This is a genomic window from Pseudomonas hormoni, assembly GCF_018502625.1.
Taxonomy (GTDB): Bacteria; Pseudomonadota; Gammaproteobacteria; order Pseudomonadales; family Pseudomonadaceae; genus Aquipseudomonas; species Aquipseudomonas hormoni.
In genome coordinates this window covers 2461853-2895000 of record NZ_CP075566.1, presented here as the reverse complement: position 1 = coordinate 2895000, position 433148 = coordinate 2461853, and the positions used below count along the sequence as shown (strand labels likewise).

General features: G+C 59.7%; 378 protein-coding genes, 2 rRNA genes and 17 pseudogenes (2 of these 397 running past the window's edge). 162 read left to right on the top strand and 235 right to left on the bottom strand.

All coding sequences use genetic code 11. The features are described 5' to 3' along the window. Together KJF94_RS13420 and rrf are read left to right on the top strand one after the other, a co-directional pair. Window positions 1-453 (top strand): 23S ribosomal RNA (locus KJF94_RS13420) (it extends 2436 nt beyond the left edge of the window). A 154-nt stretch (window positions 454-607) separates the two neighbouring features. Beyond that, window positions 608-723: ribosomal RNA gene (gene rrf, locus KJF94_RS13415) — 5S ribosomal RNA — on the top strand. Between the two features lie 100 nt (window positions 724-823). On the opposite strand, the gene KJF94_RS13410 is transcribed toward rrf, so the two are convergent. Beyond that, the gene (locus tag KJF94_RS13410; RefSeq protein ID WP_214384115.1) at window positions 824-1564 is read right to left on the bottom strand and encodes a Mut7-C ubiquitin/RNAse domain-containing protein; all 741 of its coding nucleotides are present in this window, start codon (window positions 1562-1564) and stop codon (window positions 824-826) included. A gap of 313 nt (window positions 1565-1877) precedes the next feature. On the opposite strand from KJF94_RS13410, the gene KJF94_RS13405 reads away from it, so the two are divergent. Then, on the top strand, window positions 1878-2339 hold the full coding sequence (locus KJF94_RS13405) for an HvfA family oxazolone/thioamide-modified RiPP metallophore (protein WP_214384113.1): 462 nt from the start codon (window positions 1878-1880) through the stop codon (window positions 2337-2339). A gap of 92 nt (window positions 2340-2431) precedes the next feature. On the opposite strand, the gene arsH is transcribed toward KJF94_RS13405, so the two are convergent. From arsH to KJF94_RS13375, 6 genes are all read right to left on the bottom strand, one after another. Beyond that, window positions 2432-3124, bottom strand: a complete 693-nt coding sequence (gene arsH / locus KJF94_RS13400) for an arsenical resistance protein ArsH (RefSeq protein ID WP_214384111.1) — start codon at window positions 3122-3124, stop codon at window positions 2432-2434. A gap of 11 nt (window positions 3125-3135) precedes the next feature. Next, the gene (locus tag KJF94_RS13395; protein ID WP_214384109.1) at window positions 3136-3606 is read right to left on the bottom strand and encodes an arsenate reductase ArsC; all 471 of its coding nucleotides are present in this window, start codon (window positions 3604-3606) and stop codon (window positions 3136-3138) included. A gap of 153 nt (window positions 3607-3759) precedes the next feature. After that, window positions 3760-5886 carry a TonB-dependent receptor family protein gene (locus tag KJF94_RS13390; protein WP_214384107.1) on the bottom strand — a complete coding sequence of 709 codons (2127 nt, stop codon included), beginning with the start codon at window positions 5884-5886 and terminating at the stop codon, window positions 3760-3762. Between the two features lie 313 nt (window positions 5887-6199). After that, window positions 6200-6499: a hypothetical protein gene (locus KJF94_RS13385; protein ID WP_214384105.1), complete on the bottom strand. Its 300-nt coding sequence runs from the start codon at window positions 6497-6499 to the stop codon at window positions 6200-6202. A gap of 109 nt (window positions 6500-6608) precedes the next feature. Beyond that, entirely contained in the window at window positions 6609-7304 is a 696-nt protein-coding gene (locus tag KJF94_RS13380) for a tRNA (adenine(22)-N(1))-methyltransferase (protein ID WP_284681156.1), read from the bottom strand. Window positions 7305-7423: 119 nt separating this feature from the next. Further along, the gene (locus KJF94_RS13375) at window positions 7424-8224 is read right to left on the bottom strand and encodes a helix-turn-helix transcriptional regulator (RefSeq protein ID WP_214384101.1); all 801 of its coding nucleotides are present in this window, start codon (window positions 8222-8224) and stop codon (window positions 7424-7426) included. 106 nt (window positions 8225-8330) lie between these two features. Between KJF94_RS13375 and KJF94_RS13370 the strand changes: the two genes are divergently transcribed. After that, complete coding sequence (locus tag KJF94_RS13370; protein WP_214384099.1) at window positions 8331-9302, top strand: threonine dehydratase; 972 nt, start codon at window positions 8331-8333, stop codon at window positions 9300-9302. A gap of 99 nt (window positions 9303-9401) precedes the next feature. After that, complete coding sequence (locus KJF94_RS13365) at window positions 9402-9731, top strand: DHCW motif cupin fold protein (RefSeq protein WP_214384862.1); 330 nt, start codon at window positions 9402-9404, stop codon at window positions 9729-9731. Window positions 9732-9818: 87 nt separating this feature from the next. Here the strand turns inward: KJF94_RS13365 and KJF94_RS13360 are convergent, their stop codons facing one another. Continuing rightward, window positions 9819-11024 carry an MFS transporter gene (locus tag KJF94_RS13360; protein ID WP_214384098.1) on the bottom strand — a complete coding sequence of 402 codons (1206 nt, stop codon included), beginning with the start codon at window positions 11022-11024 and terminating at the stop codon, window positions 9819-9821. A 153-nt stretch (window positions 11025-11177) separates the two neighbouring features. On the opposite strand from KJF94_RS13360, the gene KJF94_RS13355 reads away from it, so the two are divergent. Further along, complete coding sequence (locus KJF94_RS13355) at window positions 11178-12104, top strand: LysR family transcriptional regulator (RefSeq protein WP_214384096.1); 927 nt, start codon at window positions 11178-11180, stop codon at window positions 12102-12104. Window positions 12105-12245: 141 nt separating this feature from the next. On the opposite strand, the gene KJF94_RS13350 is transcribed toward KJF94_RS13355, so the two are convergent. From KJF94_RS13350 to KJF94_RS13335, 4 genes are all read right to left on the bottom strand, one after another. Further along, complete coding sequence (locus KJF94_RS13350) at window positions 12246-13664, bottom strand: efflux transporter outer membrane subunit (protein WP_214384094.1); 1419 nt, start codon at window positions 13662-13664, stop codon at window positions 12246-12248. Next, window positions 13657-14847, bottom strand: a complete 1191-nt coding sequence (locus KJF94_RS13345; RefSeq protein ID WP_214384092.1) for an efflux RND transporter periplasmic adaptor subunit — start codon at window positions 14845-14847, stop codon at window positions 13657-13659. The genes KJF94_RS13350 and KJF94_RS13345 overlap by 8 nt, the downstream gene beginning before the upstream one ends. Window position 14848: 1 nt before the next feature. Beyond that, window positions 14849-18037: an efflux RND transporter permease subunit gene (locus KJF94_RS13340; RefSeq protein WP_214384090.1), complete on the bottom strand. Its 3189-nt coding sequence runs from the start codon at window positions 18035-18037 to the stop codon at window positions 14849-14851. 178 nt (window positions 18038-18215) lie between these two features. After that, window positions 18216-19442 carry an MFS transporter gene (locus KJF94_RS13335; protein ID WP_214384088.1) on the bottom strand — a complete coding sequence of 409 codons (1227 nt, stop codon included), beginning with the start codon at window positions 19440-19442 and terminating at the stop codon, window positions 18216-18218. A gap of 140 nt (window positions 19443-19582) precedes the next feature. Between KJF94_RS13335 and KJF94_RS13330 the strand changes: the two genes are divergently transcribed. Continuing rightward, entirely contained in the window at window positions 19583-20491 is a 909-nt protein-coding gene (locus tag KJF94_RS13330; protein ID WP_214384086.1) for a LysR family transcriptional regulator, read from the top strand. A gap of 47 nt (window positions 20492-20538) precedes the next feature. Here the strand turns inward: KJF94_RS13330 and KJF94_RS13325 are convergent, their stop codons facing one another. Then, the gene (locus tag KJF94_RS13325; protein WP_214384084.1) at window positions 20539-20949 is read right to left on the bottom strand and encodes a (R)-mandelonitrile lyase; all 411 of its coding nucleotides are present in this window, start codon (window positions 20947-20949) and stop codon (window positions 20539-20541) included. A gap of 88 nt (window positions 20950-21037) precedes the next feature. On the opposite strand from KJF94_RS13325, the pseudogene KJF94_RS13320 reads away from it, so the two are divergent. Continuing rightward, window positions 21038-21190: pseudogene (locus KJF94_RS13320) on the top strand (helix-turn-helix domain-containing protein); the annotation flags it as partial. Between the two features lie 125 nt (window positions 21191-21315). On the opposite strand, the gene KJF94_RS13315 reads toward KJF94_RS13320, so the two are convergent. Further along, window positions 21316-22146, bottom strand: coding sequence for a type 1 glutamine amidotransferase domain-containing protein (locus tag KJF94_RS13315; RefSeq protein ID WP_214384082.1), 831 nt, complete (start codon window positions 22144-22146; stop codon window positions 21316-21318). A 244-nt stretch (window positions 22147-22390) separates the two neighbouring features. On the opposite strand from KJF94_RS13315, the gene KJF94_RS13310 reads away from it, so the two are divergent. Both KJF94_RS13310 and KJF94_RS13305 read left to right on the top strand, forming a co-directional pair. Beyond that, complete coding sequence (locus KJF94_RS13310) at window positions 22391-22942, top strand: chalcone isomerase family protein (protein WP_214384080.1); 552 nt, start codon at window positions 22391-22393, stop codon at window positions 22940-22942. 19 nt (window positions 22943-22961) lie between these two features. Further along, window positions 22962-23486, top strand: a complete 525-nt coding sequence (locus KJF94_RS13305) for a DUF3833 domain-containing protein (protein ID WP_214384078.1) — start codon at window positions 22962-22964, stop codon at window positions 23484-23486. Between the two features lie 54 nt (window positions 23487-23540). Here the strand turns inward: KJF94_RS13305 and KJF94_RS13300 are convergent. Beyond that, a pseudogene (locus KJF94_RS13300) lies at window positions 23541-23927 on the bottom strand (transposase); the annotation flags it as partial. Between the two features lie 104 nt (window positions 23928-24031). Between KJF94_RS13300 and tnpA the strand changes: the two are divergent. The 3 genes from tnpA to tnpC all read left to right on the top strand — a co-directional run bounded on the left by tnpA (window position 24032) and on the right by tnpC (window position 26303). Next, a complete protein-coding gene (gene tnpA / locus KJF94_RS13295) occupies window positions 24032-24361 on the top strand; it encodes an IS66-like element accessory protein TnpA (protein ID WP_250548279.1) in 330 nt (109 codons plus the stop codon). After that, on the top strand, window positions 24328-24693 hold the full coding sequence (gene tnpB / locus KJF94_RS30205) for an IS66 family insertion sequence element accessory protein TnpB (RefSeq protein WP_250548278.1): 366 nt from the start codon (window positions 24328-24330) through the stop codon (window positions 24691-24693). The genes tnpA and tnpB overlap by 34 nt, the downstream gene beginning before the upstream one ends. 83 nt (window positions 24694-24776) lie before the next feature. Further along, window positions 24777-26303, top strand: coding sequence for an IS66 family transposase (gene tnpC / locus KJF94_RS13285; protein ID WP_214384074.1), 1527 nt, complete (start codon window positions 24777-24779; stop codon window positions 26301-26303). 25 nt (window positions 26304-26328) lie between these two features. Here tnpC and KJF94_RS13280 read toward each other — a convergent pair whose 3' ends face one another. After that, window positions 26329-26661, bottom strand: coding sequence for a DUF7957 family protein (locus tag KJF94_RS13280; protein WP_214384072.1), 333 nt, complete (start codon window positions 26659-26661; stop codon window positions 26329-26331). A 50-nt stretch (window positions 26662-26711) separates the two neighbouring features. Continuing rightward, a pseudogene (locus KJF94_RS30555) lies at window positions 26712-26907 on the bottom strand (hypothetical protein); the annotation flags it as partial. Between the two features lie 4 nt (window positions 26908-26911). Between KJF94_RS30555 and KJF94_RS13275 the strand changes: the two are divergent. Continuing rightward, window positions 26912-27043: pseudogene (locus KJF94_RS13275) on the top strand (transposase domain-containing protein); the annotation flags it as partial. Window positions 27044-27074: 31 nt separating this feature from the next. Here the strand turns inward: KJF94_RS13275 and KJF94_RS13270 are convergent. Then, a pseudogene (locus KJF94_RS13270) lies at window positions 27075-28135 on the bottom strand (IS1182 family transposase); the annotation flags it as partial. Window positions 28136-28485: 350 nt separating this feature from the next. On the opposite strand from KJF94_RS13270, the gene mqo reads away from it, so the two are divergent. Next, a complete protein-coding gene (gene mqo, locus KJF94_RS13265; protein WP_214384861.1) occupies window positions 28486-30132 on the top strand; it encodes a malate dehydrogenase (quinone) in 1647 nt (548 codons plus the stop codon). Between the two features lie 209 nt (window positions 30133-30341). Further along, window positions 30342-31007, top strand: a complete 666-nt coding sequence (locus KJF94_RS13260; protein WP_214384070.1) for a TIGR02466 family protein — start codon at window positions 30342-30344, stop codon at window positions 31005-31007. Between the two features lie 187 nt (window positions 31008-31194). On the opposite strand, the gene KJF94_RS13255 is transcribed toward KJF94_RS13260, so the two are convergent. From KJF94_RS13255 to KJF94_RS13210, 10 genes are all read right to left on the bottom strand, one after another. Next, entirely contained in the window at window positions 31195-31596 is a 402-nt protein-coding gene (locus tag KJF94_RS13255; protein WP_214384068.1) for a GFA family protein, read from the bottom strand. 144 nt (window positions 31597-31740) lie between these two features. After that, window positions 31741-32520 carry an alpha-amylase family protein gene (locus KJF94_RS13250; RefSeq protein WP_250548311.1) on the bottom strand — a complete coding sequence of 260 codons (780 nt, stop codon included), beginning with the start codon at window positions 32518-32520 and terminating at the stop codon, window positions 31741-31743. A 77-nt stretch (window positions 32521-32597) separates the two neighbouring features. After that, window positions 32598-33587, bottom strand: a complete 990-nt coding sequence (locus KJF94_RS13245; RefSeq protein ID WP_214384064.1) for an alginate O-acetyltransferase AlgX-related protein — start codon at window positions 33585-33587, stop codon at window positions 32598-32600. Then, complete coding sequence (locus tag KJF94_RS13240) at window positions 33584-34237, bottom strand: alginate O-acetyltransferase AlgF (protein WP_214384062.1); 654 nt, start codon at window positions 34235-34237, stop codon at window positions 33584-33586. The genes KJF94_RS13245 and KJF94_RS13240 overlap by 4 nt, the downstream gene beginning before the upstream one ends. 8 nt (window positions 34238-34245) lie before the next feature. After that, a complete protein-coding gene (locus KJF94_RS13235) occupies window positions 34246-36789 on the bottom strand; it encodes a bacteriophage N4 adsorption protein A (RefSeq protein ID WP_214384060.1) in 2544 nt (847 codons plus the stop codon). Further along, window positions 36786-38900: a glycosyl transferase family protein gene (locus KJF94_RS13230; protein ID WP_214384058.1), complete on the bottom strand. Its 2115-nt coding sequence runs from the start codon at window positions 38898-38900 to the stop codon at window positions 36786-36788. The genes KJF94_RS13235 and KJF94_RS13230 overlap by 4 nt, the downstream gene beginning before the upstream one ends. Window positions 38901-38912: 12 nt before the next feature. Beyond that, window positions 38913-41126: a hypothetical protein gene (locus KJF94_RS13225; protein ID WP_214384056.1), complete on the bottom strand. Its 2214-nt coding sequence runs from the start codon at window positions 41124-41126 to the stop codon at window positions 38913-38915. A 42-nt stretch (window positions 41127-41168) separates the two neighbouring features. After that, window positions 41169-42347 (bottom strand): non-hydrolyzing UDP-N-acetylglucosamine 2-epimerase, encoded by a 1179-nt coding sequence (gene wecB, locus KJF94_RS13220; protein WP_250548277.1) that lies wholly within the window; start codon window positions 42345-42347, stop codon window positions 41169-41171. A gap of 638 nt (window positions 42348-42985) precedes the next feature. After that, window positions 42986-43411, bottom strand: a complete 426-nt coding sequence (locus KJF94_RS13215) for a hypothetical protein (RefSeq protein ID WP_214384054.1) — start codon at window positions 43409-43411, stop codon at window positions 42986-42988. 110 nt (window positions 43412-43521) lie between these two features. Continuing rightward, entirely contained in the window at window positions 43522-44427 is a 906-nt protein-coding gene (locus KJF94_RS13210; RefSeq protein WP_214384052.1) for an alpha/beta fold hydrolase, read from the bottom strand. Between the two features lie 102 nt (window positions 44428-44529). Here KJF94_RS13210 and KJF94_RS13205 point away from each other — a divergent pair, with 102 nt between their 5' ends. Together KJF94_RS13205 and KJF94_RS13200 are read left to right on the top strand one after the other, a co-directional pair. Next, window positions 44530-45543 carry a GlxA family transcriptional regulator gene (locus tag KJF94_RS13205; RefSeq protein ID WP_214384050.1) on the top strand — a complete coding sequence of 338 codons (1014 nt, stop codon included), beginning with the start codon at window positions 44530-44532 and terminating at the stop codon, window positions 45541-45543. A gap of 497 nt (window positions 45544-46040) precedes the next feature. Beyond that, window positions 46041-47438, top strand: a complete 1398-nt coding sequence (locus tag KJF94_RS13200) for an MFS transporter (RefSeq protein WP_214384048.1) — start codon at window positions 46041-46043, stop codon at window positions 47436-47438. Window positions 47439-47699: 261 nt separating this feature from the next. On the opposite strand, the gene KJF94_RS13195 is transcribed toward KJF94_RS13200, so the two are convergent. The 3 genes from KJF94_RS13195 to KJF94_RS13185 all read right to left on the bottom strand — a co-directional run bounded on the left by KJF94_RS13195 (window position 47700) and on the right by KJF94_RS13185 (window position 49676). Next, window positions 47700-48320, bottom strand: coding sequence for a LysE family translocator (locus tag KJF94_RS13195; RefSeq protein WP_214384046.1), 621 nt, complete (start codon window positions 48318-48320; stop codon window positions 47700-47702). Between the two features lie 34 nt (window positions 48321-48354). Then, a complete protein-coding gene (locus tag KJF94_RS13190) occupies window positions 48355-49083 on the bottom strand; it encodes a hypothetical protein (protein WP_214384044.1) in 729 nt (242 codons plus the stop codon). 98 nt (window positions 49084-49181) lie between these two features. Continuing rightward, a complete protein-coding gene (locus KJF94_RS13185; RefSeq protein WP_214384042.1) occupies window positions 49182-49676 on the bottom strand; it encodes a PaaI family thioesterase in 495 nt (164 codons plus the stop codon). A gap of 262 nt (window positions 49677-49938) precedes the next feature. Between KJF94_RS13185 and KJF94_RS13180 the strand changes: the two genes are divergently transcribed. Beyond that, window positions 49939-52509, top strand: a complete 2571-nt coding sequence (locus KJF94_RS13180; RefSeq protein ID WP_214384859.1) for a bifunctional diguanylate cyclase/phosphodiesterase — start codon at window positions 49939-49941, stop codon at window positions 52507-52509. A gap of 31 nt (window positions 52510-52540) precedes the next feature. Here KJF94_RS13180 and KJF94_RS13175 read toward each other — a convergent pair whose 3' ends face one another. Continuing rightward, window positions 52541-52945, bottom strand: coding sequence for a RidA family protein (locus tag KJF94_RS13175; protein ID WP_214384040.1), 405 nt, complete (start codon window positions 52943-52945; stop codon window positions 52541-52543). Between the two features lie 143 nt (window positions 52946-53088). On the opposite strand from KJF94_RS13175, the gene KJF94_RS13170 reads away from it, so the two are divergent. Beyond that, entirely contained in the window at window positions 53089-54027 is a 939-nt protein-coding gene (locus KJF94_RS13170) for a LysR family transcriptional regulator (RefSeq protein ID WP_214384038.1), read from the top strand. A gap of 45 nt (window positions 54028-54072) precedes the next feature. On the opposite strand, the gene ahr is transcribed toward KJF94_RS13170, so the two are convergent. Together ahr and KJF94_RS13160 are read right to left on the bottom strand one after the other, a co-directional pair. After that, window positions 54073-55104, bottom strand: coding sequence for an NADPH-dependent aldehyde reductase Ahr (gene ahr, locus KJF94_RS13165; RefSeq protein WP_214384036.1), 1032 nt, complete (start codon window positions 55102-55104; stop codon window positions 54073-54075). A 99-nt stretch (window positions 55105-55203) separates the two neighbouring features. Then, a complete protein-coding gene (locus KJF94_RS13160; protein WP_214384034.1) occupies window positions 55204-55962 on the bottom strand; it encodes a sulfite exporter TauE/SafE family protein in 759 nt (252 codons plus the stop codon). A 147-nt stretch (window positions 55963-56109) separates the two neighbouring features. Here KJF94_RS13160 and pdxR point away from each other — a divergent pair, with 147 nt between their 5' ends. Further along, window positions 56110-57582, top strand: coding sequence for a MocR-like pyridoxine biosynthesis transcription factor PdxR (gene pdxR / locus KJF94_RS13155; protein WP_214384032.1), 1473 nt, complete (start codon window positions 56110-56112; stop codon window positions 57580-57582). Window positions 57583-57780: 198 nt separating this feature from the next. Next, a complete protein-coding gene (locus KJF94_RS13150) occupies window positions 57781-60582 on the top strand; it encodes an amino acid adenylation domain-containing protein (RefSeq protein ID WP_214384030.1) in 2802 nt (933 codons plus the stop codon). 69 nt (window positions 60583-60651) lie between these two features. Here KJF94_RS13150 and KJF94_RS13145 read toward each other — a convergent pair whose 3' ends face one another. Further along, window positions 60652-62538, bottom strand: coding sequence for an LTA synthase family protein (locus tag KJF94_RS13145; protein WP_214384028.1), 1887 nt, complete (start codon window positions 62536-62538; stop codon window positions 60652-60654). Between the two features lie 379 nt (window positions 62539-62917). Between KJF94_RS13145 and KJF94_RS13140 the strand changes: the two genes are divergently transcribed. After that, window positions 62918-63586 carry an ATPase gene (locus KJF94_RS13140; protein ID WP_214384026.1) on the top strand — a complete coding sequence of 223 codons (669 nt, stop codon included), beginning with the start codon at window positions 62918-62920 and terminating at the stop codon, window positions 63584-63586. Window positions 63587-63665: 79 nt separating this feature from the next. After that, complete coding sequence (locus tag KJF94_RS13135) at window positions 63666-64451, top strand: DeoR/GlpR family DNA-binding transcription regulator (protein ID WP_214384024.1); 786 nt, start codon at window positions 63666-63668, stop codon at window positions 64449-64451. A gap of 30 nt (window positions 64452-64481) precedes the next feature. On the opposite strand, the gene KJF94_RS13130 is transcribed toward KJF94_RS13135, so the two are convergent. Together KJF94_RS13130 and KJF94_RS13125 are read right to left on the bottom strand one after the other, a co-directional pair. Continuing rightward, window positions 64482-65381 (bottom strand): bestrophin family protein, encoded by a 900-nt coding sequence (locus tag KJF94_RS13130; protein ID WP_214384022.1) that lies wholly within the window; start codon window positions 65379-65381, stop codon window positions 64482-64484. Between the two features lie 200 nt (window positions 65382-65581). Further along, on the bottom strand, window positions 65582-66433 hold the full coding sequence (locus KJF94_RS13125; protein ID WP_214384020.1) for a CAP domain-containing protein: 852 nt from the start codon (window positions 66431-66433) through the stop codon (window positions 65582-65584). A gap of 200 nt (window positions 66434-66633) precedes the next feature. On the opposite strand from KJF94_RS13125, the gene KJF94_RS13120 reads away from it, so the two are divergent. The 5 genes from KJF94_RS13120 (at window position 66634) to KJF94_RS13100 (ending at window position 71059) form a co-directional block, all read left to right on the top strand. Continuing rightward, window positions 66634-67254 carry a cell wall hydrolase gene (locus KJF94_RS13120; RefSeq protein WP_214384018.1) on the top strand — a complete coding sequence of 207 codons (621 nt, stop codon included), beginning with the start codon at window positions 66634-66636 and terminating at the stop codon, window positions 67252-67254. A 110-nt stretch (window positions 67255-67364) separates the two neighbouring features. Beyond that, window positions 67365-68300, top strand: a complete 936-nt coding sequence (locus KJF94_RS13115) for a Ppx/GppA phosphatase family protein (RefSeq protein ID WP_214384016.1) — start codon at window positions 67365-67367, stop codon at window positions 68298-68300. Between the two features lie 130 nt (window positions 68301-68430). Further along, window positions 68431-68826, top strand: a complete 396-nt coding sequence (locus tag KJF94_RS13110) for a GFA family protein (protein WP_214384014.1) — start codon at window positions 68431-68433, stop codon at window positions 68824-68826. A gap of 137 nt (window positions 68827-68963) precedes the next feature. Beyond that, a complete protein-coding gene (locus KJF94_RS13105; RefSeq protein ID WP_214384012.1) occupies window positions 68964-69896 on the top strand; it encodes a GlxA family transcriptional regulator in 933 nt (310 codons plus the stop codon). 194 nt (window positions 69897-70090) lie between these two features. Beyond that, window positions 70091-71059, top strand: coding sequence for a nitrilase-related carbon-nitrogen hydrolase (locus tag KJF94_RS13100; RefSeq protein WP_214384010.1), 969 nt, complete (start codon window positions 70091-70093; stop codon window positions 71057-71059). Between the two features lie 184 nt (window positions 71060-71243). On the opposite strand, the gene KJF94_RS13095 is transcribed toward KJF94_RS13100, so the two are convergent. Genes KJF94_RS13095 through KJF94_RS13085 form a run of 3 tightly spaced genes read right to left on the bottom strand, consistent with a single transcriptional unit; the run spans window position 71244 to window position 72771 of the window. Beyond that, window positions 71244-71942: a dienelactone hydrolase family protein gene (locus tag KJF94_RS13095; RefSeq protein ID WP_214384008.1), complete on the bottom strand. Its 699-nt coding sequence runs from the start codon at window positions 71940-71942 to the stop codon at window positions 71244-71246. A 55-nt stretch (window positions 71943-71997) separates the two neighbouring features. Continuing rightward, complete coding sequence (locus KJF94_RS13090; RefSeq protein WP_214384006.1) at window positions 71998-72513, bottom strand: HvfX family Cu-binding RiPP maturation protein; 516 nt, start codon at window positions 72511-72513, stop codon at window positions 71998-72000. Window positions 72514-72567: 54 nt separating this feature from the next. Next, entirely contained in the window at window positions 72568-72771 is a 204-nt protein-coding gene (locus tag KJF94_RS13085) for an HvfA family oxazolone/thioamide-modified RiPP metallophore (protein ID WP_214384004.1), read from the bottom strand. 377 nt (window positions 72772-73148) lie between these two features. On the opposite strand from KJF94_RS13085, the gene glsB reads away from it, so the two are divergent. The 3 genes and pseudogenes from glsB (at window position 73149) to KJF94_RS30545 (ending at window position 75256) form a co-directional block, all read left to right on the top strand. Continuing rightward, complete coding sequence (gene glsB / locus KJF94_RS13080) at window positions 73149-74057, top strand: glutaminase B (protein ID WP_214384002.1); 909 nt, start codon at window positions 73149-73151, stop codon at window positions 74055-74057. Window positions 74058-74164: 107 nt separating this feature from the next. Continuing rightward, window positions 74165-74830: pseudogene (locus tag KJF94_RS30550) on the top strand (methyl-accepting chemotaxis protein); the annotation flags it as partial. 3 nt (window positions 74831-74833) lie between these two features. Then, complete coding sequence (locus tag KJF94_RS30545; RefSeq protein WP_431768157.1) at window positions 74834-75256, top strand: CZB domain-containing protein; 423 nt, start codon at window positions 74834-74836, stop codon at window positions 75254-75256. A 1-nt stretch (window position 75257) separates the two neighbouring features. On the opposite strand, the gene KJF94_RS13070 is transcribed toward KJF94_RS30545, so the two are convergent. Further along, window positions 75258-75440 (bottom strand): peptidoglycan-binding domain-containing protein, encoded by a 183-nt coding sequence (locus KJF94_RS13070; RefSeq protein ID WP_250548276.1) that lies wholly within the window; start codon window positions 75438-75440, stop codon window positions 75258-75260. Window positions 75441-75605: 165 nt separating this feature from the next. Between KJF94_RS13070 and KJF94_RS13065 the strand changes: the two genes are divergently transcribed. Further along, window positions 75606-77108 (top strand): aldehyde dehydrogenase family protein, encoded by a 1503-nt coding sequence (locus tag KJF94_RS13065; protein WP_214383998.1) that lies wholly within the window; start codon window positions 75606-75608, stop codon window positions 77106-77108. A gap of 74 nt (window positions 77109-77182) precedes the next feature. Further along, on the top strand, window positions 77183-77533 hold the full coding sequence (locus tag KJF94_RS13060; protein WP_214383996.1) for a BON domain-containing protein: 351 nt from the start codon (window positions 77183-77185) through the stop codon (window positions 77531-77533). Between the two features lie 55 nt (window positions 77534-77588). Here KJF94_RS13060 and KJF94_RS13055 read toward each other — a convergent pair whose 3' ends face one another. Both KJF94_RS13055 and cynS (KJF94_RS13050) read right to left on the bottom strand, forming a co-directional pair. Then, window positions 77589-78248 carry a carbonic anhydrase gene (locus KJF94_RS13055; protein ID WP_214383994.1) on the bottom strand — a complete coding sequence of 220 codons (660 nt, stop codon included), beginning with the start codon at window positions 78246-78248 and terminating at the stop codon, window positions 77589-77591. 60 nt (window positions 78249-78308) lie between these two features. Further along, window positions 78309-78776, bottom strand: coding sequence for a cyanase (cynS, locus tag KJF94_RS13050; protein WP_214383992.1), 468 nt, complete (start codon window positions 78774-78776; stop codon window positions 78309-78311). Between the two features lie 121 nt (window positions 78777-78897). Between cynS (KJF94_RS13050) and cynR the strand changes: the two genes are divergently transcribed. Further along, complete coding sequence (gene cynR / locus KJF94_RS13045; RefSeq protein WP_214383990.1) at window positions 78898-79797, top strand: transcriptional regulator CynR; 900 nt, start codon at window positions 78898-78900, stop codon at window positions 79795-79797. On the opposite strand, the gene KJF94_RS13040 is transcribed toward cynR, so the two are convergent. The 6 genes from KJF94_RS13040 to KJF94_RS13015 form a co-directional block, all read right to left on the bottom strand. Further along, entirely contained in the window at window positions 79783-80085 is a 303-nt protein-coding gene (locus tag KJF94_RS13040; RefSeq protein WP_214383988.1) for a hypothetical protein, read from the bottom strand. The genes cynR and KJF94_RS13040 overlap by 15 nt on opposite strands. Window positions 80086-80205: 120 nt before the next feature. Next, a complete protein-coding gene (locus tag KJF94_RS13035; protein WP_214383986.1) occupies window positions 80206-80535 on the bottom strand; it encodes a hypothetical protein in 330 nt (109 codons plus the stop codon). 222 nt (window positions 80536-80757) lie between these two features. Continuing rightward, window positions 80758-80910, bottom strand: a complete 153-nt coding sequence (locus tag KJF94_RS13030; RefSeq protein WP_161807478.1) for a hypothetical protein — start codon at window positions 80908-80910, stop codon at window positions 80758-80760. 145 nt (window positions 80911-81055) lie between these two features. Then, window positions 81056-81559, bottom strand: coding sequence for a GNAT family N-acetyltransferase (locus tag KJF94_RS13025; RefSeq protein ID WP_214383984.1), 504 nt, complete (start codon window positions 81557-81559; stop codon window positions 81056-81058). A 52-nt stretch (window positions 81560-81611) separates the two neighbouring features. Then, window positions 81612-83561 (bottom strand): DNA topoisomerase III, encoded by a 1950-nt coding sequence (locus tag KJF94_RS13020; RefSeq protein ID WP_214383982.1) that lies wholly within the window; start codon window positions 83559-83561, stop codon window positions 81612-81614. A gap of 117 nt (window positions 83562-83678) precedes the next feature. Beyond that, window positions 83679-85907: a C1 family peptidase gene (locus tag KJF94_RS13015; RefSeq protein WP_214383980.1), complete on the bottom strand. Its 2229-nt coding sequence runs from the start codon at window positions 85905-85907 to the stop codon at window positions 83679-83681. A gap of 319 nt (window positions 85908-86226) precedes the next feature. Here KJF94_RS13015 and KJF94_RS13010 point away from each other — a divergent pair, with 319 nt between their 5' ends. After that, a complete protein-coding gene (locus KJF94_RS13010) occupies window positions 86227-86595 on the top strand; it encodes a DUF427 domain-containing protein (RefSeq protein ID WP_214383978.1) in 369 nt (122 codons plus the stop codon). 36 nt (window positions 86596-86631) lie between these two features. Here the strand turns inward: KJF94_RS13010 and lldD are convergent, their stop codons facing one another. The 3 genes from lldD to KJF94_RS12995 form a co-directional block, all read right to left on the bottom strand. Next, complete coding sequence (gene lldD / locus KJF94_RS13005; protein WP_214383976.1) at window positions 86632-87786, bottom strand: FMN-dependent L-lactate dehydrogenase LldD; 1155 nt, start codon at window positions 87784-87786, stop codon at window positions 86632-86634. A gap of 415 nt (window positions 87787-88201) precedes the next feature. Further along, a complete protein-coding gene (locus tag KJF94_RS13000) occupies window positions 88202-89824 on the bottom strand; it encodes an MFS transporter (RefSeq protein WP_214383974.1) in 1623 nt (540 codons plus the stop codon). A gap of 80 nt (window positions 89825-89904) precedes the next feature. Next, entirely contained in the window at window positions 89905-91554 is a 1650-nt protein-coding gene (locus tag KJF94_RS12995) for a GMC family oxidoreductase (protein WP_214383972.1), read from the bottom strand. 121 nt (window positions 91555-91675) lie between these two features. Here KJF94_RS12995 and KJF94_RS12990 point away from each other — a divergent pair, with 121 nt between their 5' ends. Further along, window positions 91676-92572, top strand: coding sequence for a LysR family transcriptional regulator (locus tag KJF94_RS12990; protein ID WP_214383970.1), 897 nt, complete (start codon window positions 91676-91678; stop codon window positions 92570-92572). A gap of 111 nt (window positions 92573-92683) precedes the next feature. Here KJF94_RS12990 and KJF94_RS12985 read toward each other — a convergent pair whose 3' ends face one another. From KJF94_RS12985 to KJF94_RS12930, 12 genes and pseudogenes are all read right to left on the bottom strand, one after another. After that, window positions 92684-94057, bottom strand: a complete 1374-nt coding sequence (locus KJF94_RS12985) for an ATP-binding protein (protein WP_214383968.1) — start codon at window positions 94055-94057, stop codon at window positions 92684-92686. Next, window positions 94054-94716, bottom strand: a complete 663-nt coding sequence (locus KJF94_RS12980; RefSeq protein ID WP_214383966.1) for a response regulator — start codon at window positions 94714-94716, stop codon at window positions 94054-94056. Before KJF94_RS12980 ends, KJF94_RS12985 begins: the two co-directional genes overlap by 4 nt. A gap of 11 nt (window positions 94717-94727) precedes the next feature. Further along, on the bottom strand, window positions 94728-95372 hold the full coding sequence (locus KJF94_RS12975) for a tetratricopeptide repeat protein (protein ID WP_214383964.1): 645 nt from the start codon (window positions 95370-95372) through the stop codon (window positions 94728-94730). Beyond that, window positions 95369-96178, bottom strand: coding sequence for an SDR family oxidoreductase (locus KJF94_RS12970; protein WP_214383962.1), 810 nt, complete (start codon window positions 96176-96178; stop codon window positions 95369-95371). Before KJF94_RS12970 ends, KJF94_RS12975 begins: the two co-directional genes overlap by 4 nt. Then, the gene (locus KJF94_RS12965) at window positions 96165-96839 is read right to left on the bottom strand and encodes an iron-containing redox enzyme family protein (RefSeq protein WP_214383960.1); all 675 of its coding nucleotides are present in this window, start codon (window positions 96837-96839) and stop codon (window positions 96165-96167) included. Before KJF94_RS12965 ends, KJF94_RS12970 begins: the two co-directional genes overlap by 14 nt. Further along, window positions 96836-98317: an AMP-binding protein gene (locus KJF94_RS12960; protein WP_214383958.1), complete on the bottom strand. Its 1482-nt coding sequence runs from the start codon at window positions 98315-98317 to the stop codon at window positions 96836-96838. The genes KJF94_RS12965 and KJF94_RS12960 overlap by 4 nt, the downstream gene beginning before the upstream one ends. Further along, window positions 98307-98984 (bottom strand): thermostable hemolysin, encoded by a 678-nt coding sequence (locus KJF94_RS12955; protein ID WP_214383956.1) that lies wholly within the window; start codon window positions 98982-98984, stop codon window positions 98307-98309. The genes KJF94_RS12960 and KJF94_RS12955 overlap by 11 nt, the downstream gene beginning before the upstream one ends. A 153-nt stretch (window positions 98985-99137) precedes the next feature. Then, window positions 99138-100247 carry a DNA alkylation repair protein gene (locus KJF94_RS12950; protein ID WP_214383954.1) on the bottom strand — a complete coding sequence of 370 codons (1110 nt, stop codon included), beginning with the start codon at window positions 100245-100247 and terminating at the stop codon, window positions 99138-99140. Window positions 100248-100406: 159 nt separating this feature from the next. Continuing rightward, the gene (locus KJF94_RS12945) at window positions 100407-102215 is read right to left on the bottom strand and encodes a monovalent cation:proton antiporter-2 (CPA2) family protein (protein ID WP_214383952.1); all 1809 of its coding nucleotides are present in this window, start codon (window positions 102213-102215) and stop codon (window positions 100407-100409) included. Window positions 102216-102355: 140 nt separating this feature from the next. Next, a pseudogene (locus KJF94_RS12940) lies at window positions 102356-103442 on the bottom strand (diguanylate cyclase domain-containing protein). A gap of 84 nt (window positions 103443-103526) precedes the next feature. Further along, window positions 103527-103850, bottom strand: coding sequence for a protealysin inhibitor emfourin (locus tag KJF94_RS12935; RefSeq protein ID WP_214383951.1), 324 nt, complete (start codon window positions 103848-103850; stop codon window positions 103527-103529). Continuing rightward, on the bottom strand, window positions 103847-104911 hold the full coding sequence (locus tag KJF94_RS12930; RefSeq protein WP_214383949.1) for a M4 family metallopeptidase: 1065 nt from the start codon (window positions 104909-104911) through the stop codon (window positions 103847-103849). The genes KJF94_RS12935 and KJF94_RS12930 overlap by 4 nt, the downstream gene beginning before the upstream one ends. 144 nt (window positions 104912-105055) lie before the next feature. Here KJF94_RS12930 and KJF94_RS12925 point away from each other — a divergent pair, with 144 nt between their 5' ends. Beyond that, window positions 105056-105394 carry an FKBP-type peptidyl-prolyl cis-trans isomerase gene (locus KJF94_RS12925; protein ID WP_214383947.1) on the top strand — a complete coding sequence of 113 codons (339 nt, stop codon included), beginning with the start codon at window positions 105056-105058 and terminating at the stop codon, window positions 105392-105394. 103 nt (window positions 105395-105497) lie between these two features. Here the strand turns inward: KJF94_RS12925 and KJF94_RS12920 are convergent, their stop codons facing one another. After that, entirely contained in the window at window positions 105498-105806 is a 309-nt protein-coding gene (locus KJF94_RS12920) for a hypothetical protein (RefSeq protein ID WP_250548275.1), read from the bottom strand. Window positions 105807-105829: 23 nt separating this feature from the next. Further along, complete coding sequence (locus tag KJF94_RS12915; protein ID WP_214383943.1) at window positions 105830-107071, bottom strand: S-type pyocin domain-containing protein; 1242 nt, start codon at window positions 107069-107071, stop codon at window positions 105830-105832. Between the two features lie 233 nt (window positions 107072-107304). Between KJF94_RS12915 and KJF94_RS12910 the strand changes: the two genes are divergently transcribed. Together KJF94_RS12910 and KJF94_RS12905 are read left to right on the top strand one after the other, a co-directional pair. Next, a complete protein-coding gene (locus tag KJF94_RS12910) occupies window positions 107305-108063 on the top strand; it encodes a hypothetical protein (RefSeq protein WP_214383941.1) in 759 nt (252 codons plus the stop codon). Window positions 108064-108085: 22 nt separating this feature from the next. Beyond that, window positions 108086-108160, top strand: a pseudogene (locus KJF94_RS12905) (FKBP-type peptidyl-prolyl cis-trans isomerase); the annotation flags it as partial. A gap of 29 nt (window positions 108161-108189) precedes the next feature. Here KJF94_RS12905 and KJF94_RS12900 read toward each other — a convergent pair. Both KJF94_RS12900 and KJF94_RS12895 read right to left on the bottom strand, forming a co-directional pair. Then, window positions 108190-109221 carry a D-cysteine desulfhydrase family protein gene (locus KJF94_RS12900; protein ID WP_214383939.1) on the bottom strand — a complete coding sequence of 344 codons (1032 nt, stop codon included), beginning with the start codon at window positions 109219-109221 and terminating at the stop codon, window positions 108190-108192. A gap of 111 nt (window positions 109222-109332) precedes the next feature. Then, entirely contained in the window at window positions 109333-110445 is a 1113-nt protein-coding gene (locus KJF94_RS12895; RefSeq protein WP_214383937.1) for a cytochrome P450, read from the bottom strand. Window positions 110446-110527: 82 nt separating this feature from the next. On the opposite strand from KJF94_RS12895, the gene KJF94_RS12890 reads away from it, so the two are divergent. Then, the gene (locus KJF94_RS12890; RefSeq protein WP_214383935.1) at window positions 110528-111292 is read left to right on the top strand and encodes an ArsR/SmtB family transcription factor; all 765 of its coding nucleotides are present in this window, start codon (window positions 110528-110530) and stop codon (window positions 111290-111292) included. Here the strand turns inward: KJF94_RS12890 and KJF94_RS12885 are convergent. After that, window positions 111289-111897, bottom strand: a complete 609-nt coding sequence (locus KJF94_RS12885) for a LysE family translocator (RefSeq protein WP_214383933.1) — start codon at window positions 111895-111897, stop codon at window positions 111289-111291. The genes KJF94_RS12890 and KJF94_RS12885 overlap by 4 nt on opposite strands. 105 nt (window positions 111898-112002) lie before the next feature. Between KJF94_RS12885 and KJF94_RS12880 the strand changes: the two genes are divergently transcribed. From KJF94_RS12880 to KJF94_RS12870, 3 genes are all read left to right on the top strand, one after another. Beyond that, a complete protein-coding gene (locus KJF94_RS12880) occupies window positions 112003-112902 on the top strand; it encodes a LysR substrate-binding domain-containing protein (RefSeq protein ID WP_214383931.1) in 900 nt (299 codons plus the stop codon). Between the two features lie 80 nt (window positions 112903-112982). Further along, on the top strand, window positions 112983-114203 hold the full coding sequence (locus KJF94_RS12875; RefSeq protein ID WP_214383929.1) for a putative DNA modification/repair radical SAM protein: 1221 nt from the start codon (window positions 112983-112985) through the stop codon (window positions 114201-114203). After that, a complete protein-coding gene (locus tag KJF94_RS12870) occupies window positions 114200-115042 on the top strand; it encodes a TIGR03915 family putative DNA repair protein (RefSeq protein WP_214383927.1) in 843 nt (280 codons plus the stop codon). The genes KJF94_RS12875 and KJF94_RS12870 overlap by 4 nt, the downstream gene beginning before the upstream one ends. Window positions 115043-115095: 53 nt before the next feature. Here KJF94_RS12870 and KJF94_RS12865 read toward each other — a convergent pair whose 3' ends face one another. The 5 genes from KJF94_RS12865 to KJF94_RS12845 all read right to left on the bottom strand — a co-directional run bounded on the left by KJF94_RS12865 (window position 115096) and on the right by KJF94_RS12845 (window position 121387). Next, on the bottom strand, window positions 115096-116115 hold the full coding sequence (locus tag KJF94_RS12865) for a branched-chain amino acid aminotransferase (RefSeq protein ID WP_214383925.1): 1020 nt from the start codon (window positions 116113-116115) through the stop codon (window positions 115096-115098). A gap of 318 nt (window positions 116116-116433) precedes the next feature. After that, the gene (lpdA, locus tag KJF94_RS12860; RefSeq protein ID WP_214383923.1) at window positions 116434-117816 is read right to left on the bottom strand and encodes a dihydrolipoyl dehydrogenase; all 1383 of its coding nucleotides are present in this window, start codon (window positions 117814-117816) and stop codon (window positions 116434-116436) included. A gap of 3 nt (window positions 117817-117819) precedes the next feature. Beyond that, window positions 117820-119091 carry a dihydrolipoamide acetyltransferase family protein gene (locus KJF94_RS12855; RefSeq protein ID WP_214383921.1) on the bottom strand — a complete coding sequence of 424 codons (1272 nt, stop codon included), beginning with the start codon at window positions 119089-119091 and terminating at the stop codon, window positions 117820-117822. After that, window positions 119092-120150, bottom strand: a complete 1059-nt coding sequence (locus KJF94_RS12850) for an alpha-ketoacid dehydrogenase subunit beta (RefSeq protein ID WP_214383919.1) — start codon at window positions 120148-120150, stop codon at window positions 119092-119094. Window position 120151: 1 nt separating this feature from the next. Beyond that, the gene (locus KJF94_RS12845; RefSeq protein ID WP_214383917.1) at window positions 120152-121387 is read right to left on the bottom strand and encodes a 3-methyl-2-oxobutanoate dehydrogenase (2-methylpropanoyl-transferring) subunit alpha; all 1236 of its coding nucleotides are present in this window, start codon (window positions 121385-121387) and stop codon (window positions 120152-120154) included. A 185-nt stretch (window positions 121388-121572) separates the two neighbouring features. Between KJF94_RS12845 and bkdR the strand changes: the two genes are divergently transcribed. After that, window positions 121573-122061: a Bkd operon transcriptional regulator BkdR gene (gene bkdR / locus KJF94_RS12840; RefSeq protein ID WP_008005367.1), complete on the top strand. Its 489-nt coding sequence runs from the start codon at window positions 121573-121575 to the stop codon at window positions 122059-122061. A 93-nt stretch (window positions 122062-122154) separates the two neighbouring features. Here bkdR and KJF94_RS12835 read toward each other — a convergent pair whose 3' ends face one another. After that, window positions 122155-123018: an MBL fold metallo-hydrolase gene (locus KJF94_RS12835; protein ID WP_214383915.1), complete on the bottom strand. Its 864-nt coding sequence runs from the start codon at window positions 123016-123018 to the stop codon at window positions 122155-122157. A 161-nt stretch (window positions 123019-123179) separates the two neighbouring features. Here KJF94_RS12835 and KJF94_RS12830 point away from each other — a divergent pair, with 161 nt between their 5' ends. The 4 genes and pseudogenes from KJF94_RS12830 (at window position 123180) to nahK (ending at window position 128147) form a co-directional block, all read left to right on the top strand. Beyond that, entirely contained in the window at window positions 123180-123986 is an 807-nt protein-coding gene (locus KJF94_RS12830) for a sulfite exporter TauE/SafE family protein (protein ID WP_214383913.1), read from the top strand. Between the two features lie 14 nt (window positions 123987-124000). Continuing rightward, window positions 124001-124174, top strand: a pseudogene (locus KJF94_RS12825) (porin); the annotation flags it as partial. Between the two features lie 243 nt (window positions 124175-124417). Beyond that, complete coding sequence (gene nosP, locus KJF94_RS12820; RefSeq protein ID WP_214383911.1) at window positions 124418-125581, top strand: nitric oxide-sensing protein NosP; 1164 nt, start codon at window positions 124418-124420, stop codon at window positions 125579-125581. After that, complete coding sequence (gene nahK, locus KJF94_RS12815; RefSeq protein ID WP_214384858.1) at window positions 125550-128147, top strand: hybrid sensor histidine kinase/response regulator NahK/ErcS'; 2598 nt, start codon at window positions 125550-125552, stop codon at window positions 128145-128147. Before nosP ends, nahK begins: the two co-directional genes overlap by 32 nt. A gap of 160 nt (window positions 128148-128307) precedes the next feature. Here the strand turns inward: nahK and KJF94_RS12810 are convergent, their stop codons facing one another. From KJF94_RS12810 to KJF94_RS12785, 6 genes are all read right to left on the bottom strand, one after another. Beyond that, the gene (locus tag KJF94_RS12810; RefSeq protein WP_214383910.1) at window positions 128308-128973 is read right to left on the bottom strand and encodes a response regulator transcription factor; all 666 of its coding nucleotides are present in this window, start codon (window positions 128971-128973) and stop codon (window positions 128308-128310) included. A 56-nt stretch (window positions 128974-129029) separates the two neighbouring features. Continuing rightward, window positions 129030-129587: a PQQ-dependent catabolism-associated CXXCW motif protein gene (locus tag KJF94_RS12805; protein WP_214383908.1), complete on the bottom strand. Its 558-nt coding sequence runs from the start codon at window positions 129585-129587 to the stop codon at window positions 129030-129032. Between the two features lie 228 nt (window positions 129588-129815). Further along, window positions 129816-130607, bottom strand: a complete 792-nt coding sequence (locus tag KJF94_RS12800; protein WP_214383906.1) for an ABC transporter permease — start codon at window positions 130605-130607, stop codon at window positions 129816-129818. Beyond that, window positions 130604-131335 (bottom strand): ABC transporter ATP-binding protein, encoded by a 732-nt coding sequence (locus KJF94_RS12795; protein WP_214383904.1) that lies wholly within the window; start codon window positions 131333-131335, stop codon window positions 130604-130606. Before KJF94_RS12795 ends, KJF94_RS12800 begins: the two co-directional genes overlap by 4 nt. Next, complete coding sequence (locus tag KJF94_RS12790) at window positions 131332-132291, bottom strand: YVTN family beta-propeller repeat protein (protein ID WP_214383902.1); 960 nt, start codon at window positions 132289-132291, stop codon at window positions 131332-131334. The genes KJF94_RS12795 and KJF94_RS12790 overlap by 4 nt, the downstream gene beginning before the upstream one ends. A 30-nt stretch (window positions 132292-132321) precedes the next feature. Further along, window positions 132322-133506, bottom strand: a complete 1185-nt coding sequence (locus KJF94_RS12785; protein ID WP_214383900.1) for an ABC transporter substrate-binding protein — start codon at window positions 133504-133506, stop codon at window positions 132322-132324. 239 nt (window positions 133507-133745) lie between these two features. Here KJF94_RS12785 and pedF point away from each other — a divergent pair, with 239 nt between their 5' ends. The 13 genes from pedF to KJF94_RS12720 all read left to right on the top strand — a co-directional run bounded on the left by pedF (window position 133746) and on the right by KJF94_RS12720 (window position 147312). Further along, on the top strand, window positions 133746-134207 hold the full coding sequence (pedF, locus tag KJF94_RS12780) for a cytochrome c-550 PedF (protein WP_214383898.1): 462 nt from the start codon (window positions 133746-133748) through the stop codon (window positions 134205-134207). Between the two features lie 3 nt (window positions 134208-134210). Continuing rightward, window positions 134211-135089 (top strand): substrate-binding periplasmic protein, encoded by an 879-nt coding sequence (locus KJF94_RS12775; RefSeq protein ID WP_214383896.1) that lies wholly within the window; start codon window positions 134211-134213, stop codon window positions 135087-135089. Further along, on the top strand, window positions 135086-135847 hold the full coding sequence (locus KJF94_RS12770) for a quinoprotein dehydrogenase-associated SoxYZ-like carrier (protein ID WP_214383894.1): 762 nt from the start codon (window positions 135086-135088) through the stop codon (window positions 135845-135847). Before KJF94_RS12775 ends, KJF94_RS12770 begins: the two co-directional genes overlap by 4 nt. 16 nt (window positions 135848-135863) lie before the next feature. After that, complete coding sequence (locus KJF94_RS12765; protein ID WP_214383892.1) at window positions 135864-136802, top strand: quinoprotein relay system zinc metallohydrolase 1; 939 nt, start codon at window positions 135864-135866, stop codon at window positions 136800-136802. A gap of 273 nt (window positions 136803-137075) precedes the next feature. Next, the gene (locus tag KJF94_RS12760; RefSeq protein ID WP_214383890.1) at window positions 137076-138854 is read left to right on the top strand and encodes a PQQ-dependent methanol/ethanol family dehydrogenase; all 1779 of its coding nucleotides are present in this window, start codon (window positions 137076-137078) and stop codon (window positions 138852-138854) included. A 311-nt stretch (window positions 138855-139165) separates the two neighbouring features. Further along, window positions 139166-140686 (top strand): acetaldehyde dehydrogenase ExaC, encoded by a 1521-nt coding sequence (gene exaC, locus KJF94_RS12755; protein WP_214383888.1) that lies wholly within the window; start codon window positions 139166-139168, stop codon window positions 140684-140686. A gap of 224 nt (window positions 140687-140910) precedes the next feature. Then, on the top strand, window positions 140911-140982 hold the full coding sequence (pqqA, locus tag KJF94_RS12750; RefSeq protein WP_003253598.1) for a pyrroloquinoline quinone precursor peptide PqqA: 72 nt from the start codon (window positions 140911-140913) through the stop codon (window positions 140980-140982). A gap of 55 nt (window positions 140983-141037) precedes the next feature. Then, a complete protein-coding gene (gene pqqB, locus KJF94_RS12745; RefSeq protein WP_214383887.1) occupies window positions 141038-141952 on the top strand; it encodes a pyrroloquinoline quinone biosynthesis protein PqqB in 915 nt (304 codons plus the stop codon). A gap of 136 nt (window positions 141953-142088) precedes the next feature. Further along, window positions 142089-142826: a pyrroloquinoline-quinone synthase PqqC gene (gene pqqC / locus KJF94_RS12740; protein WP_214383885.1), complete on the top strand. Its 738-nt coding sequence runs from the start codon at window positions 142089-142091 to the stop codon at window positions 142824-142826. Beyond that, window positions 142823-143095 carry a pyrroloquinoline quinone biosynthesis peptide chaperone PqqD gene (gene pqqD / locus KJF94_RS12735; protein ID WP_214383883.1) on the top strand — a complete coding sequence of 91 codons (273 nt, stop codon included), beginning with the start codon at window positions 142823-142825 and terminating at the stop codon, window positions 143093-143095. Before pqqC ends, pqqD begins: the two co-directional genes overlap by 4 nt. Beyond that, entirely contained in the window at window positions 143073-144215 is a 1143-nt protein-coding gene (gene pqqE, locus KJF94_RS12730) for a pyrroloquinoline quinone biosynthesis protein PqqE (RefSeq protein ID WP_214383881.1), read from the top strand. Before pqqD ends, pqqE begins: the two co-directional genes overlap by 23 nt. Before the next feature lie 222 nt (window positions 144216-144437). After that, window positions 144438-145601, top strand: a complete 1164-nt coding sequence (ercA, locus tag KJF94_RS12725) for an alcohol dehydrogenase-like regulatory protein ErcA (RefSeq protein ID WP_214383879.1) — start codon at window positions 144438-144440, stop codon at window positions 145599-145601. After that, a complete protein-coding gene (locus KJF94_RS12720; RefSeq protein WP_214383877.1) occupies window positions 145585-147312 on the top strand; it encodes a PAS domain-containing hybrid sensor histidine kinase/response regulator in 1728 nt (575 codons plus the stop codon). The genes ercA and KJF94_RS12720 overlap by 17 nt, the downstream gene beginning before the upstream one ends. Here KJF94_RS12720 and KJF94_RS12715 read toward each other — a convergent pair. The 6 genes from KJF94_RS12715 to copC all read right to left on the bottom strand — a co-directional run bounded on the left by KJF94_RS12715 (window position 147297) and on the right by copC (window position 153015). After that, window positions 147297-148175 carry an aldose 1-epimerase gene (locus KJF94_RS12715; protein ID WP_214383875.1) on the bottom strand — a complete coding sequence of 293 codons (879 nt, stop codon included), beginning with the start codon at window positions 148173-148175 and terminating at the stop codon, window positions 147297-147299. The genes KJF94_RS12720 and KJF94_RS12715 overlap by 16 nt on opposite strands. 85 nt (window positions 148176-148260) lie before the next feature. Then, entirely contained in the window at window positions 148261-149148 is an 888-nt protein-coding gene (locus tag KJF94_RS12710) for an SMP-30/gluconolactonase/LRE family protein (RefSeq protein ID WP_214383873.1), read from the bottom strand. Window positions 149149-149201: 53 nt separating this feature from the next. Next, window positions 149202-150020, bottom strand: coding sequence for an NAD-dependent epimerase/dehydratase family protein (locus KJF94_RS12705; RefSeq protein WP_214383871.1), 819 nt, complete (start codon window positions 150018-150020; stop codon window positions 149202-149204). Between the two features lie 285 nt (window positions 150021-150305). Continuing rightward, on the bottom strand, window positions 150306-151607 hold the full coding sequence (locus tag KJF94_RS12700) for an OprD family porin (RefSeq protein WP_214383869.1): 1302 nt from the start codon (window positions 151605-151607) through the stop codon (window positions 150306-150308). Window positions 151608-151788: 181 nt separating this feature from the next. After that, window positions 151789-152646 (bottom strand): copper homeostasis membrane protein CopD, encoded by an 858-nt coding sequence (copD, locus tag KJF94_RS12695; RefSeq protein WP_214383867.1) that lies wholly within the window; start codon window positions 152644-152646, stop codon window positions 151789-151791. 3 nt (window positions 152647-152649) lie between these two features. Continuing rightward, complete coding sequence (gene copC, locus KJF94_RS12690; protein ID WP_214383865.1) at window positions 152650-153015, bottom strand: copper homeostasis periplasmic binding protein CopC; 366 nt, start codon at window positions 153013-153015, stop codon at window positions 152650-152652. Between the two features lie 146 nt (window positions 153016-153161). Here copC and KJF94_RS12685 point away from each other — a divergent pair, with 146 nt between their 5' ends. Next, complete coding sequence (locus KJF94_RS12685; RefSeq protein WP_214383863.1) at window positions 153162-153782, top strand: TetR/AcrR family transcriptional regulator; 621 nt, start codon at window positions 153162-153164, stop codon at window positions 153780-153782. A gap of 116 nt (window positions 153783-153898) precedes the next feature. On the opposite strand, the gene preA is transcribed toward KJF94_RS12685, so the two are convergent. From preA to hydA, 3 genes are all read right to left on the bottom strand, one after another. Next, entirely contained in the window at window positions 153899-155173 is a 1275-nt protein-coding gene (preA, locus tag KJF94_RS12680) for an NAD-dependent dihydropyrimidine dehydrogenase subunit PreA (RefSeq protein ID WP_214383861.1), read from the bottom strand. Next, entirely contained in the window at window positions 155174-156541 is a 1368-nt protein-coding gene (locus KJF94_RS12675; protein ID WP_214384857.1) for an NAD(P)-dependent oxidoreductase, read from the bottom strand. It lies immediately after the preceding gene. A gap of 205 nt (window positions 156542-156746) precedes the next feature. Beyond that, on the bottom strand, window positions 156747-158186 hold the full coding sequence (gene hydA / locus KJF94_RS12670) for a dihydropyrimidinase (protein WP_214383859.1): 1440 nt from the start codon (window positions 158184-158186) through the stop codon (window positions 156747-156749). A gap of 551 nt (window positions 158187-158737) precedes the next feature. Between hydA and KJF94_RS12665 the strand changes: the two genes are divergently transcribed. From KJF94_RS12665 to KJF94_RS12640, 6 genes are all read left to right on the top strand, one after another. After that, entirely contained in the window at window positions 158738-160222 is a 1485-nt protein-coding gene (locus KJF94_RS12665; protein WP_214383857.1) for an NCS1 family nucleobase:cation symporter-1, read from the top strand. A gap of 166 nt (window positions 160223-160388) precedes the next feature. Then, a complete protein-coding gene (locus KJF94_RS12660; RefSeq protein ID WP_214383855.1) occupies window positions 160389-161672 on the top strand; it encodes a Zn-dependent hydrolase in 1284 nt (427 codons plus the stop codon). A 198-nt stretch (window positions 161673-161870) separates the two neighbouring features. Continuing rightward, window positions 161871-162860: a hypothetical protein gene (locus KJF94_RS12655; protein WP_214383854.1), complete on the top strand. Its 990-nt coding sequence runs from the start codon at window positions 161871-161873 to the stop codon at window positions 162858-162860. 142 nt (window positions 162861-163002) lie between these two features. Next, complete coding sequence (locus tag KJF94_RS12650; RefSeq protein ID WP_214383852.1) at window positions 163003-164499, top strand: helix-turn-helix transcriptional regulator; 1497 nt, start codon at window positions 163003-163005, stop codon at window positions 164497-164499. A 179-nt stretch (window positions 164500-164678) separates the two neighbouring features. Next, window positions 164679-164915 carry a DUF1652 domain-containing protein gene (locus KJF94_RS12645; protein WP_214383850.1) on the top strand — a complete coding sequence of 79 codons (237 nt, stop codon included), beginning with the start codon at window positions 164679-164681 and terminating at the stop codon, window positions 164913-164915. 635 nt (window positions 164916-165550) lie between these two features. After that, on the top strand, window positions 165551-167188 hold the full coding sequence (locus KJF94_RS12640; RefSeq protein ID WP_214383848.1) for a hypothetical protein: 1638 nt from the start codon (window positions 165551-165553) through the stop codon (window positions 167186-167188). A 142-nt stretch (window positions 167189-167330) separates the two neighbouring features. On the opposite strand, the gene KJF94_RS12635 is transcribed toward KJF94_RS12640, so the two are convergent. From KJF94_RS12635 to KJF94_RS12615, 5 genes are all read right to left on the bottom strand, one after another. After that, on the bottom strand, window positions 167331-168098 hold the full coding sequence (locus KJF94_RS12635) for an SDR family oxidoreductase (RefSeq protein WP_017339427.1): 768 nt from the start codon (window positions 168096-168098) through the stop codon (window positions 167331-167333). A 38-nt stretch (window positions 168099-168136) separates the two neighbouring features. After that, window positions 168137-169204, bottom strand: coding sequence for a phosphotransferase family protein (locus tag KJF94_RS12630; protein ID WP_214383846.1), 1068 nt, complete (start codon window positions 169202-169204; stop codon window positions 168137-168139). Between the two features lie 143 nt (window positions 169205-169347). Further along, on the bottom strand, window positions 169348-170331 hold the full coding sequence (locus KJF94_RS12625) for a 2-hydroxyacid dehydrogenase (protein ID WP_214383844.1): 984 nt from the start codon (window positions 170329-170331) through the stop codon (window positions 169348-169350). 112 nt (window positions 170332-170443) lie between these two features. Beyond that, a complete protein-coding gene (locus KJF94_RS12620) occupies window positions 170444-171028 on the bottom strand; it encodes a TetR/AcrR family transcriptional regulator (protein ID WP_214383842.1) in 585 nt (194 codons plus the stop codon). A gap of 29 nt (window positions 171029-171057) precedes the next feature. After that, on the bottom strand, window positions 171058-171441 hold the full coding sequence (locus tag KJF94_RS12615) for a tautomerase family protein (RefSeq protein ID WP_214383840.1): 384 nt from the start codon (window positions 171439-171441) through the stop codon (window positions 171058-171060). Between the two features lie 390 nt (window positions 171442-171831). Here KJF94_RS12615 and KJF94_RS12610 point away from each other — a divergent pair, with 390 nt between their 5' ends. After that, window positions 171832-173112, top strand: a complete 1281-nt coding sequence (locus KJF94_RS12610; RefSeq protein ID WP_214383838.1) for a serine/threonine transporter — start codon at window positions 171832-171834, stop codon at window positions 173110-173112. A gap of 276 nt (window positions 173113-173388) precedes the next feature. Here KJF94_RS12610 and acnB read toward each other — a convergent pair whose 3' ends face one another. After that, on the bottom strand, window positions 173389-175998 hold the full coding sequence (gene acnB, locus KJF94_RS12605) for a bifunctional aconitate hydratase 2/2-methylisocitrate dehydratase (RefSeq protein WP_214384856.1): 2610 nt from the start codon (window positions 175996-175998) through the stop codon (window positions 173389-173391). 566 nt (window positions 175999-176564) lie between these two features. On the opposite strand from acnB, the gene KJF94_RS12600 reads away from it, so the two are divergent. Beyond that, window positions 176565-177035: a DUF1289 domain-containing protein gene (locus KJF94_RS12600; RefSeq protein ID WP_084320865.1), complete on the top strand. Its 471-nt coding sequence runs from the start codon at window positions 176565-176567 to the stop codon at window positions 177033-177035. Between the two features lie 155 nt (window positions 177036-177190). Here KJF94_RS12600 and KJF94_RS12595 read toward each other — a convergent pair whose 3' ends face one another. Next, window positions 177191-178054 (bottom strand): universal stress protein, encoded by an 864-nt coding sequence (locus tag KJF94_RS12595; RefSeq protein ID WP_214383836.1) that lies wholly within the window; start codon window positions 178052-178054, stop codon window positions 177191-177193. Window positions 178055-178214: 160 nt separating this feature from the next. Between KJF94_RS12595 and KJF94_RS12590 the strand changes: the two genes are divergently transcribed. From KJF94_RS12590 to KJF94_RS12580, 3 genes are all read left to right on the top strand, one after another. Next, window positions 178215-178823: a MiaE family protein gene (locus KJF94_RS12590; protein WP_214383834.1), complete on the top strand. Its 609-nt coding sequence runs from the start codon at window positions 178215-178217 to the stop codon at window positions 178821-178823. 245 nt (window positions 178824-179068) lie between these two features. Next, complete coding sequence (locus tag KJF94_RS12585) at window positions 179069-179776, top strand: winged helix-turn-helix domain-containing protein (protein WP_214384855.1); 708 nt, start codon at window positions 179069-179071, stop codon at window positions 179774-179776. After that, the gene (locus tag KJF94_RS12580; protein ID WP_214383832.1) at window positions 179777-181063 is read left to right on the top strand and encodes an ATP-binding protein; all 1287 of its coding nucleotides are present in this window, start codon (window positions 179777-179779) and stop codon (window positions 181061-181063) included. It begins immediately after the preceding gene. A gap of 113 nt (window positions 181064-181176) precedes the next feature. On the opposite strand, the gene KJF94_RS12575 is transcribed toward KJF94_RS12580, so the two are convergent. The 4 genes from KJF94_RS12575 to KJF94_RS12560 all read right to left on the bottom strand — a co-directional run bounded on the left by KJF94_RS12575 (window position 181177) and on the right by KJF94_RS12560 (window position 185696). Next, window positions 181177-181965, bottom strand: coding sequence for a MipA/OmpV family protein (locus KJF94_RS12575; RefSeq protein ID WP_214383830.1), 789 nt, complete (start codon window positions 181963-181965; stop codon window positions 181177-181179). Between the two features lie 402 nt (window positions 181966-182367). Next, a complete protein-coding gene (locus KJF94_RS12570; RefSeq protein ID WP_214383828.1) occupies window positions 182368-184617 on the bottom strand; it encodes a TonB-dependent siderophore receptor in 2250 nt (749 codons plus the stop codon). Window positions 184618-184748: 131 nt separating this feature from the next. Then, window positions 184749-185237, bottom strand: coding sequence for a GFA family protein (locus KJF94_RS12565; RefSeq protein WP_214383826.1), 489 nt, complete (start codon window positions 185235-185237; stop codon window positions 184749-184751). A gap of 57 nt (window positions 185238-185294) precedes the next feature. Beyond that, entirely contained in the window at window positions 185295-185696 is a 402-nt protein-coding gene (locus KJF94_RS12560; RefSeq protein ID WP_214383824.1) for a PaaI family thioesterase, read from the bottom strand. A gap of 276 nt (window positions 185697-185972) precedes the next feature. Between KJF94_RS12560 and KJF94_RS12555 the strand changes: the two genes are divergently transcribed. The 3 genes from KJF94_RS12555 (at window position 185973) to KJF94_RS12545 (ending at window position 189166) form a co-directional block, all read left to right on the top strand. After that, entirely contained in the window at window positions 185973-186857 is an 885-nt protein-coding gene (locus KJF94_RS12555; protein WP_214384854.1) for a LysR substrate-binding domain-containing protein, read from the top strand. Between the two features lie 99 nt (window positions 186858-186956). Beyond that, window positions 186957-188066, top strand: a complete 1110-nt coding sequence (gene aguA, locus KJF94_RS12550) for an agmatine deiminase (RefSeq protein ID WP_214383822.1) — start codon at window positions 186957-186959, stop codon at window positions 188064-188066. A 2-nt stretch (window positions 188067-188068) separates the two neighbouring features. Beyond that, window positions 188069-189166: an extracellular solute-binding protein gene (locus KJF94_RS12545; protein WP_214383820.1), complete on the top strand. Its 1098-nt coding sequence runs from the start codon at window positions 188069-188071 to the stop codon at window positions 189164-189166. Window positions 189167-189331: 165 nt separating this feature from the next. On the opposite strand, the gene KJF94_RS12540 is transcribed toward KJF94_RS12545, so the two are convergent. The 10 genes from KJF94_RS12540 to KJF94_RS12495 form a co-directional block, all read right to left on the bottom strand. Then, on the bottom strand, window positions 189332-189820 hold the full coding sequence (locus KJF94_RS12540; protein WP_214383818.1) for a copper chaperone PCu(A)C: 489 nt from the start codon (window positions 189818-189820) through the stop codon (window positions 189332-189334). Next, entirely contained in the window at window positions 189820-190425 is a 606-nt protein-coding gene (locus KJF94_RS12535; protein WP_214383816.1) for an SCO family protein, read from the bottom strand. Before KJF94_RS12535 ends, KJF94_RS12540 begins: the two co-directional genes overlap by 1 nt. A 264-nt stretch (window positions 190426-190689) precedes the next feature. Continuing rightward, window positions 190690-192279: a lactate dehydrogenase gene (locus tag KJF94_RS12530; protein ID WP_214383814.1), complete on the bottom strand. Its 1590-nt coding sequence runs from the start codon at window positions 192277-192279 to the stop codon at window positions 190690-190692. Window positions 192280-192497: 218 nt separating this feature from the next. After that, window positions 192498-193115 carry a DNA-3-methyladenine glycosylase family protein gene (locus tag KJF94_RS12525; protein ID WP_214383812.1) on the bottom strand — a complete coding sequence of 206 codons (618 nt, stop codon included), beginning with the start codon at window positions 193113-193115 and terminating at the stop codon, window positions 192498-192500. After that, a complete protein-coding gene (locus KJF94_RS12520; protein WP_214383810.1) occupies window positions 193112-193924 on the bottom strand; it encodes an isocitrate lyase/PEP mutase family protein in 813 nt (270 codons plus the stop codon). The genes KJF94_RS12525 and KJF94_RS12520 overlap by 4 nt, the downstream gene beginning before the upstream one ends. Window positions 193925-193957: 33 nt before the next feature. Then, window positions 193958-195040, bottom strand: coding sequence for a bifunctional transcriptional activator/DNA repair enzyme AdaA (locus KJF94_RS12515; protein ID WP_214383808.1), 1083 nt, complete (start codon window positions 195038-195040; stop codon window positions 193958-193960). A gap of 104 nt (window positions 195041-195144) precedes the next feature. After that, complete coding sequence (locus KJF94_RS12510) at window positions 195145-196185, bottom strand: DMT family transporter (protein WP_214383806.1); 1041 nt, start codon at window positions 196183-196185, stop codon at window positions 195145-195147. A gap of 72 nt (window positions 196186-196257) precedes the next feature. Continuing rightward, the gene (locus tag KJF94_RS12505) at window positions 196258-196878 is read right to left on the bottom strand and encodes a LysE family translocator (RefSeq protein WP_214383804.1); all 621 of its coding nucleotides are present in this window, start codon (window positions 196876-196878) and stop codon (window positions 196258-196260) included. Window positions 196879-196981: 103 nt separating this feature from the next. After that, complete coding sequence (locus tag KJF94_RS12500) at window positions 196982-197341, bottom strand: DUF6124 family protein (protein ID WP_214383802.1); 360 nt, start codon at window positions 197339-197341, stop codon at window positions 196982-196984. 415 nt (window positions 197342-197756) lie between these two features. Next, window positions 197757-198653 (bottom strand): DMT family transporter, encoded by an 897-nt coding sequence (locus KJF94_RS12495; protein WP_214383800.1) that lies wholly within the window; start codon window positions 198651-198653, stop codon window positions 197757-197759. Window positions 198654-198755: 102 nt separating this feature from the next. Here KJF94_RS12495 and KJF94_RS12490 point away from each other — a divergent pair, with 102 nt between their 5' ends. The 5 genes and pseudogenes from KJF94_RS12490 to KJF94_RS12470 all read left to right on the top strand — a co-directional run. Beyond that, window positions 198756-200087, top strand: a complete 1332-nt coding sequence (locus KJF94_RS12490; protein WP_214383798.1) for an aminotransferase-like domain-containing protein — start codon at window positions 198756-198758, stop codon at window positions 200085-200087. Between the two features lie 274 nt (window positions 200088-200361). Continuing rightward, a complete protein-coding gene (locus KJF94_RS12485; protein ID WP_214383796.1) occupies window positions 200362-200949 on the top strand; it encodes a LysE family translocator in 588 nt (195 codons plus the stop codon). Between the two features lie 201 nt (window positions 200950-201150). After that, a pseudogene (locus KJF94_RS12480) lies at window positions 201151-201366 on the top strand (LysE family translocator); the annotation flags it as partial. Window positions 201367-201567: 201 nt separating this feature from the next. Then, a pseudogene (locus tag KJF94_RS12475) lies at window positions 201568-201783 on the top strand (LysE family translocator); the annotation flags it as partial. A gap of 201 nt (window positions 201784-201984) precedes the next feature. After that, window positions 201985-202200, top strand: a pseudogene (locus KJF94_RS12470) (LysE family translocator); the annotation flags it as partial. Window positions 202201-202366: 166 nt separating this feature from the next. Here KJF94_RS12470 and KJF94_RS12465 read toward each other — a convergent pair. The 5 genes from KJF94_RS12465 to KJF94_RS12445 form a co-directional block, all read right to left on the bottom strand. Further along, window positions 202367-203200, bottom strand: a complete 834-nt coding sequence (locus tag KJF94_RS12465; protein WP_214383794.1) for an AraC family transcriptional regulator — start codon at window positions 203198-203200, stop codon at window positions 202367-202369. 35 nt (window positions 203201-203235) lie between these two features. Then, window positions 203236-203820: a VOC family protein gene (locus KJF94_RS12460; protein ID WP_284681145.1), complete on the bottom strand. Its 585-nt coding sequence runs from the start codon at window positions 203818-203820 to the stop codon at window positions 203236-203238. 8 nt (window positions 203821-203828) lie between these two features. Then, window positions 203829-206315, bottom strand: coding sequence for a TonB-dependent siderophore receptor (locus tag KJF94_RS12455; protein ID WP_214383792.1), 2487 nt, complete (start codon window positions 206313-206315; stop codon window positions 203829-203831). 102 nt (window positions 206316-206417) lie between these two features. Next, window positions 206418-207401 (bottom strand): FecR domain-containing protein, encoded by a 984-nt coding sequence (locus KJF94_RS12450; RefSeq protein WP_214383790.1) that lies wholly within the window; start codon window positions 207399-207401, stop codon window positions 206418-206420. 4 nt (window positions 207402-207405) lie between these two features. Continuing rightward, a complete protein-coding gene (locus KJF94_RS12445) occupies window positions 207406-207930 on the bottom strand; it encodes a sigma-70 family RNA polymerase sigma factor (protein WP_214383788.1) in 525 nt (174 codons plus the stop codon). Between the two features lie 282 nt (window positions 207931-208212). Here KJF94_RS12445 and KJF94_RS12440 point away from each other — a divergent pair, with 282 nt between their 5' ends. Further along, window positions 208213-208461, top strand: coding sequence for a transmembrane sensor/regulator PpyR (locus KJF94_RS12440; RefSeq protein ID WP_214383786.1), 249 nt, complete (start codon window positions 208213-208215; stop codon window positions 208459-208461). Then, window positions 208461-209615, top strand: coding sequence for an NnrS family protein (locus tag KJF94_RS12435; protein ID WP_214383784.1), 1155 nt, complete (start codon window positions 208461-208463; stop codon window positions 209613-209615). The genes KJF94_RS12440 and KJF94_RS12435 overlap by 1 nt, the downstream gene beginning before the upstream one ends. Here KJF94_RS12435 and KJF94_RS12430 read toward each other — a convergent pair. Beyond that, window positions 209599-210522, bottom strand: coding sequence for a LysR family transcriptional regulator (locus tag KJF94_RS12430; protein WP_214383782.1), 924 nt, complete (start codon window positions 210520-210522; stop codon window positions 209599-209601). The genes KJF94_RS12435 and KJF94_RS12430 overlap by 17 nt on opposite strands. 115 nt (window positions 210523-210637) lie before the next feature. On the opposite strand from KJF94_RS12430, the gene KJF94_RS12425 reads away from it, so the two are divergent. From KJF94_RS12425 to KJF94_RS12415, 3 genes are all read left to right on the top strand, one after another. Next, the gene (locus KJF94_RS12425; RefSeq protein ID WP_214383780.1) at window positions 210638-211483 is read left to right on the top strand and encodes an oxidoreductase; all 846 of its coding nucleotides are present in this window, start codon (window positions 210638-210640) and stop codon (window positions 211481-211483) included. Window positions 211484-211838: 355 nt separating this feature from the next. Next, on the top strand, window positions 211839-212045 hold the full coding sequence (locus KJF94_RS12420) for a hypothetical protein (RefSeq protein ID WP_214384987.1): 207 nt from the start codon (window positions 211839-211841) through the stop codon (window positions 212043-212045). Between the two features lie 74 nt (window positions 212046-212119). Further along, window positions 212120-212701 (top strand): GGDEF domain-containing protein, encoded by a 582-nt coding sequence (locus KJF94_RS12415; RefSeq protein ID WP_214383778.1) that lies wholly within the window; start codon window positions 212120-212122, stop codon window positions 212699-212701. A 67-nt stretch (window positions 212702-212768) separates the two neighbouring features. On the opposite strand, the gene KJF94_RS12410 is transcribed toward KJF94_RS12415, so the two are convergent. Next, on the bottom strand, window positions 212769-213194 hold the full coding sequence (locus KJF94_RS12410) for a VOC family protein (RefSeq protein ID WP_214383776.1): 426 nt from the start codon (window positions 213192-213194) through the stop codon (window positions 212769-212771). Between the two features lie 114 nt (window positions 213195-213308). Here KJF94_RS12410 and KJF94_RS12405 point away from each other — a divergent pair, with 114 nt between their 5' ends. Continuing rightward, window positions 213309-214175: a LysR family transcriptional regulator gene (locus KJF94_RS12405; RefSeq protein ID WP_214383774.1), complete on the top strand. Its 867-nt coding sequence runs from the start codon at window positions 213309-213311 to the stop codon at window positions 214173-214175. Between the two features lie 191 nt (window positions 214176-214366). On the opposite strand, the gene fabI is transcribed toward KJF94_RS12405, so the two are convergent. From fabI to gloB, 8 genes are all read right to left on the bottom strand, one after another. Beyond that, window positions 214367-215161 (bottom strand): enoyl-ACP reductase FabI, encoded by a 795-nt coding sequence (gene fabI, locus KJF94_RS12400; protein WP_214383772.1) that lies wholly within the window; start codon window positions 215159-215161, stop codon window positions 214367-214369. Between the two features lie 21 nt (window positions 215162-215182). Then, the gene (locus KJF94_RS12395; RefSeq protein WP_214383770.1) at window positions 215183-216793 is read right to left on the bottom strand and encodes an ABC transporter ATP-binding protein; all 1611 of its coding nucleotides are present in this window, start codon (window positions 216791-216793) and stop codon (window positions 215183-215185) included. A gap of 1 nt (window position 216794) precedes the next feature. After that, window positions 216795-217814 (bottom strand): ABC transporter permease, encoded by a 1020-nt coding sequence (locus tag KJF94_RS12390; RefSeq protein WP_214383768.1) that lies wholly within the window; start codon window positions 217812-217814, stop codon window positions 216795-216797. Between the two features lies 1 nt (window position 217815). Next, entirely contained in the window at window positions 217816-218889 is a 1074-nt protein-coding gene (locus KJF94_RS12385; protein WP_084320827.1) for a microcin C ABC transporter permease YejB, read from the bottom strand. 3 nt (window positions 218890-218892) lie between these two features. After that, window positions 218893-220734, bottom strand: a complete 1842-nt coding sequence (locus KJF94_RS12380) for an extracellular solute-binding protein (protein WP_214383766.1) — start codon at window positions 220732-220734, stop codon at window positions 218893-218895. Beyond that, window positions 220731-222563 (bottom strand): extracellular solute-binding protein, encoded by a 1833-nt coding sequence (locus KJF94_RS12375; RefSeq protein ID WP_214383765.1) that lies wholly within the window; start codon window positions 222561-222563, stop codon window positions 220731-220733. Before KJF94_RS12375 ends, KJF94_RS12380 begins: the two co-directional genes overlap by 4 nt. A 310-nt stretch (window positions 222564-222873) precedes the next feature. Beyond that, on the bottom strand, window positions 222874-224316 hold the full coding sequence (locus tag KJF94_RS12370) for a transglycosylase SLT domain-containing protein (RefSeq protein ID WP_214383763.1): 1443 nt from the start codon (window positions 224314-224316) through the stop codon (window positions 222874-222876). A 99-nt stretch (window positions 224317-224415) separates the two neighbouring features. Beyond that, entirely contained in the window at window positions 224416-225183 is a 768-nt protein-coding gene (gloB, locus tag KJF94_RS12365) for a hydroxyacylglutathione hydrolase (RefSeq protein WP_214384852.1), read from the bottom strand. A 65-nt stretch (window positions 225184-225248) separates the two neighbouring features. On the opposite strand from gloB, the gene KJF94_RS12360 reads away from it, so the two are divergent. From KJF94_RS12360 to KJF94_RS12340, 5 genes are all read left to right on the top strand, one after another. Beyond that, a complete protein-coding gene (locus KJF94_RS12360) occupies window positions 225249-226007 on the top strand; it encodes a methyltransferase domain-containing protein (RefSeq protein ID WP_017338266.1) in 759 nt (252 codons plus the stop codon). A gap of 91 nt (window positions 226008-226098) precedes the next feature. After that, on the top strand, window positions 226099-226551 hold the full coding sequence (gene rnhA / locus KJF94_RS12355) for a ribonuclease HI (protein WP_008028618.1): 453 nt from the start codon (window positions 226099-226101) through the stop codon (window positions 226549-226551). A gap of 218 nt (window positions 226552-226769) precedes the next feature. Beyond that, window positions 226770-227528: a DNA polymerase III subunit epsilon gene (gene dnaQ, locus KJF94_RS12350; protein ID WP_214383761.1), complete on the top strand. Its 759-nt coding sequence runs from the start codon at window positions 226770-226772 to the stop codon at window positions 227526-227528. Window positions 227529-227835: 307 nt separating this feature from the next. Continuing rightward, complete coding sequence (locus KJF94_RS12345) at window positions 227836-230091, top strand: Orn/Lys/Arg family decarboxylase (protein WP_214383759.1); 2256 nt, start codon at window positions 227836-227838, stop codon at window positions 230089-230091. Between the two features lie 14 nt (window positions 230092-230105). Continuing rightward, window positions 230106-230720, top strand: coding sequence for a GNAT family N-acetyltransferase (locus KJF94_RS12340; RefSeq protein WP_214383757.1), 615 nt, complete (start codon window positions 230106-230108; stop codon window positions 230718-230720). On the opposite strand, the gene KJF94_RS12335 is transcribed toward KJF94_RS12340, so the two are convergent. Continuing rightward, complete coding sequence (locus KJF94_RS12335) at window positions 230686-231579, bottom strand: LysR family transcriptional regulator (RefSeq protein ID WP_214383755.1); 894 nt, start codon at window positions 231577-231579, stop codon at window positions 230686-230688. The two genes, KJF94_RS12340 and KJF94_RS12335, sit on opposite strands and share 35 nt — an antisense overlap. Before the next feature lie 87 nt (window positions 231580-231666). Then, complete coding sequence (locus KJF94_RS12330) at window positions 231667-231927, bottom strand: hypothetical protein (RefSeq protein ID WP_214383753.1); 261 nt, start codon at window positions 231925-231927, stop codon at window positions 231667-231669. Between the two features lie 174 nt (window positions 231928-232101). On the opposite strand from KJF94_RS12330, the gene KJF94_RS12325 reads away from it, so the two are divergent. From KJF94_RS12325 to KJF94_RS12310, 4 genes are all read left to right on the top strand, one after another. Further along, the gene (locus KJF94_RS12325; RefSeq protein ID WP_214383751.1) at window positions 232102-232662 is read left to right on the top strand and encodes an NADPH-dependent FMN reductase; all 561 of its coding nucleotides are present in this window, start codon (window positions 232102-232104) and stop codon (window positions 232660-232662) included. Between the two features lie 40 nt (window positions 232663-232702). Next, window positions 232703-233596 carry a DUF2855 family protein gene (locus KJF94_RS12320; protein ID WP_284681144.1) on the top strand — a complete coding sequence of 298 codons (894 nt, stop codon included), beginning with the start codon at window positions 232703-232705 and terminating at the stop codon, window positions 233594-233596. Window positions 233597-233812: 216 nt separating this feature from the next. Further along, window positions 233813-234160 (top strand): metalloregulator ArsR/SmtB family transcription factor, encoded by a 348-nt coding sequence (locus KJF94_RS12315; protein WP_214383749.1) that lies wholly within the window; start codon window positions 233813-233815, stop codon window positions 234158-234160. Window positions 234161-234191: 31 nt separating this feature from the next. Continuing rightward, window positions 234192-235475, top strand: a complete 1284-nt coding sequence (locus KJF94_RS12310; protein ID WP_214383747.1) for an arsenic transporter — start codon at window positions 234192-234194, stop codon at window positions 235473-235475. Between the two features lie 128 nt (window positions 235476-235603). On the opposite strand, the gene KJF94_RS12305 is transcribed toward KJF94_RS12310, so the two are convergent. Beyond that, window positions 235604-236554, bottom strand: coding sequence for a DUF1853 family protein (locus KJF94_RS12305; protein WP_214383745.1), 951 nt, complete (start codon window positions 236552-236554; stop codon window positions 235604-235606). Window positions 236555-236677: 123 nt separating this feature from the next. Here KJF94_RS12305 and KJF94_RS12300 point away from each other — a divergent pair, with 123 nt between their 5' ends. From KJF94_RS12300 to pepN, 6 genes are read left to right on the top strand one after another with little or no spacing between them, the layout of a single operon-like run. Next, complete coding sequence (locus KJF94_RS12300; RefSeq protein ID WP_007906781.1) at window positions 236678-237568, top strand: NAD(+) kinase; 891 nt, start codon at window positions 236678-236680, stop codon at window positions 237566-237568. Next, window positions 237565-238539, top strand: a complete 975-nt coding sequence (locus KJF94_RS12295; RefSeq protein WP_214384851.1) for a metallophosphoesterase — start codon at window positions 237565-237567, stop codon at window positions 238537-238539. Before KJF94_RS12300 ends, KJF94_RS12295 begins: the two co-directional genes overlap by 4 nt. Beyond that, window positions 238536-239417: a rhomboid family intramembrane serine protease gene (locus KJF94_RS12290; RefSeq protein ID WP_214383744.1), complete on the top strand. Its 882-nt coding sequence runs from the start codon at window positions 238536-238538 to the stop codon at window positions 239415-239417. Before KJF94_RS12295 ends, KJF94_RS12290 begins: the two co-directional genes overlap by 4 nt. A gap of 22 nt (window positions 239418-239439) precedes the next feature. Continuing rightward, window positions 239440-239700, top strand: coding sequence for a YeaC family protein (locus KJF94_RS12285; RefSeq protein ID WP_214383742.1), 261 nt, complete (start codon window positions 239440-239442; stop codon window positions 239698-239700). Next, window positions 239697-240527 (top strand): DUF2797 domain-containing protein, encoded by an 831-nt coding sequence (locus tag KJF94_RS12280; RefSeq protein WP_214383740.1) that lies wholly within the window; start codon window positions 239697-239699, stop codon window positions 240525-240527. Before KJF94_RS12285 ends, KJF94_RS12280 begins: the two co-directional genes overlap by 4 nt. Before the next feature lie 10 nt (window positions 240528-240537). Continuing rightward, a complete protein-coding gene (gene pepN / locus KJF94_RS12275; protein ID WP_214383738.1) occupies window positions 240538-243195 on the top strand; it encodes an aminopeptidase N in 2658 nt (885 codons plus the stop codon). 92 nt (window positions 243196-243287) lie between these two features. Here pepN and KJF94_RS12270 read toward each other — a convergent pair whose 3' ends face one another. Continuing rightward, entirely contained in the window at window positions 243288-244598 is a 1311-nt protein-coding gene (locus KJF94_RS12270) for an ElyC/SanA/YdcF family protein (protein ID WP_214383736.1), read from the bottom strand. A 323-nt stretch (window positions 244599-244921) separates the two neighbouring features. Here KJF94_RS12270 and KJF94_RS12265 point away from each other — a divergent pair, with 323 nt between their 5' ends. The 4 genes from KJF94_RS12265 (at window position 244922) to KJF94_RS12250 (ending at window position 251640) form a co-directional block, all read left to right on the top strand. Continuing rightward, entirely contained in the window at window positions 244922-245995 is a 1074-nt protein-coding gene (locus KJF94_RS12265; protein ID WP_214383734.1) for a WD40/YVTN/BNR-like repeat-containing protein, read from the top strand. A 28-nt stretch (window positions 245996-246023) separates the two neighbouring features. Beyond that, entirely contained in the window at window positions 246024-248408 is a 2385-nt protein-coding gene (locus KJF94_RS12260) for an efflux RND transporter permease subunit (protein WP_214383732.1), read from the top strand. A 377-nt stretch (window positions 248409-248785) separates the two neighbouring features. After that, window positions 248786-250411 (top strand): methyl-accepting chemotaxis protein, encoded by a 1626-nt coding sequence (locus KJF94_RS12255; protein ID WP_214383730.1) that lies wholly within the window; start codon window positions 248786-248788, stop codon window positions 250409-250411. A 41-nt stretch (window positions 250412-250452) separates the two neighbouring features. Then, window positions 250453-251640 carry a pyridoxal phosphate-dependent aminotransferase gene (locus tag KJF94_RS12250; protein WP_214383728.1) on the top strand — a complete coding sequence of 396 codons (1188 nt, stop codon included), beginning with the start codon at window positions 250453-250455 and terminating at the stop codon, window positions 251638-251640. A gap of 141 nt (window positions 251641-251781) precedes the next feature. Here KJF94_RS12250 and KJF94_RS12245 read toward each other — a convergent pair whose 3' ends face one another. The 10 genes from KJF94_RS12245 to KJF94_RS12200 form a co-directional block, all read right to left on the bottom strand. After that, window positions 251782-252759, bottom strand: a complete 978-nt coding sequence (locus tag KJF94_RS12245; protein WP_214383726.1) for a 2-hydroxyacid dehydrogenase — start codon at window positions 252757-252759, stop codon at window positions 251782-251784. A gap of 21 nt (window positions 252760-252780) precedes the next feature. Beyond that, window positions 252781-254079, bottom strand: coding sequence for an MFS transporter (locus KJF94_RS12240; protein WP_214383724.1), 1299 nt, complete (start codon window positions 254077-254079; stop codon window positions 252781-252783). Window positions 254080-254199: 120 nt separating this feature from the next. Continuing rightward, the gene (locus KJF94_RS12235; RefSeq protein ID WP_214383722.1) at window positions 254200-255186 is read right to left on the bottom strand and encodes a sugar kinase; all 987 of its coding nucleotides are present in this window, start codon (window positions 255184-255186) and stop codon (window positions 254200-254202) included. After that, a complete protein-coding gene (locus KJF94_RS12230; RefSeq protein ID WP_214383720.1) occupies window positions 255179-255961 on the bottom strand; it encodes a sugar phosphate isomerase/epimerase family protein in 783 nt (260 codons plus the stop codon). The genes KJF94_RS12235 and KJF94_RS12230 overlap by 8 nt, the downstream gene beginning before the upstream one ends. A 156-nt stretch (window positions 255962-256117) precedes the next feature. Continuing rightward, window positions 256118-257143 carry a LacI family DNA-binding transcriptional regulator gene (locus KJF94_RS12225; protein WP_284681143.1) on the bottom strand — a complete coding sequence of 342 codons (1026 nt, stop codon included), beginning with the start codon at window positions 257141-257143 and terminating at the stop codon, window positions 256118-256120. Between the two features lie 138 nt (window positions 257144-257281). Then, entirely contained in the window at window positions 257282-257890 is a 609-nt protein-coding gene (locus tag KJF94_RS12220) for a LysE family translocator (protein ID WP_214383718.1), read from the bottom strand. Window positions 257891-257942: 52 nt separating this feature from the next. Next, window positions 257943-258782: an AraC family transcriptional regulator gene (locus KJF94_RS12215; protein ID WP_214383717.1), complete on the bottom strand. Its 840-nt coding sequence runs from the start codon at window positions 258780-258782 to the stop codon at window positions 257943-257945. A 76-nt stretch (window positions 258783-258858) separates the two neighbouring features. Beyond that, a complete protein-coding gene (locus KJF94_RS12210) occupies window positions 258859-259500 on the bottom strand; it encodes a DUF1345 domain-containing protein (RefSeq protein ID WP_214383715.1) in 642 nt (213 codons plus the stop codon). A gap of 181 nt (window positions 259501-259681) precedes the next feature. Beyond that, complete coding sequence (locus tag KJF94_RS12205; RefSeq protein WP_214383713.1) at window positions 259682-262780, bottom strand: efflux RND transporter permease subunit; 3099 nt, start codon at window positions 262778-262780, stop codon at window positions 259682-259684. Between the two features lie 15 nt (window positions 262781-262795). Further along, the gene (locus KJF94_RS12200) at window positions 262796-263953 is read right to left on the bottom strand and encodes an efflux RND transporter periplasmic adaptor subunit (RefSeq protein WP_214383711.1); all 1158 of its coding nucleotides are present in this window, start codon (window positions 263951-263953) and stop codon (window positions 262796-262798) included. Window positions 263954-264247: 294 nt separating this feature from the next. Between KJF94_RS12200 and KJF94_RS12195 the strand changes: the two genes are divergently transcribed. Continuing rightward, the gene (locus tag KJF94_RS12195; protein ID WP_084321554.1) at window positions 264248-264949 is read left to right on the top strand and encodes a response regulator; all 702 of its coding nucleotides are present in this window, start codon (window positions 264248-264250) and stop codon (window positions 264947-264949) included. A 4-nt stretch (window positions 264950-264953) separates the two neighbouring features. Beyond that, entirely contained in the window at window positions 264954-266255 is a 1302-nt protein-coding gene (locus KJF94_RS12190) for an ATP-binding protein (RefSeq protein WP_214383709.1), read from the top strand. Window positions 266256-266413: 158 nt separating this feature from the next. Here KJF94_RS12190 and KJF94_RS12185 read toward each other — a convergent pair whose 3' ends face one another. From KJF94_RS12185 to KJF94_RS12170, 4 genes are read right to left on the bottom strand one after another with little or no spacing between them, the layout of a single operon-like run. Then, window positions 266414-267181: an anti-sigma factor family protein gene (locus KJF94_RS12185; RefSeq protein ID WP_214383707.1), complete on the bottom strand. Its 768-nt coding sequence runs from the start codon at window positions 267179-267181 to the stop codon at window positions 266414-266416. Beyond that, complete coding sequence (locus KJF94_RS12180; protein ID WP_214384849.1) at window positions 267178-267678, bottom strand: RNA polymerase sigma factor; 501 nt, start codon at window positions 267676-267678, stop codon at window positions 267178-267180. The genes KJF94_RS12185 and KJF94_RS12180 overlap by 4 nt, the downstream gene beginning before the upstream one ends. Before the next feature lie 46 nt (window positions 267679-267724). Further along, the gene (locus tag KJF94_RS12175; RefSeq protein ID WP_214383705.1) at window positions 267725-268255 is read right to left on the bottom strand and encodes a tetratricopeptide repeat protein; all 531 of its coding nucleotides are present in this window, start codon (window positions 268253-268255) and stop codon (window positions 267725-267727) included. Window positions 268256-268281: 26 nt separating this feature from the next. Continuing rightward, window positions 268282-268842, bottom strand: coding sequence for a cytochrome b (locus KJF94_RS12170; protein ID WP_214383703.1), 561 nt, complete (start codon window positions 268840-268842; stop codon window positions 268282-268284). Window positions 268843-268979: 137 nt separating this feature from the next. Here KJF94_RS12170 and KJF94_RS12165 point away from each other — a divergent pair, with 137 nt between their 5' ends. Further along, the gene (locus KJF94_RS12165; protein ID WP_214383701.1) at window positions 268980-269750 is read left to right on the top strand and encodes a class I SAM-dependent methyltransferase; all 771 of its coding nucleotides are present in this window, start codon (window positions 268980-268982) and stop codon (window positions 269748-269750) included. 106 nt (window positions 269751-269856) lie between these two features. Here the strand turns inward: KJF94_RS12165 and KJF94_RS12160 are convergent, their stop codons facing one another. The 6 genes from KJF94_RS12160 to KJF94_RS12135 form a co-directional block, all read right to left on the bottom strand. Beyond that, window positions 269857-270810 (bottom strand): D-2-hydroxyacid dehydrogenase family protein, encoded by a 954-nt coding sequence (locus KJF94_RS12160; RefSeq protein WP_214383699.1) that lies wholly within the window; start codon window positions 270808-270810, stop codon window positions 269857-269859. A gap of 13 nt (window positions 270811-270823) precedes the next feature. After that, window positions 270824-271846, bottom strand: coding sequence for an alpha/beta fold hydrolase (locus KJF94_RS12155; RefSeq protein ID WP_214383697.1), 1023 nt, complete (start codon window positions 271844-271846; stop codon window positions 270824-270826). 85 nt (window positions 271847-271931) lie between these two features. Beyond that, window positions 271932-272366: a YqaA family protein gene (locus KJF94_RS12150; protein WP_214383695.1), complete on the bottom strand. Its 435-nt coding sequence runs from the start codon at window positions 272364-272366 to the stop codon at window positions 271932-271934. Beyond that, a complete protein-coding gene (locus KJF94_RS12145; RefSeq protein ID WP_214383693.1) occupies window positions 272366-272812 on the bottom strand; it encodes a DUF411 domain-containing protein in 447 nt (148 codons plus the stop codon). The genes KJF94_RS12150 and KJF94_RS12145 overlap by 1 nt, the downstream gene beginning before the upstream one ends. A 261-nt stretch (window positions 272813-273073) precedes the next feature. Next, the gene (locus KJF94_RS12140; protein ID WP_214383691.1) at window positions 273074-275065 is read right to left on the bottom strand and encodes a methyl-accepting chemotaxis protein; all 1992 of its coding nucleotides are present in this window, start codon (window positions 275063-275065) and stop codon (window positions 273074-273076) included. A gap of 169 nt (window positions 275066-275234) precedes the next feature. Continuing rightward, window positions 275235-276230, bottom strand: a complete 996-nt coding sequence (locus KJF94_RS12135; protein WP_214383689.1) for an aldo/keto reductase — start codon at window positions 276228-276230, stop codon at window positions 275235-275237. A 116-nt stretch (window positions 276231-276346) separates the two neighbouring features. Here KJF94_RS12135 and KJF94_RS12130 point away from each other — a divergent pair, with 116 nt between their 5' ends. Then, window positions 276347-277270: a LysR family transcriptional regulator gene (locus KJF94_RS12130; RefSeq protein WP_214383687.1), complete on the top strand. Its 924-nt coding sequence runs from the start codon at window positions 276347-276349 to the stop codon at window positions 277268-277270. Window positions 277271-277276: 6 nt separating this feature from the next. Here the strand turns inward: KJF94_RS12130 and KJF94_RS12125 are convergent, their stop codons facing one another. Continuing rightward, the gene (locus tag KJF94_RS12125; RefSeq protein WP_017338653.1) at window positions 277277-277417 is read right to left on the bottom strand and encodes a hypothetical protein; all 141 of its coding nucleotides are present in this window, start codon (window positions 277415-277417) and stop codon (window positions 277277-277279) included. A gap of 190 nt (window positions 277418-277607) precedes the next feature. Between KJF94_RS12125 and KJF94_RS12120 the strand changes: the two genes are divergently transcribed. Further along, window positions 277608-277796 (top strand): hypothetical protein, encoded by a 189-nt coding sequence (locus KJF94_RS12120; RefSeq protein WP_008024801.1) that lies wholly within the window; start codon window positions 277608-277610, stop codon window positions 277794-277796. Window positions 277797-277815: 19 nt separating this feature from the next. Here KJF94_RS12120 and KJF94_RS12115 read toward each other — a convergent pair whose 3' ends face one another. Beyond that, window positions 277816-278187, bottom strand: coding sequence for a fe2+ zn2+ uptake regulation protein (locus KJF94_RS12115; protein ID WP_214383685.1), 372 nt, complete (start codon window positions 278185-278187; stop codon window positions 277816-277818). Between the two features lie 316 nt (window positions 278188-278503). On the opposite strand from KJF94_RS12115, the gene pvdQ reads away from it, so the two are divergent. Further along, window positions 278504-280849, top strand: a complete 2346-nt coding sequence (pvdQ, locus tag KJF94_RS12110; protein ID WP_214383683.1) for a bifunctional acylase PvdQ — start codon at window positions 278504-278506, stop codon at window positions 280847-280849. A gap of 56 nt (window positions 280850-280905) precedes the next feature. Here pvdQ and KJF94_RS12105 read toward each other — a convergent pair whose 3' ends face one another. Both KJF94_RS12105 and KJF94_RS12100 read right to left on the bottom strand, forming a co-directional pair. Then, window positions 280906-281907 (bottom strand): FecR family protein, encoded by a 1002-nt coding sequence (locus KJF94_RS12105; protein WP_214383681.1) that lies wholly within the window; start codon window positions 281905-281907, stop codon window positions 280906-280908. 198 nt (window positions 281908-282105) lie between these two features. Further along, window positions 282106-286929, bottom strand: coding sequence for a dermonecrotic toxin domain-containing protein (locus KJF94_RS12100; RefSeq protein ID WP_214383679.1), 4824 nt, complete (start codon window positions 286927-286929; stop codon window positions 282106-282108). A 220-nt stretch (window positions 286930-287149) separates the two neighbouring features. Here KJF94_RS12100 and KJF94_RS12095 point away from each other — a divergent pair, with 220 nt between their 5' ends. Further along, the gene (locus KJF94_RS12095) at window positions 287150-288190 is read left to right on the top strand and encodes an Ldh family oxidoreductase (RefSeq protein WP_214383677.1); all 1041 of its coding nucleotides are present in this window, start codon (window positions 287150-287152) and stop codon (window positions 288188-288190) included. 140 nt (window positions 288191-288330) lie between these two features. Here the strand turns inward: KJF94_RS12095 and KJF94_RS12090 are convergent, their stop codons facing one another. Further along, window positions 288331-288648 (bottom strand): ElaB/YgaM/YqjD family protein, encoded by a 318-nt coding sequence (locus KJF94_RS12090; protein ID WP_064677549.1) that lies wholly within the window; start codon window positions 288646-288648, stop codon window positions 288331-288333. Window positions 288649-288814: 166 nt separating this feature from the next. Here KJF94_RS12090 and KJF94_RS12085 point away from each other — a divergent pair, with 166 nt between their 5' ends. Next, on the top strand, window positions 288815-289066 hold the full coding sequence (locus KJF94_RS12085) for a hypothetical protein (RefSeq protein WP_007937833.1): 252 nt from the start codon (window positions 288815-288817) through the stop codon (window positions 289064-289066). Between the two features lie 9 nt (window positions 289067-289075). On the opposite strand, the gene KJF94_RS12080 is transcribed toward KJF94_RS12085, so the two are convergent. Continuing rightward, on the bottom strand, window positions 289076-289984 hold the full coding sequence (locus tag KJF94_RS12080) for a LysR family transcriptional regulator (RefSeq protein WP_214383675.1): 909 nt from the start codon (window positions 289982-289984) through the stop codon (window positions 289076-289078). A gap of 84 nt (window positions 289985-290068) precedes the next feature. Here KJF94_RS12080 and KJF94_RS12075 point away from each other — a divergent pair, with 84 nt between their 5' ends. Further along, window positions 290069-290992 carry a carbon-nitrogen hydrolase family protein gene (locus KJF94_RS12075; protein ID WP_214383673.1) on the top strand — a complete coding sequence of 308 codons (924 nt, stop codon included), beginning with the start codon at window positions 290069-290071 and terminating at the stop codon, window positions 290990-290992. A 154-nt stretch (window positions 290993-291146) separates the two neighbouring features. Here KJF94_RS12075 and KJF94_RS12070 read toward each other — a convergent pair whose 3' ends face one another. From KJF94_RS12070 to KJF94_RS12060, 3 genes are all read right to left on the bottom strand, one after another. Then, the gene (locus tag KJF94_RS12070; protein ID WP_214383671.1) at window positions 291147-291620 is read right to left on the bottom strand and encodes an LEA/WHy family protein; all 474 of its coding nucleotides are present in this window, start codon (window positions 291618-291620) and stop codon (window positions 291147-291149) included. 56 nt (window positions 291621-291676) lie between these two features. After that, window positions 291677-293149 (bottom strand): nucleobase:cation symporter-2 family protein, encoded by a 1473-nt coding sequence (locus KJF94_RS12065; RefSeq protein ID WP_214383669.1) that lies wholly within the window; start codon window positions 293147-293149, stop codon window positions 291677-291679. 248 nt (window positions 293150-293397) lie between these two features. Continuing rightward, window positions 293398-294300: a LysR family transcriptional regulator gene (locus KJF94_RS12060; RefSeq protein WP_214383667.1), complete on the bottom strand. Its 903-nt coding sequence runs from the start codon at window positions 294298-294300 to the stop codon at window positions 293398-293400. 101 nt (window positions 294301-294401) lie between these two features. On the opposite strand from KJF94_RS12060, the gene KJF94_RS12055 reads away from it, so the two are divergent. The 3 genes from KJF94_RS12055 (at window position 294402) to KJF94_RS12045 (ending at window position 297608) form a co-directional block, all read left to right on the top strand. Continuing rightward, window positions 294402-295493 (top strand): polyamine ABC transporter substrate-binding protein, encoded by a 1092-nt coding sequence (locus tag KJF94_RS12055; protein WP_214383665.1) that lies wholly within the window; start codon window positions 294402-294404, stop codon window positions 295491-295493. A 19-nt stretch (window positions 295494-295512) separates the two neighbouring features. Then, window positions 295513-296472: an agmatinase gene (gene speB / locus KJF94_RS12050; protein WP_214383663.1), complete on the top strand. Its 960-nt coding sequence runs from the start codon at window positions 295513-295515 to the stop codon at window positions 296470-296472. A 167-nt stretch (window positions 296473-296639) separates the two neighbouring features. Beyond that, on the top strand, window positions 296640-297608 hold the full coding sequence (locus tag KJF94_RS12045) for a hypothetical protein (protein WP_214383661.1): 969 nt from the start codon (window positions 296640-296642) through the stop codon (window positions 297606-297608). A gap of 122 nt (window positions 297609-297730) precedes the next feature. On the opposite strand, the pseudogene KJF94_RS12040 reads toward KJF94_RS12045, so the two are convergent. Continuing rightward, window positions 297731-298400 (bottom strand): annotated as a pseudogene (locus KJF94_RS12040) (tetratricopeptide repeat protein); the annotation flags it as partial. A 202-nt stretch (window positions 298401-298602) separates the two neighbouring features. On the opposite strand from KJF94_RS12040, the gene KJF94_RS12035 reads away from it, so the two are divergent. After that, window positions 298603-299274 carry a DUF3313 domain-containing protein gene (locus KJF94_RS12035; protein WP_214383659.1) on the top strand — a complete coding sequence of 224 codons (672 nt, stop codon included), beginning with the start codon at window positions 298603-298605 and terminating at the stop codon, window positions 299272-299274. Window positions 299275-299409: 135 nt separating this feature from the next. Here the strand turns inward: KJF94_RS12035 and KJF94_RS12030 are convergent. The 4 genes and pseudogenes from KJF94_RS12030 to KJF94_RS12015 form a co-directional block, all read right to left on the bottom strand. Further along, window positions 299410-299724 (bottom strand): annotated as a pseudogene (locus KJF94_RS12030) (spermidine synthase); the annotation flags it as partial. Window positions 299725-299838: 114 nt separating this feature from the next. After that, a pseudogene (locus KJF94_RS12025) lies at window positions 299839-300239 on the bottom strand (DUF1254 domain-containing protein); the annotation flags it as partial. A 10-nt stretch (window positions 300240-300249) separates the two neighbouring features. Beyond that, entirely contained in the window at window positions 300250-301041 is a 792-nt protein-coding gene (locus KJF94_RS12020) for a hypothetical protein (protein WP_214383658.1), read from the bottom strand. Between the two features lie 242 nt (window positions 301042-301283). Next, a complete protein-coding gene (locus KJF94_RS12015) occupies window positions 301284-301709 on the bottom strand; it encodes a YciI family protein (protein WP_214383656.1) in 426 nt (141 codons plus the stop codon). 156 nt (window positions 301710-301865) lie between these two features. On the opposite strand from KJF94_RS12015, the gene KJF94_RS12010 reads away from it, so the two are divergent. From KJF94_RS12010 to KJF94_RS11975, 8 genes are all read left to right on the top strand, one after another. Further along, on the top strand, window positions 301866-302309 hold the full coding sequence (locus tag KJF94_RS12010) for an SRPBCC family protein (protein WP_214383654.1): 444 nt from the start codon (window positions 301866-301868) through the stop codon (window positions 302307-302309). A gap of 249 nt (window positions 302310-302558) precedes the next feature. Then, complete coding sequence (gene tpx / locus KJF94_RS12005; protein WP_034146655.1) at window positions 302559-303059, top strand: thiol peroxidase; 501 nt, start codon at window positions 302559-302561, stop codon at window positions 303057-303059. Window positions 303060-303237: 178 nt separating this feature from the next. After that, the gene (locus tag KJF94_RS12000; RefSeq protein WP_214383652.1) at window positions 303238-304554 is read left to right on the top strand and encodes an MdtA/MuxA family multidrug efflux RND transporter periplasmic adaptor subunit; all 1317 of its coding nucleotides are present in this window, start codon (window positions 303238-303240) and stop codon (window positions 304552-304554) included. Further along, the gene (locus tag KJF94_RS11995; RefSeq protein ID WP_214383650.1) at window positions 304551-307655 is read left to right on the top strand and encodes an MdtB/MuxB family multidrug efflux RND transporter permease subunit; all 3105 of its coding nucleotides are present in this window, start codon (window positions 304551-304553) and stop codon (window positions 307653-307655) included. The genes KJF94_RS12000 and KJF94_RS11995 overlap by 4 nt, the downstream gene beginning before the upstream one ends. After that, a complete protein-coding gene (locus KJF94_RS11990) occupies window positions 307652-310759 on the top strand; it encodes an efflux RND transporter permease subunit (RefSeq protein ID WP_214383648.1) in 3108 nt (1035 codons plus the stop codon). The genes KJF94_RS11995 and KJF94_RS11990 overlap by 4 nt, the downstream gene beginning before the upstream one ends. Beyond that, the gene (locus KJF94_RS11985) at window positions 310756-312225 is read left to right on the top strand and encodes an efflux transporter outer membrane subunit (RefSeq protein ID WP_214383646.1); all 1470 of its coding nucleotides are present in this window, start codon (window positions 310756-310758) and stop codon (window positions 312223-312225) included. The genes KJF94_RS11990 and KJF94_RS11985 overlap by 4 nt, the downstream gene beginning before the upstream one ends. A gap of 266 nt (window positions 312226-312491) precedes the next feature. Further along, a complete protein-coding gene (locus tag KJF94_RS11980) occupies window positions 312492-314573 on the top strand; it encodes a putative bifunctional diguanylate cyclase/phosphodiesterase (protein ID WP_214383644.1) in 2082 nt (693 codons plus the stop codon). A gap of 240 nt (window positions 314574-314813) precedes the next feature. Continuing rightward, window positions 314814-315560, top strand: coding sequence for an SDR family oxidoreductase (locus tag KJF94_RS11975; protein WP_214383642.1), 747 nt, complete (start codon window positions 314814-314816; stop codon window positions 315558-315560). Between the two features lie 150 nt (window positions 315561-315710). On the opposite strand, the gene mapR is transcribed toward KJF94_RS11975, so the two are convergent. From mapR to KJF94_RS11960, 3 genes are all read right to left on the bottom strand, one after another. Further along, a complete protein-coding gene (gene mapR, locus KJF94_RS11970; protein WP_214383640.1) occupies window positions 315711-317120 on the bottom strand; it encodes a GntR family transcriptional regulator MpaR in 1410 nt (469 codons plus the stop codon). A gap of 165 nt (window positions 317121-317285) precedes the next feature. Beyond that, on the bottom strand, window positions 317286-318716 hold the full coding sequence (gene ccoG, locus KJF94_RS11965) for a cytochrome c oxidase accessory protein CcoG (protein WP_214383638.1): 1431 nt from the start codon (window positions 318714-318716) through the stop codon (window positions 317286-317288). 196 nt (window positions 318717-318912) lie between these two features. Further along, window positions 318913-319146: a DUF3203 family protein gene (locus tag KJF94_RS11960; RefSeq protein WP_214383636.1), complete on the bottom strand. Its 234-nt coding sequence runs from the start codon at window positions 319144-319146 to the stop codon at window positions 318913-318915. Between the two features lie 121 nt (window positions 319147-319267). On the opposite strand from KJF94_RS11960, the gene KJF94_RS11955 reads away from it, so the two are divergent. Then, the gene (locus KJF94_RS11955; protein WP_214383634.1) at window positions 319268-319777 is read left to right on the top strand and encodes an MgtC/SapB family protein; all 510 of its coding nucleotides are present in this window, start codon (window positions 319268-319270) and stop codon (window positions 319775-319777) included. 118 nt (window positions 319778-319895) lie between these two features. Here the strand turns inward: KJF94_RS11955 and KJF94_RS11950 are convergent, their stop codons facing one another. Further along, window positions 319896-320063 (bottom strand): hypothetical protein, encoded by a 168-nt coding sequence (locus KJF94_RS11950; RefSeq protein ID WP_214383632.1) that lies wholly within the window; start codon window positions 320061-320063, stop codon window positions 319896-319898. A gap of 216 nt (window positions 320064-320279) precedes the next feature. On the opposite strand from KJF94_RS11950, the gene KJF94_RS11945 reads away from it, so the two are divergent. The 3 genes from KJF94_RS11945 (at window position 320280) to glgB (ending at window position 328054) form a co-directional block, all read left to right on the top strand. Further along, a complete protein-coding gene (locus KJF94_RS11945; RefSeq protein WP_214383630.1) occupies window positions 320280-322274 on the top strand; it encodes an alpha-1,4-glucan--maltose-1-phosphate maltosyltransferase in 1995 nt (664 codons plus the stop codon). Between the two features lie 204 nt (window positions 322275-322478). Beyond that, window positions 322479-325820 carry a maltose alpha-D-glucosyltransferase gene (treS, locus tag KJF94_RS11940; protein WP_214383628.1) on the top strand — a complete coding sequence of 1114 codons (3342 nt, stop codon included), beginning with the start codon at window positions 322479-322481 and terminating at the stop codon, window positions 325818-325820. A gap of 2 nt (window positions 325821-325822) precedes the next feature. Beyond that, window positions 325823-328054 (top strand): 1,4-alpha-glucan branching protein GlgB, encoded by a 2232-nt coding sequence (gene glgB, locus KJF94_RS11935; RefSeq protein ID WP_214383626.1) that lies wholly within the window; start codon window positions 325823-325825, stop codon window positions 328052-328054. A gap of 135 nt (window positions 328055-328189) precedes the next feature. Here glgB and KJF94_RS11930 read toward each other — a convergent pair whose 3' ends face one another. From KJF94_RS11930 to glgA, 13 genes and pseudogenes are all read right to left on the bottom strand, one after another. Next, complete coding sequence (locus KJF94_RS11930) at window positions 328190-329257, bottom strand: autotransporter outer membrane beta-barrel domain-containing protein (RefSeq protein ID WP_214383624.1); 1068 nt, start codon at window positions 329255-329257, stop codon at window positions 328190-328192. A 418-nt stretch (window positions 329258-329675) separates the two neighbouring features. Then, a pseudogene (locus KJF94_RS30430) lies at window positions 329676-330303 on the bottom strand (endonuclease/exonuclease/phosphatase family protein). 364 nt (window positions 330304-330667) lie between these two features. Further along, the gene (locus KJF94_RS11915; protein ID WP_214383618.1) at window positions 330668-331426 is read right to left on the bottom strand and encodes a PIG-L deacetylase family protein; all 759 of its coding nucleotides are present in this window, start codon (window positions 331424-331426) and stop codon (window positions 330668-330670) included. Between the two features lie 119 nt (window positions 331427-331545). Further along, the gene (locus tag KJF94_RS11910) at window positions 331546-332205 is read right to left on the bottom strand and encodes a glycosyltransferase family 2 protein (protein WP_214383616.1); all 660 of its coding nucleotides are present in this window, start codon (window positions 332203-332205) and stop codon (window positions 331546-331548) included. Continuing rightward, entirely contained in the window at window positions 332202-332801 is a 600-nt protein-coding gene (locus KJF94_RS11905; protein ID WP_214383614.1) for an SAM-dependent methyltransferase, read from the bottom strand. The genes KJF94_RS11910 and KJF94_RS11905 overlap by 4 nt, the downstream gene beginning before the upstream one ends. Next, window positions 332798-333556 carry a PIG-L deacetylase family protein gene (locus KJF94_RS11900; protein WP_214383612.1) on the bottom strand — a complete coding sequence of 253 codons (759 nt, stop codon included), beginning with the start codon at window positions 333554-333556 and terminating at the stop codon, window positions 332798-332800. Before KJF94_RS11900 ends, KJF94_RS11905 begins: the two co-directional genes overlap by 4 nt. Continuing rightward, window positions 333553-334542 carry an acyl-CoA dehydrogenase family protein gene (locus KJF94_RS11895; RefSeq protein ID WP_214383610.1) on the bottom strand — a complete coding sequence of 330 codons (990 nt, stop codon included), beginning with the start codon at window positions 334540-334542 and terminating at the stop codon, window positions 333553-333555. Before KJF94_RS11895 ends, KJF94_RS11900 begins: the two co-directional genes overlap by 4 nt. A 1-nt stretch (window position 334543) precedes the next feature. Further along, window positions 334544-336703: a glycogen debranching protein GlgX gene (glgX, locus tag KJF94_RS11890; protein ID WP_214383608.1), complete on the bottom strand. Its 2160-nt coding sequence runs from the start codon at window positions 336701-336703 to the stop codon at window positions 334544-334546. A 198-nt stretch (window positions 336704-336901) separates the two neighbouring features. Then, on the bottom strand, window positions 336902-337243 hold the full coding sequence (locus KJF94_RS11885; protein ID WP_214383607.1) for a DUF2934 domain-containing protein: 342 nt from the start codon (window positions 337241-337243) through the stop codon (window positions 336902-336904). Between the two features lie 21 nt (window positions 337244-337264). Then, the gene (locus KJF94_RS11880; RefSeq protein WP_214383605.1) at window positions 337265-340033 is read right to left on the bottom strand and encodes a malto-oligosyltrehalose synthase; all 2769 of its coding nucleotides are present in this window, start codon (window positions 340031-340033) and stop codon (window positions 337265-337267) included. After that, complete coding sequence (malQ, locus tag KJF94_RS11875) at window positions 340030-342108, bottom strand: 4-alpha-glucanotransferase (protein ID WP_214383603.1); 2079 nt, start codon at window positions 342106-342108, stop codon at window positions 340030-340032. Before malQ ends, KJF94_RS11880 begins: the two co-directional genes overlap by 4 nt. After that, complete coding sequence (treZ, locus tag KJF94_RS11870; RefSeq protein WP_214383601.1) at window positions 342105-343901, bottom strand: malto-oligosyltrehalose trehalohydrolase; 1797 nt, start codon at window positions 343899-343901, stop codon at window positions 342105-342107. Before treZ ends, malQ begins: the two co-directional genes overlap by 4 nt. A gap of 14 nt (window positions 343902-343915) precedes the next feature. Continuing rightward, a complete protein-coding gene (glgA, locus tag KJF94_RS11865; RefSeq protein WP_214383599.1) occupies window positions 343916-345502 on the bottom strand; it encodes a glycogen synthase GlgA in 1587 nt (528 codons plus the stop codon). Between the two features lie 557 nt (window positions 345503-346059). Between glgA and KJF94_RS11860 the strand changes: the two genes are divergently transcribed. Then, the gene (locus tag KJF94_RS11860) at window positions 346060-346872 is read left to right on the top strand and encodes a crotonase/enoyl-CoA hydratase family protein (RefSeq protein ID WP_214383597.1); all 813 of its coding nucleotides are present in this window, start codon (window positions 346060-346062) and stop codon (window positions 346870-346872) included. Between the two features lie 7 nt (window positions 346873-346879). Next, window positions 346880-347710 (top strand): NAD(+) diphosphatase, encoded by an 831-nt coding sequence (gene nudC / locus KJF94_RS11855; protein ID WP_214383595.1) that lies wholly within the window; start codon window positions 346880-346882, stop codon window positions 347708-347710. On the opposite strand, the gene KJF94_RS11850 is transcribed toward nudC, so the two are convergent. Together KJF94_RS11850 and KJF94_RS11845 are read right to left on the bottom strand one after the other, a co-directional pair. Continuing rightward, entirely contained in the window at window positions 347678-348457 is a 780-nt protein-coding gene (locus KJF94_RS11850) for a TSUP family transporter (protein WP_214383593.1), read from the bottom strand. The genes nudC and KJF94_RS11850 overlap by 33 nt on opposite strands. A 206-nt stretch (window positions 348458-348663) precedes the next feature. After that, window positions 348664-349902, bottom strand: coding sequence for an acyl-CoA dehydrogenase family protein (locus tag KJF94_RS11845; RefSeq protein ID WP_214383591.1), 1239 nt, complete (start codon window positions 349900-349902; stop codon window positions 348664-348666). 334 nt (window positions 349903-350236) lie between these two features. On the opposite strand from KJF94_RS11845, the gene sfnG reads away from it, so the two are divergent. Then, window positions 350237-351328, top strand: coding sequence for a dimethylsulfone monooxygenase SfnG (gene sfnG / locus KJF94_RS11840; RefSeq protein WP_214383589.1), 1092 nt, complete (start codon window positions 350237-350239; stop codon window positions 351326-351328). 122 nt (window positions 351329-351450) lie between these two features. Here sfnG and KJF94_RS11835 read toward each other — a convergent pair whose 3' ends face one another. Further along, a complete protein-coding gene (locus tag KJF94_RS11835) occupies window positions 351451-351927 on the bottom strand; it encodes a nuclear transport factor 2 family protein (protein ID WP_214383587.1) in 477 nt (158 codons plus the stop codon). 56 nt (window positions 351928-351983) lie between these two features. Then, entirely contained in the window at window positions 351984-352547 is a 564-nt protein-coding gene (locus KJF94_RS11830) for a TetR/AcrR family transcriptional regulator (RefSeq protein WP_214383585.1), read from the bottom strand. A gap of 216 nt (window positions 352548-352763) precedes the next feature. Between KJF94_RS11830 and pssA the strand changes: the two genes are divergently transcribed. Continuing rightward, window positions 352764-354107 carry a CDP-diacylglycerol--serine O-phosphatidyltransferase gene (gene pssA / locus KJF94_RS11825; RefSeq protein ID WP_214383583.1) on the top strand — a complete coding sequence of 448 codons (1344 nt, stop codon included), beginning with the start codon at window positions 352764-352766 and terminating at the stop codon, window positions 354105-354107. Here the strand turns inward: pssA and KJF94_RS11820 are convergent. From KJF94_RS11820 to efeU, 5 genes are all read right to left on the bottom strand, one after another. Next, on the bottom strand, window positions 354102-355280 hold the full coding sequence (locus tag KJF94_RS11820) for an MFS transporter (RefSeq protein ID WP_214383581.1): 1179 nt from the start codon (window positions 355278-355280) through the stop codon (window positions 354102-354104). The genes pssA and KJF94_RS11820 overlap by 6 nt on opposite strands. A 207-nt stretch (window positions 355281-355487) precedes the next feature. Continuing rightward, window positions 355488-356312 carry an iron uptake system protein EfeO gene (efeO, locus tag KJF94_RS11815; RefSeq protein WP_214383579.1) on the bottom strand — a complete coding sequence of 275 codons (825 nt, stop codon included), beginning with the start codon at window positions 356310-356312 and terminating at the stop codon, window positions 355488-355490. A gap of 24 nt (window positions 356313-356336) precedes the next feature. Further along, window positions 356337-357635 (bottom strand): iron uptake transporter deferrochelatase/peroxidase subunit, encoded by a 1299-nt coding sequence (gene efeB, locus KJF94_RS11810; protein ID WP_214383577.1) that lies wholly within the window; start codon window positions 357633-357635, stop codon window positions 356337-356339. A gap of 17 nt (window positions 357636-357652) precedes the next feature. Continuing rightward, window positions 357653-358852, bottom strand: coding sequence for an iron uptake system protein EfeO (gene efeO, locus KJF94_RS11805; protein WP_214383575.1), 1200 nt, complete (start codon window positions 358850-358852; stop codon window positions 357653-357655). Between the two features lie 144 nt (window positions 358853-358996). Further along, window positions 358997-359833: an iron uptake transporter permease EfeU gene (gene efeU, locus KJF94_RS11800; protein WP_214383573.1), complete on the bottom strand. Its 837-nt coding sequence runs from the start codon at window positions 359831-359833 to the stop codon at window positions 358997-358999. A gap of 274 nt (window positions 359834-360107) precedes the next feature. Here efeU and KJF94_RS11795 point away from each other — a divergent pair, with 274 nt between their 5' ends. The 6 genes from KJF94_RS11795 to KJF94_RS11770 all read left to right on the top strand — a co-directional run bounded on the left by KJF94_RS11795 (window position 360108) and on the right by KJF94_RS11770 (window position 367126). Beyond that, entirely contained in the window at window positions 360108-361124 is a 1017-nt protein-coding gene (locus tag KJF94_RS11795; RefSeq protein WP_214383571.1) for an AraC family transcriptional regulator, read from the top strand. A 275-nt stretch (window positions 361125-361399) separates the two neighbouring features. Continuing rightward, window positions 361400-363064 carry an AMP-binding protein gene (locus KJF94_RS11790; RefSeq protein WP_214383569.1) on the top strand — a complete coding sequence of 555 codons (1665 nt, stop codon included), beginning with the start codon at window positions 361400-361402 and terminating at the stop codon, window positions 363062-363064. A gap of 16 nt (window positions 363065-363080) precedes the next feature. Then, window positions 363081-363842, top strand: coding sequence for an SDR family NAD(P)-dependent oxidoreductase (locus KJF94_RS11785; protein WP_017339054.1), 762 nt, complete (start codon window positions 363081-363083; stop codon window positions 363840-363842). Between the two features lie 12 nt (window positions 363843-363854). Further along, the gene (locus KJF94_RS11780) at window positions 363855-365048 is read left to right on the top strand and encodes an acetyl-CoA C-acyltransferase (RefSeq protein WP_214383567.1); all 1194 of its coding nucleotides are present in this window, start codon (window positions 363855-363857) and stop codon (window positions 365046-365048) included. 163 nt (window positions 365049-365211) lie between these two features. Next, window positions 365212-366339: an acyl-CoA dehydrogenase gene (locus KJF94_RS11775; protein WP_008026517.1), complete on the top strand. Its 1128-nt coding sequence runs from the start codon at window positions 365212-365214 to the stop codon at window positions 366337-366339. Window positions 366340-366352: 13 nt separating this feature from the next. Beyond that, window positions 366353-367126 (top strand): enoyl-CoA hydratase, encoded by a 774-nt coding sequence (locus tag KJF94_RS11770; RefSeq protein ID WP_214383565.1) that lies wholly within the window; start codon window positions 366353-366355, stop codon window positions 367124-367126. 94 nt (window positions 367127-367220) lie between these two features. Here KJF94_RS11770 and KJF94_RS11765 read toward each other — a convergent pair whose 3' ends face one another. The 11 genes from KJF94_RS11765 to argH all read right to left on the bottom strand — a co-directional run bounded on the left by KJF94_RS11765 (window position 367221) and on the right by argH (window position 379278). Beyond that, entirely contained in the window at window positions 367221-368372 is a 1152-nt protein-coding gene (locus tag KJF94_RS11765) for an acyl-CoA dehydrogenase family protein (protein WP_214383563.1), read from the bottom strand. A 3-nt stretch (window positions 368373-368375) separates the two neighbouring features. After that, window positions 368376-369482, bottom strand: coding sequence for an enoyl-CoA hydratase/isomerase family protein (locus KJF94_RS11760; protein WP_214383561.1), 1107 nt, complete (start codon window positions 369480-369482; stop codon window positions 368376-368378). Between the two features lie 251 nt (window positions 369483-369733). After that, the gene (locus KJF94_RS11755) at window positions 369734-370441 is read right to left on the bottom strand and encodes an HPP family protein (RefSeq protein ID WP_214384848.1); all 708 of its coding nucleotides are present in this window, start codon (window positions 370439-370441) and stop codon (window positions 369734-369736) included. Between the two features lie 157 nt (window positions 370442-370598). After that, on the bottom strand, window positions 370599-371777 hold the full coding sequence (locus KJF94_RS11750) for an MFS transporter (RefSeq protein WP_214383559.1): 1179 nt from the start codon (window positions 371775-371777) through the stop codon (window positions 370599-370601). A gap of 106 nt (window positions 371778-371883) precedes the next feature. Then, window positions 371884-373263 carry an MmgE/PrpD family protein gene (locus KJF94_RS11745; protein WP_214383557.1) on the bottom strand — a complete coding sequence of 460 codons (1380 nt, stop codon included), beginning with the start codon at window positions 373261-373263 and terminating at the stop codon, window positions 371884-371886. Further along, complete coding sequence (locus KJF94_RS11740; RefSeq protein WP_214383555.1) at window positions 373260-374147, bottom strand: polysaccharide deacetylase family protein; 888 nt, start codon at window positions 374145-374147, stop codon at window positions 373260-373262. The genes KJF94_RS11745 and KJF94_RS11740 overlap by 4 nt, the downstream gene beginning before the upstream one ends. Then, window positions 374140-374988, bottom strand: a complete 849-nt coding sequence (locus KJF94_RS11735) for a polysaccharide deacetylase family protein (protein ID WP_214383553.1) — start codon at window positions 374986-374988, stop codon at window positions 374140-374142. The genes KJF94_RS11740 and KJF94_RS11735 overlap by 8 nt, the downstream gene beginning before the upstream one ends. Window positions 374989-375126: 138 nt before the next feature. Further along, window positions 375127-375951: an ABC transporter substrate-binding protein gene (locus KJF94_RS11730; RefSeq protein ID WP_214383551.1), complete on the bottom strand. Its 825-nt coding sequence runs from the start codon at window positions 375949-375951 to the stop codon at window positions 375127-375129. 38 nt (window positions 375952-375989) lie between these two features. Beyond that, window positions 375990-376754, bottom strand: a complete 765-nt coding sequence (locus tag KJF94_RS11725; protein WP_017339042.1) for an amino acid ABC transporter ATP-binding protein — start codon at window positions 376752-376754, stop codon at window positions 375990-375992. A gap of 10 nt (window positions 376755-376764) precedes the next feature. Further along, on the bottom strand, window positions 376765-377643 hold the full coding sequence (locus tag KJF94_RS11720) for an amino acid ABC transporter permease (protein ID WP_214383549.1): 879 nt from the start codon (window positions 377641-377643) through the stop codon (window positions 376765-376767). 207 nt (window positions 377644-377850) lie between these two features. Next, on the bottom strand, window positions 377851-379278 hold the full coding sequence (gene argH / locus KJF94_RS11715) for an argininosuccinate lyase (RefSeq protein ID WP_017339040.1): 1428 nt from the start codon (window positions 379276-379278) through the stop codon (window positions 377851-377853). A 296-nt stretch (window positions 379279-379574) separates the two neighbouring features. On the opposite strand from argH, the gene KJF94_RS11710 reads away from it, so the two are divergent. Then, on the top strand, window positions 379575-380546 hold the full coding sequence (locus KJF94_RS11710; protein WP_214383547.1) for a LysR family transcriptional regulator: 972 nt from the start codon (window positions 379575-379577) through the stop codon (window positions 380544-380546). On the opposite strand, the gene KJF94_RS11705 is transcribed toward KJF94_RS11710, so the two are convergent. From KJF94_RS11705 to arnB, 9 genes are read right to left on the bottom strand one after another with little or no spacing between them, the layout of a single operon-like run. Next, window positions 380491-381051, bottom strand: a complete 561-nt coding sequence (locus tag KJF94_RS11705) for a GNAT family N-acetyltransferase (RefSeq protein ID WP_214383545.1) — start codon at window positions 381049-381051, stop codon at window positions 380491-380493. The genes KJF94_RS11710 and KJF94_RS11705 overlap by 56 nt on opposite strands. Window positions 381052-381109: 58 nt before the next feature. Beyond that, window positions 381110-382489: a UDP-glucose dehydrogenase family protein gene (locus KJF94_RS11700; protein ID WP_214383543.1), complete on the bottom strand. Its 1380-nt coding sequence runs from the start codon at window positions 382487-382489 to the stop codon at window positions 381110-381112. Further along, entirely contained in the window at window positions 382486-382887 is a 402-nt protein-coding gene (gene arnF / locus KJF94_RS11695; protein ID WP_214383541.1) for a 4-amino-4-deoxy-L-arabinose-phosphoundecaprenol flippase subunit ArnF, read from the bottom strand. The genes KJF94_RS11700 and arnF overlap by 4 nt, the downstream gene beginning before the upstream one ends. Continuing rightward, window positions 382884-383228, bottom strand: coding sequence for a 4-amino-4-deoxy-L-arabinose-phosphoundecaprenol flippase subunit ArnE (gene arnE / locus KJF94_RS11690; protein WP_214383539.1), 345 nt, complete (start codon window positions 383226-383228; stop codon window positions 382884-382886). The genes arnF and arnE overlap by 4 nt, the downstream gene beginning before the upstream one ends. Beyond that, complete coding sequence (gene arnT / locus KJF94_RS11685) at window positions 383225-384874, bottom strand: lipid IV(A) 4-amino-4-deoxy-L-arabinosyltransferase (RefSeq protein WP_214383537.1); 1650 nt, start codon at window positions 384872-384874, stop codon at window positions 383225-383227. The genes arnE and arnT overlap by 4 nt, the downstream gene beginning before the upstream one ends. After that, window positions 384871-385755 carry a 4-deoxy-4-formamido-L-arabinose-phosphoundecaprenol deformylase gene (gene arnD / locus KJF94_RS11680; RefSeq protein WP_214383535.1) on the bottom strand — a complete coding sequence of 295 codons (885 nt, stop codon included), beginning with the start codon at window positions 385753-385755 and terminating at the stop codon, window positions 384871-384873. Before arnD ends, arnT begins: the two co-directional genes overlap by 4 nt. After that, the gene (gene arnA / locus KJF94_RS11675; RefSeq protein ID WP_214383533.1) at window positions 385755-387746 is read right to left on the bottom strand and encodes a bifunctional UDP-4-amino-4-deoxy-L-arabinose formyltransferase/UDP-glucuronic acid oxidase ArnA; all 1992 of its coding nucleotides are present in this window, start codon (window positions 387744-387746) and stop codon (window positions 385755-385757) included. Before arnA ends, arnD begins: the two co-directional genes overlap by 1 nt. After that, window positions 387743-388762 (bottom strand): undecaprenyl-phosphate 4-deoxy-4-formamido-L-arabinose transferase, encoded by a 1020-nt coding sequence (gene arnC / locus KJF94_RS11670; protein WP_214383531.1) that lies wholly within the window; start codon window positions 388760-388762, stop codon window positions 387743-387745. Before arnC ends, arnA begins: the two co-directional genes overlap by 4 nt. Continuing rightward, window positions 388759-389907, bottom strand: coding sequence for a UDP-4-amino-4-deoxy-L-arabinose aminotransferase (gene arnB, locus KJF94_RS11665; RefSeq protein ID WP_214383529.1), 1149 nt, complete (start codon window positions 389905-389907; stop codon window positions 388759-388761). The genes arnC and arnB overlap by 4 nt, the downstream gene beginning before the upstream one ends. A gap of 404 nt (window positions 389908-390311) precedes the next feature. Here arnB and KJF94_RS11660 point away from each other — a divergent pair, with 404 nt between their 5' ends. Next, complete coding sequence (locus KJF94_RS11660) at window positions 390312-391202, top strand: site-specific integrase (RefSeq protein WP_214383527.1); 891 nt, start codon at window positions 390312-390314, stop codon at window positions 391200-391202. Here the strand turns inward: KJF94_RS11660 and KJF94_RS11655 are convergent. From KJF94_RS11655 to KJF94_RS11610, 10 genes are all read right to left on the bottom strand, one after another. Continuing rightward, entirely contained in the window at window positions 391199-392269 is a 1071-nt protein-coding gene (locus KJF94_RS11655; RefSeq protein ID WP_214383525.1) for an ABC transporter ATP-binding protein, read from the bottom strand. The two genes, KJF94_RS11660 and KJF94_RS11655, sit on opposite strands and share 4 nt — an antisense overlap. Further along, a complete protein-coding gene (locus KJF94_RS11650) occupies window positions 392266-393864 on the bottom strand; it encodes an ABC transporter permease (RefSeq protein ID WP_214383523.1) in 1599 nt (532 codons plus the stop codon). The genes KJF94_RS11655 and KJF94_RS11650 overlap by 4 nt, the downstream gene beginning before the upstream one ends. Before the next feature lie 4 nt (window positions 393865-393868). Further along, the gene (locus KJF94_RS11645) at window positions 393869-394882 is read right to left on the bottom strand and encodes an iron ABC transporter substrate-binding protein (RefSeq protein ID WP_214383521.1); all 1014 of its coding nucleotides are present in this window, start codon (window positions 394880-394882) and stop codon (window positions 393869-393871) included. A gap of 140 nt (window positions 394883-395022) precedes the next feature. Continuing rightward, window positions 395023-395583 carry a PqiC family protein gene (locus KJF94_RS11640; RefSeq protein WP_214383519.1) on the bottom strand — a complete coding sequence of 187 codons (561 nt, stop codon included), beginning with the start codon at window positions 395581-395583 and terminating at the stop codon, window positions 395023-395025. Between the two features lie 17 nt (window positions 395584-395600). Beyond that, window positions 395601-397256 carry a PqiB family protein gene (locus KJF94_RS11635; RefSeq protein ID WP_214383517.1) on the bottom strand — a complete coding sequence of 552 codons (1656 nt, stop codon included), beginning with the start codon at window positions 397254-397256 and terminating at the stop codon, window positions 395601-395603. Further along, on the bottom strand, window positions 397237-397887 hold the full coding sequence (locus KJF94_RS11630; protein WP_214383515.1) for a paraquat-inducible protein A: 651 nt from the start codon (window positions 397885-397887) through the stop codon (window positions 397237-397239). The genes KJF94_RS11635 and KJF94_RS11630 overlap by 20 nt, the downstream gene beginning before the upstream one ends. Beyond that, window positions 397884-398480: a paraquat-inducible protein A gene (locus KJF94_RS11625; protein WP_214383514.1), complete on the bottom strand. Its 597-nt coding sequence runs from the start codon at window positions 398478-398480 to the stop codon at window positions 397884-397886. The genes KJF94_RS11630 and KJF94_RS11625 overlap by 4 nt, the downstream gene beginning before the upstream one ends. A 263-nt stretch (window positions 398481-398743) precedes the next feature. Next, window positions 398744-400045 carry an NAD(P)/FAD-dependent oxidoreductase gene (locus KJF94_RS11620; RefSeq protein WP_214383512.1) on the bottom strand — a complete coding sequence of 434 codons (1302 nt, stop codon included), beginning with the start codon at window positions 400043-400045 and terminating at the stop codon, window positions 398744-398746. Further along, window positions 400042-401130: a polyamine ABC transporter substrate-binding protein gene (locus KJF94_RS11615; protein ID WP_214383510.1), complete on the bottom strand. Its 1089-nt coding sequence runs from the start codon at window positions 401128-401130 to the stop codon at window positions 400042-400044. The genes KJF94_RS11620 and KJF94_RS11615 overlap by 4 nt, the downstream gene beginning before the upstream one ends. 147 nt (window positions 401131-401277) lie before the next feature. Beyond that, complete coding sequence (locus KJF94_RS11610) at window positions 401278-402636, bottom strand: glutamine synthetase family protein (protein WP_214383508.1); 1359 nt, start codon at window positions 402634-402636, stop codon at window positions 401278-401280. A gap of 161 nt (window positions 402637-402797) precedes the next feature. On the opposite strand from KJF94_RS11610, the gene KJF94_RS11605 reads away from it, so the two are divergent. Beyond that, window positions 402798-403706: a helix-turn-helix domain-containing protein gene (locus KJF94_RS11605; RefSeq protein WP_214383506.1), complete on the top strand. Its 909-nt coding sequence runs from the start codon at window positions 402798-402800 to the stop codon at window positions 403704-403706. 64 nt (window positions 403707-403770) lie between these two features. After that, the gene (locus tag KJF94_RS11600) at window positions 403771-404223 is read left to right on the top strand and encodes a YMGG-like glycine zipper-containing protein (protein WP_214383504.1); all 453 of its coding nucleotides are present in this window, start codon (window positions 403771-403773) and stop codon (window positions 404221-404223) included. On the opposite strand, the gene KJF94_RS11595 is transcribed toward KJF94_RS11600, so the two are convergent. The 3 genes from KJF94_RS11595 to KJF94_RS11585 are packed head-to-tail and all read right to left on the bottom strand — an operon-like array spanning window position 404208 to window position 407865. Further along, a complete protein-coding gene (locus KJF94_RS11595; RefSeq protein ID WP_214383502.1) occupies window positions 404208-405233 on the bottom strand; it encodes a DUF2955 domain-containing protein in 1026 nt (341 codons plus the stop codon). The genes KJF94_RS11600 and KJF94_RS11595 overlap by 16 nt on opposite strands. After that, window positions 405223-406281, bottom strand: a complete 1059-nt coding sequence (locus KJF94_RS11590) for an HlyD family secretion protein (protein WP_214384847.1) — start codon at window positions 406279-406281, stop codon at window positions 405223-405225. Before KJF94_RS11590 ends, KJF94_RS11595 begins: the two co-directional genes overlap by 11 nt. Window positions 406282-406338: 57 nt before the next feature. Then, window positions 406339-407865 (bottom strand): efflux transporter outer membrane subunit, encoded by a 1527-nt coding sequence (locus KJF94_RS11585; protein ID WP_214383500.1) that lies wholly within the window; start codon window positions 407863-407865, stop codon window positions 406339-406341. Window positions 407866-407983: 118 nt separating this feature from the next. Between KJF94_RS11585 and KJF94_RS11580 the strand changes: the two genes are divergently transcribed. Beyond that, on the top strand, window positions 407984-408490 hold the full coding sequence (locus KJF94_RS11580; protein ID WP_214383498.1) for a transporter suffix domain-containing protein: 507 nt from the start codon (window positions 407984-407986) through the stop codon (window positions 408488-408490). Window positions 408491-408558: 68 nt separating this feature from the next. Continuing rightward, a complete protein-coding gene (locus KJF94_RS11575) occupies window positions 408559-409059 on the top strand; it encodes a cupin domain-containing protein (protein ID WP_375379852.1) in 501 nt (166 codons plus the stop codon). Window positions 409060-409218: 159 nt separating this feature from the next. On the opposite strand, the gene KJF94_RS11570 is transcribed toward KJF94_RS11575, so the two are convergent. Continuing rightward, window positions 409219-410130 carry an NmrA family NAD(P)-binding protein gene (locus tag KJF94_RS11570; RefSeq protein ID WP_250548272.1) on the bottom strand — a complete coding sequence of 304 codons (912 nt, stop codon included), beginning with the start codon at window positions 410128-410130 and terminating at the stop codon, window positions 409219-409221. A 70-nt stretch (window positions 410131-410200) separates the two neighbouring features. Here KJF94_RS11570 and KJF94_RS11565 point away from each other — a divergent pair, with 70 nt between their 5' ends. Then, complete coding sequence (locus KJF94_RS11565) at window positions 410201-411121, top strand: LysR family transcriptional regulator (protein ID WP_214383494.1); 921 nt, start codon at window positions 410201-410203, stop codon at window positions 411119-411121. Between the two features lie 3 nt (window positions 411122-411124). Here KJF94_RS11565 and KJF94_RS11560 read toward each other — a convergent pair whose 3' ends face one another. Beyond that, a complete protein-coding gene (locus KJF94_RS11560; RefSeq protein ID WP_214383492.1) occupies window positions 411125-411703 on the bottom strand; it encodes a TetR/AcrR family transcriptional regulator in 579 nt (192 codons plus the stop codon). Between the two features lie 151 nt (window positions 411704-411854). On the opposite strand from KJF94_RS11560, the gene KJF94_RS11555 reads away from it, so the two are divergent. Next, window positions 411855-413066, top strand: coding sequence for an MFS transporter (locus tag KJF94_RS11555; RefSeq protein ID WP_214383491.1), 1212 nt, complete (start codon window positions 411855-411857; stop codon window positions 413064-413066). A gap of 12 nt (window positions 413067-413078) precedes the next feature. Next, window positions 413079-413834: an SDR family NAD(P)-dependent oxidoreductase gene (locus KJF94_RS11550; RefSeq protein WP_214383489.1), complete on the top strand. Its 756-nt coding sequence runs from the start codon at window positions 413079-413081 to the stop codon at window positions 413832-413834. Window positions 413835-414436: 602 nt separating this feature from the next. On the opposite strand, the gene KJF94_RS11545 is transcribed toward KJF94_RS11550, so the two are convergent. Next, window positions 414437-415054: a helix-turn-helix domain-containing protein gene (locus KJF94_RS11545; protein WP_214383487.1), complete on the bottom strand. Its 618-nt coding sequence runs from the start codon at window positions 415052-415054 to the stop codon at window positions 414437-414439. Between the two features lie 44 nt (window positions 415055-415098). Between KJF94_RS11545 and KJF94_RS11540 the strand changes: the two genes are divergently transcribed. Both KJF94_RS11540 and KJF94_RS11535 read left to right on the top strand, forming a co-directional pair. Beyond that, entirely contained in the window at window positions 415099-415794 is a 696-nt protein-coding gene (locus KJF94_RS11540) for a B3/B4 domain-containing protein (RefSeq protein WP_214383485.1), read from the top strand. A 62-nt stretch (window positions 415795-415856) separates the two neighbouring features. Next, window positions 415857-416492, top strand: coding sequence for a LysE family translocator (locus KJF94_RS11535; protein ID WP_214383483.1), 636 nt, complete (start codon window positions 415857-415859; stop codon window positions 416490-416492). A 546-nt stretch (window positions 416493-417038) separates the two neighbouring features. On the opposite strand, the gene KJF94_RS11530 is transcribed toward KJF94_RS11535, so the two are convergent. From KJF94_RS11530 to KJF94_RS11495, 8 genes are all read right to left on the bottom strand, one after another. Continuing rightward, a complete protein-coding gene (locus KJF94_RS11530) occupies window positions 417039-417578 on the bottom strand; it encodes a cytochrome P460 family protein (protein WP_214383481.1) in 540 nt (179 codons plus the stop codon). 135 nt (window positions 417579-417713) lie between these two features. After that, window positions 417714-418490 (bottom strand): alpha/beta fold hydrolase, encoded by a 777-nt coding sequence (locus KJF94_RS11525; RefSeq protein ID WP_214384845.1) that lies wholly within the window; start codon window positions 418488-418490, stop codon window positions 417714-417716. A gap of 486 nt (window positions 418491-418976) precedes the next feature. Then, on the bottom strand, window positions 418977-419225 hold the full coding sequence (locus KJF94_RS11520) for a DUF2790 domain-containing protein (RefSeq protein WP_214383479.1): 249 nt from the start codon (window positions 419223-419225) through the stop codon (window positions 418977-418979). 96 nt (window positions 419226-419321) lie between these two features. Beyond that, a complete protein-coding gene (gene cynS / locus KJF94_RS11515) occupies window positions 419322-419789 on the bottom strand; it encodes a cyanase (RefSeq protein WP_017339002.1) in 468 nt (155 codons plus the stop codon). Window positions 419790-420261: 472 nt separating this feature from the next. After that, on the bottom strand, window positions 420262-420912 hold the full coding sequence (locus KJF94_RS11510; RefSeq protein ID WP_214383477.1) for a response regulator transcription factor: 651 nt from the start codon (window positions 420910-420912) through the stop codon (window positions 420262-420264). Between the two features lie 299 nt (window positions 420913-421211). Continuing rightward, window positions 421212-422549: an OprD family outer membrane porin gene (locus KJF94_RS11505; RefSeq protein WP_214383475.1), complete on the bottom strand. Its 1338-nt coding sequence runs from the start codon at window positions 422547-422549 to the stop codon at window positions 421212-421214. 150 nt (window positions 422550-422699) lie between these two features. Then, on the bottom strand, window positions 422700-423482 hold the full coding sequence (locus tag KJF94_RS11500; RefSeq protein WP_214383473.1) for a sulfite exporter TauE/SafE family protein: 783 nt from the start codon (window positions 423480-423482) through the stop codon (window positions 422700-422702). A gap of 419 nt (window positions 423483-423901) precedes the next feature. Beyond that, window positions 423902-424798 (bottom strand): AraC family transcriptional regulator, encoded by an 897-nt coding sequence (locus KJF94_RS11495; protein WP_214383471.1) that lies wholly within the window; start codon window positions 424796-424798, stop codon window positions 423902-423904. A 111-nt stretch (window positions 424799-424909) separates the two neighbouring features. Between KJF94_RS11495 and KJF94_RS11490 the strand changes: the two genes are divergently transcribed. From KJF94_RS11490 to KJF94_RS11480, 3 genes are all read left to right on the top strand, one after another. After that, on the top strand, window positions 424910-425251 hold the full coding sequence (locus tag KJF94_RS11490) for a carboxymuconolactone decarboxylase family protein (protein ID WP_214383470.1): 342 nt from the start codon (window positions 424910-424912) through the stop codon (window positions 425249-425251). 175 nt (window positions 425252-425426) lie between these two features. Beyond that, window positions 425427-426002 carry a reactive chlorine resistance membrane protein RclC gene (gene rclC, locus KJF94_RS11485; RefSeq protein ID WP_214383468.1) on the top strand — a complete coding sequence of 192 codons (576 nt, stop codon included), beginning with the start codon at window positions 425427-425429 and terminating at the stop codon, window positions 426000-426002. Between the two features lie 330 nt (window positions 426003-426332). Then, window positions 426333-427262, top strand: coding sequence for an alpha/beta fold hydrolase (locus KJF94_RS11480; RefSeq protein ID WP_214383466.1), 930 nt, complete (start codon window positions 426333-426335; stop codon window positions 427260-427262). Window positions 427263-427315: 53 nt separating this feature from the next. Here KJF94_RS11480 and KJF94_RS11475 read toward each other — a convergent pair. Beyond that, window positions 427316-427627 (bottom strand): annotated as a pseudogene (locus KJF94_RS11475) (aldehyde dehydrogenase family protein); the annotation flags it as partial. A 203-nt stretch (window positions 427628-427830) separates the two neighbouring features. Between KJF94_RS11475 and KJF94_RS11470 the strand changes: the two are divergent. The 6 genes from KJF94_RS11470 to KJF94_RS11445 all read left to right on the top strand — a co-directional run. Beyond that, entirely contained in the window at window positions 427831-428064 is a 234-nt protein-coding gene (locus KJF94_RS11470; protein ID WP_214383464.1) for a hypothetical protein, read from the top strand. 46 nt (window positions 428065-428110) lie between these two features. Continuing rightward, the gene (gene gorA, locus KJF94_RS11465; RefSeq protein ID WP_214383462.1) at window positions 428111-429472 is read left to right on the top strand and encodes a glutathione-disulfide reductase; all 1362 of its coding nucleotides are present in this window, start codon (window positions 428111-428113) and stop codon (window positions 429470-429472) included. A 41-nt stretch (window positions 429473-429513) separates the two neighbouring features. Further along, on the top strand, window positions 429514-430137 hold the full coding sequence (locus tag KJF94_RS11460) for a ferric reductase-like transmembrane domain-containing protein (RefSeq protein ID WP_214383460.1): 624 nt from the start codon (window positions 429514-429516) through the stop codon (window positions 430135-430137). A 303-nt stretch (window positions 430138-430440) separates the two neighbouring features. Continuing rightward, the gene (locus KJF94_RS11455; RefSeq protein ID WP_214383458.1) at window positions 430441-431064 is read left to right on the top strand and encodes a glutathione S-transferase family protein; all 624 of its coding nucleotides are present in this window, start codon (window positions 430441-430443) and stop codon (window positions 431062-431064) included. Between the two features lie 381 nt (window positions 431065-431445). Further along, a complete protein-coding gene (locus tag KJF94_RS11450) occupies window positions 431446-432420 on the top strand; it encodes an alpha/beta fold hydrolase (protein ID WP_214383456.1) in 975 nt (324 codons plus the stop codon). Window positions 432421-432521: 101 nt separating this feature from the next. Beyond that, window positions 432522-433148 carry the 5' portion of a cysteine hydrolase family protein gene (locus KJF94_RS11445; RefSeq protein ID WP_205012909.1) on the top strand. 114 nt of this gene lie beyond the right edge of the window, so 627 of the gene's 741 nt are visible here — the first part of the coding sequence; the start codon lies at window positions 432522-432524; its stop codon lies beyond the right edge, outside the window.

The window sequence follows — 433148 nt, the reverse complement described above, 5'->3', positions numbered from 1 at the left end:
CAGGCTGATACCGCCCAAGAGTTCATATCGACGGCGGTGTTTGGCACCTCGATGTCGGCTCATCACATCCTGGGGCTGAAGCCGGTCCCAAGGGTATGGCTGTTCGCCATTTAAAGTGGTACGCGAGCTGGGTTTAGAACGTCGTGAGACAGTTCGGTCCCTATCTGCCGTGGACGTTTGAGATTTGAGAGGGGCTGCTCCTAGTACGAGAGGACCGGAGTGGACGAACCTCTGGTGTTCCGGTTGTCACGCCAGTGGCATTGCCGGGTAGCTATGTTCGGAATAGATAACCGCTGAAAGCATCTAAGCGGGAAACTAGCCTCAAGATGAGATCTCACTGGGACCTTGAGTCCCCTGAAGGGCCGTCGAAGACTACGACGTTGATAGGTTGGGTGTGTAAGCGCTGTGAGGCGTTGAGCTAACCAATACTAATTGCCCGTGAGGCTTGACCATATAACACCCAAGCAATTTGACTACTCGAAAGAGCATCAGATTGCGGTGTGTGAAGACGAAACGAACCGAAAGTTCGAGAAACAAACACACAAACTATCGCATACCCATTCGCTGGAGCGTGAACCGCAAGGTACACGAGCTGGCTACCGAATTTCTTGACGACCATAGAGCATTGGAACCACCTGATCCCATCCCGAACTCAGCAGTGAAACGATGCATCGCCGATGGTAGTGTGGGGTTTCCCCATGTGAGAGTAGGTCATCGTCAAGATTAAATTCCGAAACCCCTATCTGCGTATGCAGGTAGGGGTTTTGTTTTGCCCGCAGGAAAGTCTGCCCAAGACGATTTCTATGCAACCCGATGCGCTCGGCTATCGCCCCAGCAGAGGTGCCAGCAGTGCACACATGCCGCGCCAGTGCGAACCCTCCCAGTAAACCCGTTGGCAGGCGTCGCAGCGCAGGAAGTGCGAATAGAGGGCGCCAACGCGTGGCGGCACCTGCGGTCGGGCCAGTTCCGGGCTGATCTCGTGCACCGGCAGGTTGCAATGCAGGCACAGGCTGAATGGCCGCGCGCTACGCGCCAGGTCGAGGCGCTCGTACAATTCGCGCAGCTGCAGCGACGGTTTCAGGGCATGCACGTAACAGCCGTGGCTGATGATCCGCCGCTTGAGCAGATCGCGGTCACGGGTTAGCACGATGCGTCCTTGCTGCGCAGCGATCTCAGCGATCTCGCCATCCTCGAAGCCATTGTCGTAAAGAGTGTCGAAGCCGCTCATGCGCAGCAGACTGGCCAGCCCGCCCAGGTGCGCATCAGCGACGAAGCGCAGCACCCGTAAAGGTTGCGCACGAACCTTCAGCAGCGGGCTGATGTCCAGCGCTTCGAACTTGGGATACACCGCCAGCCGGTCATCGTCGAAGATCACCCGCTCGAAGCCCACCGACTCACCGTTTAGCAGCACCAGCTCGACCTCCGTGTGCGGTATCCCGAGCGCCTCGATCATGTGCTTGACGGTCGCCCCCCGCGCGCACTTGCAGGTGAATGACTGCCACCGCCGTTCGGCTGGCAGGAAATCGTTGAGCTCCTCGTAGAAGCGGAAAGTTGCACTGGTCATGCTGAACAGTATGGCTCTTTTGGGGCAGCTGCGCGGCCCGGCGGGAGCAAGCTCCCTCGCCACAGGGATGCGTTTGATGCGGGATTATTCAGGGGCTTCCAGGCCGCGCGGCATATGTATCGCTGTGTATCCAGACCCGCTGTACAGATGCTGATGTACAAATGCCCCTCGATCCGGATACATCCGGGATACACGGATGCAGTCAAATAACCTGGCCTTAGCGAGAAAGCAAACGCACCTCGCACCACGGCTTATCGCCCTAGTGGCATGACCCTAAACGGCCTCACCGCATACCGTATCCGGAGTAATAACCATGTCCCGTCTCTCGAACAAATCCCGTATTGGCCTGATGGCTGTTTCGCTGGTTGGCTGCATGAACCTCGCGTCGTCCGCTTTCGCCGCTGAAGCACTGCCTCAAGGCTACCAACTCGCCGCGGCGGAAAAGACTAGTGAAGGCAAGTGTGGCGAAGGCAAGTGCGGCGCCAGCGAAACCGGTGCCAAGGTCACCAAGGCCGGTGAAGGCAAGTGCGGTGAAGGCAAGTGCGGCGACGCTTCCTTTGCCCGTACCGACACCGACCACGACGGCCGCGTTTCCCTGAAAGAATTGCTGGCCGTGGCCCCGAAAGGCGGTGAGGAATTCAAGGCGATGGATACCAACAACGACGGCTTCCTCTCCGAAGGCGAGGTCTACAAATTCCGCACCAACCAATTCACCTCCAACGGAAAGAAAGTGCCGACCGAGCTGTTCACCAAAATGAGCAAAGCGCAGAACTGATAGCGGGCGCTGCCGACTACTGCACCTGTTTCACCCCAACGCCCGATGCATCACATCGGGCGTTTTGTATTTCAAAGACTGGTGCTTAAGGTTCAAATCGACCGTTGATTGACGCGCCGGGTCAGTTCTTCTGCCGACTCCTTGCGTTCCGAATAGCGGTCGACCAGATCCGGGCGATCCCTTAGCAACAGTGTGAACTTCACCAGTTCTTCCATGACATCGACCACCCGGTCATAGAGGGAGGACGGTTTCATGCGATTGCTTTCGTCGAATTCCAGAAAGGCCTTCGGCACGGATGACTGATTGGGGATGGTGAACATCCGCATCCACCGTCCCAGCACGCGCAGTTGATTCACCACATTAAAAGACTGGGAGCCACCGCTGACTTGCATGACCGCGAGCGTTTTGCCCTGGGTCGGGCGAATGGCGCCTATTGCGAGCGGCACCCAGTCGATCTGCGCCTTGAACACGGCAGACATCGAGCCGTGGCGCTCGGGCGAACACCAGACCTGGCCTTCAGACCATTGCATCAGCTCCAGTAACTCCTGAACTTTCGGGTGATCGTTTGGGGCGTCATCCGGTAGCGGTAGTCCCGATGGATTGAAGATCCGCGTTTCTGCACCGAAGTGTTCGAGCAATCGGGCGGCTTCTTCAATCAGGAGGCGACTGAATGAACGCGGTCGGGTCGATCCATACAGCAGCAGAATTCGCGGCTTGTGCCGGGTGTCATCACCGGTTATCGACTCAAACAAGGAAGCGTCGAGATGGGGCAGTTCGTGGGGCATGAGGGCTCCGGTCAGAGGGTGCTGATACGGTCGAGTTCGCGCTTCAAGGCATCGCGGTCAAGTTCGGCGAAGGGCAGGGCGAGAAAGGCCCGGCAGCGTGTCTCGATGTGCGCCAGTGTCGAGTGGAAGGCCGCGGTTACGACGGCCTCATCGCCCTTCACCTCGGAGGGATCTTCCAATCCCCAATGAGCTTTCAGGGCTGGTCCGAAGTAGACCGGGCATGCCTCGCCGGCGGCCTTGTCGCAGACGGTGATGACAATGTCCGGGGGATTGGCTTCGAAGGCGTCGTTGCCTTTACTGCTCAAACCGTCAATTGCGATGCCTGCTTCCTGCAGCGTCGCAAGGCTGCGCGGCAGCACCTGCCCCTTGGGGAAGCTGCCAGCGCTGATCGCCTGGAAGCCATGCGCTGCAAGATGATTGAACATCGCTTCGGACAGGATGCTGCGACAGCTATTGGCGGTGCACATGAACAGAACGCGCATGGTGACTCCTCTTCAGATGAGCATGTACATATGGATAATCGAATATACGGTTATCCATATGCAGGGGTCAAACTCAATCCAGGCCGGTTATCCCGTACGCTTTTGAGGCGGCTGTTTTTGCCTCAGCCCGTCGATGAGCCTGCGCGCAATGCCTCAGAGCAAACTCCACGACACCCCGACATACACCCCCAAACCTTCACCCGGCGTGGATCGTGCTGCGTCCAGCCCTTTGTCGTCATAGCCCGGAGTGACAGTGGCGGCGTAGTGCTTGTCAGTCAGGTTGCGCACGTCCAGCCAGGTCTGCCAGTCGCCCTTGGGTGCGTTGTAACCCAGGGTTGCGCCGAACAGCGCGTAGGGATCGGCGTAATAACTGTTGGCGTAATCCACCGCAACTTTGGACACCCATTGCGTGTTGAGCGCGGCGAAAAAGCCTTGCGGCCAGTCGTAGCGCAGCTCTCCCTGGTAGTAGTGCATCGGTAGGCCCGGCAGGCGGTTGTCGCCGAAGCGGTCGTCGTCGCGGTAGTGGAAATCACTGAAGGTGTAGCTCTGGCGCAGGCTCAGTTGGCCGCCGTCGTCCCGCGACCACAGGTTGCTCTGCAGGCTGGCTTCCACGCCCTGGTGCACGGTGGGGCTGGCGTTGAGTTCGTAAGGCGTGGTGGCGTTGGCATCCGGTAGCACCGAGAGCAATTCGTGGCGCACTTGGGCGAAGTACCAGGCCAGGCTCCATTGCCCCATCGCGCTGTCACCACGGCCGCCGATTTCCAGGGTGGTCGCGGTCTGGTTTTGCAGCTTGATCGGGTCACGCTGGGCACCTGTGGCGACGCCGCTGCCTGCCGGGAATCGAACGTTGGAGCTGTAGATCAGCGACCAGGGGTGTGGCGCTTCGACCGAGCGGCTGAGATTGCCGAACAGTTGCAGGTCGGGTGTCAGTTGGTAGCGCAGACCTAAACGTGGTGCATAGTCCCAGTCGTTAAGGCTGGTCTTGCCGCCTCCTTGCGGGTAGGTCACGGCGCTTTCGCGGCGGGTGTAGACAGCGGCAAGGCCTGTCGTCAGCCAAAGGTCGTTGGCAATCTCCAGGTCGTTACCCATATGCAGGACGGTGTCCGAGCCCTGATAGGTGAAGTTGCGAATGTGCGTGCCCGGCGCGTAGCGGGCGGTGTTGCCGGTGGGGATACGCACCAACTCGCTGGCGCCGGCATTGGGCAGGTGTTTGGTCACTCGCAGACCCAGAGTACTGCGGCTTTCCATACCCCAGAGTGTGTCGCGACGCTTGTAGTCGAACGTGCCGCTGACGTCGGTGTACGCGACCTTCAGGCGGTTGGGCCCTTCACGCAAGTCCATGGGATAGTCGTGGTAGACAAGGCCGGTTTGAACGCTCGAATCGTCATCGATGTAGTAGGTGGTCTTGTTGCCGATGAAGGTGCTGCCCGGCTGTTCACGGCTGTCATCCCGCGACACGTAAGCGGGGTTGGCCGCCCGTGGGTTGTGCTCGATGGAGTGCTTGGTCACCCGCCCGGCGAGCTCGTTGTCGGTCTGGCGATAGCGCAGGTAGAAGCGCGTTTCCAGGTTCGGGTTGAAGCGATAACCGAAGTTGGCGATGACGCCCTGGCTCTCGCTGGCGGTGTGGTCCTGATAGCCATCGGAACTCGCGTCGGTCATGGACACGTAGTAGTCGAAGTCCCCCAATACCTGCCCGGAGCTGACCTGGCGTTGCTGATAACCGTGGCTGCCCATCGCATAGCGCACCTGCAACCGCGGTGCGTTGTAACCGGTGTGGCTGACGTAATCGATCGCCCCGCCCAAGGCCAGCGCGCCCCGGTCGAAACCGTTGGCGCCGCGCAGCACTTCCACGTGGTCGAGCCACAGCGGCTCCAGCAATTCGTAGGGCGTTCCGCCCGGACCAGTCAGCGGCAGACCGTCGAGCAGGCTGTACAAACCCGAAGCATGGGCGCCCGGTGCGCGGTTGATCCCCGAGCCGCGGATCGAGATTTTTACCCCTTCGTTGCCCGCAGACTGGGCATAGACCCCCGGCTGATAAGCCAACACATCCTGGTTGCTGGCCACGCGGCCCTGCAGGGGGCGGCGCAGGTCAACCACATTGGTGCCGCCGGGCACTTCGGCAAGGCGGGCCTTGGCATCCTCGACCGACGCGTCTTCGCCGCTCCGGTCCTCAGCCCCAATCAGCACTTGTGCAAGTTCCAGGCCCTGAGCTTCGGCCATGGCCGGACAAACAAGGGCCAGGCCCAGCAACGCAGCGGGCAAGGATTTGGGCGAGGGCATTGAGAAACTCCAGACGGACAGGAACGGGCAGTGAAGAACTGCGACGCATAGAAGAACGAAGGAAACACATGGCAATTTTGTTTTTTGGCGAGGGAAATGGGGAGGGCAGGATTTTCTTGCTGCCCGGTCATGCGTTGTTGCAGAAATGCAGTCCCGCAAATGGGACCGCTGCCTGGCGTCTTACGCGGGCGGATCGATCTGATCGAGTACGCGGTTTGCCGTGATTTCCAGCTTTCAGGAAGTAAGCATGAGGTCGCTTAAACACGCGCCTTCCGCGGATGTTTGATGAGCGCAAACGCACATGGCTGCATGGCTAGTTTCTACACTCGGCCAACACCACCTGGCAGGTATCCGGCGTACCACCGGAGCGGCCGGCATAGCGAATGCAGTTATTAAGTGATTTCGTGCGCGCGATGTTCAACGTATCCCCCCAAGCGAGGCCGCCCTCGCCGGAAGTGGGCAGCGCTTTGGCATAGCAGCTCGAGCCGACGTTCGACGCCGAATACCTGGCCGTAGACGTTTTACCCGAGCATCCCGCCATCAACACCAGGTTGATGGCAAGCAGGGAGGGCAGGATCCATGACGAGTATTGACGTGCTGTTTTTCCGGTCATGGCGTTTTCCTGAAAGAGGCGGCTAGCAGCGTGTGTGTAGTCGTGTACTTATCAGATTAGACGGTAGAAAGTGGCCGGCACGCTTTGTCGTGCCGTTCATTGACCGGGCTCAAGCCAGCAGTTCGGTGATCCACCGGGCCTGCCGGGCGACGTCCTGCATCTTCTCCTCGGGCACGGCCTGCCGCGCTCGGGCGAAGTGGGTCAGGGTCTGCTGCTTATGGCGCAGGATGCGCTGCCACTTGACCAGAAACGCCGGGCTGCGTTTCTTCATCTGCAGCGGGCCGAAATACAGCTCCTCGGGGGTGTACATCACCGACCCGGTGCGCTCGGCGACGATGATTTCGTAGTCGAAGCGGTTTTCCCGCAGCACCTCCTCGAAGAGGATTTGGTAGCCATTGTCCATCAGCCATTGGCGCAGTGGCTGCTCGCCGCCGTTGGGTTGCAGGATCAGGCGCTCCTGGCCGCTCATGCGCGCCTTGCCGCTGTCGAGGATCTCGCGGATCGTCTCGCCGCCCATGCCACAGATGCTGATCGCCGTGATCCCGTCTGCCGGCTCGATCGCCGCCAGGCCATTGGCCAGGCGCACGGTGATCCACTGGTCCAGACCGTTCTCGCGCACGGTGCGTTCGGCCGAGTGAAACGGCGTCTCTGCCACCTCGCCGGCCACCGCCGCTGCGATGGCGCCACGGCGCATCAACGCCACCGGCAGGTAGCCGTGATCCGAGCCGATATCGGCCAGGCGCGCACCTGCTGGCACCTGCGCCGCCACGCGCTCCAGGCGCATGGACAATGTCTGTTCGTTCAACTGCAGCCCCTTTTCACCACGAACGTCCGGCACCTCTGGCCGGATCGGGACGCGATTCTGCCCAGCAACGCCGTGCATTACAAATGCCTGCTATCCGATAACCAGGCCCTGAACGGACTTTAACCTCTCCGCAACTGCGCCGGACTCACGCCAAGTCGTTGCTTGAAGGCGGTTGCCATGTGCGCCTGGGAGTTGAAACCGCAGGTGAGGGCGATCTCCGACAGGCTGGCTGTTGAATCTCGTAGACGGGCACGGGCCTTGGCGAGGCGTCGGTCGATCAGGTAACTGTGCGGGCTTTTGCCCGTTGCGCTCTTGAATGCCCGCATGAAATAGCCTTCGGACAATTCAAGCACTCCTGCCATCGCCTGCACACTGAGGGGGTCCTCAAGGCCAGCGTCAATGAACTCATCGAGCAGGCGCATCCGGCTGTGGGTGATAGAACCCTGGAGCGGTGCCGACAACGCGTCGTGCTCCTTCGCCCGTTCAGCCAGGGCAAATGCCCAGACCTCCCAATCGTCATCCAGCGAGGCACGCAACAGGGCGCTGCGCATTCGCAGCGCGAGGGTTATGGCCTGCGGATCAATACGATTGTTGAAGGCGCGATCGCCCATCCATTCCATACCCTCGGTATGTATGACCCGCAGGTACTCACCGCCGTCGGATGACTCGGACAACACGTCACAACCGGCCGGGACGAACGCCAGGCTATTAGGCGTGGCGACGAAGGGGTGCACCCGGTCGCTGCCGATGGCGTGCAGGCCTCGCTGGCTGTCGAAGGCAAAGCCAATCGCGGCATGGGTCGCTACATATCGGGCAGAGTAGGCGCAGCCGGGCAACAATTCGATCGCCCAGGGCCCGGCCTCGACACGGCGGATCGGTTCAGTAACGAGCAATGGTTGCGGGCGGTTTCGATGACTCATGAACACCATAGTAGTGAAGAGGGCGCACAAAAGTCAGGTCAGTTTTTTGAAAGCCAGCGCAAAGCACCCCTGCCTAGACTGGGCAAAACCTCAGGGAAGCTGCTTCATGAACAGACTGACTCGCGACGATATCGAACAAGCCGCTCACCACGTGTACCAGGTGATGCCCGCCACCGCCCAGTACCCTTGGCCATTGCTGGCTGAGCGGTTGGGTTGCACGGTGTGGGTCAAGCATGAAAACCACACCCCGACGGGGGCTTTCAAGGTGCGCGGCGGCATCAACTTCATGCACTGGCTCAAACGAGAGCACCCAAGCGTGAAGGGCATTGTTTCCGCTACCCGCGGCAACCATGGCCAGAGCCTGGCGATGGCCGCAAGCGCGCAAGGCTTGCGGGCGTTGATCGTAGTGCCGGAAGGCAATTCGCTGGAAAAGAACAATGCCATGCGCGGCTTCGGCGGCGAGGTGGTTGAGTACGGCCGCGATTTCGATGAAGCCCGTGAAGAGGCTGCACGCCTGGCGCAAGTGCATGACCTCTACCTCGTGCCGCCATTTCACACCGAATTGGTCAAAGGCGTGGCCACGTATGCGCTGGAGTTGTTCAAGGCTGCGCCGGACCTGGATACCGTCTACGTGCCGATTGGCTGTGGATCGGGGATTTGTGGAGTGATCGCTGCCCGCGACGCACTGGGCTTGAAAACCCAAGTGGTGGGTGTGGTTTCCACAGAGGCGGCAGGCGCAAAGTTATCGTTTGAAGCTGGAACAATCTGCGAAACCGCCTCGGCGAATACCTTTGCCGACGGCCTCGCCGTGCGCAAGCCAGTGCCCGAGGCCTTCGCCATCTACGGGGCAGCGGCGGCGCGAATCGTATCCGTCAGCGACAGCCAGATTGCCGACGCCATGCTCGTGTATTACACCGATACCCACAACCTCGCTGAAGGGGCAGGTGCGGCGGCCCTGGCAGCGCTTATTCAGGAGCGTGAAACGATGGAGGGCAAAAGGGTCGGGGTGATTCTGTCCGGCGGGAATGTTGACCGGGCGGTGTATGCGAGAGTGATTGCCTCTGGCCTTCATGCTTGAGAGGGCCCCTGTATCTCATAAATGCGAGGCATCTGTGTCTATCGAGAGTGTCGCTGGATGGCTACGGTCTACAGACACTCTTTGATTGATGAGGCAACCATGGATCTAACGGCTGTTCCCTTTGGTACGACCGATTGGTCGACTGTCGAAACTGTCCAGCATGCTGGAGCAACGGGCACGGCCTATTGGCGAACCTGCCAGTTTGGATCGACGCGCGTGCGAATGGTTGAATACAGCCCCGGCTACCTGGCCGATCATTGGTGCTGGAGAGGTCATATCCTGTTGTGCCTGGAAGGCGAGTTGCACACGGAACTGGAGGATGGTCGCCAGTTCACGCTCACCGCCGGGATGAGCTATCAGGTGGGTAGCAACGCTGAGGGGCATCGATCTTTCAGCACTACGGGTGCCAGGTTGTTTGTTGTGGATTGAATCTGGGAGTGCCCGCTTTCGACCCAAAGCAATGGACATTTATAAGGTGATTTTTTGATTCCTCACTGTCTTTCTCATTGATGCCCTTCAATCAGGATCCATACCCGTTGTAGCGCTCAAATTGGAAGCTCCCAGGAAGTAAAACATTCCACCTGCAACAATGAAGAGCGTAAGCATGTAGAAGATGTAGTGGGGAGGCTGAGTCGCCAGTACGACTCCGCAAAGCACCGGGCCCAGTGCCGCACCGAGGTTGGACAGGTTTTGCGCTCCGTAATACATGCCACGCAGGTTGTCCGGGGCGATTTTGTCGATGAACATGTACTCGGCGGGGAATACGATGATTTCACCCACCGTGAAAATGGCCATGGAAATCACCCAGAGCAGAACAGAGGTCGACAGGGCAAACCCCGCCAACCCCATCATGAACATACTCAGTCCTGCCGCCAGCCACAGATTCAGATGTCTGTGAGAGATCTTCCTGCCTATGGAGTATTGCAAGCTGATCACGATCAGCGCATTGGTCGCCACAACGGTACTGATGATCTGGTAGGTGGATTCTGGTGTAGTAGTGACCACCAGATACTGCGAGAGATAAGCGGTGAACTGGCCAAAGACCACCGCACTGAGCAGCCCACCAAGGGTGAAACACACCAGCCGATAATCCTGGAGTAACAGTTTTCCCACGGCCAGAAACGGTACTGGTTTCTGAGCTTTATCGGTAGCGTTCAGGTCTCTATTGCCCCAAACGAAATAGATGAAGAAGAATCCTGCTCCAAGCCCGGCAGATAACAGGAATGGCAAACTGATATCCAGCTTGGCCATGCCTGCGCCAAGAAACGGGCCGACGGCATACCCGATATTGGTCAGCGTGTATTTGATCGAGAAAACTTCGCTTCGATCAGTGACAGGAAGCAGGCTGCCAAATCCTGATTTGACCGCGATATCAATGACCGCATAAGCCAGGTTGATCAGTACCAGGCAGCTGTAGAACAGCCAAAGATCACGAGCCAGAAACGTCCCGAGAAACCCCAGCGTGAACACACCACTGAAGCCCAGGATCAGCCGGTAACTGGACATCTTGTCGACAAGAAAGCCACCGTAAAGACTCAATAACGACCCGATGATCAGTGTGCTGCCAATAACCAGGCCGATATCGGCGACGCTCAAGCTGAAACTGCCGGAAAGGTAAATGACCAGATAGGGCAGGGTGATTGCTCGCGCCAGGGTCAATATCAGGGACGCCGACAGCAGCAAATTTATTGTTGTCGGATAGTTTTTTAGCGTGGTCAGCATCCTTGCCTCATCGTTCAGCAGGTTATTTTTATGGTGTTCGTCAGTCGCATAGTGTTGATTGATGCGCGAATCAAGCTTACTGGGGAATTGTGTTCTGATTTATGATGTTTTTTATCGAGTCGACAGAACTCAATTCATGAATACCGGGCGGCCATGTTTTCCTCCGAACGATTAAAGGGCATTGATGTATTTGTCTGCGTCGCCGACTCCGGCAGCTTCAAAGGCGCTGCCGAGCGGATGAGTCTGACGGCTTCGGCAATCAGCAAAGGGATAGCTCGATTGGAGAGCAGGCTTGGAACTCGGTTGTTCCATCGAACAACTCGAAGCTTGTCACTGACGGATGCGGGGATTGCGTTCTATCGCACATGCACAGGCGTGCTGGCTGACCTCGAAGAGGCTGAGCTGTCCCTACTTGCCGAAAACACCGAGCCTCGAGGCAGGATTCGCATTGACCTTCCAGGTGCATTCGGCCGCCTGCAGGCACTTCCGGTTATTCTGCGATTTGCCCAGGAACATGCGCTGCTGCTCCCGCACATTTCGTTTTCCGACCGTTTGATCGACCCTATCGAGGAAGGCGTCGATATCGTCGTACGCATCGGTGGTTCGGACGTTTGGCCCGCCGCATTGGAGCACCGCTACCTGGGCAGTGAGTGGCATATCTTCTGTGCGTCTCCCGCATATTTGAGTAAGCACGGCACGCCTGTGACCGATCGCGATCTGGAACAGCATCACTGCATCGCTTACGGCTGGGCGGACGGAACGGTTAGCCCTTGGAGTTTTTCAGGAAAGCACCCGGGCGAAATTGAACGCAGGGCGATAGCCGCAAAGTTCGTTGTGGGAGATGGCGAAGGTCTGGTGATCGCGGTATCGGCGGGATGCGGGATCGCGCAGTTACCTTCATGGTTGATCAAACGTCAGCTTGAAGAGGGGACATTGGTTGAAGTGCTTCCCCACTTGGCAACTGATGGCCTGGCGATCAATCTGATTTGGCTAAGGAGCCGTCAGGCGCTTCCCAAGGTCAGTGCATTATTGGAGGCACTTGCCGATGGTTTGGTGCCGTCTGCTAGCAAAATCCAATGACTGCTCTTGGCCGATTGTTGTCCGTCGCAAAGGGCAACAAATGAAGGAGAACCCGCACTCCTGAGGACCAGGCTCAGAATCGAAAACATTGGCCAGCCTACGGCGAGGCATTACCGCAGGCTATGCTTGATGAGCCGGACATCACCTGACTGATAGTTCCTGAGTGTCCCATCCCCCTCCCAAGGCCTTGATCAGGGCGACGCTCGCCGCCAACTGTTGCGTCTGCAAGTCGAGCACGTTGCGTTGGGTTTGCAACGAAGCGGTCTGCGCCACCACCACATCGAGGTAACCGACCGCGCCTTGTTTGTAACGGGCCATCGACAGGTTTTCCGTGAACTGCGCAGCCTCTGCCGCCGCGCGCTGATCGTCCAGCGCCGAGCCCAGGCCGTCGATGATCGACAGGTTGTTTTCCACCTGCTCGAACGCGGCCAGGACCTGGGCACGGTATTTACCCGCCGCTTCGGCGGTGGCGGCCGTGGCCGAATCGATTTGTGCCTTACGCAGACCACCGTCCAACAGCGTAACGGCCAACGACGGGCCGATGGCCCAAAACAGGTTGGGTGCGCTCAGGAGATTGGCGAATTCATTGCTCTGGTAACCCCCTTGAGCGCTTAACGACAGTGTCGGAAACCAGGCACTGCGCGCCACGCCGATGCGCGCATTGGCTGCCTCCACACGCCGTTCGGCCGCGGCGATGTCTGGACGGCGTTGCAACAACGCCGACGGAACCCCGGGGGGCACCATTGGCACTAGCAGCGTGGCGGTCCGTTGTTCGAGACTGAAGGTCGACGCCGAGGTGCCCACCAGCGCGGCGATCGCGTGCTCCAGCAAATCGCGCTGCACCTGGTTCTGTTTAAGCAGGGATTTTGCCGAGGACAGTTGTGCGTTGGCGCGAGAGACATCCAGCCCGGACACAATGCCACCGTCATGAAGACCCTGGGTCAGCTCCAATGCCCGGGAAAACGCCGCGCTGGTTTCGCTGAGCAGCCTTGTCTGCTGGTCCAGCCCCCTCAGGCGGATGTAGCTGTCAGCGAGTTGCGCCTGCAGGCTCAGGCGTACCGAGGCCAGATCGGCGCGCGATGCCTGCTCTTCATCGGTGCCAGCGGCCACCGAATCGCGAACGCGTCCCCACAGATCGACTTCATAGTCCACCTGCAGGCCCAGTGTACCGGCGTTGTAAACGTCCCCGGTGCTGCTGGCACGCAGCGGTCGGGTATCGGACTGGCGATTGCGTTGGGCGCTGCCGATGCTATTGACCGTCGGCAACTGTCTGGAGCTGACCTGGCTGACGAATGCCTGTGCCTGCTGGTAATGGGCGAGTGCGGCACTCAGGTTCGGGTTGTTCGCCAACAACTGCTGTTGCAGGGCGTCCAATTGCGGGTCGTTGTAAACATGCCACCAGTCATCACGACTGATTTGATCGCTGGGCGTGGCGGTGTTCCAGATGCCCAGGGTCTTGAACTGCTCAGGAGTCGGCACCGGCGGGGTCTCGTAGTGCGGCGCGAATGAGCAGGCGCCGATTGCAAGCAGCGCGGCAAACAACAGGCTGTGCTTAACCATGGGGATTTCCCTCGGCGTTCGCCGACGAGATCTGCACGGCATCCTGATCACTCAGGGCATCGGGTGGCGTGTCGATGATGCGGTCGGTCGCGGTGAGTCCGGAGCCGATTTCAACGCTGTCGCCAAAATCGCGAGCGATGGTCACGGTCTTGAACAACACGCGATCGTGCGTATCCAGTGTCGCGACCCGCAGGCCATGATCATCGTATTTCAAGGCGCTGGCCGGTATCCGCACCACACCGGCCTGTGCCGATAGCTCGAAACGCACGCTGGTGTAGGCACCTGGCAACAGGCGCGCGGCCTGATTATCGACTTGCAGTTGCACCAGCGTGGTACCCGTCGCCGGACTGACGGATTCGGCCGAGGCGATGACTGTAGCCATGAACACCTCCTTTGGATATTCCGGCACGCTGATCTGCGCGTTGCTACCGAGCTTGATCTGCGCCGCATACGACTGCGGCACCTGCACGTAAACCCGCAGGTGGCTGACCTCGGACACTGCAAACAGCTCTTGCCCACCACTATTGTTGCCGGCATTGATCAGTGCGCCGACATCAGTGGTGCGCGCGGTGACGACCCCGTCAAAAGGAGCCACCAGGCGCTGGAAACTCTTGGTCGCGGTCAACCGTTCGACATTGGCCTGAGCCGCCATGACCTGCGCCTGTTTGGCCGCGAGGTCGCCGTTGCGCTCGTCGACCTCCTGTTTCGATACCGAATCGGAGGCCAGCATGGCCTGCCAGCGCTTGGCGCTGGTGCCGGCCAGCGTGGCATTGGCCTTGGCTGTGGCCAGGTCGGCGCGGGCCTGCAAAAGTTGCTGATCCAGCTCCGGAGTGTCGATCTCGGCGAGCAGTTGTCCGGCTTTGACTCGGGTGCCGATCTCGGCCTTCCAGGATTTCAGGTAACCGCCGACCCGGGCAAAGATCGCGGCCCGCGACCAGGCTTCCAGGCGCCCGGGCAGTACCAGCGCGGGCAACTGGGGCACGGCCAGCGGTTTGACCAGCAGCACACTGGGCAGTGCCTGTTTTTCGGTCCAGGTTTGCAATGCGGCGGATTCGCTGGCGCGTCCGGTCATACCGAAAGCCACGATGGCGATCAGGACAATCAGCGCCAGCAGCAGGCCGACGCGCGCGCGCCCTTTGCCAGGGCGGGGTTGCGGATGGGATGGAGCCGTGTCGATATGCATGTCAAAACCTTTGGATAGCGGTGGTCTGAACGCGTGCATGACCCTGGCGCGCGTGGACGAGACTGAAAATGAGCGGCACCAGGAACAGGGTCGCGGCCGTCGCAAAGCCCAGCCCGCCGATCACGGCGCGTCCCAGCGGCGCGTTCTGCTCGCCGCCTTCGCCCAGGCTCAATGCCATGGGCGCCATGCCGATGATCATCGAGATCGCGGTCATCAATACCGGACGGAAGCGGGTAAAACCGGCTTCCAGCGCCGCCAGCACCGGATCGCCATGCTCGGCCAGGCGTTCGCGGCAAAAGCTCACCACTAGAATCGCGTTGGCGGTGGCTACCCCCATGCACATGATCGCCCCGGTCAGGGCCGGCACTGACAGCGGCGTGTGGGTGACGAACAACATCCAGACGATGCCGGCCAGTGCCGCTGGCAGCGCGGTGATGATCACGAACGGGTCGCTCCAGGACTGGAAGTTGACGACGATCAGCAGATAAATCAGCACCACCGCACCGAGCAGGCCGAACAGCATGCCGCTGAACGCGCTGTTCATCGTGGTGATCTGTCCCTGTAGCCCCACCTTCGAACCTTTCGGTACGTCGTTGGCGTGGGCGGCGATGATCTTCTGGATATCCGCGGCGACACCGCCAAGGTCACGGCCCTGAATCGAGGTCAGAATATTCACCATCGGCTGGATGTCCGATTGCGTCACCACGGAGTTGCTGTGGGTTCGCTCCACGGTGGCAAGACCGCCAAGGACCTGCGCGTTACCATTGCCACCGGCTGCCGTCGTCGCCGATGAGAGCGGCAGATTTCGCAGCGCTGCCAGTGTGTCGAGGCTCGATTGCGGCGTCTGGAGCACGATCGGGTACGACACGCCGTTGACGGTGTTGAGCCAGAATGTCGGCGCCACTTGACTGGATCCGGCCAGGTTCACCACCAGGCTGTTGGTGACATCGCGCTCACTGATCCCCACCAGTTGCGCACGGGTGCGATCAACATTGATGTTGAAGGTCGGCAACTGCTGAGACTGCTGGATCCGTGCGTCGACCACACCGGGGACGCGGCGGATTTCCCGCAGCAGCGTGTCGGCGTAGGCGAAGTTGGCCGGCAGGTTGCCGCCGATGATCTGCACGTCGATTGGCGCCGGCGTGCCGAAATTGAGGATCTGCCCGACGATGTCCGCCGGCGGGAACGAGAACACCACCTCGGGGAACTGTCGGGGCAGTTGCTCGCGAAACTGGCGTATGTATTCGGCGGTCGGCTTGTGTCCTTCCTTGAGGCTGATCTGTATATCGCCGTCCTGCGCGCCGATGGTGCCGGTGTTGTTGTACGCCATGTTGATACCGCTGATTGGCTGACCAATGTTGTCCACCACGGTGTTGAGCTCACCGGCGGGGATGATCAGGCGAATCGCGTTTTCCACCTCCGCGATGGTCCGCGTGGTGGTTTCCAGGCGTGTACCGACGGGGGGGCGGACGTGCATCAGAATTTGCCCGGAATCGACCGCCGGGAAGAAGTTTCGACCCAGGGATGGCACCAGTGCGAAGGAAGCGACAATGAAGCCGAACACCGCGACCAGCACCGTCTTGCGATGCTCCAGCGCCAGGTGCAGCAAATCGTGGTAGCCCTTGCGGATGCGCTCGAAACGTACCTCGAACCCCTGCTGGAAACGCACCAGCGGATTGCGGCTGTGGGCGCTGCCTTCACCCGGCACATGGGGCTTGAGCAGGTAATTGGCCATGGTCGGTACCAGGGTCCGCGACAGGATGAATGAGGCGATCATCGCAAAAATCACCGCCAACGCCATCGGCACGAACAGAAAGCGCGCCACACCCTCGAGAAAGAACATCGGCACGAACACGATGCAGATACACAGCAGCGCGACGAACGCCGGGGTCACGATTTGCGCGGCGCCGTCCAGGATCGCGTCCTGCACCGACTTGCCTTGCTCGAGGTGCCAGTTGATGTTTTCGATGGTCACCGTGGCATCGTCGACCAGGATGCCGACGGCCAGCGCCAGCCCTCCCAGCGTCATGATGTTAAGCGTTTCGCCCAGCGCCGACAGCGTGGTAATTGATGCCAGAATTGCCAGCGGGATCGACACCGCGATGATTAGCGTCGAACGCCAGCTGCCCAGAAACAGCAGAATCATCAGACTGGTCAAACCGGCGGCGATCAAACCTTCACGGGCCACACCACTGATTGCGGCGCGGACGAACAAGGATTGGTCACCAATCGGTTCGATGCTCAGGTTTTCCGGGAACTGTGCTTTCGAGTCGGCGAGTTTGCTCTTGATGCCGGCGATTACCCCAAGGGTCGATGCCGAACCGGTCTTGAGTACCGGAATCAGCACGGAAGGACTGCCATTGACATGCACGATGTTGGTTTGCGGTGGGTTGCCGTCCTTGACCGTGCCAATGTCGCGAATCAGCACCGTGGTGCCATTGGCGGACTTGATCGGCAAGTCTTCAAGGTCCTTGAAGGCCACTGGCGAGTTGTTCAATTGCAGCGAGTATTCGTAGCCGCCGATCTTCTGCGTGCCCACGGGAGTGATCTGGTTCTGCGCCGCCAGCGCAGTGGCGACGTCCTGGGCTGACAGCCCTCGCGCCTGCATCTGGGCCGGGTCGAGATCAATCTGCACTTGTCGAGACTTGCCGCCGTACGGAAAGGGTACTGACGCGCCGGGCACGGTGGTCAATGGCAGGCGCACACTGTTCAGGCCCAGGTCGCCCAGCTTCTGCTCGCTGAGGTTCTTGCCCGACAGGGCCAGTTGCACAATGGGCACGGTCGAGGCGCTGTAACTGAGGATCAACGGTGGCACCGTGCCCGGCGGCAGGTTACGCAACATGAACTGCGACACCGAGGTCAGTTGCGCGTTAGCCGTGGCGATGTTCACTCCGGGCTGGAAAAACACCTTGACGATGCCATAGCCATTGAACGACTGCGCTTCGAGATGGCGAATGTCGCTGACCGTGGTGGTCAGTACCCGCTGGAACGGCGAGGTGATGCGGCCCGCCATCTGATCCGGTGACAGCCCGGTGTATTGCCAGATGACCGCGATCACCGGAATGCGGATTTCCGGAAAAATATCCGTGGGTGTCCGCAGGGCCGCCAGAGGCCCGACGATGAGGATCAGGATGGCGAGTACGACAAAGGTATACGGCCGTCTCAAAGCAACGCGCACAAGGCCTAGCATGGGAAGTTTCCAGATAAGCGTTATAAAAAAATCGAGGACCGGCGAGAGGCCCAGACCTCGACATCCGGGACGACGCGTTTGTGGGTGTTATGCAGCAAGAAGGTATAAGCCGACCAAGTCCGTAGGAGCGGCTCGCGTACAAACCCTGCTCCTACGGGTATCGGTAATCTGTTTTGCTTTATCGCACGCCGACATCCGCGCTTGCCTGGCGGCGCGGCGCGCCGAGCCAGTGGATGGCCAACGCAATCAGCCCGAGCGCAATGCCGAAGACCACGATGCCCGGCCAGCCGTAACGGGTCATCAGCCAGCCGCTGATGGTCACGCCTAGCGCGCCGCCGAGGAAGGTGGCGGTCATATAGAGGCTGTTGATGCGGCCCTGTGCTTTCGGATCGACTGCGAAGGCGCGAGTCTGGTTGGACACCAGTCCCGACTGCACGCCGATATCGAGAACAATAACGCCGATCACCAGGAAAATAATCGAGGTCTGCGCCCCAGCGAGGAGCAGGAAAGCCAGGGTAACGATGCCGATACTGGCCCCAATCACAGTCCGCGAGCCCAGCCGGTCGGTGGCGCGACCACCCAGTGAAGCTGCAAGCGCACCGGCTGCTCCGATGATGCCGAAGCCGCCTGCCCACGCACTGCCAAGGTGCCAGGGACCATCGCTCAGGAGCGCCGCGAGGTTGACCCAAAAGGCGTTGAAACACGCCCACAACAGCGCCTGGACCATCATTGATTCACGGATCGGACGATTGTCGCGCGCCAGTGGCCAGAGCGAGGCGAGCAGCTTTCCGTAGGACAGGGTGGTGGTGGGCACCCCCCGCGGCAGGAGCATCGCCGCAGCGATAAACACCGGGATCATGAACGCTGCTTCCACGCCGTAGACCGCGCGCCATCCCCAGGCTTCCCCAACCACGCCGCTGATTGTGCGACCAAGCAGGATGCCAACCATGATGCCGCTGACCACGGTGCCGACCGAACGCCCACGCTCTTCCGGCCGCGACATCACCGCGGCGAAGGGTACAAGTTGCTGGGGCACGCAACTGACGACGCCAAGGCCAAAAGAAGCAGCGATCAGCGCCCAGATGCCGGGCGCAAACGCCGCCGCCAGGCCGAATAAAAAAGCGACCGCAATCTGCCCAAGCACTAGCTTGCGCCGATCAAAACGGTCACCCAGCGGCAACAGAAAGGCTAGCCCGAATGCGACGCCGAGCAGCGCTGCGCCGGCGACGAGATCGACCGTCGTCAGGTCGATCCCCAGGCCCGACGAGATCAACGGCAGGATCGGTTGAGTGGCGTAGATGTTGGTGATCACAGCGCCAGCGATGATCGCCATCATGATGATCTTGCCGCGCGACGCTACTGCGGGTGCAGGTGAACTAGCAGATATATTGGGCAGGCCGCTCACGGCGCTCTCCTTATCAATCTCCCCAGTATGTGCAGCGGGACGCCGCGGGCCGGAGGTTAGGGTTGAACCTTACCTACTCGTATTTATCAAGAGAATCACATAGGATTGGGAAGCATCCTTCCGAAATTTGGTAGAGTCTGATGAATCGTCTTGAATCCATGTCTATCCTCATCGCCGTCGTTGATGCGGGCAGTCTGTCGGCGGCCGCGCGTCGCCTCGGCATGCCCCTGACAACCGTCAGCCGGAAGGTGGCGGAACTGGAAGCGCATCTGCACACACGCCTGTTGCATCGGACGACGCGACAGCTTTCGTTGACCGAGGCCGGCGACTCGTACGTGGCGGCCTGCCGGCGCATTCTCGAAGACATTGGCGAAGCCGAACGCGCGGCGACGGGTGAATACGCCAGCCCTAAAGGCGAACTGGTGGTCACCGCCCCGGTCGTGTTCGGGCGCTTGCACGTGGTGCCAGTGGTGGCGGAATTTCTAGCGCACTACCCGGAGATCGACATCAGCCTGGTGCTGACCGATCGCGTTGTGCATCTGATGGACGAACACGCCGATGTCGCAGTGCGAATTGGCGAACTGCCCGACAGCATGCTCATGGCGACGGAAGTCGGAACAGTGCGCCGGGTTGTTTGCGCGAGTCCGGCCTACCTGGCAACCCATGGCGTGCCGACCACACCACAAGATCTCGCCGGGCATGACTGCATCACCTTTGAAGTCCTCGCGTCCATGCGCGCCTGGGTGTTTGGCGCCGGCAAGTCAGAACTGTCCGTGCCCGTGCATTCACGGCTTACCGTCAACACCGCCGAAGCGGCTATCGCAGCGGCGATTCTTGGGGTGGGCTTGATCCGTGTGCTGTCCTACCAGGTCGCAGACTCGGTACGAGACAATGAACTGAGCATTGTGCTCGATGAGTTTGAATCAGCGCCCTTGCCGATCAACCTCGTGCACAAAGGGCAAACGCCGCTGCCGTTGAAGCTGCGCGCGTTCTTCGATTTTGTGACGCCGCGGTTGCGGATTCGTACGTCGGGGGGGGGCAACACATAGCGATCCTCTGACAGCATGTAAACGGCGCTGTCATGAATGGCGTCAAATCATTCGCCAGGCGGGCCGACGTTATATTCCTCGTCGGTGACCTTTTCCATCCAGACGACACTCACACCGTCCAACGCTTCCTGGACGCCAATGTGGGTCATGGCGGTGGTTGCGCTTGCACCGTGCCAGTGTTTATGGCCCGGTGGGCACCAGATGACGTCGCCGGCACGAATTTCCACGATCGGTTCGCCTTCACACTGAGTCCAGCCACAGCCTGCGGTGACAATCAGCGTCTGACCCAGCGGATGGGTATGCCAGGCGCTACGAGCACCGGGTTCAAAGGTGACGCTGACGATGGACGCTCGGGCGGGTTCAGGAGGGTTGTTGAGTGGGTCCATACGGACGGTGCCCGTGAAGTACGCTTCAGGGGCTTTTATCGATGGCTGCGAGCCTGTGCGCTTGAGGATCATGATCCAGTCCTATTGATAAATGAAAAGGAAACTGTGGGGGCTTCATGCTCCGCATACACTCTATGCATGACTTGGAGTAAAGCTACCCATGGAAGCCAACCGATTGGGTGACATCGCTGCATTTGTCTGCGCCGTGAAGGCTGGAAGCTTCACCACAGCGGCGGCCTCTCTCGGTCTGAACCGATCGGCAGTGGGAAAAAGTGTAGTTCGCCTGGAAAGCCGGATGGGCGCGCGGTTTCTCCGCATTCGAGGAAGGTCTTCCGACACATAAGCTTGCAGCGTGTCGGGATAGACGGTGGTGCTGGAGCCAAAGCAGATCGACCCGCAGCACCTACGGCCTGGCTTGCCTGGAACGGCCGCCCAGGATTACTTCAGTTTCGCCAGCATGGCCACGGCGACTGCCTTGGCCGACTGTGGGTTCTGGCCGGAAATGACTTCGCGGTCTTCGATCACGTTCTCGCTCCATGGCTTGGCTTCGGAGAAGTTAGCACCGGCTGCCGTCAGGCCATCCTGCGGGAACAGTTTCATATGGCCGCCGCCGAGGAAACCTTTGGCCTGTTCCTCTTCCGCGTCGGTGAAGGCGGTGACTTTGTAGCCCTTGTAAATCCAATTGGCTGGCGCTGCCGGCTGTTTGCCCGATTCCAGCGCGGAGACAAAACCGTGCGCGTCCGGGATCGCCGACAACATGGCTATGGTGCCATGGCAGGTGAAGCCGGTGATCTTGCCTTTTTCATGGAAGTTGGTCAGCAGTTGGCCCAGTTGCTTGTCCTTCAGCAGATCCTGCATCGGGATATGGCCGCCAGGCACGAATACGGCATCGAACTTGTCGTAGCCGATTTTCTGAACCTGCGCGAAGCTGATTGCCGGAGAGCCGCTCTTCGAGGTCAGCTTCAGCGTGTCCAGCAGCGCGAGACTTTCCTGACGGGCCTTCTCATCACCGCCCCAGAAGCTCACATCATTGGATTTCTGGTCCGCGGTTGGCGCCTTGCCGCTCGGGGTGGCAAATACGACGGTTTGACCCGCCGCGATGAAGGTCTGCACCGGTTGCATTAACTCGTTCAGGAAGAAACCTGTTTGCATGACCTTGCCATCTTTCAGGTCCAGTTGATCCTGATCCGACAGTACGACCAATACCGTGCCGGCGTTGGCATAGTTAGCGGCAGCGGCCAGCAGGGCGGCAATAATGGTTTTTTTCACGGGATTCTCCAGTAGGTATGGTTTGATGGAGCCATCCTATTACTAGTGCGAGCGGCGATAGAGCCCCTGAATTGAATTTCACTTATTACATTGAGTAATCAAAAGTCGGGGCTTGTCTTGAACGAAAGACCCAGCGCAACGACGAGCCGATGTGTCTGGCCGGCTGTTTGAGACGTAAGCTGTACAAAATAAATATTTGGTATAACTTTTAAAGGCGCCTATTGAGTCATATCGAGGGCTTCGCATGACTAGGCAGACGGGCCGCTTAATCCGCCACGCTATCTGTTTTGTGCTGATGTTCCAGAGCGCTGAACTATTTGCTGATTGGCGCGAGGCTATTCCCAATGCTCGTCGGCTGGGTAGCGGGGAGATGCGCGTATTCGGTTTCTCCATCTACAGCGCGCAGTTCTGGAGCCCACGCCTGATTGCAGGTGAACCGCTGGATGCGGATGTGCCTTTTGCGCTGGAGCTGACCTACAGTCGCGCTATTAGTCGCGATGATCTGGTCGAGGCCAGCATCAAGGAAATCCGTCGCCTGTCGCCCACCCCCCCGAATTCAAAGCTGATGGCTCGCTGGGAGAGGGAGATGCAGCAGGCGTTTGTCGATGTGCGCGCCGGTGACCGCATCACCGGTGTCTATTTGCCTGGAGAGGGCGCACGTTTTTACGTCGGCGAGAAGCTACAGCATGTGGTGAGGGATGATGCGTTTGCCAAGGCTTTTTTTGCCATCTGGCTAGATCCCCGAACTCGCAACCCGGAGCTGCGCGCCCAATTGCTGGGCGCAGCTAAACCCTAAGACCGTTGAGGAAATGCACATGGTGAAGATATGGATATTGCTGCTATGCATTGGCCTTGCAAGTTGCAGCCGGGTGGATGTGCAAACCTACAGCCAGGAGACGCCCACGCTTGAGTTGCGAGAATTCTTCGAGGGTCGGGTTGAAGCCTGGGGTATGTTTCAAAAGCGTTCTGGCGTGGTCACCAAGCGCTTCCACGTGGAGATCATTGGCCACTCCGAAGGTAGCAGGCTGATACTCGACGAATCATTTACGTACAGCGACGGTACTAAGCAAAAACGAGTGTGGACGTTAACCCCGGTTGGCTCCAGTCAATGGCGCGGAACCGCTGGCGACGTGGTGGGCGAGGCGCTTGGTGAGGTGGCAGGCAATACACTGCGCTGGAGATATGTGCTGAGCCTGCCGGTGGATGGCAAGGAGTATCAGGTTCAGTTAGACGACTGGATGTACCTTATGGACAAGAACACTATGATCAATCGCTCGTTCATGACCAAGTTCGGGGTGGAGGTAGGCCAAATCACCTTGTTCTTCCGCAAACAACCTTGATTCAGAAACAGACTGCGCCACGCAGACGCATCGCGAAGTGCGCTAGCCGGGGTTTCAACACGGAGATTGCACGACGGCCCCGGAACTGTTGATTGTCAGGAATTTCGATTTCATGACCCGTTTCAGGTTGTAGGCGAGCACATTCAAGCTCATCTCCGCGCTCACCCCGGCCAGCTTTCGCGTCAGGAAGTGCGTCGCACCCATCCATTGTTTGAGCGTCCCGAAGGGATGCTCAACAGTCCGTTTTCGGACTCGCATCATCTCTGGCGCTTTGCTCAGCCGCAGCTGCATCTCCTCCAACACGTCTTCATGCTCCCAGCGTCGAACTCGTCGTTCCGTGCTCGGTGTGCACTGCAATTTCAACGCGCAACCCTGGCATTTCGAACTCCAGTAACGATGCAACTTCAGGCCTTTTTCAACGTAGGAGTAGTGCCAGATCAGCGTAACCGTCCGGGCAACACACCTTCCTGACACCGTCGCTTGAGGCGATGGTGTCCACCTAAATTTAAGTGGACACCATTTTTAGCCTTTTTAAGCGGACGCCCATGCCACAAGAACGTTCTTATTCCAAGTCTTTCAAGGCCCAAGTCATTGCCGAATGCGCGCAGCCTGACAGCTCGATTGCCAATGTCGCCTTGACTCACAACCTCAACGCTAACCTTGTCCATAAATGGATTCGGGCGTACACACAGAAAAACCTGGCGCAGCAAGCTGCGTTTATTCCGGTCAAGGCAACGCCGCCGATAGCGACGCAGCAAGTTCTTCCTGCCACGATTCGAGTCGAAGTGCCTCATTCAAAGGGGGTAGTCGTGGTGAGTTGGCCGTCAGAAAGTGCAGCGGCATGCTCCGCGTTCTTACGAGACCTGCTGCGATGATCCGCATCGACACCATCTGGCTCGCCACCGAGCCCATGGACATGCGCGCCGGCACTGAAACTGCGTTGGCGCGGGTCGTGGCCGTGTTCGGTGCGGCGAAGCCGCACTGTGCTTATCTGTTCGCCAATCGCCGCGCCAATCGCATGAAAGTGTTGGTGCATGACGGTGTCGGGATTTGGCTGGCCGCTCGACGCTTGAATCAAGGACGCTTCGTTTGGCCGGGCGTGCGGCACGGTTCTGAAGTCGAGTTAGATGCTGAGCAACTTCAAGCCTTGGTGCTCGGTTTACCTTGGCAACGCGTCGGTTCCGGAGGAGCCATCACGGTGCTCTAACTCGTCCGCAATAGCGCGCTTGCCAGCGCAATTAGCCCATCAGTCTATCGCCGCTACTAGCCCTCTCTGGCAAAATCCGCGGCATGACTTCGCATCCGAATCTCGATCAATTAAACCCTGAAGAACTGCGTGCCTTGGCGGCGCAGTTGACCCAGCGCGTCGAGACGATGGACAAGCAAATCACTCATCACAAGTCGGTCAACGAGAAGCTGGCCCACGAGATCGCGCTGCTCAAACGCTTCAAGTTTGCCAAGCGCAGCGAGCAACTAAGTCCGGATCAAGCCAGCTTGCTCGACGACTTGATCGACACCGATATCGCCGCCATCGAAGCTGAGCTTGCAGCGCTGCAACCGGCGCCCGTTGAAGGCAAAGTACGCCAGCAACCCAAACGCGCTGCCCTGCCGCCGCAGTTTCCTCGCACGCTGATCCATCACGAACCGGACAACAGCCACTGCCAATGCGGCTGCGCCCTCAAGCGTATCGGCGAAGATGCGAGCGAAAAGCTCGACTACACGCCGGGTGTCTTCACCGTCGAGCGCCACATCCGTGGGAAATGGGCCTGCGAGCAGTGCGAAACGCTGATCCAAGCGCCGGTACCGGCGCACGTCATCGACAAAGGCATCCCGACGGCGGGCCTGCTGGCCCACGTCATGGTGGCCAAGTTTGCCGACCATCTGCCGCTGTATCGGCAGGAGAAAATCTTCGGCCGCGCCGGACTGCCTATTGCTCGCTCGACCTTGGCGCAATGGGTGGGCAACTGCGGCGTGCAATTACAGCCGCTGGTTGATGCGCTGCGCGAAGCCGTGCTGACGCACGGCGTCGTCCACGCCGACGAGACCCCGGTACAAATGCTGACGCCTGGCGCGAAGAAAACTCATCGCGCTTATGTCTGGGCCTATGCCACCAGCCAGTTCTCCGATCTGGCGGCGGTCGTTTATGACTTCAGTCCGAGCCGTGCTGGCGAACATGCCCGAAACTTCCTTGGCAACTGGAACGGCAAGCTGGTCTGCGACGACTTCGCTGGCTACAAGGCAGGCTTTGAACTGGGCGTCACGGAGATCGGCTGCATGGCCCATGCACGCCGCAAGTTCTTCGACTTGCACGCGACCAACAAGAGCCAGATCGCCGAAAAAGCGCTGCACCACATCGCAGCCTTGTACGAAATTGAACGAGAGGTACGCGAGCTGGAACCGGGTGTCCGGCAGCGAATACGGCAGGAAAAAGCAGCGCCGATCATCGACGCACTTCATACCTGGATGATCGCCCAGAGGCAGCTTGTGCCTGAAGGCTCGGCCATCGCCAAGGCGTTGGATTACAGCCTAAAACGCTGGATAGCGCTGACGCGCTATCTCGATGACGGTGCTGTGCCCATCGATAATAACTGGTGCGAGAATCAAATCCGGCCGTGGGCACTTGGGCGCTCGAACTGGTTGTTTGCAGGCTCGTTACGTAGTGGCAAACGTGCGGCTGCGATCATGAGTTTGATCCAGTCGGCGCGGATTAATGGGCATGATCCGTACGCTTACCTGAAGGATGTACTTACGCGCCTACCGACGCAGCGGGCAAGTGAGATTGCCGAGCTGCTGCCACACAAATGGGCGCCCGTTTAACCGTCTTTGGAGACGCGGGCAGTGTTTATTTCGTGAAGCAAGTCTCTAGAACTTGGCCAGATGTTTCATCTATCCGGCAATTGAATCCAGAAAAATTTCCTACCCAAAGAGGCTCCTCGTTCGTTACACCGGTATAGGCATCCACGGCCCCCATTCCAATAGCTGGCGCTCGCCAAAGTAGATTGCCTGACGAGTCGTAGCAAAAAAGATTTTGCGCAGGAGCATTCCTCTCAAAAGCCATCCAGTCAAACGTCACCAGCACCCGTCCGTTGATCAATACGGCTTCAAGGGCAGGATATTCAACCTCAAACCTTATCCCCTCTCCGAAAATCCAGTTACCGCTAACTTCGAGTTGCATGCGCTCTCTTCCTGTCCTTATCACCGCGATGGTTACTCCAATGCGGTTTTCTACCGTATCACGCTGCGACGTCGGTTTGACCTGCTCCAGCCTGCTGTCAGGTACGTGGCGGCCAGAGGTTGAAAGCTCTGTGATTCGGTGCTGATGAACTCCAGGTTTTCATCCCGTGGTAAGCGCGCAGCGCACGTTATCGGCGATGCCGGCCGATCCGCGCTGCTCTACCCAATCGGAAAGCTCCTCCACTGCGACGAGTTTGATCCAGTCGGCGCGACTCAATGGGCATGATCCATACGAGTATTTGAAGGACGTCCTGACACGCCCGCCGATGCAGCGGGCGAGTGAAATTGACGAGTTGCTGCCGCATAGGTGGACGCCCGTTTAACCACGCAAGGTGTGTTGGGCGGACGCTTACAGATCAGCGCCTCTGCAGCCGGGCAAATGTATTCGTTTTTTGCCGCGTCATAGACGAAGGCATCGTTATTGAAACGCCCGTCAGCCTTGGCTCCAGAGGTCATCGGTTTGGGCACATAGGCGGTGATGCCGGCATCGTGACAAGCCAGGATTTGTTCGCTTTTGAAATAACCTCGGTCCGCCACCACCGACAACGTTTCTGACGCTATCGCCTCGCGGGCCTGCTTGGCCATTGAACTGAGTTGATCGCGGTCGGAACTGACGTTGGTCACCTCGTGCGCAACGATCAAATGGTGCTGCGTATCGACCGCTGTCTGCACGTTGTAGCCGACGATTCCTGTGCCGCGTGTCATCATGGACCGGGCGTCTGGATCGGTCAGTGAGACCTGTTTATCCGGCGATTCATTGAGCTGGATTTCGATCGCTTGAAGCTCCTTCATTTGAGTTTTGAGCTTGGCGATTTTCTCTTCCAGCCGCACGGCGCTGGGCTCGGAAGCTGTTGGTTCTTGCCGATCGGCAGCATCGAGTGCCGCCAGATAACGGCTGATGCTCGATTCAATTTCTTCCATTCGCCGCTTCAGTTTGGCGCTGGTGAAGTTGCGGTCGCGGTTGTTGACTGCTTTGAATTTACTGCCATCGATGGCGACCAGATGTTCTCCAAACAATCCCAACTGCTGACACAGCACAACGAACTGGCGACAGACGCCTCGGATGGCCTTGCTGTTGTCTTTTCGGAAGTTGGCGATGGTCTTGAAGTCCGGCATCAAACGCCCGGTCAACCACATCAGTTCGACGTTTCGCTGGGCTTCTCGCTCCAAACGTCGGCTCGATTGGATGCGGTTGAGATAGCCGTAGATGTAGATCTTCAACAGGATCGCGGGGTGGTAAGCCGGCCGGCCAGTATCGGCTGGAATGGCTCCTTCAAAACCCAGATTGACCAGGTCGAGTTCGTCGACAAAGACGTCGACCACGCGCACCGGATTGGTATCGCTGACGTAGTCGTCGAGGCTCTCGGGAAGTAAGGTGCTTGGTCTCGATGTTCACCTTGGATAAAGCGCTTCATGGGCGATCCCTGCGATGAAATCCTCAGAAATCATAGCAAGGGTTCGCGAAGGCGTTTTTACACACTCTGGGCCGATAGGCGCCTGTCGTGTAGTGCTGATTTCGACCGGATTCCGGGTGTGGCCTGAATTAAATGCAAATTGGCACAAAAAGTATGCAAACACCTGAACAGGACTCTTCAATCCTCGTTACCCTCATTTCCATTGGGTGCCGAGCATAAAACCCAATCGGGCTCCTGGATTCACGTGATGCTTGATCTTGAAGCTTCTCACCAGGTCTTTACCACCGATCACCAACGATAGAGCCAACTGAGCGGTAGGGATGACCGTAATTTTGCGGGAGAAGCACAAGATGAACACGAAAAAACTGAGACACATTCTTGCCGGTTTAACGCTGTCTTTTGGCGCTGTTCATTCGCACGCCGAAGAGGCCAAAAAAGTCGATGTACTGTTGATCGGTGGCGGGATCATGAGCGCGACACTGGGCGTTTGGCTAAATGAGTTGGAGCCGGGGCTCTCGATGGAAATGGTCGAGCGCCTGGACGGTGTCGCCCTGGAAAGTTCCAATGGCTGGAACAACGCGGGTACAGGTCATTCGGCTTTGGCCGAATTGAATTACACACCGCAAGACGAGAACGGAAAAGTCACGATCTCGAAGGCCGTTGAAGTCAATGAAGGCTTCCAGTTGACCCGTCAATTCTGGGCTTGGCAGGTCAGGCAAGGCGTGCTGAAGAACCCGCGTTCGTTCATCAATTCAACCCCGCACATGAGCTTCGTCTGGGGCGATGCCAACGCCAGCTTTCTGAAAAAGCGTTATGAGGCGTTGCAGGCTAGCCCGTTGTTCCGCGGCATGCAGTATTCCGAAGACCCGGCCGTGATCAAAAAATGGGTTCCGCTCATGATGGAAGGGCGTGATCCGAAGCAAAAAATCGCGGCCACGTGGAACCCCAATGGCACCGATGTCAATTTTGGAGAAGTTACCCGCCAACTGGTCGGTTACCTGCAAACCTCGCCGAAATTTGCCCTGAAACTGTCAAGCGAAGTGCAGGACATCACGCGAAACGAGGACGGTAGTTGGCGCGTCAGCTACAAAAACCTCAAAGACGGTAGCGAAACCGTAACCGATGCCAGGTTCCTGTTCATCGGTGCGGGTGGTGGCGCGCTGAAGCTGTTGCAGAAATCGGGTATTCCCGAGGCCAGGGAATATGCGGGCTTTCCAGTGGGCGGCTCATTCCTGGTGACAGAAAACCCGGCCATCACCGAGCGGCATCTGGCCAAGGCCTACGGCCAGGCGTCGGTGGGGGCACCACCCATGTCGGTTCCGCATCTGGATACCCGTGTACTGGACGGTAAGCGCCTGATCCTGTTCGGGCCATTCGCAACCTTCAGTACCAAGTTTCTCAAGCAGGGCTCCTTCCTTGACCTGCTGAATACCACCACGATAGACAATGTGTGGCCGATGACTCGCGTCGGCATCAAACAATATCCACTGGTCCAATACCTGGCTGGCCAACTGATTCTGTCGGACGAGGATCGGCTCAATGCATTGAAAGAATACTTCCCCAACGCCAAAGCCGAAGACTGGCATCTGTGGCAGGCAGGCCAGCGCGTGCAGGTGATCAAGCGCGACGAAGCTGCTGGTGGCGTCCTGAAACTGGGCACGGAGATTGTTACGTCCCAGGACGGCACCATTGCCGGTTTGCTGGGTGCCTCTCCAGGCGCGTCGACCGCAGTACCCATCATGGTGAGCTTGCTGCAGAAAGTCTTCAAAGACAAAGTCGCGACGCCCGCCTGGCAGGAGAAACTGCATCAGATCCTCCCGAGCTACGGTACCCAACTTAACGACGATCCGGCAAAAGTGGCTGAAGAGTGGGCCTATACAGCCAAGATACTTGAACTGATGCCCCCACCGGCGATCAGTCAAGTCGCTACGCCGATTGCTGAAAAGGAGGAGGGTAAGCCGATGAAGGAAAAGGCACCGGCTGACATGGCTCTGTGATTAACAAGACCACTCATTCGGAGTGTTCGGTGTCGCTGACCTAGAGATAAAAGCCCGCTGGACGTTAACCGTCAGCGGGCTTTTTAGTGGGTCGATGGCACAGATGGGAATTGAGTGACTAAAGACAAAGACTTTAACAAAGGTTTACATCTCCTATCTATTTCGGTCGGTATAGTTTTTTTCAACGGGCACCACTTGGAAAAAACGCAATGCAGTCGAGCACTAATCTAATAGATCCTGAACTGATAAAGATTCAACGGCTGTTTGCAACCCCCCTTGCCAGTATCCAGTACCCCGACGCTGAAAGACTCAATGCTGAGCTGAAAGCTATAGTCACACGTCGTATGGCGGAAGATCGCAGCGGCGCGCAGCGTAGCAATGACGGCGGCTGGCAGTCCGCGAACGATTTCCCTGAATGGGGAGGGGAAGCCTGCGATGCTTTGGTGAGGTTTGCCACAGAGTTCGCCATTCAACTTACAGCGGTTCATAGCGAGCAATACGGATTAACTGAGCCCAGTTTCGAATGGAAACTCAACGCTTGGGCAAATGTTAATGAGGCAGGCCACAGCAATTCACTTCATGGGCACCCTGGTGCATTTTGGTCAGGGGTTTACTGGGTCGACGCCGGCGGCCGAGAGGACGATCCAGCAGTTGGAGGTGATCTAGAGTTTGTAGACCCGCGCGGTATGGTTGCATCGACATACAATCCTGCTCTGCGAATGAGAGTCGAAGATTGCCTTACTGCCGGCTTTAGTTGTAGTTGTGCTGCCAGAAGTGGAACATTCATCATGTTTCCGTCGTGGCTAATGCATTCAGTGCGACGTTTTGAAGGGGCAAGGCCGCGAATCTCTATAGCTTTTAACTTCGGTGCGTAACTAGAGGCGGAGTTTGAAATTCGTATCAGGCTCGGAGTTAACAAACAGTCTACTTCACGTTCTCTACATGCATGTCGATGAAGATGAAGATGAAGATGAAGATGAAATCGTTTTTGTCAGTGCTGGCGTGATAGAAAAAGGATTCTGTAGTGAGTCGTCAGCGATATTGTCATCCAGGCTCGAAGCGTTATCGAGACTGCGGCCAGTGATCCTGAATGTCATGCCATGGCGCCCTTGACGTCACCTCGACATGCTTCTGTTTGTCGCTGGTAAAGGGCGTGTCCAGCGTACCGAGGGCTATGGAGATCCAACCGGAGTATTCGCCCTGGCTGTTTGACCAGAAGAGCGACGAACCGCAGTGAGTACAAAACTGGCGCTCGACAGATTCAGAGGATGGGTAAGACCGGATGTCATCGCCACCCCGTACAAGAACAAAATCGTTACGCAACACACTGCCGTAGCTCGCAAATGCGGCTCCATGGCTTTTGCGGCACTGGCTGCAATGGCAGTGCGAAACTGCTTTGGGGCGTGACTGGAGCTGGTATTGGACGGCACCGCAAAGGCAACTGCCTTGGAACGTATCAGTCATTTTTGGTGGCGATCCACTGATGAGGGGACGGCACTTTAAGCGGTGGGCGGATGCAGTGTCGAGCGACTGCTCAAGGCTGATTGTTCCCCATTGCGAGGAACCGCCTTTGGCCGAAAGCACGCGCCTGACGCTTCCCGATCTACATTATCGCCCGAGTTGCTCCACCAACTCAGGCGTCACGTAATGCGGCCCGTCGAACAGGTAGAGCGGATAACCGTCATAGGCGGCCAACTGCGGTTTGAGTTCGGCGGCGGTGGCAGAGCGGAATCCGCCACCGAAGTTGGGGCGGAAGGCTTCGACGATGATCCGCACCCGGTCTTTGCCCAGACGCTGGCGCAGGGCGTCGGCGTAGGTTCGGGCGACCGGTGCGGTGCGGGCGTAGACACCGACGCCATCCTGGAAAAACACGCCAATGTCATTCGGCAGCCACTGCTTGAGCCATTCGGCGGTGGCGGCGGGGCCGATATTTGCGCCGTCGTAAACGCTGATCCACAACGGTCGCGGCAGTTTAGCGAGCAGGGCGGGCAATTCTTTGGCGCGTGTCCAGCTGGGGTCGACTTCGGCAGGGAAATACCAGCCGGTGACGTGGAGTGGCGTCGGCAGTTTGGCGATGCGTTCCGAGACTTTAGCCAGTTGCTCGATGTTGTCCCGCGAGCGATTCTCGCTGAAATAACCGGCCAACCCGAGGATCACATCCTGCGCCCAGGGCGCCTTGGCGATGCGCGTCCAGTCGGGCAGCACCGGCACACTGGGCAGGCCGGTGCCGGGAACAAATGCCTGATCGTCAACGACGGTCCATTGCACCAGCAGTTCGCGCGCACCGAGTTTTTCCCAGTGGCCTTTGATGCCGACCGTTTTGTTATCCGGCTGCCAGACGATGCCGACAATCCCCGGGCTCAGGGCCTTGTTTGTCATGTAGAGCATGCTGGTTCCTGCGCTGAGGGTGACGGCAAACAACACCGCTGCCACGGTCGCGCGGCTGGCGGTGTAGCCAAAAATGTTCACGGCAGTGCCTTGTTGATGCGCTGATGCCATTGGCTCAGCGAGGTGACGCCTTTGGCGCTCCAGTTGGCAGTCGCATCGGGGCCGAGATGGAACTGCCCCTCATTGAATTGCCAGACGATCACTTGCGGCTTGTGTTGGGCAAAATCCGCCGACTCCAAGTACTGCAGCAGCGTAGCCCACGGACCGACATCGCCGGGGTTCCACGTCAGTGCGACGGGGCGGTCCAGGGCATTGGAGAGCTTCTGGGTAAAACCCAGGTAAGGCTGGACAAAGCTGTTGCCAATGACTTGCACCGGTGCCGGCGCGTCATCGATCAGCAAGTCGTTTTCTGCCTGATGGCGAACGGTGTAGATGTCGCGACCAATCGCCTTGCGTTTGATCGCCGGTAGAAAGTTGCTCGCCAGGTCGCCGAACGCGCGGCGGTCGAACCACTGACCCAGTGCGGCGCCACTACCGGGTTCGCCTTGCAGCCGATAGCGTTCGGTAATCAGTTGCGCCGTGGCGTCGGCGGTGTTTTCGGCGCTCCAGGCGGTCCAGTGATAGTCGGCGCGGTAAAACGCGGTTTGTTTGCCTTGCTCGGTCTTTTGCAGGATGGGCTTGATGTTCAGCGTGCTCAGGCCGGCGCGAGTCAGGTCACTTTGCAAGTGGTCGTAACGCTGCATCACCGCCGCGCTGATCGGCTGATCGGCCGGCAGGCGTTGGGCATAGAACGGCGCTTTCATCGGCACCACCAGCACGATCAGCCCGATATGTTCGCGTTCGAGTTGCTGCTGGAGTTCCTTGACCAGCGCAATGTTGCGGGCAGTGCCGGTGTTGTCGACCTTGCTCAGGCTTTCCCAGGCCGGGAACAACCACCCGCCGTTGCCCGTGATCACGGCCGATGCCGCTTGGACGGCGGTGCTCGAGAGGATCAGCAACAGACCCGCAATCAGGGTGGAAACCGCCAGGCGAGGGGTAAAGCGTTCGTGTTGGAAGGGAGTGGTCATGGCGCGGTCTGGTCCACAAGGCCAATCAATCGTGGTGCCTGGCCGGAGCCGATCAGGAACAGGCTGTAACGATCGCCGGCCTTGAAGGGTTCCAGCTTCAACGGCAGGCTTTTGTGCTCATTGCAGCTGGCAACCAGCGTCGCCTGCACCGGGTTGATCGTGCGCTGGGCTTGTCCGTTGAACGGCACCTGACTGAATACCGGAGCGCCATTGGCCAATTGGACGTTGGCCTTTTCGCAACCGCTGCCCAGGTTGTACACGTTGAGTTCCGCGCGCAGGTCTTTACCGCGCAGGGGCGGGTCGATCACCAGGCGTGGCGCACGTGCCGGATCGCTGTCGAGAATCAGCGTGACCCACGCACTTTTGGGTGCGCTCAGACCCTGTATCTCGCGACCATTGACGGTGACCTGCAACGGCTGTCGCGAGTCCACGACCTGAAAGGGACTGGCCACCGCACTCTGCGCGGAGAGGGCGACACTCACGCCTTGGCCCACCCGAACCTGCATGGCCGTGTCGGATGGATTGACCACCCGCAGCCACGCCGAACCCTCGGGCAATTTTGGCGCGTACAACTGGGCAATTTCGGGAGCGGCCTGGGCCCACGACGGGAGCAGGCCAAGGCCCAGCCACAAAAAGATTCGAACGTTCATGCAAGTCCTCAATAGGAGTAAGTCAGGCGACCGAATACGCCTTGAGCGCGATCATCGCCCAACACCTTCACGCGGTACTGCAGGGAAAAATCCACGTAGGAGCGGGGCGCGTTGTACGCGTCCTCGCGGAACCAGTAGCGGACGTTATTGCCGACACCCACGCCCCCGGCCTTGCCGGATGACGAGTCGGTGCTGCCATCGGCATCGGTCGCGCTGTTCATTTTCGAGTCGTAGTCGAACGCGGCCACCACATGGGGAAAACTGACCCAGCGCGAGCCCGCGCCGCCGATGGCGTAGCTGCGACCGACCTGCCATTCGCTGTTGAAATAGTCACGCGAGTCGTTGATGTAATGACCGGCTTCAGCGAAGAACTGCGAGGTCCACCAACTGGAGGCGTCGACCCGCAGATCGGTGCCGACGCTTGAGCCATAACCCAGGCGCACCAGCCAGTCGCCATCGACGTCCGATGATCCAATCGGGAATGTGCGTTCGACGGCGGCCATCACGTTCAGCGACGTGAACGGTTTGACCCGGACTCCGACGGCGCCTTGCAGCGCATCGAAGCCGGTATCCGAATCGCCGTTCTTGCTCCACAGCGTGTCAGTGACGCGGCCGTAGAGTTCGACAAAGCGAGCGTTGCGATAACCCAAAGGGCGCCAGGACAGTTCGGTGCTGTTTTGCAGGCTGTCATTGCTGCTACTGCCGCTGCTCGGCGCTGAACTCAGGCCACTGCTGGAATTGTTGCCGCGATAGCTGGTGGTGCTGGTCAAGCCGATCCTGCGCGACACATCGCCCACTGCGCGGCGGGTGTCGAACAGCTGTTGCGCAGGCATGTCCAGATCACCGGATGCTTGCGCATCGATGACGCGTTTGAAGTAGGCGACGGCCTGCTCGTCGTCATTGACCCGCATGGCGTTATAGGCCGCGTCCTGAGTGGCGGTCGGCGTGAGTCGGGTGACGGCATCGGATTTACGAAATGACGCGTGGGCGCCGTCGTCATCGCCGGTCTGGACCGACAAATAAGCGATCTGCAAATCGCTCATCGACTCCAGTTCGCCGGTGTCCCGCGCTTGTTGCAATCGTTCGCGCGCGGTCCGGCGCTGGCCGATGGCGGCATACAGGCTGGCCTCTTCGTAAGCGGGTAGACTGCCCAGAGCCAGGGCCTGAGTAAAGTCCTGACGTGCACCGGAATCGTCACCCGATTGCTGACGCAGGCGACCGCGTTGGGCCAGCAGCCGAGCGTCATCGCCGGTGTTCTTCAGACCATCGCTGGCCGCCGCGATGGCTTCGGGCACACGTTTCTGCTCGCTCAGGGCGCTGACCAGCAGACGTCGGTAAGCCGGATTCTGCGGCGCACGGCGAATGGCTTCAGTCGCCAGGGCACCCGTTGTTGCCGGGTCTTTGCGAGCCAGCGCGGCGTAGGCCTGAGCGGCCATCTCGGTTCCGCCGTCGCGCTGGTTGCCCGGCCAGATATCGCAGACCAGGCCGAAGGCGGTTTCCTGACAATTCAGGGCCGGTGCCGGAAAGCGCGCCACAGCGTTCGAGCCGTTGACTTTCTGTCGCAACGCCATGCGAGCAGCGGTACGTCGGCGGGCCACTTCACCGTTGTCATCGTCGGCCAGTGCCTGCAGATGATCGAGCGCTTGTTGCGGCTCGCCGTGGGCCAGTGCGGTGTCGGCGGCGAAGAAACGAATGTCGCGGGTTTCTGTTGCCAGCAGGCCATCGATGGCCAGGGCGTGATTCAGGTCCGCCTGGGCCGCCTGGGTTTTGCCCTGTCGATCGAGGGCATAACTGCGCAGAATCCACGGTGCGATTTCCCCGTCGTCCTGGGCCAATGCGCCTGACGCCGCAAGTTCGGCGCCACGGTAGTCGTTGGCGGCGAGCAGGGCACTGATCAGCAGTTGCTGATTGGCGCCGATTTCCGGCGCCCAGGCCACGGCTTTCCTGGCCTGGTCCACAGCCAGCGGCACACGGCCTTGCTCCAGGGCGCGATACCCCGCAACCGCCAGTGGCGCCGCCAGTTGCCGACGAATCGCTTCGCGGCGCATCAGCAACGTATCGTCGTTCGGGAACACGGCCAGGGCCTGGGTGGTGGCCTGATCTGCGTCCTGCAGATGTTGCTGGCGCTGCAGGGACTCGATCAGCAGCAGTCGATAATCCATGCGTTTGGGTGCTTGAGCGATGGCGATACGTGCCGCTTGAGCCGCCGCGCCGAAATCATCGCGATCATAGGCCTTGAAAGCCTTTGCCGCGGCACCGAAGCCGGGAGCCTGACGAGACTGCGGATAGCGCTTGGGATGGTCACGCAATTCCTTGTCGCGTTGAGCCAGCGTAATCAGCGTATTCAGGCGCGTGATGTCGGCGCGCTGACGCAAGGCTTCGCGTGCCTTGGCGATGGCCAGGTCATAGTCTTTGCGCTCGTAGGCACTGTACGCCTCGTTGGCGGTGACATAGGCCGGGCCGGTCAACGGCAGCGGCAGTGTTTCGCCGTGCACAAACGCGGGCAGCAGGCTCAGCCCCGTGGCCATGAGGGTCAGCAAGGGGCGGTTCATACTGAAAGCTCCGCAGGGTAGTGACTGTGCTGACGTGCCACGGCCTTTTCGATAGTGGCGCGCGGCAACACGCCGCTATCGACCAGATAGTCGCCGATGCGCCCGTGACGCTGCGGGCGGTACTGCAACATGGCGCGGTTGAACTCGTCGCGATCCAGCAGGCCCATTTCGATCAGCAGGTCACCCAACAGTGGTGCGCGGGCATCGGGCAGGGCTTGGCCATCGCGCACGTTCAGTTGACGCAACTGCGCAACGATTTCGCTTTCCCGGGCAATCAGCTGCACCGGTTCGCTACCCAGTACCTCGCTGACCTGTTGCAGGCCGGCGGCCGGCAACGGGCTGGCCACGGCAACTTGTGCGCGGCCGTCGGCATTCAAACCAAGCGGCACTACGCGCCAGCGCAGGGCGAATTCATCGTCCAGGGTCAGGGTCGACGACTGCGCCTTGGCGGCCACATCGAACACCCGCGGCAGGTCATTCTGGAAGGCGATGGCTTCCGCCAGTGTCTCGTCATCCAGCCAACCGTTGCTGAGCAAAATCCGCCCCAATGGCATGTGCCGGGTTTTCTGTTCGATGAGGGCACTTTGCAGGTCGGTTTCGTTGATTGCCTGCCAGGACAGCAGCACGCTGCCGAGCTTGCGCGGTGCGGCCGCGACCAGGTCGGTGGACGGGAAGTCGTGCATGGTCTTGTCCCACACCAGTTTGCGGTTCATCACCTTGCCGACGATGAACATGCGCCACGCGCGGGAAGCGGCCATGAAGTTGACGAAGTTACCCACGACCATACGCGGGATGGATAGCAAACCGTGCTGCCAGCCGTACAGCACGGTGGTGAAATAGCAGCGGTGGGCGATACGCCAGGCCAGCGCGATGCCGTTGGCCAGCAGCAGGTATTGGATGAAGCCATTGGTCTCGAACGGCGTCGGGAAACTCACGTCCCACAGGCCGCTCTGGCGCAGGATGATCAGGCCCAGAAGCTGCACCAGAATCACGTAGGCGATGATGCTGACAAACGCAGTCACCACGCCTTTGCGATCACGGAACAGCAAATAACGGTTGGCCAGCGAACCGTTCCAACCCATTTGTTCCCAGCCTTGCAGGCCAATGCCCAGCGTCCAGCGAGCTTTCTGGCGGAACGCGGTGCGGAAGGTATCGGGAAAGAATTCGCGCACGCACAACGGCATCTTCAGGGTCGATTCGTAAGGCTTGCGAAACCAGGATTTACGCAGCACGCGAAACTGCACCGGGAAACGCACGAAGATCGCGTTCATTCCGACCTTGGCCAGGCGCGCGCCAACGTCGTAGTCCTCGGTGAGGCTGTCGGTGTTGAATGGCTGGTTCTGGGTCTCCCCGGCCAGCACACGCAGGGCACGATGGGAGAAACAGGTGCCGACCCCGGCGGACGGCACCGTGTCGGTCATGCTTTCACGCACCACCAGATCCTTGCCGTGCCATTCGGCGAATTCGTCCATGTAGGTGCCGGCCACCCACTCGTACCAGTTGCGCTCCAGCGACACCACGGGCAACTGAATCATGTCCTTGCGCGGCAGCAAGTAGTTGAATAGACGCAATTCCATTGGGTGCAGCACGTCTTCGCTGTCGTGCAGAACCACGCCGGCGAAGGTCATGCCGTGGGTTTTTTCGTACAGGAAAATCGCCTGGATCACCCAGTTCAGGCAGTCAGCCTTGCAGGTCGGCCCGGCATGCGGGACTTCCACTCGATGCAGTTGCTTGTAGCGCCGACGCATGCGCTCCACTTCATCAATGGTGCGCTGATCGTTGATGTAGGTGCCGACGAAGACCACATAGTTCTGGTAATCCAGGGTCGACACCATGTTCTCGATCATCGGCGCGATGACGTCGTATTCCAGCCAGGCCGGGACCATGATTGCCAGCGGCTGTTCGTCCCGGGCCATCAATTGCTCGGCGGTCAGCGGCCGGTATTTTCGGTCCACGGTGAACTTGCGGAACAGGCGTCGAGACCAGTACCACAGGTCAATGAACAGATCGTCCAGGCTGGAGATCAGGATCAGCACCGCGACCACGATGGTCGAGATCTCCAGGAAGCTGTAGTAGTGGGCCAGCCAGTAGGGCCAATAAAGCGACGTCATCGAAGGGTTCCGTTACTGGCGATTGCGACGGGCGTTACGGCCGGCCAGCAACAGGATGAGAACCAACAGGATGCCACCCGGAATCAGCCACAACAGCGATGGCGTGCGCCAGGCGTCGAGACCCTTGGGTTCTTCGTTGTCGATCAATTGGTTGCCGCTCGGATCCTGGGTGTCGAAGGTGGTCAGTGCACCGTTGTCGCCGAGGATCGCCACATCGCCGCGGGTCAGCAGAATCTGTTTGGCGAAGCGTGGTGCGTCAGTGCCCAGCGGTCGATAGACCAGACCGTGCTGTCCGCCGGCATTGACCACTTGCAACGAGGCCAGGTGGTTGAGGGGATGCACGTCCAGCAACACCTGATCCTTGTGATTGATGCGCAGGCGACCCTGCTCATCCGCTTGTACCGATTCCTTGCTGTCCTTGATCGGCAGCTCGAAGGCGAGGAAGGCTTTGTCCGGTGTGACCGAAATCTTTGGATCGGCACTGACTTTCAGTTGTGCCCGCAGCGGCGAAACCCCGGCGCCGTCAGCCACCGAAATCACTTGCGGCAAGCTGCTTGCCGGGTGGTCGAGGTAGGCCTGGGGCACGAGGATTTGCGTGTCCATGGCAAAGCGCGCAGCCATGCCGGAGAAGTCATCACCCAGGGCCGTTTTATCCAGCACGATATGGCTGGTTGGCAGCACCGAGACCGGGAAGGCTTGTGGCGTTTCCAGGCAGCGATCACTCACTGGCTGGCGCTGGAACGACACACGCAAAACGTTCGTTGCGCCCACCGCATAACGCGGGATACGCGCTTCGATGCGCTGCATTTCACCGTTGGCCACGAGCTGTTGCGCGCCAATCAGATAGTCGTTGAGAAACAGCGAGGCCACCGGCGCGGTGTCCGAGGCGCCAGGCGCGGCAGACACATCGATCACCGCCTTGACTGGCAAGCGGCCGTCATAGGCCACGCTGCCGAGCGGGAATGAAGTGCTCCAGTCGGATTTGGCCAGCACGTCGATGGCGCCAGGATTACCGCCCAGGCGCGACAAGGCCACACGGCCGTCGGCGCTCAATGGCAACTGTGCTTCGCTGACCGTCAATTGGCGGCTGCGTGCCAGTGTGTTCCAGGCCGAGCTGAACAAGGCCAGAGCCTTGCCGGTGGCTTGCGGCGCGATCATCAGCACCGGGCGTGTGCCCAGTAGTGCCAGGCGCACGTTGTCAGTACCGGTGGCGGCCAGACCTGCGTTGATATGCCGCTCACGCCACTGCAACAGTGCGTTGGCGGCCGTGGCGTCGAGACCTTTTATCTGGTTCTGCAGCGCGTCCAGAGATGCATTGACGGCCTTGAGCAGTTGCGGGTCGTTGATGGCCAGGTCCGCCTGGACGTTCGGCGTCTGGCCCAGCATCAGCAGGGCGCCGATTTGTGCAGCGTCCGCCAGAACATGCGCACCCTTGCCGTTGAGGCTGGCGAACGCCGGAATCGTCAGCAGTTCGACGGGAATGCGCAGGCCGCTGAGGTCAACGCTGTCTTGAATGGCAGGGAAGGGCAGGATGCGGCTGTGCTTGCCGATCCGCTCCAGCGCTACCCCGAGGCGCCACGCCGCATCGTAGCTTTCGGCGGACAAGGTGCCGGACGCGACCATGATGCCCGGTTTGCCCGGCAATGCCGTCCACGCGGCGCCGACGTCCTGCAACTGGCTGGCGTCGTAGCTGTAGGTGAGGCGCGTGTCCGGTTCGATGCGCAAGACGTTGCCGATGGCGCGTTCGTCTTCGCACAACACGCGGGACACGATGGACGACCAGGCAATGCCCAGGCGCAGCGAGCCGCTGTCCCGCGCTTTCTTGTCCACGCCGAGCGTGGCGCTGGCGTCGCCCTGAGGTTCGCTGAGCCCTTCGGCGCGCACCGGATAACCGTCCAGCGACAGCAGCAACGTGTTGCGGCCGCCTTCGCCATTGAGATAGCTGGCGTCGAAATTCAGGGTGGCCTCCGTCAGCGGCACACCCGCCGGCACCGGCAGATACAGCTCGCGACGGGCATCGGTGGAACCGAGAATGATCGGCGCGTCGATCCCCAGATCGCTCAAGCGCACCTCACGCTCCTGGCGAGTGTCGGCGTTGAGCCGGTTGATCGCCTGGGTGAGCGGGCTGTCCGCGGCCAAGGCAAAGGTCGGCATGAGCGCGAGCAGGCTCACGCCACAGGCAAGGGCACTGAGCGCACCCGTATGGATGGCAACGGAAGACTTCATTCAGGTAGATCTCGAGCTGATAAGGGGAGGAGCGTTTTTGGTTTATAGAGAGGTGAAGGCCGGTTGGTTTTTTTCGGGCCGGTGTGGCTCGGGCATGGCAACCGCGGTCGGGTGGAACCTGGGCAGCACGCGAGCCACGACGAAATCATCGACCGGGCGTCCCATCAGGGCGTCGACGATGCGCGAACTGGCCTTGCCATCCCCGTAAGGGTTGGCTGCCTGGGAGCATCGACGCCACAGCAGATCGTCATCGAACAGCGCGTTGACGCCGGCGATGATCGAGTCCGGTGAGGTGCCAACCAGGCGAACCGTGCCCGCCGCGACCGCTTCCGGGCGTTCCGTTACGTCACGCATGACCAGCACCGGTTTGCCCAGTGACGGCGCTTCTTCCTGCACGCCACCGGAGTCAGTGAGGATCACGTGGGCGCGTTGCATCAGGCGTACGAAGGCCAGGTAATCCAGCGGCTTGATCAGGTGCACGTTGGGCAGATCGCCCAGTTGCTCGGTGACCGGGCCGATGACATTGGGGTTCAAATGCACCGGATAGACGATCTGGATATCCGCGCGCCGGGCCAGATGACTCAGGGCCTTGCAGATATCGAGGAAGCCTTCGCCGAAGTTTTCCCGACGATGCCCGGTGACCAGCAGGACTTTGCGGCCGCTCTGCAGGAACGAAAACTGCTGGTCCAGGCTGGCCCGCAAGTCGGCGTCCTGCTCGATGCGTCGCGCGGTCATCTGCAACGCGTCGATCACCGTATTGCCGGTCACGAAGGTGCGACCCTGCAGGCGTTCGTCGAGCAGGTTCTGGCACGACTCGTGGGTCGGCGCGAATAGCATGTCCGCGCCCAGGTCGATGCAGCGACGGTTCATTTCTTCCGGCCACGGGCTGTAGATATCCCCGGTTCGCAGCCCGGCCTCCACGTGGCCGACCGGAATGCGTCGATGAAACGCCGCCATCGCGGCGACCATGGCTGAGGTGGTGTCGCCATGCACCAGCACCCGGTCCGGGCGGGTCGATTCCAGCACTGGGTCAATCGCTGCGTATAACGCCGCGGTCAGCGAGTTGAGCGTCTGGTGTGGCGTCATCACATCAAGGGTGTAATCAGCCTTGAGGTCGAACAGATCCAGCACCTGTTTCAGCATGCTTTGATGCTGGCCGGTGACGCAGATCTGCGAATCAATGCCCGGTTCCGCGGCGAGGGCTTTGACTAACGGCGCCATCTTGATGGCTTCCGGACGGGTCCCGAAGATCGAAAGGATTTTAATATTTTGGCGAGCGATGATGCCTTCCTCGCGCAGTTTTAGTGCGCAACACAACAGCGGCCCAGGTTTTATTGGAACTTGAGCAAGCTAGCGGTATTTGAATTTAATTAAGGTCGGGTCATCGGCGTGTGAGGTGAACTGATGTTCACTTCAGGTGAGAAAGTGCGTTGCCTGGAGCCCGGAACGCCGGATTATTAGCATCGAAGAACAGTATTTAAAAGTGTTATATGTATTTTTTTATTAAATTAAAAAGTTTGAAACTTTTGAATTTTTGGTCGGTCTTTTATAGTTTTTCGAAATTTCAGTACAGATGTTGGTGGTTGTTTGTTTAAAGATAACGTACTGATTTTCATGTATTTTATTGTGATAGTAATCCGTTCGTCGGGACGTGTGAATTATTCCGGCCGTATAAGCGTCGGGGCTGCGCTGTAAGTCATCGGCTGTCTGAAGTATAGCGGGTAATAGTCACTTAAGTGACGCCTGTATATTGTCGCGGCGCAATAATGTTTTATGTTCGGAGTCATAAGTGTTTTATAAAGGTCCCGCTGCGAGTTGGCAGGGAAAGTGTTTTGGTCGACGAAATAAAACCTGGCTGATTACTTCGCTTTCCAGTGCCCACCACCCGACTCGCAATCGATCTTCACCTGGCTCAAGTGCTCGGTGTCGTAGTAATACGTCGTCACTTGGGCATTGTCGGGAATGTTAAGCGACTTGGCGTTCTTGTCCTTACTGGTGGAATGAGGGTTGGCCAGCGACTCCTGAGTCAAGGTCGCGATGCAAGTGGCCTGATAATGATCGTCGCACTGTTCGACCTTCTTCTTGGTGCTGGTCGTCATTTCCTTGCTTTCATTGCTGCATGACCAGTCGATGGAGTTTACCGGCATGCCTTCGTACTCATAGCAGCTATGGGATTCGACCACGGGCACCGAAGGGCTTTGGGAGCGGGTCAGTACGTCGCAGCCTTCAGCGAAAACCAGGGTCGGGCTGAGACTGGCGATCAGAAACAGAACTCTACTGTTCATCGAGGTTTCCTCTACAAGGGCGCCTTGCCGGATCAGGGGGCAGCGCTGATAAAGTTTCGAAAACACGATGACGCGCGGGGTTCCATTCGTTTTTGATCTGCTACGGGCTGTCACTGCAAAAAGTCGCGAATTGCTTGAATGGTCTGCTTGGGCGCTTCCTCCATCAGCCAATGTCCTGCCCCCGGAATCACCACTTCCGTGACGTTGTCCGCAGCGTTGCGCATGACGATGGCTTCGTTGTTGCCAAAGGATTTTTCCCCACCCACCGCCAGCACCGGCATGGTCAATCGCGTCTTCATCGACGCTTCGTTATCCACCGCATCCTGACGAATGCTGCGGAACTGCGCGAACGCCGCATGCATCGCGCCGGGGCGGGCGTAGAGTTTGGCGTAGTGCTGACGGGTTGCCTCGTCCACCTTGGTGGGGTCGCCGGCGAACTCGTTCCAGAAGCGGTCCAGGTAGATGCGCTCACGCCCGGCCACCAGCCGCTCGGCGTCCGGGCCACCGAAGTCGAAGTGCCACAGCATCGGCGAACGCACAATGTCGTTCCACGGCGGAATGCCCGGCACCGGCGCATCCATCACCACCAGGCGATCGGTTTGCTGCGGATAACGCGAGGCGTAGGCGAAGGCGACCATGGTGCCGATGTCGTGGCCGATGACCACCGAGTGTTCGATCCTCAGCGAGGCCAACACCGCACGCACGTCGCCCGCTTGCGTCTTCTTGTCGTAACCGTTTTCAGGGATCGACGACAAACCCATGCCACGCAGGTCCGGCACCACGACCGTGTGATCCCTGGCCAGGTCGGCCGCGAGTGGCGCCCACATGTCGCCGGTGTCGCCGAAGCCATGCAACAGCACCACGGCGGGTCCCTTGCCGCCGACGCGGACGTGGATTTTTGCGCCTTCTACGGGGATGTCCTGAGTATGGAACGAGGAGGGGAAGGAGGGCACGCCAGCATGGGACGGAAGGCTCAGAGTCATGAGCAGGGAAGCCGTCAGCAAGGTGCGAATCATGGCGCTGTCTCCAGAGGAACCGATGGGAGGAGCGTAGACCGTTTTGCGATATCCTGATGTACCAGACTCCCTGTCCGTTAACGCAACCGAGTGCCAAAAACATTGATCGAACGACGCCAATTTAGCGGAGGCATGAAGGGGAAGAATCTTCGCTATCTGAACGACAACCCCAACGAGCCTGTTCAAACGACACGGACAGGCTTTTTGCTGCTCGAACATTTCTCGCTGCCTGCTTTTACCCAGGCGCTGGATACGATCGTCACCGCGAATCTGCTACGACCAAAACTGTTTTCGTCCCGCACGTTCGGCTTGAGCGACGGGGAGGTCGTCAGCGACCTGGGGCTGGTGATTCGGCCGGATGCACGCATCGATTGCTCTGTGGTTCACGACCTCGATCTGCTGGTCATTTGCGGTGGCTACAGAACCGAGCTGAAGGCGACTGACGAGTTGATCAGTCTGTTGAGAACGGCCGCCGACCAGGGTGTCAGCCTGGCCGGATTGTGGAATGGCGCATGGTTCCTCGGGATCGCCGGTTTGCTCGACAGTTACCGTTGCGCGATTCACCCCGAACATCGCCCCGCGCTCGCGGAAATTGCCAAGGCCACGCACGTCACCAGCGAGCCTTTTGTCATCGACCGTGACCGGCTCACGGCATCCAGTCCGTCAGGTGCTTTCCACATGGCGCTGGACTGGATCAAGGGCTTGCACGACAAGGCGCTCGTCGAGGGTATTGAAGACATCCTCGCGTTCGAAGAGTCCCGCTACCGGCGCATCAAACCGACGGAAAATGTCTGCGTCAGCGCACCCTTGCGCGAGGTGGTGAAGCTGATGGACGCCAACCTCGAAGAGCCGCTGGAGCTGGAGCAACTGGCGGTGTACGCAGGTCGATCTCGTCGACAACTCGAGCGTTTGTTCAAGGAGCAACTCGGCACCACGCCGCAGCGCTATTACATGGAGCTGAGGATTACCGAAGCGCGTCGACTGCTGCAGCACACGGAGCTGTCCCAGGTGGATGTGCTGGTGGCGTGTGGTTTTGTGTCGCCGAGTCATTTCAGCAAGTGCTATAGCTCGTATTTCGGGTACAGGCCGTCGAAGGAAACACGGCTGGTCAAATGAGACTCTTCTGAGCCGGTTCTTCGAGATCGGCTATCTAAGCGTGCGACATGCGTTGTCGTACGACTATCTGAAATTAAAAATCTGCTGGCAATTTCGCTCAAGCTAAAGGCTATTGAGCTGCTTCGGCCCACGTCGTTTGGCCGATAGCGAAACTTCAGCGAGGGTGGACGCCGAGACGAACGGCAATTTTCCAGATTGACAGCCGGGTAGGGGACTCGCTATAAAAGGCACAGTTGTACGACGACATACGATGTTACACCCCTAAAAACAAAAACCGGGTCCCATCATGAACTCAATCCGCTTTCTCGCCTCCCTGCATGCCGCTTCATATGGTCCGGACCTGACTGCCTGCGCATTGTCTGTGCCAGCTCCGCCAACCCCCTGATCTACACGTGCTACTCGTCTGACGCGAGCCGCTGAGCGGTGTGCTGCGCGTAAGAAGTGATCTCGCTTGAAACCGAGAGATCATCACCATAATCCAATAATAAAGTGATGCCATGAATCTGAACGAGCCCATCAATCCGCAACGAATCGGCCAGGCTGTCGGCAAGTACCGCTGGACGATCTGTGCGCTGTTGTTTTTCGCAACCACCGTCAACTACCTCGACCGCCAGGTGCTCAGCCTGTTGGCGCCGGATTTGTCTACGCAATTCGGCTGGAGCAACAGCGACTACGCCAACATCGCTTCCGTGTTCCAGTTTGTCTACGCGATTTCCATGCTGTTTGCTGGCCGTTTCGTCGACAAGATCGGCACCAAGAAGGCCTACATCATCGCGATCAGTATCTGGTCGACCGGCGCCATGATGCATGCCTTTTCAGTGCCGATGGGCGAGGGCATCGCGGCCGTGTGCGGCGCGTTCGGACTGGCCGTCATCCCGGTGTCGATCGCAGGCTTCATGCTGTCGCGCGCCGTGCTGGCGATAGGCGAAGCGGGTAACTTCCCGATTGCGATCAAGGCCACTGCCGAATACTTCCCGAAGAAGGAACGCTCCTTCGCCACCGGTATCTTCAACTCCGGCGCCAACGTGGGCGCGATCCTGGCGCCGATCTGCGTACCGCTGATTGCCGGCCTGTGGGGTTGGGAAGCGGCATTCATCGTGATCGGCATGCTGGGCTTCGTCTGGGTGACCGTGTGGATTGCGCTGTACGAAAAACCCGAACAGCAAAAACGTCTCTCGGCACAGGAACTGGCCTACATCCGCAGTGATGCGCAGGTGGTTGCTACCCCGGAGCCGGGCGTCGCCGAGAAAAAAGTATCGTGGTTCAAGTTGCTGACTTACCGCCAGACCTGGGCTTTTGCCTTCGGCAAATTCATGACTGACGGCGTGTGGTGGTTCTTCCTGTTCTGGCTTCCGACTTATCTGTCGGCGCAATACGGCATGAAAGGCCAGGCCATCGTGTGGCCGCTGGCTGTGTTGTACAGCATGACCATGGTGGGCAGCATCGGCGGCGGCTGGTTCCCCAGCTACTTCATGGCTCGCGGCGATGCGCCGTATGACGGCCGTATGAAAGCCATGTTGGTGATCGCTTTCTTCCCGCTGCTGGTACTGCTGGCGCAACCCTTCGGTTACATCAGTTTCTGGGTGCCGGTGCTGTTGATTGGCGTAGGCGCGTCGGCGCATCAGGCGTGGTCGTGCAACATCTTCACCACCGTGTCCGACATGTTCCCGCAAAAATCCATCGCATCGGTGGTCGGCATTGGCGGCTTGGCCGGCGGTATGGGCGGGGTGGTGATGACCAAGGTCGGTGGTTGGGTGTTCGACTACTACAAATCGATCAACGACATTCACACCGGCTACATGATCATGTTCGGCATCTGTGCGGTGGCTTATCTGGTGGCCTGGAGCGTGATGAAACTGCTGGTACCGCGCCATAAGGAAATTACCGATCTGTAAACAGCGGGTACGATGAGGTTGAACCGGCAAGGCCCGATTTCATCGTAATGCTGTTCACACAAGACAATCTTCAGGCCAGCAAGAACTTTGTGGCGAGGGAGCTTGTCGGATCGCCGCACCGTCCCGCTTAAGTGCGTAGCACTCACAAAAATCTGCAATGGTTACCAGATTTTTGGGGCCGCTACGCAGCCCAGCGCGAGCAAGCTCGCTCGCCACAAAGGCCTTTGCGCTTAACGTTTCGTTCCCGGGCGGCTTGCCGCCTCAACGTTTACTAAAGGCCAACCGAGCGGCAAACAGAACAAAGATCATGCCCGTCGTGCGATCCATCCACTTGATCACTTTTTCACGCCTCAGAATGCCGGCGAGTGGGCGAGTCGCGGCAATCAGCATCGTTGACCAGATCAATCCGATCACCACATGGATGCTGACAAGACCAAATGTCCAGGCAACCAGTGGCTGTCCTTGCGGAATGAACTGCGGGAGAAAAGACACGTAGAAAATGCCGATCTTCGGGTTGAGGACATTCCCCGTCATGCCCTTCAGGAACCAGTTGGCCGCAGGCGTCGCGCCCGCTTCGACGGGCGACAGAGCGCTGCGCGGGCGCAACAGCATGTTCAATCCAAGCCACGCCAGGTAAGCGGCGCCGCAGTATTTCAAGAGGTCATAGGCCAGTTCCGAGACCGCAATCAAAGCGCCCAGACCAAAGGCGACGGCCGCGCCCCACAACAAGCAACCCGCATTGATGCCCAACGCAGCGCGAAGCGCCTGCTGTTTGCCTTCCACCGTGGCGGTTCTCAAGACCAACGCAGTGTCGAGCCCAGGCGTCAGTGTCAGCAACGTGGCAGCGAAGGTAAAAGCCAGAAGGTTGTCGGCGATAGACATGGGTGTGTGACTTCAAATTGAGGGTATGCGCACGTTAACACGGGCCTGGCTGAGTGCCGATGCACGCTTTTTGCCGCTCCCACGCCAGTTTGATTGCCTCAATGCTCGGCTCGAATCTGGACATGTGCCGAATCCCCACGACCGGAATCTTGCGGCTGCCAATGGTTGCAGTGAACCCATAAGTCGCCCGGTAGGAAGAAACGTCAACGTGATCCAGCGCTTCCCCATTCCCGAATCTCTCCCACAGAATCCTGGCCGCCGATGGGCTTCCCAAGCCGTTGCTGTAAGCAATGATCAACTCGGGTTCCGCTAGCGGCACCGTCACCCGCTCGAAAAAATCCATTGATTTGCGTGTCAGCGACTCCAGGCTCCCCGCCGAAGATTGCCTCGCGACTTTTTTTATGCACGCTGCATCTGCGGAGCACAGCAGCAACGCATTGGTGTAGAGGGTGTCGCGCCAGTCAAAACCAAGCTCGGCTGGCAACTCGGTCAATCGTCGGGGCAGGGGCGTCGAACCCCAGCCGCCTTCCAGGCCATGGGCGACATTGGAAAACGCAGGTTGTTCGTAGCCTGCGTGTACCGCACCGGCATTGGTGTGGATGTCGTCGGCGAGGGAGCCGTTGAAGCCGATCATGATCAGGCGCTTGCGGCTGGGCGGTGCGGCGAGCAATTCGAAGGCGCAGTCGAAGGGGCGGGCAGCGAAGTCACCGATGCCGAGGTCTTCAAGGGTCTCAAGAATAAAGTCGCGGGTTTTTAGCGGCATAGGTCTTTCCAGTTGGCATAGCAGCACAGGGAGTCGGCACCCAGGAAAAGCCTGGTAGCCCCACTTGAATCGCTCAGGTTTTTGCAGAGGGTTGCAACCTACCGGCCATGCGCAACCGCCGCCAGTTGCTCGGTATCGACGCGCACAAAAGTGGAGTCTCCGACAGCCGTGAGCACATCCTCCGCGTAGACCTCGCAGATGACGCGGGTTTTGCGTCCGACTTCACCTTCCACTTTCGCACGCAGGGTCAGCGGTACGCCCATCGGTGTAGGCTTGATGAACTTGATGCCCAGGTTGCCAGTGACGCAGTTGATGCGCGGGAGGCTGGCGACGTCGCGGTTTTCCATCCGGTAGTGATAGGCCATCGCCGTCCAGTTGGAATGGCAGTCAACCAGCATCGCGATCAAACCACCGTAAACCAGATCCGGCCAACCACAATATTTGGCCTCTGGCATGTGCTCGGCGATGACATGCTCGCCGTCCTCATGCCAGAAGCTCTTGATGTGCAGCCCGTGCGGATTGCTGCCGCCGCAGCCGTAACAAACGCCGTCAGGCGCGGCGGTGTCTTGCAGGGAAGTGTCGAGCGTGGACATACCTGGATCATCCTCAAGAATGTGAACCGGACCGGGCGGATTTTAACGCTGAACCGATAACGATGGGTGCCGCAAATTCCTGTTCGGCGCGGGCGCCAGATCTTTCCCCGGTGAAATCTCTTCATGGCTGGATCGTGTCGGGTACAGAACCATAGGCTTTAATAGAAAGCGGCCACTCATGGAATGCCCCGGCTCATCGTTCTGCCAAAGTAGCCGATAGCAGGGTATGCAAAGTACTTTTTCCAACGACAAGCGGGAATTTATGCCGAACAGTCTCGCCTCCAGTAACCCTTCTTCCTCCCGTCGTTCCAGCGTGGTACTGGCTCGGGCCTCGCTGTTCAAGTTCGTGGGTCTATTGGCAGGCGTGTTTTTACTGGCCAGCTATTCACTCGTTTACCTTGCACATGATCTAGACCGGACGGAGGAGGCCGAAAGCGCGTTCTACACAAAGAAGGCAGTCCAATCGCTGGAAAAATCGCTGCGCTCGACCGTCAAGGATTACGCATTCTGGGGCGACGCCTACAAGCACCTGCATACCGAAGTGGACCCTGACTGGGCCTTCGTACGACAGAACGTCGGACCAACGCTTTATACGGATTTCGGGGTCCAGGGACTGTTTGTCATCAACGACGTCGATCGCACTGTTTACTCTGTGGTCAAGGGTGAGCTGAAATCCGTGGAAGTCACTGAGTGGCTCAAGCAGTCCATCGCCGGGATTCTTGATAAGGCGCGTGCAGGAGCGGAAACAGAGACGCCGACAACAGCCTTCATCAATGTGGGAGGAGTGCCCGCCCTCGTCGCGGCAGCAGCTATTACGCCGGGAACCGATCCGACAGTGGTGCCTGATGACGGGCCACCTTCAGTGCTGGTTTTCGTCGACGTGTTGAACAGCGCCAAGCTGCAGATGATCGGCGACGATTTCGGGGTCGATCGTCTGCACGTTGCGACGTCCGGCGAAACGGGCACTGCGTCGCTCCTTCCTCTGGGCGATGACGGTTCGGCCGGCAGCCTGCAATGGAGTCCGGAAAGGCCGGGCCTGCGGTTGTTGGGGATAGGGTTGCCATTGATCGGCATTGCCGCGTTACTGGTGTGCCTGATGACGTGGGTCATTTTGCGTCGCACGACCGCTGGTGCGCTGGCACTTGATGCCAGCTATGCGTCACTGCAAAGCAGTCAGGACGCCCTTGCCACCAGCGAAGCACGCTTTCGCGACGTCGTTGAAGCCAGCTCGGACTGGGTATGGGAAATTGATCCCGAGTGGCATTTCACCTATTTGTCAGAACGATTCGAAGGCGTGACGGGGCTCTCCAGAGACGTCTGGATTGGTGCGGTGATCGATGATCTGCTGAGCACCGAACTGGGCACGCTGGCTCAGTGGCTCAGCATCCCGAACCGTCGTCCGGATATCAGCATTCAGTGCCGATACGTCGATACCGAAGGCCAGGAGCGAATCACTCGTCTTTCGGCTCGAAAAATGGCGGGTGGAGGGTTCCGGGGGACTGCGACGGATGTGACAGAGGAAGTCGAAGCCCGTCGGCGTATCGAATTCCTCTCACAACATGACGCCCTGACCGGGCTACCGAACAGAACCCGTCTTCAAGAGTTTCTCGACGGTAAACTCAAGGCATTGCCGACGATAGACCAGCCGCTGGTCATGCTCAGCCTGGACCTGGATCGTTTCAAACCGGTGAATGACTTGCTCGGGCATGCCGCAGGTGATCTGGTCCTCAATGAAGTGTCGAGTCGCCTGGCAGACTGCGTGCGCCATGGCGACCTGGTTGCTCGGGTCGGCGGGGATGAGTTTGTATTGATCCTGACCGACGTGAGTTCCCAGGAAGAAGTCGAGACGCTCTGTCGCCGCTTGATCGAGTCCGTCGAGCAGCCGATAACGATCGATGAGCAGGAAGTGTTCGTCAGCGCCAGTGTTGGCATTGCGATGGCGCCTCATGACGCCTGCGAGGCGACCGAACTGCTTCGCTATGCGGATATCGCACTGTACGAAGCCAAGGCCGGAGGGCGTAACACCTGGCGCTTTTATGCCGGCGATATGAACGCCAGGATCATTGAGCGCCGTCAACTGGAAAGTGACCTGCGCTTCGCGATCAAACATGGAGAGCTGCGGCTGCATTTCCAGCCACGCTTTCGTATCGCTGACGGTCAGATGGTGGGGGCCGAAGCGCTGGTCCGTTGGCAACATCCTGAGCGCGGTTTGATACCTCCCGACACGTTCATTCCGATTGCCGAGGAATCCGGACTGATTCTTTCCCTGAGCAACTGGGTTCTCGATACCGCGTGCCGCTGCGCCGCACGGTGGCCGGAAAGTTTGTTCGTATCAGTCAACCTGTCACCGACCGAATTCAAACAAGGCAATCTGGTCGAGCGCATTCAGAAAACACTCACCGACTCAGGAATCAACCCTGCCCGTGTTGAGCTGGAGATTACCGAAAGCGTCATGCTTGAAGACGCCACCGGTGCAATTGAGGTAATGCGTACGCTCAAACGTCTCGGCGTACGGATATCAATGGACGACTTCGGAACGGGATATTCATCGCTGAGCTACCTTCGCGCATTCCCGTTCGACGGCCTGAAAATTGACCGCAGCTTTTTGAACAGGCTGGCCGATAGCGAGGATGACAAGGCGATCATCCGGGCTATCGTGGGCCTGGGACGTGCGTTATCGCTGACCGTTACCGCTGAGGGCATTGAAACGGCCGATCACTTGAAATTGCTGAAGGCGGTATCGTGCGATGAAGGTCAAGGCTATTTCCTGAGCCGGCCGCTGGATATTGGTGCTTTCAATGAGTTGATAGGCCTCTTCGAGGAAGCTCGTTAGAGACAGGCTACCCACCCTGAACAACGGTCGTTCATCCCTGGACGGTTTCCGGAAGCCTGGCGATCACCTTGATCTCGAACTGGAAACCATACAGCCACGTGACGCCAATCCCGGTCAGCGTCGGGTGCGGCGCGTTGCCCCAGAACTCCGGCACGATCTTCCAGATCGTTTCGAACGTCGATTCGGGATCGACGATGAAGACGGTGACATCAATCACGTCGTCGAAGGTGCAACCGGCCGCGCCCAGGATCGCGTTCAGGTTGTTGAAGGCGAGCCGGACCTGATTCTCCAGGTCGGGCTCGGGCGATCCATCCTCCTTGCTGCCGACTTGCCCCGACACGAACAGAAAACCATTGGAGCGAATCGCCGGCGAGTAGCGATTGCGCTCATAAAGTGCTTGGCGTCCGCTCGGAAAAACCACATCACGCGTTGTCATAAAGTGCCTCCATCAAAGGGCCAAAGCCGACCCGAAACCAACGTTGAAGGGACTGTAGGGACTTGCGCCGGGGCGATAAACGAGCAACCTTGGCGATCACTGTTTGGGAAACCCAAACAATCTGATCGATACGAGGGGCGGCGATGGACCGTTTTGATGCGATGCAGGCATTTGCGCGCGTGGTAGAGGCAGGCAGCTTCACCAAGGCGGCTGACACGCTGCACATGAGCAAGACCACCGTGACCCAACTGGTGCAGCAACTGGAGGCGCGGTTGCGCGTCAAGTTGCTCAACCGTACGACGCGCAAAGTCAACGTCACCGCCGATGGCGCCGTTTATTACGAGCGGGTGATCAAACTGCTGGCCGACATCGACGACGCTGAAACCAGTCTGTCCGGCGCCTCGGCATTGCCCCGAGGGCGGTTGCGAGTCGATGTGCCGAGTCCCCTGGCGAGCATGATTCTGGTGCCGGCATTGCCCGGGTTTTACGCGCGATATCCGGACATCCAGATCGACATGGGCGTCAGCGATCGTATCGTCGATATGATCGACGAGAACGTTGATTGCGTGGTGCGCGGTGGTGAACTCACGGATCAGTCGCTGATGGCCCGGCGCGTCGCTGATCTGCCGCTCGGCGTTTTTGCAGCACCGAGCTATCTGGCTCGGGTCGGCACGCCCTCGCATCCGCGGGAGCTGGAAGAGTCGGATCATCGAATCGTCGGTTTCCTGTGGGCGCGCACCGGCAAACCGCTGCCGTATGCCATGCGCAACCACAGTGAAAGTGTGCAGGTCAAAGGTCGCTACGTGTTGGCCGTCGACGATGGCAATGCCTACCTCGCGGCCGGACTGGCCGGGTTGGGCGTACTCTGGTTGCCCAAGTACATGTCCAAAACTTTTGAGGCGAGTGGCGAGTTAGTGCCGCTGTTCGAAGACTGGCACCTCGATACGATGCCGCTTTACGTGGCGTTTCCGCCGAACCGGCATATCAGCCTCAAGTTGCGCGTGTTCATCGATTGGGTCGTTGAGGTGATGGCGCACCATGCGCCCGTGGGCGAGCGAAATGCCTTCGAATCAAAGACCTGATACGCCACTGAAGGCGCGCTCGGTGTCAGCCGACGCGCCCGTCAGTCATTTGCTGGCGTCGAGCACGACGCGGTAACGGGCCTTGCCACTGCGCAGGTGATCGATGGCTTCGTTGACCCGGCTCATGGGGAAGTGCTCGACCTGCGGCAGGATCTGATGCCGTGCGCAGAATTCCAGCATGGTCGCCGTAGTAGCAGGCGAACCGACCGGCGAGGCAGACAGGCTCTTCTGTTGGGGAATCAGGTTGAACACGTGCACGGGAATCGCGCCGGGCACGATGCCGACAAAGTGCAGGCGACCCTTGCCGCGCAGGGTGCCGAGCATGGCCGGCCAATCGAGGTCGGCATTGGCAGTGATCAGTAGAAAATCCAGGGTGCCGGCGATGGCGTTCAGCGCAGCGCTGTCGGTCGAGGCGACGACGTTGTGCGCGCCCAGACGCTTGGCTTCGTCTTGCTTGCTCAGAGACGAAGTGAAGGCCGTGACTTCGCAGCCCCAGGCATTGAGGAAGCGTAGTGCCAGGTGACCGAGGCCGCCGATGCCCACCACACCGACCCGGTCGGTCGGCTTGACGTCAAATTCCACCAGCGGGTTGAACACTGTCGAGCCGGCACAGAACAGCGGGCCAGCCATGGCGGGATCGAGGCCGTCCGGTATCGCCAGTGCCCAGGCCCAATGCGAGCGCACGCGGTCGGCGAAGCCGCCGTTGCTGCCAATGATGGTGGGTTGGGCCGTGCCACACAGGTGATGGGAACCACCGATACACGAAGCGCAATGCATGCAACTGCCCTTGTACCAGCCGATGCCCACCCGTTGCCCCGTTTCGAGACCGCGTACCTGTGCGCCCATTCGCACGATACGGCCGACCACCTCATGGCCCGGGATAAACGGGTATTGGCTGATGCCCCAATCGTTATCGATCAGCGACTGGTCTGAATGGCAGACGCCGCAATATTCCACCGCGACTTCCACTTCATCTTCTCCCAATGGGCCGGGATCGTAGCTGTAGCGCTCCAGTGGCGCGCCGGCCGCCGTTGCGGCCCAGCCAGTGAAGGACGTGAGTTCGGTGTCATCGCTCATGGGAAACCTCCAGGTCAGGAGACAGGGATTTGGCCACTTGGCTGCCGTGGCGCAGACAGCAAAGTGTAGCCGACGACTTCGAACCCTGACGCACCCGTTTCAGGCCAGATACCCGCCGACGCCGTCCCACAATAGCTTCAGGGCCGTGACGACCAGCAAGCCGTAACAGGCGCGGTACATCTGGCGTTGGTCCAGTCTTGCGTGCAGACGCCAGCCCAGCCAGACGCCGCTCGGCACGGCGAGCAAGCAGATCAGCATCAGGCTCAGCACGTTGCCCGTGGGTCTGGCCAGTAGCAGCCAAGGCGCGGCCTTGAGCAGATTGCCCACGGTGAAGAACATGCTGGTCGTTCCGGCATAGACCTGTTTGCTCAGGCCGAGCGGCAGCAAGTACATCGCCAACGGTGGCCCGCCTGAATGCGCGACCATGGTCGTGATGCCTGAAGTGAGACCGGCGGCCACGGCCTTGGGCGATGAGCGCGGCCGTACCCTGACTTCTCCGCCGGCCTTGAACCAGAGGCCGACAAAAAACAGCGTGACCGCTGCCATCACAATGGCGATCGCGCGGTGGTCCAGCACGCGAAAGAGCAGATAACCGACGCCGATGCCGACGACAAGGCCGGGTACAAGCAGCTTCAAGTCCGGTTTTGACCAGGTGGACGGCTTCCAGTAACGCAAGCCGTACACATCCATTGCGATGAACAATGGCGCGAGCAGGCCGCCGGCCGTGATCGGGTCCATCACCAATGACAGAAGCGGAATACCGACAATGGCAAAGCCGCCGCCGAACGCGCCTTTCATGAAACAGATCAGAAAGACACCGGCGAACGTGACGAGAAGGGTAGTGACGGTCAGTTCCACGGAGCTTCCTCCCTGTTTTTGTCGGCTTGAAAAACCTTCTGATCTGGAGTCGGGCACGGACACATGGGGATTTCACTCGCAATGATGACAACCCATAATCTCGATCAGCACCTGCACAATAAAAAGTGCCAGTTTTGAGGTTTCCCCATGGGCCAGTTGCCTACCAAACCGGAAGCAAACACACGCGGCGCAGAACGCCGTATCTACACCAGGCTGCGCACGCAAATAGAAGACGGCACGCTCGCAGCAGGCACCCGGCTTGTGTCCACGCGAGCGCTGGCGGCCGAACTCGGCGTATCACGAACCACTGTGACGGCGGCCTACGAGCAACTGGCCGCCGAGGGCTTTGTCGTGACATCGGCAGGAAAGGCCGCCAGGGTAGGCGCCGTGAGGAATGCCCCGTCCGGGTCGGCCAAAACGGACTCGGCGCCACGCGAGCATTTGCCGCCTGCGCTTTCCCTGTACGGACAGCGTGTGGCCGCTGTGAAGCCTTACAGTATGGCGACTCCGCATGCCCGTATCGACTTCAGATATGGCTCGGTCGCCTCGAGGGATTTTCCGGCGCTGGGGTGGCAGCGCGCCTACCGTGCCGAACTGGTCAAGCGTCAGCCCAACCATTATTACGGCCAACCCGAAGGGGAAGAGCGCTTGCGCAGCGCGCTGCAAGGCTATCTGCGACGCGCACGGGGTTTGACCTGCGATGCGGACCAGATCCTCGTGGTGCATGGCTCGCAGCAGGGGCTCGACCTGTGCGCACGTCTTTTGCTGAACCCGGGAGACGCATTCGTCTTCGAGGAGCCGGGCTACCGCATGGCGAGGTATTGCTTTGAGGCCACGGGTGCGACGGCGTTGCCAACCCCTGTCGATGCCTCCGGGCTGGATACCCGTGATTTACCCGAAGACGACTGCGTGCGGTTGGCCTATGTGACGCCGTCGCACCAGTTTCCGATGGGGGCGGTGATTCCCGTTGCACGGCGCCTGGAACTGCTGAGGTGGGCGAGTCGGCAGCGCGCGTGGATCATCGAGGACGATTACGGCGGCGAGTTCCGTTATGGCCAGCGCCCCATCGACGCGCTGCAATCCATGGATACGGACGGGCGTGTCATTTATGTCGGCACGTTCTCCAAAGCACTGTCACCGCAGCTCAGGCTGGGTTATCTGGTGCTTCCGCGCGAGTTGGTCAGCGTTTTCCGCGAAGCCAAGCGGCTGACGGACCGGCACTCACCACGCTGGGAGCAAAACGTGCTGGCCTCGCTGATCGAAAGTGGTACGTATGAGCGCCACGTTCGCCGCCTGCGCCGGGAGAACGAGCGACGGCGAAGAGCGCTGCTGGACGCGGTTGAACAGCATTTGGCGGGGCAAGGGCAGTTGGTCGGCATGGCCGCGGGGCTGCATGGCGTGCTGCTGTTGCCGGGACTTCGTGCTCAGGATGAGCCCTCATTGCAGGCCGCCGCGCTCGAGCGCGGGGTCGGTGTTTATCCGCTGTCGCCGCTGTTTGCCGGCCCCGTGGCGTCTGCGTCCGAGCGACCCGCAGGGCTCATTCTGGGCTATGCGGGCCTGACGACGCAGGAGATTCATGAAGGCATTCGGATTCTTGCGCGGGTGATCGCCGAACATTGATGACACCGGGCAGGGCATCGCTGCCCTTCGAAATTATCGGCGCCAACGACCACTCTGAACTAACGTTCATGCAGTCGTCCTGAACTGGAACTACGCTGCATGTTTTTACTCGGCCGCCGATAAATTCCGCGCCATCTCATTGAGGATTTTCGGGGGTACGACGTAAACCTCGTCTAGATCATGCGGAGCATACGGATAATGCACGATCTTCGCCCAGACCCAACGCTCAGTCTGAAGTACTGTGCCGAACGCCCGATATTCATGGACTTCCTGCAGCAGGCGAAGCGTTCGCCTGATGCAATCGCTGTCATCGCTCAAGACGCGACGTGCAGCTATCGACAACTTGAAGCGATAAGCCGGGGCATTGCGTCCTCCCTGATCAGAGAGGGCGCTAAACAATCCGACCGGGTTGTTATTGTTTCGAGTCGTTGTGCGGGGCTGGTCTATGCAATGCTCGGAGCATCACGTGCCGGATTGATGTTCACGGTGGCCGACGTCGCCTACCCGCCAGCGCGTATAGGGCAAATTATTCGGACGCTTGAGCCTTCTTTTGTACTGGTGTGCGGCGAGGCGACTGTCGAACTCGAGCTTGAGCGCCTTGCGTCAAATCCGCGGGTCGTCCAAATACCGGAACGTCCCGCCGATGCACTGCAGGCGTTCGCCTGTGATCAAACGAGCTTGCCTGAAGTCGACCCGGCCGTTCCGGCCTATATCACCTTCACCTCGGGCAGCACGGGTGAGCCGAAAGGGATTGTGACCCATCACGCGCCTCTGGTTCACTTCATTGAATGGCATACCCAGTGTCATTCCTTATCGCAAGACGATCGCTTTTCCTTGCTGTCCGGTCTGGGTCACGACCCGGTGTACCGTGATGTATTCACGCCGCTCTCCATTGGCGCGAAAGTTGTTGTTCCGGCCCAGTCAATCGTCATAGACCCTTTTGCTCTGGCTGCGTGGATACAAGAGAACGAAATATCCATTATTCATCTGACACCCCCGCTGGGGAAACTGATTGAAACGGGGGCCAAACCTCGCCGACTTGAATTAGGCGCCCTGCGATATCTGTTCTGGGGCGGAGAAGCATTAAGTCATACGCTGTACAAACAAATACGCGTCGTTGCTCCAAATGCCGTGAGCGTGAACTTCTACGGCACGACGGAAACGCCGCAGGCCATGGCGTACCATCCTGTCGATCCTGATGCCGATAATGTCAAAATTCCGCTGGGCAAGGGGATTGAAGGCGCACAACTACTGGTCGTGAATAAATCAAATCAGCTGGTCAGTGAAGGGGAGGCCGGAGAAATACTGATACGCAGCCCTTATTTGTCATTGGGTTACTGGAATGACACATCGCAAACCAGAGAAAAGTTTGTGGTGAACCCGTTTACGAATGCCGAGCACGATATTTGTTATAAAACCGGTGACCTTGGCACTTATCTTATCGATGGCAGTGTCAGCTTTCTGGGGCGGGGTGACAGTCAGGTCAAGATTCGCGGCCATCGAATCGAACTGACTGAAATCGAAGGCGCACTGTCACGGCACCCCCGAATCAAACAGTGCGTTGTGCTCGCCAACCATGCCACGTCGCTCGCCAGGCTGGTTGCCTACTGCGTTGCGACAACGCCGGTTTCATCGAGTGAATTGCGTGACCATGTCGGCAAGGAACTCCCCGACTATATGGTCCCGGCGTTGTTCGTCTTCCTGGATGCCATACCACTCACGCCGAACGGAAAGATTGACAGGCGCGCGTTGCCCTCGATTGATAAGGACGCGTCGATGAATTCGAGCCAGGACCTGTCACCGCTGGCGCTCCTGCTGGTGGCCGCATGGTCGGAAATACTCGAAGTCCCGCGTATTGATGCAAATTTGTCGTTCGTCGAGCTGGGTGGGGATTCGCTCTCGTTTGTACAAGCTTCCATGGCACTTGAAGCGCTCATTGGCCATCTCCCGGATCAGTGGGAAATGATACCGGTGCGCCAATTGTGTGAGCTGAGCCATAAAACCCGGTCTTCCCGGTTTTCACTTCGGGCAATGGAAGTTCCTGTTCTTCTGCGCGTCATGTCCATTTTGCTGATTGTTATCGGGCATCTTGATCTTTTTTCAAAGTTTCTGATTGCAGGCGAGACGAAGGTATTGTTTATCGTGTCCGGCATCAGCCTGGCAAGGTTTCAACTTCAAGCGATCAATGAGCGCGGTAACGCGCGTACACTTTTAAAGTCCATTGTCAGTATCGCGACACCCACAATCCTGTACGCCCTATTGGTCCAGATAGTCTTCGGCAGGGTTCATTGGCAAACGGTGCTGCTTGTTTCGAACTGGTTTCCAGAAAGCGTCGTAGGCACCTTTACCTATTGGTATGTTGAAGTTCTTCTGCAAATGATCCTGATCATTGGATTCGCCCTGTCGTTCGAGCGAGTCAGAACATTGATCATGTCAAACCCGTTTCAACATCTGGTCATTGCCGCCTGCGTATTGGCAGTGGCGGATATTCTGATTGATGCCTATGTGTTTGATGCTGAGGCACTCTATGAAAGAGTGCCGCAACACTATCTTGCGATCATGGTGCTCGGAATGGCCATTCATTACGCCAATTCAACCTTCCAGAAATGGGTTGTCAGTGCGGTGACCGTCATTGTGCTGGGCGGGCAGGATCTTCTGCTCGTCTATGGGCCGCACGAACTGGACATCAGGGGATATACCGATATCGCCGTGCCTGCCGTTCTCGCGGTGATCTGGATCAAATCGATTCCCGTGCCAGGCATGATCGCGCGCGGGCTTGCGTCGATAGCCTCGTCAACGCTGTATATCTATCTGACGCATTTCCAGTTTCAGTCCCTGGCCCGTCACATCGTTGATGTGCCGGCGCTCGCGGTCGTCGTTGCCATCGTCGGTGGCGTCGGGGTTGGTTATGCCTGGAACAAGGTCGTTCGAATTGTCTTGATGCGCTGGTACAGAGGAAGGAAGAAAACCAGTGTGGATACGGTAGAGCGAGTGGCGTGAATGCACCTGGAGTCCGCTATTCCATGAATGCAGGTGCCGATTAATTTGCAAAGCAACGATTATTGAACGTCACTCGGTTTGTTCAGGTTGTTTTGCAAAAACAGCTTTTTGGTACAAGTTGTAAGAAAGTAATCTGTTTTTAATGGTGTCGAATTCATTGCCAAGAATGGTTTGAGGTGTTTTTTCTTGCGGATCGTCTTCGATGTTGTATTTTGTAATAGCGTCTTGACTGTATTCGTATATGTATTTGTGGGGGTACTCAACGAGTGCTGATGACAACTCGTCAAAAAAAGTAGACATGAAAAACACTCGATTCCCTTGCTCCCTCAACAAACTAACGCCTTGTATATTGAGGGGCGAATCAGTCACTCCGAAAAAATCAGCAATTGTTGGGGCGATGTCAGTCTGGTGGCTTGTCGTTGACGTGTTCTTGGGTAATATCTTGCCATTCGCCCAGAATATTAACGGCACAGTCACCTCCTCTTCGTGCATGGAGGAGTTGTGAATAAATAGCCCATGCTCCCCAAAAGATTCTCCATGATCGCCAACAAGCACAAATAACGTTGAATCCAAGATGCCTGACTTGTCGAAGGTATCCAACATTTCACCTATCAGGGTGTCCGTTTTCATTATGCATTCTTCGTATTTTGCTAGCGTTGTTTGTGGGGTTGAATTAGTAGTGCAACTGTATGGGTAATGTGCTGCGAATGGAAAATACAGCGCAATGAACCCTTTGCCTTTGTTGGTAATGTCTTTCAGGTGCGAAACACTTGACGAGAACAGATGTTCATCGCTTTCTCCAAAACTATTATTGTTTTGGGGGTGATTTTTATCTGAGGCAATATCAGAAACTGCATACGAGTTCGACACGCCCACAGATTTTAAAAAACCATCCATGTTTTCAAATTGTAAAAATAACGAACTGAATGCAATCGCTTCCATGTTTCTTTTCTTTATTAATTCATGAATTATGCTGGGTTGATATAGGGGCATCGCCTCTTTGATTTCGATATCCGGGTATGCATGCAACCCGGTCAGTATTGAGTAATAGCCTTTGGATGAATGAGGGACTGACACATACGATTTAGAAAGCATTCCTTCCCGGGAAAGTTTTTCAAATACCGGGTATTTTTCACCGGTGTTTACACCGGCACCAAAAATACTGTTCCATCGAACCGATTCCAGAACAATAAATACCAGGTTCTTAAAGTCTGGAGTGGGCAGGGAGTCAAGCTTTTGAATGTCGTTGATTGCTGATAAGGGGTAAGTGGGTTGTTCGAATTCCAGTATGGCTTTAGCTTGAGTTGGATTTAAAGAGCTGATGCTTTTAAAAGTAGCAATCAAAGGGTTTGTGAAAATATTTACATTCAAGTCGTAGCGAGCGTCTTTCGTAAAAATTGACCCTAAAAATAGGGTTGATAAGAATAATATAAGCAATGCGCTGTGTTTGCTTTTCGCTTCTTTGTTTGTTATTTGGTGCGTGTGTATTTTATAGGTGGTCAATCCAACGAGAAGCCAGGTTGTCAGGTAAGCAAGGAAGAGGATAAATACAATGAATCGAAAAGTTAATCCAAAGCCAGAGGATTGATTGAGAAATATTTCTATTCCTGAAGTTAAATTACTTGCGTGTTGCAAGCTATAACTTATTATTTGGAAATCTAAAGGTTTGAGCCATAATTCTCTAACCCTCATATCCAATAGAAGGCATAGCAAAATAAACCCTGAGGAAATGCTCAGCAAGTAAAAATAGAATTTATTCTTGCTTATTAGGGTTGTTGTTATCAGGTATATAATTGTTGAAAGAATCAAGTCTTGTAATATGAACAAAAAAATACTGGCTATCCCAGTGTCAATCCATCTACTAGAAAAAAACTCTATCAAAATAATCTTCGGTGCAAGAAACAGAGAAACAGCGAGAAGAACAGTTATGTTTAGTAAATAGGCTCTTATCCTCATATCGTTCAGTCCTTGAATTCATAGAACAAGTGAAACATTTGAAACAAGGGAGCAGGGAGCCAGCCACCGGAAGAGCCCTCATTACATCAACTTAAGCACCCAGTCTCTGTTTGGGCAAGTAAACCCGGGATTTGAGTGAGCAGTGGCATCAGGGCTCGCATCGATTTTTACGAAGGGCTTGAAGCCGTCGATGGATTTCGTCGGTCGACGGGCCGGCGTAGAGATAGACTTTTTCGACTTCCGCGTCGTGACGCATCATGAGGGGCACTAGCAACCATTCGTTTAATCAATAGCCACCATCAATAAACGCAAGTTCTGTTTTTCCGGCAACGGAGGAGGATAGCCACATACCGAATTCGCCTCCGAAGGAACCTGCGCGATGAGAATTTCTACCTTGCTGGCCCTTGTCGCTGTATTGACCGGCAGCGCTGCCGCCACCGTACCGGCTTACGCCGCTGAACAGACCTGCCACTTCTTGCCGGTCGCCGACAGCGCAGCCAGCCTGAAGCCTGCCCAATCGGTGGGCGTGCTCTACAGCGAAAACACCGTCAGCACCCTCGAATACCTTGAGCAATACCACTCGGTTGCGCTGAACGGCGCGAAGAACCCGGCGCTGGATTCGCGCATCAGCAGTGCCTTCGTCAACAGCTCCGATCCGAAACGGGCAATCAACTGGCTGATGGGTTCGTTGCAAAAACAATTTGCCTCGGTGACCGTCTACGACAACCTCGACGCACTGGTGCAAGCGCACCCGGACGTGGTTGTGATGCTGGACACTTACAGCCGGCTGGTGTCGAAGCGCAACAACCAGGTCGAAGCGCGGTTCATGGCGAAATTCTATGACTCGAACCTGCAATACATCGGCAAGGCCGAAGGCGCCCGCGCACAACAAATGCCTTCGGTGTGGGTGCATGGCAAGGCCGCGCCAGAAATCGCCGCGCAGATCGACCAGCAAACCGAGCTGCAAGTGAACGCGTTGAAACAGTTCGACGCCTCGCTGAAAACGCTGGTGACTTCGGGCACTGTGGCTCAAGTCGCGAGCAACTGACGGTGCCCATCGCCGCGCCGATTGTGTTTACGCCTGGGTTTGGCTAATCTCGCACAAACCCGCACATTCAGGCGAAAACATGCACGATCACTCGGCGGCCCAGCTTCCTCAACTGCGCCGGCAAAAAATCCTCCTGATCCTCGAACGCGACGGCAAGGTCATGGCCTCCGAGTTGAGTCAACATTTCGCAGTCTCCGAAGATACTATCCGCCGCGATCTGTCGGAGCTGGCCACGGCCGGTCTGGTGCAGCGCGTACACGGCGGGGCGCTGCCTCGGCCCAAAGACACGGGCAAGGATTACTTCACCCGGGTCAGCGAAACCGATGAGGTGAAAACCCGCTTGGCGCAGCTCGCCGCAGGCCGGGTGGAGAATGGCCAGATCGTGATGTTCGATTCCGGCACCACCACGCTGCAGATCGCGCGCTCGTTGCCGCCGGACATTTCCATCACCGCGATCACGACCTCGCCGATGACTGCGATTACCCTCGCCGAATACAAAGGCATCAAAGTGATTCTGGCCGGCGGGCAACTCAACCTGGCGACGATGTCGGTCAGCGGTCACGAGACGGTGCGCTTGCTGCAGGGCATCAAGGCCGACGTGCTGTTCACCGGGGTCTGCGCGATACACCCGGAAGTCGGCATCAGCTCGCTGCATTTCGACGAGGTGCCGGTAAAACAGGCGTTGATTGACAGTGCTTCGCAAGTGATCGCCGTCACTACAGCGGACAAACTGGGCGCAGTGGAGCCGTTCGTGGTCGCGCCGTGCACCCGCATTCATACGCTGATCACTGAGCGTCATGTGGCGTCGGGCGATGTCGGGGATTATCGAAAACTGGGGATCGAGGTGGTTCAGGCGCAGGGCTGAACTTGCCAGGGGTTCCTCGGCGATTGGCCGTCAGCTCAACACATAGTCTACGGGCTCAAGGGCCGGGGGAAGTTGTGTCGCACCCAGCGCCGCGAGGACTTCGCGCTCGATGTTGCGCACCATCGCATGGGTTGGCAGGTCGTTTTCGTCGCGACCGAACGGATCCTCCAGCTCATCGCCAATCGCATCCAGCCCGAAGAACGTATAGCTGACGATGGCGGTGAAAACCGGTGTCAGCCAACCCAGCGATTCGGCCATGGCGAAGGGCAGCAAGATGCAAAAGAGGTAGGTGGTTCTGTGCAGCAACAGGGTGTAGGCGAAGGGCAGTGGCGTCTGTTTGATTCGTTCGCAGACCGCCTGCGACCGGTTCAGGTTCGTCAGGTGGTTGGCCATGACCGTATAGCGCCACTCACTGATCGCCCCGGACTCGCCGAGTGCTGAACATTGCTGGCCGACATGGTTCAAAATACGCCCGCTGATGTCAGGCACGTTGCCCTCCGGCATCGGCTCAAGCCAGTCGCAGGCAGCCTCCAGTTCACTTTTTGCGTGCAGTTTTGCGTTCAGCGAATGGGCGAATCCGCAGAGGTTGTGCAGGATTTTCTGCCGCTCGCTCGCGTCCTTGATGATCTGGGTTTCGCGAATCATCGAGCGGATCGCGACCATCATTTCCCCCCAGGCTTTGCGTGCTTCGTACCAGCGGTCATAGCAGGCGTTGTTGCGAAAACTCATGAAAATCGACAGCGACAGACCGAGCAGGGTGAAGGGCGTCGCGTTCACCTTGGCAAAGTAGTTGGGTTGCAGGGTTTCAACGAGCACGATGACGGCGGCCAGCAGCGTCACCATCAGACAGCGCAACGCAATCTTCTTGGCGATCGAGCCCTTGAGCGACGTGAGGATGTTGATCAGATTGGGCTTGGGTCGGACGATCATTGTGTTTTGCCTGCACAGGCGCCTGCGTAGAAGCGGGGCGCTGTTCACGGTTTGAAGGCGCGCAGGCTAAAAGCAACCCGGCGGGGTGTCCAATCACTATGTATGACCAAGTGATCGATAGAGTCTATGACGGGGTTTGCCAATAGCCAATCCGGACGCCCTCAGCAGAGTCCGGGTAGCTTCGCGAGTGTCCGCGCGTTTTACGGCGTACCAAACATCGCCGTCCAGTAAATCCCCGAATCACTCTTCGGGTCCACCGCATACGCCGCGCCCAACTCCTGGTACTGAGGGTTCATCAGGTTGGCGCAGTGACCGGGGCTGGCGACCCAGCCATCGACCACCTTGCGCACAGTGTCTTGCCCGGCAGCGATGTTCTCGCCGATCAGCTGACCGCTGTAACCCGCCAGTTCTGCGCGGTCACCCGGCGTGCGGCCATCGCGGTCCTTGTGGTCGAAATAGTTGTTGTTGGCCATCGACCGCGAATGGGTCTCGGCCGCCGTCGCCAATATGGCGTTCCAGGTCAGCGGCGTGGCGGCGGCGAAGGATTGCGTGCCGCACTGGCGCGGCCGACCGCGTGCGACATTCAGTTCGGCCAGCAATTTCTGGCCTTCGGCCTGCCAGTCGCCTAGCCGTGCGCTCAACAATGGACGGGCCAGCACAATGCGCCATTCACGGTCCTGGCGGCTCACACCCACGTCGACGAATTGCGGGTCCAGCACGATCTGGCAAAAGCTCTCCTGGATCGCTTTCATCGCCGACGCCGCATCACGTGGCCCGGACAGGCTGATCGCCTGCACATTCTTCATCGGATAATTCGCGGCGACCATGGCCTGTTGCAGATTGACGACGCTGGTGGCGGACAACGCCAGCCGCGGATCACCCGCCAGCGGCGGCAGTTCCGCCGATACCTCACCCCCGCAACGCTGCACCTGGCTGCGGTAATCGTTGATCGAATCGATCAGTTGTTTCTCGTCAGCCGCCAGCGCCTTCGCGGCGAACAGCAAGCCCAATGACAACGTGGCAAGACGCAAAACGGATGACAGGACACGCATGGAAATCTCCCTTGATCTGACTGCGCCCATGATGCGCGATGACACCCCCGTGAGCGCAATGCCTTTTCGCGCCGAAATACAGGTTGTTGGCCGTCTGTCGGAATGAAATCTGGCAACTACAATCAAGCCATGGCGCCCGAAAGACGTGCTGTGCGTCGACATTTTGTTGCTTGAATCCAGTCCACTCAGAAGGGTCGATCATGCGATTAATCTGGATAGCAATCTGCTGTGCAATCACGCTACTCGGCGGCCAGGCATTGGCGACTGAACAGGAACAAAAAAAGGAAGTGGCCGAAGACAAGGCCGAAGTGCTGGAACAGAAAGCGGCGGAGAAGGGTGCCGATCTGCCGGTGCCCAAGTCCGAAGCGATTACCACCTCCGAAGTGCAGGCCGTCGATCCGGCCGGTGCATCACCGCTGGACGATGCAATCACCTGCCTGGCGCGCTCGATCTACTGGGAAGCCAAAGGCAAATCGACCGCCGACATGGAAGCCGTCGCCAGCGTGGTCATGAATCGCCTGGGTCATGAGGGTTTTCCGGACACGGTGTGCGCGGTGGTCAAACAGGGTTCTGAAACGAAGAACTGCCAGTTTTCCTGGTGGTGTGACGGGCGTTCCGATCAGGTCCAGGAAGAAACCCAATACGCGATCGCCAAGGAGATCGCGCGCAAGGCGCTCAACAAGCAGCTCAACGATCGAACCAACGGCGCCATGTATTTTCACGACCGCAATGTGAAACCCGATTGGGCCCGGAAGTACATCAAGACCACCGAGACCAGCATGTTTCTCTTTTATAAGCCCAAAGGGGGGGACGCTCGATAGAGGGTTGTCATCGGGGTGTCATCGAACCCATGTAAAAATTCCTGCAAACCGTCTTGAGCGTTCAGCGGACCTGTGTTGGCTGACAGATGAATTTTGCAAGGAATACCCCAATGAAAGGAGACGCCTCCCTGTTTGCGGCCATTGACCTGGGCTCCAACGCGTTTCGCATGATGATCGGCCAGTCGGTCAAACGAAACCAGCAACTGGTGATCCAGGAAGTGAAGACCCTGCGTGAGCCGGTTCGACTGGCGGAGGGGTTTCAGGGCGGCGCGCTGGACGAAATGGCGCTGGATCGCGGATGGCAGGCACTCGCGCGATTTGGCAAAAAACTGCGCGGCTTCGAGCCCGGTCGTGTGCGGGCGGTGGCCACCAGTGCGGTGCGCGAAGCTGACAATGCCCAGCTGTTTCTGGCCAGCGCGGAACGGCACCTGGGATTCCGCATTGACGTGATTTCCGGGCATGAAGAAGCCCGATTGGTGTACGCGGGCGTGGCCCATACGGTTCCCGGCACCGAGCGCAAGCGACTGGTCATCGACATCGGCGGCGGCTCCACGGAATTGATTCTGGGGCAGGGCGCTCAACCGCTGTTGACCGAGAGCATCGCCATCGGCAGCGGCACCTTTGGCGCGCGCTACTTTCAAGGCGGCCGCATCACCGCTCCGGCGCTGCTGGAGGCCGAGCGTGTCGCCACACTGCAGTTCGAACGCGTGGCGCGCCGTTATCGCACGCTGGGCTGGCAGCAAGTCATCGGCTCTTCAGGAACCGCACGCATGCTGGCCAAAGTCCTCAAGGCCAACGGTTTGAACGACGATGGCCAGAGCGGTATCACCTACAGCGGCCTGCTGCGCCTGTCGTTGCGCCTGCTGGAAGTGGGGCACGTCAAACAACTCAGGCTGGCCGGTCTGCAAAACCATCGCCTGAGCATCCTGCCGGGCGGACTGGTACTGATGCTGGCGGCGTTCAAGGTCTTCGGCGTTTCGCACATGACACCGTCCGAGCCCGGCTTGCGGTTCGGCGTGCTGCACGGGTTGATGACCAGGCACTAGCGACCGCCCACTCGACTTTGGCCGAAACCTACCACTGATTGTCTCGTGAGCCAGTGCGCTTCACTTCCAGCCAGCCGCACACTCCTTGCCAAGCTCAGGACCCCCTCCTGTGCACTCAGGGAGAAACCCGATGCCCCACAAAGGAAGCTGCCTCTGCGGTCAGATCACCTATGAGATCCACGGTGAACTGACCGATATCCTTAACTGCCACTGCTCTATGTGCCGCAAACTCCACGCCTCGGCTTTCCGCACCCGTGCCAAGGTGCTGACGAAGGATTGGGTGACGTTGAGCGGGGCAGAGCTGCTGACGTTTTACGAGTCGTCGCCCGGTGAGAGAAAAGGCTTTTGCTCGGTCTGTGGATCGAGTCTCTACACGAAGTTCGATGCCAATCCGCAGGTATTGGGGTTTCCGCTGGGTACGCTGGACAGCAACCCCGGCGCGGCGGCAACGCGTCATGTGTTTGTCGCGAGCAAGGCGCCGTGGTTCGAGATCACGGATGGGTTGCCACAGCTCGCCGAGTATTGATCTCACTGGCGTTTCGTCGGCTCGTGGAGGTGTCGCGAGGTATTTTCAGACCGGGTGGAGGTGACTGGCGTACAGTGCAAGCTCGAATGACCGGAAACCTGTCATACCACCTTTAAGGTCAATGGAGGCTGCCACCCGTGCACCACATCGGTCTCATCGTTTACCCCGGTTTTCAGGTGCTGGGCCTGGCCATGTGTGCGGCGTTCGAAATGGCCAATGGCGCCGTCGACGAACCGGTGTACAGCCTCACTTTGTTATCGGAGCACGGTGGAACGGTGCAGACCTCCGCCGGTTTCGGCGTGGAGACCGCGGCGTTCGACCATCGCACATTCGACACGCTGCTGGTGATGGGTGACAACCTGATCCGGCCCATCTCGCCCGGCATGGTGGAATTTTTGCGCCGTGCCAGTCGGACCACCCGACGCCTGGGTTCCATTTGCACTGGCGCCATCGCGCTGGCTGAAGCCGGTCTGCTCGATGGCCGACGGGCGACCACGCACTGGTGTCATGCGCCGGCATTGCAGCGGGCGTACCCGAAAGTGAGGGTGGAAGAAGACCGGATCTTCATCAACGACGGTAACGTCTGGACTGCGGCGGGCATGAGTGCGTGCGTCGATCTCGCGCTGGCGCTGGTTGAAAAGGATCTGGGCGCCGAAGTGGCGCGGCGTGTGGCCCGGCAATTGGTGGTTTACCACCGACGCGCGGGCGGGCAGTCGCAATTTTCGGTGATGCTCGAACTCGAGCCCAAGACTGACCGCATCCAGTCCGCGCTGATCTACGCCAAGCAGAACCTGAAGTCCGAGCTGTCGGTCGAGGCGCTGGCCAGCGCAGCCAACCTCAGCCCGCGACAGTTCAGCCGCGTCTTCCATGCCGAAACGGGTCAATCACCGGCCAAGGCCATCGAGAACCTGCGAGTGGAGGCCGCGCGTCTGATGATGGAAACCGGCCGGCATGCCATCGATGTGGTGGCGACAGAGACCGGGTTTGGTGATCGGGAACGTATGCGTAGAGCGTTCATTCGCGCGTTCGGCCAACCGCCGCAAGTCATCCAGCGCGCCAATCGGAGTTGATGCCGGAGAATCTATGGTCGAGCGCTTTACTGTGGCGAGGGAGCTTGCTCCCGCTCGACTGCGTAGCAGTCGCAAATCCAAGTGATTTACAGAAACGGTTTGTCCTAAAAGGTTGCGTATTCGACATTCAAGACAAAATATTATTGCCGTAATCTGGTCCTCGTTGAAACCCATTCCCCAACGAGATCACCGCCATGACCATCGTCAAAGCCGCCGCCGTCCAGATCGCTCCTGTGCTCTACAGCCGTGAAGGGACTGTAGAAAAGGTCGTCAACAAGATCCGTGAACTCGGTGAGAAGGGCGTGCAGTTCGCCGTTTTCCCGGAAACCATCGTGCCGTACTACCCGTATTTCTCCTTTGTGCAGGCTCCGTTCAAAATGGGCGCCGAGCACTACAAACTGCTGGACCAGGCCGTCGTCGTCCCTTCCGCGACCACCGATGCAATCGGCAAAGCCGCGAAAGAAGCCAATATGGTGGTGTCCATCGGCGTCAACGAACGCGATGGCAGCACCCTCTACAACACTCAGTTGCTGTTCGATGCGGACGGCACCCTGATTCAGGCACGACGCAAGATTTCGCCGACCTATCACGAACGCATGATCTGGGGCATGGGCGACGGTTCCGGTCTGCGCGCTACCGACAGCGCCGTCGGCCGCATCGGCCAGTTGGCCTGCTGGGAACATTACAACCCGCTGGCGCGTTATGCCTTGATCGAAGACGGCGAGCAGATTCATGCCTCGATGTACCCGGGTTCATTTGCCGGCCCGCTGTTCACCCGCCAGATGGAAGTCAGCATTCGCATGCACGCGCTGGAATCGGCGTGCTTCGTGGTGAACTCGACGGCCTGGTTGTACCCGGAACAGCAGGCGCAGATCATGGCCGATACCGGTTGCGAGATCGGCCCGATCTCCGGCGGCTGCTACACCGCGATCATCGATCCGCAAGGAGAGGTTGTTGGCGCACTGACCGAAGGTGAAGGCGAGGTGATCGCGGATATCGACTTGTTCCAGATCGAAATTCGCAAGCGCCAGATGGATGGCCGCGGTCACTACAGCCGTCCGGAAATCCTCAGCCTTAACATCGACCGCACGCCCCATCGTCATGTGCATGAACGCAATGCTCAACCGACGCTGGCCGGCACTGCTCAAGCTGAAGAGGTGTGATCACTCCTTGCTGGCGATGGCGATTTAAAGGTCGCCTTCGCTGGCAAGCCATGCTCCTACGGAGCGGGGGATGGATAGGGATTGGGGACTGACGCTAATCCTGTAGGAGCACGGCTTGCCGGCGAAGGCATCTTTGAAATCGCCTTCGCCGGCAAGCCATGCTCCTACGAAAAGTGGTCAGGTCTTACAGTTCCATACCCAAAAAGATCAACGTATTGCCATGGGCCTCGGCTGCGGCGCGCTGGTTGTAGCTGTCGCGATGCGAGCAGTTGAAGCCATGCTCGGCTTCCGGGTATACGACGATTTCCACGTTATCGTTGTTGTCGAAGCGCTCGGCGATTTTCTCGACGGCTTCTAGCGGAATGTGGCTGTCCTGCTCACCGAAATGCATCAGCAGCGGCACTTCGATTTCATCGGCACGGTCCAGTTGGTTCTGGATGCCGCCGCCGTAGTAGGCGATGGCCACGTCCACCAGCCCGTTGGCGGCGGTGTGGTACGAGAGCAGGCCGCCAAAGCAGTAGCCGATGGACGCGATCCCGCCGTCCAGGCCCGGTTGGGCTTTCAGGGCGTCGATGGCCAGTTCGATGTCCTTCTGCGCCTTGCCGACGTCGGTGGCGTTCATCAACTCGACCGCGCGCTTCCAGCCGGCTTCGTCGTAGGTCAGTTCGATACGGTGGCCGCTGCGCCAGAACAGGTCCGGCGCGATCACCAGGTAGCCGTCGGCGGCGTATTGCTCGGCGACGGAACGGATGTGTTCGTTGACGCCGAAGATCTCCTGGATCAGTACGATACCCGGGCCTTTCTGGGTATGCGGAATGGCCAGGTAAGCGCCGAATTTACCTTCGGCGCTGTCGATCTCGATCCATTGGGTGGTCACGCTCATGGTGGCTCCTGTCTACGCAAGTGAGGTGGGAGGTGCAGCTTGCCACATTAACATTTCAGCGATTGTTGCGACGCCAGAAGAATCGAGCCAGCAACGTATCGAGGCTGAGCTTGCCGGCACCCGAGAGCAACAGCGGCATCAGGGCGGCGAGGTAGATCAGCGGCAGCTTGAAGTTGCCGTGCCCTTTGTTGGTGATGGCATAACCCTGGGCAAGCTCACTCAATGTAGACCAATCGGCCGGCCAGTGAACGGCAGCGGTCGCAACGACAGTCACCACGATCAACGCGATGGCGGAAATCCGCGTGCCCAGTCCGACCAGTATGGCGAGGGCAAAAATCAGTTCGGCCCACATCGACAGCTCCCAGTTCAGTGTGGCCGGCACGTGGTCGAAGGGAAACGGAAAGCGGTCCTGGATGTCGGCGAACCAGTTTTCGCCATTCCACTTTTCAAGGCCGGATTCGAAAAACTCCCAAGCGATGAACACCCTTAAGGTCAGGGGGGCGAGCCAGCTTCCGGCACGATCAAGGTTCAGGTGCAGGCCTTTCACGGCCGACGAGATTGCAGCGTTCATGGACGTGGTCTCCGTTCAGTCAGGGATGCGGGGCCCGACGGCCCTGCGCAGGGGTTACTCGCTGGCGCCGCACTTGCCTTCGCCGCATTTGCCTTCAGCCGGTTTTTCAGCGGTGTCCGCCTGGGCCTGGCTGTAGCCGTGGGCCAGTTGTTTCATGCTGAACGCTTCGGACTCGGAAGCGGACGCGACGTTGGACAGGGCCAGGCCGCCAGCAATGATCAGGCCGAGGGTCAGGGAAGAAGTCGAGAGCTTGAACATGGTGATACTCCGTAGCATTGAGTGAGTTGAGCGCTTTGATCGGCTGAGCCAATCGACAGGCACATTTCATCAATCGGGTGTATCTGCGATGTGTCGTGGGTGCGGGGTTTTATGGGCGGGGTGTGTCAAGGGCGGCTCTGTATACACACTGATACACAGATAGCGCAGATCCCTGTGGGAGCGGGCTTGCCCGCGATGAGGCCGGCAAATCCAGTATTGATGTCGTCTGACACACCGCTATCGCGGGCAAGCCCGCTCCCACAGGGAGTAGAGGTGTTAATGAGATTGTGCTCAGGCAATCTGTGATCCGCTGCTGACCGCCAGCGTCTAGCGTCAGTGTCCCCGCAATCCCATGGGGCGAGACTTCGGAACCCGGCATGCAAGCGCTGTTGAACGAGATCCTTGACGCAGTTCGTCCCCTGATCGGTCAGGGCAAGGTGGCTGATTACATTCCTGCCCTTGGCACGGTGCCGGCCAATCAGCTTGGCATCGCCGTGTATGGCAACGACGGCGAACTGTTTTGCGCCGGCGACGCCCACACGCCGTTCTCGGTGCAGAGTATTTCCAAGGTGTTCAGCCTGGTGCAGGCCATCGACCATTCCGGCGAAGCCATCTGGCAGCGCCTGGGCCACGAACCTTCCGGCCAGCCGTTCAACTCGCTGGTGCAACTGGAGTTCGAGCGCGGGCGCCCGCGCAATCCGTTTATCAACGCCGGCGCGCTGGTGATCTGCGACATCAACCAGTCGCGTTTTGCCGCACCGGCGTTGTCGATGCGCGACTTTGTCCGGCGCCTGTCGGGCAACCCGCAGGTGATGGTGGACGGCAAGGTCGCCGAGTCCGAATACCAGCACCGTGCGCGCAACGCCGCCATGGCGTACCTGATGCAATCCTTCGGCAATTTTCACAACGATGTCGAAGCGGTATTGCGCAGCTACTTCAGTCATTGCGCCCTGCGCATGAGCTGCGCGGACCTGGCCCGGGCGTTCTGCTTCCTGGCCAACGACGGTTTCTGCAAACACAGCGGCGAGCAGATCCTAAGCCCCCGCCAGACCCAGCAAGTCAACTCGATCATGGCCACCAGCGGCCTTTACGACGAAGCAGGCAACTTCGCCTATCGCGTCGGCCTGCCCGGCAAGAGCGGCGTGGGCGGCGGGATCGTCGCGGTGGTGCCGGGGCAGTTCACGGTGTGCGTCTGGTCGCCGGAACTGAACACGGCCGGTAACTCACTCGCGGGCATGGCCGCGCTGGAGCTACTGAGCCAGCGGATTGGCTGGTCGGTGTTCTGACCCCGTCGGCGTGGTCTTTAGTTTTTTCGTCGGATTGGATCTTTTACCCGGCACTGATCGTTCGTATTGTCCGCGCCTTTGACGCAGTGCGTCGGGGGCGTAAGGGAATGGCGATGAATTTCACGTGGCGGCGCAAAACCACCGAGTACAACGTCGAACTGCCCTTTGCGGCGAGCGAGCCGACGGTCACGGCAGGCGCCGATGAAGTACTGCTGGCCGACCGCAAAGCCGAGTTGCGCGATCGCGATTTTTTCCGCGGCCTGGCGCAACACCTGCTGATCTGCGGCAACTCGCTGTCGCCGGTCAGCGAATCGTTCTCGATGCTCAACCAGCGCCTCAAACTCAATCACCAACGGGCGGAAACCGTCGCCCGCGCCGCCATCGACAACCGTGAGCAGGTCAGCCACCTGCAGGAACAATCGCGGGTCATGGCGGCGGGGCTGGACGCGCTGGAAGGCGTGATCACCCATCTGGTGGGCCGTGCCAGCGAGATCGACCGCATCGTTGACCTGATCAGCGACATCGCCCGCAAGACCAACCTGCTGGCACTCAACGCGGCCATCGAAGCCGCCCGCGCCGGGGACACCGGACGTGGATTCGCGGTGGTGGCCGGGGAAGTGCGGCTGCTGGCGGAAAAGACCGCCGAAGCCACGCGGGAAATCGTCAAGGAAACCACGGCCATCCAGCAGGAAATCAGCCAGGCCAAACAGGCGATTTCGCAACAGAGCCAGGTCTCAAACGCCTTCGGCGCGGTGATCGACAAAACCGCGGAAGCCATGGCCGGCATGTACGGTGAGGCGCAGCAGATGCAGCGCGAAATCGACCAGTCGCACCTGCTGTCTGACGTCGAACTGGCCAACCTGCAAGAACTGACGCTTAAAGTCACGGTGTACGACCGCCTGCTCAACCCCAAGCCGCATTCACCGCTGACCCTGCCCGACGAAACCGAGTGCCTGTTCGGCCAGTGGTACTACGGTGATCAGAACCAGAACCAACAGCGCGATGCCGATTTTCGGCGGATGGAAGTGCCGCATCGACTGGTTCACAGCAGCGGTCAGGCCGCGCTCGACGCCCATGGTCGGGGCGAACTGGAAGAGGCGCTCAAGCACGTGGGGCAGATGGAAGAAGCGAACGCGGCCGTGATGCGCACGGTCAAGGGATTGCTGCACGTGCGGCTGCAATCCCCGATCGGCCGTTGAGTCAGAGCGGCAGTGCCTCGACCTGGTTGCACAGGTGCGCAAGTGTTTGATCATCAAGCACCGTGGTGATCTGCAGATGCTCGTGCGCCTGAAACAGATTCATCGCATTCCGGGTCCGTTTGCCGACGATGCCGTCGACAGGGCCGGGATGCCAGCCTAGGTAGCTCAAATAGGCCTGCGCCATCCGGATCCTCAGGTCCGGCGTCCCGCCATAGGAGAACTTCTGATACGCGGCGCTGAGCCGCAAGTCATAGTTGTTGATGGCGTAGCCGAATGCCTGCCGGTTAATGACGATCCGAGGATTTTCCTATACATTTTCTGACCGCCCCTTGCATGGTGAAACCGCTTCATGTCTCTTGCGCTCGAACGTCTAGTCGCTGGCACCCCAATTCCTTTCGCTGGTAACCGCGTCACCGTGGTCAGCCCCGAACTGGCCTTGCGCTTTCAGCCCGGGGACCACCTGCTGGTGGAGCAGGTCAGCGGCGAGTTGTTGCTGATTCCCGTCGCGGACCAGAAAGCGGCGGCGGTAGCGATCGAGCGGGCCGAAGAGGCCTTTACCGCGATGTCCGCCGTTTCGGATCAGGCAATCAGTGAGTTCTTCGACTTCTTTGCCCAGCGCCTTGAAGATCAGGACTGCTGGAACTTGATCGAGGCTGCCAACCTCGCCGACATCGAGTGGGCCAAGTCACGTGGCCGCTCGACCACGCGCTTGCTGGCCGATGAGCGCATGCGCCGCGACATGATCGCGGGCCTCAGGGCGTGGCGCGATGCGTCCGCCACGCGCGGCAAAGTGATCAGCTGCGTCGAGCATGACGGCTGGAAAGTCGAGCAGGTGGTTTCGCCCCTGGGCATCGTCGCCTTCGTCTTCGAAGGCCGGCCTAATGTCTTCGCCGATGCCGCTGGTGTGCTGCGTACCGGCAACACCGCCGTGCTGCGCATTGGCAGCGACGCCTTGGGCACGGCGCAAGCCATCGTTAACCACGCGTTGAACCCGGCATTGAGCGACGCCGGGTTGCCGGTGGGCGCGGTGTCGCTGGTGGAAAGCGTCAATCACGCCGCCGGTTGGGCGATGTTCGCGGACCGGCGCCTGTCGCTGGCGGTGGCCCGTGGATCGGGGCGTGCCGTCAGCCAATTGGGCAGCATCGCGCAGCAGGCCGGCACCGCTGTCAGCCTGCATGGCACCGGTGGCGCCTGGCTGATCGCCGACAAGGACGCCGACGCCAAGCGTTTTGCCGCTGTCGTGCGCAATTCTCTCGACCGCAAAGTCTGCAACACCCTGAACGTTTGCCTGATTCACCGCGATCGCGCCGCCGAACTGGTGCCGCTGTTTCTGCACGCCTTGAAACAGGCTGGTTCCGCACGGGACGAGGGTTGCAAGTTGCACATCGTCGAGGGCAGCGAGTCGTTCCTGCCTTACGACTGGAGGAAAGCGAAGGTCGACGTCTGCCGCGCCGAAGGTTATCAAACGGAAGCATTGGCCGAACCGCTGCCCGAGGATCAATTGGGCCGCGAGTGGGAATGGGAAGAAACCCCGGAGGTCAGCCTGAAAATCGTTGACGATCTGGGCAGCGCCATCGCCTTGTTCAACCGCTACAGCCCTCAATTCACCGTGTCGTTGATCAGTGAGAATGCCGAAGCCCATGAGCGTTTCTACAACGCGGTCAACGCGCCTTTTGTCGGTAACGGCATCACCCGCTGGGTCGACGGTCAATACGCGCTGAACAAACCGGAACTGGGGCTTTCGAACTGGGAGAGCGGCCGCCTGTTTGCCCGCAGCGCGATTCTCTCGGGTGATGGTGTGTTTACGATTCGCAGTCGCATGACGCAGGTGGATCTGTCAGTCAAACGCTGAGTACCCCGACCACCGACGCAGGTCGCACTATAATTTAGGGTGTCTGCGTCTGCGTTTCGACAGAGGGCTCCGCCATGAAAAATCATTCCTTAGATCATTACTCTCATCAACTGGGAATAATCGCGCACGACGCGTGGCTGACCGCTCGGGTGAAGTCAGCCCTGACGCTGGCCGATCCTGCCCTCAGTTTGCAAGTCCATGTCAAAACACTTGCAGGAACGGTAGTGTTGAGTGGTCGCGTCAATACCCATAAACAGTGTGAGCAGGTCGTTGCGCTGGCCCGCACGGTTCATGGTGTCAATGAAATCGATGCCAGGGAATTGGTGACTCACGTGTTCACGCCCGGAAGCGTTCCAACACCGCCAGACGCCGAGGAAAACTCGGAGATCCGGCCATCATCGTCAGGTAAGCCGGACGACAAATAAATCTGGATTCAGCGCTCCCGTGAACCGGGGGCGCTGCATCGGGTGCCGACATGGATCAAGCCGCTTCCATCGCGTTGCTGTGCACGGCGCAGGTGCTCGGGTGTTCTACTAGCGACACGAACGTGCGGCTGTTGGCGTCCAGCGCATCGACCGAACCGGTTTCAATGTCGTAGACCCAGCCATGCAGGTTCAGCAGGCCTTTTTCCTGAGCCAGCCGCACACTCGGATGAGTCTGGATGTTGGCCAGTTGGGCGATGACGTTTTCCCGCACCATCGAACTCACTTTCGCCGCATCGTTGGCATGAGGGCGCGATTCATTGATCACTTTCGCCGACTCGGCGTGTTGCAACCAGCCGCTGACGGCGGGCAGGTGGTCCATGCATTTGCACGAGGCGACGGCGGTCATGGCGCCGCAGTCCGAATGGCCGCAGATCACGATGTCGGTGACGCCCAGCACGGCCACCGCGTATTCGACCGTGGCCGATACACCGCCCGGATGCGGGCTGTAGGAGGGCACGATGTTGCCGGCGTTACGGATCACGAACAGTTCGCCGGGTTCTTGCTGGGTCAGCAGTTCCGGCACGACACGGCTGTCGGAACAGGTGATGAACAGCGTGCCGGGGTGTTGCGTGGTGGCCAGGTGTTTGAACAGGTCAGTGCGTTGCGGAAAGGCTTCCTTCTGGAACTTCAAAAAACCTTCGATCAGCGTTTTCATTGCGATGTCCTCATGGGTGAGTCGGGTTTGGCCCGCACCTCTGTGCGGGCCGGTATCCACTTAGAAAGGACGCAGTGGCAGGAATTTGCCGTCCAGGGTGATTACTGCGCGGGAGCCGCCTTCCGGGTCTTCGACTTTCTTCATGTCGAGCTTGAAGTTGATCGCGCTGATGATGCCGTCGCCGAATTGCTCATGAACCAGGGCTTTCAAGGTGGTGCCGTAAATCTGGATCATCTCGTAGAAGCGATAGATGGTCGGGTCGGTCGGGACACCCGAAAGGCTGCCGCGCAGCGGGATGATCTGCAGGCGGGCCACGGCGTCGGCGTCCAGGTCGAGTTTTTCGCCAATCACTTTGGCGGCGGCTTCCGGCAGTGGATGCTGACCGAGCAGGGCGGCGGTGACGTAGGCCAGGCCGAGGCCGGTGCCGTCGGTCAGGTCCTGCCAGGACAGGTTTTTGCGCGCCTTGGCGTCGAGGATCGACGTGGTCAGGGCCAGACTCGGGTCGTTGTAAGCGTGGGACTGTTGCATGGGGTTTCTCCTGTCGGCGTGGTGTTGCTTGGGTGTGAAGCTATCTTCTGCCGATTGATTCATAGCGTCCAAGACCGATATACAATGCTATGCATAAGTCCTGCCTATAGGTTGAACCCTGATGTTGCTCCGACATTTGCGTTATTTGCTGGCGGTCGCCGACCACGGCGTTTTCACCCGTGCTGCCGAGGCGCTGCACGTGTCGCAGCCGACCTTGTCGCAGCAGATCCGCCAACTGGAAGAAACCCTGGGAGTGAGCCTGTTCGACCGCACCTCGCGCACGGTCAAACCGACTGACGCGGGCGAGGCCTACATCGAATGCGCAAGGCGGGTGCTGGTGGAACTGGAGGCGGGCAAACGGGCACTTCATGACGTGAAGGATTTGTCCCGCGGGGCGTTGCGGCTGGCGATGACACCGACCTTCATGGCGTATCTGGTCGGGCCGTTGGTGCGCGACCACGTGGCGCGGTATCCGAACATCCACCTGCAGATTTTCGAGCTGTCGATGAGCGACATCGAGGCCGGGCTGCTGGATGACTCACTGGATATCGCCATTGCGTTTGATGAGGTCAGGAACGCCGACATCGAGACGATCCCGGCCTTTACCGAGACGCTGGGGGTGATGGTGGGGCGCAATCATCCGTTGTACGAAAGCCGTGTCGCGCTAACCGCCGAAGCGGTGGCGCAGTTGGAGTTTGCGTTACTGGCGCAGGACTTTGTCACCCGCACCCGTATCGATGAGTACTTCGCCCGGGAGCGGATCACGCCAAAAGTGGTGATCGAGGTGAGCTCGGTGAGCACGTTGCTGGAAGTCATCCGGCACGCGGCCATCGCCACCATCCTTCCGGAGGCCATCGCTACTCAGGAGCGCGTGTTGCACAGGATTCCTTTGCAGGGTGAGGCTCCCAAGCGTGGGGCTGCGCTGTTGCGACGTAAAAACAATTATCACAGTGCGGCGTCGGTAGCCTTTATGGATCTGGTATTGGGAACAGCCGAGTCGCCGACGTCAATCATCGACTGACTGGCACACACCATTGGGAGCCTTGCCGGTGGAGGTCACGGCCACCGAGTCGTCATCGGCCAGGACGATGGACAGCGTGATACCGGAGCCCTTGGCTTCGAAGTGGCGATCGTTGATGGCTTTGGTATCGGCTTCCTTATTGTTGATCATCACCGGCCCGTCCTGATCCGCCTGGACGAGGAACTTGCCGGGGCACTCCACCGCGAATGACGGGACACCCGTGACGCTGTTTGCCTGAGCAGCACTCGTCATCAGCAGCAACAGCAGGAATTTCAGGTTGATTTTCATCGCAAGTCTCCAGAGACCAACAGCGGATACGCTTAACGATAGCTTTGTTTCGCTCAGTGGAGATAAACAAAAAGGCCCCGCTCGATCATTCGAGCGGGGCCTTTTTAAAGTGTTGGATTATCAGTAGAACCGGTCAATCACCCGAACTTCATTCTGGTTCTGCATCGAGGCCCAGGCCTGTTTCAGCGTTTGCAGAACATTACCGATGAAGTCCTTGTCGGCTGCGGCTTTTTTGCCGACATAGCCCTGGCCGCGACGGTACATCTTCAGTCGGGCCAGCAGGTTCTGGTTGTTCTGGTCGAACTCGGCTTCATGGGCATGCGGCGACAGGCAGTCGATATGCACCTGGCCCGACTTGCTGATCCACAGGATATGGCTGTCATGGCTGTCTTTTTGCACAGCGAACATACGAGCCAGTTCATCGATGGTGGGTTGATTGTTCAGATTCATAATAAAGCCCCTTGACCATTTGGTGATCTTTCAAAGTTGATTCGCTAATACAGGTAGCCCATCGGTTAGTTGATCCCTGGCACCGAAACCAGGACGTCAGCGGTCGGCCGCCGAAATGACGGGGTTCCGCGTCTGTTGCATGTAGTCGTGTTGAATAACTGCTACGCAATAGCGTCACAACGAAGAGAAGCAGCGAAAACCTTCAGGCCACTACCGACGTTTTCAGGGTCGGCCACAAGCTTCTTGAGGATTGATCGCCAGCGCTTCTCGTCCTTGTACTGGACGTTCGGGCCAGGTCAGCTTCTTCAATCTGCCTTGTGGGCAGCGTGTATCCGGGAAAAACAGCTCGGCGGTCAGACGAGCTTGCTCAAACATGTTGCCGTACTCCCGATCGGGGAGATGTCTGCATCATGCAAGGGCAAATCGGAGGCGTCAACGGTTTTGTAGTGATTATTTTCAAGCACTACATATTGTCGGACAAAGCTGTTTGGAATGAAGAAGAGGAACCGGAAAGGGCCACTCAGGACGATGGCGGCAAGCTTTGGAAGCGGTAAAAGGTGCAGGGAAAATCGTCCACCGCCTGTTGATGCCGTGTGTACGCGCCATTGGTGAGATCGTCTATCACGCCCGCCCAGAACAAACGCGCGGACTGATTGGCGTCGATGTGGAAAATCTGCCATTGACCGGGGAGCTGGCTCAAGAGGGTGGAAATGACAAACGTCGCGACACCTTGGCCACGAAAGCGGCGGCTGACAAACAGGTAGCCAATGTTGTGCTCGGCACCGGGAAGATGGGTGTGATCGTCCACGGTCACGAAACCGGCCAGTTCCCCGTCGACCTTGATCAGATACGGGCGGGTGGCAGGGTTGCGCCAGTAATCCTGTTGGTCCTGGATATTGAAGAAACCATTCGCACCGATTTTCAGCGGTAGCCATTCACTGAAGTCGTGCAGGTAGAACTGCATCAGGTTTTCAATGGTTTCCAGTTCATCGCGCTGTGCGGCGTGCAGTTCAATCGAGGGCATGCGGGCTCGCTCCTGTCTCAGCGGATCTGATGAACAGTAGACCATCGCTCGATCACGCCTTGCTTGCCGGTTTCGCTGCGCGTTTGCTAGCGCTCCCGGGTTTGCGCTTGGCCGGTTTGCGTTTGTTTTTCCACGGTGCGGCGCCGCGTCCGGCAGGGCTTGCCGGGCCGTTGATGGTCAGGCTGAGGCCGGCGCAGCGGGCAACCTGCTTGCTCATCCACGCGGCTTGTTTGGTGACGAACTCTTCCAGGCTCATTTCGCCGCTTTGCACCATGTCCAGCGCCTGTTCCCAGATCGCCGTGGTGCCCGGATCGGCAATGGCGCGCGGCACCGCATCGATCAGGCTGAAAGCGGCTGGCGTCGCGGCCAGCGCCTTGCCGTTCTTGATCAGGTAACCACGGTCGAGCAGGCCCTGGATGATCGAGGCGCGGGTGGCTTCGGTGCCAATCCCGGTGGTGTCCTTGAGTTTCTGCTTGAGCAGCGGGTCTTCCACCAGTTTGGCGACGTTCTTCATCGCCTTGATCAGGTCACCTTCGGTGAACGGTTTGGGCGGTTGGGTCCAGAGGTCCTTTAGCTTCACGTCGGCTACTGCGCACTCACGCCCTTCAGCCAATGTCGGCAATGTTTGTGGCGCCGGCGCTTCGCGGCCCTTGACTGGTGCGAGGGCCTCGGGCAAGGCGCGCTTCCAGCCAGCCTCGATGATCTGCTTGCCGACGGCACGCAAGGCTTCACCGGCACAGTCGAAGTCGGCCTGGGTCCGGTCGTATTCATGATTGGGCAGAAACTGCGCCAGATAACGCGCACGGATCAGGGTGTAGACCGCTCGCTGCTTGCCCGCCAGCCGATCAAGATTCTTCGCGGCGGCAGTGGGGATGATGCCGTGGTGAGCGCTGACTTTCGCATCGTTCCATGCCCGTGAGCGCCGCTGGGGTTCCAGGTAATCCTGCAAGGCGTTGAGGGCGGGATCAGCCTGCTTCAACGCCGCCAGAATACCTGGCGCTTCACTGTGTTGACTGACCGGCAGGTAGCCACAATCACTGCGCGGATAGGTAATGACCTTGTGGGTTTCGTAAAGCGCCTGGGCGATGTCGAGCGTTTCCTGAGCGCCGAGGCCAAGCTTCTTCGAGCAGACTTCCTGCAAAGTGCCCAGATCGAAGGGCAGCGGTGCCACTTCACGCATCCGCTCGGTGCGCAGCTTGATCACCCGGGCACTCGCCGCGCTGCAAATCGCCGCCGCCGCTTGTTGCGCCAGCGTCTGGTTGAGGCAGCGATCCTGATCGTCGCAAGCGTCGGAAACCGCGCGCCACTGTGCGGTGAACGCGGTGCCATCGTGCAGCAGTTGCACGTCGATGGCCCAGTAGGCCACCGGGACGAAATCGGCAATGCTGCGGTCGCGATCCACTACCAGCCGCAGGGTCGGTGTTTGCACCCGGCCGACCGGCAATACGCCCTGATAACCGGACTGACGCCCCAGCAACGTGAACAACCGGCTCATGTTCATCCCGATCAGCCAGTCGGCCCGTGAACGTCCCAATGCCGAATGATAGAGGCTGAACGTCTCCGCTCCCGGCTTCAGCGCAGCCAACGCCTTGCGGATCGACGCATCGTCCAGCGCCGAGAGCCACAACCGCTGGATCGGCCCGCGATAACGGCAATGCTCCACCAGCTCCCGGGCGATCATTTCGCCCTCACGGTCGGCATCAGTGGCGATCACCAGGTCATCGGCCTCGCCGAGCAAGCGTTTGACGGCCTTGTATTGACTGGCGGTGCGCGGTTTGACGGTCATTTTCCATTTGTCTGGAATGATCGGCAGATCTGCCAGCACCCATCGCTTGTAGCGCGCGTCATAGGCATCCGGCGGCGCGGTTTCCAGCAGATGGCCGATGCACCAGGTCACCGTGACGTCCGTTCCCAGCCAGCAGCCGTCGCCGCGACGCCGGGCGCCGAGCACGGCCGCAATGTCTTTGGCCTGGGAAGGTTTTTCACAGAGGTACAACCGCATAACCACCATCGTTCATCAGCTGCCGGGAGGTGCACAGAATGGCGGCTGATGAGCGATGGAGCAATCTTTATCTGTATGGATGTACAGCTCGTGCATTTCGATTCATTGCAACAAGGGTCAGTAGTTCAGGTTAACCACCGGCTGCGCGAGTTTGGCGCCTGGTGTCAGTCGAAGAATGGTCAGCAAAACGCTGGTGATGACGTTGATGTCATTGTCGAACCCACCGTGGGAAGTGTCCGCCTTCACGCCCGCGCCGTAGTTCATCTTCGGCTCGTTGAAGATGTGCAGGGTTTGCGCGAGCGCGTCCGGCAGCCCACGGCCGGTTGTGGCGAAACCGGTCGGAATGCTGTTGCCCCAGTAAAAGCGGTTCCATTGTTCGGTCATGTTCCGGGCGGCAATGTTCCATAACGCCAGATCGGGGGCGCTAAAGTTCTGGCAGTTCCCGTCGAGGCTGCTGGCCATGCCCAGCAGCGGCATACGCTGCAGTTCCTCATAAGCCCGGGAAACCAGGTACAACAGCGATTTGTGGTACGCGCCAATGACGTTGTCCGTCTGTTCGCGCTGGTCGGACATCAGGTAAATGTGGAAGTCCTTGCGCTTGAGCCCGCCGTCTTCGATGACTTTGCGGTAGGTCTGGTTGGCAAAGTCGAGGGTGCACGCCGGGGCCATCAGCGTCGATGTCTCGGTCGGCAACTTTCTGGCCCACAACAGGCGGATCAAGTGGCCGTTGATCAATGAGCCGGCAGAATGACCGATCAGGTGCAGCTCGACTTTTTTCGGGCCCAGGTCGTCGACCAGTTTTTTCAGGTTGTCTGCCATTTCCACCAGGCCCCGCGGTGTGAAACCCGCAACGGCAGCGGCTTCGGCGTTCTGTTTCATCTGGCTCCACTGATCGCCACCCAGTTTCTTGGTCGCCAGCTCGACCGTGCGATCAAGGCCTTCTACGGTTTTGTCCTTGATCAGTTTCAACACGTCGCTGACGCCGCCGGCCTCGAACACGCCGGGCAGGGTGTCCTGAATGATGTCCGCCAGTGTTTCCAGCGCTCCGGTGCGCCAGGTCACGAACAGTGGATAAATACCGTTTTCGAGGAAGTAGGGTGCCATGGCGCAAATCCGGTTGATGGAGTCCTGTTCGGAGTTGAGCCCGCCATGGGCCACAATGGCGATGCGTAAAACAGAGGGTTTGCTGGACGCAGGCAGCTTGTCGTACCAGGCGCGAGGCGCTTCGTAGACGATCCGCTTGACCCCCGCCCGGACGTTTTCCACGTCCGTCAGCCGGGGGCCGATGCTGCCGTTGTTTTCCATGACGATGGTCAGGCCGTACGCCTGATCCTTGGTCAACAGTGCGGGCCCTTTGCGTTCTGAATCGCGGGCGCTGGCGGTGAATAACGAAAAGCCTTCACGCTTGGCGATGGAGCTCGACAAAGCGTTGCGAAACGGTGATTGCACATCGGCCCTGGCGCGTGACGTGCGCGAGTTTTGGGAGAGCCCGCCATGTTCGATCGGTACGCCGAGGGCCACGGTCCAGGCATCGGTGCCGTTGGCCAGCCAGTCTTCGAACGTCAGGATGGCGAAGCCCGAAAATCCCCAGTCGGTGGACCAGGAGTTCTGCACGATGAAGCCCTGACGGGTGTAGCCGATCAAGGCAAAGGCATGACCGCCCTGATTGTTTGCCGACCACTTGATCACGGGCAGTTGCGACATGCTTTCGAACGCCGCCACCGGGCTTTTTCTGCCTTTGGGTCGCATCAGCGCCCAGCCTTGATGCACATTGGCCGAGACGTAAAGCGCACCGGCTTCATACAGCGCCGCCATCATCGCGGTGACATCGTCCTTCTCGACGCGGTAGTAAACCCCCAGCGGCCGGGTCACGGCATCGGCGGCCCAATTCTCGGCGGGTGCCTCGAACGCCGGGACCGAACCATCAGGCTTGACGGTGTAGGGCCACAATTTCTGCGCGCAGACGCCATGTTTGTGCCAGCCCTTCAAAGCGCCCCGGCAGCTCGAACCCGAGTAATCCTCGCCCGGCCATTCGTCATACAGCTTGGCCAGGTGATAGAGCTGGCGCGGGCTGGTTTTGGTGGACGCGCGGTCCCGTCGCCACAACAGAAAGTTGACCACCGCCGCCAGGCCAAACCCGGTGCAGGCTCCCTCGCTGCCCTGGAACAGCACCATGTCTCTGGCCAGATACCCTGAGAGTTCGGCGGCGATGTCCTTGTCGGCGGGCCAGGAGGGCGGTAGCGACTGGATTCGTGGAGTGAACAGGCGATCACGCAGATCGAGGCGATCCGGGCGTGCATCGAGGGTGATGATCGTTTGATCGAGGGAGAATCGACTGGCCGGCATGTTGGTGACCCTCAGGTTTCTGAGACTCGAACCCCCACACCACGACGACCTGACTGCGAAGCAGGGATGTCAACGGTGCTATTGATCGTAGACGATATTTCGGCGCAGTTGAGCCGTTGGTCTATTAGGGTCTACAGACGGATAACCGTCATGGTTCCCCCCGTTCGGCTGTGAAGGCGTCGTGATGACGAAATCTGGGTTATACATGACAGAGTTGTGTTCTCAAGTGTTGGGGCCGCTGCGCGACACGTCGCGGGCAAGTCGAATCGCCGCATCGCACGCTCCCACAGGTTTACCATCGTCCCGAGGAACGCATTTTATGAAAAGCTCCGGTCCCAGTCCTGTCATCACCATCGCCGAGCAGCCCGGCTGCCTGCTGGTGAAGTTTCACGGTATTCAGGTGGCCGCGTCCACGCGCGCGCTGGTGCTGCTGGAGGCCAATTATCCTCCGGTGTATTACGTCCCGCGGGAGGACATCGCCGAGCAGTATTTTGCCCGCACCGATCACACGAGCTATTGCCCTTACAAGGGCGACGCGAGCTATTTCAGCCTGCAGATTCCGGGGCATGAGGGTGCCAATGCGGTATGGAGCTATGAAGACCCCAAAGTGTCGGTAGAACAGATTAAAAATTACGTGGCGTTCTATCCCGATCAAGTAACGTTCGAGCTTCTCAAAGACGTCGAGTGATTGAAAACGCCCTGCATTGACAGGGCGTTTTTACAATCAGGTTTTCAGTTCACGAACCGCCTGCACCAGCGTGGATTCATCAATCTGACCAATCGACGTCACCCCGGTCAACGTCATCGCCACGCGCATCTCTTTGGCGAAAATATCCAGCATGTTTTCCACCCCGCGTTGACCGTCGGCGGCCAGCGCGTACGCCATGGAACGCCCCAGCAGTACACCTTTCGCGCCCAGCGCCAGCATCCGCACGACATCGAGCCCCGAGCGGATCCCCGAGTCGACCAGCACCGTCAGGTCATTGCCCACCGCTTGCATGATCGGCGGTAATGCCTTGGTGGTGGACAGCACGCCGTCCAGCTGTCGCCCGCCATGGTTCGACACCACAATGCCGTCCGCGCCAAAGCTGACCGCGTCCCGCGCATCCTGAGGGTCGAGGATGCCTTTGATGATCATAGGGCCTTGCCAGAAATCCCGAATCCACTCCAGGTCGCTCCAGCTGATCGACGGGTCGAAGTTGTTGGCCAGCCAGCCCATGTAGTCTTCGAGGGTGACGGCTTTGCCGAGGTACTTCGAGATGTTGCCCAGGTCGTGCGGGCGCCCCATGACGCCGACGTTGAAGGCCCAGTCGGGTCGGGTCATGGCCTGCAGGATTCTTCGCGAAGACGCAAAAGGTCCGGACATGCCCGAGTGTGCGTCCCGGTAGCGCGCGCCGGGCGTGGGCATGTCGACGGTGAACACCAGGTTTTTCACCCCGGCGGCCCTGGCCCGCTCCAGGGCATTTTTCATGAAACCTCTGTCTTTCAGCACATACAGCTGAAACCAGATGGATTGTTGGGTTTGGGTCGCTACTTCCTCGATCGAGCACACTGAGACCGTTGACAGGCACAGGGGGATGCCTTTGTTTTGTGCGGCTTTGACCGCTTGCGCTTCGCCACGACGGGCGAACATGCCTGTCAGGCCGACTGGCGCGAGGATGATTGGCATTGCAAGGGGCTGGTCGAAGAGGGTGGTTTCAAGGCTCAGGGTTTCGACGTTTTTCAGAATGCGCTGACGCAGGCTGATGCCTGTCAGGTCGGCGCTGTTGGCCCTCAGGGTGTGCTCGGCATAAGCGCCGCCGTCGATGTAATCGAACAGGAAGCGGGGGAGTTTGCGGCGGGCTGCCTCGCGGTAGTCGGATGCGGATGAAATGATCATGGTGCCTCGGTCGGGTGAATGGCGGGGCGATGGGTGCATCGGGTCAGAGTAGCGAAAACGGATCGCGTTTGCGGTAATTCTGTTCACTTGAGGAAATGGATAGTGGTTTGATTTCGCGGATGGTCTTCGCACCTCCTGTGGGAGCGAGCCTGCTCGCGATAGCGGTGTGTCAGGCGACCCGTTCTTGCGGATGAGCCCAGTACCCTGTGGGAGCTGGCTTGCCAGCGATGGCTGTGTGTTGGGCGACATAGGTTTTGATGGTGTACATATCCGTTGTTGCGGTAACGGCCGCTAATGGTTTCGCCCTTACGGCGAGTCACTTTGGAAAAGCGCCAAAGTAACCCGCCGTAAGGGCGGAACCAATATCAGCCGTTACCGCAGAAACGGATATACCCCCCCAATCGCTTGGCGGATGTCAGTTGGTATCCAGATCCACATTCTTCGTCTCACGCAAACAGATCATCCCCACCACCAGGCTCACCGCAGTAATCACCACCGGGTACCAAAGCCCGTAGAAAATGTCCCCGGTATACACCACCAATGCAAACGACACCGTCGGCAGAAACCCGCCGAACCAGCCGTTACCGATGTGATAAGGCAGGGACATCGAGGTATAGCGGATGCGCGTCGGGAACAGTTCGACCATCAGTGCCGCCAGCGGGCCATAGCACATGGCGGAAATGATGATCAGCACCACCATCAGCGCCACGATCATCGGCTTGTTGACCTGTTGCGTATCGGCTTGTGACGGATACCCCGCCAATGTCACCGCGCCGCGCAGGGCCGCTTCATCGTAACCATTGATTTTCACGTCACCGACGCTGACCTGCACACCGCTGCCGGCAGGTGCCGCCTGGCTGATGTAGGGCAAACCCTGTTTCACCAGGAAGGTTTTGACCTTGTCGCACGGGCTGTCAAATTTCGCCTTGCCCACCGGATCGAACTGGAACGTGCAGGTGGCCGGGTCGGCCAGCACGGTGATCGGCGCCTGGCGGCTGGCCTGGTCGATGGCCGGGTTGGCGTAGTGAGCGATGGACTTGAAGATCGGGAAGTACAGCGCGGTGGCCAGTAACAGGCCGATCATCAACACCGGTTTGCGCCCGACCTTGTCCGACAGCCAACCGAAGAAAATGAAGAACGGTGCACCGATGATCACGCTGACGATCAACAGACTGTTGGCCAGTGCCGGGTCCATTTTCAGGAACTGGGTGAGGAAGAACAGCACATAAAACTGCGCCGCATAAAACGTCACCGCTTGCCCGGCGTTGATGCTGAACAGCGCGATCAGCACGACTTTGAGGTTTTCCCATTTGCCAAAGGAATCACGCAGTGGCGATTTGCAAAGCTTGCCTTCCTCTTTCATTTTCACGAACGCGGGTGATTCGTGCAGGCTCAGACGAATCCAGGTCGAGATGCCCAGCAGCACGATCGAAAACAGAAACGGAATCCGCCAGCCCCAGACTTCGAACTGGTCACCGGTGAAATAACGGCAACCCAGCACCACGAGCAACGACAGCAGCAAGCCGAGGGTTGCAGTGGATTGAATCCAGCTGGTGTGGAAACCGCGTTTGCCGATGGGCGCGTGTTCCGCGACATAAGTCGCAGCTCCGCCGTATTCACCGCCCAGGGCCAGGCCCTGAAGCATGCGCAGCACCACCAGAATGATCGGCGCGGCGATGCCGATGCTGGCGTAGGTGGGTAGCAGCCCGACGCAGAACGTCGCCACACCCATGAGGATGATGGTGGCGAGGAAGGTGTATTTACGCCCGATCATGTCCCCCAACCGACCGAACACCAGCGCACCGAAGGGCCGCACGATGAAACCGGCGGCAAACGCCATCAGCGCAAAGATAAATGCGGTGGTGTCGTTGACCCCGGCGAAAAACTGTTTGCTGATGACCGCCGCGAGGGCGCCGTAGAGGAAAAAGTCGTACCACTCGAACACCGTCCCGAGTGACGACGCGAAAATGACTTTGCGGGTGTCGCGGCTCGCGTCGACGCTGCGTGTGATTTCCAGAGGCTGTACATGTTCTGACATATCGGTATCCCTCACAGTGATTGTTTTTGTTGTTCCACTGTCGGCGCCTGCCTTGTGGGCGGGTGCCGCTATTCCTTTGCTCAAGAGACTGCGGTCAGTGCGTTTTCGTCAGGTGCAAAACTCCTTGTGGGTGCTTCCAGAATGAGTTGCGCGGCTTTTTCGGCAATCATCAGCGTAGGCGAACAAGTGTTGCCCGAGGTGATGCGCGGCATGATCGACGCATCGGCGATGCGCAGGCCGGGGATGCCATGGACCTTGAGCTGCGCATCGACCACCGCGTCGGCGTCGTTGCCCATGCGGCAGGTGCCGACCGGATGGAAAATCGTCGTGCCGATGCGGGCGGCGGCTTCGTGCAGTTCTTCTTCGCTCTGCAGGCTGTCACCGGGCAGGTATTCCACCGGTTTGAACGCTTGTAGCGCTGGCGCGGAAACGATACGCCGGGTCAGGCGGATGGCGTCGGCCGCGACGCGCAAGTCTTGCGGATGGCTCAGGTAATTGGGTTGAATCAGCGGAGATTCCTGCGGATCGGCCGAACGAATGTCGATTCGGCCACGGCTTTGCGGACGCAAATCGCAGACCGACGCGGTGAAGGCAGGGAAGGCGTGCAGCGGTTCGCCGAAGCGCTCCAGCGACAAGGGTTGCACGTGGTATTCGAGGTTCGCCGAGGTCTGTTCCGGCCCTGACCGGGCAAACGCTCCGAGCTGACTCGGCGCCATGGACAGCGGTCCGCTGCGGTCGTACAGATAACGCAACCCCATGCCCATCTTGCCCCAGACACTGCCGGCGATCTGGTTCAGGGTCCGCGCGTTTTCCAGTTTGTAGATCAGCCGCAGTTGCAGGTGGTCCTGCAGATTGCCGCCCACGCCGGGCAGTTCATGGACCACGCCGATCCCCAGTTTTTCCAGGAGTGGGCGAGGGCCGATGCCGGAGCGTTGCAGGATAGTCGGTGAACCGACGGCGCCTGCGCAAAGGATGATTTCCTTGCGTGCCTTGAACGTTTTCGCCTGGCCTTGCCAGCGCGTGCTGACCGTCGAAGCCCGGCCGTTTTCAAGCAGGACGCGGTCGACTTCGACGTCGGTCAGCACGGTGAGGTTGGGACGGTGACGAACCGGTTTGAGAAACGCCTTGGCCGCGTTCCAGCGAATCCCGGCCTTCTGATTGACCTGGAAGTAGCCGCAACCTTCGTTGTCGCCCTGGTTGAAGTCGTCGATGCTGGCGATGCCGCTTTGTTCGGCTGCACTGCGAAAAGCATCGAGAATCGGCCATGAAAGGCGCTGACGCTCGATCCGCCATTCGCCGGCGGCACCGTGGAATTCAGAGTCGCCGGAAAAGTGATTTTCGCTTTTCTTGAACAGCGGCAGGACGTCGTTCCAGCTCCAGCCGGGGTTGCCGTCGGCGGCCCAGCCATCGTAGTCGCGGGCCTGGCCGCGCATGTAGATCATGCCGTTGATCGAGGAACAGCCGCCGAGCACCTTGCCGCGCGGGTAACTCAGGGCGCGACCTTGCAGGCCGGGTTGCGCTTCGGTCTTGAAGCACCAGTCGGTGCGCGGGTTGCCGATGCAGAACAGGTAACCCACGGGGATGTGAATCCACGCGTAGTTATCGCGGCCGCCGGCTTCAAGCAGCAGCACGTGATGTTGCGGGTTGGCCGACAACCGATTGGCCAGCAAACAACCGGCCGGCCCGGCCCCGACCACGATGTAGTCGAATTCATCAAGGGAAGTCTGCATCCCTGACCTCGTATTGTTGTTCTTGTTGTCGGTCATCCTAGTTGTTAGCTTTCGTCAAAAGAATGTTAGTTTTTGCGCAGCCGCTGTGCGTTTTTAAACAGCGTAGCCCTAAGGACGGTTCATGTTCGACTGGAATGACCTGCGGTTTTTTCTCGAATTGCAACGTAGCGGGCGTTTGCTCACTGCCGCCCGCCGTTTGAACACCACCCATGCCACGGTGGCCCGGCACATCGAGGCCATCGAAAAGAGCCTCGGCACGGCGCTGTTCGTCCAGCACGCCCAGGGCTACGAGATGACCCCGGCGGGCGAAGCGTTGCTCAAACACGCCGAGGCGATGGAAAACGTCGCGCTGCTGGCTCAGGAAGAGATCACCCAATCGACAGCGCCGCTGGGCAAAATTCGCGTCGGCGTGACGGAAGGGCTGGGCATCATGTTCCTCGCCAGTCGCATGAACGGGCTGTTCGAACGCTATCCGGGGCTGGAAGTGGAACTGGTGGCGGTGCCACGGTTTGTCAGCATCCTCAACCGCGAAGCCGAGATCAGTATCCATCTGGAGCGCCCGTCCGCCGACATGTTGGTCACACGTAAGCTCACCGACTATCGACTGGCGCTGTATGCCAGCCAGGCTTATCTCGACAGGTCGCCACCGCTGCGCAGCCGCGAAGACCTCGCTCGTCATGCCTGGATCGGTTACGTCGACGATTTGTTGTTCAGCCAGGAACTGATGTTCCTCAACAGCTTCTGCCGCAACCCGCAGGTGGTCTTCCACAGCACCAGCGTCATCGCCCAGCAACAGGCGGCGCGATCAGGCCTGGGGATCGCGGTGTTGCCGTGCTACATGGCCAGTGCCGATCCAGAGCTGGTGCCGTTGTTGCCGGATGAAAGCATCCAGCGCAGCTACTGGATCAGCACCCGTCGCGAGCTGCACAAGTCCGTGCGGCTGCGGGTGTTGTGGGATTACGTGGTGGAGATGTGTGAGCGCGAGCAACATTTATTGTCAGGCATCGATCCCTTGTAGGAGCAAGGCTTGCCCGCGAAGGGGCCATTGAATCGTGTATCAATTTCAAGGCCGCCTTCGCGGGCAAGCCTCGCTCCTACAAAAGATGGTGTTCCAAGGGTAACGCAGTGGTCATCGATGTCCATCCGGGATCGACAGGGTGGCGCGCAACCCGCCTTCCGGGCGATTGACCAGGGTGATTCGGCCACCCAACCGAGTGGCGATGGTGTTGACGATCGTCAGGCCCAACCCGGCGCCTTGAGTATTGCCGCGGCTGTAAAAACGTTCGAACAATCGCCCGCGATCCGCTTCATCGATACCTGGCCCCTGGTCTTCAACGCTAAGGTTGTAGAACCCGTCGGCCTGGCTCAGTTGCACGGTGATAACACCCTGCACAGGTGAAAAATTCGCCGCATTGGTGATCAGATTGTTCAGGGCAATGTCGATGGCGGCGGCGTCGGCCACCACGGGCAAGTGCTGATCGTTGACGTCGAAGGCCAGTTCGAGGTTTTTACTCAACAGCCACGGCGTCAGCTGAACCAGACTGTCGCGTACGGTTTCGGTCAGGTCGATGCTATGCAGCACCGGCGCAACGGCTTTGGGCTCGAGACGGGCCATGGTCAGCAATTGATTCACCAGACGGCTGGTTCGGTCGACACCGGCGATCAGGAATTCCAGTGATTCGCGACGTTCCTGTTCGGTGCCGGCCTCCAGCAGGTTTTGCGCATGCACCCGCAACACCGCCAGGGGCGTACGCATTTCATGGGCCGCGTCGGCAATGAAGCGGCGCTCGCGACCGAGCACTTCCTGAATCTGCGCGAGCATGCGGTTGAGTGCTGCTTGCATCGGTTCCAGTTCGCTGGGCAACGGGTTCAATTGCAGCGGTTCAAGTGAACCGCTGTGCCGCGCCCGTAATGTCGCTGCCATATTCGCCAGCGGCTTGAGGCCCCAGCCGATGGCCAGCCAGACCATGGCCGCCAGAATCAGGCTGCCCAGAATATTGGGCCACAAGGTGTGCCGCACGATCCGGTCGACCAGATCAGCACGCACGTCGTCGCGCTCGCCGACCCAGATGCGCAGGTGGTTCTGTTTGTCTTCGAGCAGGAATGCGCGCCAGTGGCGGTTGTTCAAGTCCACGACATCACTGAACCCGGGTTTCGACGGGGGGGCGGTGAAGGAGGGGGCGCTGGCGGTGTGCACCAGCACTTCGTCCTGCTGATTCCAGACCTGAAACGCCAGTTTGCTTTCATAAGGGTGGCCGTCGACCCTCGGTACCGCTTCGCTCAAGGCCTTGTTGAACGCCTGGTACAACTCGGTGTGTTCCTTGCTCGCCATCGGCATGCGCATCACACCCTGCAGCAAGCGGGCGTTTTGCGCGAGGTGGGCGTCGTAGACTTCGGCGATTTCGTGATTGCTGTCGTGCAGGTTGAGTGCGCTGATCACGGCCAGACCGGCCAGCATCAGGCCGATAATCAACGTCAGCGTACGGCGACGGATCGACGTCATCGACGCTCCTCCACCAGGTAACCGACGCCTCGAACAGTGCGGATCAGGTCGGTGGAGAATTTCTTGCGCAGGTGATGGATGTGCACTTCCAGGGTGTTGCTTTCAGCTTCTTCGTTCCAGCCGTACAGCAACTGCATCAGATGATCGCGGGTCATGACCCGGCCCGGTGGCGAGAGCAATTCGTGGAGCAGTTGGTATTCCTTGGGCGTCAGGGCCACCGGTTCTCCCTGATAACTGACTTGCTGGGTGCCGGGGTTGAGGCAGATGCCGGCGTGTTCAATCAGCGCCTGAGCGCGACCGGCACTGCGCCGCAACAAAGCCCGCAGGCGAGCCTTGAGTTCCGCAAGATCAAAGGGTTTGATCAGGTAATCGTCAGCGCCGGCGTCGAGCCCGGCGATGCGATCCTCGGTTGCGTCCCGCGCGGTGAGGATCAGTACCGGCAAGTTCGAGCCGCTGTCGCGCAAGCGTCGCAGCACCTCGAGCCCGTCCATGCGCGGCAGGCCGAGGTCGAGCACCGCGAGGTCAAAGGTTTCGCTGAGCAGCGCGTGCAAGGCGCTGCTGCCGTCCTGCAGCCAGTCGACGGTATAGCCTTCGCGACCCAGCGCCTGGTGGATGCCTTCGCCAAGCGCCACGTCATCCTCGATCAGTAATAAGCGCACACGGACTCCTGTCAGTCGAGTTTCTTGTTCACGTCCACCAGCAACGCTTCGATTTCCTTGCGACGTCCGGCATCGGCGAGCTCCCGGCCCGGCCGTGGCGCGGCCTGCTGGGCTTTTTGCAGCGCTGTCCGGGCTTCACCGTAACGCTTTTGACGGTAGAGGTGGTCACCCCAGAAGTACAGACTATCGATGCCGTTCGGGTTGAGTTGCAAGGCCTGTTTGAGTAACAGTTCGGCTTGGTCCGAGTCGCCAAAACCGATGGGCCATCCGGGAACGCGGTCGTACAGAGCGCCGAGGCTGGTATAGGCAGAGCCCTGCAGCGCTTTGGGGTCGAGCGCCAGAGCTTTCTCCAGATCGACCTTCGCTTCCTTGACCTTGCTCAACGCACCCAATCCGCCTTGGGCACCGGCCCAACTGCTGGTGACAATGCCGGACCAGATCCAGGCTTCGGCCACCGATTGGCGCTCCCGAGTAAACGCCGCAGCCTGTGCGGCGAGCTTTTCAAACGCCGCGGTGCGTTGGTCCGCAGGCAGCTCGTACTGAATGTGCGCCCAGCTTTGCTGGATGCCGGTCAGGCGTTGCTGGTCAGCGGTGTCCAAAGCCCAGACGCTTTGGCTCAGGGCGGTGAGCAGCAGGCAAACGGTCAGTTTTTTCATGGTTTGAGTTTCTCGTTGTCGGGCTTCTGACTCAGGCGACGGATCAGCGGCAGTTGCTTGCGCAAGCCTCGGTCCACCAAATTGGGCAGCAGGCTGTTGAGGCGCACGAAAAAGCGCTCCGGCCAGCCCAGATACAAATCACGACGGTCGCCGGCAATCGCGTGAATCACCGCCGAGGCGACTGTCTGGGGGGCATCGACACTGGATTTCAGAGCGTCATTCAAGGCCTGCGCCGCGGGGCTGTTCATGCTCGTACGGGTGGCGCGTGGCGCGACGTAGAGAACGCCGACCCGGGTGTCCGCCAGCTCCCGGCGCAGGGCTTCGGAAAAACCGCGCAAGGCGAACTTGGTGGCGCAATAGCTGGCGTAGCCGGGGTAGCCGATCGACCCATAGGTCGAACCGACGTTCACCACCATCGCGCTCTCGGCTTGCTTGAGCAGCGGCAACAACAGTTTGGTCAGGCAGATCGGCGCGCTGATGTTCACCGCCAGCATCGCGTTGATGTCGGTGTCATCCAGTTGTTCGAGCATGGCGAAATGGTTAATGCCGGCGGCGTTTATCAGCAGGTTGATGCCCCCGATGGACTCGGCCGCGGCCAGCACTTTGCGCCGGTCGGGAAGGAGCGTCAGGTCGGCACCGACCCAGTACAGGTGCTGCGGATAGCGCGCGAGCAACGGTTCCAGGGATTCGCGATGCCGGACCACCGCCAATACGTGTGCACCGCTGGCACACAAGGCAGACGCGATCGCCAGGCCAATGCCACCGCTGGCGCCGGTCAATACCACGCGAGCTTCAGACAGGCGCATGCAGGTACTCCCTGTCACGCGGCAGGCCACGGAACATGTCGGCATAAAGCTTGTAGACCACCCTGGAGGCATGAATCACCGCGGCCTGGTCGGCCGGGTCGTCGAGGGTGTTCATCAGTCGGCGGTAGGTTTGCATGTGCTCGATATCCAGAGAGCCATGGGAACTGAGGTAGCTGAAGGCGCTTTCCGGTAGTTCCAGACGCGCGCGTATGCTGCCAGCGGCGTGGGTGGCGAGTGCGATGCTGGTGCCTTCCAGCACGTTGACCATGCCGAACAGACCTACCGGGTTGTCCCGGGCAATCAGGTCGTAGAGAAAGCCGACCATCAATTCAATGGGCAAGGACGGGCGACCGTCGCTAACCGAGTCCTTGTCGCCGCCGCAGGCTTCAATGTCGTTGAGTATCCATTTTTCGTGGCCGTATTCGTCCTCGATGTATTCGCACACGGCTTCGCGCAACCACTCCAGCCGCTTCGGCAGACGCGCGCCGCAGGCCATCATCAAAGGCACGGTGTGACGCACGTGGTAATAGGCTTGTGTGAGGAAAGCCCGGTAACTTTCCAGGCTGACCTTGCCCTCCAGTGCATCGCGAATGATCGGAAGGTTGAACAGTTCGTGTCGCTCTTGCTGGGTGGCTTCTTGCAAGGTGTCGAAAAAACTCATGATGCGGAGTCCTCGGAAAGTGCGGATTCAGTCAGGTACGCCCGATAACGCTCGACGATGGCGTAACGCCGTGGACGGCCATTGGCGGTCAGCAAGCCGTTGGCAGAGGTGAAAGGTTGATCCAGACGCGTCCAGTGATGGACTTGGGCGTAATCGGGCAAGGCTTCGTTGGCCTGAGCGATGGCGACGGCAAGTTCTTCGTCGGTGCAGTCCGGGCGATGCGGCCAGAGCAGTGCATGGTTGCGCGGCATGGCTTCGCCGTAGACGAAGGCCTGGGCGATGTGATGGCGCTGGGTCAATTCGGCCTCGACCCATTCAGGGTTCACGTTGCGACCGAAACTGGTGACGAATTGATGTTTCTTGCGCCCCTTGAGGTAGAGGAAGCCCTCGGTGTCGAATTCGCCAAGATCGCCGCTGGGCCACCATTCATCCAATTGCGGTGTTTCTCCCAGATAACCGAGCAGTGTCGAACCCTTGATCAGCACCTCATCATCATCGGCCAGACGGATTTCCACATGGGGCAGGGGCCGGCCGACGCTGCCGGGGCGATTCGCTTGCGGTCGATTGAGGCACACCACCGATGCGCACTCTGACAGTCCATAACCTTCGTAAACCGGGAGGCCGACTCGTTGCGCACGATGCAGCAACTCCTCGGAAACCCGTGCACCACCCACCGCGGCAAAACGTAATGCATAAGGATTGAACGCTTTTTGTTCGGTGGCGCTGACCAGCATCAACAGCAATTGCGGCACCAGGATCAGGCTTTCGGGTACTCGGCTGGCCAGGCAGCCAAGCAGTCGTGGCACATCAACACCGCTGGCACCCTGGATGCCCAGGGTTTGCTGACTGGGCAGGCTCAAGGTCGCACCGGCATACAGCGCGGCATAGCAACCCAGGTTTTCCAGGAGGACCGCCAGGGGCAGCAAAGCGAGGTGATGTCGCGGGTGGGTGGGTTTGCTGGCCTGGTCCAGTTCACGGGCGACGCGCAAAACGCTTTCGGCGCTCAGGCATACGCCTTTCGGTGTGCCGGTGGTGCCAGAGGTGAAGGTCAGTTTGGCGGTACCTTCGGGCACCCGGTTCGGACCGTTGAATGTTCGACGCCAGAACTCACCGGTACTTTCGTAACCGGCTATTCGCATTTGCGCTTCCAACTCCGGCTCGGCAATCACCCGTTCTGCCTGGCTCTGTTCCAGGCAATGCTGGCGTTGAGCCGGGCTGAAAAACGGTGGTAGCGTCAGGCAGGTCAGGCCTTCGAACAGCGCGGCCAGGTCCCAGAGCATCGCTTCGACGCCATTGTCCAGAGCGAGCGCGACCACCTTGACGTTTTCATCGCGCAGGCGCTGCTGGCGATACACCACTTCAGCGTACAGCGTGGCGTAGTCCATTTTCAGGTGATCGCCCCACACTGCGATGGCATTGGTCTTGCGTTCGGCATAGCTGCGCAGGGTCTGTTTGAAATGCTCAATTTCAGGCGACATGGCTGGATTCCTCAATGGACGACGGCAAGCCCAGGCGGTTGAACATCCCGATGTTGCGCAGATGAACGAAACCGGCGCGGATGTTGCCGACGTGAACCCACGGCTTGCTCTCGTAGTAGCTGCCCCAGCTGTGGCGGTCATCGCCCAGCCGCGCGGGGTCGGCCGCACACAGGGTGACGGGTTTCAGACCGAGGCGATGGAAGCTGTTCACCAGCCCGATGTTGCCGGTGAACGCCACCCATTCCAGACCGCCCATGGCCAGCAGGTACGTGATGGCGATGATGCTCAGGCGAGCACTGCCGGTGTCGCTGGCGGCCAGATTGCCCACCTCGACGATGCAGGCCCTGTCTACCGGTTGGTCGGCCGCGGCGCTGATAAGCGGGTCGATCGGTTCGTCCAGGTAGCGCTCCAGGAACAGCGGTTCGGCGCTGGCCAGGCGTACGCCGGCCACTGCACAGAGTTCGCCGGACGCGTTGTTCAGGCCGAACAGCTCCGGCATGAAATGGCGGATATCGGCGCCGTGGGCCTTGCGGAATCGTTGCTGAATAAAGGCTTCGAAGACTGGACGTTGGGGCTCATCCGGCAACGCTCTGGCCAGACTCCTCTGCGGTGCATCGGCTTGGCCGAAGTGCAGGGGCAGGGGGATGTTCCAGTCGAAATCGGGCATTGGAAAACGCCTCCCAGGTTAAGTGTGGGAGGAGTATCGAAGGCATTTCTTAACGGAATCTGAAGGTGGCAGAAAGCGTGGCCGGGGCGGTCTTCAGATTGCCTTAAGCCTGGGCGTGCAGGGTATACGCCGTCGGTCAGTACGATAACAGGGTCAATCAGCGCCAGCGGTAATGTCGAACTGTGTGCTCGCCAGCCGTTCCCCGTTCACCAGAATGTGCACTGCGTGACGGCCGGCGTAATGTTTGCGGGTGGTGAGTTCCTTGATGTGCTGACCACGGCTCAGCAGGGCGGTGGCGTGGCCAGGCAGCGTCAGCGCCTTGAGCTTGAATACCTTCGCCGAGGTGCTGCTGTTGGCTTTGACGTAATTGATGGCGTAGTCGATCACCAGTCGCTGGCTGTTCTCGACCGTGGATTTAACGGTAAAGGACAAGGTTATTTTCTCCCCCAATGCAATCACCGCCGGTTCGACTTTCACGTCCATGATCTCGACCTCGGGTTTTCCACCCGCGCCAATAATCGCCAACGCGCGCTGATTGCCCCGTTTGATCAGGCTGCGCAGGGCATGTCTGGCGATCCACGCGGTGTGCCTGTTGTCCAGCGACCAGCCTTCAATCAGGTCCAGCACCCACTCGGGATGGTCCTTGGTGATGTCGTTCAAGTGGTTGGCCACCGACTTGCGCACATAGAGGCTGTCGTCGGCCTTGAGGTTGTCGAGGATGGCGGCGGCGAGGGTCGGGTCAGCCTGGATCTGCTCCAGTCGAAATGACCACGGCAGACGCGGACGGCAGCCTTCGCTGGCCAGACGCCGTACGTGTTCGTTTTCGTCCAGCGACCACTCGTGCATCACCGCCAGCGCGCGTTCGAAGTCGCTGCGCAGGAAATAACGGATCGCGAATTCAGCGGAGCCGAAAGCCGTGAAGTATTTGAGTGCGTCCATGGACTGTTCGAACGCGTGGCCGCCATAGGTCGCGACGTAATGGGGCAGCGAGATGCTGACGAAGCCGCTGTTCAGGCGCGGGGCGAGGGCGCGAAGTAACTCGAGCGACGCTTCATAACTCAACGGCAGGACAGCGTGCAGGCACTCGCTGACACGGGCCATGCGCTGCATGATCGACAACTCGGCGAGCCCGTCGTTGGCCATTTTCAGGAAAGCCCTGGCGTTGAATTCGGGGTAGACCGCGGTCATCTCGGTGGCGATGTGCTTGAGGCGCTCGGCGTTGAAGATTTCCTTGAGGGCGGGAGAAGGTTGATCGGCAGCCATTGTGGATTCCTTTGAAATTTGTATTTATCCAGACGCACCGCGTAATCGTTCTTCGCGGGCAAGCCTCGCTCCTACAGGATGTATGTTTGCCACGATATTTGGCACGACATTGAATCTGTAAGAGCGAGGCTTGCCCGCGAAGAGGCCCTCAAATTCACCTCAGATCTTGCTGGATTCTTCTTCCAGCTGATCCGACTCAAACAGCTTCGCCAGTTCCGCCCGGGCTTCCTGAGCGGTCTGCAACACCTTCGCCGCATCGTCATACACCGCATGCTGCGCTTCCAGCACCTGTTCATCGTGATGCTTGAAGCGCTTGATCCGCGCATCCGCCTGAGCCTGGGTCAGCCCCAGTCCTACCAACGTGCGCCGGCTCATTTCCAGACTCGAATAATAGGTTTCCCGAATCGCCTCGGCCCCCAGGTCCACCAACCGGTGCACATGCTGGCGGTTACGGGCGCGGGCGATGATCTTGATGTGTGGATACAGCCTGTGCACCACCTCGGCGGTCTTGATGTTGGTGTCCGGATCATCGGTGGCGATGATGAAGTATTCCGCCTGCTCGACCTTGGCCGCGCTGAGGATTTCCGGGCGCATTGGGTCGCCGTAGAACACCGGCACGCCGCCGAAGCTGCGCGACAGTTCGATGGTTTCCACCGAGGTGTCGAGGGCCACGAACTTGATGTTTTGCGCGCGCAGGATACGGGCGACGATCTGCCCCATCCGGCCCATGCCGGCGATCACTACGCGGGGTTCGTCGGTGTTGATCTCGCGGAATTTCTCCGGCACCACCACCGGCTGCACCTTCGGGCTGACCACTCGTGCGCAGATCAGCAGCAACAGCGGCGTCACGGCCATGGACAGCGTGATCGTCAGCACCAGCAGGTCGTACAGGCGTGGCTCGAACAAACCCTGATCCCGACCGATCTTGAACACCACGAACGCGAATTCACCACCGGCGGCGAGCACGATACCGAGGCGAATCGCACTGACCTTGCCCAAGCCACCGGCCAGTCGACCCACCACAAACAACAGCGGCAGCTTGATGGCGATCAGCAGCAGCGTCAGCCCCAACACCGTGATCGGCGCGCTGAGCAGCAAACTCAGGTTCGCGCCCATGCCGACGCTGATGAAAAACAGTCCCAGCAGCAAACCCTTGAAGGGTTCGATCTGTGCTTCCAGCTCGTGGCGATATTCGGAGTCCGCCAGCAGTAAACCGGCGAGGAACGCGCCCAGCGCCATCGAAACGCCCACCAGATCCATCAGCCACGCCGTGCCGATCACCACCAGCAACGCGGTGGCAGTGGAGACTTCTGGCAAACCGGTCCTGGCCACCACGCGGAACACCGGTCGCAACAGATAGCGGCCGCCAATCACCACCACCGCAATGCTGCCCAATACCCGCAAACCGTGGTTCACATCCTCGGCCGCGCTGGTGGTGTGATCGCCGCCCGCCAGTAGCGGCACCATGGCAATCAGCGGGATCGCGGCGATGTCCTGGAACAACAGAATTGCAAAGGCCAGGCGCCCATGCGGACTGGTCAGTTCTTTGCGCTCAGCCAGGCTTTGCAAGCCAAACGCAGTGGACGACAAGGCCAGGCCCAGACCCAGCACAATTGCGCTGTTCAGCGGCTGGCCAAACACGAACAGCGCCACCACGCCAATCACCGAGCCGGTCAGCAGCACCTGCGCCAGGCCGACGCCAAACACCGACTTGCGCATCACCCACAAGCGCCGTGGCGACAGCTCAAGACCAATGATGAACAGCAGCAACACCACGCCGAGTTCGGAAATATGACTGACGCTCTGCGGGTTGCCGATCAGGCCCAGTACCGACGGCCCGATAATCACGCCGGCAAACAGATAGCCCAGCACCGCCCCCAGTTGCAGGCGCTTGGCCAAAGGAACGGTGAGCACCGCCGCGAACAGAAACACGACAGCGGCTTGCAACAGGTTGCCTTCATGGGGCATGAGGAAACTCCAGAACTCGGTACGGCGGGGGGCACAAGGATAAAGGCTGCGATGACGGGCGTCAGCCCGGTTGGCAATGATTGTATGAATGGCGCGTCGTTGCGTATATCACTCGCAACCAAGAGGAATTTTTTTGCCCTTCATTCCGCCCGACTATGACTCAACGTCTGCTCACCCAACCGATATTGATTATTCCCGCTGCGTTTAGCCTCATACATCGCCAGGTCCGCAATATGAATCAAGCGGTCCATGCTCGGCGCATGGTCCGGGAACACGGCGACGCCCAGGCTGGTGCCGATGTGGCGTTGGTCGGTGCCGATGGTCACGGGGGGTGAGAGTTCGACGAAGATTTTCTGGCAGATGCTGCGGGCTTCGTCTTGCAGGCTGCTGCCTTGAGGCAAGCCCTTGAGGCAAGCCCTGGAGGATGACCACGAATTCGTCGCCGCCGATGCGGGCGACGGTGTCGGTTGAACGCAGGATTTTCTTCAGGCGTGTGGCGGTGGTGACGAGGACGCGGTCACCGGCGGCATGGCCGTAATGGTCGTTGATGGCCTTGAAACCGTTGAGATCGACGAACACCAGCGCCACTCGGGTGGCACTTATGCGCGCCTGCTCCAGCGCCTCGGACAAACGCTCCTCGAGCACCAGCCGGTTGGGCAGGCCAGTCAACGGGTCGAAATGAGCCAGGTGCTGCAAATAGCTGGCGGAGGCTTTTTCTTCGGTGATGTCGCGGACCACGCCCATCATCTTGATCGTTTCATCGTGATCGTTCTTCACCACATTGCCGGTCTCGCGCAACCAGCGGATGGTGCCGCCCGGCCAGATGACCCGATATTCCTCGTCATGATTCTCGCCGGTTTCCAGGCAACGCAGCTCACCGGCCCGCACCTTGATCCGGTCGTCCGGGTGCACGCAGGCGCAAAACAAGGCGTAGGAGGGCGTTACTTCGCCGACCTTGAAGCCGAACATGCCGTAGATCGCGTCCGACCAGTAGAGTCGGTCGGTATCGACATCCCAGTCCCAGGTGCCGATACGGGCGAAATACTGGCTGCGCTTGAAACGTTCGGCGTCGCTGTCCTGGTGAATAGTCTGCCGTTCGGACAGGCTGGTAATCAGCGCCCGATGTTCGGCCAACTGCTTGCGCAGCGAGCGCTCGCGGCTAATCAGCACGATGATCAGGGCAAGCACCATTGTGCCGAGGGCTGCGCTGGTCCAGACGAAGTTCATTCAGGGGTTGCCATCATGGCGAGCCATCATCACGGAAAGTGTGCTTATGGTAGTTCACACGCCTGCGCTATGGCATTTGAAGCCCTAAAGAACTTCTCCTTTGTCCCACAAGTGCACCAATTCCCCCGGCGCCTGATCCTCGGGCACTTTCAGCACCAGCCGGTCGTCTTGCTCATTGAGGCGGTAGCGCACTTCGATTTGATAGAAGCGCTGATCGCCCTGGCCGGAAGACTCGCGGGTGAGGGGCAGGCAACCCTCCAGCAACGTGCAAATGCGCGTGCGCTGATCGAGATTACATTGCGCGAATTCAATTTCACGGGGGCGGGTCAGCGCGTGGACCATCGCGAAACCGCCCTGGCGGGAAAGAAGAACGACGGCTTCATCGCCCAATGTTGGCAGCGTTTTCATGAACCCTCCTGACTCGATTTGACACCCACCTCGGCCCACCCGTGCTTTACCGCTCGGGCTTCGTCGGTGCCGAAACGGTTGCGAGCGTGGGCAACGGTCAGTTGCGCGAATTGCTCGAATGACGCTTCACTGTCCAAACGTTTGTCGCACAGCGTGTCGTACCAGATGCGCCCGGCCTTGTCCCAGGCAAAGCCGCCCAGGGCTTGCGCCAACAGATAAAACGCCCGGTTGGGAATACCGGAATTGATGTGCACGCCGCCATTGTCTTCCTGGGTGATGACGAACTTGCGCATGTGGTCCGGTTGCGGGTCCTTGCCGAGCAGCGGGTCGTCGTAAGCCTTGCCTGGATGAGCCATCGAGCGCAAGCCGACGCCCTTGATGCGAGGCGTCAGCAAGTCGGCGCCGATCAGCCAGTCCGCCTCTGCAGCCGTCTGACCCAGCACACGTTGCTTGATCAGCACCCCGAAAACATCCGATATCGACTCATTCAATGCCCCGGACTGGTTGGCGTAGACCAGGCCGGCTTCGCTTTCGATGACGCCGTGGGTCAGTTCGTGCCCGATCACATCCAGCGAGCGGGTGAAGCGCTCGAAGATCTCGCCGTCGCCGTCCCCGAAGACCATTTGCCCGCCGTTCCAGAATGCGTTTTCGTAATCCTGGCCGTAATGCACACTGCCAATCAGCGCAAAACCCTGATTGTCGATGGAGTCACGCCCCAGCACCTTCCAGAAAAAATCATGACTGGCGCCCATTGCATCGTACGCCTCATCAACTGCGGGATCGCCCGTCGCAGGCTGGCCTTCAAGGCGTGCGGGCATTCCCGGCAGAAGCAGTTTGCCTTGCGCATCATGAATGCTGCGCTGGACCTGACCGGGTTGAACCGGGGTGGGCAGGATCGCCGCCGCCGCAGAAGGCACCGGTGAGCCCGACGTGTGCCGAAGGGTGCGCACGTGCGTCAGCGTGACCATCGCGCTGGAGCGCTGACGCTCGGAACCGTGGGCGATGATTCGGTTGAGAATGTAGGGCGGAATGAAACTGCGCAATGGTCGTGGATCGGTCATCAGAGCGTCCTTTACTGAGCTCGAGGTCGATACTCATGTGAGCGGGCACCAAGGGCTTCGGTTCCACGGATTGCCTTCGGCGCCGAATTCTGCGAAAACCTCCGTCCGCGCCCCGGACCCGGGCGACCGTAAACGAGTAGAAACATGAACGACGAACTGCAAATCATCGATATCGAGCCGGGCGACGGCAAAGCCGCCGTCAAAGGTGCCCTGATCACCACCCAGTATCGCGGCTGGCTGGAAGACGGCACCGAATTCGATTCTTCCTACAGCCGAGGCAAGCCTTTCCAGTGTGTGATTGGCACCGGGAGGGTTATCAAGGGCTGGGATCAGGGGATCATGGGGATGCAGGTCGGCGGCAAGCGCAAGTTGCTGGTGCCGGCGCATCTGGCCTATGGCGAGCGCACCATGGGCAAGATCACGCCGAATTCGAACCTGATTTTCGAGATTGAATTGCTGGAAGTGCTGACGCGGGATGATTGATTATCGTGCGAGCTTTAACGACAAAAACTGCACTCTCTGTTTGCAATAGGCCGTTTTTGTCGGTTTGTTGATTGAGCCCGCGGCGTTTCTTTCTATTGGCGTCTCAGGTGAATGTGTCGATATCGTCGAGGGTGTCCGCAACGATGCCTTCCAGGGCGGGAAATTTGTTCTTGACGTTTTCGAGTGCTAGAAATACCGGTTCCCTATCTAGCTTGCCATGCCTGCGGGCTAAATGGCCGAGTGCGGTGACAGCGGACGCTGCAACCGATTCGGCCTCACTCGCAAGGTACTTAAGGCAAGTGTTCTGAGCCCAGATTCTGTCTCCTTCATTCAGACCAATGGAAACCAATGCCGCAATAACATTTGCATTTACGTCGCTGGCAAGGAGCTTCGTTGCTTCATCGTGGCTCATTGATGGATCTTGATAGTGAAGGCTCACTTGTTTTTCCCCAGAATATTGCCCTTGTTGTCTGCTTTCTTAGCTTTGATCAGAGCATTTTTCATATCTTGGTGGAGTTTATCCCATGGCCTGACGTGGCCGTGATAAACATCTCCTCCCGTACGGTCAAAGACAACAAACTCATTTGTGTCCGGATCGACGCCAATCCTGCGTGGGGATGTAGGTTTCACCTGAACTGAGTTCTCCAGCGCTTCTTGTCCATTCGTGGGGCCCTTACTTTTGACTGGAGTATCCGTCTTGCCATGGTAACTAGCCGCATCGAACTCCAGACTCAAGACAATATAAAGAGGTTTGATACCGGAATCGGCAGGAAATACAAGGATGAAGTCTTTGTACTCGGGAGGATAGATCGGGTTGACGATGATGTTATCTGCCTGTTCAGTAGGCGGATAAATCCAAATGTGCGGGGCTTGTGGGGCACCTTCTAAAGGTGGGATTCCCGAAGTGCCGGACGGATCAACGGCTGGAGTCCATATCAGTGTTGTCCCATTGCCGAAGTCAGCTACTTGTTGAGTGCCTTGAGCTAAGAATTGCACTACAGGAATCATTTCCCAATCGCTACGCTTCTGGGTGTTGTATCCGTATCCCTTTAAGGTGCCATCGGCCTGTTGTTCGAGATGCAGTCGGACACGTGTCCGGCCTTCGTCAAGCGACTTGAGCTGTTCTTCTGTGTAAAGGGAACTGTCCCCCAGACTTGAGGGCCAAAGCAGTGCCACCACCCCAGTCAATGCACTAACAGCAACGCCTCCCGTAACTACAGCTGCTCCACCAGCAGCACTTGTCCCGGTGCTAGCGGCACCAACCCCGCCTAGGAGAAGTGTTCCCAGTGCAGCAGGTAATGTACTGCCACTTATTTTTTTTAGAGGGATGTTTCCCTCTGTGTCCCTTTCGCGCCCGCCCAGCAGGGAGAGTTTTCCGTAATCGGCCAGCCTCTCCACAGGGACAAACCCTGCTGGGTTGTCGTGGTTGATTACGCCGTCGGGAAGGTTGCAGCTTTTCGCGAACACACACCCCTTGGAACTGGGCTGGCCCTTTTGTTGAGACCGTCTTATGAAGCGGTCTTCATATGCCTGTTGTCGGGACAACATATCATCATAAGTTTTTTGTCTGGCGTCGCGCTCTGCTAGTTCTGTAGCAGTCATGTAGCGGCTGGTGACGCGGTGTCCGTCGCCTGAAGGTGGGTTTTGAACCCTCGGTATGTCTGTTTTGCGAGCCATGAGCGTCCTTGTTTCATTTTTTGAAAGCGATGCGGACGCTATATCAAACGGTATTTTATTGATGTAGGACGGTTCTGAAGATCGAGCATCGAAGTGTCGTCGAAGCTGTACAGACAGTGTTTAATGTGAAGTTATCCCTCAAAGGGCTTCCCCTAGGTAGTTACACCCACAGTTCGATTCCAGACGAATGACTCTGCTAACATCCGCGAAATCGGGTGGGTACGGGTGAAGAAATGCAGCAGGACGATGCGAAGCAGAAATCTAAATTCAAATGGGTCAAAGGAATAGCAGCGGCGATACTGGTCCCCGGTTTAGGGGTTCCCGTTACAAAGCTAGTGGAAAGTCATTACGACGTATCAGTTTTCAGCCCGGCAATGGCAGGATTGTGGAGCTTGATGCGTGGCGTGGGCGATTGGTTAAACCTGACAGCGCCAATTTATGTATGGGAGTTTCTTGTTGTGACCGTCAGTGCAGGAGTACTGGGGGCATTTGGGGTTGGGACACTTTTGTACTCACGTCTAGAAATACGGGCTGCTAAGGCGGAGCAGGACAAGGCATTCGCGAAAGCGAGAGAGGTTATTGCAAGGCTGAAAACGGTTAGTGCAGAGTTGGACGATGCCAAGCTGGAACTGAACGCTACCCGCAAGAGCTTGGAGGCCACCGATTTGGAATTGAAGGCCACCTACGTGAAGATTTCAGAGCTGAAAGCTCCAGAATCGCCGCCTCTGACTAAAGATCAAGACAACGTCATTGCAGCTATCGCGGCCTACGACAACGAAGGCGAGAACTGTTCCACGAGGGATTTTCCGGCGCACATTGGCCTTACTCTTTTGGAGGCAGATGGGGCGATGGATGTACTGGAGGCGATGAAGTTGATCGCCTTTGAATACTACAACGGTCAGCGGTACGTTACGTTGACTGCCAAGGGCCGAGCTTACGTCCTGCGCCCTGATTTCGTTATGCTGTCACTATTCCAACGCGGCAAACGCTAAAGCCTAGATATGAAATACTTGCGATCAGGGCATCATGGGCATGCAGGTCGGCGGCAAGCGCAAGTTGCTGGGGCGGGCGCATCTTGCCTATGGCGATGAACGATAACGCGGTCAACCTGGCATGCGCTAACCCTGAAACGTCTCCCGATAGGCATACAGCCCAGGCGTCCCGCCGGTCATCACGAACAGCACGTTGTCGCCGTCACGGAAACGACCTTGCTTCAGATCGGCCACCAGGCCGGCAAACGCTTTGCCGGAGTACACCGGGTCGATCAGCAGACCTTCCGCGCGAGCCATCAGGCGTACGGCATCTTGCATGGCCTGGGTCGGCAGGCCGTAACCCTCGCCCAACTGACTGCCGTCAATCACGATTGCCTCAGGCCGTACGATGGCGTTGCTGCCCAGTAACGCCAAGGTGTCCTGGGTCAGTTTCAGGGTTCGGGTCGCTGACGAGTCGCGATCCGATAATACCGAGTAAGACTTGACGACCGATGTGCCTCGGCCGAGCAACTGGAAACCGGTCGCGAGCCCGGCATGGGTGCCGGCGCTGCCGTTGGGTACCACGACCTGATGGAAGGTGAGGCCGAGCGCCGTCTCCTGCTCCGCGATTTCCGCCGCGCAACGCGCATAACCGAGACTGCCCAAGGGGGTTGAGCCGCCCATGGAAATCACCAGCACCTTGCGCCCCGATTCCCGAAGTTGCGCCGCCCGAGTCTCGGCCCGTGCGAGTGAGTCGGTGCCTGCAGCAAGCACTTGCAGCTGTGCGCCAAACAATTGGTCGAGCAGCACGTTGCCGTTGAGTTCGTAATCCACCTCGGATTTGGGCACCGAGCGCGTCAGGATCAATTCGCAGTCGAGGCCCAGACGCGCGCAGACCGCCGCGGTCAGTCGCGCATGATTTGACTGAACGCCGCCCACGGTAATGATCGTATCAATGCCGGCCTGTTGCGCTGCGCCGATGTGGAATTCGAGTTTGCGCAGTTTATTGCCGCCACCGCCCAGCAACATATGATCGTCGCGCTTGAGAAACAGGCGGATACCCCGGGGCTGCAGGCCCAACAGCTGTTCGAGACGTTCGGCGCGCTGAATGGGCGTTGGGCCTTGCAGGAGGTCTGCTCGCGCAAAAGCACTCAGGGACTTGTCCAGTTGGGTTTGCATCGATGGCGCCTCGCTGACTGTTATCATCCTGACTCTATGGAGAAAGTCCTTCGTGATAAACGCTTCACCAGTCATTTCACCTTTAACGCCATGTAACTAATAGAGTGCCCTTTATGAGAACAACGGGATCCGGCCGTTGAGGGAAGGGCGGTAGTGCCAGGTCAATCGGTCCAGTGCGGGTTTCAACGCCAGAATCTGGGTCAACGTGGCGCTGGCGATGCTCATGGCGAGCGTCTGGCCCGGACATTGATGACGCCCTGCACCAAAGGTGAAACTGCGCCGCTGCGGACGTTCGAACATGAACGTGTCAGGCCGGTCATTGAGCTGCGGGTCACGATTGGCTGAGGCCAGCAACACCAGAATCACATCGCCGGGCTGCAGGCTCACACCATCGATTTCACAGGGTGCGGCGACGAACCGGCGGGTGTTCTGCACCGGTGGATCGAAACGCTGGGCTTCGGCCACCAGGTCGTCAATGTTGAAGGAATCGTTCAGCCACTGCGGGTTTCGAATCAGCGCCAACAACGCGTTACCGATCAGCCCGGCGGTGGCTTCATAGGTCTGGGAGAGCAGGCCGATGAGATTGGCGATCATTGCATCGCTGTCGGAAGATGTCGCCGCAAAGCGTTGGCGAATACCGGCGAGCAGGGTGCTTTGATTGTCCGGGTCATCCAGCAACTCAATGAAATAGCCGCTCAACTGTTCCGCCGCCGCATGGGCTGCGTCCAGTTGTGCCTGATCGCTGAGGGGCGACAGGCACGCGACGAAATCCGCGATCAGCTCACTGACGACCCGGCCCTGCGCAGGCGTGAACCCCAGCAGCGCCGCCACCACGCAAGCCGGGCCACGGAACATCGCCTTGTGCAGCCCATCGGCGTCCGGGCTGATCAATCGCGCGCTGACCAGCGCAGTGATCTCATCCCTGTCGATCATCGCCAGCCCTGGTTGAATGGCCGACCTCGGGCAGCGCTGGCGTTCGCCTTCATTCATGCGCATCAACTGACTGAAGACTTTACCGGCCACACCGCTGGCAATCGCCTTGGGCACGGGCTCATGAGCCGGCCGCACAAGACAGTCCGCATGCGCGAGCACCGCAGCGACAGCCTTGGCGCTGCTGGCGACCCACAGTTTCAGTCCTTCGTGGAGAACCAGCCCACCTTGAGCGCGCAACTGCGCGTAATAAGGATAAGGGTCGACATGAGTCGCAGCGATGATCGGGTCCATGGGTCGCAGCCTTGTTCGCGGTTGAAAAAGTGTTGCTACTATCTCCAGTCCGAAAGGCCCTTGATTCGTCCGGGAACGAAATATGAACGTAGAACAACACGACATCGGCGTTTCTCAAGTGGCCGCCGCGATTGCGGAGCCGGCCCGTACCAAAATCCTCTGTTCATTGATGGACGGCCATGCTCGCACCAGCACCGAGTTGGCGGCGATTGCCGAGGTCAGCGCTTCCACCGCCAGCGCGCACCTGGCCAAACTCAAGGAACTGGCGCTGGTGCGCCTGCACGTTCAGGGCCGCCATCGCTATTACAGCCTCGCGGACAAACGCGTGGCCCAGGCACTGGAAGCATTGATGGTGATCGGCCAGAACACCGCGCCGACCTTCAACTCGCGCACCCCGGATCGTCTGCAATTTGCACGTACGTGCTATGACCATATGGCCGGTACGCTGGCGGTGCTGCTGCATGACCGGCTGCTGGAAAAAGGCTGGTTGCTGGAAACCGATGAGCAGGCTTATCGGCTGAGCGACAGTGGCGAAGCGTTGTTTGAAGGACTGGGTATTGAGGTCAAGGACCTGAACACCCTGCGGCGGCGATTCGCCTGTCCCTGTCTGGACTGGAGCATGCGCCGGCCGCACCTGGGCGGTTCGCTGGGCGCGGCGTTGTTGCAAACGGCGATCAAGCGCCAATGGGTGACTCAAGATCTGGACAGCCGGGCGCTGACGTTGACCGTAACGGGGCGCAAGGAACTCAGCAGCCGTTTCGGCGTTGAACTGCCGGTGCAGGTAACCACAGCCGCCACTTCTGCCACCGAGCCACGCCGCCGCGCGGTCGCCGGTGCAGCGCCTTAGCGGCTGGCCGAAGCCATGAGCACACCAAAACTCGCAAAGGTCACGCCCGAAACTTTCGCTGCCAGCCAGGAACCCTTCGGGCTGGATAGCCAACCTTTCGCGGCATTGGCTAGCAAGGCATAGCTGCCATGCACCAGGATCACCAATACGGCATAAGACGCGACCAGTTTGAAAAACTGCGCAGAGAAGTGCGCTGAGGCGTCGATGAATTGCGGGAACACCGCCAGAAAGAAAAACACCGCTTTGGGATTCAGAAACTGGATCGAAGCTGCTTCAAGGAAGCGATAACCGCGGCTTGAGGGGGGCGTTTCCAGCAAGGCGCTGAAGCGATCCGAACGCCAGCTTTTGTAACCCAGGTACAGCAGATAGGCGGCCCCTGCGTATTTCAACGCAGTAAAGGCATGGGCCGAGGCGCTGAGTAGCAGGCCTACACTGGTGGCGCTGATGGCGGCGACGATAGACGCCCCCAACGCGATTCCCAAAATGCCCGGCACGGCCCCTGTCCAGCCGTGGCGTGCCGCGTTCGACAAAGTCAGGAGCACACCAGGCCCCGGGCTCAAGATGGTCAGGGTGGCGAAAACTAAAAAGAGTCCATAGCTGTTCATGTCTTGCTCCGTCAGATGACGCTGGCTGCTTGCGGGCAGATTGGCGCGATGACGAGGGCGTGACAAACGCTTTAATTACAGCACACATGTGACTAAATTAGACGCATGATAAACTCACTACCGCCGCTTAATGCCGTTCGAGCCTTCGCCGTGGCTGCCCGTCATCAGAGCTTCAGCCTCGCGGCCGAGGAGCTGCATGTCAGTCACAGTGCTGTCAGCCGTCACATCAAATTGCTTGAAGAACACTTGGGCGTGCTGTTGTTCGAACGGCGCATCCGCCAGTCGGTGTTGACGCCGGCCGGCCAGCACTTCTACCAACAGGTCAATGCCGGGCTGTCGCAGATCGCCCATGCCGCGGCTGCGCTCAAGCGGCAGGCTTCGTTGCCGACGGTGAAGATCAATGTCCGTCCATCCTTTGCCATGCTTTGGCTCACACCCAGGCTGGAGGATTTCAGCGCGCAGCACCCGGACATCCAGCTGCAGGTGATTACCCAGACCCAGGCCCCCGACCCAGCACGCGACGGGTTCGACCTCGTCATTCGCCGTGGCCGTGACGACTGGGCGCCGTCGATCGAGGCGCGGGCGTTGTTCGAAGATGAGCTGTTGTTGGTGGCGGCGCCGTCGCTGATCGAGCAACTGCCCATCGAAGATCTCGATTCTCTGGGCGGGCACACGTTACTGACCGTCAAGGCACGCCGCGAAGACTGGCACAATTGGGCAATGCACTTTGGTCAACACCAGTCGGCGACCCGGGTCACCCGGCAGTTTGATCACATGCATCGGGTGCTCGAGGCCGCCGTGGAAGGACAGGGCATCGCGTTGTGCCCGACATCTTTGCTGGGCACTCATCTCTCGAGCGGACGCCTGATCTGCCCGTTGCCCGGCTTACGAATGCCATTACCGCGTTATTACTACGGTGTGGTGCCGGAAGTGACGGCGCACACGCAAGTGTTTGTGGAGTGGTTGATTGCACGAATTGCTGCGGATGCGGATGCGTCGCCGTAACCCGACCAAGGGTGAGATGACGACTTGAACCGTGGGCTTGGACTCTATACTGTGTTTACATACAGTATAAGGCGTGCCCCATGGAACTCATCGACAAGCTAAGCATTCTCGCCGACGCCGCCAAGTACGACGCGTCCTGCGCCAGCAGTGGTGCGCCGAAGCGCAGCTCCGAAGGCAAGAGCGGGTTGGGCTCGACCGATGGCATGGGCATTTGCCACAGCTACACGCCGGACGGGCGCTGTGTGTCGTTGCTGAAGGTTCTGCTGACCAATTTCTGCCTGTATGACTGCCAGTATTGCGTCAATCGCCGTTCCAGCGACGTGCCCCGCGCACGTTTCACGCCGGAAGAAGTGGTGACGCTGACCCTGGACTTCTACCGGCGCAATTGCGTCAGCGGGCTGTTTCTCAGTTCCGGGATCATTCGCTCGGCCGACTACACCATGGAGCAGTTGATCCGCGTCGCCAAACTGCTGCGCGAAGACCATGAGTTTCGCGGCTACATCCACCTCAAGACCATTCCCGAAGCCGATCCGGCGCTGATCGAGGAAGCGGGGCGTTATGCCGATCGGTTGAGCGTCAACATTGAATTGCCCACCGACGCCAGCCTGCAGACCCTGGCCCCGGAAAAGCAGCTCGGTTCGATCAGGCAAGCGATGCACACCATCTACACAGGCGAGCAAACCGTCCTCAACGAACCGCGTGCACCGAAATTCGCCCCGGCCGGGCAGAGCACGCAAATGATTGTCGGTGCCGATGACACCGACGACAGCACCATTCTCCACAGCGCCCAGGCGCTGTACGGCAACTTCCGCTTGCGCCGGGTCTATTACTCGGCGTTCAGCCCGATCCCGAACAGCCCCAAGAGTGTACCGCTGGCCGCGCCGCCGCTGATGCGTGAGCACCGGTTGTATCAAGCGGATTTCCTGTTGCGCAGTTACGGTTTCACCGCTGGCGAATTGTTCAAAGGCCCGGGGCATCTGGCGTTGGACATCGACCCGAAACTGGCCTGGGCGCTGGAAAATCGCGACGTTTTCCCGCTGGATCTCAATCGCGCCGAGGCGTCGTTGATCGCCCGCATTCCCGGTATCGGCCTGCGCACCACCGAGCGTTTGGTGGAACTGCGGCAACAACGACGTATTCGCTATGAAGACCTGGCCCGAATGCGCTGTGTACTGGCCAAGGCCAAACCGTTTTTCATCACCAGTGACTACCATCCGCAGCAGGCCGAGGTCACCAGTCATCTGCTGTACCAGCAATTGCGCGACCGGCCGCAACCCCAGCAAATGGGGTTGTGGGGATGATCAATCTGGATTGCGACGACCTGTTCGATATCTGGCGCCAGCAGGCACGTTGGCTGCTGAGTCATGAGGTTGATCCCAGTCGGGTGAGTTGGGCCAGTGAAGGCGTCGCCGATCTGTTTGCCAGCGACGAATCGCTGCCTGAGACGCAGGGGCCATTTCAGGCGCGAATCCCGCGAACGTTGCTTGACACCCTCGAGCGCGTTGCCCGTTATCGCGGCGATCAGCGCTGGAGTTTGTTGTACGAGGTGCTGTGGCGCGTCAGCCATGGAGACCGTACCGCCATGATGGCGGGTGACCAGATCGGCAGTGAATTACAGAGAAGAATCAAACAGATACAACGTGAATCTCATCATCTACATGCATTCGTGCGATTTGTCGCGACGCCTGAAAACGAGGGTCCGCACTACGTTGCCTGGCATGAGCCGGCCCACGACATCCTGCACAGCGCCAGTGAACATTTCATCGGCCGAATGGGCCGACATCGCTGGTTGATCGCTACCCCCCGGGACGGGGTTTACTACAATGGCAAGCAGCTGATTCACCATCGCCAGTGCCCGGTTGAATGGCAACAACTGGCGCAGAACATCGATGATCCGCATGGCGACATGTGGTTGACCTACTACAGCCACATCTTCAATCCGGCGCGGCTGAACCCGAAAGTCATGCAGGGGCATTTACCGGCACGATTCTGGAAGAACCTGCCTGAGGGTGCGCTGATTCCGGGGTTGATCACTCAGGCTCGGACCGGCAAGCAACAGGACGGTCAGGCCAGCGGGATCAAGGGCAGGGGTGGCAAACGCATCGTTTTGGCAGATGCCGAACGCGGTCAAGGCTCATAAAAAAGCCCCCCATCGCCAAGGCAATGGAGGGCTTCGGTGCCGCGAATGTCAGGTCAAACCTTGACGATCCAGCCTGCTGGCGCTTCGATCTCGCCAGTCTGTACGCCCGTCAGCTCTTTGTAGAGCTTCTGGGTGACCGGGCCGACTTCTGTTTCGCTGTGGAACACATGCAGGTGGTCGTTGTAGCTGATGCCGCCGATCGGGGTGATCACGGCAGCCGTACCGCAAGCGCCGGCTTCCTTGAAGTCGGACAGCTTGTCGATGAACACGTCACCTTCAACCACTTCCAGGCCCAGACGCGACTTGGCCAGTTCGATCAACGACAGACGGGTGATGCCCGGGAGCACCGACGGCGAGTTCGGGGTCACGAACTTGTTGTCGTGGGTGATCCCGAAGAAGTTGGCCGAACCGACTTCCTCGATTTTGGTGTGGGTCATCGGGTCCAGGTAGATGCAGTCGGCGAAATGCGCCTTCTTGGCCTGGGAGCCGGGCATCAGGCTGGCGGCGTAGTTGCCACCAACCTTGGCCGCGCCGGTGCCTTGTGGGGCGGCACGGTCGTAGCTGGAGATCAGGAAATTGTGCGGGGTCAGGCCACCCTTGAAGTAAGCGCCGACCGGGATGCAGAAGATCGAGAAGATGAATTCCGGTGCGGTACGCACGCCGATGTTGTCACCCACGCCGATCACGAACGGACGCAGGTACAGCGCGCCGCCGGTGCCGTAAGGCGGGATGAAACGCTCGTTGGCGCGGACCACTTCCTTGCAGGCTTCGATGAACTGCTCGGTTTCCACGAACGGCATCAGCAGGCGTGCACAGCTGCGCTGCATGCGCAGGGCGTTCTGATCCGGGCGGAACAGGTTGATCGAGCCGTCCTTGCAACGATAGGCCTTCATGCCTTCGAAGCATTGCTGGCCATAGTGAAGGGCAGTCGAGCCTTCGCTGATGTGCAGCACGTTGTCTTCGGTCAGGGTGCCTTTGTCCCACTCGCCATTACGATAGTGCGAGAGATAGCGCTTGTCTGTCTTGATGTAATCAAAACCCAGCTTGTCCCAATTGATGCTTTCGTTACCCATGACACCCTCTATCACTTAACAACCGCCGAAACGGTTCAAGGCTTCTGACGTTTTTTGGATGGGGACAACAATACTTCATTCCGGGCCCAATTCGCAGCCCGGACTATCGGATCATTGGCAGATTTCTTAGCGTGCTCATGAAACTTGCCGCTGATCCTTCAGTGTTCGAAATCCTGTGGCGAGGGAGCTTGCTCCCGTTCCAGTGCGCAGCACTGGTAAAACCGGACACTACGGTGCATCTGGCAGATCGCGGTGGCGGGGTTGGGGCCGCTTCGCGGCCCAGCGGGAGCAAGCTCCCTCGCCACAGTGATCGCGTAGCTAAAGATGCAGTGCGTGGCCGAGAGCACGCAACGCCGCTTCCTGAACCGCTTCGCCCAACGTCGGATGCGCATGGATGGTGCCGGCAATGTCTTCCAGCCGAGCGCCCATTTCCAGGCTTTGGCCAAACGCAGTCGACAATTCCGAAACACCCACGCCGACCGCCTGCCAACCGACAATCACATGATTGTCCCGACGAGCGACAACCCGCACGAAGCCGCTTTTCGATTCCAGCGTCATCGCCCGGCCATTGGCCGCGAACGGGAAACTCGAAACGATGCAGTCCAGGCCCGCTGCCTTGACGTCGTCCGGGGTCTTGCCGACCACCACCAGTTCCGGGTCGGTGAAGCACACGGCAGCGATAGCGGTCGGGTTGAATTCGCGGGTCTTGCCGCTGATCAACTCGGCCACCATCTCGCCCTGAGCCATGGCCCGGTGTGCAAGCATCGGTTCGCCGCTCAGGTCGCCGATGGCGTAGACGTTGCGCATGCTGGTCTGGCAACGGTTGTCGATCTTGATCGCCGGGCCGTTCATGTCCAGTTTCAACGCTTCGAGGTTCCAGCCCTGGGTGTTCGGTTTACGACCGACAGCTACCAGTACCTGATCTGTTTCCAGGTTCAGGGTATCGCCACCCGGCTCCAGAACTTGCAATGTATTACTAGAAGAATCAAAGCCTTGGACGCTGTGCTTCAAGTAAAGCTTCACGCCGAGTTTTTTCAGCTCATCGTGTACCGGTTGGGTCAGTTCGGCGTCGTAGGCTGGCAGGATACGATCCTGCGCCTCTACCACGCTTACGTCGGCACCGAGCTTGCGATAGGCAATCCCCAGCTCCAGACCGATGTAACCGCCACCCACCACAACCAGCCGCTTCGGCACAGCAGTCGGCGCCAGAGCTTCGGTGGAGGAAATGATCGGCCCGCCAATCGGCAGCATCGGCAGATTCACGCTTTTCGATCCGGTGGCCAGCACCAGGTGTTCGCACTGAATCCGCGTGTCGCCGACTTCAACGGTCTTGCCGTCGATCACTTTCGCCCAGCCCTGAATGACCTGAACCTTGTTTTTCTTCAGCAGCGCCGAGACGCCAGTCGTCAGGCGATCAACGATGCCGTCCTTCCACTCGACGCTCTTGGTGATGTCGAGGGTCGGCGCGGAAACGCTGATGCCCAATGCCGAGTGTTTGCTGTGGTGCTGCGTCTGATGAAACTGCTCGGCAACGTGAATCAACGCCTTCGACGGAATGCAGCCGATGTTCAGGCACGTACCGCCCAGTGATTCACCTTCCACGAGAATGGTCGAGATGCCCAACTGACCGGCACGAATCGCCGTCACATAACCGCCAGGGCCGCCGCCGATGATGAGCAGCGTGGTGTTCAAAGTCTGCATTGCTTACTCCAAGAACAGGGTGGCGGGTTGTTCGAGCAGGCCACGAACGGCCTGGATGAATTGCGCCGCGTCCATGCCATCGACCACGCGGTGATCGAAGGAACTGGAGAGGTTCATCATCTTGCGGATCACGATCTGGCCTTTGACGACCATCGGGCGTTCGACGATTTTGTTGACGCCGACGATGGCCACTTCCGGCAGGTTCAACACTGGCGTGCTGACAATACCGCCCAGGGCGCCAAGGCTGGTCAGGGTGATGCTCGAGCCGGACAGTTCATCCCGGGCGGCCTTGCCAGTGCGCGCGGCGGTGGCCAGACGGGAGATTTCCTGAGCGTTGTCCCACAAACTGCGAGCTTCAGCGTGACGCACCACTGGCACCATTAAGCCGATGTCGGCCTGGGTGGCGATGCCGACATGCACCGCGCCAAGGCGGGTGATGACTTGGGCTTCGTCGTCGTAACGGGCGTTGATCTGCGGGAAGTCGCGCAGGGCGACGACCAGCGCGCGGACGAGGAACGGCAGCAGCGTCAGCTTGCCACGGGTCGCGCCGTGTTTTTCGTTCAGGTGCGCGCGCAGTTCTTCCACGGCAGTGACGTCGATTTCCTCGACATAACTGAAGTGGGCAGCGCGTTGAGTGGCGTCCTGCATACGCTGGGCAATCTTGCGACGCATGCCGATGACCGGGATTTGCTCTTCGTCATTACGCTGGGCGTATGCGGCGGTGGCGGTCGATGCATTCGACTGACCTTGCGCCAGATAGGCGTCGAGGTCTTCGTGCAGCACGCGACCGGCAGGGCCGGTGCCACGTACCAGACGCAACTGGATGCCGAGATCAAGTGCATGCTTGCGTACTGCCGGGGACGCCAACGGGCGTTCATCGGCCTCGCGAGCCACCATCGGGCCTTGGCATACGGCTGCTCGTGGCGCCGCAGCAGGGGCTGGTTTGCTTTCCACAACGGTTTCGACTTTCGGCGCCGGTGCTTCTTGCATGGCGGCAACCACAGGCTGAGCGGACTCTTTAACGTTGCCCGCGCCTTCGACTTCGATGCTGATCAGGATGCTGCCAACCGCCATGACTTCGCCGGGCACGCCGCCCAGCGCGATCACCTTGCCGTGCACCGGCGAAGGGATGTCGACCATCGCCTTGTCGGTCATCACATCGGCCAGCACCTGATCTTCGACGACCATGTCGCCGACCTTGACGTGCCACACCGACAGTTCAACTTCTGCAATGCCTTCGCCAATGTCCGGCATTTTAATAACGTGCGTGCCCATTCAGACCTCCATAACCCGTTTCAAAGCCGCGCCCACACGGGTCGGACCAGGGAAATACGCCCACTCTTGCGCGTGCGGGTAGGGGGTGTCCCAACCGGTGACGCGTTCGATCGGCGCTTCCAGGTAGTGGAAGCAATGCTCTTGCACCAGGGCGACCAGTTCGGCGCCAAAACCGCAAGTGCGGGTCGCTTCGTGAACGACTACGCAACGGCCGGTTTTCTTCACCGACTTGACGATGGTTTCCAGGTCCAGCGGCCAGAGGCTGCGCAGGTCGATGACTTCAGCGTCGATCCCGGTTTCTTCCGCGGCGACTTGCGACACATAAACGGTGGTGCCGTAGGTCAGGATGGTCACGTCCTTGCCTGGACGGGTGATGGCAGCAACGTCCAGCGGCACGGTGTAGTAACCGTCCGGGACTTGCGCGGCGGGGTGTTTCGACCACGGGGTGACCGGACGTTCGTGGTGACCATCGAACGGGCCGTTGTACAGGCGTTTCGGTTCGAGAAAGATCACCGGGTCATCGTTTTCGATGGAGGCGATCAGCAAGCCTTTGGCGTCGTACGGGTTGGACGGCATGACCGTGCGCAAGCCGCAGACCTGAGTGAACATCGCCTCGATGCTCTGGCTGTGCGTCTGGCCACCGTAGATGCCGCCGCCGCAAGGCATGCGCAGGGTCATCGGTGCGGTGAATTCGCCGGCCGAGCGATAACGCAGGCGGGCGGCTTCGGAAATGATCTGGTCCGACGCCGGGTATACGTAATCGGCGAACTGGATCTCGGCCACCGGACGCAAACCGTAGGCGCCCATGCCCACGGCAACACCGACGATGCCGCTTTCGGAGATCGGCGCGTCGAAAACCCGGGAGGTGCCGTACTTGTTCTGCAGGCCTTCGGTGCAGCGGAATACACCGCCGAAGTAGCCCACGTCCTGGCCGAACACCACGACGTTGTCGTCACGCTCAAGCATCACATCCATGGCCGAGCGCAGGGCCTGGATCATGGTCATGGTGGTCGTGGTCATGGCGGTTTCCAACTCGATTTTATTGTTGTGATCGTTCATGTCAGATCCCCAACTCTTGACGCTGGCGCTTCAAGTGCTCCGGCATCTCTTTATAGACGTCTTCGAACATGGTCGCGGCGCTCGGAATCTGGCCGCCGGCGAGGGTGCCGTACTGCTCGGCTTCTTTCTGCGCAGCGATGACTTCAGCTTCCAGTTCGGCGCTGACGGCGACGTGTTCCTCTTCGGACCAGTGGCCGATTTTCACCAGATGCTGCTTCAGGCGCGCAATCGGGTCGCCCAACGGGAAGTAGCTCCAGTCGTCGGCAGGACGGTATTTGGATGGATCATCGGAAGTCGAGTGCGGGCCGGCGCGGTAGGTGACCCATTCGAGCATGGTCGGGCCGAGGTTGCGGCGGGCGCGTTCGGCGGCCCAGGCAGAGGCCGCGTAGACCGCGATGAAATCGTTGCCATCAACCCGCAGGGAGGCAATGCCGCAACCGACGCCACGACCGGCAAAAGTGGTCGCTTCACCACCGGCAATCGCCTGGAACGTGGAGATTGCCCACTGGTTGTTGACCACGTTGAGGATCACCGGCGCACGGTAAACGTGAGCGAAGGTGAGAGCAGTGTGGAAGTCGGATTCAGCAGTGGCGCCGTCGCCGATCCAGGCCGAGGCGATTTTGGTGTCGCCCTTGATCGCCGAGGCCATGCCCCAGCCCACGCCTTGTACGAATTGGGTGGCGAGGTTGCCGGAAATGGTGAAGAAGCCGGATTCCTTGACCGAGTACATGATCGGCAACTGACGGCCCTTGAGCGGATCGCGCTCGTTGGACAGCAGTTGGCAGATCAGGTCCACCAGCGGCACTTCCCGCGCCATCAGGATGCTTTGCTGGCGATAGGTCGGGAAGCACATGTCGTCGATGTTCAAGGCCAGGGCCTGGGCACTGCCGATGGCTTCTTCGCCGAGGCTCTGCATGTAGAACGACATTTTTTTCTGACGCTGGGCGACGACCATGCGGTTGTCGAAGATCCGCGTCTTGAGCATGGCGCGCATGCCTTTACGCAGGATCTCCACCGGAACGCCTTCCGCCCACGGACCGAGGGCATTGCCCTCATCGTCGAGCACGCGAATCAGGCCTTTGGCCAGGTCGGCCGTGTCGGCGGGTTCTACGTCAATGGCGGGTTTGCGCACCGTGCCGGCGTCGGTCAGACGCAGGTAGGAGAAGTCGGTTTTGCAGCCTGGGCGGCCCGAAGGTTCGGGAACGTGCAGGCGCAGCGGTTCGTACGCTTGGTTCATGGCTTCTACGCTCGATCTTGTGAATTTCTTGTAGTGAGCTGACCGTCATTCCTCTGTGGAGGAAATCTTGTCCTACAACAATCATAGGCCCGGCCAAGAAGAATATTTCTCTCTGTTTCGTTGCGCTCGAGATCATTTGAGGATAAAAAATCTGCATAAACATAAAAAGCAGGTGGTTTTGTCTCATGCGCAAACTGGACCGTACCGACATCGGCATTCTCAACAGCCTTCAGGAGAACGCGCGCATCACCAATGCCGACCTCGCGCGCTCGGTGAACCTGTCGCCGACGCCTTGCTTCAACCGGGTCAAGGCGATGGAAGAATTGGGCCTGATTCGCGAGCAGGTGACGCTGTTGGATGCCGATCTGCTGGGGCTGCATGTGAATGTGTTCATCCACGTCAGCCTGGAAAAACAGGTGGAGGAGGCGTTGCAGCATTTCGAGGAAGCGATCTCGGATCGCCCGGAAGTGATGGAGTGCTATTTGATGGCCGGCGATCCGGATTATTTGATCCGGGTGCTGGTGCCGACGATTCAGTCGCTGGAGCGTTTCATGATGGACTTCCTGACCAAAGTGCCTGGCGTGGCCAACATCCGCTCAAGCTTTGCGCTTAAGCAGGTGCGTTATAAAACCGCGCTGCCGTTGCCGGCCAACGGCCTTACCCTCAACAACTAAACGCAAAGCCTCTGTAGCAGCTGTCGTTGTGGCGGAGGGGATTTATCCCCTCGCCACAATGCCTTGTGCGACAGTTGCTACAGAGCGGGAACGTCAGATTTTGTTCAGGGGGATTTTCAGGTACGTGACGCCATTGTCTTCCGCCGGCGGCAAATTCCCCGCCCGCACGTTCACCTGAATCGCCGGCAGCAGCAGCGTCGGCATGCCCAACCCCGCGTCACGCTGGGTGCGCATCGCAACGAACGCGGCTTCATCGATTCCGTCGCGAACGTGGACGTTGCTTTTGCGCTGCTCGCCCACCGTTGCCATGCACCGGGATTCGCGGCCTTCGGGCGGGTAATCGTGGCAGACGTAGAGACTCACGCTGGCCGGAAAGGCCAGCAACTTCTGGATCGAGGCAAACAACTGATTGGCATTGCCGCCGGGGAAGTCGCAGCGCGCGGTGCCCACGTCGGGCATGAACAGTGTGTCGCCCACCAGAATCAGATTGCCGCCGATCACGTAGGCCATGTCCGCCGGCGTATGACCGGGCACATGCAGGGCCGTGGCCTTGAGATTACCGATCATGAACGATTCGTCCGGGGCGAACAGATGATCGAACTGCGAACCGTCCACTGCAAATTCCGGCTCAAGGTTGAACAGGCTTTTGAACACGCCCTGAACCTTGCTGATCGACTGGCCAATCGCAATCCTGCCGCCCAGTTCCCCACGCAGATAAGGCGCGGCGGACAGGTGATCGGCATGGGCGTGGGTTTCCAGCAGCCATTGCACGTGGAGGCGGTGTTCGCGGACGAAGGCGATGATTTTATCCGCCTGGGTGGTGGCGGTGCGCCCGGCAGCCGGGTCGTAATCAAGCACCGGGTCGACGATCGCACACTGGCCGTCGTCGGCTTCGTAGATCACGTAACTGTAGGTCGACGAGGCAGGGTCGAGGAAGGCTTCAATCAAGGCAGGCATGGTGGCTGTTTCTTTTGGGACAGGTCTTGAGGGTAGTGTCATTTTCCCTGCGCTGACCAGCCCTACAACAATTCAATTGATGTAAAAAGCTGCGCGGGCTCTATCCTGTCAGTCATCGATACCGGGCGTTCCCGGCTTTTGTCATGGATTACGAGCGTTCTATGTTGCTGGCAAGTTTTTTTGGCTTGGTCATGGGCCTTGTCCTCGGATTGACCGGTGCCGGTGGCGGCATTCTTGCTGTCCCGGCCCTGGTGCTGGGGTTGGGTTTGACCATGACACAGGCGGCACCCGTCGCCTTGTTTGCGGTGGGAAGCGCGGCGGCGGTCGGGGCGATTGACGGGTTGCGCCATGGCCTGGTGCGCTATCGCGCGGCGCTGTTGATTGCATTGTTGGGGGCGATTTTTTCCCCGGTCGGCATTTACTTTGCCCATCAGTTGCCTGAAAAAATCCTGATGATTCTGTTCAGCCTGCTGATGGTCATGGTGGCCTGGCGGATGCTGCGCCGCGAGCGCCAGGACGAAGGCCCGAGCGATCACGGGCACGCCAACTGGGGCCAGAAAAACTGCATGCTCGATCAACAGACCGGACGCTTTTCCTGGACCGCCAAATGCACCGCAACCCTGGCGGCGCTCGGCGCGGTGACCGGTGTTGTTTCCGGGTTGCTCGGGGTCGGGGGCGGGTTTCTGATCGTCCCGGCGTTCAAGCAACTGACTGATGTGCAGATGCGCGGAATTGTGGCGACGTCCCTGATGGTGATCAGTCTGATTTCCGCCATCGGCGTGATCGGTGCGTTTCAGGCCGGGGTGCGGATCGATGGGCTGGGCGTGTCGTTCATCGTCGCCAGCGTGGTCGGCATGATCCTTGGCCGCCAGCTTTGCGCCCGAGTCCCGGCCAGGGCCTTGCAGATCGGCTTCGCCAGCGTCTGCGCCGTGGTCGCTGGCTACATGCTTTTCAGAGCCGGCGTCTAACCGTCTTATGCCGCGTGGTCGGCAGCGGCGCGGACTACGAGACTCGCGGAATTGCGCTGTTTCATGACGTCAACGACAACCTGAAGCTGGTGGCCGAGTACAACCAGTTCGAAATCAACGGCCACGACACCAGCGCGCAGAACGAAGACACCGACACCTTTGCAGTGGGGGCGGTGCTGACCTGGTAACCCGGACACAACGCAGATCCCCTGTAGGAGCGAGGCTTGCCCGCGAAGAGGCCGTCACATGCAATATGAATGTTGACTGACACACCGCTTTCGCGGGCAAGCCTCGCTCCTACAAGGGATCGAAGGTGTCTGCCAGATATCTCATCCCATCGAACCGCCTGACCGCTACCCAAGTAGCATACGTAGCAGCCCATAGCCTTCGTACACTCCAACCTCATACATGCGCACCTGCGGGAGGCGACGATGCAGCAGGTTCAGAGCGAAGGTGTCGTCAGTGCAATGTCCCAGTCGACCGATGCCGAACAGGTGGCTCAGGAACTGGCGCGGCAGCTATTGCATCCGCATTTGGGGTTCGTGTTGTTTTTCTGTTCCGCCGAATACGACTTGCAGGTGCTGGGTCAGGCCTTGCAACAAAGCTTCGGTGGTATTCGCCTGGTCGGCTGCACCAGCGCCGGTGAAATCACCCCGTTGGGTTACGGCCGCAACTGCGTGACGGCGGTAGGTTTCGACCATCGGCATTTTTCCATCGACGCCGAACTGATCGACGAGATGGAGCGATTCAGCCTGATCGACGCCCAGCAAATGGTCGAGCGTCTGGTCAGTGGCTGTCGCAGCAACACCCTGGCGCCGATCAAGGGCAACAGCTTTGCCCTGACCCTGCTGGATGGTTTGTCCAGCCGTGAAGAAATGGTCCTCGCGGCGCTGAGCGCGGCGTTGGGCGACATCCCGCATTTCGGCGGTTCGGCCGGCGACGACAATTACCTGACCCATACCCACGTCTATTTCAATGGCGAGTTCCACAGTGGCGCGGCGGTGGTGGTGCTGGTCAACACCTGGCTGGATTTCGAAGTCTTCACGACCCACCACATCCTGCCGCGGGCAGAAAAACTGGTGGTCACCGGAGCCGACAGCCCTTCGCGCCGGGTTTTCGAACTGAATGCCGAACCCGCCGCCGAGGAGTACGCCCGGCACATCGGCGTGCCCGTGGCCGAGCTCGATCACCGGATCTTCGCCGCACACCCGCTGGCGGTGCGGATCAACGATCAGTACTACGTACGGGCGATCCAGCAGGTTCATCCGGACCTGAGCCTGAGTTTCTACTGTGCAGTGGAAAACGGCATCGTCCTCACGGTCATGACGCCCGGCCCGATGCTGCCGAACCTGCAGAATCTGTTCGAGGGGTTGCAGGAACGCCTCGGAGACCTGTTGCTGACCATCGGTTGCGATTGTTTTCTCAGGCGTCTGGAACTGGAAGACGGCGGCAACCTGGAGCAGATCGGTACGTTTTTGCGTGACCAGCGGGTGATGGGTTTCAACACCTACGGAGAACAGTTCAATGGCATGCACATCAACCAGACCTTCACCGGGGTTGCCATTGCCCGAGGCCGGTCCCCTGGACATCGTTGAGCTTCAGGCGCAAGTCGCCAGCCTGCGACACGAAAACCAGAAACTGCAGCGCATCAATGGCGCGCTGATCGAACGGATCGAATCCGGTATCACCCGCGGCAACGACCCGTACGCGGCGTTCCAGCATTCGGTGGTGCTGGCCGAACAGGTCCGTGAGCGCACCGATGCCTTGAACCAGGCCATGGCCGAACTCAAGTCGGGCAATCATTTGCTCAGCGAAGCGCGCTTGCGTGCAGAAACCGCGCATCAACACCTGATCGACGCCATCGAGAGCATCTCCGACGCTTTTGTACTGTTCGATGCCGACCAGCGAATCGTGCTGTTCAACAGCCGCTTCAAGGCGTTCTGGGGCAACAGTCGGGTGCGGATCAACGCCGGCATGCGCCTGGCGGAAGTCAAGCGACTGATGATCGTCACCGGGCTGTTTACCGAGGAACCGCGCGGGCAGGCCGACGAAAACCTGTTGTTTCGCCTGCAGAACGGTCGCTGGCTGCAAGTCAGCGAACGGCCGACCCAAGAGGGCGGGCGGGTGATCCTGTTCACCGACATTACCGACGTCAAACTCAGCGAAACGGTGCGCCGCGAGCAGGCGGTGGCGCAGAAATCCCATTTGCTGCAACGGGCGGTCGACAACCTGTCCCAAGGCGTGGCGATGGTCAACGCCGAGGGCATACTCGAATTGTGGAACCGGCGTTTTCTCGAGCTCAGCGGCCTTGCGCCCGTGGCGGCGCACCGGCCGTTCGCCGAAGTGATCGCCGACAGCGAGCTGAACCTGCTGACCCCCGCCAGCCGCGACGGCAACGGGCGCCCGGTGCAGGAATGCGAGCAGCGTCTTTACGATGGCCGAGTCCTGGAAATTCGCACGCACCCGTTGCCCACCGGCGGCTTCGTCAACACCTTCACCGACATCACCGAACGCTACCAGCACGCCGAAGCGCTGAGCGAAAGCGAGCGCTGGATTCGCCTGATCACCGACCACGTACCGGCGCTGATCGCCTACCTCAATGCCGACCTGGTCTACGAATTCACCAACAAGGTTTATGAAGAATGGTACTGCTGGCCTCGCGGCGTCATGCTCGGGCAAAGCCTGCGCGAGGTGCACAGTGAGCAACATTATCAGCGGCTGGAAGCCTACGTGGCCCGGGCATTGGCCGGCGAAAGCGTGACGTTCGAGTTTGCCGAAACCAACATCAATAATCAGGAGCGCTACATGCTGCGCTCCTATGTGCCGAATCGGCTGGTCACCGGGGAGGTGGTGGGGATTTTCGTGTTGATCCGCGACATCACCGAGCGCCGCCGCACCGCCGAGGCGCTGCACCAGGCGTATCAAAACCTTGAACTGCGGGTACGTGAGCGTACGGCGGAGCTGACCACCCTCAATGAGCAGCTGCTGCGCGAGATTGACGAACGCCGGCGCGTGGAATCACGCCTGCGCGAAGCCAAGCTCGACGCCGAACAGGCCAACCTGTCGAAGACCAAATTTCTCGCCGCCGTCAGCCATGACTTGTTGCAGCCACTGAATGCCGCGCGACTGTTTACCAGCGCCTTGCTCGAACGCCGGGAGCCGGTGGCCAACGAGATTCTGGTGCGTAACGTCAGCAATTCCCTGGAAGACGTGGAAAACCTGCTGGGCACCCTGGTGGATATTTCCAAACTCGATGCCGGGGTGATCAAGGCCGACATTGCGCCGTTCGCCTTGAGCGAATTGCTGGAAAACCTCGCCGCGGAGTACACCCAGGTGGCCCGCAGTGAGGGGCTTGAGCTGCATTTCATCCCGTGTTCGGCGCTGGTGCGCAGCGACATTCAATTACTCGCGCGGATCCTGCGGAACCTGTTGAGCAACGCTATTCGCTACACCTACAGCGGCCGGGTGGTGCTCGGTTGCCGGCGTCATCATCAACGCCTGTCGATCGAGGTCTGGGACAGCGGCATGGGCATTGCGCACAACCGTCTGGAAGAGATTTTCCAGGAGTTCAAGCGCGGTGATGTGCAGCGTCCGGATCAGGATCGCGGGTTGGGTCTGGGGCTGGCGATTGTCGAGAAAATTGCCGGGATTCTCGGGCACCGCATTCACGTGCGATCGTGGCCGGGCAAGGGCTCGATGTTTTCCGTCGAAGTACCGCTGAGCGCTACGGCACCCAAGGCACTGCCGAGCCTGCTGATGAGTGAGCCGATGCTCGAGCGTCTGCGCGGTGCGCGAGTTTGGGTGCTGGATAACGATGCGGCGATTTGTGCCGGCATGCGTACGTTGCTGGAAGGTTGGGGGTGTCTGGTGGTGACGGCGTTGTCGGAGCAGGACCTGGCGCGGCAAGTGGACAACTATCACGCCGAAGCGGATTTGCTGATCGCCGACTATCACCTGGATGACGAGCAGAACGGTGTGGATGCGGTGGCCCGGATCAACGCCCGGCGCGGCTCAGCCATTCCGGCGATGATGATCACCGCCAACTACAGCAATGAGCTCAAATTGCAGATTCGTGAGTTGGGGCACACCTTGATGCACAAACCGGTGCGGCCGATGAAGCTCAAGACGGCGATGAGTCACCTGCTCGGCCTATCCCGTTAACTCTCCGGACACTAAATCTGTGGCGAGGGAGCTTGCTCCCGTTCGACTGCGAAGCAGTCGTAAATCAGGCAACTCGGTTTATCTGGAAGTTTGCAGGGGGCCGCTTCGCGACCCAGCGGGAGCAAGCTCCCTCGCCACAGAGATTGGGGAATCCCAACATTCAACGCCGCAGATAAGAGCCGAAATCAATATCCCCGGCACTCAGGATCGCCTGCACCCGGTTGTGCACGTTGAGTTTGCGCAGGATCGCCGAGACGTGGGCCTTGACCGTGGTTTCGGCGATTTCCAGGGTGTAGGCGATCTGTTTGTTCGACTCGCCCTTGGTCATGCGTTCCAGCACCAGCAACTGCTTGCGGGTCAGGGCCTGGAGCAGCTCCTGCGGGAAGCTCGGGTTATCGTTCATCCGGCGGTGGGTGCCGCTTTTTTGCGTGCGGATGATGTCCGGCGGCAGGTAGACGTTGCCGTTGAGAATCTGCTGGATCGCCTCGGTCATTTGCACCCGCGGCGAGGATTTGGTGATGAAACCCACCGCACCATAGGTGATGGCTTGCAGCACGATCTGCTTGTCCTGCTCGGCGGAGACGATCACCACCGGGATGGTCGGCGCCTCGTTGCGCAGGTTGATAAGGCCATTGAGGCCGTGCATCCCCGGCATGTTCAGGTCGAGCAGGATCAGGTCCAGGTCGTCATGTTCCTGAGTCAGCGCCAGGGCACTGTCGAGGTCGGCGGTTTCCATGACTTCGGTGCCCGGGAAACCATCGCTGATGACGTTATGAATGGCTTCGCGAAACAGCGGGTGATCGTCGGCAATCAGAATTTTGTACATAGCCTTTCACCTCATTATTTTGATTATGGTGTGGCAACAACACGCACGCGTAAAGGTCAGGGAAAGGGTTCGGGCCGGGCGGGCGCCACGGGCAGGTTCGCCGCTTGCCAGGCATCCAGGCCATCGCGATACCAATACAGAGTCTTATAACCCATGGCGGCGGCGCGCTTGACCGCGTTCCAGCTCAACCAGCAATCGGAGCGGCAGTAGAAGACCAGCGGTTGCGCAAGATCGCCCGCGGTCAATGTGTTCAGGTTACGCGCAAAATAGCCCTGCCAGTCGGGCGTCAGGTCGCCATCGCCGGTATTGGCCAGCCAATGACTGCCGGGCAGGTTCTCATGGGGCTGGTCTTCGATGAAGCGCCCTTGCAGCCATTGACGGCGATAGACGTCGATCAGCACCGGGCGTGGTGTCTGGGTGAGCAGGGTTTGCAGGGCCGGCGTATCGATGATGGATGCGCCTTGCAGTTGATTCGGGGTCGGGCTGCGGTAGAGGCCGATGCGATAGCCTTCGGCGGAGAACAGCGGTGTCTCGGCCTGCGCGGCGCCCAGCAACAAACTCAGCGACAGCGCAGCGAGAGAAGGGCGTAGCAGACGACGTCGGGCACGCGGCATGGGGTTCAATCCTTATAGTTATGAACCCATTACATGCCAGTCCCGGTGCGTTGGGAATGCGACGATAGACAGGAAAACCAGTACTAAAGTAGTAATTTCACCCCTGTGTTCAGCACAGATCCCCTGTGGGAGCGGGCTTGCCCGCGATAGCGATCTTTCAGTCGACATTAATGTTGAATGTGCGGGCGCCATCGCGGGCAAGCCCGCTCCGACAGGGGACTTGTGTGGTCAGTTGGCTTTGCGCAAGGCGGCATGCTGCGGGTTGAAGGTGAGCACGGCGAGCAGGGCAAACAACAATGTCAGCCCCACACACACCGCCAGCGCCAACGGATTGAAGCGTTCATACAACGCGAACCTCACCAGCTCCACCGCATGGGTAAACGGGTTCAACGCACACAACCCGTACAACCACTCGCTGGACTCACGCATCTTCCACAGCGGATACAGCGCCGAGGACAGGAAGAACAACGGGAAGATCACGAAATTCATCACCCCGGCGAAGTTTTCCAACTGACGGATGGCATTCGACAGCAACAGGCCCAGCGCGCTGAGCATCAACGCAACCAGCAACAACGCCGGCAAAGCGATCAACAGCCCCATGGCCGGTGGTTGCACGCCGTACACCCAGGCAATCGCCAGAAAGGCATACACCTGCAACAGCGAAATCAACGACGTTGCCAACAATTTGCTGCACAGCAGGAATGTCCGGGGCAGGGGGCTGGTCAGCAGCACGCGCATGCTGCCCATCTCCCGGTCGTAGACCATCGACAATGAACCTTGCATGCCATTGAACAGCAGAATCATGCAGGCCAGGCCAGGGATGATGTAGACCTCATACGGGATGTACGTGTCGTAGGGCTCGATAATGGCAATGCCCAGGGCCGCGCGAAAACCGGCGGCGAACACCAGTAGCCACAGCAACGGCCGGACAAGCGCACTGAGAAACCGCGTGCGCTGCAACACGAAACGCAGCCATTCGCGCAGCACGATGCCGCTGAAACATTGCCAGTAAGCATTCATCGGGCGGCTCCAGAGGTCGTCAGGCGAGCGAAGGCGCAACCGAGGTCGCCGCCGTGTTCCAGGCTCAGGGCGTCGGCTTGTCCGCTGGCCACCAAATGCCCTTGGTGAAGAATCAGCAAATCATCGCTGGGCTGCACTTCATCCAGCAAATGGGTGGTCCAGAGCACACTGATGTATTGCTCGCGGCACAAATTGCGGATGTGTTGATTGAGTGCCAGGCGACTGGCCGGGTCGAGGCCGACGCTCGCCTCGTCGAGCAGCAACAGGCGTGGCTCATGCAGCAGCGCGCGGGCGATTTCCACCCGGCGACGATGCCCGCCATTCAGTTCGCGCACTCGCTCGCGCCGGCGTTCGGTCAGCGTTTGCCGGGCCAGTTCGGCGTCGACCCGCAAGTTGGTCTGGCGCCGCGACATCCCATGCAGCGCGGCGTGATACCGCAGGTTCTGCTCAACGCTGAGGTCCAGGTCCAGGGTGCTTTGCTGGAACACCACACCCAATTGCCTCAGCGCCGGGCGCGGCTCATTGCGCAGCGAGAAGCCTCCGACGCGGATGTCGCCCCGCTGCAAATCGTAGAGCCGGGTGAGCAGCGCGATCAGGGTCGATTTTCCTGCACCGTTGGGCCCCAGCAGCGCCGCGAAACGCCCCGGCTCCAGGCAGAAACTCACCTGGCGCAACGCCTCCCGCGAGCCATAGGCAAAGCTCAGGTCGCTGACTTCCAGTGCGTTCATGGCGTCACCACCACGCCCCACGGATAGCGCCCGACCTTCACCGATTTGCTGACCTTGAGGCTGTCGACATCGATCACCGACACATCGCCGCTGACACCATTGGTCGCCAGCAATTGCTTCTGATCCGGGGTAAACGCCATCTGCCAGACGCGTCGGCCGACCAGCAGATAGTCGAGGATTTCGAAGGTCCTGGCATCGATCACCGCCACATGATTGGCCGGACCGAGCGCGACGAAACCATACTTGCCGTCGGCACTGAGTTTGATGCCCACCGGCTGAACCTTGTCCGGGTGTACGCCTTTGATCTGGAAGTTCAGGGTCTTGAGCACCTGGCGGGTCGCGACATCGAGAATGGTCACCGTGCCGCCGATTTCCGCCGAGGCCCAGAGCTTCGAACCATCGGGCGCGAACTCGACGAAACGCGGTCGCTGATCCACCAGCGTGCTGTCGGCCAGGGTCTGAGTGCTGGTGTCGATCCAGTGCAGCATGTTGGTGGTTTCACTGGTGTTCACCGCCCACTTGCCGTCAGGGCTGACCGCCATGCCTTCGGGTTCGACGCCGACGTTGATCTGGCTCAGCACCTTGGAAGTTTCAGTGTCGATCACCGTCACCAGCGCATCGTCCTCGTTGGAAACGTAGAGCCAGCGATTGTTCGGGTGCAGGGCGAATTGCTCGGGGTCCTTGCCCGAAGGCAGTTCCTTGATGATCTTGCGCGTGGCGACATCCATCACTTGCACCCGGTCCGAATCACTGGCGCAGATGTACAGCAGCTTGCTGTCGTGGGACAGCAGCAGACCGCGTGGGCGCTGGCCGACGGGCAGGGTGTCGGTGACTTGCAAGGTCTGCATGTCGATCAGGCTGAGGCTGTTGTCTTTCTCGTTCGAGACCCAGGCGGTGCTGGCCGCGGCCTGCCCGGCAGTGAGTAGCAGGGCGCATGAAAGCAGGGTGCGGCGCATGGCAGATTCCTTATTGTTGTGGAGGCAATATCAGGGAAAGCGGCAGCTGACCTCCGGCTTGTCGTAACCGAGGCTGTCCATTTCGTTGAAAGGGTGCAGAAAGCCGTCCTGCGGCGAGGTACTGACCAGCGCCCGCGGCTGGACGATGGGGATCGGTTGGCGCAACTGGCCGTTCCAAGGGCGATAACTGAGCTTGCGACCCTTGAAACCGTCCAGCGGCAATTGATCGCTGATTTCCAGCGTACGGATCGCCGTCGGATCGGTCTGACGCAGTTTGCTCACTGCGCTGGCGATGCTGCGCACAGCCATCCACGCGGCAAAGTCGCGGTCGTTCATCCAGCGCCCGGCCATGGCTTCGAAGCGCTTTTGCAATTGTGCGGCGCCGTAGGTTTCCACGGTCTTGTGCCAACCGACCGGGGTCAGGCCTTGAGTGCCGGCCACCGGGCGCGGATACCAGGTCTGGTAGGGCACGTATTCGCCGAAGTCACCGCGTTCATCGGCCACCAGCACCACGTCGTACTCGGCGGTCTGGGTGAACAGCGGCATGTCGGCCTGGGCGCTGCGGCGCTGGTCGTTATCGAAACTCCAGGCCTTTTCCGCGACCAGTTGCACGCCGAAGCGTTTCGCCGCACGGCGCAGGGCGGCGGCATAGGCTTGATCGTCAGCGGTCGGGCCGACGATCAGCAGCGCCCGTTGCCATTTGCGCACCACCAGAAATTGCGCCAGCGCATCGGCCAGCATCGCCCGGCTCGGCAGCGTGTGCAGCACGTTCGGCAAGCAGTCGGTGGTGCGCAGGCTGTCATCCGGGCTGCCGGCGTTGAACAGCAAACTGTCAGGCAGGGCGGCGCTGAGTTGGCGCAGGCTGGCCACTGGCGCGTTTACCACAAACAGGCGCAGACCTTGCGCGTGTTGAGCCGTGGCCGCCTCAAGCAAGGCCTCCGGGCTGTCGGCGTTGACGCTGGCCAGGCTGTAACTGTGATTGAGAAAACGCCCGGTGCTGTTGCTGTCGGTGATCGCCAGTTCGGCGCCACGCCCTCCGGCATCGACCGGCTCGGGAATGACGTTGGACAGTAGCGGCCCCGGATCAGGGCGAAAACCCAGGTAGCCGATCTGCACCTGCAAGGGCGCGTCGGCCGCCTGACTCTGGGTCGCCAGCCCGGCGGCGCAGGCAATCGCCAGCAGATAGATCAGGGCGTAAGGGGCAAGCTGGCGCATAAGGCACTCCATTACAGGTAGCGCCAGCATAGGAAGCATGAGCGGGTGGGGAAATATGCAGAAAGTACTGATGGGCCAGTACCAAGGTCGTAACGCGTCCGAGTGTCGGCCAATTGCCCTACTACCAAGGAACTAGACGGCGGCCACCAAAGCAGCATGGGGCTGGCGCGAAACGCTTCCTAAGATGGTTGCCATAGCCTCTGCCAAGAGGTTTTGCGTGCAATCCTGAGGGCATAACAATGACAACAAAACGCAACGCCTTGCTCGTTGCCGGACTGCTGGCCGGTTTTATCAGTGCAGGTTCTGTCTGGGCCCACGGCAACGTGGTTCCACAAGCCGTCGAAACCAAGGGCCTGACCCCGATCAAGGACGCCGGCGTACAGGTTGATGGCGATGGCTGGGCGGCGGTAAACCCTTACCGTACGACACCCGAGCACGACAAAGCCGTGGAAATCGGCTCATCGGCCTACAACCAGAACTGCGCGGCCTGTCATGGCCTGGAAGCCAAGTCCGGCGGCATCGCTCCCGATTTGCGCATGCTCGATGTCGGCGACGCCGGTGATGAATGGTTCGTCGAACGGGTCCGCAACGGTGCCGTACGGGACGGCCGGGTGTACATGCCGAAGATGGCCGATTACCTGAGTCAGGAAGCCCTGTGGGCTGTGCGCACTTACCTGGACAGCGTTCACGTCGAGGAGTAATGCATGCGCCTGCTCGCTGTGTTGATCAGCGCCGTGCTGCTGTGCTGCCAGGCGGTGCAGGCGCAGGTCCGTACCTATGACGAAATGATCGCCGCCGGGGAGCTGAAGGTGGCGGTCTACAAAGACTTCGCCCCCTACAGTTTCGAAGACGCCGGCCAGCCCCGTGGCGTGGATGTCGAGCTGGCCGAGGCCTTGGCCAGAGCCCTTGGCGTTCATTTGAAACTGATCTGGGCGCCCGCCGGCGAGAAGCTCGACGACGACCTGCGCGACTACATCTGGCGCGCCAGTCAGTTGCACGATCTGCAATTGGCCGACCTGATGATGCGCGTGCCCTATGACCAGGATTACGCGCGCAAGCGCAACGAACTGGGTGAACTGGAAAACGGCCATGTGGTGATGTTCGGTCCGTACCAGAACGAGCAATGGCAAGTCGCTTATGACCGCCGTCGGCTCGAGTCGGTGGGCAGTGTTGCGGTGTTCGAGCACCACCCGATTGGCGTCGAGGTCGACAGCGTGCCGTCGTTCTACCTGACCTCGATTTTCAACGGCATGCTCGCCGGCAAAACCCGCCACTACCCCGGCGTGCCCCAGGCGTTCGCGGCCATGAAGGCCGGTGAAGTCGACGCGGTCATGGCGATGCGCGGCGAGATCGACTGGCAGGTTCACGAGGCGGCGGACCCGCAACTCGCGCTGGCGGAAAACGCCTATCCGAACATGGGCAAGCAACTCTGGGAGATCGGCATGGCGGTGCACGAAAGCAATCGTCAGTTGGCCTATGCCGTGGAAGAGGCGCTGGAAACCTTGATCCGCGAAGGCGCGGTGAAAGCCATTTATGCCCGTTACGGCCTGCGGTATGACGTGCCGGAGATGTATCAACAGTGAACTGGAGCGTGCGTTGTCTGTTGGCCTGTTGGCTACCCTTGGCCGCGCACGCGGCAGCCATCGAGCCGGGGAAAGACCCGGTGCCCTCGGTCATGTGGGCCTTCTATCACAAGCAGATGCTTGGCGATGCGCCGTTCGTATTCGACGAGCGGGTCAAGCTGCTGACGCCGCCGTTCGCCGAAGACGCCCGACAAGTGCCGCTGGAAATCGACGCCCGGGCGTTCAAGGGCGAGGTGGTAAAAATCCTTGCGTGGGCCGAACTCAATCCGTTGCCGAAAATTGTCGATTTTCAACCGCTGGATCGTGTGCTGCCGTGGCTGTCGATCCGCATCCGTATCGAACAAGCCACGCCGTTGCGTGCAGCGGTCCTGACCCGCGACGGGCTGTGGCATGTCGGCTCGACCCTGATCGATGCGGCGGGCGGCGGTTGCACGGCGCCGAGCGTGGTGCGCACCCAGCCGGGTTGGGAAGAGCACATTGGCGAAGTCATCGGTGGGCGCTATCCCCGTGGCGAATTCAGCCGCTTGCGTTTGCAGGTGGCGCACCCGATGGACAACGGCATGGTCGGTGGCATCCCGGAGTTTTTCATCAACCATGCCGAGCTGCGGGATCACAACGATCAGTTGCTGGCCCGCCTCGAACTGTTTCCCGCCGTCAGCGAAAACCCCAACCTGGCGTTCGACATCGAAGGGGCAGGGCAGACGCGCTTGTCGTTGCGCGACAACAGCGGCAACCAGTTTGATGCGGCCATACCCTGACTCAGAGGAACGCGTGATGCGCTGGATGCTGCTGTTGTTCATGAGCCTGAGCCTTCCTGCGCTGGCCGATCTCGACTATTCACTCAAGCCTCGCCAGATCGCCGCAGACACCTGGCTACTGGAAGGCAGCACCGACAATTTCGCCAAGGGCAACGGTGGGAATATCGTCAACACCGCGTTCATCGTCACCGAACGCGGTGTGGTGGTGATCGATACCGGGCCGTCGAAGCGTTACGGCGAAAGTATGCGCAAAGTGATCGCCGCGACCACCGATAAACCTGTGATCCAGGTGTTGCTGACGCATCATCACCCGGACCATGTGCTGGGTAATCAAGCCTTCAGTGACGTGCCGATCGGCGCGTTGGCCGGCACGACTGAGTTACTTGGGCAGCAGGGCGACGCCATGGCCGAGAACATGTACCGGCTGGTGGGTGACTGGATGCGTGGCACCGAAGTGGTGTTGCCGACCGAGACGCTGACACCGGGCGTGCGAAATTTTGGGGATCACGATCTGCGCCTGCTGAGCCTGGGTGGGCACACCGGCGCTGATCTGGCTATTCTCGACCAGAAAACCGGCGTGCTGTTTGGCGGGGATCTGGTGTTTTACCAACGGGCGTTGACCACGCCCAACAGTCCGGGATTGTCGGTGTGGCTGGCGGACATTGCGACACTGCAGGGCTTGCCGTGGACAATGATTGTGCCCGGCCATGGCCCGCTGGCCACGGACGCAAAACCGTTCGAGCAAATGCGCGACTACCTTGGCTGGCTCGATCAACTGATGCGTGACGGCGCGGCCAATGGCAGCGATATGGGCGAGATGATCCGTAGTCCCATCCCCGAACGGTTCGCGGCGATCAGCCTGAGCCGCTATGAACTGATCCGCAGCGTCAGTCATCTCTACCCGCGCTACGAGCGCGCACAGATGACCCGAGTCGATTCCGCCGCAAACAAATGAACAACACAGAACCCTGTGGGAGCGAGCCTGCTCGCGATGGCGGTGTGTCAGGCATCATTAATGTTGAATGTTCTGGCCTCATCGCGAGCAGGCTCGCTCCCACAGGGGACCGATGTCGATCAGGAAATCCGGTATTCATCTCCTCCGACCCGCTACTAAGGAACTAGCAATCTCAGCACTGCGGGCAATTGTTGGAAGGGCGGCGGCGCCCAAGAATCTGCACCAGACCGGGAAAATTTCCCGGGTATAACAAAAACCGCAGAGGCAGCCGTCATGACCCAACCCGTACGTCGCCAACCCTTCGTCTTGAGCCTGTTGCTCAGTGCCATGCTGTTGTCCGGCACGGCATTGGCCGCCGTCACCGACCAGGACATTCTCCAGGACCCCAAGAACCCGGAGCAGATCGTCACCAACGGTCTGGGCGTCCAGGGTCAGCGCTACAGTCCGCTCGACACCCTCAACGTCAACAACGTGAAGGACTTGCGGCCGGTCTGGGCGTTCTCCTTCGGCGGCGAAAAACAACGCGGTCAGCAAGCACAGCCGATGATCAAGGACGGCGTGATGTACATGACCGGCTCCTACTCGCGGGTGTTTGCGGTGGACGCGCGCACCGGCAAGAAGCTCTGGCAATACGATGCGCGTCTGCCCGATGACATCCGCCCGTGCTGCGACGTGATCAACCGGGGCGTGGCGCTGTACGGCGACCTGGTGTTCTTCGGCACCCTCGACGCCAAACTCGTGGCCCTGAACAAAGACACCGGCAAAGTCGTCTGGAGCAAGAAAGTCGCCGACCACAAGGAAGGCTATTCGATCAGCGCCGCGCCGTTGGTGATCAACGGCAAACTGATTACCGGCGTGGCCGGTGGCGAGTTCGGGGTGGTCGGCAAGATCGAAGCCTACGACCCGAAAAACGGCGACCTGCTTTGGAGCCGCCCAACCGTCGAAGGCCACATGGGCTACGTCTACAAGGACGGTAAAGCGGTGGAGAACGGCATTTCCGGTGGTGAAGCGGGCAAGACCTGGCCGGGCGATCTGTGGAAAACCGGCGGCGCGGCGCCTTGGCTTGGCGGTTACTACGACCCGGAAACCAATCTGTTGCTGTTCGGCACCGGCAACCCGGCGCCATGGAACTCGCACCTGCGTCCTGGCGACAACCTTTACTCATCGTCGCGTCTGGCACTTAACCCGGACGACGGCACGATCAAATGGCACTTCCAGAGCACGCCTCACGACGGTTGGGACTATGACGGCGTGAACGAGCTGGTCTCGTTCAACTACACCGAAGGCGGTAAAGAAATCAAAGCTGCCGCGACCGCTGACCGTAACGGTTTCTTCTATGTGCTGGACCGCACCAACGGCAAGTTCATCCGCGGCTTCCCGTTCGTGGACAAGATCACTTGGGCCACCGGCCTCGATAAAGAGGGCCGGCCGATCTACAACGAGGCCAGCCGTCCCGGCGCACCGGGCACTGAAGCCAAAGGCGGCTCGGTGTTCGTCGCCCCGGCGTTCCTCGGTGCGAAAAACTGGATGCCGATGGCCTACAACAAGGACACCGGGCTGTTCTACGTGCCGTCCAACGAGTGGGGCATGGACATCTGGAACGAGGGCATCGCCTACAAGAAAGGCGCGGCGTTCCTCGGTGCCGGATTCACCATCAAGCCGTTGAACGAAGACTACATCGGCGTGCTACGCGCCATCGACCCGAAAACCGGCAAGGAAGTCTGGCGTCACAAGAACTTCGCGCCGCTGTGGGGCGGGGTGCTGACCACCAAGGGCAACCTGGTGTTCACCGGTACGCCGGAAGGTTTCCTCCAGGCGTTCAACGCCAAGACCGGCGAGAAGGTCTGGGAGTTCCAGACCGGCTCCGGCGTGCTGGGTTCGCCCGTGACCTGGGAAATGGACGGCGAGCAGTACGTCTCGGTGCTGTCCGGTTGGGGTGGCGCCGTACCGCTGTGGGGCGGCGAGGTGGCCAAGCGCATCAAGGACTTCAACCAGGGCGGCATGCTCTGGACCTTCAAGTTGCCGAAAGACCTCGTGGTGGCCAAGCATTAACTCAGCCACCACAACCCGGTGGTAATGACCTACCTGTGGCGAGGGAGCTTGCTCCCGCTCGGCTGCGAAGCAGTCGTAAAACCGGCCAACGCGGTGTGACAGATAATCCGCAGCGTCTGGGTTTGGGAGCGCTTCGCACTCCAGCGGGAGCAAGCTCCCTCGCCACAAAAGCCTGCTGACCCTGCGGCACCTTCTACTACCAAATAACGAGAGCCCCCCTGCCAACGGCGCATTCGTTCGGCACGCGAGGCTCTCTACTATCGGTTCATCGCCTGTTTGCCGACAGGCATCGACCCAGACAGAGGCTCACCATGATCTACGCACAACCCGGAACACCAGGCGCCGTCGTCACGTTCAAGGCGCGCTACGGCAACTTCATCGGCGGCGAGTTCGTCGCGCCGGTCAATGGCGAATACTTCAAAAACACCTCGCCGGTCACCGGTGAAGTGATCGCCGAGTTCCCGCGCTCCAGTGCCGCCGACATCGACAAGGCCCTCGACGCCGCCCACGCCGCTGCCGATGCCTGGGGCAAGACCTCGGCGCAGGATCGCTCGTTGGTGCTGCTGAAAATCGCCGACCGCATCGAGCAGAATCTGGAAATCCTCGCCGTCACCGAAACCTGGGATAACGGCAAGGCCGTGCGCGAAACCCTGAACGCCGACGTGCCGCTGGCCGCCGACCATTTCCGCTACTTCGCCGGGTGCATCCGCGCGCAGGAAGGCGGCGCCGCCGAGATCAACGAGCTGACCACCGCCTATCATTTCCACGAGCCGCTGGGCGTGGTCGGGCAGATCATTCCGTGGAACTTCCCGCTGCTGATGGCCGCGTGGAAACTCGCCCCGGCGCTCGCGGCCGGTAACTGCGTGGTGCTCAAACCGGCCGAGCAGACGCCGTTGTCGATCATGATCTTCGCCGAACTGATCGCCGATCTGCTGCCGGCCGGTGTGTTGAACATCGTGCAAGGTTTCGGTCGCGAAGCCGGTGAGGCGCTGGCCACCAGCAAGCGCATCGCCAAGATCGCCTTCACCGGTTCCACCCCGATTGGTGCGCACATCATGAAATGCGCGGCCGAGAACATCATTCCGAGCACCGTTGAACTGGGCGGCAAGTCGCCGAACATCTTCTTCGAAGACATCATGCAAGCCGAGCCGCAGTTCATCGAGAAAGCCGCCGAAGGCCTGGTGCTGGCGTTCTTCAACCAGGGCGAAGTCTGCACCTGTCCGTCCCGGGCTCTGGTGCAGGAATCGATCTACGACGACTTCATGAAAGTGGTGATGAAAAAGATCGTCAAGATCAAGCGCGGCGACCCGCTGGATACCGAAACCATGGTCGGCGCCCAGGCGTCCGAGCAGCAATACGACAAGATTCTCTCGTACCTGAAAATCGCCCAGGAGGAGGGCGCCGAGCTGCTCACTGGCGGCGCGGCCGAACGCCTTGAGGGCGACTTGTCGACGGGTTACTACATCCAGCCGACCCTGCTCAAGGGCCACAACAAAATGCGCGTGTTCCAGGAAGAAATCTTCGGCCCGGTGGTGGGAATCACCACGTTCAAGGACGAAGCCGAAGCCCTGGCGATTGCCAACGACAGCGAGTTCGGCCTCGGCGCCGGCCTGTGGACCCGCGATATCAACCGCGCCTACCGCATGGGCCGGGCGATCAAGGCCGGTCGCGTGTGGACCAACTGCTACCACCTGTACCCGGCGCACGCTGCGTTCGGTGGTTACAAGAAGTCCGGTGTCGGCCGTGAAAACCACAAGATGATGCTCGACCACTATCAGCAGACCAAAAACCTGCTGGTGAGCTACGACATCAATCCGCTAGGGTTCTTCTGATCCGACACGAGATCGTGTAACGGCCTTCGCGGGCAAGCCTCGCTCCTACAGGTTTATGTGATCTGTAGGAGCGAGGCTTGCCCGCGAATGGCCGTGTCTGACACCCCGCAACACCCCCTACCAACGCACCCCACAACCTCCTTCGAAAGTAGCATTCGGTCACCTGCCGCCCCGTGCATTAATGGCTTTACCGGAATCGTCCGGCACAAGAAGAGGATTGACCCATGTGGACTAAACCCGCGTTTACCGATCTGCGCATTGGCTTCGAAGTAACGATGTATTTCGCCAACCGCTGATCGTGCACCCGGCCAGCCGCTGCGTTGGCCGGGCCTGCCTTCTGGAGCATTGCCCATGCACATTCGCGTTCTCGGTTCCGCCGCTGGCGGTGGTTTTCCGCAATGGAACTGCAATTGCCGCCAGTGCGCCGGGATGCGCAACGGCAGCCTGCGGGCGCAACGGCGTACGCAGTCTTCCATTGCCCTGAGCGACAACGGTGTGGACTGGATTCTGTGCAATGCTTCCCCGGACATCCGCGCGCAACTCGAGAGTTTCGCGCCGCTGCAACCGGCCCGCCGCTTGCGCGACACGGCGATTGCCGGCGTGGTCCTGATGGACAGCCAGATCGACCATTGCACCGGTCTGTTGAGCCTGCGCGAAGGCTGCCCGCATTCGGTGTGGTGCACCGAGCGGGTTCATGAAGACCTGAGCAGCGGTTTCCCGTTGTTCACCATGCTCAAACACTGGAACGGCGGCTTGCAGTGGCAACCCGTGGGGCTGGACCGCGAGCCGTTCAAGATCGCGGCGTGCAAGCATTTGCAGTTTCGGGCGATTCCGTTGGTCAGCAACGCGCCGCCTTATTCACCCAATCGCGGCAATCCTCAACCGGGCGACACCATTGGCCTGTTCATCGAAGACCTGCGCACCGGGGCGTCGTTGTTCTATGCGCCGGGCCTGGGCCAGATCGACGATGAGGTGTCGAGCTGGATGCAACGCGCCGATTGTTTGTTGCTGGACGGCACGTTGTGGCGCGATGACGAGATGCGCGTGTGTGAAGTCGGCCAAAGCCTGGGCAGTGAGATGGGCCACCTGCCGCAAAGCGGATCGGGCGGCATGCTTGAAGTGCTGGAGGGTTTCAGCCGCCAGCGCAAGGTGCTGATCCACATCAACAACACCAATCCGATCCTCGATGAAGACTCCGCTGAGCGGGCGTTGCTGGAGCGGCGGGGCATCGAAGTGGCTTATGACGGCATGAGTATTGAGTTGTAGCCGTTGGCCCCATCGTGGCAAGCCAGCTCCCACAGGGTTCTGCGGTGTACACAAAACCTGTGGGAGCTGGCTTGCCAGCGATGAGGCCAGACCAGACACCGCAGTTTTACCGGAGCCCCGCAATGACTAACCCCCGATGACCCCCACCGAATTCGAAGCCGCCCTGCGCGCCAAAGGCGCGTACTACCACATCCATCACCCCTTCCACCAAGCCATGTACGCCGGGCGCGCCACTCGCGAGCAGATTCAAGGCTGGGTCGCCAACCGCTTCTACTACCAGATCAACATTCCGCTCAAGGATGCCGCGATTCTGGCCAACTGCCCGGACCGCGACGTGCGCCGTGAATGGCTGCAACGGATTCTCGACCACGACGGTGTGCCCGGCAGTGAAGGTGGAATCGAAGCCTGGCTGCGCCTCGGTGAAGCAGTGGGCCTGGATCGTGAACAGATTCTGTCCCAGGAACTGGTATTGCCCGGCGTACGTTTCGCCGTGGACGCCTACGTCAATTTCGCCCGTCGCGCCTGCTGGCAGGAAGCGGCCAGCAGTTCGCTGACCGAGCTGTTCGCACCGCAGATCCACCAATCGCGGCTCGACGCCTGGCCAACGCATTACCCGTGGATTGACGTCGCCGGCTACGACTATTTCCGCACGCGCCTGAGTCAGGCGCGGCGTGATGTCGAGCACGGTTTGCGCATCACCCTGGCGCATTACGTCACCGTCGAAGGCCAGCAGCGGATGCTGGAAATCCTCCAGTTCAAACTCGATGTGCTGTGGAGCATGCTCGACGCCATGAGCATGGCCTACGAGCTGGAACGCCCGCCGTATCACACGGTGACAACCGAGCGCGCCTGGCATCGGGGGATCGCGCTGTGAGCCTGATCAAACGTGCGCAGTCACCGACGTTGCGCCAGGGTTTTCGCTTGCAGTGGGAGCCACGTCAGGACTGCCATGTGCTGCTGTACCCCGAAGGCATGATCAAACTCAACGCCAGTGCCGGGCAGATTCTCGATCTGCTGGACGGTCGACGCAGTGTGGCGGCGATCATTGATTTACTCTCGGCGAGTTTTCCCGGTGTGCAGGGGATCGACGAGGATGTGCTGGCATTTCTGGAGGTGGCTCATGCTCAATTCTGGATCGAATGAGTCGCGTCCGGGGCCGCCGCTGTGGCTGTTGGCGGAGCTGACTTATCGTTGTCCGCTGCAATGCCCGTATTGCTCCAACCCGCTGGACTTTGCCAAATCAGGCGAAGAGCTGAGTACCGAAGAATGGATTCGCGTGTTTCGTGAGGCGCGGGAAATGGGCGCCGCACAACTGGGCTTTTCCGGCGGCGAGCCGTTGGTGCGCCAGGACCTGGCGGAGTTGATCAAAGCCGCACGGGACATGGGTTACTACACCAACCTGATCACCTCGGGCATCGGTCTGACCGAGCAGAAAGTCCGTGATTTCAAGGTCGCCGGGCTCGACCACATCCAGATCAGCTTCCAGGCCGCCGACGAAGCGGTCAACAACATGCTCGCCGGCTCGCGCAAGGCATTTGCGCAGAAGCTCGCCATGGCCCGCGCGGTGAAAGCCCAGGGTTATCCGATGGTGCTGAACTTCGTCACCCATCGGCACAACATCGACGAGATCGCGAAGATCATTGACCTGTGTCTTGAACTGGAAGCGGATTTCGTCGAGTTGGCCACGTGTCAGTTCTATGGTTGGGCCGAGCTCAACCGCGTGGGCCTGTTGCCGACCCGCGAGCAATTGCAGCGCGCCGAACGCATCACCAATGAGTATCGCCAACGGCTTGAGGCGCAGGGCCATCCGTGCAAGCTGATCTTCGTCACCCCGGATTATTACGAAGAGCGTCCCAAGACCTGCATGAACGGCTGGGCCAATCTGTTCCTCGACATCACCCCGGACGGCACCGCGTTGCCCTGTCATAGCGCCCGGCAATTGCCGGTGACGTTTCCCAATGTGCGCGAGCACAGCATCGAGCACATCTGGACCGATTCCTTCGGTTTCAACCGCTTTCGCGGCGACGACTGGATGAAGGAACCGTGCCGCTCCTGCGATGAAAAGCACAAGGACCTCGGCGGCTGCCGATGCCAGGCATTCATGCTGACCGGTGATGCCGCCAATGCCGACCCGGTGTGCAGCAAGTCGCCGCACCACGGTGTGATTCTCAAGGCGCGTGAGGAGGCGGATGCGCCGGGGCTGGGGATGGAGCACCTGACGTTGCGTAACGAGAAGGCTTCTCGGCTGATCTACCGCGGATGAATCGAATAGGTAAGTCCAGCGCGGAACCCTGTGGGAGCGGGCTTGCCCGCGATGAGGGCAGCACATTCAACATTGATGTCGACTGTCAGACCGCCTTCGCGGGCAAGCCCGCTCCCACAGGGATCTGCGGTGAACTCAGAGTACCCATTGGTCTGATTGCATTCACAGCCGGATGGGTTAGTGTGGCTCTTACCTTCCAAAACAATAAAAACAGGCTTTCCAATGAGCCATAGTCTCAGCCAGCTGCGTAAATTCGTTTCCCCTGAAATCATCTTTGGTGCCGGCTGTCGGCATAACGTCGGCAACTGCGCCAAGACCTTTGGCGCCCGCAAGGTCCTGGTGGTCAGCGATCCCGGCGTGATCGCCGCCGGTTGGGTCGCCGATGTCGAGGCCAGCCTTCAAGCCCAGGGCATCGATTACTTTCTGTATAGCGACGTTTCGCCCAACCCACGGGTCGAGGAAGTCATGCTCGGCGCAGAGCTGTACAAGGAAAACCACTGCGATGTGATCGTCGCCGTCGGCGGCGGCAGCCCGATGGATTGCGGCAAAGGCATCGGTATTGTCGTCGCTCACGGGCGCAGCATTCTCGAGTTCGAAGGGGTGGACACCATCCGCGTGCCCAGCCCGCCGCTGATCCTGATTCCGACCACCGCGGGCACCTCGGCGGACGTCTCGCAGTTCGTGATCATTTCCAACCAGCAAGAACGCATGAAGTTCTCCATCGTCAGCAAAGCGGCGGTGCCGGACGTGTCGCTGATCGACCCGGAAACCACCCTGAGCATGGACCCGTTCCTGTCGGCCTGTACCGGCATCGACGCGTTGGTGCATGCCATCGAAGCCTTCGTGTCCACCGGTCACGGACCCTTGACCGACCCCCACGCGCTGGAAGCGATGCGCCTGATCAACGGCAACCTGGTGCAGATGATCGCCAACCCGAGCGACATCGCCCTGCGCGAGAAGATCATGCTCGGCAGCATGCAGGCCGGGCTGGCGTTCTCCAACGCGATCCTCGGCGCGGTGCACGCCATGTCCCACAGCCTCGGCGGTTTTCTCGACTTGCCGCACGGTTTGTGCAACGCGGTGCTGGTGGAGCACGTGGTGGCGTTCAACTACAGTTCGGCGCCGGATCGCTTCAAGGTGATCGCCGAGACTTTCGGCATCGATTGCCGTGGCCTCAATCACCGGCAGATCTGCGGGCGTCTGGTTGAGCATCTGATCGCGTTGAAACACGCCATCGGTTTCCACGAAACTCTCGGTTTGCACGGCGTCAGCACGGCGGACATCCCGTTCCTGTCGCAACACGCCATGCACGACCCGTGCATCCTGACCAACCCGCGCGAATCCAGTCAGCGCGATGTCGAGGTCGTCTATGGCGAAGCCCTCTGACGAACAACAACGCGCGCTGGCCGGGTTACTCGGATTAGGCAGCCACTCGGCGCGCAAGAGTCATTACCCGGAACTCGCCGCGCGGCTCGACGAGCTGGAAGCCGAGCGCAATCGCTATAAATGGCTGTTCGAAAACGCCGTCCACGGGATCTTCCAGGCCAGCCTCATGGAAGGCATGCGTGCCGCCAACCCGGCCCTGGCGAGGATGCTTGGCTATCAGGACCCGCAAGAGGTGCTGTTTTCGCTGGCCGACCTGGCGAGCAACCTGTTTGTCGGCGGCGCTCAAGAGCTGGAGAAGATCCGTGAAATGCTCCAGCGCGAGCGCAGCTTGCACGGCTATGAAACCCAGTTGCGGCGCAAGGACGGCACCAGCCTCGACGTGCTGATGAACCTGCTGCTAAAACCCGACCAGGAAGGGCTGGTGGAGGGTTTTGTCGCCGACATCACCGAACGCAAATTCGCCCAGCAGCGCCTGCAACAACTCAATGACGAACTGGAGCAGCGGGTCACCGCGCGCACCGACGAATTGCTGGAAGCCAACCGCAACCTGCAACAGCAGATCACCCAGCGTAAACAGATTGCCCAAGACTTGCGCGATGCCCGTGACGCTGCCGAGGCCGCCAATCGCAGCAAGGACAAATACCTTGCCGCCGCTAGTCATGACCTGCTGCAACCCCTCAACGCCGCGCGTTTGCTGATCTCGACCTTGCGTGAGCGCAAACTGCCGGACGTCGAACAGGTGCTGGTTGAACGCACCCATCAGGCCCTGGAAGGGGCGGAAGATTTGCTCACCGATTTGCTGGACATCTCCCGACTCGATCAGGCCGCGGTCAAACCGGATGTCGCGTTGTACCGCCTCGATGAATTGCTCGCGCCGCTGGTGTCCGAGTTTCGGTCAGTGGCCGATGCGGCCGGGTTGCGTTTGCGCGTGCACATGGGCGATTTCGCCATTCGCACAGACCTGCGGCTGATGACACGCATCCTGCGCAACTTCCTCAGCAACGCCTGCCGCTATACCGATCAGGGCAGCATCCTGCTCGGGGCCCGGCGCCGCGGTGACCGACTGCGTCTGGAAGTCTGGGACACCGGGCGCGGGATCCCGGTGGATCGCCTCGACTCGATCTTCCTTGAGTTCAATCAACTGGACGTCGGCCGCGCCGCCGACCGCAAAGGTGTGGGGCTGGGGCTGGCAATCGTCGAGCGCATCGCCAAGATCCTCGACTACCGGATCCAGGTGCATTCGCTGCCGGGACGCGGTTCGATGTTCAGCATTGAGGTGCCGATTTCCCATGAGGTTCCGTTACCCATCAGCCTCGCGGCGCCCCAGCCGGGTACCGGCAATCCGTTGCCGGGCCGGCGGTTGCTGGTGCTGGACAATGAAGTGAGCATTCTGGAAAGCATGAGCGCATTGCTCGGGCAGTGGGGTTGCGAAGTGGTCGTCGCCACCGACGAAACCTCGGCACTGGCGGCGTTGCAGGGCCAGGCGCCGGAACTGATTCTGGCGGACTATCACCTCGATCACGGGGTGGTGGGGTGTGAGGTGGTACGACACTTGCGCGAGCATTTCAGCCAGACCATTCCGGCGGTGATCATCACCGCGGACCGCACCGATCAGTGCCGGCGCTCCTTGCAGCGACTGGATGCGCCGTTGCTGAACAAACCGGTGAAACCCGGCAAGTTGCGCGCAGTGCTGAGTCAGCTATTGGGGTAGGCGCGGTATTGCAGGCTGAAACCCAGCTCGGCGGATTGACCTTGCTCCAGCAACACCAGTCCCGGTCGGCCGGGCAAGTGGTGCGCATTGACTGGGTGGCTCACGGGTTCGATGCAGAAAAATGCCAGGTCAACCGGGCAGTAGAGCAGGTAGTAATCGCTGCCGCTGGCCTGGCATTCCAGTTCATAACCGAGGTCGGGTTGCTGGATCAGGCAATGACCATCCCATTGGCAGAAACCGTTGTCGACCAGCGTGTCGGGCAAAGCCTTGAGTTGCTGAAAGTCCCAATCGGCCGGCAATGAGCTCAGGTGTGTGGGCAGTTTGGCAGCGTCGCATAACCAGACTTGCCCGGCTTTTGCCTGCAACCGCGTGCCAGCGGTGCGCGGCAGATACGGGTGCAAGCCCAGACCGTGCCACGCAGCGCGCTCGGCCAGATGCGTGACGTGCAACTCGATGCTCAGTTTGCCGTCGCTCAGATGCAAACGCTGCCGGGCGCGATACGCGAACGGCGTGGTGCTGTCGAGTTGCAGGACGACTTCATCCTGCGTCTGCGAAACCACCTGCCACGGCTGCTGCCAGGCGTTGCCGTGAATCGGCAGCGGATCGGTGAGGCTGTTGGGCTCGAGCGCGAGCCAGCCATCCGGGCGATCGAAACCACCGTCGGAAATGCGGTTCGACCATGGCACCAGGGGAAAGCAGCCGAGCTTGCCCGGCAGGCCGGTGTTCAGCGCGTGAACGTCACTGTGGCGCAACAGCGGCTGCCCCGAGCTGCGCACGGTCCAGTTGACGATGCTCGCACCCAGTTCGGGGGCGAGGGTGAGGAGGGTGAATTCGTCGTTGAGTTCGAGCAGTGTTGGCGTCATGTTGACCCGCGATAGGAATGAGTACGGGGATAATTTGTAGGAGCCGGCTTGCTGCGGGCGGCTCCTACAGGTAACGCGTTTTCAATCAGTGGTTGAAGCGAGGTTCCGGCAAACCTGTCACACCAGGATCAAGGGCGAACACGCCCCCGGCCAGTGACTGTGGGTCGTGGTCGTCACCGGGGCGGATCGAGGTCACGAACAACGTGTCCAGTCGACTGCCACCGAAGGCGCACATGGTCGGTTTTTTCACGGGAACGGCGAGGGAGCGATCGAGGCGGCCATCGGGGGTAAAACGGTGGATCAGCCCGGCGTCGTTGGCGCAGATCCAGTAGCAGCCGTCGGCGTCTACCGCGGCGCCGTCGGGGCGACCGGGGAACTGATGCATGTCGACAAACAGCCGCCGGCTGGACGGTGTGCCGCTGTCGGCGTCGTAATCGAAAGCCCAGATTTGCTGGACCGAGGGATGCGAGTCCGACAGGTACATCGTGCGGCCATCCGGGCTGAAGCCAAGGCCGTTGGGCACGATGAATCCACCCAGTTGCGCATCGAGCGGCCCGCGTTGTCCGGCACTGTAGCGATACAGCGCGCCGTCGGCCGCATTGGCACCCATGTTCAGCACCATGCTGCTGGCCCAGAAGCGCCCCTGACGGTCACAACGGCCATCGTTGAGGCGCATGTCCGTGCGGGCGTGATCGACGTGCGCCAGCAATTCACTGTCGAGGCTGCCGTCGTTGTGCGTATGAAGGCGGAAGAACCCGCTTTCCATTCCGGCGACCCAACTGCCGTCAGGACTGCGCACGATGCAGGCGAGCATTTCCGGCGCGGTCCAGGCCTCGACATGGCCTGTTTCGGCACTCCAGCGTTGCAGGCCCCCGGCGGGAATATCGACCCAGTACAGGGCGTTTTCCTCGGAAACCCAGACCGGGCTTTCACCGACCCCGTTTCGGGCATCGACAATCAATTCGGCTTGCATGGCGACTCATTCCCTTGGTTTTTTGTTTTGGGGATCAAGTGAAACAAGGGGGTTCAGTCGCCGAAAGGGCCGGACGCGACAAAGGCACCACCCTGATAAACCATGGCCGGGTCATCCGCGGCCGGCATCGGTTGGGCTTCGACTTTTTCGCGGAACACTTCAGACGTGTCCTGTGGTGCGTAACCCAGGGCGGTAGCATAGCGGTTATCCCACCAGACCTTCTTGTTATCGGAGGCGCCGTAGACCACGGTGTGGCCGACGTTCGGGGCGTACAGGGCGCGCTCGATCAAATGGGTCAGGTCGCCGAAACTCAACCAGGTGCTCATCATTCGACGGTTCTGCGGTTCAGGGAACGAAGAGCCGATGCGGATGCTGACGGTCTCGATGCCGTAGCGATCGAAGTAGAAGCTCGCCATGTCTTCGCCGTAGGACTTGGACAAACCGTAGTAGCTGTCCGGGCGGCGAGGAGAACGGCCGTCGATTACTTCATCCTGTTTATAGAAACCAATGACGTGGTTGGAACTGGCGAAAATCACCCGCTTCACGCCATGGCGGCGCGCGGCTTCGTAGATGTGGAATACGCCGCAGATGTTGGCGCCGAGGATGTCTTCGAACGAATGCTCCGTCGAGACGCCGCCGAAGTGCAGGATCGCGTCCACGCCTTCGACCAGTTGATGCACCGCTTGCTTGTCCGCGAGGTCGCAGGTCACGACTTCTTCGCGGTCATCGATGGCGGGTGCAATGTCGGCGATGTCTGACAGGCGAATCACATTGGCATAAGGCCGCAGGCTTTCGCGCAGGACTTTACCGAGGCCACCGGCGGCACCGGTCAGCAGCAGGCGATTGAAGGGGGCGTTGGGCGTAGTGGTCATGGCAGTTCCTGGGCGCAAAATTATTGTTGTTGAATTCGTTGTAGGTTGTCGTACGACTTTGCCGAAGTATCGTTAGGGTTTCCGGGTCTTGTCAACGCGACTTTTGTGGAAATGGACGGAGGGTTATCAAGTGCACTCCTGTGGCGAGGGAGCTTGCTCCCGCTGGGTCGCGAAGCGGCCCCTGCAATCCTTCAGGAAGACCGGATTGTCCGGTTTTGCGACTGCTTCGCAGCCGAGCGGGAGCAAGCTCCCTCGCCACAGGGGTTGTCCCGCCTTCTAAAGGTTTTACAACAACGAAATCGGATAGCTGACGAAAATCCGGTTCTCATCGAATTCATTGGTGCTGAAGTCTTTGCGGATGCTCGCGTTGCGCCATTTGACGTTGAGGTTTTTCAGCGGGCCGCTCTGGACGGTGTAGGCCAGTTCCGATTCGCGACCCCATTCCTTGCCGTCGGTAATGACACCCGTGTGCACGTTATCGCCGCTGATGTAGCGGTTCATCATGGTCAGGCCGGGAATGCCGAGCGCCACGAAGTTGTAGTCATGACGCAGCTGCCAGGATTTCTCCTTGGCATTGTCATAGCTGGAGTTGTAGCTGTCGTTGGCCAGGGTGCCGCCGCTGGTGCCGTTGACGCGCATCCAGACATCATCGCCGCTGAGTTTTTGCAGGCCGACATAGAAGGTGTTGCCACCGTACTTGGCCGAGAGCATGGCGAACGCGGTTTTGTTGTCGAGGTCGCCGGCCAGGGCACTGCCGTCTTCCTTGCCGATGAAGTAACCGAGGTTGGCGCCCAGGGTCCAGTCGCCAATGGGCTGGCTGTGGCTCAGGTTGAAATATTGCTGTTGATAGATGTCGCTGAGTTCTGCGTACCAGACACCGACCTGGGTACGCTTCTCGTTGAACGCATATTCACCGCCGCCGAAGTTGAAACGGTCCGAGGTAAAGGCTGCCGATTTGCCGTTCATGAACATGTCTTCCATGCTCGCATCGTTACGCGGGCTGTTCTGACGGAACTGACCGCCGTAGAGCGTCAGGCCGCTGATCTCGGTGGACGTCACCTGGCCGCCGCGAAAGGTTTGCGGCAGCGAGCGACCATCATCGGAGCGCAGGATCGGCAGCACCGGCATCCATTCCCCGACCTTCAATTCGGTCTTCGAGATTTTGCCTTTCAGCGCCACGCCCATGCGGCCGAAATTGTCTGCCGGACGGCCATCGTCGTGGATCGGCAGCAACTGGGTGCCGCCCGTGCCTTTGCCGCCATCGAGCTTCTGCGAGTACAGGCCGAGCACATCCACGCCGAAACCGACCGGGCCCGGAGTGAAGCCGGACTTGGCGTCGAGGATGAAGTTTTGCGTCCACTCTTCAGCCTTGCCCTGGGGGTAGGCCGGGTTGGTGTAGTTGCGATTGAAGTAGGCGTTGCGCAGGTTCAGCGTGGCCTTGGCGTCATCGACGAATCCTTCGGCGTTGCTGGTCATGGGCATGGCGAGTACGGCCAGGCTGCTGCAACCGATCAAACTCAGGGTATGGCGGCGTGCGAAGGTTGGGCGAGGGGTGCAGGCGAAGGAATTACGGACGTGCTTGCTCACTGTGACGCTCCCGTTGTTTCTTGTTGTTTTTATTGTTGTCATACGTCGTCGTACAACATGGGGGCGATTATTTGCGAGGGTTTAACGGGTTGTCAACCGGAAGTTATACGATGACTTGAGCGTGCGACGAACGTGAGATGTACCAATGTGGGAGCCGGCTCGCTCCCACAGGGGTGTGTTTTCAGCTCGAAATCATAGGGGGCATGGTGCCCAGGAGGGAGACTGCGGCCACTGCGCCAATCCCCAGCAGCCATTCCAGAATCACGCTGGTCTTGAGCGTTGCGAGATGCTCTTCGCAATCCTTGATCCGCAACCGATTGAACAGCGCCAGCCCCAACATGACGGCGACCAGCACCACCTTGATCAGCAGAATCAGTGCGAAACCGGACAGTAGCGGTGTAGGCCAGAACTGCCCGGTCAGTACCCGCACATTGATCAGTCCCGTGATAACCAATCCGGCCACCAACGCGTAACCCACGCCGCTGAAGCGTTGCAGTATTGCGCGAACGGCATGGCCAGCCGGTTGCCGCAAAATCATCACCAGCAACATCAACCCACCCAACCAGGCTCCGACACAGATCAGGTGAACGATTTGATTGAGGATCAGCAACTGACCGCTGAGACCATCAAGCATCGCCCCGTGGCCGACCGGGGCGAGCGTGGCCAACAACAGGCCGCCGAGGATCAGGCTCAAGGGCTGGTGGGTGCGGAGCCGCGTCAGCAGCACAATCAGCAGCAAACCATTGAGCAGCAGATGCCAGGTCCAGACCTGACCAAAAAACGTATTGCCCAACACCAACCGCAAGGTCGGCGGATCGAATGCCGCCGCCCGGTCCCCGGCCATGCTGGCGGTGATCAGCAGCAACCAACAGACGCCGCTGACCAACGCCACTGCCGCGAGCCAACGGCTGACTCGCGCCAGAGGTTGGTCCAGCAACGCTACACGGCCCAACAGCAATGGCCTGAAGACCCAGACCCCGAACAGCATCAGCACCACGGTGAAATGCAGGAAACGGCACAACACCATCGCGCTCGTCATGAATTACTGGCCAACCTTGAAGCTGTACGCGCCTTCGCTTTTGTGGGTATCGACCGACACCGCGTGCCATTCGACTTTGTAAGTTCCCGCCGCCAACGGTGCTGCCGGGGTCACGATCAAGGTCTTCTTGTCGCTGCCTTCGGTGGCCAGGCTTTTCACCGGCACGTTGGTGCCATCCTTGCTGATCGTGACTTTTGTGAACGTCGCTTCAATGCCTTCGGAAAACTCCAGACGCAGTTCCGAGGGCGCACTCACGGTGCTGTCAGCGGCCGGGGTCTGGCCTTTCAGATGGGCGTGGGCAAACACCGACGAGGCGGCGAGCAGCGAGCCGAGCAGGGCAGCGGTGGTCAGGGTTTTCTTGAAAAGCATCGTGGATACCTCGGAGGCAGGTTCGAAGAAGGGCGACAGTTTAACTGCGAGCGTCAGCGGGCGGGTGTACGAAGTTTCGTTTTCCTCTGTCGCCGCGATGTAGAGCGGATGTTAGTCTTGAGCAACGCTGTTGTCAGGGAGCCCTCATGGGCAATCACAAGATCGAGATTCGCCGCAGTAACGTCGAAAAAATCCTGCTCGGGGCCGAAAAGGTCTTTGCCGAAAAAGGCTTCGGCGGTACCGCCATGGCCGACATCGCCGCCGAAGTGCAACTGCCGCGTTCCAACCTGCATTACTACTTCAGCACCAAGACCGAGTTGTACAGCGCCGTGCTGTTCGATTTGCTGGAGGTGTGGAAGCAGGACGCCCTGTGTTTCGAGATGTTCGATGATCCGCGCGTGGTGCTCAGCAGCTACATCCGCGCCAAGATGAACCACTCGCGCAGCCGGCCTTACGGCTCGAAAGTCTGGGCCAATGAAATCATCCACGGCGCACCGACGTTGGGTGAGAAACTGGACGTCAGCCTGTACGACTGGGCCAAGATGAAAGAAGCGAAAATTCGCCAGTGGGTGGAGGACAAACGCATCCTGCCGGTGGAGCCTTCAAGCCTGCTGTACATGATCTGGGCCTCGACCCAGCATTACGCTGACTTTGATCACCAGGTGAATATCCTGAACGATCACCAGCCGCTGTCGGACATGCAGTTTGAGCGGGCGGTGCAGACGGTGACGAGTGTGATATTGCGGGGGATCGGGTTGGAACCGTGAGTTTTGTGGTGTGGCTGTCGGCCTCTTCGCGGGCAAGCCTTGCTCCTACAGGATTTGCGCAAATCCTGTAGGAGCAAGGCTTGCCCGCGAAGGCGCCAGATCAGGCGCCGAAGATTTCAGACCGCGACGTGATACGGATTGCGCGGATCATGATTCCAGTCCAGAAACGGCTTCCCGTTCTCCATCGGCACCATCTCGATGCAGTCCTGTACCGGGCAAGTGATCTGGCACAAATTGCAGCCCACGCACTCCTCATCGATCACTTCATATTTATGCGTGCCGTCCGCCAGCTTGACGCTGGCCACCGCCTGATGGGAAGTGTCCTCGCAGGCGATATGGCAACGCCCGCACCCGATACACGCCTGCTGGTCAATCTTCGCAATCACCTGATAGTTGATGTCCAGGTACTTCCAATCAGTGGTATTGCCCACCGCGCGCCCGGAAAATTCCGACACGCTGGCGTAACCCTGACTGTCCATCCAGCGTGACAAGCCGTCCTTCATTTCCTCGACAATCCGGAAGCCATGCAACATCGCCGCCGTGCACACCTGCACCGAACCGCTGCCCAGCGCGATGAATTCCGCCGCGTCGCGCCAGTTGCCGATGCCGCCGATGCCAGAGATCGGCAAGCCTTGCGTCTGCGGATCGCGGGCGATCTCGGCGACCATGTTCAGCGCAATCGGCTTCACCGCCGAACCACAATAACCGCCGTGGGTGCTTTGACTGCCGACGGTGGGATTGGCGACCATGCGCTCCAGGTTGACGCTGGTGATCGAGTTGATCGTGTTGATCAGCGACACCGCATCGGCACCACCGCGATGGGCCGCACGGGCGGCGACGCGGATGTCGGTGATGTTCGGCGTGAGCTTGACGATCACCGGCAGCGAGCACCAGGTCTTGCACCAGCGCGTGACCTGTTCGACGTACTCCGGCACCTGACCGACCGCCGCGCCCATGCCCCGTTCCGGCATGCCGTGCGGACAGCCGAAATTCAGTTCGATGCCATCGGCACCGGTGGCCTCCACCAGTGGCAGGATGTGTTTCCACGACTCTTCAACGCAGGGAACCATCAGCGAAACGATCAGCGCCCTGTCCGGCCAGTCCTTTTTGACCTGGGTGATTTCCCGCAGGTTGATCTCCAGCGAGCGGTCGGTGATCAGCTCGATGTTGTTGAAACCCAGCACCTCACGGTTTGCCCCGAAGTGCGCCGAGTAGCGCGACGACACGTTGACCGCCGCCGGGTCTTCACCCAGGGTTTTCCAGACCACGCCCCCCCAACCGGCCTCGAAGGCGCGGACCACGTTGTAGGCTTTGTCGGTCGGTGGCGCGGAGGCCAGCCAGAACGGATTGGGGCTTTTGATGCCAGCGAAGACAATCGAAAGATCGGCCATTTACGCAGCCTCCACGTTGAGCATCAGTTGAGCATTGATGGCCTCGGCCGCCAGTTTGCCGTGCTGCACCGCCTGCACGGTGAGGTCCTGATCGAGGCTGGTGCAGTCACCGCCGGCATACACGCCCGGAATGCTGGTGCGCAGGTTTTCATCGACCTGAATCCGATCGCCCTGACGCTTGAGTTCGCGAGCCAGCGGATCGACAAGGGCGCTTGAGTCGAAGGCCTGGCCAATGGCTTTGAAGATCGCATCGGCGGCCAGTTCGAAGGTTTCACCAGTGGTTTGCAGGCGATCTTCCACCAAATGTGTGCGAGCGAAGCGCATGCCGCGTACATTGCCTTGATCGTCGAGCAGCACTTCTTCGGGTTGCGCCCACGTCAGCAAGCGCACCTGATTGGCTTTGGCTATGTCTTGTTCGTGGTGGGTGGCGCCCATGTCCTCGACACCGCGGCGGTACACCAGATTCACGTCATGTGCGCCAAGGCGGGCCATTTGCACGGCCATGTCGATGGCGGTGTTGCCGGCGCCGAGGACGATGCAATGGTCGGCCAAAGGCAGTTGTGTCAGATCATCGGCCTGGCGCAATTCGCGGATGTACTCGGTGGCGGCGAGCAAGCCCGGTGCATCTTCGTGGGCCAGCCCAAGCTGTTTGCTGGCGTTGAGGCCAAGTCCGAGAAACACCGCGTCGAATTGTTGATGCAGCTCGCTGAGGGTCAGGTTCTCGCCGAGTTTCTGCCCGTGACGGATTTCGATGCCACCGATCTGCAGCAGGAATTCCAGCTCCTTCTGCGCGTAATCGTCCACCAGTTTGTACTTGGCGATCCCGTATTCGTTGAGGCCGCCAGCCTTTTCCCGTGCTTCGAAAATCACCACGTCATGCCCATGCATGGCGCTGCGATGGGCGCAGGACAAACCAGCCGGCCCGGCACCAACCACGGCGATGCGCTTGCCGGTAGTTGCGGCGCGAGGGAAGGGGTGTTCGCTGAAGTACGCGTTGTCCACGGCGTAGCGCTGCAACAGGCCGATCAACACCGGCGCGCATTCATGGGCGTTGTTGCGCACGCAGGCTTGCTGGCAAAGAATTTCCGTCGGACAGACCCGGGCGCAACTGCCGCCGAGGATGTTCGCCGAGAGGATTTTCTGCGCCGCGCCTTGCACGTTGTCCTGATGGATATTGCGGATGAACGAGGGAATGTCGATGTCGCTCGGACAGGCATTCACGCACGGCGCGTCGTAGCAATACAGGCAGCGCGAGGCTTCCAGGTGCGCCTGGCGGTCGTTGAGTGGCGGCGCCAGGTCGGTGAAGTGGCCGGCGAGGGCGGCCGCATTCTCGTAGGGATGCGGGAGGTGGGTCAGGGTCTTGATCACGGTGTTGGCCTCACGGTTATTGAGGTAACTGCCTCTGGTGGGCATTGTTTTTTTGCATCACCCTGTGGCGAGGGAGCTTGCTCCCGCTGGGTGGCGAAGCCGCCCCTTATCCTGCCCACTCGGTTTTCCTGATATCCCGAATCGACTGGTTTTGGGCCTGCTACGCAGGCCAGCGGGAGCAAGCTCCCTCGCCACAGGGGGCAGATCAGCGTTTCACGGCAACCGGCTGATTCAACTCAGCCCGCTTGCTCAGCAAATCAAACACCGCCGGATACGCCGGCCGCTCGACATACCGCCCGGCCCCACGCTCGGCGCGCAAATCCCCATCCGCCCAGACCACCCGGCCCTGGCTGATCGTATGGCTCGGCACCCCGCGTACGGTCTTGCCTTCGAAGATGTTGAAGTCGACTTGCTGGTGATGGGTCTTCGCCGAAATCGTCCGCGAACCTTCGGGATCCCACAGCACCAGATCCGCATCGGCACCGACGCGAATCGCACCCTTGCGCGGGTAGAGGTTGAAGATTTTCGCGGTGTTGGTGGAGGTGAGCGCCACGAAGTGCTGCATCGACAAGCGCCCGGTGTTCACCCCTTCATCCCACAACACCGCCATGCGGTCTTCGATGCCGGCGGTGCCGTTCGGGATCTTGCTGAAGTCGTCACGCCCCGCGGCTTTTTGCTCAGCGCAAAAACAGCAGTGATCGGTGGCGGTGGTGTGCAGGTTGCCGGATTGCAACCCGTGCCAAAGTGCTTCCTGATGGCCGCGTGGGCGGAACGGCGGGCTCATCACATAACCGGCGGCGGTCTGCCAGTCCGGGTGTTGGTAGACGCTGTCGTCCAGCAGCAAATGACCCGCCAACACTTCGCCGTAGACTTGCTGGCCCTTGCTGCGGGCGTAGGTGATTTCGTCGAGGGCTTCCTTGGTCGACACGTGAACCAGATACAGCGGCGTGCCCAGGGTTTCGGCGATGCGGATGGCCCGGCTCGCCGCTTCACCTTCGACCTGCGACGGACGCGACAGCGGATGCGCTTCAGGGCCGGTCATACCCTGCGCCATCAGCTTGCGTTGCAGGTGATAAACCAGCTCGCCGTTTTCCGCATGCACCGTTGGCACCGCGCCCAGCTCCAGGCAGCGTTCGAAGCTCGCCACCAGCGTGTCATCGGCCGCCATGATCGCGTTCTTGTACGCCATGAAATGCTTGAAGCTGTTGACGCCGTGCTGGCTAACCAGCTCGGCCATCTCCTCGCGGACCTGCTCGCTCCACCAGGTGATCGCGACGTGGAAACCGTAATCCGAGGCCGACTTCTCCGCCCAGCCGCGCCACTGATGAAAGGCTTCCATCAACGACTGCTGCGGGTTGGGAATCACGAAGTCGATGATCGACGTGGTGCCCCCGGCAAGGCCGGCCGCCGTGCCGCTGAAAAAGTCTTCACTGGCCACGGTGCCCATGAAGGGCAGTTGCATGTGCGTGTGCGGGTCGATGCCGCCGGGCATCAGGTATTGGCCGCTGCCGTCGAGCACTTCGGCGCCCGCCGGAACATCAAGATGGTCACCGATGGCTTTAATCATGCCGTCGGCGCAATAGACGTCGGCGCGATAACTTTCATCATGGGTAATAACGGTGGCGCCACGGATCAACAGAGACATTCCGAGTTCCTCGCAGGCAATGACCGACTGGTGCCGGTTCTAAATGTTTTATATGAAGCAAGCGTCAACAGGAGTATTCCTGCCAACACTGTCAGGAATAGAAGCTAGTATGAGATCAGGGAATCAGCAAGAATATTTTTTATAAGCATATAACCTGTTTAAGTAGCTGATAAATAATAACTAAAACGATTAATCACCATAATGGTGAGGCCTCTCACCATTTTGACGCACTTGACAGGTTCCAAAAATGGTCAAGATTTCTTATGTGAAATCAGCCGCTTGAGGATGGTCTATGGTTGATGCGCAACTTTGAAAAAAAGATCGACGCACCAGATTGAGTCCTGACGGTTCGGACAACTTGCCTGGCCTTTGGCCTGAGGGAGCAGGCAAGTCACCGAAGACTCACCCGGTACATAAATAAAGCTGATAAACATCAGTGATTTAAAACGTTTTTATGGAACTGCCCGATGCGTACTCGGGTGCCCGGCACGTTAATTGATGCCGCCAGCCCCCGATGAGCAAAAAATAATTCAAAGAACAGTGGAGCGGCCATGCAACAGATCAGATCGCAAGTGACCGAGCGCGACGGCTTGTTCGAGCTCGAAGCCGGCAGCGATGTCCTCGACAGTCCCCGTTACAACCACGACATGGCACCGACCAAGGTGCGCGAACGAACCTGGAACAAATGGCACATCACCGCGCTGTGGGTCGGCATGGCGATCTGTGTACCGACTTACACGCTGGGCGGCGTGCTCACTGCGTACTTCGGTCTGAGCGTCGGCGAGGCGCTGCTGGCGATTCTGTTTGCCAACATCATCGTTCTGATCCCTCTGACACTTAATGCATTCCCCGGCACCAAATACGGCATTCCGTTTCCGGTGTTGTTGCGCTCGTCCTTTGGCATCCTCGGTTCCAACATTCCCTGCCTGATTCGCGCGCTGGTGGCGTGTGGCTGGTTCGGCATCCAGACGATGTTTGGCGGTCTGGCGATTCATCTGTTTCTGGGCTCGGTATTCGAGGGTTGGAAATCCCTCGGTGGCACCGGTGAAGTCATCGGTTTCATGGTGTTCTGGGCCTTGAACCTGTGGGTGGTGATTCGCGGTGCGGACTCGATCAAGTGGCTGGAAACCCTGTCGGCGCCGCTGTTGGTGCTGGTCGGCGTGGGGCTGCTGGTGTGGGCGATGCCGAATGTGTCGATGACCGAGCTGCTGGCGATCCCGGCCAAACGCCCGGAGGGGGCGAGCGTGGTCAGTTACTTTGCCGCCGGGCTGACGGCGATGGTCGGGTTCTGGGCCACGTTGTCGCTGAACATTCCGGACTTCAGCCGCTACGCCAAAAGCCAGAAGGACCAGATTGTCGGGCAGATCATCGGCCTGCCGCTGACCATGTTCCTGTTCGCCTCGCTGGGCGTGGTGATGACTGCCGCGTCAGTAAAACTGGTGGGTGTGACCGTGTCCGACCCGGTGACGCTGATCGGCCATATCCAGAGCCCGGTCTGGGTCGCACTGGCCATGGCGCTGATCATCATCGCCACGCTCTCCACCAATACCGCCGCCAACATTGTTTCGCCGACCAACGACTTCCAGAACATCGCGCCGAAGGTGATCAACCGCACCAAAGCGGTGTTGCTGACGGGGCTGGTGGGACTGGTGTTGATGGGGCATGAACTACTGAAAAAACTTGGCTTGATTGTCTCGGACGTGAGCCTGGAAACGGTCTATTCGAACTGGCTGCTGGGCTATTCCAGCCTGCTCGGCCCGATCGCCGGGATCATGGTGGTGGACTATTTCCTGATCAAGAAACAGCAACTGGACCTGGCCGGGCTTTATCGCGATGACGTGTATCCGGCGTGGAACTGGTTCGGCTTTATCGCGTTTGGTGTGCCGGTGGTGTTGACGCTGCTGTCGCTCGGCAGCGATGCGTTCAGCTGGTTTTACAGCTATGGCTGGTTCACTGGCTCGGCCCTTGGCGGGTTGATTTATTACGGGTTGTGCTCGATGCGGCCCAGTCCGTCTGTTGCGAAAACGGCGGTGTGAATACGGGCCCCATCGCGGGCAAGCCCGCTCCCACAATTGATCGGATGTACACAACAATTGTGTTCGACCTCAATCCCTGTGGGAGCGGGCTTGCCCGCGATGACGGCCTCAAACCCACCACCGAATTGCCTGAAAAAACCTATAACAACTGCCTGAGGAGATCACCATGAACGCTGCCGTAGACGTTCTGCAATCCACCCATCAGCACATCAACCGCGACCGCCTGTGGCAGTCGCTCATGGACCTGGCCCAGCTCGGCGCCACCGTCAAGGGCGGCGTCTGTCGCCTGGCCCTGACCGACCTTGACCGCCAGGCCCGAGACATTTTCGTCCGGTGGTGCGAGGAGGCTGGCTGCACCGTCAGCATCGACGCCGTCGGCAACATCTTCGCCCGCCGCCCCGGCCGTATCCCGAACCTGCCACCAGTGATGACCGGCAGCCACATCGACACCCAACCCACCGGCGGCAAGTTCGACGGCTGCTTTGGCGTGCTCGCCGGCGTCGAAGTGCTGCGCACCCTCAACGACCTCGGTGTGGAAACCGAAGCACCGCTGGAAGTGGTGGTCTGGACCAACGAAGAAGGTTCGCGCTTCGCCCCGTGCATGATGGGCTCCGGGGTGTTCGCGGAAAAATTCACCCTCGAAGAAACGCTGGCCAAGGTCGACGCCGAAGGCATCACCGTCGGCGATGCACTGAACGCGATTGGCTATGCCGGCCCGCGCAAGGTCAGCGGCCATGCGGTCGGTGCCTATTTCGAAGCCCACATCGAACAGGGCCCGATCCTTGAAGACGAACGTAAAACCATCGGTGTGGTGATGGGCGCGCTTGGGCAGAAATGGTTCGACCTGAAATTGCGCGGTGTCGAAGCCCACGCCGGACCCACCCCGATGCACCTGCGCAAGGACGCATTGGTCGGTGCGTCCGTCATCGTCGGCGCCGTCAACCGCGCCGCCCTCGGCCATCAACCCCACGCCTGCGGCACCGTCGGTTGCCTGCAAGCCTACCCGGGCTCGCGCAACGTCATCCCCGGCGAAGTGCGGATGACCCTGGACTTCCGTCATCTGGAACCGGCGCGCCTGGATTCAATGATCGCCGAAGTCCGCGAAGTCATCGAAACCACCTGCGAAGAACACGGCCTGACCTTCGAGCTCACGCCCACCGCCGACTTCCCGCCGCTGTACTTCGACAAGGGCTGCGTTGAAGCGGTACGCAATGCCGCGCAAGGGTTGGGCCTGTCGCACATGGACATCGTCAGCGGGGCAGGGCACGACGCAATTTTCCTCGCCGAACTCGGCCCGGCCGGGATGATCTTCGTCCCGTGCGAGGGCGGCATCAGCCACAACGAAATCGAAAACGCCGCGCCGGATGATCTGGCGGCCGGCTGTGCGGTGCTGTTGCGGGCGATGCTGGCGGCTTCGGCGGCGATTGCCGGTGGTCAACTGGCGGTTTGAAACCTGAAGGATCGCATTGTGCTTGTGATCCTTTGGGATAAGCGTCAACTGGATCCCGAACCCCTCTTGTTAGGTACTACAGTGTTTCATCGCAATTCGTTCTAAAGGACTGTCAGTTTTGACAGTTACCCGTGATCGTTTTTCGCCAGATAGTTGAGTTGTCAATTTTTTCGTTCAACTTTCTAGCGAGATAAAGTCATGTCCATCCAACACGCAATTGCGGCTGTAGATGACAACCCATGGAAACAGGCAAAGCTGTCGGTAAACGGTAATACGGTGGAATTGGGTAGGTCACTTGTACTGCTCCGTGGACAGGAAAACGAAGTCACGGTGGAAGTTGATCCAGAGATCGCGGAGATGCTGAACCTGGTGTTGGGCGACGATGGTGGCATGCGCATTGAGGCGAATCCGCCATTTGGAGAATGGGTGAACCCGATCGACAACAAGTTCAGCTGGAAGATAACGCCGGAGGATGGCAAGAGCGGTCTTGCGTTATTCGTATTTTTCAGCCGGGAAACGGCGATTCCCTTGGAGTGTTCAAGTGCGGTGGTATCCGCTGACCTGAAGGACGAAGTGGCTGTATTCCAAATTGGTGATCACATTTTGCCCATCGCTCATATGTTCTTCATCGGTGAGCCGAAGACCGCCACGATCACCCCCAAAGAAGGCAGTCCTCTGCAACATATCGACCTGGTGTTTGATGCGATCCCCCGCGGCGGCCCTCCCACCATGATTGTGACCCCGTCCGGACCTGGCAGGTCTCTGGCCTGGGAGATCACTGCCACCGGCAAAAGCGGCTGGTTCAGTCCCTTTGTCAGAGACGTGAACTCGACCACCAGTTATATCGTGCGCGATCACAAGGTAATGTCGCGCAATCTGGCGGATGAAGTGCAGGATGTTCTTCTGAACGGTGTTGTATACGCTATAGGTTGCGTTATCAACATAGATGAGTCTTATGTCATTACTTTGAGCGTCGTACCGGGCAGCCCTTTGTTGGAGCACCCGCATCCAATGACGCTGACAGTAATCCTGATCTCCGGACTGGCGCCAGGCGATGTGGTAGTGGTTAAAAACCCTGGTAACACAAGTTGGACTTTAACGGCCTCCAAACCCGGTGAATTTAAACTGGAACTTGCCGGGACATTGATGACTGGGATCATCACGCTGCCCGACACTATCGTTCAATAGTGCGCAGTCACACCTGCGGTTGATCACTGCCTGCTCGGCAACCCGGGGTAGCGGCTACAGGGCTTTGCACTATCGCGCGCCCCCGCGGTCGTAATCTTCACAGAGCGCCACACGTTGGCGCTCGCGCCATTGTGGAGATCCAATGAGCCAGGACGTCCTGACCACCGAAACCAATCGCCGTCAGTTGCAGCAGATCATCGCCGGCCTGTCCGATGGGGTGATTCTGCTGGAGCTCGACCAGACCATTCTCTGGGCCAATGACGCCGCACTGGCGATGCACGGTGTCAGCCGGATTGACGCCTTGGGAGCGAATGCCAGTGAGTACGCCAAGCGTTTCGCCCTGCGCTATCGCAACAATCACCCGGTGCCGACCGAAAATTACCCGATCAGCCGGGTGGCCCGCGGCGAGACGTTCAGCGATGTGCTGGTGGAGGTAACGCCGGCAAGCGACGAAGAGCACACTTGGGTCCACAACGTGCGCAGCATGGTGCTGGCCGACAGCGCGGGTGACCCGGAGTCGTTGGTGCTGATCATGGACGATGTCACCGAGTGGGCCAGCGCCGAGCAGCGTTTCGAAAAGACCTTCAACGCCAACCCGGCCCCGGCGGTGATCTGCCGTCTGAGCGATTTGCGCTACATCAAGGTCAATGGCGGCTTTCTCGAAATGACCGGATACGCCCGCGATCAGGTCATCGGCAGTTCAGCCTATGAACTGGACGTGCTGCAGGGCGCCGAAAACATACAACTGGCCAAGCAGCGTTTGCGCGAAGGGACGACCATTCCGCAAATGCAGGCCGAGTTGCAACTACCCGAAGGCGGCAGCAAACAGGTCATCGTCGCCGGTCAGCCTCTTGAGCTCAACGATGAAGCCTGCATGTTGTTTTCCTTCGTCGACATGGAGCCGCGGCACAAGGCTGAAGTTGCCCTGCGCCAGAGTGAGGAGCGTTTTGCCAAGGCCTTTCGCCTGACCCCTGTGCCGATTCTGGTGTGCGGCGCCAGTGAGCAAGTGGTGATGGACGTCAACGAAGCGTTCCTTGATACCTTCGCGTACCCCAGTGAAGAAGTACTCGGCAAGACCATTGCAGAAATCGATTTCATCCATGAAAAAGGCGCGCGTACACGGTTGTTTGCCGCGCTGGAAAAATCCGCAAGCCTGGACCGTGTCGATGTGCGTATGCGCAAGAAAGATACTGAACTGATCGATTGCGCGGTGTCGGCGGACACCGTCAACATTCAGGACAACCCCTGCTATTTGCTGGTGTTGATGGACATTACCGAGCGCAAACGCACCGAGCTGGAATTGGTCTCAGCCATCGAAGAAGTCATGAAAGATGCCTCATGGTTCAGCCGCACGCTGATTGAAAAACTCGCCAACGTGAAGAGCGTCAACTCGCCGAAGTTGCCCAATGTGTCCTTTACCGATCTGACGGCCCGGGAGCGTGATGTGCTTGGCCTGATCTGCGAAGGCCTGGCCGACAAGGAAATCGCCGCGCGACTGAAGCTGGCGCCTAACACCGTGCGTAATCATGTCGCGACGGTGTATTCGAAACTCGACGTGCACAGTCGCAGTGAAGCGATTGTCTGGGCGCGGGAGCGGGGGTTGTTTTCCGGCGATTGGCGCGCCAAGGGACAGCGATGAGGGGCTGCGATAAGGTGCAAATGCACTAGGGCGCAGGGTGCAAATTCATGTTTTTCCTTGGTGTGGCGGCTTTTAGGCTGGTGGCGTGTGACAGGTGTCCGCGGATTGCCCGCGTGTCCACTTTGAACCGCTAAAGGAAACAGCCTCATGAATCACCTCTACAGGGAGGGCCAATCGCAATGATCACCCTCGTTCAACTGCGAATGCTGATCGAACGGAGTTTCTCGCCGCTGGCCTGCGAGTGCGGCGTCACAGGCGATCATTCATTGACCGTGAAGCTCTATCACCCGGCTTCAGGCGAAGTGGATCTGGTCGTCAGCGGCTTGAACATGACAAGGCTGCAGTCGGCAGAAGCGGTGGCGAACCTGATTGAAGAACTGCGCTACGAGCTGCAGTGCAATACGCTGACCCGATAATGCAAGAACTGCCAGGTTTTACTGGCGGTGACCCATGTCTGGGCTATAAGAGATACGAACTTCTTTTTTTTGTGACAGATGTGCGGATTTAGCGCGGGTCTTTTGTTGTCACAAAAAGGTATCGATCACTTATCGCGGGTCAGCCTATGAACACTCTTGGGAAACGCGTTTGTACACCTTTGTCGCTCGCCTTCTGCGCAGCGATTCTCGGCGGTTGCGCCAGTCCGCCGCCACCTCCACCCGTAGCGCCACCGCCGCCTCTTGAGCGCACTTGCGAAACATTGGATCAAACCGATGTGCTGGGTAATGTGCAGGCAGAAGACGGGCAGGTGACGCGAGTCACCACCACCACCCGCTGTGTCACTCAGTAAGTCCGGACGGCGCCTTCATTGAAGGCGCTATTCGCGCGATGCGCAGCTACCTCGACTTGTTCAGGTGAACGTGATTTCTATCATCATCGCCTTGGGCTGCGCAGTGTCCAAGGCTAATTCTCTGCGACCACTATCAGTGGTGTAGTACTCATTCGATTAATCTTTATCGCAATTTGTTCTAGCTGTACTGTCATATTTGACAGTTATTACCTGCGTGCTTTTTCCCGATAATCGCATGACTTCGCTGATTACCGAGAAAACGCCATGACCATCGAACAAAAAGCCGCGGGTATAAAATCGTGGGATCAAGCCACACTGCGAGTCAATAACCAAATAGTGCCCCCGGGCGAGAAGGTTATGTTGATCCGTGGTCGCGCAAATACGATTTCGGTAGAGGCTCCCCTGGAAGTCGCGCAACGACTCCGACTGCATATGCCTGAATCCGGAGGTTTGAATGTTGTTTCCTCACCACCATTTGGCTCCTGGGTGGATGGGATCAATGGCCTGTTCGAGTGGACGCTTACACCTGATGATGGATCGAGTGGCCTTATCACGCTTGTTTTTTTGAGCCTGGAAGTGCTTCTACCGTGGGAGCTTGTCTTTGCGGTAATGTCTGATGATCTTGCCGATGAAGTGGACAAAATGTTCGTGCGCGGGGTCCCTTTGCTCTCTGGTTATCTGTTTTTCAGAAATGAGGCGCTTGAGGTCACCTTGACGTACAAGCGGGGAAGTCCCCTGGAAAACTGGACGTTGCAGTTGGTCGGCACCGTCAAGAGCGGAACGCCCATCCTGGCGGTGACCCCGACTTTACCTACCCACCCTCATAGTTGGCGGGTCAATGCCAACACCCGCAGCGGCACCTTCGAACTGGAGTTGAAGGGCCCCGGGTTTACCAAAAACGTAGTGGTGCTGTGCTCGGTGATGTCTCGCTATCTGACGGAAGAGGCAGACGTCAGGATCGGAGGGGTAAGCGTTCCTGCCGATGGCAAATTTTTCACCAGGGGCAAGCCTCTGGTTGTCACGCTGGAACCCAAGCCCGATAGTCCGCTTGGCCAGCATCCAGTGAAGCTCGAATGCAGGTTCAACACTCCTCTGTTGCCGGGAGACGTGGGCAGTGTGCCGGCATTCGACGAGCTGCAAACAAAGCACGAATGGAGCGTCACCGGGAGGAACCGGAGCGGAACTTTCCAGCTCCATCTGGTGGGCCGGGATATGACCGTCCCGATTGATGTGCCGCGGAGCAAGTTGGTGTCAGACAACCTCTATGACGAAGTCGATGTCCTGATTGACGGTGTACATCACCCCCCCACGGAGATTGTCAATTTCGAAGTAGGTAAGTCACAGGAGATAACGCTACAACCCAAGCTCCATAGCCCTGTGGCGGGATCCCGGATCTGGATGGCAATCGGGAACACATCTGCAGTTTTGGAGTGCAAGCCTGAGCTCAACACGGAGCAAACTGACCATAAGTGGCTCCTGAAGGGTGTAAGCGGGTTCGGCGATTTTCAACCGGGATTTCTGGGGCCCGAATTCGGCAGGGCAGCGTGGGCGCCTCGTTGCAGGTTGTTGCCTGAACGATTTTTTAGATATATCAATTTTTTGGGTGATCCCCTTCCATTACCCCCTATCGAAAATCGGGTTTATGTCAATACGCTGTTTGCTGCCGGTGTGAAGCTCACGGAGGGGGATGGCACTCCCTTAGCTAATGTAAAAGTGACTTTTTATGCCGAAGAGAAGGAGCCTCAGATTATAGAGACAGACGCTAAAGGGGTGGCAGGTTCTGTACCCTACATGTACCCAACCCTAGGGGTGCGTAAATTTTCTGCAGTAGCGGAGCTTCCACAAGAGGAGGTGACAACTGAAGCATTGGTAAGAGTTTTACCGCCGACTGACACTCTATAATTTCGCCAGTGTTCAAGAGAGAGAGCTCCATAGGTGCCACGGAGCTCTTTTAACCAAGCCTTGACGGCTCAAAAGGCGCCCAGAAAAAAAGGCAAACGCAGGGATATCCCACGTTTGCCTTCCTTTTATTCCGGGGAAAAAATCAGGACAAAAAGCCCCCGTCCACATTCAACGAAACCCCAGTCGTATAACTCGACGCATCACTCGCCAGATACAACACCGCCCCCGCCATCTCACTCGGATCCGCCACACGCTTGAGCGGAATCTGCGCCAACGCCGTGTTCAAAATCGCCTCATTCTTCACCAGCGCCGAAGCAAACTTGGTATCGGTCAGCCCTGGCAACAACGCATTACAGCGAATCCCGAACTGCGCACATTCCTTGGCAAACACCTTCGTCATGTTGATCACCGCTGCCTTGGTCACCGAGTAGATGCCCTGGAAGATCCCCGGCGAGATGCCATTGATCGACGCGACGTTGATGATGCTGCCGCCACCGTTGTCGCGCATCAGCTTGCCGGCTTCGACCGACATGAAAAAGTAGCCGCGGATGTTGACGTCGACGGTCTTCTGGAAGGCGCCGAGGTCGGTGTCCAGTACGTTGCAGAACTGCGGGTTGGTCGCGGCGTTGTTGACCAGGATGTCCAGGCGGCCGAACTGCTCGCGGATGCCGGCGAAGACCTGGCTGATCTGTTCCATTTCACCGATGTGGCAGGCGACGGCGGTGGCTTTGCCGCCGGCGGCGATGATCGCATCGGCGACGTGCTGGCAGCCCTCGAGTTTGCGGCTCGAGACGATGACGTGGGCGCCTTGCTGGGCCAGCAGTTTGGCGATGGCTTCACCGATGCCACGGCTGGCGCCGGAGACGAAAGCGATCTTGCCGTCGAGGTCGAACAACTGAGTCTTGGACATGGGATTCTCTTATAAAAAGTCTTATTGGATGGCCTGGATCAGAGGCTGGATTTCGAAATGACCTGCAAGCTCATCTGCTCCAGCAGTTTGTTCATGTGAATGAACTGCGCGAAGCGTTTGTCCTGGGTCTGACCATGGAAGAAGCGGTAGTAGATCTGCTGCACGATGCCGGCGAGGCGGAACAGGCCGTAGGTGTAGTAGAAGTCGAAGTTGTCGATCTGGATGCCCGAACGCTGGGCGTAGTAATCGACGAATTCGCGACGGGTCAGCATGCCCGGTGCGTGGCTCGGCTGGCGGCGCATCAGTTGCACCGGCGCCGGGTCGTCGGCTTCGATCCAGTAGGCGAGGGTGTTGCCCAGGTCCATCAGCGGATCGCCGAGGGTGGTGAGTTCCCAGTCGAGCACGCCGATGATCTGCATCGGGTTGTTCGGGTCGAGGATCACGTTGTCGAAGCGGTAGTCGTTATGGACGATGCTCGACGTCGGGTGATCGGCGGGCATCTTGTCGTTGAGCCAGGCCTTGACCACTTCCCACTGCGGTGCGTCCGGGGTCAGGGCTTTCTCGTAGCGGTCGCTCCAGCCTTTGATCTGCCGAGCCACATAACCTTCGGGCTTGCCGAGGTCACCGAGGCCGTAGGCCTTGTAGTCAACCCGGTGCAGCTCGACGAACTTGTCGATGAAGCTTTTGCACAGGGCTTCGGTTTTCGCCGAATCCAGGCCCAGTTCCGGTGGCAGTTCGGCGCGCAGGATGATGCCCTTGACCCGTTCCATCACATAGAACTCGGCGCCGATCACCGATTCGTCGGTGCAGTGCACGTAGGCTTTCGGGCAGTACGGAAAGCCGTCGCGAAGTTGATTGAGGATACGAAATTCACGACCCATGTCATGGGCGGATTTGGCCTTGTGGCCAAACGGCGGCCGGCGCAGGACGAATTCCTGTTCGGGGTATTCCAGCAAGTAGGTGAGGTTCGACGCACCGCCGGGGAACTGGCTGATCTGCGGCAAACCGCTGAGGCCCGGAATGTGGGCCTTGAGGTACGGATCGATCAGGCTGGCATCGAGTTCTTCGCCGGTGCGGATACGGGTGGACTGGTCAGTAAGCGCCATGCTTATCCCTTCTGCTTATTTTGGAGGCCTGAGACTATTGGCTAATCTAATGCGCACACCCCGCACCCACAACCACGATCGGCCCTTATAGGTGAGGGTGTTGCCGGGCAATCATTGCTTTTGATACACCTGTTTGAATTGTCCTACAGCGCGGCGTTGTTTTCGGGCGGCATCGCCGATGCCGACGCCGGCAGGTCGATGGGGGTGAGCACCGGCTGGCCGGAAAAAAACGCCATCAGGTTGCGTCCGACCAGTTCAACGGTGCCCTGGGTCGCTTCGGGCGACAGGCCTGCGACGTGCGGCGTGAGAATCACATTGCTCAGCGATTTCAGGGCATCCGGCACCTGCGGTTCATGATCGAAGACATCCAGCGCCGCGCCGCCAATGCGCCGTTGTTCCAGGGCGCTGATCAGATCGGCGGTCACCACCACGCTGGCCCGGGCGATATTGACGAGAAATCCGTTGGGCCCCAGCGCATCCAGCACCGATCGGTTGATCAGGCTTCGGGTGCCGAGCCCGCCGGGCGTGGCTACCACCATGAAATCCGAGGCGCGGGCCAGTTCGGTCGGTGTCGAGCAGAAGCTGTACGCCACGTCGCTGCGGTGCTGGCGGTTGTGGTAGCTGACGGTCATGTCAAAACCGTTTGCCGCGCGTTTGGCGATGGCCATGCCGACGGCGCCGAGGCCGAGAATGCCCAGGCGTTTGCCGGCGAGGGAAGGGCGCATGATTTTCGGCCACTCGCCTCGTCGCACGGCGGCGTCGCAGCGGGGGATGTCACGCACCATCGACAGAAGCATCGCCATCGCGTGGTCGGCCACCGAAGAGGCGTTGACCCCTGCGCCGTTGGTGACTGTAATGCCGCGGTCGGCAGCGGCCTGCAGGTCGACATGTTCGTAACCGGCACCAATCACGCAAATGATCTTCAGCGCGGGCAGTGCGGCGATTTCATCGGCAAACAGGCCCAGCGGGCCGCGGGTCAGTACCGCATCGATACGCTCGCCGTGGGTCGAAATGGCTTCGGCCCGCTCGGCGGGAGTTGGCGCCAATATCAGGTGAAAGCCCTGATGTTCGAGAATCGGCAGGTAATCATTGATCGTTTCGACCAGTACCAGAACGGTTGCGGGCATGCTGGGCTCCTGTGGCTTGAATATCCCTAGAGATTGCTGGCTTCAAAACGCATTGGCAACGATCAAAGATCGCAGCACTGCCAGATGATCATAGCGGAACAGGAGCGGTAGGTTATGGCGCAGTCAGAAAGGTGCGCGCAGCCTCCAGAATTTCGTCGGACAAGGCATCGCCCCGGGTGGCCCGGGCGAGCGTCAGTGCGCCGACCATGAGGGCGTATTGCACCAACGCTTGTTGACGATCGCGGGCGTCGTCGCCGGTATCCATCAAGGGCGTGAGGGTGTCGAGCAATGAACCGAGGCCTTCCATGAAGGTTTGGCGCAGGCCGCTTTCGGCGGCTTCGTGGCACATGTCACCGGCAAACGCCACCACCGGGCAGCTATCGCCCGGATTGTCGCGGCTGGCGGCCGACAGGTAGGGTACGATCAAGGCCTGACGGGCGGCGTTCTTGTCTGCGTTGGCGGCGATCCAGTCTTTCCAGCGGTCTGCCGATTGCCGGAATGCACGGCCGCTGGCCTCCTGGGCCAGGGCCTCCCTGGACTCGAAATGCCCATAGAAGCCGCCATGGGTCAGGCCCGCTGCACCCATCACATCAATCACGCTAATGCCGTGCAGACCCCGTTCGCGAAACAGCCGCGTGGCCGCCTCGACGATGATTTCGCGGTTGAGTTCGGCTTGCTTGCGGGAAACACGGGGCATTGGCGGCTCACAAAGATAAAGGATGGCGATCAGAGGGCGTACTGGGCAATTCCGTTGCCGAACGACCAGTTTTCTTTTTTCACTTCGACCAGATTGATGAATACATCCTCTAGCCGCACCGCCAATTCAGCGTTCAGGCTCTCGGCGATGGTTTTGTAGAGCAGTTTCTTCTGTTCGACGGTTCGGCCTTCGCTCAGGGTGATCTGGATCACCACCAGTTGGTCGGTGCGAGGGATCCCCAGGTATTGCGAGTCAAAGACGAAGTGCTGCTCGTCGTGTTCGGCGAGGATCTGGAAATTATCGTTTTCCGGCACACCAATGGCGCTGTGCATGGCGGCGTAGATCAACTGACCGATGCGTTTGGCGTGGGTGGGGTCCTGATGCTTTTTGATGTCGATGCGAACCAGTGGCATGGCATTTCCCTCAAGCAGAATGAAGATTGGTTAAAAATACATGACGGGAAACCTTTATCAAGTCGAGTCTGCATTTGGCGATGAAGCGTACAGGCCGCGAATCTCAAACGTTGTGATGATCACTGTGGGAGCTAGCCTGCTAGCGAAGGCGCTGAATCAGACAGAATCCCTGCTGAATGTGCCATCGTTTTGCGGGCAGGCTCGCTCCCACAGGGTGGGAAAAATTCGTATGTTCAACTGATCCGCACCACCATTCCTCACCTAAGTCTTTGCTTCTGCTCATTAATCCCGGACAATCGCGCCCCTGTTTCGGTCAGGGCGCTGCCTGTCGGATTTTTCCGACTCGTCCTGACCGGGTAGCAACTGACCGGAATGCGGAGATCCCACCGGATGAATGATCAGGCCAATAGCGTCAACGAACGCTATGTAGCGGCGAAACCTGTCAGCCTTGAAGGCTGGAACCGCCATGACACCACCTGGATGCTCGGCCTGTTTGGCACGGCCATCGGAGCCGGTACGCTGTTTTTGCCGATCAACGCGGGTTTGGGCGGTTTCTGGCCGTTGCTGATCCTGGCGCTGCTGGCGTTCCCCATGACCTTTTACGCACACCGTGGCCTGACCCGTTTCGTATTGTCCGGACGCGAAGGCGCGGACATCACCGAAGTGGTGGAAGAACACTTCGGCATCAAGGCCGGTGCGCTGATCACCTTGCTGTACTTCTTCGCGATCTTTCCGATCCTGCTGATTTACAGCGTGGCGCTGACCAACACCGTCGGCAGTTTCCTTGAGCACCAACTGCACATCATGCCGCCACCGCGCGCTGTTTTGTCGTTTGTGCTGATCCTCGGCCTGCTGGCGGTGGTGCGTTGCGGCGAGCAGGTGATCGTCAAGGCCATGAGCCTGATGGTGTATCCGTTTATCGTGGCGTTGCTGTTCCTGGCGGTGTTCCTGGTTCCGCACTGGAATGGCGGCATCCTGAGCACCGCATCGACGTTGCCTGAGCCGTCGGCGCTGTTACACACCTTGTGGCTGGCGATTCCGGTGATGGTGTTCTCGTTCAACCACTCGCCGATCATCTCGGCGTTCGCGGTGGACCAGAAGCGTCGCTACGGTGACCACGCCGAAGAGCGCAGCTCGCAGATCCTGTCCCGCGCGCATGTGTTGATGGTGGTGATGGTGCTGTTCTTCGTGTTCAGCTGCGTGCTGACCCTGTCGCCGGCACAACTGGCGGAAGCGAAGGCGCAGAACCTGTCGATCCTGTCGTACCTGGCTAATCACTTCAGTAACCCGACGATTGCGTTTGCAGCGCCGTTGATTGCGTTTGTGGCGATTTCCAAGTCGTTCCTGGGTCACTACATCGGTGCCAGTGAGGGTCTTAAAGGTTTGATCGTGAAGAGTGGCAAGCGTCCGGCGCCCAAGACGCTGGATCGCCTTACCGCGGCGTTTATGCTGGTGGTTTGCTGGATTGTTGCCACGCTGAACCCTAGCATTCTCGGGATGATTGAAACCTTGGGTGGCCCGGTGATCGCGGCGATTCTGTTTTTGATGCCGATGTATGCGATTCGTAAGGTGCCGGCGATGGCGCGTTTCCGTGGCCAGGCGTCGAATGTGTTTGTGACGGCGGTGGGTTTGGTGGCTATTTCGGCGTTGATTTATTCGCTGAGTGCCTGATCGGTGCAGCTCGTTTGATTAGATTTGATTTGCTGGAATGAATGACGGCTGATCCGCTTTGCGGGTTGGCCGTTTTTTTTGCGTGAGTGTTGAGTGTTGCGGTCGTACGCCGGACCTGTGGGAGCTGGCTTGCCAGCGATGGCGGTTTTTCAGGCGACATAGGTTTTGAGGGTGTACATATCCGTTACCGCAACAACGGATATGTACACAAAAACCCAGGCATAAAAAAACGCCGCGCATCTCACGACACGCGGCGTTTTCTACAACGAGAAAGCCTTAGGCTTGAACAACCGGAATATTGGCGTTCGCAGCAGCCTCACGGAACTCGGCAATCTGGTCGAAGGACAGGTAGCGGTAAACATCGGCCGCCATGCTGTCGATCTTGCCAGCGTATTCCATGTACTCCTCGACGGTCGGCAGACGACCCAGGATGGAAGCAACAGACGCCAACTCAGCCGAAGCCAGGTAAACGTTCGCGCCGTCACCCAGACGGTTCGGGAAGTTACGGGTCGAAGTCGACACCACAGTCGAGTTCGGCTCAACACGTGCCTGGTTACCCATGCACAACGAGCAGCCCGGCATTTCCATGCGCGCGCCAGCCTTGCCGTAGATGCCGTAGTAGCCTTCTTCGGTCAACTGGTGAGCGTCCATTTTGGTCGGCGGCGACAGCCACAGACGGGTTGGAAGCTGACCTTTGACCTGATCCAGCAACTTGCCGGCAGCGCGGAAGTGACCGATGTTGGTCATGCACGAACCGATGAACACTTCGTCGATCTTCTCGCCAGCAACGCTGGACAGCAGACGGGCGTCGTCCGGATCGTTCGGCGCGCAGAGCACAGGCTCTTTGATGTCGGCCAGGTCGATTTCGATGACTTCAGCGTATTCGGCGTCAGCATCGGCAACCATCAGCTCAGGGTTGGCAACCCAGGCTTCCATCGCTTGAGCACGACGTTCCAGAGTACGTGCATCGCCGTAGCCTTCGCCGATCATCCAGCGCAGCAGGGTGATGTTGGAGTTCAGGTACTCGGTGATCGACTCTTTCGACAGTTTGATGGTGCAACCGGCAGCCGAACGTTCGGCCGAGGCGTCGGACAGCTCGAAAGCCTGCTCGATGCTCAGGTTGTCCAGGCCTTCGATTTCCAGGATGCGGCCGGAGAAGGCGTTCTTCTTGCCTTTCTTCTCAACGGTCAACAGGCCAGCCTGAATCGCGAAGTAAGGAATGGCGTGAACCAGGTCACGCAGGGTGACGCCCGGTTGCATCTTGCCTTTGAAGCGCACCAGGATCGATTCCGGCATGTCCAGCGGCATAACGCCGGTGGCCGCGGCAAACGCAACCAGACCGGAACCGGCCGGGAACGAAATGCCCATCGGGAAACGGGTGTGCGAGTCACCACCGGTACCGACGGTGTCCGGCAGCAGCATGCGGTTCAGCCAGCTGTGGATGATGCCGTCGCCCGGACGCAGGGAAACGCCGCCGCGGGTCATGATGAAGTCTGGCAGAGTGTGGTGGGTGGTCACGTCGATCGGCTTGGGGTAAGCCGCGGTGTGGCAGAAGGACTGCATCACCAGATCGGTCGAGAAGCCCAGGCACGCCAGGTCTTTCAGTTCGTCACGGGTCATAGGACCGGTGGTGTCCTGAGAGCCGACGGTGGTCATTTTCGGTTCGCAGTAGGTGCCAGGACGAACGCCTTTGCCTTCTGGCAGACCGCAGGCCTTGCCGACCATTTTCTGTGCCAGGGTGTAGCCCTTGCCGGTGTCGACAGGGGCTTCTGGCAGTTTGAACAGATCGGTAGGACCCAGGCCCAATTCGGCGCGAGCCTTGTCGGTCAGGCCACGGCCGATGATCAGCGGGATACGGCCACCGGCACGAACTTCGTCCAACAGCACCGGAGTCTTCATTTCGAAGGTGGTCAGGACTTCGTCAGTGCCGTGTTTGCAGACTTTGCCAGCATGCGGATACAGGTCGATCACGTCGCCCATGTTCATGTTGGTGACGTCGAATTCGATCGGCAGTGCGCCGGCATCTTCCATGGTGTTGTAGAAGATCGGAGCGATCTTGCTGCCGAAGCAGAAGCCGCCAGCACGCTTGTTCGGCACGTAAGGAACGTCGTCGCCGAAGAACCACAGCACCGAGTTGGTTGCCGATTTACGCGACGAACCGGTACCGACCACGTCACCGACGTAGGCGATCGGGAAGCCTTGACCGCGCATTTCTTCGATCTGTTTCATCGGGCCAGTAACGCCCTGGACGTCAGGTACGATGCCTTCACGGGCCATTTTCAGCATGGCGAGGGCGTGCAGCGGGATGTCCGGGCGGGACCAGGCATCAGGAGCAGGGGACAGGTCGTCGGTGTTGGTTTCGCCGGTGACCTTGAACACGCGCAGGCTGATCTTGTCGGCCAGAACAGGGCGGTTGCGGAACCACTCGCCGTCAGCCCAGGACTGGATCACGCCTTTGGCGTGTTCGTTGCCGTTGCGGGCTTTTTCCGCGACGTCGTGGAACGCATCGAACATCAGCAGGGTGTGCTTGAGTTGAGCGGCGGCAACAGGCGCCAGTTCGGCGCTGTCGAGCAGGTCAACCAGGGTCACGATGTTGTAGCCGCCCTGCATGGTGCCGAGCAGTTCAACAGCGCGTTTCTTGTCGATCAGAGGAGATTTTGCTTCGCCTTTGGCGAGGGCAGACAGGAAACCGGCCTTTACATAGGCTGCTTCGTCCACGCCAGGCGGAATGCGATTGGTGATCAGGTCAACGAGGAAAGCTTCTTCGCCAGCCGGGGGATTCTTCAGCAGCTCGACCAGGCCTGCAGTTTGTTCGGCGTTAAGCGGCTGGGGAACGATACCCAGTGCTGCACGCTCTTCGATATGTTTGCGGTAGGCTTCAAGCACAGTTATTACCCTCATCAGTGGTCCCAAATGGGTGTCCGGGACGCTCATCCCGAAATTGCCGTACTCATGCGCTGCGTGGCGTTGTGGGCCACTTAGCCAGAATTACCGACAATTCCTTACAGAAGCTGCTTTCAAAGTTTTACGCCTGCAGAACGGGGAGCTGATGAGGGTTGGCGTAGAGCTTTTCCCCGCTGGAAAAACCCTTCGCCAACACCGCTCTGAAGGAACGACTGTGCTCGTGACGCTTTGAAAACAGCTTCTAACGGACATTGGCGCCTTAAAAGGCTGGCTGATTCTACGGCAAAAAAAATTTAAAGGTAAGTGAGGGTCTATTGGACTTTGGTGGCGAGTCGCGTTGTGTGCCTGCGTGTGCGAGGCAAGGCGCGGGATGTCGCTAATGGTTGTTCCCTTGGCAAATCCCGCAACGCAGCCTCGCGCACGTAGGCGCGCAACGCGGCCGTCACCAAAGTCCAATAGACCCTCCGCCCTCAACTTTGAGGGGTGATGAATGTTAGACAAAGGGCTAACATGCCGACCTGTTCTGCTTTCCCGTGTTTTTCTTACCTATGCCCAATCAGACCATCAAGACCCCCTGCGTCGGCCTTTGCTCCACTGTTTACGGTGACCTGGTCTGCCGTGGCTGCAAGCGTTTTCACCATGAAGTGATCCATTGGAACGGTTACAACGAGGAAGAAAAGCGCGCGGTGTGGCTGCGTCTCGAGCAGCTGTTGTCCCAGGTGATGGCCGGCAAGGTAGAAATTTTTGATCCGGCGCTGCTGAGAATGCAGCTGGAACAGCGAAAGATTCGCTTCGTGCCGCATCAGTCGGAATATTGCTGGGCCTATCAGCTGATCGCTCGCGGCGCGCGGGTGATCAACAATCTTGACGCCTACGGGATGGTGCTGCTGCCGGAATTTCGCGACTGGAACCTGCCGGAGCTGCGGGATGCGATTGATCGGGAGTTCTTTTTGCTCTCGGAGGCGCATTACCAGCGCTACATCGCGCCGGGTTTCCTCAAGGACGCCTTCGGCGGATAAAACTTAAACCTGTGGCGAGGGAGCTTGCTCCCGCTCGACTGCGCAGCAGTCGCAAATGACCTGCGAGTATTATCTGATACACCGCGCCGTACGATTTGGGGTCGCTTCGCAACCCGGCGGGAGCAAGCTCCCTCTCCACAAATGCTCGGCAAATCTCAATGATGGGAAACGATCTCCTCCAGATGATCCATGATCTCCATCGGCTTCAGCACCAGCACATCACTCTCCACCGCATCCAGCACCACTTCCGCCGTATTCCCGATCAACGCCCCGGATAACCCGGAACGCGCCACCGTGCCAATCACCGTCACCGCTGCACCCAGCTTGTGCACCATGTACGGAATCAACACATCCGCCGGACCTTCAGCGATATGCAGGTGGTCATCATCAATGTCGAACTCGGCCTGAAAGGCCTTGCACTGCTCGCGATAGCGCGCCTCGATCGTTTCACTGAGCTGCAACGTCGGGTCGGCCGCCGACAGCATCGGTGACGGATGGGCGCTGACCACATGCAGATGCGCCTTGGCCAGGCTGGCGATGTCATAGCCGTGATCGACGATGGTGTTGTGCAGGTGGCGGTGTTCAACGTCGGTATTACCCACGTCGATCGCTGCCAGAATCACGCCGCCCGTCCAGGGCTTAGACGTTTTGACCAGCAGCACCGGCGTCGGACAAGAGCGCAGCAGTTTCCAGTCCGCCGGGGTCAGCAGGGCTTTTTTCAACGAACTGTCGGGGTAATGCTGCTTGACTACCAGCCCGCAACCTTCCGCCTGCTGCACATCGACGATGGTTTCGTGCAGGCTTTCGTTCCACGCCTGCTCGGTGGTGACGCTGTAGCCGTCCTCAAGCAGCGCCGCCTTGAGCACGCCGAGCATGCCGCTGTGATCATGCTTGCGGTCACAGACCAGCAGATGCAGATGCGCCTGGGTCACGCCGGCAATCAATTTGGCCCGTTTGAGCGCCAGGCTTTCCGAGTGTTCGGGTTCGATGACCACCAGAATGCTGCGAATGGCTTGCATGATCGGGATCTCCATAGGGTAAAAAAGCGTGGCGTTGCACAACTATAGTTGCTGCTCGGCAACCGGGGAGTTGATGCATATCAACGGTCGTGGCTGGTGGTCTGGCGGCGGGCCGGTATAATCGGCGCCCTTCGTTTTGAACCCTTTATCCGTGAGCCCCATGATCCTTCCCGAAATTCACGAGTTCCTTGGCTGCCGCACCCCCGACGGCTGGGTCCGGGCCGCGTTGGCCGATCAGGAAACCTTGCTGATCGACCACAAGAACTGCGAATTCAAGGCCGCCAGCACGGCATTGAGCCTGATCGCCAAATACCACTCCCACGTCGACCTGATCAACCTTATGTCGCGTCTGGCCCGGGAAGAGCTGGTGCACCACGAACAGGTCATGCGCCTGATGAAAAAGCGCAAGATCGAGCTGCGTCAGTTGTCCGCCGGGCGTTACGCCTCGGGCCTGCGCAAAGTGGTGCGCAGTCACGAACCGGTCAAACTGGTGGATACCTTGGTGGTGGGTGCGTTCATTGAAGCCCGCAGTTGCGAGCGTTTCGAGGCGCTGGTGCCGCATCTGGACGAGGAGCTGGGCAAGTTTTACTTCGGTTTGCTGAAAAGCGAGGCCCGGCATTTTCAGGGTTATTTGAAACTGGCCTACCAGTACGGTGACGCCAAGGACATCGCTCAGGTGATTGACCGGGTTCGTGCTGCCGAACAGGAGCTGATCGAGTCGCCGGACGTGGAGTTCCGCTTCCACAGCGGCATCCCTGCCGCCGCATAACCCGTAGGAGCACGGCTTGCCGGCGAAGGCGTCCCCGAGATCGCCTTCGCCGCCAAGCCGTGCTCCTACAAATGCCACCGTACGTTGCGATCTTTTGCGCCTGAATTGTTAAAAACTCTTAAGAGTATGAAAGATCACTGAAAACCGGCTCAGAAGGCCGGTTTTTGCTGCCCCTCATCTCCGCCCCGTCACTGATTGACGCCATAATGCCGCCCACTTCATTCAAGGGTCGGCAAGCGTTCGTTATGGATAACCTGGGTTTTGGCAAAGTATTGCTGGTGGAAGACGACGAGAAGCTCTCCGGGCTGATCGCGTATTTCCTGTCCCAACATGGCTTTGAGGTTTTACAGGTGCAGCGCGGCGACCTCGCGTTGGCGGCTTTCCTCGACTTCAAACCGAAAATCGTTGTACTCGATCTGATGCTGCCGGGCCAGAGCGGCCTGCACGTGTGCCGCGAAATTCGCAGCGTGTCCGACACGCCGATCGTCATCCTCACCGCCAAGGAAGATGACCTCGATCACATCCTCGGCCTGGAATCCGGCGCTGACGACTACGTCATCAAGCCGATAAAGCCACCGGTGTTGCTGGCCCGCCTGCGCGCGTTGCAACGCCGGCAAACGCCGGACAGCAGCGTGTGCAGCGCGCTGGAGTTCGGCCATCTGAGCATCGACCGCAGCTGCCGAGAGGTGCGGCTGGCGGGTGAGGGCATCGAGTTGACCACCATGGAGTTCGAACTGCTGTGGCTGCTGGCCAGCGCCGCCGGCAAGATTCTGTCCCGCGATGACATTCTCAACCGCATGCGCGGCATCGCTTTCGATGGGCTGAACCGCAGCGTCGACGTCTACATCAGCAAGTTGCGCGGCAAGCTCAAGGACAACCCCCGCGAACCAGTGTGCATCAAAACCATCTGGGGCAAGGGTTACCTGTTCAATCCGTTCGCGTGGGAGCTGTAAATGCTGCGGTTATTTCTCGGGCTGTTTCTGGTAATGACGGTTGGCCTGGTCCTGGGGCTGCAAACCGTCGAGCGCACGTTCGATGCGCTGCTCGATGGTCAGATGCAGAGCTACAACCGCGAGGCGGTGCGTGGCCAGGCCTGGTCGCTGGTGGAGCAGTTGCGCGGCCTGGACGGTTCGGCCCGAGAGCGACAACTGGAAACCGTGCGCCCTCACTACGGCTTGCGCCTGACCCTGGTCGAAACCGATCAACTGGCCCTGACCGATCAGGAGAAAGCCGAGTTGGCCCAAGGCCAGCTGGTGCTTCGTGACAAGTACACGCAATTCATCTCGCGCATTGACGACGGTTCGCAGCTGCTCAGCATCAAGCTCCCGGCCGAGCCGAGTCTGATGCCGTTCTACATTGCTACGGCCTATTTTATGATTGCGGTGATGATCGGTCTGGTGTTGATTTTCTGGGTGCGTCCACACTGGCGAGATCTGGAAAAACTGCGCCTGGCCGCCGAGCGTTTCGGCGATAACGATTTGTCGTCACGCATTCAGTTGTCGAAACGCTCGAACATCCGCGACCTGTCTGAACACTTCAACCTGATGGCGGCGCGTATCGAAGGCCTGATCGCCAATCAGCGCGAGCTGACCAACGCGGTGTCCCATGAATTGCGCACGCCGATTGCGCGGCTGTCGTTCGAGCTTGACCAGCTCAAGCAACAACCCGATCCGACCCAGAACCGCGAGCTGATTGCCGACATGTACGCCGACCTCGGTGAGCTGGAGGAAATGGTGTCGGAGCTGCTGACCTACGCCAGCCTTGAACGCGGCGCCACGGTGATCACCCGGGAGAATATTCAGGCCAACAGTTGGCTCGACAGCGTGGTCGGCAGTGTGGCGCTGGAGGCCGAGGCGGCCGGGGTGCAGCTGCTGATTGTCGAATGCCGGGTCGATGAGGTGCGCATCGAACCGCGCTTCATGGCGCGGGCGGTGATCAACCTGCTGCGCAATGCCATTCGTTATGCCGAGGAGCGGGTGGAAGTGTCGCTGGTGCGCACCGGTGATCACTACGAAGTGCAGGTCAACGACGATGGGCCGGGTGTGCCGGTGGCCGGGCGGGAGAAGATCTTCGAGCCGTTTTCGCGTCTGGACGCCAGCCGTGATCGGCGCACAGGTGGTTTCGGTTTGGGCCTGGCGCTGGTCCGGCGTGTGTCGCAGTCCCATGGCGGGCAAGTGGAAGTGGCGGATTCGCCGTGGGGTGGGGCGTCGTTTCGTATGACGTGGGCGCATCAGGATTAATTGTGTGTTGCTCTTGCGGGCCCCTTCGCGGGCAAGCCTCGCTCCTACAGGTAACCGCGTAACTCTGTAGGAGCGAGGCTTGCCCGCGAAGAGGCCATCGGCAACACCTCAAATCAAAAGCTGTACACCACCTGCCCAGCCAACGAAGTCTGCATCCGCCGCTCCACAATCGGACTGTCTGCCGCCTCTTTAGCCAGATACTGCACCGCCAGCACCGTTGACACACTCCATTGATCATTGATCGGCAATGACCACGTCAGATCCGCTCCGCGACTCACCAGTCCACCCTGGGTGTCATACGCCTTGAACTTGCTGCGCGACGCCTGACCCGTACTGACGCCATACCAGGTGCGCATGTAATCGCCGTCGCCAAACTGGCTGTTGAGGCTGCCCACGACCTTGCCATGGTCACCCTCGTAGAACGGCGCGCTGATGCTCAGTTTCAAGCGATTCCAGGCTGAACCCGTATCGTCATCGTCATCATCCTTTTCCAGCGCGTGTTCAAAGCTCGCCCCGAGAATGATCGGCCCCATGTGATAGGTCCCGTCCAGCCCGATCGCCGGGCGAGACTTGATCGAACCCATGCCGTCCAGCTCATCGGAACCTTTGAACCCGGTCTTGCGATCCTTGCGCACATCACTGGCGCCGACGTACACGCTGAGGCCGAAGCCGTCCTCGTCATACGCCCAGCCAAGACCCTTTTGAGTGTCCAGAAAGAAACCATAAGGGCTGACGATTTCCCCGCCCAGCAACGGCGCCATAACGCGTTCATCGCTGCCGCTGTAACGCGGCACACTGGCGGCGCCGGCCCGCAGGCTGTAGCGCCAGTCTTCGGCATGCACGGAGTTGGAGGGAAGGAACAGACAGAATGAAGTTAGTGACAGAGACAGCGAACGTAGCATGGAGCACCCTTGGGGTAGTTTGGATGCGCCTATGCTAGGAGGGTGTCGCGCGGCAATCTTTGACAGCTTTGTCGGGAAACTGTCAAAGACTGTGAATGGGGCTGACCGAACGGCGAGCAATCTGTGGCTAGGGAGCCTGTTGTGGCGAGGGAGCTTGCTCCCGCTGGGTCGCGAAGCGGCCCCAAAAAAGGGACTGCTGCGCAGTCCAGCGGGAGCAAGCTCCCTCGCCACAAGGTCAGTGTCACACCACAAGGTCAGTGTCACACCACAAGGTCAGTGTCACACCACAAGGTCAGTGTCACACCACAAGGTCAGTGTCACACCACAAGGTCAGTGTCACACCACAAGGTCAGTGTCACACCACAAGGTCAGTGTCTAGCCACAGGTCAATGTCACATCAGCTTAGAAATCCCACTTGGTGGTCAGCATCAGGTTGCGCGGCTCGCCGTAGAACGTGGTGCCGAAGTTACCCAACCCCGTCAGGTATTTCTTGTCGAAGACGTTGTTGGCATTGGCGGTGAAGCTCAGGTGTTCGTTGTACTGATAACGGGTCATCAGGTCCACGAGGGTGTAGCCGCCTTGTTTGAGCGACGTGCTGCCTTCGGTAGGGCTGAAGCTCTGACCGTAGAAAGCGCTCTGCCAGCTGACGCCGCCACCGACGGTGACCTTGTCCAGTGCGCCAGGCAGGCGGTAGGTGGTGAACGTACGCACGACGTGTTCAGGTTTGGTGGTGGCCAGCGGGAAACCGTAGATCCGTTGCTCATCCTTGTCGCGAGTACGGGCATAGGTGTAGCCGGCCGACAGGTTCCAGCCATCGGACAATTCGCCCGCCAGTTCCAGCTCCACGCCTTTGGTGGTGGCGCCGGGGATGGCTTTATACAGGTCCTGCCCGGTGCTGTCGGTGGTGACGTATTGGGCGACGTTCTCCTGCTCGATGCGGAAGAAGGCCAGGCTGGCGTTCAGTTTGCCTTCGAGGTACGCCGCTTTCAGGCCGGTCTCGTAGCTGTTGCCTTCAACCGGCTTCAGGGTCGAACCGGCGGCGTCCTTGTAGGTCTGCGGCTGGTAAATGTTGGTGTAGCTGGCGTAGACCGAATACGTGTCGTCCAGGTCATAGATCACACCGGCGTAAGGGGTGACGACGCCGTGTTCCTTGTAGCTGGTTTGGGTGTCGGTCTGGCCGGCGCCCGGGTAGTAGCTGTAATCCTCGTTGTACTTGAAGGTGCTCACGCGGCTGCCGAGGATGATCGACAGATCGTCGGTTGGGCGCAGGCGCGTGGCCAGGTAGGCACCGTTCTGGCTGGTGGTGCGCTCGTACTTGCCGTTTTTCGGGAAATCCTGTTCCGGCAGATTGCCTTTCCAGTCATAGATGCTGCCCGGCACACCTCCGGCGCCGGGGATAACGCTGTCGAATGTCGCGCCGGTCTGGCGGGCATGAGACGTCATGAAACCGGCCACCAGTTCGTGCTCGCGACCGCCGAGGGTAAACGGTCCGGAAACGTTCACGTCAGCGGTATTCTGCACGCGATGACCTTCCCAGCGCCCCCAGTAAAGGGACATGCCTTCACCGGTGGCGCGGTCCGGGAAGCCGCCGCTGGCCGAGGCCAGGCGCGTATCGTGATCGGTGGTTTTCTGGTTGAGATTGACCTTGAGTTTCCAGTCATTGGCCAGCGCCTGTTCCAGCGACGTGAAGTAGGTGACGGTGTCGAAATCACGGCGGCTCCAGTCGGCGCCCGGGTTGAAGCTGCGCGAGAAGTCGGTGCGGCCGCCGTCGGCGAAGTACACCGTGTTGCCGGTCCAGGAGGTGCCGCGTGGTGTGGCACTGGACTTGTCGATGCCGAAGGTCAGCAAGGTGTCGTCCGTCAGATCGGCTTCGAGGATGCCGTAAAACAGGTCTTTCTTCTGGCTGTAGTGATCGATGTAGGAATTCTTGTCCTGGTACGAACCGACGAAGCGGCCGCGCACGCTGCCGGTATCGTTCAGCGATCCGGAAATATCGCCGGTGGTGCGATAGCTGTCCCACGAGCCGACGGTGCCGCTGATCGAGGCCTTGAATTCCTTGGTCGGCTTCTTGCGAATCAGGTTGACGGTGGCGGACGGGTCGCCCGAACCCGTCATCAGGCCGGTCGAGCCCTTGACGACTTCGATGCGGTCGAGGCTGGCCGCGTCATCGCTGTTGTTCGGGTTCTCACCGTAGACACCGTCATACGGTTGGTTGACCCCGTCGTACTGGAAGTTGGTGATGGCAAAACCACGGGCGGAAAACTCGGTACGGTCACTGTCGTACTTTTGCGTCGAGACGCCGGGGGTATTGCGCAACGCGTCGCTGACGCTCTGCACACCGCGATCGTCCATTTGCTGACGGGTCACCACGGTGACCGATTGCGGCGTTTCACGGGGTGACAAGGCTAGGCCGGTGGCCGAGGACGTTGAGCCCGTGGTGTAGGAATGGGTGTCCTCGGTGATCTCGCCCAAGCCGACGGCAGAAATACTCGTCGCACCCAGTTGCAGCGCGCCGTCGTCTTTGGGAGCCGATTTGCTTTCAACCGTTTCGGCGGCATGGGCGTTGTAGGAAAGGCTCAGCAGCGCGGCGGGGAGGGCCAGTGCCAAGGGGCGCAGGGCAAAACGAAAACGGGCGGCGAGTGGGTACGACATGGAGATCCCTTTGTATCGAATCGTTCGGTAAGTGAAAGGCTTCTGAGGGTTAACCGAATGAAAAACGCAAAAGGGAACTGTTCGCGAAAAAAAGAGTGCAAAAAAATTCGAGATCCGTGTTTTTGCTTGATTCAGCGGGCCAGACCCAGGCGCTCATGCCACTGCGCGATGGATTCTTCGGGCCAGATCTCGCACTGCCGATCACCGGCATGCGGTGGAACCTCCACCCACGGCGCTTTCGAGCCGAGCATCACATGCGTGTACTCGGGAGGTACGGGCAGCGCCGTGTCGATGGCTGAAGCGAAGGGGTGAATCAGCTCCGGCCATTCCGGGCTGAACAGCCATAACCCCGAGCCACACACCGAGCAGAAGTGCCGCTCAGCCGTGCTGCGGTGGGCGCGTTTGTCGCCGTCATCCTTGAGCCGCGCGTGGTAGATCGCGATGGATTTGCGCCCGCGCACCTTGAGACTGGCGGCATCGCCGGCGATATTGACCGAGTAACCGCCACCGCCCTGGGTCTTGCGGCAGATCGAGCAGTAGCAACGTTGATAAGGGTAGGGGTGGGCGCTGGTCAGGCTGAACGACACGGCGCCGCAATGGCAGGAGCCTTCGAGTTGCATGGCAGAACCTCCAAATGATTGGCTGTTACTTCCATGACCACCCCGAAAACCTGTGGTTCACTGCTGGATCGGCACCAGAATCGCATCGCCGGTTGCCACCAGCTTCAACTGATCACCGGTTTGTGCGAACAGTTCGGCACGGGCAAACACTTGCTTCTTGCCGGCCTTCACCACCTGGCCGCGCGCAATGAACACTTCACCGACTGCGGGTGCCAGGCAATTCACCGAAAAATGCGAAGCCAGGACATTGCCAGCGACCGTTCCGGCAGCAAACCCGCAGGCGGTATCGAGCAGCGCGCCGATCAGGCCGGCATGCAGGAAGCCTGCGTATTGCGCCATGTCTGCCTCGCGAAAAGCCATGGTCAGTTCCACCTCGCCAGGTTTGGCGCGAGTGACGTCGAAACCGGCCCAGCGGTTGAAGGCGGACGTTGAGTTGATCTTTTTGAGTGCATCCAGCATGGCGAATCCCTCCGGTAGAGGCATCAACATGCGCCGGGTTTCGGGGGATGTCATGGTGGATAAGGGAGGGTGATGAGCTGTTGGATTTGTGGTGAATGTGCTGGCCTCATCGCGGGCAAGCCCGGCTCCCACAGGGATTGTTGTCGTATACAAAACTTGTATTCACAGAAGACCCTGTGGGAGCGGGCTTGCCCGCGATGAACGATAACGCGGTCCTACTGGACGCCCGCCAATGGCCGGTTCAGCATGGTCGCCTTCATCACCGGGGCTGAATTCATGCGACGACTGCCTTCCTTAGCAGCACTCAAAACCTTCGAATGCGCCGCCCGCCACGCCCATTTCGGTCGGGCCGCCGCAGAGTTGTGCGTCACCGACAGCGCAGTCAGTCATCAGATCCGCCAACTCGAAGAACAACTGGGCGTGTCGCTGTTCATCCGCGAAGGCCGGCAAATCCGCCCAACCATGGCCGCCGGGCGCCTGATGCAAAGCCTGCAGCAAGCCTTCGAACTGATCGGCGAGGCCTGCGATGAACTGCGCGACCCGTCGTCGCTGGCGGTGTTGCGCCTGGCGGTGACGGCCGAGTTGGCGCAAAAGTGGTTGATGCGTCGCCTCACGGATTTCTACGCGCGCTACCCGCACATCACCTTGCACCTCTACGAACAACCGATCGACGCCACCGCGCCGGGCGAAGACATCGACCTGGCGATCACTTACGGCACCGGCCCGGTGGACAGCAGCGCGTACTTCGTCAAGCCGTTGCCGGCGCTGCAATTCTTCCCGGTGTGCAGCCCCGGCCTGTTCAACCAGGGCACTTTGAAAAACCCGAAAGACCTGGCACGCCACTGCCTGCTGCACGACGATCAGGACGGCAAGACCTGGACTGCATGGCTCACCAGTCATGCCGGCGATCAGCGCCCTGAGCGACAGTTGTATTTCGCCCACGCCGGCCTGGCACTGGAAGCCGCAGCCCAGGGGCAGGGCGTGGCGATGGGGGATAACCTGACGGCGCAGGAAGATCTGCTCAGCGGTCGTCTGGTCCGGCCGTTCACTTCAAGCATGACCGCGCTAGGCCAATACGCACTGGTGTGCGAACGGGTGCGCCTGGAACGTCCGGCCGTGGCGCAGATGCTCGAATGGTTCAACGATCAGCTGATCGATTGATGAGTTGAATTCAAGTATTCCGAAATAATCATCGTTGGCGAGGAGGGCGCCGGCGACCGTAGCCTTTGGTCATTCCAATCCCGCTGATGAGGTTTGACCATGGCACGTTTGCTCGACTCCACCCCAAAACAAGACGGCTTCCGCCTGCCGGGCGAATTCGAAACCAAGGCCGGTTGCTGGCTCGGCTGGCCGGAGCGCACCGATGTCTGGCGCAACGGCGCCAAGCCTGCGCAGAAAGTCTGGGTGCAGATCGTCACCGCGATTTCCCACAGCGAACCGGTCACCGTGTGCGCCTCCGCCGCGCAGTTCGCCACGGCGCGCCGTCAGCTGCCGCCACAAGTACGGGTGGTGGAAATGACCTGCAACGACACCTGGTTCCGCGACAGCGGCCCGTGCTTTGTGGTCAACGATGCCAGCGGCGAAGTGCGTGGCGTCGACTTCGAATTCAACGCCTATGGCGGCCTCGACGGTGGCTTGTACTACCCGTGGGACAAGGACGACCAGATCGCCAGCAAAATCCTCGAAATCGAACGCTTCGACCGCTACCGCGCACCGCTGATTGCCGAGCTCGGCGGCATCCAGAGCGACGGCCAGGGCAGCATCCTCACCACCGAACAATGCCTGCTCAACCGCAATCGCAACCAGCACCTGGGCAAGGAAGAAGTCACCCGTCGGCTGACGGACTACCTCGGCGCCGAGCAAATCATCTGGCTGCCGCGCGGTTGCAAGTTCGACGAAACCGACGGTCACGTCGACGACCTCGCGTGCTTCGTGCGTCCCGGTGAAGTGGTGTTGCAATGGACCGACAATCGCGATGACCCGCAATGGGAAATCTATCAGGAAGCCTACGACATCCTGCGCAGTACCCGTGACAGCCGTGGCCGCGAGTTGATCGTGCACAAACTGCCGCAACCCGATGTGCTGGAATGGACGGCGGAAGAGGCCGAAGGCCTGGATCAGCAAGACAGCACCCACACCCGTCAGGCCGGGACCAAAATCTGCGCGTCTTACATCAACTACTACGCTGGCAACACCTCGATCGTGGTGCCGCTGTTTGGTGATCGTAATGATCAGGTGGCGCTGGCGACACTGGCCGAGTTGTTCCCGCAGAAAAAAATAGTCGGCATCGAAAACTCCCGGGAAATCCTGCTCGGCGGCGGTAACGTCGCGTGCATCACCATGCCGCAGTACGCGGGCAAAGGAGTGTGATCATGGGCCTGCACAAACTGACTCAAGCGTTAATGCTGGTGCTTGCACCCTTGTGCGTGCAGGCCGCCGACAGCGCCAGACCGGTGGTGAACCTGTACATCTGGGGCGAGTACCTGGCCCCGGATACCCTGACCAATTTCGAGAAGAAAACCGGCATTCACGTGGTCGCCGATCACTTCGATTCCCTGGAGACCGTCGAGACCAAATTGCTCACTGGCCGCAGTGGCTATGACCTGGTGCTGACGGCGGGGCAGCATTTGTCCCGGGCGATCCAGAGCGGAGCCATTCAAACGTTGAACCCGCAACGGTTGCCGCATTTTGCCGGCGTCGGTGACGAGTTCCGCCAGCACATGGCGGTGTTCGATCCGGGCAATCGTTACGCCGGGATTTACGCCTGGGGCACGACCGGCGTGGGCTATCAGCAAGAGGCGATCACAAAGCGCTTGCCAGACGCCCCAACCGACAGCTGGGCGATGCTGTTCGATCCGGCAGTGGTGTCGAAATTCGCCGATTGTGGGGTGAGTTTGCTCAACGACCCCAACGAGGTGTTCGCCGCGGTGATGAAGTACATGGGGCTGGACATCAACCGCCAGAACCTCGATGACCTGAAGCTGGCCGAGCAGCAATTGGCGAAGATCCGGCCTTACATCCGCTATTTCGACAATGACCTGAACATCAGCGACCTGGCAAACGGCAACACCTGCGTGGCGATGTCGTGGAACGGCAACGTGGCCATCGCGGCGGGCCAGGCAGAGGCCGCGAAAAAACCGTTCACGTTGACTTACAGGATACCGAAGGAAGGCACGCTGATCTGGTTCGATGCCATGGTCATTCCCAAGGATGCGCCGCATCCCGAAGCCGGGCTGGCGTTGATGGATTACCTGATGACGCCGGAAGTGATTGCACCGATCACCGACACCATTCACTACGCCAATGCGATCACGGCGGCGGATGACTTGATCGACCCGGCGATTCGTAATGATCCGGGCACGTATCCGTCGGCGCAGGTGAGGGCTTCGTTGTATAGCAAGAATGACAATGGAAAGGCGTTCAACCGGGCGTTGATACGGGCGTTCAGTCGGCTGAAGTCCGGGTTGTGACAGGCTTTGGGTGATGTGTTGAATGGGCTGACGCCATCGCTAGCAGGCTAGCTCCCACAGTGGATCTCCAGTGTTCATGAGACCCTTGTGGGAGCTAGCCTGCTAGCGATGAACGATAACGCGGTCCTACTGAACGCCACCGATGTCCGGGTGACTCCCAAACCGTCAATGCATTTTGCTGTGATCCGGCGTATTCAGCGCTCGCGCTTCTGCCTCAACCTTGATCGACTCCTTCTCGCCATTGGCGTTTTCGACAGTCAGGGTCAGCGGCACTTTGTCGCCTTCTTTGACCTGGCCGACCAGGTCGATCAGCATCACGTGATAGCTATGAGGATCCAGAGTGACCGCTTTCCCTGCGGGCAAGGCAACGAACTCCACGGGTTGCATGCTCATCACGTCGTTTTTCATGGTCGACTCGTGAATCTGCACAATTTTAGCGACCGGTGTTTGCACGCTTAGCAGTTTGCTGTCGCTGCTAGCGGTGACCGTCATGAACGCTCCGGTTGCTTGTTGCCCGGCAACGGTGGCGCGTACCCAGGCGTCGTCCACTTGAGTCTGTGCTGAAACCTGAAGCGCCGTTCCCAGGAGAAAAAGCCCCAGGACAGCCGTTTGAACGCGCACATTGATGGCAGTTTTAATGGCATTCGAATTCATCAGCAGACCTCCATAACGGTTTTCAAGTCTTCCGTACACTCTTGTGCAGAAAGGGACTGGGACAGTCCGACGCGCAACCTGCCCCTTGTGTCATACACATAGCTGGTCGCTGTATGGGAGAGCGTATAGGTCGAGCCGCTCGGGATTTTTTCATAGAACACCCCGAACTCCTTGGCCGTTTCCGCCGTTTCCTCGAGTGTCCCGTGGAGCGCGACAAATGAGGGATCAAACGTCTTGACGTAGGCATCCAACACCGCCGGCGTGTCCCGTTCCGGGTCCAGCGTGATGAAGACGACCTGGAGAATATCCCCGTCTTTTCCCATCAGTTTCTTGATTTGCGCTGCGCGAGCCAGGGTAGTGGGGCATACCGCCGGGCACTGGGTGAAACCGAAGAAAATCATCGGCATCAAGCCACGAAAGCTCGAGAGCGTTGTGAGGTTGCCTTCAGAGTCTTTCAGCTTGAATGTCCGTCCGAGGATCTTGTCGTTCAGGTCCTTGCCGTACTTGTACGACAGGCTGACGCTATTGTCGCAGCCAGCGAGGAGGCCAAGGCCGAACAAGCCGATACCTGCAACCACCTGGCGGCGGGTCAACGAAACACTCATGTTCTACAGACCTTTTGATGAGCCCGAACGGAAAATCAACCTCGGACAGGGCGTCTATGATGCATGCCGGTTTAGCGGAGGGGAGCGATTATACGCGTCAAAGGATTGCTCATAACTTGCGACAAACTGACGCAGTCATTGATTCTAAAAAGCCACCAACCCTAAGTAAGGTGGCTAGAGTCATGACCAAGGGGAGCAAAGCCTTGGCCGATCGGGTCGTTTGCGTAGCGTCGGCGAATTCCCGAGCCGGCATCGGTTTTCGGGTCAGCCTTTAATCTCCATCGGGCTGCCAACCAACATCACCTTGTCTTGAATGGCGGCAAAGCCGTATGACGTACCTCGTCCCGGTTTCGCAAGCTTGTCCTCTTGCAGTGCCTGTTGCAGAAGACCGAGGAGATTTTGCGTCTTCGAGGACGAGACCGGTGTCACGTTATCTTCCTCCAGATTCCCCATCACATACTTGGATATGCGCGTGGACTGGCTAGCCGATTGGGTGACGGACGCTTCGACCAACTTACCTTTGACATAGCCGATGCTGCTCGTGCTGCTGGCCTGATCGTCGATCTGGTAGTACTGATAGTTCTGGGATTGTGGGTCAGCCGTCAGTTCCAGCGTTTGTCCGGCATACAGTGGCTTATGGTATTGGGCTGTCAGATGCGATTGCTGATTCTGGACGACCTTGCGATTTAACTGATCCTGACCTTTGGATTGCGTGGACTGCGATAAGCCATATTTGAACGAGTCGAATTCGCCAGGCCGCGCTGGATTGCCGTCTACGGTCTTCTCGGTGACCGTCGCGCTGAAATCGGCGAGGCCGGTGAGAACGCTGCGGTCGGTGTCTGTCAGCTTGATTGCGGTGGGGGGCTGCGGCCCGCTTGCCGCGCGGCTTTGCGGATAGCTGCTGTGCACGGTCTTGAATGCGCTCTCGAACATCGACAGCAGATTCTGGTCGCCGTCGCCTCGATCGCGCGCCGCTTCTATTTGACGCAGGTAGCTCGCGAGCGCCTTGGCTTTCTGATTGCTGTCGCCGAGGATGGCGGCGTTTTTCAGGTCCACGGACATGTCGAAATCGCCTGCCGCACCGCTCATGCGCACCTGGCGCTGGTTTGCGTCGGCATGCAGCTCAAAGCTCTGCGTACTGTCATCGTCGAGCTTGAACCGTGTGGTCAGGTCGACCGAGGAAAACACGTCAGTGTCGAACTGAGCCAGCGCATCCAGCTTGAGTTGCGGTGGAACGGCGGTGAGGCCCTGGATGGTCGATTCAAATCCTTCAGCCATGGCGCCAAGCGCGGCAAGTTCTTCTTCACTGAGGTCGCCACCCTGGACCTGAGCCTGCACCGCCAACGCGTTATCCTGACTGGACAGGGTGATCTCGACGGTTTTGCCGCTAGCTGTTTTCAGGGTCAGGTTGATGCTGTTGTCTGCAACGCCACTGTGAATCCTGGCCTGGGCTGCCGCCAACGCTGCAGGCTCGAGCGCCCGCCCGGTCGATGAGCGAATGACCGACTGGGAGATGTTCTGGTTGGATTGCGCCAGTTGCAGAAGCAGTGTCTCACCCAGTCCCCGGAACCGGCTGCTGGCTGACGCGCTTGCGAAGTTGCCACCCATGCGAAACGACACTTTGTCAGGCTGCGTGTATTCCCAGGCAAGCGGAGCATCAGGCTCCGCAATGACACCCCGGGAGGTGTAAGTCTGGGCATCGATGGTCTTGTTATCCTGATGCAAGGTGACAATCGATGCGGGGGAGGACAGGGCAGCTGTTGATTCGGTGGTAGTGCCAGCGGCGGGCTGGGTGGCAGCAATCCTGGCGACCGCCAGTGGCGGCAAGGAAGAGATAGAAGAAATGACGGTCATAGCTGCTCCATGCTGAGTACCAGTAGTTTCCTACAGGGCTTGTCGGCAGGGGGCTTCATAACTTGAGGTGCGAGTGCCGGTGGCTCTGGATGTGTGTTGACTGGGCTGGCCCCTTCGCGGGCAAGCCTCGCTCCTACAAGGTTTGTGTCGATCGCAATCGCATAGCTGACGCCGAACCTGTAGGAGCGAGGCTTGCCCGCGAAGAACGATAACGCGGTCTACTTGTTGGCAACCCGCCACAAATACCAGGAAGCCACCGTCCGATAAGGACTCCACCCCAACCCGATCTCCACCATCTGCTTGCGCGTCGGCTGTACCTCCAACCCCTTCAACCGCCGATACCCCTCACGCACCCCGAAATCATCGGCCGGCAAAATATCCGGTCGCTCCAGGCTGTAGATCAGCAGCATCTCAACCGTCCAGCGCCCAACCCCGCGCAACGTGATCAATCGCTCGATCAACACCTCATCGTCCATCGCCAACGCCGTCGCATAATCCGGCACCACGCCATCCAGCGCTGCCTGAGCGATGCCCTGAATCGTCGCGATCTTGCTCGCGGAAAAACCGCACCCGCGCAGTTGATCAAACCCGCTCGCCAGAATCTGTTCAGGACGCGGAAACGCCGTCGAAGGAAACAACGCCAGCAGCCGACCGACAATCGCATCTCCGGCTTTGGCGTGCAGTTGCTGATAGGCAATCGCACGCACCAGCGATTCATACGGATCGCGCGCCGCATGCGGCTGGTGCAGACAGGGGCCGACGGCTGCGATGTGGCGCGCCCAGTCGTCATCAATGGACGCGAGAAACGCCGTTGCGGGCAAGTAAGGATCGGTCAAGCGTTCACCGCAGGTTTGAGCAGTGCGTTCACTTCCCCGTAGGTGAACGCCTTGAGGTGGTTGCTATCGAGTTTGCCGGTTTCCAGAAAACTTTTGGCCAGGCCAGCCATCGCACCGTAAAGAAACTCGGCGATACCGGAACCCGCGCTCAGACGGCGAACGCCCAGCGCTTTTAACGCTTCAGGCGACGGTAGCCCCGGCAGCCCCAGTACATTTACCGGCAGCGGGGTGCCATGGCACAGCGCAGCAATTTCGTACTCCGCCGAAACGCCGGCGGCGAACAGCCCGTCAGCACCGGCCGCCTGATACAGCGCCGCGCGTTTGAGCGTTTCCGCGACGCGGTCTTCGGCCGGCACCAGCCCCTTGAGGTACACATCGGTGCGGGCGTTGATGAACAGCTTCACCTCGCGGCGCTCGGCCACCTGACGGGCGATTTCGATCTTGCGGGCGAGCAGCTCGGGCGGGGACGCACCGTCTTCGATGTTGATCCCGACGGCACCGGCGGCGATCACCGCATCGATCACTTCGGCAACCCGCGTCAGGTCATCGGAATAGCCGGCCTCGATGTCCACGGTCAACGGTAGTGAAATCACCCGGGCGATGGACTCGACGGTCGAGACCAGGCGCTCGAGGGGCAGGGCATTGCCGTCCGCGTAACCATGAGCCCAGGCGACGGCCGCACTGCTGGTGGCCACGGCTTTGCAGCCCAGTTGCTCGACGATGCGCGCTCCGGCGGCATCGGCGACGTTGGTGAGAATCAGCAGGCCGTCCTGATGCAGCCTGTGGAATTGCTGGTCGAGCGTGTCCATCGAATGTCCTTCCTTATGAAAAACAGCCAAGCGTCAGAATGCGAGTTGTCGTGTGACCTGCACCGCAGCGTTTTCCAGCCTGAGCAGAAACGCCTTGCGCGGTTGCCCTCCACCATAGCCCGTCAATGAGCCGTCCGCACCGATCACCCGGTGGCAGGGCAAGACAATCGAAATCCGGTTGTGCCCGTTGGCCAGGCCCACGGCGCGGCTGGCACCGGGTTTTCCCAACAGCGCAGCGATGGTGCCGTAGGTGCTGGTCTGGCCGTAGGGGATTTTCGCCAGTTCGGCCCAGACCTGCCGGGAGAACTCGGTGCCGGGCAAGTGCAGCGGCACCTTGAATTCGGTCAGCTTGCCGGCGAAATACTGGGCCAGCTCTGTTTCGATTTGCTGAAGGTGCGCGTTGTGCCCCGGCGCCACGGCATAGCCATGACGGTTCTGCAGGGCTTCGACTTCCCGGGTCAGCGCCGGCCGGTCGAGAAACTCCAGCAGCACCAGCCCGCGCCGTTCGGCCATGGCGATCATCGGTCCCAGCGGCGTGGTCAGGCGCGTGAACAGCAAAGGCTCACTGTTGGCGGCGCGACCGGGGGTGATGTGAAAGGATTTTTGAAAGGCGTCGCGAAACCCGCTCAGGGATTCGTAACCGGAATCGAACGCTGCGCTGTCGATGGAATCGCCCTGCTTGATCCCGCCCAGCGCCATGCCGAGGCGTCGGGTGCGCAGCCAGGCGTGGAAGGTCATGCCGAAATGCTGCTTGAACCAGCGCCGCAGTTTCAGTGGCTCGATGCCCTCGGCCAGCAACTGGGCATCGCTCCAGCGCAGCTCGGGATCGGCGTCCACCGACTGGAGCAGCTTCTGCACCCAGTCCGGCGCGATGGCGGCCGCGTCCAGCGGTTTGCACCGCAGGCAGGCGCGATAGCCGGCGGACAGGCAGTCATCGGCATGGGCGAAGAACTCGACGTTCTCCGGTTTCGGTTTGCGCGCCGTGCAGCTGGGGCGGCAGAAGATGCCCGTGGTTTTGACCGCAGTAAAAAACACCCCCTCGTAGGTGGTGTCTCGTTCGAGCATGGCGCGAACCATCTCGGCATGGGGCGGAAGCATCGCGTTTTGTAGGTTCATGGGTTGAGCATAGGGCGCGCCGCCCGGCGCCTCCACCGGAAAATCGACAGGGAATTCCAGGCATTCGTCATCAGTTTCAATGCGCCGATGCACGTTACGCGGCACTAATGCTTATGCCGGTGATGAATGTCCGGGAAGTGTGGGTGTGCGTGACGCAGTGGCGTGTGCTCATGCTCGTGACTGTGAGGCTCGGTACCGTCCCACTGGAACGAATGCTCATGTTGATGATGCTCGTCGTGAACGTGCCGATGACGATGGGCAAGTGCCACATGTTGATGCTCATGGGCGTGGCGTTCAGTCAGATGAATCCAGACGCCCAGGCCCATCAGCAGCGAAGCAGCCCAGAACGTAATCGTCACGGGTTCGCCCAGCAGCAGGATGGCAATTGCCGCACCAAGGAAAGGTGCCGTGGAAAAATAGGCACCGGTGCGCGCAGTGCCCAATCCGCGCAACGCCAGAACAAACAGCACCAGACTGACGCCATACCCGAGGAAACCCACGAGCAACGTAGGAACCAGCACCGTTGCGTGCGGCAGCTTTGCGCCCAGCGCCAGTGCCAGAAAACAGTTCACCACACCGGCGACCAAACCCTTGATGCCTGCGATGAACAGCGCGTCCGAGGCGGAGACTTTGCGCGTCAGGTTGTTATCGATCGCCCAGCAGGCACAGGCCAGAGCGACCAGCAAGGGGCCGATCCAGCCCAGTGATTGTGCCGAATCCTGCGGCCAGGCCAGCAGCAGGCCACCGAGGACGATAGCGAGCATGCCGGCGACGATGCGGCGGTCGGCGTTCTCCTTGAACACTACCCAGGCCAATACGGCAGTCAGTACCGATTCAAGGTTGAGCAAAAGCGAGGCCGTGGCGCCGGAGGTCAGGGTCAGGCCGAACATCAGCGCTACGGGGCCGATGATGCCACCAAACGCAATGGCGCCAATCAGCCATGGCCACTCCGACAACGTAAGGCCGCTGGGCTGCCAGCGGCGGTCCCGGATCAATCTCGCCAGCGTCAGGCCAAGGCCGCTGCCCAGGTACAGCAACCCTGCCAGCAGGATCGGCGAAAGGTTCAGGCCCAACGCCTTGGCCAATGGCGTACTGGCCCCAAACAGCGCAGCAGCGCCGAGGGCGTAGATCACGTTAGGGTTCATTCGAAGGGCTCGAGTCATGGTTACGGGATGCCACCCAGTCTGCACGGCTCTGGCAGCCAGTCAAACCTTGTGTCAGGCGCGACGCGCCATCAACAGCACCGAAGCCGCCGCCGACAACAACCCCGCGCAGCACCGGTTGAAAATCCGCTTGCCCCGGGGCTTGGCGAACCAGCGGCGCATGTGCAGGCCCATGTAGGCGTAGGCGCCGATGGCGATCCATTCCAGCATCAGAAACAACGCGCCCAGCACCGCGAATTGCGGCGTCACGGCCTGGCCCGGATCAACGAACTGGGGCAGGAAGGCGGTGAAGATCAGGATGGCTTTCGGATTGCCGGCGGCCACCAGAAACTCCTGTCGAGCCAGGGTCAGCATCCCCGCCGGCGCGCCGGTCACAACGTTCTCCGTCCCTGGATCGGCGCGCCACAATTGCCACGCGAGGTAGAACAGGTACGCCGCGCCGACAATCTTGATCCCGTAGAACAACAGCTCAGAGGTTTGCAGCACCACCGCCAGCCCGGCCGAGGCGAGGGCGATCATCCCGGCGAACGCCAGCAGCCGACCGATACCCGCCACACACGCCGTGCGATAGCCGTAGCGCGTCGAGTTGCTGACTGACAGCAGGTTGTTCGGGCCGGGGGCCATGTTCAGGGCGAAACAGGCCGGGAGAAAGAGGGAGAGGGTGGCGAGGTCCATGATCGGCTCCAGAATCGAGAGCGATATTTTTACCACAGGTGCCGTGCGGCTTGACCCGTACAGTCGTGAGCCGCCGGCACCGTACAATCATGGGTGGTAGTGATTATTCGATGGGATCGAGTCGATCGAGCGCCCGGTTGACCGCCAGCTCGCCGAGCATGATGACTTGGGCAATGCCCAGCAGGGTATTGCGACTCGGCCCGTCCACGTGGTCCGCCAGGTCCATGGTCATGACGTTGGCCGAGGCCAGCGATTCGCATGCATGGGCCAGCAGGGTTTCGGTGTCGAGTTCAGGGTTGACGATGAACATCTTTGTGATTGTGCGCGGGGTGCCTTTGAGGTCGGCAGCCGACGGGAAATGAAAGTCGAGGGCTCGTTCGGCGGCCTCGTTGAGTTTTTTTGAATCGGGTTCGTACGGGGAGGCCGGATCGGTGTCTGGCGGGTTGGGCGTTACCTTGAACATAAGCTAGATCCTAATATGGAGCGCCACCCCTTTTGCGACTAAACGAAAGGGGAGGCAGCTGTACGCAGGTTAGTCGACCGGGGATCTAGCAAACCGGCGCGCCCGAAGGCGCCCTGCGCACAACTACCATCAAGTGCAGGCATGGCAATGCCTGACTGATAGAGCTTGCGCACTTCACTAGAAAACCACGGGCGACTAAACCCGATCACTGATGGGCAGTGACGGGAATCAAGTTACCGAGCGGCTCCAAGGCGCACAAGCCGGCGGATTCTGGCGCACCCGTAGGCAACGGCGCAAGGTTATGTAGCTTTCAGGAAGTAAATCTGGCTGCACTTAAACAAGCGGGTTAAACAAGAAGATTCCGCCACCCAATTGATCGTTCCTACGCTCTGTGTGGGAACGATCATTGCGGTTATTACTTCGCAAACTTCTTCGCACCCGCCACACAAAGAATCACCGCCACAGTCACCGCCAGCATGCCAATGCTGACCTGCTCATGAAGCAACGTCGCCGCCAGCGCCAAGCCAAAAAACGGCTGCAGCAATTGCAGTTGCCCCACAGCCGCAATCCCGCCCTGCGCCAGCCCGCGATACCAGAACACGAAGCCGATCAACATGCTGAACAGCGACACATACCCCAGGCTAAACCACGCAGGCATGCTGATCCCCGAAAACGAAACGGGAGTGAGCCACAAGGTCAACAACGCCATCACCGGCAGCGACAGCACCAGCGCCCAGCAAATCACCTGCCAGCCGCCGAGTGTCCGGGACAGCTTCGCTCCTTCGGCATAACCGAGGCCGCAGGCCAGGATCGCCGCCAGCATCAGCAGGTCACCTTCAGGCGAGGCGGTCAGACCTTGGGACACGGCAAATCCCACCACCAGCAGACTGCCCAGCACCGAGAAAAACCAGAACACCGGGCGAGGCCGTTCGCCGCCGCGCACCACACCAAACACGGCGGTCGCGAGCGGCAACAGACCCACGAAGACGATCGAGTGCGCCGAGGTCACGTATTGCAGGGCCAGCGCCGTCAGCAGTGGAAAACCGACCACCACGCCCATGGCTACGATGATCAGCGGCAATAGCTGACCCCGCGTCGGGCGTTTTTCCTTGAACAACCACAGCAGGCACAGCGCAAGCACGCCGGCGATGGTGGCTCGGGCGACGGTCAGGAACACCGGATCGAACTCCAGCACCGCGACCCGCGTGGCGGGCAGCGAGCCGCTGAAGATCACCACGCCGATCAGCCCGTTGAGCCAGCCGTTGGTGGTGTTTTCCCGAGGCTGGGTTTTCAGATTCGATACTCGTTCCATTGAGGTCACACTCGACAAAGGGTTAAAGCGGCGGGTTGCCTTGAACGCATCGTATGACCGACTATTAAGACAATCAAAGAATTGTCATGGATACATCGCCCTATGCCTCGCTTGCGCTACAAGTCGCTGGTCGACACCTTTGCCGCCGACATCCGTTCAGGACAGTTGCCGCCCGGTACGCGCCTGCCAACCCACCGTCAGCTCGCCGCTGAACACGGGTTGGCGCTGGTCACCGCCAGCCGGGTGTACGCGGAGCTTGAGGCGATGGGCCTGGTGAGTGGCGAAACGGGGCGGGGCACGTTTGTCAGGGAAACGTCGCTTCCGCCCGGTCAGGGCGTCAGCCAGCACGTGGTGGCCGTGGGCATGGCCGATCTCAACTTCAACTATCCGTCATTACCCGGTCAGGCTGACCTGTTGCGCACAGCCTTGCGTCAGCTCGCGTTGTCCGGCGACCTCGAGTCCCATCTGCGCTATCAGCCCCATGCCGGGCGCCTGCATGAGCGGGCATCGATTGCGAACCATCTGGCGTCGCGCGGGTTGAGCGTGCAGGCCGAACAGGTGTTGATCGTCAGCGGTGCCCAGCATGGTTTAACGGTGGCGATGATGGCGTTGCTCAAACCGGGGGATGTGATCGCGGCGGATGCGTTGACCTACACCGGTTTCAAGGTGCTGGCCGAATCGCTGCACCTGGAAATCGTGCCCATTCCCGCCACGGAAACCGGACCGGATCTCGATGCGTTGCAAGCGCTTTGCCGGCGCCGCTCGGTACGGGCCGTCTACACCATGCCGACGCTGCACAATCCGCTGGGCTGGGTGATGGATGTTCAGTGGCGCAACCAGTTCGTGTCGATTGCGCGCCAGCATGACCTGTTGATCATTGAAGACGCCGCCTACGCCTTCCTGGTCGAAGACGCTCCGGCACCGGTAGCCGAATTGGCGCCGGAACGGACGGTCTATGTTTCGGGGTTTTCCAAGAATGTCGCCACGGGACTGCGCGTCGGCTTCGTTGCCGCGCCGGTCGAGAAAGTGCCTGCGCTGGAGCGCGCAATCAGGGCAACTACCTGGAACACCCCCGGCGTGATGACGGCGATTGCCTGCGCGTGGCTCGACGATGGAACCGTGAGTCAACTGGAAGCGCAAAAGCGTGCGGACGCGCAGGCCCGACAAGCCATGGCCGCCGAGCTGCTGAAAGGGCTGCGCTGCATGACGCATCCCTTTTCGTACTTTCTCTGGTTACCGTTGGGTGAAGACGCCAGAGCAGACCAGATCGCGGTCGAGTTGATGCACGAGCAAGTCGCCGTCTCCACCGCCGAACCTTTTGCAACCTCGGTCCACGTACCGCATGCGATCCGGCTGGCGTTGGGGTCGGTGGACATGGATTCGCTGCGACAGGCGTTGATCAAAGTGAGGCGGGTGGTGGGCGCGTATTCCTGAGATAACCACGCTCTCCTGTAGGAGCGAGCTTGCTCGCGATGGACTTCAGGGCGACGCGTGTATCTAGAGAATACGCGTTATCGTTGGCGTCCATCGCGAGCAAGCTCGCTCCTACAAGAGGCAGCTTTCGCTTAACTGACTGGCATTAGGGCAAGCCCGCTCCCACAAGGGGAAGTGTTTAACCCTACCCGTCAGTGGGTAGTTTTCTTCAATACGCGGGCCAGACCGCTCTTTACCTTGAGCGCTGGTTCAACTGAATTGAAGAAGGTACGCAATGAGTCTGATTATTTCGATGGCGGCGTTTGCGCTGGTGGCGTCGATCACGCCGGGGCCGGTGAACATTGTGGCGTTGAGTTCCGGCGCGCAGTTCGGTTTTCGCGCCAGTCAGCGGCACGTGGCCGGGGCGACGCTGGGTTTTGTGTTGTTGCTGGTGTTGATGGGGTTGGGGTTGCATGAGGTGTTGGAGCTGTGGCCGGCGTTGACGCGGGTGGTGCAACTGGCCGGCGTGGCGTTTTTGCTGTTTATGGCGTGGAAACTGGCGGCGGACAACGGGCAGCTCGATGCCAAGGATTCGGCACGGGCACCGTCGATGCTGTACGGCGCGGTGATGCAATGGCTCAACCCGAAAGCCTGGCTGGCTTGCGTGGCGGGGATGGGGGCGTTTGTCGCGGATGGCGAGGCGCGGCTGGTCTGGCAGTTTGCTGCGGTGTATCTGGTGATCTGTTACCTGTCGGTTGGTTGCTGGGCGTACGCGGGGACGTTTTTGCGCGGTTACTTGAACAACCCGGCGGGGATGCGATTGTTCAACCGGATCATGGCGGCGTTGCTGGCGGTGAGTGCGGTTTACCTGCTGCTGCCTTAGCGGGATGCTGACAGGCTTTTGTGGCGAGGGAGCTTGCTCCCGCTGGGCTGCGAAGCAGCCCCATTCCCATTACTCCTGAACTACCTTGCATGCCGGATTTGCGACGGCTTCGCCGCCGAGCGGGAGCAAGCTCCCTCGCCACAGGGGTGTGCTGGCCACAGATCAGTGCTAGTCACCGGAGTGCGTGCTGGCCTCAACCACGCGGGCATGGGGGCGTTTGTCGCGGATGGCGAGGCGCGGCTGGTCCGGGAGTTTGCTGCGGTGTATCTGGTGATCTGTTACCTGTCGGTTGGTTGCTGGGCTTACGCGGGGACGTTTTTGCGCGGTTACTTGAACAACCCGGCGGGGATGCGATTGTTCAACCGGATCATGGCGGCGTTGCTGGCGGTGAGTGCGGTTTACCTGCTGCTGCCTTAGCGGGATGCTGACAGGCTTTTGTGGCGAGGGAGCTTGCTCCCGCTGGGATGCGAAGCAGCCCCATCCCCATTACTTCTGAACTACCTTGCATGCCGGATTTGCGACGGCTTCGCCGCCGAGCGGGAGCAAGCTCCCTCGGCACAGGGGTGTGCTGGCCACAGATCAGTGCTAGTCACCGGAGTGCGTGCTGGCCTCAACCACGCGGGCATGGGGGCGTTTGTCGCGGATGGCGAGGCGCGGCTGGTCCGGGAGTTTGCTGCGGTGTATCTGGTGATCTGCTACCTGTCCGTCGGCTGCTGGGCGTACGCCGGGACGTTTTTGCGCGGTTACTTGAACAACCCGGCGGGGATGCGATTGTTCAACCGGATCATGGCGGCGTTGCTGGCGGTGAGTGCGGTTTACCTGCTGCTGCCTTAGCGGGATGCTGACAGGCTTTTGTGGCGAGGGAGCTTGCTCCCGCTGGGCTGCGAAGCAGCCCCATTCCCATTACTCCTGAACTACCTTGCATGCCGGATTTGCGACGGCTTCGCCGCCGAGCGGGAGCAAGCTCCCTCGCCACAGGGGTGTGCTGGCCACAGATCAGTGCTAGTCACCGGAGTGCGTGCTGGCCTCAACCACGCGGGCATGGGGGCGTTTGTCGCGGATGGCGAGGCGCGGCTGGTCCGGGAGTTTGCTGCGGTGTATCTGGTGATCTGTTACCTGTCGGTTGGTTGCTGGGCTTACGCGGGGACGTTTTTGCGCGGTTACTTGAACAACCCGGCGGGGATGCGATTGTTCAACCGGATCATGGCGGCGTTGCTGGCGGTGAGTGCGGTTTACCTGCTGCTGCCTTAGCGGGATGCTGACAGGCTTTTGTGGCGAGGGAGCTTGCTCCCGCTGGGATGCGAAGCAGCCCCATCCCCATTACTTCTGAACTACCTTGCATGCCGGATTTGCGACGGCTTCGCCGCCGAGCGGTTGCAAGCTCCCTCGCCACAGAGGCACGCGTGTTTCCGCACGGTCAACCGCGATACTGCCCCGGCGTCGCCGCCAAATGCTGTTTGAACGCCCGCTGAAAATGCGCCTGATCGGCAAACCCCGCTTCCAGCGCCACGTCGGCGATCAGCTGGCCGCTGCGCAGTCGATCCTGGGCGAACTGGATGCGCCGGTTGACCAAAAAGGCGTGGGGCGTCATGCCGTAATGCTGTTTGAAGGCGCGGATCAGGTACGACGGCGACAGTTGCGCAGCTTCGCAAATGTCTTCGAGCTTGAGCAGTTGCGTGCAGTGGTCGCGAATGTAGTCCGCCGCACGCTCCAGTTTGAAATTGGGTTCGCGCGGCGGTTGATCGCCGGGGTTGAGTCGTTGCTGCACGTCGGTGAAAAACTCGACCGCGGCGCTGTGTTTGCTCAGCACATCTTGCTCCGTGTCGACCAACACTTCATACAACGCCTTCAGGCCGGCAAACAGACCTGCGTCATCCGTATGGGTTATGGAAAACCGCCGAAACGCCAGGTCGCTGCTGAACCCCAGTTGATGCTGCAAATCGGTGAGCCAGGGCGTATCGACGTACAACATCAGGTACGACCACGGCTGATCGTCGATGGGATTGCAGGCGTGGACATCGCCGGGATTCATCAGCACCACCGTGCCGGCGCTGACCTCACACTCCGATTGCTCATGGACATAGGTACTGCGTCCGGCGGTGATTGCACCGATGGAAAAATGCTCGTGAGCATGCCGGGTGTAGCAGACCTCACGGCCGTCGGCGATGGAACGGGCTTCGATGAAGGGCAGGGCGTCATCGCGCCAGAAGCGCGGGGCCTTGTCAGCGTCTTTGGCAGTGGTGGACTTCATCGTCGGTGTCCTCGGCAGGTCAGCGTCAGAGTGTATTAGCTCTCGCCGTCAAAGGCTCGTTGCAGCGCCGCGATGTCGAGTTTTTTCATCTGCATCATCGCCGCCATGGCGCGTTGGGATTTCACCGTGTCGGGGCTTTTCAGCATGTCCATCAGCGCGATTGGCACGATCTGCCACGACACGCCGAACTTGTCCTTGACCCAGCCGCATTGCTGGGCCTCGACAGGTCCGCCCGCCGACAGGCGCCCCCAGAAATGGTCGACTTCTTCCTGGGTCTGGCAGTTGACTTGAAACGAGATCGCCTCGTTGAACGTGAAGACCGGGCCACCGTTGAGGCCGGTGAAGCTTTGCCCGTCGAGTTCGAAACTGACCGTCAGGACCGAGCCGTCGGGTTGGCCGTGGACTTCCTGACCGGCCTTGCCGTAGTGGGTGATGGCGGTGATTTTTGAATGATCGAAGATGCCGCAGTAGTACTTCGCGGCCTCTTCGGCCTGATGGTCGAACCACAGGCACGGCGTGAGTTTTTGAACGCGTTGACGGTGCTCCTGTAGACGGGTGGCCGATGCTGAGCTTTCAGCGTAGCCAGCCCAGGGTCTTCCGGGAGTACCGTAGATCGACAAATCGTCGGTCAGAAATCCCAGCGGGTCGTCAGTTGCAGGCTGCGCGGTTCGCCATAGAACCCGGTGCCGAAGTTGCCAAGCCCGGTGTAGTAGGTCTTGTCGAAGAGGTTCTTCACGTTCAGCGTCGTGCTCAGGTGATCGTTGAAACGGTAGCGCGCCATGACGTCTACCAGGGCGTAGCTTTGTTGGGTGATCGTCGAGGGCTGGCCGAAGTTGACCGTGTCATTGGGGTTGGGCTGGAACACGTTGCCGAAGAATTCGCTCTGCCAGTTCACGCCGCCACCGACGATGAGTTTTTCCAATGCGCCCGACAGGCGATAAGTGCTGAACACCCGAACCACCTGTTGCGGCGCGGTGGTTTGCAGGATCGAGCCGTAGACGTAATCGCCCTTGGCATCGCGGGTGTGGTTGTAGCTGTAACCGGCCGACAGGTTCCAGCCTTCCATCACTTCGCCGGCCAGTTCGACTTCAAAACCTTTGGTGGTCGCGCCTTGAACCGCACGGTACACCGACTCGCTATCGACGCCGCTGACGTACTCGGCCAGGTTGTCCTGCTCGATACGGAACACGGCGAAGCTGGCGTTCAGGCGTCCGCCGAAGTATTCGGCCTTGATCCCCGCTTCGTAGCTGTCGCCTTCCACCGGGTCGAGCAATTTGCGCTGGGCGTCCTTGCTCATTTGCGGCTGATAGATGCTGGTGTAGCTGGTGTACACCGAATACGTCTCGTCGAGGTTGTAGACCAGTCCGGCGTACGGGGTGACCACGCCGGTCTGGTGGTAGCTGTCATGCAGGTCCGGGGTGTTCGGGTTGCTGTAGTCCAGGTCATCGTCGGCCTTGAACTGACTCACACGGGTGCCGAGGATGACTGCCAGATCGTCGGTGGGCTTGAGTCGCGTGGCGAGGTAGGCACCGGCCTGGCGCTGAACGATGTCGTTGTCGCCAACCTTGGCAATGTCAGGTTTCGGGAACTCGCCGCGCCAGTCGTAGATGCTGCCGTCGACGGGTGGGTAGATCGAACCGTGCACCGGGATGTCCTGGCGGGTGTTCATCGACATGACGCCGGCGATCAACTCGTGCTCGCGACCCAACAGGCGGAACGGGCCGGTCAAGTTGACGTCGAGGTTGTCCTGCACCTGATCGCCCTTGAACTGGCCCATGTACATGAACATACCGTTGCCGCTGACCGGGTCCGGATTGCCGCCGCTGGCCGAGGCGAGGAAGGTGTCGTGCTGGCGGTGCTTGCGGTCGTAGCTGACCTTGAGTGTCCAGTCGTTGGCCAGTTGCTGTTGCACCGAGGCGAAGATCGTCTGGTTGGTGAAGTCGCGACGACTCCAGTCGGTGGCCGGGTTGAACGAGCGGGAAAAACGCGTGCGCGAACCGTCGCTGTTGTACATCGGAAAACCGGTCCAGCTGGCGCCACGGGAGCGGGTGTTCTGCTGGTCGATACCGAAGGTCAGCAGGGTGTCCGGTGTCAGGTCGGCTTCGAGAATGCCGTAGGCAATGTCACGGGTGTTGCGGTAGTTGTCCAGGTAGGCGCTGCGGTCCTGATAGGCCCCGACGAAACGCCCGCGCAGGTTGCCGCCCTCGGTCAGCGGGCCGGCGATATCGCCCGTGCTGCGATAGTTGTCCCATGAACCCACGGCGCCGGTGATCGAGGCCTTGAACGCTTGGGTGGGACGTTTGCGGATCAGGTTGACGGTGGCCGACGGATCGCCCGAGCCGGTCATCAGGCCGGTCGCACCCTTGATGATTTCGACGCGGTCGAAGGTCGCCATGTCGGTGCTGGTGGTGCCGTAATCGTAGACGCCGTCGTAGTCGGTGTTGACGCCGTCGTACTGGAAGTTGGTGATCGGCAAGCCACGGCTGGAAAATTCCCAGCGTTCGCTGTCGTAGTTCTGCACGCTGATGCCGGGCACGCGCCGCAAGGCGTCGGCGATGCTGGTGGAACCCTGATCGTCCAGTTGCTGACGGGTGATGACCGTCACGGACTGCGGCGTTTCCCGCAGGGACAGTGGCAGGCCGGTGGCCGAAGAGGTCGATCCGGTGGTGTAGGAATGGGTGTCTTCGGTGATGGCGCCCAGCGCCTGACCGGAAATGTTGGTGGCGTTCAGTTCCAGCGGACCCTGCGCGGCAGGAGTGGATTTGAGGACATAACCACGTTCGCCCAGAGGCTGGGCTTGCAAGCCGCTGCCCTGTAGCAGCTGCTGCAAACCCTGCTGCTCGGTGAACTCGCCATCAAGGCCCGGACTGCGCTTGTCACTGGCCAGATCGTTATGACCGGCGAGGAAAATTCCCGCTTGTTCGGCGAAGCTGTTCAGTACGCTCACCAGTGAACCGGCAGCGATTGCGTAATAACGCTTGTGGCTGCCCGGCTGTTCACTGGTGGCGGAGGTTTCGGCGTGGGCCTGCGTCGAAACAAGGCTGAGCAACGCAACCGGAAGGGCCAGGGCCAACGGTCGCAAGGCAAAACGAGTGCGAATGAAGGCGTCGCGCAAAGGGGTGTTCCCTGGAATCAAATCGAACGGCAATTGAAGGGCTTCACAGGGTTAACCGAACGAGAAACGCAAAAGGGAACTGCGGAGCAAAAAGTTTCTGGCTCACACGTTCGGACCGACGCTGACCCACCACGCCAGGGTTTTCTCCACGCGTATCGGTAAAGCCGCTTCCAGCAGACGCAAAGCCTGATCGCTGTCCTTGAGCGGGAACGAACCCATGACCGGCAACCCGGCGATGGCAGGGTCGCAGGCCAGATGCCCGTGACGATAGCGGTTCAACTCTTCGATCAACTCGCCCAGCGGCAGGTTATCCGCCAGCAACACACCGCGACGCCAGGCTTCGCGGCCAGCCGCCGCCTCGGAGGAGGGCGGAATGTGGCTTTGCGTGAACGCCAATTGCCGCCCGGCCTCGACCACCTGCACCTGGCCCTGAGTGGTTCGGACTTCGACCGCGCCTTCGTAGACGTTGAGCAACGTCTGTTGTTCTTCCTGACGCACACTGAAGCGCGTGCCGAGCGCGCGCATCCGGCCCTGGGCGGTTTGCACCAGAAACGGTCGGCGGCTGTCCTTGGCGGTGTCGATCAACACTTCCCCGGCACTCAACAGCAGCAGGCGTTGCGTGGTGTCGAAGCGCACATTCAAGGCGCTCAGGGCGTTGAGCCAGATCCGGCTGCCGTCGCTGAGCAGGCTTTCGCGGGTTTCGCCGGTGCCGGTAGAAATATCGGCCGTCCAGCGGCCCAAGGCGTCCGGCAGCGACGTTTCGCGCCAGGCGTTCCAGCCCAGCAGCCCGCCCGAGGCCAGGATGAGCAGGCTCTTGACCGTTTGCCGGCGGGTGATTGGCGAGCGCGCGGTGTTGCGCAACACCAGGCCGGCGGCCTGCGGCTGATCGTCCTGCAACGCGGCGAAGCGCTGGCCCACGCGCTCGACATAACGCCAGGCCGCCTGATGGTCGCCACTTTGCGCCAGCCAGGCTTGCCAGCGCTGACGCTCGTGTTCGCCGACCTGCTGATCGTTGAGTTGCACATACCATTGCGCCGCCTGCTCGAGGCTGGCATGGCTGATGGAGTTGGAGGCGACTGATGGCATGCGCTTACTCGATCAACAGGCCGTCAAGCTCGGCTTCGAGCATCGCGCAATGCATCAGCGCTTGCGCCAGGTACTTTTTCACCATGCGCTCGCACACGCCGATTTCTTCGGCGATGGCTCGGTAGGGCAGGCCGTGCAACTGGGCGAGGATGAACGCGTCGCGCACATTCTTGGGCAGGCGCATCAGCATCGCGTCCACTTCGTACAGGGTTTCGACGATGATCGCCCGTTGCTCCGGCGACGGTTGAACGGCTTGCGGGCGCGAGGCCAGCGTCTCGAGCCATGCCTGTTCGAGTTGCCGACGGCGCCAGTGATCGATGCACAAGCCCCGGGCGATGGTGGCCAGGTAAGAGCGTTCGCGGGTTTCGCAGTCGAACACCTGCGGGCGCTTGAGCACCCGGATGAAGGTGTCATGGGCAAGGTCGGCGGCATCGAACGCATTGCTCAAGCGACGGCGCAGCAACTCATGCAACCAGCGGTGATGAGTGACGTAGAGGTTCTGAATGCTGGAGGAATCGGCGACCATCATCGTGAGCACTTGTCCATGGGCGACGGGCGCCTTCGGTGCGAATAAGAATTGGTCGCGATTAAAACAAAAGGTTGGGTTGCGTGCAAATGATATTGGTTCGCTTTTATGGTGAGTCATTCTGCGTGCAGTCAATATGACCTCAAGTGGCGTCACATTGACTATTTTCACGCCGGGTCAATTTGACTTCAAAGGTCTTAAGTCCTTGATTTATGGAAGTGAAAAACCTGGCACGAAACCTGAAATAACACACGTACAACTGGTCTGATTCAGGAGTACGAAAAAATGTTCGCTTACTTCAGCAATCCTCAGAACGTCCTGCACCTGTCGAGCAAAGTCCTGGGCGCGGGTTTGGCGCTGCTGCTGGCGGGGATCTACGGCGCTTATCTTTACGCCGGGCATTTGCCGATCGTGGTGCTGGTCTCGATGCATGCGATGACCATCATCGGCCCGACCCTGATCAAGATTGGCTACGTCATGCGCCTGCTGGCCCAGCATCGGTTGGGCACCCACCATGTCAAGGTGGTGGCCTGATGCGCCAGCTCGCTACGGCACCGGTTTTCAGCCTCGGCTTTCGCCCGTTCTTTCTGGCGGGCGCCGGTTTCGCGGCCATCTCCGTGGCGGTCTGGGCCGTGTGGTTGTACGGGCGTTTGCCGGCTGCGCAACCGGTCGGCGGCATGCTGAGCTGGCATCGGCATGAGATGCCGTTCGGGTTCGCAGCGGCGATCATCGCCGGGTTCCTGCTGACGGCGGTGCCGAACTGGACCGGGCGCGCGGGGCTCAACGGTTGGCCCTTGATCAGTCTGCTGCTGGTATGGCTGTTGGCGCGACTGGCGTGGCTGATGCCAATTCCTGGGGTTGCGTTGCTTGCGCTGCAAATGCCTTTTCTGCCGTTGCTGGCATGGGTGCTGGGGCGAGACCTAGTGGCCGCCGGCAAACGCGACAATTACCCGATTCTGCTGGTCGTCGCGTTGCTGGCCGCGACTCAGGCCCTGACGCTGTGGGGGATTTCCACCGATGACGTTGGCCTGCAGCGGCGCGGTGTGCTCGCGGCCGTGTGGTTGATCGGCGCGTTGATGAGTGTGATTGGCGGGCGCGTGATTCCGTTCTTTATTCAGCGCGGTTTGAATCGTCCTGCGGCCAACCCGGTCCACCCGCTGCCAACCCGGGTGTTGCTGGCGAGCAGTTTGCTGGCCGCCGTTTCGTTTGCCGGCGGTTTGAACGACATTCCCCGTGGGTGGCTTGCGGCGTTGTTTTTGGTGATCGGTGGTTTGCACCTGCTGCGCCTGTGGCGTTGGCATGATCGGGGGATCTGGCGGGTGCCGCTGCTGTGGTCGTTGTATCTGGCGTATGCGTGGCTGGCGATTGCCGCACTGGCGATGGCGCTATGGCACGCGGGTGCAATGCCGCAACAGAGCCTGGCCACGCATTCGTTGGCCGTCGGCGGGATCGGCGGGTTGATCCTGGCGATGATCGCCCGGGTCAGCCTCGGTCATACCGGGCGGTTGTTGCAGCCGTCGAAAACGATTGTGGTCGGGTTTTTCCTGCTGTTGATCGCCGGCCTGTGCCGGGTGTTTCTGGTGCCGTTTTCCGGGAGCGGACTGGCGCTGTCCGCGCTGTTCTGGTGTGCCGCGTTCGGGCTGTTCCTGGTGCGCTACACCGGCGTATTGCTCAGGCCGAGGGTTTAAGGCCTCCCTGTTCGGCGATCCACCGCGTTGCCAGATCGATAAAGGCGCGCAGCTTCGGCTGAGTCTGGGTGCGGCTGGGAAAATACAGGTACAGCGCCGAACTGAGCGGTACGAACGGCTGCAGTACACGTTCCAGTCGACCGTCCGCCAGTTCGTCGACGATCTCCAGATCACAGGCGTAGGCTAGACCCGATCCGCTGCGAGCGGTCGCCACCAGCAGCCTCCGGTCGTTGACGATCACGCCGCCTTCGACACCCACGGTAAAGTCGCGCCCCTCGCGGCGAAACTCCCAGCGGTGGGCGCTGCCGGAAGTCGAGAAGCGAAAGCCGATGCACTGATGACGAGTCAGGTCCTCGGGGCTGGCGGGTTTGCCGGCCTTGGCGAAATAGTCCGGGGCGCCCACCACCGACCATTGCAGATCAGGGGTGAGGCGCACCGCGATCATGTCTTTTTCGATGGATTCGCCCAGCCTGATCCCGGCATCGAAGCCGCCGGCCATCAGGTCCACCGTGGCATCGTCGAGGGAGATCTCGAGGGTGACTTGCGGGTAGGCCTCGCGAAACAGCGGGATCAGCGGTTCCATCAGCAAGGCACCCGACAACCGCGGTGCGGTGAGGCGCAGCGTGCCCATCGGCTGATCGCGAAAGCCGCTGAGCCCCTTCAGCGCCTCGTCGATTTCACTGGCCGCGGGACGCAAACGGGCAAACAGGCTGGCGCCGGCCTCGGTCAACGCCACCCGGCGCGTGGTGCGCTGGAACAGCAACACGCCGGTGCGCCGCTCCAGCAATTTGATGGCATGGCTGATCGCCGTCGGAGTCACCGCGAGGCGGGTGGCAGCCAGGGTGAAACTCTTGTGCTCGGCCACCGCCAGAAACTCGGTCAAGCCATCGAACGGATCGTGATTCATCGCAGGCGCCATTATGAAAGAGAGCTTCATAGTGCTTGTAACACGAGGCCATTTTTCCGGGCAATCTTCCTGCGTACCTTGTGCCTATCCCCACTGAAAACAAGGAAACACGCTCATGACCACTTCCAACTCCTTCAAGCGTATCTGGCTCATCACTGGAGCTTCCCGTGGTATCGGCGCAAAAATCGCTGCCGCCGCGCTGGCCAACGGTGACGCCGTGGTTGCCACCGCACGTGACGCCAGCAGCATCACGCAGCGCTTTGGCGAACAACCCGGTTTGCTGGCCGCCAGCCTGGACGTCACCGACGAAGCACAAGGCATTGCGATCGTCCGGTTGGCCATCGACCACTTCGGGCGCATCGACGTGCTGGTCAACAACGCCGGTTTCGGTTTGCTCGGCGCGGTGGAAGAAGCCAGCGCCGATGAAGTACGGCGCGTGTACGAAACCAACGTCTTCGGTCTGTTGAACGTTACCCGCGCCGTCCTGCCACACATGCGCGCTGCCCGCAGCGGGCATGTGATCAACCTGTCGTCGGTAGGCGGTTACAGGTCGGGGCCGGGTTTCGGCGTCTACTGCTCGACCAAATTCGCCGTCGAAGGCTTGAGCGAGGCCTTGCACGCCGAGCTGGCGCCGCTGGGCGTCAAGGTGACCATTGTCGAGCCCGGTTACTTCCGCACCGAATTCCTCGAAGGCAATTCGCTGGTCGAGTCGCCGTCCTCGATTGCCGACTACGACAGCACCGCGGGCGAAGTGCGCAAGATCGCCAAGGCCGTGACCCTGAACCAACCGGGTGACCCAGACAAACTGGCCCAGGTCATGATCACCCTGGTGGAAGCGGAAAATGCGCCACTGCGCTTGCCGTTGGGCAGTGACTGCGTCGCAGCGATTGAAGCGAAGAACAGCTTTGTTGCCGATGAGTTGCAGGTGTGGCGTGAAGTGTCGGTGTCCACCGATTACTGATCAGCACTTTTGTGGCTGAGGAGCTTGTTGTGGCGAGGGAGCTTGCTCCCGCTGGGGGGGGCGAAGCCGCCCTAGGCATTCTTTCAGACATACCTTGCACGCAGGTTTCACGACGGCTTCGCCGCCGAGCGGGAGCAAGCTCCCTCGCCACAGGGTTCATTTCAAGGCCGCCTGTTTTAGGCGGCCTTTGTGTGACCGGTGGTCGATGAACCGGTCTCGCCCGGCATTTTGCGCTTAGCTAAAAGGATAGCGTCGACTCACACAATAACGGCGTCACCGTGAGTCTGAGGACATTCGCCATGCTGACCTTGAACATCAATGGCAAGGATCTGGACCTGGACGTCGGGGGTGTGAGATGAAACGACATCTTGTACTTGGGGCGGTGGTACTGGTCGGTCTGGCGGTCTACGCCTCGGACCTGTTTGCTGAAGACAAGGAAGCAGTGCAGGCTTTCGATACGGTGCAGAAAGTCTTCCAGAGCCAGAGCCCGCGTTGCATTTTCGTGACTCACTTCAAGCGCTGCGCAGAGGCTCGAGGGCCTTGTCCGGTGGCCGGTAGTTGACCGGCGGTCCGTTAGCAGGGAGTCAAAGCGGGTAGGGGCGACTCTAAAGTACATATCCGCCACTGGAGTAAGTAATGCTGATCCCAGGCAAACCGGTCAAACACGGCGCTAGCGCAGACCCTTCGCTTTCGCCGCAACAGGCACGCGAAGTACTGCGTGACAGGGCGCGCCAGGCCGAGCAGGAAGTGATCGGCGTGACCATGGCGAGCATGGATGAGCTGACGCTGCTCTCCAATCGCCACGGCTTCACTTCACTGGCCCAACTGGGGCTGGAAACCTGTCAGCGCCTGGAAATACCGGCCACTTTGCTGTTTTTCGACCTCGATGACTTCAAGCACATCAACTATCTCTACGGTCGTGCCGAAGGTGACGATGCGCTGAAAACCTTTGCTGACGTGCTGCGTATCGCCTTTCGCGAAAGCGATGTGATCGGTCGGTTGGGCGATGACGAATTTGTCGCTTTGTTGACGGGTTCAAGCGCTGTGGAACTGACCGCGATCAAGGCGCGGCTCGAAGAAATCCTCGACGAACGTAATGCCACGACGCGTCGTGGTTATGACATTCGTTTCAGCATTGGGCAGGTTGAATATGACGCCCGTCTTCACCATTCGATCGATGAATTGCTGATTGAGGCTGAGAGGGCGTTGCACAGGTAGGCTGGAAGTTCAGCGGTGTATGAACGGGCCTCATCGCTAGCAGGAGGCCCTCAAAATCACCTTATATTCATTTGGCAAACAACTGGTTGATGTCTTTGAACGCCTTGAACTCAAGCGCATTCCCGCAAGGATCAAACAGAAACATCGTCGCCTGTTCTCCCACCAACCCCTGAAACCGAATCCCCGGTTCAATCACGAATCGGGTATCAAGCGCTTTCAAGCGTTCAGCCAGGCCTTCCCATTCGTCCATCCCCAATACCACGCCAAAATGCGGCACCGGCACGTCGTGCCCGTCCACAGCGTTGGTGTGCGCCGCTTCCTGAGAGGCGTTTTTCGGCGCCAGGTGAATCACCAACTGGTGGCCGAAGAAGTTGAAGTCGACCCAATGGTCGCTTGAGCGGCCTTCCTCCAGGCCGAAGACGTCACGGTAAAAAGTCCGGGCTGCAGCAAGGTCATAGACCGGGATGGCCAGGTGAAAAGGGGAGAGTTGCATCGCTGTGCCTCGCAGATTAACGGTGGTTGAACTGGAGTTTAGCGCTGTGCTTTTCGATTGAAAGACGATAGTTTTCGTGTCGAGCTCAAATAATATTGATCAATCGAGAATGTCATGCTGCGTGAACTGAAGACCTTTATCGCCGTGACGCGTTATGGAACGTTTGCTGCGGCCGGCATGCATATCGGCCTGACGCAGTCGGCAGTCAGTGCGCAGATGCGCAACCTGGAACAGGCGCTGGGCATTCGGCTGTTTGACCGCACCGGGCGTCAGGCGATTCTCAATGCGGCGGGGCAACGGGCCTTGCCGATGGCCAGGGAAATGCTGGAAACCTTCAGTCGTATGTCAGTCAGTGACGATGTCAGTGAGTATCGCGGCGAGTTGAAGATTGGCGCCGTGGCCACGGCCCAGACCGGGCTTCTGCCCCAGGCGTTGCTGCGTCTGCGTCAGCAAGCACCCTTGCTTGAACCGAAACTGGTGCCCGGCGTGTCGCTGAACCTGTTGAGCCAGGTCGACACCGGCGAAGTGGATCTGGCGATCCTGATCAAACCGCCCTTTGAACTGCCCAAGGAGCTGTCGGCGCAGGTCATCCGCAGGGAACCGTTTGTGCTGATCGTGCCGCCGGAGCTTGAGGGTGATGACCCGTTGCAGATCCTCACGAACCATCCCCATGTGTGCTACGACCGCAATTCATTCGGCGGCCGGCTGGTGACACGGTTTCTGCGTGAGCAGCAGATTGATGTGCAAGTGGCCCTGGAACTGGATGAGCTGGAGGCCATCGTCAAAATGGTCGAATGCGGATTGGGTGTGTCGCTGCTTCCCGAAGCCGGGTTGTGGCTTGAATATGGCGCGAAGGTCAGGATCATCCGGTTGGGCGAGTTGACGTTCTACCGCGAGATTGTGCTGTTGCAGCGTTACAGCCAGCGCATGCAGCCGATCCAGCAGTTGTTTGCCAAGTGCCTGGCCCAAATCGGAAGCTAACCACAAACCCCCTGTGGGAGCGAGACCGGCTTGCCGGCGATAGCGGTGTATCAGTCAACATTGATGGCGATTGACACACCGCTATCGCCGGCAAGCCGGTCTCGCTCCCACAGGGGACAGCGTCAAGGCTGAAATCGCAGGCACAAAAAACCCGCCTATCGAGGCGGGTTTTTTAGTTGCCGAGCCGAAGATTACTCTTCGAGGCTGCCCATGGCCGTGGTGTTGAAACCACCGTCCACGTACATGATTTCACCGCTGATGCCCGACGCCAGGTCCGAGCACAGGAAGGCGCCGGCGTTGCCGACTTCGTCGATGGTGACGTTGCGACGCAGCGGGGTTTGCGCTTCGTTGGCAGCCAGCATCTTGCGGAAGTTCTTGATGCCGGAAGCGGCGAGGGTGCGGATCGGGCCGGCCGATACGCAGTTGACGCGGGTGCCGTCCGGGCCCAGGGAGCCGGCCAGGTAACGCACGCCTGCTTCCAGCGAAGCCTTGGCCATGCCCATTACGTTGTAGTTCGGCATGGTGCGCTCAGCGCCCAGGTACGACAGGGTCAGCAGGCTGCCGTTGCGGCCTTTCATCATTTCGCGGCCAGCCTTGGCCAGAGCCACGAAGCTGTAGGCGCTGATGTCGTGAGCGATACGGAAACCTTCACGGGTGGTGGCTTCGGTGAAGTCGCCGTCCAGTTGGTCGCCCGGGGCGAAGCCAACGGAGTGCACGATGCAGTCCAGGCCGTCCCACTTCTTGCTCAGCGCTTCGAAGACCTTGGCGATTTCTTCATCGCTGGCCACGTCGCACGGGAAGCACAGGTCAGGGTTGGAACCCCAGCTTTGTGCGAACTCTTCGACACGACCCTTGAGTTTGTCGTTCTGATAAGTGAAGGCAAGCTCAGCGCCCTCGCGATGCATGGCGGCAGCGATGCCGGATGCGATGGACAGCTTGCTGGCGACACCGACGATCAGTACGCGCTTACCGGCGAGAAAACCCATGTGTTGCTCCTCTCTTTCAGGTTATTGCGCAGTGGCTGGTGCCAGGAAAGCGGCTTCCAGCAACTGCTGTGTATACGGATGTTGGGGGGCGGCAAAGATACTTTGCGCGTCTCCCTGTTCGACCACTTGGCCATGCTTGACCACCATCAGCTGGTGGCTCAGCGCTTTGACGACAGCCAGGTCATGGCTGATAAACAGATACGTCAGGTTGTACTTGGTTTGCAGTGAACGCAGCAGCTCCACCACTTGGCGCTGCACTGTCCGGTCGAGGGCCGATGTCGGCTCGTCCAGCAATATCAGCGCCGGTTTTAGCACTAATGCCCGGGCAATGGCGATTCTCTGCCGTTGCCCGCCGGAAAATTCGTGGGGGTAGCGGTGCCGGGTTTCCGGATCCAGACCTACCTCCTTGAGTGCCGCAATAATCGCTTGTTCCTGTTCCGCCTCGGTGCCCATCTTGTGGATCCGCAGGCCTTCGCCGACGATCTGGCTCACGCACATCCGTGGGCTCAGGCTGCCGAACGGGTCCTGAAACACCACCTGCATCTCCCGACGCAGTGGCCGAACCTGTTGCTGCGTCAGGCAGTCTAGCTGTTTGCCTTCAAAACGGATCGCGCCTTTGCTGCCAATCAGCCGCAAAATCGCCAGACCGAGTGTCGACTTGCCCGAACCGCTTTCTCCCACAATCCCCAGCGTCTGCCCCTGAGGGAGGCTGAAGTTTATCCCGTCCACCGCTTTGATGTGGTCGACGGTCTTTTTCAGCAAACCTTTCTTGATCGGGAACCAGACTTTCAGGTCCTCGACCTGCAGCAAGGGCGGGCCAATGACATTGGTCGCCGGCTTGCCGCTGGGCTCCGCTGCCAACAGTTCCCGAGTGTACGGATGCTGCGGTGCGCGGAACAACTCTTCGCACGATGCCTGTTCGACGATGCAACCGCGCTGCATGACACATACGCGATGCGCAATTCTTCGTACAAGGTTCAAATCGTGACTGATCAGTAGCAACGCCATGCCCAGGCGGGCCTGTAATTCCTTGAGCAATTCGAGGATTTTCAGCTGAACGGTCACGTCCAGCGCGGTGGTCGGTTCATCGGCGATCAGCAGTTCCGGCTCGTTGGCCAGGGCCATAGCGATCATCACCCGCTGACGCTGGCCACCGGACAATTCGTGGGGCAGGGCTTTCAGGCGCTTCTCGGGTTCCGGAATGCCGACCATCTCCAGCAACTCCAGCGTGCGTTTGGTCGCGACTTTGCCGATCAAACCTTTGTGGATGCCGAGGACTTCATTGATCTGCTTCTCGATCGAGTGCAGCGGATTGAGCGAAGTCATCGGCTCCTGAAAGATCATCGCGATCCGGTTGCCGCGAATGTGGCGGATGGTTTTCTCTTTCAGGCTCAGCAGGTCTTGCCCGGAATACTCGATGGTGCCGGACGGATGCCGGGCGAGCGGGTAGGGCAGCAAGCGCAGGATCGAGTGCGCGGTCACCGATTTGCCGGAACCGCTTTCACCCACCAGCGCCAGGGTTTCGCCGCGCTTGATGTCGAAGCTGACGCCTTCGACCACGCGCTGACAGCGATCGCCGACGACGAATTCGACGGACAGGTCGCGCACTTCGATCAGATTGTCCTGATTCATTTCACTTCCTCGGGTCGAAGGCATCGCGAGCGGACTCGCCGATGAACACCAGCAAACTCAACATCAACGCCAACACCGCAAACGCGCTCATGCCGAGCCACGGCGCTTGCAGGTTGGATTTGCCCTGGGCCACCAGCTCACCCAGCGACGGTGCGCCGGGCGGCAAACCGAAACCCAGGAAGTCCAGCGCGGTCAGCGTGCCGATGGCGCCGGTCAGGATGAATGGCATGAAGGTCATGGTCGAAACCATGGCGTTGGGCAAGATATGGCGGAACATGATCGCACCATTTTGCATGCCCAGTGCCCGGGCGGCGCGCACGTATTCAAGGTTACGCCCACGCAGGAACTCGGCACGCACCACGTCCACCAGGCTCATCCACGAGAACAGCAGCATGATCCCCAACAACCACCAGAAATTCGGCTGGACAAAGCTGGCCAGAATGATCAGCAGATACAGCACCGGCAACCCGGACCAGATCTCCAGGAAACGCTGCCCGGCCAGATCCACCCAGCCGCCATAGAAACCCTGCAAGGCGCCCGCAATCACACCAATGATCGAGCTGAGAATGGTCAGCGTCAGCGCGAACAACACCGAAATCCGGAAGCCATAAATCACCCGCGCCAACACGTCGCGCCCCTGATCGTCAGTACCCAATAGGTTGTCAGCCGACGGTGGCGCCGGGGCCGGGACTTTCAGGTCGTAGTTGATGCTTTGGTAACTGTAGGGAATCGGCGCCCACAGCACCCAGGCGTCCTTGGCCTTGAGCAGTTCGCGGATGTACGGGCTCTTGTAGTTGGCTTCCAGCGGGAACTCGCCACCGAACGCGGTTTCCGGGTAACGCTTGACCGCCGGGAAGTACCAGCTGTTGTCGTAATGCACCACCAGCGGTTTGTCGTTGGCGATCAGTTCGGCACCGAGGCTCAGGCCGAACAGCACGAGAAACAGCCACAGCGACCACCAGCCACGCTTGTTGGCCTTGAACAGTTCGAAACGGCGGCGATTGAGAGGGGACAGGTTCATCTCAATGCTCCCGGCTTTCGAAATCGATGCGCGGATCGACAAAGGTGTAGGTGAGATCGCCGATCAGTTTCACCACCAGCCCCAGCAGGGTAAAGATGAACAGCGTGCCGAAGACCACCGGGTAATCGCGGTTGATCGCGGCTTCGAAACTCATCAGCCCCAGCCCGTCGAGGGAAAAAATCACCTCGACCAACAACGAACCGGTGAAGAAAATCCCGATGAAGGCGGACGGGAAACCGGCGATCACCAGCAGCATGGCGTTACGGAAAACATGCCCGTAAAGCACGCGGTGATTGGTCAGGCCTTTGGCTTTCGCCGTCACCACATACTGCTTGTTGATTTCATCGAGGAAGCTGTTTTTGGTGAGCAGGGTCATGGTCGCGAAGTTACCGATCACCAGAGCGGTCACCGGCAACGCCAGGTGCCAGAAGTAATCGAGCACCTTGCCGCCCATGCTCAGTTCATCGAAGTTGTTCGAGGTCAGTCCCCGTAGCGGGAACCAGTCGAAATAGCTGCCGCCGGCGAACACCACGATCAACAGGATGGCGAACAGGAACGCCGGGATCGCGTAGCCGACGATGATCGCCGAGCTGGTCCACACATCGAAGTGGCTGCCATGCCGCGTGGCCTTGGCGATCCCCAGCGGGATCGACACCAGGTACATGATCAGCGTGCTCCACAACCCGAGGGAAATCGATACGGGCATTTTTTCCTTGATCAGGTCGATGACCTTGGCGTCGCGGAAGAAGCTGTCGCCGAAGTCCAGGGTGGCGTAGTTCTTGACCATGATCCACAAGCGTTCCGGCGCCGATTTGTCGAAGCCGTACATGTGCTCGATTTCCTTGACCAGCATCGGGTCCAGGCCCTGCGCTCCGCGATAGGCGGAACCGGCCACCGACACTTCGGCACCGCCGCCGGCAATGCGGCTGGTGGCGCCTTCGAAGCCTTCGAGCTTGGCAATCATCTGCTCCACCGGCCCACCGGGGGCGGCCTGGATGATCACGAAGTTGATCAGCAGGATGCCGAACAAGGTCGGGATGATCAGCAGCAGTCGCCGAAAAATATACGCCAGCATCTATTACTCCGTGCCCACAGGGTCGGCTTGCAGTTTGGTTTCGACTTCTATCGCCGGTGCCACGTTTGGCTTGATCCACCAGGTGGCCGTGCCGATGTCGTATCTGGGAGAGATTTTCGGGTGGCCGATGTGGTTCCAGTAAGCCACGCGCCAGGTTTTGATGTGCCAGTTGGGGATCACGTAATAGCCCCATTGCAGCACGCGGTCCAGTGCGCGGGCGTGGGCCACCAGACTGTTGCGCGACTCGGCGTTTATCAATTGCTCCACCAACTGGTCCACCACCGGGTCTTTCAAACCCATGGAGTTGCGGCTGCCGGGTTTGTCGGCGGCGGCAGACATCCAGAATTCACGCTGTTCGTTACCCGGCGAGTTGGACTGCGGGAAGCTGCCGACGATCATGTCAAAGTCACGTGAACGAACGCGGTTGATGTACTGCGAAACGTCGACCCGGCGGATCACCAGGTCGATACCCAGATCGCTGAGGTTGCGCTTGAACGGCAGCAGCACCCGCTCGAATTCGGTCTGGGCCAGCAGGAATTCGATGTTCACCGGTTTGCCGTTGGCGTCGACCATTTTGTCGTCGACGATCCGCCAGCCTGCCTCTTGCAGCAGTTGATAGGCCTTGCGCTGCTGCGTGCGGATCATGCCGCTGGCATCGGTGACCGGGTTCTGGAAAGCCTCGGTGAACACTTGCTCCGGGATCTTGCCGCGGAACGGATTCAAAATTTCAAGCTGATTGGCATCCGGCAAACCGGTGGCAGCCATTTCCGAGTTTTCGAAGTAACTGCGGGTGCGCACATAGGCGCCGTTGAACAGTTGCTTGTTGGTCCATTCGAAGTCCAGCAGCAGTGTCAGTGCCTGGCGCACGCGCACGTCCTGAAACACCGGGCGGCGCAGGTTGAACACAAAACCCTGCATGCCGGTCGGGTTGCCGTTGGGGATCTGTTCCTTGTTCAGCCGACCTTCGGTGACCGCCGGGATGTTGTAGGCGTTGGCCCAGTTCTTCGCGCTCATTTCCAGCCAGTAATCGAACTGACCAGCCTTGAGTGCTTCCAGGGCCACGGTGTTGTCGCGGTAATAATCGGTGGTCATCACGTCGAAGTTGTAGAAACCACGGTTGGCCGGCAGGTCCTTGCCCCAGTAATCCTTGACCCGCTCATAGCGAATCGAGCGCCCGGCCTTCACCTCGCTGACCTTGTACGGACCGCTGCCCAGCGGAATTTCCAGGTTGCCCTTGTTGAAATCCCGGGTCGCCCACCAATGTTTGGGCAGTACCGGCAGCTGGCCGAGGATCAGCGGCAGCTCGCGGTTGTTGTTGTGCTTGAACTTGAACAGCACGGTGAGCGGGTCTTCGGCGACGGCTTCTTCGACATCGCTGTAGTAACCGCGGTACAGCGGGGCGCCGTCCTTGATCAGGGTCTGGAAGCTGAACACCACGTCTTCGGCACGGATTGGGTGCCCGTCGTGGAAACGCGCTTCGGGGCGCAGGTAGAAGCGCACCCAGCTGTTGTCCGGGGCCTTTTCGATCTTGCCGGCGACCAAGCCGTATTCGGTGAACGGCTCATCCAGGCCTTGTTTGGCCAGGGTGTCGTAGATCAGGCTGATATCGTCGGCCGGTACGCCTTTGCTGATGAACGGGTTGAGGCTGTCGAAGCCACCGAACCCGGCCTGGCGAAAGATTCCGCCTTTGGGCGCATCCGGGTTCACATAGTCGAAATGCTTGAAGTCGGCCGGGTATTTCGGCGGCTCGTTGTACAAGGTCAGGGCATGTTGCGGGGCGGCGCAGGCCAGCCCGGCGAACAACAGGCCGCTGGCCTGCAAGAGCAGGGCACGTACGGGTTTCATCGATCTTTCTCCGAAGACTTCAGCCACCACGCGCTCAGGCCCAGGGTGTAGGGCGGCGTGGTGACAAAGGCGAACCGGTTGCGGTAGGCCAGGCGGTGATAACTGAGGTACCAGTTGGGAATGATGTAGTGCTGCCACAGCAGCACGCGGTCCAGGGCTTTGCCGGCGGCAACCTGTTCATCGCGGGTCTGGGCGGCGAGCAATTGTTCAAGTAAATGATCGACCACCGGGTTGGCGATGCCCGCGTAGTTTTTACTGCCCTTGACCCCGACCTGACTGGAATGGAAATACTGCCATTGCTCAAGGCCGGGACTGAGGGTCTGGTTGAGGGTCATCAGGATCATGTCGAAATCGAACTGGTCGAGGCGCTGTTTGTATTGGGCGCGGTCCACCGTGCGCAACCGGGCATCGATGCCGATGCTGGCGAGGTTCTCGACATAAGGCTGGAGGATGCGTTCCAGGTTCGGGTTGACCAGCAGGATTTCCAGGCGCAACGGTTGTCCGGCCGCGTTCTGTACGTGTTGGCCGTCAAGCTTCCAGCCGGCTTCCGCGAGCAGGCTGAGGGCCTTGCGCATGGTTTCCCTTGGAATGCCGCGCCCTTGGGTCTGCGGCAGGCTGAACGGCTCGGTGAGCAGCTTGGCGGGCAATTGCTCCCGGTAGGGCTTGAGCATCAACCATTCATGACCGACCGGAAGGCCAGTGGCCGAGAACTCACTGTTGGGGTAGTAACTCATGGCGCGTTTATAGGAGCCGCTGAACAGTGTGCGATTGGTCCACTCGAAGTCGAACATCAGCCCCAGCGCTTCACGGACCCTGGCGTCGGAGAACGCCGCTCGCCGGGTGTTCATGAACAGGCCCTGGCTTTGGGTCGGGATCTGGTGCGGGATCTGCGCCTTGATGACATCGCCCCGTCGCACGGCCGGGAAGTTGTATCCGTTTTCCCAGTTCTTCGCCTGATGCTCGATATAGATATCGAACTCGCCGGCCTTGAACGCTTCGAACGCGACGTCGCTGTCGCGGTAGAACTCGACTTCCATGCGATCGAAGTTGTACTTGCCGCGATTGACCGGCAGGTCTTTGCCCCAGTAATCCTTGACCCGTTCGAACACGATCTGGCGCCCGGGCGTGACCGAGGTGATGCGATAAGGGCCGCTGCCCAGCGGCGGCTCGAAGGTGGTGGCCTTGAAGTCGCGACCTTTCCAGTAATGCTGCGGCAGCACCGGCAACTCGCCCAGGCGCAGGATCAGCAGCGGATTCCCGGCGCGCTTGAAAACAAAACGGATGCGCTGCGGGTTGAGCACGTCCACCCGCAACACTTCCTGAAGATTGGTGCGGTATTGCGGATGGCCTTCCTTGAGCAGCAACCGGTAAGAGAACGCGACGTCGTACGCGGTAATCGGCGTGCCATCGTGAAACCGTGCTTCGGGGCGCAGGTTGAACACCACCCAACTGCGGTCTTCGCTGTATTCCACCGATTGGGCGATCAGGCCATAACTGGACGTCGGCTCGTCGCCGGACGGTGCGTATTGGCCAGTGCCGACCATCAGCGGTTCGTTCAGCTCATTGATGCCGTATTGCAGGAAGTTCGCGGTGGAGACCGGGCTCGAGCCCTTGAATGTGTAGGGGTTGAGCGTATCGAAGGTGCCAAACGCCATCACCCGCAACGTACCGCCCTTGGGCGCTTGCGGGTTGACCCAGTCGAAGTGGGTAAATCTGGCCGGGTACTTGAGCGTGCCGAACTGCGCATAACCATGGCTTTCGCTGATCGTCGCGCTTGCGGGGGAGCTCAAGGCCAGGCTGATCAGGAGCAGGAGGAGGGGACGCTTCAAGTCAGAGATCCGATCCAGGCGGCTTGGGCTTTGTGGGCCGTACAGTAACAGCTTGTATGGACAGGAAAAAGACGGGGATTTAATGCGTGGTTAATTGTGAGGTGAAGGTCCGACGGATCGCAGAACTTGTGGCGAGGGAGCTTGCTCTCGCGCGGCTGCGAAGCAGTCGTAAACATACGGACAGGGCGTGTCAGAAATCACCGGGTTTCAGGTTTTGGGGCTGCTTCGCAACCCAGCGGGAGCAAGCTCCCTCGCCACAATGTCCCGCCGGGTTGCAGGAAAAAAAAGCCCCTGAAGTCAGGGGCTCTTTTTAGTGTGGCGAAGCAACCGTCAGCATCTGCCCCGGCTTCAGCGCTTGGCCGACACGCGGATTCCAGCGCTTGAGGTGCTGCATTTCAACGTTGAAACGCTTGGCCACGATGTACAGCGAATCACCTTGCTGGACCTTGTATTGGGTCTGCGGCGTCTTGGTCTTCGTCTTGGTATTGGCCGCCACGACGGTGTTGACGCGTCCGGCGCTGCCTTTGGACTTTTCCTGCATCACCAGCGTCTGGCCGACCTTGAGGTTCTTGCCGGTCATTTTGTTCCAGCGCTGCAGGTCCTTGACGTCGACCTTGTTGGCCTTGGCGATGGCGGCCAGGTTGTCGCCGCGTTTTACACGGTAGGCGCGTTTGAGGCTGGCGATTTCGGATTCATCAGCACCTTCGAAAACCGGCTTGAGCGACTTCTTGCTGATCAACTCTTCGGGACGCATGGTCGACAGGCTGGCGGTCAGCAGCTGCGCCTTGGACGTCGGCACCAGCAAGTGCTGGGGCCCGTCGATGGTAGTGCGCTGCTTGAAGGCCGGGTTGAGCTGGAACAGTTCGTCTTCGTCGATATTGGCCACCGCGGCCACCTTGGACAGGTCCATGCGCTGGTTGATTTCGACGACCTGGAAGTACGGTTCGTTGGCGATCGGATTCAGGTTTACGCCGTAGGCTTCCGGCGCCAGCACCACTTGCGACAAGGCCAGCAGCTTCGGCACATAGGCCTGGGTTTCGGCCGGCAGTGGCAGGTTCCAGTAATCGGTTGGCAGGCCGAGCCTTTCGTTGCGCTCGATGGCCCGGCTGACCGTGCCTTCACCGGCGTTGTAGGCTGCCAGGGCCAGCAGCCAATCGCCGTTGAACATGTCGTGCAGGCGGGTCAGGTAATCCATTGCGGCGGTGGTCGAGGCGGTGATGTCGCGACGGCCATCATAGAAACGGGTCTGACGCAGATTGAAATAACGCCCGGTGGAAGGAATGAATTGCCACAAGCCAACCGCATCGGCCCGGGAATAGGCCATCGGGTTGTAGGCGCTTTCAATCACTGGCAGCAGCGCCAGTTCCAGCGGCATGTTGCGTTCTTCAAGGCGTTCGACGATGTAGTGAATGTAGAGGCTGCCGCGTTCGCCGGCGTTTTCGAGGAAAGACGGGTTGCTGGCGAACCACAGGCGCTGTTGCTCGATGCGTGGGTTGACGCCCAGGCCTTCCTGCAACTGGAAGCCCTGGCGCATGCGCTCCCAGACGTCCTGTGGAATTTGCGGGGTCGGCTTTTCGCTGAGCCAGATAGGCTTCTGTTTGGCTCGAGCGGCGATATTGGGAGTGTGGGCCGCTTCGGTCTGCGGCACATGGCTGGAACAGCCCGCCAATGTGGCGGACACAGCCACCGCTATGGCTTGAGCCAAGCGGGTCAATGCGTCTGAATTGATGGCTTTACGAATAGATGACGACATTGGCTGGAAGTAAGTTCCGGGCAAAAATGTCGGGCGATTCTAGAAAGCGCACCCCCTGCGGTCAACCATTCAGATTTTTCGCACCAACGACAACGCTGTTTAGAACGTATCTTTCCAAGCGCGCAGGGCAGCAAAAACCGCACTGGGAGCCCGGATATCGGTTCGATTCCGTTCGTCCACTTTTTCTTTAACGGATGTTTCGCGAGTGCGCAAAAACGGGTTTGTCAGCTTTTCAAGGCCCAGCGTAGAGGGCAGCGTGATGATTCCGGCTTCCCGTTGTTCGGTGACTTTGGCAAGGCGTTCGGCGGTGTGCGGGTTGCCGGGCTCGACCGCTGCCGCAAAGCGCAGATTGCTCAAGGTGTATTCATGGGTGCAATACACCCGCGTATCCTCGGGATACGAAGCGAGGCGCGTCAGCGACGTATGCATTTGCTCGGGCGTGCCTTCGAACAGGCGCCCGCAACCGGCGGCGAATAGGGTGTCACCGCAAAACAACGATCCCTCATGGTAGAAGGCGATGTGCCCCAGGGTATGGCCGGGAACGGCGATCACATCGAAGTCCCAACCCAGCACGTTGATGCGATCGTTGTCCTTGAGCGCGACGTCCCGCGCCGGGATGGTTTCGCTGGCCGGGCCATAGACCTTCGCGTCTGTCGCTTTTTTCAGCTGCTCGACGCCGCCGACATGGTCGTGATGATGGTGAGTGATCAGAATGTCACTCAGCACCCAGCCCGGATTGGCCGCAAGCCAGGCCTGCACCGGCGCGGCATCGCCCGGATCGACCACGGCACAGCGCCGGGTGTCGGGGTCTTGTAACAACCAGATGTAGTTGTCGGTGAAGGCGGGCAGGGCTGTGATCTGTATCATCGTCGGATTCGCCAAGCGGAAAACAATGGTGCATCTTAGAACTTCCTGGCGCGTTGGAGAATGCAATGACCGATAAAGCGTTCGCTCAGGCTGATCCTGACTGGCTGGCCTTGATCAGCGCGGCCCGTGAATGGCTGTCCGGCCCCCTCGGGCAATTTCTGCTGGATGAAGAACGCCGCATGCTCGAAGACGAGTTGGGGCGCTTCTTCGGTGGCTATCTGGTGCATTACGGTCCTTCGGCCGAGACCCCACCGTCGGCACCGCAGGTCCAGCGCAATGTGCGGCTCGGTGCGCCGTTGCCGGGTGTCGAAATCGTCTGTGAAGAACAAGCCTGGCCGTTGAGCGAGCATGCCGCCGATGTAGTGGTGCTGCAGCATGGTCTGGATTTCTGCCTCTCGCCCCACGGTTTGCTGCGTGAAGCGGCGAGTAGCGTCCGCCCCGGCGGGCATCTGCTGATTGTCGGAATCAACCCCTGGAGCACGTGGGGTTTGCGCCACGTGTTTGCCCATGACGCCTTGCGCAAGGCCCGCTGCATTTCGCCGTCACGGGTCGGCGACTGGTTGAACCTGCTGGGCTTCGCGCTGGAGAAACGCCGCTTCGGGTGCTATCGTCCGCCGCTTGCGTCCCCTGCCTGGCAAGCCCGTCTGGCCGGCTGGGAGCGCAAGGCCGGTGATTGGCAATTGTCTGGCGGCGGCTTCTATTTATTGGTCGCGCGCAAGATAGTGGTGGGTCTGCGTCCGCTTCGTCAGGAGCGTCGCGAACCGATGGGCAAGCTGATTCCCTTGCCGATGGCCAAGGTCAACCGACGCAATATCGAACCGTAATACCTGTTTTTATTCCCGGCCGGATTTGTCCCGGCCTCGGGCATCGTCGATCGCTGATCGGCGAGCCACCGCATTTTCTGGATAGATTGGCATGAGCGATAGCGTAGAACTCTTCACCGACGGCGCCTGCAAAGGCAACCCTGGCCCAGGCGGCTGGGGCGCATTGCTGGTGTGCAAGGGCGTTGAAAAAGAACTCTGGGGCGGCGAAGCCAATACCACCAACAACCGCATGGAGCTGATGGGCGCGATCCGCGGGCTGGAAGAACTCAAGCGTTCCTGCGACGTGCTGCTGGTGACCGACTCCCAGTACGTGATGAAAGGCATCAACGAGTGGATGGACAACTGGAAGAAGCGCGGCTGGAAAACGGCGGCGAAAGAACCGGTGAAGAACGCTGACCTGTGGAAGTTGCTGGATGAGCAGGTCAACCGTCACAACGTTACCTGGAAATGGGTACGCGGGCACATCGGGCATCACGGCAACGAACGGGCTGACCAGCTGGCTAACCGTGGCGTTGATGAAGTGCGCGGGTACAAGCAGGCTTGATTTCCACTCTACGGATGTACCGCGTCACGGCCATCGCGAGCAGGCTCGCTCCCACATTTGATCGTTGTCGATCACAGATTTTGTGTTCACTGAAGATCTAGTGTGGGAGCGAGACCGGCTTGCCGGCGATTGGGGCAATACGGTCTATCTGAAAGACTCCGGCGAGCGTGTTAACATCGCCGCTTTTGCACGATTGACCCGTTGAGAGCTGAGCACTGATGGCCACCAGATCCGTTGTACTCGATACCGAAACCACCGGCATGCCGGTGACAGACGGCCACCGGATTATCGAAATCGGTTGTGTCGAGTTGATCGGTCGGCGCCTGACGGGCCGGCATTTCCACGTTTACCTGCAACCGGACCGCGAAAGTGACGAAGGCGCCATCGGCGTCCACGGCATTACCAACGAGTTCCTCGTGGGCAAGCCACGCTTCACTGAAGTGGCCGATGAGTTTTTCGAATTCATCAAGGGCGCGCAGCTGATCATCCATAACGCGGCGTTCGACGTTGGGTTCATCAACAACGAATTCGCCCTGATGGGTCAGCACGATCGTGCGGACATCACGCAACACTGCTCGATCCTCGACACCCTGATGATGGCCCGGGAACGTCACCCTGGGCAGCGCAATAGCCTCGACGCCTTGTGTAAACGTTATGGCGTCGACAACTCCGGCCGTGAACTTCACGGCGCCTTGCTCGACTCCGAGATTCTCGCCGACGTTTACCTGACCATGACCGGCGGCCAGACCAGCCTGTCGCTGGCCGGCAACGCGTCCGATGGCAATGGCTCCGGCGAAGGCGCGGACAACTCCGCCACCGAAATCCGCCGCTTGCCGGCCGACCGTCAGCCGACGCGGATCATTCGCGCCAGCGAAGACGATCTGGCCCGGCACGTTGCGCGGATGGAAGCCATCGCCAAATCTGCGGGAGCCCCGGCCCTGTGGGTGCAACTCGCCGAGGCTGAAGCTCAGGCCTGAAACCGTCGATGAGTTGAAAGGGCTTTTGTGGCGAGGGAGCTTGCTCCCGCCGGCCGGTCCGCGCTCGGGCGAAGCAGTCGTGATCCCGGCAATACAGTGTGTCTGAAGAAATGCAGAGGGCTGCTTCGCGCCCCAGCGGGAGCAAGCTCCCTCGCCACAAAAGATTGTCGTGGCTCCAGGTTTTCGCGCTTCACCATGGTGCACCCACCGGCCCGCTTCCGGGCATTACACTCGCCACATGCGCTCCAACCCTCTACCCTGAGGTTATTGGCAGGCCAAGGCCTGCCGCCTCAGGACACTGAGCCCCATGTACAAAGATTTGAAATTCCCGGTCCTGATCGTCCATCGCGACATCAAGGCCGACACCGTCGCCGGTGATCGCGTGCGTGGCATCGCCCGTGAGCTGGAGCAGGAAGGCTTCAGCATTGTCTCGGCGGTGGATTACACCGAGGGGCGGCTGGTCGCGTCGACCCATCACGGTCTCTCGTGCATGTTGATCGCCGCCGAGGACCCCAGCGCCGACTCACATTTGCTGCAGAACATGGCCGAACTGATCAGCCTGGCGCGGGTGCGTGCGCCGGACTTGCCGATCTTCGCCCTGGGTGAGCAAGTGACGCTGGAAAACGCTCCGGCCGATGCCATGGACGAGCTCAATCAGCTGCGTGGCATTCTCTATTTGTTCGAAGACACCGTGCCGTTTCTGGCACGGCAGGTCGCGCGAGCCGCGCGCAAATACCTGGATGGCCTGCTGCCACCGTTCTTCAAGGCTTTGGTGCAACACACCGCCGACTCCAATTATTCCTGGCACACGCCCGGCCATGGCGGCGGCGTGGCGTATCACAAGAGCCCGGTAGGGCAGGCGTTTCACCAGTTTTTCGGAGAAAACACCCTGCGTTCGGATTTATCGGTGTCGGTGCCGGAACTGGGTTCGTTGCTCGATCACACCGGCCCGCTGGCTGAGGCGGAGGCGCGAGCGGCGCGCAACTTCGGCGCCGATCACACTTTTTTCGTGATCAATGGCACGTCTACCGCCAACAAGATCGTCTGGCATTCCATGGTTGCCCGCGATGACCTGGTGCTGGTGGATCGCAATTGCCACAAGTCGGTGCTGCACTCGATCATCATGACCGGCGCCATTCCGTTGTACTTGTGCCCGGAACGTAACGAACTGGGGATCATCGGCCCGATTCCGCTGAGCGAATTCAGCCGCGAGTCGATCCAGGCCAAGATCGATGCCAGCCCGCTGACCAAGGGCCGCGCACCCAAAGTCAAACTGGCGGTGGTGACCAATTCCACCTATGACGGCCTCTGCTACAACGCCGAACTGATCAAGCAAAGCCTGGGCAACAGCGTCGAAGTGCTGCATTTCGATGAGGCCTGGTATGCCTATGCGGCGTTTCACGAGTTTTTTGCCGGGCGTTACGGCATGGGCACTTCCCGCAGCGAAGACAGCCCGCTGGTGTTCACCACCCATTCCACGCACAAACTATTGGCGGCATTCAGTCAGGCCTCGATGATTCACGTTCAGGATGGCGGCGCCCGGCAACTGGACCGCGACCGTTTCAACGAAGCGTTCATGATGCACATCTCCACGTCGCCGCAATACAGCATCATTGCCTCGCTGGATGTGGCTTCGGCCATGATGGAAGGCCCGGCCGGTCGTTCCTTGTTACAGGAAATGTTCGACGAGGCCTTGAGTTTTCGCCGGGCGCTGGCGAACCTGCGACAGCACATTGCTGCCGATGACTGGTGGTTTTCCATCTGGCAGCCGCCGTCGGTGGAAGGCATCGAGCGCGTCGTCACCGGAGACTGGCTGCTGCAACCCGACGCCGACTGGCACGGCTTTGGCGGCGTGACCGACGACTATGTGCTGCTCGATCCGATCAAAGTCACGCTGGTGATGCCGGGCCTCACCGCAGGCGGCGCGTTGAGCGAACGGGGGATTCCGGCGGCGGTGGTCAGCAAGTTTCTCTGGGAGCGCGGACTGGTGGTCGAGAAGACTGGTTTGTATTCATTCCTGGTACTGTTTTCCATGGGTATCACCAAGGGCAAATGGAGCACGCTGCTGACCGAGTTGCTGGAGTTCAAGCGCAGCTATGACGGCAACGTCAGCCTGGCGACGTGCCTGCCGTGCGTGGCGCAGCAGGACGGCGCGCGTTACAAGGGCATGGGGTTGCGCGATCTGTGCGATCAACTGCACGCCTGTTACCGCAGCAATGCCACGGCCAAACATCTCAAGCGTATGTACACGGTGCTGCCGGAAATCGCCATGAAGCCGGCCGACGCCTATGATCAACTGGTGCGTGGCGAGGTGGAGGCAGTGTCGATCGATGCGCTGGACGGCCGCATCGCCGCCGTCATGCTGGTACCGTACCCGCCGGGGATCCCGTTGATCATGCCCGGCGAACGCTTCACCGAGTCGACCCGCTCGATCATCGATTACCTGGCGTTTGCCCGCACGTTCGACAGCAGTTTTCCGGGGTTTGTCGCCGATGTGCACGGCTTGCAACACGAAGACGAGGGCAATGGGCGGCATTACACCGTCGATTGCATCAAGGAGTGAGGACCTTTCCCAGTATGCAACCGGTCATGAATCCGAAATACCCAGGGCTGTCGGTGCGCGTTGCCGACGATGGTTTCGCCGCTTATATCTGGGGCAGTGATTTCAGTTTTGAAGTCGCGGCCTATGGCGCAGCCGAAATCGGCAAACCGGTGGACCAGTGGCCAGTGACGCCGATCACCCCCTACCGTAAGTGCTATGGCATTGATCCCGAGGAATTCAGCAGTTTCCGCGATGCCGCCGACAGTGCGATTTTCATGGCTTATCTCGACGATGAGCCGGTGGGTCACCTGGTGGTCAGCACCAACTGGAACGGTTTTGCCCACATCGATGAGCTGGCGGTGCATGCGCCGGCACGGCGACATGGCGTGGCCAAGGCGCTGCTGGATGTGGCGCAGTTCTGGAGTCGCAAGAAGAAACTGCCGGGCATCATGCTTGAAACCCAGAACAATAACCTGGGGGCCTGCCGGCTCTATGAACGTTGCGGGTATGTGATTGGCGGAATCGATCATCTGCGCTATCGCGGCATTGACCCCAACACCGCCGAGATTGCGTTGTTCTGGTATCGATTGTTCGATAACCCGCTGGAAAACCCGATCAGCTCGCCAACATCGCCACGGCTTGTTCCGTGACGATATCCAGCAATGCCTGAGCGGCCGGGGAAGGCTCGCCGTTCTTCAAGGTCAGTGCGTAGACGCTGATCGGTACGGCGGGCGCCAGCGGGCAGGCGTCCAGGCCAGCGGATTTGGCCCCGAGTGCGGTGAACGGGTCGACAATCGCCAGCCCTTCACCGGCCTCGACCATGCTGCGCATCATCTGGTGCGTCTGCACCCGAGTGTGGACGACGGGAGCAGGGCGCAGCCCGTGCAGTTTGTTGTCGAGCGCCGGGCTCAGCGGATCATGACCTTCCAGGCCGACCATCGACTGGCCCGCCAGGTCTTGCAGCGAAATGTACTTCTGCTTCGGTTGCAGCCAGCCGTGGGGCGCCAACAGTTGCAGTTTGCCCTGGGCAATGACCTGACAATGAATATCCGCGTGGTCGGGATCGTGCAGGCTCAGGCCCAGATCGCTTTCGCGCAGCAGCAGGCTTCGGACGATGTCGCGGGTGGGCTGGCTCAACAGGCTGCAAGGCACGTCGGGCAGACGCCGGCGCAGGGCCGCGATGCTCTGGGGCAACAACTGTTGAGCAAGGGGCGGCGTGCAAATGATGCGAAGGGGTGGGGCCTGATACTGCTTGAGGCTGCTGGCCAAACGCTGGACCGGTTCGAGCGCCTCGTAGACGTGGGCGATTTCGACCTGCAACTCCCGCGCCTCGCGCGTGGCCTGCAAGCGTCCACGCACGCTGGAAAACAACATGAAACCCAACTGACTCTCAGCGTCACGCAGAATGCTTTCGACCTCGGCCACTGGTAGCTGCAACCATTCGGCGGCGGTGCCCAGGTGACCGGTCTGCAGAAGCGCCTGTATCACTTCGATATGACGTAAACGCATGCGTGAAGTCCATGTTCAGCAGGTGAGGGAGTCAGTGACTGATCCTAACCCAAGTCCGCGCATAAGACTTCTGCTCATAACGCGAGGTTATGAGGCGACGTTGGTTTCCGGCAGGCTGCCGACATAAGTGTCGGGCTCGCGCACGATGGTGACATCCGATTGCACCAGCAAAAACTGGTTGTCATCGAGTTTCTTGACGCGATCGCCAATGGCCAGTTTGTAAGTGGTGACAGGCACGGAGCCGGCGAGACCGTCTGCCGACGGGGTGGATTCCTGGAACTCATGCACGGAATAGACACGGCCTTCCGCGTCTCTTGCATGGAACTGACCGACGAGTACTGCTGCCATCTGCTTAGAACCTCTGGAGATAAATCACTCAATTTGCGGTTCTGTAGACCGTGGTTGGGCGAGGTAAGTTTTCCTACAGGAAAAAAATAGTCAGGGACGGCATTTTCAGTCGTCCGCTGTGTGAATCGTCATCTATAACTACAAGCTCTTCCATCGGACAGTCGAGAATCTTCCATGAGCAACGTCTATACGATCGCCGTGCTGGTCGGCAGCTTGAGAAAGGAATCGATCAATCGCAAGGTCGCGTTGGCCCTGGCCGATCTGGCTCCTGCGAATCTCAAACTTAACATCGTCGAAATTGGCGACTTGCCGCTGTACAACGAAGACATCGATGGTGCTTCACCGCCGGCAGCCTACAGCACTTTCCGACAACAAGTGAGTTCATCCGACGCGTTGCTGTTCGTGACCCCGGAATACAACCGTTCGGTACCGGCGCCCCTGAAGAACGCGATCGACGTGGGTTCGCGTCCCTACGGCAAGAGTGCCTGGGGTGGCAAGCCCGGGGCGGTGATCAGCGTTTCACCGGGGGCGGTCGGCGGGTTTGGTGCCAACCATCACCTGCGTCAGTCCATGGTTTTTCTCGATGTGCCGTGCATGCAGCAGCCGGAAGCCTACCTGAGCGGGGCAGGATCGGCGTTCGACGAGGCCGGCAACCTGTCGGAGTCGGTCAGGCCGTTCCTGCAGAAATTCATTGATGCTTATGGGAAGTGGGTCGAACAGCACAAGAAGGTCTGACAAATATCCGTAATCCGCCGCACCGCTAGCTCTTACAGGGTTGTGGGGCCACATACCGGCCTGGGGTTTTGCCGATGTGATTGCTTCGACGATTGAGGGCGTAAGGGTAGGCGAGCGCTTCTACGGCTATTTTCCGATTGCCAGCCATCTATGGATGCGCCCGGAACGTGTTACCGCGCGTGGTTTCTATGATGCTTCGCAACATCGGCAGGCGCTGACGTCGGCTTACAACCAATACACCCGTTGCAGCTGGGATTCGTACTACCGACCTGAAACCGAAAACCTGCAGATTTTGCTCAAGCCGCTGTTTCTGACCTCGTCGATGCTGGCAGATTTCCTACAGGACAATCAGTTCTTCGGCGCGACCCGGCTGGTGTTCTCCAGTGCTTCGAGCAAAACCGCCTACGGCACGGCGGTGTGCCTGGACAATCAGCCCGGTCTGGAACGAGTGGCGCTGACGTCTGCCGACAACAAGGCGTTCGTCGAAAAGCTCGGTTGTTATGAGCGAACGGTGTCCTGCGCAGAACTGGCGAGCCTGGCCAATGACCGTCCAACGCTCTATGTGGATTTTTCCGGTGACCTGGGTTTACGTGACCGGGTGCACCAGCACTTTGCCGGGCAATTGCTTTACAGCTGCTTCGCCGGTTCTGCGCAGAGCACCGAAGAAGCACGGTTGACGGCCATCGAGGGGCCGCAGCCAGTGTTCTTTTTTGCACCGATTCAGATCCGCAAGCGCAATGCTGACTGGGGCCCGGAAGGCGTCAGTCGGCATATTGGTGAGGGCTTGCAGCGTTTTTATCGGCAAGTGACCGCGGCGGAAAACCCGTTGCTGGAAGTGGTTGAGAGTGAGGGCTATGAAGCGGCGCAGAACGTCATTTCCCGGTTGTTTCATGGGCAGATCGCGCCGGTGGAGGGGCATGTGATCCGGTTGTGAGTGGGTGTCGCATCCTGTGGCGAGGGAGCTTGCTCCCGCTCGGCTGCGCAGCAGTCGCAAAACCTGTCATTAAGGTGTGTCTGGCACAATGAATTCTCAGGTGTTGGGGCTGCGTTGCAGCCCAGCGGGAGCAAGTGGGAGTCCGGAAACTTTGCTTTACTGAATATTCGAAATTCCATATATTCACGCCTCGTTTGTCTGGAGGCGTGTTCCCTCATGTCCGATTCCCATGGTCCCGTCGATATTTTCAAGGCCCTGGCCGATGACACGCGCAGTCGTATCGCCATGCTGATCGCCCGCGAAGGCGAGTTGTGCGTGTGTGAGTTGACTGCCGGGCTGGACCTCAGCCAACCCAAGATCTCTCGTCATCTGGCGCAATTGCGCAGCAACGGGCTGCTGGCGGATCGTCGGCAGGGGCAGTGGGTGTTTTATCGTCTGCATCCGCAACTATCGCCGTGGGTCCTCACGCTGTTGCAGGGGGCACTGGCCGCCAACGTTGAATGGCTCGCCGCCGATGTCGCACGTTTGCAGGCGATGGCTGACCGGCCGGTTCGCTGCTGCTGATTTTTTCTCCACTTTTTGAAGGCTGCTCCGGATGCTTGTCGCGTCGTTGATTTTTCTGCTGACTATCACCCTGGTGATCTGGCAACCCAAAGGTCTGGGCGTCGGCTGGAGCGCGGTATTCGGCGCAGTGCTGGCGCTGATTTTCGGCGTGGTGCACCTGACTGACATTCCGTTGGTATGGCAGATCATCTGGAACGCCACCGGCACCTTTGTCGCGCTGATCATCATCAGCCTGTTGCTGGATGAGGCAGGGTTCTTTGCGTGGGCGGCGTTGCATGTCGCGCGTTGGGGGCGTGGCAGTGGCCGCAAGTTGTTTGCCTACATGGTGCTGCTCGGCGCGCTGGTCTCGGCGCTGTTTGCCAATGACGGCGCGGCGCTGATTCTCACGCCCATCGTGATTTCCATGTTGCTGGCGCTGCGTTTTTCGCCGGCGGCGACGCTGGCATTCGTGATGGGCGCCGGGTTCATCGCCGACACTGCAAGTCTGCCGCTGGTGGTGTCGAACCTGGTGAATATCGTTTCCGCCGACTTCTTCCACATCAGCTTCAATCGCTACGCGGCGGTGATGATCCCGGTCAATCTGGTCAGCGTAGCGGCGACGCTGGCGGTGCTGATGTGGTTCTTCCGGCGCGACATTCCCAAGGATTACGATCCTGAGCAACTGGCGCATCCGGCCAGCGCCATCCACGACAAGGCGACATTTTTCGCAGGTTGGGTGGTGTTGCTGATCCTGTTGCTCGGCTGTTTTGCGCTGGAACCGCTGGGGATTCCCATCAGTGCCATTTCGGCGGTGTGCGCGGCGTTGCTGCTGGCCATTGCGGCCCGAGGTCACAAGATTTCCACGCGCAAGGTGATGAAAGAAGCGCCGTGGCAGATCGTGATTTTCTCGCTGGGCATGTATCTGGTGGTCTACGGACTGCGCAACGCCGGGCTCACCGGGTATCTGGCGGGCTGGCTGGACGGTTTTGCCGGTTATGGCGTCTGGGGTGCAGCAATGGGCACCGGTGTGCTGACCGCGTTGCTGTCGTCGATGATGAACAATCTGCCGACGGTGCTGATCGGCCTGCTGTCGATCGATGCCAGTCAGGCAACAGGTGTGGTGAAGGAGGCAATGATCTACGCCAACGTCATTGGCAGTGACCTGGGGCCGAAGATTACGCCGATCGGCAGCCTGGCGACGTTGTTGTGGCTGCATGTGCTGCAGCGCAAGAATATCCGTATCGGGTGGGGGTATTACTTCAAGGTCGGGATTGTTTTGACGGTGCCGGTGTTGCTGGTGACGCTGGCGGCGTTGGCTGTGCGGTTGTCTATCTAGACCGGGTTGGCCCTATCGCGGGCAAGCCCGCTCCCACAGGTTTCGTGCCGTTCGCCAGTTTTGTATTCGACACTAGTCCTGTGGGAGCGGGCTTGCCCGCGATGAGGCCCGCCCATTCACCCTAAATCTCAACCACTGCCCGGCACATTCGGCCAAAGATCCGCCACCAGAAACAACCGCTCTGCCTCTTCCCAATCCTCATCGGCATTCTCGATCAACCGCACCAGCAACTGCGCCGGCGCCAGCGGCTCCAGATCGCTGAGCCACGCCTCCAGCTGTTCTGCGTTCCAGGTCTGTTCCACCGGATAATGCGCCGGCGCCAGCCAGGCATGGCGGGGCAGGGGTTGCCAGCGCCCGAACGGACGCTGTGCGACAAAATCCTTCCAGTCCTTTTGATGCAGCCAGCTACCGCGCAAATGCTGCGGGTGCGCGCCGTCCGGTGATTGGGACTGCCCCGGCCACGGATACAACAGATAACCGCCCAGCCACAAATGCGCACTGAACTGCTGAATATCCAGCGCCGCCAGCACTTCACGGCTCTCCGGCCGGGCGGAAATCGGCAACTGATGCTGACTCAAGTGTGCCAGTTTACGGTCCAGCCGATCGTGGCAGCCCGGGCCTAGCCAGTGCGCGGTGTTGTGCCCGTCGCCCTCTTGGGGGCCGAGGTAAAGCTTGATTGCCAGTTCCAGGTGATGCACGCCGTCGCGATCACGCAGCAGCATGTCCAGCTCGCCGAGCGTGTGGCCCTCACGGCGGATCGGCATATTGGCGGCAATCAAATCGATGCCCGGCGCATGCCGCACGGCGTATTGCCACAGCCGTTCATAGTACAGACCCAGTCGCCGGGTCCGGGCCTGGGCCAGCCAGTGCAGCAGGTCATAACTGTCGCGATCCAGTTGCCGCAGCCAGAGTTCCAGCCGTTCCGGCGCCTGCACCCAGTCACTGCCGGCCAGCGGATGGCGTTGCGGCCACGGCGTGACCTCAAGCATCGGCGGCGCGAGGATGACCCACGCCAGGTCGCGCACCTCCGGGTGGCGCAACTGGTGGGGTAACTGCAGCAAATCGGGAAATAGGATCATCTTGCGAGCATAGCCCTAAACATGAGTACATCCTTGTGGCTGAAAGGATTTTGTCTATCCCGCGCTTTCGCCCATAATCGTGTTTTTCGCCGTCGCAGGCCCCCGCGTCCCAATAGGAGCCCCATGGAGCAATTTCGTAATATCGGCATCATCGGTCGCCTGGGCAGTTCGCAGGTGCTGGATACCGTCCGCCGACTGAAACGGTTTCTGCTCGATCGTCACCTGCACGTGATCCTCGAAGACACCATCGCCGAAGTGCTGCCGGGTCATGGCCTGCAAACCTCGTCGCGCAAGATGCTAGGTGAAGTGTGTGACATGGTGATTGTGGTCGGTGGTGACGGCAGCCTGCTCGGCGCCGCGCGCGCACTGGCCCGGCACAATATTCCGGTGCTCGGGATCAACCGGGGCAGCCTGGGTTTCCTCACCGATATTCGCCCGGACGAGCTCGAAGTCAAGGTCGCCGAAGTGCTCGACGGCCACTACCTGGTGGAAAACCGCTTCCTGCTGCAGGCCGAAGTCCGGCGCCACGCCGAGGCCATTGGCCAGGGCGACGCACTGAACGATGTGGTGCTGCACCCCGGAAAATCGACGCGGATGATCGAGTTCGAGCTGTACATCGACGGCCAGTTCGTCTGCAGCCAGAAGGCCGATGGCCTGATCGTCGCCACCCCGACCGGTTCGACCGCTTACGCGCTGTCGGCGGGTGGCCCGATCATGCATCCCAAGCTCGACGCTATTGTGATTGTGCCGATGTACCCCCATACCTTGTCGGGCAGGCCAATTGTGGTCGATGGCAACAGTGAGCTGAAAATCGTCGTGTCCAAGGATATGCAGATCTACCCGCAAGTCTCCTGTGACGGGCAGAACCACTTCACCTGCGCGCCGGGTGACACCATCACTATCAGCAAGAAAGCGCAGAAGCTGCGGCTGATTCACCCGCTCGACCACAACTACTACGAAGTCTGCCGGACCAAGCTCGGCTGGGGCAGCAAGTTGGGGGGTGGAGGCGACTGATGCTCGATCCCGCGCGAAGTTACGACCTGATCGGTGACGTGCACGGTTGCGCTCTGACCCTTGAGCACTTGCTCGACCGGCTCGGTTATCACAAACAGAAGGGTGTCTGGCGGCATGCGTCGCGCATGGCGGTGTTCGTCGGTGACATCATCGACCGTGGCCCGCGGATTCGCGAGGCGCTGCACATCGTCCACGATATGGTCGAGGCTGGCCAGGCGCTGTGCATCATGGGCAACCACGAATTCAACGCACTCGGCTGGAGCACCCCGGCGCCTCCGGGCAGCGGCAAGCAGTTCGTTCGTGAACACACCCCGCGTCATGCGCGCCTGTTGGGTGAAACCCTGACGCAGTTTGAAGATCACCCTGGCGACTGGCATGACTTCCAGCAATGGTTCTACGAATTGCCCCTGTTTCTGGATGCCGGGCGTTTCCGCGTGGTGCACGCCTGCTGGGATTCGGGCCTGATCGAGCCGTTGCGCGGGCTGTTTCCCGATGGCTGTGTCGATGAACATTTCCTCCAGGCGTCGGCCGTGCCGGGCAGTTTTGCCTGCACCGTGTTCGACCGCTTGCTGCGCGGCACCGACATGCGTTTGCCCCACGGTTTGACCATGACCAGCGGCGATGGCCTGACGCGCTCGTTCTTCCGAACCAAGTTCTGGGAAGACGACCCGCAAACCTATGGAGACATCGTGTTCCAGCCTGACGCCTTACCGGAACCCGTGGCCCGAACGCCGCTGTCCTCCACCGAAAAAGACACCTTGCTGCGCTATGGCGTTGACGAGCCCTTGTTGTTCGTCGGCCACTACTGGCGTAGCGGTAAACCGGCACCGATCCGCCCGAACCTGGCTTGCCTGGATTACAGCGCGGTGCTCTACGGAAAGCTGGTTGCCTATCGCCTGGACCAGGAAACCCGGCTCGATCCGCACAAGTTTGTCTGGGTCGACGTCGAACGGCCCGAGGTGCTGCGATGAGTGCCGTTGCCGTATTGCGCCTGCCGCTGGCGGTGGATCTGAGCGGCTTCGTCAAATTGCTGCAACGCATGCAGGTGCCGCATCGGGTCAGCGAAGAGCAGGGCGAGCAGGTGCTGTGGGTGCCCGCCAATATCAGTGAAGACGTTCGTGCGTTGTACGAGCGTTTCCCGGCGGGTGATCCCGATCACCAACTCGACATTCCGGTGGCGAAAACCAGAACGCGTCCCGGTTTCGTCGAGCAATTGCGCCTCGCCAAAGCGACTGCACTGGTGCTGTTGCTGAGCCTGATCGTCGGCGCGGTGACGCTGCTGGGCGAAAACCTCGACACGATGCACTGGTTCACCTTCCTCGATTTTCGGGTGGTCGGCGAGTACATCCATTTCACACCACTGGCCGATAGCCTGGCGGCGGGGCAGTGGTGGCGTCTGGTGACGCCGATGCTGATCCACTTCGGTTTCCTGCACCTGGCCATGAACGGCATGTGGTACTGGGAGCTGGGGCGGCGCATCGAGTCGCGTCAGGGCGGCATCAACCTGATCGGCCTGACCTTGCTGTTCGCCCTGGTGTCCAATTACGCCCAGTTCATTTTCAGCGGCCCGACCTTGTTTGGCGGGTTGTCCGGCGTGCTGTACGGCCTGCTCGGGCATTGCTGGATCTTCCAGACTCTGTCGCCTAACCGGGCTTATCGCCTGCCGCGTGGTGTCTTGGTAATGATGCTGATATGGCTGCTGCTGTGCCTGTCCGGGCTGGTCTCGATGATCGGCTTCGGTGAAATTGCCAACGCCGCCCACGTCGGCGGGTTGCTCGTCGGATGCCTGACCGGTTTGTTGGGTGGTTTGTACAACCGCCGTAAACTGGCCGTCCAAAATCGTATGTGAATCAAAGAGCGCGGAGACCTTGATGTCCTCTTTTAACGAAATGATCAAAAACATCACGCCGGATATCTACCAGAGCCTGAAACTGGCGGTGGAAATCGGCAAATGGTCGGACGGTGGCAAACTCACCGCCGAGCAACGCGAACTGTCGCTGCAAGCAATGATCGCCTGGGAAATCCAGAACCTGCCGGAAGACGAGCGAACAGGCTACATGGGCCCGCAGGAATGCAGCTCCAAGTCGATCACCGTACCGAATATCCTGTTCAAGTCGGATGCCATCCATTGATCGAGATTGGCCGCGGTGCAATCAGTAAAATGTCGGCTCGCCTGGACGGGTCCGACGTGCAGTACGCGTTTCGTCTGGGCGAGGTCGAGGTGCCGGTCAATCCGTTGATCGGCAGCACGGTTCGTCTGGAATACCTGGGGGCGATTTTCTGCTCCCATTGCGGGCGCAAGACCAAAACCAGTTTCAGCCAGGGTTACTGCTACCCGTGCATGACCAAACTGGCGCAGTGCGATATCTGCATCATGAGCCCGGAGCGTTGCCACTACGACGCAGGCACCTGCCGTGAACCGGAGTGGGGCGAGAAGTTCTGCATGACCGATCACATTGTGTATCTGTCGAACTCGTCCGGGGTCAAAGTCGGGATTACCCGCGCCACCCAGCTGCCGACCCGCTGGATCGACCAGGGCGCCCGTCAGGCGTTGCCGATCATGCGTGTTTCAACCCGCCAGCAATCGGGCTTCGTCGAAGATCTGTTCCGCAGTCAGGTGGCCGACAAGACCAACTGGCGTGCTTTACTCAAGGGCGAGGCGGTTTCGGTGGATCTGGCCGAGGTTCGCGATCAGCTGTTTGATAGCTGCGCCGAAGGTTTGCAAGGTTTGCAGGAACGATTCGGCCTACAGGCAATCCAGACTATTGCCGACATAGAACCGCTCGAAATCCGCTATCCGGTCGAGCAATACCCGGCCAAAATCGTCAGCTTCAACCTGGACAAGAACCCGATTGCCGAAGGCACGCTGCTGGGGATCAAGGGCCAGTACCTGATTTTCGACACCGGCGTGATCAATATTCGTAAATACACGGCTTATCAGCTCGCCGTGCATCAGTAAGGACTCCAGCATGCGCACCGAACAACCGAAGATGATCTATTTGAAAGACTATCAGGCGCCTGAATACCTGATCGACGAGACGCACCTGACCTTCGAGTTGTTCGAGGACCACAGCCTGGTCCATGCGCAACTGGTGATGCGCCGCAATCCTGAACGGGGCCCGGGCCTGCCGCCGTTGGTGCTCGATGGCCAGCAGCTTGAGTTGTTGTCGGTGACCCTGGCCGACCGCGAACTAAGCGATGCCGATTACCAACTGACCGAAAATCATCTGACCCTGCAGCCGACCAGCACCACGTTCACCGTCGACACCAGCGTCAAGATCCACCCGGAAACCAACACCGCGCTGGAAGGCCTGTACAAGTCCGGCACGATGTTCTGCACACAGTGCGAGGCCGAAGGCTTCCGCAAGATCACCTATTACCTCGACCGCCCGGACGTGATGAGCAAGTTCACCACCACGGTGGTCGCCGAGCAACACAGCTATCCGGTGCTGCTGTCCAACGGCAACCCGATTGCCAGCGGTCCGGGTGAAGACGGCCGTCATTGGGCGACCTGGGAAGACCCGTTCATGAAACCGGCGTACCTGTTTGCGCTGGTGGCTGGCGACTTGTGGTGTGTCGAAGACACCTTCACCACCATGACCGAGCGTTCCGTGGCGCTGCGCATCTATGTCGAGCCAGAAAACATCGACAAGTGCCAGCACGCGATGAACAGCCTGAAGAAGTCCATGCGCTGGGACGAAGAAGTCTACGGTCGCGAGTACGACCTGGACATCTTCATGATCGTTGCGGTCAACGACTTCAACATGGGCGCCATGGAGAACAAAGGCCTCAACATCTTCAACTCCAGCGCCGTGCTGGCCCGCGCCGAAACCGCGACGGACGCCGCACACCAGCGCGTCGAAGCGATCGTTGCCCACGAATACTTCCACAACTGGTCGGGCAACCGCGTGACCTGCCGCGACTGGTTCCAGTTGTCGCTGAAGGAAGGCTTCACCGTGTTCCGTGATTCCGGTTTCTCCGCTGACATGAACTCGGCGACGGTCAAGCGCATCCAGGACGTCGCGTACCTGCGCACCCACCAGTTCGCCGAAGATGCAGGTCCCATGGCGCACGCCGTACGCCCGGACAGCTTCATCGAGATCTCCAACTTCTACACCCTGACCGTTTACGAAAAGGGCTCGGAAGTGGTCGGCATGATCCACACCTTGCTCGGCGCCGAAGGGTTCCGCAAAGGCAGCGACCTGTACTTCGAGCGCCATGACGGCCAGGCCGTGACCTGCGATGACTTCATCAAAGCCATGGAAGACGCCAACGGTGTCGACCTGACCCAGTTCAAACGCTGGTACAGCCAGACCGGTACGCCGCGTCTGGCAGTGAGCGAGTCCTACGACGCCGCCGCGAAAACCTACAGCCTGACCTTCCGCCAGAGCTGCCCGGCCACCCCGGACAAGGTTGAAAAACTGCCGTTCGTGATTCCTGTCGAGTTGGGCCTGCTGGACTCCAAAGGCGCGGCCATTGCGTTGCGTCTTTCCGGCGAAGCCAGCGCTCAGGGCACCTCGCGGGTTATCTCTGTGACTGAAGCGGAGCAGACCTTCACCTTCGTCGACATCCCTGAACAGCCGCTGCCTTCGTTGCTGCGCGGTTTCTCGGCGCCGGTGAAACTGAGCTTCCCGTACAACCGTGATCAGCTGATGTTCCTGATGCAGCACGACAGCGACGGCTTCAATCGCTGGGATGCCGGTCAGCAACTGTCGGTTCAAGTGCTGCAGGAACTGATCGCTCAGCAGCAGAAGGGCGAGAAGCTGGTCATGGATCAGCGCTTGATTTCGGCTTTGCGCACGGTGCTGTCGGACGAAATGCTGGATCAGGCGATGGTCGCCGAAATGCTGTCGTTGCCGGGCGAGGCGTATCTGACTGAAATCAGCGAAGTGGCTGATGTTGACGCGATTCACATCGCTCGCGAGTTTGCGCGCAAACAATTGGCTGAAGGTTTGTTCGAGGCGTTGTGGCTGCGTTATCAGGCCAATCGCGATCTGTCAAAGAAAACGCCTTATATCGCCGAGGCCGAGCACTTTGCCCGTCGTGCGTTGCAGAACATTGCGCTGTCTTACCTGATGTTGAGTGGCAAGCCGGAAGTCCTGGCGGCGACGCTTGAGCAGTTCGAGACCAGCGACAACATGACCGAACGCCTCACGGCGTTGGCCGTGCTGGTCAACTCCTCGTTCGAAGAAGACAAGGCGCGGGCGCTGGCGAGTTTTGCCGAACACTTCAAGGACAACCCGCTGGTCATGGATCAGTGGTTCAGTGTTCAGGCCGGCAGCACGTTGCCGGGTGGGCTGGAGCGGGTCAAGGCGTTGATGCAGCATCCGGCGTTCAACCTCAAGAACCCGAACAAGGTGCGGGCGCTGGTCGGCGCGTTTGCCGGGCAGAACCTGATCAACTTCCATGCGGCGGATGGGTCGGGGTATCGCTTTCTTGCGGATCTGGTGATCGAACTGAACGGCTTCAACCCGCAGATCGCTTCGCGCCAACTGGCGCCGCTGACGCGCTGGCGCAAGTATGACGATTCTCGTCAGGCATTGATGAAAGGTGAGCTGGAGCGGATTCGTGCTTCGGGTCAGCTGTCCAGTGATGTGTTTGAAGTGGTCAGCAAAAGCCTGGCTTGATGCCTGTGTGAGCGAGTTGCTCGCAAAGGCTGCTGAAAGCCGTCTGCAGTACTGAAATGCCCGTATCTTTCGATACGGGCATTTTTTGTGGGTTACACGACGTCGCGATTGAAGGTGAGTTCTAGTGGATTGAAGAGCGACCTGAAAAAGTCGTCGGCTTTACGTACAGCTGTTTTGTCTTCCGAGGTCAGCATCCCCGATTTGAATCGCTCAATCATCGATTGGTCGATTATTCGTATGGCGCTGACAACCTCTTCATTTTCAGCAGCATCTTTCGGGTAGTCCGCAGTCAACTTATCAGCGAACGTAGCCAGGCATTCCCGAGCCGAGGAAAAAAACGCGTCAGGGTAGACGCTCGCATCACCAGGAAGATACTGGGTGTTGAACAAATAATTAAGCGTGGTAGAAAACTCTCGAATAACCGCCAGATTATCAGCGAGTGTGGTGTATTTGGCCTCGTCACAGAACGGGAATGACTCGATCTGAAACGGCGTTTCGCTGTTCACCTTGAGCTGCTGAGCGTAGGTATAGGTTTGTCGAAAGACTGCGGCGGGCGTACCACTGACAACCACCGTGCCCAGTGGTTTTCCATCTCCAATGTCCCGGTTGATGATGTCGGCGACGTTAATCGCGTTTTGACCGCTGTTGGTCGAGAACGGATCAACGGTGATCCGCTGTGGCTCGATGCCTTTTTCCATCAGCAGTTCCTTGAAGCGGTCACCCTCGGTCTTGTTGGTAGCGATCGCATGACGATCCGTCGTGCCGTGGCCACCGAATCCACTGGTAATAAAATTGATGTGTTTGCTGTCCGCGAGTTTTTCAGCAATGAACGAGACATAGGTTTCGTCGTTGTTGCCGTTCAGGACAATGTAGCAATCTGCTCTGTCATGTTGCTGTAACCACTGATCCACGCTGCATGTAGCAGGGGTGGAGGATGTGACATTGCCGCTGTCTACGACCATACCAATCGGACCGGCAAGTATGGATAGACGATCGTTGGCAGCCTCACTCAAGCTGGACTGAATGCGCGTGGCGAGTTCTATGCGCGGCGAGGTGCTTTCAGGTTTGTGTTTAGCGAGTTCATATCCCTCTTTTATCAGGTTGTGCATGGTTAACGCGGTATTCAGGTTGCTTTTCGCGTTAGCCTTGATCTGATCGGACGACAATATCGTAGCGCTGGAGGTACTCGAATAAGAGCGCGGTACGGTGCCAAAGAACTGAGACGTTTTGACGAAACCCTTAGAAGTAGCGAATTCGGCTTGCCTGTTTTCTTTGGTCAGTACGAATTCTGCTTTACCTTGGCAAACAGTTTCCAACTCTTTTGAAATGGGGGTCGAAGCCTGGGTGTGGGTGTTGATTTGAAGAGGTTGGATGGATAAGGAGCCGCTTATTGACTGAACCATTGCTTGTCTTCATCGGGAGTAAATTCTGACTCTAGAGAACTGGCCAGCTGATAACTCATAAAAAACGCTCACGATTGGAATTCAGTTCCATCACCCTGTGGAATACCTCGCCATTCACCCCAGGCGCATCGACCTCAGGTTAACAAAACATAACGTGGCGTCGATTGTCAGACCTTTCCAAACCCCGATAGGATAAGCCAGCTTCCGAAGGGGCTCTGGATTGCGGGTTTCAGGACTATGCTCCTAACCATTCAATCCCGATGAGCACCCCAACGGCGCCCTGAAAGGTTGAACGACCTAACAATAATAATGGGGGAAGGTCTATGAGTGAGCCTGTCATGGGTGTGGGTACCTGCCGCCCGCCGGCACTGCGCAAATTCGCGTTGCTGGCTACAGCGCTCTCGCTGTTGGGCTGTGCCGTGTTGTCGGCACCTGTGCTGGCCGCCGCGGCGCCGGCAACCGACGTTGTTTATTCCGTTGAATCCGCGAAGGCCAGCAAAAGCCTGATGCTCGACGTCGTGCACGCCGGCAAGCGCCTGGTGGCGGTCGGCGATCGCGGGCACATCCTGTATTCCGATGACCAGGGCGCAACCTGGACCCAGGCCAAGGTGCCGACCCGGCAACTGCTGACCTCGGTCTATTTTGTCGACGACAAGCACGGCTGGGCCGTCGGCCATGATGCACAGATCCTCGCCAGCGAGGACGGCGGCGTCACATGGACCAAGCAATTTGAAGATCTGAAACGCGAATCGCCGCTGCTCGACGTCTGGTTCCAGGACGCCAACAGCGGCTTTGCCGTGGGCGCTTACGGCGCGCTGCTGGCCACCACCGATGGCGGCAAGAACTGGGAAGACGCCAGCGATCGCCTCGACAACGAAGACCAGTACCACCTCAACGGCATTGCCGCGATCAAGGATGCCGGGCTGTTCGTCGTCGGCGAACAGGGCAGTATGTTCCGCTCCGCCGACTGGGGCCAGACCTGGGAAAAGCTTGAAGGCCCATACGAAGGTTCGCTGTTCGGCGTGATCGGCACCGCTCAGGCCAACACGCTGCTGGCCTACGGTCTGCGTGGCAACCTGTTCCGCTCCACCGATTTCGGCAGCACCTGGGAACCGGTCGAGCTGAAAGCGGCCCGCGGTGCACTGGAGTTCGGCCTGTCCGGCGCAACCTTGCTCGACGACGGTTCCATCGTGATCGTCGGCAACGGTGGCAGTGTAATCCGCAGCAACGACAACGGCGAAACCTTCAGCGTGTTCAACCGCCCGGATCGTATTTCAGTCGCGGCGGTGACTGCAGCGGGCAACGGCAATCTGATCCTGGCAGGGCAGGGCGGCGTTCGCATCACTTCGCCAACCGGCGCCGGCGCAGAGAATGGAAAAAACGGGTCGTCCAAATGAGCCGGGCAAATAATAAGAAGGCGGGTCTATGACATCCTTGAGCAGCCATCACCAAGACAAGGCGACGTTTCTTGAGCGCCTGATTTTCAACAACCGCCCGGCAGTGATCGTGATCTGCCTGCTGGTGAGCATTTTCCTGTTCTGGCAGGCGACGCTGATCCGGCCGTCCACCAGTTTCGAAAAAATGATCCCGCTCGAGCATCCGTTCATTCAAAAGATGATGGAGCATCGTAACGATCTGGCGAACCTGGGCAACACCGTGCGGATCTCGGTGGAAGCCACCGATGGCGACATCTTCTCCAAGGAGTACATGGAGACCCTGCGTCAGATCAACGACGAGGTGTTCTACATCTCTGGCGTCGACCGTTCCGGCCTCAAGTCGCTGTGGAGTCCGAGCGTACGCTGGACCGAGGTGACGGAGGAGGGCTTCGCCGGCGGTGAAGTGATCCCGCAGAGCTACAACGGCTCCCAGCAAAGCCTCGATCTGCTGCGCAACAACGTGCTCAAGTCCGGGCAGGTCGGTCGTCTGGTAGCCAACGACTTCAAGTCGAGCATCGTCGATATTCCGCTGCTGGAGTCCTACCCGGACCCGCAGGACCAGGGCAAGTTGCTGGCCCTGGACTACCGCAAGTTCTCCCACGAGCTGGAAGACAAGATCCGCGACAAGTTTGAAAAACAAAACCCCAACGTGCAGATCCACATCGTCGGTTTCGCCAAGAAAGTCGGCGACCTGATCGATGGCCTGGTCATGGTGGTGATGTTCTTCGGCATCGCCTTCGTCATCACGCTGATCCTGCTGTACTGGTTCACCAACTGCATGCGCAGCACCGTGGCGGTGTTGAGCACCACGCTGGTGGCGGTGGTCTGGCAGCTCGGCTTGATGCACTTCTTCGGCTTCGGGCTTGATCCGTATTCGATGCTGGTGCCGTTCCTGATCTTCGCCATTGGTATTTCCCACGGCGTGCAGAAGATCAACGGCATCGCGTTGCAGTCCAGTGAGGCCGACAACGCGCTGACCGCCGCGCGGCGCACCTTCCGCCAGTTGTTCCTGCCGGGGATGATCGCGATCCTTGCGGATGCGGTGGGTTTCATCACGTTGCTGATCATCGATATCGGTGTGATCCGCGAACTGGCCATCGGCGCGTCCATCGGCGTGGCGGTGATCGTGTTCACCAACCTGATCCTGTTGCCAGTGGCGATTTCCTACGTCGGCATCAGCAAACGCGCCGTCGAGCGCAGCAAGAAAGACGCACACCGTGAACACCCGTTCTGGCGCCTGTTGTCGAACTTTGCCAGTCCGAAAGTTGCGCCGGTGTCGATCGTCCTGGCCTTGCTGGCCTTCGGTGGCGGCCTCTGGTACAGCCAGAACCTGAAAATCGGCGACCTCGACCAGGGTGCTCCAGAGTTGCGTCCGGACTCGCGCTACAACAAGGACAACAACTTCATCATCAGTAACTACTCCACCAGCTCCGATGTGCTGGTGGTGATGGTCAAGACCAAATCCGAAGGTTGCTCGCGCTACGAAGCCATGGCGCCGATCGACGAGCTGATGTGGAAGATGCAGAACACCGAGGGCGTGCAGTCGGCGATTTCCTTGGTGACCGTGTCCAAACAGATGATCAAGGGCATGAACGAGGGCAACCTGAAATGGGAAACCCTGTCGCGCAACCCGGACGTGCTGAACAACTCCATTGCCCGGGCTGATGGTTTGTACAACAACAGTTGCTCCCTGGCACCGGTGCTGGTGTTCCTCAACGATCACAAGGCTGCAACGCTTGATCGCGCGGTCCATGCCGTGCAGGACTTCGCCAAGGAAAACAACAAGGAAGGCCTGGAATTCATCCTTGCCGCCGGTAACGCCGGCATCGAGGCGGCCACCAACGAGGTGATCAAGGAATCCGAGCTGACCATCCTGATCCTCGTCTACATCTGCGTCGCGACCATGTGCATGATCACCTTCCGTTCCTGGGCGGCGACCTTGTGCATCGTGTTGCCACTGGTGCTGACCTCGGTGCTCGGTAACGCCCTGATGGCCTTCATGGGCATCGGCGTGAAAGTCGCGACCCTGCCGGTGGTGGCACTGGGTGTAGGGATTGGCGTGGACTACGGGATCTACATCTACAGCCGACTGGAAAGTTTCCTGCGTGCTGGCCTGCCGTTGCAGGAAGCCTATTACCAGACCTTGAAATCCACGGGTAAAGCCGTGTTGTTCACCGGTCTGTGCCTGGCCATCGGCGTGTGCACCTGGATCTTCTCGGCCATCAAGTTCCAGGCCGACATGGGCCTGATGCTGACCTTCATGCTGCTCTGGAACATGTTCGGTGCGCTGTGGCTGTTGCCGGCGCTGGCACGGTTCCTGATCAAACCGGAGAAACTGGCGGGGCAGAAGGGCAATTCGTTGTTTGCTCACTGATCCTTGGCTGAAATAAAAAAGCCGCAACCTCAGGGTTGCGGCTTTTTTGTATTTGTCAGATTCACATCACACCTGTGGGAGCGGGCTTGCCCGCGATGACGGAGTGTCAGTCGATACACATGTTGGATGTGCCGCCGCCATCGCGGTTCAGCTTCGCTCCTACAGGGAATCGGGTGTTTCAGCGGTGAAACACTCCTGACCCCTTGAAAAATATTTCATAAATCCCCGCGAAAATCCTCAACCCCAGCCGATACAGCTATCAGGCGCACACAAACCTATTACAACAGTGGCGCCAACCTGAACGGTGCGCCTCAACGCCCGCCCGCCAGTGATCACGGCAAGGACGCTCGAAGCCTCTATCACCCGAGTAACGTCCTATGTCCTTGCGTAATCTGAATATCGCGCCTCGAGCTTTCCTGGGTTTCGCCTTCATCGCCTTGCTGGTAATGGTGCTGGGTGTGTTTGCGGTCAACCGCATGTCGGTCATTCGCCAGGCCTCGATCGACATGGGCAGCACCCAACTGCCCAGCGTCGGCTTCCTGGGCAATGTCACCGAAAATATCCTGCGCATGCGCATTCTGTCGTTCCGCATTCTGGTCAACCGCGAGCCGGCCAGTCTGCAGGAAGCTGAAACCCGTATCGGCGTGCTGAACGACAAGGCACGCAAGGCCCAGGCCAGCTACGCCGCATTGCCGGCGGGCCCGGACGAAGCGGCGCTGTATAAGGTGTTCAGCGCGACCCTGGACAATTACATGCAAGCCCAGCGCGAAATGATGGACCTGTCGCGCCAGAACAAACTGGACGAGATGCGCACCCTGATCAACACACGGATCAAGGACGGCACCGACCAGATGGGCGAACAGCTCAATCGACTGGTGACGTACAACACCGAGGGCGCCAAAGCAGCAGGGCTCGTAGCCGAAGACAACTACAACACCGCCGTGAACGGAATCATCGGGGTGTCAGTGGTGGCGGCGCTCATGACCGTGCTGCTGGCCTGGCTGCTGACCCGCAGCATCGTCACGCCATTGAACCGTGCAGTGCAGGCAGCGGAAACCATCGCCGGCGGTAACTTGACCAAGGCCATTGAAATCGATGGCAAGGACGAACCGGCCCGCCTGCTCGGCGCCTTGTCCGCCATGCAAGGCAACCTGCGCAAAACCATCGAGCAGATCGCCGGCTCCGCCACGCAACTGGGCGCCGCCGCCGAAGAACTCAGCGCCGTGACCGAAGAAGCGTCCCGCGGCCTGCAACAGCAAAACAACGAAATCGAACAGGCCGCCACCGCCGTCAACGAAATGACCGCGGCCGTGGAAGAAGTGGCGCGCAACGCGGTATCGACTTCCGAAGCTTCGAACCAGTCGACCCAGGCCGCTCGAGAAGGTCGCGACCGCGTGGTGGAAACCGTCGACGCGATCCAGACCATGACCCATGACGTGCAAAACACCTCGCTGATGATCGAAGGCCTCGCGACGCAGGGCCGGGATATCGGCAAGGTGCTGGATGTGATCCGTGCCATCGCCGAACAGACCAACCTGCTGGCCCTGAACGCGGCGATCGAAGCGGCCCGCGCCGGTGAAGCCGGGCGTGGTTTTGCGGTGGTGGCGGACGAGGTCCGGGCGTTGGCGCATCGCACTGCGCAATCGACTCAGGAAATCGAGAAGATGGTCGCCGGCATTCAGAACGGCACGGGCGAGGCGGTGTCGTCGATGCAGCAAAGCAATCAGCGCACCCAAAGTACCCTTGAAATGGCCCGCGCCGCCGGCATTGCGCTTGAGCAGATCACCCAGTCGATCCACCTGATCAACGAACGCAACCTGGTCATCGCCAGCGCATCCGAAGAGCAGGCGCAGGTTTCTCGCGAAGTTGACCGCAACCTGGTGAACATCCGCGACCTCGCCACCCAGTCCGCCGCCGGTGCCAATCAGACCAGCGCCGCCACCCACGAACTGTCGCGACTGGCCGTTGATTTGAATGCGATGGTGGCGCGTTTCGTGATTTGAGATAGGGTTGAGGCTAGGAACACGCGCGACTGGAGAAATACATGCGCTATTCAGCCTTGACCCAACGAATCGCCGGCGACGGCGCTGCGGCCTGGCAAATTCATTACCGAGCATTGGAGTTACGAGAACAAGGCGTCGATGTGTTGCTGCTGTCGGTGGGCGATCCGGACTTCGATACGCCGCGACCCATCGTTCAGGCGTGCATCGACAGCCTGTTGGCCGGCGACACCCATTACGCAGAAGTGCGCGGCAGTCGCGGGCTGCGCGACAGCATCGTCAGCCGTCATCGGCGGCGCAGTGGGCAGACGGTGGATGTCGATGAAGTGATCGTGATGCCCGGCGCGCAATGCGGGGTGTATTCGGTCGTGCAATGCCTGCTCGACCCGGGCGATGAAGTGATCGTCGCCGAACCCATGTACGTGACCTATGAAGGGGTGTTCGGCGCCTGCGGGGCCAAGGTGGTGCCGGTGGCGGTGCGCCCGGAGAACGGCTTTCGGGTTGATCCGGCGGATGTCGCGGCGCTGATCACACCGAAAACCCGCGCCATTTTGCTCAACAGTCCCAACAATCCTTCCGGCGCCAGTTTGCCGCTGATGATCTGGCAAGAGCTGGCGTCGCTGTGTATTCGGCACAACCTGTGGCTGATCAGCGACGAGGTCTACAGCGATTTGTTGTACGAAGGCGAGCACATCAGCCCGGCCAGCCTGCCGGGCATGGCTGAGCGCACCGCGACGATCGACAGCCTGTCCAAATCCCACGCCATGAGCGGCTGGCGAGTGGGCTGGGTGATGGGGCCGAAAACCTTGATCGACCACCTGGAACATCTGTCGTTGTGCATGCTGTTCGGCATTCCGGATTTTGTGCAGAACGCGGCGCAAGTCGCGCTGGACGGGAATCTGCCGGAAGTGGCAATGATGCGCGAGGAATATCGCCGGCGTCGCGACCTGGTGTGCGCGAGCCTGAACGCGTGTCCGGGTTTGCGGGCGGTGCGGCCAGATGGCGGAATGTTCGTGATGGTCGATGTACGTCAGACCGGGCTGTCTGCCCAGCACTTCGCCGAGCGATTGCTAGAGGGCTATGGTGTGTCAGTGCTGGCCGGCGAAGCGTTCGGTCCCAGCGCGGCGGGGCACATTCGCATCGGTTTGGTGGTGGATCGTCCAAAACTGGCGGATGCGTGTCGGCGGATTGCGTTGTGTGCGGGTGATCTTCTTGAGGCTCGGCGGGCCTGAGAAGTTTGCGTTGTCTGTGCGGGCCCCATCGCGGGCAAGTCGAATCGTCGCACCGCCGCTCCCACAGGGTTTTGTGAACGCCAAAGATCCAATGTGGGAGCTAGCCTGCTCGCGATAGCTATCTGACAAACGCCAAGTCCCTCAGCCCTTCCACGCCCGCACATTCACCAGATTCTTCGGCCGCTCACCCGCCAGCGCTGCCAACAGATTGTCCACCGCACAGGTGGCCATCGCTTCTCGCGTCTCATGAGTCGCCGAGCCAATGTGCGGCGTCGCCACCACATTGTTCAACTGCAACAGCGGCGAGTCAGGATTCAACGGTTCACGCTCGAACACATCCAGCCCCGCGGCGCGAATCTGCCCCGAACGCAAGGCCTCGATCAGCGCAGCTTCGTCCACGACTTTGCCCCGTGAAATATTGATGAAGATCGTCTCCGGACGCATCAGCGCAAATTGCTCCGCGCCGATCAATCCTTCGGTTTCAGTGGTCAGCGGCAACGTCAGGCAAACGAAATCGGCCTGTTGCAACAGCTCCGGCAAGCTTCGGTACTGCGCATTGAAGCGCTGCGCCACCGCCGGTTTCGGCGAGTGGCTGTGATAGATCACCGGCATGCCGAAACCGAAATGCCCACGCTGGGCCAACGCTTCGCCAATCCGCCCCATGCCGATGATGCCCAGGGTTTTACCGTGCACATCAGTGCCGAACTGCGCGGGGCCGATGTTGCGTGTCCACTGGCCGGCGCGAACCATGTTCGCCAGTTCCACCACCCGCCGGGCCGTCGCCAGAATCAGCGCGAAACCGCTGTCGGCGGTGGTTTCGGTGAGCACGTCCGGGGTGTTGCTGAGCAGGATACGCCGCTCGGTCAGGTAGTCGATGTCGTAGTTGTCGACGCCCACGGACACGCTGGCGATGGCTTGCAGATTCGGCGCCAGATCCAGCAACCCGGCGTCCAGTTTCAGGCTGGCGCCCAGCAGGCCCTGGGCGCGGGGCAGCGCTTCACGCAACTGCGCGAGCCCATCGGCGTCGAGGCTGTCGATCAGCGTCACTTCGGTCTGCTCATGCAGGCGAGCCATCAGCAGCGGCGAGAGTTTCTTGTACAGCACAACCTGCTTTTTCATCGTATTCATCTCTGCATCAATTCAAGGATGGGCGGCGGTTGGGCGTGTGACCGCAACCGAGGGACGCTCCCGGTCGCTGGCGCCGGGCTTGAGGAAAATCGTCAGCACCACCGACAGCATCAGCGCGCCGCTCATCAGCAGGTATGACGCGCCGGGCGAACCGGTGGAACTGTTCAAATAACCGACCAGATAGGAACCGCCAAACGAACCCAGCGCGCCCATGCTGTTGATCAACGCCATAGCGCCACCGGCGACGTTGGCCGGAAGGATTTCCGGAATGATCGCGAAGAACGGTCCATAAGGCGCGTACATGCAGGCGCCGGCAATCACCAGCAGGGTGTACGACCACCAGAAATGTTCGGCGCCCAGCGCGTACGAGCCGTAGAACGCAATCGAGGCGATCAACAGCGGCGGCCAGACAAAGCGTTTACGCTTTTGCAGTTTGTCCGACCCCCAGGACACCAGCAGCATGCCGATCACCGCCGCCAGGTACGGCAGCGCAGAGAGCCAACCGGCTTCGACCATGTCCATTTGCGCGCCGGCCTTGAGGATCGACGGCAGCCACAGCACGAAACCGTAGACGCCGATGCTCCAGCAGAAAAACTGCAGGGCCAGGATGATCACTTTCGGTGAGCGGAAGGCTTCGGCATAGTTCTTCACAGCCTTGATGCCAACCTGTTCGGCGGCGAGGGCGCTTTCCAGATCGTGCTTTTCCTGGTCGCTGAGCCACTTGGCCTGGGCCGGACGATCATCCGCCAGACGCCACCAGATAAACGCCCAGAGCACTGCCGGCAAACCTTCGATGATGAACATCCAGCGCCAGCTGTAATGCTGCACCAGATAACCCGACACCACCGACATCCAGAGCATGGTCACCGGGTTGCCGAGGATCAGGAAGGTGTTGGCCCGGGAGCGTTCGGCGCGGGTGAACCAGTGGCACAGGTAGATAAGCATCGCCGGCATCACGGCGGCTTCGACCACGCCGAGCATGAAACGAATGACGATCAGCCAGTAGGCGTTGGAGACGATCCCGGTCAAGGTGGCCAGGCCGCCCCAGAGGATCAGGCTGACGAAAATCAGCTTCTTCACGCTGTGCTTTTGCGCGTAGATCGCCCCCGGCACCTGGAAGAAAAAGTAGCCGAGGAAGAACAGCGCGCCGAGCATCGACGACAGGCCGGGCGTGATCATCAGGTCGGCGGCCATCCCGGAGGCGGCGGCGAAGCCATAGTTGGCGCGGTCCAGGTACGCCAGGCTGTAGGTGATGAACACGATGGGCATGATGTACCACCAGCGGCGGGCGGCGAGCGTTGCGGTTTTCATGATGGTGCTCCTGAGCTTGTTGTTTTTGTCGCAGCAGGTAACGGTTCTAAATCTTCAGTGACTGTTCCGGCCTCTTCGCGGGCAAGCCCGCTCCCACAGGGATCGAGGTGGACATCAAATTTAGGTTCGACACAAAGCCACTGTGGGAGCGGGCTTGCCCGCGATGGCGGTTTCGAATTCGACGGACATTTCGGGACGGGTCGGCAACCCCTCCATATCCCCCCGACTTTGCACCGCCCGGCTGCCAATCCAGTTGGCGCGCTTCACAGCGTCGGCAAAGCTGTGGTTTTCCAGCAGTGCGCTGATCATGCCGACAGCAAAACCATCGCCGGCACCGACGGTGTCGACCACCGTTTCCACGGGCACGCCCGCCACAAAACCTTCATCCAGATGCGTGCGGTAATACGCGCCGTGGGGGCCGAGCTTGATCGCCACGGCTTCGGCGCCCTGGTCGAGGTAAAACGCCGCGATATCGGCGGGGTCTTCGAAGCCGGTCAGCAAACGACCTTCGCTCAAACCCGGCAGCACCCAGTCGGCGAGGGCGGCGAGGCGGTTGATTTCGCTGATCATCTGTTGCGTGCTGGCCCATAGGCCAGGGCGCAGGTTCGGATCGAAGGACACACTGCGCCCGGCCTCGCGCATGCGCGTCATCAGTTCGAACGACATCTGCCGCGCCGTTTCCGACAGCGCCGGAGGAATGCCGGTGGCGTGCAAGTGCCGCGCCTTGAGCAGCTCGGGGATGATCGACTGCGGCGACAAATGACTCGCCGCCGATCCGCGCCGGAAGTACTCGACCATGGGATCATCGCCATCGTCGGTGCGCGACTTGAGCTGAAATCCGGTCGGGTGTTCTGCATCGATGGCAACGTTGCTGCAATCGATGCCTTCTTTTTTTAGCGTGTCGATCACGAACCGACCCAGCGAATCGTCGCCGACCCGGCTCAGCCACGCCACGTTGAATCCCAGTCGCGACAACCCGATGGCGACGTTGCTGTCGGCCCCGGCAATGCGCTTGTGGAAGTGGTCGACGTTGGCCAGGTCGCCGTTCTGATCGGCCACGAACATCGCCATTGTTTCGCCGAACGACAGAATATCGATCTCAGGCATGAGCACTCTCCAGGCGTGTGTTGCCGAGGCGGGCGAGGGCGGCGACATGCTCGGTGGTGAGCTGTATCAGGTCGTCGCCTTGCAGCGGATATTCCGCTGCCCGCATTACGCCTTGGGCCATGTGCCGCAGCAGTTGTTCCCACAGATGCAGGTCGCTGGCGGCAGGCGGTATGGCAATCAGTTTGCCGTCGGCCCGCCGCGAGACGGCCTTGCAGTGCACGTAGCCAACGTGGCGGCCGAGCAGGCGTGCGGCGCTGCTGGCGGACTGGTCTTGCCAGTGCCAGTTGCCGATGTCGAAAGTCATTTTGATAGGAAGGTTGTGTTGCTCGACCGCCGCGAAAAAGCGCTGGAACGGTTCAATGCGTCCGCCGTGCAAGGTCTGATCGTTTTCCACCAGCAGCTGCACGGCGCTTTTGCCGAGGACCCGGGCGAGGGTCTGCAGGTCGCTGGTATCGGTAAAGTAACCGAGGGACACCTTCAGCCATTTGGCGCCGAAAGCCTGGGCGCGTTGCAGGACGGTGATCAATTCGGGATTGGGTTTCGATTGCCCGGCCAGCCACAGTTCCATGGGCGAGGAATACACGCTTTCGAGGCCCTTGGAATGGGTGGCATCGGCCAGTTGGGCGGGGTCTTCGATTGTCAGCAACTCTTCGCGCCATTCGATGCAGTTGGCGCCGGCGGCGTACAGGATATCGATGAAACTGCCTTGGCCGCATTGGCGTACAAGGTCGGCGCCGTAGCTGGAGAGGCTGATGGAGACGGGTGGTTTATGCATTGTTCTGGACCTCTGAAACCGGTTTCATTTTTGTTCAAAAAAAATGGCATGAAGATCTGTGGTGATCTGTCGGGCCTCTTCGCGGGCAAGCCTCGCTCCTGCAGGTGATCGCATAACCCGTAGGAGCGAGGCTTGCCCGCGAAGGGGCCATCACATTCACCGAAAGTTTCCAAGCGTCGACCCCCGTTCAATCAACCGCGCCGAAAAATCCAGGGTCCGCACCGGCCCGTCATCTCCACGCAAGCGCTTGAGCAAGCATTCAAACGCGCTCGCGCCAATCTCGACCGTCGGTTGGGCGAGGGCGGTAATGCCGCTGCCCACCAACGGATACCAATCCAGGTCATCGAGGGCAATCAGACCGATCTCTTCAAACAGGTTGCACTTCAACTCGCGCAACGCATGGGTAGCGGCCAGCGCCGCAATTCCGTTCGCGCAGAACAGCGCCTTCGGACCGGGGCCGGGTGTATCGAGAAAGGTGTTGAGGTTTGCCGTGAGTTCACTGCCGGTTTCGATCAGCGTCCCGCGCAGCGCCGAACGCTGAGCGATCTGCGCCTTGAAGCTGCTCGCGCGTTCGATCCGCGAACTGGTGCCGTCATACGGTTCGCTCACCATCAGCACATCGCGATAACCGCGGTCTTCAAGGTGGGCGATGGCGATCTCGACCGCTTGCGGGTTGTCCAGCCCGACCATGTCGCTTTCAAGATGCTCGACCTTACGGTCCACCAGTACCAGGGGCATTTCACGATGCAGTTCCTGCAAGGCGTCGCGGTGGTGACCGAGGGTGTTCACGATCAACCCTTCGATGTTGTAGGAACGCAGCAGGGCCAGGTGCTGGCATTCCTGCTCATCATCGCGGTCGGTGTTGCACACCACCAGGCTGTAACCGTGCTGACGGCAGGCGGTTTCCACCCCGTGCATCACGGCAATTGAATAAGGGTTGCGGATGTCGGCGACCAGCATGCCGATCAGGCGGGTTCGCCCGCGTTTCAGGCCGCGAGCCATCTGGTTCGGCCGATAGCCCAATTCGGCAATCGCCTGCTCGATGCGCAGGGCCGTCGCATCGGACAGCAAGGCGCGATCATCGCCGATGAACCGCGACACACTGGCCTTGGAGACTTTGGCGTGTTCGGCGACATCAAGCATGGTGACGCGGCTGCGTTGGGCGGCGGAGAAATCATTCACGGGCTGAAACCTTCTTATTGGAGTTATAAGGTTTGTGCGATCGAGATGGCACTGAAACCGGTTTCAGAAGACAGCAAAATCCAATTCGCTGTCAAGTCCCGCGTCGTCGATTGTCCGACAATGGCCGACGAACGGGATTCAGGCCCAAAGACTCACCCAGGCCGAACCCAACAGCAACAGGGCCATGCAGCGATTGAAACGTTGCATCGCCCGGGGCGAGCACAACCACCGCGTAGACCCCGCGCCGAGCAATGCCCAGACCCCAAGGCACGGCAGGGATATCAGGAAAAACGCCAGCGACAAATACATCACGTGAACCAGACGCTGTTCACCGCCCCCGGCAAAGACACTGACCACGGCCAGCGCCATCATCCAGGTTTTCGGGTTGATCAATTGCAGGCTGGCGGCGCCCGCCAGCCCGAGTCGGGCATCGGCGTCCCGCGTGGTGACGGCTTCGGCCGGGGCGCTGAAGATCTGCCAGGACAGGTAACTCAGCCAAGCCACGCCGATCCACTGCATCGCGGTTTGCACCGCGGGCAAAGCGGTCAGCGAGGAACCGGCGCCGCTGCCGACCAGCAACACAATCGTCGCAGCGCTGGCGCAGGCGCCGAAGATGATCGGCACAGCGGCGGCCAGACCGTAACGGGCGCTGTTGCTCAACACCAGAATGTTGGTCGGGCCGGGCGTGATCGAGGCCACGAACGCAAACAACAGGAAGGGCATTAACGTCGGGAAAGAGGACAGCATCGCAGGCAAACTCCGGTGAAGATCATTGAAGCCGATCTTCACAACCCCGCGATCAACTGTCTGGAAGATTTGAGCAGCGCTTGCGATACAGCGCCGGCGTCAGGCCATAAGCCCGTACAAACCAGCGCCCCAGATGGCTCTGGTCGGCAAACCCCAATGCCATCGCCACCGCCGCCGGTTGCTCGCCACGGGCCAGCATTCGCCGCGCCGTGGCCAGGCGCAATTGCACCAGGTACGCGTGGGGTGCCATGCCGTAAGCGGCCTTGAAGGCGCGGGTCAGGCGGAAACGGTCGACGCCTGTTGCGGCGGCGAGTTGATCGAGGCCGATGTCCTCGTGAGCATGGGCGTGCAGATACTCCCGAGCCTTCTGCGCCACCAATGGTAAGCGCGGGTCCTCGCCATAACGGGCGCGCCAGTACAGGTGAGTGGTGAGGCGTTCGAGCAAGCCGTCGAGGGCGGTCTGGCGGACGATTTTCAGTTCGCCGTGATGCAGCGCCTGAAAAGCCAGGCTGGTGGCGTTGGCCAGTCGCACATCGGTGGCCAGTGTTTTGGCGAAGCTCAACTGACTGTTGTCGGGCGCGTTGTCGAAAACTGCGCTGAGTTCACGCTGCAACCACTGCGGATCGAGGTACAGCATGCGGTAGGTGAAGCCATCGACCGTCGGCGCTTCGCCGTCATGAATATCACCCGGCTCAAGCAAGAACACCTTGCCCGGTGTGCTCTGGTGCCTGGCCCGCCGACAGTTGAATTGCTGAACCCCTTGCTCGGTGACGCCCACCAGATAGCTGTCATGCCAGTGCGGATCGTAGGCGTGGCCCTCGAAATGCGCGCGCAGCGTCTCGATGCCGGTGTCGGCGTCCTGGGCCAGATCGATCCAGTTGTGGCTTGTCATGCTGCACCTGTGAGACGGATTGCCGACTTATTTAACGCCCGTGGCGAGGGCGATGCCTAGAACGTTTGTGCACGAATCAGTTGAACAGTCCGGCGGCGATGTTGATCGAAAACCCGAGGATCGCAGTGTTGAACAGAAAACCGATCAGCGATTGCGCCAGCACGATCTTGCGCAAATCCCGGGTCGCCACGCCGACATCGGAAGTCTGCACTGCCGCGCTGATGGTGAACGAGAAGTACAGGAAGTCCCAGTAATTGGGGGTGGTCAGGCCTTCGGCAAAGCGCAGCGCCGGGTCCTTGCCGCCCCAGGTGTAGAACAGACGGGCGTAATGCACGCTGAAAATCACCCCGATCAGCAGCCATGAACCGATCACGGTCAGCGCGGTGAAACCGTAGTGCAGCAGCTTGCGGGTGGTTTCCAGATTCCGGCTGCCGGCGAGTTCGAAGCCGATGGTCGCCAGGCTCGCAATGGCGGCGATGCACACCACGAACAGCACCAGCCCGGCGTTTTCATCTTCGACCTCGGCAATGCGCTTCACGTCCGGCGCTTTGGCGCGTGCGGTGAGCCAGAGCATCAGGATGAGGTAAGTCCATACCCCGGCGTTCCAGCCGAAGAGGATTTTGCTGATGATTGAATCGGCGGGAGCCAGAATGCTCACCGCGACGGCGAGCGTGGCGGCGGCGGACAGGCGAGGGTGGGTACGGGCGAGGAAGGGCATGGAGGCTCGATGGGTTGGGGCGATGCAAACACCTTAGCCCAGCGCGGCCCCTTATGACCAACCACGATCTCTGTAGGAGCGAGGCTTGCCCGCGAAGGCGGCGTGTCAGTCGAATTAAGTATTGACTGTTACACCGCCTTCGCGGGCAAGCCTCGCTCCTACAAGGGCGGTGTGTTGTTGGTTAGAGTGGCTTATGCCGCTTACGCACGAGCTTCATCACCACCACAAAAAACACCGGCACAAACACCACCGCCAGTGTCGCGGTAATCATCCCGCCGATCACCCCGGTGCCGATGGCTTGCTGGCTCGCCGAGCTGGCACCGGTGGCGATCGCCAGCGGCACAACGCCGAGGATGAACGCCAGGGACGTCATGACGATTGGCCGCAGGCGCAGGCGTGCGGCTTGCAGCGTGGCGTCGATCAGGTCGTGGCCTTCGTCGTACAGGCTCTTGGCGAATTCGATGATCAGGATCGCGTTCTTCGCCGACAGGCCGATGATGGTGATCAACCCGACCTTGAAGAACACGTCGTTGGGCATCCCGCGCAGCGTCACTGCCAGTACCGCGCCGAGCACGCCGAGCGGCACCACCAGCAGCACCGAAGTCGGAATCGACCAGCTCTCATACAACGCCGCCAGGCACAGGAACACGATCAGCAGCGACAAACCGAGCAATATCGGCGCCTGACTGCCAGACAGCCGTTCCTGCAACGACAGCCCGGTCCATTCCTGACCCAACCCTGCTGGCCCTTGCGCGACCAGCCGCTCGATTTCCGCCATGGCTTCACCGGTGCTGTGACCCGGCGTCGGTTCGCCGGAAATACTGATCGCGGGGTAGCCGTTATAACGGGTCAATTGCGCCGGCCCCTGGGTCCATTTGGCCTGGACGAAGGCCGAGAGCGGCACCATTTTCCCGCTGCTGTTACGCACATGGATCTTCAGCAGATCGGCGACCTGACTGCGCTGATCGCCCTCAGCCTGGACCACCACCCGCTGCATCCGCCCCTGATTGGGGAAGTCGTTGATGTAGGCCGAACCGACGGCGGTGGACAGCACGCTGCCGATGTCGGCGAACGAAACACCCAGCGCATTTGCCTGTTTGCGGTCCACGATCAGTTGCACCTGCGGCGCTTCGGCCAGCGCGCTTTCGCGAACGTTCATCAGGATCGGGCTTTTCTCGGCGGCCGCCAGCAACTCGGTGCGCGCCTGCATCAGCGTGGCATGGCCGAGGCCGCCACGGTCCTGCAAGCGGAACTCGAAACCGCTTGATGTACCGAGACCGTCCACCGGCGGCGGCAGGACCGAGAACGCCATGGCGTCCTTGATCTGGCTCAACGCGATGTTGGCGCGGTCGGCGATCGAACTCGCCGAGTCGTCGCTGCCGCGATTCGACCAGTCCTTCAACGTGGTGAACGCCAGCGCCGCGTTCTGCCCGCTGCCGGAGAAGCTGAAACCGAGAATCACCGTGCTGTCGCCGACGCCGGGCTCCGTGGCGTTGTGGGCTTCGATCTGCTCGACCACCTGCACCGTGCGATTCTTGCTCGCGCCGGGCGGCAACTGAATGTCGGTGATGGTGTAACCCTGATCCTCCACCGGCAGGAACGAGGAGGGCAGGCGACTGAAGCACAGGCCCAGGCCGATCAGCAACACGCCGTAGATCAGCAGGTAGCGACCGCTGCGTTTCAGTGCATAGGCGACCCAGCCCTGATACCGCTCGGTCAGTTGCTCGAAGCGGCGGTTGAACCAGCCGAAGAAACCACCCTTGGCGTGATGCTCGCCCTTGGCAATCGGCTTGAGCAAGGTCGCGCAGAGCGCCGGGGTCAAGGTCAGGGCGAGGAACGCCGAGAACAGGATCGACGTCGCCATCGACAACGAGAACTGCCGGTAAATCACCCCGACCGAACCCTGCATGAACGCCATCGGAATGAACACCGCCACCAGCACCAGGGTGATGCCGATGATGGCGCCAGTGATCTGCTTCATCGCCTTGCGGGTCGCCTCTTTCGGCGACAGGCCTTCGGTGACCATGATCCGCTCGACGTTCTCCACCACGACGATGGCGTCGTCCACCAGAATGCCGATGGCCAGCACCATGCCGAACATGGTCAGCACGTTGATCGAGAACCCCAGTGCCAACATGGTCGCAAAGGTGCCCATCAGCGCCACCGGTACAACGAGGGTCGGAATCAGCGTGTAGCGGATGTTTTGCAGGAACAGGAACATCACCGCGAACACCAGCACCATCGCCTCGACCAGGGTGTAAACCACTTTGGTGATCGACACTTTGACGAAGGGCGAGGTGTCGTACGGGATCTTGTACTCGACGTTGACCGGGAAGTAGCGCGCCAGTTCATCCATCTTCGCCCGTACCAGCTTCGCGGTGCTCAGGGCATTGGCGCCGGGCGACAACTGCACGCCGACGGCGGTGGACGGCTTGCCGTTCAGGCGCGTGCCGAACTGATATTCCTGGCTGCCGATCTCGACCCGCGCCACATCGCCGATGCGCACGGTGGAACCGTCGGGATTGGCCTTGAGCACGATGTCGGCAAATTCTTCCGGGGTCGACAGCTGGCCTTTGACCAGAATGGTCGCGGTGATTTCCTGGGTGGTGCGGGTCGGCAGATCGCCGATGCTGCCGGCCGAGACCTGGGCGTTCTGCGCGACGATGGCCGCGTTGACGTCGGCCGGTGTCAGGTTGAAACCGATCAGCTTCTGCGGGTCGATCCAGATCCGCATCGCCCGTTCGGCGCCATACAACTGGGCCTTGCCGACACCGTCCAGACGCTTGATCTCGTTCATCACGTTGCGCGCCAGGTAATCGCTGAGCGCCACATCGTCGAGCTTGCCGTCAGTGGAGGTCAGGGTAATCAGCAGCAGGAAACCGGCGGAGACTTTCTCCACCTGCAAGCCTTGCTGATTGACCGCTTGCGGCAGGCGCGACTCCACGACTTTCAGGCGGTTCTGCACATCCACCTGGGCCATTTCCGGGTTGGTGCCCGGTTGGAAAGTCGCCTTGATCGTGGCGCTGCCCAGGCTGCTCTGGGACTCGAAATACAACAGATGATCGGCGCCGTTGAGCTCTTCCTCGATCAGGCTGACCACGCTTTCGTCTACGGTTTGCGCCGAGGCGCCCGGGTACGCGGCATAGATTTCAATTTGCGGCGGCGCGACATCGGGGTACTGCGCCACCGGCAACTGCGGAATGGCCAGGGCGCCAGCCAGCAGAATGAACAGGGCAACCACCCAGGCGAATACCGGGCGATCGATAAAGAACTGCGGCATAAAAAAGCGTCCTGCTTACTGACCAGTGGCCTGGGCAAGTGGAAGAGGGGAATCGTCGATCTGCACTTTCTCGCCGGGCTTGGCGTGTTGCAGGCCTTCGATGACGATTCGGTCGCCGGGCTTGAGGCCTGCGGTGACGATCCAGCGATCGTTTTGCACGGCACCCAGCTCGACCGGTTGCTGGCCGACCCGTTGATCCGCGTCGAGCAACAGCACCTGAGCAATACCGGCGCTGTCACGCTGGATGGCCCGTTGCGGCACGCTGATGCCTTGCTGATTCACCGCTTGCTCCAGGCGCACCCGCACAAAGCTGCCGGGCAGCAAGTCGAGGTCCGGGTTGGGGAACTCGCTGCGCAGGATGATCTGGCCCGTGCCCGGGTCGACAGTGATGTCAGTGAACAGCAGCTTGCCCGGTAGCGGATAGAGACTGCCGTCGTCCTGGATCAGGGTGGCTTTGGCCTGGCCCTGACCGACTTCCTTCAACTGACCGGAGCGGAAGGCGCGGCGCAGATCGTTGAGTTCACGGGTCGATTGGGTGAGGTCGGCATGAATCGGGTTCAATTGCTGAATCAACGCCAGTGGCGTGGTTTCGTTTTGCCCGACCAAGGCGCCTTCGGTGACCAGTGCACGGCCGATACGCCCGGAAATCGGCGCGGTGACGGTGGCGTAGCCGAGGTTGAGTTTCGCCCGCTCCACGGCGGCCTTGTTGGCGGCGACCTCGGCGGCGGTTTGCCGCACGGCGGCCCGGGCGTTGTCGTAGTCCTGACCGCTGATGGCGTTGCCTTCGATCAACTGGGCATAACGCTGCTCTTGCAGGCGCGCCTGAAACGCATTGGCCTCGGCTTTTCGCAGGTCCGCTTCGGCGCTGTCCAGGTCAGCCTTGAACGGCGCGGGGTCGATGCGAAACAGCACGTCGCCTTTTTTCACATCGCTGCCTTCGTGGAAGACCCGTTGCAACACGACGCCGGCGACACGGGCGCGAACCTCGGCGATCCGGGGCGCGGCAATCCGCCCGCTCAGTTCGCTGGTGATCGACAGAGGCCGGGCGTCGAGGGTTTCGATCCGCACGGTGGCCAATGGCGCCTGTTCTTCGGCGTTAGAGGACTTGTCACAAGCGCTCAGCGTCAACGCCAGTGCCAGCAGGCTGAGCTTGGCAAGCAGGTTCTTTGACATGTAAATACCCCAATAATGAACTCCCGCATCCTACGGGGAGCCGACGAGGGTAGCGGTGAAGCTTTGTTGGTGCTGTGTGAAATTGTGTAAGGGTTTTACTCAGGGGCGGGTGAGGACGTATATCCTTCACGGCTTGATTCTTTCAGCGCCTGTCATGCCGTCATCGCTAGCAGGCTAGCTCCCACAGTTGACCGGGGATGTTCACAAAATCTGTGCTCACATCAAACCCCTGTGGGAGCTAGCCTGCTAGCGATGGCGGCATAACCGGCGCCACTGCACTTTCTGGAAACACCCATGCCCAACATCCTCCTGGTCGAAGACGACACCGCGCTCTCCGAACTGATTGCCAGCTACCTGGAACGCAACGGCTATTCCGTCAGCGTGATCAGCCGTGGCGACCACGTGCGCGAGCGCGCGCGGGTCAATCCGCCGGACCTGGTGATTCTCGACCTGATGTTGCCGGGCCTCGACGGCCTGCAGGTCTGCCGCTTGCTGCGCGCGGATTCGGCCACGCTGCCGATCCTGATGCTCACCGCCCGCGACGATAGCCACGACCAGGTGCTGGGCCTGGAAATGGGCGCCGATGACTACGTCACCAAACCCTGCGAACCCCGGGTGTTGCTGGCCCGTGTCCGTACGCTGTTGCGCCGCAGCAGCCTCAGCGAACCGCAGACCGCCAACGACCGCATTCTCATGGGTAATCTGTGCATCGACCTGTCCGAGCGCACCGTGACCTGGCGCGAGCAACTGGTCGAGCTGTCCAGCGGTGAATACAACTTGTTGGTGGTGCTGGCCCGGCATGCCGGCGAAGTGCTGAGCCGCGACCAGATCCTGCAACGCCTGCGCGGTATCGAATTCAACGGCACCGACCGTTCGGTGGACGTGGCGATTTCCAAGTTGCGGCGCAAATTCGACGACCACGCTGGCGAGGCGCGCAAGATCAAGACCGTGTGGGGCAAGGGTTACCTGTTCAGCCGCTCCGAGTGGGAATGCTGAGGCGATGTTCAGAATCCTCTTTCGTCTGTATCTGGTGACGATCGTCTCCTACAGCGCGGCGATTTATCTGGTACCGGACGTGGTGATCAAGGTCTTCCAGGAGCGCTTCGTCACCTACAACCTCGATTATTCCCGCGGGCTGCAAACCCTCATCGTCAAGCAGTTCCACGCCGTGCCCGAGGCGCAATGGCCGGCATTGGCGAGCGAGATGGACAAGGAATTCGACCCGCTGCACATCGTTCTGACCGGCAATGACGACCCTGGCTTGACCCTGGCAGAACAGAAGCGTTTGCAGCGTGGCGAGAGCGTGGTGCGCATCGGTGACTGGGGCTGGCGCACCTTGGCGGTGACACCGTTGAACCAACAAACGGTGGTGCAAATGGTCGTGCCGCCAGACCCGCTGGACGTCAATTTGTTGTACTGGAGCATCAACGTGCTGATCGGCGCGACGATGCTGGCGTGTCTGCTGGTATGGCTGCGCCCGCACTGGCGCGATCTGGAACGCCTCAAAGGCACCGCTGAACGCTTCGGTAAAGGTCACTTGAGCGAGCGCACGAAGATCTCCGCCAGCTCCAACATCGGCAGCCTGGCCAACGTCTTCGACACCATGGCCGGCGACATCGAGAGCCTGCTTAACCAACAGCGGGATTTGCTCAACGCCGTTTCTCACGAACTGCGCACGCCGCTGACGCGCCTGGACTTTGGCCTGGCCCTGGCGCTGTCCGACGACTTGCCGGCCGCCAGCCGCGAGCGTTTGCAAGGCCTGGTTGCGCACATCCGTGAACTCGACGAACTGGTGCTGGAGTTGCTGTCCTACAGTCGCCTGCAAAACCCCGCGCGTTTGCCGGAACAGGTTGAAGTGTCGCTGGATGAATTCATCGACAGCATTCTGGGCAGTGTCGATGAAGAGCTGGACTCGCCGGAAATCGTGATTGATGTGCTGCTTCACGGCCAACTCGAACGCTTCAGCCTCGACCCGCGCCTGACCGCCCGGGCGATTCAGAACCTGCTGCGCAACGCGATGCGCTATTGCGAGAAGCGCATTCAGATTGGTGTGCAGGTCTGTGCAAAGGGGTGTGAAATCTGGGTCGATGACGATGGGATCGGCATTCCCGATGACGAACGCGAGCGGATTTTCGAGCCGTTTTATCGGCTGGATCGCAGTCGGGATCGAGCGACTGGCGGGTTTGGGCTGGGGCTGGCGATCAGTCGTCGGGCGCTGGAAGCACAGGGCGGTACGCTCACGGTCGAACCTTCACCGCTGGGCGGCGCGCGGTTCCGGTTGTGGCTTCCCACCCCTGCATGAATCCGCGCAATTTCTGTGGCGAGGGAGCTTGCTCCCGTAAGACTGCGAAGCAGTCGTAAATCCTGCACTCGCAGTGTACCTGACTTAACGCCGGGGCCGCTTCGCGACCCAACGGGAGCAAGCTCCCTCGCCACAGGGGCCGGCGTCATCCGGTTTGGTCAGGCGCTAAGCCGGCCGCGCAACACTTTCGCCATCTGCTCCAGCTCCGACGCCGGGTTATGCCCGATCAGCATCCACGCATGCTCCATGTCCGCCCAATACACCACGTTCATCCCGTGCCGACGCTCGTGGGCGAAGTGCCGGCTGCCGCTGTTGGAGCGGGTGATGCATAACGCCATGGGGCCATGCGCGGGGTCCAGATAAGTAATCTGGGCGATGGGCATGCCGTCGTACTCGAGGATTTGCGCGCGTTTGAGTTCGAGGCGTGGCAGGGCCAGTTGCCCTGGCAAAAGACTCAACCCCAGGCGTGCGTCGATGGTGCGCAGCTGCGCGCGTTGCGTGGCGTCGTCGCTGGGCAGGTGTTCCAGGGTTTCTGGCACGTACAGCGCCATATAGTCCGCCACCAGCCCGCGCCAGTTGTTTTTTGGCTGAGTCGACTGCCAGCCGAGAAACAACCGGTCCGCCAACACACCGCTCACCACCAGACCGGCTGCCGCGGCAAGAAACCAGCGTCGACTCATCGCGGGTCGGGCAGGCGAGGGCAAGGTGTCGAGCATGGCGTGCAATCGGTCCACCGGTGCCTGTTGTGTCACTTCATCGTAGGCTTCCTGGAATGGCAGGCTGCTGCGGGCCAGCCATTGCAGGCGCAGGTTGAGCACCGAGTCTTCGGCGATGGCCGCGTCGATGCGGCTGCGCTGGTCAGTATCGAGTTGCTCGTCAAGGTAGGCCACCAGTTGCTCGTCCGATGGTTTGGCGTGATCGTTCATCGACGTTCTCCGGTGGTTGGGTTCGGCACGGCGTGCAACAACGGCGGATACTCGGCCAGTTTCGCCCGTGCGGCGGCCAGTCGGCTCATGACCGTGCCGATGGGCACGTCCAGCACTTCGGCGACTTCGCGATAGGACAACCCTTCGACGTAGGCCAGAAACACGGTTTCGCGCTGGGCTTCGGGCAGTGCATCGACGCGCCGGATCACCTGCGTCGCGAGCACGTGGGTTTGCGCGGCGTGTTCACCGTCGAACGACAGGGCGCTATCGGCATCCACCTGCCCCTGGCCCTGACGCACCCGCCGCGCGCGCACTTCGTTGAGCCAGATCGAATGCAGGATGCTCAGCAGCCAGCGGTCCATGCGGGTGCCGGGGACAAATTGCCCGGCACGCTCAAGCGCCCGCACGCAGGTGGCCTGCACCAGGTCTTCGGCGACATGCCGTTGCCGGGACAGCAGCAGGCCGTAGCGCCATAAACGCGCCAGGTGCTGGCCCAGCTCTGCCCGTATTGCCTGATCGCTGGCGATGGCGACCTCCGTCCTGTCAGGTTTTCGATGAATCGTGGATGGCTTCGGCCAGGTCCTGGTATTCCTCGCAGGTGCTGCCGCAGATCGATTTGATCTGCTGCAACTGCTCTTGCGCGAGGTCCAGGCGGCCCTTGATCACATACGCTTCGCCGAGGTATTCGCGGACTTGCGCGTACTGCGGATCGAGTTTGACCGATTGCAGGTAATAACCGATGCCCTCGTCGGTGTGCCCCAGTTTACGCGTGGCATAGCCGCGATAGTTGAGCGCTTTGGCGGTGTTCGGGTTTTTCAGCGTATCGAGCAAGGCCAGGGCTTCTTCATAACGCCCGTCCTTGGCCAGGCGGTAAGCATAGTCGGTGCGGTCGGCGTCCGGTACGAGGCTGCTGTTCTGCATCACGCATTTCTGCGATTTGCTGTCCCAGACCTGGCCTTTGGGGCAGTTTGGCTTGGCGGGTTCTTCGTCATCGCCGTTGGCCAATGCCAAGGAGCTGGACAACGCAGCGGCGAGCAGCAGCGGGGCGGTAAAAACAGCAAAACGGCGATTCATGGCGAAGCTCCACAGGATTATTCGTTTCAGTTCAAACCACGCCCCGGCAACATGCGGCGCAACGTGTTATCACGCAAGCCGTAATGGTGTACCAACGCCATGAGCGCATGCAGCCCGGCCAGAATCACGATGGCCCACGCCACCTGTTCGTGCAGGCCGCCGAACACCGATTTCATGCTTTTATCGAAGCTGATCAAGGTTGAGACATCGAACAGGCCAAAAAAGTTGAATGGTTCTGCCTGGGCCCAGCGAAACAGGAAACCGAGCACGATCTGACTCAGCAATAACGCATAGAGCGCCAGGTGAGCGGTCTTCGCCGTCATATTCATGACGCCCCGATTGGCGGGCGGCAAGCGCCGACCCCGGGACAGACGCCAGAGCAGTCGGGTGATGACGATCACCGCGAGCAGGATGCCGCAGGAAATATGCAATGCCTGCAACTCCTTGCGCAGTGGCGTGCCCTTGGCCAGTTGTTCCCAGACCTGGGCGCTGGCGAACATGCCGATCACCAGCACGGCGGTCAGCCAGTGCAGCGCCATGGTCAGGCGGTCATAACGTATCGGCGAATCCGGGTTCAGGTCGTTCACGGGCAATCCTCATATGCGATGGCAGGTGAACACCGCAGGGTGAACAATTATTCATTTCTTTCTGGCGGTCTTTTCAAGGAAAGCGCAAATCGAGGCGCTATGCTCGACAGCGTTCGAAGTCGTTACGGAGCTTTGTCATGAAACAGGTCCATCACTCAGCGGCCGCCGGTTACAAAACTGCCGCAGACACCTACGTTCGCGGTCGTCCGGATTATCCCCCGCAAGTGGCCGACTGGCTGACAGGCACGCTGGGTTTGAACGCGGATAAATCCGTGGTCGATCTGGGCGCCGGGACTGGCAAGTTCACCGGTCAGCTGGTGGCGACCGGGGCGCAGGTGATTGCCGTGGAGCCGGTGCCGCAGATGCTCGAAAAATTATCCGAAGCCTGGCCTGATGTATTGGCGGTAAGTGGCACCGCCATGGACCTGCCGCTGCCGGACGCGTCGGTGGATGTGGTGATCTGCGCCCAGGCCTTCCACTGGTTTGCCAGCGACGAAGCCCTGACTGAAATTGCCCGGGTGCTCAAACCCGGCGGCAAGCTGGGGCTGGTGTGGAACTCGCGCGACACTTGCGTGAGCTGGGTGCCCAGACTGGATGCGATCGTCAATGCGCTGGAGGGCGACACTCCGCGTTTCTACACCGGAGCCTGGCGTCGGGCATTTCCGCATGCTGCGTTCGGACCGCTGCAAGAGCAGGAGTTCAGCCATGGGCATACGGGCTCGCCGGAAGATGTGATTTTCAACCGCGTGCGCTCCACCAGTTTCGTCTCGGCATTGCCGGCAGTGGAGCGGGCGAAGGTGGATGAGCAGGTGCGGGCGTTGATTGATGCCGAGCCTGAGCTGCGGGGCAAGGATGTGGTGACGGTGCCGTATGTGACGGCGGCGTTTGTGGCGGTGAAAGTCATTTAGATCGGTGGTGCGGCCATCGCTAGCAGGCTAGCTCCCACAGGGATCTCGTGAACACTGGAGATCCACTGTGGGAGCTAGCCTGCTAGCGATGAACGATGACGCGGTATCAGCTTAGAAGGCGAATCGGCGTTCCAGCAGACCAGGCCTGAATATCCTCGATCATCTGCGAAAAGAACTGATGGTAATTCTGCTGGCTGACATACCCGACATGCGGCGTCGCCAGCACATTCTCCAACGTCCTGAACGGGTGATGAGCCGGTAAGGGCTCCTGCTCGAACACATCCAGCGCTGCGCCGGCCAGGCGCTGTTTCTGCAGCGCCTTGATCAACGCTGCTTCATCCACAATCGGTCCGCGAGCGGTATTGACCAGCAGCGCCGTCGGCTTCATCCAGTCCAGCGCTTCGGCGTCGACCAGTCCTCGGCTACGATCGCTCAGCACCAGATGCACCGACAACACATCGGCCTGTTCGAACAGTTCCTGTTTGCTCACATAGGTCACGCCGACTTCGGCAGCGCGTTCGGCGGTCAGGTTTTCACTCCAGGCGATCACGCGCATGCCGAACACCTGGCCGAACTGGGCGACTCGCTTGCCAATGCTACCCAAACCGAGAATTGCCAGGGTCTTGCCGTGCAGGTCGCCCCCCAAACCTTGTTGCCATTTACCGGCACGCAGGGCGTTGGCTTCTGCGACAAGGTTGCGGGTCGCGGCCATGATCAGCGCCCAGGTCAGTTCCGGCGCGGCGTGTTTGTAGCTGTCGGTACCGCTGACCTGAATGCCGAGGGCGGCTGCGGCTTTGAGGTCGAGCGCGGCGTTGCGCATGCTGCCGGTGACCAGCAGTTTGAGCTTCGGCAGCCGCCGCAGCAGATCCTCATCGAACCGGGTGCGCTCGCGCATCACGCAGATCACTTCAAACTCACCCAGGCGTGCCGCCAGCGTCTCGTTGTCGGCCGGGTAATCATGGATAAAATCAACCTGGCCAATGGCGTCCAGCGCCGACCAGTCCACGACATTGCGCGCCACATCCTGCCAGTCATCGATCACCGCAATCTGCACAGCCATCAGCCTTACCTCATCAACGAACGGGGTTGGTTTTGTTCAGCCAGGCGAGCAGGGCCTGGTGAAATTTTTCCGGTTCTTCCATCTGTGGCGCGTGGCCCATGCCGGGGAATTCGACCAGTGTCGACCGGGGAATCAGCTTCGCCACCTGTTTGCCGAGCACGTCGTAGTGACCGATTTTCGCCTTGACCTCGGGCGAAGCGATGTCGCTGCCGATGGCCGTGGTGTCGGACGTGCCGATCAGCAACAGCGTCGGCATCTTCAGGTCCTTGAACTCGTAGTACACCGGCTGGGTGAAGATCATGTCGTAGATCAGTGCCGAGTTCCACGCCACTTGCTGATGTCCCGGCCCTTTATTGAGGCCGGCGAGCATGTCCACCCAGCGATCGAATTCGGGTTTCCAGCGACCGCCGTAGTAGGTGTTGCGTTCATAGGTGCGGATGCCGTCGGCGGTCAGTTTCAGCTCACGTTCGTACCATTGATCCACCGTGCGATAGGGCACGCCGAGGTCTTTCCAGTCTTCGAGGCCGATGGGATTGACCAGGGCCAGTTGTTCAACCTGCTCGGGATATTGCAGTGCATAACGGGTCGCGAGCATGCCGCCGGTGGAATGTCCGAGCAGGGTCGCTTTCTGGATGCCGAGGGCTTTGAGCAGTTGCTGGGTGTTGGTCGCCAGCTGCTGGAAGCTGTACTGGTAGTTGTCCGGTTTGCTGGAGGTGCAGAAGCCGATCTGGTCCGGGGCAATGACCCGATAACCGGCGTCGCTCAAGGCCTTGATCGACGTGTCCCAGGTGGCGCCGCAGAAATTCTTGCCGTGCATGAGCACGATGCTGCGTCCGTTGGCCTTGCCATGGGCGGCGACGTCCATGTAGCCCATTTGCAGGGATTTGCCCTGGGACTCAAAGGCGAAATGCTTGACCGTGTAGGGATACTCGAAGCCTTGCAGCTCCGGCCCGTACTCGGGGCCTTCGGCAGCGATGACGGGCAGTGCGGCGGTCAGCAGCAGGCTGGGTAGCCAACGGGAGCGGGCGAGGGGCATGGGTAGACTCCACAGGAAATCGACCGATGCTGGATCGGCCTGATTAGGGCGACATTAAACACAGGCAATCGCGGCGAATGATCGTTCAACTCATCCAGCCCAGGGTCGCCAGGGCCAGTACGCCATAACGGGCGCCTTTGGCGAGGGTTACGATCACAAGGAAACGCCCTAGCGGCTCGCGCATCACCCCAGCGACCAGCGTCAGCGGATCACCGATAACGGGCACCCAACTCAGCAACAGTGACCAATGGCCGTAGCGCTGATAATGACCCCGGGCCTTTTCCAGATGCTGCGGGCTGACCGGAAACCAGCGCCGGTCGCGGAACCGCTCGATACCGCGCCCCAGCCACCAGTTCAGCAGCGAGCCGAGGACATTGCCCAGGGTCGCGACCGCCAGCAGCGACCAGAGCCAATACTGCTCGCTGAGCAACAACCCCACCAGCAGGGCTTCGGATTGCAACGGCAACAGGGTCGCCGCACCGAACGCGGCGAAGAACAGGCCGATATACGCACCGAACATCAATGGGCAGCGTAGTCCGCCACCACCACATCAGTGCCGTCCTTTTTCAGGCCGATCACCTGATAAGCATCGCTCATGCCGTCCATTTCCATGCCCGGCGAACCCATCGGCATCCCGGGGGCCGCCACACCCAACAGGTCATCGCGCTTGCTCAGGGCCAGCACCTGATCGGCCGGGACATGGCCTTCGACGAATTTACCGTTGATCAAACCGGTGTGGCAGGACGCCAGACGCGGTGGCACGCCGTGCTGTTGCTTGAATTCGCTCATGTTGGCTTCAACGTGATCCTCGACCTTGAAGCCGTTGGCCTCCAGGTGGCTGATCCACTTTTTGCAGCAGCCGCAGTTGGCGTCGCGGTGGACTTCGATCGGGATCAGGTCGGCGGCCTGGGCCAGGGAAGAAATGAACAGGGCGCTCAGGGCGACCAGACGCAGGTGGGTTCGCATGGGAAATATCTCGACTCGGATGGCGGTCAAAAAAAGAGCCATTTTGACTGCTTTAGCCAACGACGAGGCAGGAGATTGTTTCGAAGTGATACAGGTGTTGCCATGCTGTTGTGGCGAGGGAGCTTGCTCCCGCTCACCTGCGCAGCAGGCGCAAACCAGGTTGCGCGAATTAACAACTAGCACCGTGTTGAATGTTAAAGGGGGCCGCTTCGCAGCCCAGCGGGAGCAAGCTCCCTCGCCACAGGGAGCTGCGTTCTCAAGTCAGCGGACTTTGAAGCGTCCCATGATCGCGCTGACGCGTGTGTTGGCCTCCAGCAACTGCCGAGTATTCAGCTCGCTCGCCTGACCGCTTTTCACCAGTTCATCCACCATGTGGCGGATTTGCACCATGCTGCGGTTGATCTCTTCGGTCACGGCACTTTGCTGTTCGGCGGCGGTGGCGATCTGGGTGCTGAGGCTGTTGATGTGGCTGACGGAGCCGGCCATTTCATCCAGCCCGGTGTTGACCCGCGCTGTGGCATCGGCCGCCGATTGGCAGCTGGCCTGAGTGTTTTCCATCGCGCTGACCGACGAGCTCACGCCCTGGGTCAGGCGTGTGAGCATCTCGTTGATTTCCGAGGTGCTGGCCTGGGTGCGGGCGGCGAGGGCGCGGACTTCATCGGCCACCACCGCAAAACCGCGTCCCTGCTCACCGGCGCGGGCCGCTTCAATCGCCGCGTTGAGGGCCAGCAGGTTGGTTTGCCCGGCGATGGCGCCGATCACCCCGAGAATCTCGGTGATGCGTTGGGCGTCCTGTTGCATGCTTTCGACTTTGTGGGTGGCGCTGGCCACTTCGTCGATCAGCGCGATCACACTGCTGGAGGCTTCGCCCACGACCACCCGCGAACGGTCGGCGTTTTCGTTGGCGCGTTGGGTAAATGCAGCGGTTTCAGCCGCATTTTGCGCAACGCTTTCGGCGGTCGAACTCATTTCGGTGATCGCGGTGACGGTCTGATCGGTTTCCGAAGCGTGACGCACCAGAATCTGGCTGGTGTGCGCGGACGTGCGTTGCAGGTTATCGAGGCTGGACGCCATGGCTCCGGTAGCCTGGGTGACTTCGCCGATCATGTTCTGCAGGTACGCGATGAAGGCGTTGACCGAGTGGCCGATGGCGCCCAGTTCATCTTCGGCGCGGATGGTGATGCGTTTGGTCAGGTCGGCGTCACCGGCAGACAGCGCGTCGATATTGGCCTTCAGGGCTTTCATGCGCTGTACCAACTGGCGGATCGCGTAGATTTGCAGCAACACCAGCAGGATCACCATCGGAATCTGCAGCAGGCTCAGCGTGCTGAGCACGTCGTCGCGCTGGGCGGTGATCAGTTTGGTCGGCAGTGCGGTGGCAAGAAACCACGGCGTGCCTTCGATCGGGCGCATGAAGAAAGTGCTGGATTCACCGTTGTTGTCGAACTCGACGCGCTGCGACCGATCACGGTTTTGCAGGCCAGCCTTAACTTGACTGGCGAAGGGTGAGTTGCCGGCCAGTTCACTGATGTTCTTCAGCACGATCGGCCCGCTGATGCGCGAGCTGTTGCTGATGATCTTGCCGTCGGCCTCGATGATCAGCATTTCGGCGCCGAGGTCTTTTTCCTTGCGCGCCACCAGATCGTTGAAGAAACCCAGGGTCACGTCGATGGTCGACACGCCGTACGCCGCGCCGTTTTTCTGAATGGCCATGGCGCAATTGGTGCGTGGCTCGGCGCTGGCGTCATCTTTATAGGCCGCCGCCCAGGCGCATTGTCCGCGCGGGGTTTGCATGCCGCCCTTGTACCAGGTCTGGTCGTAATAGTTGGGCGCGGCGTCGCTGTTCCAGAAGGTGTTCACCGCCAGCTTGCCCGAGGCATCGCGGTGCCAGAAGGTGCTGAATTTGTTGCGCCCGGCTTCACGCTGGCCGGGCAGGGGCCAGATGCCGCCGCCGAAGACTTTCAGTTCCCCGTACTGATCGACCAGCCCCGGCAGAACGGTGTCGATGGCGGCGCTGTCGAGCAGAGGAATGGTCTGGGTGATGCTGCGCTGTTGCGCCTGAACCTTGTTCAGTTCACCCTGGATTTGCTCGGCGACTTCAGCGATGCGATTGAGGGCTACTTGTTCTTCGGTGTGGCGCAGTTTCGGCGCGACCAACTGGCTGATCCCGACCACCGTGAGAATGGACAGCAGCAGAATGAACAGGACCAGAAACAGTGTGTAGCGAGCCTGAATGGTGCGGAATGCGGGCATGGAGCCGGGTCCTTTTTAGCAGCGTTCTTATTGGAGTATTTTTCGGCGCTTCAAAGGGCTATCGGCCTGCAGATGTCGAGCTTTAGGTACGATCGTGCAAGGTTGGGGCGAATTGACGAGCGGTAGAGGGTACTGGCCCGTTCAGGTAACCGAACGGGCCAGTCGCAGATCAACGGTCAAGCAACTTCATGACTTCTTCGGGGTAGCGCAAACCGGCCGTGGCATTCGCCGGAAAGATCGCTTCCAGTGCGAGCAACTCTTCGCGACTGAGTTTTACGTCCAGCGCCGCCACGTTCTCTTCCAGATACCTGCGCTGTTTGGTCCCCGGAATCGGGATCAGGTATTCACCCTGAGCCAGCACCCACGCCAGTGCAAGTTGGCCCGCCGTCACGCCTTTTTCTGCCGCCAGGTCCTGAACCTGCTGCACCAGCAATAGGTTTTTTGCGAAGTTGTCGCCCTGGAACCGTGGACTGAAACGACGGTAGTCGTCTGCCGCAAAATCATCCGCGCTTTTCAGTGCGCCGGTCAGAAACCCCCGACCCAATGGGCTGTAAGGCACAAAGGCGATACCCAGCCGCTGACACGCGGCCAGACAGCCGTTTTCTTCCTGGTCACGGCTCCACAACGAGTATTCGCTTTGCAGCGCACTGATCGGATGGACCTTGTTCGCCCGTTCCAGCGTTGCCGCCGAAGCCTCGCTCATTCCCAGGTAACGCACCTTGCCGGCCTTTACCAGACCGGCCATGGCGCCGATGGTTTCCTCGATGGCCACTTGCGGGTCGATACGGTGCTGGTAATACAAGTCCAGTGTGTCGACACCGAGGCGCTTGAGGGTGCCGTCGATTGAGGCGCGAATGTAGTCCGGTCGGCCGTTAACCCCGCGGGCCGTTGAATCTCCCGGATCGCGGACGATGCCGAACTTGCTCGCCAGAAACACTTGATCGCGCTTGCCGGCGATGGCCTTGCCGATCAGCTCCTCATTGGTATGCGGGCCGTACATGTCGGCGGTGTCGAGCAGGTTGATGCCCAACTCCAGCGCCCGGTGCAGGGTGGCCGTGGCCTCGCGGGTGTCGACGCCCGTCGTGTAGAAATCGGTCATGCCCATGCAGCCCAGACCGATTGCACTGACCTGTGGACCGTTCTTGCCCAGTTGACGTGTTTGCATGAAATCAGCTCCCTGTGATGTGAAGCCCATTGTCAGTCTCGACAGAAATGAGATAAACCGGTTAAAACTGCTATCACTATTCGTTATTTCTAAATAATCAGTCGGTGCAAAAAACAATGGACCGTTTCAACGCCATGCGCGTGTTCACCCGAATCGTCGAACTGGGCGGCTTTGCCAAGGCGGCAGACAGTCTGCAAATTCCCCGTGCGTCGGTGACCATTCTGATCAAGCAGCTGGAAAGCCATCTGGGGGTGCAACTGCTGCAACGCACCACGCGGCAGATCAGCCTGACCCTCGACGGCGCCGCCTATTACCCTCGTTGCGTGCGGTTGCTGGCGGACCTTGAGGAAACCGAAGCGGTGTTCTCCGCCGCGCGGCACAACCCCAAAGGTCTGTTGCGCGTGGACATGCCCGCGGGCATAGGGCGTTTGGTGGTGATCCCGGCATTGCCGCAATTCACCGCTCGCTATCCCTTGATCGAAGTGGAAATCGGTTTGAATGACCGGCCTGTCGACCTGATTCGCGAAGGTGTCGATTGCGTGTTGCGCGGCGGCGCGTCTCTCGATGACTCATTGGTGGCGCGGCCGCTGGTGATGCTGGACCAGGTCACCTGCGCCAGCCCCGATTATTTGCAGCGCCATGACACGCCACAGGGTTTGGCCGATCTGGCGGGGCATCAAATGGTGGAGTACGTCGCCAGCAACGGCAAACGCTACGGGCTGGAATTTGTCGTCGATGGCCAGCTACAGCCGGTCAATCTGCCCAGGCATGTCTCGGTCAACAGTGCCGATGGTTATCTGGCGGCGTGCGAGGCCGGGTATGGGTTGGTGCAGGCGCCGTACTATCACGTGGCCCGGCGTATCAGGGAGGGTGGTTTGATCGAGGTGCTGAGGGAAGTGCCGCCACCGGGGATGCCGTTGACGGCGCTTTATCCTCCTCACCGTCAGTTGTCGCGGCGGGTACGGGTGTTCGTTGACTGGATGATCGAGCTTTGCGCGCAGCCGGGAAATGACTTTTTCAGGGATCAGTCCGCTCGCTGAAAAACCTCAGCGATGCTGGTAGTAACCGGGTCCGCCACGGCCGTCGTAATGGTGGCCGCCGTGCCAGCCGCCGTGGGGGAAAATAATGCAGCCGCTCAGGGAAAGCAGGGCAAGCAGGGGAATCAGCAGTGTGATTCGACGGAACATTTCAAAATCCTCATGGTTATCGCCGCTATGAAGCCAAAAGGCTTCATCGGCTGTAACATGAGACCCCGTTTGCAACGCCGCATCCCCGAAAAACGGTAGGGGCTTGGCATGCATCCGGATACAAACCGGATACATTTTTCAGGTTAACGTTCAGGCTTATGTTTAAGCTTTTTGTTTAAGGAAAAGGGCAATGACCCAGTCGCAACGTTTGAAATACTCGATTCTGATCTCCCTGGTGGTGCTGGGGATCATGTTTGGCCTTTCGTATTTGCAGAATGCCGGGGTCATCAGCGAAAAGCTGTTTCAGTACATCGCCATTGGCGTGGCGGTGATCGTGGTGGTGATCAATGGCGTGATGCGCCGCAAGGTCAAACCCTGAACGACGCCCGCCGACAGGATTACTCGCCGTGCAGAATGGCGGCAGCCTGCGGATGCAGGCTGTAGCTCTTGTCCGCGTTCAGCGTAATCACGCCTTCGCTGCACAAGCGCTTCAACACTTCGCGCACACTGAGAAAGGACAGGGGAATATCCAGGTCCAGCAAGTGGCTGTGCACACCACGTACTCCGAGACTGCGGTCGCTGTCGGCGGCGGTCAGCAAGGCATCGATGACTTTCAGGCGGATCAGACTGGTGCGCAGGCCAAAGCTCTTGAGCAGAACCCTGATCCTTTCGTTGCCGTTGCGTTCGGTCCGTTGAGTGAACAGGCCCGAGCCCATGGAAGTGCCCATTGGTGCAGTGCTACCGTCCGTTGGCAGTTGCGAGTTGTACATGCAAAAACTCCTTTTCAGAGCCTGAACCGGAAAAATGTGTTGGGTGCTCTTACTCAATAAGACGTACGAGCGACTCAAATCATGAAGGCTCAGATGTAGAAATTTTGTCGCCATCACGTCAGAAGCTTGTAAACCCCCGCAGAAACGCCCCTTGGCGCCCTAAATTTTTCTCCTGAATTTCGTTCTCTTGTAGGAGCAAGGCTTGCCCGCGAAGAGGGAGTACCGGCCAACATAAGTGTTGACTGACACACCCCCTTCGCGGGCAAGCCTTGCTCCTACAAGGGCGATTTGCGTGTTTATTCGATCAGGAGCGAGCGTGATTATTACCAGGCAATTAACCCGATTGAGCCTTGCCGGTGTGTTAGTGGGTTTGAGTCTTGCGGCAAACGCACGCAACCAGCCGGACCAGGCGACGGCCGATATCCGTCGGACCAGCTTCGGCGTGCCGCACATTCGCGCTGAAAACGAGCGTGGTCTCGGTTATGGCATCGGCTACGCCTACGCTCAGGATAATCTGTGCCTGCTGGCCAATGAGATCACCACGGTGAACGGCGAACGTTCACGGTATTTTGGCCCGGAGCAGTTCACGGTCGAAGAGCGCGAAAACCAGGTCAGCGACGTCTTTTTCAACTGGCTGAATACGCCGCAGGCCGTCTCCGCGTTCTGGCAGGCACAAACGCCGGAAGTCCGCGACCTGATGGAAGGGTATGTGGCGGGTTACAACCGTTCGCTGGCGGAACGTCGCGCGCAAGGTTTGCCGCAACAATGCCAGGGTGAGTGGGTGCGGGACATTACCGCACAGGACCTGGTCAAGTTGACCCGTCGCCTGCTGGTCGAAGGGGGCGTCGGGCAGTTTGCCGAAGCACTGGCCGGCGCCACGCCACCCAAAGCCGTCGCTCGAAACGCAAATGCGTCCGCGTCGTTCCAGGTTGCCGATGTGCGCAGGCAGCGCTTCGCCCTCGATCGCGGCAGCAACGCCATCGCCGTAGGCAGCGAACGCTCGTTCAATGGCCGAGGCATGTTGCTGGCCAACCCGCATTTCCCTTGGGTCGGCGGGATGCGCTTCTATCAGATGCACCTGACCATTCCCGGCAAACTGGACGTGATGGGCGCCGCGTTGCCCGGCCTGCCGATGATCAACATTGGCTTCAACCAACACCTGGCCTGGACCCACACCGTGGACTCGTCCAAGCATTTCACCCTGTATCGCCTGCAACTCGATCCGAAGGATCCGACCCGCTATCTGCTCGACGGCAAGTCGTTGCCGATGAAGCAGCAAACCGTGACCGTGAACGTGAAACAGCCTGACGGGCAGACCCGCGCGGTTTCGCACGTGGTCTACAGCTCGCAGTTCGGCCCGATTGTGCAATGGCCTGGAAAACTCGATTGGGATAACCAGTTCGCCTACAGCCTGCGCGACGCCAACCTCGATAACGACCGGGTGCTGCAGCAGTGGTACGCGATGAACCGCGCGGTCAGCCTCGAGGAATTGCAGGCGTCGGTCCACAAGATCCAGGGCATCCCGTGGGTCAACACCCTGGCGGCGGACGATCAGGGCCAGACGCTGTACATGAACCTGTCGGTGGTGCCAAACGTCAACGCCGACAAACTGGCCCAATGCAGCGATCCGCGGGCCGGGCTGGAACTGATCGTGCTCGACGGTTCCAACAGCGCCTGTGCCTGGGACATCGACCCGGCGGCGGCGCAAAAAGGCATCTATGCGTCGGACAAGTTGCCACAACTGTTGCGCAAAGACTTCGTGCAGCACTCCAACGATTCGGCGTGGATGGCCAACCCGGCGCAGCCGCTTACCGGTTTTTCGCCGCTGATCAGCCAGGACGGTCAGCCATTGGGCCTGCGTTCACGCTTTGCCCTGGATCGCCTCGGCACATTGAACAAGGCCGGCCCGATCGGCGCGGCGGATCTGCAACGGATGGTGATGGACGATCAGGTGTATCAGGCGGCGCAAGTCATGCCGGACCTGCTGCAATTCTGCGCAGCAGACCTGGGCGCCGATGCGCCGGCGCTCACACCGCTGTGTGCCAGCCTGAAGGTCTGGGATCGCAGTGCGAATCTGGACAGCGGACTTGGGTTTGTCCATTTCCAGAACGTCATGGAATCGCTGCAGGAAACGCCTGATGTCTGGCGGGTTGCGTTCGATCCGAAAGATCCGCAACACACCCCGCGCGGCCTGGCGGTTGATCGACCGGAGGTTGCGAAGGCCTTGCGCGAAGCGATGCTGGCGTCAGTGGAACGGGTCAACAAATCGGGGCTCAAGACCGACAGCCGCTGGGGCGATATCCAGGTGGTGAGCAGCGGCGGTCAGCAGACGCCGATTCACGGCGGACCAGGCACGCTGGGCGTCTACAACGCCATCCAGAGTGTGCCAAGGACCGATGGCAAACGCGAAGTGGTCAGCGGCACCAGCTATTTGCAGGTGGTGACTTTCGATGAGAAGGGGCCGCAGGCCAAAGGGCTGCTGGCGTTTTCGCTGTCCAGCGACCCAGCGTCGAAATATGCCAATGACCAGACCGTGGCGTTTTCGAAGAAGCAGTTAAGTGTGTTGCCGTTCACCGAACAGCAGATCACTTCGGACCCGCAGTATCAGGCGCAGACGATCCGTGAACAGGATGAAAAAGCCGGGAAGGTGGCCAAAAAGTAAAACGAAGCTTGATTGAATGAAAAAGAAGGCCGCACCCCGCAAGGGTGGCGGCCTTTTCAGCTTTTCGGGGTTTGTTGCGGAATCGAGTTGAGGACCGGATTACCGTCCTTGTTGCGAGTCAGGTAGACCGGCAGCACCCTGGGCAGCGTCGCCACCAGGTTGTGGAGTTCCTTGATGTTGTAGATGCCGCCCAGGCGAATCGCGCCGGTGCTGTTGTCGGCCACCATCACGGGATTTTCCAGATAGCGATTGATCAAGGGCAGGGCTTCGGACAACGCCAGGTCATCGAGCACCAGTTTGCCGTGGCGCCAGGCCAGTGACGTGTCATTGGCGTAGGTCTGGCTGATTTGCGGCGTGAAGTCGCCGTGTTTATAGCGCGCCTGCATCGACGGCCCCAGACGCAGACCGTCACCCGGCAGGTCATCGTTGCTGCTGACCAGCACCGAACCTTCAATCAGGTTCACGCGCACCTGATCCTCATACATCCAGACGTTGAATTTGGTCCCGGTGACCCGAATCCTGCCGTCCGCCGCTTTGACGATAAACGGGTGGGTGGTGTCGTGGCTGACACTGAAAAACGCTTCGCCCTTATCCAGCGTAACCCGGCGCTGGTCCTTGTAATTGCTGAAGGTCAGCTCGGTGCCCAGGTTCAGTTCGACCTGGCTACCATCACTCAGGGTGACCTGACGGGTCGTATTGCTGGCTTCGAAATGCTGGTACGAATTGGGCAGCAAGCCCAGGTTCCAGCCGCTGTACGCCGCCAGTGGCAACGCCAGGGCGCACACGGCGGCGGCAATGCCGAAGGTGCGCCAAGGCGTTGCTGGCTTGGCGCGTGTGATGGGTACGACGGTCTCAAGGCGCGGCAGATCTTCCGCGACTTCCCAGATCTCCAGCATCGCCTCGTACTCGAACGCATGCAGCGGGTGCGCGTCCCGCCACTGCTCGAAGGCTTGCCGCTCTTGCGCGGTGCAGTCGCTGGCGTGCAGACGCATGCACCAATGCGCAGCGGCATCGGTGATGGCGTCATAGTCGGCTTGTGAGAACGGGCTGTCGGTCATTGACTCATCCTGATTTCCTGCATTCTACCCTTGAGAGGAAGTCTGCGAGAACAGCCGTCATGGCATTTACCCATCAAACACGCGTTTATTTTTTACCAAAAGGCTGAGAAAAACCCCGGCCCCGCCAGACAGTATCCATAAACAAGGTGAAAAACAGTGAGGCGCAGGTCCAGGATCTGCGCTTTTTTTTGTTACCGTTCAGTTGTTTGAGGTGGACGCTACGACGACAGGATCCAATTGTCGTCCCATTTCGCAGATCAGGAGCGCGACCGAGTCGGCGTTGTGCAAAATGACATCGATACGAGAAGTCGAATCGACGCGACTCAAGAACGCGTTCCGTGCGTCATTCATCGTCCGGGCTTTCGTCAGCTTCAGGATTTCCCTGCCCACATGATCCAGCCCTGTAATCGAGTCCAGACTGACCCATGAGCTCAACGTACTGTTCCAGTGAGCGAATAGTTCCTCTCTGGGGGATTCCAGAGACAGTGCCATACGCTGAAAGTCGATTTGTGACTGTTTCATGGCTGCACCGTAAGCAGTGATAGGGCTGACGAGATCGCTGAACGGCCGTCTCGCTTCAACGTACGCGATGTCCAGGGCTTTTGAATAAAGGTGAGCGAACTCATGAATCAGACAGGCTGCCTGTCCATGGCCATCGACATTGAAGGGTTCGCTCAGACAGGATTTGTACCAGTCGAGTTCTTGATCGAAAAAATGTTCTGTGAAATGCACTTTTTTTTCTGAATCTTTGTCCACCACGAACGCCATTGTCTTGGAGGCATCGTATCTGTTCGAACCGACGACGAAGCGGTCAGTGTTCATCAGGTTTTCGGCGGGATCCACCAGCGCATTACAGATAGGAACGATGGCCTGTTTGATTTTGTCGAGAAGGGCGGTGTCGACGCTGTCGACATCGAAAAAACGCTTCAGAAAGGTATCAAGTCGTGTGCCGGGGAGCAGTTTTCTGAGCTGCGCGAGGTTGTGCAAACTGTTGAAGGCGTAAAAACGACTAATGTCGATAGCCTGCACGATCATCCGGGCTTTTTCCGGATAATGGGTACGAATCGCTTCCATGCCCCGCGCCTCGATATTCAGGATCTGGCGCGCGTGGTAGTTGCTCGTATAGTGATTGTGTAGTGTCGACAGGGCTTTGCCGTAATGCACGGTATACAAGTCAGGGTCGACGACCAGTTGCGGGGTCGATGTTTTCAGCAGCGACGGCCCGCTCTCTTTGTCATTGCGGACTTGCCACACCACCCCTGGTTTTTCAACTTGATAGACCTTCCCGGCGATGGGGGCATAGCGTTTTTTACTGACAGAATCGAGGTAGGTGCCATTGGCGGGGTCCTTTTTCAGGTCTTTCAACGCCACTGTGGTCGCCTCGAAGGGCTGCAACGCGGTTCGTCCCGCCCCGGTAGGTCGTACCTGTGACCATTGCGGGTCGACCACGGGCGTCTCGACCGGCGCCGTGTCGGAAGCCGCCTGCGCAGCAATAGTGGACTCTTCCAGCGACAGTTTGCCCAGCGTCAACATTTGTGCGCCACCCGCAATAAAAGCCTGCAACGCGCGTTTCCAATGGTGATCCTGCAGATTTTCCGCGGAATCCTTGAAGTCTTTGTAGGCTTGCCACAAAAACTGGACGTAAGCGAGTTTGCCAGGCAATAGGCCGGTGATCAGTCTGATGCCCGAGCTGAATAGCTGTTTGACAGTTTCCCAGTCCGCCTGGCCGGTGGTTTCGGACTGACTGCCGAGCATCTGCGACAGCAGGCGGGTGTTGTCGGTGAACAGCTGCGTCATCAGATTACCGCCGATAGGCGTGGTGCCAAGGGTGACTTCACTCAGCTGACCGACGCTGTTCTTGAACAGGTTGTTGAACGATGCCCGTTCGCTCTCCGGCAGGCGACGAACAATCAAATCCTGGAGTGCTCCCGGCGTATTGATCGCCGCGACGACAGCCGCCTCATTCGCGAATTCGGTGAACACCGAACCTGTGTGATAGGGCGTGTACAGAATGAGTGGCCCGTGTTTTCCGTCCCCCGGGCCGATCAGGTACAGGCCCAGCGTTTTGACGGCGGAGGCACCGGCCGTCTTGATCAGTTCCAGGGGCTTTGCGATGGCGTGAGCACCGGAAACCGTGGCCCGGGCGATGGCATCCGGCATGTCCAGCACCTGGCTGATCAGGTCGAAAGCACCGGCGGACAGCAGTTGTTGCAGCTTCAGCGCGTGGGCGTGTTGCAGCAATTGCCAAGGTAGTTGCTGAACAAATCGCAGTTCTCGGGTGACGGCATCGCGACCTGAAAAGGTGTCTGTCAGACGTTTTCCAAAGCCTTGTCGGATGTCCAGTGAGAGCAACAGCTGTTTGACGGCGGTCTGGTTCAGTCCTTCGGGGATGGTTTGAAGGGTCTTCGAAGCGATGCTGAATCCGGTGCCTTGAGCGATGTTGATGTGGTTCAAGGCGAAATCGGTCAGGGTTTGCGCTGGCCCTGCCAGTGCCAGATGGGGCGTGATCTCGATCATGTCCGGATCAAGGGATTTGCCAGGGAAACGGGCTGTCAGCAGCGTCTTGAGTGTTTGACGAGCGTACTCCTCCAGCGTTTGCATGCCGTGCAGGTAGTCCTTGTCGTCAATGACGTTTTTGCGGTACTGCTCCAGCAATTCGATGTGCAACTGTTGTTCTTCGACCGGAGCGATGCCTAACCACGCCGGCAGGGACTGCTGCTGGGTGATGGCGGAGGCGATCGAAGAGGCTCTGCGCAAGTTGCAGTCGATGACTGTTTGCGTCAGCTGTTTGAGTGCCTTGTTTTGTTGTATGTCGCTCAGCTTCAGCGTTCGCACGTACTCGCAACGGCCCAGAAAGTGGTCAATGGCGGATTGCGCAAAGTGCTGCAAAACATTGCCTTCGATCAGTTGCAGTCTGTTGAGCGAATAGCGACGGTGGAACAGGCGCTGAGCGGGGGTCAGGTTCTCCAGTAGCTCCAGGCGTTTTTGGGGGGCGAGCAGGCGCTGGTTCAGGTGGCTCCGTACGCTGGCGACCGAATTAAAGACCTCCAGGCCGACCGCTGGCGTCCATAGAATGGCGCGCCCGGAATGCTGGGCATCAAGCCCGCCACGCTCGGTCAACAGGATGCAATTGGCCAGGGGCAGAGCGTCCTGCCGGCCGGAGCACGCAAGGACCAGTGAAAAGGCGTCCGGGCGGAATCCCCTGACGGCAAGGCGACTTTTACGATCCGCCCGGTCCGGATTGAAGACCGTATCGACGATCAACCAATCAGTGTTTCGCAGTGTGCCACCGAGCTCCCGGAGGGTGGCTTCACCCCGCACGCCAACGGAAAAGGCATGGGCCAGGCGGGGTTTCATGTTTTTCAGATACACCTGTTGTAACGCCTGAGCCTTGATGGGTTGCGCCGCAAACTCCGTGCGGATTGGCGATTCGACATCGCGAAAGGTATTCACAAAACCCGCAGCCGTATCGGCCAGCACCATGGACGATTGTTTGCCCGACAAGGCGGGGCGGGTGCTCCAGCGACCTTGAGCCTCCAGCGTCAGCAGGTGTTCGCCGATCATGGCGCGTATGTCCAGCGCCTTGTCGAAAAAGGCCTGGATGTCCACCGAGCCGTCGCTGTAACGGAACACCTGGAAGGCGTAGTCCAGGTTTTGCAGCTGTTTGCCGATGATCGCTTCGAAGAGTGTCTCGAACACCGAACCCGAAACCACGGCTCCGGAGACTTGAGGCTGATGGAAACCGATGAAGCGGGCGCGCTCCTCCAGACTCAGGAGGTCATAGAGCTCGTCGTCGTGACCGGCCACTGTGGATTTGTGCTCAAGGATGTCCTTCAGGTTCTGGTAGTCCTTCAACACCAGTAGCCCTTTGGTGGGGGTATAGAGAAAGGCGTTGGAGCTGTCCTGGTTGATCATCAATGAACCGGCGAGTTCGACATAGTTGGCCTGGTACTCCCAGAGACGCACGGTTTCCAGGGTCAGTGTCGCAGAGGTTCCCGGCGTCGAGTCAATCATCGGGTGCAAGGCGCGGCTTTGTTCCGGGCTGATGATTTCGGCCTCGCGTTTAAGCAGCAGCTCTGCTCGTGCCTTTTCGCGAATGGTCCGCGAAAAGAACGCCCGGCGCGTGGCGCCATCGGTACTCGCCTCGTTCCAGTAATTTTGCAATTGCCGCGAAAGTTGGCTGATCAAGTCGTCGGCAGCGGTCTTGATGGCTGTTTCCCAGTGCCGCTGGTCATTGGTCTGCGCCACTCTTTTCGGATGAGTAAACTCAGGGTTCAGCCCGGTCGGCCATCGCTGATGGCGGTAGTACGACAACACCGCTTGGCTCAGGGACATGGAATTGATCCAGCGTCGGGACGTGGAACTGTTCGAATGGTCGGCGCCGGAGGCTGTTTCAGCATAAAAATTGACCTGTGTTTGCCGCTGGTCCAGCCCTGGAAAATTCGCTTTCAGCAACCCTTCAAGCACCGAGTCGAGCAGTGCAGTGAGCGTGGGCAGCTTTTTCAATTCATCAACCATCGCCTGAGCGTTGGTGTGCTGGTTGGTTTCGATGACCGTGCGCTGATCTTCGAAGACGTCCCCGTCGATGGTCTTGAAGGTCACCTCGATGTCGGTGGCCACCGCCATCGTTTTGCGCGCAGACAACGACATGAATAGCAGTAAGTCGTCATCTTCCTTTGTGTTTTTGAGTTGGTTCTTGACGTGCTCCTTCAGTGAGGCACGGCTATCGAATTTTTTTATGCCTGCGTACGGCGTGTAGAGAATTTCGCCCCTGTCATCCGGCGTGGCGCTCAACACAAAACAGCCTGCCAGGGGAAGGGACAGTTCGCCGGTCGTGACCAGGATTTTTTCGGCGAGCATCGGCGGGCTCTGCTGATTGCGTAATGCATGGCTGGCCAGTTCCAGGTGGCTGAACCATTCAAAATCCTTGCGCGTCAGCCGATAGGTTTCACCAAGCTCAGTCCAGTGGCCCGGCGATTTCAAGGCTTGGGGGAATAGCAACGGGGGTGTGGATATAGACATTGTCGAATCTCATGCAGGGCGCAGCGGATAGCGCCGTCGGGTTGAGATTCGAGACTAAAAGCGGCGGGAGCATCAAAGGTGGTAGATAGTTAACGCACGGTCTGCCGATGGCTGTGAGCACAGCTTCATCCGAAAGGTTGACAGACGGCTGGTTGCGCATGGTTAATCAGCGGGTATTCATACGCTGTTGCCCCCTCCAATAATTAGTCTGGAGCTTCAGATGTCTGCGCCACACGAACATGTGTCTACTGCTGTCTCGCAAAACCTGTCCCTCGATGAGTTGACGGCATTGCTTGAGAAGATTTTCCTGCGTCACGGCACCTCGTCCGACGTCGCTCGGGTGCTGGCCGAAAACTGCGCCGGCGCCGAACGCGATGGTGCCCACAGTCATGGTGTGTTCCGCATTCCCGGTTATGTGTCGACGCTGAAGAGCGGTTGGGTCAATGGTCAGGCCGTGCCGGTGGTCGAGGACGTGGCGTCGGGTTTTGTCCGGGTCGACGCCGGCAACGGTTTCGCTCAACCGGCGCTCGCCGCTGCCCGCGCCTTGCTGGTGGAAAAGGCTCGCAGCGCCGGCATTGCGGTGCTGGCGATTCGTAACTCCCACCATTTTGCGGCGTTGTGGCCGGACGTCGAACCGTTCGCCTATGAAGGGCTGGTGGCATTGAGCGTGGTCAACAGCATGACCTGCGTGGTGCCGCACGGCGCCGATCGCCCGCTGTTCGGCACCAACCCGATTGCTTTCGCCGCCCCACGGGCCGACGGTGAGCCGATTGTCTTCGACCTGGCCACCAGCGCGATTGCCCATGGCGATGTGCAGATCGCCGCACGCAAGGGTGAGCGTTTGCCCGCGGGCATGGGCGTGGATGGCCTCGGTCAGCCGACCCAGGACCCAAAAGCGATTCTTGAAGGCGGGGCGTTGCTGCCGTTTGGCGGGCATAAAGGTTCGGCGTTGTCGATGATGGTGGAGCTGTTGGCGGCGGCGTTGACCGGCGGCAATTTTTCCTTCGAATTCGACTGGAAAAACCACCCCGGTGCCAAAACACCATGGACCGGCCAGTTGTTGATCGTGATCGATCCGAGCAAGGCCGCCGGGCAAAACTTTGCCGAGCGCAGTCAGGAGTTGGTGCGGCAGATGCACGGTGTGGGGCTTAAGCGGTTGCCCGGTGATCGACGCCACTATCAGCGGGCGAAATCGCAAGCGGGTGGCATCGCGCTGGATGCGGATACGCTGGCGAATTTGCGGGAATTGGCTGGGCTCTGATTTGTAGGAGCGAGCTTGCTCGCGATGGACGTTAACGAAAACGCGTGTTTACTGGAAAAACACGGCACTTTGGAGTCCATCGCGAGCAAGCTCGCTCCTACAAAAAGCGGATCAGTTTCAACGACAGAAAGCGGGGCCGTTTAACGACGCCCCAGCAACAACCCGACAACCAAACCGAAACCGGCGGAAATGGCCACGGTTTGCCATGGATGCCCGCCAATGTAGGTTTCAGTGGCTTCCACCGCCGGCAGGGTCCGGTCGCGAACGCTGGTGACCGAGTCCCGTGCCTGCTGGAGTTTCTGGGCGATTTGTCCGCGAAGCGTATCTGCTTCTTCACCGACCAGTGACGCACTGCTCTTGAGCAGTTTTTCCGACTCTTCGATCAGCGCCTGAAGTTCGCTGAAAGCCTGGTCCTTGATTTGGTCTTCGGCGACTTGTGCGGCAGTTTTCCGGGCCATTGGGTAACTCCTTGCAGGTTAATGGTTCAGTGAACAATGGAGTCTGCCGCGACTGAAAAAGTTGCAGCGACTTTTCGCGTAGACGCCCTCCTGTAGAAAAATCCAGCGCAGGACATTTCTTTCTACAGTGTAAGATGTCGCCTATTTACGCAGCAGGTAACTCCCCATGAGCTTCAATCTGGCCGACAAACCCCTTGCCGAGCGCGCGGCGCTTGAAGACGAGAAATCCCGTCTGTTCGAACTCTGGCAAAACAACCTGGGCAAAGCCAAGGGCGAAGCCGCACGGTTGTTCGGCGAGCGCGCCAAGCGCAAAGGCAAATGGGCCGAATGGGTCCGTTCCGAACTCGACGGCATGTCACCCCCGGAATTCGCGAACATGGTGCGCAGTGAAGTCAATCGGTTGATGGCGGCCAAGTAAGGCTGAACCTCACGCAAAAATCGCGACAATCGCCTCACGCACTTTCAACACCACCGGATCGAGCTGAGTGCTGGTGCGCCAGCCCAGTTCGATCGGGTAACGCGGCAACGCCAAAGGGCAGGGCAGTAGCGCCAGGCCGCTGAGCGCTGCAATGCTTCGGGCGGCATGCGCCGGAATGGTCGCCACCGCCTGACTGCCCTTGAGCAGATGCGGCAACGCTGCGAAATGCGTGGTCGAAGCGCAGACCCGCCGGCTCAGGCCCAACGCGGCCAACCCTTCGTCGGTGATCCCGATAAAGCCACCCGATGACACCAGAATATGTTCACGGGTGACGAACTCCTCAAGGCCTATGGTTTGCTGTCCCTCGACCAGACTGATCGGGTCAACCAGACACAGATAATCGCCTTCACCCAGCACCTGACGACTGAGCAACCGTTCGGCAAACCCGCCGGCCGTGATGGCCAGATCGATGCTGCGCTCCATCAACGCCTGCGCGACGATCTGACTGTGAGTCTGGCGGAAGATCAGCCGCAGCTTCGGCGCGCAGCGGGCGATTTCCTCGATCAAGCGACGTCCGTAGGCGATTTCGAAATCATCTGACAAACCGACCGTGACCGAACGGCCGTCGTAGTGATTGGCGGCCGGGTCGACCATCGCCAGGCTTTGGCGGCATTTGTTCAGTGCATCGCTGACCACCGGTTTCAACTGATTGGCCTTGAGCGTCGGCGCAAGACCTCGTCCCGTGCGTACGAACAATTGATCGCCGTACACCTCGCGCAGCCGGCGCAATGCCGCGCTGACCGCCGATTGCGTCACGCCCAGGCGCAACGCCGCACGGCTGGCGCTGGACTCTTCATGCAAGGCTTCGAAGATTTTGAGCAGGTTGAGATCGACGGTAGCGATATTCATCTGATTCATATCATTCAGCATTGGAAGGGGCTTTATTCATGATCCCGTGACGCCTGAGAATGAGCAACACCTGATGTGAACGGAGTGACCGCGATGCCCAAGTCAATCGTTGCTGCACTGCAAATCGGCGCCTTGCCCGGCGGCAAGGCTGAGACGCTGGAACAGATCCTCGCGTATGAAAACGCCATAGTCGAGTCAGGCGCGGCGCTGGTGGTCATGCCCGAAGCGTTGCTGGGCGGATACCCGAAAGGTGAAGGTTTTGGTACCCAACTGGGTTATCGACTGCCGGAAGGTCGTGAAGCCTTTGCCCATTATTTCGCCAACGCCGTCGATGTGCCTGGGGCGGAAACCGAAGCGCTGGCCGGGTTATCGGCGCGTACGGGCGCCAATCTTGTGATCGGTGTGATCGAGCGCGCCGGCAGCACGTTGTATTGCACCGCGCTGTATTTTGATCCGCAGGCCGGGCTGGTGGCGAAGCACCGCAAGCTGATGCCGACCGGTACTGAACGGCTGATCTGGGGCAAGGGCGATGGCTCGACGTTGCCGGTGATCGACAGCCAGGTCGGGCGGATCGGCGCGGTGGTGTGCTGGGAAAACATGATGCCGCTGCTGCGCACCGCGATGTACGCCAAAGGCGTGGAGGTGTGGTGCGCGCCAACGGTGGACGAGCGGGAGATGTGGCAAGTCAGCATGCGCCACATCGCCCATGAAGGCCGCTGCTTTGTGGTCAGCGCCTGTCAGGTTCAGGACTCGCCGCAAGCACTGGGCGTGGAGATCGCCAACTGGCCGGCGGACCGGCCGTTGATTGCCGGTGGCAGCGTCATCGTCGGGCCGATGGGCGATATTCTGGCCGGGCCGCTGCGTGGCGGTGCCGGTTTATTGACCGCTGAAATCGATACCGACGACCTGATCCGCGCACGTTACGACTTCGACGTCGTCGGCCACTATGCGCGCCCGGATGTGTTCGAGTTGACGGTGGATGAACGCGCCAAACCCGGTGTCCGATTCAACTCATAACCAAAACTGTGTGTGAGCTTTTGTGGCGAGGGAGCTTGCTCCCGCTGGGTCGCGAAGCGGCCCCAAAAGCTTTGCGACTGCTTCGCAGCCGAGCGGGAGCAAGCTCCCTCGCCACACAAGCTCGCCACCACATGGGATCTTCAGCGTTGTCTACTTACCAGGTGCCGGTGATCGCCCCCGGCAAACTGAGCTTGCCACTGTCTGTGAATCGCATCGTGCCAAACAAGCCGCCCGCCAGTTTGCCGCGCAAGACATAAGGCAGGTTGTTCAACGTTTGGGTCTGGCTCAGGCCCAGTGTCTGGCGCAGCACCGAGAACGCCGAAACGCTCACCGGCACGGTCAGCACTGTCTCGGAAAAGCGCGCAATCGAGCCCGACTGATCACTGACCCCGGAGGCGAGGGGCTGGCCGTTGACTGACAGGTCCAACGCCACACCGTTGTAGTCGATCGCGGTTTCATTGGGATTCTGCACGCGGATTTTCACGGCGAAACGCACTTCCATGTCCTGACTCTGCAACGGCTCGAAACCGACCACGTTGATGTTCAGCGGGTCGCGATTGGGCAACAGGGCGCAGGCGCTCAGGGACAATAAAAGGAGGGAAAGGACAACGGCGTGGACACTGCGCATGGACATGCTCTCTTGAAGAAAAGGCCGAACCACTCGTGGCTCGGCCTTGAGCGAGTCTAGCGGTTCAACTGTGCGACAACCGCAGGCGAGGCGGGTTCACCTTTGGCCGGCACATCCGGGTTTTCCATGACCTGGAGGATCGAGGCTTCCGGATCGAAATCGTCTTCTTCCAGCTCGATGAATTCCTCGGGCAGGAAGATATTCAGCACGATAGCGCACAACGCGCCGACGGTGATCGGTGATTCGAAGATGTTGTGCAGCGCTTTCGGCAACTCCCGCAGCACCTCCGGTACGGCCGCCACACCCAGGCCCATGCCCAGGGAAATCGCCACGATCAGCATGTTGCGCCGGTGCAGGCCGGCTTCGGCCAGGATCTTGATGCCGGCCACTGCTACAGTGCCGAACATCACCAGTTCAGCGCCACCGAGCACCGGTTTGGGCATCAGTTGCAGCACTGCGCCGATCATCGGGAACAACCCCAGCACCACCAGCAGACCTGCAATGAAAAACGCCACGTAACGGCTGGCCACGCCGGTCAGTTGAATCACGCCGTTGTTCTGCGCGAAGGTCACCATAGGCATGCTGTTGAACACTGCCGCCATGGCCGAGTTGAGACCGTCGGCGAGCAGACCGGACTTGATCCGGCGGATGTAGATCGGGCCTTTGACCGGCTGCCGGGAAATCATCGAGTTGGCGGTCAGATCACCGGCAGCCTCCAGCGGCGACACCAGGAAAATCACCGCCACCGGCACGAACGCCACCCAGTCGAAGTTGAAGCCGTACTTGAACGGCACCGGCACGCTCATCAGCGGTACGTCGGGCATGCTGCCGAAATCCACGTGGCCCATGAGCCAGGCGACGACATAACCGAAGGTCAGGCCGATCACGATCGCCCCGAGGCGCAGGAACGGCACGTCCACCCGGTTCAATACCACGATGGTGCCGAGCACCAGCGCCGCCAATGCCAGATGACTGGCCGCGCCGAGATCCGTCGCGCCGAAGCCGCCGGCGATGTCGGTCATGGCGACTTTGATCAGCGACAGCCCCATCAGCGTGATGATCGTCCCGGTCACCACCGGCGTGATCAGCATCCGCAGCTTGCCGATGAACTGGCTCAACACCACTTCAATGAACGCGGCGAAAAAACACACGCCAAAGATCGTCGACAGGATCTCATCAGTGCCGCCGCCGCGAGCCTTGACCATGAAGCCGGCGCTGAGGATCACGCTGATGAACGAAAAACTGGTGCCTTGCAGGCACAGCAAACCGGAACCGATCGGGCCGAACCGGCGTGCCTGAACGAAGGTACCCAGGCCCGAGACGAACAGCGCCATGCTGATCAGATAAGGTATTTCGCTTTGCAGGCCGAGGGCGCTGCCCATGATCAGGGTCGGGGTGATGATGCCGACGAAACTGGCGAGTACGTGTTGCAGGGCAGCAAAGACCGTGGCGGTCAAATGCGGGCGGTCATCGAGGCCGTAGATCAGGTCGCTGTGGCGCGGGGCAGGGGCTTTTTCAGAGGCGGTCATGGTGGTTTGCGTGCCGAAAGGCGGGCCGGGTCAGAAAATGGAGGCGCAGGATGCCAGAAAGACTGGCTTGTCGAAACATTAACTCAGGTTTACATAAAACCTGTGGCGAGGGAGCTTGCTCCCGCTCGACTGCGCAGCAGTCGTAAACCCGGCACATACGGTTTGATTGATAGAACGCGACAGAGGATTTTGGGGCCGCTTCGCAGCCCAACGGGAGCAAGCTCCCTCGCCACAGAGTGTGGTGGCGATCACGCGAGCGCTGAAAACGCCGCCAGTAGATCCTCTTCAAACGCTTTCTGCGCATCCCCCGGCACCTGCGCCCGGTGGCGGGCCAGATGGAAGGCCACGTCGAAACTCATGTCACTGCGGCGCACGGCCCTGAGCAACCCTTTGTCCTCCCAGCTGCGGGCAAAGTGACTGGGCAGATAACCGACATGCTTGCCAGACAGAATAAAGGCGAGGGTGCCTTCGACCTGTTCCGAGCGCGCCGAGCATCGCTTTCCCTGGAAGGGCTCATCGCTGCGCAGAAAGCGGTAAGGGTGATCCACCCGGTCGCAGGCCTGCAACGCTTGGTCGTCCGGCGCATCGTCGGTGAACAGCGGATGGCCGGGGGCGCAATACAGGTGCTGGGTTTCACTGAACAGCTCGCGGTAGTCAAACGCGCTCTGCACCTGTGAGAAATAACCGATCGCCAGGTCCAGCCGTTGTTGCAGCAGCAAGCGCTCCATCTCGCCGGGCATGGCGCTGATCAACTCGATGCGCACCGACTCATCGCGCTCGCGAAAGCGGCGGATCGCCTCGGCCACTCGTTGCAGCACCGATTGATCCACGGCTTCGGACAGCCCCAGGCGCACCTCGCCGATCAGGCGGCCGGCCACGCCGTTGGATTGATGACGGAACGCTTCGATCGACTCGAACAGTCCGCGCGTCGCGATCAGCAGCTGTTCGCCTTTGGGAGTGATCCTGAAGCCGCCCTTGCCGCGACTGCACAGCCGATAACCAAGCCGGGTTTCGAGCCTGGCCATTTGCTGGCTGATGCTCGATTGACTCAGGCCCAGTTCACCCTGGGCCGCGCTGAAACCGCCGCATTCCACCACGCTGACGAACAGACGCAGCAAGTGCAGATCCACATCGTGAAGCTGGCCGAGCATCAAACATTACTCCGCAATAAAGTCAGGATAATTGACTTGGTATTTTTCCAATGTATCTGACGACGCATGCTGCAGCCACTTCCTCTGGTCAGGTGTTCGTCATGGGTCCTTCATTCAAGCTGTGTTTACCCGCGCTGTTCCTTTCCATGGCGGTGTCGGCCCAGGCCGAGGAGAACGTCGTCAATCTCTACAGCTGGGCCGATTACGTGGCGCCGCAAACCTTGCAGCGCTTTGAGCAGGAAACCGGCATCCACGTGCGCTACGACACCTTTGACTCCTCGGAAGTCCTGGAAACCAAGCTGCTCACCGGCGGCAGCGGCTATGACGTGGTGGTGCCGTCGTCCAGCGTGCTGGCGCGCGGGTTGGCAGCCGGTGCGCTGAAGGCGATTCCCCACGAAGGCCTCAAGGGCTACGCCAACCTCGATCCGGACTTGTTGGGAAAACTCGCCGCGGTCGATCCCGGCAACCGCTACGGCGTGCCCTATACCTGGGGCACTTTAGGGCTCGGAATGAATGTCGAAGCGGTGAAAAAGCGTTTGCCGAATGTGCCGCTCAACAGCCTCGATCTGCTGTTCAAACCTGAATACGCCAGCAAGCTGAAAGATTGCGGTGTTGCGATCATCGATTCGCCGCAGGAGGTGATCGGCCTGGCGCTGCACTATCTCGGTAAAGATCCCTACAGCACCGACAAGTCTGATCTGTCAGCCGCCGAGGCGTTGTTGCATCAGCTTCAGCCGAATGTGTTGTACGTCGCCAGCGGTCGACAAATCAACGACCTGGCCAACGGCAGCGTTTGCCTGGCGTTGACCTACAACGGTGACGCCAGCATGGCTGCCGATCAGGCGCGCAAGGCCAACAAGCCCTACGAAGTGGCGTACCGGATTCCCAAGGAGGGCACGCTGGTCTGGCAGGACAACCTGGCGATTCCCAAGGATGCGCCGCACCCCGAAGCGGCCCGCGCCTTCATCGAATTCATGTTGCGTCCCGAGTCTGTGGCGGCGCTGACCAATACGCTGTTCTTCGCCACGGCCAACCAGGCCGCCACACCGCTGGTGGATGAGGCGGTGCGCACCGATCCGGACATTTACCCGCTCGCCGATGTGCGCGAACGGCTGTACGCCGACCGCAGCATGAGCCTCAAGGACATGCGTCAGCGCACCCGCATGTGGACCACTTTCCGTAGCCGCCAATAACTAAAACAAGGAGAAACCGATGGACGTCCCTGTGCAAAACGATCAGGCCATGACCCGCGACAGCCTCTACGGGACTGCCGCCGAAAGTACCTACGCCGGCATCACCAGTTTCATGCGCCGGCGCTACAGCCGCGACTTGCGCGGTGTTGATGTGGCCGTCAGCGGCGTGCCGTTCGATACCGCCACCAGCAACCGTCCCGGGGCGCGTTTCGGACCGCGTGGCATCCGCGCGGCCTCCACCGGGATTGCCTGGGAACGCCACTGGCCGTGGGCGTTCGATCCATTCGATCACCTCGCCGTGATCGACTACGGCGATTGCGCCTTCGATTACGGCTCGCCTCAGTCGGTGCCGGAAAGCATTGAAGCCCACGCCGAGCACATTCTGAATGCCGGATGCGCGATGCTGACCTTCGGCGGCGATCACTTCATCAGTTACCCGCTGCTCAAGGCCCACGCCCGTAAACACGGGGCGCTGTCGCTGATCCATTTCGACGCGCACAGCGACACCTGGCCGGACGAAGAGGGCAAGCGCGTCGATCACGGCACGATGTTCTGGCACGCGGCCAAGGAAGGGCTGGTAGACCCGTCGCGCTCGGTACAGATCGGCTTGCGCACGACCAATGACGATCATCAGGGCTTTCAGGTTCTGGATGCGCGACAAGTGCATCGCCGTGGAGTCGATGCGATTGTCGAAGCCATTCGCGCTCGGGTCGGCGACAACCCGGTGTACCTGACGTTCGACATCGACTGCCTCGACCCGGCTTTCGCCCCCGGTACCGGAACGCCGGTGTGCGGTGGTTTGAGCACGGTGCAAGCGCTGGAAATCCTCGGCGGGTTGCGCGGGATCAATCTGGTGGGGATGGACGTGGTGGAAGTGGCGCCGGCTTACGACAGTGCGGACATTACCTCACTGGCGGCGGCGACCTTGGCGATGGAGATGCTGTGTCTGTATGCGGCGAAGCATAAGGTCGATCGCTAAAACAGATTGGCGTTGTCAGTGATGACGCCTTCGCGGGCAAGCCCTACAGGATTAGCGCTTGACCCGTGAGCTGCCGCAGGCTGCGATCTTTTTGCTTTGGACGGCGATGCCGTTTTGATAGAGTCCGCGCCCCACATGGAAGTCAGTAGTAAAGAAAGGAGTCTGGTTTGAGCGCGGGCAAGAAAATTCTGGGGCTGATCGCACTGGTGCTGATGGCGGCCCTGTGGGGCAGTTACTTTTATCTGTTTCAGGAAAACCGCAACGGGCAACTCGGGGCGTCATCCGACAGTTCTGCCTGGTGCGGCACGCCACCGTCCAGCGATGCGGCGGCCTTGGGCAAGGATCATCTGACACTGCGCATCACCAACAATGTGCGCGGCGAATTCCTGCTCTCGGGGGCGGTCATCGTGTCCGAGCGTACCTTCGATCGTTATGACCTGGGCCGCAACGAATTGCGCCTGCGCCTGGAACCGTTGCAGTGGTCATACGGCGTCACGCCGATTTTCCTCGAGCAGGTCAGGATCAAGCCGCTGAGCCGCAACCTCTCTTCACTCGACAAGAGCGCCTACGCCGAGCTGGAAGCCCGGCCCATCGGCGTCCAGGGCACGGCGGCAGCGATTCCATTCGATAGCTATCGCTACGGCTACAAACCGGTGCTGTACATCCTCAAGGGCAATGAACGGATTGACCTGAAGTTCAAGCGCATCACCACCCGCATGGAAATCTCCAACACCTTCACGCCGATTCAGAAGTACAACCGCGTCGAGTACATCAACGAGAAAAACTCGCTGGTCCGCGAAGAGGATTACAAGCCTTACGGGGCCAATGAATGCGCATTCAGCGTCGAGCGCAAAGGCTCGTTCAAGGTGATCGTGCTGCTGTTGTTGCTGGTGATCTGCCTACCATTGATGCACGTGTTTTACCGCGACGAGCCCGGCATCGACTTTCTGGCCACGCTGGTGAGTATCGGGGCGATCCGGGTGCTGTTGGTGGGGCCGTTGAATGACTTTCAGCTGTACAACATCGACTTTCTGTTCGGCGCCGCGATTTTGCTGGTGGGCACGGTGTCGTTGGTCAAGGCGATGCGGGCCAACAGTCGGCGGGAGTTGGCGGCGAAGAGTGGTTCGTCTTGGTGATTCATTGCTAGACCGTGTTGACGCCTTCGCGGGCAAGCCTCGCTCCTACAGGGTTTTGTGTACGACGCATGACCTGTAGGAGCGAGGCTTGCCCGCGATGGGGCCTCTGGATCAACCCCCGATCACTTCAACGCCGGATCCCCCATGTTCATCTTCTTCCAGCCCTGCAACAGAATCTGGGCCTTGGGTTCCTGCCCGTTTTCCAGGTAGTACTGGATCAACGACAGCCGCGCATTGCGATTCGCCGGTTGTACGTTCAGCAGGCGCTCCAGCTCTTCGCAGGCCTCATTGACTTTGCCGCTGTCATGCAACGCCACCGCCAGTACGTAGCGCTCGTTACGGTGGAGGCAGGAACGCGCTGATTGCCCGCACGGCGCTTTCACGCACCTGGGGCGCCGGGTTGTGCAAGTCCTGGGTCGCCAGTTTCAACGCCTGTTCGCTGGGGTACAGCGACAACTCGGCCAGCAGCGTTGCGCGCTGAATCGCCGGCAGGTTGCTGCGTTGTAGCTGCTCATACAAGGCTTGTGCAGCGCCGGGCTGACCGGTGCGAATCAGCCAGAGGCTTTCATCGTAGCGCGGCGCCTGGGCGGTGGTGGCGGTGTTCCAGAGCTTGAACTGTTCGGTGATTTTGTCGCCGGCCTTGCCCTGATGGCAGGTCAGGCAGGCGTCCGGCGTGTCGAGTTTTTTTGCCCGTTCCGGGTTGGGAATGCTGAAACTGTAGTCATGCCGGAAATCGTTGCGCATGTAGAACTTGCCGGGCATGTGGCAATCCACGCATTGAGAACCCGGTTGCATAGTCCGGGTGCGTTTGCCGTCAGGCGCGCGTTCAAGCTTGATGCAGCTTTGCTGGATGGCTATCTGTCAAATGACGGTTGTGATCCGCTGTGCACCAATGGATGAATATTTTGATTTTTCAGAACAAAAAGCACGGCATTGGCTATACCTGTAACACCTGTTTCCAAACCGTTGTCGACCGCCTTACAGGAGTTACCGCATGAAGTTTGCATTAATGATGAGCACACTGTGCATTGCCTCGATCGGTGTGGTTGGCTGCGCCAGCACCAAGGTCGAGCCGGACGAGTACTCCGGATTTCTCAAGGATTACAGCCAGCTCAAGGAAGCCAAGTCACCTTCGGGGGCAGTGGTGATGCGCTGGATCGATCCGAAGCTCGACATCAGCAAATACAAAAGCGTGTACGTCGAACCGACCCAGCTGTACCCCAAGCCTCAGCCGACCGTGAAAATCCCTCAGGCCACCCTGAACGGGATCACCAGTTATTACGATAAGGCGCTCAAACGCGAAATAGGCAAATCCCTGCCGCTGGCCGCAGGCCCTGGCCCGGGTGTGATGGTGGTGCGTGCTGCGATTACTGCCGTCAGCAGCAAGACCGAAGGCCTGAAGCCTTATGAAGTGCTCCCGATTGCCCTGGTCGCGGCGGCGGTGAGTACCGCCAGCGGCATTCGTGATCAGGCAACCGACCTGGCCACTGAAGCGGTGTTCCTCGATGGCGGCAACAATAAAGTGCTGGCCCAGGTGGTGCGCAAGGGCGCTGGCAAACCGCTGGAAAATGAATCGCAGGTGATGAAGGCCGATGACGTGAAAGGCGTGATCGATGGCTGGGCTTCGGATTTGCATCAGTCGTTTCTGAAATTGAAATCCAAATGATGCGTTGAGGCTGAGGGTCTCTTCGCGAGCAAGCCCGCTCCCACATTTGATCTCTGTTGTACACATATTCTGTGTTCACTGGATATCAAATGTGGGACCAGGCTTGCTCGCGAAGGCGGGTTGACAGACGCTGAATTATTCCCCGACAAACCACCGGTAATACGGATTCCCCCTATCCCCGCGCATCACCTCGCGAATATCCCTGGCCCACGCATCACGGTCGCCGTCATAGGCATGCAGACTCGCCCGGCAAAACTGCATCAAGCGTTGTTGATGCGTGTTCATCCGCTCGATAAAACCCGCATCGGCGTTCACCAGCGCAGGTGCTACACGCAAATCCAGCAGCGCCGGCAGCACGCGGCTGATTTCATTGGCCCGTACCCACGGCGCGTGTTCGATACGCGGCTGGTCGTCGGTCACCGGTGGGGCGTCGGCCGCGAAACGCTCCAGAAACGGCGCCGGTCCAGGGCATCGCGCTGTCCCAGGAGGTGATTTTCGCCGCACGCCGTGAAGTCAGTGCCATTCAGGTGTCGCCGGCCATCGACCGCTACCTGATCAACGCCCGCCGCCCGCGGTCGGGCCGGGCGGCAGTTCGATCACCAGCGGGCCGGTTTCGTTGAGGTCGACGAAACCAAGGATGACGGCGTGGTGGCGTTGGCGGTGATCACCCCGAGCTTGTCTTCGTAACTGTTGAGCACCATCAGGTCGCCGCTTTTGGCACCGAGTTTGTCGAGAAATTCTTCCTGCCGCTGGGCGTAGGACACCAGCGGCAGCGCCCATAGATAACTCTGCGTGGCTTGCTGGAAATCCAGCTCGGCATAGAGTTTTGCGATGGAGTCATGGGCCGGCAGTTCGCCTTCCATCGCGATCTGGCCGATACGCGTATCGAGATCCTGCGCACCGACGCCGCAACTGACAAACATGCTCATCAGGCTGTAACCGGCTGCGCGAATTGCACCGTGCATGGGAAAGTCCTTATTTGCCGAAGGTGACGTTGAGGCCGGCGAACAGCGTGAACTGTGGCAAGCCGGCACCCTTGTGCTCGACGGTCCACTGCGGTTCGATGAAGGCATTGAGGATATTGGAGTCGGATTTCCAGACTTTTCCGCCACCCAAACCGAGGGGGATGTAATGGGTGTCGTTCTTCAGGTCGAAGGTCCAGGTCGCGGTGGAGCGCAGGTACCAACCTCTCTCCAGGTTGTGAATGACAAACGGCTGCAGGGTGGCCGATTCCACATGCGGGCGGTCGCTGTCGCCAGCGAAGGAACTCTGGTATTGCACCAGCGCGCCGAGCAAGCCACGGGGCGATGAATCGATCGCAATGGCCGCCAGCCCCGCTTGCCATTTGCCGGTTCCCAGCTCGTCCTTATCGGCATAGGGCGCGGTGATTTGCGGACCGATGCCCAACTGCACGCCCTCGGTCTTGAGCAGGAAGATATCGAACAGGTTCAGATCACCTTCACCGGTGCTGTAACCCCCATGCGGATCGGGGCGGGTGCTGATCGGCGCAGTGGCGCGCAGCAATTGCGGGACGCCGATGAAGTCATTGGGCGCAATCGGCAGCGTGCCGCGCACCAGCAGGTCGTTGGTGTGGATATTGGAATCGTAGTATTTCGGGGTGTAGTAGTCCTGCAGGTTCATCCCCGGAGCGAGGTTCAACGGGTTGTTACTTTTGTTGGCCGTGTCGGCGTTGTCTGCATCGGCACAAACGGCAGACGTTATTGAAGCCGCCAACAAAAGGGCGCTCGCTCCTGGATTCTTCGACATGATTCCCCGGTTCCTTGGTGGCTCATTGGTCTACTCGGCAATTGGCGGCCGTTACTGCGTAATCTCTTTCCTATCAAGCCTGTAGGACACTTCTGATGACGTTAGCAGTTGTCGGTGGGTTATCCAGTCGAAGGGATTAATTCGTTGGTGTTGTGTAAGACAGGAAAAAAACCGCTAGTCGTGTGAACACGAATAGCGGGCTTTGAAGAACCATTGTGGCGACCGCGCATTTGCATGGCTGATCAGTGTTTTTTCACCTGCTCGCGTAACCGTTCCTCCTGCTCCCGCAGTTCCGGTGTGAACTCGGCGCCGAAATCCTCAGCCTCGAACACTTGGCGGATCTCGATCTCGGCTTCAGTGCCTGGCATCGGATTGGGGCAACGCTTGACCCATTCAATGGCTTCTTCTTTGGACTTCACCTGCCACAGCCAATACCCGGCGATCAGTTCCTTGGTTTCGGCGAACGGACCGTCGATGACCGAACGCTTGTCCCCGGAGAAGCGTACGCGGACGCCTTTGCTGCTGGGGTGCAGGCCTTCGCCCGCCAGCATGATCCCGGCCTTGACCAGTACCTCGTTGTAGTTACCCATCGCCGTCAGCAGTTCTTCGCTGGGCATCACGCCGGCCTCGGAATCGGCGCTGGCTTTTACAATGATCATGAAACGCATGGGGTGCCTCCTCTGGATTGGAATAATTCACTGTATGGTCGATTGGTGATTAGCCAAATCGACACTGTTTCAAATAACGTCAGTGAAATTTTCGCCCTGCATTTCGTTATCAGTATTGCTGGCCTGCCTATCCATCGACCAACGGAATGCGCCCTCATGCCAACTCTGGAACTCACCACGCTCATCCCCGACCGCACACCTGGACAAGTCCTCGACTTCTGCCTGGAGGGTGTGAATTTCCCGAAGATCTTTCCCGAACGCATCACGCCGCTGGGTGATATCGACCTGAAAAACCTGCGAATCGAAGCCGGTCGCCAGTTCCGTTTTCGGCACTGGATGTTCAACGTCATCCCGGCAAACTGGACGGTGGTGATCCGTGAAGTCGGCGACCGGCATTTCATCGATGAAATGCTCAAGGGGCCAATGGCTGCCTTTCGTCATGAACATCGGGTGGCCGCGGGAGAGGGCGGTACGCTGTACACCGACCGTGTGACGTATTCGGCGATTGGTGGCGCGCTGTCGGAGGCGCTGCTGGTCAATGCCTATATGCGCCGAATTTTTGAGGCGCGGCATCGCAACATGTTGCGGTTACTCAAGTAATACTACGACCCTGTGGGAGCGGGCTTGCCCGCGATGACGGCAGCACAGTCGACACTGCGGTGACTGCCAGAATGCTATCGCGGGCAAGCCCGCTCCCACAGGGTTCGGTATTGGTCAGGGAAACGCGTATATCCAGCGATTGCGGCGACACTTCACAATTTGTATCCGCCCATAGGTCGTCGGCCCGTTTCGTGGTTAACTTCGGCCTCTTCAAAATTCTCCACACCAACGTTCAGAAGGACTCCGTTCATGGCTCAAGTCACTCTTAAAGGCAACCCGGTTCAAGTCAACGGCCAACTGCCACAAGCCGGTTCCAAGGCTCCAGCCTTTTCCCTGGTTGCCGGCAATCTGTCCGACGTGACCCTGGCGAACTTCGCCGGCAAGCGCAAAGTGCTGAACATCTTCCCAAGCGTCGACACCCCGACCTGCGCCACGTCGGTGCGCAAGTTCAACGCCCAGGCCAATGACGTCGCCAACACCGTCGTGTTGTGCATCTCCGCTGACCTGCCATTCGCCCAAGCCCGTTTCTGCGGCGCCGAAGGCCTGGAAAACGTGCAAAACCTGTCGACCCTGCGCGGTGCCGAGTTCATCGAGAACTACGGTGTGGCCATTGCCGACGGCCCGCTCAAAGGCCTGACTGCCCGTGCCGTCGTGGTCCTGGACGAAAACGACAACGTGCTGCACAGCGAGCTGGTCAGTGAAATCGGTCAAGAGCCGAACTACGAAGCGGCACTCGCTGTTCTGAAATAAGCGAATCATTACAATTGTTAACGGCCTGGCCCTGTCCAGGCCGTTTTCATTTGTGCTTCAGTGTCTTAGATAAATCTCCTGTTACGTAAGCCGAAGGTAAATTGCCGGTAAAGGCGCTTTGCTAAATACCCGCCAGTGCTTATCGTTCAGCCTCCCGTAGAAGAAGCCCACGCGCCCAATGGTTGATCATTCAATGCAATCCTCCGCTTCCCGTAGTCCTCGTCGCTGGCTGTTCGGCCTGCTTGTCCTGTTGGTCATCGCTGGCCTGTGCTGGAAATTCTGGCCCGGCAGCGCTGCGCCAAAAGAAGGCGCAGGGCAAAAAGCCGTGGCGGGGCACACTGGCCGTTCGGGCGGTATGCGTCCGGGTTTCGGTGGGGCGACCGGGCCGGTACCGGTGCGCGTGGCGCCTGCGGTCAAGGGTGACTTCCCGTTGTATTACAAGGCGCTGGGCACCGTGACGGCGTTGAACACCATCAATGTGCGCAGCCGGGTGGGCGGCGAGCTGATCAAGGTGTCGTTCGAAGAAGGGCAGATGGTCAAGGCCGGTGACTTGCTGGCGGAAATCGACCCGCGTCCTTACCAGAACGCCTTGCTGCAGGCCGAAGGCACCTTGCTGCAGAATCAGGCGCAACTGAAGAATGCCCAGGTCGATGTCGAACGTTATCGCGGCCTGTACCGCGAAGACAGCATCGCCAAGCAAACCCTGGACACCGCCGAAGCGCTGGTGGGCCAATATCAGGGCACGGTCAAGACCAATCAGGCGGCGGTCAACGACGCCAAACTAAATCTCGAATTCACCAGGATCCGTGCGCCGATTACCGGTCGTGTGGGCCTGCGTCAGCTGGACGTCGGCAACCTGGTTGCCGCCAATGACACCACGGCGCTGGCGATCATCACCCAGACCCAACCGATCAGCGTTGCCTTCACCTTGCCGGAAAACAGCCTCGACGTGGTGCTGGCCCGCTATCGCAGCGGCGCCAAACTGCCCGCCGAAGCCTGGGACCGTGGTGACACCAAAATGCAAGCCACCGGGGTGTTGCAGAGCCTCGACAACCAGATCGACGTCACCACCGGCACCCTGAAATTCAAGGCGCGCTACGAAAACCGTGATCAGGCGCTGTTCCCCAATCAGTTCGTCAACGTCCATCTGCTGGCCGACACCCTCAAAGACGTGGTGCTCGCACCCTCGGCAGCCATCCAGTTCGGCACCAATGGCACCTTCGTCTATGCGATGGATGGCGACAAGAAAGTCACGATCCGTCAGTTGAAAGTCGGCGCCAGCGACGGCGAAAACACGGTGATCACCGAAGGCCTGGCTGCTGGCGATCGCGTCGTCCTGGAAGGCACTGACCGCCTGAAGGAAGGCAGCGACGTGGAAGTGGTCAACGACAGCAAGGATGTGCCGACGACCCCGACAGAGCATCTGCAAGGCAAGTCGGCTGCCACCGCGCCTGACGCGACAGTGACTGACAAGGGCAAAAAGGGCGGCGCATGAACATCTCGCGGCTGTTCATCCTTCGCCCGGTCGCCACGACCCTGAGCATGCTGGCCATTATTCTGGCCGGTGTGATCGCCTATCGGCTGCTGCCGGTGTCGGCCCTGCCTCAGGTCGATTACCCGACCATTCGCGTGATGACCCTCTATCCCGGCGCCAGCCCGGACGTCATGACCAGCGCCGTGACCGCGCCGCTCGAACGTCAGTTCGGGCAGATGCCCGGCCTGACCCAGATGGCCTCGACCAGTTCCGGTGGCGCTTCGGTGCTGACCCTGCGGTTCAGCCTCGACATCAACATGGACGTTGCCGAGCAGCAAGTGCAGGCCGCGATCAACGCCGCCACCAATTTGCTGCCCAAGGACCTGCCCGCGCCGCCGGTGTACAACAAGGTCAACCCGGCGGACACCCCGGTGCTGACCCTGGCCATCACGTCCAAGACCATGCTGCTGCCCAAGCTCAATGACCTGGTCGATACGCGCATGGCGCAGAAAATCGCCCAGATCAGCGGCGTCGGCATGGTCAGCATTGCCGGCGGCCAGCGTCAGGCGGTACGGATCAAGGTCAACCCCGAAGCCCTCGCGGCCAACGGGCTGAACCTGTCTGACGTGCGCACCTTGATCGGTGCCTCCAACGTCAACCAGCCCAAAGGCAACTTCGACGGCCCGATCCGGGGCGCGATGCTCGATGCCAACGACCAACTGACGTCGCCCAAGGATTACGCCAATCTGATTCTGGCCTACGCTAACGGCGCGCCGCTGCGGCTCAAGGACGTGGCAGAAATCGTCGACGGTGCCGAGAACGATCGTCTCGCCGCCTGGGCCAATGAAAACCAGGCCGTGCTGCTGAACATCCAGCGCCAGCCCGGCGCCAACGTCATCGAAGTGGTCGACCGGATCAAGGCCTTGTTGCCGAGTATCACGGACAACCTGCCGGCCGGCCTCGACGTCACCGTGCTGACCGACCGCACCCAGACCATTCGCGCGTCCGTCACCGACGTGCAACACGAATTGCTGATTGCCATTGCGCTGGTCGTGATGGTGACGTTCCTGTTCCTGCGGCGTGCCAGTGCCACGATCATTCCTTCGGTGGCCGTGCCGCTGTCGTTGATCGGCACCTTCGGCGTGATGTACCTCGCCGGCTTCTCGGTGAACAACCTGACTCTGATGGCCCTGACCATCGCCACCGGTTTCGTGGTGGACGATGCGATCGTCATGCTGGAGAACATTTCCCGTTTCATCGAGGAGGGCGACAGCCCGCTGAACGCGGCGCTCAAGGGCGCCAAACAGATTGGTTTCACACTGATTTCCCTGACACTGTCGCTGATCGCGGTACTGATCCCGTTGCTGTTCATGGCCGACGTGGTGGGGCGACTGTTCCGTGAGTTTGCGATCACCCTGGCCGTGGCGATCCTGATTTCCCTGGTGGTGTCGTTGACCCTGACGCCGATGATGTGCGCGCGGCTGCTCAAGCGTGAACCCAAGGAAGAAGAACAGGGCCGTTTCTACCGGGCCAGCGGCGCAACAATTGATTGGATGATTGCGGCTTACGGTCGCAAGTTAAAGTGGGTTCTCAAGCATCAACCCCTGACGCTGCTGGTGGCGATCGGCACTTTGGCGTTGACCGTGTTCCTTTACATGGTCGTGCCCAAGGGCTTCTTTCCAGTGCAAGACACTGGCGTTATTCAGGGCATTTCCGAGGCGCCGCAGTCGATTTCTTTTGCGGCGATGAGTGAGCGGCAACAGGAACTGGCCAAGGTGATCCTGGCGGATTCTGCGGTGGAAAGCCTGTCGTCTTACATCGGCGTCGATGGCGACAACTCGACGTTGAACAGCGGCCGTCTGTTGATCAACCTCAAATCCCACAGCAATCGTGACTTGAGCGCCACCGAAGTGATTGCTCGTCTGCAACCAGAACTGGACAAGCTGGTCGGCATTCGCCTGTTCATGCAGCCGGTTCAGGACTTGACCATCGAAGACCGGGTCAGCCGTACGCAGTACCAATTCAGCATGTCGTCGCCGGATTCCGAGTTGCTCAGCCTGTGGAGCGGTCGCCTGGTCGAAGCGCTGGCCCAGCGGCCGGAGCTGACCGATGTTGCCAGCGATTTGCAGGACAAAGGCTTGCAGGTCTATCTGGTGATCGACCGCGATGCGGCGTCTCGGGTCGGTGTGTCGGTGTCGAATATTACCGATGCGCTGTATGACGCCTTCGGTCAGCGGCAGATTTCCACCATCTACACCCAGGCCAGCCAATACCGCGTGGTGCTGCAGTCGCAGTCCGGGGAGAAAATCGGCCCGGATGCGTTGAACCAGATACACGTCAAGACCACCGATGGCGGGCAAGTGCGCCTGTCCAGCCTGGCGCACATCGAGGAGCGTCAGGCGCAGTTGGCAATCACGCACATCGGTCAGTTCCCGGCGGTGATGATGTCCTTCAACCTCGCGCCCGGCGTGGCGCTGGGGCATGCGGTGGACATTATCGAACAGGTGCAGAAAGACATCGGCATGCCGATTGGCGTGCAGACCCAGTTCCAGGGCGCGGCCGAAGCGTTCCAGGCGTCGCTGTCGAGCACGTTGCTGCTGATTCTGGCGGCGGTGGTGACCATGTATATCGTGCTCGGCGTGTTGTACGAGAGCTACATCCATCCGATCACCATTCTCTCGACCTTGCCTTCGGCGGCGGTCGGCGCCTTGCTGGCGTTGCTATTCAGCGGGAATGACCTGGGGATGATCGCGATCATCGGCATCATCCTGCTGATCGGTATCGTGAAGAAGAACGCGATCATGATGATCGACTTTGCCCTCGACGCCGAGCGCAATCAGGGCATGGACCCGGAAACGGCGATCTATCAGGCGGCACTGCTGCGTTTCCGGCCGATCCTGATGACCACGCTGGCGGCGCTGTTTGGCGCGGTGCCGTTGATGTTGGCCACCGGTTCCGGTGCTGAACTGCGTCAACCGTTGGGTCTGGTGATGGTGGGTGGTTTGTTGGTGAGCCAGGTGCTGACGCTGTTCACCACCCCGGTGATTTACCTGTACTTCGACCGCCTCGGTCGGCGCTGGGGCCGCAAATCCGAATCCGCGGAAGTGGTTGAGCAGCCATGAACCTCTCCGGACCTTTCATCAAGCGCCCGGTCGCGACCATGTTGCTGAGCCTGGCGATCATGCTGCTGGGCGGTGTGAGCTTTGGTCTGTTGCCGGTATCGCCTCTGCCGCAGATGGACTTCCCGGTGATCGTGGTCCAGGCGAGTCTTCCCGGTGCGAGCCCCGAAGTGATGGCCTCGACCGTGGCTACACCGCTCGAACGTTCCTTCGGCACCATCGCCGGGGTCAACACCATGAGCAGCCGCTCCAGCCAGGGTTCGACCCGGGTGATTCTGCAATTCGACCTCGACCGCGACATCAACGGCGCCGCGCGGGAGGTGCAAGCGGCGATCAATGCCTCCCGTAACCTGCTGCCAAGCGGGATGCGCAGCATGCCGACCTACAAGAAGGTCAACCCGTCCCAAGCGCCGATCATGGTGCTGTCGCTGACCTCGGACGTGTTGGAGAAGGGCCAGCTCTACGATTTGGCCTCGACGATCCTGTCCCAGAGCCTGTCCCAGGTGCAGGGCGTGGGGGAAGTGCAGATCGGCGGCAGCTCCCTGCCGGCGGTGCGCATCGAACTCGAACCGCAGGCGCTCAACCAGTACGGCGTGGCGCTGGACGATGTGCGTAATACCATCGCCAACGCCAACGTGCGCCGGCCCAAGGGGTCGGTCGAAGACGGCCAGCGCTTGTGGCAGGTTCAGGCCAACGATCAACTGGAAAAAGCCAAGGATTACGAGTCGCTGATCATTCACTACAACGGCGGTGCGGCACTGCGGTTGAAGGATGTGGCCAAGGTCAGCGACGGCGTGGAAGACCGCTACAACAGCGGCTTCTTCAACGACGATGCGGCGGTGCTGCTGGTGATCAACCGTCAGGCCGGCGCCAACATCATCGAGACGGTCAACGAGATCAAGGCCCAATTGCCGGCATTGCAAGCGGTATTGCCGGCCAGCGTCAAACTGAACCTGGCCATGGACCGTTCGCCGGTAATCAAGGCAACCCTGCACGAAGCGGAAATGACCCTGTTGATTGCCGTGGCGCTGGTGATTCTGGTGGTGTTCCTGTTTCTCGGTAACTTCCGCGCCTCGCTGATTCCCACCCTCGCGGTACCGGTGTCGCTGGTGGGCACTTTCGCAGTGATGTACCTGTACGGGTTTTCCCTGAATAACCTGTCGTTGATGGCGTTGATCCTGGCCACCGGGCTGGTGGTGGACGATGCCATCGTAGTGCTCGAGAACATCACCCGGCACATCGACGAGGGCGTGCCGCCGATGAAGGCCGCTTATCTTGGGGCGCAGGAAGTCGGCTTCACACTGCTGTCGATGAATGCTTCGCTGGTTGCTGTGTTCCTGTCGATCCTGTTCATGGGCGGGATCATTGAAAGCCTGTTTCGCGAGTTCTCCATCACCCTAGCGGCCTCCATCGTGGTGTCGCTGGTGGTTTCCCTGACACTGACGCCCATGCTGTGCGCGCGTTGGCTCAAGCCTCATATGCCAGGTCAAGAAAACCGCCTGCAACGCTGGAGCCAGCGTGCCAACGAGTGGATGGTCGGCAAATACGCCACCAGCCTCGACTGGGTTCTGCGCCACCGGCGCCTGACCTTGCTCAGTCTTTTCGTGACAATTGGCGTGAATATTGTGCTGTATGTTGTTGTTCCAAAGACATTTATGCCGCAACAGGATACTGGCCAGCTGTCGGGTTTCGTGCGCGGTGATGACGGTCTTTCTTACAACATCATGCAGCCGAAAATGGAAATCCTGCGCCGCGCCGTATTGAAAGACGATGCGGTGGAGAGCGTCGCGGGGTTTATCGGCGGAACCAGTGGCATCAACAACGCTTTTATCCTGATCAAGTTGAAACCGATCAATGAGCGGGGCATTTCCTCGCAAAAGGTCATCGAGCGTTTACGCAAGGAAATGCCCAAAATCGCCGGTGTGCAGCTGATGTTGATGGCGGATCAGGACTTGCAGTTCGGTGGTGGGCGTGAGCAGACCACTTCACAGTATTCCTACATCCTGCAAAGCGCCGACCTTGGCGCGCTACGCGAGTGGTATCCAAAAATCGTGGCTGCGCTCAAGGCCTTGCCGGAGCTGACCGCAATAGACGCCCGAGAAGGGCGCGGTGCGCCGCAGGTAACGCTGATCGTCGATCGGGATCAGGCCAAACGCCTGGGCGTCGACATGGACATGGTCACCGCCGTCCTGAATAACGCGTACAGCCAGCGACAGATTTCGACCATCTACGACAGCCTCAACCAGTATCAGGTGGTGATGGAGGTCAATCCGAAATACTCCCAGGACCCGATTACCCTCAATCAGGTGCAGGTGATCACTGCCGACGGTGCCCGAATTCCGCTGTCGACCATCGCCCATTACGAAAACAGCCTGCAAGAGGAACGTGTCAGCCACGAGGGTCAGTTTGCGTCCGATAGCATTTCGTTCGACATGGCCGAAGGCGTGACGGTGGAGCAGGGTACCGCTGCGATCGAGCGGGCGATTGCCAAACTTGGCATGCCGGAAGACGTGATCGCGAAAATGGCCGGCACTGCCGACGCCTTCGCCGCGACGCAGAAGAGCCAGCCGTGGATGATTCTTGGCGCGCTGGTGGCGGTGTATCTGGTGTTGGGCGTGCTGTATGAGAGCTATATTCACCCACTGACGATCCTCTCGACCTTGCCGTCGGCCGGGGTCGGCGCGTTGCTGTCGATCTATGCGCTGGGCGGTGAGTTCAGCCTGATCTCGTTGCTGGGGCTGTTTTTGCTGATCGGTGTGGTGAAGAAAAACGCCATTCTGATGATCGACCTCGCATTGCAACTCGAACGGCATCAGGGCCTGGAACCGCTGGAGTCGATTCGCAGCGCGTGCCTGCAACGTCTGCGTCCGATTCTGATGACCACGCTGGCCGCGATCCTCGGTGCCTTGCCGCTGCTGCTGAGCCGTGCCGAGGGTGCGGAAATGCGTCAACCACTGGGCTTGACCATCATCGGCGGGCTGATTTTCAGTCAGGTGCTGACCCTTTACACCACCCCGGTGGTTTACCTCTATCTCGACAAACTGCGCCATCGCTTCAACCACTGGCGTGGGGTGCGTACCGATGCTGCTCTGGAAACTCCGCTATGACTGACCGTTCGCTAATCAAACTGTCTGCGCCGCTGATTACGGCCCGAGGCTCGCGTTTGTTGAGCCTGTCGCTGTGCGTGGCGCTGCTCAGTGCCTGCGCCATCGGCCCGGATTACCAGCGTCCGCAAGCTGCCGCGCCGGCGCAATACAAGGAAGCGGCCGGTTGGCGTCAGGCCAACCCAAGCGATTCCCTGGCCCGCGGTGCCTGGTGGGAATTGTATGGCGATCAACAACTGAACGGCCTGATCGAGAAACTCAACAGTGCCAACCAGACGGTTGCCCAGTCCGAAGCCCAATACCGTCAGGCCCAGGCGTTGGTGCGCAGCGCTCGCGGTGCGTTTTTTCCGACCGTGGACCTGACCGTCGGGAAAAACCGTTCCAGCCAGGGCACCGGCAGCAGCAGTTCGAGCCTGACCAGTTCCTCCAGTGGTATCCGCGACACCTATACCGCACAGGCGGGGGTCAGTTGGGAGGCCGATGTCTGGGGCAAACTGCGCCGAGGTCTTGAGGCGGACACCGCCAACGCCGAGGCGAGCTTTGCCGATCTGGCGGCGATGCGCCTGAGCCAGCAGTCGGAACTGGTACAGAACTACCTGCAGTTGCGCGTGATCGATGAGCAGAAACGACTGCTGCAAGCGACGGTCGAGGCCTATCAGCGTTCGCTGAAAATGACCGAAAACCAGTACCGCGCCGGTGTTTCCGGCAAGGACGCGGTGGCACAGGCCACCACTCAGCTCAAGAGCACCGAGGCTGACCTGGTCGATCTGATCTGGCAGCGTGCCCAGTTCGAGAACGCCATCGCCGTTTTGATCGGGCTGCCGCCGGCCGAGTTCAGCCTCGCGGAAACCCAGAACATCCCGGTCTTGCCTGAGGTGCCACTGAACCTGCCTTCGCAATTACTGGAGCGCCGCCCGGACATTGCTTCCGCCGAACGTTCTGTGATGGCGGCCAACGCCAACATCGGCGTGGCCAAGGCGGCTTACTACCCGGATCTGACGCTGAGCCTGAACGGTGGTTATAGCAGCAGCACGTCGTCCAACTGGATCAGCGTGCCGAACCGCTTCTGGTCGGTCGGCCCGCAACTGGCGATGACCTTGTTTGACGGCGGACAGCGGTCCGCCGAAGTCGACCGCAGCGAGGCAGCCTACGACGAAACCGTCGCCAAGTACCGCCAGACCGTGCTCGACGGCTTCCGCGAGGTGGAAAATTATCTGGTCCAGCTCAAGGTCCTGGAAAACGAATCTGCCGTGCGTCAACAGGCCCTGGACGCGGCGCGTGAGTCCTTGCGCCTGATCCAGAATCAGTACAAGGCCGGGTTGATCGCTTATCTGGATGTGGTGGTGGTGCAAGCCACGGCGCTGAACAACGAACGCAACATGCTGGACTTGTTGCAGAGCCGACTGATTGCCAGCGTGCAGTTGATTGCGGCGCTGGGTGGCGGTTGGGACGGCCAGCTCGACCTGTAGGAGCCGAGCTTGCTCGCGATAGCGGTGTACCAGCCGACATCGATGTTGAATGTGAATCCGTCTTCGCGAGCAAGCTCGGCTCCTACAGGACCGAGGGGTGTCCACGGACATCGTTCCAGAGGAATCACCAGTAATCAAACAAGCGTTTCATCGGGTTGATGGCCCTTTGCTAATTTTGTCAGTGCGTTCTTTCATGCAATCAGTACAATCGCCGGATTTGCCCCCCGAGAATGGAAGCAGTACGGCGGGTCGTCGCGAGAAGTCCCATGCTCATCGGTAGCTATTCCCCCACGCTGGTTGTCATCTCGCTCTTTGTGGCGATTCTCGCGTCCTATACCGCGCTCGACATGACCGGGCGCATTGCCACGGCCAAAGGCCGTGCGGTGCATTTGTGGACTGCCGGCGGCGCTTTGGCGATGGGCATCGGCGTGTGGTCGATGCATTTCATCGGCATGCTCGCGTTTGAACTGCCCATTGACCTCGGCTACGACGTCACACTGACGGCCCTGTCGCTGCTGACCGCGATTCTGTCCTGCGGCTTTGCCCTGTGGCTGGTCAGCCAGCCACAACTGCCGGGCTGGCAACTGGCGTTCGGGGCGCTGGCGATGGGCGCGGGCATCAGCGCCATGCACTACACCGGCATGGCCGCCATGCGCATGCAGCCGGGTATCGATTACGACCCGACACTGTTCGGCGCCTCTCTGCTTATCGCTGTCGGCGCGTCGGGCGCTGCGTTATGGATCGCCTTCCGCCTGCGCCGGCACACGCCTTACGTCAGTCTGTTTCGAGGCGGCGCGGCGGTGATCATGGGCATTGCCATTGTCGGCATGCACTACACCGCCATGGCCGCTGCGCGTTTTCCCGACGGCAGTTTTTGTGGTGCGGCGATCAGCGGATTGAACGGGAAGGGCCTGGACAGCCTGGTGCTGATCACCACGATGGCGGTGCTGAGCATTGCCTTGCTCACCTCGATTCTCGATGCACGCCTGGAGGCTCGCACCGCCGAGCTGGCCCACTCGCTGACAGAGGCTAATCGCGAACTCACCCAACTGGCGCTGCACGACACCCTGACCGGCCTGCCAAATCGGGTATTACTGGCTGACCGTATCGACCAGGCCATGTCCAGAGTGCAGGAGCAAGGTGGCTATTTTGCCTTGATGTTCATCGATCTGGACGGTTTCAAGCCGGTCAATGATGCATTCGGTCATCACATGGGTGACCAGTTGCTGCGTGAAGTCGCACTGCGCCTGCGTGAGGACTTGCGAAGCCAGGACACGCTGGCGCGGATTGGCGGCGATGAGTTCGTGCTGCTGGTGCAACTGGCCGATGAGCATGACGCACTGAATCTGGCGGCCCGACAAGTCGGGCTGATCGCGCGCTCGTTCCGTGTCGCCGAACATGATTTGCAGATCTCCGCCAGTGTCGGCATCGCCCTTTATCCGGGAAATGGCCATACCTGCGAAGAACTGCTGATGAATGCCGACGCGGCGATGTATCACGCCAAAGGCGCCGGTAAAAACGGCTACAGCTTCTTCGACGCCTCGATGAACAGCAACGCGCGCAAACAGCTGCAATTGCTGCAAGACCTGCGCAATGCAGTGGACCAGCAACAATTCAGCCTCTACTACCAGCCAAAATTCGACGCCAGCAACGGTCGACCTGTCGGCGCCGAGGCGTTGTTGCGCTGGGTGCACCCGACGCAGGGCATGCTGATGCCGGACAAGTTCATCGAACTGGCGGAGAAGACCGGGCTGATCATTCCGATCGGCGATTGGGTGCTCAACGAAGCCTGCCGGCAAATGCGCGAATGGTACGTGCTCGGTTATACCGACTGGCGCATCGCGGTGAACCTCTCCGCCTTGCAGTTCTGCCACGCAGGCCTGGTCCAAAGCGTCGCCAAGGCGTTGGCCACGCATCATTTGCCGGCCAACAGCCTGACCCTGGAAATCACCGAAACCACCGCCATGAGCGACGCCGATGCGAGCATGACGGTGCTTAACGAACTCTCGGAGATGGGTGTCGACCTGTCGATTGATGATTTTGGCACGGGCTATTCGAGTTTGATGTACCTCAAGCGCTTGCCGGCCAACGAACTGAAGATCGACCGGGGGTTTGTCCGCGACCTGGAACGAGACAGCGACGACGCGGCCATTGTTTCCGCCATCGTCGCCCTTGGCCAGGCGCTGGGTTTGCGCATCGTCGCCGAAGGCGTGGAAACCGATGTGCAGCAGGATTTCCTGACTCAACTCGGTTGCGACTCGTTGCAGGGTTACCTGCTGGGGCATCCGCTGCCGGCTGAGCGATTCATGGTGGATATTCTTCGCGCGGAGCAGTTGGCGGTAAGTTGACGCAGCCCTGTGGCGAGGGAGCTTTATGGCGAGGGAGCTTGCTCCCGCTGGGCTGCGAAGCAGCCCCAAAGCCATGCACTGCAGTACATCAGTTAAACCGCATACATTGTTTTACGACTGCTTCGCAGCCGAGCGGGAGCAAGCTCCCTCGCCACAGGACACCACAGACCCCATGCAAAACCCGTCAATGGCGGTTATTCTTGGCCCCGACTGCAAACGCTTGAACGGGGAAACGCTCGCATGGACAAAGTCATCGTCATCACCGGCGGCAGCCGCGGCATCGGCGCCGCCACAGCCTTGTTGGCCGCCGAACAGGGCTATCGGATCTGCATCAACTATCAATCCGACGAAGAAGCGGCACACCGTGTGCTTGAGCAAATCCGCGCCCTCGGCGCCCAGGCCATCGCAGTACGAGCCGACGTCAGCATTGAAGACGAAGTGATCGCGCTGTTTAACCGGGTTGACGCCGAACTGGGTCGGGTGACCGCACTGGTTAACAACGCCGGCACCGTGGGACAAAAATCCCGGGTGGACGAAATGTCCGAGTTCCGTATTCTCAAAACCCTCAAGACCAACGTCCTGGCGCCCATCCTTTGCGCCAAGCACGCCGTCCTGCGCATGTCCCCGAAACACGGCGGGCAAGGCGGCAGCATCGTCAACGTATCTTCGGTCGCCTCGCGCTTGGGATCACCCAACGAGTACGTGGATTACGCGGCCTCCAAAGGAGCGCTGGACAGCTTCACTATCGGCCTGTCCAAGGAAGTGGCCGGTGAAGGCATCCGCGTCAACGCCGTGCGGCCGGGCTTCATCTACACCGATTTCCATGCGCTGAGCGGTGATCCGGACCGGGTCAGCAAACTGGAATCGGCGATCCCGATGGCGCGCGGTGGCCGGCCGGATGAAGTGGCAGAGGCGATTGTGTGGTTGTTGTCGGATAAGGCTTCTTATGCGACAGGGACGTTTGTTGATCTTGGGGGCGGGCGTTAATCTCTGAAAGGTGCTGTGTCGGCGCTGGCCCCATCGCGAGCAGGCTCGCTCCCACAGGGTTTCGTGTCGACCGCAAAATCTCAATACACCTCGGTTCACTGTGGGAGCGAGCCTGCTCGCGATGGGGCCGGACCAGTCAACACCAAACCTTCAGAACGACCGCACAATCCGCCCCAACGTCTCCATCGCCTTCTCCGAAGCCTCATCCCAAGGGCTTCCATAATTCAACCGAATACAATTCCTGAAGCGCTGGGCCGGTGAGAAAATCGGCCCGGGCGCAATGCTGATCCCCTGCGCCAACGCCATCTGAAACAACTTCAACGAATCCATCTGCGCCGGCAATTCCAGCCACAGAAAGTAGCCCCCGGCCGGCTGACTGACCCGCGTCTGCGCCGGAAAGTAGCGCGCAATCGCCGCCAGCATCGCACTCTGCTGTTCTTCCAGCGCATAACGCAATTTGCGCAAATGTCGGTCGTAGCCACCATGTTGCAGGTAATCGGCAATGGCCGCCTGAGCCGGCATTGACGCACACAGCGAGGTCATCAGCTTCAACCGCTCAATCTTTTGCGCATACCGCCCGGCAGCCACCCAGCCAATGCGATAGCCTGGCGCGAGGCTTTTTGCGAAGGAGCCGCAATGCATCACCAACCCATCGGTATCGAACGCCTTGGCCGGTTTCGGTGCTTGTTGGCCGTAATAGAGCTCGGCGTAGACATCGTCCTCGATCAGCGGCACCTGGTGCGTGCGCAACAGCTCCACCAGTTCCTGTTTCTTCGCCTCGGGCATGGTCGCGCCCATGGGATTCTGGAAGCTGGTCATGCACCAGCAGGCCTTGATCGGGTAGCGTTCCAGGGTTTGCGCGAGCACGCCGAGGTCGATGCCATCGCGCGGGTGCACGGGGATTTCCACGGCTTTGAGTTTCAACCGTTCGAGGATTTGCAGGCAGGCGTAGAACGCCGGGGCTTCGATGGCCACCAGGTCACCGGGTTCGGTGACGGCTTGCAGGCACAGGTTCAGCGCTTCCAGCGCGCCGTTGGTGATCAGCAGTTCCTCCATGGGCAACATCAGGCCACCTACCATGTAGCGCAGGGCGATTTGTCGGCGCAGTTGCGGGTTGCCCGGTGACATGTCGGTGACGACCATGCGCGGGTCCATGTCCCGGGCGGCGCTGGCCAGGGAACGGGACAGGCGTTGCAGCGGAAACAGGGTAGGGCTGGGGAATGCCGAGCCGAACGGTACGGTGTTGGGGTCCTTGATCGAGTCGAGCACCGAGAACACCAGTTCGCTGACGTCGACTTCGGTGGATTCGTTGACCTGGCTGCTGATCACCGGCTCTGAAAACGGGCTCGGTGCATGGGTGTTGACGAAATAACCGGAGCGCGGGCGGGCACGGATCAGGCCACGGCGTTCGAGCAGGTAATAGGCCTGGAATACCGTAGACGGGCTGACGCCGTAGGTCTGGCTGGCGTAGCGCACCGACGGCACGCGTTGGCCGGGGCCGAGCACGCCGGAGCGGATCAGTTCAGCGATGTCATCGGCGAATTTTTCGTAGCGTTTCATCTAAGTCCCGCAATCGAATGGGTTCAATTAGCTGTTGTGGCGAGGGAGCTTGCTCCCGCTCGGCTGCGTAGCAGTCGTAAATCTTTGGGGGCGCTTCGCACTGGAGCGCCAGCCCGGCCCAACGGGAGCAAGCCCCCTCGCCACAGGGCACCGCAGTCTAAGGGATCAACGGTTCATCGGCGCAACAAACCGGCTGTTCGCGACGCTATAATTATCAGGTTCATCGCTGTCGACAATCTTGAAGATGATCGTCTGCGAACTGCTGCTCGGCCGTTCCGTGGTCATCGCCACGGACACCGGCACGTCAACAATCTCGCCGGGCGCCAGGCTCAGTTCGGTCTTGCCTTGCAGCTGGAAGCCGTCGCCGTCGACCAGGGTCAAACGGTAGTCCTGCCGTTGCTGGGTCTTGTTGATGACCTTCAGGCTGTAGATGTTTTCGATCTGCCCCTGACTGTTCTCGCGGAACAGGCCACGGTCCTTGCTGACGTCCAGCGAGACCATCGGCCGCTCGACAAGGGCCAGGGCGAGGGCGCCGACCATTACCAGCAACACCGCGGTGTATCCGATCAGTCGTGGTCGCAGCAGATGGGTCTTGCCACCTTGCAACTCGTGCTCCGAGGTGTAGCTGATCAGGCCACGGGCGTAGCCCATTTTGTCCATGATCGAATCACAGGCGTCGATACACGCGGCGCACCCGATGCACTCCATTTGCAGGCCATCGCGAATGTCGATACCGGTCGGGCATACCTGCACGCAGAGCTGGCAGTCGATGCAATCCCCGAGGCCGACTTCGACAGGGTTCACGTCACGTTTGCGCGGGCCACGGTTTTCGCCACGGGCGACGTCGTAGGAGATGGTCAGGGTGTCTTTGTCGAACATCACGCTCTGGAACCGCGCATACGGGCACATGTGCATGCACACCGCTTCACGCAGCCAACCGGCGTTGATGTACGTGGCACCGGTGAAGAACAGCACCCAGAACAGGCTGACGCCGCCGATCTGCAAGTTCAGCAGTTCTTCGGCCAGTGGACGGATCGGTGTGAAGTAGCCGACGAAGGTCAGGCCGGTCAGCAAACTGATCGCCAGCCACAAGGTGTGCTTGGCGGCGCGGCGCATCAGTTTGTTCAGGCCCCAGGGCGCGGCTTGCAGTTTGATCCGCTGGTTGCGTTCGCCTTCGGTGATCTTCTCGCACCACATGAAGATCCAGGTCCAGGAGCTCTGTGGGCAGGTGTAGCCGCACCAGACGCGTCCGGCAAACACGGTGATTGCAAACAGGCCGAATGCCGCAATGATCAGCAGCGCCGACAGCAGGATGAAATCCTGGGGCCAGAAGGTCGCGCCGAAGATGTGGAATTTGCTTTCGGAAAGATCCCAGAGCACCGCCTGGCGGCCGCCCCAATTCAACCAGACCGTGCCGAAAAACAGCAGGAACAGAAAACCCGCGCCGCTCATGCGCAGGGTGCGGAACAGGCCGGTGAAGCTACGGGTGTGGATCAGGTTGTCGCTGGACTTGGCCTTCATCTTTGGACGCGAAGGCTCATAGCTGTTTACTAGCGGGGCACTTTCTACGGTTCGGACGGGGATTCTTTCGCTCATGGTCTTTCGCTCATCAGCCTCCATCAGGCCGGGTCACTATGAGCGTCGATCTGTTTGCATAACAGACTCAGGTGTCTCAATAAAAAGCGGATCAGATGAGCGCTGAGCCGCTGCCTGCGACAACTTGATGCACCCGCCACAACGGGACGCGGGCGCCTATAACACGCGCCCGCAGGGGGGTGTTGATCCGGGTCAGTCAAATCACCGAATCACTGTCCGTGGCCTTCAAATGCCGGCGACCGTCCACCGCGCCTGCTACGGTCATTGCATCGGCTTCTGCTTCGGTGATGTAGATGCGCTGACCTTCGAGATCCACCGCCGACATGGCTTTTTCGCCGTCAGTGACGATGGTGACGTCGGGACACAGGCGGATTTCTTCGCCGTTCTCGGTGGTGAAGAAGCAGGTCTGGTTTTCGATGCGCACAGTCATGGAGAGGTCCTTTTTTCTGCGGGTTCTACAGGGTTAGGGCACAACCGGCGGCCATCGTTCTGTGCAACCGATTAATGGTCGGCGCGGTCCATCCTTTATCGATCTTTACAGGGATTGCACCATGGATGCCTGGTGGCATGAAGTTTGGGTGACGCTGCAAGCGGAGTTCGCCGACATCGGCGACGCTTCACAACTGACACGTGTAACCGTGAGACTGCTGATAGCCGCCGTGCTGGGCGGGATTCTCGGTTTCGAGCGCGAGCAAAAGGGCAAGGCCGCCGGTGTGCGTACGCACATGCTGGTGGCGCTCGGTGCCGCGCTGTTTGTGCTGGTGCCGCAGATGTCCGGCTCCCAGGCCGATGCCATGAGTCGGGTGGTGCAAGGGGTGATCGCCGGGATCGGCTTCCTCGGCGCCGGGACCATCCTGAAAAACCAGGAAGGCGATGAAGGCCATGTGAAAGGCCTGACCACCGCCGCCGGGTTGTGGATGACTGCGGCCATTGGTGTTTCGGCTGGGTTGGGGCGTGAAGCGACGGCGGTGCTCAGTACGTTGCTGGCGCTGGCGATATTCAGTGTGATGCCGAAGATCGTGAAGATGCTCGACAAGAACGGGCAGGAAGATAAGCCCTGACGGACCGCTCATTGTGGCGAGGGAGCTTGCTCCCGCCGGCCGGTCCGCGCTCGGGCGCAGCAGTCGTAAGTTTTTGGGGGCGCTTCGCACCCCAGCGGGAGCAAGCTCCCTCGCCACATTACTCGGGCGCGACGATCACCGGCGGCATGGTTGCCGGCGGATCTTCCCTCGGTGGCGGGGTAGTGCCCGGCGGCTCCTGCTCGGGCACTGGCGCAGGCTCGGTGGGCGGAATCGTCGGGCTGTCGATGTTCGGATCGGGTGTTTCGGCCGGGATTGGAATACTCATCGTTGAAGCCTCCAGTGGCAGATGGCGCAAGTCGTGCTTAAGTGGATTGACCACTGCACACAGGAATTGATTCCACCGGAGATGCGGGCAAATTCACGTGAACTTTACCGAGGCCTGTCGCTCGGAACCTAAGTGAGTTCATTCCGGGGCCGATGGCTTTGCGCAAATGACGACCCCGCACAAGAGCGTCCATGGGGCGTAAAGGAGAGATGCTCGATGACTGCCGAAAAACCGACAGAGCTGAACTACAACCCTCATATGCCGCTGTCGCAGGCTCTACTGCTACCGCGTATCGCCATTGAAAACACCATGCCGACCCTTGATAACGGGCAATTTGCCGTTAAAGCGGTGGTGGGTCAGGACGTGGTGGTCACGAGCAAAGTCTTCGCCGACGGGCACGACAAACTGGCCGTCCGGGCTCGCTGGCGTGCTGCCGACGATGAAACCTGGCAAAGCGAAGTCATGGGTGAACTGGGCAATAACGGTTATCAAGGCCAGTTCCGCGTCGAGCGTCAGGGCCGTTATGTGTTCTGCATCGAGGCCTGGATCGATCAGTTCGCCAGCTTCTGCTATGAGCTGGAGAAGAAGCACTCCGCCCGTGTGCCCGTCAGTCTTGAGCTGCAGGAAGGTCGCACCCTGGTTCAACAGGCGGCCGAACGCACCGAAGGCCAACTGAGTGAGGACCTGGCAGCGCTGCACCATGAACTGGCCGGGTTGCTCGAAATCGAGCAGGTGGCGCTGTTTCTGCACCAGCGTAGCGCCGACCTGATGGCTCAGGCCGATCACCGCGCCTATTTGAGCCTCAGCCCCGAGTATCCGCTGGACGTCGAACGTGAGATCGCGCAGTTCGCCAGTTGGTATGAGTTGTTTCCGCGCTCGATCACCGACGATCCGGCCCGCCACGGCACCTTTAACGACGTGCATTCGCGGTTGCCGATGATTCAGGACATGGGTTTCGACGTGCTGTATTTCCCGCCGATCCACCCGATCGGTCGCAGCTATCGCAAAGGCCCGAACAATGCCCTCACAGCCGGCCCTGACGATCCGGGCAGCCCGTATGCCATCGGCAGCGAAGAGGGCGGGCACGAGGCGATCCACTCGGAACTGGGCACCCGCGAAGACTTCCGTCGACTGGTAGCCGCAGCAGCCGACCACGGCCTGGAAATCGCTCTCGACTTTGCCATTCAGTGTTCCCAGGATCACCCGTGGCTCAAGCAGCACCCGGGCTGGTTCAACTGGCGGCCGGACGGCACGATCAAATACGCCGAGAACCCGCCGAAGAAATACCAGGACATCGTCAACGTCGATTTCTATGCCGTCGAGGCGATTCCCAGCCTCTGGGTCGAACTGCGCGACATTGTGGTGGGTTGGGTCGAAGAGGGCGTGAAGATCTTTCGCGTCGACAACCCGCACACCAAACCGTTGCCGTTCTGGCAGTGGCTGATCGCCGATGTGCGCGCGTTGTACCCGGAAGTGATCTTCCTCGCCGAAGCGTTCACCACACCAGCGATGATGGCGCGCCTGGGCAAGGTCGGTTATTCGCAGAGCTACACCTACTTCACCTGGCGCAACACCAAGTACGAACTGTCGACCTATTTCACCGAGCTCAACGAGTCGCCGTGGCGCGAATGCTATCGGCCGAACTTCTTCGTCAATACACCGGACATCAACCCGGCGTTTCTGCACGAGTCCGGGCGCGCCGGTTTTCTGATCCGTGCGGCCCTGGCGACCATGGGCTCCGGGCTGTGGGGCATGTATTCGGGTTTCGAACTCTGTGAAGCCGCACCCGTACCGGGGAAGGAGGAATACCTCAACTCCGAGAAATACGAAATCCGCCCGAGGGACTTCAATGCGCCGGGCAACATCATTGCCGAGATCGCCCAGCTCAACCGCATACGCCGGCAGAACCCGGCCCTGCAGACGCATCTGGGCCTGAAGGTCTATAACGCCTGGAACGACAACATCCTGTATTTCGGCAAGCGCAGCGAGGATGGCAGCAACTTCATTCTGGTCGCCGTCAACCTCGATCCGCATAACGTTCAGGAAGCGAATTTCGAGTTGCCGCTGTGGGAAATGGGTTTGCCCGACGACGCCAGTATCCAGGGCGAGGACTTGATGAGCGGTCATCGCTGGACGTGGCACGGCAAGTACCAGTTCATGCGGATCGACCCGGCGCATCAGCCGTTCGGGATCTGGCGGATCACGGTTTAAACAGACTGCCCGCTCTTGTGGCGAGGGAGCTTGCTCCCGCACGGCTGCGAAGCAGTCGTAAATCCTGTGGATGCGGTTTATCAGAACGAATGCAGGGGCCGCTTCGCAGCCCAGCGGGAGCAAGCTCCCTCGCCACAAAAGAGCCTCCTTCGGCAGCCTGTGTGCTTCGGCGGGTGGCTTTATTGAATTCAACAGGAGTTTCAAATGGCGAAGAAACCCAAGGCTGCCACCTTTATCAAGGACCCGCTCTGTTACAAGGATGCAGTGATCTACCAGGTTCACGTTAAGTCTTTTTTCGACTCCAACAACGACGGGATCGGCGACTTTCCCGGTCTTATCGCCAAACTCGATTACATCGCCGACCTCGGTGTCAACACCATCTGGCTCCTGCCGTTCTACCCCTCGCCACGGCGTGATGACGGCTACGACATTGCCGAATACCGTGGCGTGCATTCCGATTACGGCACCATGGCCGATGCCAGGCGCTTTATCTCAGAAGCCCACAAACGTGGCTTGCGGGTCATCACCGAACTGGTCATCAACCACACCTCGGACCAGCACGCCTGGTTCCAGCGGGCGCGCAAAGCCAAGCCCGGTTCGGCGGCGCGGGACTTTTACGTCTGGTCCGATGACGATCAGAAATACGACGGCACTCGCATCATCTTTCTCGACACCGAGAAATCCAACTGGACCTGGGACCCGGTCGCCGGCCAGTACTTCTGGCACCGTTTCTATTCGCACCAGCCGGATCTGAATTTCGATAACCCGCAAGTCATGAAAGCCGTGCTGTCGGTGATGCGCTACTGGCTCGACATGGGCATCGACGGTTTGCGGCTGGATGCAATTCCGTACCTCATCGAACGGGACGGCACCAACAACGAAAACCTGCCCGAGACCCATGACGTCCTCAAGCAGATCCGTGCCGAAATCGATGCCAATTACCCCGACCGCATGCTGCTCGCCGAGGCCAACCAATGGCCGGAAGATACGCAGTTGTACTTCGGTGACACCGACGCCAAAGGCCTCAACGGCGACGAATGCCACATGGCCTTCCACTTCCCGCTGATGCCGCGCATGTACATGGCGCTGGCCCAGGAAGACCGCTTCCCGATCACCGACATTCTGCGTCAGACCCCGGAGATTCCAGCCAATTGCCAGTGGGCCATTTTCCTGCGCAACCACGATGAGCTGACCCTGGAGATGGTCACCGACAAGGAGCGAGACTACCTGTGGAATTACTACGCGGCCGACCGTCGGGCGCGGATCAACCTTGGGATTCGCCGCCGTCTCGCACCGTTAATGGAGCGCGATCGTCGCCGTGTGGAATTGCTCAACAGCCTGCTGCTGTCGATGCCCGGCACGCCGACCCTGTATTACGGCGATGAAATCGGCATGGGCGACAACATCTACCTCGGTGACCGCGATGGCGTGCGTACGCCGATGCAATGGTCGATCGACCGTAACGGCGGCTTCTCCCGCGCCGATCCGGCCAGCCTGGTGCTGCCGCCGATCATGGACCCGCAATACGGTTACCTGTCGGTCAACGTCGAAACCCAGGCCGGTGATCCGCATTCGCTGCTGAACTGGACCCGACGCATGCTCGCCGTGCGCAAGCAATCCAAGGCGTTCGGGCGCGGCACGCTGAAAATGCTGTCGCCGAGCAACCGGCGGATTCTGGCCTATACCCGAGAATTCACCGGGGCTGACGGCAAGCACGAGATCATTCTGTGCGTGGCCAACGTGTCCCGTAGCGCGCAAGCGGCGGAACTGGACCTGTCGGCCTACGTCGGCATGGTGCCGGTGGAGATGCTGGGCGGTAACGCGTTCCCGCCGATCGGCCAGTTGAATTTCCTCCTGACCCTGGCGCCTTACGGTTTTTACTGGTTCGGACTCGCAACGGAGAATCAAATGCCTAGCTGGCACGTAGAACCGGCGCAAAGCCTGCCGGACTTCACCACTCTGGTGCTGAAAAAACGTATGGAAGAACTGCTCGAAACGCCGTCCCGCGGCACGCTGGAGCAGGGCATCCTGCCAAACTGGCTGCAGAACCGACGCTGGTTCGCCGGCAAGGACGCGGCCATCGACAAGGTCAACCTGGCCTACGGCGTGCGTTTCGGTGATGCGCTGCATCCAGTGCTGCTGAGTGAAATCGAAGTCACCAGCGGCGGCCAGACCAGCCGTTATCAGCTGCCGTTCGGCTTCATTGCGGATGATCAGGTGGGCCCCGCGTTGCCGCAGCAACTGGCGCTGTCTCGGGTGCGACGCGGTCCGCAGGTGGGTTTGATCACCGATGCATTCAGTCTTGAACACTTCATCCGCGCAGTCTTGCAAGGCATGCAGGACAACACCGTGCTGCCTTCCGATGGCGGCGAGATTCGCTTCGAACCGACTGCCGAGCTGACCAGGCTGGGCCTGACGGCTGAATCGGAAGTGCGTTACCTGTCGGCCGAACAGTCCAACAGTTCGGTGGTGATCGGCAGCAGCCTGGTGCTCAAACTGATCCGCAAGGTCGCCTCGGGCGTGCACCCGGAGCTGGAAATGAGCGCGTACCTGACTGGTGCAGGCTTCGCCAATATCTCGCCGTTGCTGGGGGCGGTGGTCCGCCGCGATGCCAAGGGCGAAGACAACCTGCTGATGATCGCCCAAGGCTATCTGAGCAATCAGGGCGATGCGTGGGAATGGACGCAGAACAACCTCGAACGGGCACTGCGCGACGAACTCGCCGATGCCATGTCCGAGCAGGAACAGCATTACAACGCCCTCGGCGAACTGCGTGACTTCGCCGGCATGCTCGGTCAGCGTCTGGGGGAAATGCATCAGGTGCTGGCAGCGCCGACGGACAATCCGGACTTCGCTCCGCAAGTCACCACGCAAAAAGATGCCCTGGCCTCGGCCAAGGATGTCGCCGCGCAACTGGAGCACGCGCTGAAGTTACTCAAGCAGCATCAAAACGAACTGAACCCGGCGGACAAAACCCTGGTCACTCGTTTACTGGACAACAAAAAAGCCATCCTCGGTCACGTCCAGGAATTGGGCAAAAAGGCGACCGGTGGTTTGCGCATTCGCGTCCATGGCGACTTGCACCTGGGGCAAGTGCTGGTGATCAAGGGCGACGCTTACCTGATCGACTTTGAAGGTGAACCGGCGCGGCCACTGGCCGAACGGCGCGGCAAGCACAGCCCGTACAAGGACGTCAGCGGCGTCTTGCGCTCGTTCGACTACGCGGCGGCCATGGCGATCAACGTGCACAACGTCGATAACACCGCCGATGCCCGGACAGCACGGCTGCGGGTCTCGGACCGCTATTTAAATGAGGCGAAACAGGCATTTGTCGACGCTTATCGGCTGGCGGCAGCTAGTCTTGCTCATGCGTGGCAAGATCCGGAAGGCGAGGACGCCGCGCTGGCGTTGTTCGGTCTGGAAAAAGCGGCGTATGAGGTGGCCTATGAAGCAGAAAATCGGCCCACCTGGTTGCCCGTGCCTTTGCACGGTTTATATGGATTATTGAGTGGGCTTAAACCCTTTTCCGATCTTGGTGGAGAGTAGTCATGAGTTTCTCGAACAAGGAACAGGGTCACGCTAAAGAGGCGTTACTGCCCAGATCGCGGGACATCGACGCGCTGGTACGCGCCCAGCATCAAGACCCCTTTGCAATTCTCGGCCCCCATGGCGACGACGCCGGTGGGCAGTTCATTCGGGCTTATCTGCCTGACGCATTGAGCGTGCAGGTGTTGGCCAAGGATTCCGGGGAAGAACTCGGCAGCCTTGAGGCCACCGAAACGCCCGGGCTGTTTGTCGGGCATTTCGATCGGGCGCAGCCGTATGTGCTGCGCACGCGTTGGGCGGGCGGCGAACAGGTTTCCGAAGACCCTTACAGCTTCGGCCCGTTGCTCGGTGAAATGGACTTGTACCTGTTCGCCGAAGGCAATCACCGTGACTTGAGCAGTTGCCTGGGTGCGCAGCTGAAAAACGTCGACGGTGTCGACGGCGTGCGTTTCGCCGTGTGGGCTCCGAATGCCAAACGGGTGTCGGTGGTTGGTGACTTCAATAACTGGGACGGCCGTCGCCACCCGATGCGCCTCCGTCACCCGACCGGCGTCTGGGAGTTGTTCATCCCGCGCATGCAAGCGGGGGAAGCCTACAAGTACGAGATTCTCGGTGCCCACGGCATTTTGCCGCTCAAGGCCGATCCGATGGCGCTGGCCACCGCGCTGCCGCCGGACACCGCGTCGAAGGTCGCTTCACCGCTGAATATCGACTGGCAGGACCACGAGTGGATGCAGGCCCGGGTCGAGCGTTCAAACCCCAGTGCACCGCTGTCGATCTACGAATTGCACGCCGGCTCCTGGCAGTGCGAGCTGGATGATCTGGGCGAAGTGGCCCGCCAGTACACCTGGCATGAGCTGGGCGAACGGTTGATTCCGTACGTCAAGGAACTGGGTTTCACCCACATTGAACTGATGCCAATCATGGAACACCCGTTCGGCGGCTCGTGGGGCTATCAACTGCTCTCACAGTTTGCCCCGAGCGCCCGTTACGGTTCGCCGGATGATTTCGCGGCGTTCGTCAACGCCTGCCACCTGGCCGACATCGGCGTCATTCTCGATTGGGTCCCGGCGCATTTTCCGACCGATACCCACGGTCTGGCGCAATTCGACGGCACCGCGCTGTACGAATACGACAACCCGCAGGAAGGCTTCCACCAGGATTGGGACACGCTGATCTACAACCTCGGCCGCACCGAAGTGCACGGCTACATGCTGGCCTCGGGGCTGCACTGGCTCAAGCATTTCCATGTCGATGGCCTGCGCGTCGATGCGGTGGCGTCGATGCTGTACCGCGATTACTCGCGCAAGGCCGGCGAGTGGGTGCCGAACCGTCACGGCGGTCGGGAAAACCTTGAAGCGATCGACTTCCTGCGCCACCTCAACGACGTGGTCAACCTGGAAGCACCCGGCGCGCTGGTAATCGCCGAAGAATCCACGGCGTGGCCCGGCGTCAGCCAGGGCACGCAACAGGGTGGTCTGGGTTTCGATTACAAATGGAACATGGGCTGGATGCACGATTCGCTGCACTACATCCAGCAAGACCCGGTGTACCGCGCACATCACCACAACGAACTGAGTTTCGGTCTGGTGTATGCCTGGTCCGAGCGCTTTATCCTGCCGATCTCCCACGACGAAGTGGTCCACGGCAAACACTCGCTGATCGACAAGATGCCCGGTGATCGCTGGCAGAAATTTGCCAACCTGCGGGCGTACCTGAGCTTCATGTGGGCGCATCCGGGCAAAAAACTGTTGTTCATGGGGTGCGAGTTTGGTCAGTGGCGCGAGTGGAACCACGATCAGCAACTGGATTGGTACTTGCTGCAGTATTCGGAACACAAAGGCGTGCAGAAACTCGTCGGCGACCTGAACCGGTTGTACCGCGAAGAGCCCGCCTTGCATGACCAGGACGACGCGCCGCAGGGGTTCCAGTGGTTGATTGGCGATGACGCGATCAACAGCGTTTACGCGTTTATGCGCTGGAGCAAGGATGGGCGGCCGGTGTTGGTGGTGGCTAACTTTACGCCGGTGCCGCGTGAGGGCTATCGGATTGGCGTGCCGTTTGCCGGGCGGTGGACTGAAGTGATCAATAGCGATGCGGCGATGTATGCCGGGTCGAATTACGGGAACAGTGGCGGAGCGTTTACCGAAGAAGAGGCGAGCCACGGCCAGGCGTTGTCGCTGGTGCTGAATCTGCCGCCGTTGGCGGTGTTGATGTTGCGGCCGGAGGGTTGATCTAGTACCGAAGCGCTGCCATTCGCGAGCAAGCCCGCTCCCACATTAGATTCGTGTCGTACACAGAGCCAATGTGGGAGCGGGCTTGCTCGCGAAGACGTTCGACCCGACACCGAATCTCTCAAGGCAAAACGCTCACCACCGCATCCGCACACCCAGACTGCCAATCAACCCATTCAAATCATTGTCATCCACATCACTGCTGTAATCGGCGCTGAAGTACAGACTTACGGCGGGTGTCACTCTGGCCACCAGCCCCAACCCCACTTCGACGGTTGATGAGTAGCGGCTGCTGCTGATCTTGTCGACCTGATCGAGGGTCACTGTATTGCCGGTGTACACCGTGTGCCACAAGTTGGTCCGCACATACGGTTCAACCGCGAGGCCGTTGATGTCGTAACTACCTTTCAATCGCGCGCCGACCCGGCCGCTCCAGGAGGTCAGGTCGCTGGACGACGCATTTTCCGATCCTGCGTAGGGCGTGTCCAGCGTGATTCGCTGATTGATCAACTGCGCCTGGGGTTCAACGACCCAGTTGTCGCTCAGACCAATCGGAAAGCCGCCTTCCACCGAGAAGGTGACTGCGCTGCCTTCGGTGACTTGCCGGGCGCCTTGTTCGCTGCGGCTGATGCCGTTGACCCGGCCTCCGCTGGCCGTCAAATCCACGTGCCAGCCTTGGGGGCCGGTCAAGCTGTAGTAGGCACCGAGGCTCTGACCTTGCAGGTTAAGCGTGTCGGTGTTGGGGGCGGCGAGGGCGCGACTGGTCAGCAGGCCGTTGCCGTTACTCTGGAACTGACTGGTGCCGCCGATCAGACCGAACTGCTGGGTATGGCCGCTGCCACTTTGCAGCGTCAGGATCGCCGGACCTTTGAGTTGATTGGCGCCAGGCAACGTGAAGCCCTGGGACTGGTAATCGGTTAGAGCCTGTCGCGACGCCTGTCCGTAAAGCTGATCCCAGGCCGAAGGCGCAGCGTCTTCGATCGTCAGGTGTGAACTTCGCAAATCAGGATTGGCGCTGAAGCGGCCGGGGTAGGTTGATGCGAGCGCGGGCAAGGTAAGCACCGGGACCTCCTGGTCATACCAGGGGGTTGTTTCTTCCTCGGCAGGCGAGGCCTGCACTTCCATGGATGAGCACAGCAGGAGTGAACTCGAGACAGTGCAAAGAGTGACTTTGATCTCTTGTGAGGTGAAAGAAGTTTTCATGGAGGTCTACCTTGCAGTCGCATGCGGAATCTCGCTCTGGCGTCTCTCCTACCCCGAATGAGGGGCGACCGAATGGAGTGGGGCAAGCCTTCGCCCGCCCGTTTTCACGGGTGTCTGATGGTTTGCCTCAGGTGTTACTTCCGGGGGTAGTACGGTGAAGCTAAGAAGACTCAAAGCTCCGCGTCAAGAAAATGAACGATGAGTGGTATAGCTTATTTAGCCAATGCAACTAATTGTTTTTCAGTGCTTATCTAAGTTCTTGTTTGTACGAAAAATCATCATGGAAGCCGTGATCCAGAGGCGTTTTAGCAGCCGACAGTCGGTACATGAGCAGGACTGGCCGCCGGAATAGCCAATAAAAATTCCAAAATATTACTGTCAATAGTGCTGACGAAAATGAGGGGGGCGTGAGGAAGCGCTACAAATGCACTTCCACCGCCAACGGCAGATGATTAGACAGATGAGTCCACGGTTTGCTTCCCAGTATCCGCGGTTCGTGACTATTGGCATTGCGCAGATAGATCCGGTCCAGGCGCAGCAACGGAAACCGCGCCGGATAGGTTTTGGCCGGACGACCATGATGACGTTCGAAGGCTTCGTGCAGGTAGTCACGACGGGCGAGGGCGGTGTTGCCTTGCAACTGCCAGTCGTTGAAGTCGCCGGCGATGATCACCGGGGCATCGTCGGGCAATGACTCCAGCAGTTGGCAGAGTAATTCGAGCTGCAACTGGCGATGGCTTTCCAGCAGACTCAGGTGCCACGCAGATCGCATGGACTTCGGTGTGGCCCGGGACGTCCAGCACGCAATGCAACAGTCCGCGGCGTTCGGGCCCGGTGATCGAGACGTCGAGGTTGCGGTATTCGCGGATCGGGTATTTCGACAGCAGTGCGTTGCCGTGGTGGCCATTGGGGTAAACCGCGTTGCGCCCGTAGGCGAAATCGCTCCACATGCTGTCCGCCAGGAACTCGTATTGCGAGGTCTGCGGCCAATTGTTGAAACGGGAAGAATGCCGCTCGTGTTCGCCGACGACTTCCTGCAGGAACACCAGGTCCGCCGATGTACTGCGTACCGCCTCACGCAGTTCCGGGAGAATGAAGCGTCGGTTGAGCGCGGTGAAGCCCTTGTGGGTGTTGACCGTCAACACGCGAAGTCGATGAATCGCCGGGGGCGTGTTCAATGGCACCGAGTCGACGGATTGCCGTTTGGAATCATCGCTCACTTTCACTCCTCTGAATCAGGGTTGCTTATGTATGCGACTGAAACCGGCGCGGGCAGTTCAGTTCGAATGTAACCCCAGCCCTCTGTAGGAGCGAAGCTTGCTCGCGAAGACGGTGTGCCATTTAACATTGATGTTGTCTGACACACCGCCTTCGCGAGCAAGCTTCGCTCCTACAGAGGGCTGGGGTCGTTCAGACGAATACGATTTCGTACGGCAACCGCATCCACTCAAGCAGCACCGGTGGCAGCAGCGGGGCGATACCGATGGCCGGTTCACCGTCGAGCTGGCTGGCGTAAGCGTGAGTGGCGTGGCTTTTGCGCGCGACGGACCACGTATCGAGACGGACCTTGCGTGCGCGATGCCAGGGGATCAATCCACTGTCACGCAACGGCCAGTGCCAGGCCCAGACCGGCATTTCGTTGAACGCGGCGCCGACCGAGGCCGCGGCTTTGGCGCTGGCGCGGGCGACGGCTTCATGGTCGACATTGCCGTCCTCGCACCAGGTGGTGAACACCACATCGCCAGGACGCAGGTAGCGGGCAATGAACTGGGTCAATTGAAGCTCGCGCTCGGCCAGGGCATTGTCGGTAAAACCGCCGCGAATCCACTTCAGGCTGTGCATCGGCAATCCGAGCCGGCGCAAGGCTTCGACGCTTTCCTGGGGGCGAAACACGCTGAGGCGTTTCTCTGACCACTGCTGCGACCCCGGATGACTGGCGCTGCCGTCGGTGATCGAGATCAGTTGAAGGGGATGGCCAAGGGCACTGAGTAATTGCAGCAGACCGCCGCAGGTCACCACTTCGTCACCGGGATGCGGCGCGATCACCACGGCGCGCGCGCCAGCGGGGACCAGGGTCTGAGTATTGATGACCGGAACATTGTCCAGCTGAAGAGCGCTATTCCAGACCTGCGCTGACGGGCTGCTGTCGCTGATGGAAACGGATTTCATCGGGCTACGTCCTTGTTCTAGTTGATAGCAAAGTGCCGCGCTCCGAACCCTGGATTGCAGCGAGCAGAGTATTGCTCAAGAACGGCTATTCGTCGCGCCGATGTTCGATTCGATCGGTTTTATCCGGCCTGCATCAGGTCGCGCAAGTAGTCACCGAAGCCGCCCCGGGCCCGACTGTCCAGTCGTGCACTGGTGAGTACCTGAGGACGCTGGCTCCAGGCAATCGTCGCGCCGCAGCGTTCGAGTTGCCGCACCAATTGCACGTCTTCATCGCTCGCCAGGGGTTCGAAACCGCCGGCAAGTCGGTAGGCCTCGGCGCTGATTCCGAGATTGGCGCCGTGAATATGCCGGTGTCCCTCACGGTTCTGATAGTGCTGGTGATAACGAATCTGTGCCGATTCGCTGAACGATTCATCCCAGGTTTCCACGGTGACCGTGCCGCACACCGCATCCACCTCGAGCGACAGTTGCGCCACCAGCCAGTCGTGAGCCACGCGACTGTCGGCGTCGGAGCAGGAAATCCAGCGCACCCCGCGCTCCAGCAGAAACCGCGCACCCGCAGCGCGGGCCTCGCCGACATTGCGCGCATTGATTTCCAGGCAGTGCACCGGGTAACTGCCGACGATGTCGGACGATCGATCCGTGCAACTGTCGAGCACCACCAGCACGACGACCGTCTCACCGCCCAACAGCTCATGTTGCGCGGCACGCAGCGCGGCTTGCAGACAGTCTTCGAGCAAGTCCTCTTCGTTGTGCGCCGGGATTAGAATACCGATCATCGCAGGCCCTCCAGCGCCGCCACGGAACGCGGTTCGCGGCTCCAGAGTTCCAACAGGAAATCGGCTTCCTGATGTAGCACCAGGCGCGGCAGGTGCAGATGTTCGTGCAGCAAGTCATGAACCTGCCGGGCGTTAAGCGGGCAGCCATCGATCGGCGGGCGCCAGTGGCAGGCCAGCAGCTGGCCATCGGCGGTCAGTGACTGTGCCGCGTGTTCGATGAGCTGTTTGAGGTCATCGGCGTCCAGGTAGTAACCGACTTCACTGAGCACGATCAGGTCGAACTGTTCGTTCGGCCAGTCGCCCGGCACGCGGTTTTGGCGGACTTCGGCGTGGTCGAACAGACTCAGGCGCGTTCTGGCCAGCGTCACGGCGGCGGCTGCGGTGTCGCAACACAACAGACGGTCGCAACGGGTGGCCAGTTCGGCGCTTAGTTCACCGTTGGCGCAACCGGGTTCGAAGATGGAACGGTAGTGGGGGCGGGGCAGCGCGGCGAGGGTGATCGCGCGTTTGCGCTGTTCGTACCAGCGCTGACGAAACGCCCAGGGATCGTCGCTGCCGGCAAACAACCCGTCGAAATAGCGATCCTCGACACTCATAGAAACACCACCTCAAACGGTTGCAGCAAACGATCGAGCACGTACGGCGCCAGCACCGGCGGCAAGCCGATGTTCGGGTCGCCCTCCAATTGACTGGCGAAGGCATGAATGGCATGACGCTTGCGCGCGACCAGCGGCGGGGCCAGCAGGATTTTTCGCGCTCGCTGCCAGGGCACCAGGCTGTCTTCAGGGGTTGCCCAATGCCACGTCCAGACGGGCAGTTCATGCACCGTTGCGCCGACACGTTGAGCCGCTGCGGCACTGGCGCGCCCGACGGCTTCATGGTCGCAATGGCCGTCTTCGCGCCACGTGGTGAAGACCACGTCGGTGGGGCGCAGGTGACGCTCGATGAATTCACCCAATTGCGTTTCCCGCGCCGCGACCTGACTGTCGGCGAATCCGCCGCGCAACCATTTGAGGCTGTGTAACGGCAGGCCGAGTCGACGCAACGCTTCGACGGATTCTTGCGGACGGACCGCGCTCAAGCGCTCGACCGGCCAGCGCCGGGAACCGGGATGGCTCGCGCTGCCATCGGTGACCGAGATCAGTTGCAACGGCCGCCCGGCGGCGGCGAGCAATTGCAGGAAACCGCCGCAGCCAAGCACTTCGTCGTCCGGGTGCGGGGCGATGACCACGGCCCGGGAACCTTCGGGCACCAGGTCGAGGATGTCGATCACCGGCATTTGCGCCAGGTGGCTGGAGGTTTGCCACAGCTGCAAGGGCGTGCCCTGGCCTACGATGGGATTGGTTTTCATAACGTCCATGTTCCCTTGATGACGTGCTGGCCGAGCGCGGCGAGGTCGCGCTCGGCGTGGCTTTGACGGAGGAACACCGGCAGGTCGGCGATCAGTCGGGCGAATTGCCGGTCCTTGCAATAAGGACCGGCGCCGAGGGCGTGGCCGACGTGCAGGATCACCTGTTCGACGGCATTTTCCACCACCGCCCGGGTGCGGCGAGCGAGGTGTTCGGCGTCTTCCTGTGGTGCGGCATCGATGCTCAATGCGCTGAATCGCAACACGGTTGCCGCTGCATGCAGCGCGCTGTCGACGGCGCCAAGGTGGGCGAGGGCGTGGGGTTCTTCGCGATGGCCGCAGTGACTGCGCAGACGTTCGGCGAGACTCTGCGCCGCGCCGTACCAGCACGCCGCAATGCCGATCCCGCCTTGCCAGAAGCCGGGGCGTTGCAAGTAATCGCCGGGGTTGCCGATGGCCTGGGCTTCGGCGCCGTCGAACAGCACTTCAACGCTGCCGGAGGCACCCATGCCCACCGCTTGCCAGCCGTGATCGGTGATGGTCACGCCCGGATGATCCAGCGCCACCGCGACCAATTGCTGGCGGTCCTGTTCATCCCACGCCGTCAGCAACGCGTGGCTCAACACCGCTGCGCCTGAACACCAGGCCTTACGCCCGTTCAGCGCAACCATCTGGCCTTGAGGACTGACCCGCACCCGCGCATCCGGTGGCTCGGCGGCCCACATTCCCCAAGTGCTGGAAGGCGTGGGCGAACCGCCGAGTTGCTGAATGATCGCCAAGGCATCGGTATGACCCTCGTACAGCTTGCACAACCCCAGGTCATGCCCGCCGACTTCGGCCAGTCGCTGAAAGCGCTCCAGCGTCCGGCCGCTGCCGGGCAGCGGAAGCTGATCAAGACCGGCCTCGACCAGCTCCCGCAAGCACCGGCCTAGCGCCCGTGTATCGGCGTAGTCCGCTGACTGTCGATGGAGAAAAGCCTGTAGGTCCATTTCACTCTTCTTCCTCATGCTGCAATTCGAACAGCAGCAGCGAGCGGCCGGTGACGGAATATTCGTGACCGAACTCGAAGCGTTCCTGGCCACGAATCGACGGTTGGTTGGTGTCGACCATGCAGGTCCAGAAACCGCCGTCCGGCACTTCCGGCAAGGTGAAGTTGACGATGTCGTGGTGCGCGTTGACCACCAGCAGCAAGGTCGCGTCACCGCCCTTGCGGCGAATCCCGGTTTCCTGCGCGCGGCCATCGAGCAACATGCCCAGGCATTTGCCGTGGGCCTCTTGCCACTGTTCGATAGTCATTTCGCTGCCATCCGGCGCCAGCCAGGTGACGTCCTTGACGCCGATGTCCTCGTTGTAATTGCCCACCAGGAACCGTCCGCGACGCAGGATCGGGTAGGTCAGGCGCAACTTGATCAGGCGTTTGACGAACTTCAGCAACGCCTTGCCGTCTTCGCTCAGGTCCCAATTGACCCAACCGATCTCGCTGTCCTGGCAATAGGCGTTGTTGTTGCCCTCCTGGGTACGGGCAAACTCGTCACCGGCCACCAGCATCGGCGTGCCCTGGGACAGCAGCAGCGTGGCGAAGAAGTTGCGCATCTGCCGCTGGCGCAGCGCGTTGATCTCCGGATCGTCGGTCGGGCCTTCGACGCCGTGGTTCCAGGACAAGTTGTTGTTGCTGCCGTCCTGGTTGTTCTCGTCGTTGGCTTCGTTGTGTTTGTCGTTGTACGACACCAGGTCATTGAGGGTAAAACCGTCGTGGGCGGTGATGAAGTTCATCGACGCATACGGCCGCCGACCACGCTGATTGAACATCTCGCCCGAAGCCGTCATGCGGCTGGCGAAGTCGGCCAGTTGCCCTTCATCACCTTTCCAGAAGGCGCGCACGGTATCGCGGAACTTGTCGTTCCATTCGACCCATCCCGGCGGAAAACCACCGACCTGATAACCACCGGGACCACAGTCCCACGGCTCGGCAATCATCTTCACCTGACGCAGCACCGGGTCCTGGCGGCAGGCGACGAGGAAGCTGTGACGCTCGTCGAAGCCATCGTGATAGCGCCCGAGAATGGTCGCCAGGTCAAAGCGGAAACCGTCGACATGCATTTCCGTGGCCCAGTAGCGCAGGGAGTCGGTGACCATTTGCAGCACGCACGGGTGACTCAGGTCCAGGGTGTTACCGGTGCCGGAATCGTTGATGTAAAAGCGCTTGTCTTCAGGCATCAAACGGTAATAAGAGGCGTTGTCGATGCCGCGCATCGACAGGGTCGGGCCTTGTTCGTTGCCCTCGGCAGTGTGGTTGTAGACCACGTCGAGGATCACTTCGAGATTGGCTTCGTGCAGGTGCGCGACCATCTCCTTGAACTCGGCGATCTTGCCGCTGGCCAGGTAGCGCGGGTCCGGGGCGAAGAACGCAATGCTGTTGTAGCCCCAGTAATTGGTCATGCCTTTGTGCAGCAGATGCTGGTCGTTGACGAAGGCATGGATCGGCAACAACTCCACCGACGACACTCCGAGCTTGCGAATGTGTTCCAGCACGTCATCGACCATCAACCCGGCGAAGGTGCCACGCAGGTTCTCGGGGACGGAAGGGTGACGCATGCTGATGCCGCGCACGTGAGTCTCATAAATGATCGTCTTGTCCCACGGCACGCTGACGCGGTGGTCGTGGCCCCACGTGTGTGCCGGGTCGATGACTTTGCATTTGGGTACGAACGGCGCGCTGTCGCGCTCGTCGAAACTGAGGTCGGCGTCGGGGTGGCCGATGGTGTAGCCGAACAGCGCTTCGGACCATTTCAACTGGCCGACCAGTTGTTTGGCATAGGGGTCGATCAGCAGTTTGTTGTGATTGAAGCGGTGTCCGTTGGCCGGGTCATAGGCACCGTAGACGCGGTAGCCGTAGATCAGCCCCGGATGGGCGTCGGGCAGGTAACCGTGGTAAATCTCGTCGGTGTATTCCGGCAGCTCGATGCGTTCCAGTTCGACTTCGCCGGCGTCATCGAAAATGCACAGTTCGACCTTGGTTGCATTGGCGGAAAACAACGCAAAGTTGACCCCCAGACCATCCCAGGTGGCGCCAAGCGGGAAGGGCAAGCCTTCACGGATTCGCGAGGCCTCGGCTTGAGGTTCTGGCGCGGATTTTTTCGGATCGGTCATAGGTGCTCCTGCAAAAAGGGTAATGCTTTTTGTAGGAGCGAGGCTTGCCCGCGAAGGCGGTGTGTCAGACGATTCAACTGTTACTGAAACACCGCCTTCGCGGGCAAGCCTCGCTCCTACAGTTTTCAGTGGGCGAACGCGCCCACGGTGGCGAGCGGGCTCGCCACGAGTTCAATCAAGCTGCAATGAAGTGAAGCGTCAAACCGCTGGTGGTTTTTTCGTGGTGCGCGGTTTTTTCTCGGCGGCTTTTTCACCCGGTGGCGTTACTTTCGCAGCCGCCGCGGCCGGTTTGGCCTTGGCTTTCGAAGCCGTAGCCTTGCCATCGGCCTGACCGTTGAGCTTGCCATCCACTTTGGCCGCCGGTTTGGCGGTGGCGGCTTTGCTCCCGGCAGCCTTCGGTGATTTCTTCGGCGCGAGGGCTTCGGCTTCAGCCAGCTTGCGAGCCATCTCCCAATGACGGGATTCCTCGCCCTCGGGTTTCCCTTCCGATTCCCAGATCTGATAGGCAAATTCGCGGATGCGTTTTTCGTCGGTACTCATCGCTATGCTCCTGAACTGAACTCAAAGTTTTTGGATAAAGAGATTGACCGGGAAATCCCCCAGCGCGGCGCTAATCATCAGCTCCTTGTGTTCTGTGACTGCGACGCTGGAAAAAAGTCCCTTTAGATTGTCGTCAGGGGTGGTGAACGGTAATTTGACCCGCGTATCGCCCCACTGCTGCGCGCCGACCTGGGGTTCGGCACTGTTTTCCAGCAGGCCTGCACAGCGTATCGGTACGATCACGATCGCCTGCTTCTGGTTGTACGAGCGCGCAAATGCCAGCACCCGGTGTGCCTCGCTGCCGACCACTTCCAGCGCTTGATACGACCCTCGCTGAAACAGCTCGGCATGCTCGGCGCGCAGGTTCAACGTGCGCGCGATCAGGGTTTGTTTGATATGCCCGTCCCGCCAGTTCGCCAGCAGGTCAGGCAGGTCCAGCGGACGCTGCATGGCCTGTTGACGGCTGGCGTAATCCACCGGGCGGCGGTTGTCCGGGTCGACCAGCGAGAAGTCCCAGTACTCGTTGCCTTGATACAGGTCCGGAATGCCCGGCACGGTCATGCGCAGCAAGGTTTGCGCCAAGCTGTTGAGTGCACCGGGTGCAGCAATCGACATCGCCGCTTTACCGAGGGCTGCGCGCAGCCGTTCACCTTCGGGGCTGAGCAGCAGGCGTTCGAGGAATTGGTGAGCCGCGTGTTCATAAGCGTCGTTGGGTGCACTCCAGCTGCTTTGCAATTTGGCTTCGCGCAAGGCTTTCTGGTGCCACTGCAACACACGTTGAGTGTAGTTTTCGTACGCTGCTTTATCGTCATTGCGCAGATCCAGTGGCCAGCTGCCGAGGAGCGCCTGATACAGGATCAGCTCATCGCCCGCGGACGGCATCTGGTCGTCGTCGCGCAGCGGCCGGGCCAGCGTCTGCCAGAGCGGCACCTGCCAGGCAAACCACGCGCTACGCTCACTCAATACCGCCAGCCTGGCGCGGGTGTCTTCGCCGCGTTTGTGGTCATGGGTCGCGGTCGCCAGCAGATTGTCGGGGAATTCTTCGAGGCGATTGAGGCACGCGGCATGGAAGTCGGCCACTGGTGCGCTGAATTGCTCGGTGCTGAAACCCACGTCATTACGCGACAGCAAGACCGCCGAGCGATAGAACGCAGTGTCCTCAACGGCCTTCGCCGCCGCGGGCGACGTCAACTGCTGAAAACGTACGCAGGCATGTTTGAGCATCTTGCGCGGCCGGCCCACCGGGCGTTTGCGCCAAGGTTCACCACCCAGCCATCGAGCGAGGCAATCGAGCACGGGCCAATCGGCCTCGCCGAGAGTTTGCCGCGCACCGTCCATGGCTTGCTGGAAAAACACATCGTCTTCAGTGGAGCGCCCACGGGGGCTGATGTAGGTGCGATACACCGGGAAATGCACGATCAGTTCCTGCAACGCCCGGCGAATCGCGCCGAGGGTCAGGTCGCGGGTCATCAGATCATCCCGGGCCACTTGCAACAGGGCCTGGGCGACACTTTCGAAATCGCCGGCGAGGGAACCGTTGAGGATCTGCTGACGCGCCAGTTGTGCTTCCTGACGGAAATCGGCGGGCCGTTCGCTGTAGCGACTCCACAGTTCGCCCAGGGTTTGTGCGCCGTCGGGGTCATGTTGCAGCAATGACAACTGGTTCATGAATTCGTAACCGGTGGTGCCATCCACCGACCAGTCACGGTGCAGGGTTTCCCCCTCACCAAGGATCTTCTCGACGTAGATCGGCAAGTGCCGATCCGGCGCCAGGCTGTCGACCCGGCGCCGCAGTTTGCGGCAATAGCCGCGCGGGTCGGCGAGGCCATCGATGTGGTCGATGCGCAAGCCGTCGATCAGGCCTTCAGCCACCAGCTCGAAGATTTTCGCGTGGGTTGCTTCGAACACCGCCGGGCGCTCCACGCGCAGGCCGCCCAGTTCGTTGACATCGAAAAAGCGCCGCCAGTTGATGTCGTCCGCTGCCGTTCGCCAACTGGCGAGGCGATAGCTCTGGCGCTCCAGCAACTGATGCAGACGCTGAAAGCCGTCCGGCGTGAGCGAGTCGTAGGCTTTCAGGTTCTGTGAAAGGGTTTGAAGCACAGCCGGGTCGCTGGCGAGTTCGCGCAGCTCGTCTTTCAACGGCATCGCCAGACGGTGGGCGTCGGTCTGATAACTCAAGGTGCTGAAGCGGTCGGCCAGTGATTTGAGTTGCTCGTCATCCGCTTTCAGCAGTTCGCCAAAATTCATCGGGCAAATCGGGAAGTGGTGATCGTAGTGTTCGACATAAAACGCGCCACGGTGCGCATCGAAGCGCAAGGGCAGGGTGCCGTCCTGCAACGCAACGCCGTAGTCGCTGCCGAGAAAGGGCAACAGCAGCTGGCCTTCCATCAACGGATCGGGCGAATGCCATTGGATGTCGAAGAACTCGCCATAAGGGCTTAGGCGTCCCCATTCCAGCAAGTCTTGCCACCAGGGGTTATCACCGCCGCCGACGGCCATGTGGTTGGAGACGATGTCGAGGATCAGCCCCATGTTCTGCGCACGCAACGCGCAGACCAGCCGGCGCAATGCCGCTTCACCGCCCAGTTCAGGGTTGACCGTGGTCGGGTCCACAACGTCATAGCCATGCATGGAACCGGCGCGGGCGCTCAGCAGTGGCGAGGCGTAGACATGGCTGATGCCGAGGCTGGCGAAATACGGCACCAGCGGCACCGCATCGTCGAGCGTGAAACCTTTATGAAACTGCAGTCGCAAGGTCGCGCGCAGCGGTTGAGTACGTGGCGGATTCATCGGTCACGCTCGGCGGCCTGAAGTCGCGCGCAAGCGAGCAGTTCCAGGCGCCGGGCGGCGTCCGGGTGATCGAGCAGCGCTTCGCTGTCGCCGGGCAAACGTCGCGACCAATTGGGGTGCGTATCGATGGTGCCGGGCAGGTTGGCCTGCTGCTCGATGCCCAGGGCATCTTCCAGTGGCAGCAACACCAGCGGCGCGCGGGTATGACCGAGGAAACGAATGGCGGCGTCGAGCACCTGATCGGTTTCGTGGGACTCCTCGCGAAAGTTCTGCGGGTCTTCGCTCAATACACGGCGCAGGCCTTCGCGCTCGCGTTCGCGGTGATGGCGCCACTCGATTTCACTCTGGGCATCGACCAGCCCCAACCTGGCGTTCCAGTCGATGTCGCGGCCATGCCACCAGCCATTGAGCGTCGGCAGGTCGTGGGTGCTGGTGGTCGCCAGTGCGTTGTCCGGCCAGTCGAGGATCGGTTTGAAGTGTGCGTTGTCCTGTTCGAACAGCATCACGCGCATGCCGAGGATCGAGCGGGCGATGAGTTTCTCCCGCAGGCTGTCCTCCACCGTACCGAGATCTTCGCCAAGGACGATGGCCTGATGCCGATGGGATTCAAGGGCCAGAAGGCGCAGCAGATCGTCAACCGGGTAATAGAGATAAGCGCCGTCAGCGGGTACTGCACCGTTGGGGATCACCCACAACCGTTGCAGGCCCATGACGTGATCGATGCGCAGACCGCCCGCGTGGGCGAAGTTGGCCCGGAGCATTTCGATGAAAGCGCGAAAGCCGTTGCGTACCAGACCTTCGGGCGAGAACGCGGAAATCCCCCAGCCCTGGCCGGTACGGTTGAGAATGTCCGGTGGCGCGCCCACGGTCAGGGAGGCGAGCAGTTCATCCTGGCGGCTCCAGGCCTGGCTGCCACCGCCGTCGGCACCCACCGCCAGGTCAGCGATCAAGCCAATGCTCATGCCGCTGCTGCGGGCGGCGGTTTGTGCACGCTCCAGGCATCGGGTGATCAGCCATTGGCAAAAGGCAAAGAAGCCAATGCGCCCGGCATTCTCTTCGGCGAATTCAGCCAGCGCTGCGCTGCGCGGATCGCGCCATTGCTCGGGCCATTCGCGCCAGTCGAGGTTTTCACCCTTGGCGGCGCGGGCTTCCTGAATGGCTTCGAAGCGGCAGTGGTTTTCCAGGGCTTCGCCGGCAGCGTGGCGGTAGCTGCTGAAGTCGGCATGCAGCGGGTGTTCGCCCTGGACGAAGCCTTCATACAACGCCTGCAACAGACGATGCTTGGCTTCGGCCGCGACGGGCCAGTCGATCAGTGGCAGTGCTTCAAGGTGCTTGAGTTCAGCGGCGAGCCCGGTGGCATCAATCGCCGTGCGCATCGCTCGCTCCCCGAGGATCGCACCGGGCGCGGCGTAAAGGCTGTTGAGAAACAGACGGCTGGACGGCGAATAGGGGCTGTAGCGCTGGGTATCGCTTCTGAACATCGCGTGCAGCGGGCTGATCGCCAAGGCTTCGGCGCCCCGTTCACCGGCCACCCGGGCGAGATCTTCCAGTGCCTGGGTATCGCCGAAACCGCCATCGCCGGGACGGCGCAGCGAATACAATTGCACGCTGAGTCCCCAGGCGCGGGGGATCGGACTGTCGACGGCATCGCCGACGCTGTAGCAGCGCGTCGGTGCCACGGCCAGCGTAAAGGACTGCCCGTCAATGCTGACGTGCTGGTAACCGACCGGGATCAGACCGGGCAGCGACGCCTCGGCATCCAGTTTCAGGTTGAGTCGCGAGCCATCTTCAAGGTGGATCTCGCAGAGTGTTTGCGGCTCGAAGTAATGCGCCAGGCTCAGGCCCACGCCAAAGTCTGCGGTCAGCAGCGGCGGCAGGTGCCGGGTCTGTTGCACCTGCTGCAATTCGAGCAGGCTGGCGTCGATTTCCTGGGCACTGCCGGCCGGGTGGCCGAGTCCGGTCAGGACGTTGCGTAACACTGATGGGGCGACTTTCTGTGGGCGGCCGTTGGCGTCGATCCAGTCGACTGCCAGGCCAGCTCGGCCGGCCAGTATTTCCAGTTGCGCATCGCTCATTGGCGCTCTCCATCCGGGGGTAGCAAAGGGGCCGCGGCCGTGAGGCTGACTAGCGCGCAATACGGGGCAAGTGTGCCCTGATCCAACAGGTCGGCGGACTTCGGCGGGTGTTCGAACAGCAACGACGTGCCGACCTGTGGGGAGTGGACCACCGGCGTGTCGCTGAGGTTCAGGTCAATGCGCAGCAGGCTGCCATCGCCCAGTTGCCAGCGCGCCGTCACGGCGCCTTGCGCCAGCACGTCGGCCCCCAACGGGTGAGCGCCCGGCAAGTGCGCGATGATCTGCTCATGACGGATCTGCAACAGTTGGCGATACAGCGCGTAAAGGGTGGATTGTCGGCTCGCCGTCAGGTTCGGGCGTGAGTCTTCAAACGTCTGCGGCGCGTTCGGGTCGGGGATCTGTTCGCGTTTATCCGGATCGGCAAAGGCGCTGAACGCGGAAAACTCGTTACGACGTCCTTCGCGGACCAGTTCCGCGAGTTCTCCGTGATGGCTGGTGAAGAACAGGAATGGTTCTTGTGCGGCGAATTCGTCGCCCATGAACATCAACGGGATCATCGGCGACAACAGCAACAATGCTGTCGCGGCTTTCAATGCGTCGGGATGGGCCAGTTGGTGCAGCCGTTCGCCGAACGCGCGATTGCCGATCTGGTCATGATTTTGCAAAAACAGCACGAACGCCGTGGGCGGCAAATGACCGCTGGGCTCACCGCGGGCTTCCCCATGGCGGTTGGTGTGACCCTGAAACACGAAGCCCTGGCTCAGGCAGCGGGCCAATTGTTCGGTGGGGTTGTCGGCGTAGTCGGCGTAATAGGCATCGGTTTCACCGGTCAGCAGCACGTGCAACGCGTTGTGGCCGTCGTCGTTCCACTGCGCGTCGAACCCTTCTTGCAGCAGGCTGGCCTGGTTGTGCTCGTTCTCGACCGTCAACCACACATGCCGCGCCGGATCGGTCTGCTGGCGAATGCGTTGCGCCAGTTCCTGAAGAAAGTCCGGGCTTTCGATGGCGTGCACCGCATCAAAGCGCAAACCGTCAAAGCGGTATTCCAGCAACCACATCAACGCATTGTCGATGAAGAAGTCACGCACCTCGCGCCGCCGGAAGTCGATGGCCGCGCCCCAGGGCGTGTGCTTGTCTTCATTGAAGAAGCCCTTGGCGTAGCGATGCAGGTAATTGCCATCCGGGCCGAAGTGGTTGTAGACCACGTCGAGGATCACCGCCAGGCCATGGCCGTGGGCGGTGTCGATCAGGTGCTTGAGTTGTTCGGGGGTGCCATAGGACGCCTGGGGCGCGTAGGGCAGCACCCCGTCGTAGCCCCAGTTTCGATCACCGGGAAATTGCGCGATGGGCATCAGCTCGATGGCCGTAATGCCCAACGCCGCGAGGCGCTCGAGGTGCTGTTCGACTTCACTGAAGCCACCCAGCGCACCGACGTGCAATTCGTAGATCACCGCCTCGTTCCATGGCCGCCCCAGCCAGGTGCTGTGTTGCCAGGTGTAGGCGAGCGGGTCGACCACCACGCTGTGCCGATGAATGTCACCGGCCTGTGCGCGGGAAGCCGGGTCGGGTACTTCAATCTCACCGTCGATGTTGAAGCGATAACGCGTGCCTGCCGGGCAACGCGTTTTGATCACGAACCAGCCATCGGCCTGAGGCAGTAACGGCAAGGATTGTCCATCTTCCAGTTCGACACTGACAAAAAACGCATCTGGCGCCCACAAGGCAAAACGCGTGTGTTCTGCGTCCAGCATGATTGCGCCGTGGGGCCAGGTCTCAAGGGTCCGTAACGGCATTGTTCAAAAACCTCTTACTGTCTGTTCGATTTCCCCAGTGCTTTAGCAACAAGCTGTTCATAGAGTTCGGCGTAGGGTTCGACCGCTTTGCACCAGTTGAAAGGCGCAGCCATGGCGCGGCAACGCATGGCGTTGAGCAGGTCGGGGAAGGCAAACACCTTGAAGGCCCGGCTCAGGGCTTCCTGATAACTCTCAACGGTGGATTCGTCGAACAGGAAACCGGTCACGCCATTTTCGATGGTGTCGGCCAGACCTCCGGTGTTGCGGGCTACCGGCAATGAGCCGAAGCGCTGGGCGTACATCTGGCTCAGGCCGCAAGGTTCGTAACGCGATGGCATCAGCAGGAAATCGCTGCCGGCAAACATGCGGCGGGCGTCGGTTTCGTTGAAGCCGATGCGTACACCGATTTGCCCGGGGAAACGCAGGGCCAGTTCGCGCATGGCTTGTTCTTCTTCCGGCTCGCCACGACCGATGATCGCGATCTGGCCACCCGATTCGACGATGTACTCGGACACGGCTTCGGTCAGGTCCAGGCCTTTCTGGTAGACCAGACGCGAGACCACGGCAAACAGCGGGCCTTCTGAATCCTCCAGGCCAAACAGGTCGCGCACGTGCGCCGCGTTGACTGCTTTACCTTCCCAGTCACCGATGCTGAATTGGTGGAAAAGGTGAGAGTCGGTGGCGGCGTCCCAGCTCTCGTCAATGCCATTGGGAATGCCGCTGAGCAGGCCTTGCTGGGTCTTGGCGGCGAGAAAGCCGTCGAGGCCGCAGCCGAAGGCCGGCGTGGTGATTTCCTGGGCGTAGGTGGCGCTGACCGTAGTGATGTGGCTCGAATAAGCCATGCCGGCCTTGAGGAACGACATCTTGCCGTAGAACTCCATGCCTTCCTGTTGCAGGGCATGCGCGGGAATGCCGAGTTCCGGGCAGGACCCCAGACTGGTCACGCCTTGATAAGCGAGGTTGTGAATGGTGAACAGCGTCGGGGTGCGCTGCCCACGCCAGTGCATGTAGGCAGGCGCCAGGCCGGCGGGCCAGTCATGGGCGTGCACCAGGTCCGGGCACCAGTGGATCTGCGCGAGGTTGGCGGCGATATCGGCAGCGGCCAGGCCGAGGCGGGCGAAGCGGATATGGTTGTCCGGCCAGTCGCGACCGTTGTTGGCGCCGTAGGGGGACCCTTCGCGCTCGTAGAGTTCAGGGCAGATCAACACGTAAATGACCAGACCGTCAGGCATGTCCATGCGCCCGATCTTGCAGGGTGGCAATGCGGCATGACCACCGAGCTCGCCAATAATATGAATCGGGTTTTCGCTGTGCAGCACTTGCGGGTAGCCGGGGATCAGCACACGCACATCGTGCAATAGCGCCATGGCGCGGGGCAGTGCTGCCGAGACGTCACCCAGACCGCCGGTCTTCACCAGGTCGGCGATTTCCGAGGTGACGAACAACACTTTCTTTCGATTGGGATTCTGGCTGGTCACCGGCGTAAGCGTCTTGGCGCTCGGGACGTTGATCGATTGGGCACTTGGGGCGCTCACGGCGCTCGTTTCGCCGACCTGCTGATGAGCACGTTCTCCCTGAATGTCTAAAGCCGCACTGATCATATGAATCTCCCGTGTTGTTGATCTAATTCTCAGGTCTGGCAAACGGTGTTTCGTGGCCAATTCCTGTGGCCGGGCGCAAATGCGCGACGCATTGGTCAGCAAACGCTGCCCATGCGTTGAAGCAGATTGGCTGGAGTGGACGTTGCAAGGATTGCACCAGTCGCAACGCACCTACCTTTCAGAGGACCGACCACGAAGAGCAAAAGTTTCGATTTTTTTTGCACTTTGTGACCGACCGGTTTTGCCCCGCGGAAATGAGTCTAGGCCAGAACTTAGAGCGGTGAAGGACATATGGCAAAATTGTTCGACAATCGGTTCAAAGAGGTACGGACGTACCGGATAGACACCGCAACGCTCCGACGAAGGGCATGTTTTTTTGCGATCGAGCCCCAAAAAGTAACATGGCGTTCACACGAATATGCGAGCGCTGTAGCGCCGACGCACTATTGTGGTGCGCTGTGCGGTCCCGCTTTTGGCCGAACCGCTGCCTTACTGCCGAACGGGATGCCTTGTTATAGTTCGGGCCTCTTTTTTTGCCCCGGTAAAGGATCACTGCCATGTCTCAGTACACTGCGTTCACCGTCGAACTGGTCGATAAAATTGCCCATGTGCAAATCAATCGCCCGGAAAAGATCAATTCGATGAACGCTGCGTTCTGGAAGGAGATCATCGAGATCTTCCATTGGATCGACGATACCGACGAAGTGCGGGTGGTGGTGCTCAGTGGTGCCGGCAAACATTTCTCGTCCGGCATCGATCTGATGATGCTGGCCGGCGTGGCCAATGAGCTGGGCAAGGACGTTGGCCGCAACGCGCGCCTGCTGCGGCGCAAGATTCTGGCGCTGCAAGCCTCCTTCAATGCCGTCGATAATTGCCGCAAGCCGGTGCTGGCGGCGATTCAGGGATACTGCCTGGGTGGCGCGATCGACCTGATTTCGGCCTGCGACATGCGTTACGCCGCCGAAGATGCGCAATTCTCGATCAAGGAAATCGACATCGGCATGGCCGCCGACGTCGGCACATTGCAACGCTTGCCGCGGATCATCGGTGACGGCATGCTGCGTGAACTGGCTTACACTGGTCGCTCGTTTGGCGCCGAGGAAGCGCGCAATATCGGTCTGGTCAATCGCGTCTACAGCGATGCCGCCAGCCTGCTCGACGGCGTCATGGGCATTGCCCGCGAGATTGCCGGCAAGTCGCCGATCGCGATCACCGGCACCAAGGAAATGATCAGCTACATGCGTGACCATCGCATCGACGACGGCCTCGAATACGTCGCCACCTGGAACGCCGCCATGCTGCAATCCACTGATTTGCGCGTGGCCATGGCCGCCCATATGAGCAAACAGAAACCCGAATTTCTGGATTGATTGAAAAATGACTTCACGCTGGACCACTGCAGTACTGGACACCGATCAACCGGGCGGCTGGGCCGTTGCGCGCAGCCCCGAAGGCTTTCTGTTCGATGACAATGGCGCGCTGTTCCCGCGCGATTGGCTCAAGCGTCAGGACCTGTCGATTCTTGCCGAACATGGCATAGGCCACCTGGATGGCGAGCCGGTGTATCTGCTGGAGCTACGCAGTCACAGCGAAGTGCCGGGCTGCAACTGGAAAGGCCTGCGGGCGTTCATGCTCGAAGGTGATCACGCCATCTACAAGGTGCTCGGTTATGCTGCGCAAATCGGTACCTGGGCCCGCGAGCACCGCTTTTGCGGCAATTGCGGGCAGGCCACGAAGCAAGTCGTCCGGGAACGGGCGATGTACTGCGAACCGTGCGACCTGCGTTATTACCCGCGCATTTCGCCGAGCATGATCGTGCTGATCACCCGTGGCGATGAAGTCCTGCTGGCGCGTTCACCGCGGTTTGTCACCGGGGTCTACAGTACGCTGGCCGGATTCGCCGAGCCGGGCGAGTCGGCCGAAGACTGCCTGATTCGTGAGGTTCGCGAGGAAGTGCAGATCGAGGTCAAGAACATCCAGTACATGGGCAGCCAGTGCTGGCCGTTCCCGCACTCGATGATGCTGGGTTTTCACGCCGAGTATGCCGGCGGCGAAATTGTCTGTCAGGAAGACGAGATCGAGGACGCCCAGTGGTTCAACGTGCACGAGCTGCCGCCGTTGCCGGCGTCACGCTCGATTGCCCGTTACCTGATCGACGTTTATGTGGCGCGACGTCTAGGCCACGCTGAACCAGTGTTGCCAGGCTAGCCGCACGGTCAGGCCCAGCACCACGGTGATGAACACCGGACGAATGAACTTGGCTCCGCCGCTGATGGCGGAGCGGGCGCCGAAGAATGCGCCGACCATGACCGACACGCCCATGCACAGGCCGATGATCCAGTCCACTTGCCCGGAAAAGATGAACACCGACAGCGCTGCAATGTTGCTGACGAAGTTCATGCTGCGGGCCACGCCGCTGGCCTTCACCAGGTCGATGGGGTACATCAGCATACTGCTGACGGTCCAGAACGCGCCGGTGCCGGGACCGGCCACGCCGTCGTAGAAACCCAGGCTGAAGCCTTGGGTCGATTGCCACTTTTTCTTGATCGGCGCGTTGCTGTCCAGCGGCGCTTTCGGCGTGCCACCAAACAGCAGGTAGAGGCCACAGGCGAACACGATCACCGGCAGCATCTTGTTCAGCCATTCGGCGGGCAGGTAATGCGCCACCACCGCACCGGTCAACGCGCCGACCAGCGTGCCGACAATGGCGTGCACCCACTGCCGGGGATGGAACAGCTTGCGCCGGTAGAAGGTGAAGCTGGCGGTGGCCGAGCCGAAGGTCGAACTGAGTTTGTTGGTGCCCAGTACCAGATGCGGCGGCAGGCCGGCGGTCAGCAGCGCCGGAGTGGTCAACAGACCACCGCCGCCGGCAATGGCGTCGATGAAACCGGCAATGAAGGCGACAACGGCCAGAATGGCCAGGGTGGTGAGGTCAACGCTGAGTTCGAAAGGCATGGAATCGGCTTATTCGGCGGGGTGCAGCAAGGGGCTGCGGGAAGGGCCGATATCTTACCTAGATCCAACTTCTGCGGCGACTGGTCTGGCCTCATCGCGAGCAAGCCTCGCTCCTACAGGTTATGTGTGCGGGTGAAAATATCCCGTACAACACAACACCCGTAGGAGCGAGGCTTGCCCGCGAAGACTGACTTTCAGGCGCTACATCACTTTGAGGCAGGCCCATTCCCGATCTGCCAAACAAACGGCGGCTCAGCCCCATTTATTTCCCAATCCCCGACAATCCTCGCTTTATAGATCACCGGATTGTGCGACGACACGGTCCGCGCATTACGCCAATGCCTGTCCAGCGATTTAGCCTCACGAATATCCGAAGCCCCCAGCGCATTGAACAGCTCGGTGGTCGCCCGCTGAATCAACTCCGACACCACCACCTGCGCTTTCGCCGATTCGATTTCGGCGGTGACATTCGCTGCCCGCTCCAGCGCCTCATCCCCGGAAAACCGCGCCAGATAAGCTCGTTGCGCCGGCTGCGCTGCCTTCAGGGCACTGGCTTCAGCGGCGTACACCCACGCCGCCACTTCCCCAACCACCTGCTGAACCTGCGCATCCTCACTGGCGCGCGGAGCGTTGCCATGACTGTAAATACGTTTGCGCTCCCGCACCTGATGCGCCACATCACGCAACGCGGCGCGCCCGATCCCGGCGAGCGTGGCGAGCAAGACAAGTTGATAAAACGCCGTCTGGTACTTGAAGCGGGTGGCGAAGTCGATGACGTTTTCGGCGTCCACCTCGGCATCGATAAACCGCGACGTGCCGCTGCCCGTGGTGCGCTGGCCAAAACCGTCCCAGTCATCGCTTTGCACGATCCCCGGTTGCCGTGTACGCACCGCTGCAATCACGTCGCCACCGGTGTCGCTGCGCTGGGCGTACACATCGATCCAGTCGGAAAACAGGCTGCCGGTGCTGTAGAACTTCTCACCGTTGAGCCGCCAGCGGTCGCCATGGGGCGTGACTTTGGTGATCACATCGCCGATGGCCACGCTGCCGATTTCCGTCCAGGCGCACCCGACAATATCGCCCTCGACGAAGCGTTTGAACCAGAGATCCCGGGTCGGTCCCGGCGTGGCGTTCAAGCGGTCCTCGGCAAACGCAAAATGCCCGCGCAGGGCTTGAGGCACGTTGGAATCGGCTTCGGCCAGTTCAATCAGCAACTCAAACAACTGTGGCAGGGATGCACCGCCGCCCCCGTATTCGACCGGCACGCGCACCGCGCCGAAACCGGCTTCCTTGAGCCATTGAATCGGTTCATAAGGCAGGCTGCGCGACTGTTCGCGCTCAACAGCCCCGGCGGCGATGCGCTGGAAGATCGGCCGGAATCTCGCGGCCAGCGTTTCATAGTCAGTGCCAATGGACAGTGGATTGATTACCTGGTGTTCGGTCATGGGGGCAGCTCCTTGGATCGGCAGTGGGTGCCTAAGGGGATTGCAGGGTCCGTGCCGAGCGCTGGGGCCGAGGGTTTGCGGGGGCGTACTGAATGTCGAAAGGGATCAGCTGTTGTCAGGCCAACAGTTCATCAGCAAATTGCATCAGGCACACCCACATCCGTGGCGAGGGAGCTTGCTCCCGCTGGGGCGCGAAGCGGCCCCCAAATGGGACTGCTGCGCAGTCCAGCGGGAGCAAGCTCCCTCGCCACAATGATCGCTCCATCTCAAGATTCAACGCTGGCACGGTTGCTGCTCTCACCCAAGGACTTCCCAACGTCCCGAGGACACGCCAATGAGTCAGCGAGCGGTCAAATTTGCCTACTGGGTGCCGAACGTCAGCGGCGGGCTGGTGGTCAGCAAGATCGAGCAACGCACCCACTGGGGCATCGACTACAACCGCACACTCGCGCAACTGGCCGAGGAAGCGGGATTTGAATATGCCCTGACGCAGATCCGCTTCACCGCCGGTTACGGTGCCGAGTACCAGCATGAGTCGGTTGCCTTCAGCCACGCGCTACTGGCCGCCACGACCAAGTTGAAAGTGATCGCTGCGATCCTGCCCGGCCCATGGCAACCGGCACTGGCGGCCAAGCAACTGGCGACGATCGATCAACTGACTAACGGCCGGGTGGCCGTGAACATCGTCAGCGGCTGGTTCAAAGGTGAGTTCCAGGCGATCGGCGAACACTGGCTGGAACACGATGAGCGTTACCGTCGTTCCGAAGAGTTCATCCGCTCGCTCAAGGGCATCTGGAGCCAGGACAATTTCACCTTTCGTGGTGACTTCTACCGCTTCGACAACTACAGCCTCAAACCGAAGCCGCTGGGGCAACCGGAAATTTTCCAGGGTGGCAGCTCCCGCGCGGCGCGAGACATGGCGGCGCGGGTGTCGGACTGGTACTTCACCAACGGCAATACCCCTGAAGGCATCAAGGCACAAGTCGACGATATCCGGGCCAAGGCCGCCGCGAACAATCATTCGGTGAAAGTCGGGGTGAATGCGTTTGTGATCGCCCGTGACACTGAAGAAGAGGCGCGGGCCGTGCTGGCGCAGATCATCGATCAGGCCGATCCGGAAGCGGTGAATGCCTTTGGCGATGCGGCGAAGCAGGCGGGCAGGGCGTCACCCGAAGGCGAAGGCAACTGGGCTAAATCGACGTTCGAGGATCTGGTGCAGTACAACGATGGCTTCAAGACCAACCTGATCGGTACACCGCTGCAGATTGCCGAACGGATTGTGGCGTTGAAAGCGGTGGGTGTGGATTTGGTACTGGCGGGTTTCCTGCACTTTCAGGAAGAGGTCGAGTATTTCGGCAAGCGGGTGTTGCCGTTGGTGCGGGGGCTGGAAGCCGAGGCGGGCGTGAAACAAGCCGCAGTCGCCTGACCACCGCCCAAACACTGTGGGAGCGAGCCTGCTCGCGATAGCGGTATGACAGACAACTAATGTGTTGAATGCTCAGACGTCATCGCTAGCAGGCTAGCTCCCACATTTAGATCTATGTGAGCTTATAGACCGAGATCGGACAGACTTGGATGATCATCCGGCCGACGACCCAGCGGCCAGTGGAACTTGCGGTCGCTTTCCTTGATCGGCATGTCGTTGACGCAGGCGAACCGGTTGGCCATCAAGCCGTTCTCGTCGAACTCCCAGTTTTCGTTGCCGTAGGAACGGAACCAGTTGCCCGAGTCGTCGTGCCATTCATAGGCGTAACGCACGGCGATGCGGTTACCGGTGAAGGCCCAGAGTTCTTTGATCAGCCGATAGTCCAGTTCCTTGGCCCATTTGCGGGTCAGGAAACCTTTGGCTTCTTCACGGTTGTAGGCGAATTCGGCGCGGTTGCGCCATTTGGTGTCCAGGGTGTAGGCGAGGGACACACGTTCCGGGTCACGGGAGTTCCAGCCGTCTTCGGCCAGGCGAACTTTCTCGATGGCCGATTCACGGGTAAAGGGCGGCAATGGCGGACGAACTTCGGCGTTAGACATTTAAAGTCTCCCTATCAAATTAAAGTTCAAGCAAGTTGTCGGGCTTGGTTAAAGTGTTACAGGTCCAATAACTTTCGCGCCATGCATTGCGCATTATCGGCGGCACTGAGATCACCCATGACAAGCGCCACGGTAATGGCACCGTCGATCAGGATCAGCAGCTGTTTGGCCAGCGTCTCCGGGTCTTTGGCGCCATGTTCGGTGCAGAGCTCGCGCACGTAGTCGAGCAGCTTCTGTTTGTGTTCTTTGGCGACCAGGCGAACCGGGTCTTGCGGGTCGCCGGTTTCACCGCTGGTGTTGATGAAGGCACAGCCCCGAAAGCCTTCCGAGGCAAACCAGGCCTTGAGCACGGTAAACAGGTTGAGCAGGCGATCGGCCGGGGTTTCGGCCTGGTCGACGGCGCTTCTGTACCAGTGCATCCAGCGCACGTCGCGCCGTTGCAGGGCGGCGACGGTCAGCTCCTCCTTGTTGGCGAAGTAGCGGTAAATACTTTTTCTGGAGACGCCGGCGGTTTTCACCAGAAGGTCCATGCCGGTGGCAGCGATGCCACTTTTGTAGATCAACTTTTCGGTGACATCCAGAATGATGTCGCGTGTGTCGTTGCTAGTGATTTCGTTCATGTGGCGAACAGTAGAACGATCGTTCTCCTTGGTCAATTATTATTTTTGTCGACCATGAAATCGCCTTCGCGGGCAAGCCTCGCTCCTACAGTTGATCGCATTCCCTTGTAGGAGCGAGGCTTGCCCGCGAAGAGGCCATCACAGACACCCACAAGACCCAAGCCCATCCATGGTGTAAGCTCTCAAACTCTCCGGATTCGACCCATTGCGAGCCCTATGCCGTCGCTTTTCAAACGCTCTCTGCTGCCCAAACTGCGCAGTTTTCCGCTGACCGCCGATGCCGTCACCATCCTCTCTGGCGCTGCCGAGTTCCGTCGTTGCCTGCTGGAAAAAATCGCCGCAGCCACCCAGCGCATCTACATCGTCGCGCTGTACCTGCAACAGGATGAAGCTGGCCAGGAAATTCTCGATGCCTTGCACGCCGCCAAACTGGCGCGTCCGGAACTGGACGTGGTGGTGGTCGTCGACTGGTTGCGCGCCCAGCGCGGCTTGATTGGTGCCGGCAAGCAGCCGGGCAACTCGGCGTGGTATCAGGAAACCACGCGCACCCACGAAAGCGTTGTGCCGGTGTACGGCGTGCCGGTGCAGACCCGTGAGCTGTTCGGCGTGCTGCATTTGAAAGGCTTCGTGATTGATGACTGCGTGATCTACAGCGGCGCCAGTCTCAACAACGTCTACCTGCACAAGTTCGACAAATACCGCTACGACCGTTATCACTTGCTGCAGAACAGCGCGCTGGCCGATTCGATGCAGCACCTGGTCCAGCACGGCCTGGTCGCTTCGAAAGCGGTGCATCGCCTCGATCTGCCGAACCTGCCGACCACCCGCAGCCTGCGCAACGACATCGGCGACCTGCGCAGCCGCCTCAAGCACGCCGCGTACGACACCACGACGGGCAGCACGGCCAAGGACGGTTTGTCGGTCAGTCCGTTGCTCGGGGTAGGCAAGAACAACCCGTTGAGCCGGGTGATCTGCGAATTGATCGCCAGCGCCCAGCATCAACTGACGATCTGCACGCCGTACTTCAACCTGCCGCTGGCGGTGACCCGGGAAATCAACCGGGCGCTGGCACGTGGCGTGAAGATCGACATCGTGGTCGGCGACAAGACCGCCAACGACTTCTACATCCCGCCGAGCGAGCCGTTCAAGGTAATCGCCGCATTGCCGTATCTCTACGAGATCAGCCTGCGCCGCTTCGCCAAGCGTCATCATCGCAGCGTCGACAGCGGTCAGTTGAACCTGCACCTGTGGAAGGACGGCGACAACACCTATCACCTCAAAGGCATGTGGATCGATCAGCGTTACACCTTGCTGACCGGCAACAACCTCAACCCGCGAGCGTTCCGCCTCGATCTGGAAAATGCGTTGCTGATCGATGACCCGAAAGGGGAATTGCTGGCGCCGCGTCGCAGTGAGCTGGCGGAGATCTTCCAGCACACCACGCGCATCGAGCGGTATCAGGATCTGCAAACCCTGCCGGATTACCCGGCAGCGGTGGCCAAGTTTCTCAAACGGGTGAGTCGTGTGCGGATCGAGCGGTTGCTTTATCGCATTCTATAGCGCCTGACGCTGGCGGGGCCCTGGCCACAGGGCCACCAACAGCAACAACGCAGCGGCCACCAGATACGGCAGGCGCGGTTCGATGCCATAGATCAACGTGGCCGCCAACGGTCCGATCACTACGCCGAAACCTTGAGCGGCGCCAATGGAACCTGCGGTGGCGCCTTGCTCCGAGGCCTCGACCGCATTGGCAGCAAGTGCGGCGAAGGACGGGAAAATCAGACCCATGCCGCCTGCCGAGACAAAGAAGCACAACCACAAACCCCACGCGGTGTCGGCAATGATGCTGCCGGAAAAGCCCAGTGCGGCTACTACCGCGCCGACCCGAATCAAGCGCAGCGGTGGCCATTCCAGCCGACGCACCACTAATTGCGAACAGATCAACGCGAAGCCGACCATGGTCAGGGCAATACCGGCCGTTTGCGCGGCGTCGGCCGGGCTCATGCCGAGTCGATCGAGGGCGAAAAAGCCAACGGTGATCTGAGCGATAGACACGCACAGCATCGCCACGAACGCCACGGCCATGGGCCGGCGCAGCCGTGGATCATTCAGATGAACCTTGCGCGGCGCCTGGCGCAAATGCAGCTCCTGCGCCTTGAGCTTGTAACGCAGCACGAGGAACGCCAACAACGGTAGAAAAGCCATGGCGTAGAACGGCAGGCTCAGGCTGTAACGGGACAGCAAGGCCGCTATCGCCGGGCCGATCACCAGCCCGCAGGCGTTGGCAGCGCCCAATGCGGCCATGGCTTTGGCGCGATGTTGCGGTTCGACGTTGTCGGCAATCAATGCATTGCAGCCCACCGGTATCGCGGCATAGAACACGCCGATCAACCCGCGCCCGAGCATCAGCCCGATAAACGACAACAACGCCGACGGCAGGAATCGCAACGAAGTGTCGATGAACAGGCACAAGGCCCAATAGGCGAGGGTGAATCCTGCCGTGCCGAGTAACAGAATCCGCCGCCGCCCGAAGCGGTCACTGGCCTGACCCCACGGACGCGCCAGCACCATCCAGATCACCCCGGACACCGTCACCGCCGCACCGGCCTGCCAGGTGGCCAGGCCCAATACCCGGGCGATGGGCCCGATCAAAGAAACGAACGCCATCATTGCCATGGTGCAGGCCATGTTGGCGACCATGAGCGGGCGCAGGTCGAAGGTTGGGGCGGACATGGATGGGTCTTCCGTGAGCTTTATTATTGGCGGGGATGTTAGCGCGGCCGGTGCAATCCATCAGGAAAATGTGTTGCCAGTGAAAATGCCTTCGCGAGCAAACCCGCTCCCACATTCGATCTATGATGCTCACACGAAAGTGGTCATCCCGAATCGAATATGGGAGCGGGCTTGCTCGCGAAGGGGCCCGCTCAGACGCTAAAAAACTCAGTTCAACCCAAGCTTTCCACGCAACGTCGACAAGTCCTCAGCCAACGTATTCACCGGCCCCACCAGCGCTTTACGGTCGCCTTCCTTCACCTTGTCGTAAGTCTCAAAACCACCATCCTTGGTCTTGTACTTGGCCAGTGTCTTGTTGACCGTGGCAAAGTTCTTGTCGACCTTGGCAATGAACGCCGCGTCCTGCTTCTCGATCTGCGGACGGAACAGGTCAACGATTTTCTTCGCGCCGTCGATGTTGCCCTGAAAGTCGTAAAGATCGGTGTGGCTGTAGCGATCTTCTTCGCCGGAGATCTTGGTCGCCGCGACCTCTTCCAGCAACGCCGCAGCGCCGCCCACCACTTTCTCGGGCGGGAAGGTCAGGCCGGCCACGCGGGTTTGCAGGTCTTTGACGTCTTTGTTCAAACCATCGGCCAATTCGCCCAGGTCCTTGGTGCTCTTCTCGGAGAACAGCGAATATTCGATGCGGTGGAAACCGGTGAAGTCTTCGGCCTTCACGCCTTTTTCGTGGTCGTCGACACGGGAGTCGATGGACGCGTCGAGGTCACTGAACAGTTCGGCAATCGGCTCGATCGACTCGTAGTAAACCCGGGTCGGTGCGTAGAGTTTTTGCGCGCTGGCGAGGTCGCCCTTCTTTACGGCGTCGGTGAATTTCTGAGTGTGGCTGGCCAGTTCGTCCAGTTGTTCAGTGACGTAGATCTTGTAGTCCGAGATCGGCCCCACCAGTTCCAGCGGCGCCGTCGCCGCGAAAGCCGAAAGCGGGGTGTTGAGCAAACCGAGGGTCAGCAGTAACGCGAGTGGCGACTTTTTCATGGGACGGTTCCGTGTGGGGGTTGGTTATGCGGTTGTTTTTGGGGATGCAGCGTCAAGCAGCGAGCGACCGATGAAATCCTGGTCGCCCGCCACACCCGGCAGGGTGAAGAAATACCCGCCGCCGACCGGCTTCAGGTATTCCTCGAGCGGCTCGCCGTTGAGTCGGGTTTGCACAGTGATGAAGCCTTTTTCCAGATCGGCCTGGTAGCAAATGAACAACAACCCCATGTCCAGCTGACCGTTCTTGTTCACGCCGTTGGAGTAGTTGAACGGCCGGCGCAGGATCAGGTTGGCCTGGCTCGCGGCAGTGCGCGGGTTGGCCAGACGGATGTGCGCATCGAGTTTGGTCAGTTTGCCTTCCGTGTCTTTGCTGTAGTCCGGCACCTCGGTTTCATGAGTGCCACCCATGGGCGCGCCGGTGCTTTTGATCCGGCCGAGAATGCTTTCCTGTTCCTGCAACGGCGTGCGGTCCCAGCGCTCAACGAAGTTGCGGATGATCCGCACCGCTTGATAGCTGCCATTCGCCGACCAGGCCGGTTCGTCGCTGCCGGGCTGGACCCAGACGATGCTGTCCATGGTCTTGGCGTCGTTGGAATCCGGGTTCGCCGAGCCATCGCGAAAACCCAGGAAATTACGCGCACTCTGCGCCGGCACACCGGGTTTTGCCGGGGCTTGCGGCGGTACGCTGCCTTCCTGTTTCCAGCGCACCAGCAGCAGGTCCGGCAGGTTTTTCACGATGTCGCGCAGGGCGTGGATGTTGGTGTCGGTGGTGTTCGAACAGAACTGCAAGCTCAGGTCGCCATGACAGCAATCGGCTTCCAGCGCATCGTTGGGAAAACCGACCATGCGGCTCAGCCGTTTCGGTTTGACGTTCGCCAGGCCGAAGCGCTCGTCGAACAACGATTCGCCCACCGACACGGTGATGGTCAGGTTGTCCGGGGTAACCACCGGGCCGAGGATGCCTGAATCCACCGGCGGCAACTTCGGATCGACCTGCGCCACCGGGCCGCCCTTCATCAGGAATGCGATGCGCTCATTGAGCGTACGGAACAGCCGCTCCAGGTCTTCGCGGTCGCTGGCCAACACATCAAACGACACCAGCATGCCGGACGCCGGGCGCGGGGTGACGATGCCGCTCTGGTGCCGGCCGTGGAAGTCGTGGCGGTCCTCGGTCTTGTCGCTGCTCGGCGCTTCTGTGACTTGCGCGGGGCTCGCGGCCATGGCCGGGCAGCTCAAGGCCGAGCCGGCCAGGGCCACGCCGGCGGCGCCCATGCCCATCAATACCCGGCGCCGCTGAAGGTTGAATTGCTCTGAATCGTTCATCTGAAGTTCGTCTTCTGCTATAGGCCGGAAAGGCCGAGGGCGGGATCGATGCCGTCGAGTGCGTCGGCCAGCGCCTTGGCCTTGTCGGCGATCTGTTTACGTTGTTCGGCGCTGACGCTGTCGTAGCTCGCGTAGCCGTTTTCGACCTTGAAGCCGTTGAGTTCGGCATCGAGGCTGGCGACGGCGCTGTCGAGGGGCGGCAGCAGGTCGGCGGCGGACTTGGTCAGCAGCGGGCGCAACAGGTCGACCACTTTGCGGGCCGCGTCAAGGTTGCCGACGAAACCGTTCAGGTCGGTGTGGCTGTAGCGTTCTTCTTCACCGCTGCTGGCGCGCACGTCGCCAAGGTTGTTGAGGTTGCGCACCACGATGCTGACCAGTTGTTCCGGCGGCAGCGATTGGGCGAGCAGTTGTTGCTTGAGCGTGGTGACGTCGGTCAGCAGCCGCTGGGCGACCGGTGTCAGGCCGTCGAGGGTGCGTTGCTGGAACAGCGCATATTCGAGGCGATGGAAACCGCTGAAGCCCGGATCCTGCTCACGTTTTTCAAAGTAATCGGCGCGGGCGTTGATGGTGTTGTCGAGCTCGGCGAGACGCTGTGCCGCCGGGGCGATGCGCTGATATGCGGTGCGGGCCGGGACGTACAACGCTTGCGCCTGACTCAGGTCGCCGGCTTCGATGGCTTGCTCAAGCGCAGTCACGGCTTTGATCAGCGCGGTGCTTTGGCTGCTCAGGTAAACGCGGAATTCCGACAGCGGTCCGACGAAAGCGACCATCGACGGTTTGGCTTTGGCCGCAGCATCGGAAGCTGCGGTCGGCGTCACGTGTAGCGTGCCGCGTGGATTGCTCAGCAGGCCGCAGGTGATCGCGTAATCGCCGGGCAACAGGTTGGCGTTGATCACCTGGCTAAGGCCGGGCGCGATGTTTTCCCTTTCTTCGACCACCAGCACGCCGTCGAGGATTTCCCACTCAACGGCGCGGTCCGAGCGGTTGACGATGCGGAAACTGGCGCGACCGGCCGGCACCGTCAACGCATTCGGCTCGCAGCTGTGCGGGTGAATGGTCACCAGCACTTCATCATGGTTGCTCTGACGTTTGGCCGCGGCCATTTTCGAGGCGTAATAGAACAGGCCACCGGCGGCGATCATCACGATCACCGAACCGGCCACCGCCCAGCGCAAGGCGCGGGGAGGGGAGGCCTGAGGAGTGGCTTGATTTGGCATGGGGGCCCTTACTGACTGGAAAAAATTCATTGGCGCACGCCCCCTGTAGGAGCGAGCCTGCTCGCGAAAAACCTACAGGCGCCGCTGGGCATCTGGTTTTACGCGTTATCGTTAACGACCATCGCCGGCAAGCCGGTCTCGCTCCTACAGGGGAACGGAGGAAGATTGTTTAGCGAGTGCCGGCGCGGGGAGAAAAAACATCACCAGCGCCACGACCAGGTAAATCAGATAAGCGCCGAGGGTGCTGACAGTCGGCGCATCCTGATACCCGAACATGCCGGCCAGCACCGAACCCAGCGGGCCATCCATCGGCAGCGTGGCGCTGAAGTCGAACAGCACGGTTTGCAGGTGATTCCAGACGCCGGCTTCATGCAGCGCCTGCACCGAGTTGGCGAGAATGCCGGCAGCCACCACGAGGATGAACAGACCGGTCCAGCGGAAGAACGCGCCGAGGTTCAGGCGCATGCTGCCGGTGTAGATCAGGAAACCGACGATGATCGCCAGGATCAGGCCGAGCAGGGCACCGATCGGTGCGGCCGGGCCTTCGCTTTGCTGGAACACGGCGAGCAGGAAGAACACCGTTTCCAGGCCTTCCCGGGCGACGGCGAAAAACACCATGGCGATGAGCGCTGTCACCTGATGCCTGGAACCGGTCAACGCGTGATCGAGGGAGACGTGCAGCGAATGCTTGATCGAACGCGCCACCTTGCGCATCCAGAACACCATGGAACTGAGGATGCCGACGGCGACCAGGCCAACCACACCTTCAAACAGCTCCTGTTGTTTCTGCGGGAACTCGGCGCTGACCAGCTCCAGGCCCCCGCCCACCAGCAGGGCCAGGGCAGCAGCGAGAAACACACCGATCCACACGGCGGGCATCCATTGGCCACGGCCGGTTTGCTTGAGGTAGCTGGCGATGATGCCAACGATCAATGCGGCCTCAATGCCTTCGCGCAGCATGATCAGAAAAGGAACAAGCATTCAGCACCGTCTCGGAATTAGATAGGGTGCTAATTTGTAACATAATGACACTCATTCCCAAATGGCAATCATTGACATTTACCTGAACCTAAGCTGAACAACCTCAAGATCACCTCGCCCCTGTAGGAGCAAGGCTTGCCCGCGAAGCACGATGACGCGGTTTCACGGCAAGACCGAGTCGACTGCTTCGCGGGCAAGCCTCGCTCCTACAGGATCGGGGTGCCATGCGCTAATATGCCCACCACTCAAACAAGAACAGGGCACACCTCGCTCAATGTCGGAAAAAGACACCATCTCCATTCAACTGGTGCGTGAAGCGCTGTTGCAAAGTTGCGCCCCGGGCGCCGCCACTGACGAGGTGTTGAACAAGGTCGGCATCGATCCGGCGCTGCTCGAATCGTCCACAGTCCGCGTGCCGGCCACCGCGTACGCACGGCTGTGGCGCTTACTGGCCCGGCGTCGGGACGATGAATTTTTTGGCATGGACCCGCGCAAGCTCAAGTCCGGCAGCCTGGCGTTTCTGTGCCGCTGCTCGATGGTCCAGCCGAGCCTCGCCGCCGGCCTGACCTCGGGGCTGGGGTTTCTATCGCTGATGCTCGAACACCTGCCCGCGCAGCTGGTTCGCCAGCAAAGCCTCGCGGAGATCGTGCTTTTGGAAGACGACCAGGACCCGCGTCGCGCCTTTACCTATTTCACCTACTGGATGATCGTTCACGGCGTGGCCTGTTGGCTGGCGGGGCGACGGATTCCGATTCTGGCCATCGAATTACGCTGCCCGGCGCCGGACTTTTGCGATGACTATCAGGTGATGTTCTCCGAAAACCTGCGTTTCGACCGGCCACGCACCCGGATGATTTTCTCGGCTGATTGCCTGGATCTGCCGATCAAACGCAGCGCCGAAGAACTCAAGCGATTCCTGGCCCATGCGCCGGCCAATATTCTGGTCAAGTACCGCGACCCGGAGAGCCTGGCCAGTCGCATCAAGCAGGATCTGCGGCATTTGCCGGCCGAACAGTGGCCGGAGACCGAATCTCTGGCGCAACGACTGTGCATGTCGGCCTCGACCTTGCGTCGGCGGCTGGCGGAAGAGGGGCAGACGTATCAGGGGCTCAAGGACAGCGTGCGCAAGGAGTTGGCCATCGTCTGGCTGGCTGAACCGAGTATCAGCTTTGCCGAGATCGCCACGCGGTTGGGGTTCGCCGATGCGAGTTCGTTCTACAAGGCGTTTCGCAAGTGGTCGGGGTCGAATCCGGGGCATTACCGGAGTTTGATTCTGAACGAGGCGAGCTGATCCGGATTTTTTAGTGATTGTGCCGACGCCATCGCGGGCAAGCCCGCTCCCACAATGATTGTCGGTGATCACAATTGTTGTGCACGCCACAAAACCCTGTGGGAGCGGGCTTGCCCGCGAAGGCGTCAGCTCAGACGCCGCACCTCCTGAACCTTGGCCAAACCAGTCAGACAACTTGATAGCTTTGACCATTGCCCCACCCCCCGCGCAGAGCGAGTATTTCCCTGTTGGTTACGGTTCCCCCAACCTAATAAAAATACAGAGGGATTCTGGCAATGCGCGATTACTTGTCTGCCACGTCACAGTTCAATTATCAGCACACCGTCGACGCCGCACTCGCGGGCAATCTGACGGCCCTCAATGCCTGCGTCGAGTGTTGCGACCGGCATGCATTGCCAGGCCGCATCGCGCTGTTCTGGGAAAGCCGCGACGGCACCAGCGCGACGTACACCTTCAGCGACCTGCAGGACAAGGCTACGCGTTTCGCCAACTTCCTGCTGGCCCAGGGCGTGAAGAAAGGCGACAAGGTCGCCGGCCTCCTGCCGCGCAATATCGAATTATTGATCACCGTGTTCGCCACGTGGCGCATCGGCGCGGTGTATCAGCCGCTGTTCACCGCGTTCGGCCCCAAAGCCATCGAACATCGCCTGAGCAGTTCCGGCGCCAAAGTGGTGGTGACCGACGCGGTCAACCGCTCCAAACTTGCTGAAGTCGCCGATTGCCCGACCATCGTCACAGTCGGCGGCGCGAAAGGTCAGGGCATTGTCCGTGGCGATTTCAGTTTCTGGGCCGAACTGGCCAACTATTCCCCCGAGTGCGAACCGGTGCTGCTGACCGGCGAAGACCCCTTCCTGCTGATGTTCACCTCAGGTACCACCGGTCCGTCGAAGGCATTGTCCGTGCCGCTCAAGGCCATCGTCGCCTTCCAGAGCTACACCCGTGACGCCGTCGACCTGCGCCCGGAAGATGCGTTCTGGAACGTGGCTGATCCGGGCTGGGCGTACGGCATCTATTTTGGCGTTACCGGGCCGATGTCGATGGGGCATCCGATCACCTTTTACGATGGCCCGTTCACCCTCGAAAGCACCTGCCGGGTGATCAACAAATACGGGATTACCAACCTCACCGGTTCACCGACGGCGTATCGCTTGCTGATTGCCGGTGGTGACGAGTTCGCGAAATCGATCAAGGGCAAGCTTCGCATCGTCAGCAGCGCCGGCGAGCCGTTGAATCCGGAAGTGATCCGCTGGTTTGCCGACAACCTCGGCGTGGTGATTCACGACCATTACGGCCAGACCGAACTGGGCATGGTCCTGTGCAACCACCATGCCCTCGAACATCCGATTCACATGGGCGCCGCCGGTTTTGCCTCGCCGGGCCACCGCATCGTGGTGCTCGACGACGAGAACAAGGAACTGGGCGTCGGCCAGCCGGGCATCCTGGCCATCGACCGCACTCAGTCGCCGATGTGCTGGTTCGCCGGTTATGAAGGCGCGCCCACCAAGGCCTTCGTCGGCAACTATTACCTGAGCGGCGACACCGTCGAGTGGAACCCGGACGGCAGCATCAGCTTCGTCGGCCGCAGTGATGACGTGATCACCACCTCCGGCTACCGCGTCGGCCCATTCGACGTGGAAAGCGCGTTGATCGAACACCCGGCCGTGGTTGAAGCGGCGGTGGTGGGCAAGCCCGACCCGGAGCGCACCGAGCTGGTCAAAGCCTTCGTCGTGCTCAGCGCGCAATACCGCGCCGCACCCGAGTTGGCCGAAGAGCTGCGCCAACACGTGCGCAAGCGCCTGGCCGCGCACTCGTACCCCCGTGAAATCGAATTTGTCAGCGAGTTGCCGAAAACCCCAAGCGGCAAATTGCAGCGCTTTATCTTGCGCAACCAGGAAATCGCCAAGGCTCAAGAGGCTGCGGCGAAGAACGTTTCAGCTTGAATCCAAGGAAACAATGATGCAGATCGAAAACAAGGTTTTTCTCGTCACCGGCGGTGCCTCCGGGCTCGGCGCGGCTACGGCTGAAATGCTGGTCGCGGCCGGCGCCAAAGTGATGCTGGTGGACATGAACGCCGACGCCGTTGCAGCTCAGGCCGAACGTCTGGGTGCGCAAAGCGTGGTTGCGGACATCAGCAACGAAGCGGCAGCTGAGGCGGCGGTGCAGGCAACAGTCAAAGCCTTCGGCGGGCTCAACGGTCTGGTCAACTGCGCCGGCATCGTGCGTGGCGAGAAGATCCTTGGCAAGAACGGCCCGCACGCGCTGGCCAGTTTCAGCCAGGTGATCAACGTCAACCTGATCGGCAGCTTCAACATGCTGCGTCTGGCGTCGGCGGCCATCGCCGAAACCGAGCCGGATGCCGATGGCGAGCGCGGGGTGATCATCAACACCGCGTCGGCTGCGGCCTACGACGGTCAGATCGGCCAGGCGGCTTATGCCGCGTCCAAAGGCGCGATCGTCAGCCTGACCTTGCCCGCTGCCCGTGAACTGGCGCGCTTCGGCATCCGCGTGATGACCATCGCTCCGGGCATTTTCGAAACGCCAATGATGGCCGGCATGACCCAGGAAGTCCGCGACTCCCTGGCGGCCGGCGTGCCGTTTCCGCCACGTTTGGGCAAACCGGGCGAGTATGCCGCGCTGGTCAGGCATATCATTGAAAACAGCATGCTCAATGGCGAGGTAATCCGTCTCGACGGTGCCTTGCGCATGGCCGCCAAGTAAGGAGGATTTGTCATGACCCTTTCCAACGATCCAATCGTTATCGTCAGCGCCGTACGCACCCCGATGGGTGGTTTCCAGGGCGAACTGAAAAGCCTGACCGCGCCACAACTGGGCGCTGCCGCCATTCGTGCTGCTGTTGAACGCGCAGGTTTAGCGCCGGATGCCGTTGAAGAAGTGCTGTTCGGCTGCGTGCTGCCCGCCGGCCTCGGCCAGGCCCCGGCCCGTCAGGCTGCACTGGGCGCCGGGCTGGATAAATCGACCCGCTGCACCACCCTGAACAAGATGTGCGGTTCCGGCATGGAAGCGGCCATCCTGGCCCACGACATGCTGGTCGCCGGCAGCGCCGATGTTGTAGTCGCCGGCGGCATGGAAAGCATGTCCAACGCGCCGTACCTGCTGGACCGCGCCCGCAGCGGTTACCGCATGGGGCACGGTCGTGTGCTCGACTCCATGTTCCTCGATGGCCTGGAAGATGCCTACGACAAGGGCCGCCTGATGGGCACCTTCGCCGAGGATTGCGCCGAAACCAACGGCTTCAGCCGCGAAGCTCAGGATGCGTTTGCCATCGCGTCGACCACCCGCGCGCAGCAGGCGATCAAGGACGGCAGCTTCAAGGACGAAATCGTGCCGCTGACCGTGACCGTCGGTAAAGAGCAGGTGGTGATCAGCAACGACGAACAGCCACCGAAAGCCAAACTGGACAAGATTGCTTCGCTGAAACCGGCGTTCCGTGAAGGCGGCACCGTGACAGCGGCCAACTCCAGTTCGATTTCCGATGGTGCGGCGGCGCTGGTGCTGATGCGCCGTTCCGAAGCCGACAAACGCGGTCTCAAACCACTCGCGGTGATTCATGGTCATGCGGCATTCGCCGACACGCCGGGCCTGTTCCCGGTGGCACCGATCGGCGCGATCAAGCGGCTGATGAAGAAAACCGGCTGGTCGCTGAACGACGTCGATCTGGTCGAAGTCAACGAAGCCTTCGCCGTGGTCGGCATGGCAGCGATGACCCACCTGGAAATCCCCCACGAGAAACTCAACGTTCACGGCGGCGCCTGCGCCCTGGGCCACCCGATCGGTGCGTCCGGCGCACGGATTCTGGTGACCTTGCTCTCGGCCCTGCGCCAGAAAGGCCTGAAACGCGGTGTCGCGGCGATCTGCATCGGCGGCGGTGAAGCCACGGCGATGGCCGTGGAATGCCTTTACTAAGGCCAACGCCTATCCCTGTGGGAGTGGGCTTGCCCGCGATGGCGGTTTTCCAGACACCCATGATGTTGTCTGACAGATCGCTATCGCGGGCAAGCCCGCTCCCACAGATCCTGCGTTTCAACCTTCAGGCATGTGTACGAAGGCTAATTTTTAAGGATTCACCATGATTCCCAATGACGAACAACTGCAGATCAGCGAAGCGGCCCGGCAATTCGCCCAGGAACGGCTGAAACCGTTCGCCGCCGAATGGGATCGCGAGCACCGTTTCCCCAAGGAAGCCATCGGCGAGATGGCCGAACTGGGTTTCTTCGGCATGCTGGTACCCGAGCAGTGGGGCGGTTGCGACACCGGTTACCTGGCCTACGCCATGGCGCTGGAAGAAATCGCCGCCGGTGACGGCGCCTGCTCGACCATCATGAGCGTGCACAACTCGGTGGGTTGCGTGCCAATCCTCAACTACGGCAACGACGATCAGAAAGAGCGCTTCCTCAAGCCGCTGGCCAGCGGTGCGATGCTCGGCGCTTTCGCGTTGACCGAACCGCAAGCCGGTTCCGATGCCAGCGGTTTGAAAACCCGCGCCCGTCTCGAAGGCGATCACTACGTTTTGAACGGCTGCAAGCAGTTCATCACCTCCGGGCAGAATGCCGGGGTGGTGATCGTGTTTGCGGTGACGGACCCGAGTGCCGGCAAACGCGGGATCACCGCGCTGATCGTGCCCACCGACTCACCGGGCTACAAGGTTGCCCGCGTTGAAGACAAACTCGGCCAGCATGCGTCCGACACCTGCCAGATTCTGTTCGAAGACGTCAAAGTGCCGGTGGCCAACCGACTGGGCGAGGAGGGCGAAGGCTACCGGATCGCCCTGGCCAACCTCGAAGGCGGCCGTGTCGGCATCGCCTCACAATCGGTGGGCATGGCCCGCGCCGCGTTTGAAGCGGCCCGGGATTACGCCCGTGAACGCGAGAGTTTCGGCAAACCGATCATCGAACACCAGGCCGTCGCGTTTCGCCTGGCGGACATGGCAACCCAGATCGCCGTCGCCCGGCAGATGGTGCATTACGCCGCGGCGTTGCGTGACAGCGGCAAACCGGCGCTGGTCGAAGCCTCCATGGCCAAGCTATTTGCCTCGGAAATGGCTGAAAAGGTCTGCTCGGCCGCATTGCAAACCCTCGGCGGTTACGGTTACCTGAACGACTTCCCGCTCGAGCGGATCTACCGCGACGTGCGGGTGTGCCAGATCTACGAAGGCACCAGTGATATTCAGCGCATGGTCATTTCGCGCAGTCTTTAAGAAGGAGTCCATTGTGAGTTACGAAACGATTTTGCTGGAAACCCATGGCCGTGTCGGCCTGATCACCCTGAACCGTCCGCAGGCGTTGAACGCGTTGAACGCGCAGATCGTCAGCGAACTGAACCACGCCCTCGATGGCCTGGAAGCCGATTCGAACATCGGTTGCATCGTGCTGACCGGCTCGAAGAAAGCCTTCGCCGCCGGTGCCGACATCAAGGAAATGGCCGAGCTGACCTACCCGCAGATCTACCTCGATGATCTGTTCAGCGACAGTGATCGCGTGGCTAACCGCCGCAAGCCGATCATCGCCGCGGTCAACGGTTTTGCCTTGGGCGGCGGCTGCGAGCTGGCGTTGATGTGCGATTTCATCCTGGCGGGTGACAACGCGAAGTTCGGTCAACCGGAAATCAACCTCGGCGTGCTGCCGGGCATGGGCGGCACCCAGCGCCTGACTCGCGCAGTCGGTAAAGCCAAGGCGATGGAAATGTGCCTGAGCGGGCGTTTGATCGATGCGGTGGAAGCGGAGCGTTGCGGGATCGTGGCGCGGATCGTGCCGGCGGATGAATTGCTGGAAGAAGCGCTGAAAGTCGCGGCGTTGATCGCCAGGAAGTCGCTGCCGATTGCGATGATGGTCAAGGAAAGCGTCAACCGCGCGTTTGAAGTGAGCCTGTCGGAAGGCGTTCGCTTTGAGCGTCGGGTGTTCCATGCGGCGTTTGCGACGCAGGATCAGAAGGAAGGGATGGCGGCGTTTATTGCCAAGCGTGAGGCGGAGTTCCAAGGCAAGTGATGTAGCGTTCTCACCAACGTCTTCGCGGGCAAGCCTCGCTCCTACAGATCACACGACCTGTAGGAACGAGGCTTGCCCGCGAAGCTTTTAAAGGTCACACAAGGTAGTTTTTCAGCTCCCGGGCAATCACCATCCGCTGTATCTCGCTCGACCCTTCATAAATCTGCGTAATCCGCGCATCCCGGTAGTAACGCTCCACCGGGTAATCCTCCAGATACCCATACCCGCCATGGATCTGCATCGCCGACGAGCAGACCTTCTCGGCCATTTCCGACGCAAACAGCTTGGCCTGCGAAGCCTCCGACAAACACGGCTTGCCCGCACTGCGCAACCGCGCGGCGTGCAGGATCAGCAACCGCGCGGCATTCAGACGGGTGTGCATGTCGGCCAGCATATTGGCAATGCTCTGGTGCTCGATGATCGGCTTGTCGAACTGCACGCGATCACGGGAGTAGGCCAGCGCAGCTTCGAACGCGGCACGGGCGATGCCCAACGCCTGCGCGGCGATGCCGATGCGTCCGCCTTCGAGGTTGGACAGCGCAATGGCCAGGCCTTTACCGCGTTCGCCCAACAGGTTGGCTTCGGGAATGGTGCAGTTGCTCAGGGTTACCGCACAGGTATCGGAAGCACGGATGCCCATCTTGTGTTCGGTGCGATCAACGATGAAACCGGCGGTATCGGTCGGCACCAGAAACGCGGAAATACCGCGCTTGCCCAGATCCGGATCGGTCACGGCGAACACGATCGCCAGTTTCGCCCGTTTGCCGTTGCTCACAAATTGCTTGGCGCCGTTGATCACCCACTGGCCGTCGCGCAGTTCGGCGCGGGTGCGCAGGTTGTGCGCTTCGGAGCCGGCTTGCGGCTCGGTCAGGCAGAAGCAACCGATGGCCTGGCCGCTGGCGAGATCCGGCAACCAGGTCTTTTTCTGCTCTTCAGTGCCGTAGTTCAACACCGGCCCGCAGCCCACGGAGTTGTGGATGCTCATCAGTGCGCCCGTGGCGCCGTCGCCAGCGGAAATCTCTTCCACCGCCAGGGCGTAGGCGACGTAATCAACATAAGTGCCGCCCCATTCCTCCGGCACCACCATGCCCAACAGCCCCAGTTCGCCCATCTTCGCCACCAGACCGTCGTCGATCCAGCCGGCCTTTTCCCAGGCTTGCGCGTGGGGCGCGATTTCGCCGCGGGCAAAATCCCGGGCCATGTCGCGGATCATGACTTGTTCTTCGCTCAATTCGATATCGTGCATGGCTCAGTTCCCGCTCCGGTCAAACCCTGTGAAGAAACTCGCGACATGCCCGGCGTCCAGCGCTTGCAAGGTCGGCGGGTTCCAGCGCGGGCTCTTGTCTTTGTCGATCAGCAAGGCGCGCACGCCTTCGATGAGGTCGCCGCGCTCGAACCATTGACGGTCCAGGTGCAGTTCGAGGGCGAAGCAGTCTTCCAGGCTCAAGTGCCGACCGCGCCGCAGCATTTCCAGGGTCACGCCCATGGCCAGCGGTGAACGGCTTTCCAGCAGATCGGCCGTGGCCGTCGCCCATTCATGGCTGTCGGCAACCGTGACTTCGCGCAGTTGCTCAACAATACTCGGCACGTCGGGAAGGGCGAAGAAGTGATCGATGGCCGGGCGCAGTTTGCTCAGTGGCGCATCGGGCAATTGCTGCACCGCGAGTTGCGCCAGCAGGCCTTGCAGGTCTTTTAGCGGCGTGTCGCGCCACGCCAGTTGATCGAGGCGATCGTCCAGGATCACCAGTTTTTCGCTGTCCAGATACCAGTCGGCCAACCCGCAATAGAGGGCGTCGGCTGCGCGGATCTGCATGCCGCTGACACCGAGGTAAATACCCAATTCGCCAGGAACCCGGGGCAGGAAGTAACTGCCGCCGACATCCGGGAAGTAACCGATTGCCACTTCCGGCATCGCCAGACGGCTTTTCTCGGTCACCACCCGCAAGTCAGCGCCTTGCACCAGCCCCATGCCGCCGCCCAGGACAAAACCGTCCATCAAGGCGAGTACGGGTTTGCGATAGTGGTGGATAGCGAGGTCGAGGGCGTATTCCTCGACAAAGAAATCTTCATGCAGCGTGTCGCCATTCTTGAAGCTGTCATACAGCGAGCGAATGTCACCGCCGGCGCAAAAGGCTTTCTCGCCAGCGCCGCGCAAAACCACGGCGTGAATCTGCGGATCGTTCGCCCAGGCGTCGAGCTGGCGGTGCAGGTGGCGGACCATGTCCAGGGTAATGGCGTTGAGACCGGCGGGGCGATTGAGGGTCAGGTGACCGATGTGGTTGCGAACCTCGGCCAGCACTTCATTTTGCGTGGCATCCATGGACGAAGTCCCCTTCGATGAAACCTGAGCAGTCATCACTAACTCCCTGCTTTTATTGTTCTTTATAGAGAAGCTCGCGCGCGAGCGATGCTGGATCGTAACAGTGCAAATTTGTGATGTACAACCGGGATATGTGCAGGTTCTTTCTGCATATTTGCAAGGGTGAAATATTCAATGAATGGCTGTTGTAGGAGCGAGGCTTGCCCGCGAAGGCGTCAGCATTTTCAACATATCAGTTGACTGACACTCCGCCTTCGCGGGCAAGCCTCGCTCCTACAGAATGCGATCTAGGCACTACGACTCAGCACTTCACCAATGCTGCGGCGTTTGGCGTGGAGTTCGCTGGCATGGATCAGCTGTTCAAGGTCTTCGGGCGTGACGTCGAAGAAGGCTTCCATGTCCGCCAGGGCCAGCTTCAGGTCCTCGGCGGTGATGGCCTGGCGATCGATCGGCGGATGATCGGCAGGTACCACGCCCACCGGTTCACTGGCGCGCTTGGGGTAACGGATGCGCGTCAGGTTGTTATAAACCAGGGCGCTGAACAACATCGTCGAAGCGCCGAGCATCACCGGAGCGAGGGCTTTCCAGTCCAGGGCGATGGTTGCCGGATCGGCCAACACCAACGTCAGGGCCAATGCGCCGGCCGGCGGATGCAGGCAGCGCAGCCAGCACATCAGGATCAGCGCCATGCCCGCGGCTAGGCACGCGCTGCCGAGCGTGCGCCCAAGCACGTGAGCCACCAGCAGCGCGATCACGCCGGCACTCAAGTAGCCGCCGAGTATTGACCACGGTTGCGCCAGCGCGCCGGAAGACACCGCAAACAGCAGCACCGCCGAGGCACCCAGCGGTCCGATCAGGTGCTGTGCGACTTCGATGCCGAATACCTGGGAGCAGAGCCAGACACTGAACATCGTGCCCAACGCCATGCCGATGGCGGCGCGGCTCCATTCCGAGGGGCGGGTGTTGATGGCGGCAGGTAACCAGCGAGCGAGCATTGGCAGACGACCCATGAAAGAATCGAGGCAAAAAAAAGGCTTAGCTGGGATACCCAGCAAGCCCTTGAAGGTGTTCCAACAATTGGGGGAGGAACGAGGCACAGTGTGCCGTTCATTCCACATGCTGACAAATTCATATTAATGCAGCTTGAGTGCATTATTTTTGCTGCAAGGCGACCCGGCGACCACTCATGAAACACAGGAAGCCGCCCATGGCGGTCAGTGCGCTCAGGGCATAAAACATCGTCGGCGCCGGCGTGTGCATCAGCAGGAAACCGCAAATCACGGGGCTCAGCGCACCGCCGAGGGCTGCGAGGTTCTGCGCGCCGTAGTAGCTGCCGCGCAATTCCTCAGGTGCCAGAGTGTCGACGAAGAGGAATTCGGCGGGGTAAATGATCATCTCGCCGAGGGTGAAAATGAACATTGCCACGCACCAGGACACGAGACTGTCGGCCAGGCTGAAGCCGATCAGGCCGAGGATGAACAGGCTGGTACCGCCGGCAATCCAGTAGCGCAGTTGTTCACGCTTGAGGAAACGCCCGATCTGGTATTGCAGCAGGATCACGCTGATGGCGTTGCAGGCGAGCAAGGCGGCCATGGTTTCCAGGGCGCGCTTGGAGTCGTGGGTCACCAGCAGGTATTGCGACAGGTACAGGGTGAAACGCCCGTGGACCACGGTGCTGAGCAGACAGCCGCAGGTAAACATGATCAGCGTGCGGTCGTTTTTCAGGGTGATCAGGGTTTTCAGGAAACTCTGTGGCTGACCGATCGCGGGTGTCTGCGCCGAGTCCCTGGGGATTCCGCTCATTAAAAAGATGCTGAAAAACGCGATGGCGCCGGCAATCAGGAACGGCGCGATCGGGTACACCCCGGCAATCACCACGCCGAGCATCGGACCGGTGGCGTAGCCGATGTTGGTCAGGGTGTAACGCAGGGAAAAGGCCTTGGCGCGCTGGCCCATGGGCAGGTTTTCACTGAGGATCGCCTTCGACCCGATCAGGAACAGCGCCGACGCCGTTTCAGTGATCACCAGGGTGAGGGTGGTCAAATACAGGTTTTCGGCGAAAGTCAGCAACACGAAACCGATGGCGCTGGAGAGCATGGCGAGGATCAGCAGCCGGCGCTTTTCGAGGCGGTCGATGATGTAACCGCCGTAGAGCGCGAGCAGGGTGGCGATGAACACCGCGATGCCCAGCAGCAGACCAACGTCCTGTTGGTTGAGGCCGAGCTTGTTGCTCAGGAATAGCGTAAGCAACGGGCTGGTGATGGCGCGGCTGACGACGATGGTCAGCGAGACGATCATCAAACGGCGGATAACGAGCGAGTAAGTGGCCACGGTGGGGCAAATGTCCTTATTCAGATTTCAGGGTGTTCGTCGATGTACCGAGTCGCGGCCATTCGCGGGCAAGCCTCGCTCCTACAGGGTGTTGGTGTCCGCATGATCAACGCATGACCTGTAGGAGCGAGGCTTGCCCGCGAAGAGGCCCGCACAGGCAAAACACCGATTCAAGCGTGTCCAACTGCCACAATTGCTCAAGCAATCCCTCCGCCTGATCCCGAGGCATCACCCGCTCGGCCAGACTGAAAAACTTTTCCTCCAGCGCCTCATCACTCAACGGATTCCCCGGTGCACCCAACGGTGGATCGACACAAAGACTCGCCTGCCGACCGTCCACGGTCCGCACGCTGACAACAGGCTCGCCATCCTCTGACAGTTGCAGGTCCACTTCAAGGCGAATGCGCGACATCCACTGGGCAACCCGCGGTTCGCGCCGCTGTTCATCGTCATAGGCTTCCAGTCGGCAATGGCCATGCACCAGCCGGGCGGCGAGGGCGTACGGCAGGCTCATCTGCGCGGCCGCCAGCGTGCTCACGTCCTGACCGCCGCACATGTCCTGCAGGAAACCGCACAACGACACCTGAATGTCCTCGACCTGATCGACGCTGACCTGCAGTTGTTCCAGCAACAGCCCCAACGCGTCGATGGCCGAATGCGTCCCTCGGCATGAGGCATACGGCTTGATCGAACAGCGGGCGAGTTTCCACACCGTCCCGAGATCCGCATCCAGCGCTTCAGGTTGAGCGGTCTCAACGGCCAGGGTCTTGAGAAACCCGCCCCAGACGTCATCGAATAACTTCGTCGGCCCCGTGACGCCTTGCAGTGCAAACCGTGCTGCCAGCAATCCACCCTCGGCCGCGCGACCGCTGTGCAGTTTTTTACTTTGCGAGCCATCGTGGATGAAGGCCCACAATCCGCCGCTGAAACTGCCGGCGATGCCCAGTGCCGACACCATTTGTTCGACGTTCAAACCCAGGATGAGCCCACTCGCGGCCGCCGCGCCGAATACGCCGCAGGTCGCCGTGGAGTGCCAGCCGGCGCCGTTGTGCGCCGAATATCCACCACAGGCTTCGAGCGCGCGGCGACCGACGTCGTAACCGATGACCACGGCGGTGATCAACTCGCGACCGCTGACAGGCCTTGCAGACATCGACACCGCGGCCATCACCGCCGGCAGCACCATCGCGCCGGAATGATCGCAGCCACCGGTGTCATCCAGTTCCAGCGCATGGGCGGCGACGCCGTTGAGCATGGCGGCCTGAGCGGCACCGACCCGCACCTCCGTGCCCCAGACCAGCGTGGTGCCGCTTTCACCCTCGAACACCTGACGCGCCTGCTTCGCCACGTCGCTGCCAGCCCCGGCCAGCGTCGCGCCAAAGGTGTCCAGGATGTGCCGCGTGGCTTGCGCCACCAGTGCCGGTGGCAAGTCTTCAAATCGTGTGTCGACGCAAAACTGCGCCAGTCGTTGCAGGCGTTCGGTCATAGGAGGTGATCCCGATAGTGCCGCTCGTACACCGACGCGGGGTGATCCTCGGCCACCGGCGGCGCGGATTCAGCCCACCATTGAGCGACGTCGGCACCGGTGGCGATCCACACGTCGTCGTGCTGCTGAATGCCCTGCAGCAATTCGCGCAACACGCCAATCCGTCCCGGCGTGGCAATGATCTCCGGATGCAACCTCAGCACATAACAGAGCCCGAAGCGGTGAAACCCGGCGAAATCCATTTGCAGGTTGCCCAGGGTGTGGCTGTAGGAAGCGATCCGCGATTGCGCCGGCGGCACCGCCGGGCTCAGGTTGAAGGCGAAGTAGGGTTCGTCTTCCAGTTCGTAGTGCAAGGGCAGTTCTATCACGCCGGGGGCCGTGGGGTGAGCAAATGGCAAATCGTCGCCACGCCACGAGGAAGACCAGCGAATGCCTTGATCCCGTAACGCCTCGATGAACCCCGGCGCACCGTTGCCGGCGGGAATGCGAAACCCGGTCGGGCGTTGACTGGTGAGCGCTTCCAACGCTTCGCAGCCACGGGCGATCTCGGCGCTCTGCTGCTGCAGATCGAGGGTGTCGTAGTGCTGGTGACGATACCCGGCGCAGGCAATCTCATGCCCACCCGCCTGGATCGCCCGGATGTGTTCCGGGTTTTCCTCGGCAACGATGCCGGGGACAAACCAGCTGCTGCGAACACCCAGCTCTTCGAACAGACCAAGCAAGCGGTCGACACCGCGTTGTGTGCCGTAACGCCAGACTGACAGCGTCTTGTCGCGCCCGGCGACTTCGGGCGCCTGGGTGAGAATGCCGTGGATGTCGTTGTAATCGACGGTCAGCACCACGGCGCAGCGATAGCCTTTGGGCCAGAGAGTGGAATCAGCCATGGTGATGCTCCTTCAGCCACCACTGGGCGACATCGCGGCAGGTGGCGAACCACACGTCGTCGCGCTGGCGCATGTGTTCGAAGAGTTTTTCCAGCAACAGGATGCGTCCCGGTTTGCCAGTGATCTTGGGGTGAAACAGGGTGGTCAGGCACAACCCTTCATTCATGGCGCCGTCGTATTCGCGGCACCAGTTGTCCAGCGTCAGCTCATAACTGGCGGTGCGGTCCAGCCCCGAGGGGAAGTCTGGCGCACGGGTGTAGGCGAGGGAGGCGTAGTCATCCATTTCCCAGCGGCCGGGGATTTCCACCAGCGGTGTTTCGAAGCCGGGGACATTGACCAGATAGGGCCGGTCATCGCCGCGCATGCTGCTGGAATAGGTCACGCCGGCTTCCACCAGCATCGCCGGTGTCTCGGCCCGCCAGTCGCCGGACGGCGTGCGGAAGCCTTCGGCGCGGATGTTCAGGTGTTTCCAGAACACCTCGCGGGATTTGTTCATCACGTCCTTTTGCTGTTCCAGCGTCAGGGCGTAAAAGGATTCGTGTTTGTAGCCGTGGTACGCCACCTCATGCCCGCGCTCGACGATCGCCTGGCACTGTTTCGGCCAGTTCTCCACGACCCAGGCCGGGACGAAGAAGGTGGTCGGTATCCGGAACTCATCGAGCAGATCGAGAATCCGCGGCAGTGCGCGGTAAGGGCCGTAACCACCGAAACCGAAGTACTCGGGCTTGTGCCAGATCGAGCCGTTGAGCATCGCATCACCGGTCGGGCCATCGAGGTCGAAGGCCAGGGCGAGGCAGGCTTTGTGCTGGTCGGGCCAGGTGGGTTGGGGTGAGGAGGACATCTTTGCGCTCCATTCATCTAAAGGTAAACACAACCCCTGTAGGAGCGAAGCTTGCTCGCGAATGCGGTGTGTCAGTCAGTGAAGATGTTGAATGACACACCGCATTCGCGAGCAAGCTTCGCTCCTACAGGGCAAGCATTACTTGCCGGCGTTGATGGTCGCTGTCTTGATCGCGCCCAGTTCCAGGTCCCATTTTTTCAGGATGGTGGCGTAGCTGCCGTCATCGATCATGCTCTGCAACGCGACCTTCACCGCTTCGCTCAGCTCAGGCTTTTTCTTGCTCAGGCCCATGCCGGAGAACTGCACGGAAATCGGCTGGCCTACCGTTTTGTACATGTCCTTTTCCTGAGTCTTCAGGTACGACAACGTCTCGCTGCCTTGCATCGCTGCATCGATACGGCTCTGACGCAGTTGCGCACGGGCATCCGCCGAACCTTCGGTGCCGATCACCACGATGGCCGGTTTGCCGGCGGCTTCGCAGTTGGCCTTGCTGTATTCAGCGATTTCAGCCGGGAAAGTAGTGCGGCGGCTGGTGCCGACTTTCTTGCCGCACAGGTCGGTGATTTCGTTGAAGTCCTTGTTCTTCTGCAGGGTGTAGAACTGCGGACCGCTGGTGAAATAGTCGACGAAGGTCACGCTGGCCTGACGCTCTTTGGTGTCGGTCATGCCCGACAGCACCATGTCGACGCGATCGGTGGTGAGCGCGTTGATCATTTGTTCGAAGCCGGTTTCCTGCCACTTGATCTTCACACCCAGGCGTTCGGCCAGGGCGTTGCCCAGATCAACGTCCACACCGGTGAGGGTATTGGTGGCCGGGTCCTTGAAATCCATCGGCGGGTAGTTCGGCATGATCGCTACGACGATCTCGCCTTTTTCCTTGATGCTGGCCGGCAATTCGGCGGCGAAGCTGACGCTGGATGCCATCAGGCCTGCGAGTACTGCTGGGATTACGAAGTTCTTCATGGTCGTTCTCTTATGAGTGTTGTTACGCCAGCCGGCGTTTAGGTTCGAACGGCAGAAATGAAGCTTTGGGTGCGTGGGTTTTGCGGACTTATTAGTATTTCTTCGGGGCTTCCTGCCTCCACGATCTGCCCGCCGTCCATGAACACCATGCGGTTGGAAACCTCACGGGCGAAGCCCAGTTCATGGGTGACGACGATCATGGTCATGCCGGTTTGCGCCAGATCGCGCATCACCGACAGCACCTCACCGACCAGCTCCGGGTCGAGTGCCGAAGTGGGTTCATCGAACAGCATCAGCTTGGGCCGCATGGCCAGGGCACGAGCAATGGCGACGCGTTGTTGCTGACCACCCGAAAGTTCGATCGGGTAGCTGTTGCGCTTGTCGGCCAGGCCGACGCGGGCGAGCAGTTCCACGGCTTCTTCGTGCGCCTCTTTGGGCGAACGCTTGAGCACCTGGCACGGCCCTTCGATGATGTTTTGCAGCACAGTCATGTGCGGGAACAGGTTGAAACGCTGGAACACCATGCCGGTAGACAGGCGTTGACGGGCGATCTGCGCTTCGTTGAGTTCGTGCAGTTTGTTGCCGGCGATGCGGTAACCCACCAGTTCGCCGTCGACCCACAGGCCGCCCTTGTCGATTTTCTCCAGCTGGTTGATGCAACGCAGCAAGGTGCTTTTGCCGGAGCCGGACGGGCCGATGATGCACAGCACTTCGCCTTGCTCGACTTCGATGTTGACGTCCTTGAGTGCGTGGAATTGGTCGTAGTACTTGTTCAGGCTCACGGCCTTGACGATGCTTCTCATGTGGGGCTCCTCAAGAACGCTTGCCGGCGCCGCGAGCGAAACGACGCTCCAGACGGCTTTGACCGAAGGACAGGACAGTGACGGTGGCCAGGTACCAGATACCGGCGACGATCAGCAGCTCCATCACTCGGGCGTTGGCGTAGTAAATGTTCTGGGCGTTGTAGAGCAATTCCGAGTACTGGATGACGCTCGCCAGGGAGGTCATTTTCACCATGCCGATGAATTCGTTGCCGACCGGCGGAATGATCACCCTCATGGCCTGGGGCAAAATGATCCGGCGCAGTGCCTGCAGACGCGGCATGCCGATCGACTTGGCCGCCTCGTACTGTCCGGTGTCCACCGACAACAGGCCGGCGCGGACCACTTCGGCGGTGTAGGCACCCTGGTTGATGCTCAAACCGAGGAGGGCGGCGACGAAGGGCGTCATCAGGCTCACGGTGTCCATTTCGAACAGGCCGGGGATGCCGATGGTGGGGAAAATCAGCGCCAGGTTGAACCACAACAGCAGTTGCAGGATCAGTGGCGTGCCGCGGAACAGCCAGGTGTAGGTCACCGCCACGTAGCGCAGGATCGGGTTGGCCGACATGCGCATGATCGCCGTGATCACCCCGAACACAATGCCCAGCCCCATCGCCAGCACCGCCATGACGATGGTGTTGAGCAAGCCCCACATGATCGCCTGGGACGTGAGGAACTGGCCGATGTACGACCATTCGATCTTGCCTTCGGCGAAGGCCCGCACCAGGCCGATGATCGCGATGACGATCACCGTGGCGAAAAAGATCCGCCCGTAATAACGCCGTGGCACGTGATCGTACTGGGTGATATCGAACTGGTTTTCCGCCAGTTTGCGCTCCGCCTGGAGTCGTTCTGCCTGAGTCTGGCTCATGTTGTTTCTCCGTACGCCGCCCATTGACTGCGGCGCGTGGTGCTCGGGTTCAAAGCGGTATTGATGGCTTACCGCTGGTTCTTCGTGTTAAACGCGATCCCTGTGGGAGCGGGCTTGCCCGCGATGAGGTCGTGTCAGTCGCCATCCATGTTGGGTGAGAGACTGCTATCGCGGGCAAGCCCGCTCCCACAGGTTTTGTGTGTGGCCTTAAAGACGGAAGCCCTGATAGTTCTCGGTCCATTGCTGCTGCGCAGCGAGGGCGGTCTTCAACCGACCGATCTGCTCACGTACCTGCTGCGGCGCGGTGCCACCCCAGCCACTGCGAGCGGCGATGGCAGCTTCGAGGGTCAGGCTGTCGCGCACTTCCGGGGTGAGACGCGGATCGATCTCGGCCAGCAGCGCCGGGGACGCTTCCCACAATTCGATGTCGTGCTTCTCACAGGCCTGAACCAGCGCGCCGGTGATTTCATGGGCCTCCTTGAACGGCACGCCGCGCATCGCCAACCAGTCAGCGACTTCAGTGGCGAGGGTGAAACCGAGCGGTGCCTGACGGCGCAGTTCTTCGACGTTGACCTTCATGGTCGCGACCATCCCGGCCATGGCCGGCAGCACCAGCAGCAAGGTGTCGACGCTGTCGAGCACGCCGTTCTTGTCTTCGCTCAAGTCGCGGTTGTACGACAGTGGCAGGGATTTCAGCGTGGAGAGCAGGCCGGTGAGGTTGCCGATCAGGCGACCCGCCTTGCCCCGGGCCAGTTCGGCGATGTCCGGGTTTTTCTTCTGCGGCATGATCGAACTGCCGGTGGCGTAGGCATCATCCAGGGCGACCCAGCGAAATTGCCGCGACGACCACAGGCAGAATTCTTCGGCGAGGCGGGAAATGTTGATGCCCAGCATGCTGGCGATAAACAGGAACTCGGCGACGTGATCGCGGCTGGCCACGGCATCGATGGAGTTTTCGCAGACGCCGCTGTAGCCCATTTCCTTGGCCGACTGTTGCGGCAGGCGTGCGATGGCGGAACCCGCCATGGCAGCGGCACCCAGCGGCGACAGCGAGGTGCGTACGTCCCAGTCCACCAGCCGTTGTACGTCACGCAGCATCGATTGGGCGTGAGCCAGCAAGTGGTGAGCGAAGACGATCGGCTGCGCTTGCTGCAAGTGGGTGAAGCCCGGGCAGATGCTTTCGATGTGTTGTTCGGCCTGATCCACCAGCGCTTGTTGCAGGGCCAATACTTCAACGGCGAGGGTGCGCACATGGTCACGCAGGAACAGACGCAGGTCATTGGCGGTCTGGTCGTTGCGCGAACGGCCGGCGCGCAGTTTGCCACCCAGGGCGCCGAGGCGTTCGGTCAGCAGGCGTTCGATGAAGGTGTGGACGTCTTCGTCGTCGAGGGTTGGTGCGATGCTGCCGGCGTTGAAGTCAGCACCGATACCTTCCAGCGCGGCGAGCATGGTCAGGGTTTCCTGCTCGCTCAACAACCCGGCGCGCTGCAGTTCACGGGCATGGGCCTTGGAACCGGCGAGGTCGTACGGGGTGAGGCGAAAGTAGCGCTCGGGGCAACGGGACAGGGCCGCCAGGGCTTCGGACGGGCCGCTTTTGAAGCGTGCACCCCAGAGACGGTCGGTGGTTTGAGACATTGTTGTTTTCCTCGTCGGTAAAGCGAACTGAAATCGGTGTGCCGGGCCGCAAACACCCGCCGCAAATCAATTGGGCGTGGTCAGACCAAAGCAGTTTTCAAGAGGGCAGTTGCGTCAATGCGAGAGCTGATCGAAGTGTCAGCTTTTAATGGTTCGAAATCAGTGAGTTGGCACTGAAGTACGGGGATTATTAGCGGTTGCCAAGCCTGGTTTTCTGTGTTCATTATTATTGGCCAGCTATGTTTTTGTTGTTGGACACAGGTTGTTGAATAGCGCGCCAGAGGTAAATAAGCATTATGGAAACCCCACTTTCCAATTCCGGAAACCCCGCGCCAAAACCGGTGCAACGGGCGCCGCTGGCCCTCAGCGGGCTGGATTTCAAACTGCTCAAAGTGTTCAAGGCCGTGGTCGAGGCCGGTGGTTTCAGTGCGGCGCAGAACGAGCTGAATGTGGGGCTGGCCGCCATCAGCAAACAGATTTCCGACCTCGAGATCCGCATCGGTATGCGCCTGTGTACCCGAGGCCGCGAGGGCTTTCATCTGACCGAAGAAGGCCGTCTGGTGTATCAGGCGTCGATTGATTTATTTGCGTCGGTCGATAACTTTCGCGATCGGCTTAGTTCAGCGCAAAACGAACTTATCGGCGACCTTGGCGTGGGCGTTATTGATAATACGATTTCCGATGTTAATTCGCCGTTAGTTGCAGCGCTTAAGCGAATAAATGAAGCGTCACCGAAAGTAAGGTTTCAACTTCAGGCGTCGCAACTGGATGAAGTGGAAAGAGGCGTCGTAGAGGGACGGTTAGTGGCCGGCATCGTGCCGGTTTATCAGAAACGTGAAGAGTTCGATTATTACGCGCTGTATGAAGAACGCTCGGAAGTTTACTGCGCGGTCGGTCACCCGTTGTTCGCGGTGCCGGAGGCAGAAATCGACAGCCAGGTACTCAAGGATTACGAGTGCATCAACCACCGCTACGCGATCCACCGCGACAAATTGAATTTTGCCCGGTACGACAGTTTTTCGGCCTCGGCCACCCAAGTGGAAGCCGTGGCGCTGCTGATCAAGACCGGGCGCTTCGTGGGTTTTCTACCGCAGCATTACGCTGCTTCGATGGTCGCCCAGGGGCAATTTCGCGCAGTGCGACCGGACCTGATCCACATCAGCACGCCGTTCAATCTGATCCTGCGGCACAACACCGTGCGCAGTCCGCTGGTCAAGGCGTTCGCCCAGGCATTGGGGGTTGATTTGAAGGCGCCGGTTCAAGGCTGAAGCGCATTGCACAACGGCGCTCACCGGGCAATCCGTGGGCGATTTCGTCGTTTAATACCCGGGTTAATCGCGGGCCTGTTTCAGCAGGGCTCAATGTTGCGAAACCCATGCGCCGATAAAACAGTTCATTCCATGGCAAGTCGCGGAACGTGGTCAAAGTCAGACCGGCGAGTTCTTGCCCGCGAGCGTATGAAACTGCGGCTAACAGCAACTTTCGACCAATGCCCCGGCCCTGAAAGGGCTGGCTGACGGACAGTTCCTGAATATGCAGTTGGTTATCGACTTCCACCGCGCAGAGAAACCCCGCAAGTGCACCCTCGGCCGATTGCGCCACCCAAACCTGCCCGGTTTCGATGGCCCGTTGATGATGTTCGGCATCGGGCACAGGGCTGTCGGCCAGCCAGGCCAATGAAGGATCAACGCGAAACAATCCAGCCGCGCAACGTTCGATGTCGGGGAGGGAAGGGGCGTCGGCAGATCGCGCCCGGCGTACATGAATAGTCATGCCGGCTAATGTAGCAGCTGCCGAACCGGCGAGGCAGCTGCTACCCCGGATGACGCAATCAAGCGACGTCGGAAGCCGCCGGCCATTGCTGATACGGAATCGGTAACTTGCGTGAGTCGCCGCGCCCCATCGGGAAGTACATGAACCCGTTGCGCGCCAAGCGATCAGCGTCATACAGGTTGCGTCCGTCAAAGATCACCGGGGCTTTGAGCCGTTGCTGGATCAGGTTGAAATCCGGTGCCTTGAACTGTTGCCACTCGGTGCAGATGATCAATGCGTCGGCGCCGGCCAGCACCGATTCCGGGGTGCCCATGAGCATCAGCTTTGCTTCGTCGGGGTACAAATGCTGGGTTTCCTGCATCGCTTCCGGATCGAACGCCCGCACGCTGGCACCGGCGGCCCACAGCGATTCGAGCAGCACGCGGCTTGGTGCGTCGCGCATGTCATCGGTGTTGGGTTTGAACGCCAGGCCCCACACGGCGAAGGTCTTGCCGCGCAGATCGCCCTTGTAGAACGCGTTGATGCGTTCGAACAGCTTGTGTTTCTGCCGCTGGTTGATCGCTTCCACCGCTTGCAGCAGGTCACTGGAGCAATGCGCTTCCTCGGCGCTGTGGATCAGGGCGCGCATGTCTTTGGGGAAACACGAACCGCCATAACCGCAGCCGGGGTAGATGAAGTGATAGCCGATGCGCGAATCAGCGCCGATGCCCAGGCGCACCGATTCGATATCGGCGCCAAGGTGTTCGGCCAGTTCGGCGATCTGGTTGATGAAGCTGATCTTGGTCGCCAGCATGCAGTTGGCGGCGTACTTGGTCAGTTCGGCACTGCGCAGGTCCATAAACATGATCCGGTCATGGTTGCGATTGAACGGCGCATAGAGATCGCGCATGACGTCGCGCACGTCATCGCTTTCGCAGCCGATGACGATACGGTCCGGGCGCCGACAATCGGCCACGGCCGAGCCTTCTTTCAGAAACTCCGGGTTGGACACGATCTCGAACTGCAACAACCGCCCGACCTTGATCAGGCATTTGTCGATGTGCGCGCGCAAGGTATCGCCGGTGCCCACGGGAACAGTGGATTTCTCCACCAGAATCACCGGGTGTTCGCGATGACGGGCTACCGCTTCGCCCACTGACAGCACGTAACGCAGGTCCGCCGAGCCATCGTCCCGGGACGGCGTGCCCACCGCGATGAACAACACCTGGCCGTGTTGCACCGCGAGTTTTTCATCGGTGGTGAACTGCAGTCGCCTGGCTTCGAGGCTTTCACGCACCAGGCTGGCGAGCCCCGGTTCGAAAATGCTCACGTGGCCCTGTTGCAACAACTCGACTTTTTTCTCGTCGATGTCCATGCAGACTACGTCGTGGCCGACTTCAGCCAGCACAGCGGCCTGCACCAGGCCCACGTAACCGCTACCAAATACACTGATTTTCATAGGTCACTCCTGAAGTTGGACGCATGAGCAGGTCGAGAGTTGATGGTGATGACGCCAAGGATGACCAGGGCCACTCCGAGGCTTTTGGAAAGGTTGAAATCTTCGTTGAACACCGGCAGCGCGGCGGCGAGCAGGTACACCAGCGCGTAGCTGATGCTCAACAGCGAGTAAGCCCGGCCCAGCGGCACATCGCGCAGGGCGGCGAGCCAGCTGAACATCGACAGGGCATAGGCAAGGATGGCGGCCAGCACCACGACCACAGCCGTCGGATCAATGGTGGCCGTCAGCCAGTGTTCGGGTGACGGCAGGCGCGTCATGCTCCAGCGCATGCCCAGCTGCGCGGCGCTGCCCAGCAGCACGCTGCCGAGGGCGAAGGTGAGGCCACGGCGCAGGCTCATGTGTGCAGTCCCAGCAGAATTACGCCGCCAATCACCAGCGCCACGCCCAACCAGTGACGGCGGTCGATGGGTTCGTGGAAGACGAAGCGGGCGATCAGGGTGATCAGCACGAAATTCAGGCTCAGCATCGGGTAGGCGACGCCGACTTCAAGGCGCTGCAACACCAGCAGCCACACCAGCAAGCCCGCGCCCAGCGCGGCGATTGCCAGCCACAACCATGGCGAGCGCAGTTTTTCGCCCCAGCCCGACGGCTGGCCACGCCAGTTCTCCACGGCGTTTTTCTGGGCGATCTGGCCCAGGCAGGTGAGCAGGCAGGCTGCCAACACCAGCAATAGGCTCATGACGCACCCTGAGGAAAAATCAAAATCACAAGGTTGCCTTGTTCATAGCGTTTGCCATCCTTGGGCAAGCGTTCGATTTCACGCAGCTCGTCCTCCCCTTTGACCCGCATCAGCACACCCACCGAACCGTTCTGGCGAGCGTCGCGCATCCACTGCTGCACGCGATCGGGGTCGACGCGCTGCTGCGCGCCGTCAGGATAAGCGAGGCCATATTTCAGTTCGCCTATCGTGTTGTACAACGCCACGTCCGGACGTTTCAGGCGCCAGGCCAGGGCCGAAGCGGCGCCCAGATCGTTGCTTAGCAGCGTGCCGGCCTGACCGAGTTCCTGTGCATGCTCAAGGACGAACTGGTCGGGCATCTTGTTCGCCACAACCGCTTCGGGCATCGCCGCCGGTAGAACGCCGATCAGCAGCAGACTGCCAAAGGCCGGCGCCGCCCAGCATTGCAACGGCCGGAACGCCTGCAGCAAGTTGGCCATGATCCAGCCGATCAGGCCGATGAACACCAGCACCAGGCTGTGCAGTTCGTGGTCGTACAGTGGTTTTTTCAGTTGCAGGTAGACGAGGGCGAGCAGGGTGGTCAGGCCCAGCAGCAGGTTGAGCAAGCCATTGATGCCCAGCGCCCGGCCTTGCTCCAGCCGCAAGCGATCCGCCAGTGCGTTGCCCAGCAACAAGGCCATTGGCAACAGGCACGGCAGGATGTAGCTCGGCAACTTGCCTTTGCTCAGGCTGAAAAACAGCAGCGGCATCAGCAACCACAACAGCAGAAAGCCGATGCTGGCCTGACGACGTGTTTGCCACGCCGTTTTCAGCGCCGACGGCAACAGCGCGACCCACGGCAGACTGAACGCCACCAGCAACGGCAGGTAGTACCACCATGGAGCGTCGTGCTGCGCGTCGTCCCCGGCAAAGCGGCGAATGTGTTCGTGCCAGAAGAAAAATCGCCAGTAATCCGGTTCCTGCGCGTGCACTGCCAAGACCCAGGGCAGGCTCACGGCGATGGCCACGACAATCGCCAACGGACCGTAGATCAGCAGCTCGCGCCAGCGTTTCTGCCAGACCATCCAGGGCAGGGCGATCAGCACCGGCAGCAGCCAGGCGAGAAATCCCTTGGTCATGAACCCCATGCCACACGCCATGCCCAGCAACGCCCAACCGAACAGGCGCTGGCCACGGCTGACGCTGTCCAGCGCAAACCACAAAGCCACCAGACTCAGGTTGACCCAAAAGGTGAATTGCGGATCGAGGTTGGCGTAACCCGCGGCGCCGGCGACTACGGTGAGACTCATGTACAGCAGCGCACAGGCAAAACTCTTGCGCGGTTCGTTCCAGAGCCGGCGGGCGATCAGGTAACACAGCAATACGCTGAGCCCGGTGCTGAGGGCCGAGGCGAAGCGCACGCCGAACAGGTTCTGGCCAAACAACGCCTGACTGGCGGCGATCATCCAGTAACCGGCCACCGGTTTTTCGAAGTAGCGCAGGCTCATGAAATGCGGCGACACCCAGTCGCCGCTCAGGAGCATGCCCTGGCTGATTTGCGCGTAGCGGGTTTCGTCGGGAATCCACAAACCGTGGCTGCCCATCGGCAGCAGGTAAGCCAACAGAAAAATCCCCAGCAGCAGCGGCAATGCCCAGCGCTTGCTCATACGCCTTGCACTCCGAGCCAGCCTTCGCGACCTTCGAGCGTGCCACGCAGTACGCGACCGGTCGGCAGGGTGCCGGGCGCCTCGGGCAGCAGATTGCCCAAGGGTTGAAAACGGATGTTTCGCCGGCGCGCATCGGCCAGCAGTTGACGAAAATCGTTGGCCATCAGAATCCCTTCTACTTCGGCGTGGACCGTGTAGACGTTGAGGTTTTGCGCAGTGAACCGGTCAAGGATGAAGGCGTTGAATTCACTGGCCGCGACGGCCGGGCCGACCACCTCATCGAAGGTGGGCAGGTCCACCGGGATCTGTGGTGCGCCCAGACCACCATTGGCTAATGTCGGCCGGAAGAGACTGCGGCCACGACAATCGCTGTTGTAGCGAAAACCGAAACCTTGTTTGGCTTCGATCACCCGCTCATCCGCCCGCCATCCCGCGGCCGCCGAGCACTCGACTTTTGCGCCGAGGATGTCGCTCAGCGTGTCCACGCCCTGGCGTATCTGCTCGATCAACTGCGCGTCGCTCCAGCGCCCGGCATTGGCTTGCCAGCCGTGGTGATCCCAAGCGTGCAGGCCGACTTCATGCCCGGCCGCCCGGGTTTGACGCATCAAGTACCCGAGATCGCGGCCAATCGGCTTGCCCGGCCACGCGGTGCCGGCCAGCAGAATGTCCCAGCCGTACAGGCCGGCGGCGTTGGAGCGCAGCATCTTCCAGAGAAACTGCGGGCGGATCAGGCGCCACAAGTGCCGCCCCATGTTGTCCGGCCCAACGCTGAAAAAAAACGTAGCTTTGACCTGGGCCTCATCGAGGATTTCCAGCAGCCGAGGCACACCCTCACGGGTGCCACGGTAGGTGTCGACATCAATCCGAAGACCCGCGTGCATTAGCTTTTGTCCGCGATTTCGAGCATCGCTTCACGCAGGAAGAAATCCAGGGTGTTGCCGATGGTTTCACTCATCTCCACGGTCGGCGTCCAGTCCAGTAACCGCTTGGCGTTGTCGATGCTCGGTTTGCGGTGGGACACGTCCTGATAACCCGCACCGTAAAACGCTTTGCTTTCGACGTCGCGGAACCCGGCAAATGGCGGGAAGTTGTGGCGCAGCGGGTGCGCTTCGAACTGACGCAGCAGCTCTTCGCCCAACTGACGGATGCTGGCTTCGTTGTCCGGGTTGCCGATGTTGATGATCTGGCCGTTGCAGGCGTCGTTGTCGTTGTCGATGATCCGCGCCAGCGCTTCCACGCCGTCGGCAATGTCGGTGAAGCAGCGTTTTTGCTCACCGCCGTCGAACAGGCGAATCGGTGTGCCTTCCACCAGATTGAGGATCAATTGCGTGATCGCCCGGGAGCTGCCGATTCGTGCCGAATCCAGCCGGTCCAGACGCGGGCCCATCCAGTTGAAGGGACGGAACAGGGTGAAATTCAGGCCTTTCTGGCCGTAGGCCCAGATCACCCGGTCGAGCAGTTGCTTGGAGATCGAGTAGATCCAGCGTTGCTTGTTGATCGGCCCGACCACGAGGTTGGACGTGTCTTCGTCAAATTTGCCGTCCTGGCACATGCCATAGACTTCCGACGTCGACGGGAAGATCACCCGCTTGTTGTATTTGACGCAGTAGCGAACCAGTTTCAGGTTCTCTTCGAAATCCAGCTCGAACACCCGCAGGGGGTTGCGGGTGTATTCGATCGGCGTGGCTATCGCCACCAGCGGCAGGATCACGTCGCACTTCTTGATGTGGTACTCGATCCACTCGGAATGGATGCTGATATCGCCTTCGACGAAATGGAAATTCGGATGGCTGCGCAAACGCTCGATGGCGTCGCAGCCGATGTCCAGGCCGTACACCTCGTAGCGGTCATCACGCAGCAAACGCTCGGACAAGTGATTGCCGATGAAGCCGTTGACGCCGAGGATCAGCACCCGCGTGCGGCGTGGCGTGCGCCCGGATTCGGCACCGCGCAGCACGGAACCGTCGACCAGACCAAGTTCGCCCGCCAGTTGCGGGCCGCTCAGGTACAAGCCGTTGTCGTTACGCTGACCGGCGCTGATCACCAGCGAATCTTCGCCGCAGGCGATGCGCAGCGGGTCGACGCTGATAACCCGGCCCGGCGCCAGGCCTTCGTTGCCCTTGACGACGTGCGCGCTCCAGACAATCAGCTTGTGTTCGCCGACGGCGCAGAACGCGCCGGGATAAGGTTGGGTGACGGCGCGCACCAGGTTGAACAGTTGCTCGGCCGGGCGCTTCCAGTCCAGTTTGCCGTCGGCCGGGGTGCGGCGGCCGAATACCGTGGCTTGGGATTCGTCCTGCGGAGTTTCAGTGACTTTGCCGGCGAGCAACGCTGGCAAGGTGTCACGCAACAGGTCGGTAGCGGCCACGCGCAGTTTGCCGTGCAGGCTCAGCGCGGTGTCGGTGCGCTCAATTCCAACCTTCTTCTGGGCGAGGATGGCGCCAGCGTCGGCCCGCTTGACCATGCGGTGCAGGGTTACGCCGGTTTCGCTTTCGCCGTTGACCAGCACCCAATTGGCCGGCGCACGACCGCGATAGCGCGGCAGCAACGAACCGTGCAGGTTGAACGCGCCTTTGCGTGCCGTGGCCAACAGCGGTTCGCTCAGCAGATGGCGGTAGTAGAACGAAAACAGGTAATCAGGTTTGAGCTGGCTGATGCGCTCGATCCACAACGGGTGGTTGACGTCTTCCGGGGCGTGCACCGCAATGCCCCGGCGCGCGCACAGTTGCGCAACGGAGGCGTAGAAAGCGTTCTCCTTGGGATCATCGGCATGGGTGAACACGGCGGCAATTTCGTAACCGCTGTCGAGCAGGGTTTCGATGCCGGCACAGCCAATATCGTGATAGGCGAAAACAACAGCTTTTGCGCTCATGAGAGAACCTGATCTGAAGAAGTGGAAGTGAGGCCGTCAACGGTGACCACGGGAGCGGGTGTGGCGGGCTGGCTGCGCAGGACTTTTTCGATGAAAAACCGCGGACGGGCGCGGACATCGCTGTACATCCGCCCCAGGTATTCGCCCAACAGGCCCATGCCGATGAACTGGCCGCCGGTGAACACGAACAACACGGCGAACAGCACGAACGTCCCGTCGCCGGCCCAACTGGCGCCGAACACCAGCCGCAGGACGATCAGCGCGGTGGCGAACGCCACGCCCAGTCCGGCCATGGCGAAGCCAACAATGCTCAGCAGCCGCAACGGCGTGGTGGTCATGCAGGTGATCAGGTCGAACATCAGGTTGACTAGGAGCATCGGGCTGTACTTCGATTCGCCGTGTTCGCGTTCGGCGTGGGTCACCAGGATTTCCGTGGTGTGCCGGGCGAAGCTGTTGGCGAGGATAGGGATGAAGGTGCTGCGTTCGCGGCAGGCGAGCATCGCGTCGACAATGGATCGACGGTAAGCGCGGAGCATGCAGCCGTAGTCGCTCATGGCGACGCCGGTGGAGCGCTGCACGGCGAGGTTGATCAGTTTTGACGGCCAGCGGCGCAAGGCCGAATCCTGGCGATTGCTGCGCACCGTGGCAACCACGTCATAGCCGAGTTCAGCCTGGGCCACCAGGCGTGGGATCTCTTCGGGCGGGTTCTGCAGATCGGCGTCGAGGGTGATGACGACATCGCCCTTGCACTGCTCGAAACCGGCCATGATTGCCGCGTGCTGGCCGTAATTGCGGTTGAGAATGACCGCCACCACGGGGCTGCACTCGCGGCTGGCGGCCTCTTCGAGGATCTGCGCGGAACTGTCGCGACTGCCGTCATCGACCATCACGATTTCGTAGTCATGGTGCAATTGCTGGCACGCCGCTTCGGTGCGCCTGAGCAATTCGGGCAGGCTGTCTTGTTCGTTGTAGACCGGGATGACGATCGACACGCAACGGATCGGATAAGGTTTCACAGGCGTGTGTCCAGTGTGAGTTCGATGGCGCTGACGACACGGTCGACGTCATCGTTGGTCATGTCGGGGAACAACGGGATCGAGCACAGGCGCGCCGAATTCCATTCGGTGTTGGGCAGATAGATGTTGGGGAAACGCTGGCGGTAGTAGGTGTGCAGGTGGGTGGCGATGAAGTGGATGCCGGTGCCGATGTTCTGCGTCTGCAGGGCTTTCATGAACGCTTCACGGTCGAGTCCGCAGCGCTCGGCGTCGATGCGCAGGATGAACAGGTGCCACGCGTGCTGCTGCGGGTAAAGCGGAATGGCCAGTGGTTGCACCGGTGAGCCTTCCAGACGCTGCAAATAGCACCTGGCCAGCGCGGCACGCTTGGCGTTGATCTCATCCAGGCGTTCCAGTTGCACCAGGGCGATGGCGGCATTGATGTCGGCCAGGTTGTATTTGAAACCGGGCTCGATCACCTGGGCCTGGGGTTTGCGGCCGTGGGTCATGCGGTCGTAGGCATCGACGCCGAGCCCGTGGAATTTGAGCATGCGCACGCGGTTGGCCAGCGCTTCATCGTCACTGACGAACATCGCGCCCTCGGCGCAGGTCATGTTCTTGATCGCGTGAAACGAGAAAATTGCCGTGCCTTTTGCGCCGACGTGACGGTTTTTGTAGCGGGTGCCTGCCGCGTGGGCGGCGTCTTCGATCACCGGGATGCCGTGTTTGTCGGCCAGCGCGTAGAGCGGATCGAGATCGAACGCCGCGCCGGCATAGTGCACCGGAATGATCGCCCGGGTGCGCGGGGTGATGGCCGCTTCGATGTGCTCGACGCTGCTCATCAGCGTGTCGCGGTCAACGTCGACAAACACCGGGGTCGCGCCCAGCAGGCAGATCATGTTGGCGGTGGAGACCCAGGTCTGGGACGGCGTGATGACTTCGTCGCCGGGACCGATGCCCAATGCCAGTAGCGTGACATGCATGGCGCCGGTGGCCGAGGACAGTGCCACGGCATGGAGGCATCCAACATAGTTGGCGAAGTGTTCTTCGAGTTGCTGGTTTTTCGGCCCGGTAGTGATCCAGCCGGAGCGCAATACTTGCTCTACGGCGGCTATTTCTTCATCACCGATACTGGGGCGGGAGAAGGGTAGAAAAACCTCACTCATGGAAAACCTCGGGGCGTAGGCCGTCCTTCGGCATGAGTGCCGAAATAAACGGGATTTCAACGGTTTAGTGACCTGTCGGGCACGAGCCTTATTTGACTTTTGCAGCCATGGCCGGCAGGTTGGGAGCCCATCGAGGGTCACCGGGTAGAGATGAGGTTAGGCCGGTTTTTGTGAAAGGAACATCAAAACCCGGTGGTGGAATCGTTTATCTGAACGTTATTAAGCCAATGTTCAGACTTCTGCCGTTCATCGCAGTCTTTAGTAGAAAAGTCCTACAGAAGTGTCCCGCTTTATATGAAGAATGTTTCAATCCTTAGTTGTTTTATTGATCTGTTACCACTCAAGGCCGTTTTGTTTTGATTGACTTACCTGTTACTGATTCAAGTGCTGCAAAGACCAATCCGATGCCCCTGTATCTGGCGCGACTGGCGCCGTCCAGCCAACTGACCATGCGTTATGTGTTGCAGGATGCCGCCGACCGCCTGGGCTTCGAAGACATGAACGTCGAGGAGATTCCCTGGCACCAGCTGCAGCCCGGAGATGTGATTGCGTTGGTGGCGGCGTTGCGCGCGGACGGCTACGCGCCCAACACGTCTTCGCTGTACGTCAACGCCGTGCGCGGGGTGATGAATGAAGCCTGGCGCATGAGCCTGATCAGCCAGGAACACTTGCTGAAAATGCGCTCGGTCAAGGGCATTTCCGGCACACGACTGTCCCAGGGGCGCAATCTGCGGCGTTCGCTGATCCAGGAAATGATGGCGGTCTGTGCGGCCGATCCTCGGCCACAAGGCCTGCGGGACGCGGCGATCATCGGGATTCTGTATGGCTCGGGCATGCGTAAATCAGAGTCGGTGAATCTCGACCTCGATCAGGTGGATTTCACCGAACGCAGCCTGCGGGTGACCGCCAAGGGCAACAAACAGCTGATTAAATACGCACCGGCCTGGGCGTTCGCCAAACTGGATGCCTGGCTGGAGCTGCGCCGCTCGCAACTCAAGGAAGGCGAGGTGGACGATGCGTTCCTGTTCAATCGCATCCGCCGCGGCAGCCACATCACCCGCGAGCGCATCACCAAGCACGCGATCTATTACATCGCCCGGCAACGCGGCGCGCAGGTCGGGGTGAAGATCATGCCTCACGATTTTCGACGCTCGTTCATTACCCGGGTGATCGAGGAGCATGACTTGTCGATTGCGCAGAAACTCGCCCATCACAGCAATATCCAGACGACGGCCAACTACGACGTGCGTGATGACAATGAGCGGCGGCGGGCGGTGGACCGCTTCGATCTTTAAGATTCGCTCAACACATGGGCATGGCCGATGGTCGAGACGTGAACCGCACTGCCGGTCGGTGGCGCGTACAGGCCCGAACTGCGCACCATCAATGATCGCCCCGGCTGGTCACCGGATTTCAACGGCTCCAACTCCACGGTCAACATGCAGGTATTGCCACTGAAATCTCGTTCGGTCACTACGGCGCGACACCCCGCGGTTTCTACTGCGCTGCTCAGGAAGCCGGCCAGTTGCAGCTGCTCGGGTCGCAGCATGATCTGTGCGCAGCGGTTGTTGCGATGGTTGTTGACCGGTATCCGCCCCAGATCGCAATGGGCCCAGCCAGCCTCGATCCTGGCCGGCATGACTACGGCCTCACCGAGGAACAGCGCGATTTGTTCGTCGCTGGGGTAGCGGTAGAGGTCTAGCGGATGCCCGGACTGCACCAGACGCCCCTCGCGCATCACCGCCAGTTGGTCGGCAAACGACAGCGCTTCACTCTGGTCATGGGTCACCAGAATCGTTGTGACACCGGCGTCCGCCAACAACCGCGCGACCAGTTTGCGCATGGCCGCGCGCAAGCCGGTATCAAGCGCGGAAAACGGCTCATCCAGCAACATCAAGCGGGGCTGTTGCGCCAGGGCCCGCGCCAGTGCCACTCGTTGTTGCTGGCCACCACTGAGCTCATGGGGCCAACGGTTGGCCATGCTGGCCTCGAGTTCCACGCTGTCCATCAACTCAGCGATACGCTCCTGTTTCCTGACGCCTCGGACCGCCAGTCCGAAACCGATATTGGCGGCCACAGTCATGTGGGGGAAGAGGGCGCCGTCCTGAGGGACATAACCAATCTGACGTTGGTGCGCAGGCAATTCGTGGGTGTCGTCGACCAACGTCTGACCGTTGAGGGTCAGACGTCCCGCGTCCGGGAACTCGAAGCCTGCGATCATGCGCAGCAAGGTGGTTTTGCCCGAACCCGAGGGGCCGACGATCACTGTGCGGCTGCCCGTCGGCACCGACAGGCTGATGTCTTCCAGCGCCCTTTGCGGGCCGTAGGATTTGCAGATCGAATGCAGTTCAAGCGTGTTCATCGGCCAGCCGTTCGTTTGGATTGGTGATAGAGAAGTCCGGTCAACGGTAGTGACAGCAAAATCATCAGCAAGGCATAGGGCGCAGCGGCGGCGTAGTCGATTTCGCTGGTCAACGCCCAGAATCCGGTCGCCAGCGTGCGGGTGCCGTTCGGGGCCAGCAGCAACGTGGCGGTCAATTCATTGCTGATCGCGAGAAACACCAGCGCGGCGCCCGCGGCAGCACCGGGCGCGGCCAGCCGCAAGGTGATCAGCCACAGCGCCCGACCGGGCGAGCGACCGAGGCTACGAGCGATATTTTCCAGCTCCACCGGCGCCTGCGCGATGCCGGCACGCAAACTCACGAGGGCGCGGGGCAAGAACATCAGCAGGTACGCCAGCAGCACGGTGATCGTGGTCTGATAAATCGGTCGGGCGAAATGCACCGTGACCGTCACCAAGGCCAGGGCGACGACAATGCCCGGCAATGAACTGGTGATGTAGTTACAGCTTTCCAGCACCCGTTGCAGCCGGCCCGGCGAGCGAATCGACAACCACGCAATCGGGATGGCGGCGCAGGTGGTGAGCACCGCCCCCGCGACGCCGAGCAGTAGTGTCTGTTGCAGCGCCGGCATCAGCTCGGCCATCTGCCAGACATTCGCGCCACCCGCGATCAGCCATTTGCCCAAGGTGATCAACGGCACCCCCAGCGCCAGGGCGCAGGTCACCATCAGCAAGGTCAGCGCAAGTACGGTCGAACCGGTTTTCAAGCGCACGACGCGCTGTTCCCGGGCACTGCCCGAACCGACCCGGGCATACCGCGCATGGCCACGCGCCGCCGATTCGACGGTCAGCATCACCAGGCAGCACAGAGCGAGCACGCCGGCCAGCATGTTGGCGGCGGGGCCATTGAAGGTGGACTTGAACTGATCGAAGATCGCCGTGGTGAAGGTGTCGAAGCGGATCATCGCGTACAGGCCATATTCGGCCAGCAAGTGCAGCCCGACCAGCAAGGCACCGCCACAGATGGCCAGGCGCAACTGCGGCAGCACCACCCGAAAAAACACCGCCCAGGGCTTGAGCCCCATTGATTCCGCGACATCTTCAATGGCCGGGTCGAGCCGGCGCAAGGTGGCCGCAATCGGCAAGTAAAGGAAGGGGAAGTAGGCGATGACCGACACCAGGACCCCGGCAAACAGACCGTGAATCGGCGGCACCAGGCTGACCCAGGCATAGCTGTGGACGAAGGCCGGGACCGCCAGCGGCGCGATCGACAACAATGACCAGCTGCGCCGCCCGGGCAGATCGCTGCGCTCTGTCAGCCAGGCCAGCGTCACGCCCAGCACGATGCACAAGGGAATCGTGATTGCTACCAGCAACACGGTGTTGATCAACAACTCGCCGACCCGTGGCCGGAACATCAGCGAAGCCAGAGTGGCCCAACCGGTCTGCACCGAAACGCCGATGACAAATGCAATCGGCAGCAGCGCCAGCAATGAAATCAGCACCGACAAACCGATCACCCACGCACCGCCGCGCCCCGCGAACAATCCCCGGGAGCGGCGACGTAAATGCTCGGGTATCGCGGCAGCGACGCCCGCTGGTAGCGTTTCAGGCATCAATTCAGAGCAGTCCGGCCTGAGTCATCAGTTCCACGGCTTTTTTACTGTCGAGTTTTGACGCATCGACTTTCGGCGCGTCGAGCTGCTGCAGAGGCACCAGTTCAGGGTTGGATTGAGCGTTTTTGCCCACGGCATATTCGAACGATTTACCCGTCTTGAGGATGGCCTGGCCGTCCTTGCCGGTGATCCATTTCAGGAACGCCTGGGCCTGTTCCTTGTGTTGGCTGGACGCCAGAACGCCGCCACCGGAAATGCTGACAAACGCACCCGGGTCCTTGTGTTTGAAGTAATGCAGGGCGGTGTTCTTGCTGTTTTCGCCGGTTTTGGCCTGATCGCCGAAACGGTAATAGTGATAAATCACACCGCTGTCGATCTGCCCGGCATTCACCGCTTTCAACACGGAGCTGTTGCCCCGATACGCGGTGAAGTTGGCTTTCATCCCCTTGAGCCACTCAAGGGTGGCGGCTTCGCCCTTGAGTTCCAGCACGGCGGCGACAATGGCCTGGAAGTCGGCGCCGGCCGGTGACGCCGCCCAGCGACCTTTCCATTTCGGATCGGCGAGGTCCATCAGCGACTTCGGCAACTCGGCTTCGGGCAGTTTGCCCGGGTTGTAGACAAACACCGTGGAGCGCGCGGCGATGCCCACCCACTTGCCATGCGCCGGGCGGTAGGCCGCGTCGACCTGTTCCAGCGTGGTCGGCGCTACGGGGGCAAACAGCCCCGCGTTATCCACCAGCACCATGGCCGGGGAGTTTTCGGTCAGGAACACGTCAGCGGGGGAGGCGGCACCTTCCTGCACGATCTGATTGCCCATTTCGGTGTCGTCGCCGTTGCGCACCGTGACCTTGATTCCGGTCTCCTTGGTAAAGCCCGCGATCCAGGCTTTGGTCAGGCTTTCATGCTGGGCGTTGTAGACCACGATGCCGTCGGCATCGGCTGAGTAAACGTGACCGGCACCCAGCAGGGCAGTGGCCAGCAGTGCGGTTTTCAGGAAAGAGGGAATAGGGCGATTCATGCGGTGGCGGCTCCGTGGTTTTTAGAATCGTGCACGCTGACAGACCGGAAGGGTCGTCAATGATTGTAGGTCAATACGAATCATTTGCAGGCTTAAGGCGGCGCCAAATGTAAGGGGCAGGATGAGAAAAAAACGTCAATTCATTGCGGTGCCGGGCAACCTCTCTGTGGTCCGTTCGCAGCCTGGCTGATCAACGCGGCCAGGCGTTTGACGTTGTTTTGCTGGGCAATGACCAAATCGTCGATGGACGGTCCTGAAGGTGTTTGCAACGTACTTCGGCAGCTGACCAGCGTGGTGTCGCCTTCGCCGGGGCTTCGCAGGCGCCATTTGACGTCCATCAGCGCGTATTGACCAGGAACCGAATCAAAACGCTGAACCTCCACGCGCACCGACACTTTGCGCTGGGGATTGCTGTTGGCCAGTTGATCGACCAAGGCACTGCGCAACTCATCCACCAGGCTCGCGGCCCACCATTCGGTCTCCAGAATCGCCAGGCCGCTGTTGCCCTGACGAATGACGATCTGCGGACGATCGACTTGAGGCGGTACGCTAATGCCTTCGATCAGGATTTCCCCGCCGTTGGCGCGCGCCGTCCCGCTCAATTGCGCCGGCGTCAGGGTGTGGAACTGAATCGGCTCACTGCGGCACGCGGCGAGCAGAATGAGCGCAGTGACCAACGTCATCTTCAGCGAAGAAACCATGGGTGTTGCTCCTGTGGTCAGTTGCGCGGTGGCGCCTTCAAGTCCATTGGCGCGGCGTTATCGGGGCGACCGCGAATCAGCGACTCCGGATGCCGGCCCAGGTAATCCGAGAGCTCACGCAGGGAACGCGACATGCGCCCGAGTTCGTCCAGGGTCTGGGTCAATTGCTCGCGTTGCGGCGAATCTTCGGCGAGGGTCGAACTGGCCGATTGCAGGGTCTTGCTGACATCCGCCAGGGTGGTTTGCACGCCGGGCAGGGTCTTGGCGTTGAATTGCGCGAGGCCTTTGCGCAGCTCGACGAGGTTGCTGTCGAGGTTGCCGGCAATGCGTCCGATGGGCAGATCGTTGATTTTGTTGACCATGCTTTCGAGTTTTTCCTGCAACTGCTCAAGGCTGCCGGGTACGGTCGGGATAGAAACGGGGCGTGCGGTCGGATCGAACACAACCTTCTCGGCTTTCGGGTAGAAGTCGAGCGAGATGTACAGCTGACCGGTCAACAGGTTGCCGCTGCGGGCCTGAGCGCGCAGACCATTCTCGATGAACGTTCCCATCAGACGAACGCTAGCGGCTTCGTCATTGGGGTCATGCTTCAAGGCCTCAAGCATTTTGGTGTGCGCCTGACCGAGCCGTTGCGGGTAGATCACGATGCCGACATTGACCGGAAAACTGCGTTTTTTCGCATCGAAATCCAGATTGACCGACACCACTCTACCGAATTCGATGCCGAGGAATTCCACCGGTGCACCGACCTTGAGCCCGCGCAAGGCCTGGTCGAAACGCAAGCTCAGGTATTGCGCCTTGCCGTTGGGCGGGGCGAGGGCGGTTTGCTGGTCTTCGAACAGGTCGAAGGCTTTTTCCTCGGTGGCCGGTTTATCGTTGGGGCTGTATTCCGGGGCGCGGAAGGCGATGCCGCCCACCAAAATGGAGGACAGCGACTCGGTCTTCACTGAAAAACCGTTGGCGCCGACATTCACATCGATCCCGCTGGCGTTCCAGAAACGGGTGTTTTCGGTGACGTAGGCATCGTTGGGTGAATGAATGAAAACTTCAATGTTCACCCCTTTGCCGTCGCCATCCAGGGCATACGCAACAACTTGGCCGACGGGGATCTTGCGGTAGTAAACGGGAGAGCCGATGTCCAGCGAACCCAGGTCCGGGGTGTGCAATGTGAAACGCTTGCCGGGCTCGCCATAGGTGATGGGCGGCGGGTTCTCCAGCCCGGTGAAATTCTTCGAACGGGCATTGGACTGGCCGATATCGGCGCCGATGTAGTCCCCGGAGAGCAGGGTATCGATGCCCGACACGCCGCCGGCACCGATACGCGGTCGCACGACCCAGAATTGCGAATCTTCACGGGTGAAGCTTTCCGCCTGCTTGGCCAGTTTGATGGTGGCGTTGACGCTTTTCTGGTCGTTGCTCAGTTCGACGTCGGACACATGCCCGATCACCACGTTGCGGTATTTGACCTCAGTCTTGTTGGCGGTCAGGCCGCTGCCGGTCTTGAAGGTCACGGTGATGGTCGGTCCTTCCTGCAGGATGCTGTGCACCACCAGCGAAATACCCACCAGCACCGCAACAATCGGCACGATCCACACCAATGAAACGCTGAAACGGCGGGTCTTGATCGGGGCTTGCCCGGGGGCTTGCGGCCCGTCAGTGGCTTGCGGCTTCATCCATGACCTCCTCGTTTTTCGAATGGTGTTGGTCCCAGATCAGACGCGGGTCGAAACTCATCGCCGAGAGCATGGTGAACACCACGACCAGACCAAAGAACAGAATGCCCGCGCGCGGTTCGATATCGGCCAGGGCTTGAAATTTCACCAGTGAAGCCACCAGGGCCACCACGATCACGTCGAGCATCGACCAATAACCGATGAGCTCGACGAAGCGGTACATTTTCGACCGCTCCTTGCGCGCCCATTGACTGTCGCGCTGAACGGTCACCAGGAGGAGCGTCAGGGCGACGAACTTGATGCCTGGCACGGCGATGCTGGCGATGAAAATGATCAGGGCAATGTCCCAGGCGCCGTGCTGCCAAAAATCCAGCACACCACCCATGATTGTGCTGTCGGCGCCGTTGCCGACCATTTTGGTGTTCATCACCGGCAACACATTGGCCGGGATGTAAAACACCAAGGACGTGAGCAGGTAGGCCCAGGTGCGGGTCAGCGCGTTGGTTTTGCGCCGATGCAGCGGTGCACCGCAACGCTCGCATTCGTGGGGTTCGCCGGTCATGTCACAGGCCAGGCCGCAGCTGTGGCAAAGGCACAGGTTGAGTTCGCTCGCGACGGGAGGCGTGGTCATAAAACATCCCACAGTTCACGGACATCGCGTCCGGCAATGCGGATCATCATCAGGCTGAGAATGGCCAGGGCGAACAGTCCGATGCCGGGCAGCACGTCGAGCAACCCGGCGAGCTTGATCACCGCGACCATCGCCCCCAGCAGGCAGACTTCCAGCATGCTCCAGGGCCGCAGGGTTTCCAGCCAGCGCATGCAGAATCTGAAACCCGGTGAACGACGGGAGGCGAGGGCGAAGCTCAGGACCCAGATCAGCAGCAGCAACTGGAAAATCGGCGCGATGATCATGGAGATCGCCGCCACCATGGCAATGAAGGTAATCGGGCCCAGCGTCAGGGCCATCACGGAATCCCACAGCGTTGCGCTGTTTTTCAAGCCTTGAAGGCTGATGCTCATCACCGGATAGAAATTGGCGAAAATCCACAGCATCAATGCCGTGACGGTCAACGCCAGCCGCTGCTCCACCGACAGGCCGTTATAGCGCTGAAGCACGCCGCCGCAGCGCGTACACAGGGTTTTCTGATGTTTCGCGAGCGTGACTTTTTGATACACGCAGTCGCAGTGCTCGCAGATGATCAGTTGGTCAGTCGTAGCCATAGGCCGCACTCGCCAGGAGACAGGAAAGTCAGAGCACCTTCTCAATATAGAAGTGCCTTGCGAATGAGCAAATCGAAAGGCTATTTGGGGGGGGAAGGCCAAGAAGACATTTGTGGCGAGGGGATTTATCCCCGTTCGGCGGCGAAGCCGTCGCTAAACCTGCTTGCGAGGTACACATGAAAGAATGCAGGGGGGCCGCTTCGCGACCCAACGGGGATAAATCCCCTCGCCACAAGTAACGCCCTTGCCCCTGCGCCTCGGTTTCAGCCGAGCACTTCACGCAACCGATACCAGAACATACCCAGAGCCAGCAGCGGCGAACGCAACATCGGGCCGCCAGGAAAGGTCATGTGCGGCACGGCGCTGAACACGTCGAAACCTTGGCTGTGTCCGGCATGAATCGCTTCGCCCAGCAGTTTCGCGCACCAGTGGGTCACGTTCAGCCCATGACCGGAGTAACCCTGGGCATAAAACACGTTCGGGTGCTGGCGCAAGCGACCGACCTGCGGAAAGCGATTGGCCGTGATGCCAATCTTGCCGCCCCACTGATAATCAATGCGCACGCTGGCCAGCTGCGGGAAGACCTTGAGCATTTGCGGACGCATGTAGGCGGCGATGTCCGCCGGATCGCGCCCGGAATAATGACAGGCGCCACCGAACAGCAAACGCCGGTCCGCCGAGAGCCGGTAATAATCCAGGCCGACTTTCTGGTCGCACAGCGCCAGGTTTTGCGGGATCAATTGCGCGGCAACCTCAGGCGCCAATGGCTCGGTGGCGATGATGTAGCTGCCCGCCGGAAGCACCTTGCCGCTGAGTTTCGGTTCCAGTTCGTCCAAATGCGCATTGCACGCCAGTACCAGGCTGCCGGCACGCACCGTGCCGCCGGCACAACGAACCTGCACCGTGCTGCCATGAATCAGTTCCAGTACCGGGCTCTGCTCGAAGATTTGCACCCCAAGCGATTGCGCCAGCCGCGCTTCACCCAGCACCAGATTCAGCGGGTGCAAATGCCCCGAGCCCATGTCGACCAGGCCACCGGCATACACGTCCGAGTTCACCACTTGCTCCCGAATCTGCTCCGGCCCGACCAGTCGGGTTTCATGGGCGTAACCCGACTCGGCAAGACTTTCCTGCTCAGCCTTGAACGCCGTGAATTGCGCCTTGGTGTTCGCCAGTTCGCAAAAACCCCAGCGCAGGTCGCAATCGATGTGGTGCTCACGGACGCGCTTGCCCACGAGCTCCACCGACTCGATCCCGGCGCGCTCAAGGTAGCGCACACCTTCTTCGCCGACATGCCGGGTGAAACCACTGACGTCATGCCCGATGCCGCGAATCAGCTGACCGCCGTTGCGCCCGCTGGCGCCCCAGCCGATCCGCCGGGCCTCCAGCATTATCACCGAGAGCCCGCGCTGCGCCAGTTCGATGGCGGTGTTGACCCCGGTAAAACCGCCGCCGATCACGCAGACATCCGCCACGAGGTCTTCGGCCAGCGCGGGGAAGGGTGCCAGCGCATTGGCCGACGCGGCGTAATAGGAGCGCGCATGTTCGTTGCTGTACTGGTTCATTTGTTGGACTTCACTTTGCTCCAGGAACGGGTCATCAGACGCATGATCGCCTGGGGCGGGGTGGTCGATATGTAGAGTTTGTCGAGAACGGCCTGAGGCGGGTAAACCTCGGGATTGTTGACCAGTTCAGCGTCCATGTATTGCTTGGCGGCGGGGTTCGGGTTGGCGTAGCCGACCGAGGCGCTGACCTTGGCGATGACTTGTGGGTCCAGCAGATAGTTGATGAAGGCGTGAGCCTCTTTCGGGTTGCTGGCATCGGCAGGAATCGCCAGCAAATCGAACCACAAATTACTGCCTTCCTTGGGGATCGCGTAAGCGATGTTCACGCCGTTCTTGGCTTCCTTGGCGCGGTTGGCGGCCTGGAACACATCACCCGAGTAACCGAAGGCCACGCAGATGTCGCCGTTGGCCAGATCCGACACGTACTTGGAGGAGTGGAAGTAGGTGATGTAGGGGCGGATGCTTAACAGCTTGGCTTCGGCTTTCTTGAAGTCTTCCGGGTTCTCGCTGCGTGGGTCCATGCCCATGTAATTGAGGATGGCGGGGAACACTTCGTCCGCCGAGTCCATCATCGACACGCCGCACTGACTGAGTTTCTTGATGTTTTCCGGCTCGAACAACACGGCCCAGGAATCGATGTGGTCAATGCCCAGCACTTGTTTGACCTTGTCGACGTTGTAACCGATGCCGTTGGTGCCCCACAGATACGGCACGGAGTGTTCATTGCCCGGATCGTTCTTCTCCAGCAGCGCCAGCAGTTTCGGGTCGAGGTTCTTGAAGTTCGGCAACTGCGCGCGATCGAGCTTGAGGAACGCACCGGCCTTCACCTGGCGAGCGAGGAAGTGGTTGGACGGCACCACCACGTCATACCCGGTACGGCCGGCGAGCAATTTTCCCTCAAGGGTTTCGTTGGAATCGAAGACGTCGTAGATCACCTTGACCCCGGTTTTCGCCTGGAAGTCGGCGAGGGTGGTTTCGCCGATGTAATCGGTCCAGTTGTAGACGCTGACCTGTGGTTGAGCGTGCGCAACAGCGCTAAACAAGACTGCCAGCGCGGCCGGAACCACGGATTTCAATAGACGCATATCGACACCTTTTGTAGTTATTGGATTCCTGTAGGAGCGAGGCTTGCCCGCGAAGGCGGACTACCAGTCAACGGTGATGTTGAATGTGCTGGCCTCTTCGCGGGCAAGCCTCGCTCCTACAAAGAAATGGGTGATCTCGTGTGGTTTTCAGACGCTGAGCAGCAGGAACTCGCGCTCCCACGAGCTGATCACCCGCTTGAAGTTCTCGTGTTCCGCTCGCTTGACCGCGACATAACCGCGGACAAACTTGTCGCCCAGATAACGCCCGATGGTTTCGCATTCTTCCATCTGCGTCAGCGCGTCCTCGATGGTGATCGGCAGACGCAGGTTGCGTCGCTCATAGGCCCGGCCCTGCACCGCAGCGCTCGGCTCGATGCGCTCGACCATGCCCAGGTAGCCGCACAACAGGCTGGCAGCGATGGCCAGATACGGGTTGGCATCCGCGCCCGGCAAGCGGTTTTCCACGCGCATCGCCTCGGGGCTGGAGGTCGGCACGCGCAGGCCGACGGTGCGGTTTTCCTCACCCCATTCGACGTTCACCGGTGCGGAGGTGTCGGGCAGGAAGCGGCGGAACGAGTTCACGTTGGGCGCAAACATCGGCAGCACTTTGGGGATGTATTTCTGCAGGCCGCCAATGTAGTGCAGGAACAGCTCGCTCATTTGCCCGTCGGCATTGGCGAAGATCGGCTTGCCGGTGGCGATGTCCACCACACTCTGGTGGATGTGCATGGCACTGCCCGGCTCGTCGCCAATCGGCTTGGCCATGAACGTCGCCGCGACGTTGTGCTTGAGCGCTGCTTCACGCATGGTGCGTTTGAACACGGTGATCTGGTCGGCCAGGTCCAGCGCGTCGCCGTGACGGAAGTTGATTTCCATCTGCGCCGGGCCGTCTTCGTGGATCAGCGTGTCGAGGTCCAGGCCCTGCAACTCGCACCAGTCGTAGACGTCTTCAAACAGCGGGTCGAATTCGTTGGCAGCGTCGATGGAAAACGACTGGCGACCGCTTTCCGCCCGGCCCGAACGGCCCATCGGCGCCTTGAGCGGCAAGTCCGGGTCTTCGCAACGCTGGGTCAGGTAAAACTCCATTTCCGGCGCGACAATCGGCTTCCAGCCTTTATCGGTGTACAGCTGCAGGACTTTCTTCAGCACGTTGCGCGGCGACAGTTCAATCGGGTTGCCGAACTTGTCGAAGGTGTCGTGGATCACGATCGCGGTAGGCTCGATGGCCCATGGGATCACGTAGACGGCGTCGGAAACCGGCTTGCACACCATGTCGATGTCGGCCGGGTCGAGCAGGTCGTAGTAGATGTCGTCGTCGACAAAGTCCCCGGTTACCGTTTGCAAAAGCACACTTTCCGGCAGGCGCATGCCTCGCTCATGCAGGAACTTGTTGGTGGGTGCAATCTTGCCGCGTGCGATGCCGGTCAGGTCGCTGACGACACACTCGACTTCGGTAATCTTGTGATCTTTCAGCCACGTGAGTAACTGATCGAAAGGGGCATTCATAAAGACCTCGTTATTGGTTTTATTAACGCCGGGGAGGGTGGTTTCATCCGCCACACACTTCCCCTGGGACGCGTTGACGACTATCTTGGGCGAGCCTTGACGTTCCATCTATCCACTTTCAGCAGCACCAAAACGCACCAAACGAGTGCGTAAGGTCACCCATGACAGCGTGCAATCCATTACAGGTCCAAGCGTTCAACACCGCCGATGTCGCCGAGCAAATCCGCGCCACACCGGGTTGGGTCCAGCATTACCAGCAGATGTCGCCGGGGCATTTTGCCGGGCGAGTGCGGTATCTCGACCTGCAAGGCGTAGAGATTTACGAGGAACACATGAACACCCGGGTCGAGCAGAATTTCAGTGCGCCCGAGGGTTCACTGGCGTTCTGTTTCGATCGCAGCGACAACGCGCTGTACGTGTTGAATGAAGAAAGCCGCAACATCTGGATCACGCCGGAGAACTATCAGGAAATCGCCGTGGTGTTCGGGCCTGAATTCGTTCAGCGACACGGCCTGAATGTCGCCAGGCTCGAAGGGCTGTTCATGGCGCCGCTGAATTCGGGGCAGAACGCGCTGTTCAGTCGCTGGCTGAGCGGAACCTTGACCCGGTTGGCGCAGACCCTCGATCCACCGAGCAAAGAGGCCTTGACCCAGCAGTTGCTGGAAGACTGTCTGTACATCCTCGACAACGCCTGTGTCTGTCTGGACCGCGGCGGTTTGCAGCGCCGCGCTGAAGAGCGGGCGGTGATGAAACGCATCGGCGAATGGGCGGCCGATTCCCCGGAAGAAACCCTGAATTTGCTGGAGCTGTCCCAGGTGGCCGGGGTTTCACTGCGTCAGTTGCAGCACGCGTTCAAGGCGTACACCGGAATGACGCCGACCCATTGGCTGCGCCTACGCCGCCTCAACAGCGCCCACCGCGAACTGCTCAGCCGCTCGCCTATGGAAACCACCGTGGCCGAAGTGGCGATGCAGTGGTCGTTCTGGCATTTGGGGCGGTTTTCCAGCAGTTATCGCGCGCTGTTCAAAGAGTTGCCGAGCGAAACGCTGAAACGTAGCCGTCAGTCTTAAGTCGGGGGAGGGCGAGCGGGGGTGATCTACACTTTTGATGGCTGAGAATTGCCCGGAGGTCATCATGAACAGGTTGTCTTCCCTTGGTCTGTGTGCCGCGCTGTCGATTGCCGCCTCGCAGGCATGGGCCGAAACAGTGGTCCCGATGAACGGCCAGACTTCGCAACAAACCCAACTGGACATCGACGCCTGCCACAACGTCGCCGCCAGTCAGACTTCAACGACGCCGCCGCCATCCGGTGGTCGCCTGAAAGGTGCGGCAGCGGGTGCCGCTGCCGGAGCCGCTGGCGCTCAGGTTCGCGGGCGCCAGCACGATGAGTTTTATGACCGCGTCGATGACGACGTGAAGCAGGATTATCGGCAGAACCGGGCCAAAGAGACGGCCGCCGCCGGTGCGGTGGTGGGGGCATCGCGTCAACGCCAGGAGCGCCGGGCGCAGCAGAAAACCGCCGCTTCCACCAGCTCGACGGCCTACACCAGTTGCCTGCAAGGCAAGGGTTATCAGGTTAATCCCTGAGCGCGTTTTGGCGGTCGCTGGTCCAGCAGATAAACCATCAGGCAGGCATACAGTGTCACCAGAATAAACAGCCCCATGCGCACGGCGAACGCGGTGTAGACGTCCTTGCCCGCGAGGCTGTCCTGCACCGACTGACCGAGCAGGATAATCATCGTGATCAGGCTGTTGAGCCAGAATCCCGGGCTTAAGCTGGTCGGGCTCAGCGCATAGAGCTTGCGCGCCAGGATCAGACCGAACAGCAGCATCCACAGGAAAAACATCCAAAGGTGCACAAACAGGCTGAGCGCACTCCAGAACAGCACCGCCAACACGCCGGCCAGCAGGGTCGAACCGACCAGTTCGCGGCCGGCGTTCCGGGCCGTTGTGGAACTCTGCTGACCCAGGCCGACCGCCTTCAGAATGATCGGCAGGTAGCTTGCCGGATCGATCAGTGCCAGCAAAAACGCCGGCAGCACGATCAGGGTTGCACGCAGCGCAACCCGGCTGACTTCTTCCGCCGGTAACAGCGGGGCAGCGGGTGGCGACGGCGCGTTGGGCGGGTCGGGAAACAACCAGTGACTCACCGTCACCACCATCACGGCGAGGAGCAATCCTTTGACCAGCGCACCGATAACCATCGCCGCGAGGTCGAACTCGGCGATACCGGCCGAGGAAATCATGGTCAGGCCGATCACCAGGAAGGTGACGATCAGGTTGTTGCCGCCGCGCAATCCATAGCAAAAAACCAGGAAAAGACATACGCCGATCAGCAGTACACCGCTGACCGGGTAGTAACGCAGGATCGGAATCAACAACAGGCCGACGCCGGTGGTCAACATCGCAACTACGGCCAGAACAATTCCGGCCTTGAACGGCAAAGGGCGGTTGACGGTGGCGAGGAGCAACAGCGCAAGCACCGGCGCGATAAAGGGTATCGGCAAGCCCAAACCGAAACTCGCTGTGAGACACAACGCAGTGCCAGTGGCCAGACGCAGTGCGCGTTGAGCCCGAGGCGTGCGTTTAGTAGGCATAGGACAGCCAGCTCATCAGGCCAAGAAACAGACGGCCTAGCGGGTTCAACGGATTGCCTTGGGTAGGGAAGGCCATGACCTCAGCCTGGCCGCCGGCACGCATCGCACGACTGTCGCGTAGCCGCGCTTTGGATTCCTCGGAAAACTCGATGATCACTGGAAAACGCTGGGCCGGACGCAACCAGTCGCGGCTGTTCTGCACACTGGGCAACGTACCGGGTGCCGGCGTCTGACCGACACTGACGCCATAGCCGACACTGCGCACGCGCCCGTCGAACACTTCGCCCGGCATCGCATCCAGAACGATCGCCACCGGCGTATCGAGCCTGACCAGACCGAGGTTGTTCTCGGTCATGTCGGCACTGATCCAGACATCGTGGATGGCGATCAGGGTCATGACCGGAGTACCGACGGCGGCGAATTGTCCGGCATCGGTGCGCAGGTCGGTGATCAAACCCGCCGAACGCGCGCGAATCTGCGTATTGGCCTGGTCCAGCTCGGCTTTCGACAACGCCGTGGCGGCACTGCGCAGCAGTGCGTTATCTTCCTCGCTGCCACCTTCCTGCTCACGCGCACGCTGGACTTCGGCCCGGGCGGCGGCGACCTGGCTGACGGCTTGTTCGCGGTTGGCACGAGACACTTCGAGCAGGCGCACGGAAATGGTTCCGGGGTCATCGCGATACAGCCCCTCAAGACGCTGATTGTCCTGGCGCGCCTTGAGTTCGTTGGCCTGGGCGGCGCGCAAATTGGCTTGTGCCGAGGCAATGCCAGCGGTGCTGGCGCCGATTTGTCGGCGTGTCGATTCGAGGTCTGCGCGTGCACGGTCGACGGCGATTTGATACGGCTGGGGATCGACCTCGAATAGAACGTCTCCGGCCTTGACGTCCTGGTTGTTGCGCACGTTGACGCGAATAACCCGACCGGCGACTTCCGCGGCCACCGGAATGACAAAGGCGCCCACCCGGGCCTGTTGGGTATAAGGCGTGAACCGGTCAGCCGACAGGTACCAGGCCAGACTCAGGACGATGACCAGCGACACCCATTTGATGCCTTTTTTCGCCGGATCGGCGGGCGGCTCGGGCGCTTTGGGGAGGGCGGGGCGGCTTCACTCATGGTCTTTTACCTTTTTGGCTTGCGCAGCTGAAGGCTCATCCAGCAGATCGCCCCAGTCCGTGCGTTGCTCCATTTGCCGGCGGGTCGCCGCATCGATTTTCGGCAGCGCGCTGTACCAGCCACCGCCCAAGGCCTTGTACAGGGCGATCACATTGCTCACGGCATTGCTGCGGCTGACCAGGTAATTGTCCTGTTGCTCCAGCAAGGCGCGTTGCGCATCCAGCACCCGCTGGAAATCCGAATAACCTTCACGGTATTGCGCACTGGCCAGCACCAGTGAGCGTTTGGCGGCGACTTCGGCCTCACTCAGGATGCGTTCGCGCTCAAGGGATTTGATCAAACCGCTGGCAGCATCATCAGCCTCGCGTGCCGCCTGGCGAACCTTGTCGCGGTAAGCCTCGATCAACTGCTGCAACCGCGCATCCTGGATACGTACGTTATTGCTGATCTGGCCATGGTCGAACAGGTTCCAGCGCAGGCTGGGGCCACCGATCAAGTCCAGGCTCCTGGAGGTGCCGTTCAGCGTGTCGGCCGACCAGACGATGCTGCCGAGCAAGGTCAACGATGGGTAGAAATCGGTTTCGGCGACGCCGATCAGCGCCGATTGGGCCGCGACATTAAGTTCGGCCGCGCGCACGTCGGGCCGACGCAGCAGTAGATTGGCGGGCACATCCTGCAGCACGGCGCGGTCTACCAACGGAATCAAACCTTCATTTTCAAGCAACTGCGGTAGCGCACCGGGTGGCTGGCCGATCAACACCGCCAACGCATTACGGGTACGCAGCACCTGGTCTTCGAAGCTGGGGATGGTGCTCAGGGTGCCCAGGTATTGAGTCTTGGCCTGTTGCAGGTCGAGCTCGGCTTGCTGGCCGCTGTTGAACAGTTTTTCGGTGATCTCGAAATTACGCTGTTGCTGCTTGGCGTTTTCCCTCGCAACGCGTAAACGCGCCTCGGTGGTGCGCAACGAAAAGTAGGTGTCCGCCACTTGGGCACGCAGCAGGACGAGCACATCTTCATAGTTGGCCTGTGCGGCGAAGTAACCGGCATCGGCCGATTCGATGGCACGACTGAAGCGACCCCAGAAATCCAGCTCCCAGCCAACGTCGAACCCGGCGCTGTGTTGCCAGAAATGGCTGTCCTGCGGATTGTTCCCGCCGGATTGCCTGCGGTTGAAGTACAGACTGTCGACGCTGGCTTGCTGCAATTGCGGGTAGCGTCCGCTTTGAGCGATACCCAGTTGGGCTCGGGCCTCCATCACTCGCAGACCGGCAATCTTCAGATCCGAATTGTGGGCATCCGCTTCGGCAATCAGGCGATCGAGTACCGGATCGCCGAAGACTTGCCACCACTGCCGCAGATCAGGATGCAGGTCGCGCTGGCTGGATTGCTCAAGGGCAGGGGAGCTCCAGTGGTCAATCCACGCTTGCTTCGGTGACTGAAAATCCGGCCCCAGGCGCACGCAACCACTCAGGCCGAGCACGCCCAGCAGGAACAGTTGGCCTGATCGCGTCAAATGCATGCATGTTTTCCAGTCCATTAAGTTCACAGGAGCATAGACGCCCTGATGATCAACTGACTGCTAAGCTTTTCAAGCGTCATCACATTTCAATCTGACCCGTCAAAAAGGAACGAGAGCCATGAATGCACCGAATACCGCTGGATGGCGCTTCAAACTGGGCATCGCGATCATATGCCTGATGCTCGGCTCATGGCTGATGGTGCCCATCGTAGCGGCAGCGGGTATGTCGGGTTCGAGGATCGCGGCGCTGACAGGCGTTCTGTTTATCAGTAACAAGGTGCTGCTGATTATCGTCATCGCGGTCATGGGCAAGGCGGGGTTTCAGCAGCTAAAAAGCAGCATATTTGGCTACGTGTCTTCACTGGCACCGACAGTCGACACCGAAGTTGGGCCGTGGCGTCATCGGATCGGCGTGGTGATGTTTTGTCTGCCGCTGGTTTCGGCATTTCTGGAGCCCTACGTCGACAGTGTCTGGCCTGGACTCAGGCCGAATATCTGGCAATTGCAGTTGTTGGGCGACCTGATGTTGATCGGCAGCTTTTTTGTACTGGGCGGAAATTTCTGGGAGAAGGTGCGCGCATTGTTCATTCGCACAGCAAGGGTCGTGAACACAAGTGCGGTGTGATGATTGAATAAATTAACTAAAGGGCTATTGAGTATAGCTATTTGCCATCAAGGTATATGGAGCAACAAGTGCGGCTAAACAGTGAAGCAATCGTGACGGCGCTTGACCTGGAACCGCACGTTGAGGGTGGCTACTACCGAAGAACTTTTCAGGCGGATCAGCAACCTCTGGTCGAGACGGTTCGTGGTCAACGTTACCTGATGACGTCCATTTATTACCTGTTGACCACAGATTCTCCAATTGGCCAGTTTCACTTTAACCAATCCGATATCGTGCATTACTACCATCTGGGCGATGCCATTCGGTACAGCCTGATTTTTCCGGACGGCGAACTGAGAACTGTCGTGATGGGCAGCAACGTCATCGCTGGAGAATTATTGCAGCTGCATGTACCGGGCGGCATCTGGAAAGCTTCGCAGCTTTTGAATGGATCGGCAGGATTCGGTTTGATCAGTGAGGCAGTATCGCCAGGATTTGATTTCGCGGATATGCAGATGGGCGACAGGCAAAAGCTCTGTGGGGAGTTTCCCGAGCATTCGGCATTGATTGAACAGCTGACAATAGAATGAGGGCTGAGGGGAAATCAGCTGTGAGGTGAAGACTAGAGCACGCATTTACTCTGATGTCTTATTGTGGGTTGAGGCGGCAGTTCACCAGCCTCAACACGGAGCCTCCCACCAAGACGCCAATCTGCCTGAACGGCATGGGAAGGAACGAAGAACAAATAGTTAGAGAGCGAAAGCCACCCGTAGAATACCCTCAAGATCTTTCGGCTTGCGTCCCAACAGTTTTTCAAGTGTACGACTGCTCTGGTCGAAAGCGCCTTTATCGATGGCATTACCCCAGCCGCTGAGGAATTTTGCGAGCGATGTTGGCCAGCCATCAGCCTCTCGAGCGGCGATGAATGCTTGAGCGGAAATTGGTTGGTAATCAACCGGCTTCCCCGTCAGTCGAGCCAACCCGTCAGCGATGTCCTGGAATGACCACGTCTGTCCCGCATTCAGCAGGCAAGTGCTGTTTTCATACCCTGTTTCGGTTAACAGTGCGGCACCGGCCTCTGCCAGCTCGGCAAAAGTGGCGAAGCTAGCTCGACCTTGACCTGCTGGGGCGCTGAAGTCTTCTTTTGCCGCATTGGTGCCGATGAGGAAGGGCAAATCGTCGGCGTATAGCGGATGTTGAATAATCGTGTACGTGAGGCCCGACTTCTTAAGCAATCGCTCGGTAGCTATATCGCTCTCCGTCACTCCTTCAATAGGTGCCAGCTCATCGTTGACCCGTTGAATACTGGTGTAAACCACATGGCGAACACCCGCCCGGCCGGCAGCAACGATCACGTTTTTATGTTGGGCAAGACGATCACTGAACGCTACGGCTGACACCAAGTAGATTTTTTCTATTCCTTCGAATGCCGCCACCAACGAATCGTAATCGGTGTAATCCCCGTAGCGCACTTCTATACCTAATGCAGCCAGAGGCTCAGCCTTTTCAACATCACGTGCCATTGCCACAACATCTGATGCTGGGATTTTTTGAACCAGTGATCGCAAGACAGCATTGCCCAATCTACCTGTCGCGCCAGTAACGAGAATTTTTGCCATGATGCTTTTTCCAATCTTGATAACCAGGAGGAAGCCCATCATGACCAAAGCTTCAAAGATAAATTAGTCTTCAATAGGTAGAATTAGCTTCAACCAAAAGTTGGAGATGATCGTGGAAACCCTAGGTAATCTTGAATCCTTCGTCCGTGCCGCGGAAGCCAGCAGCTTTTCCGAAGCCGCACGGCGCATGGGAGTTTCCGCAGCCGCTGTCAGTAAAAATGTGGCGCGCCTTGAAGCCAATCTAGGTACGCGGTTGTTCCACCGCAGCACGCGAAGTCTCACCCTCACCGAAGCGGGAGAGTTGTTTTACCAACAGGTCGCAGAAGGCCTGGAAACCATCCAGGGGGCCATCAACCAGATAGGCGAAGCCAGAGAAGTCCCCGCAGGACGATTGCGGGTCAATTTGTCACCGTCTTTGGCTTACGATTATGTATTGCCATTGCTCAAGACCTTCAAGCAGCGTTACCCCGCTGTGGTGCCAGATTGGCATTTAGAAATCCGACGCGTGGATTTGATAGGTGAAGGGTTTGATGTCGCTATTGGTGGCGGCATGGAATTGTCACCTGGTGTTGTGGCACGAGAACTGGCCAAACTTCATCTCGTGGCTGTCGCTGCTCCGTCATGGCTGGAAGGCAAGCCGCTACCCACTACGCCCAGCGAGTTGCAGGGGGTTGATGGCATCGTCATGCGTTCGACCAACTCAGGGCGTTTGTTGAACTGGACGCTTCGTGATTCCGGGGAAGGGCGGTTTGACCTCAATCTAAAACCAGCAGCCATCATGAACGACCCAGAAGCGCTGTGTAGCTGTGCTGTGATGGGGCTAGGTATCGCGCTGCTACCCTTGGATCGCGCCTGGCCTCGCTTGCAACGCGGTGAGCTGATTCGATTATTGCCTGATTGGTATGTAGATCTAGGCGTGGTCTCGGTTTACTACTCTTCCAAAAAATCTTTGCCGGCCAAAACTCGGGTATTCATCGATTTTCTGTTGGAACATTTTCAGAAATCGCTCTGCCAACACTTCCGTGCCGATTGACGCCTACGGCAATTGTGCTAGCAAAATGTCCGCTACACGCCGCAATTCAGCTTTGCTTGCCCCGGCTTTAGCTTGTACAGCCATGCCCTGAGTCACCGTCATTACGTAACGTGCCAGGTCTTTTGGCACGACGCTTGGCGGTAGATCTCCCTCATCCTTGGCTTGTTGCAGACGTACGGCCAAAGCCTTTTCGGACTGCTTGCGGCGCCGGACAAGCTCCAGGCGGACGGGCTCCGAGGGCTCAGTGCAGGCGATCGCGCCATTGATGCCAAGGCAGCCTTTTGCAGTTTCCTGCGCAGTTTGCAGATTGATCGAGCCACTCAGGATCGCCCCAATTACGGCTTTTGCTTTGGGCAATGCAAGCGATTGCCCCATGAATCCCATGTAGAGCGTTTCGTAGCGGTCAAGCGCTTTGAAGAATAGCTCCTCCTTGTTACCAAAAACTGCATACAAGCCGGGGCGAGCGACGCCGGTCGCTGCGCTGAGGTCTGCATAGGATGTGCCTTCATAGCCCTTGCTCCAAAATTCGGTCAGAGCTGCGTCAAGTGCATCGTCGGGGCTAAATTCTCTCTGCCGTCCCATATCGATTCCTGAAAAAAAGACGTTTCATTATCCGCCATAAACTTCGTGGATGCCTAGAAAAAATACAGATCGTTACTGAATCTGTTGACTCTGGCTCTGGCTTTCAATACCGTTCGTTAGCATAACGATCGGTATTTATTAGAGCCTTTCCATGCCTTCATCCTGCGAGAACATAGAAAGTCCACCGACAACCTGGCAGGCTTGGCTGGCCGTTCTCTCGGTCGCCGCGGGTACATTCCTGCTGGTCACCAGTGAGTTTTTACCGATAGGCCTCCTGACGCCGATAGCAGACAGTCTCGATATCACCAAAGGAATCGCCGGCCTGAGCGTCACTACTCCAGGCTTCGTCGCGGCGTTCGCAGCTCCTGCTTTGACATTGCTGGCGGGGCGTCTGGATCGCCGCTTGAAGCTGTTGTGCATGACCGTGCTGATTTGCGTGTCGAACCTGATCGTCGCATTCGCAAGTGACGTGACACTGCTGTTAGTAGGGCGGGTATTTCTAGGCGTGGCAGTTGGTGGCTTCTGGACGTTTGCCGTATCCGCGGGTCGAAGGCTGATCCCACACGCATCAGGTGCTCGTGCTACCGCTCTGATTTCAGCGGGCATATCGATCGGCATGATTCTCGGCGTTCCAGCCGGATCCCAACTCGGCGAGTGGCTGGGCTGGCGCCAGGCATTTCTGGCAAATGCAGGGTTGGGGATGATTGTGCTGATGAGCCAGCTGGTGTTGGTGCCCTCTTTACCGGTCCATCAATCCATTGGTCTTCACCATTTGCGCGCCTTGTTTACCGTCACGCAGGCACGGCTGGGCTTGCTGACCACGCTGTTTCTCTTCGCTGGGCAATTCGCTGGCTACACCTATTTGGAACCTTTTCTGAAAACGTTCACGGGTGTCGATCAATTGACCCTGACTCGCTTGCTTTTCACCTATGGCCTATTCGGCATTGCCGGAAATTTCTTTGCCGAAATAGCAGCTGACAAAAGCATTCGCCGAGCGTTCATCGCTATGTCGGTGTTGTTAGGAACAACCATTTTGCTCGGCGGATTGCTCGTGCTGGGCCCTCTGTCCGCTTACCTGTTCTCGGCAGTATGGGGCTTCGCTTTTGGCGCGATCCCGGTATGTATGCAGATCTGGATGTACCAAGCCGCTCCCGACAATTACGAAAGCGGTGCCGCTCTGTTTGTGAGCGTGGCGCAAATCGCGCTAGCCCTGGGCGCCTTAAGCGGTGGACTGATGATCGATTGGATTGGGCCCAGCGACACACTGATTGTTGCCGGGGTGCTCTGTTTGATCGCTGCGTTGCTGCTGGATGGTTTGAGCAAAGATTCGAAAACCAATCCCATCGTTGTACCCATGAAGTAGAGAAGGTGTTCCATGAGCAAGATTTTCACCGGCAAGGTTGTACTGATTACCGGCGGTTCCCGCGGTCTTGGCGCTGCCACTGCACGGGCGTTCGCTGACGAAGGCGCCGATATCGCAATCACCTATGTCGAGTCCGAAGGCAAGGCGTTGTCGGTAGTGGCGGATCTACAGTCGAGAGGCGTCAAGGCCCGTGCGATCAAGGCGGATCAAGGCGCCCCTGAAACAGCTGACGCATTGATGGCAGAGGTGGTTAAACACTTCGGTCGACTCGATGTGTTGGTGAACAACGCAGCCGTAGCCTGGCAAGGCAAGACTCTGGATGACCCAAGTATTGACAACGATGCAATGGATCGCCAATGGAAAATCAACGTCGCAGGCGTGGTCGCCAATATCAGGGCCGCAGTGAAGCATCTGCCAGAAGGCGGTCGCATCGTTTCAGTGGGTTCCGGTCTCGGTACCCGTGCCGGATTTCCTGGAACTGCTGACTACGCCGCCACCAAGGCCGCTGTAATTGGCTACTCGAAGGGTGCCGCCCGCGATTTGGGTGCACGCAACATTACGGTCAACGTCGTCCAGGCAGGCCTGATGGCTACAGACATGGCTGCTGCCTCGAAAGATGGTTTGCCACCAAGCCTGATGGATGTACATGCCATTCGCCGCATGGCGACCGTCGAAGAAGTTGCAGCGGGTATCTTGTTCCTGGCGGGACCAACAGCCAGTTACATCACCGGCTCCGTGTTGGATGTGAACGGCGGCTACCTTGCTTAATTCGTAGGTCGAGCTGTCGTAGACGAACGCCGAGGCGATGCGCTGCTCAAACGATCAATTGAGCGGCGCATACGCTCTGCTGGACGTGACATTTGGAGTGCCGGCTGTAACTGAGCCAGTTCTCAGATACGTTGAATGGAGCAGAGAGGGCGTGACCAAATAATCACAAGGGTTGGCCATCCTTGATGGTTTGAAGCTTTTAGAAGAAGTGTCCGCTTTTGGCGGCAGTCACTCCGGAGTCATCATCACAGCCAAAGTCATTTTGATGAATTCTTCGTTTCAGTCTATCGCAGCCAGGGCTCCACGAATGTTGTCTGTCACTTCAGTCGAACCGCGACTCTCTACCCAAGTTGAAAGCTCCAATATGGCAGACTCCAAGGCAAGCTGATTTTCGTTGATCTTAAAAAGCAGGGACGGCAGCAGATCTGAGTTTGGCATTGCATTTCCTCTGTGGAGAAGAAAGCGTAGCAGTCTGTGGTGTCGATAGGTTGGGGCGTGCAGCCAGACATGCCAATAGGCGCGACTATCAACGCTAGGAGTCCTCTTTGACCGTGGCAAAGGGCCGCAAACATCCCGAAGCAGATACGCGCCATCCGATGTCCTTATATTTCGGGGGCGGAGAGATGTAATTCTGTTACAGACATGGTGAATATCAGCTTGGATTTCCCGCCGTTGGAATAGGAATGTGGAACATCGGTTTTTGCTACGGCAGAACAACCTTCTGAAACGGATAACTCGGTCTCACCCACTGTGAGCTTGAGAATTCCTTTCTCCACGTGAAATAGCTCAACAGTGTCCTGAGGGTGTCCTGATGAAGCGAATGTCTCGCCTGGATACATCTCCCATCGCCATAGTTCAATCATGTTCGGGCCAGTGGTCCCTGCAAGCAGGCGTGCTGTTCCCCCCAAACTACCGGTCCATAACGTGGGGATGTTCTGGCGCTCAATGAGGTGAGCGGATGGGGCGTCGGACACGTTGACGACATCCGCAACAGAAAGGCCCAAGGCACCTGCGATTTTGCAAAGAATCGCGATGCTTGGGTTGGCAGTGCATTTCTCGATCTCGACTACCATGCCTTTGCTTACACCGGAGAGACGGGAAAGCTCGTCCAGAGTGATTCTCCGCTTCTTTCGCTCCTGTTTGAGCTTGCGGGAAACCGCTTCGCTAACCGTCTGAACGTCAGCGCCTGTATTGGTCGATATATTGACTATTTTGGTCATTGATCCCTAGTATGCAGTGAAATTTAGGTTGAGGGGATTCTCTGATGCTGTCCGTACTACCGTCAATTGACCAGCATGTAGTCCAACTGGCGCCTGAGTTCAGAGCGCTGAGTATTGTGGTCGAAGCTGCCCCGATCGCCAATCCGGATATTGGCAAAGATGCTTTGGCTCGAGCCTGCCAATCGGTTTCGGCGGGTGGCGTACTATGGGCTGAGGCTCACCTGACAGCTTGGGCGGATCTTTTCCGAGCGTTCGGTGCCAAGCCGCAGCGCACACCTTGCTCGGCTGAAGCTCTGCGCAAACGGGTCCTGCGTGATGGCAGCCTGCCGAGTATCGATCCAGTGGTTGATCTCTACAACGCGATTAGCATTGAGTATGCAGTCCCTGTCGGCGGTGAAAACGTTGAAGCCTATGTGGGCTTACCGCGACTTTCTGTTGCTGATGGATCGGAACCGTTTGACACTATGAGAGAGGGCTCCGCTGCCCTTGAGTTTCCTGAGCCCGGCGAAGTTATTTGGCGGGATGATAAAGGTGTGACTTGTCGTCGTTGGAATTGGCGGCAAGGCGTGAGAACACGGCTGAGCGCAGATGCAAAGCATATGTGGTTTATTCTGGAGAGTTTGCCGGCCATGCCCCTTGAAGCGTTAACGGAAGCGGGTGACAAGCTGATCGAAGGTTTGCAACTAATGATGCCCGGTGTGCAGATTGAGAGTGTGCTCATCGGCCCAGGAGCCAACTAATGAATAAGCGAGACGGCACAGGCTTCTTCTGACGGGCATCTAACTTTGCTAAGGGGCTTTCAATGTCGTTTGATTCTCACCATCTGCTGCTCGTATTCACCGCCTATATCGTTGGAGCGGCGAGTCCAGGACCTAGCAATATGCGGATCATGGGCGTCGCGATGCACCAAGGCAGGCAGCCAGCGCTGCTTCTTGCGGCAGGCGTTATCAGTGGTTCGTTTTTTTGGGGATCGATGGCCGCTACGGGTGTCTCAGCCATCCTGGCACAGTACGCGCAAGCGCTCGGTGTCTTGAAAGTGGTCGGAGGGGGCTACCTGTTATTCCTCGCCTTCAAGGCTGGTCGATCGGCGCTTACTTCCGATGAGCATCTAGGGAAGGGGATAGCGGCTGCGCCGAGAGTTTCCGGCTTCAGCCTCTACCAGCGCGGATTGCTCATGCATCTTACAAACCCCAAAGCGTTGCTGGGTTGGATTGCGACTATGACGCTCGGGTTGGGGCCGGAAGCTACGCCAACAACGGTTGTGATTATTCTGGCTGGATGCGCGATGCTGAGTGTCACTATCTTCTGTGGCTATGCGATCGTCTTTTCCACCGAACCCATGATCAGGGGGTATCGCAGGGCGCGCCGATACATCGAAGGTACCCTGGCCATAGTGTTCGGAGCCGCTGGGATAAAGTTGCTGGCCTCCCGCACCTGACACGCTCTTGATCCAAAGAAACATAAGGTCGTGATGATTGTCCAAGCCGCTGTTCAGCCGAACCGCTGAGCATCCGCTTTTGGCCGATTGCCGCCTGTCGTGACGGGTAGGAATCGACCCAATTGCCAATTGGAGAAATGGGGTAGCCGAGCTGAGTTTCGAAGGCCATGGCGGAAAGATCGAGGTCCGGTGAACGCTGGAGCAGGGCACAATTTTCCGCGTGAATTGCTCATTCGCCATAACCATGGTTAGATTTTTAACTACCAGCGAGCAGAGCCTACGGCGGCGGGCTTTTATGGGGCGAATAGTGCCGCCACCTGACCGACCCATCCTTGTCCTCCCTCAACGTGAAGGACAAGACGTGAACACAATCATTAGAAGTACTCATTTGCCCTGGAACAATGCAAAACTTGGCGGGCAGAAAGCCCCCGCTCCGAGTAGGAGATATCTGGGCCACCCGGGTAAGTCTTCAGCATGCTGAAGATATGAGATTTGGTGATCTTCTACTTGGCCATCGATACCAAGCTGAGTGCATGCGACGGTCAGTTATTCGGAGTACTTTGTGAAGATCAGGTCCGTCGCAGGGGGCAATTTCGTATGGCAAGCGAAGCAGCCATTGATGATCTTTTCACTGGGGTTTGGCTTGCCGTTTTCAAACTGCCCGTAACCCCATCCGCCTGTACTGGCGTAACGCTTGGAGTCTTTGACTTCGATCTGGACGTTCGTGGGCTCGCCCGCGATGAAAGACTGGTCTCGACCAAACACAGCATTGTTTTGCGCGGAGGATTCATATTTATAAGCGAGTCGAGCGATGATAGTGCCATCTGGAAATGGAAGATTCCCATCCCTAAACGCTTTCATGGCGACATCATTTCCCAGAATTACACGGATGTCAGGTTTATCACCTTCTTCATGAGCAATGCTGACAAATTGCCAGTTCCGGTAGCCCGGTGGGAGTGTCACACCGAAAACTGGCGATCCCTCTGCGGCTGGACCAGGGGTTGAATCAGCGGATGCAACAATTGAGAAAGCTAACCCGCAGAGAATACTGGCGGTCGCGGTTAGAACGAGCAATTTTGAAGTCATCACAAATTCTCCAACGATGCGTGTACGCAGTTTTGTCGACTACATTGTCGAGGGTCTGCAAGTGCATCCGGCCTTTCGGCCAGATGCAAGTTGAACGAATGCCGCGACCGTTCCAATGACGGTTGCAAGCAATCGTCATTTGGCAGTGGCAGCCGCTTCAATCAGGCTGGCAACGACCTTCGGATTGGACACCATCACGACATGGGACGCGCCTTTGACCGCCACGGTCCGTTTGGCATGCGCTCGTTCAGCCATGAACGCCTGGGCTTGCGCAGGGATGTTTTTGTCCTTGTCACCGTAAACGAACCATGAAGGAATGGTTTTCCACGCTGGCTCGCTCGACTTTTCGTTGAGCGCCTCTACGGTCACAGGGCGTTGGGTCGCAGCCATCACCTTGGCGTCGGCGTACGACACATCCGCGGCGAACTGATCGTGAAACTTGTCCTGTTGGATGTAGAGGTCCTTTCCACCGTCGGCCAATTCAACCGGTGGCGCCAGGGTTGGGCCAAGTGTGTTACCTGGGAAGCGACCCGCCAGGTCTGCGGTGGACTCACCTGCCTCGGGTGCAATAGCTGCGACGTAAACCAAGGCTTTGACGTTGGCATTTCCATAGGCAGCTTCGCTGATGACCGGACCGCCATAAGAGTGCCCGACCAAGACGATTGGAGTCTTGATGCTCGCCAACACATCAGCTACCGACTGTGCGTCACCCTTGAGCGAGCGAAGAGGGTTGGAGGCCGCGATTACCGGATACCCATCTTTTTCAAGAATTTTTACCACACCGTTCCAACTGCTGGAGTCGGCGAAGGCGCCATGCACCAACACAACGGTTGGTTTGACCGGAGCGGCCATTGCAGCGGTCGAACTGATCATTGTTGCTGCGAGAGCAAGCCCTGCAAATAACTGTTTCATCGAATGTTCCTGTGTATAGAAGATTGACGCAGTCAGGTAAATTTGAAACGGGTGCAGAACCGTCTGCGCCTTCATTGGTAGGGAGCTGGCGCAACGTCTATAGAGCGTTTCAGAACCTTTTTTACGCCATCAAGAAGCCCACGGGTCATCGAGCACAGACATCTATACCTGTAACGAATCGATCGACTGCGTGGATCATGGTCTGCTTGTATCTATTGCGTGAGAACGACCAAAAAGAACAATCTAATATTTCACTGTGTGAAATGGCCGAAGTTTCAGCGCTTAAATTCGATTGCCCTCTTACTGGCCTAGCGCTTACGCCATAGTGATTTCTTCCCAATCAGGCGCTTGTATCACGCAGCAACGCTGGTAGGGCGAGCGGGTACTGCGCAGGTCGTCAGGTGTGCTATCAGCGATTTTTCAAAAAGCCTTCAATGAGGTGTTTTTATTTTCATAATCCTCGAGATCTTATGATTAGATTACGCCTCAATTAGTGCATCCGGTGCCAATGACGCGGTATTCCAAGATGTGTACTTCGCCGTGCGAGTCGTTGTATGTCATTCGCACTGGTGTGGGTCCGCAGACATCAGCTGTCGGTGAAGTTTTGACCACCTTAGCTACGTCGAGATGCATTCCGTATTTATAAGTGTCAACGGCTGGAGCTGCGTTGGCTTCTTGTGTGTATGTTGATAACGAGGCCGTAACGGACAAGACGAGAAACAGGAATTTTTTCATGAGATTGATCTCCAGTTTGACGGGTGTGGACTCGCAACCTTTAAAAGGTGTTTAGTTGGCCCGCATGGACCACGGGCCGTAATGTCTGCTGTACTTTCAGAAAGGGCGCAGCGGCAGAAACTTACCGTCAAGGGTAATCACCGCACGGTGGCCACCTTCTGGATCTTCAACTTTCTGCATATTTAGCTTGAAGTTGATTGCGCTGATTATGCCGTCGCCGAACTGCTCGTGGACCAGAGCTTTCAGCGTAGTTCCGTAGATCTGGATCATCTCGTAGAAACGGTAGATGGTTGGATCACTTGGGACCCCTGACAAACTTCCGCGTAGTGGAATGATTTGCAGCAAAGCCACGCTCTCGGAGTTCAGGCCGAGTTTTTGGCCGATGATTCTGGCTGCGTCTGCTGGCAGCGGTTGCTGACCCAGGAGGGCTGCGGTGACGTAAGCCAGGCCCAATCCGGTACCGTTTGACAGGTCCTGCCATGACAGGTTTCTGCTTGCTTTGGCTTGCAGAATCTCGGTCGTCAATGCAATGCTGACTTCGTTATAAACGTGTGACTGTGTCATGGCATTTCTCCAGTCGAGATAATTTAACTGATGATTTGGATTAGTGTCATTTTAGTATTAGGTGATCATTGCCAAAACTGTTGGTAGTGTTTGAGCCTCCATTCAAATTCGCCGAACTTGTTCTGTATTAATTGGAGCTGGTCGCTTCTGTCGCTGGTGTCTACTGGTGCAGTGTTTTCGTTTGCTTGAACACAGCATAGGACTGCCGCAGTTGATAAGCACTTCGACATAAGGTCGAATTTTTTAGCGCGTGAGTGGTAGGGACTAATACTGGAGTATTAGTGGTGGGCATCGAGATTTTGATTTTTTAATTGTACCGGACGATTTGCCGGCGTTCAGCTGGGCGAGATTTGGTGGAGTATGAGTGGGAGGGATAGGAGAGCGGACGGACGGTGGCACTGATGCAGATAGGCAGTTGCCTGACACTCCATGAGCGTATTGCTTCTAAGTACACAGTACGCATGAAATTGATTCAGTGCTTACCTCCTATCCCTAGCGATTCAGCCATTCGTACCAGATCAGCAAACGACTTCGCCTTCATTTTTTTCATCGCGTTACCACGGTGAATTTTGACAGTGACTTCACTGATAGAGATCTCGCCGGCGATCTGTTTGTTCATCAGGCCCTTCACGGCATAAGCCATGACTTCGCGTTCCCGCGCAGTCAGTGACTGGTAACATGCATGCAATCCGGCATCCTCCTTGGCCAGTTCACGGCGCTTTGTATCTGTCCTGAGTGCAGCCGATACCGCGTCCAGGAGGTCCTGGTCGCGAAATGGTTTGACCAGGAAGTCTAGGGCGCCAGCCTTCATCGCTTTAACAGACATCGCGATGTCGCCATGCCCGGATATGAAGATGATGGGCAACTTATTCGCTGACTCAAGCAACTCTCGCTGAAAATCCAGGCCACTGGATCCTTGGAGGCGGACATCCAGCACCAGGCAGCACGGTGCTTGAGGGTCGGGGCGGCGAATGAATTCGGCCGCGGAGGCGAACGTCTCGACCCGCACATCCATCGAGCGGAAAAGACTGTTTAATGCGATGCGCACGGACTCATCATCATCAACAACGAAGACTATGGGTCCATTATCAAGAGGCGAATCAGAGAGAGATTCTTGACTCACATGTGCTCCTCCCAGGTAGGTAACGACAAGTGGAAAGCGGCGGTGTCTCCTGGCTCAGAAACCACCCATGGTCTAAGGCTCGAGTACAAGGCGGGAAGCCTTACTGTGGAATCTGTCATTGACTGCAAGTCATTGATGAGCAAATGGCTGATCACCTGGCGCAATTGGATGTGGTCTCCCTACGACTTCGACGCCATCGCAATCATATCTAAGGTCTAGCACAATACTCTTGCGAGGGCGGCGCGAAGAGGCAAACGGCTTGGGGAGGTTTCCTTGAAGATCGTGACCGCCGTGGGTATCTACAAAGAATGGCTGTAGTTGAAAATAAGGCGGGTTTGATCTTGGTTTGCAACCGCAGCGTTGTCACTACGATAGGTGCCATGGCGCAAGGTAGTCCCAAAGCCTTTCAACGGCCCAGCTTGGATGACGTAGTCGACCCTCATGTCACGCTCCCATTCCGAAAGATCGCCTCCACCGTTGATACCTTTGATGTTATCGCCTTTGAGGTAGGCGACCGATGCCTTCAGCCCAGGCACATTCAGTTTTGAGAAGTCATAGGAGTACTGACCAAAATTGGTTTGCTCACCTGCCCGGGAAAAGTTGCCGACAATGGCATCGGTAAACAGATAGAACGCCGTACCTCCGTTCCCCTCCGGTCGATTCCGGCCGTCTACGACGTTGCCCTGGTTGAGCCATACAAACCCTCCGTCGTCGCTGACACTTTCGTGGCCCAGCATGAACGCATGACCTCCAAGGCTATAGGTAAACATGGCACTCCAGGTTTTGTTATCCACTTCTCCAGGTGTTTTGGCATAACCTCCGTTGTTATTGAAACGGTATCCGATCTCGCCGTTTTTTCCGTCGGAGCTACTGTCGAAGTAGCGCAGATCGGTCTTGAATGACTGCTCATTGCCTAAAGGAAGCAGGTGAACCAGGCCAAGGAAGTCCTGTTTGTAATAGTTCTCAAGTCTGGCGAAGTAGTACTGAAGCATCAGATCCTTGGTTATTTTCCAGTCACCGCCTGCGAAGCGGAAGTCGTTTGAATCCTTCGTGCCGCCTGCAACTGCCAGTCCGGTAGAGTTACTTGTAGCTCTACCGGAGGACTGATCAATTTTGCCAGCGGTGAGCGTAAGGTCGTCGATTTCCTTGGACGTGATGATGCCGCCGCCGAAGTTTTGAATGACTAACCGCGAATCCGTGGCAACGAGTATCGGCAGGCTGGGCGTAAGTACATTGCCTACAGCGACCTCGGTTTTTGAGAAGCGTGCTTTGACGTTGGCGCCGGCTCGGCTCCATGAATGAGAGGCCGAGCCATCGGTGTCGCTAGGGAAGAACGTATTGGCGTCGGGGTGATGGCCTTTACCGCCATCCAGATGAATGGCAACCAGCGAGGACACGTCGAGGCCAAAACCGACCGTGCCTTCAGTGAAGCCCGACACGAACCCGAACTTGAGCGCGGTGGCCGCTTCACGCTGGTCGGCTCCACCGTCGTGGTTGTCATTGTTGTAATACATGGTGCGAGAGCTGAGAGTCGTCTGACTGTCCTCGAAGAACCCATGCGCCTTGGTGTCTGCGGCATTGGCCCCGAATGTGACGCTCGCGAGCATGATCGCGGCGGGCAAAGTTTTTCTTTTCATAAAAGCACCTGAGTCGTCGGCGCTGATTGAAAACTGATCCGCTCTGCCGTTATGAACATGACACGGGACGGATGACTTTTTTTTGCAATTGTGGAAAGCGTAGCAGTTCAGACGATAAGGCAGTGCCGAGCATGCTCACAAGCAGACGAATCACGTCAAAAAGTCTATTCCCACCAACACCAGCATCAGGGCGAATAGCAGTTTCAGGATCCTGGGTGACAGTCTATGTGCCAGGTTCGCGCCAAACGGGGCGAAGACCATACTGGTCAGTGCAATGCCGATCACTGCCGGCAAGTAGACAAAACCGAGGCTGTGTTCTGGCAGCAATGGATCGTGCCATCCAAGAATCATGAAACTGATCGTGCCCACCACTGCTGTTGGGAAGCCGCAAGCGGAGGAGGTCGCCACCGCCTGCTGCATGGTCAGGCTGCGCCAGGTCAGGAACGGCACAGTCATGGAACCACCGCCAATGCCAAAAATCGCAGACGCCCAGCCGATCACCATGCCGGCCAGAGTCAGGGCAGGTTTGCCAGGCAAGCCACGGGTGACTTTGGGTTTGAAGTCCAGAGCCATCTTGATCGACACCACAATGGCAAAAATGCCAATGATTTTTTGCAAATGCGGACCGGCAATGAAGCTGGCGGTGACTGATCCCAAACCGGCTCCGATCAGAATGCCGACCGTCATCCATCCGAATACCTTCCAATACACCGCCCCCGTACGATGATGGGCTCTGACAGACAGGATGGTTGTAAAGATGATAGTTGCCAGCGAAGTGCCAACCGCCAGATGAGTCAGCACCGAACCGTCAAAGCCCTGTAGGGTGAAGCTGAACACGAGGACCGGGACGATGATGAGGCCGCCGCCGACCCCAAACAGACCAGCCAGCACTCCAGCGCATGCGCCAAGAGCCAGATAGAGCAGAAATTCCACGGCAGTCTCCAAAAATCATGGCGTGTTGTTGAGGCGGCTATTCGCTTTGACAACGTGCGATATCGAGTGCATATGGGCAGTCGACACGCTAATCGCGTCGACGGGCCATCTTCCCAGTTGGCATGAAAGTCAGGAATTACCAGCTTTTACAATCCAGCATTTCAGCGGCTGCAATGGTCGGGACGTTGGCGAAGTTGATCGAAGGTTTGATGTGGAGATGACGGTATGACACAAGCGCCATTCGGGTGCGGTCTCGAAGCAGTGCTCAATCTCGTCGGCGGAAAATGGAAGCTGCTCATCCTGTTCCACCAGAGCGGGAATCGCAGAAACTGGGTAGCGGCGACGCTCAGGCGCTCGCACTCCTGTTTGCTGAAAACGCCCATTGGGAAATTGCGGGTGAGGTGGAAGCTGCCGTAGAACTAAATCCCGCGACGCAGTTTTCCCGGCGCCTCCCCGTAAAACTCCTTGAATTTCTTGCTGAAGGCCGACTGCGACTGGTATCCCACCTGTACGGCAATATCGCTCAGCCCCAGATGGGAGTGGCTCAGCAGGTTGAACGCCATTTCCATGCGGACCTGAGTCAACAGCACCCAGGGTGATGCGCCAGCCACACGTGCAAATGCGCGCAGAAAAGTTGCGCGGGACATGCTCGCCATTTCCGCCAGCCCTTCAACGGTCCACTCGAATGCAGGGTCGGCCAGCATCGCCTGCCAGGCGCGTCCGAGCCGTTTATCGCTGAGCAAGGCCAATGAGCCGGTGGTCTGGCCCTCGGTTGCAAGGTGCGCTCGCAGGATCAAGGTGAACAACGCCTGGGAAAGCGCGTCGAGCATGAATCTGGAGCAGACCTGGTCGCCATCCGCTTCGCCACGCAGCATCTCCACCAGCGCAGGCAGCTGCCCACTGTCGGTGGGCGGAATGACCAGATACTCGGGCAGCGCGGCGAATAGTAGTGACGTGCGATTGAAGTGAAACCCGCCACAGAGCATGTCGAAATCGCGACTGGCCCCGCCAATACGATGCATCGGCACGACACCACCTTCGCTAACGTTCGGCACGGTCGGCGCTACGGTTTTGCCTGGGCTGTGCATGACATGCGGCGCGCCTCGTGGAAGCAGCAAAATGTCCCCGGTCTTCATGGGAACACGCTGGCCATCGGGAAAATATACCCGGCACTCTCCGGCCAGCACGATGTGATAGGGCGCCTTGCCCAAGGCTTCCTGCTCATGCTCGCGTGCCCAATCCCCCTCGAACTGGCAGCGCAAATCCAGGCTGCCGCGTACGTTGGCCAAGCTGATGAGTTTATCGATTGAATTCATTTTGAGTCTTTCGCAATAAAAGCTGAGCCGATTGAACAAACCTGAATCGCGCCACTGGAGAAAACTGAGTGTGTCGAAACAGTACACTCAACCTGTTCAGGAATTAACGCTATGTTCAATAACTGGTCCGAATTATTGCCCACTATCCAGAAAGCCTTCGGCGCACTGGGCAAGAGCAACCCCAAGATGGTCAAAGCCTACATGGCACTCGGTGAAGCCGCTGCCGAAAACGATGTGCTGGATGTCAAGACACGCGAGTTGATCTCGATCGCCGTCGCTGTCACTACTCGTTGCGATGGTTGTATCGCCGCACATACGAACGCAGCGATCAAGGCAGGCGCGAGCCGCGAAGAGGTGGCGGCGACCCTGGCCACGGCTATCTCGATGAACGCGGGTGCTGCGTACATCTATTCGCTGCGAACGCTTGAAGCATTTGATACGTTGAAGAGCTAGTCCGCCATCGCGTTCACCCGCAGCCCCGACACTGCAAAGTGCCGGGGCTTTTTTACGTCATTGAAACGTGAAGGTCACATTGAGACGATCGAGCAACAACTTGAGCATGACGAACAAAAGCGCCGTTCGATAAACCCGCAGACTTGCTCCACATTTAATTTTCTGGAGAAGTCTCATGTTCACCTCATTTGCAACCTGGTTACGGTTCCTCAGTAAAGTGGATACTTTTGGCGCATCGCTCATGCGACTGGCAATCGGCATCGTTTTCCTGTGGATCGGCGCACTCAAGTTCGTCCCGTATGAGGCGGACAGCATCACACCGTTTGTCGCCAACAGCCCCTTCATGTCGTTCTTCTACGAACACCCGCAAGAGTACAAGGCTCACCTGACCCATGAAGGTGAACTGAACGTCGAGAAGCGTTCTTGGCAGGCTGCCAACAACACTTACGGGTTCTCGATCGGGTTGGGCGGAGTCGAACTCCTAATTGGTTTGTTAGTGCTGTCCAATCCGATCTCGCGACGCATGGGGCTGCTCGGTGGTGCATTGGCTTTCGGTACGCCACTGGTGACTTTGAGCTTTCTGATCACTACACCCGAAGCCTGGGTGGGGGCTCTCGGTGACGCCCAACACGGTTTTCCTTACCTTTCCGGTGGCGGTCGCCTGGTACTCAAGGACGTGCTGATGCTCGCTGGCTCTCTGCCGGTGATGGCGGACTCCGCTCGGCAATTACTCCGCGAATGTCGCGTTTGATCGTCACATAGATACAAAACAAATGCCGCCCAATGGCCCACATTTTGGGGTAGGGCGGCCAAGTGAAATATTGCTCGCAATGCCCAGCGACTAAAACCCAGAAATGACCAATAACGCCATTGACCGCTGGCGCGAAGGTGTCCAGGTGGTTTCCATCTGTGAGGTCGACATGTTATTGAGCACCATTCTTTCACCCGGTGAAATACCGCATTGTCATAGGTAGTCATTCCGATCAGTTGCCGGTGTGTTGAGTATTCACGTGAGCGCGATACAGCGCTCTGACTTGAACCTCTCAGCAGACTTACTCTGCACGACTCTGGAGCACCGGTGATGTCCCTATTCAAATACCTGACGCTGCTAGCATTGCCGTTCATGTTTGGCTTCGGAGATGCTCAAGCCGAAATGCCGAAAATGATGTATCGCCAAGTGTTGGTTGATGGTGTGAATATCGCCTATCGAGAAATCGGCGACGTCAACGCCCCCGCAGTGCTGTTATTGCATGGAGTACCCAGCTCATCACGAATGTATGACGGACTGATGCGGCAGTTAGCCGACCGCTTTCACTTGATCGCACCGGACTACCCCGGATTTGGCAACAGCGATGCGCCTACACCGGATAAGTTTGTCTATACGTTTGATCATCTCGCAACGTTGATCGAACACTTCACTGATACTGTCGGGCTTAAGAAATACAGCCTATTCATGCAGGATTACGGTGCACCGGTCGGTATGCGGCTGGCGATGGCGAGGCCGCACGCAGTGACTTCCATGGTGTTTCAGAATGGCAATATCTACGCGGAAGGTTTGGGCAAGATGTGGGACAGCCGTAAGGCTTACTGGGCCGACCGTAACGCGTATGAGGCCAAGTTTCAGGCGGCACATCTGTCCGTTGACGTGACCCGGCAGCGCCACATCGGGAGTGATCCGGACGTGTTAGCGTACAACCCTGATCTGTGGCAAGACGAAGTAGCGTTCCTCAATCGCCCTGGTGAAGGTGCGATTCAGATGGCATTGATCTTTGACTATCGCACCAACCTGGAGGCCTACCCAAGTTGGCAGCAATGGCTTCGTGAACATCACCTGCCTACGTTGGTTATCTGGGGCAAGCATGACCTGGCCTTCACTGTCGCAGGTGCTGAAGCATTCAGTCGAGACTTGCCCGACGCAAAGATCGCTATCCTCGACGGAGGGCATTTTGTGATGGATACCCGGCTGGATGAGGTCGCCGACCTTACCCGACAGTTCCTGATCAAGCAGTAACGAAGAGCGCACGCCCTGATGCTACCGAGACGTACGCTGAATGCCTTTGTGCCTTAACGTTTGACGGGCAAACCGGCCTGCGTCATGCGGCTGCGAATGGTGAACACGCCATCGCCTTAGAGAATCGCGCTGCGGGCAAACAAACGCCCGCTTTCCCGGTTCGACAGGCCCAGTTCCGGCTTGTTGAGGGCGTACTGGCGGTAGACCCAACGGGTGACCCCGTTGCCGACAAAAGGCGCGTTGACCGCGTTGTAGAAACGCTCCTGAGTCGTCGCATCTTCGCTGATCAGCGACACAGTGAACTGCGGGCTGGAGCGGTCGAACAAGGCGATGGCGTTGTCCAGGTCGTCGACGATTTTCAGGCTGGCTATCAATAATCTCGCATAAGACGTTGATGTTCGAGCCTCATCAGTATTTCCGTAGTAACGCCTCTCTGGATTATTTCACTCAGCACAATTAAGTCATGACATCCCTGCTGGTTCTCTAATTGCCCATACATGGTGAGACTGAACGCAGAAGCAGTTGACCCATTTCGGGTTAATGCAGTGTCCATCCAGGGAGTTCCCACATGATTGATGTCGCTTATTCCTGCGACGGTAACCCTTGGTTGGATACTCCAGCCATGGCCCTTACCGAATACGAAGGCGGCTTTTTGCTGCCCCAATTGATGGGAGCGCTGGCTAGCGAATTCATAGCGGCTCCTGTCACGCACAGATCCAGCACGCGTCAGAACAAGGCTTCGGTCCTGAAACTGTGCGGCCCGATTTTGCGTGCATTGAAAACTCGTTTTTCTCCCCTTTAACGATATTTGGCTGCACATGTGTTGTGCGACCTTGCAGAGAATTGAGATGACCTACGACTTTGATTTGTTTGTGATTGGCGCAGGTTCCGGCGGTGTCCGTGCAGCGCGTTTTGCCGCAGGATTCGGCGCGAAAGTGGCAGTTGCCGAGAGTCGCTACCTCGGTGGTACGTGCGTCAACGTCGGTTGCGTACCGAAGAAACTGCTGGTCTACGGGTCCCATTTTGCTGACGACTTTGAACAGGCAGAGGGCTTTGGCTGGACGGCCGGCAAGGCTCAATTCGACTGGGAAAAATTGATCTCCAACAAGAACCGTGAGATCGAACGACTCAATGGTATTTATCGCAAACTGCTGATCAACAGCGGCGTAACGTTACTCGAAGGTCATGCACGACTGACCGACGCGCATCATGTGGAAATCAATGGACAGCGTTTCAGCGCCGAACGCATTTTGATTGCAACAGGCGGCTGGCCACAAATTCCGGATATTCCAGGTCGCGAGCATGCCATCACATCGAATGAAGCATTCTTTCTGGAGCAATTGCCCAAGCGAGTACTGGTAGTCGGCGGCGGTTACATCGCCGTCGAATTTGCCGGCATCTTCAATGGCCTGGGTGCCGACACCAGCCTGCTGTATCGCGGTGATCTGTTCCTGCGCGGGTTCGATAAATCGGTTCGTACGCACCTTGTGCAGGAGCTGACCAAACGCGGTCTGCAATTGGAATTCAACACCGATATCGTCCAGATCGATAAACAGTCTGACGGTAGTCTACTGGCGACACTCAACGACGGTCGTCAACTGGAAACCGACAGCATCTTCTACGCCACTGGCCGCCGGCCAATGCTCGACAATCTGGGCCTGGAAAATACCCGAGTCGAACTCAATGAAAAGGGTTACATCGACGTCAACGACAACTTCGAAACCCGCGAGCCATCGATTCTGGCGTTGGGTGATGTGATCGGCCGAGTGCAACTGACCCCAGTCGCCACGGCGGAAGGCATGGCGGTCGCTCGTCGATTGTTCAAGCCTGAAGAATATCGTCCAGTAGATTACCGCCACATTCCCACTGCTGTGTTCAGCCAGCCCAACATTGGAACCGTTGGGCTGACTGAGGAACAGGCGCTGGAGAATGGCCACAATGTGACCGTTTTCGAAAGCCGATTCAAGCCGATGAAACTGACCCTCACGGATTCGTCTGAGCAGACCTTGATGAAGCTGGTGGTGGATGCTGTCACTGATCGGGTCTTGGGCGCGCACATGGTGGGGCCCGACGCCGGAGACATCATCCAGGGGCTGGCCATCGCGTTGAAAGCGGGTGCGACCAAGCGCCTGTTCGATGAAACCATCGGCGTGCACCCGACCTCGGCAGAGGAATTTGTGACCCTGCGTACACCTGTCCTTGGCAGATGACAGCAGACGGCCAATCCAAATACTTTTTCAAGAGCGTTGTTATGAAAGTTCAATTACCTCGTTACGAAGGCTGGTCGCTGTTCGGTCTGCTGTGTTTGCTGATATTGGTGATGACGGCGTTGATACTGGCGCTGAATCCAGATTTAGTTGAAGGTCTACGTAGCGCAATCCGCGCCACCGCGCGAACCTCGTTTGCTCTGTTTCTTGTGGCTTTCACCGCCTCTGCATTCGCTGTTTTGGTACCGTCCTCGTTTTCCAAAGCGCTTGTGCGCGAGCGTCGTTTCATTGGTCTGGCATTCGCGTTCTCTCACCTGCTGCATGCGGTATTGATCTACAAGTACGGTCAGCTGAACACCGAGTTCTGGCCCGGTCGAAGCACTATCACCAACATCCCTGGCACGCTTGGCTATTTGTTTATCCTGTTGATGACAATTACGTCCTTCAAGACCACCACACGTCTGATTGGTCGCAAGACCTGGAAGGCCTTGCACCTCACCGGCATGTGGGTGCTAGCAGCAGTTTTTGCTTACTCCAACTTCAAACGCATCCCCCTGAGCGCCTGGTATGTATTGCCGTTTGGCATCATGTTTTCGGCAATTGCCATTCGGGTTGTGGGTAAGCTCGCACAGAAGAACAAACGGAATCAGCCTCGCGCTTTTGCTTGAAATTCGAATTGGTTTGAGCGGAGCAGGGGAGAGCGTATGTCGATAAATAGGGTCGTGAACACTCCGTTCACTTGTCATTGGATTGGTCTACATTGAATGGGCTTGCCTAGGTGTACGTCACCACCAACATCGGTTACAGCACCGTCAAATTGACGTTGACCTCCCTCGCGGCCTGCCTGCCGCCGTTGCTCCCGTATACCGACAAGCTCGTTTTGATGTGTTGCAGACTCGATTCCTCTGGCATCGCAACACTGCTTACAAGCCAGGGGCTCGATAACGTCCATCTATGTTGGAGCACGCGTCATGAGCCTTACTCTCTACGGTTTTGACGGCAGTCCATACGTTCGTACGGTGAAAATGCTGCTGAAGGAAAAAGGAGCGGAATTCAATCAGTTACAGGTAAACGTGATGAAAGGTGAACCGCATCAGCCGGAACACCTCGCACGGAATGCGTTCGGGAAAGTGCCGGTCATCGATCACGACGATTTCAGGGTGATTGAAACCAGTGCGATCATGAGCTACCTGGATGAAGTCCTGCCTGGCATTTCACTGACGCCCAAAACTGCTCGGGACCGCGCCAGGAGCCACATGGCCCAGGCGATCTATGATTCCTATGGTTATGGTTCGATGGCCTCCGTCTTCGGTTATTACCTGTTCCCCGACTTCATTGGCGGGCAGAACGACGCCTCTCGCCTTCAAGGCATCGAGAAGTCGAAACTGGTGCTCAGCGAGTTGATGAAGATCAAAGGTAACGATCCGTTTCTGGGCGGGCCCGCATTGAGCATCGGCGACCTGTACCTGGCACCGGCATGTGCTTACTTATCGATGACGCCGGACGCAGAGGAAATATTTGCCACCAAAGGCTTCGCTGACTGGTGGACACGAATTCAGGAACTGCCCAGCTTCAAGGCCACACCACCGCAATAATTTGTAGGGTGATCGAAGAAATTTTGCCCTACGCAACGACGGAACGTCACCCTTCGATAAGCTTGGATCTGACATTCAAAATCCCTCTTTGGCGTTTTTACACAACCTCGATTGAGGTTGTGTAAAAACGTTTTTATGCGACTGGAGTCCAGTTTATTTTTCGCGTCGCACATCCATCTGCCGGAATAACCTTCGGCAGGATCCTTAGTCCAACCATACCCATTTTGGTGCGTGGACCCAGTTTGGTGCTTTGCATTTCATAACACCGTTTAACATCTCTTTACTCGTTGCCACGTCTCCGGACGCTCATAGTTTTCCCTTCTCCCGCTCATAACATGATCAGGTGTCACTGATCTCGTTGCCAGCCCACGGAGTTGAAAAATGGCAGACCAATCTCCGCTTTCTCCTGATGAGGCGACGCGCCGTAGCCTCGTGCTAATCGGCCTAGGCGCAGCCATTACCACCGTGTTGCCAAAGTCCGCTCAAGCACAAACAGCTGAGCCGGCAAAATCGCACAACGTCACATCCAACACGATCACCACCAGCGACGGTGTGATTCTTTACTACAAGGATTGGGGCCCAAAAACCGGGCCGGTAGTAACCCTCAGTCACGGCTGGCCTCTCGACTCCGACAGTTGGGATGGTCAAGCGTTTTTCCTGGCAAATCAGGGATTCCGGGTGATTGCTCATGATCGCCGGGGACATGGTCGCTCCAGCCAACCGTGGGACGGAAATGACATGGATCACTATGCCGATGACTTGGCCACGGTGATCAATACCCTGGATTTGAAAAACGCCACAATCATGGGTTTCTCCACTGGCGGCGGCGAAGTGGCTCGTTATGTGGGAAGGCACGGCACATCGCGAGTGGCGAAAATTTGTCTGATATCTGCCGTACCCCCGCTGATGTTGAAAACTGCTGCGAATCCAGGCGGTTTACCTATTGATGTATTCGACGGCATTCGTGCCGGGATGATCGCCGACCGCTCGCAGTTGTTCAGGGACATTCCAGCGGGCCCATTCTATGGTTTCAACCGGTCAGGGGCCAAAACCTCCCAGGGAATGATCGATTCCTGGTGGCGTCAGGGAATGGTGGGTGGGTTTAAAAACACCTTCGATTCCATAAAGGCTTTTTCGGAAACTGACTTCACCCAAGATCTAAAAAAATTCGATAAACCGACCCTGGTCGTCCATGGCGACGATGACCAGATCGTGCCGATCGATGCCGCCGGCCGAGCCTCGAAAAAGCTTGTTCCTAATGCAACCCTGATGGTCTATCCGGGGGCGCCCCACGGATTGACGGAAACCCATAGAGAACACCTCAACAAGGATCTATTGGCATTTCTACGCAGTTGAAGGTCATAACTGACTGGAGAGAAATCATGTCTGAGAAATTCTATCCCATCGGTAGGCGCTCATTTGTAATGGGTGCTGTTGCAACCGTGGCAGCAGGCGCAATGCCTGCATTCGGCGCCGAAAAAGCTGCACCCGCAGGACTTGAGAAATACGCCGCTCCGAAAAATCCAGCGCTGCCGAAATCGACTATGAAGCTGGATCTATCCCGGGCAGCTCTTGTGGTGATCGATCCGCAGATCGATTTCATGAGTTCCAAGGGCCTTGCGTGGCCAATGACGGGGGAATCAGTGACGGAACAGAATCTCGTCCCGAACCTATTGAGCTTGTTCAAGGCCGCCAAGGCGGCAGGTATCACCGTCGCCATTTCACCGCATTACTACTGGGCCACTGATCACAACTGGAAGATCCAGGCTCCCGTGGAAGTCATGCAGCACTCAATGAAACTTTTTGACCGCAAGAGTGCCATCGATCTGGAGGGGTTTGCCAACTCGGGAAGCGACTTCATGCCGGAGTTCAAGCCCTATATTGAGGACGGTAAAACCTTCGTTTGCTCACCTCACAAGCTGTACGGCCCACAGGTCAACGACTTGACTCTCCAGTTGCGCAAGCAGCTCGTTGACCAGGTCATTCTGACGGGGATGCTGGCTAATCTATGTGTTGAATCACACATGCGCGAGCTGCTCGAACAGGGGTTCGAAGTGGCGGTGGTGCGTGATGCCGTGGCGGGA

Bases quoted from the DNA above. Each gene is read 5' to 3' on its own strand.
- KJF94_RS13410 (WP_214384115.1), bottom strand. From the start codon at position 1,564: ATGACCAGTGCAACTTTCCGCTTCTACGAGGAGCTCAACGATTTCCTG.
- KJF94_RS13405 (WP_214384113.1), top strand. From the start codon at position 1,878: ATGTCCCGTCTCTCGAACAAATCCCGTATTGGCCTGATGGCTGTTTCG.
- arsH (WP_214384111.1), bottom strand. From the start codon at position 3,124: ATGCCCCACGAACTGCCCCATCTCGACGCTTCCTTGTTTGAGTCGATA.
- KJF94_RS13395 (WP_214384109.1), bottom strand. From the start codon at position 3,606: ATGCGCGTTCTGTTCATGTGCACCGCCAATAGCTGTCGCAGCATCCTG.
- KJF94_RS13390 (WP_214384107.1), bottom strand. From the start codon at position 5,886: ATGCCCTCGCCCAAATCCTTGCCCGCTGCGTTGCTGGGCCTGGCCCTT.
- KJF94_RS13385 (WP_214384105.1), bottom strand. From the start codon at position 6,499: ATGACCGGAAAAACAGCACGTCAATACTCGTCATGGATCCTGCCCTCC.
- KJF94_RS13375 (WP_214384101.1), bottom strand. From the start codon at position 8,224: ATGAGTCATCGAAACCGCCCGCAACCATTGCTCGTTACTGAACCGATC.
- KJF94_RS13370 (WP_214384099.1), top strand. From the start codon at position 8,331: ATGAACAGACTGACTCGCGACGATATCGAACAAGCCGCTCACCACGTG.
- KJF94_RS13365 (WP_214384862.1), top strand. From the start codon at position 9,402: ATGGATCTAACGGCTGTTCCCTTTGGTACGACCGATTGGTCGACTGTC.
- KJF94_RS13360 (WP_214384098.1), bottom strand. From the start codon at position 11,024: ATGCTGACCACGCTAAAAAACTATCCGACAACAATAAATTTGCTGCTG.
- KJF94_RS13355 (WP_214384096.1), top strand. From the start codon at position 11,178: ATGTTTTCCTCCGAACGATTAAAGGGCATTGATGTATTTGTCTGCGTC.
- KJF94_RS13350 (WP_214384094.1), bottom strand. From the start codon at position 13,664: ATGGTTAAGCACAGCCTGTTGTTTGCCGCGCTGCTTGCAATCGGCGCC.
- KJF94_RS13345 (WP_214384092.1), bottom strand. From the start codon at position 14,847: ATGCATATCGACACGGCTCCATCCCATCCGCAACCCCGCCCTGGCAAA.
- KJF94_RS13340 (WP_214384090.1), bottom strand. From the start codon at position 18,037: ATGCTAGGCCTTGTGCGCGTTGCTTTGAGACGGCCGTATACCTTTGTC.
- KJF94_RS13330 (WP_214384086.1), top strand. From the start codon at position 19,583: ATGAATCGTCTTGAATCCATGTCTATCCTCATCGCCGTCGTTGATGCG.
- KJF94_RS13325 (WP_214384084.1), bottom strand. From the start codon at position 20,949: ATGATCCTCAAGCGCACAGGCTCGCAGCCATCGATAAAAGCCCCTGAA.
- KJF94_RS13310 (WP_214384080.1), top strand. From the start codon at position 22,391: ATGACTAGGCAGACGGGCCGCTTAATCCGCCACGCTATCTGTTTTGTG.
- KJF94_RS13305 (WP_214384078.1), top strand. From the start codon at position 22,962: ATGGTGAAGATATGGATATTGCTGCTATGCATTGGCCTTGCAAGTTGC.
- tnpA (WP_250548279.1), top strand. From the start codon at position 24,032: ATGCCACAAGAACGTTCTTATTCCAAGTCTTTCAAGGCCCAAGTCATT.
- tnpB (WP_250548278.1), top strand. From the start codon at position 24,328: ATGCTCCGCGTTCTTACGAGACCTGCTGCGATGATCCGCATCGACACC.
- tnpC (WP_214384074.1), top strand. From the start codon at position 24,777: ATGACTTCGCATCCGAATCTCGATCAATTAAACCCTGAAGAACTGCGT.
- KJF94_RS13280 (WP_214384072.1), bottom strand. From the start codon at position 26,661: ATGCAACTCGAAGTTAGCGGTAACTGGATTTTCGGAGAGGGGATAAGG.
- mqo (WP_214384861.1), top strand. From the start codon at position 28,486: ATGAACACGAAAAAACTGAGACACATTCTTGCCGGTTTAACGCTGTCT.
- KJF94_RS13260 (WP_214384070.1), top strand. From the start codon at position 30,342: ATGCAGTCGAGCACTAATCTAATAGATCCTGAACTGATAAAGATTCAA.
- KJF94_RS13255 (WP_214384068.1), bottom strand. From the start codon at position 31,596: ATGACTGATACGTTCCAAGGCAGTTGCCTTTGCGGTGCCGTCCAATAC.
- KJF94_RS13250 (WP_250548311.1), bottom strand. From the start codon at position 32,520: ATGCTCTACATGACAAACAAGGCCCTGAGCCCGGGGATTGTCGGCATC.
- KJF94_RS13245 (WP_214384064.1), bottom strand. From the start codon at position 33,587: ATGACCACTCCCTTCCAACACGAACGCTTTACCCCTCGCCTGGCGGTT.
- KJF94_RS13240 (WP_214384062.1), bottom strand. From the start codon at position 34,237: ATGAACGTTCGAATCTTTTTGTGGCTGGGCCTTGGCCTGCTCCCGTCG.
- KJF94_RS13235 (WP_214384060.1), bottom strand. From the start codon at position 36,789: ATGAACCGCCCCTTGCTGACCCTCATGGCCACGGGGCTGAGCCTGCTG.
- KJF94_RS13230 (WP_214384058.1), bottom strand. From the start codon at position 38,900: ATGACGTCGCTTTATTGGCCCTACTGGCTGGCCCACTACTACAGCTTC.
- KJF94_RS13225 (WP_214384056.1), bottom strand. From the start codon at position 41,126: ATGAAGTCTTCCGTTGCCATCCATACGGGTGCGCTCAGTGCCCTTGCC.
- wecB (WP_250548277.1), bottom strand. From the start codon at position 42,347: ATGGCGCCGTTAGTCAAAGCCCTCGCCGCGGAACCGGGCATTGATTCG.
- KJF94_RS13215 (WP_214384054.1), bottom strand. From the start codon at position 43,411: ATGAACAGTAGAGTTCTGTTTCTGATCGCCAGTCTCAGCCCGACCCTG.
- KJF94_RS13210 (WP_214384052.1), bottom strand. From the start codon at position 44,427: ATGATTCGCACCTTGCTGACGGCTTCCCTGCTCATGACTCTGAGCCTT.
- KJF94_RS13200 (WP_214384048.1), top strand. From the start codon at position 46,041: ATGAATCTGAACGAGCCCATCAATCCGCAACGAATCGGCCAGGCTGTC.
- KJF94_RS13195 (WP_214384046.1), bottom strand. From the start codon at position 48,320: ATGTCTATCGCCGACAACCTTCTGGCTTTTACCTTCGCTGCCACGTTG.
- KJF94_RS13190 (WP_214384044.1), bottom strand. From the start codon at position 49,083: ATGCCGCTAAAAACCCGCGACTTTATTCTTGAGACCCTTGAAGACCTC.
- KJF94_RS13185 (WP_214384042.1), bottom strand. From the start codon at position 49,676: ATGTCCACGCTCGACACTTCCCTGCAAGACACCGCCGCGCCTGACGGC.
- KJF94_RS13180 (WP_214384859.1), top strand. From the start codon at position 49,939: ATGCCGAACAGTCTCGCCTCCAGTAACCCTTCTTCCTCCCGTCGTTCC.
- KJF94_RS13175 (WP_214384040.1), bottom strand. From the start codon at position 52,945: ATGACAACGCGTGATGTGGTTTTTCCGAGCGGACGCCAAGCACTTTAT.
- KJF94_RS13170 (WP_214384038.1), top strand. From the start codon at position 53,089: ATGGACCGTTTTGATGCGATGCAGGCATTTGCGCGCGTGGTAGAGGCA.
- ahr (WP_214384036.1), bottom strand. From the start codon at position 55,104: ATGAGCGATGACACCGAACTCACGTCCTTCACTGGCTGGGCCGCAACG.
- pdxR (WP_214384032.1), top strand. From the start codon at position 56,110: ATGGGCCAGTTGCCTACCAAACCGGAAGCAAACACACGCGGCGCAGAA.
- KJF94_RS13150 (WP_214384030.1), top strand. From the start codon at position 57,781: ATGCACGATCTTCGCCCAGACCCAACGCTCAGTCTGAAGTACTGTGCC.
- KJF94_RS13145 (WP_214384028.1), bottom strand. From the start codon at position 62,538: ATGAGGATAAGAGCCTATTTACTAAACATAACTGTTCTTCTCGCTGTT.
- KJF94_RS13140 (WP_214384026.1), top strand. From the start codon at position 62,918: ATGAGAATTTCTACCTTGCTGGCCCTTGTCGCTGTATTGACCGGCAGC.
- KJF94_RS13135 (WP_214384024.1), top strand. From the start codon at position 63,666: ATGCACGATCACTCGGCGGCCCAGCTTCCTCAACTGCGCCGGCAAAAA.
- KJF94_RS13130 (WP_214384022.1), bottom strand. From the start codon at position 65,381: ATGATCGTCCGACCCAAGCCCAATCTGATCAACATCCTCACGTCGCTC.
- KJF94_RS13125 (WP_214384020.1), bottom strand. From the start codon at position 66,433: ATGCGTGTCCTGTCATCCGTTTTGCGTCTTGCCACGTTGTCATTGGGC.
- KJF94_RS13120 (WP_214384018.1), top strand. From the start codon at position 66,634: ATGCGATTAATCTGGATAGCAATCTGCTGTGCAATCACGCTACTCGGC.
- KJF94_RS13115 (WP_214384016.1), top strand. From the start codon at position 67,365: ATGAAAGGAGACGCCTCCCTGTTTGCGGCCATTGACCTGGGCTCCAAC.
- KJF94_RS13110 (WP_214384014.1), top strand. From the start codon at position 68,431: ATGCCCCACAAAGGAAGCTGCCTCTGCGGTCAGATCACCTATGAGATC.
- KJF94_RS13100 (WP_214384010.1), top strand. From the start codon at position 70,091: ATGACCATCGTCAAAGCCGCCGCCGTCCAGATCGCTCCTGTGCTCTAC.
- KJF94_RS13095 (WP_214384008.1), bottom strand. From the start codon at position 71,942: ATGAGCGTGACCACCCAATGGATCGAGATCGACAGCGCCGAAGGTAAA.
- KJF94_RS13090 (WP_214384006.1), bottom strand. From the start codon at position 72,513: ATGAACGCTGCAATCTCGTCGGCCGTGAAAGGCCTGCACCTGAACCTT.
- KJF94_RS13085 (WP_214384004.1), bottom strand. From the start codon at position 72,771: ATGTTCAAGCTCTCGACTTCTTCCCTGACCCTCGGCCTGATCATTGCT.
- glsB (WP_214384002.1), top strand. From the start codon at position 73,149: ATGCAAGCGCTGTTGAACGAGATCCTTGACGCAGTTCGTCCCCTGATC.
- KJF94_RS30545 (WP_431768157.1), top strand. From the start codon at position 74,834: ATGGCCGGCATGTACGGTGAGGCGCAGCAGATGCAGCGCGAAATCGAC.
- KJF94_RS13070 (WP_250548276.1), bottom strand. From the start codon at position 75,440: ATGGCGCAGGCCTATTTGAGCTACCTAGGCTGGCATCCCGGCCCTGTC.
- KJF94_RS13065 (WP_214383998.1), top strand. From the start codon at position 75,606: ATGTCTCTTGCGCTCGAACGTCTAGTCGCTGGCACCCCAATTCCTTTC.
- KJF94_RS13060 (WP_214383996.1), top strand. From the start codon at position 77,183: ATGAAAAATCATTCCTTAGATCATTACTCTCATCAACTGGGAATAATC.
- KJF94_RS13055 (WP_214383994.1), bottom strand. From the start codon at position 78,248: ATGAAAACGCTGATCGAAGGTTTTTTGAAGTTCCAGAAGGAAGCCTTT.
- cynS (WP_214383992.1), bottom strand. From the start codon at position 78,776: ATGCAACAGTCCCACGCTTACAACGACCCGAGTCTGGCCCTGACCACG.
- cynR (WP_214383990.1), top strand. From the start codon at position 78,898: ATGTTGCTCCGACATTTGCGTTATTTGCTGGCGGTCGCCGACCACGGC.
- KJF94_RS13040 (WP_214383988.1), bottom strand. From the start codon at position 80,085: ATGAAAATCAACCTGAAATTCCTGCTGTTGCTGCTGATGACGAGTGCT.
- KJF94_RS13035 (WP_214383986.1), bottom strand. From the start codon at position 80,535: ATGAATCTGAACAATCAACCCACCATCGATGAACTGGCTCGTATGTTC.
- KJF94_RS13030 (WP_161807478.1), bottom strand. From the start codon at position 80,910: ATGTTTGAGCAAGCTCGTCTGACCGCCGAGCTGTTTTTCCCGGATACA.
- KJF94_RS13025 (WP_214383984.1), bottom strand. From the start codon at position 81,559: ATGCCCTCGATTGAACTGCACGCCGCACAGCGCGATGAACTGGAAACC.
- KJF94_RS13020 (WP_214383982.1), bottom strand. From the start codon at position 83,561: ATGCGGTTGTACCTCTGTGAAAAACCTTCCCAGGCCAAAGACATTGCG.
- KJF94_RS13015 (WP_214383980.1), bottom strand. From the start codon at position 85,907: ATGCCGGCCAGTCGATTCTCCCTCGATCAAACGATCATCACCCTCGAT.
- KJF94_RS13010 (WP_214383978.1), top strand. From the start codon at position 86,227: ATGAAAAGCTCCGGTCCCAGTCCTGTCATCACCATCGCCGAGCAGCCC.
- lldD (WP_214383976.1), bottom strand. From the start codon at position 87,786: ATGATCATTTCATCCGCATCCGACTACCGCGAGGCAGCCCGCCGCAAA.
- KJF94_RS13000 (WP_214383974.1), bottom strand. From the start codon at position 89,824: ATGTCAGAACATGTACAGCCTCTGGAAATCACACGCAGCGTCGACGCG.
- KJF94_RS12995 (WP_214383972.1), bottom strand. From the start codon at position 91,554: ATGCAGACTTCCCTTGATGAATTCGACTACATCGTGGTCGGGGCCGGG.
- KJF94_RS12990 (WP_214383970.1), top strand. From the start codon at position 91,676: ATGTTCGACTGGAATGACCTGCGGTTTTTTCTCGAATTGCAACGTAGC.
- KJF94_RS12985 (WP_214383968.1), bottom strand. From the start codon at position 94,057: ATGACGTCGATCCGTCGCCGTACGCTGACGTTGATTATCGGCCTGATG.
- KJF94_RS12975 (WP_214383964.1), bottom strand. From the start codon at position 95,372: ATGAAAAAACTGACCGTTTGCCTGCTGCTCACCGCCCTGAGCCAAAGC.
- KJF94_RS12970 (WP_214383962.1), bottom strand. From the start codon at position 96,178: ATGCGCCTGTCTGAAGCTCGCGTGGTATTGACCGGCGCCAGCGGTGGC.
- KJF94_RS12965 (WP_214383960.1), bottom strand. From the start codon at position 96,839: ATGAGTTTTTTCGACACCTTGCAAGAAGCCACCCAGCAAGAGCGACAC.
- KJF94_RS12960 (WP_214383958.1), bottom strand. From the start codon at position 98,317: ATGTCGCCTGAAATTGAGCATTTCAAACAGACCCTGCGCAGCTATGCC.
- KJF94_RS12955 (WP_214383956.1), bottom strand. From the start codon at position 98,984: ATGCCCGATTTCGACTGGAACATCCCCCTGCCCCTGCACTTCGGCCAA.
- KJF94_RS12950 (WP_214383954.1), bottom strand. From the start codon at position 100,247: ATGGCTGCCGATCAACCTTCTCCCGCCCTCAAGGAAATCTTCAACGCC.
- KJF94_RS12945 (WP_214383952.1), bottom strand. From the start codon at position 102,215: ATGCCCCATGAAGGCAACCTGTTGCAAGCCGCTGTCGTGTTTCTGTTC.
- KJF94_RS12935 (WP_214383951.1), bottom strand. From the start codon at position 103,850: ATGAAAACGCTGCCAACATTGGGCGATGAAGCCGTCGTTCTTCTTTCC.
- KJF94_RS12930 (WP_214383949.1), bottom strand. From the start codon at position 104,911: ATGACCGATCCACGACCATTGCGCAGTTTCATTCCGCCCTACATTCTC.
- KJF94_RS12925 (WP_214383947.1), top strand. From the start codon at position 105,056: ATGAACGACGAACTGCAAATCATCGATATCGAGCCGGGCGACGGCAAA.
- KJF94_RS12920 (WP_250548275.1), bottom strand. From the start codon at position 105,806: ATGAGCCACGATGAAGCAACGAAGCTCCTTGCCAGCGACGTAAATGCA.
- KJF94_RS12915 (WP_214383943.1), bottom strand. From the start codon at position 107,071: ATGGCTCGCAAAACAGACATACCGAGGGTTCAAAACCCACCTTCAGGC.
- KJF94_RS12910 (WP_214383941.1), top strand. From the start codon at position 107,305: ATGCAGCAGGACGATGCGAAGCAGAAATCTAAATTCAAATGGGTCAAA.
- KJF94_RS12900 (WP_214383939.1), bottom strand. From the start codon at position 109,221: ATGCAAACCCAACTGGACAAGTCCCTGAGTGCTTTTGCGCGAGCAGAC.
- KJF94_RS12895 (WP_214383937.1), bottom strand. From the start codon at position 110,445: ATGGACCCGATCATCGCTGCGACTCATGTCGACCCTTATCCTTATTAC.
- KJF94_RS12890 (WP_214383935.1), top strand. From the start codon at position 110,528: ATGAACGTAGAACAACACGACATCGGCGTTTCTCAAGTGGCCGCCGCG.
- KJF94_RS12885 (WP_214383933.1), bottom strand. From the start codon at position 111,897: ATGAACAGCTATGGACTCTTTTTAGTTTTCGCCACCCTGACCATCTTG.
- KJF94_RS12880 (WP_214383931.1), top strand. From the start codon at position 112,003: ATGATAAACTCACTACCGCCGCTTAATGCCGTTCGAGCCTTCGCCGTG.
- KJF94_RS12875 (WP_214383929.1), top strand. From the start codon at position 112,983: ATGGAACTCATCGACAAGCTAAGCATTCTCGCCGACGCCGCCAAGTAC.
- KJF94_RS12870 (WP_214383927.1), top strand. From the start codon at position 114,200: ATGATCAATCTGGATTGCGACGACCTGTTCGATATCTGGCGCCAGCAG.
- KJF94_RS12865 (WP_214383925.1), bottom strand. From the start codon at position 116,115: ATGGGTAACGAAAGCATCAATTGGGACAAGCTGGGTTTTGATTACATC.
- lpdA (WP_214383923.1), bottom strand. From the start codon at position 117,816: ATGCAGACTTTGAACACCACGCTGCTCATCATCGGCGGCGGCCCTGGC.
- KJF94_RS12855 (WP_214383921.1), bottom strand. From the start codon at position 119,091: ATGGGCACGCACGTTATTAAAATGCCGGACATTGGCGAAGGCATTGCA.
- KJF94_RS12850 (WP_214383919.1), bottom strand. From the start codon at position 120,150: ATGAACGATCACAACAATAAAATCGAGTTGGAAACCGCCATGACCACG.
- KJF94_RS12845 (WP_214383917.1), bottom strand. From the start codon at position 121,387: ATGAACCAAGCGTACGAACCGCTGCGCCTGCACGTTCCCGAACCTTCG.
- bkdR (WP_008005367.1), top strand. From the start codon at position 121,573: ATGCGCAAACTGGACCGTACCGACATCGGCATTCTCAACAGCCTTCAG.
- KJF94_RS12835 (WP_214383915.1), bottom strand. From the start codon at position 123,018: ATGCCTGCCTTGATTGAAGCCTTCCTCGACCCTGCCTCGTCGACCTAC.
- KJF94_RS12830 (WP_214383913.1), top strand. From the start codon at position 123,180: ATGTTGCTGGCAAGTTTTTTTGGCTTGGTCATGGGCCTTGTCCTCGGA.
- nosP (WP_214383911.1), top strand. From the start codon at position 124,418: ATGCAGCAGGTTCAGAGCGAAGGTGTCGTCAGTGCAATGTCCCAGTCG.
- KJF94_RS12810 (WP_214383910.1), bottom strand. From the start codon at position 128,973: ATGTACAAAATTCTGATTGCCGACGATCACCCGCTGTTTCGCGAAGCC.
- KJF94_RS12805 (WP_214383908.1), bottom strand. From the start codon at position 129,587: ATGCCGCGTGCCCGACGTCGTCTGCTACGCCCTTCTCTCGCTGCGCTG.
- KJF94_RS12800 (WP_214383906.1), bottom strand. From the start codon at position 130,607: ATGAATGCTTACTGGCAATGTTTCAGCGGCATCGTGCTGCGCGAATGG.
- KJF94_RS12795 (WP_214383904.1), bottom strand. From the start codon at position 131,335: ATGAACGCACTGGAAGTCAGCGACCTGAGCTTTGCCTATGGCTCGCGG.
- KJF94_RS12790 (WP_214383902.1), bottom strand. From the start codon at position 132,291: ATGCGCCGCACCCTGCTTTCATGCGCCCTGCTACTCACTGCCGGGCAG.
- KJF94_RS12785 (WP_214383900.1), bottom strand. From the start codon at position 133,506: ATGCGCCAGCTTGCCCCTTACGCCCTGATCTATCTGCTGGCGATTGCC.
- pedF (WP_214383898.1), top strand. From the start codon at position 133,746: ATGACAACAAAACGCAACGCCTTGCTCGTTGCCGGACTGCTGGCCGGT.
- KJF94_RS12775 (WP_214383896.1), top strand. From the start codon at position 134,211: ATGCGCCTGCTCGCTGTGTTGATCAGCGCCGTGCTGCTGTGCTGCCAG.
- KJF94_RS12765 (WP_214383892.1), top strand. From the start codon at position 135,864: ATGCGCTGGATGCTGCTGTTGTTCATGAGCCTGAGCCTTCCTGCGCTG.
- KJF94_RS12760 (WP_214383890.1), top strand. From the start codon at position 137,076: ATGACCCAACCCGTACGTCGCCAACCCTTCGTCTTGAGCCTGTTGCTC.
- exaC (WP_214383888.1), top strand. From the start codon at position 139,166: ATGATCTACGCACAACCCGGAACACCAGGCGCCGTCGTCACGTTCAAG.
- pqqB (WP_214383887.1), top strand. From the start codon at position 141,038: ATGCACATTCGCGTTCTCGGTTCCGCCGCTGGCGGTGGTTTTCCGCAA.
- pqqC (WP_214383885.1), top strand. From the start codon at position 142,089: ATGACCCCCACCGAATTCGAAGCCGCCCTGCGCGCCAAAGGCGCGTAC.
- pqqE (WP_214383881.1), top strand. From the start codon at position 143,073: ATGCTCAATTCTGGATCGAATGAGTCGCGTCCGGGGCCGCCGCTGTGG.
- ercA (WP_214383879.1), top strand. From the start codon at position 144,438: ATGAGCCATAGTCTCAGCCAGCTGCGTAAATTCGTTTCCCCTGAAATC.
- KJF94_RS12720 (WP_214383877.1), top strand. From the start codon at position 145,585: ATGGCGAAGCCCTCTGACGAACAACAACGCGCGCTGGCCGGGTTACTC.
- KJF94_RS12715 (WP_214383875.1), bottom strand. From the start codon at position 148,175: ATGACGCCAACACTGCTCGAACTCAACGACGAATTCACCCTCCTCACC.
- KJF94_RS12710 (WP_214383873.1), bottom strand. From the start codon at position 149,148: ATGCAAGCCGAATTGATTGTCGATGCCCGAAACGGGGTCGGTGAAAGC.
- KJF94_RS12705 (WP_214383871.1), bottom strand. From the start codon at position 150,020: ATGACCACTACGCCCAACGCCCCCTTCAATCGCCTGCTGCTGACCGGT.
- copD (WP_214383867.1), bottom strand. From the start codon at position 152,646: ATGACGAGCGCGATGGTGTTGTGCCGTTTCCTGCATTTCACCGTGGTG.
- copC (WP_214383865.1), bottom strand. From the start codon at position 153,015: ATGCTTTTCAAGAAAACCCTGACCACCGCTGCCCTGCTCGGCTCGCTG.
- KJF94_RS12685 (WP_214383863.1), top strand. From the start codon at position 153,162: ATGGGCAATCACAAGATCGAGATTCGCCGCAGTAACGTCGAAAAAATC.
- preA (WP_214383861.1), bottom strand. From the start codon at position 155,173: ATGGCCGATCTTTCGATTGTCTTCGCTGGCATCAAAAGCCCCAATCCG.
- hydA (WP_214383859.1), bottom strand. From the start codon at position 158,186: ATGTCTCTGTTGATCCGTGGCGCCACCGTTATTACCCATGATGAAAGT.
- KJF94_RS12665 (WP_214383857.1), top strand. From the start codon at position 158,738: ATGCAACAGATCAGATCGCAAGTGACCGAGCGCGACGGCTTGTTCGAG.
- KJF94_RS12660 (WP_214383855.1), top strand. From the start codon at position 160,389: ATGAACGCTGCCGTAGACGTTCTGCAATCCACCCATCAGCACATCAAC.
- KJF94_RS12655 (WP_214383854.1), top strand. From the start codon at position 161,871: ATGTCCATCCAACACGCAATTGCGGCTGTAGATGACAACCCATGGAAA.
- KJF94_RS12650 (WP_214383852.1), top strand. From the start codon at position 163,003: ATGAGCCAGGACGTCCTGACCACCGAAACCAATCGCCGTCAGTTGCAG.
- KJF94_RS12645 (WP_214383850.1), top strand. From the start codon at position 164,679: ATGATCACCCTCGTTCAACTGCGAATGCTGATCGAACGGAGTTTCTCG.
- KJF94_RS12640 (WP_214383848.1), top strand. From the start codon at position 165,551: ATGACCATCGAACAAAAAGCCGCGGGTATAAAATCGTGGGATCAAGCC.
- KJF94_RS12635 (WP_017339427.1), bottom strand. From the start codon at position 168,098: ATGTCCAAGACTCAGTTGTTCGACCTCGACGGCAAGATCGCTTTCGTC.
- KJF94_RS12630 (WP_214383846.1), bottom strand. From the start codon at position 169,204: ATGGCGCTTACTGACCAGTCCACCCGTATCCGCACCGGCGAAGAACTC.
- KJF94_RS12625 (WP_214383844.1), bottom strand. From the start codon at position 170,331: ATGCCCGCAACCGTTCTGGTACTGGTCGAAACGATCAATGATTACCTG.
- KJF94_RS12620 (WP_214383842.1), bottom strand. From the start codon at position 171,028: ATGCCCCGTGTTTCCCGCAAGCAAGCCGAACTCAACCGCGAAATCATC.
- KJF94_RS12615 (WP_214383840.1), bottom strand. From the start codon at position 171,441: ATGCCACTGGTTCGCATCGACATCAAAAAGCATCAGGACCCCACCCAC.
- KJF94_RS12610 (WP_214383838.1), top strand. From the start codon at position 171,832: ATGAATGATCAGGCCAATAGCGTCAACGAACGCTATGTAGCGGCGAAA.
- KJF94_RS12600 (WP_084320865.1), top strand. From the start codon at position 176,565: ATGCCCAATCAGACCATCAAGACCCCCTGCGTCGGCCTTTGCTCCACT.
- KJF94_RS12595 (WP_214383836.1), bottom strand. From the start codon at position 178,054: ATGCAAGCCATTCGCAGCATTCTGGTGGTCATCGAACCCGAACACTCG.
- KJF94_RS12590 (WP_214383834.1), top strand. From the start codon at position 178,215: ATGATCCTTCCCGAAATTCACGAGTTCCTTGGCTGCCGCACCCCCGAC.
- KJF94_RS12585 (WP_214384855.1), top strand. From the start codon at position 179,069: ATGGATAACCTGGGTTTTGGCAAAGTATTGCTGGTGGAAGACGACGAG.
- KJF94_RS12580 (WP_214383832.1), top strand. From the start codon at position 179,777: ATGCTGCGGTTATTTCTCGGGCTGTTTCTGGTAATGACGGTTGGCCTG.
- KJF94_RS12575 (WP_214383830.1), bottom strand. From the start codon at position 181,965: ATGCTACGTTCGCTGTCTCTGTCACTAACTTCATTCTGTCTGTTCCTT.
- KJF94_RS12570 (WP_214383828.1), bottom strand. From the start codon at position 184,617: ATGTCGTACCCACTCGCCGCCCGTTTTCGTTTTGCCCTGCGCCCCTTG.
- KJF94_RS12565 (WP_214383826.1), bottom strand. From the start codon at position 185,237: ATGCAACTCGAAGGCTCCTGCCATTGCGGCGCCGTGTCGTTCAGCCTG.
- KJF94_RS12560 (WP_214383824.1), bottom strand. From the start codon at position 185,696: ATGCTGGATGCACTCAAAAAGATCAACTCAACGTCCGCCTTCAACCGC.
- KJF94_RS12555 (WP_214384854.1), top strand. From the start codon at position 185,973: ATGCGACGACTGCCTTCCTTAGCAGCACTCAAAACCTTCGAATGCGCC.
- aguA (WP_214383822.1), top strand. From the start codon at position 186,957: ATGGCACGTTTGCTCGACTCCACCCCAAAACAAGACGGCTTCCGCCTG.
- KJF94_RS12545 (WP_214383820.1), top strand. From the start codon at position 188,069: ATGGGCCTGCACAAACTGACTCAAGCGTTAATGCTGGTGCTTGCACCC.
- KJF94_RS12540 (WP_214383818.1), bottom strand. From the start codon at position 189,820: ATGAATTCGAATGCCATTAAAACTGCCATCAATGTGCGCGTTCAAACG.
- KJF94_RS12535 (WP_214383816.1), bottom strand. From the start codon at position 190,425: ATGAGTGTTTCGTTGACCCGCCGCCAGGTGGTTGCAGGTATCGGCTTG.
- KJF94_RS12530 (WP_214383814.1), bottom strand. From the start codon at position 192,279: ATGACCGTCATTTCTTCTATCTCTTCCTTGCCGCCACTGGCGGTCGCC.
- KJF94_RS12520 (WP_214383810.1), bottom strand. From the start codon at position 193,924: ATGGACACGCTCGACCAGCAATTCCACAGGCTGCATCAGGACGGCCTG.
- KJF94_RS12515 (WP_214383808.1), bottom strand. From the start codon at position 195,040: ATGAACCTACAAAACGCGATGCTTCCGCCCCATGCCGAGATGGTTCGC.
- KJF94_RS12510 (WP_214383806.1), bottom strand. From the start codon at position 196,185: ATGAACCCTAACGTGATCTACGCCCTCGGCGCTGCTGCGCTGTTTGGG.
- KJF94_RS12505 (WP_214383804.1), bottom strand. From the start codon at position 196,878: ATGGACCTCGCCACCCTCTCCCTCTTTCTCCCGGCCTGTTTCGCCCTG.
- KJF94_RS12500 (WP_214383802.1), bottom strand. From the start codon at position 197,341: ATGTTCAAGGTAACGCCCAACCCGCCAGACACCGATCCGGCCTCCCCG.
- KJF94_RS12495 (WP_214383800.1), bottom strand. From the start codon at position 198,653: ATGGAACGAGTATCGAATCTGAAAACCCAGCCTCGGGAAAACACCACC.
- KJF94_RS12490 (WP_214383798.1), top strand. From the start codon at position 198,756: ATGCCTCGCTTGCGCTACAAGTCGCTGGTCGACACCTTTGCCGCCGAC.
- KJF94_RS12485 (WP_214383796.1), top strand. From the start codon at position 200,362: ATGAGTCTGATTATTTCGATGGCGGCGTTTGCGCTGGTGGCGTCGATC.
- KJF94_RS12465 (WP_214383794.1), bottom strand. From the start codon at position 203,200: ATGAAGTCCACCACTGCCAAAGACGCTGACAAGGCCCCGCGCTTCTGG.
- KJF94_RS12450 (WP_214383790.1), bottom strand. From the start codon at position 207,401: ATGCCATCAGTCGCCTCCAACTCCATCAGCCATGCCAGCCTCGAGCAG.
- KJF94_RS12445 (WP_214383788.1), bottom strand. From the start codon at position 207,930: ATGATGGTCGCCGATTCCTCCAGCATTCAGAACCTCTACGTCACTCAT.
- KJF94_RS12440 (WP_214383786.1), top strand. From the start codon at position 208,213: ATGTTCGCTTACTTCAGCAATCCTCAGAACGTCCTGCACCTGTCGAGC.
- KJF94_RS12435 (WP_214383784.1), top strand. From the start codon at position 208,461: ATGCGCCAGCTCGCTACGGCACCGGTTTTCAGCCTCGGCTTTCGCCCG.
- KJF94_RS12430 (WP_214383782.1), bottom strand. From the start codon at position 210,522: ATGAATCACGATCCGTTCGATGGCTTGACCGAGTTTCTGGCGGTGGCC.
- KJF94_RS12425 (WP_214383780.1), top strand. From the start codon at position 210,638: ATGACCACTTCCAACTCCTTCAAGCGTATCTGGCTCATCACTGGAGCT.
- KJF94_RS12420 (WP_214384987.1), top strand. From the start codon at position 211,839: ATGAAACGACATCTTGTACTTGGGGCGGTGGTACTGGTCGGTCTGGCG.
- KJF94_RS12415 (WP_214383778.1), top strand. From the start codon at position 212,120: ATGCTGATCCCAGGCAAACCGGTCAAACACGGCGCTAGCGCAGACCCT.
- KJF94_RS12410 (WP_214383776.1), bottom strand. From the start codon at position 213,194: ATGCAACTCTCCCCTTTTCACCTGGCCATCCCGGTCTATGACCTTGCT.
- KJF94_RS12405 (WP_214383774.1), top strand. From the start codon at position 213,309: ATGCTGCGTGAACTGAAGACCTTTATCGCCGTGACGCGTTATGGAACG.
- fabI (WP_214383772.1), bottom strand. From the start codon at position 215,161: ATGGGTTTTCTCGCCGGTAAGCGCGTACTGATCGTCGGTGTCGCCAGC.
- KJF94_RS12395 (WP_214383770.1), bottom strand. From the start codon at position 216,793: ATGAATCAGGACAATCTGATCGAAGTGCGCGACCTGTCCGTCGAATTC.
- KJF94_RS12390 (WP_214383768.1), bottom strand. From the start codon at position 217,814: ATGAACCTGTCCCCTCTCAATCGCCGCCGTTTCGAACTGTTCAAGGCC.
- KJF94_RS12385 (WP_084320827.1), bottom strand. From the start codon at position 218,889: ATGCTGGCGTATATTTTTCGGCGACTGCTGCTGATCATCCCGACCTTG.
- KJF94_RS12380 (WP_214383766.1), bottom strand. From the start codon at position 220,734: ATGAAACCCGTACGTGCCCTGCTCTTGCAGGCCAGCGGCCTGTTGTTC.
- KJF94_RS12370 (WP_214383763.1), bottom strand. From the start codon at position 224,316: ATGTCGTCATCTATTCGTAAAGCCATCAATTCAGACGCATTGACCCGC.
- gloB (WP_214384852.1), bottom strand. From the start codon at position 225,183: ATGATACAGATCACAGCCCTGCCCGCCTTCACCGACAACTACATCTGG.
- KJF94_RS12360 (WP_017338266.1), top strand. From the start codon at position 225,249: ATGACCGATAAAGCGTTCGCTCAGGCTGATCCTGACTGGCTGGCCTTG.
- rnhA (WP_008028618.1), top strand. From the start codon at position 226,099: ATGAGCGATAGCGTAGAACTCTTCACCGACGGCGCCTGCAAAGGCAAC.
- dnaQ (WP_214383761.1), top strand. From the start codon at position 226,770: ATGGCCACCAGATCCGTTGTACTCGATACCGAAACCACCGGCATGCCG.
- KJF94_RS12345 (WP_214383759.1), top strand. From the start codon at position 227,836: ATGTACAAAGATTTGAAATTCCCGGTCCTGATCGTCCATCGCGACATC.
- KJF94_RS12340 (WP_214383757.1), top strand. From the start codon at position 230,106: ATGCAACCGGTCATGAATCCGAAATACCCAGGGCTGTCGGTGCGCGTT.
- KJF94_RS12335 (WP_214383755.1), bottom strand. From the start codon at position 231,579: ATGCGTTTACGTCATATCGAAGTGATACAGGCGCTTCTGCAGACCGGT.
- KJF94_RS12330 (WP_214383753.1), bottom strand. From the start codon at position 231,927: ATGGCAGCAGTACTCGTCGGTCAGTTCCATGCAAGAGACGCGGAAGGC.
- KJF94_RS12325 (WP_214383751.1), top strand. From the start codon at position 232,102: ATGAGCAACGTCTATACGATCGCCGTGCTGGTCGGCAGCTTGAGAAAG.
- KJF94_RS12315 (WP_214383749.1), top strand. From the start codon at position 233,813: ATGTCCGATTCCCATGGTCCCGTCGATATTTTCAAGGCCCTGGCCGAT.
- KJF94_RS12310 (WP_214383747.1), top strand. From the start codon at position 234,192: ATGCTTGTCGCGTCGTTGATTTTTCTGCTGACTATCACCCTGGTGATC.
- KJF94_RS12305 (WP_214383745.1), bottom strand. From the start codon at position 236,554: ATGATCCTATTTCCCGATTTGCTGCAGTTACCCCACCAGTTGCGCCAC.
- KJF94_RS12300 (WP_007906781.1), top strand. From the start codon at position 236,678: ATGGAGCAATTTCGTAATATCGGCATCATCGGTCGCCTGGGCAGTTCG.
- KJF94_RS12290 (WP_214383744.1), top strand. From the start codon at position 238,536: ATGAGTGCCGTTGCCGTATTGCGCCTGCCGCTGGCGGTGGATCTGAGC.
- KJF94_RS12285 (WP_214383742.1), top strand. From the start codon at position 239,440: ATGTCCTCTTTTAACGAAATGATCAAAAACATCACGCCGGATATCTAC.
- pepN (WP_214383738.1), top strand. From the start codon at position 240,538: ATGCGCACCGAACAACCGAAGATGATCTATTTGAAAGACTATCAGGCG.
- KJF94_RS12270 (WP_214383736.1), bottom strand. From the start codon at position 244,598: ATGGTTCAGTCAATAAGCGGCTCCTTATCCATCCAACCTCTTCAAATC.
- KJF94_RS12265 (WP_214383734.1), top strand. From the start codon at position 244,922: ATGAGTGAGCCTGTCATGGGTGTGGGTACCTGCCGCCCGCCGGCACTG.
- KJF94_RS12260 (WP_214383732.1), top strand. From the start codon at position 246,024: ATGACATCCTTGAGCAGCCATCACCAAGACAAGGCGACGTTTCTTGAG.
- KJF94_RS12255 (WP_214383730.1), top strand. From the start codon at position 248,786: ATGTCCTTGCGTAATCTGAATATCGCGCCTCGAGCTTTCCTGGGTTTC.
- KJF94_RS12250 (WP_214383728.1), top strand. From the start codon at position 250,453: ATGCGCTATTCAGCCTTGACCCAACGAATCGCCGGCGACGGCGCTGCG.
- KJF94_RS12245 (WP_214383726.1), bottom strand. From the start codon at position 252,759: ATGAAAAAGCAGGTTGTGCTGTACAAGAAACTCTCGCCGCTGCTGATG.
- KJF94_RS12240 (WP_214383724.1), bottom strand. From the start codon at position 254,079: ATGAAAACCGCAACGCTCGCCGCCCGCCGCTGGTGGTACATCATGCCC.
- KJF94_RS12235 (WP_214383722.1), bottom strand. From the start codon at position 255,186: ATGCCTGAGATCGATATTCTGTCGTTCGGCGAAACAATGGCGATGTTC.
- KJF94_RS12230 (WP_214383720.1), bottom strand. From the start codon at position 255,961: ATGCATAAACCACCCGTCTCCATCAGCCTCTCCAGCTACGGCGCCGAC.
- KJF94_RS12220 (WP_214383718.1), bottom strand. From the start codon at position 257,890: ATGCTGTCCTCTTTCCCGACGTTAATGCCCTTCCTGTTGTTTGCGTTC.
- KJF94_RS12215 (WP_214383717.1), bottom strand. From the start codon at position 258,782: ATGACAAGCCACAACTGGATCGATCTGGCCCAGGACGCCGACACCGGC.
- KJF94_RS12210 (WP_214383715.1), bottom strand. From the start codon at position 259,500: ATGCCCTTCCTCGCCCGTACCCACCCTCGCCTGTCCGCCGCCGCCACG.
- KJF94_RS12205 (WP_214383713.1), bottom strand. From the start codon at position 262,780: ATGCCGCAGTTCTTTATCGATCGCCCGGTATTCGCCTGGGTGGTTGCC.
- KJF94_RS12200 (WP_214383711.1), bottom strand. From the start codon at position 263,953: ATGTCAAAGAACCTGCTTGCCAAGCTCAGCCTGCTGGCACTGGCGTTG.
- KJF94_RS12195 (WP_084321554.1), top strand. From the start codon at position 264,248: ATGCCCAACATCCTCCTGGTCGAAGACGACACCGCGCTCTCCGAACTG.
- KJF94_RS12190 (WP_214383709.1), top strand. From the start codon at position 264,954: ATGTTCAGAATCCTCTTTCGTCTGTATCTGGTGACGATCGTCTCCTAC.
- KJF94_RS12185 (WP_214383707.1), bottom strand. From the start codon at position 267,181: ATGAACGATCACGCCAAACCATCGGACGAGCAACTGGTGGCCTACCTT.
- KJF94_RS12175 (WP_214383705.1), bottom strand. From the start codon at position 268,255: ATGAATCGCCGTTTTGCTGTTTTTACCGCCCCGCTGCTGCTCGCCGCT.
- KJF94_RS12165 (WP_214383701.1), top strand. From the start codon at position 268,980: ATGAAACAGGTCCATCACTCAGCGGCCGCCGGTTACAAAACTGCCGCA.
- KJF94_RS12160 (WP_214383699.1), bottom strand. From the start codon at position 270,810: ATGGCTGTGCAGATTGCGGTGATCGATGACTGGCAGGATGTGGCGCGC.
- KJF94_RS12155 (WP_214383697.1), bottom strand. From the start codon at position 271,846: ATGCCCCTCGCCCGCTCCCGTTGGCTACCCAGCCTGCTGCTGACCGCC.
- KJF94_RS12150 (WP_214383695.1), bottom strand. From the start codon at position 272,366: ATGTTCGGTGCGTATATCGGCCTGTTCTTCGCCGCGTTCGGTGCGGCG.
- KJF94_RS12145 (WP_214383693.1), bottom strand. From the start codon at position 272,812: ATGCGAACCCACCTGCGTCTGGTCGCCCTGAGCGCCCTGTTCATTTCT.
- KJF94_RS12140 (WP_214383691.1), bottom strand. From the start codon at position 275,065: ATGCCCGCATTCCGCACCATTCAGGCTCGCTACACACTGTTTCTGGTC.
- KJF94_RS12135 (WP_214383689.1), bottom strand. From the start codon at position 276,230: ATGCAAACACGTCAACTGGGCAAGAACGGTCCACAGGTCAGTGCAATC.
- KJF94_RS12130 (WP_214383687.1), top strand. From the start codon at position 276,347: ATGGACCGTTTCAACGCCATGCGCGTGTTCACCCGAATCGTCGAACTG.
- KJF94_RS12125 (WP_017338653.1), bottom strand. From the start codon at position 277,417: ATGTTCCGTCGAATCACACTGCTGATTCCCCTGCTTGCCCTGCTTTCC.
- KJF94_RS12120 (WP_008024801.1), top strand. From the start codon at position 277,608: ATGACCCAGTCGCAACGTTTGAAATACTCGATTCTGATCTCCCTGGTG.
- KJF94_RS12115 (WP_214383685.1), bottom strand. From the start codon at position 278,187: ATGTACAACTCGCAACTGCCAACGGACGGTAGCACTGCACCAATGGGC.
- KJF94_RS12105 (WP_214383681.1), bottom strand. From the start codon at position 281,907: ATGACCGACAGCCCGTTCTCACAAGCCGACTATGACGCCATCACCGAT.
- KJF94_RS12100 (WP_214383679.1), bottom strand. From the start codon at position 286,929: ATGTCTATATCCACACCCCCGTTGCTATTCCCCCAAGCCTTGAAATCG.
- KJF94_RS12095 (WP_214383677.1), top strand. From the start codon at position 287,150: ATGTCTGCGCCACACGAACATGTGTCTACTGCTGTCTCGCAAAACCTG.
- KJF94_RS12090 (WP_064677549.1), bottom strand. From the start codon at position 288,648: ATGGCCCGGAAAACTGCCGCACAAGTCGCCGAAGACCAAATCAAGGAC.
- KJF94_RS12085 (WP_007937833.1), top strand. From the start codon at position 288,815: ATGAGCTTCAATCTGGCCGACAAACCCCTTGCCGAGCGCGCGGCGCTT.
- KJF94_RS12080 (WP_214383675.1), bottom strand. From the start codon at position 289,984: ATGAATCAGATGAATATCGCTACCGTCGATCTCAACCTGCTCAAAATC.
- KJF94_RS12075 (WP_214383673.1), top strand. From the start codon at position 290,069: ATGCCCAAGTCAATCGTTGCTGCACTGCAAATCGGCGCCTTGCCCGGC.
- KJF94_RS12070 (WP_214383671.1), bottom strand. From the start codon at position 291,620: ATGCGCAGTGTCCACGCCGTTGTCCTTTCCCTCCTTTTATTGTCCCTG.
- KJF94_RS12065 (WP_214383669.1), bottom strand. From the start codon at position 293,149: ATGACCGCCTCTGAAAAAGCCCCTGCCCCGCGCCACAGCGACCTGATC.
- KJF94_RS12060 (WP_214383667.1), bottom strand. From the start codon at position 294,300: ATGCTCGGCCAGCTTCACGATGTGGATCTGCACTTGCTGCGTCTGTTC.
- KJF94_RS12055 (WP_214383665.1), top strand. From the start codon at position 294,402: ATGGGTCCTTCATTCAAGCTGTGTTTACCCGCGCTGTTCCTTTCCATG.
- speB (WP_214383663.1), top strand. From the start codon at position 295,513: ATGGACGTCCCTGTGCAAAACGATCAGGCCATGACCCGCGACAGCCTC.
- KJF94_RS12035 (WP_214383659.1), top strand. From the start codon at position 298,603: ATGAAGTTTGCATTAATGATGAGCACACTGTGCATTGCCTCGATCGGT.
- KJF94_RS12020 (WP_214383658.1), bottom strand. From the start codon at position 301,041: ATGTCGAAGAATCCAGGAGCGAGCGCCCTTTTGTTGGCGGCTTCAATA.
- KJF94_RS12015 (WP_214383656.1), bottom strand. From the start codon at position 301,709: ATGCGTTTCATGATCATTGTAAAAGCCAGCGCCGATTCCGAGGCCGGC.
- KJF94_RS12010 (WP_214383654.1), top strand. From the start codon at position 301,866: ATGCCAACTCTGGAACTCACCACGCTCATCCCCGACCGCACACCTGGA.
- tpx (WP_034146655.1), top strand. From the start codon at position 302,559: ATGGCTCAAGTCACTCTTAAAGGCAACCCGGTTCAAGTCAACGGCCAA.
- KJF94_RS12000 (WP_214383652.1), top strand. From the start codon at position 303,238: ATGGTTGATCATTCAATGCAATCCTCCGCTTCCCGTAGTCCTCGTCGC.
- KJF94_RS11995 (WP_214383650.1), top strand. From the start codon at position 304,551: ATGAACATCTCGCGGCTGTTCATCCTTCGCCCGGTCGCCACGACCCTG.
- KJF94_RS11990 (WP_214383648.1), top strand. From the start codon at position 307,652: ATGAACCTCTCCGGACCTTTCATCAAGCGCCCGGTCGCGACCATGTTG.
- KJF94_RS11985 (WP_214383646.1), top strand. From the start codon at position 310,756: ATGACTGACCGTTCGCTAATCAAACTGTCTGCGCCGCTGATTACGGCC.
- KJF94_RS11980 (WP_214383644.1), top strand. From the start codon at position 312,492: ATGCTCATCGGTAGCTATTCCCCCACGCTGGTTGTCATCTCGCTCTTT.
- KJF94_RS11975 (WP_214383642.1), top strand. From the start codon at position 314,814: ATGGACAAAGTCATCGTCATCACCGGCGGCAGCCGCGGCATCGGCGCC.
- mapR (WP_214383640.1), bottom strand. From the start codon at position 317,120: ATGAAACGCTACGAAAAATTCGCCGATGACATCGCTGAACTGATCCGC.
- ccoG (WP_214383638.1), bottom strand. From the start codon at position 318,716: ATGAGCGAAAGAATCCCCGTCCGAACCGTAGAAAGTGCCCCGCTAGTA.
- KJF94_RS11960 (WP_214383636.1), bottom strand. From the start codon at position 319,146: ATGACTGTGCGCATCGAAAACCAGACCTGCTTCTTCACCACCGAGAAC.
- KJF94_RS11955 (WP_214383634.1), top strand. From the start codon at position 319,268: ATGGATGCCTGGTGGCATGAAGTTTGGGTGACGCTGCAAGCGGAGTTC.
- KJF94_RS11950 (WP_214383632.1), bottom strand. From the start codon at position 320,063: ATGAGTATTCCAATCCCGGCCGAAACACCCGATCCGAACATCGACAGC.
- KJF94_RS11945 (WP_214383630.1), top strand. From the start codon at position 320,280: ATGACTGCCGAAAAACCGACAGAGCTGAACTACAACCCTCATATGCCG.
- treS (WP_214383628.1), top strand. From the start codon at position 322,479: ATGGCGAAGAAACCCAAGGCTGCCACCTTTATCAAGGACCCGCTCTGT.
- glgB (WP_214383626.1), top strand. From the start codon at position 325,823: ATGAGTTTCTCGAACAAGGAACAGGGTCACGCTAAAGAGGCGTTACTG.
- KJF94_RS11930 (WP_214383624.1), bottom strand. From the start codon at position 329,257: ATGAAAACTTCTTTCACCTCACAAGAGATCAAAGTCACTCTTTGCACT.
- KJF94_RS11915 (WP_214383618.1), bottom strand. From the start codon at position 331,426: ATGAAATCCGTTTCCATCAGCGACAGCAGCCCGTCAGCGCAGGTCTGG.
- KJF94_RS11910 (WP_214383616.1), bottom strand. From the start codon at position 332,205: ATGATCGGTATTCTAATCCCGGCGCACAACGAAGAGGACTTGCTCGAA.
- KJF94_RS11905 (WP_214383614.1), bottom strand. From the start codon at position 332,801: ATGAGTGTCGAGGATCGCTATTTCGACGGGTTGTTTGCCGGCAGCGAC.
- KJF94_RS11900 (WP_214383612.1), bottom strand. From the start codon at position 333,556: ATGAAAACCAATCCCATCGTAGGCCAGGGCACGCCCTTGCAGCTGTGG.
- KJF94_RS11895 (WP_214383610.1), bottom strand. From the start codon at position 334,542: ATGGACCTACAGGCTTTTCTCCATCGACAGTCAGCGGACTACGCCGAT.
- glgX (WP_214383608.1), bottom strand. From the start codon at position 336,703: ATGACCGATCCGAAAAAATCCGCGCCAGAACCTCAAGCCGAGGCCTCG.
- KJF94_RS11885 (WP_214383607.1), bottom strand. From the start codon at position 337,243: ATGAGTACCGACGAAAAACGCATCCGCGAATTTGCCTATCAGATCTGG.
- KJF94_RS11880 (WP_214383605.1), bottom strand. From the start codon at position 340,033: ATGAATCCGCCACGTACTCAACCGCTGCGCGCGACCTTGCGACTGCAG.
- malQ (WP_214383603.1), bottom strand. From the start codon at position 342,108: ATGAGCGATGCGCAACTGGAAATACTGGCCGGCCGAGCTGGCCTGGCA.
- treZ (WP_214383601.1), bottom strand. From the start codon at position 343,901: ATGCCGTTACGGACCCTTGAGACCTGGCCCCACGGCGCAATCATGCTG.
- glgA (WP_214383599.1), bottom strand. From the start codon at position 345,502: ATGATCAGTGCGGCTTTAGACATTCAGGGAGAACGTGCTCATCAGCAG.
- KJF94_RS11860 (WP_214383597.1), top strand. From the start codon at position 346,060: ATGTCTCAGTACACTGCGTTCACCGTCGAACTGGTCGATAAAATTGCC.
- nudC (WP_214383595.1), top strand. From the start codon at position 346,880: ATGACTTCACGCTGGACCACTGCAGTACTGGACACCGATCAACCGGGC.
- KJF94_RS11850 (WP_214383593.1), bottom strand. From the start codon at position 348,457: ATGCCTTTCGAACTCAGCGTTGACCTCACCACCCTGGCCATTCTGGCC.
- KJF94_RS11845 (WP_214383591.1), bottom strand. From the start codon at position 349,902: ATGACCGAACACCAGGTAATCAATCCACTGTCCATTGGCACTGACTAT.
- sfnG (WP_214383589.1), top strand. From the start codon at position 350,237: ATGAGTCAGCGAGCGGTCAAATTTGCCTACTGGGTGCCGAACGTCAGC.
- KJF94_RS11835 (WP_214383587.1), bottom strand. From the start codon at position 351,927: ATGTCTAACGCCGAAGTTCGTCCGCCATTGCCGCCCTTTACCCGTGAA.
- KJF94_RS11830 (WP_214383585.1), bottom strand. From the start codon at position 352,547: ATGAACGAAATCACTAGCAACGACACACGCGACATCATTCTGGATGTC.
- pssA (WP_214383583.1), top strand. From the start codon at position 352,764: ATGCCGTCGCTTTTCAAACGCTCTCTGCTGCCCAAACTGCGCAGTTTT.
- KJF94_RS11820 (WP_214383581.1), bottom strand. From the start codon at position 355,280: ATGTCCGCCCCAACCTTCGACCTGCGCCCGCTCATGGTCGCCAACATG.
- efeO (WP_214383579.1), bottom strand. From the start codon at position 356,312: ATGAAAAAGTCGCCACTCGCGTTACTGCTGACCCTCGGTTTGCTCAAC.
- efeB (WP_214383577.1), bottom strand. From the start codon at position 357,635: ATGAACGATTCAGAGCAATTCAACCTTCAGCGGCGCCGGGTATTGATG.
- efeO (WP_214383575.1), bottom strand. From the start codon at position 358,852: ATGCCAAATCAAGCCACTCCTCAGGCCTCCCCTCCCCGCGCCTTGCGC.
- efeU (WP_214383573.1), bottom strand. From the start codon at position 359,833: ATGCTTGTTCCTTTTCTGATCATGCTGCGCGAAGGCATTGAGGCCGCA.
- KJF94_RS11795 (WP_214383571.1), top strand. From the start codon at position 360,108: ATGTCGGAAAAAGACACCATCTCCATTCAACTGGTGCGTGAAGCGCTG.
- KJF94_RS11790 (WP_214383569.1), top strand. From the start codon at position 361,400: ATGCGCGATTACTTGTCTGCCACGTCACAGTTCAATTATCAGCACACC.
- KJF94_RS11785 (WP_017339054.1), top strand. From the start codon at position 363,081: ATGCAGATCGAAAACAAGGTTTTTCTCGTCACCGGCGGTGCCTCCGGG.
- KJF94_RS11780 (WP_214383567.1), top strand. From the start codon at position 363,855: ATGACCCTTTCCAACGATCCAATCGTTATCGTCAGCGCCGTACGCACC.
- KJF94_RS11775 (WP_008026517.1), top strand. From the start codon at position 365,212: ATGATTCCCAATGACGAACAACTGCAGATCAGCGAAGCGGCCCGGCAA.
- KJF94_RS11765 (WP_214383563.1), bottom strand. From the start codon at position 368,372: ATGCACGATATCGAATTGAGCGAAGAACAAGTCATGATCCGCGACATG.
- KJF94_RS11760 (WP_214383561.1), bottom strand. From the start codon at position 369,482: ATGACTGCTCAGGTTTCATCGAAGGGGACTTCGTCCATGGATGCCACG.
- KJF94_RS11755 (WP_214384848.1), bottom strand. From the start codon at position 370,441: ATGCTCGCTCGCTGGTTACCTGCCGCCATCAACACCCGCCCCTCGGAA.
- KJF94_RS11745 (WP_214383557.1), bottom strand. From the start codon at position 373,263: ATGACCGAACGCCTGCAACGACTGGCGCAGTTTTGCGTCGACACACGA.
- KJF94_RS11740 (WP_214383555.1), bottom strand. From the start codon at position 374,147: ATGGCTGATTCCACTCTCTGGCCCAAAGGCTATCGCTGCGCCGTGGTG.
- KJF94_RS11735 (WP_214383553.1), bottom strand. From the start codon at position 374,988: ATGTCCTCCTCACCCCAACCCACCTGGCCCGACCAGCACAAAGCCTGC.
- KJF94_RS11730 (WP_214383551.1), bottom strand. From the start codon at position 375,951: ATGAAGAACTTCGTAATCCCAGCAGTACTCGCAGGCCTGATGGCATCC.
- KJF94_RS11725 (WP_017339042.1), bottom strand. From the start codon at position 376,754: ATGAGAAGCATCGTCAAGGCCGTGAGCCTGAACAAGTACTACGACCAA.
- KJF94_RS11720 (WP_214383549.1), bottom strand. From the start codon at position 377,643: ATGAGCCAGACTCAGGCAGAACGACTCCAGGCGGAGCGCAAACTGGCG.
- argH (WP_017339040.1), bottom strand. From the start codon at position 379,278: ATGTCTCAAACCACCGACCGTCTCTGGGGTGCACGCTTCAAAAGCGGC.
- KJF94_RS11710 (WP_214383547.1), top strand. From the start codon at position 379,575: ATGGAAACCCCACTTTCCAATTCCGGAAACCCCGCGCCAAAACCGGTG.
- KJF94_RS11705 (WP_214383545.1), bottom strand. From the start codon at position 381,051: ATGACTATTCATGTACGCCGGGCGCGATCTGCCGACGCCCCTTCCCTC.
- KJF94_RS11700 (WP_214383543.1), bottom strand. From the start codon at position 382,489: ATGAAAATCAGTGTATTTGGTAGCGGTTACGTGGGCCTGGTGCAGGCC.
- arnF (WP_214383541.1), bottom strand. From the start codon at position 382,887: ATGAGCCTGCGCCGTGGCCTCACCTTCGCCCTCGGCAGCGTGCTGCTG.
- arnE (WP_214383539.1), bottom strand. From the start codon at position 383,228: ATGAGCCTATTGCTGGTGTTGGCAGCCTGCCTGCTCACCTGCCTGGGC.
- arnT (WP_214383537.1), bottom strand. From the start codon at position 384,874: ATGAGCAAGCGCTGGGCATTGCCGCTGCTGCTGGGGATTTTTCTGTTG.
- arnD (WP_214383535.1), bottom strand. From the start codon at position 385,755: ATGCACGCGGGTCTTCGGATTGATGTCGACACCTACCGTGGCACCCGT.
- arnA (WP_214383533.1), bottom strand. From the start codon at position 387,746: ATGAGCGCAAAAGCTGTTGTTTTCGCCTATCACGATATTGGCTGTGCC.
- arnB (WP_214383529.1), bottom strand. From the start codon at position 389,907: ATGAGTGAGGTTTTTCTACCCTTCTCCCGCCCCAGTATCGGTGATGAA.
- KJF94_RS11660 (WP_214383527.1), top strand. From the start codon at position 390,312: ATGCCCCTGTATCTGGCGCGACTGGCGCCGTCCAGCCAACTGACCATG.
- KJF94_RS11655 (WP_214383525.1), bottom strand. From the start codon at position 392,269: ATGAACACGCTTGAACTGCATTCGATCTGCAAATCCTACGGCCCGCAA.
- KJF94_RS11650 (WP_214383523.1), bottom strand. From the start codon at position 393,864: ATGCCTGAAACGCTACCAGCGGGCGTCGCTGCCGCGATACCCGAGCAT.
- KJF94_RS11645 (WP_214383521.1), bottom strand. From the start codon at position 394,882: ATGAATCGCCCTATTCCCTCTTTCCTGAAAACCGCACTGCTGGCCACT.
- KJF94_RS11640 (WP_214383519.1), bottom strand. From the start codon at position 395,583: ATGGTTTCTTCGCTGAAGATGACGTTGGTCACTGCGCTCATTCTGCTC.
- KJF94_RS11635 (WP_214383517.1), bottom strand. From the start codon at position 397,256: ATGAAGCCGCAAGCCACTGACGGGCCGCAAGCCCCCGGGCAAGCCCCG.
- KJF94_RS11630 (WP_214383515.1), bottom strand. From the start codon at position 397,887: ATGACCACGCCTCCCGTCGCGAGCGAACTCAACCTGTGCCTTTGCCAC.
- KJF94_RS11625 (WP_214383514.1), bottom strand. From the start codon at position 398,480: ATGGCTACGACTGACCAACTGATCATCTGCGAGCACTGCGACTGCGTG.
- KJF94_RS11620 (WP_214383512.1), bottom strand. From the start codon at position 400,045: ATGAACCAGTACAGCAACGAACATGCGCGCTCCTATTACGCCGCGTCG.
- KJF94_RS11615 (WP_214383510.1), bottom strand. From the start codon at position 401,130: ATGCGTCTATTGAAATCCGTGGTTCCGGCCGCGCTGGCAGTCTTGTTT.
- KJF94_RS11610 (WP_214383508.1), bottom strand. From the start codon at position 402,636: ATGAATGCCCCTTTCGATCAGTTACTCACGTGGCTGAAAGATCACAAG.
- KJF94_RS11605 (WP_214383506.1), top strand. From the start codon at position 402,798: ATGACAGCGTGCAATCCATTACAGGTCCAAGCGTTCAACACCGCCGAT.
- KJF94_RS11600 (WP_214383504.1), top strand. From the start codon at position 403,771: ATGAACAGGTTGTCTTCCCTTGGTCTGTGTGCCGCGCTGTCGATTGCC.
- KJF94_RS11595 (WP_214383502.1), bottom strand. From the start codon at position 405,233: ATGCCTACTAAACGCACGCCTCGGGCTCAACGCGCACTGCGTCTGGCC.
- KJF94_RS11585 (WP_214383500.1), bottom strand. From the start codon at position 407,865: ATGCATTTGACGCGATCAGGCCAACTGTTCCTGCTGGGCGTGCTCGGC.
- KJF94_RS11580 (WP_214383498.1), top strand. From the start codon at position 407,984: ATGAATGCACCGAATACCGCTGGATGGCGCTTCAAACTGGGCATCGCG.
- KJF94_RS11570 (WP_250548272.1), bottom strand. From the start codon at position 410,130: ATGATGGGCTTCCTCCTGGTTATCAAGATTGGAAAAAGCATCATGGCA.
- KJF94_RS11560 (WP_214383492.1), bottom strand. From the start codon at position 411,703: ATGGGACGGCAGAGAGAATTTAGCCCCGACGATGCACTTGACGCAGCT.
- KJF94_RS11555 (WP_214383491.1), top strand. From the start codon at position 411,855: ATGCCTTCATCCTGCGAGAACATAGAAAGTCCACCGACAACCTGGCAG.
- KJF94_RS11550 (WP_214383489.1), top strand. From the start codon at position 413,079: ATGAGCAAGATTTTCACCGGCAAGGTTGTACTGATTACCGGCGGTTCC.
- KJF94_RS11545 (WP_214383487.1), bottom strand. From the start codon at position 415,054: ATGACCAAAATAGTCAATATATCGACCAATACAGGCGCTGACGTTCAG.
- KJF94_RS11540 (WP_214383485.1), top strand. From the start codon at position 415,099: ATGCTGTCCGTACTACCGTCAATTGACCAGCATGTAGTCCAACTGGCG.
- KJF94_RS11535 (WP_214383483.1), top strand. From the start codon at position 415,857: ATGTCGTTTGATTCTCACCATCTGCTGCTCGTATTCACCGCCTATATC.
- KJF94_RS11530 (WP_214383481.1), bottom strand. From the start codon at position 417,578: ATGACTTCAAAATTGCTCGTTCTAACCGCGACCGCCAGTATTCTCTGC.
- KJF94_RS11525 (WP_214384845.1), bottom strand. From the start codon at position 418,490: ATGAAACAGTTATTTGCAGGGCTTGCTCTCGCAGCAACAATGATCAGT.
- KJF94_RS11520 (WP_214383479.1), bottom strand. From the start codon at position 419,225: ATGAAAAAATTCCTGTTTCTCGTCTTGTCCGTTACGGCCTCGTTATCA.
- cynS (WP_017339002.1), bottom strand. From the start codon at position 419,789: ATGACACAGTCACACGTTTATAACGAAGTCAGCATTGCATTGACGACC.
- KJF94_RS11505 (WP_214383475.1), bottom strand. From the start codon at position 422,549: ATGAAAAGAAAAACTTTGCCCGCCGCGATCATGCTCGCGAGCGTCACA.
- KJF94_RS11495 (WP_214383471.1), bottom strand. From the start codon at position 424,798: ATGAATTCAATCGATAAACTCATCAGCTTGGCCAACGTACGCGGCAGC.
- KJF94_RS11490 (WP_214383470.1), top strand. From the start codon at position 424,910: ATGTTCAATAACTGGTCCGAATTATTGCCCACTATCCAGAAAGCCTTC.
- rclC (WP_214383468.1), top strand. From the start codon at position 425,427: ATGTTCACCTCATTTGCAACCTGGTTACGGTTCCTCAGTAAAGTGGAT.
- KJF94_RS11480 (WP_214383466.1), top strand. From the start codon at position 426,333: ATGTCCCTATTCAAATACCTGACGCTGCTAGCATTGCCGTTCATGTTT.
- KJF94_RS11470 (WP_214383464.1), top strand. From the start codon at position 427,831: ATGATTGATGTCGCTTATTCCTGCGACGGTAACCCTTGGTTGGATACT.
- gorA (WP_214383462.1), top strand. From the start codon at position 428,111: ATGACCTACGACTTTGATTTGTTTGTGATTGGCGCAGGTTCCGGCGGT.
- KJF94_RS11460 (WP_214383460.1), top strand. From the start codon at position 429,514: ATGAAAGTTCAATTACCTCGTTACGAAGGCTGGTCGCTGTTCGGTCTG.
- KJF94_RS11455 (WP_214383458.1), top strand. From the start codon at position 430,441: ATGAGCCTTACTCTCTACGGTTTTGACGGCAGTCCATACGTTCGTACG.
- KJF94_RS11450 (WP_214383456.1), top strand. From the start codon at position 431,446: ATGGCAGACCAATCTCCGCTTTCTCCTGATGAGGCGACGCGCCGTAGC.